At 63.4% G+C, this 461,373-nt stretch carries 367 protein-coding genes, 4 tRNA genes and 8 pseudogenes (1 of these 379 only partly in view); 146 read left to right on the top strand and 233 right to left on the bottom strand.

Going from position 1 to position 461,373, the window contains the following annotated elements:
- Window positions 1-64: 64 nt before the first annotated feature.
- The 6 genes from O0882_RS10725 to O0882_RS10750 form a co-directional block, all read right to left on the bottom strand.
- Window positions 65-1,120, bottom strand: a complete 1,056-nt coding sequence (locus O0882_RS10725; RefSeq protein WP_289947771.1) for a site-specific integrase — start codon at window positions 1,118-1,120, stop codon at window positions 65-67.
- A 331-nt stretch (window positions 1,121-1,451) separates the two neighbouring features.
- On the bottom strand, window positions 1,452-1,886 hold the full coding sequence (locus tag O0882_RS10730; protein ID WP_289947772.1) for a hypothetical protein: 435 nt from the start codon (window positions 1,884-1,886) through the stop codon (window positions 1,452-1,454).
- A 190-nt stretch (window positions 1,887-2,076) separates the two neighbouring features.
- Complete coding sequence (locus tag O0882_RS10735) at window positions 2,077-2,649, bottom strand: hypothetical protein (RefSeq protein ID WP_289947775.1); 573 nt, start codon at window positions 2,647-2,649, stop codon at window positions 2,077-2,079.
- A gap of 52 nt (window positions 2,650-2,701) precedes the next feature.
- Entirely contained in the window at window positions 2,702-3,358 is a 657-nt protein-coding gene (locus tag O0882_RS10740) for an Imm26 family immunity protein (protein WP_289947777.1), read from the bottom strand.
- A gap of 44 nt (window positions 3,359-3,402) precedes the next feature.
- Window positions 3,403-3,870 (bottom strand): MepB family protein, encoded by a 468-nt coding sequence (locus O0882_RS10745; protein WP_289947778.1) that lies wholly within the window; start codon window positions 3,868-3,870, stop codon window positions 3,403-3,405.
- Window positions 3,867-4,100 carry a hypothetical protein gene (locus tag O0882_RS10750; RefSeq protein ID WP_289947780.1) on the bottom strand — a complete coding sequence of 78 codons (234 nt, stop codon included), beginning with the start codon at window positions 4,098-4,100 and terminating at the stop codon, window positions 3,867-3,869. Before O0882_RS10750 ends, O0882_RS10745 begins: the two co-directional genes overlap by 4 nt.
- A 97-nt stretch (window positions 4,101-4,197) precedes the next feature.
- Here O0882_RS10750 and O0882_RS10755 point away from each other — a divergent pair, with 97 nt between their 5' ends.
- On the top strand, window positions 4,198-4,560 hold the full coding sequence (locus O0882_RS10755) for a TfoX/Sxy family protein (RefSeq protein ID WP_289947781.1): 363 nt from the start codon (window positions 4,198-4,200) through the stop codon (window positions 4,558-4,560).
- Here O0882_RS10755 and O0882_RS10760 read toward each other — a convergent pair.
- From O0882_RS10760 to O0882_RS10790, 7 genes are all read right to left on the bottom strand, one after another.
- On the bottom strand, window positions 4,549-5,553 hold the full coding sequence (locus tag O0882_RS10760) for a 2-hydroxyacid dehydrogenase (RefSeq protein ID WP_289947782.1): 1,005 nt from the start codon (window positions 5,551-5,553) through the stop codon (window positions 4,549-4,551). The genes O0882_RS10755 and O0882_RS10760 overlap by 12 nt on opposite strands.
- A gap of 87 nt (window positions 5,554-5,640) precedes the next feature.
- Entirely contained in the window at window positions 5,641-6,834 is a 1,194-nt protein-coding gene (locus tag O0882_RS10765) for a hypothetical protein (protein ID WP_289947783.1), read from the bottom strand.
- Between the two features lie 46 nt (window positions 6,835-6,880).
- Complete coding sequence (locus tag O0882_RS10770) at window positions 6,881-8,071, bottom strand: hypothetical protein (RefSeq protein WP_289947784.1); 1,191 nt, start codon at window positions 8,069-8,071, stop codon at window positions 6,881-6,883.
- Window positions 8,072-8,073: 2 nt separating this feature from the next.
- Window positions 8,074-9,633 carry an MBOAT family O-acyltransferase gene (locus O0882_RS10775; RefSeq protein WP_289947785.1) on the bottom strand — a complete coding sequence of 520 codons (1,560 nt, stop codon included), beginning with the start codon at window positions 9,631-9,633 and terminating at the stop codon, window positions 8,074-8,076.
- Window positions 9,623-10,696, bottom strand: a complete 1,074-nt coding sequence (locus O0882_RS10780) for a glycosyltransferase family 4 protein (RefSeq protein WP_354670261.1) — start codon at window positions 10,694-10,696, stop codon at window positions 9,623-9,625. The genes O0882_RS10775 and O0882_RS10780 overlap by 11 nt, the downstream gene beginning before the upstream one ends.
- A gap of 2 nt (window positions 10,697-10,698) precedes the next feature.
- A complete protein-coding gene (locus O0882_RS10785; protein ID WP_289947788.1) occupies window positions 10,699-12,180 on the bottom strand; it encodes a lipopolysaccharide biosynthesis protein in 1,482 nt (493 codons plus the stop codon).
- Window positions 12,181-12,195: 15 nt separating this feature from the next.
- Window positions 12,196-14,280, bottom strand: coding sequence for a glycosyltransferase (locus O0882_RS10790; RefSeq protein WP_289947789.1), 2,085 nt, complete (start codon window positions 14,278-14,280; stop codon window positions 12,196-12,198).
- Window positions 14,281-14,417: 137 nt separating this feature from the next.
- On the opposite strand from O0882_RS10790, the gene O0882_RS10795 reads away from it, so the two are divergent.
- Window positions 14,418-15,710, top strand: coding sequence for a putative O-glycosylation ligase, exosortase A system-associated (locus O0882_RS10795; protein ID WP_289947790.1), 1,293 nt, complete (start codon window positions 14,418-14,420; stop codon window positions 15,708-15,710).
- Window positions 15,707-16,642, top strand: a complete 936-nt coding sequence (locus O0882_RS10800) for a polysaccharide deacetylase family protein (RefSeq protein ID WP_289947791.1) — start codon at window positions 15,707-15,709, stop codon at window positions 16,640-16,642. The genes O0882_RS10795 and O0882_RS10800 overlap by 4 nt, the downstream gene beginning before the upstream one ends.
- Here the strand turns inward: O0882_RS10800 and O0882_RS10805 are convergent.
- Genes O0882_RS10805 through O0882_RS10815 form a run of 3 tightly spaced genes read right to left on the bottom strand, consistent with a single transcriptional unit; the run spans window position 16,551 to window position 21,333 of the window.
- Entirely contained in the window at window positions 16,551-18,482 is a 1,932-nt protein-coding gene (locus tag O0882_RS10805) for an asparagine synthase-related protein (RefSeq protein ID WP_289947793.1), read from the bottom strand. The genes O0882_RS10800 and O0882_RS10805 overlap by 92 nt on opposite strands.
- Window positions 18,479-19,738, bottom strand: a complete 1,260-nt coding sequence (locus O0882_RS10810) for a pyridoxal-dependent decarboxylase, exosortase A system-associated (RefSeq protein ID WP_289947794.1) — start codon at window positions 19,736-19,738, stop codon at window positions 18,479-18,481. Before O0882_RS10810 ends, O0882_RS10805 begins: the two co-directional genes overlap by 4 nt.
- On the bottom strand, window positions 19,735-21,333 hold the full coding sequence (locus tag O0882_RS10815; RefSeq protein WP_289947797.1) for an acyl-CoA ligase (AMP-forming), exosortase A system-associated: 1,599 nt from the start codon (window positions 21,331-21,333) through the stop codon (window positions 19,735-19,737). Before O0882_RS10815 ends, O0882_RS10810 begins: the two co-directional genes overlap by 4 nt.
- A gap of 186 nt (window positions 21,334-21,519) precedes the next feature.
- Here O0882_RS10815 and O0882_RS10820 point away from each other — a divergent pair, with 186 nt between their 5' ends.
- From O0882_RS10820 to O0882_RS10845, 6 genes are read left to right on the top strand one after another with little or no spacing between them, the layout of a single operon-like run.
- Window positions 21,520-22,275, top strand: coding sequence for a hypothetical protein (locus tag O0882_RS10820; protein WP_289947799.1), 756 nt, complete (start codon window positions 21,520-21,522; stop codon window positions 22,273-22,275).
- Entirely contained in the window at window positions 22,254-22,499 is a 246-nt protein-coding gene (locus O0882_RS10825; protein WP_289947801.1) for a phosphopantetheine-binding protein, read from the top strand. Before O0882_RS10820 ends, O0882_RS10825 begins: the two co-directional genes overlap by 22 nt.
- Window positions 22,496-23,362 (top strand): hydrolase 2, exosortase A system-associated, encoded by an 867-nt coding sequence (locus O0882_RS10830; RefSeq protein WP_289947803.1) that lies wholly within the window; start codon window positions 22,496-22,498, stop codon window positions 23,360-23,362. The genes O0882_RS10825 and O0882_RS10830 overlap by 4 nt, the downstream gene beginning before the upstream one ends.
- A complete protein-coding gene (locus O0882_RS10835; RefSeq protein ID WP_289947805.1) occupies window positions 23,359-24,246 on the top strand; it encodes a hydrolase 1, exosortase A system-associated in 888 nt (295 codons plus the stop codon). The genes O0882_RS10830 and O0882_RS10835 overlap by 4 nt, the downstream gene beginning before the upstream one ends.
- 5 nt (window positions 24,247-24,251) lie before the next feature.
- A complete protein-coding gene (locus O0882_RS10840; RefSeq protein ID WP_289947806.1) occupies window positions 24,252-25,526 on the top strand; it encodes a glycosyltransferase in 1,275 nt (424 codons plus the stop codon).
- Complete coding sequence (locus O0882_RS10845; protein ID WP_289947808.1) at window positions 25,523-26,224, top strand: ABC transporter permease; 702 nt, start codon at window positions 25,523-25,525, stop codon at window positions 26,222-26,224. The genes O0882_RS10840 and O0882_RS10845 overlap by 4 nt, the downstream gene beginning before the upstream one ends.
- On the opposite strand, the gene O0882_RS10850 is transcribed toward O0882_RS10845, so the two are convergent.
- Genes O0882_RS10850 through purT form a run of 3 tightly spaced genes read right to left on the bottom strand, consistent with a single transcriptional unit; the run spans window position 26,211 to window position 28,631 of the window.
- Window positions 26,211-26,948 carry a hypothetical protein gene (locus O0882_RS10850; RefSeq protein WP_289947810.1) on the bottom strand — a complete coding sequence of 246 codons (738 nt, stop codon included), beginning with the start codon at window positions 26,946-26,948 and terminating at the stop codon, window positions 26,211-26,213. The genes O0882_RS10845 and O0882_RS10850 overlap by 14 nt on opposite strands.
- A complete protein-coding gene (locus tag O0882_RS10855; RefSeq protein WP_289947813.1) occupies window positions 26,941-27,396 on the bottom strand; it encodes a DUF6678 family protein in 456 nt (151 codons plus the stop codon). The genes O0882_RS10850 and O0882_RS10855 overlap by 8 nt, the downstream gene beginning before the upstream one ends.
- Window positions 27,396-28,631 carry a formate-dependent phosphoribosylglycinamide formyltransferase gene (gene purT / locus O0882_RS10860; RefSeq protein ID WP_289947814.1) on the bottom strand — a complete coding sequence of 412 codons (1,236 nt, stop codon included), beginning with the start codon at window positions 28,629-28,631 and terminating at the stop codon, window positions 27,396-27,398. The genes O0882_RS10855 and purT overlap by 1 nt, the downstream gene beginning before the upstream one ends.
- Window positions 28,632-28,805: 174 nt before the next feature.
- Here purT and O0882_RS10865 point away from each other — a divergent pair, with 174 nt between their 5' ends.
- The 3 genes from O0882_RS10865 to O0882_RS10875 all read left to right on the top strand — a co-directional run bounded on the left by O0882_RS10865 (window position 28,806) and on the right by O0882_RS10875 (window position 32,816).
- Window positions 28,806-29,312, top strand: coding sequence for a sigma-70 family RNA polymerase sigma factor (locus O0882_RS10865; RefSeq protein WP_289947815.1), 507 nt, complete (start codon window positions 28,806-28,808; stop codon window positions 29,310-29,312).
- 23 nt (window positions 29,313-29,335) lie between these two features.
- On the top strand, window positions 29,336-30,271 hold the full coding sequence (locus O0882_RS10870; protein WP_289947817.1) for a FecR domain-containing protein: 936 nt from the start codon (window positions 29,336-29,338) through the stop codon (window positions 30,269-30,271).
- 67 nt (window positions 30,272-30,338) lie between these two features.
- Complete coding sequence (locus tag O0882_RS10875; RefSeq protein WP_289947818.1) at window positions 30,339-32,816, top strand: TonB-dependent receptor; 2,478 nt, start codon at window positions 30,339-30,341, stop codon at window positions 32,814-32,816.
- Here O0882_RS10875 and O0882_RS10880 read toward each other — a convergent pair.
- From O0882_RS10880 to O0882_RS10900, 5 genes are all read right to left on the bottom strand, one after another.
- The gene (locus O0882_RS10880; RefSeq protein WP_289948462.1) at window positions 32,813-33,313 is read right to left on the bottom strand and encodes a VOC family protein; all 501 of its coding nucleotides are present in this window, start codon (window positions 33,311-33,313) and stop codon (window positions 32,813-32,815) included. The genes O0882_RS10875 and O0882_RS10880 overlap by 4 nt on opposite strands.
- 120 nt (window positions 33,314-33,433) lie before the next feature.
- A complete protein-coding gene (locus tag O0882_RS10885; RefSeq protein WP_289947821.1) occupies window positions 33,434-34,156 on the bottom strand; it encodes a hypothetical protein in 723 nt (240 codons plus the stop codon).
- A gap of 231 nt (window positions 34,157-34,387) precedes the next feature.
- Window positions 34,388-34,924, bottom strand: coding sequence for a CPBP family glutamic-type intramembrane protease (locus tag O0882_RS10890; RefSeq protein ID WP_289947823.1), 537 nt, complete (start codon window positions 34,922-34,924; stop codon window positions 34,388-34,390).
- 80 nt (window positions 34,925-35,004) lie between these two features.
- A complete protein-coding gene (locus tag O0882_RS10895; protein ID WP_289947824.1) occupies window positions 35,005-36,585 on the bottom strand; it encodes a methyl-accepting chemotaxis protein in 1,581 nt (526 codons plus the stop codon).
- 253 nt (window positions 36,586-36,838) lie between these two features.
- Complete coding sequence (locus O0882_RS10900; protein ID WP_289947826.1) at window positions 36,839-37,264, bottom strand: hotdog fold thioesterase; 426 nt, start codon at window positions 37,262-37,264, stop codon at window positions 36,839-36,841.
- A gap of 144 nt (window positions 37,265-37,408) precedes the next feature.
- On the opposite strand from O0882_RS10900, the gene lpxO reads away from it, so the two are divergent.
- From lpxO to fdx, 3 genes are all read left to right on the top strand, one after another.
- Window positions 37,409-38,308 (top strand): lipid A hydroxylase LpxO, encoded by a 900-nt coding sequence (gene lpxO, locus O0882_RS10905; protein WP_219137087.1) that lies wholly within the window; start codon window positions 37,409-37,411, stop codon window positions 38,306-38,308.
- Window positions 38,309-38,391: 83 nt separating this feature from the next.
- Window positions 38,392-38,790: a DUF6331 family protein gene (locus tag O0882_RS10910; protein WP_289947828.1), complete on the top strand. Its 399-nt coding sequence runs from the start codon at window positions 38,392-38,394 to the stop codon at window positions 38,788-38,790.
- A 60-nt stretch (window positions 38,791-38,850) separates the two neighbouring features.
- Window positions 38,851-39,183, top strand: coding sequence for an ISC system 2Fe-2S type ferredoxin (fdx, locus tag O0882_RS10915; RefSeq protein WP_289947830.1), 333 nt, complete (start codon window positions 38,851-38,853; stop codon window positions 39,181-39,183).
- A 44-nt stretch (window positions 39,184-39,227) separates the two neighbouring features.
- Here fdx and O0882_RS10920 read toward each other — a convergent pair whose 3' ends face one another.
- The 8 genes from O0882_RS10920 to O0882_RS10955 all read right to left on the bottom strand — a co-directional run bounded on the left by O0882_RS10920 (window position 39,228) and on the right by O0882_RS10955 (window position 49,332).
- The gene (locus tag O0882_RS10920) at window positions 39,228-41,273 is read right to left on the bottom strand and encodes a M13 family metallopeptidase (protein ID WP_289947832.1); all 2,046 of its coding nucleotides are present in this window, start codon (window positions 41,271-41,273) and stop codon (window positions 39,228-39,230) included.
- Window positions 41,274-41,391: 118 nt separating this feature from the next.
- Window positions 41,392-42,066, bottom strand: a complete 675-nt coding sequence (locus O0882_RS10925; protein WP_289947833.1) for a hypothetical protein — start codon at window positions 42,064-42,066, stop codon at window positions 41,392-41,394.
- A 209-nt stretch (window positions 42,067-42,275) separates the two neighbouring features.
- Complete coding sequence (locus O0882_RS10930; RefSeq protein WP_289947836.1) at window positions 42,276-42,845, bottom strand: DUF1439 domain-containing protein; 570 nt, start codon at window positions 42,843-42,845, stop codon at window positions 42,276-42,278.
- A gap of 205 nt (window positions 42,846-43,050) precedes the next feature.
- A complete protein-coding gene (locus tag O0882_RS10935) occupies window positions 43,051-43,953 on the bottom strand; it encodes a hypothetical protein (RefSeq protein ID WP_289947839.1) in 903 nt (300 codons plus the stop codon).
- Window positions 43,954-43,989: 36 nt separating this feature from the next.
- Window positions 43,990-44,433, bottom strand: a complete 444-nt coding sequence (locus tag O0882_RS10940) for a hemerythrin domain-containing protein (RefSeq protein ID WP_289947841.1) — start codon at window positions 44,431-44,433, stop codon at window positions 43,990-43,992.
- Window positions 44,434-44,527: 94 nt separating this feature from the next.
- Window positions 44,528-45,883: a PEP-CTERM-box response regulator transcription factor gene (gene prsR / locus O0882_RS10945; protein ID WP_289947842.1), complete on the bottom strand. Its 1,356-nt coding sequence runs from the start codon at window positions 45,881-45,883 to the stop codon at window positions 44,528-44,530.
- Between the two features lie 12 nt (window positions 45,884-45,895).
- Window positions 45,896-47,947: an XrtA/PEP-CTERM system histidine kinase PrsK gene (prsK, locus tag O0882_RS10950; RefSeq protein ID WP_289947844.1), complete on the bottom strand. Its 2,052-nt coding sequence runs from the start codon at window positions 47,945-47,947 to the stop codon at window positions 45,896-45,898.
- A complete protein-coding gene (locus O0882_RS10955) occupies window positions 47,944-49,332 on the bottom strand; it encodes a TIGR03013 family XrtA/PEP-CTERM system glycosyltransferase (RefSeq protein WP_289947846.1) in 1,389 nt (462 codons plus the stop codon). Before O0882_RS10955 ends, prsK begins: the two co-directional genes overlap by 4 nt.
- Before the next feature lie 203 nt (window positions 49,333-49,535).
- Between O0882_RS10955 and nadB the strand changes: the two genes are divergently transcribed.
- From nadB to O0882_RS10985, 7 genes and pseudogenes are all read left to right on the top strand, one after another.
- Entirely contained in the window at window positions 49,536-51,149 is a 1,614-nt protein-coding gene (gene nadB / locus O0882_RS10960; RefSeq protein ID WP_096235333.1) for an L-aspartate oxidase, read from the top strand.
- A 237-nt stretch (window positions 51,150-51,386) separates the two neighbouring features.
- Window positions 51,387-52,466 (top strand): suppressor of fused domain protein, encoded by a 1,080-nt coding sequence (locus tag O0882_RS10965; RefSeq protein WP_289947849.1) that lies wholly within the window; start codon window positions 51,387-51,389, stop codon window positions 52,464-52,466.
- A 67-nt stretch (window positions 52,467-52,533) separates the two neighbouring features.
- Complete coding sequence (locus O0882_RS29085) at window positions 52,534-52,788, top strand: sigma factor (protein WP_354670267.1); 255 nt, start codon at window positions 52,534-52,536, stop codon at window positions 52,786-52,788.
- Between the two features lie 15 nt (window positions 52,789-52,803).
- A pseudogene (locus O0882_RS29090) lies at window positions 52,804-53,013 on the top strand (sigma-70 family RNA polymerase sigma factor); the annotation flags it as partial.
- Window positions 53,010-53,201 carry a hypothetical protein gene (locus tag O0882_RS10975; RefSeq protein WP_289947850.1) on the top strand — a complete coding sequence of 64 codons (192 nt, stop codon included), beginning with the start codon at window positions 53,010-53,012 and terminating at the stop codon, window positions 53,199-53,201. The pseudogene O0882_RS29090 and the gene O0882_RS10975, both read left to right, overlap by 4 nt.
- Window positions 53,202-53,604: 403 nt before the next feature.
- Window positions 53,605-54,762, top strand: a complete 1,158-nt coding sequence (locus O0882_RS10980; protein WP_289947852.1) for a hypothetical protein — start codon at window positions 53,605-53,607, stop codon at window positions 54,760-54,762.
- 366 nt (window positions 54,763-55,128) lie between these two features.
- The gene (locus O0882_RS10985) at window positions 55,129-55,911 is read left to right on the top strand and encodes a DUF4261 domain-containing protein (protein WP_289947854.1); all 783 of its coding nucleotides are present in this window, start codon (window positions 55,129-55,131) and stop codon (window positions 55,909-55,911) included.
- 747 nt (window positions 55,912-56,658) lie between these two features.
- Here O0882_RS10985 and O0882_RS10990 read toward each other — a convergent pair.
- From O0882_RS10990 to O0882_RS11015, 6 genes are read right to left on the bottom strand one after another with little or no spacing between them, the layout of a single operon-like run.
- A complete protein-coding gene (locus O0882_RS10990; RefSeq protein WP_289947855.1) occupies window positions 56,659-58,023 on the bottom strand; it encodes a toxin-antitoxin system YwqK family antitoxin in 1,365 nt (454 codons plus the stop codon).
- An 11-nt stretch (window positions 58,024-58,034) separates the two neighbouring features.
- Window positions 58,035-59,282 carry a toxin-antitoxin system YwqK family antitoxin gene (locus O0882_RS10995; protein ID WP_289947856.1) on the bottom strand — a complete coding sequence of 416 codons (1,248 nt, stop codon included), beginning with the start codon at window positions 59,280-59,282 and terminating at the stop codon, window positions 58,035-58,037.
- Window positions 59,267-60,613 carry a toxin-antitoxin system YwqK family antitoxin gene (locus O0882_RS11000; protein ID WP_289947858.1) on the bottom strand — a complete coding sequence of 449 codons (1,347 nt, stop codon included), beginning with the start codon at window positions 60,611-60,613 and terminating at the stop codon, window positions 59,267-59,269. The genes O0882_RS10995 and O0882_RS11000 overlap by 16 nt, the downstream gene beginning before the upstream one ends.
- 9 nt (window positions 60,614-60,622) lie before the next feature.
- Window positions 60,623-62,977, bottom strand: coding sequence for a hypothetical protein (locus tag O0882_RS11005; RefSeq protein ID WP_289947860.1), 2,355 nt, complete (start codon window positions 62,975-62,977; stop codon window positions 60,623-60,625).
- Window positions 62,974-63,732: a PP2C family serine/threonine-protein phosphatase gene (locus O0882_RS11010; RefSeq protein WP_289947861.1), complete on the bottom strand. Its 759-nt coding sequence runs from the start codon at window positions 63,730-63,732 to the stop codon at window positions 62,974-62,976. Before O0882_RS11010 ends, O0882_RS11005 begins: the two co-directional genes overlap by 4 nt.
- A gap of 14 nt (window positions 63,733-63,746) precedes the next feature.
- Window positions 63,747-64,430 carry a VWA domain-containing protein gene (locus O0882_RS11015; RefSeq protein ID WP_289947862.1) on the bottom strand — a complete coding sequence of 228 codons (684 nt, stop codon included), beginning with the start codon at window positions 64,428-64,430 and terminating at the stop codon, window positions 63,747-63,749.
- A gap of 207 nt (window positions 64,431-64,637) precedes the next feature.
- On the opposite strand from O0882_RS11015, the gene O0882_RS11020 reads away from it, so the two are divergent.
- On the top strand, window positions 64,638-65,096 hold the full coding sequence (locus O0882_RS11020) for an RDD family protein (RefSeq protein WP_289947864.1): 459 nt from the start codon (window positions 64,638-64,640) through the stop codon (window positions 65,094-65,096).
- 108 nt (window positions 65,097-65,204) lie between these two features.
- Here O0882_RS11020 and O0882_RS11025 read toward each other — a convergent pair whose 3' ends face one another.
- Window positions 65,205-65,702: a DUF3304 domain-containing protein gene (locus tag O0882_RS11025; protein ID WP_289947866.1), complete on the bottom strand. Its 498-nt coding sequence runs from the start codon at window positions 65,700-65,702 to the stop codon at window positions 65,205-65,207.
- Window positions 65,703-66,053: 351 nt separating this feature from the next.
- Between O0882_RS11025 and O0882_RS11030 the strand changes: the two genes are divergently transcribed.
- From O0882_RS11030 to O0882_RS11045, 4 genes are all read left to right on the top strand, one after another.
- Window positions 66,054-66,788, top strand: coding sequence for a helix-turn-helix transcriptional regulator (locus O0882_RS11030; RefSeq protein ID WP_289947868.1), 735 nt, complete (start codon window positions 66,054-66,056; stop codon window positions 66,786-66,788).
- 185 nt (window positions 66,789-66,973) lie between these two features.
- Window positions 66,974-67,423 (top strand): hypothetical protein, encoded by a 450-nt coding sequence (locus O0882_RS11035; protein WP_289947869.1) that lies wholly within the window; start codon window positions 66,974-66,976, stop codon window positions 67,421-67,423.
- A gap of 33 nt (window positions 67,424-67,456) precedes the next feature.
- Entirely contained in the window at window positions 67,457-67,849 is a 393-nt protein-coding gene (locus O0882_RS11040; RefSeq protein WP_289947870.1) for a hypothetical protein, read from the top strand.
- Window positions 67,850-67,912: 63 nt separating this feature from the next.
- Entirely contained in the window at window positions 67,913-68,437 is a 525-nt protein-coding gene (locus O0882_RS11045) for a hypothetical protein (protein ID WP_289947872.1), read from the top strand.
- Between the two features lie 31 nt (window positions 68,438-68,468).
- Here the strand turns inward: O0882_RS11045 and O0882_RS11050 are convergent, their stop codons facing one another.
- The gene (locus O0882_RS11050; RefSeq protein WP_099763903.1) at window positions 68,469-68,924 is read right to left on the bottom strand and encodes a tellurite resistance TerB family protein; all 456 of its coding nucleotides are present in this window, start codon (window positions 68,922-68,924) and stop codon (window positions 68,469-68,471) included.
- 317 nt (window positions 68,925-69,241) lie between these two features.
- Here O0882_RS11050 and O0882_RS29095 point away from each other — a divergent pair.
- From O0882_RS29095 to O0882_RS11060, 3 genes and pseudogenes are all read left to right on the top strand, one after another.
- A pseudogene (locus tag O0882_RS29095) lies at window positions 69,242-69,700 on the top strand (DUF2837 family protein); the annotation flags it as partial.
- 112 nt (window positions 69,701-69,812) lie between these two features.
- Window positions 69,813-70,055, top strand: a pseudogene (locus tag O0882_RS29100) (DUF2837 family protein).
- A gap of 125 nt (window positions 70,056-70,180) precedes the next feature.
- On the top strand, window positions 70,181-70,774 hold the full coding sequence (locus O0882_RS11060; protein WP_289947877.1) for a hypothetical protein: 594 nt from the start codon (window positions 70,181-70,183) through the stop codon (window positions 70,772-70,774).
- Between the two features lie 175 nt (window positions 70,775-70,949).
- On the opposite strand, the gene purL is transcribed toward O0882_RS11060, so the two are convergent.
- On the bottom strand, window positions 70,950-74,987 hold the full coding sequence (gene purL, locus O0882_RS11065; RefSeq protein ID WP_289947879.1) for a phosphoribosylformylglycinamidine synthase: 4,038 nt from the start codon (window positions 74,985-74,987) through the stop codon (window positions 70,950-70,952).
- 195 nt (window positions 74,988-75,182) lie between these two features.
- Window positions 75,183-76,247, bottom strand: coding sequence for a GGDEF domain-containing protein (locus O0882_RS11070; RefSeq protein WP_289947881.1), 1,065 nt, complete (start codon window positions 76,245-76,247; stop codon window positions 75,183-75,185).
- 352 nt (window positions 76,248-76,599) lie between these two features.
- On the opposite strand from O0882_RS11070, the gene O0882_RS11075 reads away from it, so the two are divergent.
- From O0882_RS11075 to O0882_RS11085, 4 genes are all read left to right on the top strand, one after another.
- A complete protein-coding gene (locus O0882_RS11075) occupies window positions 76,600-78,225 on the top strand; it encodes a tetratricopeptide repeat-containing response regulator (RefSeq protein ID WP_289947885.1) in 1,626 nt (541 codons plus the stop codon).
- 32 nt (window positions 78,226-78,257) lie between these two features.
- On the top strand, window positions 78,258-78,590 hold the full coding sequence (locus O0882_RS29105) for a barstar family protein (protein WP_354670262.1): 333 nt from the start codon (window positions 78,258-78,260) through the stop codon (window positions 78,588-78,590).
- 152 nt (window positions 78,591-78,742) lie between these two features.
- The gene (locus O0882_RS11080; protein ID WP_289947887.1) at window positions 78,743-79,183 is read left to right on the top strand and encodes a hypothetical protein; all 441 of its coding nucleotides are present in this window, start codon (window positions 78,743-78,745) and stop codon (window positions 79,181-79,183) included.
- 264 nt (window positions 79,184-79,447) lie between these two features.
- A complete protein-coding gene (locus O0882_RS11085) occupies window positions 79,448-79,903 on the top strand; it encodes a DUF695 domain-containing protein (protein ID WP_289947888.1) in 456 nt (151 codons plus the stop codon).
- Between the two features lie 144 nt (window positions 79,904-80,047).
- Here O0882_RS11085 and O0882_RS11090 read toward each other — a convergent pair whose 3' ends face one another.
- The 3 genes from O0882_RS11090 to O0882_RS11100 all read right to left on the bottom strand — a co-directional run bounded on the left by O0882_RS11090 (window position 80,048) and on the right by O0882_RS11100 (window position 84,479).
- The gene (locus O0882_RS11090) at window positions 80,048-80,683 is read right to left on the bottom strand and encodes a TetR/AcrR family transcriptional regulator (protein ID WP_289947890.1); all 636 of its coding nucleotides are present in this window, start codon (window positions 80,681-80,683) and stop codon (window positions 80,048-80,050) included.
- 11 nt (window positions 80,684-80,694) lie between these two features.
- Window positions 80,695-83,040 carry a membrane-bound PQQ-dependent dehydrogenase, glucose/quinate/shikimate family gene (locus O0882_RS11095; RefSeq protein ID WP_289947892.1) on the bottom strand — a complete coding sequence of 782 codons (2,346 nt, stop codon included), beginning with the start codon at window positions 83,038-83,040 and terminating at the stop codon, window positions 80,695-80,697.
- Between the two features lie 392 nt (window positions 83,041-83,432).
- Window positions 83,433-84,479 (bottom strand): NAD(P)-dependent alcohol dehydrogenase, encoded by a 1,047-nt coding sequence (locus O0882_RS11100; RefSeq protein WP_289947894.1) that lies wholly within the window; start codon window positions 84,477-84,479, stop codon window positions 83,433-83,435.
- 178 nt (window positions 84,480-84,657) lie between these two features.
- Between O0882_RS11100 and O0882_RS11105 the strand changes: the two genes are divergently transcribed.
- Window positions 84,658-85,626 (top strand): AraC family transcriptional regulator, encoded by a 969-nt coding sequence (locus tag O0882_RS11105; protein ID WP_289947896.1) that lies wholly within the window; start codon window positions 84,658-84,660, stop codon window positions 85,624-85,626.
- Here the strand turns inward: O0882_RS11105 and O0882_RS11110 are convergent.
- A complete protein-coding gene (locus tag O0882_RS11110) occupies window positions 85,608-89,180 on the bottom strand; it encodes a hydantoinase B/oxoprolinase family protein (protein WP_289947898.1) in 3,573 nt (1,190 codons plus the stop codon). The genes O0882_RS11105 and O0882_RS11110 overlap by 19 nt on opposite strands.
- A gap of 130 nt (window positions 89,181-89,310) precedes the next feature.
- Here O0882_RS11110 and O0882_RS11115 point away from each other — a divergent pair, with 130 nt between their 5' ends.
- The gene (locus O0882_RS11115; RefSeq protein WP_289947900.1) at window positions 89,311-90,864 is read left to right on the top strand and encodes an NAD(P)H-hydrate dehydratase; all 1,554 of its coding nucleotides are present in this window, start codon (window positions 89,311-89,313) and stop codon (window positions 90,862-90,864) included.
- 8 nt (window positions 90,865-90,872) lie between these two features.
- Here O0882_RS11115 and O0882_RS11120 read toward each other — a convergent pair whose 3' ends face one another.
- Window positions 90,873-91,520 carry an ABC transporter ATP-binding protein gene (locus O0882_RS11120; protein WP_289948464.1) on the bottom strand — a complete coding sequence of 216 codons (648 nt, stop codon included), beginning with the start codon at window positions 91,518-91,520 and terminating at the stop codon, window positions 90,873-90,875.
- Window positions 91,521-91,737: 217 nt separating this feature from the next.
- On the opposite strand from O0882_RS11120, the gene O0882_RS11125 reads away from it, so the two are divergent.
- Window positions 91,738-92,313, top strand: coding sequence for an arylesterase (locus tag O0882_RS11125; protein WP_289947902.1), 576 nt, complete (start codon window positions 91,738-91,740; stop codon window positions 92,311-92,313).
- Between the two features lie 175 nt (window positions 92,314-92,488).
- Here the strand turns inward: O0882_RS11125 and O0882_RS11130 are convergent, their stop codons facing one another.
- From O0882_RS11130 to tig, 8 genes are all read right to left on the bottom strand, one after another.
- Window positions 92,489-94,414 (bottom strand): SurA N-terminal domain-containing protein, encoded by a 1,926-nt coding sequence (locus O0882_RS11130; protein ID WP_289947903.1) that lies wholly within the window; start codon window positions 94,412-94,414, stop codon window positions 92,489-92,491.
- A 421-nt stretch (window positions 94,415-94,835) separates the two neighbouring features.
- Window positions 94,836-94,912: transfer RNA gene (locus tag O0882_RS11135), tRNA-Asp, on the bottom strand.
- Window positions 94,913-94,929: 17 nt separating this feature from the next.
- Window positions 94,930-95,006: transfer RNA gene (locus O0882_RS11140), tRNA-Asp, on the bottom strand.
- Between the two features lie 125 nt (window positions 95,007-95,131).
- Window positions 95,132-95,404 (bottom strand): HU family DNA-binding protein, encoded by a 273-nt coding sequence (locus O0882_RS11145; RefSeq protein ID WP_010398442.1) that lies wholly within the window; start codon window positions 95,402-95,404, stop codon window positions 95,132-95,134.
- Between the two features lie 204 nt (window positions 95,405-95,608).
- Window positions 95,609-98,020, bottom strand: a complete 2,412-nt coding sequence (lon, locus tag O0882_RS11150) for an endopeptidase La (protein WP_289947905.1) — start codon at window positions 98,018-98,020, stop codon at window positions 95,609-95,611.
- A 273-nt stretch (window positions 98,021-98,293) separates the two neighbouring features.
- Window positions 98,294-99,562: an ATP-dependent Clp protease ATP-binding subunit ClpX gene (gene clpX, locus O0882_RS11155; RefSeq protein WP_010398446.1), complete on the bottom strand. Its 1,269-nt coding sequence runs from the start codon at window positions 99,560-99,562 to the stop codon at window positions 98,294-98,296.
- Between the two features lie 200 nt (window positions 99,563-99,762).
- A complete protein-coding gene (gene clpP / locus O0882_RS11160) occupies window positions 99,763-100,389 on the bottom strand; it encodes an ATP-dependent Clp endopeptidase proteolytic subunit ClpP (RefSeq protein ID WP_071077480.1) in 627 nt (208 codons plus the stop codon).
- 199 nt (window positions 100,390-100,588) lie between these two features.
- Entirely contained in the window at window positions 100,589-101,929 is a 1,341-nt protein-coding gene (tig, locus tag O0882_RS11165; protein ID WP_289947908.1) for a trigger factor, read from the bottom strand.
- Window positions 101,930-102,529: 600 nt separating this feature from the next.
- On the opposite strand from tig, the gene O0882_RS11170 reads away from it, so the two are divergent.
- Together O0882_RS11170 and O0882_RS11175 are read left to right on the top strand one after the other, a co-directional pair.
- On the top strand, window positions 102,530-102,712 hold the full coding sequence (locus O0882_RS11170; RefSeq protein ID WP_099763919.1) for a hypothetical protein: 183 nt from the start codon (window positions 102,530-102,532) through the stop codon (window positions 102,710-102,712).
- The gene (locus O0882_RS11175; protein WP_289947911.1) at window positions 102,690-104,243 is read left to right on the top strand and encodes a hypothetical protein; all 1,554 of its coding nucleotides are present in this window, start codon (window positions 102,690-102,692) and stop codon (window positions 104,241-104,243) included. The genes O0882_RS11170 and O0882_RS11175 overlap by 23 nt, the downstream gene beginning before the upstream one ends.
- Before the next feature lie 62 nt (window positions 104,244-104,305).
- Here O0882_RS11175 and O0882_RS11180 read toward each other — a convergent pair.
- From O0882_RS11180 to O0882_RS11195, 4 genes are all read right to left on the bottom strand, one after another.
- Window positions 104,306-104,388: transfer RNA gene (locus O0882_RS11180), tRNA-Leu, on the bottom strand.
- A 287-nt stretch (window positions 104,389-104,675) separates the two neighbouring features.
- Window positions 104,676-104,798 carry a hypothetical protein gene (locus O0882_RS11185; RefSeq protein WP_289947912.1) on the bottom strand — a complete coding sequence of 41 codons (123 nt, stop codon included), beginning with the start codon at window positions 104,796-104,798 and terminating at the stop codon, window positions 104,676-104,678.
- 80 nt (window positions 104,799-104,878) lie between these two features.
- On the bottom strand, window positions 104,879-107,977 hold the full coding sequence (locus O0882_RS11190) for an efflux RND transporter permease subunit (protein WP_289947914.1): 3,099 nt from the start codon (window positions 107,975-107,977) through the stop codon (window positions 104,879-104,881).
- The gene (locus tag O0882_RS11195; protein ID WP_289947916.1) at window positions 107,974-109,137 is read right to left on the bottom strand and encodes an efflux RND transporter periplasmic adaptor subunit; all 1,164 of its coding nucleotides are present in this window, start codon (window positions 109,135-109,137) and stop codon (window positions 107,974-107,976) included. Before O0882_RS11195 ends, O0882_RS11190 begins: the two co-directional genes overlap by 4 nt.
- Before the next feature lie 289 nt (window positions 109,138-109,426).
- Between O0882_RS11195 and hpnC the strand changes: the two genes are divergently transcribed.
- The 6 genes from hpnC to O0882_RS11225 all read left to right on the top strand — a co-directional run bounded on the left by hpnC (window position 109,427) and on the right by O0882_RS11225 (window position 114,462).
- The gene (hpnC, locus tag O0882_RS11200) at window positions 109,427-110,308 is read left to right on the top strand and encodes a squalene synthase HpnC (protein WP_289947919.1); all 882 of its coding nucleotides are present in this window, start codon (window positions 109,427-109,429) and stop codon (window positions 110,306-110,308) included.
- Window positions 110,309-110,354: 46 nt separating this feature from the next.
- Complete coding sequence (gene hpnD / locus O0882_RS11205) at window positions 110,355-111,188, top strand: presqualene diphosphate synthase HpnD (RefSeq protein ID WP_289948465.1); 834 nt, start codon at window positions 110,355-110,357, stop codon at window positions 111,186-111,188.
- 7 nt (window positions 111,189-111,195) lie between these two features.
- Window positions 111,196-112,548: a hydroxysqualene dehydroxylase HpnE gene (gene hpnE / locus O0882_RS11210; RefSeq protein ID WP_354670263.1), complete on the top strand. Its 1,353-nt coding sequence runs from the start codon at window positions 111,196-111,198 to the stop codon at window positions 112,546-112,548.
- A 130-nt stretch (window positions 112,549-112,678) separates the two neighbouring features.
- A complete protein-coding gene (locus O0882_RS11215) occupies window positions 112,679-112,834 on the top strand; it encodes a hypothetical protein (RefSeq protein WP_289947922.1) in 156 nt (51 codons plus the stop codon).
- A gap of 19 nt (window positions 112,835-112,853) precedes the next feature.
- The gene (locus tag O0882_RS11220; RefSeq protein ID WP_289947924.1) at window positions 112,854-113,645 is read left to right on the top strand and encodes a DUF1700 domain-containing protein; all 792 of its coding nucleotides are present in this window, start codon (window positions 112,854-112,856) and stop codon (window positions 113,643-113,645) included.
- Between the two features lie 10 nt (window positions 113,646-113,655).
- Entirely contained in the window at window positions 113,656-114,462 is an 807-nt protein-coding gene (locus O0882_RS11225) for a head GIN domain-containing protein (RefSeq protein ID WP_289947926.1), read from the top strand.
- Here the strand turns inward: O0882_RS11225 and O0882_RS11230 are convergent.
- Window positions 114,449-115,699, bottom strand: a complete 1,251-nt coding sequence (locus O0882_RS11230; protein WP_289947928.1) for a TIGR03862 family flavoprotein — start codon at window positions 115,697-115,699, stop codon at window positions 114,449-114,451. The genes O0882_RS11225 and O0882_RS11230 overlap by 14 nt on opposite strands.
- Before the next feature lie 155 nt (window positions 115,700-115,854).
- Between O0882_RS11230 and O0882_RS11235 the strand changes: the two genes are divergently transcribed.
- Window positions 115,855-116,088, top strand: coding sequence for a hypothetical protein (locus O0882_RS11235; protein WP_071077488.1), 234 nt, complete (start codon window positions 115,855-115,857; stop codon window positions 116,086-116,088).
- A 46-nt stretch (window positions 116,089-116,134) separates the two neighbouring features.
- Here O0882_RS11235 and moaD read toward each other — a convergent pair whose 3' ends face one another.
- Genes moaD through thrC form a run of 3 tightly spaced genes read right to left on the bottom strand, consistent with a single transcriptional unit; the run spans window position 116,135 to window position 119,137 of the window.
- The gene (gene moaD / locus O0882_RS11240) at window positions 116,135-116,389 is read right to left on the bottom strand and encodes a molybdopterin converting factor subunit 1 (RefSeq protein WP_289947932.1); all 255 of its coding nucleotides are present in this window, start codon (window positions 116,387-116,389) and stop codon (window positions 116,135-116,137) included.
- Window positions 116,390-116,399: 10 nt separating this feature from the next.
- The gene (glp, locus tag O0882_RS11245; RefSeq protein WP_289948467.1) at window positions 116,400-117,626 is read right to left on the bottom strand and encodes a gephyrin-like molybdotransferase Glp; all 1,227 of its coding nucleotides are present in this window, start codon (window positions 117,624-117,626) and stop codon (window positions 116,400-116,402) included.
- A gap of 14 nt (window positions 117,627-117,640) precedes the next feature.
- Window positions 117,641-119,137 carry a threonine synthase gene (gene thrC, locus O0882_RS11250; protein ID WP_289947934.1) on the bottom strand — a complete coding sequence of 499 codons (1,497 nt, stop codon included), beginning with the start codon at window positions 119,135-119,137 and terminating at the stop codon, window positions 117,641-117,643.
- A 219-nt stretch (window positions 119,138-119,356) separates the two neighbouring features.
- On the opposite strand from thrC, the gene O0882_RS11255 reads away from it, so the two are divergent.
- The 3 genes from O0882_RS11255 to O0882_RS11265 all read left to right on the top strand — a co-directional run bounded on the left by O0882_RS11255 (window position 119,357) and on the right by O0882_RS11265 (window position 122,126).
- A complete protein-coding gene (locus tag O0882_RS11255) occupies window positions 119,357-119,770 on the top strand; it encodes a hypothetical protein (protein WP_289947936.1) in 414 nt (137 codons plus the stop codon).
- A 51-nt stretch (window positions 119,771-119,821) separates the two neighbouring features.
- Window positions 119,822-121,291, top strand: a complete 1,470-nt coding sequence (locus O0882_RS11260; RefSeq protein WP_289947937.1) for a hypothetical protein — start codon at window positions 119,822-119,824, stop codon at window positions 121,289-121,291.
- Between the two features lie 94 nt (window positions 121,292-121,385).
- On the top strand, window positions 121,386-122,126 hold the full coding sequence (locus O0882_RS11265) for an AAA family ATPase (RefSeq protein WP_289947938.1): 741 nt from the start codon (window positions 121,386-121,388) through the stop codon (window positions 122,124-122,126).
- Window positions 122,127-122,221: 95 nt separating this feature from the next.
- Here the strand turns inward: O0882_RS11265 and O0882_RS11270 are convergent, their stop codons facing one another.
- From O0882_RS11270 to kbl, 3 genes are read right to left on the bottom strand one after another with little or no spacing between them, the layout of a single operon-like run.
- Complete coding sequence (locus tag O0882_RS11270) at window positions 122,222-123,622, bottom strand: L-serine ammonia-lyase (RefSeq protein WP_289947940.1); 1,401 nt, start codon at window positions 123,620-123,622, stop codon at window positions 122,222-122,224.
- A 47-nt stretch (window positions 123,623-123,669) separates the two neighbouring features.
- Window positions 123,670-124,635 carry an NAD-dependent epimerase/dehydratase family protein gene (locus O0882_RS11275; protein ID WP_289947941.1) on the bottom strand — a complete coding sequence of 322 codons (966 nt, stop codon included), beginning with the start codon at window positions 124,633-124,635 and terminating at the stop codon, window positions 123,670-123,672.
- Between the two features lie 20 nt (window positions 124,636-124,655).
- Window positions 124,656-125,876: a glycine C-acetyltransferase gene (kbl, locus tag O0882_RS11280; RefSeq protein ID WP_289947943.1), complete on the bottom strand. Its 1,221-nt coding sequence runs from the start codon at window positions 125,874-125,876 to the stop codon at window positions 124,656-124,658.
- A 200-nt stretch (window positions 125,877-126,076) separates the two neighbouring features.
- On the opposite strand from kbl, the gene O0882_RS11285 reads away from it, so the two are divergent.
- From O0882_RS11285 to O0882_RS11310, 6 genes are all read left to right on the top strand, one after another.
- On the top strand, window positions 126,077-126,652 hold the full coding sequence (locus O0882_RS11285; protein ID WP_034751403.1) for an XRE family transcriptional regulator: 576 nt from the start codon (window positions 126,077-126,079) through the stop codon (window positions 126,650-126,652).
- Between the two features lie 242 nt (window positions 126,653-126,894).
- Window positions 126,895-127,821: an STM4015 family protein gene (locus tag O0882_RS11290; RefSeq protein WP_289947947.1), complete on the top strand. Its 927-nt coding sequence runs from the start codon at window positions 126,895-126,897 to the stop codon at window positions 127,819-127,821.
- Window positions 127,822-127,842: 21 nt separating this feature from the next.
- A complete protein-coding gene (locus O0882_RS11295; RefSeq protein WP_289948468.1) occupies window positions 127,843-128,925 on the top strand; it encodes an STM4014 family protein in 1,083 nt (360 codons plus the stop codon).
- Window positions 128,918-129,766, top strand: coding sequence for an STM4013/SEN3800 family hydrolase (locus O0882_RS11300; RefSeq protein ID WP_289947949.1), 849 nt, complete (start codon window positions 128,918-128,920; stop codon window positions 129,764-129,766). Before O0882_RS11295 ends, O0882_RS11300 begins: the two co-directional genes overlap by 8 nt.
- A complete protein-coding gene (locus tag O0882_RS11305; protein WP_289947951.1) occupies window positions 129,763-131,142 on the top strand; it encodes an STM4012 family radical SAM protein in 1,380 nt (459 codons plus the stop codon). The genes O0882_RS11300 and O0882_RS11305 overlap by 4 nt, the downstream gene beginning before the upstream one ends.
- Window positions 131,136-132,056, top strand: coding sequence for an STM4011 family radical SAM protein (locus tag O0882_RS11310; protein ID WP_289947953.1), 921 nt, complete (start codon window positions 131,136-131,138; stop codon window positions 132,054-132,056). The genes O0882_RS11305 and O0882_RS11310 overlap by 7 nt, the downstream gene beginning before the upstream one ends.
- A 15-nt stretch (window positions 132,057-132,071) precedes the next feature.
- Here the strand turns inward: O0882_RS11310 and O0882_RS11315 are convergent, their stop codons facing one another.
- A complete protein-coding gene (locus tag O0882_RS11315) occupies window positions 132,072-134,255 on the bottom strand; it encodes a prolyl oligopeptidase family serine peptidase (RefSeq protein ID WP_289947954.1) in 2,184 nt (727 codons plus the stop codon).
- A 415-nt stretch (window positions 134,256-134,670) separates the two neighbouring features.
- Between O0882_RS11315 and O0882_RS11320 the strand changes: the two genes are divergently transcribed.
- On the top strand, window positions 134,671-136,458 hold the full coding sequence (locus O0882_RS11320; RefSeq protein WP_289948469.1) for a GGDEF domain-containing protein: 1,788 nt from the start codon (window positions 134,671-134,673) through the stop codon (window positions 136,456-136,458).
- A gap of 44 nt (window positions 136,459-136,502) precedes the next feature.
- On the opposite strand, the gene O0882_RS11325 is transcribed toward O0882_RS11320, so the two are convergent.
- The 5 genes from O0882_RS11325 to O0882_RS11345 form a co-directional block, all read right to left on the bottom strand.
- Complete coding sequence (locus O0882_RS11325) at window positions 136,503-136,946, bottom strand: DUF6386 family protein (protein ID WP_289947956.1); 444 nt, start codon at window positions 136,944-136,946, stop codon at window positions 136,503-136,505.
- Window positions 136,943-137,419 carry a DUF4262 domain-containing protein gene (locus O0882_RS11330; protein WP_289947958.1) on the bottom strand — a complete coding sequence of 159 codons (477 nt, stop codon included), beginning with the start codon at window positions 137,417-137,419 and terminating at the stop codon, window positions 136,943-136,945. The genes O0882_RS11325 and O0882_RS11330 overlap by 4 nt, the downstream gene beginning before the upstream one ends.
- Window positions 137,420-137,521: 102 nt before the next feature.
- Window positions 137,522-138,919, bottom strand: a complete 1,398-nt coding sequence (locus tag O0882_RS11335; protein WP_289947959.1) for a tetratricopeptide repeat protein — start codon at window positions 138,917-138,919, stop codon at window positions 137,522-137,524.
- Between the two features lie 178 nt (window positions 138,920-139,097).
- Complete coding sequence (locus tag O0882_RS11340) at window positions 139,098-139,727, bottom strand: 3'-5' exonuclease (RefSeq protein ID WP_219889931.1); 630 nt, start codon at window positions 139,725-139,727, stop codon at window positions 139,098-139,100.
- Between the two features lie 53 nt (window positions 139,728-139,780).
- Complete coding sequence (locus tag O0882_RS11345) at window positions 139,781-141,031, bottom strand: Hsp70 family protein (RefSeq protein ID WP_289947967.1); 1,251 nt, start codon at window positions 141,029-141,031, stop codon at window positions 139,781-139,783.
- A gap of 179 nt (window positions 141,032-141,210) precedes the next feature.
- Between O0882_RS11345 and O0882_RS11350 the strand changes: the two genes are divergently transcribed.
- Window positions 141,211-143,295: an Ig-like domain-containing protein gene (locus tag O0882_RS11350; RefSeq protein WP_289947969.1), complete on the top strand. Its 2,085-nt coding sequence runs from the start codon at window positions 141,211-141,213 to the stop codon at window positions 143,293-143,295.
- Window positions 143,296-143,461: 166 nt separating this feature from the next.
- Window positions 143,462-144,559, top strand: coding sequence for a LacI family DNA-binding transcriptional regulator (locus O0882_RS11355; protein WP_289947971.1), 1,098 nt, complete (start codon window positions 143,462-143,464; stop codon window positions 144,557-144,559).
- Between the two features lie 166 nt (window positions 144,560-144,725).
- Here O0882_RS11355 and O0882_RS11360 read toward each other — a convergent pair whose 3' ends face one another.
- A complete protein-coding gene (locus O0882_RS11360) occupies window positions 144,726-145,145 on the bottom strand; it encodes a YidB family protein (protein WP_289947974.1) in 420 nt (139 codons plus the stop codon).
- Between the two features lie 373 nt (window positions 145,146-145,518).
- Between O0882_RS11360 and O0882_RS11365 the strand changes: the two genes are divergently transcribed.
- The 5 genes from O0882_RS11365 (at window position 145,519) to O0882_RS11385 (ending at window position 151,405) form a co-directional block, all read left to right on the top strand.
- Entirely contained in the window at window positions 145,519-145,992 is a 474-nt protein-coding gene (locus tag O0882_RS11365; protein ID WP_289947975.1) for a DUF6328 family protein, read from the top strand.
- Window positions 145,993-146,276: 284 nt separating this feature from the next.
- Window positions 146,277-147,494: an MFS transporter gene (locus O0882_RS11370; protein ID WP_289947978.1), complete on the top strand. Its 1,218-nt coding sequence runs from the start codon at window positions 146,277-146,279 to the stop codon at window positions 147,492-147,494.
- Window positions 147,495-147,686: 192 nt separating this feature from the next.
- Window positions 147,687-148,100, top strand: coding sequence for a hypothetical protein (locus tag O0882_RS11375; RefSeq protein WP_289947980.1), 414 nt, complete (start codon window positions 147,687-147,689; stop codon window positions 148,098-148,100).
- Window positions 148,101-148,130: 30 nt separating this feature from the next.
- Window positions 148,131-149,591, top strand: a complete 1,461-nt coding sequence (locus tag O0882_RS11380; RefSeq protein ID WP_289947982.1) for a hypothetical protein — start codon at window positions 148,131-148,133, stop codon at window positions 149,589-149,591.
- Window positions 149,588-151,405, top strand: coding sequence for a hypothetical protein (locus O0882_RS11385; RefSeq protein ID WP_289947984.1), 1,818 nt, complete (start codon window positions 149,588-149,590; stop codon window positions 151,403-151,405). Before O0882_RS11380 ends, O0882_RS11385 begins: the two co-directional genes overlap by 4 nt.
- A gap of 16 nt (window positions 151,406-151,421) precedes the next feature.
- Here O0882_RS11385 and O0882_RS11390 read toward each other — a convergent pair whose 3' ends face one another.
- From O0882_RS11390 to O0882_RS11405, 4 genes are all read right to left on the bottom strand, one after another.
- The gene (locus O0882_RS11390; RefSeq protein WP_289947985.1) at window positions 151,422-151,937 is read right to left on the bottom strand and encodes a hypothetical protein; all 516 of its coding nucleotides are present in this window, start codon (window positions 151,935-151,937) and stop codon (window positions 151,422-151,424) included.
- A gap of 72 nt (window positions 151,938-152,009) precedes the next feature.
- Window positions 152,010-152,942, bottom strand: coding sequence for a hypothetical protein (locus tag O0882_RS11395; protein WP_289947986.1), 933 nt, complete (start codon window positions 152,940-152,942; stop codon window positions 152,010-152,012).
- A 37-nt stretch (window positions 152,943-152,979) separates the two neighbouring features.
- A complete protein-coding gene (locus O0882_RS11400) occupies window positions 152,980-154,527 on the bottom strand; it encodes an ATP-binding protein (RefSeq protein WP_289947987.1) in 1,548 nt (515 codons plus the stop codon).
- Entirely contained in the window at window positions 154,527-155,357 is an 831-nt protein-coding gene (locus O0882_RS11405; protein WP_289947988.1) for an alpha/beta hydrolase, read from the bottom strand. Before O0882_RS11405 ends, O0882_RS11400 begins: the two co-directional genes overlap by 1 nt.
- A gap of 232 nt (window positions 155,358-155,589) precedes the next feature.
- Here O0882_RS11405 and O0882_RS11410 point away from each other — a divergent pair, with 232 nt between their 5' ends.
- Together O0882_RS11410 and O0882_RS11415 are read left to right on the top strand one after the other, a co-directional pair.
- Entirely contained in the window at window positions 155,590-156,837 is a 1,248-nt protein-coding gene (locus O0882_RS11410) for a PepSY-associated TM helix domain-containing protein (RefSeq protein WP_289947989.1), read from the top strand.
- Window positions 156,838-157,116: 279 nt separating this feature from the next.
- Window positions 157,117-159,447, top strand: coding sequence for a TonB-dependent receptor (locus O0882_RS11415; protein ID WP_289947990.1), 2,331 nt, complete (start codon window positions 157,117-157,119; stop codon window positions 159,445-159,447).
- On the opposite strand, the gene mdcH is transcribed toward O0882_RS11415, so the two are convergent.
- The 9 genes from mdcH to mdcA are packed head-to-tail and all read right to left on the bottom strand — an operon-like array spanning window position 159,444 to window position 166,740.
- A complete protein-coding gene (mdcH, locus tag O0882_RS11420; RefSeq protein ID WP_289947993.1) occupies window positions 159,444-160,382 on the bottom strand; it encodes a malonate decarboxylase subunit epsilon in 939 nt (312 codons plus the stop codon). The two genes, O0882_RS11415 and mdcH, sit on opposite strands and share 4 nt — an antisense overlap.
- Complete coding sequence (locus O0882_RS11425) at window positions 160,379-160,996, bottom strand: malonate decarboxylase holo-ACP synthase (protein ID WP_289947996.1); 618 nt, start codon at window positions 160,994-160,996, stop codon at window positions 160,379-160,381. The genes mdcH and O0882_RS11425 overlap by 4 nt, the downstream gene beginning before the upstream one ends.
- Entirely contained in the window at window positions 160,996-161,760 is a 765-nt protein-coding gene (madM, locus tag O0882_RS11430) for a malonate transporter subunit MadM (protein ID WP_289947998.1), read from the bottom strand. The genes O0882_RS11425 and madM overlap by 1 nt, the downstream gene beginning before the upstream one ends.
- A complete protein-coding gene (gene madL / locus O0882_RS11435) occupies window positions 161,753-162,166 on the bottom strand; it encodes a malonate transporter subunit MadL (protein ID WP_289948000.1) in 414 nt (137 codons plus the stop codon). Before madL ends, madM begins: the two co-directional genes overlap by 8 nt.
- A 55-nt stretch (window positions 162,167-162,221) precedes the next feature.
- Window positions 162,222-163,034 carry a biotin-independent malonate decarboxylase subunit gamma gene (gene mdcE / locus O0882_RS11440; RefSeq protein WP_289948002.1) on the bottom strand — a complete coding sequence of 271 codons (813 nt, stop codon included), beginning with the start codon at window positions 163,032-163,034 and terminating at the stop codon, window positions 162,222-162,224.
- Entirely contained in the window at window positions 163,031-163,885 is an 855-nt protein-coding gene (locus tag O0882_RS11445; RefSeq protein ID WP_289948005.1) for a biotin-independent malonate decarboxylase subunit beta, read from the bottom strand. The genes mdcE and O0882_RS11445 overlap by 4 nt, the downstream gene beginning before the upstream one ends.
- Complete coding sequence (locus O0882_RS11450; RefSeq protein ID WP_289948007.1) at window positions 163,882-164,190, bottom strand: malonate decarboxylase subunit delta; 309 nt, start codon at window positions 164,188-164,190, stop codon at window positions 163,882-163,884. The genes O0882_RS11445 and O0882_RS11450 overlap by 4 nt, the downstream gene beginning before the upstream one ends.
- Window positions 164,177-165,034 (bottom strand): triphosphoribosyl-dephospho-CoA synthase, encoded by an 858-nt coding sequence (locus tag O0882_RS11455; protein WP_289948470.1) that lies wholly within the window; start codon window positions 165,032-165,034, stop codon window positions 164,177-164,179. The genes O0882_RS11450 and O0882_RS11455 overlap by 14 nt, the downstream gene beginning before the upstream one ends.
- 32 nt (window positions 165,035-165,066) lie before the next feature.
- On the bottom strand, window positions 165,067-166,740 hold the full coding sequence (mdcA, locus tag O0882_RS11460) for a malonate decarboxylase subunit alpha (protein ID WP_289948008.1): 1,674 nt from the start codon (window positions 166,738-166,740) through the stop codon (window positions 165,067-165,069).
- Between the two features lie 119 nt (window positions 166,741-166,859).
- Here mdcA and O0882_RS11465 point away from each other — a divergent pair, with 119 nt between their 5' ends.
- Entirely contained in the window at window positions 166,860-167,780 is a 921-nt protein-coding gene (locus O0882_RS11465) for a LysR family transcriptional regulator (protein ID WP_289948010.1), read from the top strand.
- 72 nt (window positions 167,781-167,852) lie between these two features.
- On the opposite strand, the gene O0882_RS11470 is transcribed toward O0882_RS11465, so the two are convergent.
- From O0882_RS11470 to O0882_RS11480, 3 genes are read right to left on the bottom strand one after another with little or no spacing between them, the layout of a single operon-like run.
- Window positions 167,853-169,670: a glycoside hydrolase family 15 protein gene (locus O0882_RS11470; protein ID WP_289948012.1), complete on the bottom strand. Its 1,818-nt coding sequence runs from the start codon at window positions 169,668-169,670 to the stop codon at window positions 167,853-167,855.
- The gene (otsB, locus tag O0882_RS11475) at window positions 169,657-170,430 is read right to left on the bottom strand and encodes a trehalose-phosphatase (protein WP_289948014.1); all 774 of its coding nucleotides are present in this window, start codon (window positions 170,428-170,430) and stop codon (window positions 169,657-169,659) included. The genes O0882_RS11470 and otsB overlap by 14 nt, the downstream gene beginning before the upstream one ends.
- Window positions 170,430-172,697, bottom strand: a complete 2,268-nt coding sequence (locus O0882_RS11480) for a trehalose-6-phosphate synthase (RefSeq protein ID WP_289948015.1) — start codon at window positions 172,695-172,697, stop codon at window positions 170,430-170,432. Before O0882_RS11480 ends, otsB begins: the two co-directional genes overlap by 1 nt.
- 261 nt (window positions 172,698-172,958) lie before the next feature.
- Between O0882_RS11480 and O0882_RS11485 the strand changes: the two genes are divergently transcribed.
- Together O0882_RS11485 and O0882_RS11490 are read left to right on the top strand one after the other, a co-directional pair.
- The gene (locus O0882_RS11485) at window positions 172,959-174,086 is read left to right on the top strand and encodes a mechanosensitive ion channel domain-containing protein (RefSeq protein ID WP_289948016.1); all 1,128 of its coding nucleotides are present in this window, start codon (window positions 172,959-172,961) and stop codon (window positions 174,084-174,086) included.
- Window positions 174,087-174,311: 225 nt separating this feature from the next.
- The gene (locus tag O0882_RS11490) at window positions 174,312-175,502 is read left to right on the top strand and encodes a serine hydrolase domain-containing protein (protein ID WP_289948017.1); all 1,191 of its coding nucleotides are present in this window, start codon (window positions 174,312-174,314) and stop codon (window positions 175,500-175,502) included.
- Here the strand turns inward: O0882_RS11490 and O0882_RS11495 are convergent.
- A complete protein-coding gene (locus tag O0882_RS11495; protein ID WP_289948018.1) occupies window positions 175,499-175,882 on the bottom strand; it encodes a DUF1232 domain-containing protein in 384 nt (127 codons plus the stop codon). The two genes, O0882_RS11490 and O0882_RS11495, sit on opposite strands and share 4 nt — an antisense overlap.
- Before the next feature lie 92 nt (window positions 175,883-175,974).
- Between O0882_RS11495 and O0882_RS11500 the strand changes: the two genes are divergently transcribed.
- Window positions 175,975-177,066, top strand: coding sequence for a DNA topoisomerase IB (locus O0882_RS11500; protein WP_289948019.1), 1,092 nt, complete (start codon window positions 175,975-175,977; stop codon window positions 177,064-177,066).
- Here O0882_RS11500 and O0882_RS11505 read toward each other — a convergent pair.
- Complete coding sequence (locus O0882_RS11505; RefSeq protein WP_289948021.1) at window positions 177,026-177,292, bottom strand: hypothetical protein; 267 nt, start codon at window positions 177,290-177,292, stop codon at window positions 177,026-177,028. The two genes, O0882_RS11500 and O0882_RS11505, sit on opposite strands and share 41 nt — an antisense overlap.
- 222 nt (window positions 177,293-177,514) lie before the next feature.
- Between O0882_RS11505 and O0882_RS11510 the strand changes: the two genes are divergently transcribed.
- The gene (locus O0882_RS11510; protein WP_289948023.1) at window positions 177,515-180,889 is read left to right on the top strand and encodes a hypothetical protein; all 3,375 of its coding nucleotides are present in this window, start codon (window positions 177,515-177,517) and stop codon (window positions 180,887-180,889) included.
- Window positions 180,890-180,902: 13 nt separating this feature from the next.
- On the opposite strand, the gene O0882_RS11515 is transcribed toward O0882_RS11510, so the two are convergent.
- From O0882_RS11515 to O0882_RS11535, 5 genes are all read right to left on the bottom strand, one after another.
- Window positions 180,903-181,715: a ferritin-like domain-containing protein gene (locus O0882_RS11515; RefSeq protein WP_289948024.1), complete on the bottom strand. Its 813-nt coding sequence runs from the start codon at window positions 181,713-181,715 to the stop codon at window positions 180,903-180,905.
- Window positions 181,716-181,757: 42 nt separating this feature from the next.
- Window positions 181,758-182,678, bottom strand: a complete 921-nt coding sequence (dsdC, locus tag O0882_RS11520; RefSeq protein ID WP_289948026.1) for a DNA-binding transcriptional regulator DsdC — start codon at window positions 182,676-182,678, stop codon at window positions 181,758-181,760.
- Window positions 182,678-184,009 carry a D-serine ammonia-lyase gene (locus tag O0882_RS11525; protein ID WP_289948028.1) on the bottom strand — a complete coding sequence of 444 codons (1,332 nt, stop codon included), beginning with the start codon at window positions 184,007-184,009 and terminating at the stop codon, window positions 182,678-182,680. The genes dsdC and O0882_RS11525 overlap by 1 nt, the downstream gene beginning before the upstream one ends.
- A 169-nt stretch (window positions 184,010-184,178) precedes the next feature.
- Window positions 184,179-184,748, bottom strand: coding sequence for a hypothetical protein (locus tag O0882_RS11530; protein ID WP_289948030.1), 570 nt, complete (start codon window positions 184,746-184,748; stop codon window positions 184,179-184,181).
- Window positions 184,749-184,828: 80 nt separating this feature from the next.
- A complete protein-coding gene (locus O0882_RS11535) occupies window positions 184,829-185,200 on the bottom strand; it encodes a hypothetical protein (RefSeq protein WP_289948031.1) in 372 nt (123 codons plus the stop codon).
- Window positions 185,201-185,540: 340 nt separating this feature from the next.
- Here O0882_RS11535 and O0882_RS11540 point away from each other — a divergent pair, with 340 nt between their 5' ends.
- Window positions 185,541-185,705 carry a hypothetical protein gene (locus tag O0882_RS11540; protein ID WP_289948033.1) on the top strand — a complete coding sequence of 55 codons (165 nt, stop codon included), beginning with the start codon at window positions 185,541-185,543 and terminating at the stop codon, window positions 185,703-185,705.
- Window positions 185,706-185,793: 88 nt separating this feature from the next.
- Here O0882_RS11540 and O0882_RS11545 read toward each other — a convergent pair whose 3' ends face one another.
- The 6 genes from O0882_RS11545 to O0882_RS11570 all read right to left on the bottom strand — a co-directional run bounded on the left by O0882_RS11545 (window position 185,794) and on the right by O0882_RS11570 (window position 191,704).
- Window positions 185,794-186,135: a hypothetical protein gene (locus tag O0882_RS11545; protein WP_289948035.1), complete on the bottom strand. Its 342-nt coding sequence runs from the start codon at window positions 186,133-186,135 to the stop codon at window positions 185,794-185,796.
- A 45-nt stretch (window positions 186,136-186,180) separates the two neighbouring features.
- Window positions 186,181-186,462 (bottom strand): hypothetical protein, encoded by a 282-nt coding sequence (locus O0882_RS11550; RefSeq protein ID WP_289948036.1) that lies wholly within the window; start codon window positions 186,460-186,462, stop codon window positions 186,181-186,183.
- A gap of 22 nt (window positions 186,463-186,484) precedes the next feature.
- On the bottom strand, window positions 186,485-186,706 hold the full coding sequence (locus tag O0882_RS11555; protein WP_289948039.1) for a hypothetical protein: 222 nt from the start codon (window positions 186,704-186,706) through the stop codon (window positions 186,485-186,487).
- Window positions 186,707-186,936: 230 nt separating this feature from the next.
- Window positions 186,937-189,015 (bottom strand): TonB-dependent receptor, encoded by a 2,079-nt coding sequence (locus O0882_RS11560; protein WP_289948042.1) that lies wholly within the window; start codon window positions 189,013-189,015, stop codon window positions 186,937-186,939.
- A 93-nt stretch (window positions 189,016-189,108) separates the two neighbouring features.
- The gene (locus O0882_RS11565) at window positions 189,109-189,504 is read right to left on the bottom strand and encodes a DUF2946 domain-containing protein (protein WP_289948043.1); all 396 of its coding nucleotides are present in this window, start codon (window positions 189,502-189,504) and stop codon (window positions 189,109-189,111) included.
- A 55-nt stretch (window positions 189,505-189,559) separates the two neighbouring features.
- Window positions 189,560-191,704: a TonB-dependent siderophore receptor gene (locus tag O0882_RS11570; protein WP_289948044.1), complete on the bottom strand. Its 2,145-nt coding sequence runs from the start codon at window positions 191,702-191,704 to the stop codon at window positions 189,560-189,562.
- A gap of 245 nt (window positions 191,705-191,949) precedes the next feature.
- On the opposite strand from O0882_RS11570, the gene O0882_RS11575 reads away from it, so the two are divergent.
- From O0882_RS11575 to O0882_RS11605, 7 genes and pseudogenes are all read left to right on the top strand, one after another.
- Entirely contained in the window at window positions 191,950-195,435 is a 3,486-nt protein-coding gene (locus O0882_RS11575; protein WP_289948045.1) for a DUF748 domain-containing protein, read from the top strand.
- Window positions 195,436-195,884: 449 nt separating this feature from the next.
- Window positions 195,885-196,424: a hypothetical protein gene (locus tag O0882_RS11580; RefSeq protein WP_289948048.1), complete on the top strand. Its 540-nt coding sequence runs from the start codon at window positions 195,885-195,887 to the stop codon at window positions 196,422-196,424.
- Window positions 196,417-197,136 (top strand): hypothetical protein, encoded by a 720-nt coding sequence (locus O0882_RS11585; RefSeq protein WP_289948050.1) that lies wholly within the window; start codon window positions 196,417-196,419, stop codon window positions 197,134-197,136. The genes O0882_RS11580 and O0882_RS11585 overlap by 8 nt, the downstream gene beginning before the upstream one ends.
- Before the next feature lie 9 nt (window positions 197,137-197,145).
- Window positions 197,146-198,057 carry a hypothetical protein gene (locus O0882_RS11590; protein ID WP_289948053.1) on the top strand — a complete coding sequence of 304 codons (912 nt, stop codon included), beginning with the start codon at window positions 197,146-197,148 and terminating at the stop codon, window positions 198,055-198,057.
- Entirely contained in the window at window positions 198,057-199,121 is a 1,065-nt protein-coding gene (locus O0882_RS11595; protein WP_289948055.1) for a MauE/DoxX family redox-associated membrane protein, read from the top strand. The genes O0882_RS11590 and O0882_RS11595 overlap by 1 nt, the downstream gene beginning before the upstream one ends.
- On the top strand, window positions 199,096-199,479 hold the full coding sequence (locus tag O0882_RS11600) for a hypothetical protein (protein ID WP_289948056.1): 384 nt from the start codon (window positions 199,096-199,098) through the stop codon (window positions 199,477-199,479). The genes O0882_RS11595 and O0882_RS11600 overlap by 26 nt, the downstream gene beginning before the upstream one ends.
- Window positions 199,480-199,483: 4 nt before the next feature.
- A pseudogene (locus O0882_RS11605) lies at window positions 199,484-199,723 on the top strand (IS481 family transposase); the annotation flags it as partial.
- A 176-nt stretch (window positions 199,724-199,899) separates the two neighbouring features.
- Here the strand turns inward: O0882_RS11605 and O0882_RS11610 are convergent.
- Window positions 199,900-202,353, bottom strand: coding sequence for a membrane-bound PQQ-dependent dehydrogenase, glucose/quinate/shikimate family (locus tag O0882_RS11610; RefSeq protein ID WP_289948058.1), 2,454 nt, complete (start codon window positions 202,351-202,353; stop codon window positions 199,900-199,902).
- 315 nt (window positions 202,354-202,668) lie between these two features.
- On the opposite strand from O0882_RS11610, the gene O0882_RS11615 reads away from it, so the two are divergent.
- The 9 genes from O0882_RS11615 (at window position 202,669) to O0882_RS11655 (ending at window position 214,793) form a co-directional block, all read left to right on the top strand.
- Window positions 202,669-204,375, top strand: coding sequence for a methyl-accepting chemotaxis protein (locus tag O0882_RS11615; protein ID WP_289948060.1), 1,707 nt, complete (start codon window positions 202,669-202,671; stop codon window positions 204,373-204,375).
- A gap of 54 nt (window positions 204,376-204,429) precedes the next feature.
- Window positions 204,430-205,068, top strand: a complete 639-nt coding sequence (locus tag O0882_RS11620) for a hypothetical protein (protein ID WP_289948062.1) — start codon at window positions 204,430-204,432, stop codon at window positions 205,066-205,068.
- Window positions 205,065-205,979, top strand: coding sequence for an HDOD domain-containing protein (locus tag O0882_RS11625; RefSeq protein ID WP_289948063.1), 915 nt, complete (start codon window positions 205,065-205,067; stop codon window positions 205,977-205,979). Before O0882_RS11620 ends, O0882_RS11625 begins: the two co-directional genes overlap by 4 nt.
- Before the next feature lie 74 nt (window positions 205,980-206,053).
- Window positions 206,054-206,680 (top strand): response regulator, encoded by a 627-nt coding sequence (locus tag O0882_RS11630; RefSeq protein WP_100872835.1) that lies wholly within the window; start codon window positions 206,054-206,056, stop codon window positions 206,678-206,680.
- A gap of 44 nt (window positions 206,681-206,724) precedes the next feature.
- Window positions 206,725-207,087, top strand: coding sequence for an Hpt domain-containing protein (locus O0882_RS11635; protein ID WP_289948070.1), 363 nt, complete (start codon window positions 206,725-206,727; stop codon window positions 207,085-207,087).
- Window positions 207,084-209,297, top strand: coding sequence for a hybrid sensor histidine kinase/response regulator (locus O0882_RS11640; protein ID WP_289948072.1), 2,214 nt, complete (start codon window positions 207,084-207,086; stop codon window positions 209,295-209,297). Before O0882_RS11635 ends, O0882_RS11640 begins: the two co-directional genes overlap by 4 nt.
- A gap of 173 nt (window positions 209,298-209,470) precedes the next feature.
- A complete protein-coding gene (locus O0882_RS11645; RefSeq protein WP_289948074.1) occupies window positions 209,471-211,180 on the top strand; it encodes an ATP-binding protein in 1,710 nt (569 codons plus the stop codon).
- Between the two features lie 48 nt (window positions 211,181-211,228).
- A complete protein-coding gene (locus O0882_RS11650) occupies window positions 211,229-214,642 on the top strand; it encodes a response regulator (RefSeq protein WP_289948076.1) in 3,414 nt (1,137 codons plus the stop codon).
- Window positions 214,643-214,667: 25 nt separating this feature from the next.
- Complete coding sequence (locus tag O0882_RS11655) at window positions 214,668-214,793, top strand: hypothetical protein (protein WP_289948077.1); 126 nt, start codon at window positions 214,668-214,670, stop codon at window positions 214,791-214,793.
- Window positions 214,794-214,797: 4 nt separating this feature from the next.
- On the opposite strand, the gene O0882_RS11660 is transcribed toward O0882_RS11655, so the two are convergent.
- From O0882_RS11660 to O0882_RS11700, 9 genes are all read right to left on the bottom strand, one after another.
- Complete coding sequence (locus O0882_RS11660) at window positions 214,798-216,009, bottom strand: NnrS family protein (RefSeq protein ID WP_289948078.1); 1,212 nt, start codon at window positions 216,007-216,009, stop codon at window positions 214,798-214,800.
- Window positions 216,010-216,119: 110 nt separating this feature from the next.
- Complete coding sequence (locus tag O0882_RS11665) at window positions 216,120-216,782, bottom strand: response regulator (RefSeq protein ID WP_034781594.1); 663 nt, start codon at window positions 216,780-216,782, stop codon at window positions 216,120-216,122.
- Between the two features lie 24 nt (window positions 216,783-216,806).
- Entirely contained in the window at window positions 216,807-218,708 is a 1,902-nt protein-coding gene (locus O0882_RS11670; RefSeq protein ID WP_289948079.1) for a type IV pili methyl-accepting chemotaxis transducer N-terminal domain-containing protein, read from the bottom strand.
- Between the two features lie 162 nt (window positions 218,709-218,870).
- Window positions 218,871-219,857, bottom strand: a complete 987-nt coding sequence (moaA, locus tag O0882_RS11675) for a GTP 3',8-cyclase MoaA (RefSeq protein ID WP_289948080.1) — start codon at window positions 219,855-219,857, stop codon at window positions 218,871-218,873.
- Window positions 219,858-219,945: 88 nt separating this feature from the next.
- Window positions 219,946-220,707: a peptidylprolyl isomerase gene (locus tag O0882_RS11680; protein ID WP_289948081.1), complete on the bottom strand. Its 762-nt coding sequence runs from the start codon at window positions 220,705-220,707 to the stop codon at window positions 219,946-219,948.
- A 25-nt stretch (window positions 220,708-220,732) separates the two neighbouring features.
- A complete protein-coding gene (narI, locus tag O0882_RS11685) occupies window positions 220,733-221,419 on the bottom strand; it encodes a respiratory nitrate reductase subunit gamma (RefSeq protein WP_289948082.1) in 687 nt (228 codons plus the stop codon).
- Window positions 221,420-221,453: 34 nt separating this feature from the next.
- On the bottom strand, window positions 221,454-222,110 hold the full coding sequence (narJ, locus tag O0882_RS11690; protein WP_289948083.1) for a nitrate reductase molybdenum cofactor assembly chaperone: 657 nt from the start codon (window positions 222,108-222,110) through the stop codon (window positions 221,454-221,456).
- A 9-nt stretch (window positions 222,111-222,119) separates the two neighbouring features.
- Entirely contained in the window at window positions 222,120-223,670 is a 1,551-nt protein-coding gene (gene narH, locus O0882_RS11695; RefSeq protein ID WP_034781611.1) for a nitrate reductase subunit beta, read from the bottom strand.
- 1 nt (window position 223,671) lies between these two features.
- Window positions 223,672-227,370: a nitrate reductase subunit alpha gene (locus O0882_RS11700; RefSeq protein ID WP_289948084.1), complete on the bottom strand. Its 3,699-nt coding sequence runs from the start codon at window positions 227,368-227,370 to the stop codon at window positions 223,672-223,674.
- Window positions 227,371-227,613: 243 nt separating this feature from the next.
- On the opposite strand from O0882_RS11700, the gene O0882_RS11705 reads away from it, so the two are divergent.
- Entirely contained in the window at window positions 227,614-227,985 is a 372-nt protein-coding gene (locus O0882_RS11705) for a ribonucleotide reductase subunit alpha (protein WP_289948085.1), read from the top strand.
- Here O0882_RS11705 and O0882_RS11710 read toward each other — a convergent pair.
- The 3 genes from O0882_RS11710 to O0882_RS11720 are packed head-to-tail and all read right to left on the bottom strand — an operon-like array spanning window position 227,971 to window position 231,361.
- On the bottom strand, window positions 227,971-228,666 hold the full coding sequence (locus tag O0882_RS11710) for a carbonic anhydrase (protein ID WP_100872822.1): 696 nt from the start codon (window positions 228,664-228,666) through the stop codon (window positions 227,971-227,973). The two genes, O0882_RS11705 and O0882_RS11710, sit on opposite strands and share 15 nt — an antisense overlap.
- 56 nt (window positions 228,667-228,722) lie before the next feature.
- A complete protein-coding gene (locus O0882_RS11715; RefSeq protein WP_289948471.1) occupies window positions 228,723-230,108 on the bottom strand; it encodes a NarK family nitrate/nitrite MFS transporter in 1,386 nt (461 codons plus the stop codon).
- Between the two features lie 8 nt (window positions 230,109-230,116).
- Window positions 230,117-231,361, bottom strand: a complete 1,245-nt coding sequence (locus tag O0882_RS11720) for a nitrate/nitrite transporter (RefSeq protein ID WP_289948472.1) — start codon at window positions 231,359-231,361, stop codon at window positions 230,117-230,119.
- Window positions 231,362-231,745: 384 nt separating this feature from the next.
- Between O0882_RS11720 and O0882_RS11725 the strand changes: the two genes are divergently transcribed.
- Window positions 231,746-232,123 carry a SirB2 family protein gene (locus O0882_RS11725; RefSeq protein WP_289948086.1) on the top strand — a complete coding sequence of 126 codons (378 nt, stop codon included), beginning with the start codon at window positions 231,746-231,748 and terminating at the stop codon, window positions 232,121-232,123.
- Between the two features lie 4 nt (window positions 232,124-232,127).
- On the opposite strand, the gene O0882_RS11730 is transcribed toward O0882_RS11725, so the two are convergent.
- The 4 genes from O0882_RS11730 to O0882_RS11745 all read right to left on the bottom strand — a co-directional run bounded on the left by O0882_RS11730 (window position 232,128) and on the right by O0882_RS11745 (window position 236,907).
- Window positions 232,128-234,590, bottom strand: coding sequence for a TonB-dependent receptor (locus O0882_RS11730; protein ID WP_289948088.1), 2,463 nt, complete (start codon window positions 234,588-234,590; stop codon window positions 232,128-232,130).
- An 85-nt stretch (window positions 234,591-234,675) separates the two neighbouring features.
- Window positions 234,676-235,677 carry a FecR domain-containing protein gene (locus O0882_RS11735; RefSeq protein WP_289948090.1) on the bottom strand — a complete coding sequence of 334 codons (1,002 nt, stop codon included), beginning with the start codon at window positions 235,675-235,677 and terminating at the stop codon, window positions 234,676-234,678.
- Complete coding sequence (locus O0882_RS11740; protein ID WP_289948092.1) at window positions 235,650-236,162, bottom strand: sigma-70 family RNA polymerase sigma factor; 513 nt, start codon at window positions 236,160-236,162, stop codon at window positions 235,650-235,652. The genes O0882_RS11735 and O0882_RS11740 overlap by 28 nt, the downstream gene beginning before the upstream one ends.
- 103 nt (window positions 236,163-236,265) lie before the next feature.
- Window positions 236,266-236,907, bottom strand: a complete 642-nt coding sequence (locus tag O0882_RS11745) for a hypothetical protein (RefSeq protein ID WP_289948094.1) — start codon at window positions 236,905-236,907, stop codon at window positions 236,266-236,268.
- Window positions 236,908-237,176: 269 nt separating this feature from the next.
- Here O0882_RS11745 and O0882_RS11750 point away from each other — a divergent pair, with 269 nt between their 5' ends.
- Window positions 237,177-237,689, top strand: coding sequence for a hypothetical protein (locus O0882_RS11750; RefSeq protein WP_289948096.1), 513 nt, complete (start codon window positions 237,177-237,179; stop codon window positions 237,687-237,689).
- Between the two features lie 10 nt (window positions 237,690-237,699).
- On the opposite strand, the gene O0882_RS11755 is transcribed toward O0882_RS11750, so the two are convergent.
- The 5 genes from O0882_RS11755 to O0882_RS11775 all read right to left on the bottom strand — a co-directional run bounded on the left by O0882_RS11755 (window position 237,700) and on the right by O0882_RS11775 (window position 250,439).
- A complete protein-coding gene (locus O0882_RS11755; RefSeq protein WP_289948098.1) occupies window positions 237,700-238,974 on the bottom strand; it encodes a DUF3472 domain-containing protein in 1,275 nt (424 codons plus the stop codon).
- 63 nt (window positions 238,975-239,037) lie between these two features.
- Window positions 239,038-240,429, bottom strand: coding sequence for a Gfo/Idh/MocA family oxidoreductase (locus tag O0882_RS11760; RefSeq protein WP_289948099.1), 1,392 nt, complete (start codon window positions 240,427-240,429; stop codon window positions 239,038-239,040).
- Window positions 240,430-240,495: 66 nt separating this feature from the next.
- Window positions 240,496-243,540: a TonB-dependent receptor gene (locus tag O0882_RS11765; protein ID WP_289948100.1), complete on the bottom strand. Its 3,045-nt coding sequence runs from the start codon at window positions 243,538-243,540 to the stop codon at window positions 240,496-240,498.
- 494 nt (window positions 243,541-244,034) lie between these two features.
- Window positions 244,035-246,980 (bottom strand): TonB-dependent receptor, encoded by a 2,946-nt coding sequence (locus tag O0882_RS11770; RefSeq protein ID WP_289948101.1) that lies wholly within the window; start codon window positions 246,978-246,980, stop codon window positions 244,035-244,037.
- 108 nt (window positions 246,981-247,088) lie between these two features.
- Window positions 247,089-250,439, bottom strand: a complete 3,351-nt coding sequence (locus tag O0882_RS11775) for a TIM-barrel domain-containing protein (RefSeq protein WP_289948102.1) — start codon at window positions 250,437-250,439, stop codon at window positions 247,089-247,091.
- 347 nt (window positions 250,440-250,786) lie between these two features.
- Here O0882_RS11775 and O0882_RS11780 point away from each other — a divergent pair, with 347 nt between their 5' ends.
- From O0882_RS11780 to O0882_RS11815, 8 genes are all read left to right on the top strand, one after another.
- On the top strand, window positions 250,787-251,923 hold the full coding sequence (locus O0882_RS11780) for an SIS domain-containing protein (protein ID WP_289948104.1): 1,137 nt from the start codon (window positions 250,787-250,789) through the stop codon (window positions 251,921-251,923).
- On the top strand, window positions 251,910-252,863 hold the full coding sequence (locus tag O0882_RS11785; protein WP_289948106.1) for an ROK family protein: 954 nt from the start codon (window positions 251,910-251,912) through the stop codon (window positions 252,861-252,863). Before O0882_RS11780 ends, O0882_RS11785 begins: the two co-directional genes overlap by 14 nt.
- Window positions 252,863-254,206: a D-tagatose-bisphosphate aldolase, class II, non-catalytic subunit gene (locus tag O0882_RS11790; RefSeq protein WP_289948474.1), complete on the top strand. Its 1,344-nt coding sequence runs from the start codon at window positions 252,863-252,865 to the stop codon at window positions 254,204-254,206. The genes O0882_RS11785 and O0882_RS11790 overlap by 1 nt, the downstream gene beginning before the upstream one ends.
- Before the next feature lie 34 nt (window positions 254,207-254,240).
- Window positions 254,241-255,008: a DeoR family transcriptional regulator gene (locus tag O0882_RS11795; RefSeq protein WP_096235221.1), complete on the top strand. Its 768-nt coding sequence runs from the start codon at window positions 254,241-254,243 to the stop codon at window positions 255,006-255,008.
- A 3-nt stretch (window positions 255,009-255,011) separates the two neighbouring features.
- A complete protein-coding gene (locus tag O0882_RS11800) occupies window positions 255,012-256,106 on the top strand; it encodes an N-acetylglucosamine-6-phosphate deacetylase (RefSeq protein WP_289948112.1) in 1,095 nt (364 codons plus the stop codon).
- Between the two features lie 38 nt (window positions 256,107-256,144).
- Window positions 256,145-257,932, top strand: a complete 1,788-nt coding sequence (locus tag O0882_RS11805; protein ID WP_289948115.1) for an MFS transporter — start codon at window positions 256,145-256,147, stop codon at window positions 257,930-257,932.
- Window positions 257,933-258,143: 211 nt separating this feature from the next.
- The gene (locus O0882_RS11810) at window positions 258,144-259,541 is read left to right on the top strand and encodes an amino acid permease (protein ID WP_289948116.1); all 1,398 of its coding nucleotides are present in this window, start codon (window positions 258,144-258,146) and stop codon (window positions 259,539-259,541) included.
- A 76-nt stretch (window positions 259,542-259,617) separates the two neighbouring features.
- Window positions 259,618-260,904: a DUF445 domain-containing protein gene (locus O0882_RS11815; RefSeq protein ID WP_289948117.1), complete on the top strand. Its 1,287-nt coding sequence runs from the start codon at window positions 259,618-259,620 to the stop codon at window positions 260,902-260,904.
- Here O0882_RS11815 and O0882_RS11820 read toward each other — a convergent pair.
- Window positions 260,901-262,553 carry a PAS domain-containing methyl-accepting chemotaxis protein gene (locus O0882_RS11820; protein ID WP_289948118.1) on the bottom strand — a complete coding sequence of 551 codons (1,653 nt, stop codon included), beginning with the start codon at window positions 262,551-262,553 and terminating at the stop codon, window positions 260,901-260,903. The two genes, O0882_RS11815 and O0882_RS11820, sit on opposite strands and share 4 nt — an antisense overlap.
- 477 nt (window positions 262,554-263,030) lie before the next feature.
- On the opposite strand from O0882_RS11820, the gene O0882_RS11825 reads away from it, so the two are divergent.
- The 7 genes from O0882_RS11825 (at window position 263,031) to O0882_RS11855 (ending at window position 273,071) form a co-directional block, all read left to right on the top strand.
- Window positions 263,031-263,933: a sensor domain-containing diguanylate cyclase gene (locus tag O0882_RS11825; protein WP_289948119.1), complete on the top strand. Its 903-nt coding sequence runs from the start codon at window positions 263,031-263,033 to the stop codon at window positions 263,931-263,933.
- A gap of 60 nt (window positions 263,934-263,993) precedes the next feature.
- Complete coding sequence (locus O0882_RS11830; RefSeq protein WP_289948121.1) at window positions 263,994-264,497, top strand: chemotaxis protein CheW; 504 nt, start codon at window positions 263,994-263,996, stop codon at window positions 264,495-264,497.
- 53 nt (window positions 264,498-264,550) lie between these two features.
- Complete coding sequence (locus O0882_RS11835; RefSeq protein WP_289948123.1) at window positions 264,551-265,609, top strand: HD domain-containing phosphohydrolase; 1,059 nt, start codon at window positions 264,551-264,553, stop codon at window positions 265,607-265,609.
- A 14-nt stretch (window positions 265,610-265,623) separates the two neighbouring features.
- Window positions 265,624-266,769 (top strand): FIST N-terminal domain-containing protein, encoded by a 1,146-nt coding sequence (locus tag O0882_RS11840; protein ID WP_289948125.1) that lies wholly within the window; start codon window positions 265,624-265,626, stop codon window positions 266,767-266,769.
- Window positions 266,766-270,314 (top strand): PAS domain S-box protein, encoded by a 3,549-nt coding sequence (locus O0882_RS11845; protein WP_289948127.1) that lies wholly within the window; start codon window positions 266,766-266,768, stop codon window positions 270,312-270,314. Before O0882_RS11840 ends, O0882_RS11845 begins: the two co-directional genes overlap by 4 nt.
- A gap of 62 nt (window positions 270,315-270,376) precedes the next feature.
- Entirely contained in the window at window positions 270,377-272,194 is a 1,818-nt protein-coding gene (locus O0882_RS11850) for an alpha/beta fold hydrolase (protein WP_289948128.1), read from the top strand.
- A 31-nt stretch (window positions 272,195-272,225) separates the two neighbouring features.
- Window positions 272,226-273,071 (top strand): universal stress protein, encoded by an 846-nt coding sequence (locus O0882_RS11855; protein WP_289948130.1) that lies wholly within the window; start codon window positions 272,226-272,228, stop codon window positions 273,069-273,071.
- Window positions 273,072-273,076: 5 nt separating this feature from the next.
- On the opposite strand, the gene O0882_RS11860 is transcribed toward O0882_RS11855, so the two are convergent.
- The 3 genes from O0882_RS11860 to O0882_RS11870 are packed head-to-tail and all read right to left on the bottom strand — an operon-like array spanning window position 273,077 to window position 275,875.
- Entirely contained in the window at window positions 273,077-273,775 is a 699-nt protein-coding gene (locus tag O0882_RS11860) for a VIT family protein (RefSeq protein WP_289948131.1), read from the bottom strand.
- Between the two features lie 10 nt (window positions 273,776-273,785).
- Window positions 273,786-275,183, bottom strand: a complete 1,398-nt coding sequence (locus tag O0882_RS11865) for an ATP-binding protein (protein WP_289948133.1) — start codon at window positions 275,181-275,183, stop codon at window positions 273,786-273,788.
- The gene (locus O0882_RS11870) at window positions 275,180-275,875 is read right to left on the bottom strand and encodes a response regulator (protein ID WP_289948475.1); all 696 of its coding nucleotides are present in this window, start codon (window positions 275,873-275,875) and stop codon (window positions 275,180-275,182) included. The genes O0882_RS11865 and O0882_RS11870 overlap by 4 nt, the downstream gene beginning before the upstream one ends.
- Window positions 275,876-276,070: 195 nt before the next feature.
- Between O0882_RS11870 and O0882_RS11875 the strand changes: the two genes are divergently transcribed.
- The gene (locus O0882_RS11875; protein ID WP_289948136.1) at window positions 276,071-276,613 is read left to right on the top strand and encodes a cytochrome b; all 543 of its coding nucleotides are present in this window, start codon (window positions 276,071-276,073) and stop codon (window positions 276,611-276,613) included.
- 21 nt (window positions 276,614-276,634) lie between these two features.
- Here O0882_RS11875 and O0882_RS11880 read toward each other — a convergent pair whose 3' ends face one another.
- From O0882_RS11880 to O0882_RS11905, 6 genes are all read right to left on the bottom strand, one after another.
- The gene (locus tag O0882_RS11880; protein WP_289948476.1) at window positions 276,635-277,237 is read right to left on the bottom strand and encodes an RNA polymerase sigma factor; all 603 of its coding nucleotides are present in this window, start codon (window positions 277,235-277,237) and stop codon (window positions 276,635-276,637) included.
- Window positions 277,237-290,034 (bottom strand): filamentous haemagglutinin family protein, encoded by a 12,798-nt coding sequence (locus O0882_RS11885; protein ID WP_289948137.1) that lies wholly within the window; start codon window positions 290,032-290,034, stop codon window positions 277,237-277,239. Before O0882_RS11885 ends, O0882_RS11880 begins: the two co-directional genes overlap by 1 nt.
- Before the next feature lie 212 nt (window positions 290,035-290,246).
- Window positions 290,247-291,194, bottom strand: a complete 948-nt coding sequence (locus O0882_RS11890; RefSeq protein WP_289948140.1) for a FecR domain-containing protein — start codon at window positions 291,192-291,194, stop codon at window positions 290,247-290,249.
- 14 nt (window positions 291,195-291,208) lie between these two features.
- Window positions 291,209-291,751 carry an RNA polymerase sigma factor gene (locus tag O0882_RS11895; RefSeq protein WP_071077582.1) on the bottom strand — a complete coding sequence of 181 codons (543 nt, stop codon included), beginning with the start codon at window positions 291,749-291,751 and terminating at the stop codon, window positions 291,209-291,211.
- Entirely contained in the window at window positions 291,741-292,475 is a 735-nt protein-coding gene (locus tag O0882_RS11900; protein ID WP_289948143.1) for an STN domain-containing protein, read from the bottom strand. Before O0882_RS11900 ends, O0882_RS11895 begins: the two co-directional genes overlap by 11 nt.
- 270 nt (window positions 292,476-292,745) lie before the next feature.
- On the bottom strand, window positions 292,746-293,057 hold the full coding sequence (locus O0882_RS11905) for a hypothetical protein (RefSeq protein WP_289948145.1): 312 nt from the start codon (window positions 293,055-293,057) through the stop codon (window positions 292,746-292,748).
- A 320-nt stretch (window positions 293,058-293,377) separates the two neighbouring features.
- Here O0882_RS11905 and O0882_RS11910 point away from each other — a divergent pair, with 320 nt between their 5' ends.
- Window positions 293,378-293,926 carry an alpha/beta hydrolase gene (locus tag O0882_RS11910; RefSeq protein WP_289948146.1) on the top strand — a complete coding sequence of 183 codons (549 nt, stop codon included), beginning with the start codon at window positions 293,378-293,380 and terminating at the stop codon, window positions 293,924-293,926.
- Window positions 293,923-294,075: a hypothetical protein gene (locus O0882_RS11915; protein WP_289948148.1), complete on the top strand. Its 153-nt coding sequence runs from the start codon at window positions 293,923-293,925 to the stop codon at window positions 294,073-294,075. The genes O0882_RS11910 and O0882_RS11915 overlap by 4 nt, the downstream gene beginning before the upstream one ends.
- 9 nt (window positions 294,076-294,084) lie before the next feature.
- Here the strand turns inward: O0882_RS11915 and O0882_RS11920 are convergent, their stop codons facing one another.
- Window positions 294,085-295,071 (bottom strand): magnesium and cobalt transport protein CorA, encoded by a 987-nt coding sequence (locus O0882_RS11920; RefSeq protein WP_289948150.1) that lies wholly within the window; start codon window positions 295,069-295,071, stop codon window positions 294,085-294,087.
- Between the two features lie 227 nt (window positions 295,072-295,298).
- Here O0882_RS11920 and O0882_RS11925 point away from each other — a divergent pair, with 227 nt between their 5' ends.
- The 4 genes from O0882_RS11925 (at window position 295,299) to O0882_RS11940 (ending at window position 299,926) form a co-directional block, all read left to right on the top strand.
- Window positions 295,299-295,769: a sigma-70 family RNA polymerase sigma factor gene (locus tag O0882_RS11925; RefSeq protein ID WP_289948477.1), complete on the top strand. Its 471-nt coding sequence runs from the start codon at window positions 295,299-295,301 to the stop codon at window positions 295,767-295,769.
- The gene (locus O0882_RS11930; RefSeq protein WP_289948152.1) at window positions 295,748-296,722 is read left to right on the top strand and encodes a FecR domain-containing protein; all 975 of its coding nucleotides are present in this window, start codon (window positions 295,748-295,750) and stop codon (window positions 296,720-296,722) included. The genes O0882_RS11925 and O0882_RS11930 overlap by 22 nt, the downstream gene beginning before the upstream one ends.
- Before the next feature lie 62 nt (window positions 296,723-296,784).
- Window positions 296,785-299,211 carry a TonB-dependent receptor gene (locus O0882_RS11935; RefSeq protein WP_289948154.1) on the top strand — a complete coding sequence of 809 codons (2,427 nt, stop codon included), beginning with the start codon at window positions 296,785-296,787 and terminating at the stop codon, window positions 299,209-299,211.
- A gap of 160 nt (window positions 299,212-299,371) precedes the next feature.
- Window positions 299,372-299,926 carry a hypothetical protein gene (locus O0882_RS11940; RefSeq protein ID WP_289948156.1) on the top strand — a complete coding sequence of 185 codons (555 nt, stop codon included), beginning with the start codon at window positions 299,372-299,374 and terminating at the stop codon, window positions 299,924-299,926.
- Between the two features lie 68 nt (window positions 299,927-299,994).
- Here O0882_RS11940 and O0882_RS11945 read toward each other — a convergent pair whose 3' ends face one another.
- The 11 genes from O0882_RS11945 to O0882_RS11995 form a co-directional block, all read right to left on the bottom strand.
- Window positions 299,995-302,508 carry an ATP-binding protein gene (locus O0882_RS11945; protein ID WP_289948158.1) on the bottom strand — a complete coding sequence of 838 codons (2,514 nt, stop codon included), beginning with the start codon at window positions 302,506-302,508 and terminating at the stop codon, window positions 299,995-299,997.
- A gap of 10 nt (window positions 302,509-302,518) precedes the next feature.
- The gene (locus tag O0882_RS11950; protein ID WP_289948161.1) at window positions 302,519-303,547 is read right to left on the bottom strand and encodes an NrtA/SsuA/CpmA family ABC transporter substrate-binding protein; all 1,029 of its coding nucleotides are present in this window, start codon (window positions 303,545-303,547) and stop codon (window positions 302,519-302,521) included.
- Window positions 303,544-305,181, bottom strand: a complete 1,638-nt coding sequence (locus O0882_RS11955; protein ID WP_289948163.1) for a response regulator — start codon at window positions 305,179-305,181, stop codon at window positions 303,544-303,546. The genes O0882_RS11950 and O0882_RS11955 overlap by 4 nt, the downstream gene beginning before the upstream one ends.
- A gap of 125 nt (window positions 305,182-305,306) precedes the next feature.
- On the bottom strand, window positions 305,307-307,505 hold the full coding sequence (gene paoC / locus O0882_RS11960) for an aldehyde oxidoreductase molybdenum-binding subunit PaoC (protein WP_289948164.1): 2,199 nt from the start codon (window positions 307,503-307,505) through the stop codon (window positions 305,307-305,309).
- 4 nt (window positions 307,506-307,509) lie between these two features.
- Window positions 307,510-308,469 (bottom strand): xanthine dehydrogenase family protein subunit M, encoded by a 960-nt coding sequence (locus O0882_RS11965; protein WP_289948166.1) that lies wholly within the window; start codon window positions 308,467-308,469, stop codon window positions 307,510-307,512.
- Entirely contained in the window at window positions 308,466-309,125 is a 660-nt protein-coding gene (gene paoA / locus O0882_RS11970) for an aldehyde dehydrogenase iron-sulfur subunit PaoA (protein WP_289948169.1), read from the bottom strand. The genes O0882_RS11965 and paoA overlap by 4 nt, the downstream gene beginning before the upstream one ends.
- Before the next feature lie 76 nt (window positions 309,126-309,201).
- Complete coding sequence (locus O0882_RS11975) at window positions 309,202-309,933, bottom strand: sigma-70 family RNA polymerase sigma factor (protein WP_289948171.1); 732 nt, start codon at window positions 309,931-309,933, stop codon at window positions 309,202-309,204.
- Window positions 309,930-322,556 carry a filamentous haemagglutinin family protein gene (locus O0882_RS11980; RefSeq protein WP_289948173.1) on the bottom strand — a complete coding sequence of 4,209 codons (12,627 nt, stop codon included), beginning with the start codon at window positions 322,554-322,556 and terminating at the stop codon, window positions 309,930-309,932. Before O0882_RS11980 ends, O0882_RS11975 begins: the two co-directional genes overlap by 4 nt.
- Window positions 322,557-322,711: 155 nt before the next feature.
- A complete protein-coding gene (locus tag O0882_RS11985; RefSeq protein ID WP_289948175.1) occupies window positions 322,712-323,692 on the bottom strand; it encodes a FecR domain-containing protein in 981 nt (326 codons plus the stop codon).
- An 8-nt stretch (window positions 323,693-323,700) separates the two neighbouring features.
- Window positions 323,701-324,276, bottom strand: coding sequence for an RNA polymerase sigma factor (locus O0882_RS11990; protein WP_289948176.1), 576 nt, complete (start codon window positions 324,274-324,276; stop codon window positions 323,701-323,703).
- Window positions 324,273-325,016 carry a hypothetical protein gene (locus tag O0882_RS11995; protein WP_289948178.1) on the bottom strand — a complete coding sequence of 248 codons (744 nt, stop codon included), beginning with the start codon at window positions 325,014-325,016 and terminating at the stop codon, window positions 324,273-324,275. The genes O0882_RS11990 and O0882_RS11995 overlap by 4 nt, the downstream gene beginning before the upstream one ends.
- A 209-nt stretch (window positions 325,017-325,225) precedes the next feature.
- Here O0882_RS11995 and O0882_RS12000 point away from each other — a divergent pair, with 209 nt between their 5' ends.
- Genes O0882_RS12000 through O0882_RS12010 form a run of 3 tightly spaced genes read left to right on the top strand, consistent with a single transcriptional unit; the run spans window position 325,226 to window position 328,070 of the window.
- Window positions 325,226-326,242 (top strand): M14 family zinc carboxypeptidase, encoded by a 1,017-nt coding sequence (locus O0882_RS12000; protein ID WP_289948180.1) that lies wholly within the window; start codon window positions 325,226-325,228, stop codon window positions 326,240-326,242.
- Window positions 326,239-327,042 carry an alpha/beta hydrolase gene (locus tag O0882_RS12005; RefSeq protein ID WP_289948182.1) on the top strand — a complete coding sequence of 268 codons (804 nt, stop codon included), beginning with the start codon at window positions 326,239-326,241 and terminating at the stop codon, window positions 327,040-327,042. The genes O0882_RS12000 and O0882_RS12005 overlap by 4 nt, the downstream gene beginning before the upstream one ends.
- Window positions 327,033-328,070, top strand: a complete 1,038-nt coding sequence (locus O0882_RS12010; protein WP_289948184.1) for a serine hydrolase domain-containing protein — start codon at window positions 327,033-327,035, stop codon at window positions 328,068-328,070. The genes O0882_RS12005 and O0882_RS12010 overlap by 10 nt, the downstream gene beginning before the upstream one ends.
- 3 nt (window positions 328,071-328,073) lie before the next feature.
- Here O0882_RS12010 and O0882_RS12015 read toward each other — a convergent pair whose 3' ends face one another.
- Together O0882_RS12015 and O0882_RS12020 are read right to left on the bottom strand one after the other, a co-directional pair.
- Window positions 328,074-329,213: a YbfB/YjiJ family MFS transporter gene (locus O0882_RS12015; RefSeq protein WP_289948186.1), complete on the bottom strand. Its 1,140-nt coding sequence runs from the start codon at window positions 329,211-329,213 to the stop codon at window positions 328,074-328,076.
- A complete protein-coding gene (locus O0882_RS12020) occupies window positions 329,210-330,085 on the bottom strand; it encodes a LysR family transcriptional regulator (protein ID WP_289948478.1) in 876 nt (291 codons plus the stop codon). Before O0882_RS12020 ends, O0882_RS12015 begins: the two co-directional genes overlap by 4 nt.
- A gap of 87 nt (window positions 330,086-330,172) precedes the next feature.
- On the opposite strand from O0882_RS12020, the gene O0882_RS12025 reads away from it, so the two are divergent.
- Window positions 330,173-331,234 (top strand): nitronate monooxygenase, encoded by a 1,062-nt coding sequence (locus O0882_RS12025; protein ID WP_289948189.1) that lies wholly within the window; start codon window positions 330,173-330,175, stop codon window positions 331,232-331,234.
- Window positions 331,235-331,288: 54 nt separating this feature from the next.
- On the opposite strand, the gene O0882_RS12030 is transcribed toward O0882_RS12025, so the two are convergent.
- The 7 genes from O0882_RS12030 to O0882_RS12060 form a co-directional block, all read right to left on the bottom strand.
- Window positions 331,289-331,699, bottom strand: a complete 411-nt coding sequence (locus O0882_RS12030; protein ID WP_289948190.1) for a GNAT family N-acetyltransferase — start codon at window positions 331,697-331,699, stop codon at window positions 331,289-331,291.
- Window positions 331,700-331,719: 20 nt separating this feature from the next.
- Window positions 331,720-332,667, bottom strand: coding sequence for an alpha/beta hydrolase (locus O0882_RS12035; RefSeq protein ID WP_289948191.1), 948 nt, complete (start codon window positions 332,665-332,667; stop codon window positions 331,720-331,722).
- Window positions 332,668-333,108: 441 nt separating this feature from the next.
- Window positions 333,109-333,870 (bottom strand): hypothetical protein, encoded by a 762-nt coding sequence (locus O0882_RS12040; protein ID WP_289948193.1) that lies wholly within the window; start codon window positions 333,868-333,870, stop codon window positions 333,109-333,111.
- A 642-nt stretch (window positions 333,871-334,512) separates the two neighbouring features.
- Entirely contained in the window at window positions 334,513-334,803 is a 291-nt protein-coding gene (locus tag O0882_RS12045) for a hypothetical protein (RefSeq protein ID WP_289948194.1), read from the bottom strand.
- A gap of 533 nt (window positions 334,804-335,336) precedes the next feature.
- Entirely contained in the window at window positions 335,337-335,849 is a 513-nt protein-coding gene (locus O0882_RS12050) for a DUF1579 domain-containing protein (RefSeq protein ID WP_289948195.1), read from the bottom strand.
- A gap of 173 nt (window positions 335,850-336,022) precedes the next feature.
- Entirely contained in the window at window positions 336,023-336,817 is a 795-nt protein-coding gene (locus O0882_RS12055) for a hypothetical protein (RefSeq protein ID WP_289948197.1), read from the bottom strand.
- A gap of 72 nt (window positions 336,818-336,889) precedes the next feature.
- Window positions 336,890-338,428 (bottom strand): MFS transporter, encoded by a 1,539-nt coding sequence (locus O0882_RS12060; protein WP_289948199.1) that lies wholly within the window; start codon window positions 338,426-338,428, stop codon window positions 336,890-336,892.
- Window positions 338,429-338,544: 116 nt separating this feature from the next.
- On the opposite strand from O0882_RS12060, the gene O0882_RS12065 reads away from it, so the two are divergent.
- Together O0882_RS12065 and O0882_RS12070 are read left to right on the top strand one after the other, a co-directional pair.
- The gene (locus tag O0882_RS12065; protein WP_289948201.1) at window positions 338,545-339,405 is read left to right on the top strand and encodes a LysR substrate-binding domain-containing protein; all 861 of its coding nucleotides are present in this window, start codon (window positions 338,545-338,547) and stop codon (window positions 339,403-339,405) included.
- Window positions 339,406-339,466: 61 nt separating this feature from the next.
- On the top strand, window positions 339,467-340,186 hold the full coding sequence (locus tag O0882_RS12070) for an SDR family oxidoreductase (RefSeq protein ID WP_289948203.1): 720 nt from the start codon (window positions 339,467-339,469) through the stop codon (window positions 340,184-340,186).
- Here O0882_RS12070 and O0882_RS12075 read toward each other — a convergent pair.
- Entirely contained in the window at window positions 340,138-340,707 is a 570-nt protein-coding gene (locus O0882_RS12075; protein WP_289948205.1) for a hypothetical protein, read from the bottom strand. The two genes, O0882_RS12070 and O0882_RS12075, sit on opposite strands and share 49 nt — an antisense overlap.
- A 192-nt stretch (window positions 340,708-340,899) precedes the next feature.
- The gene (locus O0882_RS12080) at window positions 340,900-341,412 is read right to left on the bottom strand and encodes a hypothetical protein (RefSeq protein ID WP_289948208.1); all 513 of its coding nucleotides are present in this window, start codon (window positions 341,410-341,412) and stop codon (window positions 340,900-340,902) included.
- Between the two features lie 39 nt (window positions 341,413-341,451).
- On the opposite strand from O0882_RS12080, the pseudogene O0882_RS12085 reads away from it, so the two are divergent.
- Both O0882_RS12085 and O0882_RS12090 read left to right on the top strand, forming a co-directional pair.
- A pseudogene (locus O0882_RS12085) lies at window positions 341,452-341,652 on the top strand (ATP-binding protein); the annotation flags it as partial.
- A gap of 170 nt (window positions 341,653-341,822) precedes the next feature.
- Window positions 341,823-342,749: an AraC family transcriptional regulator gene (locus O0882_RS12090; RefSeq protein WP_289948211.1), complete on the top strand. Its 927-nt coding sequence runs from the start codon at window positions 341,823-341,825 to the stop codon at window positions 342,747-342,749.
- 23 nt (window positions 342,750-342,772) lie between these two features.
- Here O0882_RS12090 and O0882_RS12095 read toward each other — a convergent pair whose 3' ends face one another.
- Genes O0882_RS12095 through O0882_RS12120 form a run of 6 tightly spaced genes read right to left on the bottom strand, consistent with a single transcriptional unit; the run spans window position 342,773 to window position 352,547 of the window.
- The gene (locus tag O0882_RS12095) at window positions 342,773-344,530 is read right to left on the bottom strand and encodes an ABC transporter ATP-binding protein (protein WP_289948212.1); all 1,758 of its coding nucleotides are present in this window, start codon (window positions 344,528-344,530) and stop codon (window positions 342,773-342,775) included.
- Complete coding sequence (locus O0882_RS12100; RefSeq protein ID WP_289948214.1) at window positions 344,530-346,356, bottom strand: ABC transporter ATP-binding protein; 1,827 nt, start codon at window positions 346,354-346,356, stop codon at window positions 344,530-344,532. Before O0882_RS12100 ends, O0882_RS12095 begins: the two co-directional genes overlap by 1 nt.
- Window positions 346,353-347,549 carry an FAD-dependent monooxygenase gene (locus O0882_RS12105; protein ID WP_289948216.1) on the bottom strand — a complete coding sequence of 399 codons (1,197 nt, stop codon included), beginning with the start codon at window positions 347,547-347,549 and terminating at the stop codon, window positions 346,353-346,355. The genes O0882_RS12100 and O0882_RS12105 overlap by 4 nt, the downstream gene beginning before the upstream one ends.
- Window positions 347,546-349,204, bottom strand: coding sequence for a thioesterase domain-containing protein (locus O0882_RS12110; RefSeq protein ID WP_289948218.1), 1,659 nt, complete (start codon window positions 349,202-349,204; stop codon window positions 347,546-347,548). Before O0882_RS12110 ends, O0882_RS12105 begins: the two co-directional genes overlap by 4 nt.
- Window positions 349,201-350,496 (bottom strand): MFS transporter, encoded by a 1,296-nt coding sequence (locus O0882_RS12115; protein ID WP_289948219.1) that lies wholly within the window; start codon window positions 350,494-350,496, stop codon window positions 349,201-349,203. Before O0882_RS12115 ends, O0882_RS12110 begins: the two co-directional genes overlap by 4 nt.
- Window positions 350,493-352,547 (bottom strand): TonB-dependent receptor, encoded by a 2,055-nt coding sequence (locus tag O0882_RS12120; RefSeq protein ID WP_289948221.1) that lies wholly within the window; start codon window positions 352,545-352,547, stop codon window positions 350,493-350,495. The genes O0882_RS12115 and O0882_RS12120 overlap by 4 nt, the downstream gene beginning before the upstream one ends.
- 206 nt (window positions 352,548-352,753) lie before the next feature.
- Between O0882_RS12120 and O0882_RS12125 the strand changes: the two genes are divergently transcribed.
- The 6 genes from O0882_RS12125 to O0882_RS12150 all read left to right on the top strand — a co-directional run bounded on the left by O0882_RS12125 (window position 352,754) and on the right by O0882_RS12150 (window position 377,216).
- Entirely contained in the window at window positions 352,754-365,494 is a 12,741-nt protein-coding gene (locus tag O0882_RS12125; RefSeq protein WP_289948222.1) for a non-ribosomal peptide synthetase/type I polyketide synthase, read from the top strand.
- A gap of 44 nt (window positions 365,495-365,538) precedes the next feature.
- The gene (locus O0882_RS12130) at window positions 365,539-372,519 is read left to right on the top strand and encodes a beta-ketoacyl synthase N-terminal-like domain-containing protein (protein WP_289948223.1); all 6,981 of its coding nucleotides are present in this window, start codon (window positions 365,539-365,541) and stop codon (window positions 372,517-372,519) included.
- Window positions 372,512-373,660, top strand: a complete 1,149-nt coding sequence (locus O0882_RS12135; protein WP_289948224.1) for a Gfo/Idh/MocA family oxidoreductase — start codon at window positions 372,512-372,514, stop codon at window positions 373,658-373,660. The genes O0882_RS12130 and O0882_RS12135 overlap by 8 nt, the downstream gene beginning before the upstream one ends.
- Window positions 373,657-375,357: a thioesterase domain-containing protein gene (locus O0882_RS12140; RefSeq protein ID WP_289948225.1), complete on the top strand. Its 1,701-nt coding sequence runs from the start codon at window positions 373,657-373,659 to the stop codon at window positions 375,355-375,357. The genes O0882_RS12135 and O0882_RS12140 overlap by 4 nt, the downstream gene beginning before the upstream one ends.
- 17 nt (window positions 375,358-375,374) lie before the next feature.
- Window positions 375,375-376,061: a 4'-phosphopantetheinyl transferase superfamily protein gene (locus tag O0882_RS12145; protein WP_289948226.1), complete on the top strand. Its 687-nt coding sequence runs from the start codon at window positions 375,375-375,377 to the stop codon at window positions 376,059-376,061.
- A gap of 186 nt (window positions 376,062-376,247) precedes the next feature.
- Entirely contained in the window at window positions 376,248-377,216 is a 969-nt protein-coding gene (locus O0882_RS12150; RefSeq protein ID WP_289948228.1) for an IS1595 family transposase, read from the top strand.
- Window positions 377,217-377,226: 10 nt separating this feature from the next.
- Here O0882_RS12150 and O0882_RS12155 read toward each other — a convergent pair.
- Window positions 377,227-377,349 (bottom strand): annotated as a pseudogene (locus O0882_RS12155) (IS110 family transposase); the annotation flags it as partial.
- A gap of 37 nt (window positions 377,350-377,386) precedes the next feature.
- On the opposite strand from O0882_RS12155, the pseudogene O0882_RS12160 reads away from it, so the two are divergent.
- A pseudogene (locus tag O0882_RS12160) lies at window positions 377,387-377,787 on the top strand (IS66 family transposase zinc-finger binding domain-containing protein); the annotation flags it as partial.
- Between the two features lie 621 nt (window positions 377,788-378,408).
- Complete coding sequence (gene gstA, locus O0882_RS12165; protein ID WP_289948230.1) at window positions 378,409-379,023, top strand: glutathione transferase GstA; 615 nt, start codon at window positions 378,409-378,411, stop codon at window positions 379,021-379,023.
- A 22-nt stretch (window positions 379,024-379,045) separates the two neighbouring features.
- On the opposite strand, the gene O0882_RS12170 is transcribed toward gstA, so the two are convergent.
- Window positions 379,046-379,498, bottom strand: a complete 453-nt coding sequence (locus O0882_RS12170) for a PaaI family thioesterase (RefSeq protein WP_289948231.1) — start codon at window positions 379,496-379,498, stop codon at window positions 379,046-379,048.
- 156 nt (window positions 379,499-379,654) lie between these two features.
- Between O0882_RS12170 and O0882_RS12175 the strand changes: the two genes are divergently transcribed.
- The gene (locus O0882_RS12175; RefSeq protein ID WP_289948232.1) at window positions 379,655-380,227 is read left to right on the top strand and encodes a DUF4337 domain-containing protein; all 573 of its coding nucleotides are present in this window, start codon (window positions 379,655-379,657) and stop codon (window positions 380,225-380,227) included.
- A 13-nt stretch (window positions 380,228-380,240) separates the two neighbouring features.
- On the opposite strand, the gene O0882_RS12180 is transcribed toward O0882_RS12175, so the two are convergent.
- From O0882_RS12180 to O0882_RS12190, 3 genes are all read right to left on the bottom strand, one after another.
- Window positions 380,241-380,861, bottom strand: coding sequence for a ParB-like protein (locus O0882_RS12180; RefSeq protein ID WP_289948233.1), 621 nt, complete (start codon window positions 380,859-380,861; stop codon window positions 380,241-380,243).
- 49 nt (window positions 380,862-380,910) lie between these two features.
- Window positions 380,911-382,572, bottom strand: a complete 1,662-nt coding sequence (locus tag O0882_RS12185; RefSeq protein ID WP_289948235.1) for a SulP family inorganic anion transporter — start codon at window positions 382,570-382,572, stop codon at window positions 380,911-380,913.
- Window positions 382,573-382,636: 64 nt separating this feature from the next.
- Complete coding sequence (locus tag O0882_RS12190) at window positions 382,637-382,927, bottom strand: hypothetical protein (RefSeq protein ID WP_289948237.1); 291 nt, start codon at window positions 382,925-382,927, stop codon at window positions 382,637-382,639.
- A gap of 118 nt (window positions 382,928-383,045) precedes the next feature.
- On the opposite strand from O0882_RS12190, the gene O0882_RS12195 reads away from it, so the two are divergent.
- From O0882_RS12195 to O0882_RS12210, 4 genes are all read left to right on the top strand, one after another.
- Entirely contained in the window at window positions 383,046-384,143 is a 1,098-nt protein-coding gene (locus tag O0882_RS12195) for an acyl-CoA dehydrogenase (RefSeq protein WP_289948239.1), read from the top strand.
- A gap of 89 nt (window positions 384,144-384,232) precedes the next feature.
- Entirely contained in the window at window positions 384,233-385,066 is an 834-nt protein-coding gene (locus O0882_RS12200) for an HDOD domain-containing protein (protein ID WP_289948240.1), read from the top strand.
- Between the two features lie 92 nt (window positions 385,067-385,158).
- The gene (locus O0882_RS12205; protein ID WP_071077609.1) at window positions 385,159-385,590 is read left to right on the top strand and encodes a hypothetical protein; all 432 of its coding nucleotides are present in this window, start codon (window positions 385,159-385,161) and stop codon (window positions 385,588-385,590) included.
- Between the two features lie 32 nt (window positions 385,591-385,622).
- Window positions 385,623-386,540 carry a DUF2145 domain-containing protein gene (locus O0882_RS12210; protein WP_289948479.1) on the top strand — a complete coding sequence of 306 codons (918 nt, stop codon included), beginning with the start codon at window positions 385,623-385,625 and terminating at the stop codon, window positions 386,538-386,540.
- On the opposite strand, the gene O0882_RS12215 is transcribed toward O0882_RS12210, so the two are convergent.
- The 11 genes from O0882_RS12215 to O0882_RS12265 all read right to left on the bottom strand — a co-directional run bounded on the left by O0882_RS12215 (window position 386,537) and on the right by O0882_RS12265 (window position 401,433).
- A complete protein-coding gene (locus O0882_RS12215) occupies window positions 386,537-387,826 on the bottom strand; it encodes a nucleotide disphospho-sugar-binding domain-containing protein (RefSeq protein ID WP_289948243.1) in 1,290 nt (429 codons plus the stop codon). The genes O0882_RS12210 and O0882_RS12215 overlap by 4 nt on opposite strands.
- Window positions 387,827-387,989: 163 nt before the next feature.
- The gene (locus tag O0882_RS12220) at window positions 387,990-388,439 is read right to left on the bottom strand and encodes a GNAT family N-acetyltransferase (protein ID WP_289948245.1); all 450 of its coding nucleotides are present in this window, start codon (window positions 388,437-388,439) and stop codon (window positions 387,990-387,992) included.
- A gap of 47 nt (window positions 388,440-388,486) precedes the next feature.
- On the bottom strand, window positions 388,487-389,116 hold the full coding sequence (locus O0882_RS12225) for an NAD-dependent dehydratase (RefSeq protein ID WP_289948246.1): 630 nt from the start codon (window positions 389,114-389,116) through the stop codon (window positions 388,487-388,489).
- A gap of 58 nt (window positions 389,117-389,174) precedes the next feature.
- Window positions 389,175-389,558, bottom strand: coding sequence for a nuclear transport factor 2 family protein (locus O0882_RS12230; protein ID WP_289948247.1), 384 nt, complete (start codon window positions 389,556-389,558; stop codon window positions 389,175-389,177).
- Window positions 389,555-390,685 (bottom strand): alkene reductase, encoded by a 1,131-nt coding sequence (locus tag O0882_RS12235; protein WP_289948248.1) that lies wholly within the window; start codon window positions 390,683-390,685, stop codon window positions 389,555-389,557. The genes O0882_RS12230 and O0882_RS12235 overlap by 4 nt, the downstream gene beginning before the upstream one ends.
- A 75-nt stretch (window positions 390,686-390,760) precedes the next feature.
- Entirely contained in the window at window positions 390,761-391,345 is a 585-nt protein-coding gene (locus O0882_RS12240; protein WP_289948251.1) for a TetR/AcrR family transcriptional regulator, read from the bottom strand.
- Window positions 391,346-391,403: 58 nt separating this feature from the next.
- Window positions 391,404-392,684 carry an arsenic transporter gene (locus O0882_RS12245; protein WP_289948253.1) on the bottom strand — a complete coding sequence of 427 codons (1,281 nt, stop codon included), beginning with the start codon at window positions 392,682-392,684 and terminating at the stop codon, window positions 391,404-391,406.
- Between the two features lie 133 nt (window positions 392,685-392,817).
- Window positions 392,818-395,577 (bottom strand): DUF4962 domain-containing protein, encoded by a 2,760-nt coding sequence (locus tag O0882_RS12250; protein ID WP_289948255.1) that lies wholly within the window; start codon window positions 395,575-395,577, stop codon window positions 392,818-392,820.
- A 166-nt stretch (window positions 395,578-395,743) separates the two neighbouring features.
- Window positions 395,744-397,117 carry an efflux transporter outer membrane subunit gene (locus tag O0882_RS12255; RefSeq protein WP_289948256.1) on the bottom strand — a complete coding sequence of 458 codons (1,374 nt, stop codon included), beginning with the start codon at window positions 397,115-397,117 and terminating at the stop codon, window positions 395,744-395,746.
- Entirely contained in the window at window positions 397,117-400,263 is a 3,147-nt protein-coding gene (locus O0882_RS12260; protein WP_289948257.1) for an efflux RND transporter permease subunit, read from the bottom strand. The genes O0882_RS12255 and O0882_RS12260 overlap by 1 nt, the downstream gene beginning before the upstream one ends.
- Before the next feature lie 33 nt (window positions 400,264-400,296).
- Window positions 400,297-401,433, bottom strand: coding sequence for an efflux RND transporter periplasmic adaptor subunit (locus tag O0882_RS12265; protein ID WP_289948258.1), 1,137 nt, complete (start codon window positions 401,431-401,433; stop codon window positions 400,297-400,299).
- Window positions 401,434-401,596: 163 nt separating this feature from the next.
- Here O0882_RS12265 and O0882_RS12270 point away from each other — a divergent pair, with 163 nt between their 5' ends.
- Both O0882_RS12270 and O0882_RS12275 read left to right on the top strand, forming a co-directional pair.
- Entirely contained in the window at window positions 401,597-402,346 is a 750-nt protein-coding gene (locus tag O0882_RS12270; protein WP_289948260.1) for a response regulator, read from the top strand.
- Entirely contained in the window at window positions 402,346-403,431 is a 1,086-nt protein-coding gene (locus O0882_RS12275; RefSeq protein WP_289948262.1) for an ATP-binding protein, read from the top strand. The genes O0882_RS12270 and O0882_RS12275 overlap by 1 nt, the downstream gene beginning before the upstream one ends.
- Here O0882_RS12275 and O0882_RS12280 read toward each other — a convergent pair whose 3' ends face one another.
- Entirely contained in the window at window positions 403,432-404,322 is an 891-nt protein-coding gene (locus O0882_RS12280; protein WP_354670265.1) for a LysR family transcriptional regulator, read from the bottom strand.
- 100 nt (window positions 404,323-404,422) lie between these two features.
- Here O0882_RS12280 and O0882_RS12285 point away from each other — a divergent pair, with 100 nt between their 5' ends.
- Both O0882_RS12285 and O0882_RS12290 read left to right on the top strand, forming a co-directional pair.
- Window positions 404,423-405,421, top strand: a complete 999-nt coding sequence (locus O0882_RS12285) for an aldo/keto reductase (protein WP_289948264.1) — start codon at window positions 404,423-404,425, stop codon at window positions 405,419-405,421.
- A 109-nt stretch (window positions 405,422-405,530) separates the two neighbouring features.
- Entirely contained in the window at window positions 405,531-406,169 is a 639-nt protein-coding gene (locus O0882_RS12290; protein WP_289948266.1) for an NAD(P)H-dependent oxidoreductase, read from the top strand.
- 56 nt (window positions 406,170-406,225) lie between these two features.
- Here O0882_RS12290 and O0882_RS12295 read toward each other — a convergent pair whose 3' ends face one another.
- The 5 genes from O0882_RS12295 to O0882_RS12315 form a co-directional block, all read right to left on the bottom strand.
- Window positions 406,226-407,542, bottom strand: a complete 1,317-nt coding sequence (locus O0882_RS12295) for an ATP-binding protein (RefSeq protein WP_289948481.1) — start codon at window positions 407,540-407,542, stop codon at window positions 406,226-406,228.
- Entirely contained in the window at window positions 407,542-408,204 is a 663-nt protein-coding gene (locus O0882_RS12300) for a response regulator transcription factor (RefSeq protein ID WP_289948268.1), read from the bottom strand. Before O0882_RS12300 ends, O0882_RS12295 begins: the two co-directional genes overlap by 1 nt.
- A gap of 175 nt (window positions 408,205-408,379) precedes the next feature.
- Window positions 408,380-408,835: a hypothetical protein gene (locus O0882_RS12305; RefSeq protein WP_289948271.1), complete on the bottom strand. Its 456-nt coding sequence runs from the start codon at window positions 408,833-408,835 to the stop codon at window positions 408,380-408,382.
- Between the two features lie 39 nt (window positions 408,836-408,874).
- Window positions 408,875-409,357 carry a hypothetical protein gene (locus O0882_RS12310; protein WP_289948272.1) on the bottom strand — a complete coding sequence of 161 codons (483 nt, stop codon included), beginning with the start codon at window positions 409,355-409,357 and terminating at the stop codon, window positions 408,875-408,877.
- Between the two features lie 31 nt (window positions 409,358-409,388).
- Window positions 409,389-409,964, bottom strand: a complete 576-nt coding sequence (locus O0882_RS12315; RefSeq protein ID WP_289948274.1) for a TetR/AcrR family transcriptional regulator — start codon at window positions 409,962-409,964, stop codon at window positions 409,389-409,391.
- 91 nt (window positions 409,965-410,055) lie between these two features.
- Here O0882_RS12315 and O0882_RS12320 point away from each other — a divergent pair, with 91 nt between their 5' ends.
- Window positions 410,056-410,904: an SIP domain-containing protein gene (locus tag O0882_RS12320; protein ID WP_289948276.1), complete on the top strand. Its 849-nt coding sequence runs from the start codon at window positions 410,056-410,058 to the stop codon at window positions 410,902-410,904.
- An 89-nt stretch (window positions 410,905-410,993) separates the two neighbouring features.
- On the opposite strand, the gene O0882_RS12325 is transcribed toward O0882_RS12320, so the two are convergent.
- From O0882_RS12325 to O0882_RS12335, 3 genes are read right to left on the bottom strand one after another with little or no spacing between them, the layout of a single operon-like run.
- Window positions 410,994-411,605 (bottom strand): DUF799 domain-containing protein, encoded by a 612-nt coding sequence (locus tag O0882_RS12325; RefSeq protein ID WP_242428479.1) that lies wholly within the window; start codon window positions 411,603-411,605, stop codon window positions 410,994-410,996.
- A gap of 47 nt (window positions 411,606-411,652) precedes the next feature.
- A complete protein-coding gene (locus tag O0882_RS12330) occupies window positions 411,653-412,012 on the bottom strand; it encodes a DUF4810 domain-containing protein (RefSeq protein WP_197678751.1) in 360 nt (119 codons plus the stop codon).
- Window positions 412,013-412,029: 17 nt separating this feature from the next.
- Window positions 412,030-412,704, bottom strand: a complete 675-nt coding sequence (locus O0882_RS12335; RefSeq protein WP_289948277.1) for a CsgG/HfaB family protein — start codon at window positions 412,702-412,704, stop codon at window positions 412,030-412,032.
- A gap of 311 nt (window positions 412,705-413,015) precedes the next feature.
- Here O0882_RS12335 and O0882_RS12340 point away from each other — a divergent pair, with 311 nt between their 5' ends.
- The 3 genes from O0882_RS12340 to O0882_RS12350 all read left to right on the top strand — a co-directional run bounded on the left by O0882_RS12340 (window position 413,016) and on the right by O0882_RS12350 (window position 415,406).
- Window positions 413,016-414,218 (top strand): YbfB/YjiJ family MFS transporter, encoded by a 1,203-nt coding sequence (locus O0882_RS12340; RefSeq protein WP_289948279.1) that lies wholly within the window; start codon window positions 413,016-413,018, stop codon window positions 414,216-414,218.
- A 36-nt stretch (window positions 414,219-414,254) separates the two neighbouring features.
- On the top strand, window positions 414,255-414,791 hold the full coding sequence (locus O0882_RS12345) for an ankyrin repeat domain-containing protein (RefSeq protein ID WP_289948280.1): 537 nt from the start codon (window positions 414,255-414,257) through the stop codon (window positions 414,789-414,791).
- Window positions 414,792-414,968: 177 nt separating this feature from the next.
- The gene (locus O0882_RS12350) at window positions 414,969-415,406 is read left to right on the top strand and encodes a helix-turn-helix transcriptional regulator (RefSeq protein ID WP_289948281.1); all 438 of its coding nucleotides are present in this window, start codon (window positions 414,969-414,971) and stop codon (window positions 415,404-415,406) included.
- Window positions 415,407-415,815: 409 nt separating this feature from the next.
- Here the strand turns inward: O0882_RS12350 and O0882_RS12355 are convergent, their stop codons facing one another.
- The 5 genes from O0882_RS12355 to O0882_RS12375 form a co-directional block, all read right to left on the bottom strand.
- Complete coding sequence (locus tag O0882_RS12355; protein ID WP_289948486.1) at window positions 415,816-416,826, bottom strand: alpha/beta hydrolase; 1,011 nt, start codon at window positions 416,824-416,826, stop codon at window positions 415,816-415,818.
- Between the two features lie 152 nt (window positions 416,827-416,978).
- The gene (locus O0882_RS12360; protein ID WP_289948284.1) at window positions 416,979-418,067 is read right to left on the bottom strand and encodes an alpha/beta fold hydrolase; all 1,089 of its coding nucleotides are present in this window, start codon (window positions 418,065-418,067) and stop codon (window positions 416,979-416,981) included.
- 2 nt (window positions 418,068-418,069) lie between these two features.
- A complete protein-coding gene (locus O0882_RS12365) occupies window positions 418,070-419,269 on the bottom strand; it encodes a carboxymuconolactone decarboxylase family protein (RefSeq protein ID WP_289948285.1) in 1,200 nt (399 codons plus the stop codon).
- Window positions 419,266-420,696, bottom strand: coding sequence for an MFS transporter (locus tag O0882_RS12370; protein WP_289948288.1), 1,431 nt, complete (start codon window positions 420,694-420,696; stop codon window positions 419,266-419,268). The genes O0882_RS12365 and O0882_RS12370 overlap by 4 nt, the downstream gene beginning before the upstream one ends.
- A 9-nt stretch (window positions 420,697-420,705) precedes the next feature.
- Window positions 420,706-421,557: an aldo/keto reductase gene (locus O0882_RS12375; RefSeq protein ID WP_289948289.1), complete on the bottom strand. Its 852-nt coding sequence runs from the start codon at window positions 421,555-421,557 to the stop codon at window positions 420,706-420,708.
- Window positions 421,558-421,679: 122 nt separating this feature from the next.
- On the opposite strand from O0882_RS12375, the gene O0882_RS12380 reads away from it, so the two are divergent.
- Complete coding sequence (locus O0882_RS12380; protein WP_289948291.1) at window positions 421,680-422,648, top strand: LysR family transcriptional regulator; 969 nt, start codon at window positions 421,680-421,682, stop codon at window positions 422,646-422,648.
- Between the two features lie 153 nt (window positions 422,649-422,801).
- On the opposite strand, the gene guaA is transcribed toward O0882_RS12380, so the two are convergent.
- From guaA to O0882_RS12575, 39 genes and pseudogenes are all read right to left on the bottom strand, one after another.
- Window positions 422,802-424,412 carry a glutamine-hydrolyzing GMP synthase gene (guaA, locus tag O0882_RS12385; protein ID WP_289948293.1) on the bottom strand — a complete coding sequence of 537 codons (1,611 nt, stop codon included), beginning with the start codon at window positions 424,410-424,412 and terminating at the stop codon, window positions 422,802-422,804.
- Between the two features lie 66 nt (window positions 424,413-424,478).
- The gene (gene guaB / locus O0882_RS12390) at window positions 424,479-425,939 is read right to left on the bottom strand and encodes an IMP dehydrogenase (RefSeq protein ID WP_099764098.1); all 1,461 of its coding nucleotides are present in this window, start codon (window positions 425,937-425,939) and stop codon (window positions 424,479-424,481) included.
- Between the two features lie 311 nt (window positions 425,940-426,250).
- Window positions 426,251-426,636 (bottom strand): annotated as a pseudogene (locus tag O0882_RS12395) (transposase); the annotation flags it as partial.
- Between the two features lie 32 nt (window positions 426,637-426,668).
- Window positions 426,669-427,538 carry a transposase gene (locus O0882_RS12400; RefSeq protein ID WP_289948300.1) on the bottom strand — a complete coding sequence of 290 codons (870 nt, stop codon included), beginning with the start codon at window positions 427,536-427,538 and terminating at the stop codon, window positions 426,669-426,671.
- Window positions 427,505-427,924 (bottom strand): hypothetical protein, encoded by a 420-nt coding sequence (locus O0882_RS12405; RefSeq protein ID WP_289948302.1) that lies wholly within the window; start codon window positions 427,922-427,924, stop codon window positions 427,505-427,507. The genes O0882_RS12400 and O0882_RS12405 overlap by 34 nt, the downstream gene beginning before the upstream one ends.
- 264 nt (window positions 427,925-428,188) lie before the next feature.
- The gene (locus O0882_RS12410) at window positions 428,189-428,497 is read right to left on the bottom strand and encodes a hypothetical protein (RefSeq protein WP_289948304.1); all 309 of its coding nucleotides are present in this window, start codon (window positions 428,495-428,497) and stop codon (window positions 428,189-428,191) included.
- Between the two features lie 538 nt (window positions 428,498-429,035).
- Window positions 429,036-429,422 (bottom strand): SMI1/KNR4 family protein, encoded by a 387-nt coding sequence (locus O0882_RS12415; RefSeq protein ID WP_289948305.1) that lies wholly within the window; start codon window positions 429,420-429,422, stop codon window positions 429,036-429,038.
- Between the two features lie 79 nt (window positions 429,423-429,501).
- On the bottom strand, window positions 429,502-429,774 hold the full coding sequence (locus O0882_RS12420; RefSeq protein WP_289948307.1) for a hypothetical protein: 273 nt from the start codon (window positions 429,772-429,774) through the stop codon (window positions 429,502-429,504).
- A 466-nt stretch (window positions 429,775-430,240) separates the two neighbouring features.
- A complete protein-coding gene (locus tag O0882_RS12425; protein WP_289948309.1) occupies window positions 430,241-430,477 on the bottom strand; it encodes a hypothetical protein in 237 nt (78 codons plus the stop codon).
- Between the two features lie 273 nt (window positions 430,478-430,750).
- Entirely contained in the window at window positions 430,751-431,539 is a 789-nt protein-coding gene (locus O0882_RS12430; RefSeq protein ID WP_289948310.1) for a DNA adenine methylase, read from the bottom strand.
- A gap of 102 nt (window positions 431,540-431,641) precedes the next feature.
- The gene (locus O0882_RS12435; protein WP_289948313.1) at window positions 431,642-431,908 is read right to left on the bottom strand and encodes a hypothetical protein; all 267 of its coding nucleotides are present in this window, start codon (window positions 431,906-431,908) and stop codon (window positions 431,642-431,644) included.
- Window positions 431,905-432,300, bottom strand: coding sequence for a hypothetical protein (locus tag O0882_RS12440; RefSeq protein WP_289948316.1), 396 nt, complete (start codon window positions 432,298-432,300; stop codon window positions 431,905-431,907). Before O0882_RS12440 ends, O0882_RS12435 begins: the two co-directional genes overlap by 4 nt.
- Window positions 432,297-432,761, bottom strand: coding sequence for a D-Ala-D-Ala carboxypeptidase family metallohydrolase (locus O0882_RS12445; RefSeq protein WP_289948319.1), 465 nt, complete (start codon window positions 432,759-432,761; stop codon window positions 432,297-432,299). The genes O0882_RS12440 and O0882_RS12445 overlap by 4 nt, the downstream gene beginning before the upstream one ends.
- Window positions 432,758-433,087 carry a hypothetical protein gene (locus O0882_RS12450; RefSeq protein ID WP_227742029.1) on the bottom strand — a complete coding sequence of 110 codons (330 nt, stop codon included), beginning with the start codon at window positions 433,085-433,087 and terminating at the stop codon, window positions 432,758-432,760. Before O0882_RS12450 ends, O0882_RS12445 begins: the two co-directional genes overlap by 4 nt.
- Window positions 433,088-433,253: 166 nt before the next feature.
- Window positions 433,254-435,137 (bottom strand): hypothetical protein, encoded by a 1,884-nt coding sequence (locus O0882_RS12455; RefSeq protein WP_289948321.1) that lies wholly within the window; start codon window positions 435,135-435,137, stop codon window positions 433,254-433,256.
- Complete coding sequence (locus O0882_RS12460) at window positions 435,137-435,967, bottom strand: hypothetical protein (protein ID WP_289948322.1); 831 nt, start codon at window positions 435,965-435,967, stop codon at window positions 435,137-435,139. Before O0882_RS12460 ends, O0882_RS12455 begins: the two co-directional genes overlap by 1 nt.
- A 7-nt stretch (window positions 435,968-435,974) precedes the next feature.
- Window positions 435,975-436,688: a hypothetical protein gene (locus O0882_RS12465; protein WP_289948325.1), complete on the bottom strand. Its 714-nt coding sequence runs from the start codon at window positions 436,686-436,688 to the stop codon at window positions 435,975-435,977.
- Window positions 436,685-436,969 (bottom strand): hypothetical protein, encoded by a 285-nt coding sequence (locus tag O0882_RS12470; protein WP_289948327.1) that lies wholly within the window; start codon window positions 436,967-436,969, stop codon window positions 436,685-436,687. Before O0882_RS12470 ends, O0882_RS12465 begins: the two co-directional genes overlap by 4 nt.
- Complete coding sequence (locus O0882_RS12475; protein WP_289948330.1) at window positions 436,969-438,939, bottom strand: hypothetical protein; 1,971 nt, start codon at window positions 438,937-438,939, stop codon at window positions 436,969-436,971. The genes O0882_RS12470 and O0882_RS12475 overlap by 1 nt, the downstream gene beginning before the upstream one ends.
- Window positions 438,936-440,405, bottom strand: coding sequence for a hypothetical protein (locus tag O0882_RS12480; protein WP_289948332.1), 1,470 nt, complete (start codon window positions 440,403-440,405; stop codon window positions 438,936-438,938). The genes O0882_RS12475 and O0882_RS12480 overlap by 4 nt, the downstream gene beginning before the upstream one ends.
- Window positions 440,402-446,116, bottom strand: a complete 5,715-nt coding sequence (locus O0882_RS12485) for a phage tail length tape measure family protein (RefSeq protein ID WP_289948334.1) — start codon at window positions 446,114-446,116, stop codon at window positions 440,402-440,404. The genes O0882_RS12480 and O0882_RS12485 overlap by 4 nt, the downstream gene beginning before the upstream one ends.
- On the bottom strand, window positions 446,116-446,433 hold the full coding sequence (locus O0882_RS12490) for a hypothetical protein (RefSeq protein WP_289948335.1): 318 nt from the start codon (window positions 446,431-446,433) through the stop codon (window positions 446,116-446,118). Before O0882_RS12490 ends, O0882_RS12485 begins: the two co-directional genes overlap by 1 nt.
- A 29-nt stretch (window positions 446,434-446,462) precedes the next feature.
- Window positions 446,463-446,936 (bottom strand): hypothetical protein, encoded by a 474-nt coding sequence (locus tag O0882_RS12495; protein ID WP_289948336.1) that lies wholly within the window; start codon window positions 446,934-446,936, stop codon window positions 446,463-446,465.
- A gap of 130 nt (window positions 446,937-447,066) precedes the next feature.
- Complete coding sequence (locus tag O0882_RS12500; RefSeq protein WP_289948337.1) at window positions 447,067-448,269, bottom strand: phage tail tube protein; 1,203 nt, start codon at window positions 448,267-448,269, stop codon at window positions 447,067-447,069.
- A 66-nt stretch (window positions 448,270-448,335) separates the two neighbouring features.
- Window positions 448,336-448,737, bottom strand: coding sequence for a DUF4128 domain-containing protein (locus tag O0882_RS12505; RefSeq protein ID WP_289948339.1), 402 nt, complete (start codon window positions 448,735-448,737; stop codon window positions 448,336-448,338).
- Entirely contained in the window at window positions 448,734-449,231 is a 498-nt protein-coding gene (locus O0882_RS12510; RefSeq protein WP_289948340.1) for a hypothetical protein, read from the bottom strand. Before O0882_RS12510 ends, O0882_RS12505 begins: the two co-directional genes overlap by 4 nt.
- Complete coding sequence (locus O0882_RS12515; RefSeq protein ID WP_289948341.1) at window positions 449,231-449,605, bottom strand: hypothetical protein; 375 nt, start codon at window positions 449,603-449,605, stop codon at window positions 449,231-449,233. The genes O0882_RS12510 and O0882_RS12515 overlap by 1 nt, the downstream gene beginning before the upstream one ends.
- 2 nt (window positions 449,606-449,607) lie before the next feature.
- On the bottom strand, window positions 449,608-449,979 hold the full coding sequence (locus O0882_RS12520; RefSeq protein WP_289948343.1) for a hypothetical protein: 372 nt from the start codon (window positions 449,977-449,979) through the stop codon (window positions 449,608-449,610).
- Window positions 449,976-450,488 (bottom strand): DnaT-like ssDNA-binding protein, encoded by a 513-nt coding sequence (locus tag O0882_RS12525; protein ID WP_289948344.1) that lies wholly within the window; start codon window positions 450,486-450,488, stop codon window positions 449,976-449,978. The genes O0882_RS12520 and O0882_RS12525 overlap by 4 nt, the downstream gene beginning before the upstream one ends.
- 51 nt (window positions 450,489-450,539) lie before the next feature.
- A complete protein-coding gene (locus O0882_RS12530; protein ID WP_289948346.1) occupies window positions 450,540-450,932 on the bottom strand; it encodes a hypothetical protein in 393 nt (130 codons plus the stop codon).
- Window positions 450,933-450,989: 57 nt separating this feature from the next.
- The gene (locus O0882_RS12535) at window positions 450,990-452,357 is read right to left on the bottom strand and encodes a P22 phage major capsid protein family protein (protein WP_289948348.1); all 1,368 of its coding nucleotides are present in this window, start codon (window positions 452,355-452,357) and stop codon (window positions 450,990-450,992) included.
- Window positions 452,358-452,527: 170 nt separating this feature from the next.
- Window positions 452,528-453,340 carry a DUF6651 domain-containing protein gene (locus tag O0882_RS12540; RefSeq protein WP_116744686.1) on the bottom strand — a complete coding sequence of 271 codons (813 nt, stop codon included), beginning with the start codon at window positions 453,338-453,340 and terminating at the stop codon, window positions 452,528-452,530.
- Between the two features lie 114 nt (window positions 453,341-453,454).
- Window positions 453,455-453,859, bottom strand: coding sequence for a hypothetical protein (locus O0882_RS12545; RefSeq protein ID WP_289948355.1), 405 nt, complete (start codon window positions 453,857-453,859; stop codon window positions 453,455-453,457).
- A 15-nt stretch (window positions 453,860-453,874) separates the two neighbouring features.
- Window positions 453,875-455,056 carry a hypothetical protein gene (locus tag O0882_RS12550; protein ID WP_289948356.1) on the bottom strand — a complete coding sequence of 394 codons (1,182 nt, stop codon included), beginning with the start codon at window positions 455,054-455,056 and terminating at the stop codon, window positions 453,875-453,877.
- Complete coding sequence (locus O0882_RS12555) at window positions 455,057-456,421, bottom strand: DUF4055 domain-containing protein (protein WP_289948360.1); 1,365 nt, start codon at window positions 456,419-456,421, stop codon at window positions 455,057-455,059.
- Window positions 456,422-456,435: 14 nt separating this feature from the next.
- Complete coding sequence (locus O0882_RS12560; RefSeq protein ID WP_289948363.1) at window positions 456,436-457,722, bottom strand: terminase family protein; 1,287 nt, start codon at window positions 457,720-457,722, stop codon at window positions 456,436-456,438.
- Window positions 457,703-458,164 carry a DUF2280 domain-containing protein gene (locus O0882_RS12565; protein ID WP_289948365.1) on the bottom strand — a complete coding sequence of 154 codons (462 nt, stop codon included), beginning with the start codon at window positions 458,162-458,164 and terminating at the stop codon, window positions 457,703-457,705. Before O0882_RS12565 ends, O0882_RS12560 begins: the two co-directional genes overlap by 20 nt.
- Window positions 458,165-458,194: 30 nt before the next feature.
- Window positions 458,195-458,845: a putative metallopeptidase gene (locus O0882_RS12570; protein WP_289948366.1), complete on the bottom strand. Its 651-nt coding sequence runs from the start codon at window positions 458,843-458,845 to the stop codon at window positions 458,195-458,197.
- A gap of 22 nt (window positions 458,846-458,867) precedes the next feature.
- Window positions 458,868-459,080 carry a hypothetical protein gene (locus tag O0882_RS12575; protein ID WP_289948367.1) on the bottom strand — a complete coding sequence of 71 codons (213 nt, stop codon included), beginning with the start codon at window positions 459,078-459,080 and terminating at the stop codon, window positions 458,868-458,870.
- A gap of 251 nt (window positions 459,081-459,331) precedes the next feature.
- Here O0882_RS12575 and O0882_RS12580 point away from each other — a divergent pair, with 251 nt between their 5' ends.
- The gene (locus tag O0882_RS12580; protein ID WP_289948369.1) at window positions 459,332-459,607 is read left to right on the top strand and encodes a hypothetical protein; all 276 of its coding nucleotides are present in this window, start codon (window positions 459,332-459,334) and stop codon (window positions 459,605-459,607) included.
- Window positions 459,608-459,614: 7 nt separating this feature from the next.
- On the opposite strand, the gene O0882_RS12585 is transcribed toward O0882_RS12580, so the two are convergent.
- Window positions 459,615-459,688: transfer RNA gene (locus O0882_RS12585), tRNA-Gly, on the bottom strand.
- Window positions 459,689-460,047: 359 nt separating this feature from the next.
- On the opposite strand from O0882_RS12585, the gene O0882_RS12590 reads away from it, so the two are divergent.
- From O0882_RS12590 to O0882_RS12600, 3 genes are all read left to right on the top strand, one after another.
- Window positions 460,048-460,224, top strand: a complete 177-nt coding sequence (locus tag O0882_RS12590; protein WP_289948370.1) for a type II toxin-antitoxin system HicA family toxin — start codon at window positions 460,048-460,050, stop codon at window positions 460,222-460,224.
- Window positions 460,225-460,294: 70 nt separating this feature from the next.
- Window positions 460,295-460,711 (top strand): type II toxin-antitoxin system HicB family antitoxin, encoded by a 417-nt coding sequence (locus O0882_RS12595; RefSeq protein WP_289948372.1) that lies wholly within the window; start codon window positions 460,295-460,297, stop codon window positions 460,709-460,711.
- Window positions 460,712-461,115: 404 nt separating this feature from the next.
- A protein-coding gene (locus tag O0882_RS12600; RefSeq protein WP_289948373.1) for a hypothetical protein crosses the window boundary here: on the top strand, window positions 461,116-461,373 show its 5' portion. Its footprint extends 498 nt past the window's final position; 258 of the gene's 756 nt are visible here — the first part of the coding sequence; it begins with the start codon at window positions 461,116-461,118; its stop codon lies off the right edge, out of view.

Consider the following 461,373-nt stretch of genomic DNA (forward strand, 5'->3'; position numbering starts at 1 on the left):
TACAACCGCCAGCGGCGCCACTCGCGCCTCGGCAATGTTCCACCCGCGTTGTTCGCTGAAAAATTCAGCAAACAGCTACGGGCGGCTTGAAACAAGAGTGTCCGCTATTGACAGTACACCTCAGATCATGCGGTGTAACGGTCGTCTTGCCTGTACGCGACTGCAGCTCCCTGACGACTTGCATTGGGAGTCTACCTGATATCACAGAAAATGCCTTTGTAAGCGCCTCAGTCGATAGTGGTAAGTTAGACTTGGAATTCAGTAGAAATGAGTGCTGAGGGCGGCCTCGATAATTGCTGGCATATGAATCAATGATGCGTGCTGTGGTTTCGCTGGTTGGAATTTGCCTAATCGAATCTTTGGTTTTAATGCTCGGTTTGGAGTAGCGAGGATCTTGGGCAGCGCTTTCGTAAGCGTTTTCCCGAACATTGATCCAACAACGATCACGTCCCAATTTTGCGTCAAAAGCGCTCCTAATTGCGTCTGCAGGAAGTAAGAGAACCTCGCCGCGCCGTAATCCTTGGTGGAGCATCAGAATAAACGCCACGTACACACGCCAGCGAGTCTGAACGCGAGGAAACGGATTGTCTTTGGATTCAGGGTCTAGAATCTCATACAACACCTCAACGGTAGACGCTGGCAGCGAACGGAGCATTTCTGGCGTATTTCGTTTCTTCACGCGAAATTGGCTGTATAGAACTGACAGTTGATGAAGTCGGCTTTCGATCAGAAGCAATGTCTTGTGAGAATCGCTTTTTGCTATCCAAGACACAATCGAGGTCACGAAACCTAATCCTACTTGCCAACGTGTCTCATCAGCTTCAGTCGTTACGGCTTGATTGCGGATGGAAATGAACCATGATTCAAGCATTTCAGCCAGGCGGCAGTCACTCAATGTGCCGAGTGCGTCGTCCAGTGAGCCATGCCCACATAGTTCATCGGCGTGTTGGTACAGGTTCTCGATGTAGCGCAATTTCTTAACGTGTGTCGAATTGGCCAAGGCGCCAGTAACTGCGGCTGACCAAACGACTGCCCAGTAGCGCGGCAGACCATGTCGGTCGACCAAAACTGGACCTGCAAGGCTTGAAGGGATGTGCGTATCGGCAAGTTGAATTAGCATCTGCATCCTAAGTTCACCGCAACACCTAAACATACCATTAATCGGGTATGCGATTTGGTACTTGAGCAAAATGCGCAACACTCCGTAAACTACCAGTCCTTCGCATAATTTATATTATGTAAAATAGCTAAAAGAGTGCAGAATCAAAGCATTGTATGCAGCGCAGTACGCCGACATCAGCGCTTCGTCTTTGATTCAAGGAGATTTTGCGACATCACGGATGCAGCCTGTTGCGGGGCCGCTGCAGCCAGTCCCCGCGCAACTGCCCCTCCCATCTCAGTGCTTTGCCCATGGCCGGGCAGGTCGGGAATGATCACCCAACTCTAAACAACTATCCCGCTGGCGCCGCGCACTTCTTTACGGTACCGGCGTCATATTCGAACGATACGCTATTCGTTCCCTGGCCGCGGTACATGCTCTCGCCTTCCCGGATGGTCACCTGCGCGCCCATCTTGCACAACACGGCCGGTGCGCGCTGCACCCAGTCCAGCCTGCGCAAGGTGGCGATATTCCTGTCCCGCAGCGCCGCGCTCCAGCCCTCATCCTTGAAGCGCACCGAGTAGACCGCATGATGCAGCTGCACCCGGCTCGTCCGGTCAATCACATTCCCGCCATTCCGCAGCACCTCCGCCAGGTCACTCTCGATGAACCGCATCACGTCCGCACCACGCTTGGGCGTGTCATTGCGGCCAAACTGGTAAAAGACGAAGATCGCAAAGACGGTAAATAGCGCCTGATACACTTTTCCATCAAAAAAAGATTTCATTCCCGCTTTCCCATGCTGTTCAGTATGTGCACCCTGCCCTTGCGCCGGCAACGTCAGGCGATGTCCAGCAGCCTTGCCAGCCGCGGCTGATCCCCCGCCGCCACAAACCACCCCACCTGCCAGCGCTGCGTGCGCAGGGCCTGGGTAGATTCTGGCATGCACCATGGATGGTGCGCACCCATGTGCCGCGCTATTCAGCGCTATCTGCTCCTATCGGCTGATTTCTGGCGATCTCGTCCAGGTTTTCAAGCACAGTGTTCGTCAGGGGGGCGCTAACCCCGCGCACGAGAAGGCCAAGCAATCCGATTTCCCGCGTCATCACTTCCCGCTGATCGTAATCGGGATTTTCTGAATAGTGGAGTACATCCACTGTCTCAAGCACTTTTTCAACCGAAGCGCAAAAATCAGCAAGTCTCCCATACTGCATGTACTGAATCGCATAGCTGGCTGAAATAAGCGCATTTTGCGCAAGATCGCCCTCGATGGCACCAAACTCCTCGCTGTCAGGAATTACGGAATCAAGGGTCGCCAGCATATCGTTCAATACCTGTTCATCTTGAAAGCAGGCATCCCCGTCCAATGACAGTTCGACCATGTTCAAAAAATACCAGGACCTGCTTTCGCCATAGCGGACATCAAATTGTTCTACAAATGGCGCCAGACGCTTGATAAAATTAATCAATACCGCAACATTTTCACGCTGCGTGAGTCTGGTCGCTTCATTAATAATGTGTTGACCATATCTATTTATGATTAATTGCATTTCAACCTCCTTTTTCTCTGATTTTTCTGTCCAGGAAGGCAGGGTAAAGCCGTCATTCCGACGCGATCCCGCAGCATATACTGGAGCCGCCCCCACCGCCCTTGACCCTATTTTTTTTGGCTTGAACCGCCCACAGCTTGAATTTATCATCCATAGCTTCGGCCAGAGCGATCACCGTGGCGAGCGCCTCGGGATTATCTTCTTTCATGTTTTCAGGCAGTCTGTGATAGTCACGCGGCTCGTCCGCCTTAAATATACCGGCCAAATGCGCATTCACCCTGAGAATAAGATGCAGCGTTCGCCAGCAGATGGGTCGTTCGATCCTGGATACATCCTGGTCCCATTGAGACTTCGGAACTTCTTTCCCTCCGACCCAAAGATAACGAACAAATGAAAACGTGATTTCATCGTAGCGGGACTGCGATCTATCGTAATCAGGGTCAGAAAAAAGCACCCGCCACCTGGGTACTTCCGAAAAACTGAACGATGTCATCACCGGCCTGAACAGGCGTTGACTCATATCGATATCTTCCATGCAGGCTGGCGGTATCGTATAGAACCTTGAAAAAACCTCCAGCAAATAACCCATATTCACCGGAACATTTTCAATAAATCTCGCCATCACAAAGCCTTGCTCTTGCGACTGATTGAGCGCGGGGATATAAAATACATCTCCCGGCTTCACGCTTTTCCCTGACAGTTTTATCATGGCTTACTCCGGATGATAATGGAACGGAACCAGCTCCTCTATTTTCAAGCTTGCAACAAGCGAACAATCCCGGATAAATCCTCTTGGCCCACAAACCACTCCCCCTGCCAGCGCTGCGTACGCAGTGCCTGGCCCGATTCCGGTGTACACCAGGGCGGATACACGCGCAGCGCGCGCTTGCCGCCGCTGCCCGCGCGCGACATCACGCCCCGCTCCAGCAGCACGCTGCGCGGAACAATGAAAAAGCCGTGCCGCGCACCATCGTCGTTGGCCACGGCGATGATGACGATATCGACGGGGTCCGCTTCATCCAGCGGGGCGATCTCGGCATCGGGATGGGGGCGCTTCCAGACGGTGACGAACTGGCCGGTTTTCGTCGGCGTGGTTTTGGCCACGCGCAAGACCAGCCGCTTGCCGTGCAGTTCGGCGCGGCAGGCGCCGTAGTCCGCGCTTTCCGCTTCTGGCACAGGCGCTTGCGGCAAGCCCAGGAAGGCCCATGGACTGGCCTTCATTGCGCGCTGAACTCGGCTGCGGCCTTGGCCGCCCACAGCGCCTCGGCGTGGCTGGCGAACGGGCTGTCATAGCCGTCGACCTTGCCGTCTTCGTCGACAAAACACAGCCACCAGCCGTCGCCCTGCTCGCGGATGGCTGTCTGGCCCGGCGCGCAGTGGGTTTCAACCGGCTGGTCGGCCGCCAGGGTCGCGATGGTGATGCCGCGGTGAATAATATGCTGGGGTATCATGGAAAGTAAGTCATGTGAAAAAATCAATGGCGATAGTGTAGCCGCGCCGGCCTATCCTGACCAGTGCGCTACACTGTTCGTTCACTCGGAGGACGACATGGCATCACAGCAAGGCACGGTGGATTATTTGCTCGACCAGCTGGCGGGCGCGGGCAGCATCAGCGCGAAAAAAATGTTTGGCGAATATGGCCTGTATTGCGACGGCAAGATGTTCGCCATCGTCGCCGACGACCAGCTGTTCATCAAGCCGACGGACGCGGGCCGCGCCTGGATCAGCGCGCAAGACACGCTACAGGAGGCGCCGCCCTACCCGCAAGCCAAGCCGTATTTCCTCATCGATGGCGGCCTGTGGGACGAGCGCGACTGGTTGTCCCAGCTGGCGCGACGCACGGCGGACGCCTTGCCGCTGCCGAAACCCAAGCCGCCGCCCAAGCCCAAAAAACCGGCTTCAAGCAGCTAATACGCTGTTTTCGCACGCCTTGCCCTGCAGGAAACATTGCAGGTTGTGATAGGTGATGGCGGCGATCTCGCGCAGCGCTTCGATGGTGAAGAAGCCCTGGTGGCCCGTCACCAGCACGTTCGGGAACGTCATCAGGCGCTGGAAGATGTCGTCGTCGATGATGTCGGACGAGCGGTCCTGGAAGAACAGATTGCTTTCCTGTTCGTACACATCGATGGCCAGGGAGCCAAGCTGGCGCGATTTGAGCGCTTCGATGACAGCGCCAGTGTCGATCAGGCCGCCGCGCGAAGTGTTCACCAGCATGGCGCCCTTCTTCATCAGCGGCAAGGTGGCTTCGCTGATCATGTGGCGCGTGCTGTCCATCAGGGGGCAATGCAGCGAGACGATGTCAGACTCGGCCAGCAGCTGCGGCAGTTCCACCATCGTGCCCAGCTGCGCGAACGCGGGCGCCGGATACGGGTCGTGGCCCAGCACCGTGCAGCCAAAACCCTTGAAGATACGCGCCGTGGCCAGGCCGATCTTGCCCGTGCCGACGATGCCCACCGTCTTGCCGTGCAAGGTGGAGCCCAGCAAGCCGTCCAGCGAAAAATTGCCTTCGCGCACGCGGGCATACGCGCGGTGCGTGTGGCGGTTCAGGGTTTGTACCAGGGCCAGGGTGTATTCGGCCACGGCTTCCGGAGAGTAGGCAGGCACGCGGGCGACAAACAGGCCCAGGCGCTTGGCCGCTTCCAGGTCGAGGTTGTTGTAGCCGGCGCAGCGCAGCAGGATGGCGCGCACGCCATAGCCGTGCAGGGCTTCCAGCACGGGCGCGTCGAGCACGTCGTTGACGAAGACGCAGACAGCCTCGGCGCCTTGCGCCAGGATCGCGGTTTCCTGGCTCAGCAAGGCGCTGTGGTAGACCAGTTCGATGCTGTCCGGCTCGGGTTGGGATGGCAAGGCTTCATCGAAGAAACGGCGGTCGTAGGGCTGGCTGGCAAAGAAGGCGATTTTCATGGTGAGTCCTGGAACTTGCTGAATGGCAAAACAGCATCATAGCGCAAGCGCCCTGCCCCACGGCGTACGCCTGGCACATGCCGCCCCTTATTTGGGTTCGCGCGGCAAGGTCAGCACGTGGCGCAGATACGCCGTTTCTTCGGCGTGCTGCAGGTGGTAGCGCTCGCGCGCGGCGCGCGTGGCCGCCTGGTGGGCCGCGATGCCCGTTTCCGTCAGCTCGACGCCGAAGTCCGCCGGCACCGGCTCAGGGCCGCCGAACAGGCGCGCCAGGATGAAGCGGCCCACATTGTCGCGGTAGTGCGATGCTTCCCAGTAATAGCGCATTTCATGCGCGCCCGTCACTTGCGGGATAGCCTCGCTGGTGATGCTGTTGAAGCCGGAAAAATCCACCAGGCGCACGTCGCAGCCCTGGCGCCGGTAGCGCCCGGCCATCCGCGCCAGGTCGCGCTGCCATGTTTCCATGGCGTCCCACTTGCCGCGCCAGTACAGGGCGTCGAGCGTGAGCGCATGCGTGGGATTGATGTACAGGCGCAAGCGCGTGCCGCCCTGGCACAGCTTGCCGACGCTGGCATCGAAGGCGCGCAGCGCGGGGGCCGTCGGCCCCAGGCCATCGCCAAATTCCTGCAGGCGCGGCGTGAAGGCGCGCGCCGTGCCGGTCCAAGTACGGTTGCGGCTGGTGAGGCAGGACTCGTCGCGCTGGCCGTGCAGCGCCAGGCTGGACAGGCACACGCCGTCATAGGTGCCGCTGAGGATGCGCCAGGTGTCGCGCGTCATGTCGACAGTCAGGCCGCGCTTGATGTTGAGCAAGGCGCGCCGCGCGAAGAACGCGGGGCCGCCATCCGTCAGGCCCGGTTCCACGCCGGCCGAGCCCAGTTCCAGCGAGAACGAGGGGGCGTCGATGCCCCACACCATGGTGTCGACATGGCTGACCCTGGCCGCGTGCTCGGCCAGGCGCATGGCCTCGCCGATGGAGGCGCCCGAGACGGCGCTGTTGAAGACGCTCTTGCCATCGAACAAAGCACGCATGCTGCTCACCGGCAAGCCCATTTCCGTGCGCGAGTTGCCGATATACACGACGGCAGGCCGGTAGCGCGCCACGGCATACGTCTTGCCCCACACGCTGAGTTTTTCGGTCGTCGGCCGCAATCGCTGCAGCAGCGGGCTGTCCCACTGGTGCAGCAAGTACGGATCGACGTGGTAGTTCACGGCCGAAACGAGGGCCAGCGCGACCAGCACGCAGGCAAAGAAGATGGCGAGGTAGCGGCGGGCGGTGGTATCCATGGTCAGCATTGGAAGGTGAAAAATGGCGTATTTGTGGGGCTTTGCATCAACGCCGGATCAGCGGCCCGTCCAGCACCCGCTGCGCATAGGCCGCCTCACGCGCATGTTCCACGCGATAGCGCTCGCGCGCGGCGCGCGTGGCCGCCTGGTGGGCATCGATGTTGGCCTGCGTCAGCTCCACGCCGAAATCGGCCGGTACCGGCGTGTCGCCGCCAAACAAACGCGCCAGGATCAAGCGGCCCACATTGTCCCGGTAATGCGACACTTCCCAGTAATAATGCATGTCGGGCTTGCCGCTGACGAGCGGGGTCGCTTCGGTCGTGATGCTGTTAAAGCCGGAAAAATCAACCAGGCGCACGTCGCAGCCGTGCAGGCGGTGGCGTTCGACGAGCTGCACCAGGCCACGCTGCCAGGCCTGCATGGCATCCCACTTGCCGCGCCAGTACAGCGCGTACAAGGTCAGCGCGTGCGTGGGGTTGATGTACAGGCGCAGGCGCAGGCCTGGCCGGCACAGCTTGCCGATACTGGCGTCGAGCGCTGGTGTCGAGGGCGGTGTCGGCCCCAGGCCGTCGCCGAATTCCTGCAGCCGCACGGGAATGGCGTCCTTCGTACCGAGCCAGTGCTTGATGCCCTTGAGGGTGCAAGTCTCGTCGCGCTGCCCGTACACGGCCAGGTTGGAGCGGCAGGTATCGCCGGCATGGCCTGTCAGGATGCGCACGCTGTCCTGCGTCATGTCCAGCGTCAGGCCGCGCTTCAGGTTGACCAGGGCGCGCCGGGCAAAAAAGCCGTGGCGGGCGCCCGTCAGACTGTCTTCCACGCGCGCCGCGCCCATGTCCAGGGAAAAAGTGGGCGCGTCGATGCCCCACACCATGGTCTCGACGCGGCTGACCCTGGCCGCATGCTCGGCCAGGCGGATGGCGTCGCCAATCGAGGCGCCGGAGACGGCGCTGTTGAAGATGCGCTTGCCGTCGAACAAGGCACGCACGCCCGTCGGCAAGCCCATTTCCGTGCGCGAATTGCCGATGTAGATGATGGCCGGCCGGTAGCGCGCCACGGCGTAGGTCTTGGCCCAGGCGCCGAGCTTTTCGTTCAGCTGGCGCGGGCGCTGCAGCAGGGGACTGTCCCACTGGTGCAGCAGGTAGGGGTCGACCTGGTAATTCATGAACGAGATGGCGCCGAGCACCAGGCCGACGCAAGCGAGGAAGCAGACAAGATAGCGGCGGCCGGAAGTGTCCATGCTCAGAACTGGAAGTAGAGAAACTCGGTGACCCGGTTCATGCCGAAGATGCAGGCGACGAACAGCGCGGCAAAGCCCACGCTCCAGCGGCGCGTGGGGCGCCAGCTGAAGGCCCAGCGCCCTGAAGGTTGAAAGATTCTTTCAATGGCAGGCTCGTAGAGAAAGAAAATTTCTTGCGTGTTTGGCGCCTTGAAAGCCAGCAACATGGCGCCCAGCAGCACGGGCAAGCCCGGCCCCGCCAGTTCGATCCAGCGGATGCCGTCGAAGGCGGGATGCAAGCCCCATTGCGCCAGGCTGGCCGCGTGGTTGCCTAGGCCGCGCGGCAGGCTCACGCCGTTCGCGCCCAGCAGCGCGCCGGTGATGTCCCAGGCCGTGGCCACGTCGGGCGCGCGGAAGAAGATCCAGGCCAGCATGACGGCAAGAAAGGTCAGGACGCCGGGCCACCAGTGCAGCCAGCGGTAGACCCGCGCCGCGCCGAACGCGCGTTGCCATGCCTGCTGCAGCACCAGGTACAGGCCGTGCAAGCCGCCCCAGATGACGAAGGTCCAGCCGGCGCCATGCCACAGGCCGCCCAGCAGCATGGTCAGCATCAGATTGCGGTAACGCATGGCCTCGCCGTGGCGGCTGCCGCCGAGAGGTATGTATAAATAGTCGCGCAGGAAACGCGACAAGGTCATGTGCCAGCGGCGCCAGAAATCGGCGATATTGGCCGCCTTGTACGGCGAATTGAAGTTCAGCGGCAATTTCACGCCGAACAGGCGCGACAGACCGATGGCCATGTCCGAATAGCCGGAAAAGCCGAAATACAGCTGGAAGGTGTAGGCCAGCACGCCGATCCACGCCTCGATCAGGGTGGGCGTGGCCCCGGCCGCAAAGACCGGCATGGCCAGCGGCGACAGGTTGTCGGCGATCAGCACTTTTTTGGCCAGCCCGATGGTAAAAATCGACAGGCCAATGGCGAAGTTGGCGGCACGCGGGTGGGCGTTGGCCGGGTCGGCGAACTGCGGCATCATGTCGCGGTGATGCAGCACGGGGCCGGCGATCAAATGGGGGAAATAGCTGACGAACAGCACATAATGAATGAAACGGTACTCGCGCACCTCGCCCCGGTAGCAATCGACGAGGAAGGCGATCTGCGTGAAGGTAAAGAATGAGATGCCGATCGGCAAGATGATGTCGAGGCCGGACCACGACAGGCTGCCAGCGCCAGCTCCGGCGGCCACGGCGACGGCATTCACGCTGTCGATGAAGAAATTCGCATATTTATAGTAGGCAAGCAAGCCCAGGTTCAAGGCCAGGGCCGCCACCAGCACGCGCTTGCGGGCCGCGCCCGCGCTGGTCCCCAGCAAGCGGCCGGCACCGTAATTGACGCAGATGGAGGCCAGCAGCAGCGGCAGGTAGCGCACGTCCCACCAGGCATAGAAGAACAGCGAGGCGAGCGCCAGCCACAAGGCCGGCGCCAGGCGCCAGCTGGCAGAGGACGTCAATCGATCCAGCAGAAAATAGCCGGCCAGCACGATGGGCAGATAGCCGAACAGGAAGGCGAAGGAGTTAAACAGCATGTTGCCTCCTGGCAGGCAAGGACTGCAGCTGGTCGTAACACTCGGCAATCTGGGCCGCTACCCGCTCCCACGTAAAACGTTCCACCAGCGCTTGCACGCGGGCGCGCTCGGGCGGCAGCGCCAGCAAGTCGAGGATGGCATGGCGCTGCGCGGGGCCATCGTCCCAGGCCACCTTGCGCAGCGCAAACGCGGAATCGGGCAAGTCCAGCGCGCTTTGCGCCGTCATGACGACGGGCGTGCCGGCCGCCAGCGCTTCGAGCACGCTCAAGGGAAACACTTCGCCCTGGCTGGGCAAGGCCGCCACGGCCGCCGCATGGTAGGCGCTGGCCAGCAGCGGGTCGGCGTGCTCGAGCGCACCCAGCCAGCTGACGTGCGGCAAGTCCAGCAACTGTTGCAGATACGCCTGCTGTTCCCGGGGCGCGGCGCCGATCAGTACCAGGGGCAAGCCGGCCCCCACCAGCGCCTGTGCCAGTCCCAGCTGGTTTTTATACGGTGAAATGCTGCCCACCATCAGCACGAACGGCCCGGCGATGCCTGTTTCGCGCAGGAACAGGTCGCCATTGGCCGTGAAGAAATGCGGATTGATCCCGTTGGGCAAGACGCGGATGGCGTCCGCCCCCATGCCGAAACCTTGCACGATGGCATCGCGCTCGGCCTCGCCCAGGGCAATCACCACGTCGGCCAGCTGCAGGGCGCGCCGCGTTTGCGCATAGCTCGTTTGCACCATCCACTCCGTCAGCCGCCCTGCCAGCCGGTCGGCCAGCCGCGCGCGCCAGGCGCTGGCGCGGCCCCAGCCGGGCGACAGCAGCGGCGACAACACCACGGGCACGCCTTGCTCGTTTGCCATTTCCATGATGCGGTAAGTGCCATTGCTGGCCGAAAACACGTGCAGCACGTCGAAATCGGCCAGCCGCTGATGGTTGGCGTCGACCAGTTGCACGTCCAGGGGCCGCGCCGGTAGCTGGGGCAGCCGGTTCAGCGCGGCAATGGTTTCGCGTACCTGGATCTGCAAGCCGCCGTCGCGCTGGAACAGCATCGGGTAAGACAAGATACCGACACGCATGGTCATCCTTTCGTGCATTTGACAGCCAGCCAGCGGGCCGCCAGCTTGCGTTGCAACAACGAAAACTCGCCAGCCAGTTCATGTTTCAACAGGAACAGACCGGCCAGCCAGCACAGCAAGGTAGCCAGCGCCGTGCCCGTCAGCGCCAGCAGCGCCGGCGTATCCACCGGCAGGCACAGCAGTGCAGCAAGGGGCGCCACGGCGCTGAGTCCGCAGAGCAGCAGGCTTTTGCGCACGGCCCGCGCCAGGGTGCGCCAGTCGAGTGCGCTCAAGCGCCGCAGGCAGCCATACACCAGCCAGCTGCGCAGCACATTGCTGAGCACCACGGCCCAGGCCACGGCCTCCAGGCCGAACGGCGCCGCGGCCAGCAGCAGCGCCACTTTGATGGCGCCAGCGCAGGCATCGAGCCGCACCTGCGCATGCAGCTGGCCCGTCGCCACGAACAGGTAGCGGGCCATGCTGAACATGCTATACACGGCCGAGGACAGGCACATGATGCGGATCAAGGGCACACATCCTAGCCATTGCGTGCCATACAACACCTTGACCAGGGGCAAAGCCATGCAGGCGAGGAAGAGAAAAAACGGCCAGGCCAGCGCCGTCATGTAGCCGATCGTGCGCAAATACACGAGCTCCGCCCCGCCCTTTTCCCCTTGTCCGCCACCTTCGCGCGCGCGCGCCGCGAACAGGGGAAACACCACGGGAGAAATCGCGCTGGTGATGGCCTGGTTGAAAATATTGAGCACGCTTTGCGCCTTGCCGAACAGGGCCAGACTTTCAATGCCGATCAGCTTGCCGATGATCAGGTCCGGCGCCGCCACGCCCGCCTCGTCGACCAGACCGCCACCCGTCGCATACGCGCCAAAACGGGCGATGGCACCCATGCCGCGCCGTCCCGGCAGCCACGGCAGTTCGCGGGGCCGCACCAGCAGGCTCACCAGCAGCGAGGCGCAGGAACCGGCCAGCGCCGCCCATACCATGCTCATATAACTGTAGCCCTGCTGCGCCAGCAGCACGGCCACCAGCAGGTTGACCACGCTATTGGCCCCATTGATGGCGTAAATGGCGCGAAAGCGCAGTTGCCGGCGCAACATGGGAAGTGTCAAGGCACTGAACGGTATCAGCAGGAAGTTAATTGACAGCAAACGTAGCACGAGGGTCAGCCGGGGTTCGCCATAGAAATGCGCCAGCGGTGCACTGGCCAGCAGCACCAGGCCCGCCAGCAGCCAGGCGACAAGCAGGCTGGTGGCCAGTGCGGCCCGCAGTTTCACGGCATCGAGCTGCTTTTCCTGGATCAGGTATTGCCCCACGCCGAAATCGCGCACCACTTGCGCCAGCGCCACCAGCACGGCGCCCAGCGAATACACGCCAACCTCGGCCGGCGTCAACAGGCGCGACAGCACCATGGTGGCGATGATGCCCAGCAGCAGCACCGTGTATTTTTCGGCAAACGAAAACAGAAACGAATGGCGGGTGGCGCTCATGCGGGCCGCCCGCGCCTACACGAGGCCCGCATAGAACTGCCGCAACTGGCGTTCCAGGCGCGGCATCGAATAGCGCTGCACGGTTTCCTCGCGCGCCAGCCGTCCCATGCGGGCGCGCCGGGGTGCATCGACCAGCAACTTGGCCACGGCCGCGCAGGCGGCGTGCTCGTCATCGAGCGGCAGCAACAAGCCGCCTTCACTATCGTGCAGGATATCGCGGGTGCCCGGCACGTCCGTGCCCACGGCCGGCACGCCGCAGGCCATGGCCTCGATCGTGGCGATGCCGAAACCCTCGTTTTTACTCAGCAACACATGCAGGTCGAAGGCCGGCATCAGCAACTCGACGCGCTGCCGGAAGCCGGCAAACACGACTCTGTCCTGCAAACCCGATTGCTGCGCCTGCAGCCGCAGCATGGCGTCCAGCGGCCCCGTGCCCACCAGCACTAAATACAAGTCGGGAAACTGCGCGGCCAGCCTGACGAACAGGGCCAGCAGCGCTTGCGGGCGCTTTTGCGCGGAGAGTCGCGCCACGCAGCCGAGCACTAGCGCGTCCGGCGGCAGCCCCAGTTCCTTGCGCGCCTGTATTCTCCGTTCGGGCGAAACAGTAAAAGTGTCCGTATCGACGCCGTTGGGAATCACGGCCAGGCGCGTCTGCGGCGCCAGCATGTCGCGGTACAGGTCGAGGAAATGCCGCATGGCCGAGTCCGACACGGCATACACGCCTTTGACGCTGCGAAACGCCTCTTCCAGCCGGGGCCGCTGCCAGTCGCTGAAGGTTTCCAGGGGAAACGCGTTGTGCACGCTGATCACGGCCGGCAGCCGGCATTGCCGCGCCAGCCACAGGATGGAGGCGCCATATGCCGTCCAGCAAAACGCCACGTGGACCAGGTCCGGCCGCAACCGCCGCAGCCGCCATGCGCCCGTGACCCTGGCGCGCAGCCAATTCCAGCGGCGCCACGCCCAGTGTTCGAGAAACAAGGGCGGCTCGTACACGCGCACTTGCATCTGTCTTGCGCGCAAGTCTTGCGCCCAGGCAGTAAAACCGGGAAAGCGCCGCAGCGCCAGCACGCTGTCATAGCCGCTCGCGCCCAGCATCTTCGCCTCTTGCGCCATGCGCAGCTCCATGCCGCCCAGCTCGCCCGAATAACTGCTGATGACGATACGCGGCAGGCGTTTGCGCCGTCCCCGCCACGCTTCGTGGAAGAAACCGCGCAGCCAGGCGCGTTCCCACTGGCGCAGGAACAGCTCGGCGTGGTCGCGCCGCAGCCAGGCCCGCACGGCGCCGAGCGACTCGCGCAGGTATCGGCCCAGCATCCAGCGGGGCACGCCCAGCAGCTCCACGCTGGGCGCGAATGTCGCCAGCCGGCATTGGCCCCGGCCAAACAGCATGGCGCGGCGCAGTATCCAGGCCCGCTGCACTTGCGGGGCACGGATGATGTGCGCCACCCTGGCTTGCGGACAGAACCAGGAAGGGTTGCCGGCCGCATGCATTTCCAGGTTGAGCCGGGTTTCGCTGCCCATGGCGTAATTGGCTCCCTGCGGGCCGATGCTTTCGTCATAGCGGGCGCCCGCCTCGAAGATGCGGCGGCGGATGGCCATGTTGGCGCCCCACACCAGACCCGGATAGATGGGGGCGTCGCGCAAATCGGGACTGGTAATGCCCCACGTCAAGCCGACAGGCGTCAGGCGCAGCAGCCAGTCGGCCGGCTTTTCCCGCCAGGCGGGCACGATGGCGCCGCCGAACAGCGCATAGCCGGGGTGCTCACGCGCGCAGTCCTGCAAGCGGCACAGCCAGTCGGATGCGGGCATGGCGTCGTCGTCGCCAAAGACGAACAGCTCGCTGCCATCGCCGTTTGAGCGCAAGGCGTGTTCGACGGCGCCGTTCAGGGCGGAACTGCGGCCGCGCCGCGCCACGTAGATATAGCTCAAGGGCAAGCGGCCGCGAAAGGCGGCGATCACCTGGGCCGTGGCGTCCGTGCTGCCATTGTCGGCGATGACCAGGCGCCAGCCGCCCACGGGCGGTCGCAGCCCCATGTAGGCGCGCAATACCTGGGGCAAGGTGCCGGCGCCATTGTAGGTCGCCATGAGAACGGTCAACAAGGACATGCCTCCTTGGTCTTACCATGACAAAACTATGCATCAAGCAGTATTGATCCAGTGTACTGAGCCTGCCCGCCAACCCGTTGACAGGCATCAAGACCTTGCCAAGCCGGGCAAAACCAGGAGCGTCCCCCTTCATGCGCGACATACTGATTACCATCATCATCTTTGGTTCGCTGCCCTTCATCCTGAAGTCACCGGCCATCGGCGGCCTGATGTGGGTATGGGTCAGCGTGATGAATCCCCACACGCAAGCCTGGGGCTTTGCCACCCACTTGCCGTTTGCCTTCATCATCGCCATCGCCACCATGCTCAGCCTGATGAAGACGCGCGAGCCGAAAAGCTTGCCGCTGACGCCCGTCAGCGTGCTGCTGCTGCTGTTCGTCGGGTGGATGAATGTCACGGCGCCGTTCGCCCTGCTGCCCGACGCGTCGTGGGTGCAGTGGAACAAGGTCATGAAGATCATGCTGATGAGCTTTGTGATCATGATGGTGATACGCACGCGGCGCGATATCGTGCGCCTCGTCTGGGTGCTGGTGGGCTCGATCGGCTATTACGGCGTGAAAGGCGGCATCTTCACCATCCGCAGCGGCGGCACGGAACGGGTCTGGGGGCCGGAAGATACATTCATTGGTGATAACAATGCGCTGGCCCTGGCCCTGATCATCACCATTCCCCTCATGTATTATTTGCAGCAAAACACGGACAAGCGCTGGGTGCGCCATGGCTTGTCGGCGGCGATGCTGCTGTCGGCGCTGGCCGCGCTGGGCTCGTATTCGCGCGGCGGCCTGCTGGCCATCGCCGCCATGGGCCTGTTCATGTGGCTGAAAAGCGACCGCAAGCTGGTGTTGGGCGCGCTGCTCGGCGCCGTCGCGCCCCTGCTGCTGGCCTTCATGCCCGAGCGCTGGACCGAACGCATGGACACCATCAACACCTATCAGGATGACGTGTCCGCCATGGGCCGCCTGAATGCCTGGCGCATGGCATGGAACCTGGCGCGCGACCGTTTTCTTGGCGGCGGCTTCGATGTGTCCGACGCCGCCATCTTTGCCCGCTACGCGCCGAACCCCATGGATGTGCACGCAGCGCACAGCATCTACTTCCAGGCGCTGGGCGAACACGGCTTCGTCGGCCTGTTGATTTACCTGGCGCTGGGCGTCGCCACCTGGCGCACCGCGGCTGCCATCATCCGCCGCACGCGGGGCCAGCCGGAACTGCGCTGGGCGCATGGCCTGGCCACCATGAGCCAGGCCAGCCTGATCGGCTTTGCCGTGGGCGGCGCCTTCCTCAGCCTGCTGTATTTCGACATGCCGTATTACCTGATGGCCGCCCTGATCGGCACGCGCATCATCGTCGAGCGGCAGGCGCCCACCTCTACATCGCGCCAGGCCAGAGCCAAGGCCCGGGCCGCCGTCGCGGAGCAGCCATGAGCGCCACCTTGTCGATTCTGATCTACCACCGCGTGCTGGCGCGGCCCGACCCGCTGTTTCCCGGCGAAGTCGACGCGACCCTGTTCGAGCGCCAGTTGCGCCTTGTAAAACGTTTCTATGCGCCGCTGCCCCTCGCCGAGGCCGTGCAGCGGCTGCAAGATGGCAGCCTGCCGCCGCGCGCCGCCTGTATCACCTTCGACGACGGCTATGCCGACAATGCGCAAGTGGCCCTGCCCTTGCTGCAGCGCCACGGCTTGCACGCCACGTTTTTTATCGCCACGGGCTACCTGGACGGCGGGCAAATGTGGAACGATACAGTGATCGAGGCCGTGCGTCAGGCGCCAGGTTCCGTACTCGACTTGCGCGAACTTGGGCTGGATTGCCTGCCCGTCGCCAATCTGGCGCAGCGGCAAGCGGCCATCGCCACCTTGCTGGGCCAACTCAAGTACCTGCCGTTCGCCCGGCGCCAGCAGCTGGCCATGCAGATCCGCCGCCAGGCCGGCGTCGTTGCGGGCCCGCCAGCCATGCTCAGCACGGCGCAGCTGCGTCAATTACATGCGGCAGGCATGGAACTGGGTGCGCACACGGTGAGCCACCCGATACTGTCCACCTTGCCAGAGCGGGAGGCGCGGCTGGACATCGCCAACGGCAAGCATCAGCTGGAAAGTTTGATCCAGGCGCCCGTCACCCTGTTTGCGTATCCGAACGGCAAGGCCGGGCGCGATTACGGCGCATCCCACGTGGCGATGGTCCACAGCCTGGGTTTCAAGGCGGCCGTGGCAACGGACTGGGGCGTGGCGCGCCCCGGCGCGGGGCTGGACTTGCTGCAGCTGCCCCGCTTTACGCCGTGGGATCGAGGACGGCTGGCGTTTCTGTGGCGCTTGCGGCAAAACCGTCGGCAAGCGCACCCAGCGCGCCCGGATGCTGGCTGAGCCACTGTTCCAGCATCAGCAGCAGCCACACCATGGTGCCGTGATAGGCCGGGTGTTCCGCCAACAAGCGCCCTTGCAGATCGTCGATGAAGGCGGGCCGCACGATGCCGCGCCCGCGCAATTGCGTCAGGTTATCGAACGCAAACTCGCGCAGCGGCGCGTGACTGTGCAGCCACTGGCCGAAGGGCAAGCCGAAGCCGTGCTTTTTCTTGCGCACGATGGCCGGCGGCAAGATCTCCGCCAGCGCCCGCTTGAAGAAGGGCCGCAGCTGTCTGCCGTCGAGCTTGTCGCGCGGCGCCAGGCGCGACGCAAACGCCACCATCGCGTCGTGCAGGAAGGGAAAGGCCGCTTCCACGCCCGCCAGCTCGCACGCCTTGCGCACCTTGAACAGGTCGTTGTCGGCCAGGGTAAAGCGCATGTCCAGCGCCAGCAACTCATTGATCTGGCTCAAGCCCTGGCCTTGGCGCTCCCAATACGCGCCATTCACGCAGCCGGGCGCCATACCCGGATCGATGGTATCGATAAAGCCCGCTTCCAGCACCGTGCGATAACCATGGCGCAGGAGCAGGTTGTAGCCGTCGAGGCGGGCCGGCAGCGGCAGGCTCGCTTGCTCGATGTAGCGGCGCGCCTTGTCGCCCAAGCGCCACGGCTTGCCCCTTTGTTGGCGAAACAGCAGCGGCTCGATGATGGCCTGGCGCAACATGACGGGCAAGCGCTCGTACTGCGACAGCAAGGCCTGGTGCGCATAGCGCTCATTGCCGCCAAACAATTCGTCGCCGCCATCGCCACCGAGCAAGCGGGTTACTCCATCCTCGCGCGCCATCCGCGCGCAATAGTAAGCGGGAATGGCCGAGGCATTGCCGAAAGGCTGGTCGAAGATGGCCGCCATGGCGGGGATCGCGGCCAGCACGTCGTCTGGTGTCACGTAACGCTCGTGGTGGATGCTGCCCGCGTGGCTGGCGGCCAGGCGCGCGTACGCCATTTCGTCATAGCCGGGCGCGTCAAAACCGATGGAATACGTGCGCGCGGGGCGGCCCGTCACCTGCCCCATGATGGCGGCCAGGGTGGAACTGTCGGTGCCGCCGCTGAGAAACGCGCCCGTGCTGGCGCTATCGTTGCCCAGGCTGCTTTCCACGGCCAGGCGAAGCAGGCGCAGGAATTCCTGCTTGTTGGCGGCAAAGCTGGCTCGCGTGCGCGCCGCCGGCTCCTGGAAGGCCAGCTGCCAGTAGCTGCCCTTGCGTTGCTTGCCGCCGCGCACATGCAGGTATTCGCCGGGCAGCAAGCGCTGCTGGCCAAGATAGGCTGTGGCCGGGCCGGGCACCATGTGGAAATACAGGTAGTGATACAGCGCTTGCGGATCGAGCGCACCGCGCACGGACGGATGCGCCAGCAAGGCATCCATCGAGGAGGCAAAAAACAGGCCTTGCGCATTGCTCGCATAGCTGAGGGGGTGGATGCCGGCACGGTCCACGGCCAGCAGGGCCGAGCCGGAAAAAGCGTCGAGGATGGCCAAACAGAAAGGCCCGGACAGGCTGGCGCAGGCGGCCACGCCCCGGCTCAGCCACAGGGACGCGAGGCGGCTCGCCACGTCGTCGGCCGAGCCGTCGAGCACGGGCCGGCCCCAGATGGCCACTTGCAAGCCATCTTGCTGATATACATGGCGGCTGCCGTCGATGGCGGCCACGGCCACGCCGCCCACTTCGCTCACGCTGGCGGCCAGGGGTGCGCTATCGAAACGCGACAGGGGCGCGGCCATGCTGGCCAGCGCGGTGGGCGCGGCGCCGGCCGCATCGGCGGCGGCCAGGCCTGCCGCCGCCAGCCAACCGCACAGGCCGCTCATACGAGCACCTCGGCCGGCAAAGGATGGCCGAGAAAGGCCGTCGGGCTGGCCGTCAAGCCATAGGCGCCCGACTGGAACACCACCACCAAATCGCCCTCCTCGGCGCGCGCCAGCTCCATCTGGTCGGCCAGCAAATCGAGCGGCGTGCACAGCGGCCCCACGACGGAGGCCACTTCGCGCACCCCGCCGTGCAGCCGGTTGCCGATGGCGACCGGGTAATTCTTGCGGATCAGCTGGCCAAAATTGCCGGAAGCGGCCAAGTGATGGTGCAAGCCGCCATCCGTGACGAGAAACACTTGCCCATGCGATTGCTTGCGCTCAATCACCTTGCATACATAGATACCGGCCTCGGCCACCAGATAACGGCCCAGTTCCAGGTTCAGGCGCGCGCCCGGCGCCGCCTGCGCCAGGATGGCGAGCTGCCGCTGCAAGCCGTCCGCCACGGGCGCCAGGTCCAGCGCCTGGTCGCCGGGGAAATACGGCACGCCGAAGCCGCCGCCAATATTCAGGGTGCGCAAGGGCGACGGCGCGCTGTCGGCCAGTTGCAGGGCCAGTTGCACACTGAGGGCTTGCGCTTCAACCAGGGCCGCCGCCGACAGGCTTTGCGAACCCGCATACAGGTGAAAGCCGTGGAAATCCAGCCCCAGCTGGCCGATGCGCCCCAGCAACGCCGGCACCAGGGCCACATCGACGCCAAACGGCTGCGCGCCGCCGCCCATGCGCATGCCCGTGCGGCGCAGGGCGAAATCGGGATTCACGCGCACGGCCACCCGGGCCGTCACGCCCAGCCGTTCACTGGCCAGCGCCGTCCTTTCCAGCTGGGCGCCCGATTCCACGTTGATCAAGACGCCAGCGGCCACGGCCCGCGCCAGTTCGCCATCGCGCTTGCCCGGCCCCGCAAAACTGATGCATTCCGGCGCCATGGGCGTATCGAGCGCGGTGGCCAGTTCTCCGCCCGAGGCCACGTCGATGCCATCGACCAGACCCGCCAGCCACTGCACCACGGCCGGCATGGGATTGGCCTTCATGGCGTAATGCACGTGCACGCCAGCGGGCAAGGCGGCGCGCAGTTCGGCCACGCGGCGCGTGATGTGCGCGCGTTCATACGCGTAAAACGGCGTGCTGCCCACCCTCTGGGCCAGCCGTTGCAAGGATACGCCGCCGACCTGCAGCATGTCGTTGTCCACGGCGAACTGCTGGCCCTGGGACGAGTGCAAAGGCAATTGCGTGCTATTCGAGCGTATCAAATCCTTCATGCCACCTCTCCTGATTGGACCGCATACGCACGCGCCAGTTCCCTGGCCAGCAAGGGACGGTCGATCTTGCCATTCGGATTGCGCGGCAGCACGCCGTCGCGGATCTCTACCCACAGCGGCACCATATAGCTGGGCAGGCGCGCGCGGCAGGCGGCCAGCACGCTGTCGCGCAACAATTGCATGCCCGGCGCGGGTGTGACGAGCAAGGCGATTGCCTGGCCCAGCACGGCATGGGGCAAGCCCAGCGCGGCCGCCTCGCCCACCAGCCCGCTGGCATACGCGACTTCCTCGATCTCGGCCGGGCTGACCCGGTAGCCCGATGTCTTGATCATGTCATCGCTGCGCCCCACGAAATACAGATAGCCATCCGCATCGCGGCGCACGGTGTCGCCCGACCAGACGGCCAGTTCCGGCAGCACCAGGCCGCTCGCCTGCGGCGGCAGCGGCTTGAAACGCTCGGCCGTGCGCGCCGCATCGTTCCAGTAACCAAGCGCCACCAGCGCGCCACGGTGCACGAGTTCGCCCGGCTCATCGGCGTCGCACACGCTGCCGTCGGGGCGCAGTACCAGCACTTCCGCATTCGGGATCGCCTGTCCGATGGAATCGGGATGCCGCTCCAGCTGTTCCGGCGCCAGGTAGGTGGAGCGGAACGCTTCCGTCAAGCCATACATCAGGTAGACCTGCGTGCGCGGCAGCGACTGGCGCAGCTTGTCCAGGGTGGAGCGCTGCATCACGCCGCCCGAATTGGTGATGTAGCGCAAGGGCGTGGACAAGGGCCAGCTCAGTTGCGACAGCTGCACCCACAGGGGCGGCACGGCGGCCAGTCCCGTGATGGCTTCCTGCTCCACGGCTTCGACGATGTCGCGCAGCAGCAGATAATTCATCAGCACGGCGCAGGCGCCGCTGGCAAACGCCGTCGTCAGCTGGCTCAGGCCGTAATCAAAACTGAGCGGCAGGACGCACAGGATGCGGTCCTGCGGCGTGTTGCGCAGGTAGGACGACACGCTGAGCGCGCCGGCCAGCATGTTGCGGTGCGACAGCACCACGCCCTTCGGCCGCCCCGTGCTGCCCGAGGTATATAAAATGGCGGCCATGTCCGTGTCGATCACCGTATGCCACAGGAGTGGGAGTGCGGGCGCGGCGGACAAGCCACGCCACGGCAGCAGCCGTACCTTGCCCATGTGCGATTCCGTCTCCCCTTCGCCCGTCAGCAGCACCGTCTGCAAGTCCGGGCAGGCGGCCAGCGCGGGGCCCAGCTGTGCCAGGCGTTCGCGCGAGGTGACGAGGATGGCCACGTTGCAATCGGCCAGGATATACGCCACCTGGTCCGGCTTGAGTAGCGGATTGACGGGCACGAACACGCCGCCGGCCGCCGCCGCGCCAAACATGGCGCTGACGTTTTCCGGGCGTTTTTCCAGATACACGGCCACGCGAGCGCCACGCCGCAAGCCCAGGGTCAGCAAGGTGGCAGCCACTTCACGCACGGCTTGCGCCAGCGCGCCATAGCTTGTTTCTTCGCCCTGCCAGGACAGGGCCGGCGTGTGGGACGCGCGCTGCGCCGTCTCGAAAATCAGATCATGTATCAGTGTTGCCATCGTGTCGCCCCCGGGTTGCCATGATTGCCATGCATTCCCCTATGATTCAGACAAACGGCCACAGCGGTCTTGATTTTGATCAATTAACAGTTTCAGCAACACAGCTTGAGCCGGCGCAAGACCGCCGTTGGCCGCTGCGCTCTAATGGACAGCGTTGGCTGCATAGCCGCCTCATCCCTTACCGCCATGGCCCTGTTTCGACAATTTCCCCTGCTGCAACGGCTGAGCGCCAGCCTCAATCAGCTGGGCTGGCGCGACAGCGCCTGGCTGGCCGTGGCGCGCTTGCTGGCGATGATGCCGGGCGGGCGCTGCGCGCTATATCGTTATCAATTCGTCGCGCAGGCCGTGGCGCCCGGTTCGCTGTGCCGCGGGCGTGGCCAGGCCATCACCGTCAAGCCCTGCCTGGAGGAAGCGGACTTGCCGCCCGGCCCCGCGCGCCGCCCCGGCGTACTGGGCGAACGCTACCGCCAGGGCGCGCAATGCCTGGTGGCGCGTGACAAGTCTGGCATGGCCGGCTGGATCTGGCTGCTGCGCCACGGCTGCCAGGAAGACGAGGTGCGCGCCCGCTATGCGCTGGCCTCAAACCAGTCGTCGTGGGATCTGGACGTGTGGGTGCATCCCGAGCAGCGCGGCGGCCTGGTCTTCGCCCGCCTGTGGGAAGAAGCCAACGCCGCGCTGCACGCGCAGGGCGTGCGCTGGTCATGCAGCCGCATCTCACGCTTCAACCGCGCCTCGCTGGGCGCCCATGCGCGACTGGGCACGCACGCGCTGGGCACGGCCACCTTTATCCGCTGCGGGCGCTGGCAATGGATGGCCGCCAGCCTGCCGCCGTATGTCCACCTGTCGCGCCGCCCGGACGACATCCCCTGCCTGGCCTTCGATACGTCGTCCCTGCCGCACTACCCTTCCCTGGAGCTGACATGCCGCATCTTGAAGCAGTAAAACGCATCCTCGACACCACCCTGGGCTTGAACGGGCGCGCGCTGGAAGCGCACACGCCGCTCTTGGGCAGCGTGCCGGAACTCGACTCGATGGCCGTGATCGGCGTGATCGCCGCGCTGGAAGACCATTTCGGCATCACTGTCGCCGACGACGACATCCACGCGCGCCACTTCGCCACCGTGGGCGCCCTGCACGACTTCGTGTTTGCACAGCTGCGGCCATGAACAGCGCCGCCCTCGACGCGCTGCCGCTGCTGCCCTTCTTCCTGCCCGCCAGCGGCGGCCAGCGCTACTGCCTGCTGCACCTGCCGCCGCCGGGCCGCAGCGCGCGCGGCGGCATCGTCTACGTGCATCCGTTTGCGGAAGAACTGAATAAAAGCCGCCACGTGGCCGCCGCGCAGGCGCGCGCCTTTGCCGCCGCTGGCTACAGCGTGCTGCAGATCGACCTGTTTGGCTGCGGCGACAGCAGCGGCGACTTCTGCGAAGCGCGCTGGGACATCTGGCACAACGACCTGCACCTGGCTTGCGCGTGGCTGGCGCAGCGCGTCGACGGCCCCTTGACCATGTGGGGCTTGCGCCTGGGCGCCCTGCTGGCCCTCGATTTCGCCAGCCGCGCGCCGCTGCCGCTGGCGCGTTTGCTGCTATGGCAGCCGGAAGCCGATGGACGGCGCAGTATCGACCGCTTCCTGCGCCTGCGCCTGGCGTCCAGCATGCTGGCCGGCGGGGGGCAGGAAGCGCCCGGCCATGCGCGCGCCGCACTGGCGCAGGGTGAATCTGTGGAAGTGGCCGGCTACCTGCTGGCACCCGAGCTGGCGCTGGCCATCGACGGCGTCAGCGCAGCGGCGCTGCTGCCCTCGGTGCCCGCGATACCTGTCTATTGGCTCGATTACCAGGCACCGGAGCAAGCCGGCGCACCGTTGCCGCCGCTGGCGCGCCACTGGCGCGAACAGGGCGCAGCCGTGCACGTGGCCAGCTTCGGCGACGGCCCGTTCTGGCACAGCGGCGAGCTGCTGGCGTGTCCGCAACTGCTGGCCGCCACGCGCACCCTGTGCCGCGACTGGCTCGACGAGGAAAGGACGCCGCCATGAAGCGCGACAGCAGTCAGCAGCAACTCGCAGGACACAGCGTGCGCGAGCTGCCCCTGCGCTTTCGCAGCGCGGCCGAAGACGGTGAAGCGCAGGCGCGCATGGTCGGCATCCTCAGCCTGCCCGCCGCACCGGGACCGCGCGGCATATTGATCGTCACGGGCGGCCCGCAGTACCGGGTCGGCAGCCATCGCCAGTTCGTCTTGCTGGCCCGCGCCCTGGCCGCGCAAGGCTGGCCCGTGCTGCGTTTCGACCTGCGCGGCATGGGCGACAGCGAGGGTAGCGCGCGCGATTACCGCGCCGCCGGCCCCGACATCGCCGGCGCGCTGGCGCAATTCCTCGATGCCGTGCCGACCTTGCGCGAAGTGGCGCTGTGGGGTTTGTGCGACGGCGCCACGGCGGCCGCCTGCCATGCGCCGCGCGATGCGCGCGTCAATGCCCTGATCCTGCTCAATCCGTGGGTGCGCAGCAGCGCTGGACTGGCGCGCGCCACCTTGCGCCATTATTATTTGCCGCGCCTGCTGCAAGGCGCGTTCTGGCGCAAGCTGGCCAGCGGCGGACTGCAGCCGGGTGCCAGCCTGGCGTCGCTGCGGCAGGTGGCGGCCGCCACGCAGGAAGCCGCCCCGCAGGCAGACGACGCGCCCGCGCCGGCCCTGCTGCGGGCCTTGACGCAATTCCAGGGCAAGGTGCTGCTGATCCTCAGCGGCGACGACCTGGGCGCGCGCGAGTGGCAAACCCTGCTCCATGGCGACGGGGCCTGGCGCGCCGTTGCCGCCCGCGCGCAATGGACACAGGCGCAGGTCGATGGCGCCAACCACACCTTCGCCAGCGCCGCCTGGCGCGGCGAAGTCGAACAGTTGTGCGCACGCTGGCTGCAGTCATGGTAAGGACAATGCCAAACGCGGCCCGACCAAAACGGGTGCTGATGGTCGCCTACCATTTTCCACCGTTCGCTGGCGGCAGCGGCATCCTGCGCACGCTGGGCTTTGCGCGCCATTTGCCCGACTGCGGCTGGCAGCCGCTGGTGCTCAGTCCCAGCCCTGCCGCGTATGCGCAGAAAGGCATGTCCCAGCTGGCGCAGATCGGGGAGCGCGCCACCGTGCGGCGCACCCTGGCGCTGGACGCGGCGCGCCACCTGGCCATCGCCGGGCGCTATCCGCGCTGCCTGGCCCTGCCCGACCGCTGGAGTTCCTGGTGGCTGAGCGCCGTGCCGGCCGGCCTGCGCATGATCCGCGAATACCGCCCCGATGCCATCTGGTCGACGTACCCGATCGCCACGGCGCACCTGATCGCGCTGACCTTGCAAAAACTCAGCGGCTTGCCATGGATCGCCGACCAGCGCGACCCCATGCTCGATGACAGCGACCCGCTGGCGCCGTATCCGTCCGAAGTGCGTTTGCACCGCATGCATGCGTGGATAGAACAGCGTATCGCGGCGCGCAGCGCGGCCATCGTCTGCACCACGCCGGGCGCCATCGATGCGCACCGGAGACGCCTGGCGCAGGTGGGGCGCGAGCGCTTCCACCTGATCGAGAACGGCTACGACGAAGACGGCAATGACGGCAGCCATGCGCGCACGGGCCACCGCAGCCGCTTCCTGCTGCTGCACAGCGGCGTGATCTACCCGTCCGAGCGCGATCCGCAAGCGCTGTTCGAGGCGCTGGCACGGCTGCGCCACGACGGCCTGCTGCATGCGCGCAATTTCCAGCTGGTGCTGCGCGCCACGGGCCACGACGCATGGCTGGCCAGCCTGCTGGTGAAATACGGCATCCTCGATCTGGTACGGCTGGAACCGTTGCAGCCGCACGGCGCGGCGCTGCAGGAAATGCTGGCGGCCGACGGCTTGCTGCTGCTGCAGGCGGCCAATTGCAATGCGCAGATTCCCGCCAAGCTGTACGAATACCTGCGCTGCCGCCGGCCCATCCTGGCGCTGACCGACCTGGCGGGCGACAGCGCGGCCAAGCTGCGCCACTGCGGCATCGACACCATCGGCCAGCTGGCGTCCAGCGCCGACTGCGCGCGCGCCCTGCTGCGCTTCCTGGAACTGGCGCGCCAGGGCCGCGCGCCGCTGGCCAGCCCCGCCGCCATCGCCCTGCAATCGCGGCAAGCCCGCAGCAACGCCCTGGCCGACTTGCTGGACCAGGTCAGCCACAGGGGAACAGCATGACACACCTGATACTTGCCTGCGCCCTGGCCGCCTGCTGCTGCGGCGCCGGCGCCGCAGCCTGCCCGCCCTACGTCAAGGGCACCACGGGCGGCGACTACACGAGCGCGGAAGACCGCAAGGACCTGTCCGTGGTCGAACAATTCCATTTTTCGCGCGCCGTGGAAACGCTCACGCAAGGCATGACGGGCAGCCTGGGCGGCGACATCAGCTACACCCTGGAGCACTTCCCGAACCACCACCGGGCGCTGGCCTCGATGGCCAAGCTGGGCTTGCGCCTGAAAAGCGCGCAACCACACGGCGCCCGCTACACGGTCAGCTGCTACTTCGAACGGGCCATCGCCTTCGCGCCGCACGACGTGACGGCGCGCATGGTGTATGGCAGCTACCTGCTGGCCACGGGCCAGGATGCCATGGCGCTGGAACAGCTGGACGCGGCCAGCCGCCTGGCGCCCGAGCAGGCCACCATTCAGTACAACCTGGGCTTGATGTATGTGAAAAAGAAGGAATACGAGAAGGCCAGCGCGCACGCGCAAAAAGCCTATGCGCTGGGCTTTCCGCTGCCGGGGCTGAAGAACAAGCTGAAGGCGGTGGGCAAGTGGAAAGAACCGCCGCCCGCGCCCGCCGTCGCTGTTGACGCGTCGGCCGCCGAACCGGAAAAACCGGCCGTACCGCCGGCAGAACCGCCTAGCGGGGAATGACGGCCGGCCGCGCGGCCACGCTCCAATGCCCGGTCGGCGAGCCGGCCAGCGCGGCGGCCAGGTCGCGCCGCGACTGCGCTTTGTCTTCGGCCTCGCCGATGTGCGCCAGTTCGGCCGGCTGCAGCACGGTGGCGATGAGCAGCATCACCTCGCCATATGGCGTGTCGAAAGACGGGGGAAGCGTGGCCGCGCCCTGGGCCAGCAGCACGCCCACCTGTTCATTCTCGTCTTCGAGGCCTGCTGGCGCATCCTGCACGTCCAGCGCCATCGAGACGCTGCCGTGGCGCTGCAGCAGCAAGTCGATGGAGCCGTGGTCGGCCACGTTCTGGCTGACTTGATAAATCACGTCGAACAGCCACGATGCCTGTATGGGAGCGCCGTCGAAGGCGGACAGCGGCGCCTCGATGCACACTTCCAGCAAATGGCCGCGCGGCACAAACACGTCGTCGTCATCCTCGAACGGATCGCTCAAGCCGTCGCTGGCGATGATGATCGAATCGGCACGGCGGATCACGCGCCAGGCCTGGCGCAACGATGGCCAGCGCGGACCTCCCATGAAGGCGGGATTGAGCATCGGCGCCAGCACGTCGGCATCCAGCGTGCCCAGGGTGGCATAAAAAGCGTCGCGCGCGGCGCAGGCCGTGGCCAGCATCTGTGCGCCCGCTGCCTTGCCGACGACGGCGTCGTCCGGTTGCGCTACTTGCGGGATAATGTTTTCAGGCATGAGATTGGTCTTTGAATGAGTCGGAGGGAGGAAAATCTTCGTAGGAACGGGGCAGATAGCCCCAGATGCGTGCCACGCTATCTCGCACCTCGAAATCGAAGCCGATGCGTTCCAGCTCCGGCACGATCCACACACCGTGGTCGATGATTTTTTTCGGCAGCAGCATGGCCACGTGTTCTTCCGAGGTCAGGCCGATGTCGAACCATTCCACGCCCATGAAGGGGAACGGCGGGTGGTAATCCCATTCCGTATCCCAGCGCGAGACGTAACCGGACACGGAGCCGTAGCGGTACGACGGCACCCAGTCAGTCCGCCCGCGCATGAGGGCCAACAGTTCGTTCCACTTGCAATCGCTGGCGGCGCCGGCCAGGTTGCGCCGCGCGATGTGGCCGCGCAGCTTGCGCTTGACGTCGTCGCCGCCGGCGTCGGCCAGCGGCAGGCCCGCCATTACCTCGCCACCGGCTTGACTTTCGACGCGGCCAGCACGGCGCGCGCGCGGGCAGTGTCGATATCGTCGGCCGTGGCCAGCGCCACACCCATGCGGCGGCGGGCGAACGATTCAGGCTTGCCGAACAGGCGCAGGTCGGCACCCGGCACACTCAAGGCATCGGCCACGCCTTCGAAGGCGATGCCTTTCGCTTCCAGCTGGCCGTAGATGACGGCCGAGGCGCCGGGCGAACGCAGCGTCACGTTGACGGGCAAGCCCAGGATGGCTTTCGCGTGCAGCTCGAATTCGCTCTGCACCTGGCTGGCCATGGTGACCATGCCCGTGTCGTGTGGACGGGGGCTCACTTCCGAGAACCACACCATGTCGCCCTTGACGAACAGCTCCACGCCGAACAGGCCCAGGCCGCCCAGGTTATCCGTCACCTTGCGCGCGATCTCGCGCGAACGCTCCAGGGCCAGCGGCGCCATGCGGGCCGGCTGCCATGATTCCACGTAATCGCCCTGCACCTGCAAGTGGCCGATCGGTTCGCAAAACTGCGTCTCGATCTGTCCCGACGCGCCGACGGCACGCACCGTCAGCAGGGTGATTTCGTAATCGAAGTCGATGAAGCCTTCGACGATCACGCGGCCCGTGTCGACCCGGCCGCCACTGGCCGCATACGCCCACGCCGCATCCACATCTTGCGGGCCATCGAGCTTGGACTGACCCTTGCCCGACGACGACATCACGGGTTTTACCACGCAGGGAAAACCGATTTCCTGGCACGCCAGCTGCAACTCTTGCAGGCTGCTGGCGAAGCGGTACGGCGACGTGGCCACGCCCAGCGTTTCGGCCGCCAGGGTGCGGATGCCTTCGCGGTTCATCGTCAGCACGGCCGCGCGCGCGTTCGGGATGCAGGTGATTTGCCCGGCCGCTTCCAGCGCCGCCAGGGTCTCCGTGGCGATGGCTTCGATTTCCGGCACGATCAGATCCGGCTTTTCCAGGGCTATCAACGCGGCCAAGGCCACGCCGTCGCTCATGTCGATCACGTGCGAGCGGTGCGCCACGGGGTGGCCGGGCGCGTTCGAATAGCGGTCGACGGCGATCACTTCCACGCCCAGGCGCTGCAGCGAAATGATCACTTCCTTGCCCAGTTCGCCAGAACCCAGCAGCATGACTTTGATGGCGGTGGAAGACAGGGGCGTGCCGAAGGTGCGGGGCGCGATGGTGCTGCTGGTGCTGGTGCTAATGGTCATGGCAAGGTCAGGTGGCGTTGGAAAGATGGCTGGGACTATAACAAATGCCGGCCCTCTTGGACAGGGCGCGCCAACGGTGCGGCCGCTGGCGGCGGTACTTGCCAGCGCAAGCTGGCAATGCAATAATTGAGAATGATTCTCAATTAACCATCATCCATCATCGTCCTTGCCGCCATGAACCCTGCCGCACCGCCCGACCTTGCCACCCTGTACCGCGCCCACCACGGCTGGCTGCAGGGCTGGCTGCGGCATAAACTGGGTTGCGGCGCCGATGCGGCCGACGTGGCGCACGACACCTTCATGCGCCTGCTGCAGCGGCGCGAACGGCCACAACCCGCCCTGCGCGAACCGCGCGCCTACCTGACGCGCATCGCGCAAGGCCTGGTGATCGACCATTACCGGCGCCGCGACGTGGAATACGCCTACCTGCAGGCGCTGGCCGCCCTGCCCGAGCAGACGGCACCGTCGCCCGAAACGCGGCTGCTGATCATCGACACCCTGGTGCGCCTCGATACGGCGCTCGATGCCCTCAAGCCGCGCGCCAGGCTGGCCTTCTTGCTGGCCCAGCTGGACGGCTTGACGGGTCCCGCCATCGCCGCCAGGCTCGGGGTCTCGCTGGCCACCGTCGAGCGCGACCTGGCCAGCGCCTGGCGCGCCTGCTACCGCGTCTATTTCCAGTGACATTTCCAGTAACGGCCACAGCCTTGCCGGATGACCCCGTGGAGCAAGCCATCGCCTGGGCCGTGCGCCTGCAAATGCATGGCGCCACGCCGGACGCGCTGCATTCGCTGCAGCGCTGGCGTGATGCCGATCCCGGCCACGAACAGGCGTGGCAACGCCTCGCCGCCATCGGCAGCCAGTTTTCGGGCTTGCCGCCGGAAGCGAGCCGCGCCACCCTCGACGCCAGCCTGGCGCGCCGCCGCCAGCGCCGCCAGGCCCTGAAAGTGCTGGCCGGTATCGGTTTTGCCGGTACGGCCACCTGGTTCGCCATCGACACGCGCGCCGACTACCGCACGGGCACGGGGCAGCGTTTGGCCGTGCGCCTGCCGGACGGCAGCTTGCTGCACCTGAATGCGGGCACGGCCGTCAGGCTGCGCTTCGATGGCGCGCAACGGCTGCTGACCTTGCTGCATGGCGAAATTGCCATTACCACGCAAGCCGACCCGCAGCGCCGGCCGTTTCTCGTCGACACGAGCGAAGCGCGCATGCTGGCGCTGGGCACACGCTTCACGGTGCGCCGCCTCGCTGGCGCCGATGGCATGCTGACGCGCCTGGCCGTGCAGGAGCACGCGGTGCAGCTGCAGACAGCCGCAAGCGCGGCGCGGCCCTTGCTGGTGCAGGCCGGCGACAGCGTCCTGACGGATGGCGCGCGCATCTGGCGCGAGACGGCCCATGACGATCCGGCCGCCTGGCTCGATGGCGTGATCGCCGCGCGCGACATGCCCCTAGGCCAGCTGGTGGCCGAACTGGCGCGCCACCGGCGTGGCTTGCTGCTGTGCGACGCCGATATCGCCCACTTGCCCGTTTCCGGCGTCTTCCAGCTGGACGATCCCGAGCGGGCCCTGCGCGTGCTGCTGCATACGCAGCCCATCGTGGCTGTCTACCGCACGCGTTTCTGGGTCACGCTGAAAAAAGCGTAAAAAAGATGAGGGGATGGGGCTGGCCGCACGGCATACAGCTTGATACCACCCAACTTGATAGCGATATATGACTCCATCCTTCCCGCCCTGCCCTCAGCCCTTCCCCGCTCCCGTCCGTTCCCGGCTGGCTGCCGCCGTCGCCAGCACCCTGCTGCTGCTTGGCGCCGCGCCCGTCCTGGCTCAGCAAAACCAGTCCCTGGCCGGCAACGCCAGCGCCGTCCATGCCCTGCAGATCGCCGCCGGCCCGCTCGATGCGGCGCTGGAACAGCTGGCGCGCAAGGCGGGCCTGACGCTCACCTACCAGGCGGCCGAGGTGCGCGGCTTGCGCACGGCCGGCCTGGCCGGCAACTACAGTGCCGCGGCAGGCCTCGATGCGCTGCTGAGCGACAGCGGCCTGGCGGCGCTGCAACTGGCGCCCAACGACTTCGTCCTGCGCCCGCTACCCAGGTCGGCGAATGCGGCGGATGGCGCGCAGCAACTGGCCGAAATCACGGTCACGGCCGGCGGCGAGCCGGTGCTGGAGACGGAAGGCAGTGGCGCCTATGCTGCGGCGCTGGCCAGCACGGCCACGCGTTTTACCCTGTCGCCACGCGAAACGCCGCAATCGCTGACCGTCATCACGCGCCAGCAGATGGATGACCAGGGTGTCCTCAGCCTGGCCGACGTGCTGCAGCAGACGCCGGGCGTGACCGTTTCGCATGACGATTCGGAGCGCTACAATTACTATGCGCGCGGCTTCAGCCTGAACAGCTTCCAGTACGATGGCGTGCCCACCTTCGATTTCAGCACCAATTCGAACGGCCTGGGCATCCGCGACATGGCCATCTACGACAGGGTGGAAGTGGTGCGCGGCGCGAATGGCCTGATGAGCGGCGCCGGCAGCCCCGCCGGCGCCGTCAACCTGGTGCGCAAGAAACCCACGCGCCAGTTCCAGGCATACGCGCAGGCGGGCATCGGCAGCTGGGACCGCTACCGCGCGGAAGCCGATGTCTCCGGTCCCTTGAATGCGGACGCTTCCGTGCGCGCGCGCCTGGTGGCCGCGCACCAGGATCATGGCTCCTACATCGACTATTACCAGCAGAACAAGAGCGTGGTGTACGGCGTCATCGAAGCGGATTTGTCGCCGCGCACGCGCGTGCTGGCGGGCATCGACTACCAGAAAATCGATTCGAAGGGTTCGTCCTTCGGCCAGAATCCCCTGTTCTACACGGATGGCAGCCGGACGCGGTTCGAGCGCGCCTTCAACCCCGCCGCCCGCTGGACGGACGCGGGCAGCACCAGCACGCGCGTGTTCGCCGCCGCCGAGCACCTGTTCGACAACGGCTGGCAAGTCAAGGCGGAAGCGAGCCACTGGAAGGGCGATACGGACCAGTTGCAAGCGAACATCATCAGCTGGGGCCCGTACCCGAACCCGGCCACGGGCCTGGCCACCGTGCAGCGCGGCGCAAAAACCTATGTCATCGACAGCAATTCGCTCGACGCCTACGCCACGGGACCGTTCCAGTGGCTGGGCCGCCAGCATGAGCTGGTGCTGGGCGTCAACGCCAGTCACCGCAATTCCGACTACCTGGCCTATGGCGGCGGCAATGTGGAAATCGATTACCGTCACTGGAACAACAACGTACCCCTGCCTGCGAGCATGGCCGTCAGCCTGACGCAACAATACAGCTACAAGGAATATGCGGCGTACGGCGCGGCGCGCTTCAAGCCGGCCGATGGCTTGTCGCTGATCGTCGGCAGCCGCCTGAACAGCTATGAACGCACGGGCGAGCTGATCTACGGCTGGGGCGGCACGGGCCGCGACGACGCGAAGGAAAAACACAAGTTGGTGCCGTATGCGGGCGCCGTCTACGACTTGAACGGCACGTATTCCGCGTATCTCAGCTATGCCAGCATCTTCGAGCCGCAATCGGTCAGCGACGCCAATGCCAGGGCGCTGCCGCCCACCACGGGCAAGTCCTGGGAAAGCGGCATCAAGGGCGAGTTTTTCGAGCGCAAGCTGAACGCCAGCGTGGCCATCTTTCATATCCAGCAAGACAACCTGGCCGATTACGTGGGCACGGACGCCAACGAACGGGAAGTCTACCGGCCCATCGACGGCACCACCACGCGCGGCGTGGAACTGGAATTGGCAGGCCAGCTGTTGCCTGGCTGGCAAGTGCAGGCGGGAGCGACGTTCAGCCGCCCGCGCGACAAGGATGGCCAGCGCATCGATACGACGCGCCCCGAACGCAGCTTCAAGCTGGCCACCAGCTACCGCCTGGGCGGCGACTGGCGGCGCCTGAGCGTGGGCGGCAATGTCAACTGGCAGGGCCGGACGTATTACCACACCGTCCTGGCAGGCGACGTGACGGCACGCGCCGACGAAGGCAGCTTTGGCGTGGCGGGACTGATGGCGCGCTACGAGTTCAGCAAGCGGCTCAGTGCCGTGCTGAACCTCAATAATGTCTTCGACAAGCGCTATTACAGTGGCTATGGCCTGTACGGCAGCGGCTATTATGGCGATCCGCGTAACGCGCAGCTGACCTTGCGGGCCAGTTTCTAGCCCGCGTACGCCCGCTTGATCTCGTCAATGTCGATCTTTTTCATGCCCATCATGGCTTTCATCACGCGCTGCGCCTTGACGGGATCGGGGTCCGTCAGCAGCTTGATCATGAGGGTGGGCACGATTTGCCAGGACACGCCGAACTGGTCCTTGAGCCAGCTGCACTGCTGCGCTTCCGGCGGCCCGCCTTCGGACAGCTGGTTCCAGTAATGGTCAACCTCGTCCTGGGTCTCGCAGTTGACCTGGAACGAGATGGCTTCGGAAAACTGGAACAGGGGGCCGCCGTTCAAGCCCGTAAACGTCTGGCCGTCCAGCTCGAAAGCCACCGTCAGCACGCTGCCCGGCTCCTGGCCGTGGATTTCCTTGCCTTCCTCGCCATAGCGCAGGATCTGGCCAATCTTCGAATTGGGAAATATTTCCGTATAAAACCGGGCCGCCGCCTCGGCGTTGCCGTTGAACCATAAACATGGGGTAATCTTTTGTACGCTGTGCATGATGTCTCCCTTGGTTGGAATAGTCGGGATAGGAACGCCTTCCCGTGCGGGAGGGCCGGCTACCAATCATAGTCAATTCGGCGCCGTCATGGCGCGCAATGGGCGCTGCGGGCAGGCATTGCGTCAAATGACATCAATGACAAATACAGAAAAATCTGAATTGATGAATTTTGCTCGCCAGGGAGGATAGATCACACGGATATTCGATACGCCCAGCTTTGCAAAACCGTCCACTGAAAAAGTCCATCCCAGAAAACGGTCGTCACTTCCATAGCGCTGCACATATTGAGGAGCTTGCCCCAAGGTAGTAATTTCCTGATTGACCTTTATCAGCGCAAAGAATTGCCGTTCCTCTTGCCGTTTAAGTTCTACCATCTGCCGGATTGAATCATCAAAAATTGTGCGGGCGGCGGCTTGTTCGGCTACCGGCATTGCAGCGAACCTGGCTTCCTGTTCCGCATCGAGTCCAAAATGACTGCTGCCAAGTCCGCCGTGATATCCGATGACAGCGAAGTTACTGACGATTTTGTGAGGTGCGGCCGTGAACACATAATTGGCGCAGGAAGAAAAACAATACTCCAGGACCTTGACCGTAAGACCACGCGCATGGACCCAGGTGCCTAGTGCGATGCCAGAATCCGTATTGCCACCCTTGCTACGTATCGACAGTATTGCCGGTTTTTTGTCCAGCGACTCGAATAATTCGAATAGCTCTTTATTTCCAGCTTGTGAAATTTCCCCGACGTAGTTCAATTCGCCATTATCAAGATAGATTTGCGTTGTTTTCTCCGCCTGAACGACTGATACATTCAAAGCAAACACAAGGAAGATTAGAAAGTTTTTCATGTTCACGTAAGGATAAAGTGTTTCACTGGAACCGCATACTTTCCACAGGCCAGAATGCCGCCACCATCATCTCACGAAAAATGTTGAAAACTAAGCAACCCCCAATAAATTATTGTGATTTCTGACTTCCATAACCGGCGCTCTGCGGCGTTGCCCACTGCTAGCAGCAGGCGCCTTGCATAGCATCCGGTTCTGTTCGTCATAATTTCACAATAATTTCCTGAGGATTACTTAGGCATCTAGGCCGTAGAACACGGCGACGAGGATGGCGATATTGTTGCAGGCGCGGGAAAATGTCGTTGTCGCATAGGCAACAGCCACGCCGGGAGCACGGTAGCGCAGGTAGACAAAGCTGAACATGGCGCCCGAGCCCAGCGCGACGATGGCGTGCAGCAAGCCGCCGCTGATGAAATGCACGATGGCCCACAGGATGGCGCCGATGAAAATGCTCAGCTGGCGGCTGGCGCCCAGGCGCTTGAGGATTTCCAGCGGCAGCAGCTGGCCGAGGAAGGTTTCCAGGATGGGAGAATAGATGACGACCCAGAACACCAGCAGGGGCAGCGACATTTCGTGCTTGAACTTGGCCAGACCCGTGTGCGCGCCCCAGTATGCGGGCGGCAACAGCCATTTGGTGAGGAACAGGATGGCAAAGCACAGCATGCAGGTGAGCAAGCCCCAGCCCAATCCGGCAAGGGCCAGCTGCAGCACGGGCGGCGCCGCTTGGTCGTCGTCCGGGCTGGATAGATCATGGCTGCTGCGCACTTGCATGAGAAGTCCTGGCGGTGATCCAGCTCTCATTGTAGCGCGGAATATGCCTGTCGGCGCGCCGCGCTGCCGCGCCATCGGCCTCAGGCCGCCAGGCGCAGGGGAGCGTTGGCCGGCGGGGCCAGTTTGAAGATGCCCACTTCCTGTTCCAGCTGCGCCGCCTGCTGCTGCAGTTCGTGCGCGGCGGCGGCCGCCTGTTCCACCAGGGCCGCATTTTGCTGAGTGACGCGGTCCATGTCGACGATGGCGCGGTTGACTTGCTCGATGCCGGCGCCCTGCTCCTGCGTGGCGTGGCTGATCTCGGCCATGATGCCCGTCACCCTGCCGATGCCGGCCACTACCTCATGCATGGTGGCGCCCGCCTGCTCGACGAGCACCGTACCCGTGCCCACCTTGCTGACGGAATCGTCGATCAGGGTCTTGATTTCGCGCGCGGCGGCAGCGGAACGCTGTGCCAGGCTGCGCACCTCGGTGGCGACCACGGCGAAACCGCGCCCCTGCTCACCGGCGCGCGCCGCTTCCACGGCCGCGTTCAAGGCCAGGATGTTGGTCTGGAAAGCAATGCTGTCGATCACGCCGATGATGTCGACGATCTTGTTCGACGAGGCATTGATCAGGCCCATGGTGTGCACCACTTCGGCCACCGCCTTGCCGCCCTGCTCCGACACCTTCGACGCTTCGCGCGCCAAATGGTTCGCCTGCTGGGCGTTGTCCGCATTCTGGCGCACGGTGGAAATCAGTTCTTCCATCGACGAGGCGACCTCTTCCAGCGAACCAGCCTGCTGCTCCGTGCGCTGCGACAAATCGCGGTTGCCCGAAGCGATCTCGGTCGAGGCCGTGGCGATGCTTTCCGTACCGAGGCGCACCTTGCCGACGATGGCGGCCAGGTTGTCGCGCATGGTCTTGATCGCAAACAACAAGCTGCTGTCGTCGCCATCGCGCGTGTGCACGTCGATGGCCAGTTCGCCCAGCGCGATGCGCCCGGCGATCGAGGCCGCATACGCGGGTTCGCCGCCCAGTTGGCGCAGCAATCCCCGCGTGATGACGGTGGCGACCGCAATGCAAATGAGCACGCTGAGCGCGGCCAGCACACCGATCCAGCGCAGCGACTGGCCGTAGATGGCGCGCGCGGCCACGCTGGCCTGCTCCGATTCGCGCTGCACGTTTTTCAGGACCGCATCGATGTCGGCGACGATCTGGCGCCGCAACGGGCTGCATTCCTCGACGAGGAAGGTGCCGTACTGCTCCATCTGCCCCGTGGCGCGGAACTGGCGCGGACGCTGCAGTTCCTGCGCCATGGTTTTCAGGCCCGTGCTGACTTTCTCGAACTGGGCATCGCCGGCAAACTTTGGCGCCAGCCGGGCCAGCGCGTCCAGGTACAACGCCTTCTGGCTGTCGAGGATGGCCAACTCTTTTTCGGCGGCGGCCAGGTCATGGAAGATATACGCGTTGCGGGCGGCCAGGCCCGTTTGGTCGAGCGCTTCGCGCGCCACGTACAGGGGGTCGAGCTTTTCCTGCTGTACCTTGTCCTGCGCGTCCATGGCACCGGAGATGGCGCCGATGCGCAGCAGCGCGAAGGCGGCCAGCACCAGCATGAGCAAGACCAGCAGCCCGAAGCCTGCGCTCAGGCGCGCGCCTATCGTCAAACGATTGAATGACATCATTGTTGTTATTGCCCTGTAATAAAGTTGATTTTTGCCGGTTCCGCTAGAACCGGGCGATCTGCTCGCCGTCGTGTTACCTTTCCCGCATGATGCGGGATGGGTTTCTAACTGGCGTTTTTTGGGCAGTCAGCTTCTAATTTCGGGCAATGCAGGCGTGCGGGAGACACCCCACGCCATACAACAGCACACTGAATTATAAGCGAACAGCGTTATGGATGATTCCACGCGCTCACTTTTAATGCTTTGATGCAAGTCAAGGAGCGTCGATGACGGCCATGGTGATGCGCGAGATGCAGCACAGTTTACCGTCGTCGTCGACGATGCGGATTTCCCAGACCTGGCTGCTGCGGCCCCGGTGTATCGGCGTGGCGCGCCCCGTCACGTGGCCGCCGCGCACGCCGCGCACGTGGTTGGCGTTGATTTCCTGCCCCACGCTGACATGGCGGCGATTATCCAGGCAGGCATTCGCGGCCATGCTGCCCAGGGTCTCGGCCAGCAGAACGGAAGCGCCGCCATGCAGCAGTTTAAAAGGCTGCATGGTGCGGTGGTCGACGGGCATGGTCGCCTCGATCCAGTCGGGGCCGAAGGCCGTGAATTCGATGCCCAGGTGGCGCATGGCCGTGCCCTCGCTGGCGGCGTTGAGCGTGGCCAGGTCGAGCGGTGCGTGCCAGATTTCCATGATTACCTCGGATAAGTGTGGAGAAAAAACCATTGTAGGGCAGCCGGCACGCGCGCGCTGCTTCATCCTTCCTTCAGCATGGCATGGGGTGACACGGACATTAACTGGTTATAATTGCCCCATTCTTAAAAAACGAGGTTGTGTATGAAGTGGGCCTTGCTGGGCATTTTTGTATTTTCTGTTTTACATATTCATTTTCGGGGCAAGGTGCGCCTGCCGTTTCGCCGCCAGATCTTCGATCACTCCTCGTTCATGGCGCCGCTGAACCTGTTCATGCACACCTTTTCCAAGGTGCCGGCCACGCCATATCTTTCCGTCGATCAATTTCCGGAACTGGCGCCGCTGCAGCAGAACTGGCAAATCATACGCGATGAAGCGCTGCGCATGCAGGAAATGAAAAAGATCAAGGCGGCTGAAAAAAACAATGACGTGGGTTTCAATTCCTTCTTCAAATATGGCTGGAAGCGTTTCTACCTGAAATGGTATGACGCGAATCACCCGTCGGCACAGCAAATGTGTCCGCAAACCTATGCGCTGCTGCAATCGATTCCGTCGATCAAGGCCGCCATGTTCGCGGAACTGCCGCAAGGCGGCAAGCTCAACCCGCACCGCGACCCGTTCGCCGGCTCGCTGCGCTACCACCTGGGCTTGCAGACGCCGAACGACGACCGCTGCTTCATCGACGTCGATGGCGAACGCCACAGCTGGCGCGACGGCCAGGCCGTGATGTTCGATGAAACGTATATCCACTGGGCCCGCAACGATGCCGACAGCGACCGCATCATCCTGTTCTGCGACATCGAACGCCCGATGCGCTACCGCTGGGCGCAAGGATTGAACCGCTGGCTGGGCCGCACGCTGATGACGGCCGCCGCCTCGCCCAACGAACTGGGCGACCAGGTGGGCGGCGTGAGTAAACTGTTCCAGATTTCCTGGACCATGGGCCAGTACCGCCGCCGCTTCAAGGCGTGGAACAAGACGGCCTACCAGCTCACCCGCGTGGCCCTCGTCGTGGGCGTCATCGCGCTGATCTACTTCATCTAGCAACGGGCCTTGCCTGTTTGATCAAACCGCCTTCGGGCGGTTTTTTTATCATGCAATGCCACTGACCAGGAGAATTTTAGAAAATGACCGAACGCGACCGCCAGTACGATATCCAGATCGGCGACGACGCCTGGATCGAATTCATCGATCTTGACGGCCGCTATGCCCAGGCGATCGACATCGATGCCTTGCTGGGGGAGCTGTGGCCGCTGATCTGCCGCCTGGAAACCCATTGCGTGGCCGGCTGCTGCGGCATGGATGCCTACGACTTCACGCGCGAAGGCATAGCGACGGCGCTGCTGGAACTGGATCGTGCGCAACTGCATGCCGCCTGCATGGCAGCCAAGGAGGCCGTGACGGCCGCTGCCAGCGATGTATTGACGAGTGCCACGATGAATCACGTGGCGGATAAACGCGTATTCCTGCAATTGCTCGATCATCTGGACGATTGCATCACCGCGCAGGATTGCGCAGGGGCTTGACCTTGCCAAGGCGGGAAGGTCCAAGGTAACGGTATTCAAGGAACTCAAGGAGAATCCCGCATGCCAAAAATCACCGTCCTGCCCCATCCCGAGCTGGCCCCCGACGGCGCCGTGTTCGACGCGCCAGAGAAAATGAGTATTTGCGACGCCTTGCTGCTCAACAACATTGACATGGAACACGCCTGCGGCCAGGTGGGCGCCTGTTCCACCTGCCACGTGGTCGTGGTGCGGGGTTTCGAGTCGCTCAACGAGTTGGGCGACAATGAGGAAGACATGCTCGACCAGGCTTGGGGCTTGCAGTCCCACTCGCGCCTGTCGTGCCAGGCCCGCGTAAGCCGCGAAGACCTGACCGTGGAACTGCCCCGCTACACGCTGAACCACGCCAAGGAATAGTCCCCGGCGCGGTGCGCGACTGCCCTACGGGCTTACCACATGAATTACCACATGATCACGCGCTGCTCGGGTGGCAGATACATCGGGTCGCCCGGCTTGATGCCGAACGCTTCATAGAAGCCGGGCTGGTTTTTGACCGTGCCCTTGGCGCGGAATTCGCCCGGCGAATGGGGGTCGCTCTTGATCTGCGCGATCGCCGCTTCGGGACGCAATTTGGCGCGCCATTTCTGCGCAAAGCCGATGTACAGGCGCTGTTCGCCCGTCAAGCCATCGATAACTGGCGATGGCTTGCCGTTCAAGGAACGCTGGTATGCCTTGTAGGTGATCGACAGGCCGGAATTGTCGCCGATGTTTTCACCCAGGGTCAGCTCGCCATTGATATGGTAGCCAGGTACGGGGCTGTAGGCGCCATATTGCTTGACCAGCCCGGCGGCCAGCGCCTTGAAGGCCGTGCGGTCCTCTGCCGTCCACCAGTTGCGCAGACGGCCCTTGGCATCATATTGACTACCAGAATCGTCAAAGGCATGGCTGATTTCATGGCCGAAGGTGATGCCCAGCAAGCCGTAATTGACGGCGTCTTCCGCTTTCACGTTGAAGAATGGCGGCTGCAAGATGGCGGCCGGGATCGTGATGGCATTCAAGGCCGGGCTGTAGCTGGCGTTGACGGTTTGCGGCGTCATCGACCATTCGTCGCGGTCGACCGGTTTGCCCAGCTTGCCCAGGTTTTGCTGGCGGCTCCATGCGCGCGCGGCGCGCACGTTGGCGATCAGGTCGTTCGGCCGCGTCTGCATGCTGCCGTAGTCGCGCCATTTATCCGGGTAGGCGATCTTCGGCTTCAAGGCTGCCAGCTTGAGCTGGGCTTCCTTCTTGGTTTCCGGGCCCATCCAGTCCAGCTGCTCGATGCCATCCTTGAACGAGGCGACGAAATTGTCGAACATGGCCATCACGCGGGGGCGGGTTTCCGGCGGCAGATACATTTCCACGTAGCGCTTGCCGACGGCATCGCTGATGGCGTTATCCGTGAAGCGCAGCGCCAGTTGCCACTGCGGTTCGCTTTGCGGCACGCCGCGCAGCACCGTGCCGTCAAAGGCGAAGCGCTCCTTGACCGTGGCGCTGTCCAGGTAGGAGGCATAGCTTTCGATGATGCGCCAGTTCAGATAGCTCTTCCACGATGCCAGCGGCACGGCGGCCACGGCCTCGGAAAAACCTGTCATGAAGCTGGGCTGGCGCACCACCGCCGAGGATGCCTTTTTCGCCAGGCCGGCGGCGGTAAAGTAGGCGTTCCAGTCGAAGGCCGGCGCCAGTGCTGTAAATTTATCGAAATCGACGCGGTTGTACGATTTGACGGGGTCGCGCATCTGCACGCGCGTCCACTGCACGGCCGCCAAACGCGTTTCGAGGTCGAGAATTTGCGCCGCGTGGTCAGCAGCGGCCTTGTCGCCGCTCATGGCCAGCATGGTTTCGATATGCTTGAGGTACTTGGTGCGCACGGCTTGCAGCTTGGCGTCGTCCTCCTTCAGGTAGTAATCGCGGTCAGGCAAGCCCAGGCCGGACTGGCTGATGTTGACCGTGTAGCGCTCGGGGTCTTGCGCATCGGGCGCCACATAGGCGGAAAACGGCGTGGCGACGCCATTGCCCTGCAGGTAGGCCAGCAGCGCCGGCAAGTCTTTCTTGTCTTTTAAGGCGGCGACGCGGGCCAGCTCGGCGCGCAGGGGCTTGAAACCGGCCGCATCGCGCGCCTTGTCATTCATGAAACTCGTGTACAGGTCGGCGATCTTGTGCGCTTCGCTGCCGGGCTTGCCGGGGTTCTTGACGGTGGCATCGATCAGGCCGCGCAACTGGCCCTGAGCGATTTCGCGCAATTCGATATACGTGCCCCAGACGGATTTGTCGGCCGGGATATCCGTGTTGCGGGTCCAGACGCCGTTGACGTAACCGTAGAAATCATCCCGGGGGCTGACCGCAGGGTCCAGGGTTTTCAGGTCGATGCCCGATACGGGCGCGGTCGCATTGGTAGCTTGGGCGTACAGCGACGGCGAAGATAAGGCGAGCAAGGCGCAGCAGGCGGCGCTGATGAGTGAACGTTTCACGAAGATTCCTTTAATTGTTTTAACTTCATGTTGGGGAACATGCTGTGTCCAGGCATGGGAGGCAGGATTATAGTCGGCCTGCCTACGGGCAACAATGACAGTTGAACAATTCCAGAAATCAGCGAATCAGCAGATCGAACAGATCCAGGCCTTTTTTATCCTGATTTTTCAGCAGGTCTGCAAGCGAACCCGGCGTTGGCCCACCATTGCCGGCCGCGTGATTGAAATAATTGAAATCGAGCTTGATCTTGTCTTCCAGGTCGCTCGCATAATTGGCGGGATATTGCGACTGTTCCAGTTGCGGCAATGTATTGAAATGCGCCAGCACCGACTTGAAGAAATTGGTCATCTTGCCGGTGGTATTGTATTCCTGCATGGCTTGCGCCACGACCTGGGTGCGCCAGGCCTGTTCTTCATCATAGGCCTGCGTAAAGGCGGCGCGCCGCTCGTTGATGGTAAAGGTCCCGCTGTCGTCGTTCGAAATGGCGGACAATTGCTCGCGCGACAAGCCAGCGAATGGATTGGGTCCCTTCCTGTCGACAAACGCCGTCGCTGCAGCAGCCGACTTTGCCGCTGCCGCGTCGTTCGGTTGCGGCACCTGCCTGGCGGCCGCCGCCTTGTGTTCGGCGTCCAGCGGATACAGGATGTCGGTGGCATTCCCATTCACCCACGCACCCAGTGCCGCATGATCGTAGCCCCGGATGGTGGCGCTGGTGGCAGCCGATGCCGCCGATAAACGCCCGGCCAGGGTCGAGATCACGACATCGTCCGCCACGGCGGCTGGCGCCTGCATGGCCGGCGCCCTATCCGATGAGGTCTTGCCGCCTTCCGCGGCAGACAGCGCCCCGGATCGAATTCCTGCCGTGCTGATATTCATCATCGCTGTCCCAAGATCAGTAAATGTTACTATTTAAGCAAATATTACTATAGCACAATAAATATCGATGCTTGTCGAAGGGAGTTCACGGAGGTTTCTCTGTTCGGCGATGACAGAGCCTGGCCCTACTTCACCGGCTCGAACGTCACCGTCAGCCCGTTGCCCGTCGTCCTGATCTGCGTCGGCACGAATTGCACGCCCGCATAGCGCAATTCGTCGGGCTTGAAGGTGTAGATCGGCGTTTCATGCATGAGCTGGTCGGCCACCAGGCTGGCCACCTTGGCGAACTGGCGCTGCTGCGACTCGTCCATGCCGTCGATGCTGACCTTGTCCACGCTCGCTTCGCTCAGGTAGACGGCGTTGCGCTGGGCGTCGAGCACCAGCCGGCCCGACATGGCCAGGCTGCCGCGCCAGCTCTGGCGTATGAACGGTGGCAAGACGCTGGCATCCACGCTCAGGGCGACTCTTTCACGCTCGGGCTGCAAGGACAGTTGCGGGTGGGTCAGCTTGACGTCCAGCACGGACAGCACCCGCTTGTCGATGGGAAAGCGGCGCTCCAGGCCTTGCTGCATCTTGCTCAGCGACACATTCACGTCGCGCGGGCCGATCAGGGTGGAACACGAGGCCAGCATAGTGCACGCAAAAGCGGCGATGGCGGCGGTTTTCAGCAAGGGACGGATGGCGGTCACATTCATGGATAGTCTCGGTGGAAAGATGGCGCCATCTTACACATGCGCCCGCTTCAACACAAACGGCGCCCGGCTTGCGGCGGGCGCCGATTTTCATGTTTGCCTTGTCAGTGTACGAACAGGGCGATCAGTATGACGATGGGCAATGGAATGCCCAGCAGCAGCAAGAGGATGGAACGCATGGCAGACTCCTTATTTATATGGTGGGGGTTCAGATGGTGACGTGGCGCAGCACGCGCTCGTGGTCACGCTGGCGGCCGCCGAACGTTGCCGCCAGGCTGGCGACGAAAGCACCGAGCAGCAAGGCGACGAACATCCACAACGCCGTATGGGCGCCGGCCTTGCGGGCCGTGTCGGCCGCCTGCTGTGCTTTCGCCTTGGCATCGGCGGCGGCCTTGGCGGCGCGGGCATAAACGGCGTCGACCCGCGCTTCCGCTTCAGCCTGCGTCAAGCCCGTGCGGCTGGCCACGACCTGGCCCAGGTAGGCGCGGTCATCGGCGGCCAGGCTGCCCGTGGACAGGCTTGTTGCGAAGATCTTGCCGATTTCCACGCGCTGGTCGGCAACCGTGGCACCCGCCTCGGCCGCTGGCGCGGTGCGCAGCAGCATGTCCGAGAAATAATCGAGCGGATTGGCGCTGCCGCCCTCGCCCGCCTTCGCACCCGCCGCACCGGCACCCGCCGCCGCGGCCGGGGACACTGCCGCCGCCACGCCGCTGCCCGCATCGATGGCGCCGCTGAGCACGGCGCGCGTGCCGCCGGCCAGCACGGCCACGGTGATCAGGGTAGCCACGGCCCAGGCCAGCAAGCCGTGCGCCGTATCGCGGAAATGCACCTCATCCGTATGGATGGAACTCCATTTCACGCGCAGCCGGCCCGCCATGTAGCCGCCGATGCCGGACGCGGCCAGCTGCATGAAGGCCAGCCAGGCGATGGTCGACACGCCGATCGCCGTGGCGTTGAACGACCACGGCGACACGGACGACAGGCCCAGGCCCACGCCGAGGATCAGCAGGATGAAAGACAAGGCGGCGGCCGCGGCGGCTCCCGCCAGCACGGCGCCCCAGGACACGCCAGGATTGTTCAGGTCCGACGCGGACAGTTGTGTAGCTTGCATGGAGTACTCCCTTGGTTGTTGATTTTTTTAATACGTTCAGGCGGCCACGCCCGTCAGCTGTTCCCTGCGCGCGGCCATTTCCCGGCCCAGCGCGACGAGGTCGACGGCCGTGTCGCGCACCTTGGGAAACATGTCGCCCTCTTCTTCCTTGACGTGGTGTTCGATCTGTTCGGACAGGACCTTGACCTTGGCGTCATACAGGTCGTCGGCGGGGTCCATCGCTTCGATCTGCGCGATGAGTTCCTTGGCGCTCGCGTGCTCGACGAGGGCTTCGTCCATCAGGTCGCCGTCGTGGATGGGGCGACGCACGGCCGGGTAGAAGATTTCTTCTTCCAGCTGCGTGTGCACGGTCAATTCCTGGCAAATCTGGTCCGCCAGCTTTTTCTTGGTGGCCAATGAGCGGTCGCTCAAGCCCTCATATTGGGCAAACAAGGCTTTGACGGCCTTGTGGTCTTGGATTAATAAACTGATCGCATTCATGGCGCCTCCTTGTTGTGGATGAGACAAGGATGGGCCATGACAGCGCCAGCGTATGTGCGACGCCTTACACAATCTTGATTTTTAATACATTCGGCTACTTGATGCCGTGGTGACTCATCAAGTCATACAGGGTGGGCCGGCTCACGCCCAGCAGTTCGGCCGCCTTGGCGATATTGCCGTCGGCCCGCGCCAGCGCGCGCACCATCACCTTGTATTCGGCCGCTTCGCGGGCCTGGCGCAGGTTGATGGCCTCGTCCACGGGCGCCGCCTGGGCGCTGGCGGGCAAACCCAGGTCGTCGGCGGCGATCTGCGGCCCGTCGCTCATGATGACGGCGCGCTTGATGCAGTTTTCCACCTCACGCACATTGCCGGGCCAGCCATAGCTTTCGATCAACTGCAGCGCACTGGCGCTGAAATGCAGGTTGCTGCGTCCTTCGCTGGCGCAGAACTTGTTCTTGAAATGGTGGGCCAGCAAGGCCGCATCCCCGGCCCGCTCGCGCAGTGGCGGAATGCGCAAGACGATTTCGCTGAGGCGGTAAAACAGGTCTTCCCGGAAACGTCCCCGTTCCGCCAGCACTTTCAGATCCTGGTGCGTGGCGCAGACGATGCGCACGTCGACCGCGATCTCGGTGCGCCCGCCCACCCTTTCAATGACCCGTTCCTGCAGGAAGCGCAGCAGTTTCGCCTGCAAGGCCATCGGCATGTCGCCGACCTCGTCGAGAAAGAAGGTGCCGCCGTGGGCCAGCTCGATCTTGCCCAGGGTTTGCCGCGCCGCGCCCGTAAATGCCCCCCGCTCATAGCCAAAGAGCTCGCTTTCCAGCAGGTTTTCGGGAATCGCCGCGCAATTGATGGCGACGAAGCGCTGCGCGTGGCGGCTCGACAGCGCATGCAAGCCCCGCGCAATCAGCTCCTTGCCGCTACCCGAGTCGCCCAGCAGCATCACGCTGGCCGACGAGGGTGCCACTTTTTCCACGCTGCGGCAAAGTTTCAGCATGCCAGGGTCGCGGCTGACGATGCCCGCCAGCGGCGAATCGGCCTGCGTTTGCAGCATGCGGCGGTTTTCCTGCTGCATCGTGTGCAAGTAGAACGCGCGGGCGATCACCAGGCCCAGCATGTCGGCGTCGAATGGTTTCTGGTGGAAATCATAAGCGCCCAGGGCAATCGCTTTCAAGGCATGCGCGCGCTCCTGGTTGCCTGAGAGGATGATGACTTTCGTGTCCGGCGCCAGGGCAAGGATTTGCTGCAGGGTGGCCAGCCCTTCCGTGGCGCCGTCCGGGTCGGGCGGCAAGCCCAGGTCCATCGTCACCACGGCCGGCTGGTGGCGCCGCACCAGCGCCAGCGCCGTTTCGCGCTCGCCCGCCAGCAAGACGTCATAGCCGTCAAAACTCCAGTGCAGCTGCTTTTGCAGGCCGGGATCGTCTTCGATGACCAGCAGTTTTTGTTTGCCCATGGCACTCCTTTGCTAGGCCGCATGCAGCGGCAGGATCACGCGGAACGTCGTGCCCACTTGCGGCTCGCTGCGCACTTCCAGGCTGCCGCCCACTTCGCGCAAGTATTCGCGGCTTTCGAACACGCCGATGCCCATGCCCGCCGTCTTGGTCGTGTCAAACGGCTTGAACAGGCGTTCTCGGATGAATTGCTCGCTCATGCCCTGCCCCGTATCGTCGAGTTCGACCACGGCCGTGTGCTGTACGCGCCGCAGCCGCACGTCCACCGTGCCATCGCTGGCCGTGGCCTCGATGGCGTTCTGGATCAAATGACCGAGCACCCGTTCCAGGCGCGCGCGGTTGGCCAGTACCGTCAGCTCGCCATCGACGATTTCCAGCCGGGGCGCCGGCGCCAGGCTGGCCTTGGCGGCCACGGCCTGGCGCAGCAAGCCGTCGAGCTGCAGCGGCGCTGGCGCTTCCGGCGCTTCGCCGCGCGCCAGTTTCTGCAGCAAGGTCTTCATTTTCTGCACGGAATGGTCTAACGTACCCAGCATGTCTTCCTGGAACGCGGGATTGGCGCGGTGCTTTTCCGCATTGCTTAATAACAAGGACAGCTGGAACACGAGGTTTTTGAGGTCATGCACGATAAAAGTGGACATGCGGTTGAACGAGTCGAACTGGCGCGCCACCGTCAGGGTGTCGAGCGATTCGCGGTGCGCCAGGTAGCTGGCGGCCTGGCTGCCGGCAATTTTCAGCACGTCGCGGATTTCCCAGTTCAGGCCGATACGCGTGCGGGGCCGCGCCAGCGCGACAAAGGCGAACAGCTGGCCATGCAGCATCAGGGGCACCAGCAGCCACACGTCGGGCAGCGCCAGCAGCGCCGGCGGCAACTGCAAGCCGCCGTACTGGAGCGGGTTGTGCTGGCAGTCGGGCACGTCGATCACCCATAGTCTTGCCTCCAGGAACTGGCACAGGGGGCCGGACGCCGGCTCGCTCCACGTGCTCGGCGGCCAGTTCCAGCTGGCGGCCGGGGCAAAATGCCCCTGTTCGCGCAAGATCCACAGCGCGCCAGCGCGGCTTTCCACCAGCTGCGCCATGGCTTGTATCGTGCGTTCGCCCAGGGCCGGGCCATCTTCCGACAAGGCGCGTGTAAATCTTAGCCATTCTTCGCGGTAATCGAAGATGGCATTGTAAAAATGTTTATTAATGGTGACCTTGAGCTTGGCGCGCAGGCTGCCGGAAAACAGCACGCCCGCCAGCAACAGAGCCGCTCCGCCCAGGTAAGCCATCTGCATCAAGGAACCCCAGGTGCCGCCGAAATAGCGCAAGTAATAGGCGCTGGCCGCCATGGCCAGCAAATAGATGGCCGAGCCCAGCAAGGCGGCCGAGCGGTACAGCATCTGGCGCGAGACGGACAGGCCCAGCGCCCAGCCCGGATTGCGCGCGGCCGAGACGGCCAGCAGCGGCGCGCACAGGGCGTCGACGATGCCGCGCGCGGCCCAGATGTCGTCGTTGATCGCGCGAAACAGCAAGGCGTCGCTGTACAGATAAAAATCGTAGGCGAACAGGCCGCCCACACCCAGGCAGGCGAACTTGATGCCCCAGCGTTTCAGGGGCGGCGTGTTGCGATACCACTGTTCCACCAGCAGCATGCCCAGCACGGCCAGCAGCAAGCGGCAGACGCTGGCGATGAAACGCGCCGGCAAGGGCAGCGCCAGCCAGGAGGAGGCCATGGAGAGCAGCCAGGGCGCCAGCGCCGTGAGGACGATGCCCACCAGCACCAGGCGTAAGCGGGGACGCGACGGTTCGATCAGCAGCAGCAAAAACACCAGCCAGGCCAGGGTGCGCAGCAGTTCCAGCGCATCGCCGGCCAGCGCGATGCGCTGCCCCAGCAGCACCAGCACCACCGTGCCCGTGGCCCAGCCGCCCGTCGCCAGGCAAGCGACCAGCAAGGCGCGCACATTTTGCCGAGCGCGCCAGTTGCTGATGAGCAGCAGCGCCAGCACGAAGAAGGCCAGCGACGCCAGGCCATGGCTGAGCGCTGCAGCATCGGCCGCCGCCAGCCAGTCCGACTGCGACCGCATCATCGGCTGCCCTTGCCAAACAGCACCACCTGCACCGTGTCGAGCAGGATCAGCAAGTCGAGGAACAGGCTGTTATTCTTCACATAATACAAATCGTATTGCAGCTTCTTGACGGCATCGTCGACGGAGGCGCCATACTGGTAGCGCACCTGCGCCAGGCCCGTGATGCCCGGCTTGATGCTGTGGCGGATGTTGTAGTACGGCACCTGCTGCTTCAATTGCTCGACAAAGTAGGCGCGCTCGGGGCGCGGCCCCACAAAACTCATCTCGCCGCGAAACACATTGAGCATCTGCGGCAACTCGTCGATGCGCAGCTTGCGAATGACATTACCCACGCGCGTGATGCGCGCATCATTGGTCAGCGCCCAGATGGGTTTGCCGTCACGCTCCGCATCGCAGCGCATGCTGCGAAATTTCAGCACATTGAAGGGCAAGCCGTCGCGTCCCACTCTTTCTTGCTGGTAAAACACGGGGCCGCCGTCTTCCAGGCGGATGCACAGGGCCGTCACCAGCATCACGGGCAGCGCGGCCAGGCAGATGACCGCACTGGCCGCCAGATCGAACATCCGCTTCGAGCTAGCGCGGAAAAAACTCTGGTCGAAGCCGCCGCCGTAGATCAGATAGCTCGGTTGCAAGGAATCGATGCGGATCTGGCACGCTTCGCGCTCGAAAAACGTGGCCGCGTCGATCACCTTGACGCCGCCCAGCGCGCATTCCAGTAGCTGCTTGGCAGGAAAAGCACCATTGCGCCGGTCGCTGACGGACACGACGATCTCATGCGCCGCGTGGCGCTGGGCCATGGCCAGCAGTGACGGTTCGGCCGGCAACAAGGCCGAGGCCGGCACGCAGCATTGCTCTCCCGCCACATCAATGCAGCCGACGACGGTAAACTGGTGGAAACCGATCTTGCTCGCTGCCAAGTCCATGCACTCGCGCGCCAGCGCCCCGCCGCCCACCAGGATCAGCCGGCCTTCCATCAGCGCCGATTGCGAGGATTTGAACACCACCAGGCGCGCCAGCAGCACGCCGATGGCACCCAGGCCGAAGATCAGCACGCTGCCGCGCCCGAAATGCAAGGACGGGACAAAACGGATCAAGACGCTGAGCACGGCAAAGCCCAGCGCGAACGACGGCAGGATGCGCAATAGCGTGTTGCGGATGTCTTCGCGCGAACGGTGCTGGTACATGCCCAGCGCGCTCATGCTCAGAACGATGACCAGCGCAAAGATCGTGGACGACAGGTAAATCTCGCCCACGCGCAGCACGCGGCTGCCGTCCGCCAGCCACAGCATCGAGGTCATGGTGGCCGACAGCAGCAGGATCATGATTTCCAGCAACAGCAGAATAAATGCTGTTTTCGAGACATAATGGCTGAAGATGCGGATCATGGTTCCTCCTGCGGCAAAAAGCGTCATGCCGCGCACAGGGCGGCCTGCTGCTGTCTTGCCATGATGGCGAACTGTTCCGCGAAGACATTGATGCGCCACAAGCTACGGCCCCAGCTATCTTTCGCTTGCAGAATTTATCTCAACACATTACCGAATGAGGGGAAATGGCATATAGTATGCTTCCCCTAAAAGAGATGAATGTCATGAAATTTGATGTAGCGATTGTCGGCAGTGGCCTGGCGGGTTTATCGGTTGCACTGCATTTAGCTGAGACGCGCACTGTCGCGATCATTTCCAAACGCGCGCTGCTCGATGGCGCCAGCAACTGGGCGCAGGGCGGGATCGCGGCCGTGCTGGACTCGGGCGACAGCCACCAGCAGCACATCGAAGACACCCTGATCGCTGGCGGCGGCCTGTGCGACGAGAGCGCCACGCGCTATATCGTCGAGCACGGCCGCGAAGCCATCGAATGGCTGATCGAGCAAGGCGTGCCGTTTACGCGCGATGCCTCGGCCGAACTGGGTTTTCATTTGACCCGCGAAGGCGGACACAGCCAGCGCCGCATCATCCACGCGGCCGATGCCACCGGGCATGCCGTGCAAGTGACCCTGGAAGAAAAGGTGCGCGCCCACCCGAACATCAGCCTGTTCGAACACCATTGCGCCATCGACCTGATCACCTCCGACAAGCTGGGCATGAAGCCGACCCAGCGCAACGCGCAACCGCATTGCCACGGCCTGTACGTGCAGGATGAGCAAACAGGCAAGGTGCATACCTTTGCCGCCGAGCACACCGTGCTGGCCACGGGCGGCGCGGGCAAGGTGTATTTATATACCACCAACCCGGACACGGCCAGCGGCGACGGCATCGCCATGGCCTGGCGCGCCGGCTGCCGCGTGTCGAACATGGAATTCATCCAGTTCCACCCGACATGCCTGTACCATCCGTATGCCAAGTCCTTCCTGATCACCGAAGCCATCCGTGGTGAAGGCGGCTTGCTGAAACTGCCGCCCGAAGCGGGCGCGGCAGCCGGCACGCGCTTCATGCTTGCCCACGATGAGCGGGCCGAACTGGCGCCGCGCGACGTTGTAGCGCGCGCCATCGACTTCGAGATCAAGAAGCGGGGTCTCGACTACGTGCACCTGGACATCAGCCACAAGCCGGCCGCATTCCTCATCGAACACTTCCCCACCATCTACGCGCGCTGTCTGGAACTGGGCATCGACATCACCAAGCAGCCGATCCCCATCGTACCCGCCGCCCACTACACGTGCGGCGGCGTCGTGACGGATTTGGCGGGCCGTGCCGACTTGCCGGGCCTGTATGCGGTCGGCGAGACAGCCTGCACGGGTTTACATGGCGCAAACCGCCTGGCGTCGAATTCCTTGCTGGAATGCATCGTCATCGGCCGCGCCTGCGCGCAGGATATCGAAAGCAAGGAAAAACTGGGCACGCCGTATCTGCCCGACTGGGATGAAAGCCGCGTCACCGATGCAGATGAAGAAGTAGTGATTTCCCACAACTGGGACGAGCTGCGCCGCTTCATGTGGAATTACGTGGGCATCGTGCGCACGACCAAGCGCCTGGAACGCGCCCAGCACCGCATTGCCCTCTTGAAGGAAGAAATCGACGAGTACTACCGCAACTTCCGCATCACGCACGACTTGCTGGAACTGCGCAACCTGGTCGACGTGGCCTCGATGATCGTCAACAGCGCCCTGTCGCGCCGCGAAAGCCGCGGCCTGCACTTCAGCCGCGATTATCCGGAAACGTTGCCAAAGGCGATCGCCAGCGTGCTGACGCCGCCGCACCGCTAGGCGACAAACACAAGCGCCTTCTGATTCTGAATGCAGGCACATCGCGCGATCAGTCATTGCGGTGTTCTGCTATCGTCCAGAAGCGATCCTTCGTCGTTGCACAGTCCAAATCCACAAAGAGAACAAACATATGCCTGCAGAAAACGCTCCCTTTTGCCCGCCAGGCGATGAAAAAATGAGGTCGACCCAGGACCGTTCAAGGGTTGTTTCTCATTCCGACCACCACGTGGTGGTGCTGTGAACGAGTATCCGCTTAACTCCCTGGACGATGACGACTCAGCTGGCTGGTCCGCCATCGACGCCAGCCTCGCGTCGCTGTATGGCGACCAGAAGCCCCAGCATATGGGTCCGCTTATTAACCACCGGCTGGGCGGGCCGGACCCGCTGGACGGTATCAGCGCCTATTACCGCACGCATCCGGTGCCGCATTGGCATTACGTGACGTTCGGCTTTTCGGATCTGTATGAAAAAGTGCAGGAAGACGAACAGCTGAGTGGCTATGGCTTTGAATTGGCTTTCCGCCTGCGGGCGACAGAGGGCGCCACCGAGGCGCCGAAGTGGGTGTTTTCAATGCTGCAAAATCTTGCGCGCTATGTCTTCAAGACCGGCAACGTCTTCAGGCCGGGCGAATGGATGTCGGCCAACGGCCCGATTGCTCTCGGCACTGCCACGAGGATTTGCTCTATAGCGATGACGCGCGACCCGGAGCTACCTGCCATGGAAACTCCGAACGGACACCTCGAGTTCATCCAGGTGGTTGGCCTCACTTTGGAAGAAGAGTCTGCGGCGAAGCTGTGGTCGCCGCAGCATGTGCTGGATACCCTCCTGCCCCGCATGCCGCTGTGGATTACCGACTTGGAGCGCGATTCGCTGCTGGACGACCCGGCCCTGGCCGCACAAGTGAAGGCCGGGATGGAGCGAGACGGCTCCGGGAGCGGCGTCATGTACACGGACGTGTTGGGCGTTGAGCAGCACAAGCGCCTGCTACGCGCGCCGCTGATCGAAGTGACGCTTGGCGCGCGCCAGGTAGACGAACTGCGCTCCCTGCTTCCGCTGCGGATTCCATTTGGACGGCCCTTCACGCTGGCCGGGCGCGACTGGCAGCTGCAACTTGAGCCCGGCGAAGCGTGCAGCGTCACCATGCGCGATGGTAGCATCGCGATCACCATGACGCCCGCGTGCGCGCAGGACTTCGCCCGCAGCATGCGTCCGCAGGCCGGCCGCTACCAGTTGGAGCAGCTGCCGACCGTGTCGTGGATCGTGCAAACGACTTCCATCCGCGACGCCGACGGCAATGTCGTCTCCAACATCGGCTGAGCGCTGCGCCATGTAAAGCAAGCCCTGGCGGCCCTGCAGAGACTACTGCCACGCTCAAGTAAAAGAGCTGCTTGAGCTTCGGTGGCTTCCTGGCTGGCTGCATCGAAAACTGGGCCATGCCGGCGATGCTCCCGACCTGGCGCAAGACACCTTCCTGCGCGTGCTGACGGCACCCGACAACTACCCCGAAAAACAGGCGGGCTGGCGGTTGCGCGAGCCGCGCGCCTACCTGACCCTGATCGGCAAGCGCCTGATGGCCAAGCTATTCCGCCGCCGCTCGCTGGAACAGGCGTACCTGGACGCCTTGCTGCTGGTGCCGTAAGCGCAAGCGCCGTCGCCGGAGCAGCAGGCGCGGCTCCTGGAAACCCGGCACGAACTCAACGCCCTGCTCGACGGCCTGCCGCCAAAAGTGCGCGCCGCCTTCCTGCTGGCGCAGCTGGAAGGCCTGGGCTATGCCAAGGTAGCGCAGCAGCTAGGCCTGAGCCTGCGCACCGTCAAGCGCTACATGGAGCAGACCATGGCGCGCTGCACCATGGTCTTGCCATGAACGCGGCACCCAGCATCTTCCAGCTGCGCGACACGGATCCCGTCCGGGATAGCCGGCCCAATGCGCTGCCGGTCGACATCGTGTACCGCGCGCGCTATTGGCTCAGCGTGGTCCCGGCGCGCGGCCGCCGCCGACTATTTTTCAGAGGGTTGTCACTTTCCTGGCACTTTTCCTTTCTTCGCGTGTGAAGTCGATAAGCAGTCCGGCCTGGAAGTGCTGCCGGAAGCGGTCATGCCCGAGTCAAGCACCACTCTTCGTCCTTTACATCGGTCGGTAGCCTTGCTTGACTGCCATCGCGACTTGCTTATGTTTGCTTCGCTTTTCTTGCATCCACATCGCCAATCGCTCCAAAACATCAAAGATGCCTTGATCCGAAAGTTACTACGAAGTTTCTAAATACCCAATCAGTTTATTTCATGGCAGCATAACTCAATATCAATCCTATTTATTTAAATAAGAGCTTGCATTATAATCATTGCCAATTAGGATTTTAATCCACTATGATCTTTTTATCTTCCACTTAAAAATTCCATGAATCTACTCGATTTTTTCCGAATGCGTCCCTCACCTGATTCTTTTGCAGCCCGAGTCATGGGCCAGGCACGCGCCGACGGCCAGGTACAGAAATTGGTTTACGATGCGGAGCAGTTTCGCATTCTAATGGGCGAAAACAGCCAGCATATCTTCAATCTGGATAATGCCTATCACGATTATTGCGCCGCGCCGCGCAAGATGCGCGCGCAAGTGCTGCAAAACTATCTGGCTAGCATGGCTGTGCCCGTCCTGCCTGCCAGCTTTGCCGAGGCCAAACCCTGCCTGATGCCGGTGATACGCAGCCGTATGCATGGCGATTACTTGCGCCTGCTGGCGCTGGCCCAGCCAGAGCGCCAGCACCTGAACGAGGCCTGCCGCGCGCTGGACGACGATACGGTCATCATGCTGGCCTACAATACCGACTCGCACATGGCCATCATAGGCCAGGCTACCTTGGCACAGTGGGGCATGACATTCGATGCGGCGCTGACGGCGGCCATGGACAATCTGCGCGAACTCACGTCGCACAGCTTCACGGATCTGGGCGATGGACTGCTGATGGGCGAATGGCAAGATGACTACGATTCATCGCGCCTGCTGCTGCCTGATTTGCTGTGCCGTGCCGGCAAGGACGATCAACCGTTGGCGATGATTCCCACGCGCGGACGTTTCCTGCTGGCCTCGTCTCATAATGTGGCGGGGCAATTGCGCATGATCTCCCTGGCCGAGCAATTGGTGGAGGAAGAGGGGCGCCTGATCTCGGCCACCATGTATCGTGTTGAGCAGGAAAAAATCGTCGTGTACTGGCCATCGGACGCGGCCGTCGCCGGAGCCTTGGCGCACTTTCAACAGTTGATGCGCGCACATCACTACGAGCTGCAGAAAGAACAGTGGGATCGGGTCAACGACAGCATTGGAGAGGATATTTTCGTGGCCACTTGCATGTTGATAAAGTCAAAAGATGGCCAGCGCGTTACATCTGCGGCAAGCTGGACCCGTGGCGTTAACACCCTGCTGCCGCGCACTGATGTAGTGGCCATGGTGGAACTTGACGATGCCGGCGGCGAAAGCACCACCAAGATGCTGGCGTGGAATGATGCATTGGCCATCTGCGGCGAGCTGATGCAGGAAATCGATTGCTATCCAGTGCGCTACCGGGTACAGGCATTCCCTGCAGCGCAGCATATTGAGTCGGCGCCAGCCTTTGAATTGTAGCGTTTTATTCAAATCATTGACGTCAACTCCGGCCATCTAACATTAAATTTCCGGTAGCACATGAAGCAATTAAAATAAACTGCGGCCATGTAAAGAAAATTAAAATAACGGTGGGGTTCCCGATTGCAATACTGTGCCAATATAATGATCATGGCAATCGAGGTGAAACCTGCCAACGACGGCAAGCGACTGCAATGAGTATGCCTTACGATGATGGTGGACGATGAAGCCTGTTATAACCATGGCAGCTACCCGTTTCGGGGCCACCCAAGTTACTGGCGGGCCGCAAGCGGCCAAATACGGACGGTCGATGCGCTAAAAAATTTAAGGAAATTTTTTCCTTGTAACGCAAGAAATAGGAAGCATATGAGCATATCGATTGCAATGGCTACGCTTTCCAAGATTGGAGAGGTCTCGTTAACGTTGCTATTACAGGCATTGGAAAAAGATTGGCCCAAGCTACCACAAGCAACAAATGTAGAAAGGAACAATGGAATCCATTCATTTTCCTTGGGGGGCACGACCGTTTTTGTGGCGCATATGCCAGCTCCAATTCCAGGGAAAGATCTTGAGGATATTTGCGCCACCAGCATGCTGTGGCCTGACGCAGCGGAAGCTCTTCAGTCTCACGAAATGCACCTGATAATCTCTGTCTCCAGCGATTCCTCAGCAATTGAAAGAGCCTCCGTACTCACGCAAGTTGTTGCTTCGATGATTTCAATTTCTCCATCACTGAACGGTGTGTTTTGGTGCGATGCTGAACATGTAATTTCAGCCCCTATCTTCAGGGACTATTCGATTGAGTTCTTGCCCGATGCCCTTCCATTTCATCTTTGGGTAAACTTCAGGGTTGGACGCAATGAAAATGCACGCGTCTCGGGATTCACTCGTGGCTTAACTGAGCTCGGTTTGATGGACTTCGAAACGGAAACGGCAACAGATACTCCTAGAGAACTACGTGACAGATTTGAAACGCTGACAGATTATTTATTGGAAAATGGTCTCATCATCAAAGACGGAGATTCTGTTGGTGGTGATGAGACGGAGAAAATTCACGTTATATTTTCTGACTCGCAATTTGGTAAAAGCACGCAAGTAATGCGACTGGAATATGCTGAAACGCGAAAGCCATTCTGGAAAATTTGGTAATAAAGAGGATGCATGCCGCACTAGGTTTTATGGAAACGCTGATCAATTCTCGTTCTTAGGAGAGCGGCGCCCAAAACGGCCCACTGCATTGGGCCTCCTCTACTTATCGCGCATATTTTCGTCGATTTCTTTATGCCGTAAATTGCCAATGGGGCGCGGGGCCTTGTAATTGATTATTATTGGCCGTTATCGGTTTTCATGACTTTATTTTCCCCATCGGAAGCCACTCCCCGGCTTCATTTTCGCACCGTTGACTATCAACCAATCGTTCCTTTTCATAACAAGCATCACACCAACTTCCGGTGCACGGAACAGATCCAGGGTAATGACGTGTATGTCCGAGTTGGCCGCAATCATCGCAAACACCGCAATATCCATAAGGGATATTATCTTTAAGAAGCCATGGGGCTTGCGGTTCAGTGTCTGGGCAATAACATTTTCTATCGTTCATTGATGTATCCTCTATGAGTAGCAATTGAACTACTGCTAAAAATGATAAATTATAGCAAGTCAGCATAATAACTGCGTTGAAACAATCGGCGTAATGAATTCAATGGAGCAACTCGATGTGGTAGCCAGAAGGGCCCAGTCCAGGCTGGCAACGGTATTTATATGCGAAATGACGCCACATGCACGGTGCTGCGACCGGACAAACTCTCGACGCCATCCAGTGTCACTCCAGTACCGGTGCATGTCTCGCAAAGGCAGGCCACGCATGAATGATCGAACGGCAATGACTTTCCCTGTTCACGGTTCCGGCATGTCAAACTCAATCCCATCCTCCGTGTACGACATCCTGGCAGATGCCCCCGTACATTCCCCCTGCGCCACATCGGCCACATAGCGGCATTCGCTTTCCACGCTGCCATCTTCCCGCCAGTGCCGGGTCCAGCCCTGGCGTTCGCCATCCACGTATTCAATCAGCTGCCTCGGCTTGCCATCGGCATACCAGGAACGCAAGGCGCCCTCCTCGCGCCCGCCCGCGTTCCATAGTTTGTGCACGATCAAGACGCCGGCCCGGCTGAAGCGTTGTTCGCTGCGCAACACAAAGTGATCGCTATGCGTGCGCTTGCTGGCGACCTTGCCGTCCGGATAATATTCGACGCTCTCGCCGGCAGGCTTGCCGTCCACGTAGTTGGCAGTGCGCTGCACCTTGCTATCCGGGAAATAGCTGGTGCTCGGCCCCGTCTGGATGCCGTTCACATACTGGCTGCGGCTTTCCACGGTGCCGTCCGGATAGAACAGCAGCAGTTCGCCCTCCGTCTGGTCCTTGACCTGGGTCATGCGCGTGCGCAGCTTGCCATCCTGGTCGAACGTTTCCACCAGGCCATCGGCACGGGCGCCGTTGCGGTAAGTGCGCGACTCGATCAGCTTGCCACTCTGGTGATAGGTTTTTTCTTCTCCGTCTTGCACGCCATTGCGCCAGGTGTTGCGCATGGAAACCTTGCCGTCCGGGTAATACAGGGTCTGCACGCCCTCCTGCACGCTGCGCCCATCGCGCGCCACCTGCATCTCGACTTGTCCGTGCGGGTAATACATGCTGTAGTTGCCCACCAGCTTGCCGCGCAGGTAATCGGGAGCGTTGACCTGGCCAATCAGCCGCTTCGGTTCGCCTTCCCGCACATGATAGATCTCGACTTGCCAGGTGCCGGGCGTCTTGCCGGGCGGCAGCGGCAGGACCAGCGCATAGCGCGCCTCTTCCATCACCTCGCCGCGCGACAGGTTGTGGTTCAGATATAAACGGGCCTTACCGTCGGCACAGTGCGCATCGCAGCCGCGCAGCATGTGAATGACGGGGATGGCATCGGCGCCGGCATGGTCTGGCGCCGGGCAGGCACGCAGGCGCACGAGCAAGGGGTTCCTGTCGCGTATCATGTTGGCCAGCTCGGCCTTCATGACGCCATACTGCTCCTCGTTCAGTCCGACCGACGCCGCATCCATGCGCAGCTGCCTGCCACCGCAGCCCGTGTCCTCGTCCACGGTCAGGATATCGCCGCCGCCGGGCGCGGCCGTGATCGCCGTGACCACTTGCCGCTGCACGATCTCCGCGTGGGCCAGCGCCGGCAACAGCAGCATGGCGCCAAGCAGGCGTTTCAATTCAGTGCGCGCCATACTTGCTCCTTTCATAATGCATTCGGAGATGGCTGCGCCACTCCGCACTCGCCCTGGGCCTTGCCAGCCACATACTGGCATTCGCTTTTCACGCTGCCATCGTCATGCCATGCGCGGATCGTCCCCTGCAGGCGCTCCTGCGGATCCCATGCTTCTTCAAGGATCAGCACGCCCTGTTCATTGAAGCTCCGGGCGCTGCGCCGCTTGCCGTCATCGCCGTATGTAAGCTTGCTGGCCAGTTTTCCATTCGGGTGATACTCGATAGCATCGCCGGTGGCCTTGTCATTGACTCGCGTGACCGTGCTGCGCACGCTGCCATCGGGATAGTATTCGGTGCACAGGCCGTTGAGCATGCCATCGCCGGCCTGCGCGCGGCTGGCAACCTTGCCATCGGGAAAAAAGGTAATGATCTCGCCCTCCAACTTGCCGTTCCGCAAGGTTTGACGCGCAATCAGATTGCCATCCTCGTCGAACGATTCGAACGGCCCGTCGACCTGCATGCCGTCGCGGTAGGTGAATGCTTCGGAGAGCTTCCCCGTCGCGTGATACGCTTCATGCACACCTTCCTGCAAGCCTTGACGCCATGCACCACGTGTTTCCAGGCGCCCATCGGGATAGAAGCTGCTGCTCAAGCCATCCTTGCGGCCCTGTGCATCCAGCCCCACCTGTTTCTCGATCTTGCCATCATCGTAATAAGCGGTATAGCCGCCCACCGGCTTGCCCGACACAAAATCGGCCGCATCGAACTGGGCCGACATGCGCGGTTTCCGCTCATCCACCGTGTGGACAATCTCCACTTGCCACGCACCGGACAATTTTCCTGGCGGCAAGGGCAACACCAGCATATAGGGTGCCCGCCGTTTTTCCTGCGGGACCAGATGCTCATCCAGGTACAGGCGCGCCTTGCCGTCGGCGCAAGCACCGGGCTGGCAGGCCGCCAGCTTGCGCACCAGCGGAATGGCTGCATCGCCCGTCACGTCCACCGGGCACCGGGCCAATGTGACGAGCATCGGTGTCTTGTCGCGGATACGCCTGGCCAGCGTGGCCTTCAATGCTGCATACGCACTCCCCTTTGCCAGCTCGCCTTCCTTCATCCGCACCAGCCTGCCGCCACAGCCCGTATCTGCCGCCAGGGTCAGCACGTCGCCGTCGGACGTCGCCTTGATCGCGCTGACTACTTGCCGCTGTTCGATTTCGGCGTGGGCCAGCGCCGGCAACAGCAGCATGGCGCCAAACAAATGTTTCAAAGTGCGCGCCATGCCTGCTCCTTGCGCAACAATTCCGGCGCTGGCGGCGCTTCGCCGCAATCGCCCTGGGCCTTGCCGGCCACATACTGGCATTCATTCTTCAGGCTGCCATCCTCGCGCCAGCTGCGGCTCCATCCCTCGCGCCGGTCGTTCAGGTACTCGATCGATTGCTCGGGCTTGCCATTCTCGTACCACGAGCGCGACGTGCCCTGCTCGCGCCATTGCGCATCCCAGCGTCGTTCCAGCACCAGCACGCCCTGGGGGCTGTAGCGCTGGACGCTCAACAGCCCGCCCTTGTCGCCGTACAGCTGGCGGCTTTGCACCTTGCCGTCGGGATAAAATTCCAGCGCTTCCCCGACCGGCAGATCGTTGACCAGCGTCATGCTGGCGCGCACGGCGCCATCGGGATAGTACTCCGCACTGCTGCCATTGAACTTGCCCTTGCTCACTTGCGTGCGGCCCGCTACTTTTCCATCCGGGAAATAGGTGAGCAGCTCGCCTTCCATGCGTCCATCGCGCAGCACAAAACTGGTGCTCAGCTTGCCATTTGCGTCAAACGTCTGCGCGGGACCGTCCACGCGCTGGCCGTCGCGGTACACGCTGTCCTCGCGCAGCTTGCCCGTGGCGTGATATTGCTGGTGCGTGCCTTCCGGCAAACCATGGCGCCAGGTGCCACGCGATTCCAGGCTGCCATCGGCACGATACCGGCTGGTGACGCCGTCCTGCCGACCCTGCCCATCCTGCGCCACCTGTTTTTCGATCTTGCCGTTCGGGTAATACGTGACATAGCCGCCCACCAGCTCACCGGAGGCATAATCGGCCCTGTTGACCTGGCCGGACAGGCGCAGCTTGTGGCCTGCCACGCTGACAATGTCCACCTTCCACGTGCCTGGCAGCTTGCCTTTTGGCAAGGGCAACAGCAGCACGTTCGGTGCGTTTTCCTGCTCGACGGGGAAGAAATGTTCGTGCAGGTACAGCCGCGCCCGGCCATCGGCGCAGGCTGCCGGCGTGCAGGCGGCGATCTGGCGCACGATGGGCACGCTCGCATCGTCCGGGCATTTTTTCAGGGTGACGAGCATGGGTATCATGCTGCGGATGTGCCTGGCCAGATCGGCTTTCAGCGCGTCATACGGCGCCTCGTCCAGGTTCACCGAGCGCGCATCCATGCGTATCTGCTTGCCGCCGCAGGCCGTCGTGCCCGCAATCGTAAACACATCGCCGCCTTCGCTATCTGGTTCGGCGGCCATCGCTGTCACCACCAGGCGCTGCACGATGTCCGCCTGCGCCATGCCTGGGCACAGCAAGCAGGCGCCCAACACGGCGCATATCGTCTTGATTTTCATGGTATTCCTTTAGTTTTCCGCCGTGACGGCCACGCCGCCCGGCACAAAGCTGACCCGGCCATCGCGGTAGCGCACCAGCACCACCACCTTGGCATCCCGCAATTGACCGTGCTGCACGGCCGGCAAATAGGTCCAGCGCTTGACGCTATCGAGCAGCACCTTGTTGAGCATCGGCTCCATCGGCAACTCGGCCGCCGCATGCGTCAGCGTGCCATCTGCCGCGATGGTCAGGGTCAGGCGGTTTTCGCCCGTCGCATGCTTTGCATCGAGCACGCCATAGTCGACCGTCGTCATCGTCTCGCGCTGCACGCCGCCGACCTGGTCACGCAGGGGCGGCATGGCCTGGAGTTTTTGCGCCAGCAGCGCGCCATCGGCGAGCGCCTTGTCCCAGCGTTTCTGGTAGGCGCCCGGTTGGGCCAGGCGCAACACCCTGGCGTTCAGGTCCATGCGCTGCATCGTGCGGGCGACGCCGTTGTCCGTCGGTTCGCCCGGTTCCGCCGGTATGGCGTTCTGCACGGCATAACGGTAAGCCGTCAGCCGCGCCAGCGCCACCAGATTGACGGCGTCGCGCTCATCGCCGCCGCGCAGCAGCGCCGTGGCCGCGATGCCCAGCCAGGCCACGCCATCGCTGGGGCGCGCCCACACGGCTTGCTCGAAATACTGGCGCGCCGCCTGCGGTTCATTCAGGCTCAGGTGCATGCGCCCCATGGCCGCGGCCGCCAGATAGTCGCGCGGGTCGGCTTGCAACTTGTCGAGATAGGTAGCCGACAATTCGGGGGTGTAGCCCGGCATCGCCCCCAGCCCTTCCATCAGGGTGGTGAGCAGCCGGATGCGCGTCGGGTCGCCAGCGTAGCCGGACGGCTTTTCTTCGCCAGCCCGGTACAGCAGTTGCAAGCCACGCGTAACGGCGTCGTCGTCGCCCTTGCTGACCGCTTGCGACAAGCTGCGCACGGCCTTGCGCGCATCGGACGGGTAGAAGCCGGCCGCCTTGCGCGGGCGCCAGCGAAATACTTCCAGGCCAGCCGCCTGCTCGGCTTGCGCCTGCAGGTTGGCCTTGTCCTTGGCTTCATCGGGCGACGAGGTCCAGGCCGTAAAGCCGATCAGGAACAGCACGATCAGCAGCACCACCACGGCCCAGCCCTTGCCCGTGATACCACCACCAGTATTGCCCGCCACATTGCCAGCGGGGATGGCGGCGGGCGCCTGCCCCGGCGCCGTATGGTGCGCGCCGCGCGCGCTGCGCTGCGACGGCTGAGACTGCGCCAGTATCTGCTGCTGCGCCTGCACGGACGCTTGCCCGGCCGCGACGATGACTTTGTCGCGCGCGCAGGCGGCGCAACCCTGGCCCGCAAAATGCTGGTGTTCGGGATTCACGGCGCAAACGACCAACTTGCCGCCGCTGCGCTGTGCATAACCGCGCAGCAACTGCGCCCAGTCCGCCGCCGACGGCCGCTGCGGTTGCGGCGACGGCGCAAAGGCGCGGTCGAACATGGCGCGCAGCTCGGGCGGCATCAGCGCGTGGCCGCTGGTGGCGTTCGGCGCCAGCTGCTTGTGGCGTTTGACGCCATACGCATAGCAGCCATCGCGGATGCGCCCGGGAATATCGGTCGCCACTTGCGCATTGCCGGGCCGCCCGCTGTACGGGTGGATGCCAAAATTGAGCAATTGGAAGATGACGACGGCCAGCGCAAAACGGTCTTGCGCCATTTCCGTGCCCGCCGGCATGCCCTTGCGCTGGAATTCCGGCGCCAGGTAGTCGGCCGTGAATTGCTCGGCAGGAAAGCGCTCCGCATGGCCCTGGATGCTGAAGCCATCGCAATCGAGCATGGCGATGTACAGCGAATCGCGATAGAAACGCAGGTTCACGGGCTTTAAATCGACCACGTAATGCTGCTGTTGGTGCAAGGCATCGATGACGGCGGCCAGGTTGGCGGCCAGGGTCAGCTTGGGACCGAGTCCCGTGGGCAAGCCGGCCGCGCGCGCCTGCCGCTCCTGCATGATCTGTTCCAGCTCGGCCGTTTGCGCCATGTCCAGCAGGGGCATGACGAAACCGGCAAAGCCGCCCTGGCCATCGAACACGGCCGCTTGCGGCCAGGCGATCTGCACGTAGCGCTTGCCGTTTTCCAGCTGGTCGGGCAGCTCGGGCGACAATTCCAGCATCGCTTCGAGCTTGCGCCGGTTGGCGGCCCGGTCCAGGTGCGGGTGGTACAGCTTGGCGACCTGCGCAGGTGCGCCAGGCAACAGATACACGCTGCCCGCGCCACCGCTTTTAATCAGTTTGCCCAGCACCAGCGTACGGACTTTATCCAGCCAGATCTTGCCGCCCGGACTCAGGCCCGGCGTCACGCCTTGCTTGCGGCTCATGCGCGCAAGGCCAGCAGCAGGGTCTTGTCATCACCCGTGATCTGGTGCGTGCGCGGGTCGGCCAGCGTGGACGCCAGCGCCGCATTGCCCAGTTCCACGCTGTCGACCGTGCGCAGATAGCCTTGCACGGCATCCATGAACGGCGCATACAGCGAACCATTGTTCTTGCTCATGGCAAAGGGCATGCAGCCGTCCGACATCAGCACCACGCCGCGCACGGACTGGGGAATCGGCAACAGACGCAGCTGTTCGCGCCAGCGCTCGCCGCTGATGAAATATGTTTCGTTGGCGTATTCGCCGTTGGCAGGCAGCGAGATCAGTTCGCCGCCGTCAATCAGCTGCGCCACGCCCAGGCCATCGCCCAGGTGGAAAAAGAAGCCCTTATCCGCGCCCATGACCACGCCGACGACGGTAGAAGCGTAGTCATCCAGCGTGGCGTTGGCGGCGCGGGCGATGTCGTCCAGCGCGGCGCGGATCTGCGCCAGGGTGCCCGCCAGCGCGCCGTCATGCAAATCCTGCACGGTGGCGCCCTGTTCCAGCCGGCCGGCCAGCGCCTGCACGGTTTGCGCGGCCACAAACTGCGCGCCCTGTTCGCTGAGCCTGGCCGAACCGGCGCCATCGCAGACGATGGCCACCAGCACGCCGTTGACGATGGCATGCGCGTGCGCATCCTGACAAGGGATGGCTTTATCCAGGTGCGCCTTGCCGGTGACGGACGCGCCGAACACGCGCCAGGTATTCTGTACCGCAGTCATGGATCAGCGGGCTTTCACGTATTGACGACAGACCAGCCATCCGTCGAAGCCAGCTGCGCCTGCGCACCGGGACGCGATTGCGACACCACCTGCATGCTGGCGCTCAGCCACAGGAACAGTTCGCGGAACTGCAAGCCTTTCAGCTGCTTCACGCCCCGCTCGCCACGGCTGGAAAACTGCCCCAGGGTATCGATATTCGCGTTGTCGCCCACGGCGATGGGGAAGATCGCCACTTTATTCGCCTGCTCGGCCACGCGCGCCTGTTCGGCGCCATGCTGCCATTGGTCCGTCGGCTCGCCGTCCGACATCAAAAACAGCCATGGCCGCGTGTACGCCACGCCAGCGGCGCGGAAGCGCTGCTTTTCCTGCTCGATCTCCGCCAGCGCCAGTTCCACGGCCGCGCCCGTCGGCGTGGTGCCGTTCGCCTCAAGGCGGGGCGCCGTGAAATCCATGGCGTCGCACCAGTTGCTGGCAACCACCGCTTCATCGTGGGCGCCATATTGAATCACCAGGATGCGCACGCGCTTGGCGGCGATCACGTCGGACTTGAGTTCCTGTTCCAGCAAGGCCAGGCCTTCGTTCAGCAGCGAGACGGGTTCGCCATCCATGCTGCCGGAGCAGTCCAGCACGAGCACCAGCGGCGTGCGTTGTTCGGTGTTGTCGACCAGGGCGACGTCGGGGATCATTATGGAGGTCATGTATTTTTAATAGAGTTGCGAAATAGCTTAGGGCCGAAGCTTACCCTATGCATATGTTTTCCATGCGTCCGATTGCTTCGAATTTCACCATGCGATATCAAACACCTGACAAAACCTCTAACTTGCAATGAAAGCAACAAGATCGTACACTGCGCCATTCTGCCCCGACTCTGGCGGCCACTCATTTACTGACGTTTTGGAAAAATAATGCAACAGAATCCTGAAATGGACTATGTGGGCTTTTGGCCGCGCGTTGGCGCGACGCTGATCGACACCTTGCTCTTGCTGATTATCATCATACCGATGTTGATAGCCATATATGGCCGAAGCTACTTTTTGACGGATTCCTTGTTCCGTGGCCCGGCCCACTTCATGATTTCGTGTGTCATGCCGCCACTGGTTCAATTGGCATTTTGGATTACCCTGTCTACAACGCCTGGCAAGATGGTCATCGGCGCGATCATTGTCGATGCGCGGACGGGCGGCAAACCTTCTGCCGGCCAGTGTGTCAAACGCTGTCTCAGTGCTTACCTGTCGGCGCTACCGTTTTACCTGGGATTCCTTTGGATCGCCAGGGACGCGCGCAAGCAGGGATGGCACGACAAGATCGCTGGTACGGTTGTGATACGGCGCAAGACCACGGCAGTACCGGTTGCCCTGCAATAAGCAAACTGGATGATGATACCTGTCGCAAGCCTGGAAGAGCTTGAAGAACTCCTTGGAGAAAAGCTGGACCAGTTCGATTCTGGGCCGCCAATCGCGCAGCTAGCAGCACTATTCCCAGATGATTTCCAAGGGCACGCCCGGCTCCAGCTCCGCCTCCTTGCCGGAAAGCGGATATTTTCGATGCCCCAGCGAGTATTTGCTCACGAAGACTTTGTAGCCGCCATCGTGAAGAAAATGCACGACGAAGCGGCTGGCATCGGCGGGAGCATACTGGGGAACCGCCACGGTTTGCTCCACGCGCACATCCTTGCCGTTTTTTACCGTATGCATGACGACGGCCGCCGTCATCCCCGGCTTCCATGCCGCCGGTATCGAAAGGCAGCAAGTGTCTCCCCCACCGCCGTTGCCAGGAGCAAGATAACCGGCCTCCGCCGACGAGCCATCGGCCAGTGTCACGGTATAACTGCCGACGCCGTATTCGCCATGGTTGTAGGCCGTCAGGCTCACGCTGATTTGTCTTTCATGCCTCGCGCAGCCGGCATTTAAAAGCGACAAGACCATACACACGAAACAGGCGGCATAGTTACTTTTCGAGAAAAATATCATTTAACCCTCAATCAAGCCAGGCATGCGCATGCGTCGGCAGGTAATGCTTGCTTGGTTGCATAAAAACTTCGCTAAGTGAATGGCAGGCAACTCCCACCCCATGCCTGGCGTTTATATTTTTGACAATTTTTTATTGTATCGGGGAATTTTTAATCCGGGAGCACGATTGCATCGGCAGCGCCGCATTGCAGCAGCTCTATCTTTGTACTATCTTGAAAGTTGCCCAGGCTAGATGGCAGCGACCAGCCCTTCCTCATAAGGGTGGGGCGAATCGCTGCGCAACACCGCCCTTACCCAGTTCCGCACCTGCACGCCTGCGGCACGCTGATGTAATCAGGATTGGGGGCAAGCATGAACACAGGTACAGTCGCGGCGGATGTGGGCAAGCTGATCGGCGCCATGTACGACTCGGCCTGCGGCGCAGGCGACTGGCCACTGCTTGACAGCGCTGACCTGAGCGGCCAGCAATGGCAGGAACTCTTGCCGCATCTGCAACGCGCGCTGTGCCTGCAGCAGCGCCTGCGCGAGGCACAACTGGCCAGCCACTGCGCGCTGGCGGCGCTCGACGCCATGGGCGCCGCCGTGCTGGTGCTCGACGCCGGCCTCGGACTGCGCTTCGCTACCCCCGCCGGCCACGCCCTGCATGCGGCGCAACTGGAACCCTCAATGCCGCCCGCCCTGGCGCGCGCCGTGCGCCTGGTGATCGCCAGCGCCGGTGGCGCGCAACAATGCCAGTCGCTGCGCCTCGCGCGCAAGCAGCAAGCGCCGCTGGCCCTGACCGTCACTCCGCTTGCCGCTTGCCAACCCGCCTGCGCGCTGCTGATCGCGCGCGACCCCACACAAGCGAGCACGTCCATCCCTGCCTTGCGCCAACTGTTTGACCTGACGCTAGCTGAAGCGCAAGTGGGCAAGGCGCTGGCGCAAGGGGCGACCATCGAGGAAATCGCCGCGCGGGGCGGCATCAGCGTCAACACTGTCAAGACGCATCTGCACCACACTTATCTGAAGACGGATACGCGGCGCCAGGGAGAGCTGATCGCCCTGATCCATGGCGCAACGGCTCACCTGGCCGTACTCGATGCATGAGGCCGTGTCATCCGATCGGATGATGCGCGGCGCAACTTGCCTGCCTACACTGGCAAGATCGGGTGGCCGCGCCTTGCCAGTATGACAGCAGCGTCTGCGGACCAGTCGGTTCGATTTCCCTGGCACCCACATCAACATCGCCGCGCCGGCAACGGACGGCACCACATTCAAGGATGGGCTGGAAAATGAAAACATGGATCCTGGCCGGCACCTTGGGCGTCTGCGCCCTGCTGGCAAATGCGCAATCACTCCCCGACAGCCAGACCGTCACCATTCCCGGCGGGCACCTGCACGCCATCGAACTGCCGGCCTACAGACACTTTATGAATGCGCAAGAATTTTCCCCGTTCCGCGGTGGCTATGAGCTGTCGAACGGGCAAGTGCTCTACCTGCGCAATGCGAGCAGCATCGGCGCCATCATGTATGCGCGCATCGACAACCAGAAAGAACACCGCATCATCGCCAGCAGCAGCGACAGCTTCGTGGCGCTCGACCAGCAATTGGCCATGCGCATCGACTTGCGCGACGACGGCAGCGTGGGCGGCGAAGTACTGATGCTGGTACCGGCCGAAAAACTGGCCAGCGGCGACATCGTGCCCGCCCATGTGCAAAGCATGGGCCTGGCTTCGCGCTGAGGCGGCGAGCGGCAAGCCGCATGGGTGACAGCCATGAGCAAACAGTATTCCGTCCAACAGCAAAACGCACTGACCCTGGCCGCCATCCGACAGACGGCGGCCTGGTGGCGCGCGCGCCCCTTGCCCGATGCCTTGTGCCAGTGCGCCGCCAGTCATGGCGTGGCGCTGGGCACGGCCCTCATGCTCGACCTGCAACTGGCCTGGCCCGACATGCCCGCCGTGTACGGCAAGCTGCTGAGCGCTGACGGCCACTTCATCCACTTCGAGATGGACCTGGACGACGCCCTGCGCCCCTTGCCTGGCAGCGTGGCGTGGGATGACATCAGCGCACGCTACGACCTGGCCGCACACAAACGGGGCAAGGGCGTGCGATACGGCGAACTGTGCAAGCAAGTGCTGCAGGAATTGAATCACGGCGCATCCTAGCGGAACCGCCGTCGGCGCATGTTATGATCGGCGCCCCGTTCATGAGACAAATGGCAACGCCACATGCAGCATCCATCCGGCGGTAAATCCCCATCCATGCTGCGCCGCGGCCTGCGCCTGCTGGCCTGGCCCTTGCTGGCCCTGGTCAGCGCCGCCTGCACCAGCACCACGCGCCATCCGGCCAGCGAGCCCACGCAAGTCACCCTGCGCTTTACCTATGACGACGGCAAGCCGATGCGGCATGACGATTACCTGGCCAATGCACGCCAGGAAACGTATATCAAGCGCTGCAGCAAGATCGGCAGCACCACTGTCTGCGACGTCGGCTCGGATGCACTCTTCACGGGGGGCGACGCCCCGCTGGACGCCAACGGCGAAGTGCGCGTCACCCTGCACTCGACCGGCCCCATCGGCAACAATCCGACCAGTCTTTGCATCAAGGGCAAAGGCTACGTCTTTGATTCCGGCGACTGGAAACGCGGTCCCTTCAGCCCAGGCCAGGTGATCGAGATCCGCTACAGGATCAGCGAAGTGGACATGGCGTGCCCCTGGTCGTCAGGCACGCCGCCGTGGTGGGACAAGAGTTAAGCTAGCCAGCCGGGGCTGGCTGGCTTAAAAGTTACTGCAACTCGAACTCCGCCGGAGTCAAGCCCAGCTCGCGCGCGATCTTGCTGGCCACGCGCTGCTCGTTGGCGTCGAAATTGCCGTCCGACGAAGCGACAGCGATGATCATGCGCACCAGCAAGCGCGACGCCTCCACATTCGACTTCATCTTGCCCAGCGCCTGATACGCCTTGGCTTCGCCGATATCCTTGTCGAACTCCAGCTGACTGACATAGTCCTGGAAAGCCTTGATCACATCCGTGGTGGTAAACACCGACAGCGCGTCATTGCTTTCAATAAACTTCACCATCTTCTGCTTCTCTTCCGCACTGACGCTGCCGTCGGCCATGGCGATCAGGGCCGAGCCCGCCATCGCGGCATTCAGGAAATCCTTGTTCTTGTACTTCAGTGCCTCGGTTTTCAGTTCGCTGGCTTTGGTCTTCAGTTTGGACAGAAAGGAATCGAAACTCATGGTGTACCTCCGGGGTGGTGTAGGTGCGGCAGCGCTACGCTGCCACTCCCATCCAAATGAGGGCACATGCCTGAAATGCAAGCGGCGGGAACGAGCCTTGCCTCCGATGAAAGCATGGCAAAACCCAGAGCAAGGGCCGGGGTCAGACCCTGAGGGTCTGACCCCAGTTTCTGCCTTGGGGTGAAAAACTGCCAACTGCATACAAACGCACAAAACACCACGAAACCCAATTAACAAGAAAATTATCTTATTTGCAGTTGAAAAATAACTAACTCCATGGCAGCATGGAATTACATTTTCTTTACTGCAAGGTTGTGATGGACAAGCAATTGCTGTTGATTTGTGCACTGACGTTCATCATCCACATCATCGGCACCCTCGCCTACTCCGTGCGCATCGCCGGCATCCGCACGCGACGCATCGCCGTCTCGCTGGCCCTGTTCAGCATTCTCATGCTGCTGTCGCGCACGTCGAACTCCTTCCTGGGACCATACCTGGCCAAGCGCGTGGAAACGGGCATAGACCAGCATGTTGCCGCCAGCACCCTGTTGCTCGATTTCCGCTGGCTGCTATTTTCCGCCAGCCTGGCGACCATCCTCGGCGCGATCCTGATCCCCACCTTCCAGCGCGCCTTCTGCCGCGCCGTGGAGCACTTCCAGATGCACAGGTCGGTACCGAGACTGCTGCTGCACGCCGTCTTCAAGGGCGGCTTGTCCTACCTCAAGACCTCCGCCAGTCTGCCCAAGCCCGCCAACGTCACGGGCCTGCGCCAAAAATCGGGCGTCTCCATCTCCATCTCCATCGTCATTGCCACGGCCCTCTGGACGGTGGGCGCATCGTTGCCCACCTTACACCGCGGCACTGTACGCAGGCGTGCTGAACGCGAGCGTGCGCGTCACCTCCAGCACCCTGTCTTCCATCATCAACGACGGAGCCACCATCATGATGGCCGTCTTCATCGGCACCTGGTGTCGGGCATGACGGATGACGTCATCGAGGGCAAGATCGAAGAATCTCAATTCCGGCGCGGTGGTGTGGCTGGTGGGGAGCAGATTGGCGGGGACGCTGCTTGCGCAGTTTTTGCTGGTGCCTTCGGCGGTGGTGATTGTGGGGATGGCGAAGGGGCTATAGAGGTAGATTTAAGTGAATATTTTTCTGGGAGAATTGACGATTCCATAAAAAACAAAGAAGAAATTTAGAATAAACAACTCAAAAATTTAAGTGGAAAAATGATAAATAGAGAATTAAAAAAATACATGATTTCGCAATTAAGTCCAACAAAACATGGATTTATATTAAAAAGAGAAGAGTTTTTAGAGGGGATGACACTTTTTCTATACTGGTCAATACCATCTTTTTTCTTTGCATTACTTCAGAAAATAGAAGGCCATAACTTCCCCTCATTGTACATTAAAAGTGCGGTGGAAGAAGGCATAGGCCCTCACATATGGAACATATTCGGATCCATCGGATTGGTATTTTTTGGGTTAACAATTATTGCACCGAAATTTAAATTCTTTCGAATAAGTGCGTCACAAATTTTGCTGAATACTTATGCCATGGGGGCATTAAGTATAGGCTTAATGATTGGCAATTTATTAATAATATTTGAATCCTCCAGGTTTGATCTATGGAATGAGATCCTTCTAAAAATTTCATTTTTTCTCTCATTTACAACTATAATTATAATAAATTTCGCCATCTGGTACTGCTCCAAAATAATTGGAAAAGAAGAGCAAAACGATAGTTTAATAGACCTGTTCGCCAAAGTAGATACAAAAATAAGATTGCCTTTGGGACTTTCAATTGCAACACTTCCGATAGTATTTTTTTATTTTTTTGAAAAGTAAGAAATATTAGAGAAATCGTAAATGAATAGCATGTTTTTTAATACACAAATTCATAAAAAATAGTCCTCTCGATTTTTACGCCTAATAAAAAAGCCGCGGTCTCCCGACAGCGGCTTTCTCATTCCTACCACAGCAGCAGCGCCTTGAACCAAGACGCCGCGCCGCAGATAAAAAATTACCCCACAAACTTCCGCGCATTCCTGAACATGCGCATCCACGGCGAATCCTCGCCCCATGCTTCAGGGTGATACGACTGTTGCACGCTGCGGAACACACGTTCCGCGTGCGGCATCAGCACCGTGAAGCGGCCGTCTGGCGTGGTGACGGAGGTGATGCCTTCCGGCGAGCCGTTCGGGTTGTACGGGTACGCTTCGGTAGCAAAGCCCTTGTTATCGACGAAGCGCATGGCTTTGCTGACCTGGGTGATGTCGCCCGTTTGCGAGAAGTCGGCGTAGCCTTCGCCGTGGGCGATGGCGATGCCGGCCTGCGTGCCGGCCATGCCGTTGAAGAAGATCGATGGGGAATCCATCACTTCGACCATGGCAAAGCGGCCTTCGAATTTCTCCGACTTGTTGCGCGTGAATTTCGGCCAGGCGTGTGCGCCAGGGATGATCGACTTCAAATTGCTCATCATCTGGCAGCCGTTGCAGATACCGAGGCCAAAACTGTCCGTGCGGTTGAAGAAGCGCGCGAACTGTTCCGCCAGGCTGGCGTTGAACAGAATCGTTTTCGCCCAGCCTTCACCCGCGCCCAGCACGTCGCCGTACGAGAAGCCGCCCACGGCGATGACGCCTTGGAAGTCGTCCAGCTTGACGCGGCCGGCAATCAGGTCGCTCATGTGCACGTCGACAGCCGTGAAGCCTGCCTGGTGCATCACGTAGGCCGTCTCGATATGCGAGTTGACGCCCTGCTCGCGCAGGATGGCGACACGCGGACGCACGCCGGTGGCGATAAATGGCGCGGCGATGTTCTCGTTCTGGTCAAAGGTGACGATAGGCGACATGCCCGGATCTTGCACGTCCAGCAGGCGGTCGTATTCGGCGTCCGCGCAAGCCGGATTGTCGCGCAGGCGGGCGATGCGCCAGCTCGTTTCGCTCCACAGGCGATGCAGCTCGGCGCGCGGCTGGGTGTAAATCAGCTTGGCGTCGCGCGTGAATTCGATGACGTCGCGGTCGTTCAATTTGCCGATGATATGGCTGCAGGCGCCCAGGTTGAAGGTGCGCAGCACGTCCATGACGAGCGACTTTTCTTCCGCGCGCACCTGGATGACGGCGCCCAGTTCTTCGCTGAACAAGGCGCGCAGGGTCAGTTCGTTGCGGCGTTCCGCTACCTGGCCGGTCCAGTTCTTGGCGTCGCCCCAGTCGCTGGAATGCTCGCCTTCCATGGTCAGCATGTCCAGGTTGACGGACATGCCCGTGTGGCCGGCGAAGGCCATTTCCGTCAGGGTGGCGTACAGGCCGCCGTCCGAACGGTCATGGTAGGCCAGCAGCTTGTCGTCGCTATTGAGCTTTTGAATGGCCGCGAAGAAGCCTTTCAGGTCTTCCGCGCTGTCCACGTCCGGCGTTTCATTGCCCAATTGGCCCATGACTTGTGCCAGCGCGGAGGCGCCCAAACGGTTTTTGCCGCGACCCAGGTCGATCAGGATCAAGGACGTGTCGCCCTTGTCCGTTTTCAGCTGCGGCGTGAGCGACTTGCGCACGTCCGTCACTGGCGCGAACGAGGAAACGATCAGGGACACCGGCGACGTGACGGATTTCGCCGCGCCCGTGCTCTCGTCTTTCCAGGTGGTGCGCATCGACAGCGAATCCTTGCCGACGGGGATGCTGATACCCAGCGCCGGGCACAGGTCCATGCCGACGGCTTTCACCGTGTCGTACAGGGCCGCGTCCTGGCCAGGCTGGCCGCAGGCGGCCATCCAGTTGGCGGACAGCTTGATGTCGGAAATGTCGCTAATGGCTGCGGCGGCGATGTTGGTGACGGCTTCGCCCACGGCCATGCGGCCCGAGGCGGCGGCGTCGATGACGGCCAGCGGCGTGCGTTCGCCCATGGCCATCGCTTCACCCAGGTAGCCTTCAAAGCTCATGGTGGTGACGGCGCAATCGGCGACCGGCACTTGCCATGGTCCCACCATCTGGTCGCGCACGGTCATGCCGCCCACGCTGCGGTCGCCGATGGTGATGAGGAAGGATTTGTCGGCCACGGTCGGCAGCAGCAGCACTTTTTGCGCCACATCCTTCAAGTCCATGCCCGTCAGGTCAATCGCCGGGAAATCGTTGGCCACGTGGACCACGTCGCGCTGCATCTTTGGCGGCTTGCCCAGCAAGACGTCCATCGGCATGTCGACCGGCTCGTTACCGAGTTCCGGGTCGATCAGTTTGAGTTGACGCTCTTCGGTGGCCACGCCCACGGCGGCGAACAGACAGCGTTCGCGTTCGCACATGGCTTTGAACAGTGGCAGGCTTTCCGGCGCGATGGCGAGAACGTAGCGTTCCTGCGACTCATTGCTCCAGATTTCCTTCGGCGCCATGCCCGATTCTTCCAGCGGGATCTTGCGCAGGTCGAAAATCGCGCCGCGCTTGGCGTCGTTGGTGATTTCCGGGAAAGCGTTCGACAAGCCGCCCGCACCCACGTCGTGGATCGAGATGATCGGATTGTCCGCGCCCATTTGCCAGCAGGCGTTGATGACTTCCTGGGCGCGGCGTTCCATTTCCGGATTGCCGCGCTGGACGGAATCGAAGTCCAGGTCGGCCGTGTTGCTGCCGGTGGTCATCGACGAGGCGGCGCTGCCGCCCATGCCGATGCGCATGCCCGGGCCACCCAGCTGCACCAGCAGGCTGCCGACGGGGATATCGTTCTTGTGCGTGTGCTGCGCCGAGATATTGCCGATGCCGCCAGCGATCATGATCGGCTTGTGGTAGCCGAACACCGCATCGCTGTCGACGCCGACGTTCTGTTCATACGTGCGGAAGTAGCCGCCCAATACCGGACGGCCGAATTCGTTCGAGAACGCGGCGCCGCCCAGCGGGCCTTCGATCATGATTTGCAGTGGCGAAGCGATGCGCTCAGGCTTGCCATACTGGTCAGCGTCAGTGCGCTTGTCCAGCGGCGCCGTCACGGAAGCGGCCGTTTCCCAGCTGCGCACGGCATCCGGCAGCGACAGGTTCGAGACGGTGAAACCGGTCAGGCCAGCTTTTGGCTTGGCGCCGCGGCCCGTTGCGCCTTCGTCGCGGATCTCGCCGCCCGCGCCCGTGGAGGCGCCGGGAAATGGGGAGATGGCCGTCGGGTGGTTATGCGTCTCCACCTTCATCAAGGTGTGCGTCAATTCCGTCGATGCCGCATATTCGTGGTTTGCACCGCGCGGGTAGAAGCGCGACACCGTGGCGCCTTCCATGATGGACGAGTTGTCGCTGTAGGCGACGACGGTGCCCTTCGGCTGCAGTTCGTGCGTGTTCTTGATCATGCCGAACAGTGATTTTGGCTGCGCCACGCCGTCGATGGTCCAGTCGGCGTTGAAGATCTTGTGGCGGCAATGCTCGCTGTTCGCCTGCGCGAACATCATCAGTTCCACGTCCGTCGGGTTGCGGCCGGCCTTGGTGAAGGCGGCATCCAGGTAGTCGATTTCGTCTTCCGACATCGCCAGGCCCAGTTCCGTGTTCGCCGTTTCCAGCGCGCGCTTGCCCTGCCCCAGCAAGTCGATCGATTCCAATGGGCGTGCTTCCAGGGTGCGGAACAGGTCCTTGGCGTCGTCTGCGCTGCGCAGCACGGATTCCGTCATGCGGTCGTGCAGCAGGTCGGCCACGGCTTGTACCTGCTCGTCCGTCAATTTGCCGGCGCCAATGGCGCTGCCCAGGATGCCCGATTTCAGGTTGATGCGGAAAGCGATGCCGCGTTCGACGCGCTTGACGTGCGCCATGCCGCAGTTGTGCGCGATATCGGTGGCTTTCGAGGCCCACGGCGAAATCGTGCCGAAACGGGGGATGACGAAGAATTCTTCGGCAGCGCCTTCCGTATTGTCAGCCTGGGCCGGCTCGCCGTACGTCAGCAAGGCGCCAAGGCGCGTACTGTCGTCGTCGGTGAGAGGCGCGCTGGCATCGATGAAATGGACATAGCGTGCTTGTACGGCAACAATCGCAGGCGAGACGACTTGCAGTTGGCTTAACAGACGGTGGCTACGGAAATGGGACAGGGCATTGGAACCCGGCAGTATCAACATGATTGGAAGGTGGTTGATGCAGCGTGGCTGCGGGTTAAAGGTAGGTATGACAATATCTTTCGTACGGCAAATTTCCTTTGCGCGCATTATACCCGTTTTGCCCCTGCCTTATGACCGGAACTTATGGCTTTACGGCCATTTTGCCCTTGAAACGGGCAGTTTTCGCCAACTTGCAACAAGCGGCCCCAGCGATGATCAGGCGATCACATAGCGATTCTTGCCCTGCCGCTTGGCCAGGTACAGCGCCTCGTCGGCCAGCCGGTAGCTGTGGCCCAGTTCCTTGCCCCGGTCCAGCTCGGCCACGCCCACGCTGATCGACACGAACTGTGTCGCATGGAAAGCCTGGCTGACGGCCTCGACCAGACCACCGGCAAAGGCGCGCGCAGCGTCGCGGTCGCCCGCGTAGACGATGCCGAACTCCTCGCCACCCAGGCGGCCGCACAGATGGCCTTGCGCCTTGTCGGCGATGATGGCGGCCGTGCGCACCAGTACCTCGTCGCCCGCATCGTGGCCCTGCTGGTCGTTGATGATCTTGAAATCGTCGATATCGATCATCAGGAAATGCAGGGTGCCGCCATGGGCTGCGCCATGCATCTGCTGGGCGCGCTGCGTGAACATGCGGCGGTTGTTCAAGCCCGTCAGGCTGTCCTGGAAAGCGAGCCGCGTCAATTCCACCTTGGCGTGATAGTTGCGCAAACGCAATAAACTGAAGCTGACGTTCAGCGCCAGCCCGAACAGCACACTGACGGCGATCATCAGCGGCGCCCAGGATTGGTCGGGCAAGCCCGCGTTGACGGGATACAGGCCGTGGCCCACGTTCCACCAGATGCCGGCCACCACGGCAAGGTAGCTGAGGCCGCCATTGAAGATGGAGGCGATGGCCAGGGTCATGAAGACGCCCACGGGCAAGACCCAGAAGCTGGCGTGATGGACGGCGTCGGCCATCGTGCGCAGGCCGAAAGTCAGGGCCAGCACGGCGCAGGCGCCGGAAATGGTCAGCACGGGCAAGGTGGTGCAGCGGTAGCGCGCCACCAGGCTGATCAGCATGCCCAGCAGCGCCAGCAGGGCGTGCAGCAGGTTCGGATGATAGGGGGCGGGCATCATCAGCCAGGTCAGGCTGTAGGCGATGATGCCCATCACTTGCGTGACCAGGCCGACGCGGTGCAATTCCGCAAAATAGGTATGCTGCTGTTCGCTGTTGCCGCCAAATGCAAGGGGAACGGCAACGCGCCGCAAGGTAGACAGATCAGTAACGCGCATGACGGGTATCGACACCAGAGAGAGATAAAGCGCCCGGTAAAGCCTTGCGCACGCCTGGCCGCGACATGGCGCGGCATGCAACAAGTGTTGCATTTTTCGGAATACTATCACGCTAGTCAAGGAATGGACGGAAAAACAGGCACCGGCACCGCCGCGATGAGCCCCCGCGTCATGAAATACAACGCCGGACGGCGCCGGGCGTCCCTGCCCTCGCGCGGCACGCCCGATTGCATGCATTTTGCTGGCAGTGACGCCCGGCTTTGCAGTATGCTGATAAAAAGTAATACTGCCAGGCAGATACCTATAAGAAGAGTTCCCGCAAATGACCGAACAGATGAACGAGAGCTGAACAATGCCAGAAACTAGCGACTTATCTGTCCTGATCGTCGACCCGAACCCCAGCATGCGGGGCAATCTGCACAATATGCTGAACCAGGCGGCCATCACCAAGGTGGAATATGCCGTCAATTCCGGCACGGCCATCCGCTTGCTGATGAAGAAACCGTTCGACATCATCCTGTGCGAATACGATCTTGGTAGTGGCACGGACGGCCAGGATGGCCAGCAATTGCTGGAAGACTTGCGCCACCACAAGCTGATTGGCCTGTGGACGATCTTCATCATGCTGACCTCCGAAGCCATCCACAGCAAGGTGATCAGCGCGGCCGAACTGACCCCGTCCGACTACATATTGAAACCGTTTACCGTCGATGTGCTGAGCGGACGCATCGCGCGCGCCATCGAACGGCGCGCCATTTTCCTGCCCACGTATCAGCTGATCGACAAGGGTGACTTGCGCGAAGCCGTGAAAAGCTGCCGCGCGGCCGAACTGCAGCACCCGCGCCTGGCGGCCGATTTCACTCGCCTGCGCGCCGAGCTGCACATTGCCCTCGATGAATGGAAGGAAGCGGAACAGCTGTACGCCGACATGCTGGCCACGCGGCCCATGGCCTGGGCACACCTGGGACTGGCGCGCACCCTGTTCGAACAGCAGCGCCATGAAGATGCGCAGGATGCGCTGCTGGAACTGGTGGAAACCTATCCCCGCTTCATGGCCGCCTACGACTTGCTGGCGCAAAACCATGAAGCCATGGGCCAGCAGATACAGGCGAAGAAAGTCCTCGAAGACGCGGTGGCCATCTCGCCGCACATGGTGCGACGCCTGCGCCACCTGGGCGGCATCGCCTACGACACGGGCGATATCGGCGCGGCCGAGCGGGCCTACAAGCAGGTGGTGACCAAGGCCAAGTACTCGGAATTCCGCGACCCGGAAGACCACGTCAACCTGGTCAGGGCGCTGGTCAAGAAGGGCGATGCGCCGCAAGCAAGCGGCGTGCTGCGCGACATGGAGCGCTCCCTGCGGGGCAGCGCCAACGTGGAAGCCTGCCGTGCCATCTCGGCCGCCATGCTGCATGAATTGTCGGGCAACGACATCGCCGCCGCCACCGAACTGCAACTGGCCGCCGCCGCCCTGGACGACGCACGCGGCCTGTCGACGCAGCTGAAAGTGGGCCTGGTGCAAAGCTGCCTGAAAAACAACCTGGAACAGGCCGCCTCCGACGTCATGATGAAACTCGTCAACGAAGCCGACAGCGACCTGACGATGGAGGCAGCCGTGGACGTGTTTGAAAAAGCGGGCCGGCATGACCTGGCGCAAGGCATGGGCCAGCAAATCACGCACCAGGTGCAGGAATTGATGCAGGATGCGGCCAGCAAGTCGGAAAGCGGCGAGCTCAAGGGCGCCGTCTTCGTGCTGCGCCAGGCCCTGCGCAAGACACCGGGCAACCTGCCCGTGCTGTTCGCCTCCGTCGACGCCATCCTGCGCCAGCTCAACATGCTGGGCTGGGAAGCACCGCTGGCCGAACAGGCGCAGCACCAGATGCAGGTGATCCGCAAGATCGACCCCAGGCATCCGAAGCTGGAGTCGCTCAAGCAGCAGTATGCGGCCACGCAGCACAAGTATGGTATCGCTACCTGACTCCCGCTTGAGCCCATGAAGCCGGTTTTCCCATGAAATCAATTCGAATCAATTCCCACCTCATCGTCAACGAGGAGACCTTTCACTCGGTTTTCTCTGAGGCGTGTGGATTCCCGGATTTCTACGGGCGAAATATGAACGCATGGATTGACTGCATGGGCTATCTCGACGAGCCGCTGGCGCAAATGTCATCCGTCCATGTCGCCCCAGGTGAGAGTTTGGCCTTGATCATCGATGGCGCATCATCCTTCAAGACCAGGTGTCCTGCATTGCATGATGAGCTGATTGAGTGCGCTGCTTCCGTAAATCGACGATGCGCAGAGGCAGGCCGAGCGCCTTTGCTAACTATCACAATGCACACCTGATGTGGGCCGACATGAGCCAAAGCCGGCATGGCGATCGGCGAGGATGAATTCGCTACTTTCCTATATGGAATGGCGCCTTCTCACCCACTTATTACCTGGAAAACCAAGCAGGAAAAATGCATGAATGAGGGAGTTTTCCGCTATCGGCTATCATGTTGTTGATCCCGAAGATGATATTTTCCAGAAACTCAACTGACCAGCAGAACCATGAAACAATGAAAATAGACTGCGACTATGCAAAGCAAATTGAAATAGCGGTGGAATTTCCGCTTTCAATCTTGTGCGAATACAATGGTCAAGACAATTTGGATGTGACGCTGGATGACAATATCATATATCTGATTGATGAGGCGCTAAGAAAAGTCGGCGTATATGTAAAAGACAAAGTCTTGAAAACATATCATTCCGAAAAAAATGAAGAAATCCTGAGCTATCAACTGACATTGATCGTTCAACCGCCAGGATTTGACTTGCATTGCATTGCAAGTGACTTGGCTCAAGAAAATTTCCATCAAGGATTATGTATTAAACTGAAATCTCAGCATCATGGTTTCAGAGTCACATATGCAGAACCCGCAGTCAGGCGAGACTGAAGCAGGCAATACTCCATCGAAGGAAAGAATATGCCCGATCTATGTTTCTGAGCATGGGCGAATTCCAGGGGCTGGATTCTTGAATCACTTTTCGTCGGGGCACTCTTCGCAATCGTAGTCATCTCCATTGCACTTGCCGGTGCTTTTTATGTATGGAAATTGCTGGCAAAATCATGTCAGAAGACGGCAATGAGCGATGCGTCAATAGTGCCAGCATAAAAATGCTGTAGACTCCTTCCGGAAAAACTTTCGGAATATTTATCTATGTGGCCTTTTAAAAAACACCTGCAAATCTCGAACCTGACTGACGATACCGATAAATGGTCCCTCTTTGATGCATCAACGGCCGACGCCCCGATGCTCGTGAGAGTTAACACAGCGGCCAAGCGTTGGGCGCAGCACCCATCACTGAATATTCGCGTGGGTTTTGCGATACCGCTTAATCAGCCGAACCCACAAGGCTTGCCTGACTCAGCCGAGAATTTTGCTGTGGGTCAAATAGAGGACACCATCCGTTCACATATCAAGTCCTCTGGCCCGGCTATCCATGTACTTTCAATCACAACCGGAACCTTTAAAGAGTTTGTTTTTTACATTGAGAATGGCGATTCAGTCGCACATATCCATGAAAAATTAAAAATGGAAATTATGTCCCACGAAGTGCAATGTATGGCTGTGCACGACCCTGAGTGGACGGTGTACTCGTCATTCCAACAATAAACTATCTGCATGTTTGTCCTTGGCCTGTCCTTTGTAACGAACTTTCGCTTCGAGGCGTAACCTCTGCCAACGACGGCAACCGGCCACGAGCGCACTGTCGCATCAGGTGTAGCAGCTCAAACTTGACAGGCCGGCATCCTTGACTTACTTGCACGCCACCCGCGCCACCACCAGCTCGATCAACTCCGCAATCAAGGGCCGGAACGTGGCGGCATCGCCGCCCTGCCCCAGCATGACGGTGCGCGTGGTCAGGTGCGAAAAAACAGCGTCGAACAAAATCTGCGGCAGGTTGGAAAACGAGGTATCGGGCGCGATGCGGCCCTGGGTGCGCTGCTGCTCCAGCAGGCGCAAGATCAAGGCATGCCACACTTGCGGGCCGTGTTCGTACCAGGTCAGGCCCACGGCCGGCACGGCGGCCGCGCCCGTGACGACCAGGCGGTAGAAAGCCACGTGGCGGGGGCTGGTGACGACGGCCACCAGTTCATCGAGGATCAATTGCAAGCCCTGTTCCAGGCCCGCTTGCGATGTATCGAGCTGGCGCAGCGCGATGATGAAGTCGGCGCACAGATATTCGACCACCGCCACCAGCAGTTCCTGCTTGCTGCCGAAGTAGCGGTAGGCGGTGGCTTTCGAGCCGCCCGCCTCGGCCACGATGGCGTCCATGCTGACGCCGTCGTAGCCGGAGGCGAGGAACAGGTCCGCCGCCGCCACCAGCAGCTTGCGGCGCCGCTCCTCGCTTCGGGTACTCGGGGAAGCTGGAACGGTGCGCAACTGGGGCATGAAGCAAACTCTTACGGTGTCTTGGGAAGCGCGTATGCTATCACGTAATCTCCCCGGTCCGGGCTCTGGCGGGCGCCGCCCGCCACCACCACGACGTACTGGCGGCCGGACCTGGGCGACACATACGTCATCGGCGTGCCTTGCGAGCCGACCGGCATGCGCGCCTTCCACACTTCGCGTCCCGTGGCGATATCCATGGCGCGCAGATAGTAATCCTGCGTGCCCGCATAAAACACCAGGCCCGACGCCGTGCTCATGCCGCCGCCCAGGGTCGGCATGCCCAGCGGGATGGGCAGTCGCGCGCGCACGCCATTGATGACGGCGTCCTGCACCGTGCCGGCCGGACGCTCCCACACTTTCGTGCGCGTTTTCAGGTCGATGGCGGCAAACACGCCCCAGGGCGGACTTTGGCAGGGTATGCCCAGCGGCGAATTGAAGGCCTTGTGGTCGATGACGAACGGCGTGCCATCCATCGGATAAGTGCTGCCCACGCCGTGTCCCGACGTCAGCTTGGCCACGTCCACCGTTTCGCGCGGCACCAGCTTGACCACTTGCGGCATGCGGATATCGTTGACGAACATATAGCCATTGCTTTCATCGACGGCCGCGCCGCCCCAGTTGAAGCCACCGTAGTAGCCTGGATAAATCAGCGTCTCTTTCGTGCTTGGCGCCGTGAACTCGCCCTGGTAATTGAGCTTGCGAAAGCTGATGCGGCACGCCAGCTGATCGAAGAAGGTGGCGCCCCACATGTCGCGCTCCGTCAGGGTTTCCGCACCAAGGGCCGGCATGCCGGTGGAGTATGGCTGCGTTTTTGACACCCAGTCGCCGGCCGCGTGCTCCTGCGGCACGGCTTTTTCGATGACTTCGGCAATGGGCTTGCCCGTGCGGCGATCCAGCATAAAGATCTGGCCACGCTTGGTCAGCTGCACCAGCGCGGGTATTTTTCCGCCCTTGCCGTCCGGGACGTCGTACAGGGCCGGCTGCGCGGCCACGTCGTAATCCCAGATATCGTGGTGGACGGTTTGATACGTCCAGCGTTCGCGGCCCGTGGCCATGTCGAGGGCGACGATGGCCGACGCGTATTTTTCCGTCAGCGGCGGACGCTTGCCGCCCCAGAAGTCGGGTTGCTCATTGCCCGTCGGCAGGTACACCAGACCCAGCGCATCGTCGAACGCGGGCGCCGACCACATGTTCGGCGTGCTGCGCGTGTAGGTCTGTCCTTCCGGCGGCAGCTTGGTAATCGCCGGATTGCCCAGGTCCCAGGCCCACACCAGTTCCCCCGTGTCGGCGCTGTAGGCGCGCACGACGCCCGACGGTTCATCGGTGGAGCGGCCGTCAAAGACCCAGCCGCCGAGGATGATCAGGTTGCGCGCCACCGTAGGCGCCGACGTGTAGGCGTAGTACGGCACGTTCATTTTCACTTTGCCCAGGCCGACGGTGAGGTCGACGGAACCCTTGTCACCGAAGCCCTCGCACTGCCTGCCCGTCTGCGCGTCGATCTGAATCAGGCGCGCATCCATGGTCACTTGCACGATGCGTTTGGCGCACGCGCCCGCCACCGGCGCGCTGGCCGCTTGCATGCCCTCGAACTGGAACGGTTTTGTGACCTTGGCAGGTTCGTAGTAGCCGACACCGCGGCAACGGTTCCATGTTTTGATGTTGGATGGCTTGGGATCGAAGGTCCAGCGCTGCTTGCCCGTGTCCGCGTCGAGCGCAATCACCTTGCTCGTCGGCGTGCACGTGTAGATGGTGTCGCCAATCTGCAGCGGCGTATTCTGCGCTTCGGACGCCCCTTCGGCCACCTCGCCCGTGCGGTAGCTCCACGCCACTTGCAACTGGTCGACATTCTGCTTGTCGATCTGCGTGTATGGCGCGAAGCGCGTGCCCTTCGGCCCATTTGCATAGTGTGCCCAGTTGGCGCTGCCGTCATTGATGGCCGTCACGGCATCCTGCTGCGGCTGAACGGTGGCATCCAGCACGCCATGCGGCTTGAACATGGAGGCGAAACCGACTGCCAGCACAACGGCAAACAGCGCGGCGAAACAGCGCAACTGGCCAGCGTGCGTACGGCCGGCCAGCCAAGGATGCAGCAAGGCGGCCAGCAGGCCGATAACGAGGAACGGCGCCAGACGCGGCACCATGGGCCAGAAGGCGAAGCCGATTTCCCACACGGCCCACAGCAAGGTGGCGATGACCAGCGCGGCGACGACGCCGCTCGCCAGCGGCTTGCGGCGCAAGTACAGCACACCGGCAAATATTAAACCGAGACCGGCCAGCAGGTAGTACCAGGAACCGCCTAGGGTGATCAGTTCGATGCCGCCCGCCCCCAGGGCCAGGCCGGAAAGTCCAAGAAACATGCCAAAAACCGCCAGCGCTATTCGCTTGCCCCTGGAGACCGCCGGGATCGCCGCCGCTCCATTCTTTGTTGAAGTGTCCATTTTTTATCCATGACGCCCCCCCTGCCCAGGCAAACACGCCGGGGGATGGCTGATTTTTTTAAGTCTACGTAGTGAAACTGTACTGTACGGTTTCATTTTATGCCGATTTTTGACGCAAGGAAAGAAAAATTGATGTCGGAGCTTGATTTTTGGCGGGGATGGGAGGAGGTGCGACGGCGCCATGCCGGTTTTAGCATTTAAACAAACGCCGTTGGAACGCTCGAAAAATGCCCAGGGCTAGGCGCCGCGTCGAAGGCAGTACGAATGTACGGCGAGACGCGGCAACAACGCCCTGGGCTTTTTCTCGGGCGTTACAAAGAGGCCATGTCGATCACGAAGCGGTATCGTACATCGCTCTTCACGACGCGCTCAAACGCCTCATTGATATCCTGGATGCGAATGATCTCGATATCGGACACGATATTGTGCTTGCCGCAGAAATCCAGCATTTCCTGGGTTTCCTTGATCGAGCCTATCATGGAGCCCGACAGGCTGCGGCGCGCACCCACCAGGCCGAAGGCGTTCACGGGCGGCACGGCGCCGTCCGGGATGCCGACGATGACCATGTTGCCATCGACTTTCAGCAGGTTGATGTACTGGTTCCAGTCGATGGACGCGCCCACGGTGCAGATGATCAAATCAAACGTGCCGGCCAGCTTTGTAAACGTTTCCGCGTCGTTGGTGGCGTAATAATGGTCGGCGCCCAGGCGCAGGCCGTCTTCGCGCTTCGACAGGGTCTGGCTCAGTACCGTCACTTCGGCGCCCATGGCATGGGCAATCTTGACGCCCATGTGGCCCAGGCCGCCCATGCCCAGGATGGCCACTTGCTTGCCGGGGCCGGCTTTCCAGTGGTTCAGCGGCGAGTACAGGGTGATGCCGGCGCACAGCAGCGGCGCGGCGGCGTCCAGCGGCAGGTTGTCGGGTATCGACAGCACATAGCCTTCCTTGACGACGATGCTGTCCGAGTAGCCGCCCTGCGTGGCCGTCTTGGCGTCCGCTTCGACGCCATTGTAGGTCTGGATCAGGCCTGGCAAGTACTGTTCCAGGTCCACGTTGCGCGTCTTGCAGGTGGTGCACGAGTCGACAAAGCAGCCCACGCCCACGTGGTCGCCCACCTTGAACTTGCTGACGTTGGCGCCGACGGCCGTGACGACGCCCGCGATTTCATGGCCGGGCACCATCGGGAAGGCGGCGCCGCCCCATTCGTCGCGCGCCTGGTGGATGTCGGAATGGCATACGCCACAGTATTTGATCGAGATGGCCACGTCATCTTCGCGCGGGGCGCGGCGCTCGAACGTGAACGGTTGCAGTGCGGAAGTCGGGCCCAGTGCGGCGTAGCCTTTGGCGATGGTGGTCATGAAAACTCCTGTATCTATATGTGTGGGACGAAGGGAACGCGTGCCTTGCATGCGATTGCACAAGTGTGCCTGAGAAGCCCGCCCGCCGTTACCGCGATCCTGCAAGACCTTTGCACGATCCTCCAAATCTGCGTAAGATCAAGCCCTGCCCTTCCCTACCTGACGCATACTGGCCCACATGTCCACCCTGTCCACACAGATCCCCCCGCAAGATGAAATCGCCGCCCTGATCAGCCGCCACGCGCCGCGCAATGGCGACTACGCGACGGCCATCGGCAACCTCACCTTCCACCGCCAGTCCTCGGTCACGGAATCGCTGTTCCATGCGGCGCGCCCCAGCGTGGCCATCATCGCGCAGGGGGCGAAAGACGTCACCCTGGGCAGCGAAACCTTCCATTACAGCCGCATGCAGTATCTGCTGACCTCCGTCGACCTGCCGGTGCAGGTGCGCGTGGCGCAAGCAAGCGAGCAGCAGCCGCACCTGTGCGTGGTGCTGGGCATCGACATCGCCGACGTGGCCGCACTGCTCGACAGCGAAAGCGCCGCTGGCGCGGGTGGCACCGCGCAGCAGAAAATCCTGCCCGCCACGCGCGGCATATCCGTCAGCGACGTGTCACCGGAGCTGCTCGACGCCATGCTGCGCCTCGTGCGCCTGCTCGACAAACCGGGGGAAATCGCCGCGCTGGCGCCCTTGATCCGCCGCGAGCTGACCTACCGCCTGCTCAATGGCCCCGTCGGCGCGCGCCTGCGCCACATGGCGCTGGCCAGCAGCCAGTCGCACCAGGTGGCGCAAGCCATCGACTGGATCAAGCACCATTACGCGCAACCGCTGCGCATCGAGCACCTGGCCGGCATGGCGAACATGAGCATGTCGTCGCTGCACCACCATTTCAAGGCGATTACGGCCATGACGCCGATGCAGTACCAGAAGCTGCTGCGCCTGCAGGAAGCGCGGCGCTTGATGCTGGTCGAGCAGATCGACGCCGGCACGGCCGGCTACCGCGTCGGCTACGCCAGCGAATCGCAGTTCAGCCGCGAATACAGCCGCCAGTTCGGCCGCGCGCCCATGCGCGACGTGGGCCAGGTGCGCGCGCAGCTCAGTGGTGCCAATGCCAGTGCTGACAGGGCCTATTCCGGCTTGCCGTAACCGCCGCCGCCCGGCGTTTCGATCACGAACACGTCGCCCGCCTGCATGTCGGTCTTGCCGATATGCGCCAGGTGTTCCAGCGTGCCATCCGCGCGCTCGACGTAATTGCGCCCCAGCGCGCCCGCCTCGCCGCCGGCCATGCCGAACGGCGGGTAAATCCGGTTGTTCGACAGGATCGCCGCCGTCATCGACGCCAAAAAGCGCATCCGGCGCACGCCACCATTGCCGCCGTGCCAGCGCCCCGCCCCGCCCGAGCCGGCGCGGATGCTGTAGCTGTCCAGCCGCACGGGGAAGCGCCATTCCAGAATTTCCGGGTCCGTCAGGCGCGAATTGGTCATGTTCGTCTGCACCACATCCGTGCCGTCGAAACCGGGACCGGCGCCCGAGCCGCCCGATATCGTCTCGTAATACTGGTACTTTTCGCTGCCGAACGTGAAATTGTTCATCGTCCCCTGCGAGGCGGCCATCGCCCCCAGCGCGCCATACAGGGCGTTGGTGATGCAGGTCGAGGTTTCCACATTGCCCGAGACGACGGAGGCCGGGTACTGCGGATTGAGCATGGAGCCGGGCGGGATGATCACGGTCAACGGCTTCAGACAGCCCGCGTTGAGCGGTATATCGTCGTCCACCAGGGTGCGGAATACGTACAGCACGGCCGCCATGCAGACGGCGGACGGCGCATTGAAGTTGTTCGGCAGCTGGCTGGACGTCCCCGTGAAATCGATGACGGCGCTGCGCTGCGCCACGTCGACCCTGATCGCCACCTTGATCTGCGCGCCGTTGTCCAGGTCCAGCGCGTAACTGCCATCTTTCAGGGTCGTGATGACCCTGCGCACGGCTTCCTCGGCGTTGTCCTGCACGTGGCCCATGTAGGCTTGCACCACAAGCAAGCCGAAATGCGCGACCATCTTGCGCAGTTCCTCGGCCCCCTTCTGGTTGGCCGCCACCTGGGCGCGCAGGTCGGCCAGGTTTTGCCGGGGGTTACGCGCCGGCCAGCTGCCGCCCGCCAGCAAGGCCAGGGTGGCGTCTTCGCGCATCACGCCCGTGGCGCCGTCAACGAGCTTGAAATTGTCGATCAACACACCCTCTTCCTCGATGCGCGTCGAATCGGGCGGCATCGAGCCGGGCGTGGTGCCGCCGATATCCGCATGGTGGCCGCGCGAACCGACATAAAACAGGATGGCCTCGCCCTTGTCATCGAAGACGGGCGAAATGACCGTCACGTCGGGCAGATGCGTGCCGCCGTGATACGGATCGTTCAGCATGAAGACGTCGCCGGGCCGCATGGCGCCCGCGTTGCGCGTCATGACGGTGCGGATGCTCTCGCCCATGGAACCAAGGTGCACGGGCATGTGCGGCGCATTCGCGATCAAGTGGCCTTGTGCGTCGAAGATGGCGCAGCTGAAATCGAGCCGCTCCTTGATGTTGACGGAATGGGCCGTGTTTTGCAGGCGCAGGCCCATCTGCTCGGCGATCGACATGAACAGGTTATTGAAAATTTCCAGCATCACGGGATCGGCATTCGTCCCGATGGCACGCCGCTCCGGCAAGGCGGCGACTCTGCGCAAGATCAAATGGCCGTGCGCCGTGACGTCCGAGCGCCAGCCCGGTTCGATGACGGTGGTGGCGTTGACATCGCTGACGATGGCAGGTCCATCGATGGCGTCGCCGGGACGCAGGCTGTCCGCCCCATACAGGCCGCTGTCGCGCCACACGCCGGCGCAGTACATGGCCACCGTCGCCAAAGGCGCCAGCGCGCCCGCGCGGGGCGCATGGTCCGGCGTGGCCACTGCCGGCGCATCGGACGCGCCGATGGCTTCCACGGAAATGGCTTCGACGATCAAGGAGCGCGCCGGCATCAAAAAGGAAAAGCGTTTTTTATACGCCGCTTCAAACTGCGCCTGCATGCCAGCCACCGTATCGAACAGTACGACGAGGGCCGTATCCGTGCCTTCGTAGCGCAGGTGCACGCGCGACACCAGCGCGATGCGGTCAAGCTCCACGCCCTGGCGCAGCAAGTCGCCCCGCGCCAGCTCGCCCAAGGCCGTGAAATCGACCTCCAGCTGCGTGCCCAGTGCCGCCTCGATGGCCTGTTCGCGCATGGCGCTCTGGTCGGCCAGTCCCATGCCGTAGGCCGACATCACGCCCGCCAGGCTGTGGATAAACACCGTGCGCATGCCCAGCGCATCGGCCACCAGGCAAGCGTGCTGGCCGCCCGCGCCGCCAAAGCTGGTAAGCGTATATTCGGTGACGTCATGACCGCGCTGCACGGAAATCTGTTTGATGGCGTTGGCCATGTTGCCCACGGCGATGGCGACATAGCCTTCGGCCACCTGTTCCGGCGTCGAGTTCACCGTGCGCGCCAGCGCTTCGAACTGGGCGCGCACGGTGACCGCATCCAGCGCTTCGTCGGCGTCGGGGCCGAAGACGCGGGGAAAGAAAGCCGGCTGCAGCTTGCCCAGCATGACGTTGCAGTCGGTGACGGCCAGCGGGCCGCCACGCCGGTAGCTGGCGGGACCGGGGTTGGCGCCCGCGCTGTCCGGCCCCACCTTGTAGCGGGCGCCGTCGAAGTGCAGGATGGAGCCGCCGCCTGCCGCCACCGTGTGGATGCTCATCATGGGCGCGCGCATGCGCACGCCGGCGATCTGCGTCTCGAACACGCGCTCGAACTCGCCCGCGTAATGCGACACGTCGGTGGACGTGCCGCCCATGTCGAAGCCGATGACCTTGTCGAAACCGGCCAACGCGCTGGCCCGCACCATGCCGACGATGCCGCCGGCGGGGCCGGACAAAATGCTGTCCTTGCCCTGGAAGGCGCGCGCATCCGTCAAGCCGCCGTTCGACTGCATGAATTGCAGGTGCACGCCGGGCAGCTCCATCGCCAGCTGGTCGACATAGCGGCGCAGGATCGGCGACAGATAGGCGTCGACCACCGTGGTGTCGCCGCGCGCCACCAGTTTCATCATGGGGCTGACCTCGTGCGACACGGACACTTGCGTAAAACCGGCCTCGCGCGCCAGCTGCGCCACCCGCGCCTCGTGCGCGTGATGGCGGTAGCCGTGCATCAGCACGACGGCGATGGCGCGCACGCCGCGCGCATGCGCGTGTTCCAGCGCGGCGCATGCGGCTACTTCATCGAGCGGCGTGACCACCTCGCCGTGGGCGCCCATCCGCTCATCGATGTCGATCACGTCGCCATACAGCAGTTCCGGCAAGACGATCTGGCGTGCGAACAGCTGCGGGCGGTTCTGGTAGGCGATGCGCAGCGCGTCGCGAAACCCGCGCGTGATGGCCAGCACGGTGGGTTCGCCCTTGCGTTCGAGCAGCGCATTGGTGGCGACCGTCGTGCCCATCTTGATGGCACCTATCTGTTCCACGGGCAGGGGCGCATCGGAGGCAAGGCCCATCAGCCGACGCATGCCGGCCAGCGCCGCGTCGCGGTACTGGCCCGGGTTCTCCGACAGCAGCTTGAAGGTGGCCAGGCTGCCGTCGGGACGACGCGCCACGATGTCCGTAAAGGTGCCACCCCGGTCGATCCAGAATTGCCAGTCCATCGTCCTGCCCCCTGTCTTAAGTGAGATGGCTATTGTAGCCGCCAAACAGGGGCGCGTTTCAGGCGTGCGCGCCTTGCCTTTCACCCGGTTCGGCCGTATGTTGAAGGCATATCAATCATTGGAACGCACCATGACCCAGACCGACTTTGCCAACACCGCCCTTCCTCTGTATTCCATCGCCGAACTGCGCGCCATCGAACAAGCCGCCATGCGCGACCTGCCGCAAGGGTTGCTGATGCAGCGCGCGGGCCAGGCCGCCGCCAGTGCCGCCCTGAAGCTGCTGCACGCCCAGGAAGATGGCGACGACGCGGGCCACCGGCGCGTACTGGTACTGGCCGGCCCCGGCGACAACGGCGGCGATGCGCTGGAAGCGGCCGCCCACCTGGCCGGCAGCGGCCTCGAAGTGCTCGCCTGGCTGGCGCCCGAGGCGCAAGCCACCTCGCCCGAGCGCGAACAGGCGCTGAGCCGCGCGCGCAACAGCGCCGCGCGCCTGATGGAAGCGGCAACGTCCACGGCGTCGGCGGCGGTGGGCGCCGCGCCGTGGGACCTCGTCATCGACGGCTTGTTCGGCATCGGCGCATCGCGTCCCCTGGACGGCGAATGCCGCGACATGGCGCAGCTGGTCAACAAGCTGGCATGCCCCGTGCTGGCGCTCGACGTGCCCAGCGGCCTGCACGCGGACACGGGCGCCATCGACGGCGTCGCCATCCGCGCCACGCATACGCTCACCTTCATCGGCGACAAGCCGGGCCTGCACACGGCAAACGGCCGTGACTATGCGGGTGAGGTGGAGGTGGCCAGCCTGGCCATCGACCCTGCCCTGCTGCCGCCTGCCAAAGCCCAGCTGGGCGGCCTGCACCTGTTCGCCCGCCAGCTGCAGCCGCGCCAGCAGAACACGCACAAGGGCAGCTACGGCAGCGTGGCCATCATCGGCGGCGCGCAGGGCATGGCGGGCGCGCCCATCCTGGCGGCGCGCACGGCCCTGCATGCGGGCGCGGGAAGAGTGTATATCGCATTTCCCGACACGCCGCCCGCGTTTGACAGCGGCCAGCCGGAGCTGATGTGCCGCCGCGCCCAGGACGTGGATTTCTCGGGCCTGCACTTTGCCGCCCTGGTGGCGGGACCGGGCCTGGGCGACGACGCCGATACGGTGGAGCTGCTGCAGCGCACGTTCGAGAGCGACAGCCCGCTGCTGCTCGACGCCGATGCGCTGAATCTGATGGCGGCCGAGCCGGAACTGCAATCGGCGCTGGCCATGCGCACGGGCGCGGGCGCGACGATCTTGACGCCGCATCCGCTGGAAGCGGCACGCCTGCTCGACATGACGGTGGCCGAGGTGCAAGCCAACCGCCTGGGCGCGGCGCGCCAGCTGGCGGCGCAGCTGGGCGTCATCGTCGTATTGAAAGGGTCGGGTACGGTGATCGCCGCGCAGGATGGCAGCGTGGTGGTCAACAACACGGGCGGCCCCGCGCTGGCGACGGCTGGCACGGGCGACGTGCTGTCCGGCCTGTGCGGCAGCCTGCTGGCGCAGGGCTGGCCCGAGTGGGAAGCGGCGCTCGGCGCCGTGTGGCTGCACGGTGCAGCGGCCGATGCGCTGGTGGCCGCAGGCAGCGGCCCGATCGGCTTGACGGCCGGGGAATTGATCCCGGCCATCCGCAAGCTGATCAATGCGTTGTCGGCATAGTTAAAGCGCTATAACAGCCGCCCTGCCGCAATCGTGATGGTGCGGCCGCAGCGGGCCGCAATCGAACTGTCGTGCGTGACGAGCACCAGGGTCGAGCCCCGTTCACGGTTCAGCTCGAACATCAGCTGGATCACGGCCTCGCCCGTTGCGGCGTCCAGGCTGCCCGTCGGTTCGTCGGCGAACAGCAGCGGCGGCTGCGTGACAAAGGCGCGCGCCAGGGCCACGCGCTGCTGCTCGCCGCCGGACAGGTATTTAGGATAGTGCTTCAGGCGGCTGCCCAGATTCACTCGACCCAGCATGGCTTGCGCCTTTTCCTTCGCATCCGGGTCGCCCCGTAATTCCAGCGGCAGCATGACGTTTTCCAGCGCCGTCAGGTGGGCCAGCAGCTGGAAGGACTGGAACACGAAACCCAGCTTTTCCTTGCGGAAACCGGCGCGGCCGTCTTCGTCGAGGGCGAAGATATCCGTGCCGTCGAGGATGACCTTGCCCTCGCTGGGGGTGTCCAGGCCAGCCAGCAAGCCCAACAAGGTGGACTTGCCGGAACCGGAGGCGCCGACGATGGCCAGCGTCTCCGCCGTTTGCACGGTAAAATCGACTTGATGCAGGATGGTCAGCTCACCATCGGCATCGGGTACGCGCTTGGCCAGCTGGACCACTTCGATGGCCGGCCGGGCATTTTGGCTGTTGGGTGCGGCGGGCCGCTGGGCCGCTGCGTCGGACGGGAGAAAACTGGTGGAAGTCGCTTTAGGGAATTCGGGCATGCTGATCTATCTTAAAAAATTTCGTGAACAAATGAGTGTCAAGGGCAGCAGCCCCATGCGGCGGCGCACGCTGTCCCTGCTTCCTGCGGCAGCCCTGCTGTTGGTACCCTGCATGACGAACGCCTATTCTGCACCAAAAACGCTGCTGGTGCTCGGCGATAGTCTCTCGGCCGAGTATGGTCTGGCGCGGGGCACGGGCTGGGTGGCGCTGCTGGAACTGCGGCTGGCTGCGCAAAAGAACGACACGCGCATCGTCAACGCCAGCATCAGCGGCGAGACCACCAGCGGCGGCCGCGCGCGCCTGCCCGCCCTGCTGGCCAAACACCAGCCCGACGTCGTGCTGATCGAACTGGGCGCCAACGACGGCTTGCGCGGCTTGCCCGTGGCGGCCGCCGAAGCGAATCTGCGCGCCATGGGTGAGGCAGCCAAAAAATCGGGCGCGCAAGTGGTGCTGGTGGGCATGCGCATGCCGCCCAACTATGGCCGCGCCTATGGCGAGCAGTTTTATGGCGTGTACGGCAAGCTGGCCAAGGAATGGAAGGCGCCGCTGGTGCCCTTCATGTTCGAAGGCATCGCCGACCAGCCGCAGCTGTTCCAGGCCGACCGCATGCACCCGAATGCGCAGGCGCATCCGACGATCTTGAAAAATATCTGGCCGCAACTGGCGCCGCTGTTGAAGGCCAAGTAAGCCGGTTCATAAGCGCACTTAATTTTCACCCCGTTTTCACCCCGAAGGCCGAACTGCCGGGGTCGGACCCTCAGGGTCCGACCCCAGTCTTACGCAGTTGGGTGACATAAAGTGCCCGACTCGCAGACAAAAAAATAGCCGCTTGAAAGCGGCTATTTTTATGGGCTAAAACTGATTACGGCGCTTCCGGCGCTGCGGCGGCCGGGGCAGTGACCGGCTTGACGATCTTCACCTTGGCTTTGGCTTTCAGGTATTCGACGTAATCGAACATTTCCTGTTGCGCCAGGATGCCGCTGATCTGGTCTTTCTCTTGCTGGCGGCGCGCCGCGTCCACTTGTGCCGGCTGCTGCACCTTGCCGATGCGGTAGATGCCGTAGCCCAGGGCTGGCAGGTCCACGCCCACGTAGGCTGGCAGCTTGCTCGTGTCGGCTTTCATGACTTGCGCGATGGCGGCGCGGTTGATGCCGTCGAGCTTGCTGCGCGACACCCATTGTGCGGCGCCGAAACCGGTCGCATCACCCGAAGCCTTCAAGGCGGCCAGCTTGGTTTCGCCGGCTTTTTTGGCCAGCTTTTCCGCTTCTTCCATCGTCACGCGCTGACGGATCATCGCTTCGACTTCGGCCAGCGGACGCTTGCTTGCTGGCTTGAATTCCACCACGCGGCCAGCGATCAGCACGTTCGGTGCAACGGTGACGGCTTCCGTGTTGCGCTTGTCCTTCAAGGAATCGTTCGAGAAGATGGCGGTCAGGAACTTGGCGTTGTTGAACGGCGCCTTGCCCAGTGCTGGCGACGGCGTGCGCGACAGGTTGGCGACGCTTTCCACTTTCAGTTTCAGCTTGTCGGCCACCGGTTTCAGGCTGTCCGATTGCTCGTAGACCGTGTTGGTGAACGTTTCCGCCATTTCCGAATACTTCTTGGCAGCAAATTGCTTGCGCAGGTCGGCCGTGATTTCGCCGCGGACTTCATCGAGTGCCTTGACGTGCTGTGGCTTGAGCGAGGTGACGGTCAGGATGTGGTAACCGAAATCGGAAGCGACGACATCGCTGATTTCGCCTTGCTTGAGTTTGCTTACGGCGCTCAGCAGTGGTGCTGGCAAGCCATCCTTGCCAATCACGCCCAGGTCGCCGCCCTGTTCGGCCGAGGCCGGGTCTTCCGACTTGGCTTTCGCCACGGCGGCAAAGCTGGCAGGCGTTTTGCGCACGTCAGCCAGGATGGCTTCAGCCTTGGCCTTGGCGGCTGCCTTGTCGGCGGCCGATGCGTCTTTCTTGACGGCTACGAGGATGTGGCTGGCCTGGCGCGCTTCTGGCGTCGTATAGGCTTTCTGGTTCTTCGCGTAGTAGCCGGTCACGTCGGCCTCGGTGACGTCGACTTGCTCGCCGGCAGCGCTGTCGTCCAGCACGACGTATTCGATCTTCGCTTGTTCCGGGATTTCGAAGAACTTGCTGTTCTTGTCATAGAAAGCCTTGATCATGGCGTCCGTCACTTTGACTTCCGACACGTACTGGTCGATCGGCAGCAGCAGTTCCTGCACTTCACGCTCTTCCGAGGTGATGTCGGACAGGCGCTTGGAGACGGTGCCTGGCGCGAAGGCGGTGCCTTGCACGGCGCCGGCCAGTTGCTGCAGGGCCATGTCGCTGCGGCGGCGCGCATCGTATTGCTGTGGGGACATGCCTTGCGCGGCCAGCATGGCCTTGTAGCGTTCCAGGTCGAATTTACCGTCCGGCAAGGTCAGGCCTGGGATTTCCAGCACTTCCTTTTGCAGTACGGCATCGCTGATGACGAGGTGGCTACGGCCCACTTCGGCAGCCACGGCGCGCTCGGCGATCAGGTTGTCGAGGATGCTCTGGCGCGCTTCCGGCGTGTCGAACATTTTCTGGTCGAACTGCTCGCCCATCATCTGGCGGTAGCGGTCGATCTGCTGGCGTTGCGCTTCTTCATATTGCTGCTGCGTAACGACCTGGTCGCCGACCTTGGCGATGGTGTTCGCGCCGTCGCCGAAGCTTTGGTAGCCGCTGATACCGACCAGTGCAAAAGACGGGACGATGACCAGCATCAAGAGAAACTGCATCAAGCGTCGATGGGTACGAATAAATTCAAACATGGTCAGCCAATTCGGGATGAGTGGATCACTATAAAAAAAGGCGAACATGCGTTCGCCTTGATTTCTTCGGCGGAATGGACGGGACAGATGTCCACTTCCCCTTTAGATTCAACAACTTGGCGCTGGAACTAAAGCAGGATTCTGACGCCCAAGCCATTATCTCCTGATTCTACAATGCCCATAGCGCTATAGCAAGAGTAAATCAGGGCGCGCGGCCTGCCCCGGCGGCGGCGGCAGGCAAGGCGCCAGCCAGGGCATAGCCTGGCCATTAAGCACGACAAAGCTTAAAGCGGATTTAAATACCCGCGCCGGCCATTTAAAAACGGCAAACGGAGAATTGAAAATACGGGAGCGCCAAGATAATCGGGCGCATAAAAGAAAAACCCGCGCTACTTATTCAGCAGCGCGGGTTTCTATATTCTGGCGGAGCGGACGGGACTCGAACCCGCGACCCCCGACGTGACAGGCCGGTATTCTAACCAACTGAACTACCACTCCTTAAGAGCGTATTTTTTTGGCGGAGCGGACGGGACTCGAACCCGCGACCTCCGACGTGACAGGCCGGCATTCTAACCAACTGAACTACCACTCCGAAAAATACACAGTACTGCTTGCATTTGCATCCAGGGTTGCGATTCGTAGAACTTCAACCCTGAAATCGCGGCACCCGAGGGCGCCGCCAAATGTTTCCGGTGATTGTCACCTCACCGAAGTCCGTTAGTTTACAGCATCCTTCAAAGCTTTACCAGCTTTAAATTTTGGAACTTTTGCTGCTTCGATCGTGATCGCTTCTTTCGTACGCGGATTGCGGCCGGTACGCTCAGCGCGTTCGCTGACCGAGAAAGTGCCAAAACCAACCAGCGTTACGCTGTCGTTGTTTTTCAAAGTTTCCGTCACGCCGCCGATAACAGCGTCGAGTGCGCGCGCAGCGGCGGCTTTGGAAATGTCAGCTTTTTCAGCAATGTGGTCGATCAATTCAGTCTTGTTCACTAGCATCCCCAATTACAAAGGTATAAAACGATTACCGTATCGTTGCGGCACTTTTGGCACCACAGCTGTCCGGCGAAAAAAATGTGCAGGCGTATTAAACAAGCCACACTGTATATGTGTCAAGCGCTTTGGGGGCGCAATTCACGTTTCAATATAAAACAAGCGCTCTAAAAGCGCTTGTTTGGGGAAAACAGGGGTAAAACGTTAGTGTTTTACCACCTCGCCGGCCGTGTCAGGCTTGGCCGCGGCAGCCGTGACGGCCTCCACCGCAGCGACTTCCACCAAGGGTTCAGGCATGCGTTCGAGGGCGATTTCCAGCACTTTATCGATCCAGCGCACGGGCACGATCTCCAGTTTGTTCTTGACGTTGTCCGGAATTTCGGCCAGGTCTTTCACATTCTGCTCTGGAATCAGGACCGTCTTGATGCCGCCGCGATGGGCCGCCAGCAGCTTTTCTTTCAGGCCGCCAATCGGCAACACTTCGCCGCGCAAGGTGATCTCGCCCGTCATCGCCACGTCGGCGCGCACGGGGATGCCCGTGTAGACCGATACCATCGCCACCGTCATGGCCGCGCCAGCCGAAGGACCGTCCTTCGGTGTCGCGCCTTCCGGCACGTGGATGTGGATGTCGCTCTTCTCGAACACGTCCGCCTTGATGCCCAGGCGCTGTGCCCGGCTGCGCACCACCGTGCGGGCTGCCTCGATCGACTCTTTCATGACGTCGCCCAGGGTACCCGTGCGGATGATGCCGCCCTTGCCCGGCATCGACACGGCTTCGATGGTCAGCAGATCGCCACCCACTTCCGTCCATGCCAGACCGACCACCTGGCCCACCTGGTTTTCTTTCTCTGCGACGCCGAAATCATAGCGGCGCACACCGAGGAATTTATCCAGGTTCTTCGAGTTGACGATGACTTTCTTGTCGGATTTTTTCAGCAGCAGCATCTTCACCACCTTGCGGCAGATCTTCGACACTTCACGCTCGAGCGAACGCACACCGGCTTCCCGCGTGTAGTAGCGGATGATGTCGCGCAGGGCCGACTCGGCCACCGAGATTTCCTCTTCCTTCAAGCCATTGTTCTTGATCTGCTTCGGCAGCAGATAACGCTGCGCAATGCTGGTCTTTTCATCTTCCGTGTAACCGGACAGACGGATCACTTCCATGCGGTCGAGCAAGGCTGGCGGAATGTTGTACGAGTTCGACGTGGCCACGAACATCACGTCCGACAAGTCGAAATCGACTTCGATGTAATGGTCGGAGAACGTGTGGTTCTGTTCCGGATCGAGCACTTCCAGCAGGGCCGACGAAGGGTCTCCACGGAAATCGGCGCCCATCTTGTCGACTTCATCGAGCAGGAACAGAGGATTGCGCACGCCGACTTTCGACAGCGATTGCAAGATCTTGCCCGGCATCGAGCCGATGTAGGTGCGGCGGTGGCCGCGGATCTCGGCTTCGTCGCGCACGCCGCCCAGGGCCATGCGCACGAACTTGCGGTTCGTGGCGCGGGCGATGGACTGGCCCAGCGAGGTTTTACCCACGCCCGGAGGACCGACGAAGCACAGGATAGGCGCTTTGAGCTTGTCGACGCGCTGTTGCACCGCGAGGTATTCCAGGATGCGTTCCTTGACCTTGTCGAGGCCGTAGTGGTCGCCTTCGAGCACTTTTTCCGCATTCGCCAGGTCGTTATTGACCTTGGATTTCTTTTTCCAAGGCAAGTTGACCAGGGTGTCGATGTAGTTGCGCACGACGGTGGCTTCGGCCGACATCGGCGACATCAGCTTGAGCTTTTTCAGCTCGTTGGTGGCCTTGTCGAGCGCTTCCTTCGGCATCTTGGCCGAAGCGACTTTTTTCTCCAGCTCGTCGAGGTCGGCACCATCTTCGCCCTCGCCCAGCTCTTTCTGGATCGCCTTGACTTGCTCGTTCAGGTAGTACTCGCGCTGCGATTTTTCCATCTGGCGCTTGACGCGACCACGGATGCGCTTTTCCACCTGCAGAATGTCGAGCTCGCCTTCGAGCTGGCCCAGCAGGTGTTCGAGGCGCTTGGCCACGCTGAAAATTTCCAGGATGACTTGTTTTTGCTCAAGCTTCAGGGGCAGATGCGCGGCCACCGTGTCGGCCAGGCGGCCGGCGTCGTCGATGCCCGACAGGGATGCCAGGATTTCCGGTGGAATCTTTTTGTTCAGTTTGACGTACTGGTCGAACTGCTGCACGATCGCGCGGCGCATGGCTTCGACTTCCGACTCGTCGCCCGGCTCGGACTCGAGCGGCGTCAGGTCGGCGATGAAGTGCGTCGGCGAATCGCTGATGTGGTTGATACGGGCACGCTGCGCGCCTTCGACCAGCACCTTGACGGTGCCATCGGGCAGTTTCAGCATTTGCAGAATATTGGCGACACAGCCAATTTCATAGATATCCGAAGGGGACGGCTCGTCCTTCGCGGCTGCTTTTTGAGCGGCAAGCATGATGCTCTTGCCCTGCTCCATCGCAGCTTCCAGCGCCTTGATCGACTTTGGACGGCCAACGAACAGCGGTATCACCATATGCGGGAAAACGACGACATCCCGCAACGGCAATAACGGCAGTTGAGTTTGCTCAGTTAATTTGGAAGTTGTCATGGCGTACCTTATAGAAAGCGTGTTTACGATGTTGGCGCTCGCTGCCAAAACACAAGACCGGCGAGAATAAATAATTCTGTGAAACAAACATAGAGTCTATTTCGCAAAACACACCCGCATGACTGTAACAAATGCAGTTTTAACAGTAAAAAAGCCACACGCAGCTAAGCGCCGCGAGTGGCTTTACGATTGAAGCCTGCACTCATTGATTTAAATTGTACTGCCATGCATTAAGGAATCAAAACCCTTTTTATGCATTTGTCTCGGCAGTAATCAATTTTCTCCGGAGGCCTTGGCAGTCTCTTGATAAATCAACAAAGGTTTGGCGCCACTGGTGATGGTATTTTCGTCGATGACGACCTTCACCACATTTTGTTCGCTCGGCAGTTCGTACATGACGTCCAGCAAAGCATGTTCCAGGATGGAGCGCAGGCCACGGGCACCGGTCTTGCGCGCCAGCGCCTTCTTGGCGATCGCATGCAGGGCGGCCGGACGAATCTCCAGTTCCGCGCCTTCCATCTCGAGCAGCTTCGAATACTGCTTGATCAGCGCATTCTTTGGCTCGACCAGGATCTGGATCAGCGCCTCTTCCGTCAATTCCGCCAGGGTGGCGATGACGGGCAGACGACCCACCAGTTCCGGGATCAGACCGAACTTGACCAGATCTTCCGGCTCCGCTTGCAACATCAGTTCGCTGGCCGAGCTTTGCGACTTGCTGCGCACCGTGGCCGAGAAGCCGATGCCGCTCTTTTCGGAACGGTTGGCGATCACTTTCGACAGGCCGTCGAAGGCGCCGCCGCAAATGAACATGATGTTGGTCGTGTCGATCTGCACGAAATCCTGGTTCGGATGCTTGCGGCCGCCTTGTGGCGGCACGGAAGCCATCGTGCCTTCGATGAGTTTCAGCAAGGCTTGCTGCACGCCCTCGCCCGACACGTCGCGCGTGATGGACGGATTGTCGGACTTGCGCGAAATCTTGTCGATTTCATCGATGTAGACGATGCCGCGCTGGGCTTTCTCGACGTCATAGTTGCAGCTTTGCAGCAGCTTCTGAATGATGTTTTCCACGTCTTCACCCACGTAACCGGCTTCGGTCAGGGTGGTGGCGTCGGCGATCACGAACGGCACATTGAGCATGCGCGCCAGGGTCTGTGCCAGCAGGGTCTTGCCCGAGCCGGTAGGACCGACCAGCAAGATGTTGCTCTTGGCCAGTTCGATGTCGTCTTTCTTGCCCAGGTGCTTGAGGCGCTTGTAATGGTTGTACACCGCCACCGACAGGATGCGCTTGGCAGTCTGCTGGCCGATCACGTACTGATCGAGCAAGGCGGCAATTTCTTGCGGCGTCGGCAGGTCGGATTTGGTACCGGTCACCGTCTCGATGCTCGACGTTTCATCACGGATAATGTCGTTGCACAGGTCGATGCACTCGTCGCAAATGAACACGGACGGGCCGGCGATGAGTTTCTTCACCTCGTGCTGGCTTTTGCCGCAGAACGAGCAATACAGTAATTTTTCGCCGCTAGAGGATTTTTTGTCTGACATAAGGCATTTTGGTTGGAACTGCATTAACAATATTGCAAAATCGCAAGCCGGAGTGCGGTAGTTGCCCGCAAAGGCAGCCACCCATGGCGCAAGTCAACAACCTGCACAAGCTCCATGCTACCCGAAATAAAAGCGAAACGCCCGAACGTTTGATCGCCCGGGCGTTAACTTACGTACTTAGCAATACCGGTAGGGGCTCATCAAGCGCGGCTGGTCAACACTTTGTCGATCAAACCATACTCAACGGCCTCGTCGGCGGACATGAAACGGTCGCGGTCGGTGTCCTTGGCGATCTGTTCGATCGACTGGCCCGTGCGCTCGGCCATGATGCCGTTCAAGCGGGTGCGCAGGTAAAGGATTTCCCTTGCCTGGATCTCGATGTCGGACGCCATGCCTTGCGAACCACCGGACGGCTGGTGAATCATGATGCGCGAGTTCGGCAGCGAGAAACGCTTGCCCTTGGCGCCAGCGGCCAGCAGGAAAGCGCCCATCGAAGCAGCCATGCCCGTGCACAGGGTCGAGACGTCCGGCTTGATGAACTGCATGGTGTCGTAGATGGCCATGCCGGCCGAGACCGAACCACCTGGCGAGTTGATGTAGAGCGAGATTTCCTTTTCCGGATTTTCGCTTTCCAGGAACAGCAGCTGGGCGACAACCAGGTTGGCCATCTGGTCATTGACCGGGCCGACCATGAAAATCAAGCGTTCCTTCAGCAGGCGCGAGTAAATATCATACGAGCGCTCGCCGCGACCGCTTTGTTCCACCACCATCGGCACCAGGCCGAGCATCTCTGTGTCCAGCGCTGGGTTACGGTTCATACCTGTCATTTCATTTCCTTGTGAAGCAGTTAGGGGATGCTACCAACACCTTGGAACACCAAACAAAACCTACTGCGCGTCGCGATTTGCGGCCTCCGATGCTCACTGTGCATTCGCACAGCTCCGCTTCTCAGCCACAACTCCCATCCGCTCGCTACGGTTTTTGTTTGGTGTCAAAGGCAATAATGGCATCCGGATACCAACTGGTTTACGCTTGTGCGTTGCTTCCCATCAGTTCGTCGAAAGCAACTGCTTTCGTCGTGACTTTCGACAGGCCCAACACGTAAGTGACGACGTTTTCTTCCAATACAAGGGCTTCGATCTCACCCAGACGACGACGGTCGCTGTAGTAGTACTTCAGCACTTCGCGTGGATCTTCGTAGCTTTGGGCGAAGTCTTCGATTTGCGCCTTGACTTGCTCAGGCGTCGCCTGCAGGTTGTTGTCGCCCACCAGTTGCGACAGGATCAGGCCCAGGCGTACGCGACGCTCGGCTTTTTCTGCGAACAGTTCTGCTGGGAAAGGCACGTCCTTGACGTTCATGCCGCGCTGCGCCATGTCTTGACGGGTCATTTCGGCCAGGCGCTCGGAATCTTGAGCGATCAGGGTTTTTGGCACGTCCAGCTCAGCAACTTTGATCAGCGCGTCCATGACGGCTTCCTTGTTGCGTGCTTTCACGCGGCCAGCGACTTCGCGTTGCAGGTTGACTTTGATGTCTTCGCGCATTTTGGCCAGGTCGCCATCGGCAACGCCCAGCGATTTGGCGAATTCGGCATCGACTTCCGGCAGGTGCGCCCATTCCAGCTTTTGCAGGGTGATGGTGAACGAAGCGGTTTTGCCGGCCACGTCCTTGCCATGGTAGTCCTCAGGGAAGGACAATGGGAAAGTCTTCGACTCGCCCACTTTCAGGCCCAGGGTCGCCGCTTCGAATTCTGGCAGCATGCGGCCTTCGCCCAGCACGAAAGCGTAGCCTTCAGCTTTGCCGCCTGGGAATTCAACGCCGTCGATCGAGCCGACGAAGTCGACGGTCACGCGGTCGCCGTTGGCAGCGATCGGCTCACCGCCGTCGCCGTGTTCGCCAGCTTCGCCCTTGGTGTGGAAGTGCACGCGCTGCTTGCGCAGGATATCGATGGTCTTGTCGATTTCGGCTTCCGACACGTCGGCTTGCACGGTTTCGATTTCAACGGCCGTCAGGTCGCCGATGACGACTTCCGGATACACTTCGAAGGTTGCGTCGAAAGCCAGCTGGCCTTCGACTGCTTCTTCTTTCGGCACGATGTTCGGAAAACCGGCCACGCGCAGATTGTTTTCGTTGGCGGCGTCGTTGAACGCGCGGCCGACTTTGTCGTTCAGCACTTCGGATTCAATTTGGTAGCCGTATTGTGCTGCGACCATTTTCAACGGCACTTTGCCCGGACGGAAGCCCGGTGCCTTAGCCGTACGGGCTTGCACTTTCAGGCGCTTCTCAACTTCCGTGCGGACGTCCGTCAGCGGGAAGGAGATCGTGATACGACGTTCGAGTTTGCCCAAGGTTTCGACTGCAGTTGCCATGTAAAAAATCGTCCAAAAAATAAACACTGTTGGTGCGAGAAAAGAAGACCCGACCCCTTGCGCCATCACTGGCGGCAAGACATGGGTCCAGCTTCACTCGCTCGCATATTCATCTGTAAAAGTACTGAAAACAGGACGATGGACCTGGTCTACCCGGCTGAGGGAAAAACCCGCACCAGGCACCAAACAATCCGCCGCTTCCAGTACTGCGACAGGGCTCCGAGCGTCCAGCCTTGCTTCCAGGTAAATGCAAGGCCGGCCATCATTCGGTAAAGCGTGGCATTATAACAAAGGACTTCGGGAAAGTGGCTGGCTTTGCAGCCCGGCCACAGAGGATGCCAGCGGCGGCGAATGAATCGCCACAGCCTGGGTTGCCCTGTCTTTACTCTTGCCCCGGCATTTCTTATTTCGCCAGAGACAGGCTTTCCAGCCTGCTTCGTTCATTAGTATATGCGAACTGTCGCTCCGTCCGAAACAAAGAAATGCGCTCTTGACGAAGATTTCAGTCAAAAAACCTTTGATTTACCTCAATTTGGCCATTTTTCAGGCAAACCTAAACCGCCGCACGCCTCTCCAAGTGAATTTAATGGAGAAAATATCATGAGCGATAGCGCACCCGGCGGTTCCAGCAACGCCAAAGCCAAGCTGCAAATGGTCCTCAGCCGCCTGCTCGACGGCGTAAGCGATGACGACCTGCAGAAAATCCAGACGGAAGTCGATGAAATGGAATTACGCATGCAGGGAGACGGCCATCACGACCATGACCACCCCACCGCCGCCTGATCCGGCAGTGGCTGCGCTTACTGCGCTTGACGTGCGTGCCGCGCCACCGGATGCAGACGTGCTGGCCGCCGTGGAAACGGCACTGGTGACCCACCGTGCCTTTAGTGACAGCAACTATATCCGCGACCAGCTGGCCGTCGCCTACCGGCGGCGGCTGCACAAGCTCGGTGGCACCCTGCCCGAGGCGGAAAGCCTGGCGACGCTGCTGGATGCGGCGCCACCCGCGCGCCAGCGCCAGTTGCTGGGCGACACGGTGCTGCGCTGCGCCGTCCAGCACGCCATGCGCCAGCTGCAACTGGGCGACGAATACGGCTTGCCTTTGCCGCAATGCGCGGCGCTGTTCCGGGCGGCGGGCGAGCACCTGCGCGCGGACTTGCCCGGCGGCCCGCTGGTGGCCCATTTGCCGCCCTTGGCGCGGCTGCACGACGAAGGCAGCCTGCAGGACGAGGACACGTATATCTGGCATGCCTGGCAGGAAGGCACGCCGTATGCGCGCGCTTTTCTTGCCGTGATGGAAGATAACTACGGCGCGCCGCTGGCCACGCCCACGCCACAGGAACGAGCCCTGCTGCGCCGGGGCCTGCGGCTGCTGGAAACCCTGCTGCCCCGCCTGACGGCCAGCGCGCTTTCTCATGTCCAGTTGATCGCCCTGTTTCCCAAGCTGGGCACGTGGCGCGGCAAGGCGTCCAGCTCGCAATTTCGCGTCAATGGCAGCGTGTTCCTGAACCAGGAACTGATTGGCAACCCCTGGTGGCTGGCCGAGCACTTGCTGCACGAGTCGCTGCACCAGAAACTGTACGACTTCCGCCACGGCCACAGCCTGCTGGCGCCCGACTATGCGCGCGACGACGGCGCCAAGGTCTGTTCGCTGTGGAATGCGCCCGATGATGACGGCAATCACTATTGGGATGCCCACCGCACCCTGGCTGCCTTTCATGTGTATGTCCACCTGGCCTTGCTGTGCCTGCTGGCCGAGCGGCAGGAAGCGGCGCTGGCACCACAGTACGGCCCCATCGGCCAGCACATGAGCGGCAGCCGGCGCGCCATCGACCGCGCCCGCTACCTGGGCGAGCAATTGCAAAGCACTACCTGGCCGGAGCTGGGACTGGCGGGGCGGCACATGACGCACTGGCTGCTCGATGTGCTCGACGCGCTCGACACGCAGCGGCGTCCCGGCGGCGCTACCCTGCATCTGCTGCTCGACCTGTACGAGCGCCAGAGCCGCAAGCTCGATACTTATCTCGTGCAGCAGCCGCCGCCGCGCAGCGACACGCTGGGTTTGCAGGCGCAGCAAGAGTTGGCGATGACGCGGCAGGCACTGCACATGCTGGACAGGGAACTGCCGCCTTCGCCTCCGGCGCGGGAGCACGACTGGCCGCAGGCGCGGCAACGCGTGTTGCAGGCACTCTGGCCGCTGACGCAAGATGAAACGCTGATGGGAAACACTGGCTACCCGCAGGCGCAGGCGCTGGTTATGCAGATGGTGCAACAGTCAAGCCGGCAACTGGCCGCACTGGGCGCTTTGGGCTGAAAAATACGAATTCAGGGAAAATCTTTGATGGTGCTGCACTTCCGGGCTGGAGCAACCCGGATTGGTGCGGATGGGGAGACTCGAACTCCCAAGCCGAAGCACTGGCTTCTAAGACCAGCGTGTCTACCAATTCCACCACATCCGCATTTTGTACTACCTTGTACTACTTGCTCCCCTGATTTTAACAACTCGGGAGCGATCTGGCTACCGTGGACTGATAGAGCAAGCCCTCGGTAAAGCAAAGGCGGCATTCTACTGGATTTCCCAGAGGAATGCCGCCTTTTTTTGCTGTGCCTCAGAGCGCGCCACCGGTCAGTGGGCGGCATTTTTACCCCAAAAGCAAGCACTGGGGTCGTACCCTGAGGGTACGACCCCGGCATTTTCGCCGTTCGGGTGAGTGGCGTACGCGCCAGGTGGGCGCGCTCCAGGGCATTACACAGCTGGCGTACTCGCTTCTCTTGCCGCTGGCTCCGGCTTCTTGACCCGGAACCAGGCCGCATACAGCGCCGGCAGGAACAGTAAAGTCAAGGCCGTCGCCAGGATCAGGCCGCCCATGATGGCGACTGCCCTGCGTGATCCCCCCAGAACACGGAGTGCGACAGCGGGATCATGGCCAGCGCGGAGGAATTGCTTGCTTAGCTCCCTCCTTTGCCCACCGCCTCCGGCTTCTTGACCCGGAACCAGGCCGCATACAGGGCCGGCAGGAACAGTAAAGTCAAGGCCGTCGCCAGGATCAATCCGCCCATGATGGCGACCGCCATCGGGCCCCAGAAGACGGAGCGCGACAATGGAATCATGGCCAGCGCGGCGGCGGCGGCCGTCAGCACGATGGGACGGCAGCGGCGCACGGCCGAGTCGATGATGGCATCCCAGGGAGCCGAGCCATCGTTGATGTCTTGCTCGATCTGGTCGACGAGGATCACCGAGTTGCGGATGATCATGCCGAACAGCGCGATGATGCCCAGGTTGGCCACAAAACCAAGTGGCCGGCCCAGCGCCAGCAAGGCAAAGGCAGCGCCCGCCACGCCCAGCGGCCCCGTCAGGAAGACCAGCAAGGAACGCGAGAAACTGTGCAGCTGCAGCATCAGCAAGGTGAAGATGATGAAGATGGCCAGCGGCAGGTTGGTCGCGATCGACGCTTCCGCCTCGCCGCTATCGGCCGCCACGCCCTTCACGGTGATGCGGTAGCCGTCCGGCATTTTGGCCCGCAAGGCATCGAGCTGCGGCGCCAGCTGCGTCGAGACCGTCGCGCCCTGGATGCCGTCGACCACGTCCGATTGCACGGTAATCGCCCATTCGCGCTTGTCGCGCCAGACCACGCCCGGTTCCCACACGAAATGCACGCGGGCCAGCTGCGAGATGGGCACGGACTTGCCCGTTGCCGTCGGGATGTTCGTGTCATTCAGCACGGAAATCGTCGCCCGCTCCTCCAGCGGCTGGCGCACCTGGATATCGATCAGCTTGTTGTCTTCGCGGAACTGGCCGATGACGGTGCCCGACAGTATCGTATTGGCCGCCTGCATCACGGTTTTCGAGGTGACGCCCAGCGCACGCATCTTGTCCTGCTCCAGGTCCAGGCGCAGCACTTTCACCGACTCATTCCAGTTATCGTTGACACCCAGGGTGTTCGGATTGGCGCGCATGATGTCCTTGACCTGGTCGGCGATGGCGCGCACGCCCGCCACTTCCGGCCCCGTGACGCGGAATTGCACGGGATACGGCACGGGCGGTCCGTTCGGCAACAGTTTTACCCTGCCCCGCACTTCCGGGAAATCCTTCTTGAAGACATCGATGATCTTCTGGCGCAGCTGCTCGCGGTCCGCCTGGCTCTTCGGCAGGATCACCACTTGCGACACATTGGTCTGCGGGAAGATCTGGTCCAGCGGCAGGTAGAAACGGGGACTGCCCGTGCCCACATAGCTGGTGATGCTGTCCACTCCGTCGAGCTTGCTGACGAAGGCCTCGAATTTCTTCACCTGCTTTTCATTCGCGGCAAAGGTCGTGCCTTCGGGCGACCACAGTTCCACCATCAGTTCCGGGCGGCTGGAATCGGGGAAGAATTGCTTTTCGATAAAGTTAAAGCCGTAAATGCCCAGCGCAAAGATGGCCAGGGTGGCGGCAATGGTCGTCTTGCGCCATTCCACGCACCAGGTGACGGCGCGGCGGAAGCGGCGGAAGTTCGGCGTATCGAACAATTCATGGTCGTTATGCGCGTGCGGCTTGACCTTCAACAAGACATAGCCGATATAGGGCGTGAAGACGACGGCCACCACCCACGAAATGATCAGGGCCAGTGCATTCACGGAGAACAGGGAGAACGTGTATTCGCCGGCGGCCGACTTGGCCAGGCCGATGGGTAAAAAGCCCGCCACCGTGATCAGGGTGCCCGTCAGCATGGGCATGGCCGTCGACGTGTAGGCGAACGTGGCCGCGTCGAAGCGCGACATGCCCTCCTCCATCTTGCGCACCATCATTTCGACGGCAATGATGGCGTCATCGACCAGCAAGCCCAGCGCGATGATCAGGGCGCCCAGCGAGATCTTGTGCAAATCGATGTCGAGCAGGCGCATGAACAGGAAGGTGACGGCTAGCACCAGCGGGATGGTCAGCGCCACCACCAGGCCGGGCCGCACGTCGATGCGCAGCGGTTTCGTGTGCAAGCCCAGCGCGACAAAGCTGACGGCCAGCACGATCAAAATGGCTTCGACCAGGGTATGCACGAACTCGCCCACGGAAGCGGACACGGCTTCCGGCTGGTTTGACACGCGCTGCAACTCTATGCCGACCGGCAATTCACTCTTCATGCGCGTCACCGTTGCCTGCAAGGCCTTGCCCATGTCGATGATGTTGCCGCCCTTTTCCATCGATACGCCCAGGCCGATCACTTCCTTGCCATTGAAACGCATCTTGTCCTTCGGCGGATCGACGAATTCGCGTTTCACGGTGGCAAAGTCACCGAGGCGGAAGGTGGTGCCGTTGGCGCGCAGCTCCAGGTTTTCCAGGTCCTTGACGGTAAGCATGGCGCCCGTCACGCGCACTTGCAGGTTATCCGTCGGCGTCACCAGCACGCCCGTGGCGTTGATGCTGTTTTGCTCGGACAATTGCTGCACGATGGCGTCAAAAGGGATGCCCAATTGGGCGAATTTCTTGTGCGAGAAGATGATATTGATCTTTTCGTCTTGCACGCCGAACAGTTCCACCTTCGACACCTGCCCCACGGCCAGCAGTTCCTGTCGCACCTTGTCCGCGTAATCCTTCATTTCCGCGTAAGTAAAACCGTCGCCAGACAGGGCGAAGATGGAACCATACGTGTCGCCGAACTCGTCATTGAAGAACGGGCCCACGACGCCGGCCGGCAAGGTGCCCTTGATGTCGCCGATCTTCTTGCGCACCTGATACCAGGCGGCCGCTGTTTCCTTGGGCGGCGCCGATTCGCGCAGTTCCAGCAAAATCAAGGTTTCGCCGGGCTTCGAATAACTGGTGATTTCATTGATGTAGGGCGTTTCCTGCAGCTTCTTTTCCAGCTTGTCCGTCACTTGCTCGGCCATCTGCAGCGCCGTGGCGCCGGGCCAGTACGCCTGCAAGACCATGGCACGGAAAGTAAACGGGGGATCTTCATCCTGGCCCAGGCTGGCATAGCTGAGCATGCCGCCGATCAGCAGCACGGCCATCAGGTAGCGCGTCAGCGGGATGTGTTCGAGGGCCCAGCGCGACAGATTGAAGCCGCCCTTCATTTGACGGCCCCCACGCTGACGGCGGCAGCGGCAACATCGGGTTTACTGGCCAGTTCGGCGCCCAGAATCGAGACTTTCTGCCCAGGCTTGAGCAGGTTGACGCCGGCCGTGACCACCGTCTGTCCCGCTTTCACGCCCGAGGTCAGCAGCAACTCATTGCCCGCCACGCCGCCCACCGTCACCGGTACCAGCTTCACGGCGCCGTTTTCCACCACCCACACGGAGCTTTGCGACTTTTCATTGAACAGGGCCGTCAGCGGCACCTTGATCTGCGGCGTGGCCGTCTGCGAGGCGAACTGCACCACGGCCGTCATGCCCAGGCGCGCTCGCGGCGCGTCCGGGATGCTGACCTTGGCCAGGTAGGTGCGCGTGGCGGCATCGGCCACGGGCGACACTTCACGTATCTTGCCCTGCAAGCCCTGTTTCGGGTCGGCCCACAGGCGCACCACCACATCCTTGACGCCGCGCAAGGTCTCGACCTTGTCTTCGGGAATGCCGATCACGACTTCCTTCTCGCCGCTCCTGGCCACTTGCACCACGGGCGTGCCAGGCGCCACCACCTGCCCCACTTCGGCCTCGATGCGCGTGACGACGCCATCGACGTCGGCCAGCAAGCTGGCATAGCCGGACTGGTTGGCCTGGCCACGGTACAGGGCTTGCGCCGCTTCCACGTTCGCCTGCGCCGCCTTGTAAGTGGCATCCTTGCCATCGAGCACAGCCTGGCTGACGAAATTTTTCTCGCGCAAATCCTGATAGCGCTTCAGTTCGGCGCGCGCCAGGTCGCGGCTCGTTTCGGCGCTGACCAGCGAGGCCTTGGCCTGGGCCTGCGACAGCTGCAAGTCGACGGGATCGAGCTGCATCAGCACTTGCCCCTTTTTCACGCTGGCGCCCACGTCGACCTTGCGCGCGACGATCTTGCCGCCCACGCGGAAACCCAGCTGCGACACCACGCGGGGCACGACCTCGCCCGCCAGCTCGGCACTCACGTCAACATTACTGCTAGACAACACCATCGCGCGCACGGGGCGCACGTCTTCCACTTTGACGGCGGGCTTGGAACAGGCCGCCAGGGTCAGCGCCAGGGCGGCGGCGGCAATCAGCCGCAGGGCGGGCAGTGCGGGTACGCCGGTCTCGCGGCGCAGGGTTTTCAGGGCAAACAAGGTATTTTCCTTTACTATGCGGGCTGTAATATTTTTATGCGGAGAAACTTTTTGCTTGCCGATTGGGATAAGCCAAATTTTTTCGCACGCGATATCCTTAAATTTGTGACAATATCAGCTTGATCATGACAGGGAGTGACTTCCCCTAATGACTTTCTGGTTATTAATTATAATCGTGCGTAAAAGTTTTTAGTGACTTTTGCGTCATTAATCTTGAGCCGTACAACGTCCGTCACATTCCAGCGTTTGAGGGGTGCCGGACAAACGCAAGACTAGAGAAGCGTGTTCAATGCCTGTAGACCATTACGAAAATTTTCCTGTTGCATCATTTTTACTGCCGCGCCGCCTGGTGCCCGCCGTCGAAGCCATCTATGCCTTCGCCCGCAGCGCCGACGACCTGGCCGATGAAGGCGACGCCACGCCGGCCGAACGCCTGGCCGCACTGCACGCCTATGAAGAGGCGCTGGACCGCATCGCCCGCGAAGAAGGCCATGCTGGCGAGAACGCCGCCATGTTCGAACGCCTGGCCGCCGTCATCGCCAAACACCAGTTGCCGCTGAAGCCGTTTTACGATCTGTTGTCCGCCTTCAAGCAGGATGTGGAAACGACGCGCTACGCCAGCTACGACGACGTGCTCGACTACTGCGCCCGTTCCGCCAACCCCGTGGGGCTGCTGATGCTGCACCTGTACGGTGCCGCCGATGAACAGAATGTACGCGATTCCGATGCCATATGTTCAGCTTTGCAACTAATTAATTTTCTGCAAGACGTCGCCATCGACCAGCAAAAAGAGCGCATCTACCTGCCGATGGAAGACCTGAGCCGCTTTGCCGTCTCCGCCGCCGCCTTCGAGCGGCCCGAGGCGCACGGCAAGTGGAGCGCCCTGATGCGCTTCGAAGTGGCCCGCACGCGCGCCCTGATGCTGTCCGGCGCGCCGCTGGCCCTGCGCTTGCGCGGGCGCATCGGCTGGGAACTGCGTCTCGTGGTACAAGGCGGCTTGCGCATCCTCGAAGCCATCGAAGCGGTCAATTACGACGTGTTCCGGCGCCGCCCGAAACTGGAAAAGCGCGACTGGCTGATCATTTTCTGGCGCGCCCTGCGCATGTCGCGCAAAAGCCTGCATCAAGAGACGCAAGTAAAAACGGCTTTTCCCCCGTCGCCCACTCTGTAAGACGATAGAATAGCGGCTTCGATCTGCAACCCTTGCTCTTTTGACTATGTCTCCCGACGAATACTGCCAACAAAAGGCCGCCCAGAGCGGCTCCAGCTTCTACTACAGCTTCCTGTTCCTGCCGGCCGAGCGCCGCAAGGCCATCACGGCCCTGTACGCCTTCTGCCGCGAAGTCGATGATACGGTCGATGACTGCACGGACGAAGCCGTGGCACGCACCAAGCTGGTCTGGTGGCGCAAGGAAGTCAAGGCCATGTACGAGGGCATCCCCACGCATCCCGTGATGCGCGCGCTGGAGCCGCACCTGAACGTGTATAAACTGGAAGAAAAGCATTTGCAGGCCATCATCGATGGCATGGAAATGGACTTGAACCAGACCCGCTACCTCGATTACCAGGCCATGAGCCGCTATTGCTGGCATGTGGCCAGCGTGGTGGGCATCTTGTCGGCCAGCATCTTTGGCGCGACGCGCCCGGAAACGCTGCTGTACGCGGAAAAGCTGGGCCACGCCTTCCAGCTGACCAACATCATCCGCGACGTGGGCGAAGATGCGCGCAAGGGGCGCATCTACCTGCCGATCAGCGAATTGCAGCAGTTCAATGTGACGGCGGCCGACCTGCTGAACGCGCGCCACAGCGAAAACTTTGAAAACCTCATGCGTTTCCAGGTGGCGCGCGCGCAAAAGGCGTATGACGAAGCGTTCGCCCTGCTGCCGGCGGAAGACCGCCGCGCCCAGCGCCCGGGCCTGATCATGGCCGCCATCTACCGCACGGTGCTCAATGAAGTCGAGCGCGACGGCTACCACGTGCTGAAACAGCGCATCTCGCTCACGCCGATCCGCAAACTGTGGCTGGCCTGGAAGACCTGGGTTCGTGGCTGAGCGTAGCGTGAAGCAACGCTACGCCGTCATCGGCGCCGGCTGGGCCGGTTTCGCGGCGGCCATGGAACTGGCGCGCGCCGGCCATGCCGTCACCGTCTTCGAGGCGGCGCGCACCTTGGGCGGCCGCGCGCGCCGGGTCGAACGCGAAAGCACGGTGCTCGACAACGGCCAGCACATCCTGCTGGGCGCGTACACTGAAACCTTGCGCCTGATCAAGCTCGCGGGCCAAGACCCGGCAGAGCTGATCCTCACCCTGCCCCTGCAGATGCGCTATCCGGCCGACAGCGGCGGGATGGACTTCATCGCGCCGCGCCTGCCCGCGCCGTTGCACCTGGCCTGGGCCCTGCTGCGCGCCAAAGGGCTGCAGCGCGCAGACAAGCTGGCCCTGATGCGTTTTTCCACCGCCATGCGGACGATGGGCTGGCAACTGTACAACGATTGCTCGGTCAGCGAATTGTTGCAGCGTTTCGACCAGACGGACCGTTTGAACCGGCTGATGTGGCACCCGCTGTGCCTGGCGGCGCTGAATACCCCGCCCGGGCGGGCCTCGGCCCGCGTCTTCCTCAACGTGCTGCGCGACAGCCTGGGGGCGAGCCGCCGGCGCGCCTCCGACATGCTGATCCCGAAAGCGAACCTGAGTGCCCTGTTGCCCGAGGCGGCCGCCCGCTATCTGGAACAGCATGGCGGCGCAGTGCGCACGGGCGCCAAGGTGGCCGCCTTGCACGCCCTGCCCGATGGCCGCTGGCAGCTTGATGACGGCGAGCACTATGACGGCGTCATCGTCGCCACCTCGTCCGTGCAAGCGGCCAGCCTGCTGCAAGATTTGCGCGACGCACGCCTCGCCGACGTCATCAATCGCATGCAGGCGTTCACGCCGGAAGCCATCAGCACCTGCTACCTGCAATACGACGCCAGCGTGCGCCTGGACTTGCCGTTTTACGCGCTCGTCGATGCGCCAGAGCAACAGCACTGGGGCCAATTCGTCTTCGACCGGGGCCAGCTTGACGCCAGCCAGGCGGGCTTGCTGGCCGTCGTCATCAGCGCATCCGGTCCTGCCGCCGAGCAAGGCCACGGGCCGCTGGCGCAAGCTATCGCGGCGCAGCTGGCGCAAGTATTGCAGCGTCCGGAACTGGCGCAGCCCGCCTGGACCCAGCTGATCACGGAAAAGCGCGCCACCTTTGCCTGCACGCCGGATTTATTGCGTCCCAGCAACGCCAGCGGCGTGCCGGGCTTGCTGCTGGCCGGTGACTACACGGCCAATGACGACCGCACGCTTGACTATCCGGCCACCATCGAGGCGGCCGTGCGCAGCGGCGTGGCGGCGGCCAGGGCCTTCACCGTGGGCAAGATGACAAAGTAGACTTGACGGTGCATCCTGCCCTGGTGTCGCTCGCCCCCGCGAAATTGCATTCTGTCGCACCGCGCTGGTGCGCCAGGCCGCGCTTGGGTACAGTCTGATCATCGACAACGGCCATGCCACGGGGAATACCATGCACACCACCTTGCACTTGAAAAACAGCTTGAAAGCCGTGGCGCTGCTCGCTTGTGTGGCGCTGGCCACCCTGATCGTCATTCAGGTACAGCAGGCGCCGCAAGCGCCATTGCTGCTGAGCCAGGCTAGCATGTTGCTGCCGGCCATGGGCTGACGCGGCGGACAGGAAGAATATGATGAACAAGCAAGATTATCTCGACGCACTGCGGCGCGCGCTGGCAGGCTTGCCGCCGGACCTGGTGGCCAAGACCCTCGATTATTACGAACAGACCTTCATCGAAGGCGCGGCGGCCGGCCGCAGCGAGCACGAGATCGCCGACGACCTGGGCGAGCCGAAAAAAATCGCCCTCACCTTGCGCAGCAGCACCCACCGCCAGGCTTTCGAGCAAAAGAAAACCCCCGTCAACCTGCTGCGCCTGCTCGTCTCGCTGGTGGGTCTGACCATCTTCAACCTGTTCATGGTCGTGCCTGCCGCCGTGTACGCGGCCCTGCTGGCCGCCCTGTATGCCGTCGGCCTGAGCTTTTACCTGGCTGGCATCGCCATCACGGCCAGCGGCTTGTCCGGTGCCAACGAACTGGTGCTCGACGGCCCCTTGCGCCACGTCTTCATCCATGACGATGACGGCGGCGAAGGCGGCGAGCGGCGCGAAACGCGCATCACCATTGGCGACACGGGCATCGAAATCGACCACGTGCCCGGTCCCTTGCAGAGTGAACCGGCCGAACCCCAGAGGCCGGGCGTTTCGTCGCGCATGATGGAGCGGGCCGAAGCGCTGGCCGGCGGCGGCATCCGCATCTCCACCGACATGGACCGCGATGCGCGCACCACGCAAACCGTCTTCGGCGTGGGCATGCTGCTCGGCGGTATCGCCATCTTCCTGCTCAGTCTGGTGGTCACGCGCTATACCTTGATCGGCATCAAGCGCTACATCGCCATGAATGTCTCCCTGCTCAAAGGTCACTAGAAAGGCTGCCATGAAACGCTTGCTCAAAGTTGGCCTGTCCATGCTCTTGCTGGCCATGGTCCTGATCGCCATGTCGTATGCGGCGCTGCGCGCCAAGGGAATCAGCAATCCCAGCAGCGCTGCCGGCCGCGCCGTGCGCAGCGAAACGCGCCCGATTTCCGCCAACATCAACAGCATCGACCTGGCCGGCCCCATCGACCTGGTGCTGCGCCGCGGTGCCACGCCATCGATGAAGGTGAGTGGCGAACAACGCTTGCTGTCGAACGTCGCGACCAGCGCTGACGGCACCACCCTGCATATCGGCCCGAAAGGCATGCTGTTCCACCATCGCCAGCCGCTGCAGGTGGAACTGGTGCTGCCATCGCTCGCGCGCTTGGAGGTGCACGGCAACGGCGACAGCAAGATCACGGGATTTTCCGGCGACAGTTTCATCCTGGAATTGACGGGTTCGGGCGACGTCAGCTTCACGGGACGCTACAAGCAGGTACAAGCCACCGTCAACGGCAGTGGCGACCTCGACATCAATGCCGGCAACAGCGACAGCGTGGTGCTGGAAATGGTGGGTTCCGGGCGCATCGCCGCCAGCGGCAACACGAAATTCCTGCGTGCCGACCTGAGCGGCTCAGGCGATATCGATGCCGAGCACCTGGCGGCCGACAAGGCCAGCGTCAGCCTGCAAGGCTCGGGCCAGAGCACCGTCTTCGTGCGCGACGCCACCAACCTGACCTTGCGCGGCAGCGGCGACATCCACGTCCACGGCAACCCGCGCCAGCGCGATGCGCAAAAGAGTGGCTCAGGCGATATTATCTGGCATTGACTTTCTCTTCCAGCCACGCCACGGCCTGCTCGCCGGCCGCCTTGCCTTGCGCCAGGCAGGCCGTCAGCAGGTAGCCACCCGTGGGCGCTTCCCAGTCCAGCATTTCACCGGCGACAAACACGCCCGGCATGGCGCGCAGCATGCTGCCGTCGAGGCCGTCGAAGTCCACCCCGCCGGCGCTGCTGATGGCTTCATCGATGGGGCGCGGACGCTGCAAGGTGACGGGCAGCAGCTTGATGGCGGCAGCCAGTTTGGCTTCATCGGCAAAGTCCGCCGCGCCCAGGCATTCGCGCAGCAAGCCCGATTTCACGCCTTTTATTCCCAGCCGGCTTTGCAAATGGCTGGACATGGAACGGGCGCCACGCGGGCGCGTGACTTCCTCGAACACGCGTTCATGACTATGATCGGGCGCCAGATCCAGCCAGATGGTGGTGCTGCCGTCACGCGCGATCTGCTCGCGCAGCGCGGCCGACAGCGCATAAATCAGGCCGCCTTCGACGCCGCCCGCCGTGATGACACACTGCCCCTGGCGCTTGACCGTCAAGCCATCGATGTCATGCGCCGTGATGGCCACCGTGGCCAGGTGCTCGCCCGCGTAACGGCTGCTGAAATGTTCGCTCCAGTCCACGTCAAAGCCGCAATTGGCCGGCGCCAGTGCTGCCACGGTCACGCCCTGCCCTTGCAGCAACGGCACCCAGGCGCCATCGGAACCGAGGCGCGCCCAGCTGCCGCCGCCGAGCGCCAGGATCACGGCGTCGAAGGAGCGCAGGCGTTCGCCGTCCGGCGTGGCAAAGGCCAGCTGACCGTCCTGCCAGCCCGTCCAGCGGTGGCGCATGTGGAATTGCACGCCCGCTTCGCGCAAGCGGTGCAGCCAGGCGCGCAGCAAAGGCGCGGCCTTCATATCGGTCGGAAAGACGCGGTTCGAGGAACCGACGAAGGTATCGACGCCCAGGCCGTGCACCCAGTCGCGCACCTTCTGCGGGCCGAACTGGTCCAGCGCCGGTTTCACCCGGTGCGCCTGCCTGGCGTAGCGCGAGACGAAGGCCTGGTAGCCTTCCGCGTGCGTGATATTCATGCCGCCGCGTCCCGCCAGCAGGAATTTGCGGCCGACGGACGGCATGGCGTCGAACAATTCCACCTGCGCCCCCTGGTCGGCAGCCGCCTGGGCGGCCATCAGGCCGGCGGGGCCGCCGCCGATGACGGCGATGTGAAACGGAGGGGAACTGGAATGGGTCATGGCAAGCTGGAAAGACGGTGAAAACCCCGGCATTTTAGTCGAGATAAGGCCCGGGGATGGCAAGAATGCCGAAAAATGATGCATACTGCGCGGACATGCTGTCGCGATCAGTACTTTGACTTCACCAGACAACCAGACGACAAGAGGAGAAACACATGGGTGCAGGATTCTGGATTTCCCGTTATTTGCTGGCCAGTTCGATTTTATTCATCATCCTGACGGTGGTCGAGTACAGCAAGGGCACCACCAGCAACGCCGACATCCTCAGCGCGCTGGCCTGGTCGCTGGTGGCGTCGGCCATCTTCATCGGCTCGAAGTACTGGCGCCACAAGAAAGCCATCGCCTGCGCCACGTGCAGCGGGGACAAAGCAAAAACCAAGTCGTCATGAAAAAACGGCCACTTCGATGAAGTGGCCGTCTCACTGGGAAGCGGGATCAGCCTCCCGTCACGGGTGGGAAGAATGCCACCTCGTCGCCTTCCGCAATCACGGTATCGGCATCGCACATCACCTGATTATGCGCCATGCGCAGCGCACGCCCCTGCGCCAGCGCGTATTCCCAGTTGCCGCCGCGGGCGATCAGCAGGGTTCTCACCTCGCCCACCGTCAGCGGCACGGCCACTTCCAGCACTTCCTGGCCCGTGCCCACCAGCTCGCGCACGCTGGCGAAAAATCGCAGATTGATCTTCATCGATACTTCCTTAGTACAGCAATTCGTTAAACGGGATAAAACGCAGCATGTCGCCGCGCGCAATCGACAGCCCCGGCGGGCAATCGATCAAGCCGTCGCCCCACACGGTGGACGTCAGCACGCCCGAACTCTGGTTGGCGAACAGTTCCAGTTCGCCGTCCTCATTGACCTTGGCGCGTAAAAACTCGTTGCGCTTGTCCGCCTTCAGGCGTTCAAACGCGGCCGGCAGCTTGTAGCTGCGCGGCGCCAGATTGCCCGCCACGCCTTGCAGGCGCAAAATAAACGGGCGCACGAACAGCAGGAAGGTGACGAAGCTGGAGACGGGATTGCCGGGCAAGCCGACAAAGAACGCCTCCTGCACTTCGCCAAACGCCAGCGGTTTACCCGGCTTGACGGCGATCTGCCACATGTTCAGCCGCCCTTCCGCTTCCACGGCCGGCTTGATATGGTCTTCCTCGCCCACGGACACGCCGCCCGAGGTGATGATCAGGTCATTGCCCTGGGCCGCCTGGCGCAGCACGGCTTTTGTCGCTTCCAGGCTGTCTGGCACGATGCCCAGGTCCGTGATGTCGCAACCCAAATTTTCCAGCAGTCCCCGCAGGGTAAACCGGTTCGAGTTGTAGACGGCACCCGGCGCCAAAGGTTCACCGGGCATGGCCAGCTCGTCACCCGTGAAAAACACGGCGACGCGCAGCTTGCGCAGCACGGGTACCTGCGCCAGGCCCACGGAGGCGGCCAGGCCCATTTCCTGGCTGCGCAAACGCCTGCCCGCACCGAGGATGACGCCGCCGGCGCGGATATCCTCGCCCTGGCGGCGCACCCATTCGCCCGCATGCGGTACGTGGTTCACCGTCACCACGCCGTCAAGCAAGGTGCACTGCTCCTGCATCACCACACAATCGGCGCCGTCGGGCAGCAGCGCGCCGGTAAAGATGCGCGCCGCCGTCCCCGGCTGCAATGGCTGGCCCACGTGGCCGGCCGCGATGCGCTGCGACACGGGCAGGCTGGCCGCGCCGCTGGCGCAATCGCGCGCGCACACGGCATAGCCGTCCATCTGCGTGTTGTCGCGCTCGGGCACGTTCAGGGTCGACGTCTGCGCCGTGGCCAGTATGCGGCCGTTGGCGCGCATGGTATCGACCAGCTCCACTTCGGCCACCGGACGCGCCGCGCCCAGCATGAAGGCTTGCGCCTCGGCCACCGACAGCATGGGTTTGCGTGGTGCAGCCGGATCGCTCATCACAGGCCCGCTCATCACAAGCCCGTATTGGCGGCGATATACGCCTTCATCTTTTCCACGTCGGCATCCATCACGACGAACTTTTGCGGCAAGTCTTCGATGTTCTCGAAGCCGGCCGGGCGCTCGGCGTCCACGCCCAGCGCTTCCAGGATGGTTTCGTTGAACTTGGCCGCCAGCGCCGTTTCCAGCACGATCATCGGCACATTCGGCTCCAGGTGCTCGCGCGCCACCTTGATGCCGTCGGCCGTATGCGTGTCGATGGTGATGCCGTAGTCGTCGGCCACGTCGCGGATGGTGTCGAGGCGGTCCTGGTGCGTGGACTTGCCCGACTTGAAGCCATACTTGACCACCAGCTTGAATTCGTCGCCGTCGCTGCCAGGCTTGCCGGACAAATCAAAGCCGCCATGCGTTTCCACTTTCGTGAACAGGGCGCGTACACGCTCGCTGTCGCGGCCCACCAGGTCATACACGAAGCGCTCGAAGTTCGACGCTTTCGAGATATCCATCGATGGGCTGCTCGTGTGATACGTCTCGGCCGACTTGCGCACGCGGTAGACGCCCGTGCGGAAGAATTCGTCGAGCACGTCATTTTCATTCGTCGCCGCCACCAGTTTCGAGATCGGCAAGCCCATCATGCGGGCGATATGGCCGGCGCAGATATTGCCAAAATTACCAGATGGCACCGTGAACGACACTTTTTGCTCGTTGCTGGTGGTGGCCGCCAGATAGCCGCGGAAGTAGTACACCACCTGCGCCACGACACGCGCCCAGTTGATGGAATTGACGGTGCCGATCTTCTGCTTCGCCTTGAACGGCAAGTCGTTCGACACGGCTTTCACCATATCCTGGCAATCGTCGAACACGCCTTCGACGGCGATGTTAACAATGTTCGGGTCTTGCAGGCTGAACATCTGCGCCGTCTGGAAGGCGCTCATTTTCTTGTGCGGTGACAGCATGAAGACGCGGATGCCCTTCTTGCCGCGCATCGCGTATTCGGCCGCGCTGCCCGTGTCGCCCGAGGTGGCGCCGAAGATATTGAGCTCGGCGCCCGTCTTGGCCAGGGTGTATTCGAACAGGTTGCCCAGCAACTGCATGGCCATGTCCTTGAAGGCCAGGGTCGGGCCGTTCGACAGCGCCTGCAGCATCAGGGTGGTCGATCCGCCCTTGACGACGTTTTCTTCGAGCACGCGCAGCGGCGTGATGTCGGCCGCGTTTTCGCCGGCGCGGGCATTCTTGTAGACTGCCTTGGTATAGGTTTTCGCCGTCAATGCCTTCAGGTCCGCGGCCGGGATATCGGTGGCGAACTTCTTCAGGATTTCGAATGCCAGGTCGGCATACGACAATGTGCGCCAGGCGTTGAGCTCGGCACCAGTGACTTGCGGGTAGTGTTCAGGGAGATACAGTCCGCCATCGGGGGCCAGGCCGCCCAGGAGGATGTCGGAGAATTGCTGCAAAGATGACTGTTGCGACTGCGATGGCGCTGTATCAGCGCGGGTAGACACGTAATGCATAGATTTGAAGAGTCCAGTTGAGCTGAGTGCGGTTGATCATGAATGGCAGCGGATATTATAGTGCCAGCCGCTCCCCAAGGCGAATCCGTCGCGTTTGGCCGGGCGCCACCCGCCCGGCCCGGGGGGCGTCTGTTGTCAAACGACACACCTTGTCGCACGGCAACTGTATCATGGCCGCTTTCCAGACTACGCGGGCGCCCCAGCCCGCCCACGACGACCATGCCACAGCTCATCGACCATATCGACGCGATCGCACGCCAGCGGCAGCGTGCCGTGCTGTACCTGGAGTTCCACCCAAAAAGCCACGAAGAGTCGCGCCTCTACCGCCATGACGACGATGCCGTGCGCAGCAGTATGCTCGACTGGTTTGACGCGCAGGCGATCGCCTGGCAGCCTTGCGGTCCCTACGCCGAACTGTCGGGCTTTTCGTCGTGGCGCGGCCAGATCTGCTTCGAGCTGCCGTATGACGAAACGCTGCCCGCGTATTGCCAGCTGCGGGACTACCTCGAGCATGCGGACGGCAGCATGCACCATGCGGGCGTGCGCTTCTACCTGCTCACCCTCGATCTCGCCATGCAGAACGCGGCCCATGACGAACCCGGCTTCTGGGACCGCTGGGCGCAAGACCTGTAGGCCCGCCTCCGCCCCCCGTTTTTTCAACACAGCAATGAACAGGAATACCACATGAAGCGTGACGATTTTCTCAAGCAGGACGATGTACGGGGCTTTATCGACTGGCTGGCGGCCGAACTGCCGGTCAAGCCCTTTCACCTGAAGATGGCGCGCAGCCGCTTCGTGCCGGGCGGCCTGGACGTGCAGGCGACGGGCCTGGAAGCGGTGCTGGGCCACTATGTGTGGAGCACGCGATGGACCGATGCGCAAGGCAAGGCTGTCGTCTCGGGCAACTGGCACGAGACGCGCGCCTCGCTGGCCGTGCTGCGCAACTGGCTGAAGACCGCCATCGCGCGGCAAGATGAAGACCAGGCGCTGGCGGCCTGCCTGGCCATCCTCGAATGGGGCGGCGTGCGCGGCGCCGTCGTCTTCCTCAAGCGCCTGCACGCGCAAGGCCGCCTGGTCACCTATTTCACGCGCCTGGCGCCATTGATGTCACTCGACTCGGACGCTTCGCTCGATGCGCTCGATACGGATAGCGTGGAGCGCTTCGATGCGGGCCTGACCAAGATCCACGCCCTGTTTGATGACAGCGGCTCGCCCATCTACGACAGCCGCGTGGGCGCGGCGATGGCCATGCTGTACGCGCAATGCCGCAGCCAGGCGGGCAAGAAGCTGGCAAAAAAACACTGGCTGGCCTTCCCCTCGGGCGCCGCGCGTGGCAAGCAAATCCGCAATCCCAAGGGAATCGACAGCGGCTTTGCCGGCGCACCGCAATTCTTTGGCAAGGCCGTGTCGTGCCAGGACTGGGCGCAATGGCAGGTCAGGCTGGGCTGGATCCTGCGCGCCGTGCTGGAACAGTGCGACTGGTTCAAGGCGGACAGCGCCGACATGGCCGCCCGCTGCCATGCCTTCGAAGCGTGTTTGTTCATGCTGGGGTATGACTTGCGGTGTTTTGCTGCGACACGCGTCCCGGAAGCGGTAGCCGTCGCAGCGCCGGTCGAGGAAGACGAGGTGCCGCAATTTGGCTGGGTGCCAACTGGCTGTTCCTTTGAAAAAGTCCTCCCCCTGTACGCACAGTTCCGCCGTGGCAAGGAAAAAGACGATCTTGCCACTTTTGCCCAGTGGTATATCAGGACTCAGGGTGCCGCGCTGAAAACAGCCTATGCCTACTGTTTTCCATATTCAGAAAGCGAATTTGACCTATTTGGCAGTAACGAAGAGCGTCTGAATGACGTTTTGGCCGGTGGCAAGAGCGGGCTGTATGCCGCGGTGGCCAGTACGCAGCCTTTTGTAGAAAGCGCCGAGCGGGAACAAATCTGCCTGGTCGACGCCCTGCTGGTCGGACGCACAGCCGATATGCCGGCTCCGGTGCGCACAGCCTGGCTGCTGAAAAAAGGCTATGCGGGAACGAAAAGTGCTGCCGGCACCCTGATGACGGTCGGACGCCAGGTCGGCCGTCATTTCGGCCTGCTCGACAAGGATAACAGGCCTACCGCCTTCTACCACGAGTACTTCGGCGATTGCATGCGCGAGCCTTAAGTCAAAAAATCAGGCGCCCGTGCTGGCGCATGCGCCTGATTTGCGCCACACTGGTGTTTGTCGGCCCGCTTCCGGGCCATTCATGGAACCGGCCATGTCGCTGAGTAAAAAACCGTATCTGCAAAGCGCCGCGCTGCGCCACGACGCCGTCGTCGACCTGGACCACTATCCGTTCACCATCCCCGCCATCCGCGACTTCGTGCACATGGACTTCCACCCTGATGTGACGTTTTTCGTGGGCGAAAATGGCAGCGGCAAATCGACCATGCTCGAAGCGCTGGCCGTGGGACTGGGTTTCGGCAAGGATGGCGGCACGCGCAATGTGCGCATCGCCCTGCCGTCGGACGAGGAATCGGGCTTGCATGCGCACCTGCGCCTGAGCAAGAGCTACAAAAAACCGGATGACAGTTATTTTTTGCGCGCCGAGAGCTTTTTCAATGTCGCCACCTACATGGACGACATGCCCGAGTACCTGGGCAGCTACGGCGGCAAGTCGCTGCACGCGCAATCGCACGGCGAAGCGTTCATGGCGACCCTGATCAACAAGCTGCGGGGCAAGGGACTGTATCTGCTGGACGAGCCCGAGGCGGCTCTGTCGCCCAGCCGCCAGATGGCGGCATTATCGGTGATCCACCAGCTGGTGCAGGACGACTCGCAGCTGATCATCGCCACCCACTCGCCCATCCTGCTGGCCTACCCGAACGCGAAAATCCTCAGTTTTACGGGCGGCGGCATCCATGAAGTGGCGTATGAAGATACGGAACACTATGCTGTCACGCGCGATTTTCTGAACCACTACCCGAGAAGGCTGGAGCAGCTGTTTGAGGAGGAGTGAAGACCACCCCAAAGACAGAATCCGGGGTCGGACCCTGAGGGACTCGGCGTCCCCGTCCGACCCCAGTCCTTGCCGTTGGGGTATTTGGCTGATGCTCAGCAAGCGGCGTGATTGACGGTAATCACATGCACGGCCAGCCCGCCCAAGGACGTTTCCTTGTACTTGTCCTGCATGTCCGCGCCCGTCTGGCGCATGGTTTCGATGACTTCGTCGAGGCTGACGAAGTGCGTGCCGTCGCCCTTCAGCGCCAGCGAGGCGGCCGTAATCGCTTTCACGGCGCCCATGCCATTGCGCTCGATGCAGGGAATCTGCACCAGGCCGCCGATGGGGTCGCAGGTCATGCCCAGGTGGTGCTCGATGCCGATTTCGGCCGCGTTCTCGATCTGTTCATTCGTGCCGCCCAGGGCAGCCACCAGGCCGGCGGCCGCCATGGCGCAGGCCACACCCACTTCGCCCTGGCAACCCACTTCGGCGCCCGAGATCGAGGCATTGCGTTTGCACAACATGCCGATGGCAGCCGCCGTCAGCATGAAACGGCGCACGCCGCCGACCGGGTCGCTGGGGCGGCAATCCTGCGCGTAGTAGCGCAGCACGGCCGGGATGATGCCGGCGGCGCCGTTGGTCGGGGCAGTGACCACACGGCCGCCAGCCGCATTTTCTTCGTTGACGGCCATCGCGTACAGGCTGACCAGGTGCACGGCGTCGTGCGGCAAGTCGTTGGCGCGGTTGTCCGACGCCTTCGCTTCCTGCGCCAAACGCCATAATTTGGCGGCGCGGCGCTTCACGTTCAAGCCGCCCGGCAGGTTGCCCGTCGTTTCCAGGCCGTGCGCGATGCAGTCGCGCATGACGTGCCAGATGCGGTCCAGGCCTTCATTGAGTTCCGTCTCGCTGCGCTTGACGCACTCGTTCGCGCGCAGCATTTCCGGGATCGACAGGCCGCTTTCCACGCCATGCGCCAGCAACTGCTGCATGGTGTCGAAGGGGAAGACGACCCGCGCGCTGGCGGCCGATTCCACCGCCGCTTCCGCCTGCGCTTCGCCTGCCTCGCGGATAAATCCGCCGCCGATCGAGTAATACACCTTGTCGACGCGGCTGCCGTCCGCCAGTTTCAGCGTAAAACGCATGCCGTTCGGGTGCTCGGGCAGGGATTCGCTCTTGTGCCAGATCAAGCCCGTGGCGGCCGTAAACGGCACCACGTGCGTGCCCAGCAGCGCGATTTCGCCGGCCGCCTCGATGGCGGCCAGCTTGCCGTCGACCGCATCGGGCGCCACGTCTTGCGGCGTTTCGCCCATCAAGCCCAGAATGACGGCCTTGTCCGTGGCATGGCCCACGCCCGTCAGCGCCAGCGAGCCATACAGGGCCACCTCGACGCCCACTACCTGGTCCAGCGGACCGTATTCGACCAGAAAACGCCGCGCCGCCACCATCGGCCCCACCGTGTGGGAACTCGACGGCCCGATGCCGATCTTGAACAGGTCAAATACGCTCATATCCATGTAGTGTCTCTTTAATTAGTATGTTTTTATGAATGCTTGTGTGGGACTCAGGCTGCCTTGGCGGCATGGCCCACGTCGACATTGGCCAGCATGTCGGTGACCATCTGCTCGATGCCGATCTGCGCCTTCCAGCCCCAGTCCGCGCTGGCCTTGCTGTCGTCCAGGCTTTGCGGCCAGCTGTCGGCGATGGCCTGGCGGCTGTCCGGTTTGTAGCTGATCTTGAAGTCCGGCACCATGTGCACGATGGCCTTCGCCAGTTGCTCGGGGTTGAACGACACGCCGGCCACATTGTAGGACGAACGAATCTTGATCTGCGACACAGGAGCATCCATCAGTTCGATGGTGGCGCGGATGGCATCGGGCATGTAAATCATCGGCAAGGTGGTCGTCGCATCGAGGAAGCAGTCATAGCGCTCGCCGCGCAAGGCCGCGTGGAAGATGGCAATCGCGTAATCGGTGGTGCCGCCGCCCGGAGGCGACTTGTAGCTGATGATGCCCGGGTAGCGGATGCTGCGCACGTCCACGCCATACTTGTTGAAGTAGTACTCGCACAGGCGCTCGCCGGCCAGCTTGCTGATACCGTACATCGAGGTCGGGTCCATCACCGTCATTTGCGGGGTGTTCACTTGCGGCGTGTTCGGGCCGAAGGCGGCAATCGACGATGGCCAGAAGATGCGCAGCGGTTTGCCCGCCTCGCCCCGCTCGCGCGCCAGTTCCAGGATATTGAGCAAACCATCCATGTTCAGGCTCCACGCCTTCAACGGCGCCGCTTCGCCCGTGGCCGACAGCATGGCCGCCAGCTGGTACACCTGGGTGATGCCTTCATCGGCGATGAGCTTCGCCAGGCCGTCCTTGTCCAACACATTCAATTGCGCGTAGCGCCTGGCCTGGTACAGGTTATGCGTGCCGATGTCGCTGGCGATGACGTTGTCCGCGCCATGCTGCTGCGCCAGCGCGCCCACCAATTCACTACCGATTTGGCCGTTTGCGCCGATGACTAAGATGCGTTCCATGCTATTTTCCTGAATTCTTGTTAGTTGATAGTGGTGGTCAGCAGACCAAGTTCCTTGCCGGCCTGCTCGAAGGCGGCCAGCACTTGCACCAGCTGTTCGCGGGTGTGGGCGGCGGATAGCTGCACGCGCACCCTGGCCTGGCCCATCGGCACGACCGGATAGAAGAAGCCCGTCACCAGCACGCCCAGGTCATACAGGCGGGCGGCAAACTTCTGCGCCACGGGAGCGTCGAACAGCATCACGGGAACCACCGGATGGGTGCCCGGCTTGATGGTAAAGCCGATGCGCTCGATCTCGCTGCGGAAGAAAGCCGTGTTTTCATGCAGGCGGTCGCGCAGTTCCGTCGACTTGGCCAGGCGTTCCAATACCGATAGCGATGCGCCGGCGATCGATGGCGCCAGCGTGTTGGAGAACAGATAAGGGCGCGATTTCTGGCGCAGCGTGTCGATGACTTCCTTGCGCGCCGAGGTAAAGCCGCCCATGGCGCCGCCCAGGGCCTTGCCCAGCGTGCCCGTGATGATGTCGATGCGACCCATCACATTGTGGTGTTCGTGCGTGCCGCGGCCCGTCGCCCCCATGAAACCGGAAGCGTGGCACTCGTCGATCATCACCAGCGCGCCGTACTTGTCGGCCAGGTCACAGATCTTGTCGAGTTGCGCAATCGTGCCATCCATCGAGAACACGCCGTCCGTGACGATGACTTTATGGCGCTTGCCTGCGGCGACGACCGCTTGCAGTTGCACTTCCAGGTCGGCCATGTCGTTATGCAGGTAGCGGTAGCGGCCAGCCTTGCACAAGCGGATGCCGTCGATGATGGACGCGTGGTTCAGCGCGTCGGAAATGATGGCGTCGTTTTCGTCGAACAGGGGCTCGAACACGCCGCCGTTGGCGTCGAAGGCGGCCGCGTACAAAATCGTGTCATCCATGCCCAGGAAGCTGGAAATGGCTTGTTCGAGTTCCTTGTGCACGGTTTGCGTGCCGCAGATGAAGCGCACGGACGACAGGCCGTAGCCGTATTTTTGCGTGGCGGCGATGGACGCTTCCTGCGTCTGCAGGTCGCCCGACAGGCCCAGGTAGTTGTTCGCACACATATTGATCAGAGTACGGCCATCGTCGCACACCACTTCAGCGCCCTGGCGCGAGGCGATCACGCGCTCGGACTTGTACAAGCCCTGTTGGCGCAGTTGATCGAGATTCTGTTGCAGACCGCTGAAAAAGGTGTTCTTCGCTTGCTCGCTCATGATGATCCTTGTGTGTCCCTGTTGTATGCCTGTTGGCTGTATGGGCCGCCGCTTGACCGGCGCGCGCCATATGCTGTACCGTGAAGCGCTGTTTGAAGTCTACACGTTTCCGTGCTTCTCCTCAAAATCCACTATTTCGAACTGAAATTCAATATAGTGGATATTACCCAAGCCTATTGAACTTTGCAAGCCACCTGCCGATGAAAACCAGCGTTTCGACCAATTCTCCCCCTGAAGTGGGTGCCACCCTGCAACGGCTGCGCCTGGCGCGCGGCCTGACACTCGAGGATTTGTCGCGCATCGCGGGCGTCTCGAAGTCCATGCTGTCGCAAATCGAGCGCGAAAAAGCCAATCCCACCATCGCCATCACGTGGCGCCTGGCCAACGCCCTGGGCGTGCAGATCGGCGAATTGCTGTCCAGCGCGGAAAAGGCCGTGGAAACCATCCGCATCACGGACGCCCATGAAACCCCCACCCTGCCCGGCGACCATGCGGGCTACGTGCTGCGCATCCTGGGACCGATGGAACTGGCGGGTAAATATGAATGGTATGAAGTGACCCTGGCGCCGGGCGGCGAACTGGCGTCGCAGCCGCACGATCCAGGCACCACCGAGCATTTGACGGTGATCCACGGTAACCTGGAGTTGGAAGTGGGCACGGCGAAGAAAAAGGTCAAGAATGGCGGCACGGCGCGCTATCCGGCGGACCAGCCGCATACCATCCGCAATCTTGGAAAAACCGAGGGCAAGGCGCTGCTGGTGGTCATACACAGGTAATAAGCCCAAGGGCAAGAACTGGGGTCGTACCCTCAGGGTACGACCCCGGCGGCAGTGGGGTTCAAGTCAGGCACTGCATTCTCCAGTGCGCAATAAGCCCCTTTCCTCATGCTAAGATTTTAGAATAGACAAGATTTCCAGGCCTGGATGTCTTCGCAGAGCGTCGCGGCACATCCCGGCTCGTCCCTCCGCCACACCGCGCGCGGCACCCAGGCCTCCACCGCCTACACGGAGCCACAGCGATGACCATTTCCGACAGCACCACCACCTTCCACAACAAGCAAGTCGTCCAGTACGACCCTGACTTGCCCTTCGACGCATCACCCGGCATCGTCTACCGTTTGTCGCTCGAGTATGACGACGAGCGCAAGATGGAGGAGCTGATCGCCGGCTTCCTCGACAAGGCGGACAAGAACACACTTGACGCGCTGATCATCGGCATGTGGGGCGACCCGTACGAATCGGGCGCCGACGAAGTGATGGCCGCGCTGATCGCCCAGGCGCCACAGCTGCCCAACTTGCGCGCCCTGTTCATCGGCGACATGACATACGAGGAATGCGAAATCTCGTGGATCGTGCAAGGCAGCTACAAGCCCCTGCTGGACGCCTTCCCGCTGCTGGAAGAACTGCGCATCCGCGGCGGCAATGAGCTCGTCATCGAACCGTTCGCCCACCAGCACCTGCGTCGCTTCACCATCGAAGCGGGCGGCCTCGATCAAAAAATCGCCGAGGCGCTGGCGCAATCGAGCATGCCGCAGCTGGAACACCTGGAACTGTGGCTGGGCACGGACGACTATGGTTTCTCGGGCGACGTGGACCTGTACCGCAAGGTGCTGGCGCAGCTGACCGTGCCGACCCTGCGCTACCTGGGCTTGCGCGACGCGGAGATCGCAGACGACCTGGCCGTCTGGCTGGCGGAAGAACCGCTGGTGGCGCAGCTCGACACGCTCGACCTGTCGCTGGGCACCATCGGCGACCTGGGCGCCGTGGCCATACTCAATCACACGCAGCTGGGCAAGTTGAAGCGCCTGGACCTGTCGCACCATTACATTTCCGAGGAAAACCAGGCGAAACTGAAGGCGCTGCCCTTCGAGGTGGTGCTGGACGACCCGCAGGAAGCCGACGAAGACGACGGCGAAAGCTACCGCTACGTGGCTGTTGGCGAATAGGCGGAGTTTTATCCTTTGCTGATGCCTCTCACCCTGCTGGCGACACAAGGCAGCAAGCGCGTGCGCCTGATGCAGGCGGCGCGCGCGCAACTGCGCCTGCCGCCCGCGCAAGTGCTGGAATGGCGCGACTGGCTGGCGCAACCGGCGCTGCTGGAGCACGTATTACGCCAGCCAGGCATACTAAAAATCGAACCGCCCGGCGACGATCCTGCCGCACATTTGCTCTTGCTGCAGGCGGGCTGCCGCTTGCTGGGCCGCGCTCCCGTGCGCGTGCCCGATCACGGCGAGCTGCTGGCCATGGATGCCTGGTTTGCCGGTTTTACGTCGGCCATGGCATCCCTGACGGCGCAACTGGCTGATTTACCGCAGGCGCGCGTGGTCAATGCGCCTGGCGAAATCAGCCTCATGACGGACAAACTGGCCTGCCAGCGCCACCTGGAGACGCACGGCGTGCCCATACCTGCCTTGCTCGGCCCTGTGCACGGCTACGAGCATCTGCAGTCGCTGCTGCATGCGCATGACATTGACCGCGTGTACCTGAAACCGCGCTACGGCTCGTCCGCGTCCGGCGTCATCGCCTACCGCAGGAACAAGACTGGCCGCCAGCAAGCCACCACCTCGGCCGCCTTGCAGCATGGGGACGGCGCGGCGCGTCTGTTCAACGTCAAGCGCATGGCGAGCTACGAATCCGAACACGACATCGCGGCCCTCGTCGACGCGCTGGCCGCGCAACAGCTGTATGCGGAAGCGTGGCTGAACAAGCCGCGCTGCGGCGACAGCCATTACGACCTGCGCGTCGTGACCCTGGCCGGCCAGCCCGCGCACCGCGTGGCGCGCATCGGCAACCGGATGATGACCAATCTGCACCTCGACAACCGGCGCGGCGCCGCGGCCGGCCTCTTGAACGCAGCCGACCTGGCCGCGCTGGAGCAAACCGCCGCCCTGGCCGCGCGCGCCTTCCCCGCCAGCCACGTGACGGGCTACGACCTCGTGGTGCGCCACGGTCAGGCCCGCGTGCTGGAAGCGAACGCCTTCGGCGACCTGCTGCCCGGCCTTCTCTGGCAAGGCATTGATACTTACACGGCGCAACTGGTCCATGCTTAAAGAAACACCAGCCATCCCCGACATGCACGCCATCGTCGGCAGCCACGACATCGTCTTCCTCACGCTCGACACCCTGCGCTTTGACGTGGCGCAAGCGCTGTACCAGGCGGGCGAACTGCCCGTGCTGGGACGTTTTTTACCACCGGGCGGCTGGGAACAGCGCCACTCGCCCGCCACGTTCACGTATGCGGCGCACCAGGCCTTCTTCGCCGGATTTTTGCCCACGCCGGCCGCGCCGGGCCGCCACCCGCGCCTGTTCGCTTCCGCCTTCGCGGGCAGCGAAACCACGTCGCCGCACACGTTCGCGTTCGAGCAAGCGGATCTGCCCGCCGCGCTGGCCGCGCGCGGCTACCGCACCATCTGCATCGGCGGCGTGGGCTTCTTTAATAAACAGACGGCGCTGGGCTGCGTGCTGCCGTCGCTGTTCCAGGAAAGCCACTGGAGCGCGGGCATGGGCGTGGCCAGCCGCCACTCGACGCAAAAGCAGGTGGCGCTGGCCATAGCCCGCCTGGCGGACGGCGCGCAACGCACCTTTTTATTCATCAACGTGGCCGCCCTGCACACGCCGAACCGCGCCTACCTGCCCGGCTGCCGCGCAGATAACCTGGACAGCCATGCGGCGGCCCTGCGCTATGTCGACAGCGCGCTGGCGCCATTGTTTGCCGCCTGCGCCGCGCGCGCGCCCACGTTTGCCATCGTCTGCTCGGATCACGGCAGCGCGTATGGCGAAGACGGCTACCGGGGCCATAGAGTGGCCCATGACAGCGTGTGGAACGTGCCGTATGCGCACTTCTTCATCGCCCCCGATACCGATACACCTCCCAAGGAATCTCCACCGTGAACCCAGCCGAACAACCTGGCACCCTGGCGCAGCGCATGCGCCACACGCCCTACCAGGCGTATTCCTATTCGTATCCGCACAAGGCGGCCTACCGCGCCTTGCCGCAGGCGGCGCCGCTGGCGCCCCTGTGGGCGCAGCAAGACCGCTCCGCCCTGTTCGCGTATATCCATATTCCGTTTTGCGAAATGCGCTGCGGCTTTTGCAACCTGTTCGCCATGGCCCGTCCAAGCGCAGACATGGTGGAGCGCTATGTGCGGCAAGTGCTGGTGCAGATGCGCGCCCTGGCCGGCGCGCTGGGCGAACGGCGCTTCGCCCGCTTCGCGCTGGGCGGCGGCACGCCCACCTATCTGTCGCCCGCGCAGCTGGACACCTTGCTGTGCGGCGCGCGCGACATCCTCGGCATCGACCTGCAAACCACGCCGGCCGGCATCGAGGCGTCGCCCGAAACCATCACGGCGGAGCGCCTGACCGTCTGCCGTGCGCATGGCATCGACCGGGTCAGCCTGGGCATCCAGAGCTTTGCCTCCGGCGAGATGCGCGCACTGGCGCGGCCCCAGCAAAACGCCACCGTCCATCACGCCATCGGCCTGATACGCGCTGCCGGCTTTCCCACCCTGAACCTGGACCTGATCTACGGCATCGCGGGGCAAACCGTGGCCAGCCTGCTCGCTTCCATCGACAGCGCGCTGACGTTTGCGCCCGAGGAAATCTATCTGTATCCGCTGTACGTGCGCGAGCAGACGGGTCTTGGAAAAGTGGCGCGCCGCCAGGGCGCGCAATCGCTCAATCCCATCATGCTGGCGCAGGATGGCGACAGCCGCCTGGTCCTGTACGCGGCCGCGCGCGACCATTTGCGCGCGCAGGGCTATGAGCAGGTCTCGATGCGCATGTTCCGCGCCCCGCATGCGCCGGAACAGAACGGTCCCTCGTACTGCTGCCAGAATGACGGCATGCTGGGCCTGGGCGCGGGCGCCCGCTCCTACACTTCGCGCCTGCACTACTCCAGCGAGTACGCAGTGGCGCGCACGGACACCATCAACATCATCGACAACTACCTGGCGCTCGATGCAGCGCGCTTCGCGCAGGCCGAACACGGCTACCAGCTCGATGACGAAGAACAGCGCCGGCGCTACGTGATCCAGTCGCTGCTGACCGAGCCGGGCCTGGACCGCGACGCCTACGCGGCGCGCTTCGGCTCTCGCTGCGAAGCAGACTTGCCGCAGCTGGCCGAGCTGCACGCGCTGGAATTGGTGCAAGAGGATGGCCCGTTGCTGCGCCTGAACGACCGGGGCTACAGCTACGCCGACACCATCGGCCCCTGGCTGGCCTCCGATACGGTGCGCGCGCTGATGGCCGAAGGCGGCCAGGCGTGCTGACAGCGCAAGCAGCAACGCTATCCCTGCTGTACCGCAGCACGCTATCGAGTTGCAATTACGCCTGCGGCTACTGCCCGTTCGCCAAGAAGCGCGACAGCCGCGCCGCGCTGACCCGCGACGCGCGCGAAGTGGCGCGTTTTACGGACTGGGTGGCGGCGCAGGATCGGAACATCAGTGTGCTGTTCACGCCCTGGGGCGAAGCGCTGGTGCGGCGCCACTACCGCGCGGCCATGCAAACCCTGGCAGCCTTGCCGCACGTGCGCCAGGTGGCGCTGCAAACGAATCTGTCCGGCCCATTGATCTGGCTGGAGAACATGGACGGGCTGGACAAGATCGGCCTGTGGTGCACCTACCACCCGGACCAGACGACCCTGGCCCGCTTTCTCGCACGCTGCGCGCGCCTGGACGCCATGGGCGTGCGCTATTCCGTCGGCGTCGTGGCGATGACTGAACACCTGGATGCCATCCGCGCCCTGCGCGCGGCCCTGCCGGCCCACATCTACCTGTGGCTGAACGCGTACGACCGGCGCGGCCCCGGCTACTACACAGTGGAAGACCTGGCCTGGCTGGACGCCGTCGACCCGTGGTTCGCGCAAAACCGGCGTCCGTCTCCCTCGCGCGGCAAGCCGTGCCAGGCGGGCGAAGCGTCGCTGTCCGTCGATGGCGATGGCGAACTGGCGCGCTGCCACTTCGTGCCCGAGCGGCTGGGGAATCTGTACGTGGATGACCTGGCGGACATGCTGCAGGAGCGCGCCTGCCCGCGCTTCAAGTGCGACTGCTATATCGGCTATGCGCAGCGCAAGGATTTGCCATTTCAGGCGGTGTTTGGGGAAGGGGTGCTGGTGAGGATAGCCCCAATGCAAATACCGGGGTCGTACCCTGAGGGTACGACCCCGGTTTCTGCTTCGGGTTAAAAGGTTACGGCGAGATTACTGCGCCGCCACCTTGGCCGGCTCCGGTGCCGCGACTGGCGTCATCTTCAACGAACGGCTGAGGAAGCCCCAGCGATCGGCCACTTCCTCGATCTGCTTGGTCGTCGGCTTGCCGGCGCCATGGCCCGCCTTGCTGTCGATGCGGATCAGCACGGGTGCCGCGCCGCCTTGCGCTGCCTGAGCGGCGGCGGCGAACTTGAAGCTGTGGGCGGGCACGACGCGGTCGTCATGGTCGGCCGTGGTGATCATGGTGGCTGGATAGCAGCCGCCCGCCTTCAGGTTGTGCAGCGGCGAGTATTTCACCAGCGCCTTGAATTGCTCGGCGTCGTCCGACGAACCGTAGTCAGGCACCCAGCCCCAGCCCACGGTGAACTTGTGGAAGCGCAACATGTCGAGCACGCCCACTTGCGGAATCGCTGCCGCGAACAGGTCCGGACGCTGCGTCATGGCCGCGCCCACCAGCAGGCCGCCATTGCTGCCACCGCCGATCGCCAGTTTCGATGGCGAGGTGACCTTGTTATCCACCAGCCACTGTGCCGCGCCGATGAAATCGTCGAACACGTTTTGCTTGTTCAGCTTGGTGCCAGCCTGGTGCCAGGCTTCGCCGTATTCGCCGCCGCCGCGCAGGTTGGCCATCACGTAGACGCCGCCCATTTCCACCCAGGCAAGATTCGCCACGGAGAAGCTAGGAGTGAGCGAAATATTGAAGCCGCCATAGCCGTACAGATAGGTCGGGTTGGAGCCGTCGAGCTTCATGCCTTTTTTCGAGACGATGAACATCGGCACCTTGGTGCCATCGCGGCTGGTGAAGAATTGCTGGCGCGTTTCAAAGGCGTTCGGGTCGAAATCGACCTTCGGCTGGCGGTACACGCTGCTCTTGCCCGATTTCATGTCGTAGCGGTAGATGGTCGCCGGCGTCGTAAAACTGGTAAACGAATAGAACGTTTCCGTGTCGCCACGTTTACCGGCAAAGCCGCCGGCCGAACCGATGCCCGGCAAGGCCACTTCGCGCACCAGCTTGCCGTTCAGGCCGACGATCTTGATTTGCGTTTGCGCATCTTTCAAGTAGTCGAGCACCAGCTGGTTGTTGATCAGGTTGACGGCAACCAGGGTTTCCGCGCTTTGCGGTACGATCTCTTTCCAGTCGGCAGGCGCAGGTTTGCGCGTATCGATGGCGATCACGCGCGATTTTGGCGCCTTGTTGTCCGTCTTGAAGAAGAATACGGGGCCGTCATTGTCGATGAACGAGTAGGACGCGTCGAACGCTTCCAGCAAGCCCACGACCTTGGCGTTCTTCTGGCGCAAATCCTTGTAGAAGACGCGGTTCTTGCGTTCCGTGCCCTGCGTGGCCGTGATGATCAAATAATTGCCGTCGTCGCTGACGGTGCTGCCGCCAAAGGCCCATTCCTTCTGGTCGGGACGGTCGAAGACCAGCACGTCGTCGCTTTGCGGCGTGCCGATCTTGTGGAAATACAATTTCTGGAAGTAATTGATATCGGCCAGCTTGGTTGCTTCGTTCGGCGCGTCATAGCGGCTGTAGAAGAATCCCTTGTTGTCCTTGGTCCATGAGGCGCCCGAGAACTTGGCCCACTTGATGTGGTCCGTCAAATCCTTGCCCGATTCGATGTCGCGTACTTTCCACTCGTTCCAGTCGGAACCGGAGGCGGAGGTGGCATACGCCAGGTACTTGCCGTTCGGGCTGATCGAAGTGCCGGCCAGCGCCACCGTGCCATCGGTGGACAGGGTGTTCGGGTCGAGCAGCAGACGCGGCTCGTCCGTCAGTTTTTTCACCGTGTACAGCACGGCCTGGTTCTGCAAGCCGTCGTTGCGGCTGTAGAAGTAGCGGCCGCCCTGCTTCGTTGGCGTAGAGAAACGCTCATAGTTCCACAGCTTGGTCAGGCGCTGCTTGATCGCGGCGCGCTCGGGGATGGTGCCCAGGTACGACTGCGTCAGCTTGTTTTGCGCCGCCACCCAGTCGCCCGTCTCGGCGCTGTTGGCGTCTTCCAGCCAGCGATAGGGGTCGGCGATGGTGGTGCCGAAATAGCTGTCTTGCTGGTCGACTTTTTTGCTGACCGGATACGTCACGGTGGCGCCATCGCCGGCCGGGCAGGATTGTGCCAGGGCATTGCCACCGAAAGCGGCCAGCAAGCTGAATATGAGGGTTGCACTACGTAATTGCATGGGTTGTTGTCTCATTGTTGGATGTCGAAGAAAGCAGGCCGGTCACACTCACGCTGCGGCTGCCCATGTTGACTTTCGCCAAGAGAAATCATAGCGCGGATTGCCACTTTTAAAGCACAGTTATCTGATCAATTTGCCGTCTTTTGTTTGGGCAATTTGCACGAATCGCCGTGATAAATCGCGTTTTTGGCGAGAATCGGCAAACTGACGGGCAGGCAAGAAACATTATCAAAAGCTAATACGTTTCATCAAGCCGTCATAAATCTTCCTTACCATAGGTAACATGTTCATGGCCCGTCCAGAGGCCGTGCCGCCACATCCTCCTATGCACACTCTCGCCCTCCCTTCCACCACCGCCGCGCCGCCCGGCGCGATGCCATCGAATGTGGCTTACCTGAAGCCGCCGTCTGCCCCCATGTCCATCGAAGGAACGGATGCCTTGCACGATATCCTGGCAGGCCGCAAGCTCAGCGCCCTGTTCCAGCCCATCATCCACATGCACAGCGGCGACATCATCGGTTACGAAGGCTTGATACGGGGGCCGTCCGACAGTCCCCTGCACGCGCCGATGAATCTGTTCAAGGTGGCGCGCGCGCATGACCTGACCCTGGAAGTGGAACACCTGTGCCGGCAAGTGGTGCTGGAACGCTTTGCCGAATTGCAGTTGCCCGGAAAACTGTTCCTCAACGTCAGCCCTGAATGCTTGCTGCTGCGCAATGCGCGCCATGGCGAAACCCTGGAATACATCGAGCACATCGGCATCAATCCGGACCGGGTCATCATCGAGCTGACGGAAAACCAGCCCACCTACGATTACGAGCTGATGCGCGAAGCGGTGCTGCACTATCGCAACATGGGTTTCCAGATCGCCATCGACGACCTGGGCGAAGGCTTTTCCAGCCTGCGCCTGTGGTCGGAATTGCGCCCGGAATACGTGAAGATCGACATGCATTTCATCCAGGGCATCAATCATGACCCCGTGAAACTGCAATTCGTGCGCTCGATCCAGGAAATCGCGGAAAAATCGGGTACCCTGGTGATCGCCGAAGGGATCGAGGCGCAAACGGAATTGCTGGTCTTGCGCGACCTGGGCGTGGCCTTCGGACAAGGCTATCACCTGGGCCGGCCCAATGCCGTGCCGGCGCGCGCCCTGCCGGCCGAAGTGGTGCAGGCGCTGGGACGCAACGGCGTGGCCGTGTATCCGCAGCGCAGCAGCCTGGAAAAGAACGGCGCCAGCATCCGCAAGCTGCTGAACAAGGTGGCGGCCGTCTCGCCGCAACTCAATAATAACGAGGTGTACGATATCTTCCTGAAGGAACCAAAGCTGATGATCATCCCCGTCGTCGATGACGGCGTGCCGCTGGGCCTGATCAGCCGCTTCGAGATGATCGACCACTTCGCCCGCCCCTACCAGCGCGAACTGTATGGCAAGAAATCGTGCAGCCTGTTCATGGATGCCACGCCCCTGATCGCCGACCACGAGACGAGCTTGCAGGAACTCAGCTACACCATGGTGCAGTCCGACGCCCACCACCTGTTCAACGGTTTCATCATCACCGAGCACGGCCGCTACCTGGGCATGGGCACGGGACACGACCTGATGCGCGAAATCACCCAGATGCAGATCAATGCGGCCCGCTACGCCAACCCGCTGACGCAACTGCCTGGCAACGTGCCCATCAACGAGCATATCGACCGTTTATTGCACAGTGGCAGCCGCTTCTGGGTCTGCTATTGCGACCTCGACCACTTCAAGCCCTTCAACGACGTGTACGGTTATCGCAAGGGCGACGACGTGATCCAGCTGACGGGAGAAATCCTCAGCGGCCATTGCGACCCGAACCGCGACTTCATCGGCCACATCGGCGGCGACGATTTCATGATCCTGTTCCAGAGCGAAGACTGGGAAACGCGCTGCCAGGCCATACTGGAGCGCTTTGCCGCCGCCATCCTCGCCTATTACAGCACGGGCGACTGCGAACGGGGCGGCTACATCAGCGAAGACCGGCAAGGCAAGAAAGTGTTTTACTCGTTGATCAGCCTATCGCTGGGCGTCATCAAGGTCGAGGCGCACCAGTACTACACGCACCATCAGATTGCCACGCAGGCGGCGGAAGCGAAGAAGCAGGCGAAGAAAATCCACGGCAACAGCCTGTTCCTGGACCGGCGGCAAGGCACGAGCGTGGTGCGCGTGGATGCGTAGCCAGGGGAATAGTCAGAAGTTGAACGGGGATAGCATACGCACGATCAAATACGCACGAGGTCGCAAAACGCATTGCTGCTGCGCGCATCGGGCACAAATGCCAGGCTGATGTGCGCGCCATCGCGACACGCCTGCACGCGGTAGCTGCCTGCGGGCACGTCCATGAACAGGCCACCACAGGCCGTGTCCGGTTCCAGGCCGCCGCCCGTGACGTCTTCCCCGGCACCGATGAAGACGCGGCCCGAGACGACGGCCAGATGCACGCTCGCGTGCGGCTCGGCAAGTTCCGCGTACAAGGCGATGTCATAGGCGCCGTCGCCACCCACGTTGAAAAACGCCACTTGCCCCGCATTCACAGCCGCCAGCTCCGCGCCGGCGATGCTCCACCAGTCGCAGTCATCGTCCAGTTTGTGGCGTGCCAGCGCCGGGTCGAACACGCACACGGTGGCCGTGCCGGTCACAATGGTGACGAGCTTGCCTGCCGTCATGCCGCCAGCGGCGCAGGTCCCAGCAGGGGCTGACTCTCCACATATTGCGCGCTGGCTTGCGCCTGCCAAGGGAAATGGCCATCGCGCGACGGCCAGACGATCTGGTACAAGGTAAAATCATCGCCCTGGTAATACCAGCGCGCATAGCCGACATAGTTGCGGTATTGCTCGACGGGCACGCGCACGAAGGCGCACTGATGGCCTTCCAGCAAGGCGTCCGTGGTGGCCGTGAAATCCATGATGGCGCCGCTGCGCGCGGCGTCCAGCGCCACGTCGAGTATCTGGTGGGCCATGGCGCGCGGCAAGCCCATGATGAGAAATTCAGGCAGGCCAAAGCTGTGGCAAGCGCCTATCGTGAAGGCATAGCCGGGACCGACTTCATCAGCACTGATATGCACGCCATGCCAGCCATGCGTGGCAATGTCGTCGATGACTTTTTGCTCGGATGCATCCTCGCCTGCCTGCCTTACCATGTCCCACCTTTCACTGTGCCAAAAACCCGCGCCACCTTCGCGACATGCTCTTAGGCAATTATCGCATGCAGCGCGCGTCAGTGCGCGCACGCTGCCGGCGCTTCAGTCTGGCGGCGGCAGCGGCGGGGAACGCCCCTGATGCCCCTGATACCATTGCCGCATGCGCTGCCGCGCCTCTTGCAACTGTGCCGGTTCCAGCCTGGCGGCCGCCGCTTCCCAGGCCCTGGCCGCCCCGCCATCGCCGCCCTCGGCCGCCAGCGCCAGCCACATGTAGCCGCACAGCACATCCTTCTCCACGCCGCGCCCGCTGTTATACATGCCGCCCAGGTTGTACTGGGCCAGCGCATGGCCCTGGCCGGCCGCGCGCGCATACCATTGCACGGCCAGGCCGTCGTCTTGCGGCACGCCATGACCGTTCGCATACATGACGCCCAGGTTGTTTTGCGCGCTGGCATCGCCCTGCTCGGCGGCCGTGCGGTACCAGCGCACGGCGCAGACCTCGTCGCGTTCCACGCCCTGGCCATTGGCATACATCACGCCCAGGTTGAACTGCGCATTCGACGCGCCCTGGGCCGCCGCCCTGGCATACCAGTCCAGCGCCTGACGCAAGTCGCGGGCGATGCCGCGCCCGCCAGCATACATGCCACCCAGATTGTATTGCGCCATGCAATGGCCCTGCAGGGCGGCTCGCCGGTACCAGGCCACGGCGCGCGCCTCGTCGCGCTCCACGCCCTGGCCTCGCGCCAGCATCAGGCCCAGGTTGAACTGGGCGTCGGCATCGTCCTGCTCGGCCGCCCGCTGCAGCCAGGCATAGGCGCGCAGCTGGTCGGGCGCCACGCCCAGGCCTTCCGCATACGCCACGCCGAGTTGCCGCTGCGCCACCGCCAAGCCCTGGGCGGCGGCCTGGCGAAACCAGGCCAGCGCCTGCGCATCGCTTTGCACCACGCCCTGCCCCCGCTTGTAGATGAGTCCCAGGTTCAGCTGCGCCTGCGCATCGCCCTGCAAGGCTGCCTTGCGGAACCAGGCCAGCGCCAGCGCATCGTTCTTTTTCGCGCCCAGCCCCTGGGCATACGCTACACCCAGCATGGATTGCGCACTGGCCACGCCCTGTTCGGAGGCACGGTAAAACCACGCCAGGGCCAGCTCGTCGCTCTGCAGCACGCCCCGTCCCTTGCGGTACATCTGTCCCAGGTTTTGCTGGGCCGAGGCATCGCCCTGGGCGGCGGCGCGGCGAAACCACAGCACGGCGTCCTCGTCGCTCTGCGCCACCCCGCGGCCGTGGTAATACAGGGCACCCAGGTGGTTCTGCGCAAACGCCAGCCCTTGCAGCGCGGCCAGGCGTAGCCAGACAAAGGCGCGCGCATCGTCCTGCGCCACGCCTTCACCCTTCTTGTACATCAATCCCAGGTTGAACTGGGCATAAGCATTGCCCTGTTCGGCAGCCGTGCGGAACCAGATATACGCCTGGTGGCTATCTCTGGCAGTATGGTGCTTGTCCATGTGCGCCCCCATCCACATTGCGCTTGCCGGCAGCACGCGCAAAACGGCGGCCCAGGGCGGCGAAATCGTGTGTGTTGCCTAAATTTTAAATTCGATGCGAGGGAAGGACTTGAGCAGGCTCAAACGAAATAACAAAATTATATCGTTTTGATGAGCCCGCTTAGAGACGATGCGAAGATCAGCGGCGTGATGGATGCTTTTGCAGGAATTGCGGCACTTTCGCGGCCGCCAGCTTGTTCAGCGACACCAGCAGATCGGCGTCGACATCGGCGATGCCATAGCTGCTGCGCAAATGGCGGCCGATATGGATCAGCACCTGCGCCGCCACTTCCGCATCGGACTCGGCCCTGTGGGCGGCGCTCTTGAAGGCGATGCCCAGCTGGCTCGACAGCAGCCCCAGCTTGTAGCTGGACAGGCCGGGAAACACGCGGCGCGACAGTTTCAAGGAGCACACGAGCGACTGGTGCGCCGGTGTCAGGTTCAGCCTGGCGCTTTCCGCGCGCAGGAATTTTTCATCGAAGCTGGCATTGTGCGCCGACAAGGCATCGCTGCCGATGAAGTCCAGCAACTGCGGCACCACCTCGGCCACGGGCGGCGCCTTGTCCACCATCGCCTGCGTGATGCCCGTCAAGCCCGTGATGAACGAGGGGATGCGCGCATTGCAGTTGATCAGGGTCACATAGCGGTCCGTGATCCGCCCGCCCTCGATGCGCAGCGCCGCCACTTCCGTGATGCGGTCGCCCATGTCTGGCGACAATCCGGTCGTCTCGAAGTCGATCATGACGATCGGTTTGTCAAACACATTCATGGGGCGTTCTTTCGTGGCTACAGCAATGGGCGATACTCAATGGGTGATGATTATCAACCGAATTTGCGTACCGCGTCCAGCGCCAATCCCGCACCGATACTGCCGAACAGGTCGCCTTCGACCTTGCGCGCGGCCGGCACCAGGGCGGCGATCTTTTCGCGCAACAGGCGCACGCCGCTCGATCCGCCCGTGAAGAACACGGTGTCGACGGCGTCCGGCGCCACGCCCGCGTCGCGCAACAGCCGCAGCACGGTTTCTTCCACGGAGCCGCACAGGTGACCGATGGCGTCGTCGAATTGCGTGCGTTTCAGCAACAGGCTCTGCGCAGGCGACAAACGGTCCAGCTCCAGCTGCACTTCGGCCGCGTCGGACAGGGCAATCTTGCCCTCCTCCACCTTCATGGCCAGCCAGTGGCCGGCCCGCTCGTCGATCAGCTTTTGCAAGCGCCCCATCTTGTCTTGCTCACGCGCATCGCGGCACACGTCGGCCAGTTGTACCCAGATCTTCTTGGTGTACGCCAGGTTAATGGTGTGCCAGGTCGCCAGGTTGAAATAATAGCTGGACGGCACTTCGCTATTGTTATGCAGCCGGCTGCCATAGCCGAGCAGGGGCATGACCGAAGACAGGCTCAGGTATTTATCGAAGTCCGTGCCACCGATGTGCACGCCGCCCGTGGCGAGGATGTCGTCGCGCCGCTCGGTTTTTTGGGCCCGCTCGGGCGATAGGCGCACCAGCGAAAAGTCGGAAGTGCCGCCGCCGATGTCGGCGATCAGCACCAGCTCTTCTCGGTCGATCTGCGACTCGTAGTCGAAGGCGGCGGCAATCGGCTCGAACTGGAAGGCGACGTCCTTGAAACCGACGGAACGGGCCACGTCGGCCAGGGTGTCTTGCGCCAGCTGGTCGGCTTGCGCATTGTCGTCGATAAAGAAAACGGGACGGCCGAACACGGCGGACGAGAATTCGCGGCCAGCCGATTGCTCCGCGCGGCGTTTCACTTCGCCGATGAATTGCGCCAGCAACATGCGGAATGGCAGCGCGCGGCCGCCCACTTCCGTCTGGCCATCGATGAGACTGGTACCCAGCAAGCTTTTCAGCGAGCGCATCAAACGCCCCTCGTAACCGGCCAGATAGCCGGCCAGCGCCGCGCGGCCAAAACTGACTTCCTCGTCTTCCGCATTGAAGAAGACAACGGACGGTAAGGTCGTCTTGCCATCTTCCAGGCCGAGCATGGTGCTCTGCCCGGGACGTGCCCAGCCTACCGTGGAATTTGACGTGCCGAAATCGACGCCGCAAGCATTGGCCATGTCGACCCTTCCCTGAATAAAGGGGCGTTATCTTATCAGAATGCACGCCATTGCACCAGAAAAATACTTCCGGCACGGCCAAGACAACAAGCTTGCTTTGCATCAAGTAGCGACGGCGTGCACAAGCTACTCTTGGAAAATTGACGCCGAGCAACTCGGCCAGCTCCCGGAGACCCATCGTGCCCCATGCCCCCCTGCGCCACCTGCCCGCTGCTTTGCTGACTGCCCTCCTCGTTTCCCTGGCCGGCTGCGGCGGCGGGGGCAGTACCGATACCCAGGCTGGCGCCGGCTGCTCGCTGCACAGCACGGCAGGCTGCGGCGGCAGCCCGCCGCCACCCGTCGTGCCACCCATCGTGCCGCCCGTCACGCCACCCGTGATTCCGCCCGTCACGCCGCCAGAGCCGGCCAGCCTGGCCAGCGCCGTCAATCTGGTGTTTTCCAGCACGGAACTGGCCTCGGCGGGCCTGGATGGCAGTGAAGTGGCCGTCACGGCCCTCGTCAAGGATGGCGCCAACCTGGCCTTGCCAAACGCAAAGATTTCCTTTTCCGCCGATTCCGGCATCCTCGGCAGCGTCGATGCCGTGACGGACAAGAACGGCCAGGCGCGCGCCCTGCTGGGCACGGGCGGCGTCAACAGCAATCGCAGCATCACCGTGACGGCTAATGTGGGCACGCGCAGCGGCAAGGGCACGGTAGCGGTCACGGGCAGCAGTGTGGAAGTGCTGGGGCCGGCCGCACTGATGCTGGGCCAGGGCGCCGACCTCACCGTCACCGTGCGCGACTCGGCAAAGCGGCCCGTGGCCGGCGCCGCCATCGCCTACAGCACGGGCGCCGGCAATGGCGTGCGTGTCAGGGATGGCGGCGCGGCGCTCAGCAATGCGCAGGGCCAGCTGCTGCTGCGCCTGACGGCAGGCAGCCTGGGCAAAGATGCCGTGTCCGTCAGCGCGCTGGGCGCCGCCGCCACGCAAGCGTATGCCGTGGCCGGCAGCGATCTGCGCCTGAGCCCAGCCGTGGGCCAGGACGCCAGCGGCGCGGACGTGCTGCCGGAAGTGGCGACCCTGGCCTGCCAGGCCATCGACGTGCGCTACGACAAGGCGGGCGTGGCGCAGACGGGCAGCGCCAGCCTGTCGACTTCGCGCGGCAGCCTGTTTGCGGACAGCGCCTGCAGCCAGGCCTTACCCGCCAGTTTGATCTTTAACAATGGCAACTTGCCGCGCAGCTATGTGCAGTCGGCCAACGCGGGCGTGGCCAGCATCACGGCCGCCGTGGCGGGCGGGCCCTTGGCGCAGACGCGGCTGGAATTCGTCGCGCCATTGAGCCCTGCCAGCAAGCTGGCCGTGCAGGCGGAACCGGCCGTGCTGCGCGCGAATACGAGCACTTCGGCGGCCTCGGCCGACAACGCCAGCAGCAGTATCAGCACAAGTATCAGCACAATCAGCGCCGTGGTGCGCGATGGCGCGGCGAACAACCTGGTCAAGAATGCGCCCGTCGTGTTTACCATCTTGAGCGACCCCAGCGGCGGCTACCTGCGGCAGGCGGGCCGCGTGCTGACGGGCAGCGACGGCCTGGCGCGCGCCGTGTATGTGGCGGGGCCGGCCGATAGCGGGCGCGACGGCGTGCTGATCCAGGCCCGCATCGAGGGCGCACCGCAAGCGGCGGCCACGGCCCTCGTGCGCCTGACGGTGGCGCGGCAAGCTCTGTCGATCAAGCTGGGCACGGGCAGCCTGCTGCGCGAGTATTCGACCAGCGTGCTGCAAAAGGACTTTACCGTGTTCGTTTCCGACAGCGCAGGCAACGCCGTGTCCGGCGTCGCCATCACGGCTGCCGCCTGGCCCAGCCGCTATGCCAAGGGATACTATGTGTGGGAGGCGGACAAGCCCGAGTTCCCCGACACGGGCGTCTGGCGCCCGGCCCTGCCCCGCTACAGCTGCGCCAATGAAGATGTCTTGCGCAACGGCATTTTTGACGCCGCCTACGACCGCAACGGCAATGGCGTGCTCGATCCGGGCATTCCCCTGACCGTCAGCGCCAGCGGCCTGAGCGACGCGCTGGGCATGGCCACCGTCACCCTCAGTTATCCGCGCAACCATGGTTCCTGGGTGCACGTCGCCCTGACGGTGCGCGGCACGGTCAGCGGCACGGAAGCGAGCGCCACGACGGAACTGCCCTTGCCCACGCTGGCCGGCGATTTCAGCGCGCGCCGCGTGGACCCGCCAGGACGCATCAGCCCCTATGGCAGCGGCACCTGCGACAGCCCCGACTGAGGGGCAAGCATACCACTTGCCATTAAATCAAATTATTTGCAACATGGATAAGAAAACAGTCTTGCCACATGGAAATATTTTCGCTATGCTCATTTTTCCCGCCCAAGCCGCCACAAGCGGCCGGGCCTGCAGGAGTACTTTGAGACAGATTGCTTGCCAGACCAATATGCGAAAAAAGAATACTGTAGCCTGGACGCCCGGCACCGCCGCCCGCCCCCTACCCGGTGCCGGACGGCGCGTGACCTCGTATGACGTGGCCCTGCTGGCCGGCGTGTCGCAATCGGCCGTGTCGCGCTGCTTCAAGCCGGGCGCCAGCATCTCGCCCGCCACCCAGGCCAAGGTCATGCAGGCGGCCATCAGTCTCGACTACATCCCCAACGCGGCCGCGCGCAGCCTGATCACGCGGCGTTCGAACCTGGTGGCCGTCATCATTTCCAACCTGGCCAACCTGTACTATCCGCAAGTGCTGTCCGACCTGAGCCAGCAAATCGCCCGCCAGGGCAAGCGTTTATTATTGTTTACCCTGGAACGCGAAGCCGATATCGGCAAGGTCTTGAGCGACGTATGGCAATACCAGGTCGATGGCGCCGTCGTGGCCGCCGGCCTGTCGGACGAGCAAATGCTTGAGTTTGGCCGGCGCGACGTGCCTCTGGTGCTGTTCAACCGCAGCCCCCGCGAACACGCCGTACATGCCGTGCTGTGCGACCAGGGGGAAGCGGCGCGCCTGCTCGTATCGCGCCTGGCCGAGGCGGGTCACCGCCAGTTCGCCGTCATCGATGGACCCGGCGACTCGGCCGTGGCGCAGGAACGCAAGGCCGGCGTGCTGGACAGGCTGTTCACGCTGGGCTTGCCCGCCCCCATCGTCGTCAGCGGCAACTACGATTACGCCAGCGGCGGACGGGGCTTGCGCAAGGTCATCGACCGCCTGGGCCGCGTGCCGGACGCCGTCATTTGCGGCAACGACATCATGGCCATCGGCTGCCTGGACACGGCGCGCCACCAGATGGGCATCCAGGTGCCGCTGCAAATGTCCGTGGCCGGCTTCGACGCGCTGGAAGCGTCGGGCTGGCTCAGCTACGACATCACCACCCTGCGCCAGCCCGTGCAAAAAATGGCCACCGACGCCGTCGCCATGCTGGGAGAATTAATGGAACGGCGCGGCGGCAACGCCGAAAGGCGCCGCTATTGCTCGTATCTGGTGGAGGGCAGTACGGCAAGGCTGACCAGCGAACCTCAGCGTCTCGGCATGATGGCCGCCGCCTGAAAAACACCCGTGGCGTTGTTGCCGGCCCCTCGCCGTACTTGCGTACTGTCTTCGGGGCGGCGCCTAGCCACAGGCGTTTTTCAGACGTTCAAAGTTCGCACACAAAACCTTGCAAATAAAAAACCTCGCATCACTGCGAGGTTTTAGCGCTCTGCGGCAATGAATATCAACCGAATATTTTACCCTTGAGCATATTCAAGCCCTGGCTGACGAGGTCATTGCCTTCTGGCACTTGGCCGTTCGGCGTCAGCTTGTCGATCAGCTGGGGCAGCAAGGCTGCCAGGCCGCCCGAGGCCGCGTCCGGTGCGACGCCCGCTTTTTCAGCGATCTGGGTGATTGTGTCGGCCCCCAGCGCATCCTTGATCTGTTCGCCGGAGACGGGCGCATTGGCGCCGGTGCCGATCCAGCTGGCCACCTGGTCGCCCAGGCCGCTTTCCTGGAATTTCTGCAGCAGGCCCGGCAAGCCGCCATGCTGGTTGACCAGGTCCATCACGCTGGCCATCAGCCCCGATGACGCTTCCCCATCCGCGCCCTTGTTGCCCAAAGCGCTCATCGCCTGTCCTGCAAGTTGATCTAGCAAACTCATCGTATTCTCCTGAACGCTGTCAATCAATGCCGCACATAGCGGCGTCCGGTACGGTCGGCGCATAATCACCGACACACACAACAATTATACTATATATAATTTGAATGCCATATTTGCAATTTAACGAGCAACTCAAAAACAGGCCCGGCCGTAGCTGCACCCACCTCCATCATATTTAGTTCGACACAACATGCAAGCGTAAATTGACGGTTCGCAGAAATGTGTAAAATTAATTTCCCTGTTTACTGGGGGAGTATCAAGTTCCGGCTGCTTAGCGGCTGGCATCACGCAATGCTTCTGAAGGTGCGCCCGCCCACAGTCGGCCTGCTCGCTTGTGCGTAGACTGGCCCCATCACCACCACGAGGACGGCCCATGCCACACGCGCGACACCAGGATGAAGATGGCCAGCCCGGCGACGAAGGCGACTTGTCCGACCTGCTCAGCGAATTGCGCATCCTGCTGCCGGGCGCGCAGATGCTGACGGCCTTCCTCATCATCCTGCCTTTCAACGGCGGCTTCGCGAAGATCGTGCAGGCGGAAAAAATCGTCTTCCTGCTGACGTTTTTCCTGTCCATGACCAGCCTGGTTCTGCTCAGCGCACCAGCCATCCAGCACCGCGTGATGCGCCCCCTGCAAGACCGCGAGCGCTTCAAGCGCGTGGGCGACCGCATCATGATGTGCGGCGCCTTTTCGCTCGCGTTGGCGTTTATTTTGGGTACCAATCTGGTCATGTCGGAAGTCTTTGGCCACATCGCCGGCATCGTCGCCTGCGTGCTGATGGGCACACTCATCATTTGCATGTGGTGGTGGCTGCCCCTGCACTTGAAGCACGCCAGGAAAATCTAGCCGGCGAGGCCCGCCAGCTCAAGCAAGGTCTCGAGGAAGAGCCCCAACAGCGGATGGATTCCGTGTTATCGTTAACAACAAGAGCAAACTCGGGTGTGTGCAGTGCAGCATATTTTAGCCGTTGCCCAGCAAAGCTTGCCCGAATCTTTTACAATGTTGTCCTTGGGCAGTTGTTACAGCCCAAAAATACCGGCCATCCGTCGACTCTGGTGGCGCATTGCCACTTCCGGCCGGGCCACAGCGCGCCTCTCCACCCTGTCATTCTTTACCCAACTAACAAGAACATGCACGCCTCCGTAGATCCCCTGATTCCGCGCGTCACCGCGCCTTTTGGCGCTGGCTATGCCGACCTGGCCCTGGCCCTCGGCGGCCTGGCCATCGGCACGGGCGAATTCGCCTCCATGAGCATCCTGCCCGTGGTCGCCGACGACCTGGGCACGACCTTGCCGCAGATGAGCCACATGATCAGCGCCTACGCGCTGGGCGTGGTCGTCGGCGCGCCCCTGATCACGATCTTCCTGGCGCGCATGCCGCGCCGCCTGATGCTGATCTGCCTGATGCTGATGTTCGCTGGCGGCAACTTGCTCAGCGCCATTGCCCCCAACTATGGCTTGCTGGTGGTGGCCCGCTTCGTGGCCGGCATCCCGCATGGCGCCTACTTTGGCGTGGCAGCGCTGGTGGCGGCCGCCCTGGCCGAACCGGACAAACGGGGCCAGGCCGTGGCCCGTGTCCTGATGGGCTTGACTGTCGCAAATATCTTCGGCGTGCCGCTGGCCACGTATATCGGCCAGACCCTGGGCTGGCGCTCGGCCTTTTTGCTGGTCGCCGCGCTGGGCTTGCTGACCATGCTGATGGTGCGCATCTTCGTGCCCATGGTGGCCGCTGGCGATTCCAGCCCGCGCCGCGAACTGGGCGTGTTCCGCCGCCTGCAAGTGTGGCTGACCCTGCTGATGGTGGCCATCGGCTTCGGCGGCATGTTCGCCGTCTACACTTTCATCACGCCCACCTTGCTGGAAATCACGAAAGTGTCGCCCCTGGTCATTTCCATCTTGCTGGCCATCATCGGTGTCGGCATGACGGTGGGTAATCTGATCGGCGGCTGGCTGGCCGACCGCTCGCGCCTGTGGACCATCTTCGGCGTGCTGCTGTGGAACGTGGCCGCGCTGGCCGCGTTTACTTATACCAGCAGCAATGTCTGGCTGACGGCGATCAACCTGTTTGCCATCGGCGCCGGCATCGCCGTTGCTCCCGCCGTGCAGACGCGGCTGATGGACGTGGCCGGCGACGCGCAAACGGTGGCCGCCGCCCTCAACCATTCCGCCTTCAACATCGCCAACGCGCTGGGCGCCTGGGCCGGCGGCATCGCCATCGCCATGGGCATGGGCTTGCGCTCGACGGGCTGGGTGGGCGCCATGCTGGCCTGCGGCGGCATCGTCGTGCTCGGTATTTCCGTGCTGGTGGAAAACCGCAGCCGCAACGTGGGCGGCGCGCAGCCGGCCTGAGTCGCACCCGTATGCGGCCGCCGATCACGGCGGCCGCATTGCCCAGCACTACGCTCTTTCTCCCCCGCAGCATCCCCCTTCGCAGTCCCGCTCTTTCCACATCGCGTTTGTTCTAGCGCAAATCGCCCCCCATGTTTTGCCCTATTGTTAAATATGCTTTTGATGTATTTTTCCTTTTCCGGGAGAAAGATCATGAAGAAACCCGCTGCGCCCCCTGCCTCGGAAAGCTATACCTTGCACGCTGATAGTGTCACTGCGGACGTATTTGCCTTTGGCCAAAATGCGTCCGCCAGCAAGACGGTCACCGGCCTCGATAGCGCCACGCAAAAGGCCTTGCAGGATGCCATCGCCCAGCTTGAACAAGCGATCAGCCAGCTGCCCCTGAATGCCGGTGCGGCGGCCATTGTTAAACAAGAAACACAGGCCATGGCTGACATGGTGCGCTCCGGCAAGACACAACCCGAAGGGATGCAGCACATGCTGCACAGCCTGAAAGACAAACTGCAGATGGCCGGCGTGGTGATTGCCGACATGGTAGCCCTGGCGGCGCCCGTCAAGGCGATTGCCGGCGCGCTGCGCCTGCCATTGCAGTATTTCGGCCTGTGATGGCACGACACACAAACGGTGGAGGCGAACATGACGGACCCCATACCCGAAGAACTGCAGCAAGCCGCCACCAGGCAGGCTGAGCAGGCAGCGCACCAGCACGATGACGCGGAAGTCATCCGCCTCCTCGGTGGCCAGGCCTTCCTTGGCGGCCTGGTTTTTCGCCGCCGCATACTGCATTTCTTCCATAAAAATTATGACGCCGTGGCCCCCGAGTTCGGCCTGGACGTGCGCCTGCTGATACAGATTTGCCTGGTTGGCGAACAGCTGCAGCGCCGCTACAGGCTCGTCTTCGCTGCCACCTCGCTGCTGATGCTGCTGGCCTACCTGCTCGACATACCGGCGCTCATCGTGCTCGGCGCGCTCGTGGCGGCAGGCGCCAACGTCAGCCGCGCAAACGCCGCCAGCCGCCACGCGCAGGGTTTTCGACGCGGCAACTTCAACTATGCGGCCTGCGTGCAGCAATATGGACGGCACCCCATTCCCAAGCGCATCGAAGACGCCCTGCCAGCTCCCGGGCAGAACCTGATCCTGTACCGCGGCTTCATCCCGTTCATCGGCGCAGGCATCCAGGAAAGCGGCTGGTCGTTCAACTGCGCGCTGAACGCGCCCCGTGGCGAAAATGCCAAACAGCCCGTCACGCCGTTCACGGCAACGCAGTTGTACGCGCATATCAAGGCAGCGCTGCAAGCCATGCAGCTGCCTGGCTTGCGCTGCATGGACCCCGTTTTTGTCCATGGAACGCAGGCGCGCGGGCCGGAAGACCTGTGCTTCGGACCATGGCAGCGTCCTGCCCAGGTGATCGCCGCTGCGCGCCTGGCGCAATGCCTGGGTACCAGCGAGCGGCATATGCGCCACTATCTGTGCGTGCAGATTGCCGACTGGGGTGGTGAAATCATCACCACGTACTATGTCCGCTTTGTGTTGCGCGGCAACGGCCTGTATGTCGAATTCAATCGCTATTTCCTCGGTCCGGTGGAAGACTCCTACCGCAAGGTCGACAAACTGGCCAAGATCCGCTGGCAGGAACGCTTGCAGCTCTGGCTGGCCGCCTGCGTGCTGGGCCCCTTCATGGCGTTTGTCGCCACGCTGCTACTGCTCGTCGACGAATTGTCCCGCTTTGCCGAGTCCTTCAGCATGGACAAATATGTGCGCGAACGCGCGGAGCATATCGAATACAGCGCCAGCTACAACTTCGGTGCCAGCACCAGCTTGCGCGAAGCGCTGTCGGCGCCCACGTGGCGCCATTACTTCCAGCGCTCGGACGAGGATTTCAACCGCAAATTAATCGAACGCAAACTGCTTGACGAGCTGGCCGACTTCCTCGAAGCGCATGGCTACGACAGTGCCGATATCCGCGAACGACGCACTACCATCCTCAACAACGGGATCATCGTTCATGGCGGCAATGTTCAGGCGGAGGCCCTGGCCGTGGGCGCCGGCGCAAAAGCCGGCAAACAGGATGTGGCACACGCTCCGGCTGCGGCATGATGAACGAGGATTTGCTGCTATTGCTGTGCAATGGCCTCGCCTTGGGCATGCTGACGTCGCTGGTCGCCTGCGGCCACAGCTTGCTGTACCGCGAGTACGGAGCACTCTGCCTGGGCTTTGCCGCCTTGCCCAGCGTAGCAGCCATGCTGGGCAACACGGCGATCATCTGGCTGCAAGGCCCGCTGGCTGGCCTGCCCTCCTACGCCATGCTGCTGTTGGTGCTGGCGGCGAGTTGGGCCGCAGCTGCCCTCATGCTGGCCCTGTACGAGCGCCATTTCTGGCAGCACATGCGCCGCGCCACGCCGGTGGCGCAATTGCTGGCAGGCCTGGTCATCGCCATCACCGTCCTGGTGATCGCGGCCCGGGTGTGGGACGAGCAGATGTTGCCCGCCTCATTGCCGGACCGGGATTTCATCGATCTTGGCGGCGCCGTCCTGCCGTTGCCACAAGTCGCGATCGTAGCGATGGGCATGCTGCTGATCTGCCAGTGCCTGCACTATTTCCCTGCCACTACGGCGTCCGGCACGTCTGCCACCAAGCGCCAGCGCACAGCCCTGCTGTGGGCGGGGCTGCTCGGCGCGGCAAGCGGTGTGGGAGCGGCCCTGCTCTTCGGTGCGGCCAGGCCTGCAGCCCTCTCCATCGGCGCGGCGCCACTGGTAGCGCCCTTGGTGGCGGCGTTGGCCGGCGGACTTGGAAACGTCAAGGGCGGCGCCGTCGCGGGCTTAGCACTGGGCCTCCTGGGCGCCGGCTACGCCACGTATATGGCGGAGCTAAGCGGCGGTGCCCTGAACAGCGAGACGAGAGATATCATGATGCTGGTGCTGCTGGCGCTCGCCTGGCGCGCGCGTCGATGGTGGCCGAGGCTGGCGGCTGCGCCCATGCATGGCGCAGCGCTGCCGGTGGCCGTGCCGAGCGACACTCCCGATTCCCATGCCCGGACGTTTGCCATCATCGCCGTCCTCATCTTGTTCAGCACGGTTCTGGATGTGCTGTTGCCCTTCAGCCTGCTAGCCAGCCTGAGGCGCAGTGTGCCACTGATCGTGATCGCCATCGGCCTGTACTGCGCCGTGGGCCGGGCGCAGCTGCCTGCATTGGGCTACCTGATCTACCCGGCAACGGGCGCCTGCGTGTACGCCATGCTCAGCGGCGCCGATGGCATGGCCCAGCTGCCGCCATGGCTATTGCTCGTGGCAGGGGGAGCCGTCGCTGCCACGCTTGCCGCCCTGCTGTATTTCTGGGCACGCACGCTGCAGGCCGAAGCTTGCGCCATCGTGTCGCTGGCCGTGTACGCTGCCGCCATGCCATGCATCGAGCAACTGGACGATCCCGCCTATCCTGGCGGCACTGCGCTGACGAAACTGCTGATCCGCCCGCTGGTGGAGACCACGTCATCGACCACCTTCCTGGTTGGCATGCTGGTGGTGGCAGCCGCGTCCGGCCTGCTGTACCTGATCCATAAAATGGCTCCCGCCTCGCGTGCCGGCAACCACGTGGCAGCCGGCCTGATTGGCGGCGTCGGCGGCGCCTTGCTGGTGGCGACGCAAGCATCGTATGCGCCTCAGTATTTTTCCATGTACCCCTACATCGTCCTGTTTGCCATGGTGCTGGTACTGAAAAGATTCGGGCTCTGGTGCATCATTGCGGGCGCCGTGCTACTGGCCAGCGTACAAACCGTGCTGTCGGGCTGGCAATGGCTGAATCCGACGCTCTGCGTGCTGGCACTGTCTATCGCCAGCCGCTTGCCGGAACGCATGCCATTGCTGCACGGCATGGCATACACGCCATTTGGCCCCAACCGCTACCGCCTGGAGTAAAAGCAGTCGCGGGCCATTACCTTATATCGTGGCCATTGGAAATTTGCCGGCGGTATTCACGCTCGAACGCGGCAAGGCTCTCCGCCTGTGCCCACAGGCTGGCGATATAGTGGAACTCATCCTCGAACGGCTGCTCGAAATCGGGCACGTTGATCGCGTATTCGCAATTACGGCTCAGCATGACCAGCCAGTCGGGATAAGCTAGCACCGGATACAAGCGGGTAAAGATGGCATCGAGCGAAGACGCACTTTCCCGCCCTGCCAGGTAAGCGGCGCGCAGTTCGACGATGTATTTGCCGGCCATAAATTGCTCGTCAAGCCGCTGCGCGCCACGGTAGCGCTCGATGATCACGTCGGCCAGCGCCAGCACCTCGTCGCGGTCACGGGCGCTGGCCAGCAGCACGACCTCGAGGTCGTCGCCTTCCTGGTCCAGGCGCAAACGCTCCACGGCCCAGTCGACGCAGCGGTCGGCCTGGTCCAATCCCATGCGCAGCTGAAAAACAACGATCTCAAGTTCCGTCAATTGTTCCATGTCTTTCCCTCCAATGCCGCTCACGGCCACGTCGTCCCCGAGCGTGCTTCAGCGTCATCGCGCACCCAGGTTTCAAGCTTTTGTTTCCCGCTTGCCACCGCCACGCAAGGCTGACAGCCAGCGCGGCCACCGCTCCTGCACGCCGCCGTTGTCTGCCGACTCGCGCCAGCAGTCGTCATAGGGGAACAGATCATCGTGCGCTGTCGTGTTACTGACCAGACATCGCTGCGTCAGCAACTCAATTCTTTCCGCCAGGGTCAGCGCCGGAAAGTGCCCTGCGTCCGCCGCATCTGCCACCTGCCCCGCCAGATCATACTTGCCATCCACATTGTAAAATCGCGTATCGCCCACGACATAATCGCGGCGGAAAGACGTGCGCCATTGGGAATTACCACCCCATCCATGCGACAGGTCGTTGACAGGGCGTCCCTTGCGGCGGTCAGCCCAGTACAGCGTCGATGCGTCGGCGATACCAGGCTTGAAAATTGTCTTGCCAGCGCAAACATCCACGCCACCACGCGCAAACAGCATGTTGCCGAGCATCACGCACGGCCATCGCCACGCCATGATCGCGGCACGCGCATGCACAGACCCAGCGGGCTTGAGTTCGACTATCTCGTGATAAAAAGGCGAAAACTCTGCCGGTCGCAGCACCGTCATTCCCATCGCCTCGACGAAAGCTTCATACTCGGCGAGCGACAGCGGCGGTCCGGCCCAGCCTTCGCCATTGCCATTGCCGCGAGCCTGTTGCAAGGGCAAGACCAGCACCTGGCCTATGCGGCTGAACGCCTGGAGTACCCACAATTCCTCGTTGCTTGCTGGCGGAACAGGATTTCCTTGCCTTTGCGCAAATGAGCGCAGCCAGGCCAGCGCAGGCGGATTCGCGCGCAACCAGGGAAGAAGCAGGTCGGCATACACGCCATCGCCTTCGTAATCGAGCAAGGCATCGTGAAGCGCGCGGGCGCCATCCAGCAAATCACACAGATCCCATTCTGCCTGGATCACGCTGTGGGACGATTGTAGTTGACACGGCATGTATCGTTCACCCTGCCTGCAGCATCTTCTGCAGCAGCGCATCGAGCTCATAAAAATCCACGGGCTTGGTCAGATGCAAATCAAAACCCGCATCGGACGCCATCTGGCGGTCCTTGTCCTGGCCCCAGCCCGTCACGGCGACCAGGATGGCATGTTGGCCGCACGGCTGGGAACGCAGCAGGCGCGCCACGTCATAGCCATTCATGTGCGGCAAGCCGATGTCGAGCAGGATCACGCGCGGCATGAAGGCTTGCGCGGCCGCCATGCCGGCCGCGCCATCGTAGGCCGTGCGCACGTCGTAGCCGAGGATGTCGAGCGCCAGCGCCAGGCTTTCGGCCGCGTCGGCGCTGTCGTCGATGACCAGCACCTTGCCTTCGCGCGTGCCGGCCAGCAGGCGGCGGTTGACCGGCGTTGGGGCCTCCAGCGGCACGGCCGGCAGCGGCAGGCGCAATGTGAAGGTACTGCCCTGCCCCACGCCATCGCTGTGCGCGCTGATGCTGCCGCCATGCAATTCGGCCAGGCCCCGCACCAGCGACAGACCGATGCCCAGGCCACCCTGGGCCAGCGACAGGGCCGGCGGCAACTGCGAAAACAGGTCGAAGACGGTGTCCAGATGCTCGTGCGCGATGCCGATGCCCGAATCGCGCACGCTAATGCGCACCTCGTGTTGCGTGCATGCCACGTCCAGCCAGATGAGGCCGTTGGCGGGCGTGTACTTGACGGCGTTGGTCAGCAGGTTGGCGATCATCTGCACCAGGCGCGTGGCGTCGGCGTCGAGCCAGATGGGCCGCGGCCATTGCTCCACGTGCACCTTGTGGCCGGACTGCGCCGCCAGCTCGGCGACGCTGTGCAGGGCCGCGTCCACCACGGGCGCCAGTTCCACGCTGGCGCGGCGCAACTCCAGGCGCCCCCGCGTGATGCGCGACACTTCCGTCAAGTCGTCGACCAGGTGCGTCATGTGGCTCACTTGCCGGTCCAGCACGTCCCGTGCCCAGCACAGCTGCGGATCGTCCAGCTGCGCCAGGCGCAGCACTTCCAGCACATTGCGCATCGGCGCCAGCGGGTTGCGCAGCTCGTGCGCCAGGGTGGCCAGGAATTCGTCCTTGCGCCGGTCGGCAGCCGCCAGCTGCTCGTTGAGCTCGCCGGCCTCCTTGCGCGTCAGCTGCAGTTGCTGCTCGTATTTGCGCCGGTCGCTGGCGACAAAGACGGCGACCTCGTCATAACGGACGCCCTCGTGCACGCGCCGCACGGCATTGAACAGCATGGGGATGGACTGGCCCTGGCGCTGGCGCATGTCGAGCAGGATTTCCGACACACTGCCCTGCACCTGCATCAGCGGCAGCCAGTGCGTCTGGTGGAACACGCGCCCGCCGATGGTCAGCAAGTCTTGCAGTTTCTTTTTCCCGAGTAATTCCCCTGCGCCATAGCCGAGCCAGCCACAAAAGGTGGCGTTCGCCTGCACGATGGTGCCGTCGGCCGTGCACAGCAGCAAGCCGCAGGCCGCATGCTGGAACAAGGTGTTGGCATCAGGCAAGGAAGGCAGCGTGTCGCGCATTACAGGTGCAAGCCGTCGAGAAAGTGGCGGATGGCGCGGTAGCTGGCATCGGGCGCGCTCATGTGCGGGCAATGGCCCACGTTCTCGACCACGTGCAGGCTGCTGTGCGGCAGCATTTTGTGCAAATACTCGCCCACGGGCGGTGGCGCGATGAAGTCGTCGCTGCATTGCACGATCAGGGCCGGTGTGCGGTTATGCGGCAAGATGGCGCGGTGGTCGGATAGAAACGTGGCTTGCGCGAAATGCCGGGCGATGGCGGGGTCCGTGCGGCAAAAGCTGTTCACCAGGTCTTGCCCCAGTGCCGGCTGGCCGGGCGCGCCCATGATGGCCGGTGCCATGCTGGCGGACCAGCCCAGGTAATTGCTGTCCATCGCACCGAGCAAGTCGTCGATGTCGGCACGGCTGAAGCCGCCCCGGTAGCCGGACGCCGCGTCATCGATATAGCAAGGTGACGGCGCCAGCATGATTTGCGTGGCGAACAGCTCCGGCTCTGCGATGCTGGCCAGCAAGGCGCTCATGGCGCTGACGGAATGACCCACGCAAATGACGGGGCCGCCGCCGACGGCATGGATGACTTCCCGCAAATCGGCGCCATGTGCGTCCAGGCGCGCGTAGCGATCGAAATCATAGGCGTCCAGGTCCGAAGCGCCGCTGCCGACCAGGTCGAACAGCACCGTACGGTAACGGGCACGAAACAGCGGCTCCAGGTAACGCCACATGGTCTGGTCGCAGCCAAAGCCATGCATGAACACCATGGTGGTTGCCGCACCCGCCTGCGGCGCACAGCTGCGTTCGCTCACGCGGATATTATTACGGTCTTCTATACGCATGTTCGTCCTGAGTATTGCCACATGGAACTCAAATTGGCATCTTGCTAGCATCTTAACATGCGCGATTTGACCCTGGCCAACACCAATGGCGCTGGACAAACGTCTGGCCACGGCGGATAATGAGAACGATTCCCATTATCAAAATACCAGGCCCGTGCCTGGCGTTCCCTGTGCGCCGCCATGGCGCCTGCTGGCGGCAACAAGCCGGTTTCATGTTGAAGGTTTGTACCGCATGCGCGCTTTCTGGACTGTCATACACCGCTGGGCCGGCCTGACCATCGCCCTCTTCCTCATCGTTGCAGGCCTCACGGGAGCAGTCACCTCGTGGGATCACGAACTGGACGAATGGCTCAACGCCGACATCATGGACACGCCGGGCCGCGGCCCCCTGCAGCAACCATTTGCGCTGGCGCAAAAGGTCGCCGCCGCCGACCCGCGCGTGGCAGTCAATTACATGACCCTGGGCCTGGAAGAAGGCCATGCGGCCGCCTTCATGGTGCGTCCCCTGACCGATCCGGCGACCAACAAGCCGTTCGTGCTCGACTACAACACCGTCTACATCGACCCCGTCACGGCGCAGATCACGGGCACGCGCGATTCGACGGCCATTTCCCTGTCGCGCCGCAGCCTGATGCCCTTCCTGCGGCATCTGCACTACAGCCTGCACGTGCCCGCCTTCTGGGGCACGGACCGCTGGGGCTACTGGCTGATGGGGAGCGTCGCCCTGATCTGGCTGCTCGACAGCATGGTGGCGTTTTACCTGACCACGCCACGCCGCCTGCGCCCACGCGCGCAGGACGAGGCGCCGCGCCACCGCGACGCCGCCAGCTGGTGGCAGCGCTGGAAACCGTCGTGGGTGCTGCGCTGGACGGCGGGCGGCTACAAGCTCAATTTCGATTTGCACCGCGCGGGCGGCCTGTGGGTATGGGTCATCATCATCGTCGTCGCGTTCACCTCGTTCTCGCTGAACCTGTACCGCGAAGTGTTTTATCCCGTCATGTCTCTGGTGTCGACCACCACGCCGGGTCCGTATGAAACGCAGACACCGGCGCCGTACGGCACGTACATCACGCCCGTGATCGGTTTTGAACAGGCGGTAGACATTGCGAAGAAGCAAGCCGTGCAGCGCGGCATCACGGCGCCCATCGGCGGCATTTATTATGGCGGCAATTATTCGTTCTACAACGTCTCCTTCTTCGACCCGGCCGACGAATTCGGCGCGGCCGGCATGGGCCTGTCGAACCTGTACGTCGATGGTATCGACGGCAGCATCATCGGCCAGCACAAGCCGTGGGAAGGCACGGCCGCCGACGTCTTCGTGCAACTGCAATTCCCCCTGCACTCGGGCCGCATCCTCGGCTTGCCGGGACGCATTTTGATGTCCTGCATGGGCATCATGGTGGCCATGCTGTCCGTGACGGGCATCGTCATCTGGGAGCGCAAACGCCGTGCGCGCCGGCTGCAGGCGAGAAGCCATTGAACTTCATCTGAAGCAGCGATGCCATAACAGCGCAATGCATAACGCAAGGCCTGACGTGTAGCGGCCTCCCATCTCCGCACTTTGCTACCCAATAGCCGGCACATGCCGGCTGCCTGCGCTGCGCGTTTTCCGTGCGCCAGCCCGGCCAACACCATCAAATGCAGTTTACTTGCATTAGCATTCCGCGCAAGCTATTATTGCAACTCGATTGCATCTATGCCGTCGCGCTGTGCCCGCGTCCGGCGCCAGCACTCCCATTCCGCCTTTTTAGAGAGTCCCATGCGCCATCACGTATTCGCAGCTGCCATGCTGTCCACTACCCCGCTCGCTTACGCGGCAGACGACATCACCCTGCAGACCATCAACATCCGGGCCGACAAGCCGTCGAGCATCGACAGCGTCGTTGTCGTTGAAAATACGCAAGCCCAGAACAGGACGCTGGGCGGCATGCTCGAGCATGTCTCGGGCGTGCAAAGCAGCGCCTTCGGGCCGAATGCCGGCGCACCGGTGATACGCAGCCTGAGCGGCAGCCGCGTGCAGATCCTCGAAGATGGCCAGTCCATCCTCGGTATGAATGCGCTCAGCGGCGACATCAATATCCCGTTCGATCCGCTGTTTGCGCGCGGCGTCACCGTGAACAAATCGTCCGATAGCGTGCGCTTCGGCGGCAATGCCATCGGCGGCAGCGTCGATGTTGATTCCGGCCTCATTTCCAGGAAGATGGAGGACAAGCCGAAAGACCTGGAACTGGTCTTGCGCAAGGGTTTCAACGATACCGATGCGCAAGGCTTGCGCCTGAATTTCAACGATGGAAAACACATCTCGACCAATCTGCAGATGTCATTCCAGAAGATCGGGCATTACGACATTCCAGGCAACAGCAAGGCCGGCGTGTGCAACAGCCAGTTGTTCCCTTCTCGGGGCGGCGTGAATACCTTTCTGGCCGACAGTTGCCAGAAAGAAGCGAGAATCCAGCAGGCCTACAACAAGGCGTCGCAACCGTTTATCGACCAGTTCATGACGGAAAATCCGGACTGGGCGGACGGTGATTTTTCCTTCTACACCAATAATCCGACCTCCGTCTGGCAGCGCAAGACCTACGTCAATCCGGCCAACCCCGCATACGTGCCCGGTACGCCGTCGGCGACCCAGAACAAGATCAACAAGGACGTCACCCCCGATTATCACGGCACTCTGGGCAACAGCCATGCCAGCAATTCCCACTTTGCCGTCGGCAGCACCTACTTTTTCGATCGTGGCTACGTGGCCATCAGCCTCGATACCAAGAATAGCGAGTATGGCGTACCAGGCTTCTCCATGGAGAACAAGTCTTTCGGGGCGAATTATGACGCGGGACTGCCCGTCGGCGTGGTGATACAGCAGGATAAATATGCGCTGGAAGCCCATCTGCGCGATCCCCTGGCATATCTTGAAAGCGTGCAACTGCGCGTGTCTCGCCTGAACAATACGTCGGGAGAACGCCTCGGTACTGCCAAGGCGAATGACTACCGGTTCAACACCAATCAGGCCGAACTCCTGCTGGCGCACCGGCGCGCAGGGCCATTGAGCGGCTTGCTTGGCCTCAGCCACAAGTCCAGGGATATCGCCGGCAGCGGCCCGCAGCTCTACCTTCCCGATGCCAGCACGGTCAGCCGCGCGCTGTTCGTCAAGGAAAGCCTCGACGTCGACTGGGCCACCTTCGATGCGGGCTTGCGCCATGAAAAAGTGGAGCACGACATCCGCCAGAGCGGATTCAAGACGTCGAGGAATGCGAGCAACGCCAAACTCGAAGACAAGTCATTCAGCCTGAACAGCTATAGCCTGGGCGCCTCGGCCAAACTGGGCCAGCTTTTCGGTGCGAAGCTGCGCTATGCCTCCTCGGAAAGAGCGCCCGACGTCAATGAGTTGTATGCGAGCAACCGCCACTATTCGATCATGACCCAGGAAGAAGGCAACCAGAACCTGAAGGCCGAGCGTGCCAGGAATACCGAACTCACCGCCCTGTTCGGCAATCGCGGCTTCAACCTGTCCGCAACCGGCTACGTCATGCAGTATGAGAACTATCTGTACCTTGGCCATTCTGGAGCCCAGATGGCCAATCGCCTGCCATTAAAATATTGGAAGCAGACCGATACGACGGTCAAGGGATTCGAGATCGACGCCTCCCAGGTCGTTCAGCTGGGCAACTATGGCAAGCTGAATCTCTCCGCATTTGCCGACTTGGTCAAGAACAAGGCGGACCATCCCGACAAGCTGCGCGCGCACAACGACGGCGCATACCTGCCCAACATGCCCACCAACCGCTACGGCGCGCATGTGCTGTGGGAAAACCAGGGGTGGAAGGCCAGAGTGTCGAGCACCTGGTACGACAAGCAGAAGTACCTGGGCAAAAGTGTCAGCGAGGAAGTGCCGCTCGACGGCTATACCATGGTGAATTTCCAGCTGAGCCGCGCCCTGCAGGTGCCAAATTCGCCGTTTGCAGGCCTCGAAGTGTTCATCAGCGGCACCAACCTGCTCGATGACGATGCCAGGCCACACAATTCTCCACTGAAATACATTGCGCCCTTGCCAGGCCGTGGCTTCCAGATCGGATTGAGCGCCAGGCTTTAAGGCACGGTGCCGTTTCGCTCCCGCTGCACCAGGGCCAGCAAGCTGTCGCCCCGGTTGCCGTCGCAGCAGACGGCCACGCCGTCCGTGAAGTCGGGCGCCGTCAGCCGCGTCAGGACGCTGCCGGGCGGCATTTCCACTGCCAGGCGGGCGCCCCGTTCCCACGCCAGGCGCGAGGTAGCGGTCCACTGCACGCGCTGCGCCATGTTGGCGGCCAGGCTGTCGCGGATGCGGGCCGGGTCGAACAGCGCGCGCGCCGCGCTGCTGCTCAGGTAGACAAGCGAGGGCCGGTGCACGGTCACGCCGTCGAAGGCGGCGCGCAAGTCCAGTGCGGCGGCGTCCAGCAGCGGGCAGTGCGATGGCACGCTGACGGCCAGCCGCTTGGCCTTGCTGGCGCCATGCGCCAGGGCCAGCGCCATCACGGCTTGCAAGGCGGGGTCGCTGCCGGCTATGGCAATCTGGCGCGGCGCATTCAGGTTGGCGATATACACAGGCGTGGCGGCGCCGTGCACCTGGGCCAGCAACGGCTCGAGTTGCGCCAGATCAAGCCCGATGATGGCCGCCATGCCGTAACCGGTGGGATACGCCTGCTCCATCAGCTGCCCGCGCCGCGCCACCAGACGCAGGGCATCCGCATAATCGAGCGCGCCAGCCACCGCCGCCGCCGCATACTCGCCGATGGAAAAGCCGGCCACCATGTCCGGTAGCGCGCCGCGCGCGGCCAGCGAACGCGCCATGGCCACGCCCGCAATCAGCAAACACAGTTGCACGGCCCGCGTCGACGCCAGTGCGTCAGCCGTGTCCAGCGCCAAGGGATCGTGGCCCAGCACGTCCGCCGCTTCCGCCAGGGCCGCCACCACGACGCCATCATCGGGCAGCGCATGCAGCATGCCCGGAGTCTGGGCGCCCTGGCCGGGAAAGGTAAATAACACGCTCATGCAAGCTCCCATGGCGTGGCTGTCAGAAGCGGGCCGCGATCCGTTTTCAGCAAGACCTTGCGCCGGCCCGCCGCCCATTCGGCATACGCAAAGCCGCCAGGGCCCGTGTCGATCTGCAGGTCCAGCCGGCACGCCGTGACACTCGCCGCAATCGCGCGCAAGGCGTCTGCTTGCGCGGCGTCCGGCGGCGCGGCGATGCGCAGCACGAGATCGAGGTCGCTGTCGGCGCGCAGCACGGGTAAACCGCTGGCCAGCGCGAAACCCACGCCGCCCGTCGGGCCCCAGGCCCAGCCCGTGGCATCGAGCAAGGGCGCCACCTGTCGCAGCGCATCGAGCGCAGCGCAGGAAAAACCTGGCAGCGGCGCGTGCGCCAGCCGCGCCAGCATTTCCGGCGTCGCGCGGTGCAAGACGGCGGCGGCCTCCACTTCGCACGCGTGCCGCTCGCTGCGCAGCATGCCGCGCACGCCCACGGGGATACGTCCGAGCGCGCAGCTGGCGCGCCGCACCACCAGCGGCGCCGCCTGCAGCCAGACAGCGTCTAGCCAGGCGGGAAACGGCGCACCCTCAGGCAGGCCGGATGCCCATAGCAGATCATGCGCGCGAAGATTTTGCATCAGGCCACCACCGCCTTGACGGCAAAGAACAGCAACGACGGTCCCAGCAAACAGCCCAGGCCCGTGTGAAACGTGGCCACCAGCGCGCCATACGGCACCAGCTTGCGGTCGGTAGCCGCCAGGCCGGCCGACACGCCGCTGACGGTGCCGGCCAGGCCGCCGAAGACCATCGCCGAGCGCGGCGTCTTCAGGCGCAGGAAGCGCGCTGCGGCAGGCGTGCCCACCATCACCAGGATGGCCTTGATGAGGCCCGCCGCGATGCTCAGCGCCATGACATCCGAGCTGGCGCCGATGGCCGCGCCCGTGACGGGGCCGACGATATACGTGACAGCGCCTGCGCCGATGGTGGTCATGCTGACGGCATCCGAATAGCCAAACGCGTAAGCCACGCCGGCGCCCACGAGAAACGGCAGCACCACGCCCAGCATCAGCGCCACGACGCCGATCAGGCCCGCCTTGCGCGCCTCCGTGGCCTGCACCTCGAAGGCGGTGGCGACGATGGCAAAGTCGCGCAGCATGGCGCCGCCCATCAGGCCGATGCCACCGAACAGCGACAAATCGGCCAGGCCCTTGTGGCCGCCGCTATGCACACCGCCCCAGTAAGCGAGGCCCAGGCCGATCACGATGGCAATGGCCGAACCATGCACGCGGCCCAGGGTCAGATACTTCGACAGCGCCACCGACAGCAGCATGATCAGGCCGACAAAGGCGAATGCCGTCACAAGGCCATTGTGGATGGCGGCTTTCTCAAAGATTTCAAGCATGACGGTGCTCCTTGATCAACATCGACTCGGCTTCGGCGGCGGCGATGGCGGCCGGGCTTTCCATCCTGTTAATCAGAGAAATCACGGCGCCGCAAACGACGACGGAACCGATGGCGGCCAGCACGGCCACCGGTCCGCCGCGCAGCGCCGCGACCACATCCTGCTGCGCCGCCATGGCCACCACCACAGGAATATACATGGCGCCCCAGTATTCGACGCCCCGCTCCGTCATCTGCGGCAGCCATGCGCGCCGCTGCATGTAGAGCCGGGCGCAGATCAAGAGCAGCATGGCGATGCCCACGCCGCCCACGTTGGTTTTGACGCCCATCAACTGCCCGAGCAGGTCGCCCAGGAAGATGCCGAGCAAATGGCATAAGGCCAGTAATGCGGTTCCGTAAATGATCATGATGTGTCTCCGTTATAGGAATAGGAATGACTTGATGTCTTCTCTGTTGTTGCACCTACCACTGCTGCCCCAGCACCTCCCTGACTTTTGCCGACGCCTGGCGGTGCGGCGCGCCCAGGCGGCTGGAGAGGTCGCGCTGCGGGTCGGCGCGGATGTCGGCCAGGGCCGCCTGCAGGCTGGCGCGCACCTGGGCTACATCCCCGCTTGACGGTGCATCCGGCTGCGCCACCTGCAAGGTTTGCCACAACAGGCCCAGGGTGGCGTAGTTGCCGATGTCGTAGGCCATGGGCGCGATGGTCTCGGCCAGCGCTTCCAGTGCCGCCACCGTGCGCAAGGTGATGCGCGCCGCCGACGCCTTGCCCATGGCGTGCACCATCACTTGCGGATCGTCGAGCGCGATCAGGCGGTTGGCCTGGTAGCCGTGGGCGAGAAAAGCGCCTGACATGGCCTTGCCCACGATCAGGCCGATCACAGGGTGGCCGGCCAGGCGCGCCTCGGCATACGCCCCCGCCGCGCCGGCCAGCGCCTGGTGGATGCCGTAGGCTTCTTCGCGTCGGCCATACGCCTGGCTGGCCACGTCGATGACGGCGACGATGGGGCGTTTGACGGCCAGCGCGAGGTCTTCATGAACCACCTGCTGCACGGCGCGCGCCAGCTGCCAGGCTTCCACCAGACCGATTTCACCGGTGCGGGCGCGTGTAAAACGGTTGTCCGGGTCGGGCAGCACGGCCAGGTAGCGCGCCGCTTCGCCCGCCAGCGGTGCGTCCACCACGCGCACGGAAGCGGGGTAGCCTTCCAGCGGCGCAGTGCTGTCGGTCAGGGCCGCCAGCCAGATGGCGCCGCGACTGGTATCGGTGATGGCGTTCATGCTGCTACTCCTTTGCTGTAGATCAAACGCACGGCGTCCGGCGTGGCTTGCACGCTGGCGTCGACGTCGGCCAGGCGCGCCAGGAAGCCGTGCGCCTGATCGCTGCGGTGCTGCGCCGGCACGCCGCGCTGGAACAATTCGGCCACGGTGGCGCGCATCTGCGCCGTGTCGTCTGCCACATAGGCGTCGGCCAGGCCGCTGTGAAAGCGCTGCTCGCCGCCCGTCAGGCTCCAGATGAACGGCTTGTTGCGCGAGTCGAATTCGTCCACGCCTGCTTCCTGCTCGATCACGGCCGGGCCATTCAGGCCCAGGCGCGCTTCGCGCGTGACTACAAAATAGCTGCACAGGCCCGCCGCGATCGACATGCCGCCGTAGCAGCCGACGGTGCCGGCCGTGATGCCGATCACGGGCTGGTAGCGGCGCAGGTCGACGATGGCCGCATGGATATCGGCAATCGCCGCCAGACCCAGGTTGGCTTCCTGCAGGCGCACGCCGCCCGTCTCGAACAGGATCACGGCGCGCGTCGGCACGCCCTGGCGGTTGTCGCGCGCCGCCAGTTCCAGCGCGCCGGCGATCTTTGCGCCGCCCACTTCGCCCATGCTGCCGCCCTGGTAGGCGCCTTCGATGGCCAGCACCACGGCCGGCTGGCCGTCGAACAAGCCCTTGGCCACCACCACGCCGTCGTCCGCCTGGGCCGTCACGCCCTGGCGCGGCAGCCAGGGCGAAGCGATGCCGCAGAACGGGTCGAGCAGTTCGCGCATGCTGCCAGAGTCCAGCAAGGCCTTGGCCCGGCTGCGCGCTCCCCGTTCGATGAAGCTGTCGCGCTCCAGCAATTCCTTCAATGTGCTCATGCCGCCCTCCCCGCTTGCAATTCTTCGTAAGCTTGCTCGATGCGCATGCGCACCACGCCCGGCGTGGCGCCGCAGTCGTTGATGACGATGCACGCCGCCGGCAGCGGCTCGCCGCCGAATACGCGCTGCAAGAGCGCATCCCAGACGGCGCCCTTGCCGTCGACAGAGGTGTTGACGACGATGCGGATCACGCCATCGTCGCCGGGCTGCAGCAGCACTTCCAGGTCGCCCGAGCCGACGACGCCGGCCAGGGCCCGCCCTGCCGCCGCTGGCCCGGCGGGAAATTCGTAGTTACGCGTTTCCATGCGCTTCTCCTTCTGTCAATCGATCGAGGAACAGGGTGGCCGCCAGCAGATCGGCCGCGCCGCCCGGCGACACGCCGCGCGACAGCGCCACCGCTTCCAGCACCAGCAGCGCCTGCGACCCGGCGGCAGTGGCCGCGCCGCCGGCCGCCAGCACCCGCGCCGCCCCTGCCTGCAGTGCCAGCAAAGCCGCCTCGCCGCCGCGCGACAGCACGCAGGTGTCGTCCAGCTGGCTGATAATCGCCAGCAAGGCGTTCAGGCGCGCCGTCGTTTCGTTGTCGCCGCGTGCCCTTGAGGCGTGCAAAGCCGGCAATCCGGCGCCCGTCACCAGGGGAAAGCCGGCGCGGGCCTGGCCCCGTGCGCCATCGACCCGATACTGGCGGCACGCCAGTTCGCCCTTGTTGCCGGTGGCGACAGGCGCGCTGCGGTCGTGCAAACGCGCCAGCGCGCCGGCCCGCGCCGCCACGGCTTGCGGCGCCAGCGATGCGCCTCGCGCGCCCTGCTGCGCCGCCGCCGTCACCAGCAAGCCCAGCGCCCAGATGGCGCCCCGGTGCGTATTCACGCCGCCCGTGGCTGTCAGCATCAGCGCTTCGCCATCGCGGCCGATGGCGCCGATGCGCTGTCGCAGGCCGTCGTCATCGTCGCTTTCCAAACCCGCTTGCGCCATGGCGGCAAACACGGGCTGCAGCACGCAGGCGGAATGGCACATCAAGGCCCAGTTCAAGTCCGCGTGCGCGCCACGGCTGCGCAAATCGACCAGGCCCGGTTTCGGCGTCAGGGTCACTTCGTCGAGCAGGGCCTGCAGCACCTGCCGCGCCAGCGCGGCAGAGCGTTCCCGCACCGGCATCGCGGTAGTCATCATCGTCATCATCGTGCTCATTACCAGCTCCTGAATTTGGCGGGGGGTTGATACAGGCCGTCGGACCATTCGACCAGGTCGGCGATGCTTTTCGCGGCCAGCAGCGAGCGGCTGGCCGCGCCGCGCTGCACACCGATATCCTCGGGCAGCGCGATCAGGCCGTCGGCGCGCAATTTCGCCGTCGTCTTCGGGTCGTGGCGCAGGCCGATGGGCGTCACGCCAGCGACGGCCGCCAGCATGGCCTTGCGCTCGTCGAGCGAACGGGCCTTGTACAGATAGGCGATGCCCTCTTCCGTCAGCACGTGGGTGACATCGTCGCCATAGATCATCACGGGCGCCAGCGGCATGCCGCTGGCCTGGCCCACGGCCACGGCATCGAGCGACTCGACGATCGTCGGCTGGCCGCCATCCTGGAACGTCTCGACCATCTGCACCACCAGCTTCTTGCCGCGCGCCAGCGGGTCGTCCGTCTCGATCAGATCCAGCCAGGCGGGTGTCGGGTGGCGCCGGCCATGCGGATCGTGGCCCATATTGGGCGCGCCGCCGAAACCCGCCAGGCGGCCATTCGTGACGGTGGACGAGTTGCCCAGGCCATCCATCTGCAGGGTGGCGCCGATGAACAGGTCGACCGCGTACTGGCCCGCCAGCTGGCACAGGGCGCGGTTCGAGCGCATGGAGCCATCGCGGCCCGTGAAGAACACGTCAGGCCGCGCGGCCGCATAGCCTTCCATGCCCAATTCGGCGCCGAAGCAGTGCACGCTCTCGACCCAGCCCGTCTCGATGGCCGGTATCAGGGTCGGATGGGGATTGAGCACCCAGTTGCGGCAAATCTTGCCCTTCAAGCCCAGCTGCTCGCCATAGGTGGGCAAAATCAGCTCGATGGCGGCCGTATTGAAGCCGATGCCGTGATTGAGCGACTGCACCTGGTGTTTTTCGTACACGCCGCGGATCGCCATCATGGCCATCAGCACGTGCACAGGTTTAATGACGCGCGGGTCGCGGGTAAACAAGGGTTCGATGAAAAACGGCTTGTCGGACTGCACGACGAAATCGATCCACGAGCCGGGCACGTCGACCCGCGGCAAGTCGCTGACATCGTCGACGATCTGGTTCACCTGGGCGATGACGATGCCGTCGCGGAAGGCGGCAGATTCCACCAGGGTGGGCGTGTCCTCGGTGCTGGGGCCCGTGTACAGATTGCCCTGGCGGTCGGCCATGTAGCCGGCCACCATGACGACGTTGGGCGTGAGGTCGACGAACAGGCGCGCATACAGCTCAATGTAGGTGTGGATGGCGCCCACTTCCAGCAAGCCATCCTGCAGGAACTGGGCGATGCGCAGGCTTTGCGTGCCGGCAAAGGAAAAATCGAGCTTGCGGGCGATGCCCCGTTCGAACAGGTCCAGGTGCTCGGGCAGGCTGACGCTGGGCATGATCAGGTGCAGATGGTTGATCTTGTCGGGATTGACCTGGGTCAACATGCGGGCGAGGAAATCGGCCTGTTTCTGGTTATTGCCTTCCAGGACAACGCGGTCGCCCGGCGCGAGCAAGGCTTCGAGCACGGCGACCATGTCGCCCTGTTGCAGCACGGGGCCGTTCGCGTAATGGCGCACGGCGTCGAGCCGGCGGCGTTTCTCGGTGCGCCGCGTGTCCCATTGTTTTTGCCGCTGCGCTGGCGCTGCTGTGGCGGTTGACATCATGCCTCCGAAGTGAGCTATCGAACCCTGACGATAGAACGAAAGCGTCACCGCGACAATCAACCTGCTACCATGTTCATTACTCTGAAGTTAATGAACCTCCATGAAAGAGGCTAGCCATGGCCATCAACGAAGAAATCACGCTGAAAAAGCTGGAAGTGTTTCTCAGCTTTATGGAATTGAACAACCTGGCGAGGGTGGCCGATGCGCTGGGCCAGAGCACGGTCAGCGTGCACCGCGCCCTGCATTCGCTGGAAGACGGCTTGCGCTGCCCCCTGTTCAAGCGCGAGGGGCGCAGCCTGATCCCCCTGCATGCGGCCTACACCTTTGCCGAATCGGCCCGGCGCGCGCTGGCCGAATGCGAGGAAGGCGTGCGCAAGGTGCGCGAAATGTCGGGCATCAACCCCGTGCGCCTGAAAATCGGTTCGCTGTATTCATTGACCCTGCACTGCATCCCGCAACTGGTGATCGCCCTGAAGCTGCGCCGGCCGGGACTCGACATCGACCTGACGCTGGGCTCGAACCGCGACCTGCTGCAAAGCCTGGCTGACGGCCGGCTCGATGCCATCATCATCGGCGTGCAGGAAGAAGAACAGCATGCGGGACTCGTATCCGTGCCCCTGTTCCAGGACGACGTCTACCTGGCCGCGCCGCTAGCCTCGCCCTATGCAGGGGCGGCATCGGTGGACTTGCAGCATCTGCGCAATGACAAGTTCGTCACGCTCAACGAAGGTTTTGTCACCTCGCAAAGCTTCAACCACGCATTTGAACTGGCGGGCTTCGTGCCGGACACGGCCATGCGGGTGGGCGACATCTTCTCGCTGATCAACCTGGTCAGCGGCGGCATCGGCTACAGCCTGCTGCCAGGCCGAGTGCGCGCCTTCAGCTCGCGCATCGAACTAATTCCGCTGGACACGCGCTACGGCTCGCACCAGCAAATCACCCTGCTGATGCTGAGCAGCCGCGAGCGCGATGCGAATTTGCTGGCGCTGGCGGCGGAGTGCAGGTTGTATGGGCGTGGCGGGCCTGCTGGCGCATGATTAACCCGAGCATCGAAAAGGCTGGGGTCGGACCCTGAGGGTCCGACCCCGGAACTTGCCTTGGGGGTGAACTTAAACCGCGCTATCCCAAGGCGCCGACAACCTGACCGCGCAATTGATCAAGCCCACCATCGAATACGTCTGCGGAAAGTTCCCCCACATTTCGCCCGTCACGGGGTGCGTGTCTTCCGACAGCAGGCCCAGGTGATTGCGCGCCATTAGCATCGTCTCGAAGATTTTGCGCGCTTCGTCTTTCCTGCCGATGCGGGCTAGGGCGTCGATGCGCCAGAAGGTGCAGATGTTGAAGGCGGTTTCGGGCTTGCCGAAGTCGTCGGGGGCCTCGTAGCGGCGCATGTAGGGGCCGTCGCACAGGGACGCTTCCAGCGCGTCGACTGTCGCGATGAAACGGGGGTCCATGGGATCGATGAAGTTGACTTCCGCCATCAGCAAGACGGAGGCGTCGAGGTCGCGCCCGCCCAGGCTTTCCGCGAAGGCCTGGCGTTCCTCGCTCCACGCTTCGCGCAGCAGGCGTTCGCGGATCAGCACGGCGCGGCTGTTCCAGTGGTCGGCCCGGTCCGGCAAGCCCAGTTTATGCGCCACTTTCGCCAGGCGGTCGCAGGCGGCCCAGCTCATCAGCATGGACGAGGTGTGGACGCGCGCGCGCGTGCGCAGCTCCCACATGCCCGCGTCCGGTTCCGCATGCAATCGGAATGCCTGGTCGCCCACGGCTTCCAGCGCGGCAAACTCGGCCTTGCCGGCCCGGTGGAACAAACGGTGGTCAAGAAAAGCTTGCGCCGCACCAAGGACGATGTTGCCGTACACATCGTGCTGGAAATGTTCCTGCGCCTGGTTGCCAACGCGCACGGGGCCGTTGCCCCGGTAGCCGGGCAAGTGGTCCAGCGTCGATTCGGGCAATTGCTCTTCCAGGCCGATGCCGTACAGGGGCTGGATGTGGCCGCCCTTCGAGCGGGCGACGATATTCGTCAGCCAACGCAGATACTCTTCCATCGTGCCCACTTCCGACAGGCTGTTGAGGGCGCGCACGACGAAGAAGGCGTCGCGCAGCCAGCAATAGCGGTAATCCCAGTTGCGGCTGCTACCGGGCGCTTCCGGGATGCTGGTGGTCATGGCGGCGATGATGGCGCCCGTGTCTTCATATAAAGACAGTTTTAAGGTGATGGCCGCGCGGATGACCACGTCCTGCCATTCCAGCGGCACGGCCAGGCGGCGCGTGTAGGTGCGCCAGTAATTGATGGTGTCCTTTTCAAAGATGCGCGCCGTCTCGTCGATGCCGCCGGCCAGGGTTTCATCGGGACCCAACAGGAAGTTGGCGGTGCCGCCCAGCACGAAATACGTTTCGCTCAGTACATAGTTGAGCGATACATCCGTGTTCAGGCGCAAGGTCTGTTCCGGTCCCACGTAGCGGATGTGGTGGCTGCCCTGCGTGATCTGCGGCGCCAGCTTGCCCCAGTCGTAGCGGGGGCGCAGGCGCACGCGGATGCGCACGGCATGGTCGAGCGGGCGCACGCGGCGGATCAGCATCAGCGGGCGGAACATGCGGTCACGGCTGAGGAAACGGGGTGCGAAATCCGTGATTTCCACGCCGCGCCCTTCCGTGTCGTACAGGCGCGTGCGCAGTACGGCCGTGTTCGGCTCGTAGAATTGCTCGCTGCGCGCATAGTTTTCAATGTCGATGGCCCACACGCTGCCGTTTTCCGTGTCGTCCAGCAAGCGGTTGAAGACGGGATCGCCATCGAAGCGGGGCAGGCAGGACCAGACGACCTGCCCGGCCTGGTCGATCAGGGCGCTGAAGGCGCAATTGCCCACCACGCCGCAGTTGAGGGATGCTTGCGCGGGCGCGCCGCCGGGGGTGTCATCAGTTGTCATCATCTGCTCCTTCAGGGGATACGGAAGCGGCCAGCAGCGCGGTGCGCAAGGCGCCGGGGCTGGCCAGGCGCAGGGTGGCGGCGCTGGGGCCGCTGCCCACTTTGACGCCCTGCCCGCCTGCTTGTTGTACAAAGACAAAGCCTGCCTCATCGGTGGTGTCGTCGCCCGCGAACACGGGCCGGCGGCCGGCAAACGGGATTTCGCGCAGGAAGGCGGCGATGGCGCCGCCCTTGTCGGTGGCGGCCGGTTTGGCTTCCAGGACCATTTTGCCATGCAACAGCAACACCCCCGGGCACGCTTGCACGGCGGCTTTCATTTCCTGTAAGCACAGTTGCCCGAGTTCGGGCGCCAGACGGTAATGCAGGGCCACGGCGCCCCGCTTCTGTTCCACCAGCAAACCGGGGTGGACAGAGGCCAGGGCCTGCGCGCGCGCCAGCACGGGAGAGACATCGGGCGTGGCCGCCACGTGCAACGCGCCATCGGCGCCGCGCCGCTCCACGCCATGCACGCCGGCAACCGGCAGGGTCAAAGGCGCCAGCATGGCGTCGATCTGGGCGATGGGACGACCGGAAATGAGGGCCAGCGCGCCGCCATGGCGCTCGGCCAGCAGCGCCAGCGCTTCCACCACGCCCGGTTCCAGGCGCACGCCATCAGGCGTGGGCGCCAGGTCGACCAGGGTGCCGTCGAAGTCGAGGAAGACGGCGGCCCCGGGCGCACTCAGCAGCTGCAACAGGGCCGCGCTATCGTCAAGAATATCGGCCATCAGATTCCCTTGCGCCGCTTGATGCGGCTGTGGGCATCGATCTTGGTCATGACCTTGTCGCGCTGGCGCAAGCGGGCCGCGTCCAGCAGCATGCGCCCTGCCCAGCGGTAGACATTGAAATGTTTGACGCGGGCACGCATGCTTTTCATGCGCTCGCGCTGTTCCACGGGCGGCATCACCAGGCCACGGTACAGGGCGTCGGCGCCCTGCTCGATGTGGTACGGATTAATGATCAGCGCTTCATGCAGCTCGCGCGCGGCGCCCGTGAATTGCGACAGCACCAGCACGCCCAGCTCGTCGTCGCGCGCGGCGATGAATTCCTTGGCCACCAGATTCATGCCATCATGCAAGCTTGTCACCATGCACACCTCGGAGGCGCGGAAATAGCGCTGCAAGTCGTCCTGGCCATGGTGCTCGGCTTTCAGCAGGATGGGCACGTAGTTGCCGCTGCCGAAGCGGCGGTTGATGCGCTCGACCATCTTGCGCACGCGCGCGTCGAAACTTTGATACTCATCGAGCGAAGCGCGGCTGGGAGCGGCAATTTGCACGAAAGTAAAATTGCCCACCATGCCGGGCTGCTGCTCCAGCATGCGCTCGACGGCCTGGAAGCGCTCGACGATGCCTTTCGTGTAATCGAGGCGATCCACGCCGATGCCCAGCAAGTGGTCGGCAGATACGCCCAGTTCGGCGCGGATTTGCGCGCGGCAGGTGGCCACGTCGGGCTGTTCGGCATTATCCTCGGGCCAGGCGATGGAAATCGGGTAATCCTCGACCTGCGTCATCTCGCCGCCGTAGGAAATCGTGGAAGCCTCGGGCTCGATGCGGGTTTCCAGGTAGCGATCCACCGTTTCCAGGAAATTTTTGCGGTGGAATGGCGTGTGGAAACCGAGGATCGTGCTGCCCAGCAAGCCGTCGAGGATTTCCTCGCGCCATGGGCAAATACCGAACGATTCCGAGTTCGGCCAGGGGATATGCCAGAACGTGATAATCGTCGCCTTCGGCAAGGCTTCGCGCACCATGCGTGGCAGCAAGGCAAAGTGATAATCCTGCACCAGCACGACGGGGTTGTCCGTCTTCGCCTCGGCGATCACGGCGTCGGCGAAGCGGCGGTTGACCTTCACGTACTGGTCCCAGTCGGAAGAGCGGAACACGGGGCGCACGTGGGCGATATGGCACAGCGGCCACATGCCTTCATTGGCGAAGCCATAATAATAGCCCTGCTCTTCCTCTTGCGTCAGCCACACGCGGCGCAAGGTATAGCTGGGATTGTCGGGCGGCACGGGCACGTGGTCGAATTTATCCACCGTCTCGCGGTCGGCGGAACCGGCGCCATGCGCGATCCAGGTGCCGGAACAGGCGCGCATCACCGCTTCCACGGCCGTCACCAGGCCGCTGGCCGGGCGCTGCACCGCTATCCCATCTTCCGTTTTGGTGTGGATATACGGTTCGCGGTTCGATACCACCAGCACTTGATCTCCCGCAAGGTCCGCTTCCAGCAAGCCGCGCAGTTTTTCCGGCGTCCACTCCGAGGTCCAGCCACTGTCGCCCTGGCGTTCCAGATGGTATTCCTGCAGCAGTTCGCGCAAGTCGCCGATCAGCGGCTGCATTTCCGGCGGCGGCGCGGGTGCGGCGGCCGGCGCATCGGCAGCCTGAACGGCCGCGACGCTGCGCGGCATCAGCTCGCCCCGCAAGATATCTTTTACGGCCGACAGCCAGCCGCGCCAGCTCAGGTGGGCGACGAACACGGTCATCAGGGAAATCAGCACGGCCAGCACGGCCAGGAAGGCAAAAATGAAGCGCTTGGTATCGGTATTGCGGCGCTCGACAAAGCTCATGTCTTGCACCAGCACCAGACGGCCCAGTTGGGTCGCGTCCTGCATGACGGGCGTTTCGCTGAGGTGGACTTGCCCTTGCGGCAATTGCGCCAGGGATTTGTACAGGCCGCCCGTGGGAGGCGTGCTCCAGCAGCCGATGGAGGCCGGGTATTGCGCGGATTGGTACAGCAAGTGGCCCGCATTGTCGCAAAAACCGATGGCGATCAGGCGTTCATCGCGCGTGGCGCCCTGGAACAGTTCACCGATGCGGGTGGCGTCTTGCGCGGGCAGGTATTCGGTAAGCGAGGGGCGGAGGGTTCCAGCGAGCAATTCCGCCCGGCTGTCGAGGTCGCGCACATACCAGCGCAAGGTAATATTATCGAGCAGGGGTACCACGATATAAGCAAACAATCCCAGCACCAGGGCCAGCGGCAGGATGAAGCGCAAGGACATTCGGAGTGATCGTACTATCATCGTTTTCCTTTGCAGACATGAACAACCATTGCAATTATGGCTATATTTCCAATAGGACGGCGCGCGTTTGCTTTGCGTATTGAAACGTCAACGTGACTTGGCGCAGCGCAGCAATTTCTGCCAGTATCCACTTTGACGCAAGTCTTATCCGTACGGCAACGCACGCCCCCGTTACGCCATCTGCCCGTAAAATACCCGCTTCCGACATCCATTTCACCAATAACCAAGGAGTTTTCGCCTATGGATCTCAGCACGTTTCACTCGCTGATGGGAGGCCCGCTGCGCTCGGCGCTGACCGTGCTCGTTTCCGCCCTGCTCGTCACCCTGGCCGCCATCGTCGTGCACCGGGCCGGCATTGGTTTACTGAAAAGACTGGCGAATGGCCACCCGTTCACCAGCAACGTCGCGCGCGTGGCCTTCCGCGCCAGCCAGCTGTGCCTGATCGTCTTCGGCTTGCGCATGGTGCTGGCCAGCGCGCCCGACGACACGCCGGGCCTGGTCGCCATGTCGCATCTGGCCAGCGTGGCGCTGATCGTCGCGCTGACCTGGCTGGCCATGCAATGCATCGAGTCGCTCAGCATCACGATTTCCCAGATCAATCCCGTCGACGCGGCCGACAACCTGCGCGCGCGCCGCCGGATCACCCAGGCCCGCGTGCTGACGCGCAGCGCGCACGCCATCGTGGCCCTCCTGGGCCTGTCCTTTGTGCTGCTGACCTTGCCCGGCGCGCGGCAGATCGGCGCCAGTCTGCTCGCTTCGGCCGGCGTGGCGGGCCTGGTGGCCGGTATCGCCGCCCGCCCCGTGCTGGGCAATTTCATTGCAGGGCTGCAAATTGCGTTTTCTCAACCCATCCGCATCGACGACGTGCTGATCGTCAATGGCGAATGGGGCACGGTTGAGGAAATCAAGGGCACCTACGTGGTCGTACGCGTGTGGGATGAACGCCGGCTGATCGTGCCGCTGCAGTGGTTCATCGAAAATCCGTTCGAGAACTGGACGCATACCTCCTCGGACATCCTGGGCACGGTGTTCCTGTGGCTCGATTTCAGCATCCCGATCGAGCCCCTGCGCGCGGAACTGACGCGCATCTGCGAGTCCGCCAAGCAATGGGATGGGCGGGTCTGCACGGTGCAGGCGACGGATTCAAACGAGCGGGCCGTGCGCGTGCGCTTTCTGATCAGTGCGAAAGATTCGGGCACGGCCTTCGAGTTGCGCTGCCTCGTGCGCGAGCAGATGCTGGCCTTTATCACGAGCAATTATCCGCACAGCCTGCCCCGCTTGCGCTCCACCCACGACCCCATCGAGGTGCATGGCATGCAGGCGCAGAACGACAGCGTGTCGCTGTACAAGGCGCAGAACAAGGCTTGACAAAACCCTGCGGCGCGGCCCTGGGCAACATCACCCTCGTCGTCTCCATCGTCGCGCACGGCCTGACCGTCAAACCCCTGCTGGAACGCTACTGGCGCAAATAACGGGTGCAAATAAGCGCTGGCCGGCCCCTTTGTCATTGCTGCAGAGCAATGATTTGTCAATTGCCCCTATGGTGGGCGGAAATATTGTTAAGATAATTAAAAATGGCAAAAGAAAGAATCAATGAAACGAAGAAGCGTGCTGGGACTGGGCGTCTCACTGGCCCTGCTGCAAACGGGCTGCGCCACCGATCCGGCCAGGCTGGCGTGGGAAACGGAATTTGACGGCTTCATGCGCGATGGCCTGGCCCGCACGGAAACGCCGGGCATGAGCGTGGCCGTAGTGCGCGGCGAGCAAACCATCTTCGCGCGCGGCTATGGCTGGGCCGACATCCAGGCCGGCAAGAAAGCCGATGCCAACACGGTGTTCCATGTCGCCTCCGTCAGCAAGCTCGTCACGGCCACGGCCGTCATGATGCTGCTGGAACAAGGCGCCTTCCAGCTCGACGACAAGGTGGCGGCCTATCTGGACTTCCCGCTCATGCATCCGAAGTTTCCCGACGTGCCCATCACCTTTCGCCATTTGCTCAATCACACCTCGGGCATTTCCGATGCCGTGTACGAAAAGACGACGGCGTTTGCCGTGCAGGGCGATCCGCGATTACCGCTGCGCGACTTCGTCAAGGGCTATCTGTCGCGCGGCGGCGCCTGGTACGACGCGGATGTGTCGTTTGCCGCCCGGCCCGGTACAGAATGGCGCTACAGCAATGTGGGTATCGCCCTGCTCGGCTATCTGGTGGGTCGGCTGAACCCCGACGGCCTCGACGCCTTTGCGCAGGAGCACCTGTTCGAACCGCTGGGCATGGACAGCACGGCCTGGAACCTGGCCGGCTTGCCGCGGCGTACCGTCGTTGCCCAGCCGTATGCGCACAAGGAGCCGGGCCTGCAAGTGCTGCCGCCCGTCGGCTACCCGGACTGGCCGGCCGGCCTGCTACGCAGCTCGGCGCATGACTTTGCCCGTTTCCTGGCCATCTTCAGCAATGGCGGCCGGGTCGATGGCCACCGCTATCTGCAAGATGCCACCCTGCAATTATTTTTTGCCCCGCAAGCGGCCCCCGTCGTGCCCGCCGACTCGTCCGTGCGGCAAGCTTTGGTGTGGCTGCTGCGCGATGTCGACGGCAAGCCGCTGGCCACGCACAGCGGCGGCGACCCGGGCGCCGCATCCGTCGTCTGCGTCGACCGCGCCAGCAGGACAGCCGTGCTGGCCTTCGCCAACGTCAGCGCCGACAAGGAGTTTCGTTCATTCCAGAAAGAAGTCGTGCTGCGCCTGCTCGCGCATGGGGGCAGCGGCGCAGCCGCTGTCAAGCAAACCTAGGCGCCGAACCAGCCGCGCAGCTTGTCGGCGGCGCGCTCCTTGACCTCGGCCGTGATGTAGGTGGCGACCGTGGCGACGGCCGCCGCCAGCACGGCCAGGTCATCGGCATAGCCGATCACGGGCGTGATGTCGGGAATCGCGTCGATGGGCGAAATGAAATAGCCGAGCGCGCCATAGATGGCCGTCTTGGCCCACAGCGGGGTATTCGGCTGCTGCGCCGCGTAGTACAGCCACAGGGCTTTCTCGATGACTTCGCGTCCCGCCGTCTTGGCGAACTTGACGACCTTGTCCCAGAAACTGTCTTCCGTGTACTTCTTTTCATACTGCTTGTCGGCCTGGGGGGCGTGGTCTTCTTCCAGATTCTTTTTTCTGCCAAACATCTGCTGCTCCTGTCTGCCGCGCACGGCGTTACGAATGCGCACCTTAGCATAACGGCGCGCCGGGTGCGCGGCGTGCAAGGTAAGCTATCGTCATGGAAATATCTGCCACCACCACGGCCCGCGCCGCCGGCCTGCGCTACACGGGCGACCATCAAAGCGGCATTATCCGCCTGGGCCAGCCCGGCAAGTTCCGCTACCGCGATGCGGACGGCCACCCCCTGCGCGATGCCGCCACCCTGGCGCGCATCAAGGCACTGGCCATTCCGCCGGCCTGGACGGACGTGTGGATCTGCCCGCACGCGAATGGCCACCTGCAGGCGACGGGACGCGATGCGCGCGGCCGCAAGCAATACCGCTACCATGCGCGCTGGCGCCAGGTGCGCGACGAAGTGAAATACGAGCGCATGCTCAGCTTTGGCAACGCCCTGCCCGCCATCCGCGCCGCCGTCGCGCACGGCATGCGGCTGCCGGGCTTATCGCGTGAAAAAGTGTTGGCCACCATCGTGCACCTGCTGGAATTGACGCTGATGCGCATCGGCAACGAAGAATACGCGCGCACCAACAAATCGTTCGGCCTGACCACCCTGCGCACGCGCCATGTGCAGGTGGACGGCAGTGCCGTGGCCTTTCACTTCAAGGGCAAAAGCGGCGTGCGCCACGCTATCCGCCTCAGCGACCGGCGCCTGGCCAGGGTGCTGCAACGCATGCGCGAACTGCCGGGGCAGGAACTGTTTCAATATGTCGATGAGCACGGCGAGCGCCATGGCGTCGATTCGGGCGACGTCAACGATTACCTGCGCGAGGTGACGGGCGAAGACTACACGGCCAAGGATTTTCGCACCTGGTCCGGCACCGTGCTGGCCGCGCTGGCCCTGCAAGCGTTCGAACAGGTCGATTCCGATGCGCAAGCGAAGAAAAACATCGTGCAGGCGATCGAGTCGGTGGCAAAAAAACTGGGCAACACGCCGACCATCTGCCGCAAATGCTATGTGCACCCGGCCGTGCTGGAGTCGTATCTGGATGGCAGTTTATGGGAAAGCATGCGCGCGCGGGCGCGGCAGCAGTTACAGGAAGACTTGCCGGCGCTGGCGCCGGAAGAAGCGGCCGTGCTGGCCTTGCTGCAGCAGCGGCTGCAAGCTGGCGTCAAGCCTGGCGGCCAGGCTGGCAATGCGCCGACAGGGTGAGTGCGTCGCTGCTGCAGACTGGCAAGGCGCCATGGCCCACATCGCGCGCCACGGGCGCCGGCGCGGCATCGCTCGTCTGCGCCTCGTCCGTATTCATCCAGGTGGCCGCCAGGGTTGACAAGGTGAACAGGCAGATCAGCAGGAACGGCTTGTTCAAATGGCTGGGCTTGGCTAGCTTGGGCATCGCATACTCCGTCGAAATGGTTGGCTGTTGCAGCGTGAACATGATCATCCCGTGTTTCCGCAAGGCATACAATCAGACAGTTTCGACAAGATGGGTAGGACAGCGCTGACATGCTCAGCCGTATGGGCCAGTGTCGGCAGATTTGACACCGGCACCAACCACCTCCAGCCAAGCCCTTGTTTTTACAGCACAATTTTTACGGGAACGCTTCCTGCTTGACCTCTTGCCTGGGCACGCTTGGCGCCAGTCAACGAGGGAACGATCATGAGCTTTATCAAACAGGCACTGCTGGCGCTGCTGCTGTGCGCAATGTCCGCCGCGCACGCCGCCAGCATCGGCTACACGGCGACATCGCTGGGCGGCACGCAGTGGCGTTACGACTATAGCGTCAGCAATACCACCCTGGCCATGCCCATCGCCGAATTCACCTTGTTCTTCAGCGTGGGCCAGTACGCCACGCTGCACGACATTTCCACGGCACCGGGCTGGGACCTGCTGCTGGTGCAGCCCGATCCCGCCATTCCCGCCAGCGGCTACCTCGATGCGCTGGCACTGGCCGGCGGCATCGTCCCGGGCGCCATGGCCACGGGCTTTTCCATCACCTTCGATTATCTGGGCGCGGGCAGCCCCGGCGCACAGCCGTTTTCCATCCTCGACCCCGTCTCCTTCATCGAGCTTGAGACGGGCATCACGCAGGCGGCCGCCGTCGCCCTGCCATCCACGCCATGGCTGCTGCTGGCGGGCGTGCTGGCCATGGCCTGCCTGGGCCGTCGCCGGCTGGCCGCCGCCGCGCTGGCCCCATTGCTGGCCATGAGCCTGTGCGCCTGCGGCGGCTCGAATGACCCGACGCAGCCGCCCACGCCGAAAATCATGCTGGCGGCAGCGGCGGCCACCGCCCAGGCCGCCGGGGACTTCGAAGTGACACAGCTGGAAAAAGTGGGCGAGCAGCGCGTCAGCCGCACGGCCTGGGACTATACCTACCGCGTGCACATCCGCAACAACAGCAACGCGGCGGCCAGCAATGTGCAAGCCGTGCTGGCCAGCGCGCCCGAAGGCAGCACCATCATCGATGGCGAGGTGCTGTCCGGCAGCATCGACGCAGGCGCCACCGTCACACCCGACGACACCATCACCCTGCGTATCGAGCGCAGCATCGCCTTCCAGAGCACTGGCCTGACGTGGACTTTCAGCGCCAACGCCAGCATCGTCCTCGATCCCGTGCGGCCCGCGCAAGTGGTGACGCTATCGCTGGCCGAGCTGGGTTTGACGGACGGCGCCGACAGCGTCAAGGTCAGCGGCGCCGTCACGGACGTGCTGCTACAGGACGGCAGCCTGCGCTTTTCCACGCCCGGCGACGCGGGCGTGGACCAGCATGCGCAATTTTCCCTCAGCAAGGGCAACAGCGTCACCACCCTGAACCTGCTGATCCAGACGGAACTGCCCACGGCCGTGGAAACCTATGTGGAGCCGGACGACGACGGCAACCTGCCCACCACCGCGCCCGTGCTGGCCATCACGGGGCTGGGACCGAACAACCGCCTGCAGCCGGGCGGGATGGCGTTCCGCCTGGTGGGCGCGCCGCCGCAGGCCCTGCAGGACGACAGCGACGGCTTGCTGTCCAGGCCGGACGGCGTGGCCGTCAGTCTCAAGCAGTATTGGGTATTCGATGCGGCCAGCGGCACCTTCAGCCTCAGCGCCACGGCCATGCAGCAATTGCTGGCATCCTTGCCCAACGGCAGCTATGACCTGAACCTCAATTTCGTCTCGCAGGATGGCGAATTCACAGCCAGCTATGCCTTGATCGTCATCAAGTCCGGCATCGTGCTGCAAGGACAGCTGCGCACACCGGCAGGTGGCAATGCCACGGGGCTGGCCGGCAAGAAGATGTTATTGGCTGGCTACAACAACCGCCAGCGCCAGGTGGCCGTGGTCGACGTCACGGGCGCCTTCCACTTCGATGGCGTGCTGCCCGACACCTACCAGCTGACCTTGAACGACCTGGCCCATCCGAACGTGGTCAGCGTCAGCGCCGTCGTCTTCGGCAACAGCAGCACCGTCAGCGTCGGCATCGTGTATCCGTACGGACACGGCCTGGCCCAGCGCACCGCCTCGGCGCAGAGCTATGTGGCGGGCACGGTCACGCAGGATGGCGCCGGGCCGCCCGTGCGCGAGGTGCCCGCCAGCCCCCGTGCAGGCGACGTCGCGCCGCAGGATGACGAAGGCAGCAAGACGTTTACGGCCACGGCGGCCGCGCAAAACCAGACCATCACCTCGCCCGTCGCCTTCACGGTGCCCAAAGGCACGAAAAACGTGGGCGTGAAAATCACCGTCAGCACGGCCGAGTACCCCGTCTACACGACGGCGCAAAGCCAGTACAACGATACCTGGTCGTACGCCGTGACCGGTTTGCCCGGGGTCAATCTGGCCGCCACGGGCGCCGTCAACCAGACGCACTACACGCAGGGCAGCATCGTCAGGACGGAATGCGTCGATGTCAGCAAGCAAACCAGGGAGGGGGCTTTGAGCCTGGGCGGCAATGTCAGCGCCACGAATATCGGCGACAGCGCCCTGGCCACCGTGACGACGGTGGAACTGAGTCTCGTGTGCAAGGGTTTGAAGGTGACGCAGGCGAAATTCCTCTCGCCGAACAAGGCCACCCATCCCGTGCTGCAGCCGATCAAGCTGACGGGCAATCTGCCGGGGCCGTATGTGTCCGTGTCGCAAGGCGCGGCCACGGCCACCTACACCTTGCCGCTGGAATTGCACTACACGCCAACGGCGGCGACGATTACGGAAGTCAATATCGGTATTTCGTCGGGCGGCGGCGATCCCGCCTTCAGCACGGAGAATTTATTGTCCCAGACCAATACCAAGAGCGCGGGCAAGGTGACATTCCCCAGCCTGGTGCTGCCCGCCTTTGCCGGCGCAAAACTCGACAAGAAGGCCGTCGTCACCTTGCGCCTGAAGGGCAAAGTCGACAATACGGACGCCAGCTCCGACCCGGCCGAAGGGGGGCAAGTGGAATTCAAGGGCAGCACGGCCTACATTCCCCTGTACCTGGCCAACAACGAGGCGGCGCTGGCGGCGCGCCGTTACGGCACGCGCGATCCTGGCGGCGATTCATGGGCCACGCGTCTGGCCATCGCCTGGCTGGCGGGCAAGGCCTACCGCTTCGACGACATCAGCGGCCAGCATGTGACGCAGACGGCGGCGGGCGATTCCATCCTCCACCACCTCGGCCACAGCGACGGCCAGCAGATCGACTTGCGCTACGCGGACGGCGCGGGCGGCTACACGGATGCGCTGGGCGGGCAGAACAATGGCGCGGCCATCCACCAGTTGATCCTCGACGCGAAGGCGGAAGTGGCGGCCAACCCCGCGCAAAAGCCCAAACTGGCGGCCCTGCTGGCGTGGATCGCGGCGAACCGGGCCATGCTGGCCCAGGAAGCGGCGCCGGCCAGCACGCGCATCATCTTCATCGGCCCCAGCTTCGTCAAGCTGGCGCTCGTCGACGGGCGTTTTTCCGCCGCGCCGACCGACAAGATCCCGGGCGCGGGCGCCTGGAACAAACCGCTCAAAGTGCATATCGAAGCGGGTCACCTGAGCCACTGGCATATCAGCATCACGGCCCATCCGTGACGCCGCGACAAATTCAGGCGGGCAAGTCGGACAATTCCAGCTCCGAAAACCCGGCCCGGCGCCGCGCTTCCAGGTTGAACGGGCCGCGCAGGGTGGGCGCTTCGTAGCGCAGCGCCAACTCCGCATACGTGGCGCGCAATTCCAGGCCCCTTTGGTCGCACAGATAGCCGTACCAGCGGTTGCCGATCTCGACGTGCCCCACTTCATCGCGCAGGATGATGTCGAGGATGGCGGCGGCGGCCAGATCTCCCGCCTGCGCCAGCTTGGCGCGCAGCGGTGGAATCGCATCGAGGCCCCGCGCTTCCAGGGTGCGCGGCACCAGCGCCATGCGCGCCAGCACGTCGCCGCGCGTCTTGTCGACCATTTCCCACAGGCTGTCGTGGCCAGGAAAATCGCCATACGTGTGGCCCAGCACTTGCAAGTGCGCCTGCAGCATGGCGAAGTGCGTCGCTTCCTCCTTGGCCACGCGCAGCCAGTCCGTGTAGTAGTCAAAGGGCAAGTCCGGGAAGCGCCACAGGGCATCCAGCGCCAGATTCATGGCGTTGAACTCGATATGCGCGAGCGCGTGCACCAGCATGGCGCGCCCTTCCGGCGTGATCATCGAGCGACGCCCCACCAGGCGCGGCGGCACCAGTTCCGGGCGCTGGGGCCGGCCCGGCACGGGGCCGGTGGGCGCCAACGGCGATTGCGCATCGAGCGAAAGTTGCGCCTCGGCCATGGCCGCCACCATCGCCACCTTGGTGGCCGGGTCCGGTTCCAGCAGGCAGGCGAGCGCATATGCGCGCAAGTCCTGTGGCGGTGTTGGGTTCAGCGGAGGTGGCTGCATGGGAATTCTTTCGTGCGCGTTTACAATGAGGGACGCAGTGTATCAAATAGCCTGCCCCAGCAGCCAGTCCAGCAACGCCTGCACGCGCGCCGGCGGTGTCCGCGCGGCATGCACGAGGTAGTACGCCTGCGGGCTGGCCAAGGCAAACCCGCCGAACGGCAAGACCAGCTGGCCGCTGTCGACCCACGGCTGCACCAGCTGGCGCCGGCCCATGGCCACGCCCGCGTGGTGGATGGCCGCCTGCGCGCACAGGTCGGCGCGGTCGAAACGCAGGCTGCGCGTGGGCAAGTTCACCTCGGGCACCAGCCCGTCCAGCCACAGCCGCCATTCCGCATCGGGCGCGCAGGCGGGCCAGGCCAGCGTATCGTGCAGCAGCGTCGCGCTGGCAAGGTGTTGCGGCGCATCTTGCAAGCCGTGCTCGCGCGCATATTGCCGGCTGCAGACGGGCGCCAGCCATTCATCCATCAGCTTGCGCGATGCCAGGCCGGGAAAGTGGCCGTCGCCATAGTGCAAGGCCAGGTCGACCTGGCCGGCGCGAAAGTCCACGCTTTCATTGCCGACGCGCAAATCGATCGACACGTCCGGATATTGCACAGCGAACCCTGCCAGGCGCGGCACCAGCCAGCACTGGGCCACCGAGGGACGCGCATGCACGGTGATGCTGCCAGTGAGCGCATCGCCGCCGGCCAGCGCCGCCTGCAAGCCGTCCCAGCCGATTTGCAGCGCGCCGAAGATGCGCTCGCCATCGGCCGTCAGTTTGACTTGCCGCGTCAATCGTTCGAACAGGCGCAGGTCCAGGCTCGCCTCCAGCCGCGCGATGCGGTGGCTGACGGCGCTGGGCGTGAGCGCCAGTTCCTGCGCGGCCAGCGCAAAGCTGGCATGGCGCGCCGCCACGAGAAACGTGTGCAGGTTGGCGAACTGGCTGGCCGTCAGCGTACCTTTGAGCGCCACACCGGCTGGCATCAATCGGCTCCGGCCGCCAGCAGCGCGCGGCCGCGCGCCACGTAGGCCGCCATTTCTTGCTCCGGCACCATGCTGCCACCCGTGCCCCACACCAGGTGCGTGGCGGTATCGAGGTGCTGCCGGTACTGCGGCGCGGCCAGCACGGGAGGAATACCTGCGAAACCGGCCACGGCGGACGGTTCCAGGCGCAAGCCTTGCGTTTGCTCAAGCAGCGCCAGCAGCCGGTACAGTTCTTCATCCGTGACGGTGGCGTAGCCGTCGATCAGCCGCTGCATGGCCCGTCCGACAAAGCCGGACGGGCGCCCCACAGCCAGGCCATCGGCCGCCGTGAGGTTATCGATGCCGATCTCCTGCACGCTGATGCCTTCATGCAAGCCCGTGTGCACGCCCAGCAGCATGCACGGCGAGTGCGTCGGCTCGACGAACACGCAGTGGACGGCGTCGCCAAAGGCCAGTTTCAAGCCGAAGGCCACGCCGCCGGGGCCGCCGCCCACGCCGCACGGCAGGTACACGAACAGGGGGTGCTGCGCGTCGACCGCGACGCCGGCGGCGTCAAACTGCGCTTTCAGGCGCTGGCCGGCCACCGCGTAACCGAGAAACAGATCGTGCGAGTTTTCATCGTCGACGAAGTGGCAGGTGGGGTCACCCTGCGCCTGCCTGCGCCCCGCTTCCACAGCCACGCTGTAGTCGGTGGCGTATTCGACCACCGTGACGCCATGGCTGCGCAATTTATCCTTCTTCCATTGCCGCGCGTCGGCCGACATGTGCACGGTGGCGCGAAAGCCGAGGCGCGCGCTCATGATGCCAATCGACAAGCCCAGATTGCCCGTGGAGCCGACGGCGATCGCGTACTGGCCGAAAAACGCCCGCACGGCGTCGCTGGCCAGCAGGCTGTAATCGTCGCCCTCCTTCAGCAAACCGGCGTCCAGCGCCAGCATTTCCGCATGTTTCAGCACTTCATAGATACCGCCGCGCGCCTTGATCGAGCCGGAAATGGGCAAATGGCTATCCTGCTTGAGCCACAGCTGACCGCTCGTCACGCCTGACGCCAAACCCAGCGCCGCCTGCATGGCGGGCAGCGGCACGACGGGCGACTCGATGATGCCGCCGCTGGCCTGCGTTTCCGGAAACGCCCTGGCGAGATAAGGCGCGAAGCGCGCCAGGCGCGCGCTGGCGTCCGCCACGTCATCCGCCGTCAAACCCACGTCATTCAAGGCCTCGGCCGCCGGCGCGATGCCGGGATTGAACCAGCTCAAGGGCTGCAAGGCCATCAATTCTGTAATCAGGGGAAATTTTTCGCGCAGCGCGGCGATGGCGGGAGTGGGCAGCATGGCAAGCTCGTATAGGAACAAACCATGATTAGACCGCATCCGGGCGCCGCTGGCAAAGGATGGTTGATCAGGCAATGGGAGATCAACCGTCATCTATCGAAGCCCTGATGGCTCAGTGACATACCCAGGGACAGCTGTCCGGACTCGCGCGGGTACGAACAGCTGGGCGTCAGGCGCGTTGGCGGGCCAGTCTGCGCTGCCAGAGAATGTGGGGAACGTTAATCCGGGTCTGGACGTTGCCATTCCATTCGGTAACAAAGCCATGGCGCTGCAAGGTACTGATGATCAGCGCGGCAATCGCCGCCTTGCCTTCGTCGGTATCCCGCATGTCGCCAAACGACAGCATGATGCCCTCTCCAGCCACGGCCCTTTCCAGGTCCTGACCATGATAAAAGCAGTAACCTCGGTAAGTCCCGTCCGGCTGCTGGGCGTAAATCTCGCCAATGTCGTCAAAGGCGTCATCGGTCATGTAACCGGCATTTTGCAGCGCGATGACCATCGCGCCATTCAAGTCGGCAAATACCGCATCGAGCCGGTCGCAGTCGGTCTGCAATGGCCAGTCTTTCTCTTGCGCCCGCTTTTTATACAATTCTTCCGCGATCAGATCCCGCAACATCGCTTCATCGACATCGCCGTCCAATACATCATCCAGGCATTCATTTGCTGCGCGGCTGTCATAGAAACCGGACCATACCCAGCTTTTGATCTGCTCTGCGAGATACAATTCATCTTCGTTCATGCCTGCCCTTTTTTCTTTCAGGTATCCCTGCCGCGTTCAACGCGGCGTCGCTTTCCCACGCGGAGAAAAGCCCCGCCTATCTACCGCGCCTCGCCATGCTCATCATAGAGCTCGCCTTCGTCGCCCTGGACTACAGCCGAGAGTTGCTGGGCGATGCGCCACATTTTCCGGACGATTTCAGCATCGGGGTTACTGCAGGTGATACTGCCGCGATAAAAACTGAACCACGCCCGTTTGCCGTTTTCCTGATGGGCGGAATAGGCCGTCCATACGGCCAGGCCTTCGTCTTCCATGCGTATCGTCGTGCCATCGGGCGCCCTGACTTCGGCGTAGCCATCGCGGCGCATTTCCGTATCTTGCGCAAGCAGCTTGCTCCATTCCTCGAACGAGATCGCAGCTTCCCCGCGCGCAAGCCCGTCTTCACTTCTTGTAATATGCAGCTCATATCCCATTATTGCTCCAGCGTTTATTCAATCTTGTTATTCAACGTTATCCATCAAGATAGCTGCCCTCCAGGGAAGTACTGACCAATTCGCTTTCGTAGCGAGTTTGCGCGTCTTTCTGTCATTGGCGCATTCAAGGTCGGAAAAGCTTTTTTGCATGGTGGATGGCGGACAATGGTGATGCCCTTATTATCGCAGGTCAGACCGCCGCCAGGAACACCGGTTATGGAAGTCGGAAATCACAATAATTTATTGGGGTGGTTAATTATACCTACTTCGTTTGTGGTAGAGTATAGCGTTGGAAATAAGGTGTTTAAGCATTTTTTTAAATGACATAAAGGAGTGAAAAATGGAATCAAAGGATATTGAAATATCGAAGGAGATTGGACAATGTTTGGACAATAATCAGCCTGCATGGACACGTTGTGAATTTACGGTAAATATTGACACCAGCAAATTCTCTATGGAACTGGGTTATGAAGAGAATGCATTTAGAGAAGGTTCGTTGCGATGATTTATAGGTAAATTCCCATCGGCATGGTGAGGTTGTGTCAAAATGGCGAACCCTGGCTCCATCCGCATCGGGGTGGCCTCAGGTTGATCTAGCGCCAGAACAGGTGATAGCTCCCCTGGAAATTCTTATCGACGTTTTCCTTGGAATCGAATCGGAACTCAATTTCCGGCAATTCGAGAAAGGAAAAGCGCAGCTTCGAAGCCAGCAAGCATTGCGCAAACCGCGATTGTATTTCCGCGCTCGTGCCGTCCCTGGCATACACATCAATATCCGCATCGTCGGCATAAAACACGCCAACACAAAAAAACAGCTCCGACGTGAGTATGTCAACATTCCGCAAGCGTAACTGCTTCGGCCGCATTGTTTCCAATACATCGATCAGCGCCTGTTCCAGCGCAATATAAGACGGGTACAGCGTGGCTGCGGACATGTTCCTCCTGTGTAATGCGTGCCCGATCTATCGCACCCTGACCGCCTACTTCCGCTCCGGCTCATTGCCGTTTTGTATTCTCCTCAACTTCTCACGCACTTTCTTCGGCATAAAAAATTTCCTAAGCATAATAATCGGCATCAACATCACTGCCACCATGGTGGCATCCTTGCGCTTCAACTGAAGAAGGAAAAGGATCAGTATTCCAGCACCAAGAGCCCATCCCGTATATGCCAGGACTTTCAATCCACCTGCAAGCGCAGACAGGCCAACAATGACAGCAATGGCAACACATCCAATGAATACATCATTTTTACTTTTATTCATGTTGAATCAACAGTAAATCCACTTATGCTTTCAACGAGGCAGAACCGGCTTCATACCATACCCGAATACCGCGCTCAACCTTGACTAGCGCCATCCAGCCCCTGGTTTCCGTGATGGTTTCCATATTAATGGGGTGAACACCGGTTTTTTCCAGCCATTCATTGGCCAATACCAGCGACCTGTCCATGCCATCAGAGAGCGGACTGCCCGGCGTGGTCGAGCGAAAATCTTTAAATGCGATCATGTACACCTTTTATTCAGTCAGCATCATTTCAGCGGACAAAGCCTTCAGCCTCCATTATCGTAGCCATGTGCGCCAAACGCCGAAGCAGGCACCATGAAGCATAACAAATTACCGGTGAGAAACATACGCACATTGTCACGACTACATGGCGCCGCCGATGCGGCGATACCGGCAGGCGCCTTCCGCTTCCCGCATCGGCAGCAGGAAGGCGCCATAGCCAATTGCCAGCCTTAGAACTTCAGCTGCAGCCCCAGATCAATCGACCTGCCCTCGGCCGGCAAGGCTTGCAACGCCCCGCCATTCGCTTTCAGCCCCGACAAGTACACGCCACCGAGCGGGTCCGCATACGCGCGGTTGAACAGGTTGCTCACGCCTGCGCTCAGGCTGGCCATCTTGCTAAATGCCACGCTGCTGCGCAGGTTGACGAGCGCATAGCCGCCCGTTTCCGGTTCGAAGCGGCGCGCGTCGACCTTGTCCTTGCGGGCCACGATCTTCGTTTCGATGCGGCTGCTCCAGGCGCCCAGCTTGTGCTCGACGGCCAGCAAGGCGTTAAATGGCATCATGCGGTACAGGTCGCCGCCATCGCTGCGCTTGCCCCGCGTGTAAGCGGCGTTGCCCGTCGCCATGAAGCGGCCCCAGCCCGCACTGCTGGCCAGCGGCAGCTGCCACGCCAGATTCGCGCCGTACAGCTTGGCGTCGTGGTTGGCAAAACGCAGCAAGTTGCCGTTGGCGCCCATTTTCATGTACGGGTGGAAGGACGCCAGCACGTCGACGTCGATGTAATTGTCGACCTTGCTATAGTAGGGATTCAGACGCACGAACCAGCCCTCCTCGCCGCCGCCATGCCAGTCGGCAGTGAACGCGGCCGTGTAAGCCGTCTCGGGTTTCAGGTCGATGTCGCCCACATAGCCGTTGCCGTCGCCAAACCAGTTGGTCATGGTCATCGCCATCGAGCCGCGGCCCCACGAGTAGCGCTCGTACAGATTCGGCGAGCGCACCTTGCGCGCCAGCGCGAATTCGTAGCTGCTGGCCGCATCGGGCGTGAAGGTGGCTTGCGCCGAGGCATCGATATTCGTGTCGCGCTGGCTACGGCTGCGCGCATTGAAGGCCCTGGCGGCCATCAGGTCCGGCATGTTCATCATGTTGGTGCCGTACGATTGCACGTCGCCCGCATCCATGCGCACGGATTCGCCGCGCACGCCCAGCACGCTCGTCCAGCGCGCATCGTGCCGCGTTTCCAGCTCGCCGAACAGCACGGTGCGGTCGCGCTTGCCGTCATTGATGTTCAAATAGGTGCGCGGCCCCATCATCATGGAACCGGGCACGGCCGGCCAGTAGTCGTCGAGGCGGAAGCCGTGCCATTCCTGGCCCAGGCGCAACTCGCCCGCGGCGGTCGGCAGGCTGGCCATCAGCGCATAGCCCGTGTTGCGGCCATGCGTAATCATCGGCATCGAACCCTTGCGCTCGGGTGAAAAGAAGCCCATTTCGTGGTCCGTCTGCTGCCAGTAGGCGCGCGCGTCGAGCACGCCCCAGCCGAACTCGCCTTTATAAGCGAGATTGGCGAACTGGCCGTGGTTGTCCGTCATGTCCATGTACTGGTTGGGAAAACCCTGGTATGGGATGTGCTGCACGCCGGCGCGCAGGGTCAGCTGCTGTCCATCGCGTTTCGCCGCCAGCACGATGGCCTGGTTGATACTCTCGAACATGCTGCCCAGCACCTTGTTGCCGTGGCCATCGTCATAGCTGTGGCCGCGCGTGTACGCGCCGTTGTAGCCGATGCTCAGCGCGTCGCTGGCGGCCGAGGCATTCACGCTGGTCGCCACGCTGTTGTTGACGCTGCGTCCCGAGACGGCAAAGCTGCCTTGCGTCAGCAGCGGCGCGCCGGGCTGGGCGAACACGGGCGCGTTCGACTGCACCTCGATGGTGCCGGCGATGCTGTCGCCGCCCGCGCTGACGGGTGTGACGCCCGCGATCAGGCGGATGCGCTGCACTTGTTGCGGATCAATGTAGGACAGCGGCGCATTCATATGATTGGCACAGGCCGAGGTCAATTCCATGCCGTCGATGCGAATCTTGATGCGGTCGTCCGCAAAGCCATTGACGACGGGCAAGCCAGACACGCCGCCGCCGGCCGCCACGCTGTAGCCGGGAGTGCTGCTGAGCATCAGCGCCGTGTCGGCGGCGGACCGGTAGCCATCCTTGACGCCCGCGACGATGACTTTCATCTCGGGAAGAACAACTTCAGTGCGCGTTTGCGCCACGGCAGGCATGGCAATGGCGAGGGAAATCAATAACGGTAAATGTTTCATGGCGCTGCTTTCAGATTCTGTATGGGTAAGACGAACAGGCGCAAGCGCAGCGCAGTGCCGCGCGGCGCAAGGCAGTTCAGGGAAAGGGACAGATCAGAAAGCGGCGGGCGGGCCACGGGGCTGGACGGGAGTCCAGGCGAACAGCGGCGTGGCGGATTGGTAGAACAGCTCGGGCAGCAAGCCCGTGAGAATTTCTCCGGACGCGAGCACAAGCGAGGTAAGCGGCAGCGCCAAGGTGTCAGCATGCATGCTGCAGCACGGGCAATCGCCCATGCGCATGCTGCCCTTGGAAGTATCGGGGGCGTCCGTGGACCATGTTGCGGGCAACATGTTCATGCCGCCCGCCACCGAACAGATTTCCAGGCTGGGCACGGCCATGCCGCTGGCAACCGTCAGCGCGCGCGACACCGTAGGGGCGAGCGTGGCCAGGAAGATGGCGATACACGCGATCCACAGGACGATGCTGGCCTTGCCTTTGCTGATGAACATGGCAACATTGTATCAGGGCAAGCCTCCTGCGCACAGGGCGCAAGTCAAACCTTACTTACAAATCCACCTTCATGCTCAGCTTGATGGCGCGCGGCGCACCCGAGGCCAGGCGCGTGCCGGCGCCGGCCCAGTAGCGCTTGTCGGCCGCATTTTCCACGTTCAGCTGCCACACGACGGATTTCTGCATCAGCGTGCTGGCGTAACGGGCACCCGCGCTGAAAAGCGTCACCCCGCCGAGGAAAGCCTGGTTCAGGTCGTTGACGGGACGGGCGCTGTAGTAATACGCGCCGCCGTTGACGGACAGGCCCGGTACAGAGTCAAACGCGTAAGCCAGAAAGGCGCTGGCCGTGCGCCTGGACGCGTTTTCCGGCGCCTTGCCGTTGTAATCGGCGTTGATGTGGGCAAACTTCGGGTCGAGCAACTGGGCCGACGTTTGCCACGACAGTTGGCGCGTCAATTTCCCTTGGGTCGACAGTTCCAAGCCGCGGTAGCGCTGTTCGCCATCCGACGTGAACACATTGCTGGCATTCGTGTAGTAGCCGGGGCGCGTAATGTCGAACAGCGCGGCAGAGACCAGGGTGCCGCCCGGCGTCAGCCAGCGCGCGCCCAGCTCTTTCTGCTTGCTCACGCCGGGCGCCATCTTGACGCCCTGGTTGACGGTGCCCGTCGGGCCCGTCTCGCCCTCTTCCAGCCCCCGTGCCGTCGACGCGTAGAGAGACAGCTGGGGCGTGAACTTGTAGATGAGCGAGGCCATCGGCGTCGTCTTGCTGACGTCGTAGTGGCTGGCGCCCTGGTCGCTTTGATAGCTGCTGCGGCGTACGCCGATGATACTTTGCCATTGCGGGCTGAAGACCATGCGGTCGAGCGCGTACAAGCCCGTGTCGCGCGTGTCGAGCGCGGCCGTCGTGGGCGAAGCCGGCTTGGGACCGAACGCGACATTCGTCACGGGCACGGGGTTGTACAGGTTTTGCGATGCAATCGTGTAATTGCTCTGGTAAATAGGGTCTTGCGACTTGTCCGTGCGCGAGGCGCCCAGGGTGAGTTCATGGGCGATGAAACCCGTGCTGAAATTGCCGGCAAGTTCCGCGCGCAGCAAGTCCGACGCCGTCACGCTGTGCTGGATATTGCCCGTGATGCGGCCCGCCCCCGTGGCCAGCGCCGCTGCGTTATTCAGGCGAAAGATCGCCAGGCGGCGGTCGCGCGCCGTTTCCGAGTGGCCCGCCTCGACCGTCAGGGCCCAGCCATCTGCGATGGCATAGTCGGCGCGCAATTGCGCGTTTTTCGTCTGCGCTTCGAACGCCGACCAGTCGGGGCCGATCAGCTGGCGCGGATCAACGGCGCGCGGCAAACTGATCACGCCTTTTACAGCGGTGGGCAAGGCCACGCCCGCCTGTTCCGTCACCTTGCGGCGGTCGTATTCCAGGTCCGCCTTCAGCAGCAGTTTATTGCTCACGCGCCAGTCCAGCGCGGCGGAGAGAAAGCTGCGGTTGCCATTGCCGACATTGTCCAGCCAGGAACCCAGCGTCCCACCGGCCGCGTTGATGCGCACGCCGAACTCCTGCTGCGCGCCAAAGCGGCGGCCCACGTCGACATTTGCCACCGCGCTGCCACGGTCATCGAGGCTCAGGCCCATGCTGGTGACGGGCTGGCTGCCCGCCCGCTTGGTGACGAAGTTGACCACGCCAGCGGGCGAGGTAAAACCGTAGTACAGGGCCGAGGCGCCCTTCAGCACTTCCACCCGCTCCTTGTTTTCCATGGGTACTTGCGAGAAGTTCATGATGGGCATGGAACCGTTGAGGCGGTAATTCGTGCGGTTTTCCACGGCGATGCCGCGTATCACCAATTGATCCCACGTCTCGCCGCCGTTTTGCTGGCGCGTCACGCCCGCCGTATTGCGCACGGCATCGTACAGCCCAGAGACGGCTTGCTGCTCCAGCAATGCGCGCGTGATCACGTTGACGGTCGATGGCACGTCCATGATGTTGGCGCCACGAAAGCTGCCCGCCTCCGTGGTGAGCGGCACCAGGCCTTGCGCTCGGGCGCCCGTCACTTGCACGGCTTGCATGACTTTCGCATCGCCAGCCGTCAAGTCGTCCTGGCCGCTGCCCCCATTGACGGCGCCGGCCGTATGGGAAGCGAAAGCCAGCGACAGGGCGGCGGCGACTGGAAGCAGGCGGGTGCGAGGAGAGACGACAGGCATGACATCGGGCTTTCAATGAAAAAAGAGTACAGATGGAAACTTACGGTTAGCCGCCATGATACCGATAATGAGAATCATTATCAATGAAGGGGTGAGTTTGTGTGAGTTTTGCAGAAGAAAGACGGTCACCCCGGCGCCTGTTATCACTTGAACACGTTTGGATTTTGCAGACGAGGCCGCAAAGAGGCATACTGACAGTCACGGCGTGCAAGATGTGCCGCCCAACAAGATCAAAAGGTTAGTTCGTGAACACAATCGACAAAAAAAGCGTGCAGACGAAAACAATTCGCTGGAAACGCTGGCAGCGCTGGGCCGTCGGCACCGGCTGCGCCTTGGCCGCCTACAGCGCGGCAGGCTTCTGGCTGGTGCCCTACGTCATCAAGCACCAGCTGCCCAAATTTGCAGAAAAAGAACTCGCGCGCCAGGCCAGCATCGCCGACGTGCGCTTCAACCCGTTCACCTTGAGGCTGGAAGCGGAGCAAATCGCTTTCAAGGAAGCGGCCAGCGCGGATGGCAAGAGCAATGCGCCGCTGCTGTCCATCGGCGCCCTGGCCGTGCAGCTGGAATGGAAATCCATCGTGCGCCGCGCCTGGAGCCTGGCGGAAATCCGCATCACGGCGCCACAGACTCATTTGACCATCACGCCGGACGGCAAGTTCAACCTGGCCGAAGTGCTGGCCACCTGGCAACGCAATCACCCGGAAAAAAGCGACGGCGGCATGCCACGCCTCGTCATCGCCCACTTTGCGCTGGAGCAAGGCAAAGTGGATTGGCAAGACCAGAAGGCGGGCTATGCGGACAACTTCACGCCCATCAACTTTACGCTCGACAATATCTCCACCCTGCCCGACGCAAACGGCAGCTACAGCCTCAGCGCCGACGCGGCGCGTGGCGGCAAGCTGCACTGGCGCGGCACAGCCTCGCTCAGCCCCATCCGCGGCGAAGGCGAACTGATCCTGAACGACGCCTCCCTGCCCGGCCTGGCCGCGTATTTGAAAGCCTATACGCGCGCCACGGTGACAAGCGGCAAGCTGTCGGCGCGCCTGCCCTACGCCTTTTCCTATGCCGACGGCAAGCTGCAAGCCACAGTCAAAGGCGCGGGCCTGGCCTTGCGCGACTTGGCATTGGCACAGGACGGCAAGGGCGCACCGTTTACCTCGCTGAACACCCTGGGCATCGCCGGCGTGAACGTGGACCTGGCGCGCCAGAACGTCACGGTGGATAAAATCAATCTGTACGGCGGCAAGGTGGCCGTGCGGCGCGACAGCAGGGGCGAGATCGATGTGGCGAACCTGATGCTGCCTGGCAATCCCGAACCTGTAGCATCAGCCACCGCCGCGCCTGCCGCACCAGCCAAGCCGGGCAAGTGGCAAGTGGACTTGAAACAGCTGGCCTTGGCCAATGTGGACGTCTCCGCCATCGATGAAACCGTCTCGCCTGCCCTGCAGCTGAGTGCCAAGCAACTCCAGCTGAACTTGCAACTGGCCTTGCAACAAGGTCCAGCGGGCATGGCTAGCGTGATCGACGGCGCGAATGTCAGCCTGGCGGATCTGGCCATGCAGCGCGGCGCACAAACACCGTTCAAACTGGCCCAATTGGGTTTTACGGATGGCAAGATCGACCTGGCCGCGCATACCGTGCACCTGGGCGCCGTGACGGCCAGCGGCGCGCAGATCGATCTGGCGCGCAACCGCCAGGGAGAGTTTGCGATTGCACAAAAGCTGCCCGTATTTGCCTCCGGCAAAGCCGACTCCGCCAAGGACGCGCCGTCCACGCCGTGGTCCACCAAGGTAGACAAGGTAGAACTGAGCAAGTTCGGCGCCCGTTTCGACGATGCGGGCACCGGCATCAAGGGCACGCTGCAGGACGCCCGCCTGTCGCTACTCAACGTCAGCAACGATATGAAGCAGGCGCTGCCGTTCGAGCTGGGCGTGGGCCTGCGCGAAGGCGGCTTGCTCACCGCCAAGGGCAAGTTCGTGCCGGGCACGGGCGCCGTCGATGCGCAATTGAATTTGAAACAACTGACCCTGGCCCCTGTGCAACCCTTGCTGGCGCAGCATGTGAAGCTGAAGCTGGCGGGCGGCACCCTCTCCGGCAGCGGCCGCCTGACGACGGGCGGCGGCGCGCCGAAAGCGCCCAAGGTCCGTTATGAGGGCGGCGTGGATATCGCCGGCCTGGTGCTCAATGAAACGGATGGCAAGCGCTTTGCCTCATGGAAAAGCGTGCGCGCCGACAAGCTGACGGCCAGCGTGGGCCCTGATTTTGTCGACATCCCCGAACTGCGCGTGGTGGAACCGAACGCCCAACTGATCATCGAAAACGACCGCAGCCTGAACGCGCAGCGCTTGCTGGTGAAGGCACCCGAGCCGGCGACTGCGCCAGCGCCAGCAACCGCCAGCGCACCCGGCGCTGCAGCACCGGACGCCGCCTTCCCCGTACGCGTGCGCCGCGTGCGCCTGCAAAACGCCAAGCTGGACTTTGCCGACCTGAGCTTGCGGCCCCAGTTCGCCGCCAAGATTTATGAACTCAATGGCGTCATCACGGGTCTGTCCACCAAGCGCGATGCGCGCAGCCAGATCGAGCTGGACGGCCGCATCGACGAATTCGGCCTGGCCCGCGTGCGCGGACAGCTGAATCCGTTCGCCCCGACCGACAACACGGACTTGAACGTGGTCTTCAAGAACGTCGACATGGTGTCCGCCTCGCCGTACACGATGAAGTTCGCCGGCTACAAGGTGGCTGAAGGCAAGATTTCGCTGGACTTGCAATACAAGGTGCGCAACCGCCAGCTCGACGGCACCAACCAGATCGTGCTCGACAAGCTGACCCTGGGCGAACGCATCGACAGTCCGGACGCCTTGAAACTGCCTCTGGAACTGGCGCTGGCCATCCTCAAGGATAGCGACGGGCGCATCGACCTGGGTTTGCCCGTATCGGGCGACATGAACGACCCGCAATTCAGCTATGGCGCCCTGATCTGGAAAGCCGTGGGCAATGTGCTGACGAAAATCGTCACGGCGCCATTCCGCGCGCTGGGTAACTTGCTGGGCATCAGCGCCGACAAGCTGGAATCGATCGACTTCGATGCGGGCAGCGCCGTGCTGCTGCCGCCCGAGCGGGAAAAGCTCAAGCAAGTGGCGCACATCCTCGCCAAGCGCGAACAGCTGAAGCTGGCCGTGCCGGGCCAGTACAGCGACACGGACGGAGCCGCCCTGCGCGCCCAGGCCGTGCGCCGCGCCGTCGCCGCCAAGGCCGGCATCAAGCTGGAAGCGGGCGAGGAACCGGGGCCATTGAACCTGGGCGAACGCAAGATACGGGGCGCCCTGCGCGAGCTGTACGGCGAACGCTTCGGCAAGGCCGAGCTGGACAAGCAGAAAAAGGCGGCTGAGTCCGCTGCGCCTGCTGCAGCGGCGGCATCCGCCGTTGCCTCCGCCCCGCCGGCAACGGCCAAAATCCCCGTCTTGCAGCGCCTGGGCAAGCTGATCGAAGGCGAACCGCAAGTGGCCGACACAGGCGCGTTTTATGGAGGCTTGCGCGAGCAACTGGAAGCCAGGCAGCCCCTGCCTGCCGATGCGCTCGCCAAGTTGGGCACCCAGCGCAGCGCGGCGATTCTGGCTGCCCTGCAGCAGGACGGCACGCCGGCAGCCAGGGTCAGCGCCGGTGCACCGGAAAAAACGGAGGCCGCGCCTGGCAAGCTGGTGGGGTTAAAGCTGGGATTGGCGGCGCAATAGTCTATTGAATAGGGCCTTGCCAGCCTGAATCGCCACCAGTCGTTTGGCCTCTTCTGATACATAGTTCATGAAAGATGAAAACCGATGGATCGTCTTGGGGGCCTGGGTGTCCTGGCTGGCACCTGGTGTGCGATCTCGTAGCGGCCTAATCCAACGACGAGGCAGGGTCTGGCGTCTCTATGGCCTGCCCTGCAGAGACTCCTGCCTCGCTCAAGTAAGAGCAGGCCTTTCCTTGTCAAAACAGAAGGCGGAGCCCGGCCCCGGTTTCCAGGCGCTAGTATATCGTGCATGTCTATTGCACAATGATTAACATCCACAGCTTGTCGCTCATCTTTACACTTCCCCTCGACTGCCACGGGCAATCCTGAGCAACCCTTGATTTAACAGAGCCCCAACGGATTGGCATAGTTAATGCTTAGCTAGTCCCATGAGGCCAACCAGGGGATTCCATGCTCAATACACTACACAAATCGTTCGGTAGCGCGCTGGCAGCACTCATACTGCTCGCGCTGGCACACAGCGCGCACGCGCTGCCGCTGCTCACGCTCACGTCAACACAGGCCACCATACCGGCCTCGGCCGGTAGCAGCATCGGAATCACCGGCAGCATCATCAACCGGACCAACACGGCGCTGGACGCGACCGACCTGTTCCTGAATTTCGGCAATTTCGATCCGGGCGCGCTGACGCCACAGCAAACGTTGGGACTGGTCCTGTTCAGCATTCCCAGTTTTTCGTTCCGGGACAATGTTGCCCTGTTCACTATCGACGTGGCGGCCAACGCGCTGCCCGGCGTGCATACGCTCGACGTGATGCTGCAGGACCTTGGCGGCAACTTCTCCGACGTCGTCAGCTTCAGCTTCCTGGTCAACCAAGTGGTGACCGTATCGGAGCCGCCCACGCTGGCCATCATGCTGGCCGGCCTGGCTGGCATGACCGGCATGATGCTTTTCCGTACTGTCTCCAACCATGGAGGCAATCATGGCTAGCAAGCCACAGATCGCCACGGGCAACGCCACGGTCATCAACACCGGCGAAGAAGTCATCGTCTCGATCACTGTGACCAACATCGGTAGCGAAACCGCCAGCAAGGTGTTCCTGACCGGCGCCACACTGGGTGCGGCACGGCGAATCAGCCCGCAGAATTTTCCGGTGTACATCGGTAGCCTGACGACCGAAGGCAGTGGCAGCATAGGTGCCAGATTCAGCACCACCGGGCTGACGCCCGGCCAGCAATACCTGCTGACCCTGCGCGGCACCTACGAGGCCGGCGGCACGCTGGGCTTCGTCGTCAATCGCTACGTGATGATTCCGCAGCCGGCGCCGTATGCCTCGCCACGTCTGCGCTCGCATGTGAACGTGCTGCTGAGTAACGCCACCTGGACCTATACCATCTTCAACGATGAGCCGCTGGGCAGCTCCTTGTATATCGCCGCCTTCCACCTCGACATCGTGGCACCCACCACCGTCACCGGCACGCCACACGGCTGGCAGTCCGAGTCCGACCTGATGACCTATGCGGGCTGGATTTCCGCTGATGCCCATATCGCGCCCCAGCAAGCGCTTGGCGGTTTCGAGATCCAAAGTCCGACCGGGCGCTCCGAGTCCACCGCCTACAGCCTGATCTCCTGGGACCATGCGGCCAACAATGCCGGACCGGTGGGGCTGGACACGGTACTGTCGCCATCCAGAGCACGATAGGTGAACGACATGAAAACCTCAGACCATACCGTACTCGACGACATCGCACGCACGCTCGCTGGCGTCACCTCGCGCCGCGCCGCACTGAAAATGGTCGTGCTCGGCCTGGGCGGCATGACCCTGGCCCGCTTCGGCATCAACAACGCCTGGGCGGCGCGCAATTGCCTGTGCAATAACCGCGTGTACGACTCCGCCCTTGCCTGCTGCACGCCCAACGGCGTGGTGCAAAAGCACCCCATTGCCAATCTGGCGCACTGCCCTTCCCGCACCGCCAACCTGGCGCATACCTGTAGCGCCAATGGTTGCGGCGCGGCCGGATCGTGGGTGTCGCCGCCGCAAAGTTACTTCGGCGTCAGCTTCGTTCCCGCTTGCAATACTCACGATTGTTGCTACGACAAGTGCAACCAGAACAAGGCAGCGTGCGATACCAACTTCCTTAGTGAGCTTAACGCTATTTGCACCGCAGCCTTCCCCGGCACGGGCAACATACAGAACATCAAGCGCGGCGGTTGTCTGTCCCAGGCGCAGACCTATTACAACGCGGTGTCCTCGTATGGCCAAAACGCGTATGACGACGCGCAGAAACTCTCGTGCGACTGCTGCCCGCCTGAGGCTTGCCGCACCTGCGCCGGCGGCAGTTGCGGCGCCTTCCCCGCATGCGTCGGCGGCGGCGACTGCGTGTGCTTTACGACGCCGAATGGCTCGGGCGTCTGCGTGCACGGCAATACTCCTTGTGCCGGTTTGCCCACCTGCAGCTCCAACGACGATTGCCCACCGGGATACGGTTGCGCCGGCTCAAATTGTTGCGGCGGCACCGCATTGTGCGGGCCACTGTGCTCCGACCTGACGAACGCATCGATCATCTCGCCGTTTGGTGGCACTCAACGTTACGATGGACCTACCCTGGGAGGAAAGAGATAATGGACGCGTTCATAGTGCCATTCACCGTCTTGCGCCTGCTGTTGGGCGGCGTCTTGCTGATCGCCGCTGTTGGCAAGCTACTTCACCGGCAGGCGTACGCTCAAACGCTGGCGCAATTCGGTATTCCCACTGCGTTGCAGCCGCAACTGGCGTGGCTGATGCCGACGTGCGAACTGGCGATCGCCTTCATGCTGACGCTGGCGACGTCCACGTGGTGGGGCGCCAGCGCCGGCGCCGCCCTGCTGGCGCTCTACAGCACCGTGCTGGCGTACAAGCTGCAGCAAGGCCAGCGGCCCAGATGCAACTGCTTCGGTCAGCAGGACGCCACGCCGATCGGCCCCGCTACGCTGCTCAGGAACGGGGTACTGCTGTCGATGGCGGGCGCACTGATTTACGCTGGTCCGGCATACGCGCATGCTCCTGTATGGCCGCATCTGGCCAAGATATTGGTCACGGCCCCGACACTGTCGATATGCATCGCCGTGATGGCGGTGCAATGGTGGCTGTTACTGCATACGCTGCGCCAGAACGGGCGCCTGATCTTGCGCATGGATACGCTGGAGCTGCGACTCGACGCCGCCAACATTCAGCCACTGCATGCGCTCGACATGCGGCCGCGCGGACTGGCAGTCGGCAGCATGGCGCCGGACTTCGCGCTGCCGGAAATGGGCACTGGCGAAGCGAAGACGCTGGCGCAGCTCAGGTCTGCCGGCCTGCCGGTGCTGCTGGTCTTCTCCGACATCGCCTGCGGCCCTTGTGCCGAACTGGCGCCGCGCATTGAGAGTTGGCATCGGCAATACCAGGGCTTGATCAGCATCGCCGTCATCCTGCGCGTCGATGCCGGACAGCTGCACCGTCCACATACCGCCGGCTCCTGCACCACGCTGCTGCAAGAGGACCGCAAGGTATCCGAGCGCTACGACGCGCTGGTGACTCCGAGCGCCGTACTGGTGTCCGCCGAGGGGACGATCGCATCGCATCTGGCGCTGGGCTCAAAAGACATATACGATCTACTGGAAGCAACCGCACCGCAGATCCATGAAAACCGGAACATCGCCGCTTAAATCCCCACGACAGGCAAGCCGGCTAGTGCTGACGGTCGGCACTAGCCTGCACCTGATCACCGCACTATTTCTGGCCAACGGTGGCGGCATCGTCTTTCGGACGGCGCTGTGCGCCTGGTCGCTGGCGCCCTACCTATTGCTGGCACTTGCGCTACAACGCAGCAAGAATTGCGGCGCTCTGCTAGCCGGCGCCCTGCTGATGCTGCTGTTGGACGCGCACACCTACTGGTCGGTGTTCGTGGCCCCGCAAAGCTCCACTGCTGCATTGGGTCTGCTAATGGCACCGTTGTTCAACCTGTTCTGCATGGCGCCGTTATCGATTGCAGCCAACATGTGGCTGGGCCACAGGCGATCTTAGAGGGGAGCCCGATTTTTTACACATGCATATCAGGGACTTGCCGCACATGTCCGAGGAAGCCGAACGCCGTTATCTGTTCGTCGCCATCGACCGCGCCACGCGCCGGATCTTCATGGGCATCTATGCCGACCAATCCGACAGCTGCAGCTCCGACTTTTTCAACAAGGTCAAAATGGCCTCTCCGGTCACTTTCCTCACACTATTCACTGGCAACGGCAGCCAGTTCACGGACCGCTTCACCAGCAAGACTTGATACGCGCCAGAGCACGTCTCGATGAGCCCAATCTCGACTTCACCGATTTTCCCTATTTTGCCGCAGAGCGGATAGAACTGATTGTGTAAAAAGACGACGCTGTCATGCTGCGCGATTTCCCCGCTGTGCGGCACCGCCGAGGCGGCGCTGCACAGCGATGCCGCCCCCTACTTGTCTTTGCCTCCTGCTGACACCCCCTCGTCCGGCAAGGCAAACGCCACCAGGCTATCGCCCATCTTCGTGCCCAGCGACCCATGGCCGCCGGCCATCACCACCACATACTGCTTGCCGGTCTTGTCGGAGACATAACTCATCGGCGTGGCCTGGCCGCCGGCCGGCAGACGGGCTTTCCAGACGGTTTTGCCGTTGCGCACGTCGTAGCCGCGGATGGTGTAGTCGAGCGTGCTGCTGAGGAAGGCCACGCCGCCACCCGTGGTGCTGATGCCGCCCAGGCTGGGCACGCCCAGCGGCAAGGCGATGGGCACGGGGGCGCTGTCGCGCGTGGTGCCGTTCTTGTGCATCCACACTTTTTTCATGGTGCGCAAGTCGACGGCGGCGATATAGCCCCACGGCGGCGCCTGGCATGGAAAGCCCAGCGGCGACAGGAAAGGCTTGATTTCCACGGCAAACGGCACGCCCGTCTGCGGCTGCAAGCCCATTTCAGTACCCGTGCCGCCCGGCGCATTGGCTTGCGCGCGCGGCACCAGGCGTTCCAGGAAGCCCATGTAGTCGGGATTAACTAACAGCAACTGACGCACGGGATCGACGGCCGCCCCGCCCCATTCGAAGATGCCGAGCGGGCCCGGCGAAATGATGGCGCCCTTGATCTTGCCTTCGGCCACCGTTTGCGGCGTGAACGGCCCTTCGTAGCGGTGCTGGCGGAAGATGATGCGGCAAGCGAGCTGGTCGAATGGCGTCGTGCCCCACATATCCGTTTCGCTGATGTGTTTTTCAGGCAGGAACGTGAGGGCCGAGAACGGCTGCGTGGGCGACAACTTGTCGCCAGGCGCGGCGTTGGCCGTCGGCACGGGCTTTTCCGGCGCCGGCACCACCAGGCTGCCATCGCGCCGGTCGATCACATAGATGTCGCCGCGCTTGGTGGTGGCCACGACCGATGGCACTTTACCTTTCGGCGTGTCGATGTCGACCAGCGTGGGCTGGCCGCCGATATCCATGTCCCAGATATCGTGGTGCACGGTCTGGTACACCCAACGTACTTTCCCGGTGACAAGATCAAGCGCGACGATGGCACTATTGTATTTCTCGCCGTTCGGATTGCGCTTGCCACCCCATGTATCGGGCGTTTCATTGCCCATCGGAATGTAGACCATGCCCAATTTTTCATCCACGCTGGACACGCCCCAGGAATTCGGTGAATTGTTGGTGTACGTCTTGCCGTCAAGAATCGGCGCCGTGTCGTCCGGATTCGAGGCATCCCAGTTCCACATCAGTTTGCCAGTGACGGGATCGTAGCCGCGGATCACGCCCGAGGGCTCTTCCGTGGAAAAATTATCGGTCACGCTGGCGGCCATCACCACCACGTTCTGCGCCACGGCCGGCGGCGACGTGGGCATCAAGAAGCCCCGCTTCTTCATGCCCATGCCGTGGTACAGGCCGATCACGCCGTTTTCGCCGAAGCTTTTGCACGCTGCGCCCGTATCGGCATTCACGGCGATCAGGGTCGCATCCATGGTGGGCGCGAAGATGCGGCGCGGACACTCCATGCCGGCCGCCTCGGGCGCCGGATCGCCCTTGGCGCGGCCCGCGTTGACGTCCCAGTAGGCCACGCCGCGGCAAATCATGTGCTGGTAGCTGGACGCATCGCGGTTGATCTTCGGATCGTGGCGCCACAGTTCCTTGCCCGTGTCCGGGTCCAGCGCGATGACGATGTTATGCGGCGTGCACAGATACAGCATGCCGTTCACTTTCAGCGGCGTGACTTCATTGGCGATCTCGCCCGGATCGTTCGGGCCCTTGAAGTCGCCCGTGTGGTACACCCATGCCTGTTTCAGCTGCGCGGCGTTGGCCGGCGTGATCTGCGCGGCCGGCGCGTAGCGGTCGCCATAGCCGGAGCGGCCATACGCGGCCCAGTCGTTGGGCGCCACGCCCGGCGCGAAGTCGCCTTGCGGCGCGGCCGCCATGTTTTTGGCCGGCACTTCACCGTGCAGCGTGTGGTAATCCTGGAACAGCGAAAACACGCCCACGGCAGCCGTCAGCACCACGGCGGCGGCCAGGGCGCTCTTGCCCGCGTCGCGCGGTTTCGCCCCGGCGGCCAACGGCGGAGCGAGGCGGCGGTCGATGAAGGGCAGCAGCAGCAGCCAGACGGCGGCGGCGAACCAGATATCGAGACGGGGCAGCAATTGCCACCAGTCGAACTTCACTTCGATGACGGACCAGATCAGGGTGGCGAACAGCAGCAGCGCGAGAAACAGCTGGGCGCTGCGCCGCCCCTTCCACACCAGCGCACCGGCGACCAGCATGCCGATGCCAGCCACGACGTAATACCAGGAGCCGCCAAGGCTGACGAGCCAGGCGCCACCGCCGGCAAGCGCCAGGCCCAGCAAGATGAAGATGACTGCAGTGAGGATAAGCAAGGGTCCAGGCCGGGCAGAGGCAGTCATGATGCTCCTTTACAAGAGTCAGTCAGCGGCAGGCGAATGCGCACCGTATTTGATGGCGATCAAGGAGTTCCATTTTTTCACTATTTGGCCAAGCATGGCACACGCCTGAACGCGCTATCCGCGCGGTGTTGCTTTTCATCACAGGCCATCCCCGCCAGCCCGCCGTTTTTCTTGTAATTTCAAAAACAAACACAAAATAAATCAAATAAATAACAAATTTCTCGAATAAATCAAATTTTTACCGTAAAATGAAAATCACGAACCCTGGCAACCGAATTTCCCGATTTTCAACCTTCACGTGGAACGGCACTCATCATGACCATCGCCAAACGCCTGTATGCATTGATACTCTCCGTCATCCTGGGGCTGGCCGCCCTGACTGCCATCAGCGTGTATGAAATGGACCGTGTATACACGGCGGCCAGCTACTCCACCGTCAATACCGTTCCCAGCCTGCTGACACTGAACACCGCATTTGTATCCTTCGCGCAATTGCGCACGCAGGTATGGCAACATCTGGCCGCGAAAGACCCCGCCGTGCGCGGCCAGCTGGAAACCTCGATGCGCACCGCCCGCGTCGCCGTCGGACAGGCGCTGGACAAATATGAGAAGGAAAACCTCTCGGACGAGCAGGACCGCGCGCTGCTGGCGGCCGACCGCGCCGTGCTGGCCCGCTACGATAGCGTGCGCGAAAAAGTGCTGGCGCTGTCGAATGCGGGCGAGTTCGACGCGGCACGCGACGTGCTGATGCAGAACCAGGCCATCATCAAGGAACTGGTCGATGCCCTCGCCGCCCACCACGGCTACAACGAAAAGCTGGGCAAGACGGGCGCGGCAGAGGGCATCGCCACCGCTGCCAGCGCGCGCTGGATTTCCATCAGCGTGGCCCTGGCCGTGATGCTGCTGGTGGCCGGCATGGGCTTGCTGCTGGCGCGCCGCATCGTCGCCTCGCTGGCCAGCGCCATCGAGGTGGCCCACACCATCGCGGGCGGCGATCTCAGCGTGCAGATCAGCGCCGCGTCGAACGACGAGGTGGGTCAGTTGATGACAGCCCTGAGCGAGATGAGCGAGAGCCTGGTGCGCATCGTCGCCGAAGTGCGCTCCGGCACGGAGACCATCAACACGGCCTCGGGCGAGATCGCGGCAGGCAACCTGGACCTGTCGGCACGCACGGAACAGCAGGCCGGCTCGCTGGAAGAAACCGCCTCGGCCATGGAAGAGCTGACGGCCACCGTGCGGCAGAACTCGGACAATGCCCGCCAGGCCAAGCAGATGGCCGTCAGCGCCTCGGACAAGGCGGTGCGCGGCGGCGAGGTGATGGGCGACGTCATCCGCACCATGGAAGCGATCGACAGCGCGTCCAACAAAATTGCCGACATCATCAGCGTCATCGACGGCATCGCCTTCCAGACCAATATCCTGGCCCTGAATGCGGCCGTGGAAGCGGCGCGGGCCGGGGAGCAAGGACGCGGTTTTGCCGTCGTGGCCACCGAAGTGCGCAACCTGGCGCACCGTTCGGCGGCGGCCGCCAAGGAAATCAAGGCACTCATCAGCGACTCCGTGGAGCAGGTGGAACAAGGTGGCAAGCTGGTGCAGCAAGCCGGCGCGGCCATGACGGAAGTGGTCGACACGGTACGCGGCGTGACCGACATCGTCAGCGAAATCTCGGCCGCCAGCGCAGAGCAAAGCACGGGCATCGACGAAATCAACCGCGCCATCACGCAGATGGATGAAGTCACGCAGCAGAATGCGGCGCTGGTCGAAGAAGCGGCGGCGGCATCGCAATCGCTGCAGGAGCAGGCGAGCAATCTGGCCAGCGTGGTCGGCGCCTTCAAGCTGGCGCACGGTCAGGCCAACGCGGCGCAACACAGCACACCGGTGCGCCCAGCCCCAGTCCCAGTCCCAGCCGCCAAGCCTGCAGCGCGCAAGGCGGCACCGCTCAAGCTGGTCGCACGGCGCGACCCCGCTCCTGCCCGCGGCACGGCCAGCGCCAGTGCCGGCGGCGACTGGGAAGAATTCTGAACCCGTCGCCATGACATCCGTTTTCAACCACTCTCACTGCATGCAGGCATTGCCATGAACTCCTTCCTCGCGGTCCATCCTTACCTTCGTTGCGACGATGTCTCGCTGATGCGGCCGGCGCTGGCGCTGGCGAGCTTGCTGCTGCTGCTGGCCGCCCTGCTCTGGCGCCGCCTCCGCTGGCGCCAGGCCGGCCGCGCGCCGGCCGCCAGCGCGACAGCTGCCGATCTGCATCAGCAGCTGCAAATGCGCAAGGCCACCGAGCCGGCCAAGGCGGCAGACACGGCACCGCCGCCACAGCCCGAGGCGCTGGACACGCCGCCGTTCGAGCTGGCCCGCCTGGACGCCATGTTCGGCTACGACCGGCGCTTGCAGGGTGAGATTCTGGCCCTGTTCGTGGCCGAGACGCGCGACCGGCTGGCCGGCATCGCCCATGCGCTGCGCTGCGAACGCCCGGCCCCGGCAAGAGTGCTGGCACAGGAAATTGTCGACAGCAGCTACGCCATGGGCCTGCTTCCCTTGCAGGCACTGGCGCGCCAGGCCGTGCATGCGGGCTTTTCCAACGATATCGGCGCGCTGCGCCGCCTGCATGCGGACCTGCTGATGGCGCTCGACGTGCTGTCGCAAGCGGTCACGGCCCTGCAAACGGGCGCCGCGCGGGAGGATGACTGCAGCGGCATCGGGAGCCGGCCATGAAGGCGCACCTCGATCTGGCCAGCCTGCTCGGCGGCGCCATCCTGCCCTCGCCCGCCTGGCGGCGCCACTGGCTGGCGACCTTGTTCCAGCAACAGGTGCCGTTCGACGAGCTGGCCGAACAACTGGGCTGCGATCCGGCCCTGACCGGCACGGTCATCGGCCTGGCGAATCGGGCCGTGCCGCCGGGTGAGCGCCAGCATGCGGCAGTCGACGCCGCGATGCTGGCCGCCATCGGCCTGCCCGCCCTGCGCCAGGCGTTCGCCATCCCGGCCCTGCCAGCGGCCACGTGTGCGCACTTCGACGAGCAACGATTCTGGTCGCACTCGCAGGCCATGGCCTGCGCCGCCCGCGTGGCGGGCGAAGCGCTGCAACTGGCGCCGGCCAAAGAGCTGTACACTTGCGGCTTGCTGGCCAACATCGGCCAACTGGCCCTGGCCGTGCTGCATCCGCAAGCGTATGGACAACTGCTGGGCCAGCACGGCGGCGCTGCCAGGGCGCTGCTGCTGTGCGAGGAATCGCGGCGCTTCGGCCACCACCAACTGGCGCTGTCAGCCAGTCTCATGCGGGGCTGGGGCATGCCGGACATCCTGTGCGATGCCGTGCGATGCCATGCCGCGCCACCCGGCTTCGGGCAGGCCGGACGCATGACAGACCTGGCCTGGCTGCTGAAACTGGCCAGCGGTTTCGCCGACCTGATACTGCGCAATGGCGTGGGGCCGCGCGGGCCGGCCACGGCCGCCGCGCGAGTACTGGGTCTGGATGTGAACCATATGGAAACGCTGTTACGCCACAGCAACGCGGAGTGGAGCGAATGGCGCGAAATCCTGGAAGCGCACGCCCATATTGCCCTTGGCCGCATGCGCAGCAGAATCGGGCCCGCCGCGCTGCAGGTTTTTAGTGAATTCATCTAATTTGTTGAAATTGATTTTTTGAGCGTGATTGCGTATCATTCCATTCAACTTCATCCTCGACCATAAAGTCCATCATGCACACTGCAGACGTATGCACTACCCAAAAGGCTGCCGAAATCCTCGGCATCTCGGTCACATCGGTGCAGCAACTGGTCGAGGCCGGCGTTATCGAAGCCTGGAAGACCAAGGGCGGCCACCGGCGCATTCCCCTCGCGGCCGTCGAGGCCTACAAGGGCAATCCCGGCCAGCAAGGCCAGGATCAGCGCGCGGCACGCGCCAGCCGCCCCGCAGCATCGGGCCGCCCGCCGTCCATCCTGGTGATCGAAGACAATCCGATCGAACGCGCGCTGTATGAAAAACAGATCGGTTCATGGGGCTTGCAGGCAAGCTTGCGCTTTTGCGAGAACGGCTACCAGGCGCTGATGGAAATCGCCCGCGACCAGCCCGACATCCTGCTGGCCGACATCATCATGGAAGGCATCGACGGCTACGAAGTGATCCGCACCATCCTGGCCGACCCGCTGCTGGCGGACATGCATATCGCCATGCTGTCGAGCCTGACGCCAGAGGAACTGGAAGAACGCGGTGGCGTGCCGCCCGGCGTGGTGTTCTTTGCCAAGCCCGTCAATTATGACGAGCTGCGTGGCTATCTGCGCGCCTGCTGCGCCGGCCATGCGCGGCGCAACAGCCTGGCCGCCTAGCGCGCCAGCGCTTTTCCCGCTCTTCCCTCGTTCCGGAGCCCCCCATGCAAGCCTATCGCCACATCGATCCAGCCGTGCTGTTCCAGGCCACCGGCCACGACCTGGAGATGTTCCGCGCCCTCTCGCAGACCTATCTCGACACGGCGCCGGCCATGTTTGCGCGCGTCGAGCAAGCCGTGCGCGGCGGCGCGGCGCCAGCCATCGTGCATAGCTGCCATACCTTGCGCGGCACCGTGGCCCTGCTGGGCGCCAGTGCCCTGGTGGCGCGCCTGGCGCAACTGGAGCAGCTGGTGCGCCACCAGGGCGTGGCGGCACCGGGCTGGCTGGAGGAAACGGCAGCGCTGGTCGGCGCAGTGGAGCAGGAGGTCGGCCGCAGCATGCGCGAGTACACGGGCGCGCAGGCATGAACGCCCGCCAGGCCGTCTTGCGCCTGGCGCACCGCTATCGCCCGCGCACCACGGCAGCCGTGGTGGGCTTGGTGCTGGTATGCCTGCTGGCGCTGCGCATCGTCGTTTCCGGCGTGCTGCTACACCGCGAAGCCGTCGATGACTGGCAACAGGATCTGTCCAACCTGTCGCTGCTGCTGGCGGAAAACACGGCGCAAAGCATGACGGCGGCCCGCCTGGTGCTCGACAGCGTCAGCAACGACATCCAGGCCGCCGCCCCCGCGGATGCGCGCGCGCTGGCCGCCGCCGTTGGCACCCCGGCCATGCACCAGATGCTGCGGCACAAGATCGGCGGCGTGCCGCAAGTGGACGTGGTGTCCATCGTCGGCAGCGATGCCAGCGTGCTGGTCTTCAGCCGCGCCTATCCCGCGCCGCCCATCCGCCTCGACGAGCGCGATTACTTCGAGTATCACCGGCGCCACCCGGACGGCGGCATGCATGTCAGCGCGCCCGTGCAAAACAAGGGCAATGGCGCCTGGACCTTCTATATCAGCCGGCGCATCAGCAGCCCGGACGGCCACTTCCTGGGCGTGGTGCTGGTGGGCCTGTCGTGCGACTTCTTCAGTAAATTCTTCCAGAACACCAGCATCGGCGAACATGCGGCCTTTTCCCTGTACCGCAGCGACTACACGCTGCTGGCCCGCTGGCCGGCCGTGCCCGCCATGATGGGCCAGCGCAACCTGACGGGCAGCACCTACCGTCTGCTGGAGCAGGGCAAGACGCATGGCGTGCTGCAGGTGGACTCGCCGCGCGCGGCCGAGCAGGGGCGCACGGTCGACCGCCTGGCCGGCGTACGGCTGGTGCGCGACTATCCGCTGGCCATCAATGTGACCATTACGGACGACGTCTACCTGGCGACCTGGCGGCGCATGCTGCGCACCATGGGCGGCGCGGCGGTCATCAGCCTGCTGGTGCTGGCCCTGGCCATCGCGCTGATCCTGGCCCTGCTGCGGCGCCAGGAGCGCGACGCGGCCATGGCGCTGGCGCTGCAAGCGCGCGCGGAAGCGGCGAATGCCGCCAAGTCGCGCTTCCTGGCCATCATGAGCCACGAGATCCGCACGCCCATGGCCGGCATCGCCGGCATGGCCGAACTGCTGCAGGAAACCAAACTCGACGCGTCACAGCAGCAATATGCGCAGCGTATCGGCGATGGCGTGCAGCACCTGATGCGCATCCTGAACGACATCCTCGACCTGTCCAAGGTCGAGGCAGGCCAGATGAACATCGAACTGCGCGACTTCGACCCGCGCCTGCTGCTCGACGATGTGCTGGCCCTGCACCGCCCGCACGCCGAGCGGAAGAAGCTGCACCTTGCCAGCGACGTCGGCAACAGCGTGCCGCAGCGGCTGTGCTCGGACCGCACGCGCATCGCGCAAATCCTCGGCAACCTGCTCAGCAATGCCATCAAGTTTACGCCCTCCGGCAGCGTGACCGTGCGCCTGCACCTGGAAGCGGCCACGCCGGACGGCGCCAGCGCCTGCCTCGTCGCCAGCGTCCACGACCAGGGCATCGGCATGAGCCAGCAGCAGCTGAGCCGCATCTTCGAGCCGTTTTGCCAGGCCGACGACAGCATCAGCGGCGTGTATGGCGGCACGGGACTGGGCCTGAGCATCTGCAAGCACCTGGTAGCGCTGCTGGGCGGCGAGATTTTCTGCAACAGCGAGCCCGGCGCCGGCTCCCGCTTCACCGTACGCATTCCCTGCCAGGAGGCCCAGGCGCCAGGCGCCTGCACGCCGGAGCCAGAGGCGACGCCAGCGCCGCCCGTCGAAGCCACTCCCGCATCGGCATCCGTGCCGGGCGCGCGCATCCTGCTGGTCGAGGATACGGCGCTGAACCGCCAACTGGTGTGCCTGCAGCTATCCGGCCGCGGCTACCACATCGACACGGCGGAGAACGGCGCACTGGGCCTGCAGGCACTGGCCGCGCAGCAGTACGACCTGGTCCTGATGGACTGCATGATGCCCGTCATGGATGGCTACCAGGCTTGCCAGGCCCTGCGTGCCCGCGAAGCGGCCAGCGGTGCGCCGCACCTGCCCGTCATCGCCCTGACGGCCGGCGTGACCGAGGACGACCGGCAGCGCTGCGTGGCGGCCGGCATGGACGACTATCTGTCCAAACCCTTTACGGCCGCCCAGCTGCGCGCAATGGTGGAGCGCTGGCTGACGCGCTAGCCGGCAATGCACACCTACCGGCCGGCGCTGAATACAACACTTCCGCATAAAAATCATTTTATTCGATAAAATCAATTATATTCGCTATAATTGACAAATCAACGCGCCAGTGACGCCGGACTTCCGCGCATAACGGAAAACCTGGCAAACCTGGCAGACCTTGCGGAGGCAGCATGCGGCAGTACAGATACTGGAAGGCCATGGCCTGGGAGCGCTGCGATACGCGCACCCTGCTGTCGCTCTTCATGGCGGTCCTGCTGGCGGGGCTGTGGAGCATCACCATGCTGCAATTGCAGCGCGCGCACGACGCCGCCATCACCGATGCCGGGCGCGATGCGCGCAGCATGGCGCGCGTCTTCGACGAACACGCGATCCGCACGATCGAGGCGGCGGACCAGGCGGTCACCTACCTGCGCGGCCGCTACCAGGCGCTGGGCAGTCGCCTCGACATCGTGACGGACCTGCAGCAAGGCCTCAATCCCGGCCCCCTGTACAATCTGTTTACCATCGTCGACGAACGGGGCGACACGGTACTGTCGAGCCACCCCTTCAAACCGACCAACCTGGCCGACCGCGAACACATCCGGATACACATGCAGCGCGACAGCGGCGAACTGTATATCAGCAAGCCGGTGCTGGGGCGCGTGTCGAAAAAATGGTCGATCCAGATGACGCGCCGCATCAACCATGCCGATGGCCGCTTCAAGGGCGTGGTGGTGGTCTCGATGGACCCGTATTACTTTACGCGCCTGTACGACGAAGTCGACCTGGGCGACAACAGCTCCATCACGCTCGTCGGCAATGACGGCGTGGTGCGCGCGCGCCGGGTCGGCGCCGTCAACACCATCGGCCAGGATCTCGGCGGCAGCAAGGTATTTACCTTAATGCAAGGTAACACGCGGGGCAGCTTCACCGAGCGCAGTCCCGTCGACGGCACCCTGCGCATTTACGCCTTCGAAAAACTGGCCAACTATCCGCTCTACATGCTGGTCGGACTGGACCGCGACACGGTATTGGCCGACTACGTCTCGCGCCGCAACCAGGCCTTGCTGATGGCCGCCGTCACGAGCGCGCTGATCGTGCTGTCCTGGGCGGCGCTGGTGCTGCTGATCGGCCGCCTGGTCCACAGCCGCGCCAGGGCCATCGCCGCCAGCGAGGCCAAGTCTCGCTTCCTGTCGAACATGTCGCATGAATTGCGCACGCCCCTCAATGGCATCCTGGGTTTCTCCGAGCTGCTGCTGGAGCGGCTGCGCGAGCCGGAACAGGCCGCCTACGCGCAAACGATACAGGACAGCGGCCGCCAGTTGCTGGCCATGGTCGAGGCGGCGATGGAACTGAGCGCGCTTGAAAACGACCAGGTGCGGCTGGAGTCCGCCGCCGTGCCGCTGGACCAGTTGCTGGCACTGGCGCTGGCGCCGCACCGGCAGCGCGCGGCGCACAAGGGCCTGCTGCTGGCCTCGCACATCGCGCCCGCAACGCCGCCCAGCATCGATTGCGACCGCGTGCGTCTGGTGCGCGTGCTCGATATCCTGCTCGACAATGCCATCGCCTACACGTCCGCGGGGCGGGTCGATGTCCACGTCATGACGAGTGGCGCGGAGCTGCAGATCGAGGTGCGCGATACGGGCATCGGCATCGCGCAGGCGCAGCAAGCCGACATCTTCGACAAATTCTCGCAGGCGGACGACTCGCCGAGCCGCGCCCATGGCGGCGCCGGCATGGGCCTGGCCATCGCGCGCCAGCTCGTCACCTTGATGGGCGGCAGCATCGGCGTGACATCCGCGCCGGGCCACGGCGCCGCCTTCCGCCTGCGGCTGCCGCTGGGCGGCACGGCCAGCGCGATGGCGGCGGACGGCAAATTGACCACACTTTCGCATGCATAGTCATACGCAAAAGTTGTCCTGCATCCATATCGGGTATAGCATCGCCCCATGACCTATCACACAGATGCGGCGGCGGTACGCAGACAATGGATCGAATGGCTGTTTTTACTCCTCGGCTTGCTCCTCGTGGCGGCCGCCCTTGCCTACGCGCACCTGGCCGAAGCCGCGCGGCACGACGCGGCCGAGCGTGAACGGCTCAGCGTGCTGACGGCACTGCTGGCAAAAAATATCGAAGTCGACCTGGCAGCGACCAACCTGGTGCTCGACGGCGTGATCCGCGACTATCTTGGCGCCAATACCGCGGCAGACTCCGGGCAAGCCCTGACCCGGCGCCTGGCCGCAGTGGTCGACGCCATGCCGGGCGTGCGCACCATGCTGGTCATCGATGCGAAGGGCAAGCCGATCGCCACCAATATCGCGGAACTGGCCGACCAGGATTTTTCGCGCCGCGGCTACTTCCAGACGGCGCGCGACGCCCCTGATGCGCGCATGCTGTACATCTCGGCGCCCTTCCATTCCTTCAAGGGCGACCTGGTCATCACGGCGTCGCGCATGGTGCAGGACCAGCAGGGCCGCTTTGCCGGCGTGGTGCTGGCTACCCTCGATCCCGAATACTTCACGGCCAAGTTCCGCACCGCCATGTATGCCCCCGACGTCTGGGCCGTGGTGCTGCATGGCGACGGCCGGCAGTTCCTGAACTATCCCGCCAGGGCCGCGAATGGCGGCAATGTGGACCTGCCCGGCAGCTTCCTGCGGCGCTTTCGCGACAGCGGCTATCAGGCTGGCGTACTGAGCGGCGTCGAGATTGCCGGCGCCGCCGCACCCCGCATCATGGCCATGGCGACCATCGCGCCGCCCGCGCTGCACATGGACCGTGCCATCATCATCGGCCTGAGCCGCGAAGAAGCGGCCATCGCCGCCCCGTTGCGGCGGCAGGCGCTGGCCTACGTCCTGTGCTTTGCCATGCTGGCGCTGGCCGGGGCCAGCCTGCTGTTCTGGAGCCAGCGGCGGCGGCGGCAGCAGGCCGCCTGGCATGCGGAACAGGAAACGGAGCGCCAGGCCATGCAAGCCGTGTCCGACAGCGAAACGCGCTTTCGCACCTTGATCGAAGATGCGCCCGTGGCCATCGCCATCCTGCGCCACGGTCGCTTCATCTACTCGAATCCCCGCTACCGCAGGCTGCATGGCTACTCGTTCGAAGACGATCTGAACGGTCTACCGTGGTCCACCATGATTTCCGCGCAATCGCAAGCGGCACTGGCCACCAACGAAGCGCTGATCGAGGCGGACTCGCCCAGCGAACAGGTGTTCGAAGCCGTCGGCCTGGACAAGCAGGGCCTTCCCGTGCCCGTCTTCAAGACCACCACGCGCGTAATGCTCAAGGATGGACCTGCCACCTTGATCTTTGCGCAGGATGTTTCCGCGCAAAAGCAGGCCGAAGAGGCCATGCTGCTGGCGCGCGATGCGGCCGAGGCGGCCAACCGCAGCAAGGCCGAATTCCTCGCCAACATGAGCCATGAAATCCGCTCGCCGCTCAACGCCATCCTCGGCATGGCATGGCTGCTGGAACGGGGCAGCCTGGACGGGGAAGGACTCGAGATGACGCGCAAGATCCGCGCCGCAGGCCAGTCCTTGCTGGGGATCATCAACGACGTGCTCGACGTGTCGAAAATCGAGGCGGGTCACATGAACATCGAACAGGCGCCGTTCCGCCTGGCCGAGGTGATCGAGAAGATTGCCGCCAGCATGGGCGTGGCCGCGCATGACAAGCCGATTGAGGTGCGGATCGGGCCGCTGCCCGATGGCGTGGACCTGGTGCTGGGCGACGCGCTGCGGCTGGAACAGGTGCTGGTCAACCTGACCAGCAATGCCATCAAATTCACGGCGCAGGGTACGGTCGAGCTGTTGAGTACACTGGAAAGCCGCGACGGCGACGCCGCAGTGCTGCGTTTCAGCGTGCGCGACACGGGCATCGGCATCGCGCCCGAGGCGCAGGAAACGATCTTTTCCGCCTTCGCCCAGGCCGACACGTCCACCACGCGCCGCTTCGGCGGCACGGGCCTGGGCCTGACCATCTGCCGCCAGTTGGCCAGATTGATGGGCGGCTCGCTGCGCCTGCAAAGCCGCCTGGGCCAGGGCAGCGAATTCAGCTTCACGGTGCCGCTGCAACTGCTGCCCGCCAGCACCCAGTCCTCGCCGGACATGCAAGCCTTGCATGCATTGCTGGCCGATGCCAACGCCGACACGCGCGAGGCCGTTGCCGCCGTGGTGCAGGGCCTGGGCTGGAGCGTGCATGCCGTGTCCGACGGGCGGGCGGCCCTCGACTATGCGCTTGCCTGCGCCGAAGACGCGCGGCCCGGCGTCGTCCTGCTGGCCGCGCGCATGCCGGAGCTGGACGGCGAAGCGACGGCGCGCGCGCTGCGCGAATACCTGCCGCCGCAAGACTGCCCCGTCATCATCCTGGCAGCGGGCGGCGTGCCAGCCACGCGGCCGGCGCGGCGCCATACCGACCCGGCCGATCCGGCCGACGCCATCCTCAACGAACCGGTGACGGCTTCCAGCCTGTACAACGCGACGATGGAAGCGCGCCAGCAGCGCGCCCGGGCCGCCGGCCTGGACGCCAGCCTGGATGTGCCGGAAGAACGCGTACTCACCGGCGTGCGCGTGCTGGTGGTCGATGACAGCGAAATCAACCGCGATGTGGTCAACCATATCCTGTGCGACCAGGGGGCAGTGCCCTCGTTCGCCTGCGATGGCAGGCAGGCGCTGGACTGGCTGCTGGCCCACCCCGCCGATGTCGACATCGTGTTGATGGATGTGCAGATGCCTGTCATGGATGGCTTGCAGGCGACGCGCGCCTTGCGCCAGCTGCCGCAGTTTCAGGACTTGCCCGTGGTGGCGCTGACGGCCGGGGCGTTCCAGACACAGCGCACGGCGGCACTGGAAGCGGGCGTGAATCATTTCATCAGCAAACCGTTCGACGTGCCGCAGACCATCGCCCTGATCGCGCGCGCGCATCGGCGCCATGCGCAAGGTCTGCCAGCCCTGCCGCCGGTCGTGACCGAAGCGGCGATGCCCGTGCCGCCGTGCGGCGCGGCAGCCGTGATCGACGTGCAGCAAGGCATGGCGCAGTGGCTCGATGAGGCGCCCTACCGCCAGCATCTGTCGCGTTTTGGCAGTAACTATCGCAATACGGTGGATGCCATGCGCGCGCTGCTGGCAGCCAATGCGCGCGACGATGCCGCCGCGCTGGCGCACAAGCTGGCGGGCGAGGCTGGCAGCCTGGCCCTGCCCGCCACCCTGCAAGCCGCGCAGCAAGCGGAACAGCTGCTGCACGCAGGCGACGATGCGTCGGCCGCGCTCGACACGCTGGAACAGGCGCTGGCGCGCGCCATCGAGGCCGCCGCCGCCTTCACGGCGCAAACGCCGCCCGGCCAGCCGGCCATGCCCATGATAAAATGATCGATATGATAACTCGGAGGACGCCATGATCTGGTGCAGGGATTTGCTGCTGAGGGCCTTGATGCTGGGCATGCTGCTATTCGTCGTGGGCGAATCGCTGTCCTACTGGACGCCGGAACTCAAAAAACTGATGGCCTGGCGCCCCTTCTGACAGCTTAGCCTTCGCGCCCATCCACCCTGGCGCGCCACAGATAGGGCGCATACACGCACGCATACAAGCCAAAGGCCAGCGACCAGCACGCGCCGGCAGCCAGCAGCAGCGGCATGGCCAGCGCTGCGGGACCGACGGCGGCCAGCAGGCGCGCCAGCGCGCCCAGCTGGACCAGCCAGTACATCGCCGCTTCCGCCCGGCCGCCTTTCAACGGCCGCCCCGTGTGGCCCAGGGTGGTGCGCGTCATCATGCCGATGATCAATCCCGCCATCGAGCCCACCGTCAGCGCGTGAAATGCGGCGCTGGCCGGCAGCAGGCCCAGGCTGGCGGCCGCCAGCAGCGCAAAGCCGACGCCTATCCACGCATATGACAGGTGCAAGATCCACAGCAAGGGCACGCGCAGCGTGCGCTGCGGCTGCCAGGCCAGCAGATTGGCCAGCGAGACGCCGGCAGCGCAGAACGCCAGTGGCGCCGTCAGCCAGGCTGGCGCGCCTGCCAGCCACGCGATGGCGGCCGCCGCCATGCAGGCCACGGCGACCAGCGCCCGCTTCGGACTGGCCACCGGCGTGCTGCCCGGTGCGCCATTGCGGGTAAACATGGGAATGACGCGCGCGCCGATCACCGATTCGATCAGCACGATGATGAAGATGGCCGCCTGCACGGGCACGAACAGCGACAGCGGCAGCCAGCCCAGCACGGCCGCGTGGAACAGGCCATTGGCCAGCGCCAGCAAGGCCAGCAAAGCGACCAGGAACAGGTTGCGCGTATTGCCGGAACGGTGCAGCACCTGGTACAGAGGCCAGGCGGCCAGCGGCAGGAACAGCCACTCGACCAGCGCCGGCACCAGCCCGGGGCCGCACAGCATGGCGATGCGCCCCGCCAGCCACAGCGCCGCCAGCGCCATCAGCTGCGCACCGTGCGGCGTGGGCAAGCCCGTCCAGTTGCGCCCCGCCGTATACAAAAACCCCACGACGACGGCCAGCGCGAAGCCGAACACCATTTCATGCATATGCCAGCCCAGCCCCACTTGCAGGCCGCCCGTCAGCAAGCCGGCATAACTGGCCAGCCACAGGGGAATGCTGATGGCCGCAAACACGGCCGCCAGCAGATAGAACGGGCGGAAACCCAGCTGCCAGACGGCATGGCGGGCATGCCAGGGCGCGGCGCCTGCTGTCGTGGAAGGTGGAGAAGGTTCGCTGATCGGGGTAATGGCCATGATGGGCTCGCTTTTAAAGATATATTCAATATACTACTTTAAAAGCGCAAGGACGGCCATCGGCAAAAAGGACTAGATGTGGGGGTCAGCCCCCCCCCCCCACTACCGGGCTACTTGCCCTGGCGGTGCTCGACCGCATACACGGCCGCCTGCACGCGGCTGGTGAGGTTGAGTTTTTTCAGCACGTTCTGCACGTGGATCTTGACCGTGCTTTCGGCCAGGTCGAGGGTGCGCGCGATGCCCTTGTTGCTCTCGCCGCGCGACAGACAGTCGATGATTTCTTTTTCGCGCGGCGTGAGCTTGTCGAGTTCCGACACGGGCTCCTCGCGCCGCGTGCCCGCCTGCAGCTGCGCCACCAGCTTGCCCGTCATCGCTTCGGCGATGACGACTTCGCCGGCGGCCGCGCGGCGGATGGCGCGCACCAGGTAGTCGGCGTCGATATTCTTGATCAGGTAGCCGCAGGCGCCCGCGCGCAGGGCCGTGGCCAGATCCTCCGCGTCTTCCGACACGGTGAGCATGACGATGGCCGTGTCGGGACAGTCGTGCTGCATCAGCTGCAGCGCTTCCACGCCCGACATGCCGGCCATGTTCAGGTCCAGCAGTACCACGTCGGGCTGCAACTGGATGGCGCGCTTGATGCCTTCGACGCCATCGGCCGCTTCACCCACCACGGAAAAATCGGTATGCCGCTGCAGCAGCGAGCGTATACCGCTGCGGAACAGCGCGTGGTCGTCCACCAGCATGACGGTGATCGGTTTATCGGGAGTCTCCATTTTTTTGTACTTTCAGATAGTGTCTTAGGCGGCGCGGCGCTGCTCGCGCGACAGGTGCAGTTCGACGGTCGTGCCGCCACCGGGACAGGCGTGCACGTCGAACGTGGCGTCGATGCGCTGCGCGCGCTCGCGCATGATATGGATGCCGACATGGCTGTCGCCCTTTTCCAGCACGGCGGCAGCATCGAAGCCAACGCCATTATCGCTGATCGTCAAGGTAAAGTCCTGGTGATCGGCGAGACGCACCTCGACGTGGCTGGCCTGGGCGTGCTTGCGGATGTTCGACAGCGCTTCCTGCACGATGAATAGTAACTGCAATTGCTGCTCGCGGGGGAATGGCGCGCCGTCGACGTCGGCCAGCAGATCGGCCTCGATGCCCGTCTGGCGGCGGAATTTGTCGATTGCCGCGCGCAGGGAGCCGATCAGGTCGTCCTCCATCAGGCGGCTGCGGAAGTTGGCCAGCAGTTCGCGCACGTCCTCGTAGCTTTCCTTCACGCCCGCATGCAGGGCCGGCACGATGCCCGCCACTTCATCGAAACGCGCATTGCGCACGGAGTCGTCCAGCATCTGCACTTGCAGGTTGAGGAAATTGAGGCTTTGCGCGATGCTGTCGTGCAGGCCCTGCGCCACCAGGTTGCGCTCTTCGGAAATGGCCATCTCGCGCTCGCGCGCGGCCAGGCGCAGGTTTTCCAGCGCGATGCCCAGCAGCTGGCCCAGGGTTTCCAGCAGCGCCAGCTCGCGCGCGGAAAACACGCGCGCATGGCGGAAGTGCAGGTTGAAAAAGCCCAGGTGCTGTTCATGCGCATGGATATGGAAGACGGAGACGGTGGCAAAGCCCTCGCGGTGGCAGCGCAGCTCGTGCGCCTTGTCGATGCGGCGCATGTCGTGCACCTTCGCCACCTTCATCTCGACGGCCGTGCCGCACAGGCAGTCGCCCACTTTCAGGCAATGCTCGGACGCCACCAGCTCTTCCGACAGGCCGTGGTGCACCACCATGTGCAGATTGCCCCGCTCCGCATCGAGCACGCGCACGGTGGAGCCGTCCGCCTCGAAATAGTCGACGATGCGCTGCATGAAGCCGCCGCAGATGTCTTCCAGGGGCTGCGGGCGCTGCAGGAAAGCGGCGCTTTCGTACAGCAGCGCCAGTTCGCGGTTGCGGTACTCGAGGGTGGCCGTCTTGCTGCGCACGCCCTCTTCCAGGTTGCCGTACAGGGCCTGCAGACGGTCGGCCATCTGGTTGAAGCCACTGGCCAGCTGGCCGAATTCGTCATTGCTTTCGACGGCCAGGCGCACGCTGAAATCGCGCTCCTTCATGCGCTGCATGCCCAGGCGCAGACGCGTCACCGGCTCGATAATGAGCATGAACATCAGGTAAATCATGCTGACCGTGCCGATGACGGCCATGCCAACCAGGATCAGCTGCGAGGCACGCAGCCAGAAGGTACGCTGCTCGCTATCGTGCTCGATCAGGCGCACCAGCTGGTCGACCTGGCCGACGAAGGTGTCGGCGTCATGCTCGAACTGGCGCGCGCGCGCGGTGGAATCGGCGGCCAGGGCGGCCGGACGCAAGGCGCCGCGCCAGGCGGCGCCGATGCGCTCGAATTCGGACTTGATGACAGTGCTGGGGGGCAGGAACAAGGGGCGCTGCGGGTCGCCGTGGCCGATCTTCGCCAGGGTCTCGTCGATCAGCAGCACCTGCTGGCGCGCCTGCTCGCCGGCGTCGCTGGCCAGCAGCAGGGTCAGGCGGTAGGTCTGCATGCGCAGGCGCCCCGTTTCATTGATGGCGGCAGAACTGCCTTCGAGCTGCCACGACAGGAACAGGGTGCAGCCGATGGCGCTCAGGGCCAGTACCAGCATGAGCAGCAGCGCGCCGACGATCTTGGTCGACAGCTTCTGCCAGGAGGAAAACATCGCCTTGAATTTCATAGATCCTTTTGCTTTAACAAGCCCATTCTTAGCGCCACGACACCTGACAAAACCGTAGCGAGCGGCAGTGATTTGTGGCCGAGAAGCGCAACCGTACTCTAGTACGGTGAGCATCGCCGGCCGCAAAGCGCGACGCGCAGTAGGTTTGGCCAGGTGTCTATCCTAGCCGCCCGTCTGCGCCATGAACCTGATAATTTTATCGGGCTGCGTATTGAAATCATGCTGCTGCGGCTTGAGTTCGATGGCGGCGCGGATCGCCGCTTCGATCTCCGCATCGGTGGCCCCGCCGCGCAGCATGGGGCCAAGGGCGAATTTTTCTTCCTGCCCCAGGCACAGGTACAGGGTACCATCGACGGACAGGCGCACGCGGTTGCACGTGGCGCAAAAATGCTGCGACATCGGCGTGATGAAGCCGATGCTCGAACGGCCATCGGCTGTCGCCATGTAGCGTGCCGGCCCGCCCCCCAGTTCTTGCGCCTGCGGTACCAGACCAAAGCGGGCCGCCAGGCGCTCGCGCACTGGCCCGAGCGGCATGTAGCTGGCATTGCGGCCCGTACTACCCATCGGCATGGCTTCGATCAGGCGCAGGATGAACTGCTGCTCGATACAGAAAGCCGCCATGGCCTCGATCTGGCCGTCATTGACGCCGCGCATGGCCACCATATTGATCTTGATCGGGTCGAAACCGGCCGCCTTGCCCGCCATCAGGCCGTCCAAAATAGGCTGCAGGCTGTCGCGCCCCGTGATCTGCTGCATGCAGGCGCGGTCAAGCGAATCGAGGCTGACATTGATGCGGTCCACGCCCGCCGCGCGCAAGGCCACGGCGTGCTTGCCCAATTGCGTGGCGTTGGTCGACAGCGACAGATCCTGCAAACCGGGCAGCGCGGACAACCTTTGCGCCAGCTCGGGCAGGTTGCGCCGCAACAGCGGCTCGCCACCCGTCAGGCGCACGCGGCGCGTGCCAAGGCGCACGAAAATTCCCATCAGGCGCTCGATCTCGTCGAACGTCAGCCAGTCCTTCGGCTCCTCGAAGCCGCGAAAGCCCTTGGGCATGCAGTAACTGCAGCGCAAGTCGCAGCGGTCGGTGACGGACAGCCGCACATAATCGATCGAACGGCCAAAACGGTCCTGCAACTTGACGCTACCCATGACGCTACTCCTGATTCTTCCGTGATTGTAAAGGCTGGGGCACGATCTGGCTGTGCCCCAGAAGGCCTAGCGGCCTACGCCTTTCGGGCTATTGCACCAATGGACTGGCTGTGCCTTCGACGCTGGCACCTTCCAGTTCGATGCCCGCGATGTCGGCGCGCCCCACCAGCAAGTGCAAGTACTGGTGCACGGCGCGCTGCCACGCGGCGCGCGACAGCCGGTCGGCGATCTGCGCCTGCACCGCCTCGTAGGCGATGGCCTGGCCTTCGACCCGGCGCAGCACTTGCACGATGTGGTAGCCGAAGCGCGTTTCCAGCAAGTGGCCGGCCAGCGCGCCCGCCTCCAGGCGGAACAGCAGCGCGTCAAATTCCGGCACGCTCTGGCCCGGCGACAGCTGGCCCAGGTTGCCGCCCAGCGCGCCCGACGGACAGTTCGAATACTGCGCCGCCAGTTCGGCGAACCGTTCCGGCGCCAGCTTCAACGCGTCGAGCACGGCTTGCGCCGTCGTGCGCAGCAGCTCCAGCGGCGCCTCGGGGGTCACCTGGAACAGGATGTGGCGCGCCTCGACCAGCGCGCCGCTGCGAAACAGCTGCGGGCGCTGCGCATAAAAGGTGCGGCAAGCCGCATCGTCGGCCGGCGGTACGCGCACTTCCTGCTCGAACAGCGCTTCGACCAGGGCATCGTCGCTATCTGCTTGCAAGCCCAGGCGCTGAGCCTCGTCCAGCAGCAGGCGGCGCAGCACCAGTTCATGCACGGCCTGCTTCAGCGGATTGCCCGCCTGCTGGTGGTGCGGCAGTTCCTGCGCGATGTCGGCATCGTCGATATCGATGCCATTGACAGAAATTCCCATGATGATTCTCCTTTCAATGACCGCCTTAGCGGCGGCGCACCAGTTGATAGGCGCGGCCCAAATAGGCAACTGCGCCAAAGCCGCTCCACACGTGCACCAGACGGGTGAACGGGAAGATGACGAACAGCGACATGCCCATGAACAGGTGCAGCTTGAACACCAGCGGCGCATCGACGATGAAGCTGGCGGCGTCGCTGCGGAAGGTGACGATGTGCTGCGCCCAGTTCATCAGCAAGACCATCATGTGGCCATCCATGTGCGAAGCCGAGACGAAGATCGACGACAAGCCCAGCAGCAAGGTCAGCAAAATCCACAGCATCACCAGCTTGTCGCCGGCCGTGGTGACGGCGCGCAGCCGGTCATTGGAAAAGCGGCGCACCAGCAGGATCAGCAGGCCCGCAAGGCACAGGCCGCCCATGATGCCGCCAGCGGCCATGGCGACGCCCTGTTTCAGGCTGTGCGTCACGCCCAGCGTATCCCACACCCAGACGGGCGTGAGCAAGCCGGCCGCATGGCCGAACAGCAAGCCGATGATGCCGATGTGGAACAGGATATTGCCCAGGCGCAGGCTGCCACGGTGCAGCAGCTGGCTGGAATCGGACTTCCACGTGTATTGCTCGCGGTCGAAACGGATCAGGCTGCCGAGGAAAAAAATCGCCAGCGCGATGTATGGATAAATGCCATACACAAATTGATGCAAGTAATTACTCATGATGTACTCTCCTCATGCGGGCGCAGTGGGCCCATTAAGCGGCGCGGCGCGGCTGCGGGTGAAAATGCACGGGATGGACGCCGCCCGGGGCTTGACGCAGCAAGGGCTCGACGCCATCCGCACCGGGTCCGAAGGTTTCCAGCGCCTCGTCCATATCGCGGATGGGCGGTTCGGCCAGCATTTCGGCCGCCACGGGGCTCAGGCGTTCGAGCACCGTGAAGACGGGCGCATACGGACTGCCGTTGGCCGTCAGCTTGCGGCCGATATGCGCCAGCACGTGGACGGCGTCGCCCAGCAACGGCGCCGATGCCGCCTCGTCGAGCTGTGCCAGGAATTCCAGGAACAGCGGCACGAAGTCGGGCAAATCGTCGCCCGTCATCTGCAAGCCATGGCGCTTGTATTCCTCCATCAGGTCGACCATGGCCTGGCCCCGGTCGCGCGATTCGCCGTGGATATGCTCGAACAGGTGCAGCGAGTGCGACGGATTGCGGTCGAACGTGGCCACGTACTGCTGCTGCAGGTCGATCAGGCTGCTGCTTTCCAGGTGCGCCAGCAAGGGCCGCAACAGCGCGTGCTGTTCCGGCACGGCCGCCAGCGCGGCATCGACCTGCGGCAGATGCGCGATCAGCTCGGGCTCGGGATACAGCAACAGCCGCGAGAGGATTTGATACTGATTCATAGCGTGTGTCATCTCAGCTCCTTAAGCGCCTGGCGCCGTTTTGCGCGACTTCGGCATCTGCATGAAGATGGCCGAACCGTGTTTTTTCTTGCCGAACAAGGTCGGTTCGCTGGTGCCGTCCGAACAGCCGTTGCCGAAGCTGAAGCCGCACGAACCCTTCTCGTTGAAGCTGTCCTCAGCCATTTCCTTGTGGCTGCTGGGGATGACGAAGCGGTCTTCGTAATTGGCAATCGCCATGATGTGGTACATATCCTCCACCTGCGCCTTGGTCAAGCCCACTTGTTTCAGGACCGTGAGGTTCTCCACCTTCTCGACCGTTTTGCTGCGCATGTAGGCACGCATGGCCAGCATGCGGTCCAGCGCCGTGACGATGGGCGGCTGGTCGCCGGCCGTCAGCAAATTGGCCAGGTACTGCACGGGAATGCGCAGGCTTTGCGTGTCCGGCAGCATGCCGTTCACGCCCAGCTTGCCCGATTCGGCTGCCGCCTGGATCGGCGACAGTGGCGGCACGTACCACACCATCGGCAAGGTGCGGTATTCGGGATGCAGCGGGAACGCCACTTTCCACTCGACGGCCATCTTGTAGACGGGCGACTTGACGGCCGCTTCCAGCCACAGGTCAGGAATGCCCTGGCGGCGCGCCTCGGCGATGATGGCCGGGTCGTGCGGATCGAGGAACAGGTCGAGCTGCGCCTGGTACAGGTCCTGCTCTTGCGGCACGGAGGCCGCTGCCTCGATCTTGTCGGCGTCATACAGCAGCACGCCCAGGTAGCGGATGCGGCCCACGCACGTTTCCGAGCACACGGTAGGCTGGCCAGCCTCGATGCGGGGGAAGCAGAAGGTGCACTTCTCCGCCTTGCCGGACGACCAATTGTAGTAAATCTTCTTGTACGGGCAACCGGAGATGCACATGCGCCAGCCGCGGCACTTGTCCTGGTCGATCAGCACGATGCCGTCGTCTTCACGCTTGTACACGGAGCCAGATGGGCAAGACGCCACGCACGTCGGATTGAGGCAATGCTCGCACAGGCGCGGCAGATACATCATGAAGGTGTTTTCGAAGGTGCCGTACATCTCCTTCTGCATGTTGTCGAACAGTTTATCCTTGCTGCGCTGGGCAAATTCACCGCCCAGGTCATCTTCCCAGTTCGGACCCCACTCGATTTTTTCCATCTTTTTCCCCGTCAGCACGGAGATCGGACGGGCCGTCGGCGGCGTCTGCGACAGCGGCGCGCTTTGCAGGTGCTCGTAGTCGTAGGTGAACGGCTCGTAGTACTCGTCGATGGCGGGCAGGTTCGGGTTGGCGAAGATATTGGCCAGGATTTTCAAACGGCTGCCCTGGCGCGGCTCGATCTTGCCCGCGTCCGTGCGGCGCCAGCCGCCATTCCACTTGTCCTGGTTTTCCCACTGCTTCGGATAGCCGATGCCCGGTTTGGTTTCCACGTTGTTGAACCATGCGTACTCGACGCCGTCGCGGCTGGTCCATACGTTCTTGCAGGTGACGGAACAGGTGTGGCAGCCGATGCACTTGTCCAGGTTCAGCACCATGCCGATTTGCGCTCTGATTTTCATACTATGCTCCTTCTTCCTGCAACGGGCCTTCGAGCCAGTCAACCTTGTTCATCTTGCGCACCAATACGAATTCATCGCGGTTGGAGCCCACCGTGCCGTAGTAATTGAAGCCGTACGCCAGCTGGGCGTAGCCGCCGATCATGTGCGTCGGCTTGGGCACGGCGCGCGTCACCGAGTTATGGATGCCGCCCCGCTTGCCCGTCATCTCCGCGCCAGGCACGTTGATGATCTTTTCCTGCGCGTGGTACATCATCGTCATGCCGGCCGGGATGCGCTGGCTGACGACGGCGCGCGCCGTCAGGCTGCCGTTCACGTTGAAGACTTCGATCCAGTCGTTGTCGACGATACCGGCCGTCTTCGCATCCGTTTCCGACAGCCACACGTGCGGTCCGCCGCGCGACAGGGTCAGCATGCGCAGGTTGTCCGAATATGTGGAGTGGATGCCCCATTTCTGGTGCGGCGTCAAAAAGTTCAGCGCCAGTTCCTTGTTGCCGTTCGGTTTGGTGCCCAGCAGCGCTTCCGTTGTCTTGGTATTGATCGCCGGCTTGTACACGCACAGGCCTTCGCCGAAATCGCGCATCCACAGGTGATCCTGGTAAAACTGCTGGCGGCCCGTCAGCGTGCGCCATGGGATCATTTCATGCACGTTGGTATAACCGGCCGTGTAGCTGACTTCTTCGCTTTCCAGACCCGACCAGGTGGGCGAGGAAATGATCTTGCGCGGCTGCGCCTGCACATCGCGGAAGCGGATGCTGTCATGCTCGCGCGGCTTGGCCAGATGCGTGTGCTCGCGTCCCGTGATGGCCGACAGCGCGGCCCAGGCTTTCACGGCCACGTGGCCATTCGTTTCCGGCGCCAGCGTCAGGATCATCTCGGCCGCATCGATGGCCGTGTCGAGGCGCGGCTGGCCCTTCGACACGCCTTCATCGAGCACCGTGCGGTTGATGCCGCGCAGTACGTCGACTTCATGGCCCGTTTTCCAGGAAATGCCCTTGCCGCCGTTGCCGATGGTTTCCAGCAGCGGCCCGATCGAGGTGAATTTCTTGTAGACGTCGCGGTAGTTGCGCTCGACCACCGTCATGTTCGGCATGGTCTTGCCTGGAATGGCGTCGCATTCGCCGGCGCGCCAGTCCTTGGGGTCGAAAGGCTGGCCCAGTTCACCAGGGGTGTCGTGCATCAGCGGCGTGAGGATGATGTCTTGCTGAGTGCCCAGCAGTTCGCCACCGATTTCCGAGAATTTCTCGGCCAGCCCTTTGTAGATTTCCCAGTCCGACTTCGATTGCCACAACGGCTGCACGGCTTCCGACAGCGGGTGGATGAACGGGTGCATGTCCGAGGTGTTCAAGTCATCCTTTTCATACCAGGTGGCCGTCGGCAGCACCACGTCGCCATACAAACACGTGGTCGACATGCGGAAGTCCAGCACCACCAGCAGATCGAGCTTGCCTTCGGCGGCGGGACGCACTTTCACCTGTTTCGGCGTGATGCAATCATCTTCGTCGCTGAGCAAGCCATTCTGCGTGCCCAGCAGGTATTTCAGGAAGTACTCGTGGCCCTTGCCCGAGCTGCCCAGGATGTTCGAGCGCCAGACAAACATATTGCGCGGGAAGTTGGCCGGATTGTCCGGGTCGTCGCACGAAAACTGCAGCTGGCCCGCCTTGATCTGGTCGAGCGCATACGCGGCCGGTGCCTGCCCTGCCGCCTTGGCGGCCTTGGCCACTTCCAGCGGATTGGTTTGCAACTGCGGCGCCGATGGCAGCCAGCCCATGCGTTCAGCCTTGGCGTTGTAATCGAGCAGGGTCAGGTCGCCCGTGCCGCCGGCCGCCGATGGCGAGGCGATGTCGCCCGTTTCCAGCTTTTCGTGGCGCCATTGGCTCGTATGGGCATAGAAGAACGAGGTGCCGTTCATCTGGCGCATCGGGCGTACCCAGTCCTGGGCGAAGGCCAAAGGCGTCCAGCCCGTTTGCGGACGCAGCTTTTCCTGACCCACGTAATGGGCCCAGCCGCCGCCCGACTGGCCGATACAGCCGCACATCATCAGCATATTGATGATGCCGCGATAGGTCATGTCCATGTGGTACCAGTGATTCAGGCCGGCGCCCACGATGACCATGCTCTTGCCGCGCGTCTGGTCCGCGTTTTGCGCGAACTGGCGCGCCACGGTGATCACGTCGGCGCGTTTCACGCCCGTGTGCTTTTCCTGCCAGGCGGGGGTGTACGGCACGTCGTCGTCATAGCTTTCCGCCACGTTTTCGCCGCCCAGGCCACGGTCGATACCGTAGTTGGCCAGGGTCAGGTCGAACACGGTGGTGACCAGGGCGGTGCTGCCGTCGGCCAGGCGGATGGTTTTCACCGGCACCTTGCGCAGCAGCATGTCGGACGCATCCTTGCCGCCGAAGTAGGCGAAACCCACTTCCGTGACGGCGTCGCTGTCGTTGATCATGGACAGCATCGGCACGATGGGCACGCCGCTGCCGCCGGCCTTCTGTTCCAGGTTCCACTTGCCCGACTCACCCCAGCGGAAGCCGATCGAGCCGGCCGGCGCGGTAATCGCACCCGTGGTTTCGTCGATGACCAGGGTTTTCCATTCCGGGTTGTTGGTTTCGTCGAGGTTGTTGTCCAGATGCGAAGCGCGCAGGAAGTAATCGGGCACCAGGGTGCCGTTATGCTCCTTGAGCAGCACCAGCATGGGGAAGTCCGTGTACTGGCGCGCATACTCGCGGAAGTAGTCGGACTGGCCTTCCGAGTGGAATTCCTTGAGGATGACGTGGCCCATGGCCAGCGCCAGCGCTGCGTCCGTGCCCTGCTTCGGCGCCAGCCAGATGTCGCCGAACTTCACCATTTCGCCATAATCGGGCGAGATAGCCACGGTTTTCGTGCCCTTGTATCGCACTTCCGTGTAGAAGTGGGCGTCCGGCGTGCGCGTCATCGGCACGTTCGAGCCCCACACCATCAGATAGGTCGAGTTGTACCAGTCGGCCGATTCCGGCACGTCCGTCTGTTCGCCCCACACTTGCGGGCTGGCCGGCGGCAAGTCGCAGTACCAGTCATAAAAGCTCAGGGCCACGCCGCCGATCAGCGACAGGTAGCGCGTGCCGGAGGCATAGCTGACCATGGACATGGCGGGAATCGGCGAGAAGCCGACGATGCGGTCCGGGCCGTATTTCTTGATCGTCAGCGCATTCGCGGCGGCGATGATTTCATTCGATTCGTCCCACGTGGCGCGCACGAAGCCGCCCAGGCCACGGATGGATTTGTACTGCTGCGAGCGCACGGGGTCCTGGCTGATCCAGTCCCAGGCGGTGACGGGGTCCATGGTCTTGCGCGCTTCGCGCCACATTTCCATCAGGCGGCCGCGCACCATCGGATACTTCACGCGCTGGGCCGAATACACATACCAGGAATAGCTGGCGCCGCGCGGGCAGCCGCGCGGCTCATGGTTGGGCAGGTCGGGCCGCGTGCGCGGGTAATCGGTTTGCTGGGTTTCCCAGGTGATCAGGCCATTCTTGACATACACCTTCCAGCTGCAAGAGCCGGTGCAGTTCACGCCATGCGTGGAGCGCACGATCTTGTCGTGCTGCCAGCGCTGACGGTAGGCGTTTTCCCAAGTGCGGTCTTCATCGACCACGGTGCCATGGCCGTTCGAGAACGGCTCGGCAGGCTTGCTAAAAAATTTAAGACGGTCCAGAAAGTGACTCATGCTACCTCCACATTGCGCCGCAAGAGCGGCGCCAGGTCATAAAAACGCTGCAAGCAGGATGGCTCAAGCGTCGATACAAACAGTCTATCGATGCGCCGTGTCCGGCGGTATTGGCAAGAAGTCGGTTTCCCGCACCAGGAATGCATAGATGCGTAGTCACCCGGATAGTCACTATTGCCTATGGGCGCCGCGACCGTGCTGCGGTATACCTGTCGTCATCGTTCAACACTGAGAAAGAGCACCATGTCGATTACCGATTACGCCAGCTTGCTGCGCAGCGCCCGCGACCAGGAACAGCCGCAACGCCTGCTGTTCACCTTTACCCAGGCGCAAGCCCAGCCAGGCGGCCAGGGCAAGTCCCTCACACCCGTGATGTGCGCCGACAAGCTGCCCGATGAACTGGGCAGCTTCGAGACATTGATGGAGGAGTCGAAACAGATGCAGACGCACTGGGACGTGGTCTTCGTGGCGGGACTGGCGGGCCAGGACGGCCAGCCGCCCGCCGCGCAGGACTGCGAGGCGCCCCTGCGCGCCATGGTGACGGCCATCGAGCAAGGCCGCATCGACGGCCTGCTGGCATTTGACCGCAGCGGGGATTTGTTACGTTTTAGCTGAGTCCGGCCAAGGGCGCTCATGCAAATGACGCGCCCTTTCGATCGGACACACGAGCGGCAAAAACTGCTGCTGGCGCGCCGAATACGCCATCAGCGCCCCGCTGTCGATGTCGAAATACCATCCATGCAATTTCAACACCCCCTGTTCCACCCGGCGCTTCAGCCATGGGTAGGTCAGCAAGTTGTCCAGCGACTGCAGGATGCTGGCCAGCTCGCACGCATGGTGCTGCTCTTCCGACGAGCGGTGCGCCAGCTCGCGCCGCACACGCTGCGCCACCGGTTCGGCGATGCGCATCCACTGTCCCACGAAGTCCGTTTCCTGCCCTTCCGCGCGCGGCTGCGGTTCCAGCAGCGCGCGAATGCCGCCGCAGCGCGCGTGGCCCAGCACGATGACCCTGGCCACTTCGAGCTTGCAGACGGCAAACTCGATGGCCGAGCTGACGCCGGGCGGCGCGTCGGGCGTGCACGGCGGCACCAGGTTGGCGATATTGCGCACCACGAACATGTCACCCGGGTCGCTGCCCGTCAGCAGCATGGGGTCGACGCGCGAATCGCAGCAGCCGATCAGCAAGGTCGTGGGCCGCTGCCCGTCGCGCAGGCTGTCGTACAAGGTCTGCGGCTCGCTGAAGTACTGCTGCTGAAACAGGCTGAAGCCGTTGACGAATTTTTCCAGTTCTTCCATGACATACTCTCATTTCCTCAACGTCTGGCAAGAACGACTTGCCAGACATTCCAACTTTAGCAAGGCATCGCCGCATTCTTGCGCGCATAGCACCACCAGGTGATCGCGATGCAGCTGACATAAAAGCCGATGAAGCACCACAAGGCCGCGTCGGGGCTGCCCGTCAGCGAAATCGAGGTGCCATAGCTTTTCGGAATGAAGAAGGCACCGTAGGCCGCCACGGCCGACGTGAAGCCCAGGACTGCCGCGCCTTCCTTGTTGGCGTCAACGATGGCTTGCTCCTGCGCCTCCTTGCCCTTGCCGGCGGCCGCGCGCTGGTGCTCCGTCAAAAAGATCACGGGGATCATGCGGAAGGTCGACGCATTGCCGATGCCCGTGCCGGCGAACAGCAGCATGAACATCCAGAAGAAGCCACTAAAACTACCACCCACGCCGGCTTGCGGCATGAAGTACAGCACGCCCAGCACGGCGCCTATCATCAGCAGGAAGGACCACAGGGTGACGCGGGCGCCGCCCAGTTTATCGGAAATCACGCCACCGGCCACGCGCGCCAGCGCACCGACCAGGGGGCCGAGGAAGGCGTAATCGAGCGGGTTGACGTCGGGGAACTGGATCTTGATCAGCAGCGGAAACGCGGCCGAATAACCGATGAAGGAGCCGAAGGTGCCCGTGTACAGCCAGCACATGAGCCAGTTGTGCTTGCGCTTGAAGATCACGGCCTGCTCGGAAAACGAGGCCTTGGCCGAGGCCAGGTCATTCATGCCGAACCAGGCCAGCAAGGTCGACAGCGCGATGAACGGCACCCAGATGAAGCCCGCGTTTTGCAGCCACATGTCCTTGCTCACGCCATTCTTGACCCAGGTCAGCGAATCGCCGCCCCAGGCGCCGAAGACGGCGAAGGTGATCACCAGCGGCACGACGAACTGCACCACCGACACGCCCAGGTTGCCCAGGCCCGCATTCATGCCCAGCGCGAAACCCTTGCTCGCCTTCGGATAGAAAAAGCTGATGTTGGCCATCGACGAGGCGAAATTGCCGCCGCCGAAGCCGCACAGCAGCGCCAGGATCAGCATGGTCGGATAGCCCGTGTTCACATCCTGCACGGCCAGGCCGATGCCGATGGCGGGAATCAGCAGCGAGCCCGTGGAAATGGCCGTCCAGCGCCGGCCGCCGAAAATCGGCACCATGAACGAATAAAAGATGCGCAAGGTGGCGCCGGACAGGCCCGGCAAGGCCGTCAGCCAGAACAGCTGGTTGTTACTGTAGGTGAAACCGATGTTGGGCAGGTTGACCACCACCACGCTCCACACCATCCACACGGCGAACGCCAGCAGCAGCGCGGGTATCGAGATCCACAGATTGCGCGCGGCCGTGGACTTGCCCGTGTTTTGCCAGAAGCTGGGGCTTTCCGGCTCCCATGTATTGATCATATAGCGGCTCACTGGGTTACTCATAACGTTACTCCTGCAGGTTGATTGGTTGGTGCCGCACGCAGCGGCTTGAACGAGAAGTACATCCAGACGAGGGAAACGCAGACGGTGCCGTACAGCAGCATGAAGGCGCTCGAACGCACGCCGGTGAAGTCCACCAGGGCGCCGAACATCACGGGCAGGATGAAGCCACCGAGACCGCCGGCCAGGCCCACCACGCCAGAGACGGCGCCGATGTTGTCGGAAAAGTCATCGCCGATGAACTTGAAGACGGATGCCTTGCCCACGGCCATGGCAATGCCGACGATGAACAGCAGCGCGGTGAACCACAGCGGCGACAGGCCGATATGGATGGCCAGCGGCCCCGTGACGGTCTCGATCACCATCTGCGTTTGCGGATACGACAGCAGGAAGAAGCACACCCAGCACACCCACATCACGGCCCAGGTCACCTTGGCCGCACCGTATTTGTCCGAGATCCAGCCGCCAAACGCGCGCAGCACGCCGCCCGGCAGCGAGAAGCAGGCAGCCAGCAGCGCCGCGTGCTTCAAATCAAAACCGTATTCGGCCACGTAATACTTCGTCATCCATAGCGCCAGCGCCACATAGCCGCCGAACACCACCGAGTAGTACTGGCAGTAGCGCCATACACGCGGGTCCTTCAGCACCTTCATCTGCGCCGAAAAACTTTCGCCCGATGGTGCCAGGTGCGATTTGTCCGTGTACGAAAACAGCCAGAAGATGATGGCCGTGGCCAGCATGGCCACCGCATACACCTTCGGCAGCATTTGCCAGCCGAAGGCGGCGACGATGCCCGGCGCGACGAACTTGGTCAGCGCGGAACCGGAGTTACCGGCGCCGAAGATGCCCATCGCCAGGCCGCGGCGCTCCTTTTCATACCAGCGCGCCACATACGGTGTGCCGACGGAAAACGAGCCGCCCGCCAGGCCCACGAACATACCCAGCACTAGGAAGTGCCAGTAGGCGGTAGCGTAGGAAATCAGGTAGATCGGCACCACGCTGGCCAGCATCAGCAGGAAGAAGACGCGGCGTCCGCCGTATTTGTCCGTCCAGATGCCCAGCGGCACGCGCACGAGGGAGCCCGTCAGCACAGGCATGGCGGCCAGCAGGCCGAATTGTGTTTCAGTCAAGCCCAGGCTGGTCTTGATGGGGATGCCCAGTACGGCAAACATCATCCATACCGCGAAGCAGATGGTAAATGCGAAGGTACTGCTGATCAGTACGGACGCCTGCTTGCGCCGCATGCCGGGTTCGACTGCCTTGTTACTACTGTTGTTCTTAGTGCCATCTAGGGTAGCCACGATGTTTCTCCATGAATGCACTGGCCGTCTGGCCAGCCGTCCCGACCAGCTTACGTGGCGCAGGGGAAAGGCACTATCGGCCACAGGGTGATTCTGGAAAGGCAATCTGGATAGCCGTATCGGCAAAAGTGACTAGATGGCGCGGTGCGGACCTAGCCTGGATGGCGGGCGTTTTACAAACGCAGGTATTTTTGACACACTCGGCACCGGCACACGAAGGAGCTGGCCGGATTCGTGCCTTGCCAGCACCTTATCCCGGCGACCTATGGCGCGGCGCGCCAAAGGCGGCTATGCTGGCGCCATTGTCAACGCCTGTAAAGTCACCGCATGGATTATCTGAGCCTCAAGCATTTCCACATGGGTTGCGCCGCCGCCAGCGGCTGTCTTTTCCTCTTGCGCGGCGCCTGGATGCTGCGCGCCTCGCCCGCCTTGCAGCAGCGCTGGGTAAAAATCCTGCCGCACCTGATCGACACGGCCTTGCTGGCCAGCGCCATCGCCCTGGCCGTGTGGAGCGGCCAGTCGCCGGGCAGCCAGCCCTGGCTGGCCGCCAAGCTGTGCGCGCTGGTGGCCTACATCGTGCTGGGCACCATCGCCCTGAAACGGGGCAAGACGCCGGCCGTGCGCGGCGCCGCCTTCGCGCTCGCCGTGCTGGTCTTCGCCTACATCATCGGCGTGGCCATCACCAAGCAGGCCTGGCCGCTCTGATGCATCAGAAGATGTAGCGCAGGGTGATGCTGGCATTGCGCGGCGCGCCCCAGTAGCCCTGGTTGTACATGCCGAGCTGGCTGTAGTAATGCTTGTCGAACAGGTTGTTGACGTTCGCCTGCAGCGACAGCTGGCGCGACAGCGCGTATTTCGCCATCAGGCTGGCCACGGCATAGCCGCCCTGCTCCACGCGCTCCGTGCCCTTCGGCCCCGTGGCATCGCGGTAGGCGCCGCTCTGCCAGTTCACGCCGCCGCCCACCGATAACGCGCGCCAGTCGCCATGCAGCTGATACGTGGAAAACACGCGCGCCAGGGTTTGCGGCACATAGCTGTTCAAGCGCGCGCCCGCGTTGTCCTCAGCCGCCGCGTGCGACACGCTGGCCGATACGTTCCAGCCCTTGGCCAGCTCGCCCGAGACGTCCAGTTCCACACCTTTGCTGGTGGTGCCCGAGGCCGCGAAATACGCCTGCGTCAGCGAATTGCCGACAAAATGGCCCGTGTCTTCCTGCGCCAGGCCATCCTGCGCGATGCGGAACACGGCCAGTGCCGCATTGAGTTTGCCGCCAAAATACTCGCCCTTCACGCCCGCTTCCACATTCTTGCCCTGCACGGGGTCGAGATAGCGGCCAAACCGGTCCTGGTAGCCCTGCGGCTTGAAGATCTTGCTGTAGCTGGTGTACAGCGCATGCTGCGCGTCGATATCCCATACCAGCCCCGCATACGGCGTGACGGCATGCTTGGCATAGGCGTAGCTGCCACCCCAGTCATCGACGTGGTCCGCCTTGTAGCGGCTGTAGCGCGCGCCGACGATCAGTTTCAGGGGATCGGCCAGCGAAAAGCGCGCCGTGCCATAGATGCCGCGCTGCTGCACCGTGTCGAGCAGTTGCCAGCGCGAGAAAGTCGGGGTATTCCAGTCCGGCTCCGGCGTCACGCCCTGCCATTGATGGAAATTGCCGTAATCGACGCTGCTGCCGGCAATACCCGGATTGCTGGAGAACTGGTTGCTGCCCGAGACGCCGAACGCCAGGTCGTGCGTGCGCCCCAGCAGTTGCAGCGGTCCCTGTACATAGGCGTCGACGCTGTCCTGGCGCCGCGTGCCCGAGTAAAAGCCGGCGTAGCCCGTCACGCCCTGCCCCGTGGCATTGTCCGGCCAGGTATTGGCGAAGAGCTCGGCCGCCGAATAATCGCCCCAGCCGTGATTCAGCATGGCCGTCAGATTCCAGCCGCCGCCCAGGCTTTGCTCCAGGCGCAAGAAAGCCGTCTGGCTGGTACTGAACCAGCGGCTCCAGGTGGTGGCTGTGGTGGCGGAGCGGGAAAACGTAGCGCGCTCGCCATCCGCATACCACAGCGGCAAACCGCCATACATGCCGCCGCGCGGGCGATTATCCTGGTATTCATAACCGGCGATCAGTACGCTGCCGGGCGCCAGGTCCGCTTCCACGGTGGCGTAGGCCATGGCCTTCTTGCCGTGATACAGGTTCACATACGATTCGCTGTCCTGGTAGCTGGCCACGACACGGCCACGCACCTTGCCGTCCGCAGTCAACGGCGTGGACAGGTCGGCGCTGGCGCGCGCATTGTTCCAGGAACCCAGGCTCAGGGCCGCATTCCCGGCCAGCTGCCCCGATGACGCGCGCTTGCGCACCAGGTTGATGGTGGCCGACGGTTCGCCCGCGCCCGTCAGCAGGCCGGTGGCGCCGCGCACGATCTCGACCCTGTCGTAGGCCGTCATGTCCAGCGTGCTGTCGCCCACGTTGTAGGCATTGTCGACCGTGGTGGGGATGCCGTCGTACTGGTAGCTGGCAATGGAAAAGCCGCGCGCGAAAAACGAGGTGCGGTCGCTGTCGTAGCGGTTGATGGCGATGCCGGCCGCGTTTTGCAGCACGTCTTCCACCGTTTGCAGGTTCTGGTCATCCATTTGCTGGCGCGTGACCACGCTGACGGCTTGCGGCGTCTCGCGCACGGACAGGCCCAGGCGCGTGGCCGAGCGCATGGTCTGCGTCGTATAGGCGCCGCTGCCTTCCGTCGCGCCGTTCGCATCAAAGCTGGCACTGACCTTCATCTCGGGCATGGTCTGGCCGCCATCGGCCGCTGCCGCGTCGAGCACATAGCCGCCATTTGCCTGCGGCACCGCACGCAAGCCTGACCCGGCGACGATGGCGCCCAGCGCTGCAGGCACGCTGTAGCTGCCCGTCAGGCCGGCGCTGCGCTTGCCCGCCAAGGCGGCGGCCTGATAGGAAAGCATGGTGCCCGTCTGCTGACCGAAGCGCACCAGTACCTGTTCCAGGGTGCCGGCAGGTATCGCCAGCTCGATGCGCGCCGTATTGGCTGCCTGGGCAAGGGGGGCGGCAGCCGAGGCGCCGCTGGCGGCGAACAACCACAGGGCCTGGCTGACGGCCAGCGCCGCCACGCGGCGGCGGCATACGGTGGAAGCGGAAGAAGCGTAAATAGGAGTTGTGCTGGGCATGCGGGCTATTTTCATGAAAGTGAATGAAGGGTTCACTTGCCATGTCACGCGAAAATCGAAAACCCCTCAGTTTTTCAGAAAGTATTTATGCATGCTGCCGATGCGGCACCACGCTCACCCAGAAACGCGTGCTCTGGCGCACGTCGACGGGCAAGGTGCGCGTCAGCATGTCCAACACCTGCCCCGTATCGGCCAGCGGGTAGATGCCGGACACGCGCAGATGGGCGATGGCCGGATCGCAAGCCAGGCGCCCATGGCGGTAGCGCGCCAGCTCGCCGATAAAATCGGCCAGCGGCATATCGTGCGCCACCAGCATGCCCGTCGTCCAGGCGTCCGCGCCGGCAGGCAAGGCTTCGACGGACCCGATGCGGCCCGCCGTGAACATCGTTTGCTGGCCGGGGTGCAGCCTTTGCACGGCGCCGGGCGCCAGCATTGGCATGATGTCGACCGCGCCCGCAAACACGCCCAGGCGCGTGACTTCGCCACCGGCGCGCACGGCAAAGCGCGTGCCCACCGGTTGCAAGCGGCCCTGGGCCGTCTGCACAATAAAAGGCCTGCCGGCCGGATCGCGCGCCGTGCTGACCATGATCTCGCCCCTTAATAACGTCACCAGGCGCTGGCGCGCGTCATAGCGCACGTCGATGGAGGTGGCCGTATTGAGGGCGATGCGCGTGCCGTCGTCCAGCACGACGTGGCGCAGCTCGCCCGTACCGGTACGGTAATCGGCCAGCCAGAAGCGCGCCTGCTCATCGCCGCCCACCAGCCAGGCGCCGCCGCCCACGGCCAGCAGCGCCAGGAATTTCAACGACTGGCGGCGCGCGGCATTGGCCTGCGCATGGATCGGTTTGCGCGCCAGGGTGCCATGCGCCAGCGGCGCGGGCAAGGCACGCATGCGCGCCATGCAGCCTTCCACATGCTGCCAGGCTTGCTCATGTTCCGGGTCGCTGTCGCGCCAGGCGCGCCAGGCCTGCTCCACTTCCGGCGCTACGTCGCCAGCCTGCAGGCGCACCAGCCATTCGACAGCCTGCAGGCTGGCCGCTTCCGGCGTGGAGGCGCCCATCACGGTGCCGGAGGAGAAAAGAAACACTGGTGCATGGCTTTCACCAGGTAGCGCTGCACGGTGGCCAGCGAGACATTCAGTTCCAGCGCGATGGCCGCCTGCGGCATGCCATCGAGCTGCGACAGCAGAAACGCGCGGCGCACGGCCGGCGCCAGGCCATCGAGGCGGCGGTCGATGTCGAACAGGGCTTCGAGCAAAATCGCCTGCGCTTCGGGATCGGGCGCGTGCTGCGCCGGCAGGCTGGCCAGGGTGTCCAGATACGCCGCTTCCAGGTCGCGGCGGCGGTACAGATTGCCCAGCACGCCCTTGGCCACCGTCGTCAAAAAGGCCCGCGGCTCGCGCACGACGATGCTTTCTTCGCGATTGAGCAGGCGCATGAAAGTGTCGTGCGCCACGTCGGCCGCATCAAAGGCGTTGCCCAACTTGTGCCTGAGCCAGCCTTGCAGCCACCGGTGGTGATCGTGATACAGGCTGCCCACCTGCTGGTGAACGCCGGGTTGGGCAGGCGGCACGTCGCATACTCCCTAGCTTGCAAATAATAATGATTCGCATTCTATCCCTATGCGGTGCCGCGGCGCAAGCGACCTGCCGGCCGCTGCCCCACCCTGCACCTGCTTATTTGGCGCTGTTTTTTTCCAGAAGTTTCTTGCCGGTGGCGTCCTTTAGCCACCATTCACGCACCTCGAGCGCCTTGTTCTCGATGCTGGCATTGGCCAGCAAGGGATTTTTCTTCAGGTAGACGATATCTTCCTCGAAATTGTCGTGTATCGAAGCCACTTCCAGGAAACGGTTGGCATCCAGACGTCCCAGGTAGATGACCTTGCCAGCCACGACGTCAAACTCGATCGCCTTCGGCGACGATTCGGAGTACTTGGACCTGCTTCCATAGTCAAGCAGCCAGATGAGGATGCGGTAGCGTCCCGGCGTCAGCTGCAGCGCAAAAGTACTGCCCTTGCCCGTAGGCACTTTTGGCGCGACATTCTGCAAGGAGACCTGGCCGGAGGGAGCATGGCTGGATAACCACAGATCTTTGTCCTTGTTGCCGGCAAGGTCGCTGCTGACAATGCCGAATCTGGCGCCATGCGCCTCGAAGACGGCGCGCTCGAATACGGTGCCGACGACAACGCCCTTGGCAGGGTCGGGGGTCGTGTAGGTAAACGCAGGCGCGCTATTGTGGCCGGTGACGCAGCCGGACAACAGCGCAGGCAGCAAGACGGCGCACGCCAGCGCGCGCAGCATGGTGGTTCGGACAAACATGGATGATCCTGGATGAAATGAAGAAAATGGGTAACAAGTAACGGGCAAAGGGCGACAAGCGCACCTGTGCCTGCCTGGGCATTGAAAAATATTTCCACATGGGAATATTTTTAGTGTATCCGCTTGGCAGGAAAATGTCTAGTTGATAAGTAGTCGAAGAACACAGTACGATTTCTGCGGAACGCGGCAAGCCGCACGGCGATGATAGTATTAACAACATCATGCACGCGCTGGCCATCCCGGCCATGCCGCCCCATTGAAAGGCAAACATGCTGCTATCTGAACTGCTGACCAAGCTGACCTGCGGTGAACTGGAAGGAGAGGAACTCGACGAAGCCGTCACCGCCATCACCGACGCGCCCTCCGCTCCGCGCGACGAGTGGATCGACAGCGATGCGCAGGCCTACACGGTGGCGATCCTCTTGCACCTGGCCTGCTATATGGCGTCGAGCGACAAGCTCGATGAACTGCACGAACAGATACAGGACATGTTCGACGAATTCCCGGACTTCCCCTATGAAATGCTCGAGGACAGCGGCGGTAGCGCGCTGCCCTATTTCGAGTGGCTGGACACGGAACTGGCACAGCGCGCCGTGGAAGACGGCGGCTATGAGCTGATCCAGATCGACGGCAACGGTTCCGACGAAATGGATGCGCTGGTGGTGTACCGGCGCGATACAAACGACATCATCCAGGCGGCGGCATTGATGGGCGTGACGATACGCCAGCCGCTCACCTACTATCGCGGCATCGAAGCGATGGTGGGCAAGCGGCCGTTCTGAGACCCCACGCCTATTGCATCGGCAAAGCCGCCACATCGACGGAGGGCAGCAGGCCCGTGGCCGGGCGCGTGAAGTTCTGGCCGGTTTTCACGTACTCGGCAAAAAAGCCGCCGTTACGCAGGTAGAACTTGCCGTTTTCCAGGCCGCCCGCGTAATCCATGCGCTGCGCATTGGTGGCCGTGGCATCGCCCGTGTAGCGCCCTGCCGTCACTTCGGACCAGGCGCCGGAAACGTTCCTTGCCCACTGGTTGCCGAACTGGACGCGGCGCTCCGTGTGGCCCAGGGTATCGATGAAGTTCTCGAGAAAGGAATGCACGCGCGTCAGATACGTGGAAATCGCCGGCCGCTTCCAGGTGGCGATGTAGCGCCACTTGCCCGTTTCCGGCGCAAAGAACCAGGCCGAATAATCGCTGCCGCCCTTGCCGTCGGGCCGCGCGCGCGTGATGAAGCGGTACGTGGTGCCGGCCACCCAATTATATGAAAGGTAGGTTTGCCCACCCGTGCCCTCGCCGCCAAATGCATTGTCGATGACGCCCTCGCCCTTGCTGACCAGGGTGGTCTTGGCGCCATTCTCGGCATCCCACACCGAGAACAATATCCAGCGTTCGCTCGGTGACTTCACCTGGATGCCCATGTAGCCCTGGCCAAAGCCGTTGGCCATGAAGTAGGAGCCGATCGCGTCCTGCCCCTGGGGTATCGTCATCTCGTTATAAAAATACTCGGTATTGGCCGGCACCGCGTAGCCCATGTGCACGGACGGTCCGCGCCGCGACCAGTAGTAATTGGCCGGGTCACTCGCGTAATTGAGCGCGGCGCTCGACGCCACCTTCAACGCGGCGACCTCGCCGAACGTGGCCTTGGCGCGCGTCAATCCCTGCAAGTCCACCTTCACATAGCCGGCCGCCGGCACATTGACCGTACCGACGGCGTAGGTCTTGCGCACCTTGCCGGCCAGCTTGACGTCGAACGGCGTGCCGTTGATCTTCACGCGGATGGTGCTGTTGCCGCCATCGGCCAGGCTGGCATCGAGCGCCACCTGGACGGGACCTGCTTCAGCCACGCGGAAATACGTGCTGGCGACGGTAGCCGGATTGCTCCAGCCGGTCAGGCCATGCTCGCCGATGACGGCGCCCTTGTCTGCACTGGTGATGAAGGCATTGCCGGCCAGTTCCACGCTGGCGGGCGTCGCGGACGCCATGGGCGCGGCCACGCAGGCGGCCACGCAGGCGGCCAGCAAGGGCATGGCGGGAAGGACGGCATGGAGTAGTGCACTTCGGTGTTTCATCAACGTCTCCTGATATGAAAAAAAACCGCTACGGCGGCAGGCGCGGTAGCGGGTTGTGAAGCCTTAGTACTTGCCGTCGAGGGCGAAGATCGGCTTGCGCGCTTTCCACTGGCCGCCCGTGAAGTCGGGGAAGTCCAGGGTCTGGAAGTTGGCGGCGATCGATTGCTCGGACAACGGCGTGATGGCGCTCCACGTCACGGCGTCGTAGATATCGATCGGCATCGGCGCATTGGCCTTCAATGCTTCGACAAAGGCGTGGATGACGAAGAAGTCCATGCCGCCGTGGCCCGCGCCTTCGGCTTGCGCCGCATACTTGCGCCAGACCGGATGCTCATACTTGTCCTGGTAGGCCTTGAAATCATCCCACTGGTGCGGCTTGCTGACGCCTTCGATGTGGATCGAGTTGTTCAAGTCCATCCACAGGCCGTCCGTGCCTTGCACGCGGAAGCCCAGCGAATACGGGCGCGGCAGGCTGGTATCGTGCTGCAGGATAATGGTTTCACCGTTTTCACACGCCAGCGTGGTGGTGACGACGTCGCCCAGCTTGAATTTCACCTTGGCGTTCGCATGCTGCGCGCCGCCCGGCTGCTTGACGATGTAGTCGTGCAAGCCGCGCGCCTTGGTGGCGAAGGCGTTGATGCGCGTAAAACGGTTGCCGCGGTTGATATTGGTGTACATGGCGCACGGGCCGATGCCGTGGCTCGGATACAGCTCGCCATTGCGCTCGACCGAGTGCTGCGTGCGCCAATGGGCTTCCGACCAGCCCTTTTCGCCGAATTCCACGCCGCCGCCATACGGCTTGGCCGGATTGCCGCTGTTGAATTTGACGGCGCGCAAATCGTGCTGGTAGCCGCCCTGCAGGTGCAGCAGTTCGCCGAACAGGCCCGCGCGCACCATCTGCAGCGCAGCCATCACGTCGCGGCGGTAGCATACGTTTTCCAGCAACATGTACGGCGTGCCCGTCTTCAGTTGGGTATTGAGCACATCCCAGTGATCTTGCAGGGTGATGCCGGCCACCACTTCGCAACCGACTGCGATCTTCGCCTGCATCGCGGCGATCGCCATCGGCGCGTGGAATTCCCACGGCGTGGCGATGATCACGCCATCGAGGCCGCCCGCGTCCAGCATGCGCTTGTAGGCTTTCTGGTCGCGGTCTTCGCCGTATGTGCGCGGACGCGGCTTGCCGGCTTTTGCCACCTGGCCCAGCGCGTGTTTCAGCATGATCGGTTCGATATCGCACAGGGCGACCACTTCCACGTCATCGCGGCGCACCAGTTCGGCCAGCAGCACCTGGCCGCGCATGCCCGTGCCGATCAGGCCCAGGCGAACCTTGTCGCGGCCGGCGGCCGGTGCGGCGTTGGCCTCGCCAGGCAGCAAGGCGCTGCCGGCCATGGCGCCACCGGCCAGCGCTGCGCTGGCGGACAGGAAATTGCGTCGATTGATTTGTGTCGTCATTGGTCTCTTCTCGCTTCCATTGGTAAGGATCGTCACCGGCCCGCCGCACGGCAGGCCGGCTGCAGTTTAATAGGTGTATTCCGCCGTAAAGCGCACGGAACGCGGCGCCGTGCGTCCATCGACCTGCAGGTAATTGCGGGAGATGGCGCCATGGTCTTCGCGCGTTTCGGTATAGCGGGTGACGGTCTGGCTGTTGAACACGTTGAACACGTCCACTTTCAGGCTCAGGCCTTTGACGGCGCTGGGAGTATAGGCCACATTCATGTCCAGCTGGGCTTGCCATGGCAGGCGGCCCTGGCTGCCGCGCGGCGCCGGCTTGCCGTTGCAATAGAAGTAGGAATCGCCGTAATTGCCCTCGAACTTCAGATTATCGGGCAACGCGCCGATGCAGTTGCGCGGCGCACCCGAGATCAGCGACAGGTTGGCGCCCACCATCACGTCCGGGATGACCTGCATGAAGCCGTAGGCCTTGAAGGCGTGGCGGTGGTCGCCAGGCAGATAGCCATACGCGTTGTACATCAGTTCCTTGTGGTCGTCGCTGACCGTCAGGCCCACGTCGCCGCCGCCAATGCTGTCCGTCTGGCCTTCCATATTGCCCTTCAGGCCGGACAAGGTGTAGGTCAGCTTGCCGTACCAGCCGTTCGTGTACGGGTGCTCGACGAACATGTTCAAGGCGCGGTAGGTGCGCGATGGCAGCGGGTTGCCCCACTCCGCCGCCGATATATCCACGCGGCGCAGGCCCTTGCCATCGTCAAAGTCCACCATCAGGCTGTTGTCGCGGCCCGGGTTGATGATGGCGCACTGGAAACCGCTCCAGTTAGCCGTATCGACGCTGTTGCGCGTGGCCCAGGCTTGCAGCGGACGCGCGTCGCAGCTGTCGTCGTTGGTGTCGTTCAGCTTGCGGTACAGGACGCTGGCGCCCACTACCAGCTTCTTGCTCAGGGCGCGTTCGAAACCCAGTGAGAATTCATCCTGCGACAGCGGCTTGAGGCCAACGGCCGTCACTTCGCGCGCATCGCGGCTCTGGCCATAGGCGTTGTTGGCCGAATACGGCTTGCTGATCGCATGCAGACCCGTCGGCGCGCCCGTGACGGGATCGACGCCCGTGTAGGTGAACATCTCGCTGGTGGCCAGGAAGGGGCTGGCCATGTTGCTCGACAAATTCGATGGCACCGGCAAGTGGTAGCGGCCGCCGTTGGCGAAGAATTTCAGGGTGCCGTCGCCCAGGTAATCCCAGGTGGCGCCCAGGCGCGGGGCGATCATGTTGCGCTGCGAAATGAAGGCCACGCCATCGCTGCTGTAGTTGGTGAACTGTTCCCGGCGCAGGCCCAGATCCAGCAGCACCCGTTCCGTGACCTGGTAGTGATCCTGGATGTACTGCGCCGATTGCACGCTGGTCGGACGCGCCAGGTTGGCATTGAGCTCCTTGCTGACGTAATAGCCCTGCTTGCCGTAGCCGTCGCCCTGGTACGGCGTTTCAAAGGCGCCGTTGATCGGCAGATTCGGATCCGTGGCCCGCTGGTAGTTCCAGCGGTAACCGCCGGCCAGGCTCAGGCCCACCTTCGATTCCACGTCGATGCGGTCGATGCCGCCGCGCAGCGAGTGCTTGCCCAGCTTGTATTCCAAGTCCAGGCGCTTGGCTTTCTGGCGGTCTTCCGAGGATGGGTCGACCAGGGTCCCCGTCACCGCCTGCGGATTGGCGTACGTCAGTCCAGGTACACGGGTATCGCTATTCGAGACCGTCTGCGCCAGGCTCGGATCGTAGCCATTCGGCGTGCGGCGGTGCGATGTGCGCGATTCGCCCATCATGGCCGTCACCGTCAGCTTGTCCGTCAGGTAGCCCGTGTACTTGAAGATGTCGACATTCGCGCCTGGCGCGGCCGACGAACCGCAGCAGTTGATGGTGGTCTCGCTGCCGCCGCCAGGCACGTTGTTGCGTTTCAAGGTGGCATAGTCGAAGCCATAGCTCTGGCTATCCGTTGTCGTGCGGTCATACAGCTTGGTATATTCAAAGTGATGGTCGTCCGTCAGGTTGTAGTCCAGCTTGGCCATCATGCGGTCAACCTTGCTCTTGCTCTCGCGCCAGCCGTTCGGCTGCACCTTGTCCGAGTCGTCGCGCGCACCGGCGACGGCGCCGCCGTCCGTGCGCGTCTGTTCCAGCGCCACGAAGGCGAACAGCTTGTTCTGGATCAGCGGCCCGCTGCCGTACAAACCGACGACCTTGCTGGTGCTGCCGTTATCGCGATTCCAGTACTTCAAGGTGCCATCCGTGCCCGGATTGGCGCCCGTGTTCGGGTAGTACCGGTTTTCCGTTGTCCCCTTCAGCGAACGGGGGATGATGGAGACCTTGCCGCCGAATTCGACCTTGTTGCCGCCGCTCTTGGTGGTGATGTTGATCACGCCGCCCGTGGAGCGGCCAAACTCCGAGCCGTAGCCGCCCGACAGCACCTGCAGGTTGGAAATCGCGCCAAACGGCAGCTCCGACGCGCCCACCTGGGTGAGGATATTCGTGATGGGGAAACCGTTGACGTAGAAGGCGTTTTCCGACTGGCCCGAGCCGCCGATCGATGGCGCATTGCCATACACGCTGTTGGTGCCGCGTGCCACGCCAGGCGTCAGCTGCACGATGGAAGCGACGTCATTTCCGACCGGCAGCGCTTTCAATTCCTTGGCGGTGAAGATCACGCCATTGTTCGTGTTCGATACGTCGATCGGGTTACGCGACGCCTTCACCACGACGGTTTGCTCCTGGCCCACGGAACCGGCCACGCTGGCCGGACCGAAGTTCGCTTCCGCACCGGCGCCGATCAGGGCTTCGACTTCCTGCGACGCTTCCACCGAACCGGCACGCAGCACGCGCACCGCATAGCGGCCTGGCGGCATGGAATTGGCCACATAGCGGCCCGACGTATCGGGCGTCAGAGTGCGCCGCACGCCCGTCGCCAGGTTTTCCAGCACGACGGTGGCACCGGCCGGTGCGCTCACTTCGCCGAAGATGGTACTGGTGGCGTTCGACTGTGCCCAGGCCTGGCCTGGCACGCCGGCCGCCAGGGCGATCACGATCGCGGCGGCGCGGCTGATGTCGCGCAATTTGAGTCGGGTGGTATGCATGCTGTGTCTCCGTCTATATCGAGGGTTATACGCGTCCTCCCCGCTCCGGGGCGGAGTCGGGGGGATGCCATTTTTATGGTGTTCGTCGGAAGGTAGCGCCAGACAGCCACACCTTTCGAGAAATCAGTCCGTATTGGCTGATTTTCGTTTTCTTGGGATTACTTTAAAAAGAAAAATAAGTATCGTCAACAAAAAGAAAGTTATAACGCGAATTTATCGTTAAACCGGGTAAATAAACGCGATTTATCTTTCGATTCAATCAGTGGCGCGGAAGATAACTTTCGTTATCGTGGTGTGACAGATACACACTTATGCAGGGAGGTGAGGAGGAACGGTGAAACGGCCCAAAAATCCGGGGGTAAAAACGCGAAAGCAGCCATGATGATCCGCTTTCACTTACGTTTATCTTTCGTATTATTCATTTCGGAATATTGTCTTTTCTTTTCCATGGCAATACCCCAGCCCGCACAGGCGGGCCGGGGCAAGGTCACGCCTTAAAAGAACTTGTAGCTCGCCGAGAGCGCAAACTGCCGGCCGAACAGGTCCTGGCTATGGTTGTAGCCTTCCCAGCCGTTCGGGTCGTAGTACGGCTGCTTGTTGAACGCGTTTTTCACGTTCAGGCCGATGTCCAGGTGCTTGATGGGCTTCCAGCTGAAGGCCAGGTTCACCGTGGTGTACGACGGCGCGCCCTTGCACTGGCCGGCCGGCAGCGAAACCGAGGCGGCGGTGCAGTTCTCCGGCGTGTTGTCCTTGTCCCAGGGACCATACGCCCAGCGCGTCTTGCCCGAGTAGTTGACGAACACGCTGCTGACGAAGTTGCGGTAGCTCCAGTCGGCATTCACGGTGGCGCGGTAGCGCGGCGAATCGTAGTAGCCGACGGTATTGCCCTTGATGTCGCTGCCGTCTTCGCTGTCATGGGTGTCGCGCTTGCGGATGGTGGCCGCGATGCCGGTGCTCAGCTTGCCCCAGTCACCGAGCGCAAAGCGCGTGCGCGCGTCGATGTCCACGCCGTCCATCAGAGTGCGGCCGCGGTTCGAATACGAGTTGATCAAGCCGCCCAGGTTGCCCACCGAGTAGCCGGGCACGCCGCCCGCGCACACGCCAGCATTGGCGGGATTGGCGCACATGGCCGCCACCGCCGCCACGTTGCCCCGGTCCGTATCGGTCAAGTCGTTGCGGATGGCGTTAGGCGTGCCGGCCAGCGTCGGGCCGTACTTGTCGACCAGTTCCGTAAACAGTTCGTTGAAGTCCTGGCGCACGATTTCATCGCGGCGGTTGATGAACCAGTAATCGATGGAAATGCTCACGTCCTTGGCCGGCTGCAGCACCAGGCCCACGGTCGAAATCTTGGCCTTTTCCGGACGCAGGTTCTGGTTCGGCGGCGTCAGGCCGCCCACCGTCGTGGCGCAATTCGAGTTCAGCAGGCTCTTGCCCAGGTCCGCATCCGTCGCCACTTTTGACTTCAGCAAGGCGCGCGCCATGGCATTCGTTTCATCGCAGCGCACCGTGTCACGGATGCCGCCCACCTGCGCAAAGACGCCGCCCGTGCCCGATTCGGCCAGGTTGGGCGCGCGGAAGCCTTCCGAATACGTCCCGCGCAGCATCAGGTCGGGCCGCGCGCGCCAGATCACGCCCAGCTTGGGCGCCAGGTTGGCGGCGAAATGCGGATATTTGTCCAGGCGCGCGGCCGCATTGACTTCCAGGGTGTCGCTGAGCGGCACCACCACTTCGCCAAACACGGCGGCGATGGTGCGCCGGCCATCGAACCAGGAACCGCCCTGCTGCGTGATCAGGCCATTGGCCGCATCCGCGTTGCCGGGCGTGAGAAAGCTCTCGCGCATGATGTTGGTACCCACGGCGGCGCGCACTTCGCGCTCACCCAGCTTGAACAGGGTGCCTTCCAGCTTGGCGTCCCATGTCATCAGCTTGGTCCAGGATTCGATGGCGAAGGTCGGATAGGCGCCGCGCACCAGCGCCGCGTTGGCTTCGCTGATTTCGCCGAACTTGTAGGCGGGATTGTCCGAGATATACGTGCGGCCGCTGACGGGGTCTTTCGTGAACGGGCCAAACGCCTGCTCGAAGCCCTTGATGTTGATGTTCGCCGTCTGGAACAGGGTCGAATGGCTGCCCGCCACGCTGAGCGCCGTTTCAAAATCCCAGCCGCCGCCGATGCTGCCGCGCAGGCCGACGAGCGCGCGGTAGTTTTCATCGACATTCTTCTGGCCGAAGTGGCCCGTCGCATCCTGCAGCAGGTAATTCAAGCCGGCCGCGCCGCCCATCTTGGCCAGCATGTCGGCATCGAGCTTGCCCTTCAGGTAGACGTTGTTCGGGCTGAGGAAAGGCGTGGCGAAGGTGTTCAGGGTATTGCCCGTGTTGCGAGAGAACCAGTTGTTCGTGCTGCCGCTGTTGAAGCTGGACGGACCATTCTCGCCCCGCATCTTGATGTGGGTGAAGGCGCCTTCCGCGAACGCTTCCATGTCGCCGCCCAGCTTCAGCCGGCCGCTCAGGTAAGCCGTGGCGCGCTCAGAGGTCGGACCCGTGTCGAGCTGGTTGGGCAGCGCATTCCATACGCAGCGCGTGCCCGACGCCTCGGTGATGCTGGTGTTGCAGCCAGGCGCGGCGCGCTGGGTGCGCGCATTGTTCTTCGCCTTGTCGAAGACAAAGAAGGTCCCCGGGTTCATCACGCCCGGCTCGCTGCCGACGCCCACGCGCATGTTCGGGATGAAATTGGGATTGTTCGCATAAAAATACGCGGGACGCTTCTTATAGGTGTCGGCCAGCGCGATGCGGTCGCGCTGGTAGACGTTCACCGAACCATAGATGTTGTAGCCGTCGCTGGCCAGGTCGCCCAGGCCATACAGCACACTGGCCTGGCGCTCGCCATAGGCTTTCACGCTGGGCGAAAACTCGCCATTGGCGCGCGCTTCCAGGCCCTGGTACGACTTTTTGGTGATCACGTTGATCACGCCGGCCACGGCATCGGAGCCATACACGGCCGAGGCACCGTCCGTCAAAATTTCCATGCGCTCGATGGCGGCGGCGGGAATGGCGTCAATATTGACGAACATGGTCTGGAAGCCGGCCGGCGCACCGTAGAAGGACAGGCGGCGGCCATTCAAGAGCACCAGCGTGCCCTGCGCCCCCATGCCGCGCAAGTTCGCTTGCGAACCGCCATCGGAACCCGTGAACATCGAGCGGAAGTCCTGCTGCGCCGGGCGGGCGGCAGGCAGGTTGTCGAGCACTTGCAGCAAGGTCAGCGCGCCCATGTTTTCGATCTGCTTGGCATTGATCACCTGTACCGGCGACGCCGTTTCAGCGTTGATGCGCTTCAGGCTGGAACCCGTCACTTCGACACGCGCCAGTTTCTCTTCCTCCGCTGCCAGCGCTGTCGACGCCAAGCCTACCGCCACCATGGCGGCCATCAGTTTTTTCAAGTGCATTCCTGTCTCCCTTATTATCAGTGGTTATCAGTGATTTGTTTTCGTCAGCTTGCAAGAGCCCCTCCCCGGTCCGAAGAGGGGCTCTTTTTTAGTGAAATGATTGATTGCTTAGCGCGGCTTGACGGTCGCGCCTTCCGTGCCGGTCAGCACGGCGTTGGCCCAGTTACCGCAGACCTGGGCCGGGTGGGCGCCGCGCGCACCCAGGGTGCGCAAACTGAGCTGGCTCAGGCCGCGCACGTCGATTTCGGGTTTGACCACCCCGGGAGCCGTGACCAGGCCGCTGTCATACAGCAGCCGCTCACCGCTCCAGACCTGGAATTGCAAGCCGCCCGCGCTGCGGCAGCTATCGTCCACGCCCAGGTCGGCGCGCAGCAGATTCCAGTTGCCGGCCAGCTGCAAGTCGATGCGGCTGGCTGGTCCCACGCCGAGGCCCTTGCGGAACCACAGCCCGTTCATGCGCATCTCGGCCGCCTTGCCGGCCGGCCGGTCTTTCGCGATATGCTTCGGCAGCGCCAGGTCCGACAGATAGCGCTGCACCTCCTCGCCTTCGGCCACGCGGTGCTCGAGCACGCGGAACTCGGACAAGGTGACAGGCGCCACGTCGGTGGCCAGCGCCGCGTCGTACGCGCGCGCCACCGGCCCCGCTTGCGCCGCCGTGACCATCGGGTCGGTGGACGCGGCGCCATCGCCTTCCGGATTTTGCGTGCTCATGACGCGGAAGCGCAGCAAGCGCCCGGCCGTGGCGGGGAAGTTGATCGTCTGCGTACCCTCTTGCAATTTGAGGGTGCCGCGCGCAAGCGCCGCGCCCCATTCGCCGTTGTTGTCGCCGATGTAGATTTCATAATCGCGCACCTGGCCATGCTTCCAGTGCTGGTCGTTGCGCGGCGCCAGTTCGATGCCGTCCACCAGGCGCCGTTCCGTAAAGCCGATCACCCATTCGTGCGGCCCGCTTTTCACGGACGGGCTGCGCACGGTGCGGAACCAGGTTTCCGGCTTGCCGTCGAAAGCGTTTTCCAGCGGATAGCCGCTTTCTTCGGCAGGACGCGCCACCACCTGCATGGCGTCGGACGGCAAGGCGCGGCCCGGCACGGGGGCGACCGGGAAGTCGGCATCGACTCTGGCCACGGCCAGCGCACCGGCAACCTGCAAAGCCAAGGGCTGGCGGATGTCCTGCGCCGCCACTTTCACGTGCAAGGTGCCTTGCCTGTCTGCCGCGTCGAAATACCAGCCTTCGACTGCCTTGTCGTAGGCGGCGCGCTCACCGGATGCCGCGATCAGTCGTTCGCCAGCGCGCACCGCTACCGGTGCCTGGCCCGCCAGCATGCGCAGCGCATAACCGCGGCGCGCTTCCTGGTCCTGGTACTGGCCATCGACGGCGCCGATGTCGACCTGCACATCGGCGCCCGTCTGGCGCATGCGGATGACTTGCTGGCTGAAGGCGCCGCCCTGGTACTGGCGCGTATTGCCGTCGTCTTCATACAGGGTGTAGTCGGAATCGCCGTGCGGGTAGATGTCGAGCGTGAGTTGATCCTTCGGCTTCTGGCCGTCGTACAGCATTTCCGGATACATGGGCAGGATGGCGCCGGCGCGCACGAACACGGGCAGTTTATCGAGCGTCACCTGCATGTCCAGGTCGCGCCCTTTCGCGTCCGCCGTGGCCTGACGGCCATCCCAGTAGTCGTACCACGTGCCCTGCGGCAGGTGGATGCCCTTGCGCCAGCCGCCGCTGACGGCCTGGCTGCGGTAGACGGGCGCCACCAGCACGTCGCGCCCCAGCAGGAATTGGTATTTATACGCTTCCGTGTAGGCGGCCGGGTCTTGCGGGTAATCCCACATCAGGCCGCGCACCAGCGGCGCGCCCGATTGCTCCGCTTCGCGCACGAGGGTATACATATACGGCGTGAGGCGCATCTTGAGTTTCAGATAGCGGCGGTTGATGTCGCGGTACGGCTCATCGAACCACCACGGATGCTTGCGTTCGGCCGCGGCCCAGCCGGACATGCCCATCAGGACGGGCGTAAAGCTTTTCCACTGCAAGTCGCGCAGATAGGTTTCCGGACTGCCGCCGAAGATGGCGTCCACGTCGCCCGATGCATACGCCTGGCCGGACAGGCCCGAGCCGATCAGGGTCGGGATGTGCCAGCGGATGTAGTCCCAGCTGGCGCTCTGGTCGCCCGTCCACGCCACGGCGTAGCGCTGGATGCCGGCCCAGCCCATCACCGTCCACAGGAAGGGGCGGCTGTCGGAGTTGTTCAGGATGCCATCATAGGCCGACTTGTTCGCGTCCATGGCAAACTGGTAGCCCTTGCCCGTCCACGCCACGTCCAGCTTTTGCACGCGGCTGCCCGCCTGGCCCACTTCCCAGGCGATCTTGTCGACGCCGTTTTCCGTCCACAGGCCCGTGCGAAAGCCATAGCCAGCCAGGCCCTTCACCGTTTCCGGCAAATTCGTGTAGCCGCAGCCGTAGCCGTCGTTGGGTAGAATCCAGCCGCCCGGCATGTCGTGTGCGCGGTACTGGCGCGCCACCGTCTCCACCACGTCGGGCGTCTTGCCCGTCGGGCCATCGGTCCAGCCCTTCGGCACGGAGCCCGGTTTTTTCACGTTGTCGCCATCGTTGTAGCAATCGGCGTCGCCGTATTCCAGCGCCCAGCGGGGCAGCATGCGCGCGCGGCCCGTCAAATCCGTGTAGCGGGCGACGACGTCGCGCAAGTCCTTGCCGACAAAGAAATACGCGTCGAAACGGCCTTCCGCGTGCTGCAGCGAGATCTGCTCCTTATCGCGCAAGTCGTAGTGCCCGTCGGACCAGGTATTGCGCAGCATGCCCCAGCCCCTTGAACTCATCAAAAATGGCGCGGGATTCGGGCGGTCGCCCTCTTCCCAGCCGCCCGAATACGACACGGGCACTTGCTTGCCCTTGAATTCGAAGCGGCCATTTTGCTGGCCGCCGCCAAAGTAACGCTCGCCCGGGAGGCTCGATAGCACCTGCACGCCCTGCTTGTCGTCGAGCGACAGCGGCTGCACTTCGCGCCACAGCGGCACCAGGTCGCCCTTGCGGTACAAGGTAAAGCGCAGCGGTTTGCGGTCGATGCGCAGGCTCAGGGCCTCGGTGCTGATCAGGATATGCCCGGGCTGCTCATTGATCTGGTACGCCACCTGCGCGGCAGGCTGGCCCACGACGATGGGCGCGGCCTTATCGCCCGGCCCCGTCAAGCCCGCCTTGCCGCCCGCCTGGATGCGCAGCACGTCCGCCTGCGGCAGGCTGATACGCAGCTGCACGCCCGTGTCGCTGCGCACATCCCAGCCCAGTGCCTCGCCCTTGGTCACGTCGGCCGCATGCACGGCACTCAAGCTTGTCAGGTTGCCGATAGGCGCGGCCTGCAGGCCCGGCGCGGCCAATGTGGCGAGGGCGGCGAGGACACAGGCGGCAAGGGCGCGGCGGGGAAGCGGGAGAGATTTCATCTATTGGCTTTCAGAAAATCGAAGTGATGGAAATACTTTAAGAAGAAAAATAAATATCGTCAATCAAAAGAAAGTTAAAGCGACAATTTATTAATAAAATGCCTAAAATTGGCGTGATTTTCTTACGTTTCGCCAAAATTTCACAAAACATACTTTCGTTATCGTCGCATTTCAGCGACAGGCGGCAGCGCAACAGGGTTTCATGCGGCACTGCAACACGATTGAAAGGGGATAAAACGACATTATTTCGCAAGCCATGTAACTATTTACTTTCGTTTTACTTTCGTATTTGACTTTTCGAAATTTAGTATTTATGCTTTCTCCAACAAACACTTTATTGACACTCCATGACTACCCTTCTTCAGCGTGACATTCAAACCTGGCGCGACATCGGCGGCCTGCACACGGCCGAGGAAATCGCCCACCAGCCGGCCATCTGGCGCGCGCTGGCCGGCATCTTGCGCAAGGAACAAGCCAGCCTGGCCGCCTTCCTGGGCGACGCGCTGTCCAATCCACAGCAACGCGTCATCCTGACGGGCGCCGGCAGCTCCGCCTATGTGGGCGAAATCGTCGTCGATACCCTGAATGCGGCCTGGCCCGCGCAAATCCGCGCCATCGCCACCACGACGTTGCTGACGCACCACGAGCTGTACCTGGAAGCGGATGCCCCTATCCTGCTCGTCTCGTTTGCCCGCAGCGGCGACAGCCCGGAAAGCCTGGCGGCCGTGGAACTGCTGCGCCAGGTCGTGCCCCGCGCGCGCTTCCTGAACATCACCTGCAACGCCGACGGCAAGCTGGCGCGCCAGGGCGCCAATGACAGCAACACCTATAACCTGCTGATGCCGGAAGGCAGCTGCGACCGCGGCTTCGCCATGACCAGCAGTTTCAGCAGCATGCTGCTGGCGGCCCTGTCGGTACTTGGCCAGGACACGGATTTGTCCCGCCTGGAGACCCTGGCGCAGCTGGGCGAACACGCCTTGCGCGACTGGTCCGCCGCCGTGGCGGACCTGGGCTCGACACCCGTACAGCGCGTCGTCTACCTGGGCAGCGGCCCGCTGGAAGCGCTGGCCAAGGAAGCGGCATTGAAAATCCTGGAATTGACGGGCGGCCGCGTGATGGCGATGGCAAATACCGCGCTGGGTTTCCGCCACGGCCCGAAATCGGCCGTCACCACGGAGTCGCTGGTAATCCTGCTGCGCAGCAGCAAGCCCTTGGCGCGCCAGTACGAAGACGACCTATTGAAAGAACTGCAGCGCGACAGCGTGGCGCAGACGTGCCTGACGGTAGGCATCGGCGGCGACCTGTCAGCCGACGCCCCGGCCTGGCCCGACGCCTGGCTGGCCCCGCTGTGGCTGCTGATGGCGCAGCAATATGCGCTGCACCAGTCCGCGCTGCTGCAACTGCGCCCCGACAATCCATTCGCCGGCGGCATCGTCAACCGTGTCGTGCAGGGCGTCACCATCTATGGCCATGACCAATTCTAATTCCATCCAGGGCTTTCACGGCATCGACATCGGCGGCAGCAAGATGGAGCTGGTCGCCTTTGCCGACCGCGACGGCGCGCTGGCCGAGGTATTCCGCGAACGGGTAGCCACGCCCGGTGACGATTTTGCCGCCTTCGTGCAAGCGATCGTCGACCTGGTGGCGCGCGGCGACCTGGCACTGGGCACGACGGCGCCCGTCGGCATCGGTTTACCCGGCGTGATCGACAGCGCCAGCGGCCGGCAACTGAGCTCCAACGTGCCGGCCCTGAACGGCCGCCTGGTGGCGCAAACCCTGCAGCAGGCCTTAAAACGCCCTGTCGCCATCGGCAACGATTGCCAGTGCTTCGCCCTGTCCGAAGCGCAAGGCGGCGCGGCCGGGAATGCCGCCAGCATGTTCGGCGCCATCCTCGGCACGGGCGCCGGCGGCGGCTACTGCGTGGGCGGCCAACTGCTGCGCGGCTTTAACGGCGTGGCCGGCGAATGGGGCCACTGGAGCCTGCCCGCCACCCTGCTGGTGCAGCACGGCCTGGCCGAATACCCCTGCCCGTGCGGCAAGACGGGCTGCCTGGAACGCTATGTCTCCGGCCCCGCCATGCGCAAAATCCACGCACATTTTGGCGGCGATGGCGCCGAACCGCTGGCGATCGTGGCGCGCGCCAACATGGGCGATGCCGTGGCCCAGCGCACGGTGGCCGTGCACCTCGACGTGCTGGGCCACGCGCTGGCCGGCCTGGTACTGGCCTACGACCCGCACGTCATCGTGCTCGGCGGCGGCCTGTCCAAACTGCCGCACCTGTACGACAAGCTGCCGGCCGCCGTGAAGCGCCATCTGTTCCCCGGCGTGCACGTGCCGCCCATTTTGCCACCCCGCTTTGGCGACGCCGGCGGCGCGCGCGGCGCGGCCCTTTTGATACGACAACATACCAAGGCGTCAACATGATGAAGCAAGTGGAAAACCCGACCTTTACCTTGTCCCCGATCCAGCAAGTGATCAAGGCACACCGCCGCGGCGAACGCGTGGGACTGTACGCCGTGTGCTGCAGCCACCCGAGCGTGCTGCGCGCCGCCATGCGCGTGGCCAGCGAGTACGACACCGTGCTGCTGGTCGAGGCGACCTCGAACCAGGTGGACCAGTTCGGCGGCTACACGGGCATGACGCCGGTCGTTTTCCGCGACACCATGCTGGCACTGGCGCGGGAACAGGGTTTCCCGACCGAACGCCTGGTGCTGGGCGGCGATCATCTGGGCCCGAACGCCTGGCAGCACCTCGATGCGGCCACCGCGATGGCCCACGCAGAGACCCTGATCGCCGCGTATGCGGCGGCCGGCTTCCATAAAATCCACCTCGATTGCAGCATGCGCTGCGTTGATGACCCTTTGCAGCTCGACGATGAAACCGTGGCGGCCCGCTCGGCGCGCCTGTGCCTCGTCGCCGAAACCGCGGCAGCGGCCGCCGGCTTCGCGCCGCCCGTCTACGTGATCGGCACGGAAGTGCCGATACCCGGCGGTGAAGCGTCCTTGGCGCAGGCCGGCGCCGTCACCAGCCCGCAGGCAGCGCACCGCACGCTGGACGTGCACCGCCGCGCCTTCCTGGATAACGACCTGCATGGCGCCTGGCGCCGTGTGATCGCCATGGTGGTGCAGCCGGGCGTCGATTTCGATCAGTGCAGCATCCAGCATTACGATGCGCCGGCGGCCGCCGAGCTGTCGGCCTTCGTCGCCGAGCAGCCCGGCCTCGTGTTCGAAGCCCATTCCACCGACTACCAGCGCGAATCGGCCCTGCACGCCATGGTGCGCGACCATTTCGCCATCCTGAAAGTGGGGCCGGCCGCCACCTTCGCCCTGCGCGAGGCGCTGTACGCGCTATGCCAGATCGAGCAGGAACTGCTGCCGGCACACGCCACTTCGCAGCTGATGCAAGTGCTCGACGATGTGATGCTGGCCAAGCCGAAGCACTGGGTCAAGCATTACCTGGGCACGCCGCAAGAACAACGCCTGATGCGCCGCTACGGCTTGAGCGACCGTTGCCGCTATTACTGGGGCGAGCCGGAAGTGGCGGCCAGCGTCGACAAGCTGCTGGCCAACCTGGACGGCCTGACGATTCCGCTGCCGCTGCTGAGCCAGCATTTGCCGGAACAGTACCTGGCCGTGGTGCAAGGCAGCCTGGCAGCCGAGGCGCCGGCCTTGATCGAGCACAAAATCGGCAGCTTGCTGGCGCAATATGCGCGCGCCTGCAACCGCAATACGGCCGTCCCCGTCGTTGCCGAAGCGGCAATCTGTTAAGCTCGATATTTTCATTTTTACTGAGCCCGCCACCATGCGAAATACCAGCCAACGCCGTGAATCCATCCTCCACATGCTTACCCAGCAGGGCTCGGTGCAAGTGACCGATCTGGTGGAAAAGCTCGGCGTGTCCGCGGTCACCATCCGCAGCGACTTGAATGCGCTGGAAGCGCAAGGCATGGCCACGCGCAGCCACGGCGGCGCGACCCTGACGCGCACGCCGCCGCTTGAACACACGATACGCCAGAAGGATGCCATCAACCACGAGCAAAAGGAGCGCATCGGCGCCTATGCGGCGCGGCTGGTGGAACCGGGCGATAACATCATCATCGACTCGGGCACCACCACCATCTCGCTGGCGCGCCATTTGCGCGACGCCACCGGCGTGACGGTGGCCACGAATGGCCTCAACATCGCCTGGGAACTGGCCGACGCGCCCGGCGTGGACCTGATCCTGACGGGCGGCCTGCTGCGCAAGCAGTCGCTGTCGATCCAGGGCAGCCAGGCGGAAACCTGTTTGCAGGCGTACAGCTTCGACAAGCTGTTTTTGGGCGTGGATGGCTTCGACCTGCAGTTTGGCGTCACCACCCACCACGAAGCGGAAGCGAGCCTGAACCACAAGATGGTGGAACGGGCCAAGAAAATCATCGTCCTCACGGACGCCTCCAAGTTCGGCCGCGTCAGCCTGCACCGCATCGTGCAGCTGGACCGCGTCGATACCGTCATCACCGATGCCAGCATCAGCCAGGAGTACCGCGAAGGGCTGCAAAAGCTGGGCATCGAACTTTTTATAGCGGAATAACACATGCTGAGCGGCAGAATCCTTACCCCATCTGGCTGGATCACGGGCACCATCACTTTTGACCAGCGTATCGTCCAGATACAAGAAGACCCTGCCGCCGACAGCGCGCTGACCATTTTGCCCGGTTTTATCGACCTGCACGTGCACGGCGCGGCCGGCGTCGACATCATGGAAGGCGGCAACGCGGGCGCCACCGTGGCGCAGGTACACGCGCGCCACGGCACCACGGCCCTGCTGGGCACCACCCTGACGGCGAAGGAACCGTCGATTTTGCGCGCCCTGCAAGGCCTGGCCGGCGTCATCGCCGAGCGTCCGGCCAACGGCGCGCGCATGCTGGGCGTGCACCTGGAAGGCCCGTTTTTGAATTTGCGCCGCCTGGGCGCACAGCCGCCCGACGTGGTGCAAGCGAGCCTGGCGCTGGTGCAGCGCTTCCACGCCATCGCGCCCATCAAGGTACTCACCATGGCGCCGGAAATCCCCGGCCACCTGGAACTGATCCCGCAACTGGTGGCCATGGGTATCCGCGTGCAGATCGGCCACAGCGCCGGCACGTATGACGAAGGCGTGGCCGCCCTGAAAGCCGGCGTCTCCGGTTTTACCCACCTGTACAACGGCATGACGGGCATGACGCACTACGACCCGGGCATGGTGGGCGCGGCGCTCGCGCATGCCGAATACGCGGAAATCATCCCCGACCTGCAGCACGTGGCCAAGGGCGCCCTGCGCGCGGCCTTGCGCGCCATCCCGCGCCTGTATGGCGTGACGGACGCCACCTCGGCCACCGGCATGCCCGATGGCGAATACGGCCTGGGCACGCAGCGCGTCTACAAATGCCTGGGCTGCGTGCGCCTGGCCACGGGCTCCTTGGCCGGCAGCGTGCTGACCATGGACCAGGCGCTGCGCAATTTCGTCGAGCTGGGCCTGGACCTGGCCGATGCCTCGAACCGTTTGTCGCTGTACCCGGCCGACTACCTGGGTGAATCCGCACGGGGCCGTTTGGCGCCCGGCGCCTGGGCCGATATCGTCGTCCTCGATCCCCAGTTACAGCCAGTGTCCGTCTTCGTCGAAGGCACGGCCATCGATCTTTCCACCCGCTAGACCACCTCAACTTACCTCAACCCCGTCCCGGAGTTACCATGCACGACACGTCACACAAGGCCCCCGTGTGGGCCATGCGCTACCTGCTATTTATTGCCGGCATGGGGGGATTGCTGTACGGCATAGACATCGGCATCATCGCCGGCGCCCTGCCCTATCTGGAATCGACGGCCTCCGTGGCATGGAAACTGACGGCCCAGCAACTGAGCTTTATCGTCGCCGCCGTGCTCCTCGGCTCCGTCCTGTCTTCTCTGTTCGCCGGCGCCCTGGCCGATATCCTGGGCCGGCGCTGGGTGATGTTCCTGGCCGGCGCCCTGTTCAGCGCCAGCATCCCGCTGATCGCCCTGGCCGACGGCTACACGCCGCTGCTGCTGGGCCGCCTGCTGCAAGGCATCAGCGGCGGCTTGATCGGCGTCGTCGTGCCCCTGTACCTGGCCGAATGCCTGCCCGCGCAACAGCGTGGACGCGGCGCCGCCCTGTTCCAGTTGCTGCTGACCATCGGCCTGGTGGCCGCCGCCCTGATCGGCCTGCAGCAAGCGCAGACGGTGGAAACGGCCACGCAGGCGGCGCAGGCGTTGCCGGAAGCGGGCCGCATCGCCGCCATCTTCACGGCCAAGGACCACGCCTGGCGCAGCATCTTCTGGGTCTGTTTGACGCCGGGCCTGGTGTTTACCATCGGCGCCCTGCTGCTGGCCGAGTCGCCGCGCTGGCTGGCGCAACGGGGCCGCATCGAGCAGGCGCGCCAGTCGCTGCTGCGCACGCGCCTGCCCGCCGCCGCCGACATCGAACTGCGCGAAATGCAAGACACGCCGGAAAACGCGGCCAAGGCCAGCGGCAAGGCGAAAGATCCGCTGCTGAGCCGCCGCTATGTGCTGCCCTTCCTGCTGGCCTGCCTGATCCTCGCCTGCACGCAGGCGACGGGCATCAATTCCATCCTCGCCTATGTCGTCAATATTTTGAACCAGGCGGGCCTGTCGGGCGCCTCGGCCAACATGGCGGACGTGCTGTTGAAGGTACTGAATGCCGTGATGACGGTGGTGGCCGTGCTGCTGGTCGATCGCAAGGGTCGCAAATTCCTGCTGATGCTGGGCACGGGCGGCATCGTCGTCTCGCTGCTGGCGGCCGGGCTGCTGTTCCGCGGCGCCGAAGCGCACCTGGCCGATGTGCGTCCCGCCATCGCCGCCCAGGTACAAGCCGATGGCCTGACCCTGCACCTCGATGCGCCCACCTTGACGGCGCTGGGCGCGGCGGCCGACGGCACGCCGCAGCAGCTGACAATCGCCTACGCCTACGGCCCGTTCACCAACGTGAAAAGCCTGCGCAGCGATGACCCAGTGCTGCGCCAGGTGTCCATCGCGCGCGACGACGCCGTGCAGGCCGACAGCGTGATCGGCGTGTTCTTCCGCAAGCTGCACCTGAACCCGTTCGCCGACCCGGCCGCCGGACGCGAGGCGCCGCTGCGCATCGAGAAGGCCAGCCTGGGCCCCGTGCCCTCGTCCTCGCACGGCTGGCTGGTGGCGATTGCCATCTGCGTGTTCGTTTCCAGCTTTGCCGTGGGACCGGGCGTGTGCGTGTGGCTGGCCCTGTCCGAACTGATGCCGACCCGCATCCGCTCGAACGGCATGAGCATCGCGCTGCTGGTGAACCAGTTCGTCTCGACGGTGATCGCCGCCATCTTCCTGCCCACCGTGGGCTTGCATGGCTACTCGACCTTGTTCTTCTTCGGCGCCGGCTGCACCGTGCTGTATTTCCTGGCCGCCGCCTTCCTGCTGCCGGAAACGAAGGGCAAGACCTTGGAAGAAATTGAAGCGCACTTTTCAAAGTAGACCAAAGTAACCATTTGTAGCAATCTCCTTTCCAGCTCCGGACCACCATCCGGGGCTGTTTTTTTGCCGGCAGAACAAGTTTACGGGGCTGGCGCGCACGGCACGACACAGTTTTCCTTCTGGAATCACGGGCGCGTGGGCTAGAATCTGGCTGCGTCGTGCTACTCACGAGGCGGCAATGGCGCCATGACAAAAACCACCAGGAGACACAGTGAGCTTATTTAGAACCAAGAATTTGGATGACATGATCGCCCACAGCAAGAAGCCGGGAGGTCTGGCCAAGGTGCTGGGACCGCTCGACCTTGTCCTCATGGGCATAGGCGCCATCGTCGGCACGGGCATTTTCGTGCTCACCGGCACGGGTGCGCTGACAGCCGGCCCCGCCCTGTCGCTGTCGTTCGTCGTGGCGGCCGTCGCCTGCTGCTTCGCCGCCCTGTGCTATGCGGAATTTGCCTCCACCGTGCCGGTGGCCGGCTCCATCTACACCTACAGCTATGCGACTTTGGGCGAGCTGGCCGCCTGGATGATAGGCTGGGACTTGCTGCTCGAGTACGGCCTGGCCGCGGCCGCCGTCTCCGTCGGCTGGTCCGGCTACTTCCAGTCGCTGCTGGCGGGCTTTGGCATCGCCCTGCCTGCGGCCCTGTCGGCCGCGCCGGGGGCCCTGCCGGGCGTGACGACCTTCATCAACCTGCCGGCCCTGGTCATCATGCTGCTGCTGACGGCCATGCTGGGATGGGGCGTGCGCGAATCGGCGCGCCTGAACAACATCATGGTGGCCATCAAGGTGGGCGTGGTGCTGCTGTTCATCATCTTTGGTGCGCGCCACGTGCAGCCGGCCAACTGGCAGCCCTACATGCCGTTCGGCTACCACGGCATGCTGAGCGCCGCCGCCCTCGTCTTCTTCGCCTTCATCGGTTTTGACGCCGTCACCTCGGCCGCCGAGGAAGTCAAGAAGCCGTCACGCGATTTGCCGATCGGCATCATCGGCTCGCTGGCCGTGTGCGCCGTGCTGTACGTGGTGGTCTCGGCCATCATGACGGGCATCGTGCCGTATCAAAAATTCCTCGGCGTCGACCATCCCGTCTCGCTGGCCCTGCAATATGCGGGGGAAAACTGGATCGCCGGCTTCGTTGACCTGGGCGCCATCCTCGGCATGACCACCGTCATTTTGGTGATGGCCTTCGGCCAGACGCGCATCATCTTCGCCATGTCGCGCGACGGCTTGCTGCCCAAGCGACTGTCGACCGTGCATCCGCGCTTCCACACGCCGTTCTTCGCCACCTGGCTGGTGGGCATCGTCTTCGGCCTGATCGCCGCGACGATCCCGCTCAACATCCTCGCCGAGCTGATCAACATTGGCACCCTGGCCGCCTTCACCATGGTGTCGATTGCCGTGGTGGTGCTGCGCAAGAAGCGCCCGGACCTGCCGCGCGCCTTCCGCTGCCCCGGCGTGCCCTACGTGCCGGCGCTGGCCGTGATCCTGTGCGTGGGCCTGATGACTTTCCTCAGCTGGGTCACCTGGATGGCCTTTAGCATCTGGCTGGTAATCGGCCTGGTCATCTACTTCGGCTACGCGCGCCGCCGTTCGCTGCTGCACCCGCCGCAGTAAAAAGTCCCGTGCAGCGACACATCCCGTCGCTGCCGCAGTTAAGATGGCGGTCTCGCAACCCTGCAGGCCGCCATCCATGCTCCCTTCCCCCGACCTCATCGCACAGCTGGACCAAAGCACGGACCAGCTCAAGCGCGCGCGCCTGCGCAACATGCAGTGGCTGGCCGTCGGCTTGCTGCTGCTCGCCGCGCTGGTGTTTGCCGTGGCCCGCTCGCAGCGCGGCGGCCACCCCGCCTGGGGCTATGTGGAAGCATTCGCCGAAGCGGCGATGGTGGGCGCGATCGCCGACTGGTTCGCCGTCGTCGCCCTGTTCCGCCACCCGCTGGGCATCCCCTTGTGGCATACGGCCATCATCCCGAACAGCAAGGCGGACATCGGCCGCAGCCTGGGCGCCTTCGTGGAAAACCATTTCATTACCGAGCAAGGCATCGCCGAACGCATCGCACAAGCCGATCCCGCCGCGCGCCTGGGCACCTGGCTGGCGGACGAGGGCCACGCGCGGCAGCTGGGCATGGCCAGCGCCGGCGTGATGAAACAGCTGCTGGCGATGGCCGACCATGAGAAGCTGGGCCGCCTGCTGCGTGAGCAGGCCAGCAGCTACCTGGGCCAATTGAATCTGTCGGAGGTGGCGGCCGACTGCCTCGACGCGCTGATCGCCGACGGCAAGCCGCAGGAGCTGCTGGACTTCCTGCTCGACCGCAGCGCCGCCTACCTGGACGACGAGGTACACCACGCCGCCATCGGCGACTTCGTGCTGGGCGCCTTCCAGATCGAGAACACGCTGGTGAAAAAGGCCGTGAAAGCGTATGAGCCGCGCATGATCGCCTCGCTGCAAAAGTTTGCCGTCGCCGTGCGCGTCGATGCGCAGCACCCGCTACGCCAGCGCGTCGCCGGCTGGATCGCCGACAGCGCCTTGCACCTGAAGGCCGATCCGCACTGGCAGGACACGGTGCGCCGCTACCAGCTGCGGCTGATCGCCAGCGATACGGTGCAAGCCATGCTGGGCGACGTCTGGAGCAACATCAGCACGCGCCTGCTGGCCGACCTGCACGCGGACCAGCCCGTGCTGGCGCAAGCCATCGCCAGCCTGGCGCGCAACACGGGCCAGGTGCTTGGCGCGGACAAAGCTGCGCGGGAATGGCTGAACGACGCCATCGTCGCCGGCAGCGGCACGCTGGTGCGCCGCTACCGGGGCGAAGTGGGCGCCTTCATCGCCGCCCGCCTGGACCTGTGGAGCAAGGACGAAATGAGCGAGCGCATCGAACTGGCCATCGGGCGCGACCTGCAATTCATCCGCATCAACGGCACCATCGTCGGCGGCCTGGCCGGCTTGCTGATTTACGCCGTCAGCCAGGCGTTTTAAGCACTCTTTACCAGCCTCGTCACGGACAACTGCTTGCGCGCCGCGGCAGCCCTGGCTGGCTGCCGTGCCGCCACGCCGGCCGCGACACTGCGCACCAGCTGGAAGGAATCAACCAAGGTCGCCAGTTGCATGGCCTGCTGCTGCATATCGGTCGCCGCGGCGGAGGCCTGTTCGACCAGGGCCGCATTTTGCTGCGTCACGTCATCCATCTGCGTGATGGCCTGGTTGATTTGCTCGATGCCCTCGCTCTGTTCCTGGCTGGCGGCCGTGATGTCGGCCATGTAACCGGCCACCTGGCGCACCGATTGTTCGATATCCCCCATGGTCTTGCCCGCATCCTGCACCAGCCGGCTGCCCACGCCCACCTTGTCCACCGAGTCGCCGATCAGCACCTTGATTTCCTTGGCCGCCTGGGCCGAGCGGTGCGCCAGGTTGCGCACCTCGGACGCCACCACGGCGAAGCCGCGTCCCTGCTCACCCGCGCGCGCCGCCTCCACGGCCGCATTCAGGGCCAGGATATTCGTCTGGAAGGCGATGCCATCGATCACGCCGATGATGTCGACGATCTTGCGCGAGCTTTCCTGGATCGATCCCATGGTGGCAATCACCTGCGACATGGCTTGCTCGCCCTTGTGCGCCGTCTCCGAGGCGGCGCTGACGAGGCGGTTCGCCTCCCGCGCATTATCGGCATTCTGCTTGACCGTTCCCGTCAGCTCTTCCATGGACGATGCCGTCTCTTCCAGCGCGCTCGCCTGCGACTCCGTGCGCTGCGACAGGTTCGCGTTGCCTTCGGCGATTTCCTGCGCGCCACGGCCGACCACGCCCGTCGATTCCTTGATTTGTCCAACCAGCAGCTTGACATTCGTCTGCAAGACGCGCAGCGCCTGTACCACCGCAGTCAGCTCGTCATTGCCGCTGGCGCTGATGCTGCCCGACAGATCGCCCGCGCTCATGCGCTCGATATCGCTGCGCATGCGCTGCAGCGGCGTCACGGCCGAGCGCTGCAAGGTATAGCCGCCGGCAGCGCAGGACACCACGCCGCACAGGGTAGTAAACAGCATCGGCATGCCGGCATGCCCGGCGGCCACGTAAGAGATGGCCGGCGCCGCGACGAAAAGCAGCGCCAGCGAGCCGAACACCAGGCCCAGCCTGGCGCGCAGCGACAGCTGCGCCATCGGGTTCAGGCGCCGCAAGACCGAGCGGTGCACGGCCACGCCTTCGCGCACTTCGAGCGTGCTGCTGCCTAGCTTGATGGCCCGGTAAGCTTGCTCGGCGGCGGCAACCTGTTCCCGGCTGGGTTTGACGCGGATCGATGTGTAGCCCACCATCTTGCCATGCTCCAGCATCGGCGCGGCATTCGCTTCCACCCAGTAGTAATCGCCATTCTTGCAGCGGTTCTTGACCATGCCCGTCCATGCCTTGCCGCTCTTGATGGTGCGCCAGAAGTCGGCGAACGCTTCGACCGGCATGTCCGGATGGCGCACGATGTTTTGCGGCGCGCCGATCAGCTCCTCGGCCGAAAAGCCGCTGATGTCGATGAAATCCTGGTTGACATAGGTGATGTTGCCCTGCAGGTCAGTCTTCGATACCACCGTCTGACCATCATGGAGCACATACTCCCTGTTCGTTACCGGCATATTTGTACGCATGTTCGTCTCCCCAATTCAGCACAACCGAATGGCGGCGCCATCCGGAAACCAGCCAGCTGACGCCCTGACCTCAGCAGCGTTCGCCTCTTCCCGCCCTGATGATGAACAAGTGCAAAGGCAGCACGCCCTCTGCATTTCTTTCTCTTATTCGCCATCTTTTTGATGTAGATCAAATTTATTTTGCTACATAAATTTACCAAATACAACATTTAATTTAAAAATTAAACGAATTTGTTATTTTTAATAACATTGAAAATGAGAAATTTGCCCGAGCCACAGAGGAAAACTGCTTGTTTTCTGGTGAATTGAGGGCCGTGATGGTAGTTGCGTCAGAAATACAAATCATTAAAATCATGAAATTCATTGCATTCAATTTTATTTGAGGTATGATGATTCCTAAGGGAAAACAAAAATGAGGCAGCGATAGCGTGGCCTTCGCCTTCCCAAGAAATCCGCATTCATGCAGGGGACAAGCACATGAACAAAATCCTGGCCTTGCGTCTGCTCGACGCCGCCGACGACGCCGCCGTCATCATCGATGCGGGTTCACGCATCCGCTATGCGAACGACGCCATGTATGCGCTGAGCGGTTATGCCCCGGGCAGCCTGTCGGGCCAGCAGATCGAGGCGCTGCTGCCCGACTCCGTGCGCAAGCAGCATGGCGCACGGATCGGCGCCTATCTGGCCGGCGAAAAGAAGTCCACGGTACTAGGACACAAGCGCCATTTCGCCATACGCCACCACGATGGCACCATGCTGCCCATCGTGCTCAAGGCCATGGACCTGGGCAAGCTGGACGATGAGAACTACCTGGGCGCCTTTTTCATCGACCAGCGCCATGAACGCGCCATCGAACAGCAGAATGCGGCCCGCTGGCAGCAGTTGCAGCGCATCGCCCTGAGCGATCCCCTGACCCACCTGCCCAACCGCCGCGCCTTCGAGATCGAAGCCGTACGTTCGGCCGCGCGGGCCAGTCGCGCGGGCAGTTCGATGAGCATCGGCATCGCCGACATCGATTTCTTCAAGAAGGTCAACGACCGGCATGGCCACGCCGCCGGCGACGCCGTGCTGCAAGCCATCGCGGCCGTGCTCCAGACCCAGGCACGGGCATCCGATGTCGTCGCCCGCGTGGGCGGCGAGGAATTCGGCTTGCTGTTCCCGCATACGGACATGGCCATGGCGCACCAGGTGGCCGAACGCATACGCCTTGCCGTGGCCGCAACGTGCGTCGCCTTCGAGCACACGCCCATCACGGTGACGATCAGCATCGGCCTGGCGCCGCTGCCGGCAGACGGCGACTGGAAAGCCGGCTTCATGCAAGCCGACGCCGCGCTGTACCAGGCCAAGAGCAATGGCCGCAACCGCACCGAGCAAGTTTGAGCACTACCCGGTAACCCCCGCAGTTTCATGCATCACGCATCACCTGACAGGAGCAAACACATGGAAACCACCACGACACATGCCGCGGCAGCGAGCCAGCTGGTACAAGCGGGCGCCCGGGAATTGCTGGTCTTTGGCCTGGGCAATGAGGAATACGCCATCGACATCGGCCTGGTACAGGAAATCCGCGGCTACGGCGCCGTGACCCGTATGGCCAATGCCCCCGCCTTCCTCAAGGGCTTCATCCACCTGCGCGGCAGCATCGTGCCGCTGATCGACCTGCGCATCGCACTGGGCCAGGCCGAGCCCGCGTATGACGCCTCGACCGTGGTGATCATCCTCATCTTCGCGCATGGCGCCACCGGCATCGTGGTCGACCGGGTGGCCGATGTGGTGCCGCTGGCCCCGGCACAGATCAAGCCCCCGCCGCAGCTGCACGGCTCGGCGATGGCCGGCCATGTCACGGCCATCGGCAGCCTGGACGAACGCATGCTGATCGTGCTCGACATGGACAGCCTGCTGTCAGGCCTGGGCGTGCAAGCCACGGGCAAACTGGCGGCTTGAGCCAGCCATCGCCATTTCGCCCTGCAGCCTGACCGCCATCCGCCGGAGACACCATGAGCATCCTGATCGTCGATGACAACGACACTAACCTGAGCCTGCTATCGACGCTGGCGCGCAAGGCCAGCAGCATCGAACCCGTCTGCATGAACGACCCCATCGATGCGTTGACCTGGTGCGAGTCGCATGTGCCGGACCTGGTCCTGCTCGACTACCGGATGCCCAGCCTGTCAGGCAATGAATTTCTCAGCATCTTCCGCAAGATGCAGGGCATGGCCGACATCCCCATCATCATGGTCACCACCGAGAACGACCGCGCCGTGCGCAAGCAGGCCTTTTCGCTCGGTGTCACGGAGTTTCTCACCAAGCCCGTCGACACCATCGAGTTCAGCCTGCGCGTGCGCAATCTGCTGTCCCTGCGCACGGCGCAAACCATGCTGGCCGACCGCGCCAAGCTGCTCGAGCATGAAGTGAGCGAGGCCATCGCCAACGTCACGGCGCGCGAGATGGAACTGGTCACGCGCCTGGCGCGGGCGGCCGAATTCCGCGACCCCGAAACGGGCGCCCACATCATGCGCATGGCGCGCTATTCGGCGCTGATCGCCAGGAACCTGGGCATGGATGCGCAATGGCAGGACCTGCTGCTCAAGGCTGCGCCCATGCACGACGTGGGCAAGCTGGCCACGCCCGACCATATCCTGCTCAAGCCGGGCCGGCTGGACCCCGAGGAAATGGCCATCATGCGCCAGCATGCGGAAATCGGCGGCAAGATCCTCGCCGGCAGCGATTCGCCGCTGATCCAGCTGGCCGAGCAAATCGCCTGCGGCCACCACGAAAAATACGACGGCAGCGGCTATCCGCGTGGCCTGGCGGGCGAACAGATACCGCTGTCGGCGCGCATCGTCGCCGTGGCCGATGTCTTCGACGCGCTCACGTCGGAACGCCCGTACAAGCCGGCCTGGCCCGTGGAACAGGCGCGCCTGTTCCTGCAACAGAACAAAGGCAGCCATTTCTGCCCGCACTGCATCGACGCCTTCCTGGGCGCCTGGGACGAGGTGCTCGATATCCGCAACAGCCTGCCCGACCCCGTCCAGCACCACGCCCACCCACTGTAAGCGAGGACCCTGCCATGCGCGTGCAACAACTGATCCTGAAAAACCGTGCCGACATCGATGCCGCACTGGCGCCCCTGGCCGCCATGGCGCCCGACCTGGTGTTGGTGTTTGGCGCCTGCGCCTATTTCTCCACCCCCGAACTGACGGCGGCGCTGCGCCGCCAACTGCCCGCCGCCGTGATCGCCGGCTGCTCCACTGCTGGCGAGATCGCCGGCAAGCGAGTCTACGACGACAGCTGCGTCATCACCGCCATCCGCTTTGCCCACACCACGGTGGCGATTGCCGACGCCATCATCTGCGACATGGCGGACTCGTACGAGGCGGGCGAGCGCCTGGCGCAGGCGCTGCCGCAGGATGGTCTGGCGGCGGTCTTCATGCTGGGCACGGGCGTGGCCATCAACGGCAGCGCCGTGATTGCCGGCCTGCAGGCGCATCTGCCGCCGGGCGTCACCATATCGGGCGGGCTGGCCGCCGACGGCGGCGCCTTCCGCCAGACCTGGACCCTGGGTCCGCGCGGCGCGGCCGACAATACCATCGTCGCCGTCGGCCTGTACGGCGAGCATATCCGCCTCGGCTACGGCAGCCATGCGGGCTGGGAAGCGTTCGGCCCGGCGCGCAAGGTGACGCGCTGCGTCGACAACGTGCTGTATGGCCTCGATGGCGCGCGGGCGCTGGACATCTACAAACTGTACCTGGGCGACTATGCGCGCGACCTGCCCGGCTCGGGCTTGCTGTTCCCGTTTGAAATGCTCTCGGCGGCGCATGAAAAAAGCAATGTGTTTCGCACCATCCTCGCCGTCGATGAAGCACAGGGTTCGCTGACACTGGCCGGTGACATCCTCGCCGACGGCTACCTGAAACTGATGCATTCCAGTACCAACCGGCTGATCGACGGGGCCGAAATGGCCGCGCGCGGTGTCCAGCGCCACGCCGATACGCCGGGCGACCAGCTGGCCCTGCTGGTCAGCTGCGTGGGGCGCAAGCTGGTCATGGGCGACCGGGTCGAGGAAGAGGTCGAAGCGGTGGCCGACGTGCTGGGCAGCGGCGCCACCTGTATCGCCGGCTTTTACTCCAACGGCGAAATCGGCATCACGCAGCCGCATGGCGCATGCCAGTTGCATAACCAGACGATGACCGTGACTGTGCTGAGCGAAACATGAACCGCACCCTGGCACGCCAATTGAGCCGCGTTTGCGATATCGACTCGGAAAGCGCCTGCATCGCCTTGCTGGAACAGGCCCAGGCCTTGGCGGCGCAAGCGGGCATGCCGCCCGAACTGGCCGCTTTCCTGGCCGGCCTGCCGGCCCTGCTGCTGCGCATCGACAGCACCTACGAACAGGCCGAACGCGATTTGGACTTGCGCTCGCGCAGCCTGGAACTGAGTTCGACAGAACTGAGCATGACCAATGACCTGCTGCGCACGGAACTGGCCAGCCGCAACCGCGTCCTGCAATCGCTGCGCATGGCGGCCGTGCGCCTGCTCGACAACGACGATTCCGGCCTGCGCCTGCCGCAGGAAGGCGATATCGAGGGCCTCTCGGTGCTGCTCACCGAGCTGATATCGCTGCAGGAACTGCGCCGCATCGAACTGCAAAACCAGCGCTTTGCGATGGACCAGCATGCCATTATCAGCATCACCGACACGGCCGGCGTCATCATTTACGTCAACGACAAGTTCTGCGCCATCAGCGGGTACACGCGCGAAGAGCTGATCGGCAAGACGCACCGCCTGATCAATTCGCGCACGCATCCTGACGCCTTCTTTGCGCAGATGTGGCAAACCATCACCACGGGCCAGGTCTGGCATGGCGAAATCTGCAACCACGCCAAGGATGGCGGGCAATATTGGGTCGACGCGACCATCGTGCCCTTCCTCGACGCCGCCGGCGAACCCTATCAGTACATCGCCATCCGCACGGAAATCAGCGACAGCAAGCGCATGGCCGAGACCATCGCGAAAAGCGAGCGCGAATACCGCAACGTCGTCAACAGCCTCAATGAAGTGGTCTTCCGCACCGACTTGAACGGCGCCTGGACCTTCCTGAACCCCGCCTGGCACACCATCACCGGCTTCGGCGCCGCCGACAGCCTGGGCAAGAATGTGCTGCAATTCATCGATGCGCGCGACCGGGAGCGCGCCGCCGCCGGCCTGTCCCAGCTGCTGGGTGGCCAGGTGGACAGCATGCGCCATGAAGCGCGCTACGTCACCTGCGACGGCAACGTGCGCTGGATCGATGTGTGCGCGCGCGCCGAGCGCGATGGACAGGATCGGCTGGCCGGCATCACCGGCAGCCTGACCGACATCACGGAACGGCGCCTGGCGGCGCGCGAGCTGCGGCACAACCTCAACTTCGTCGACGCGCTGATCGAAACCATCCCGATCCCCCTTTACCTGAAGGATGTACAGGGGCGCTACCTGCGCGCCAACCGCGCCTTCTGCGCCTTCTTTCATCTCGACCAGGCGCGCATCCCGGGCCTGACGGTGGCGGACATTCTGCCGCGGCAGGAGGCACAGCAAGCGCGGCGGCACGACCTGGAACTGCTGCAGGACCGGGGCAACCAGACGTATGAAGAGCGGCTGACCATCGGGACGCGCCAGATCGATGTCCTGTGCAGCAAGGCGGCCCTGCTGAAGTCCGATGGCAGCCTGCACGGCCTGGTGGGCACCATCGTCGACATTTCCAGCCAAAAGGCGGCTGAACGGGCCCTGCTGCTGGCCAAGGAAGTGGCCGAATCGGCCAGCCGCTCGAAGAGCGAATTCCTGGCCAACATGAGCCACGAAATCCGCACACCGATGAACGGCATCCTGGGCATGACGGACCTGGTGCTCGATTCCGAACTCGACGTCCACCAGCGCAAATACCTGGGAATCGTCAAGGCTTCGGCCGACGCCCTGCTGTGCATTATCAACGACATCCTCGATTTCTCGAAGATCGAGGCGGGCATGCTGACCCTGGAAAGCATCCCTTTCGACTTGCGCCAGTTGATGCAGGAAACCATGCGCGCACTAGCCTTGCGGGCCCAGGCCAGCGGCCTGGAACTGGTGCTCGACATCGATCCCGCGCTGCCGCACACCTTGCTCGGCGACCCTGGCCGGCTGCGCCAGATACTCACCAACCTGGCGGGCAACGCCATCAAGTTCACGCCGCGCGGCGAGGTGAATGTCAGTGCCCAGCTGCGCGCCAGCGCCGATGGCATGGCCCAGCTGCAGCTGTGCGTGCGCGACACCGGCATCGGCATCGCCGCCGACATGCAGGAGGCCGTCTTCGACGCCTTCCAGCAGGAAGACGGCTCGACCACGCGGCGCTTCGGCGGCACAGGATTGGGCCTGTCGATCACGCGCCGCCTGGTGACCATGATGGGCGGCGGCATCGGCCTGGCGAGCGAACTGGGCAAGGGCAGCAGCTTCAGCGTGAACCTGGCCCTGCCCATCGGCGAGCATCAGCCTTGCCTGCCGCCGCCGGGTGCCTCGCTGGCGGCGCGGGCGATCCTGCTGGTCGACGACAATTCCAGCAGCCTGACCATCCTGCGCAAGATCTTCGAACACAGCGGTGCCAGCGTCACCGCCTGCGAGTCGGGCGAGGCGGCGCTGGAGCACTGCCGCAGCGCCCTGCCGGCCGACTGCATCGTCATGGACTTTTCCATGCCCGGCATGAATGGCTTCGACACGGCGTCGGCGCTGGCCGCCCTGCCCCACTGGAGCCAGGTGCCCATCGTCATGCTATCGTCCAGCGGCAGCCTGGGCGACGCGGCGCGCTGCCGCGAACTGGGTATCGACGGCTATTTGCTCAAGCCGGCCAGCCCCGAAGAGTTGCTGGCCATCACCAAGAGCGTGCTGGGCACTTGCCGCGGCATGCCCTGCGCTACGCCCGTGGTGACGCGCCATTGCGTGCGCGAAGGCTCGCCCAGCCTGGACATTCTGCTGGTCGAGGACAACGCCATGAACCGAGAACTGGCCACCGTGCTGCTGTCGAATGCGGGCCACCGGGTCACGCATGCGGCGAATGGCCGCGAAGCGCTCGAGTGCCAGGCCGCCAGCCACTTCGACCTGATCCTGATGGACTTGCAGATGCCGGAAATGGGTGGTTTCGAAGCCACCGCGCAGATACGCCAGCGCGAAGCGCAAGGCATGCCGAAGAGCGTCATCATCGCCATGACGGCCAGCGCCTTCGAAGGCGACCGCGAACGCTGCATCGCCGGCGGCATGGACGATTACCTGTCCAAGCCTTTCCGCACCGCCGCCTTCCAGAGCCTGATCGAGCAGCATGTGTCGCACATCAGCAAGCCGACGCTGCCGTCCGCCATGACGCCGGCCACGACAGTACCGGCAAGCGCCAGCGCGCCACGCTTCGACTACGCCGCCGCGCTGGCGAACGCCGACGCCGACGTGATCGGCATCATCGGCGCCTCCTTCCTGGCCGGCTTGCCGGAGCAGCTGAGCGCCTTGCGCGCAGCCCTGCAGGCGGACGACCGGCCCACCGCGAGCCGGCAGGCACATACCCTGGCCGGCTTGCTGGCCAACTTCCATGCCATCCCCGCCGTCGCCATCGCCGCAGCCATCGAGCGCGAAGCGGCACAGGCCCCGCAGGCAGCCTTGCTGGCGCGGCACGCTGCGCTGGAGGAACAGCTGCGGCTGTTCCTGCAGGAAACGGGCGCGGCCATCCAGGCGACAAGCCGGACGCTGCACGCATCCGGACAAACTTGATGTAGATCATAATTTTTTGAACAAGCTCTTGCTATCCTGTAAAAAAATGACAGGAGTGCTGAATGAGCAAGACGCAGCCGAGCAATGCGGAACAACAAGTTGAACATGAGCGCCAGGGCAGCGCCTGGCAAGGCGTGCCGGCGCCCGACTATCCGGAGAGCGTGCCCGAAGGCGCCACCCTGGACCTGCTGCTGAACGCCTGGCTGGGCAAGTTTACGGGCGGCATTTCGCCGGCCGCGCTGGGCAACGCCTATGCCGACTGGCTCAGCCACCTGGCGCTGGCGCCATCGAAGCAGCTGACCCTGCTGCAGGAAGCGTGGAAGAAGATCGGCCGCTGGCAGCAGTACGCGCTGCAATCCGCGCTGCAGTCGGCGCAGAGCGGCAGCGCCAGTGCGCCGCCGTGCATCGCGCCGCTGCCGCAGGACCGGCGCTTCGAGGACCCCGCGTGGCAGCGCTGGCCGTACAACCTGGCATACCAGGGCTTCTTGCTGCAGCAGCAGTGGTGGCACCGTGCCACCACGGGCGTGCGCGGCGTCTCGCCGCACCACGAAGATGTCGTCACGTTCACCGTGCGCCAGTGGCTCGACATGCTGGCGCCGTCGAACTTCATGCTGACCAATCCCGTGGTGCAGCAAACAACCCTGGCGAGCGGTGGCGCCAACCTGGCGAACGGCGCGCAGCACCTGGCCGACGACTGGCGCCGCGCCGCCATGGGCGCGCATGCGCCCGACCAGCGCAGCTACAAGGCAGGCGAGAACGTGGCCGTCACGCCCGGCAAGGTGGTTTACCGCAATGACCTGATCGAGCTGCTGCAGTACGCGCCGGCGACGGCCAGCGTGCATGCCACGCCGCTGCTGTTCGTGCCGGCGTGGATCATGAAATACTACATACTCGACCTGTCGCCGCACAATTCGCTGGTGCGCCACCTGGTGCAGCAGGGCCACACGGTGTTCATGATTTCATGGAAAAATCCCCTCGAAGAAGACCGCGAGCTGTCGCTGGAAGACTACCGCCAGTTGGGCGTGATGGACGCGCTCGACGCCGTTGCCCGCATCACGGGCGCGCCGCAGGTGCACGCGACCGGCTACTGCCTGGGCGGCACCCTGCTGGCGATTGCCGCCGCGACGATGGCGCGCGACGGCGATGCGCGCCTGGCCAGCCTCACCATGCTGGCGTCGCAGGTGGACTTCAAGGAACCGGGCGAACTGTCGCTGTTCATCGACGAGAGCCAGGTCAGCTTCCTGGAAGCGGCCATGTGGAAGCAGGGTTATCTCGACACGAAGCAGATGGCGGGCGCCTTCCAGCTGCTGCGTTCGAACGACCTGATCTGGTCGCGCCGATTGAACCACTATCTGCTCGGCCTCGATGAGCAGGACAGCGACCTGATGGCCTGGAATGCGGACGCCACGCGCATGCCCTGCCGCATGCATTCGGAATACCTGCGCCGTTTGTTCCTGCACAACGACCTGGCCGAAGGGCGCTACCGCACGGCAGGGCGGCACATCGCCCTGCCCGACATCGATGCCCCCATCTTTGCCGTCGGCACCCTGACGGACCACGTGGCGCCATGGCGCTCCGTGTATAAACTGCAGCTGCTGACCGACACCGACGTCACCTTCCTGCTCACCTCGGGCGGCCACAATGCGGGCGTGGTCTCGCCGCCGGGCCAGGCGCGCCGCAGCTACCAGCTGGCCACGCACCCCCACGACGCACCCTACATCGACGCGGACAGCTGGCAGCGCGAGGTGCCACACCACGACGGCTCCTGGTGGCCCGCCTGGCAAGCCTGGATGGCAGAGCGCTCGGGCGCGCAGGTGGCGCCGCCGGCCATGGGACCCGACCTGGGCGACGCGCCGGGCAACTACGTGCTGCAGACTTGACAACCGACTTCCGACAACCGAGGAAAACGCCATGCCCTACACTACCCTGCTGGTCCACGTCGACAATTCCCGCCACTGCGCCCAGCGCATCCGCCTGGCCGTGCGCCTGGCCGTCGCCGAAGGCGCGCACCTGATCGGTTCGGCCATGAGCGGCATCTCGCGCTATGCGTATGGCGGCGGCGTCAACGCGCTGCAGTTTGCGCCGGCGCAGATGCAGGCGCTGCGCAGCCAGGCCAGCGAGGCCTTGCATGAATTCGAGCGCATCGCCCGCGAAGAAGGCCTGGGCACCTACGAAACGCGCTTCGTCGACGACGACGCGCAAGGCGCGCTGCTGCTGCAGGCGCGCTATTGCGACTTGCTGATCCTCGGCCAGACGGACGCGCAGGATACGCCCTCGCGCGTCATCGCCGGCACGCCCGAATACCTGATGCTGCATTGCGGCCGGCCCGTGCTGATGGTGCCGCACATGCCGTCCGCCGCGCTATCGGATACCGCGCAGCACCCGCTGCTGGCCTGGAACGGCAGCGCCGAAGCGCTGCGCGCCATCACCGATGCGCTGCCGCTGCTGCAACGCGCGCGGCAGGTGACCCTGGCCGTCGTCAATTCGCACGCCCAGCCGGCCGCGCACGGCGAGCAGCCGGGTGCCGACCTGGCCCTGTACCTGGCGCGTCACGGCGTCAACGTCGAGGTGCTGCAGCACGACACGCCGCCGGGCCAGGACGTGGGCGCGGCGCTGCTGGCCATGGCCGCGCAGCGCCAGTGCGACCTGGTTGTGATGGGCTGCTACGGCCACATGCGCCTGCGCGAAGCGCTGCTGGGCGGCGTCACGCGCACGGTGCTGCAGGACATGCGCTTGCCGGTGCTGGTGTCGCACTGACAGCGTCAGGCTGCCGTGGCGCCGAACAGCGCCCCGATGCCCGATGCCGCCGCCATCGACAGCGCGCTCCAGAACACCACGCGCAGCACGCCACGGCCCACGCGCGCGCCGCCGGCCCTGGCGGCCAGGCCGCCCAGCAGGGCCAGCGATAGCAGCGACGCCACGACGATGGCTGGCGCCAGCATCGACAGCGGCGCCAGCAACACCACCAGCAGCGGCAACGCCGCACCGACGGCAAAACTGAGCGCCGAAGCGAGCGCCGCCTGCAGCGGGCGCGCGCGCATGCTCTCCGTGATGCCCAGTTCATCGCGCGCATGCGCGCCGATCGCATCGTGCGCCGTCAGCGCCCTGGCCACTTGCGCGGCCAGCGCCGGCGCCAGGCCGCGCGCCACATAAATGTGCGTCAGCTCGTGCAGCTCCCCCTTGGGATCGCCGAGCAGCTCGCCGCCCTCGCGCTCCAGCGCCGCCTGTTCCGTATCGGCCTGCGATTGCACCGACACATATTCGCCCGTGGCCATCGACATGGCGCCCGCCACCAGGCCCGCCACGCCGGCCACCAGGATGCTGTCGTGCGTGGCGTGGGACGCCACGACACCCAGCACCAGGCTGGCCGTCGAGACGATGCCGTCATTGGCGCCCAGCACGGCGGCGCGCAGCCAGCCCACGTTGTCCATCCGGTGAAACTCGCGGTGTCGCAATGGCATATTCGCTCCTTTATGCTGGAAAGGCCGCGTCGGTGGGCACGGGAAAGCGCACCGTCACCACCAGGCCAGCGCCATCGTGGCCGGCGGCCAGCTGCACGCTGGCACCATGCGTTTCGGCGATGCGCCGCACGATCGACAAGCCCAGGCCGCTGCCCGGCTGCTGCGCGCCGGCGGCGCGAAAAAAGCGTTCGAACACGCGCTCGCGCAGCTGCTCGGCGATACCGGGCCCCGTGTCGCTCACGCGCAGCAGCACGCCGTCGGCCTCGGTGCGGCAGGCCAGCACCAGCGTGCCGCCGGCCGGGGTGTAGCGCATGGCATTGTCCATCAGATTGCGCGCCAGGATCAGGACATGGTCGAGCTGCAAACGGCACGGCGCCGTGGCCAGGTCGGCCCGCAGCAGCAAATCCTGGCGCTGCGCCTGCGCCATCCAGGCGGGCAGCTGTTCGGCCAGCACGGCGGCCAGGTCCAGCACGGGCAGGTCGGGCGGCGGCTGCGACTGCGGGTCGAGCCGGGACAAGGTCAGCAACTGCCCCACCAGGCGCGTGGCGCGGTCCACGCTCAGGCCCAGGCCCATCACGGATTCCTTGCGCTCGGCGTCGCTGCGCGCGCGCTGCAGCACCTGCAGGTTGGTCTTGATGGCCGCCAGCGGCGTGCGCAGTTCATGCGCGGCATCGGCCGTGAAGCGCTGCTCCTGCTCGCGCGTCTGGCGCACGCGCACGAACAGGCGGTTGATAGCCTGCAGCAGCGGCTGCACTTCCAGCGGCGCACCCGTCACGCTGACGCTGGCAAGATCGTCGGGCGTGCGCAGCGCCACTTCATCGGCGCTACGGCGCAGGGCGCGAAACACGCGGTTGATGCTCCACCAGATGGCCAGCGCCGCCAGGGCCGCCATCGGCAAGCCGATGGCCAGCAGCTTCACGGCGAAGCGGCCGCTGATTTCCTGGCGGTGGCTGGCCGGTTCCGCCACCTGGATCTGCAGCTGCGCGTTGTGATTCCAGCTCGTGTAGATGCGCCACAGGCGGCCATCGTTGTCGTGCCAGCTGTAGCCCACATCGGCCGGCGCGGCGAACGCCTGATCCGGCGCGCCGGCGTTCTTGTACAGCAGGCGCTGCCGCGCATCCCACACCTGGAACAGCAGATACTGGCGGTGGTTGCGGTTCTGCGCCACCGGCATCACCAGCGACGCGCTCGCGCCATGCTCCTGCACCTCGTGCTCGGCCAAAGCGAGCAGCAAATGGCCCGTCTCGGCCAGCGACTGGTCGAACAGTTCCTGGCTTTCGCGCCCCGCTTCCAGATACACGATGGCGGCACTGAAGCCCCATAAGGTGAACGTCAGTCCCAGCAGCACGGCCAGCAGCGTGCGCCGCAGCGACCATGCGCCCGCGTTACCCGGGATGGCGGGCATCATGGACACGCCTGCACATCGGGCGTATCCGGCGTAGCGGGCTTGTCGATGCTGTAGCCGATGGCATGCACGGTGCGGATCAGCGCCTTGCCCAGTTTGCGCCGCAAATGGTGGATATGCACCTGCAGCGCGTTGCTGTCGACTTCCTCGCCCCAGCTGTAGACGCCCTCTTCCAGCTGCACGCGGCTCAGGATGCGCCCGCGCTGCTCGACGAGCATCAGCAGGATGCTGAACTCCTTGCCCGTCACGGGCACCTCCACGCCGCCCTGCCGCACCTGGCGCGCGGCGACGTCGATGACGATATCGCCGTGCACGAGTTCTTCGTGCGTGCGCCCGGCCGCGCGGCGGCAGGCGCTGCGCATGCGCGCCGCCAGCTCATCGAGGTCGAAGGGCTTGACGATGAAGTCATCCGCGCCCGCATCCAGGCCCGTCACCCGGTCGACGATCTGATCGCGCGCCGTGACGATCAGGATCGCCCCGTCATAGCCGCCGCGGCGCAAGGTCGCCAGCGCCTGCATGCCATCTTCGCCCGGCAGGGCCAGGTCGAGCAACAGACAGCCATAGCGGTGCAGGCGCACGGCCATATGCGCGCTTTCGGCCGACTGCACCCAGTCGACCGCATAGCCGGCCTGCTCCAGCCCCATCTGCGTGGCGCGCCCCAGCTGGGGATCGTCTTCTGTCAGCAATATACGCATCGTGGCCTGTCCTGTCTGGCTGTCCTGTCCGAATTTCATGCCGGCAGCGTAGGCGCCGGACATTAAGAACTTCTTAACATCCGCTGGCGACCATCGATACATCGTCCACTTCCGGCTGCCTCCCATGCCCGCCCCGTATCTTAACCGCTGGCGGCCAGATGCATCATCCACGCAACACAACGACAAGGAAACACCATGCACACCCACACTTTGAAGACGCAAGACTGGCGCTATGCGGCCCCTGCGCGCCTGCTGCACTGGCTGATGGCCGTGCTGATCCCCGCCATGCTGGCCCTGGGCTGGTATATGATGGAGGTCGAGGACGATCCCGGCAGCGAGGTATACTTCAATCTGCATAAATCGCTGGGCTTGCTGCTCCTGCTGCTGCTCGCCGCGCGCGCCGCCTGGCGCCTGGGACACGCGCCGGCTAGCCTGCCGCCGTCCGTGGCGCCGTGGCAAGCGCGCCTGTCACGCCTGGGGCATGGCTTGCTGTACGCGGGCATGCTGCTGGTGCCGGCGACTGGCCTGGCGGGAGCGCTGCTGAGCAAGAGCGGCGTGGCCTTCTTCGGCCTGGCCCTGCCGCGCTGGTTCGCGCCCGACCACGCCCTGGCCGAACAATGCTTCGAACTGCACGAACTGGGCGCCTGGACCCTGGCCGCCCTGATCGTCCTGCACGCCATTGCCGGCCTCAAGCATCTGCTGCTGGACAAGGACGGCGTCTTCCAGCGCATGCTGTAGACGGCTGGCGTGCCATGATGCTTATGAGGCAACAGCAAACGATGACGGTCCCGGCTGGAAACCAGCCCGCGCCGTGCGCAAAGCCCGGCGCGCCGTACCGATGCCGCCGATGACGGTCTGCCCCGTCTGCGCGGCGCAGTGGTCGAGCGCCTGCCGCAGCAGGGTGTCGACGCTGCGCAGCGAGATGCCGTGGCGCGCGGCCACCTCGTCGCGCGTGGCGTCCTCCAGGCGCAAGCCGAACAGCACCTGGCGGTGGCGCCGCGGCAGGCACGCCACCGCCCGGTCGACGGCGGCCAGTTCGGAGCGCACTTCGGCCAGCGTGGCCGGTCCCGCCGCGCCATCTGCCAACTGTTCCAGCACCGCTTCGGCGCCATCCGCGTAGTGCCAGGGCCGCGCCTGGCGCAGCCGGTCCACGGCCAGGTTGCACGCCACGCGGCAGACGTAGGCATCCATGCTGCTGGCGGGCGGTGCCGGCTTGCCCGCCAGGCGCAGCCAGGCGTCGTGCAGGCTGTCGCTGGCCAGCTCCGCGCAGCCCAGGTAGCGCGTCAGGCGCCGGTGCAGGCGCGTGTAGTGCGTGGCCAGGTGCGCCTGCAGGCATGGCGACAACGCTTCCACGCTGGCCATCACAGATCCAGCTCCTGCTGCTCCTGGCGCGTCAGGTGGGCGCGCTGAGTGGCACCCGTGCCGCCAAGGCCCAGGATGGCGACGGGGCTGTCCGGCCGGTAGCTGGCCGCCTTGCCGCGCTTGTCGCCGTCCTCGACCGGCTCGTCGCCAAAGCCCAGCACGCGCACGGAAAAGATCGATGGCAAGCTGCCGCGCGCCGCCGCCCGCTCGCGCTGCAGCACTTCCTGCGCCGCGCCCGTCGCCTGCGACGCCGCCGCACTGGCGTTGCTCAGGGCGGCCACGTTCACGGCAGCCAGCACCGGCATGCCACTCGATTTCCCCTGCACCTGGATGTTCGCCGCGTTCACCACCTGCAGCGCCGCCAGGTTGATATTGCCCGAGACGCGGATGCCCGCCTCGCCCGCGTCGATGGTACCCAGCGGAGCGATCAGGTCGATATCGCCGGCCGGCACTTCCGGTATCGGCGCCAGCGTGGCGATGCCGGCGCCCGTGCTGGGTACGTCGGACGCCAGCGTCACATTGCCCCATTGGTCATACACGCGCTTGGGCGGCGTGTAGACGATGGTCGACTTCGAACCGCGCCCCGCATTGATGTCGCCCAGCGCCGACCAGCCCAGGATGGCACCGCCGAAGGTGGTCATGATGCGGCTTTGGCCCAGCAGCATGCTGTCCTGGGCGTACAGCGCGATATCGCCCGCACCCTGCGTGAGCACGCCGGGCACCAGGCCAGGCACCGCGAGCGGCGCCTGGCCCTCCGTACCGAAGACCTGTTTGCCGCCCGGCGCGAGCATGCTGATGTCGCCGCCGAACAGGGTATTGACGCCAGACGGGCCATACAGGCTGATATCGCCCTGGTAGCCGATACGCGCGCCGTGCGCATCCTGCGCGGGGAACAGCGCCGCGATGGCGTTGCGGCCGCGCAGGTAGCTGCCGAAACGCGGACCTTGCGCATCGTTGTACTCGCGCCCGCCCGCCTTCAATTCATCGAAGAAGACCTGGCGCGCGAAGATACGCTGCTGCTCGGGCGGCAAGGCGGCAAAACGCGTGCGCGCCTGTTGCGGCGTGCCGGCGAAACCCAAGCGCGCCGCCAGCCAGGCGGCCAGCTCCGGCGCATAGGTCCTGGCGACCTTGCCCGCCTGTTGTGCCAGCGGCACGCCAGCCTGGGCCAGGTTGGCCGGGTCCAGGTAGCGCTGCGCGAAGGCGGCGAAATCGACGCCGTTGACGCCGGCTTCGCCCAGCCCCGCCTGCAGCACGATGCCGGCGCCGGGACGTTGATCGCCAGCCACCACGGCGCCCAGGCTGACCAGCGCACCCTGCTCTTCCATGCGGATATGCCGCCCCGCCGTCAGTTCCAGCGTGCCGGGACCGGCCACGTTGAAGCTGCTATGCAGGATGTCGCGGCCGGCCGCGACGATGGACACGTCCGTGGCATGCGCATGCACGAACAGGTTGCCCGTGCTGACGCCATTGCCATACGCGTTCTCGCGGGTATTGGCGATGGCATTCGGCAGCGCCGTCGGCTGGCCCGGCTGCGTGCCGGAGTTGACAATGTCGCGCCCGGCCCTCATCCACACGGGGGTGGTGCCCTCGTACCACGTCTGCCCGGCCCGCTGGCCGTTGGCAAACGCCAGAATTTCGCCGCTGCGCAAGCCGACGATATCGCCCTTGCCCGCGTACAGGCGCGACGGCGTGCCGGCGGCGTCGCCGAGCGGCGCGGCGCTGGGGCTGCCAAACGCGAACAGGGGAAAGCGTGCCAGTGACGACACGATGCCGTCCACGCCGCCATTGCCCGCCACGTAGGTGGCCGGCTGCTCATAGCCGGCGAAGGCGGGATGAACGGGCGTGGGCAGGCTCGATGCGGCGGCGCCCGAGCGGCTCACGGCATAACCGCTGGCATACAGCGAATCGCCGGCCAGCAGGTCGAGCCGGCCGCTGGCCGATGGCGCCAGCAGCATGGAATAGCCGGGCGCATAATAGTCGTTTCCGCCCAGCGCCGACTTGCCCAGGAAGATGCTGCCATTCGCGGCCACCACCCCCAGCTGCGAAGGAAACAGGAAACGCCCGTCCGAATCGGCATGGTTGCCCAGGCTGGACGGCGCACGGCTCGAATCGACATCGCCCAGCTGCACGCTCGGCGCCAGGCTGCCGCCGGCGGCGAACAGGTCGATCGCCGTGCCGTCCGTCCACAGCGAAAACCAGCCATATCCGCCCTGCGCATAGGCCTTGCCATGGGCCGTGAACGCGGACGAATGAGGCGTCTTCACGCGGCCCGGATCGCCCGTGCCGGCCAGCACCAAGTCACCCCGCGTGGACACGCGCGCCGCCGCATCGCCCAGCATCAGCGTCGCGCCGCCCGTGGCCGTGCCCAGCGTGGCGCCGTAGGGATCGTAGGCGCGCTGCTCCTTGCTGTCGTGCTGCTGCGGCATGCCGCCATAATTGAAGGCGACGCCGCCCAGGCTGCCCGTTTGCAGGGCCAGCGCGCCGCGCAGATTGCCCAGCACGCCGTTCAGGTTCAGGTTCTGGTTCTGGTAATCCGTCGCCACGCCCGGCTGCATGCCAAAGCCGTTGTTGACGGCCGCCCTGGCCTGCAGGCCGGGATTGAGGTCGCCGCCGATGCGCACGTCCATGTCGCCGCCGCCCGTCAGCAGCATGCCGCCGTCGGCGCCGACGCGGCCCGTGCCGGCCACGGCCAGCACCAGGCCTTCGCTGCGCGGCGCCTGGGTGCCATCAGCCGAGCCGCGCCGCGCCTGCATGCCCGCGTGGCCGCCCACATCGACGCTCAGGTTGCCGCCGCCCAGCGTGCCCATGCCCGTGAAGCCCACCAGCATGGGCAGCTTGTCGATGATCGCCTGGTCGGGCTGCAGGACGCTCGCGCCGCCGGCTTCCTTGATATACGTGCCAAAATTGATCCACCAGCTGGCGGGAATCGGGTCCACGCCGGCCGTGCCGCCCGTGCCCTGGCGCCACAGCCAGTTGCCCACGTTGGCGCTGCCCGCCTGCCTGCGCAAGTCTTCCTGGCGCGCGACACCGAACGCACTGACGATGTCGCCCGTCAGGTTGCCGCCCGCGCGCAGCAGCAGATTGCCGCCATGGTCGGGGTACCAGGCCGCATAGGCGCTGGCCGCGCCGCCATCGACCAGGTGCTCATACGCGGCTCCGCCGCTACCCAGCACCGTCGCGCCGTCGCCGGCGCGCCCGCGCGCCTGATTGTAGGCGGCATTGCCCAGGCTGGCGGTCGAGGTGCCCGCCGTATAGATACCGTATGGCGACAGGGTGCTGACGTTGCCGGCCGCGATCAGGTCCAGGTCGCCCGTCCCCGTGCGCAGCACGCTGAAATGCTGGGTCGCTGGCGTCACGCTTTTCAGCGCGCCGATTTCCACCCGGTCCGGCGTGCCGGGAATCGCCTTGCCCAGCGGGATGCAGAGGTCCGGGTCGCACAGCCCTTCCACATCCAGCGGCACCGGCTTGCCGGGCAGCCAGGTGGGGTCATACAGGCTGGCGCTGTCGCTCCAGGCATAGTTGTGGCGGTCGCAGGCGCCCTCGTCGCACATGCCTTCAAAATCAGGCGGCACCGGCGTGCCCGGCTCGTACCCCAGCTCGCCCCCGAACGCATTCCAGAACCAGGCACCGCCCGGCCGCGCCGGCGTGCCCGGGATGATTTTCCGGTCATACGTTTCATACAGCGCGTAGTGGCTGTCGGCCAGCCGCAAGTCGCCCGCCAGCACGGGCCGGATGCTGCGCGTGTCGGCCGCGCCGGTATCGGCGCCGGACACGAGCCGCATCGACCACGACAGCGAGCCTTCCGGCAGCATGGGCGCCACCGCCCAGTTACGGCCCTGCACGCCGCCCGTGATGGCACGCAGCGGCACGCTGAGGGCATCGCCCGGCAGCTTGACCCTGGTATCGGCGGGGATCAGCGCACCGACGCGCAAGGCCAGCGCACCGGCCAGCATGACCCCGTTCGGACGGAGGTAGTTGTCAAACTGCGCCAGGCTAGGCAATGGCACGCCGGCCGGCCAGGTCAGGCCTTCCAGCGCGACCGTCCCGGGCAATTGCGAACCGGCGCCCAGCTGCGTGCCTTTCGGCAGCAGCAGCGGCTGGCCCGCAACCAGCGTGCCGGCCGCATGCAGCAGGCGGCCGGCGCTGTCGCGCACGTCCGCGCGCAGCACCGTATCGACTGGCACTTCCAGCGCCGCCGCCAGGCTGGCCGCCACCGGCAACACGCTGCCCACGGCCAGCGTCGCCGACTGGATGGGCAGGGCATAATTCAAGACCTTACCGGCGGGAAACAACGTTCCCTCGGCCAGCACCACGCCATGGCCCGGCACCACCACGTCGCCGCCGTAGGCCTGGCGGCCCGGCGTCAGCACCCAGCCCTTGTCGTCCGGCGTGGCGGGCGGCGGCGCAAAACCGTCGTTGATGCTGCCAAAGATGTCGAGATTGCCGCCCGCGCGCAGCACCAGGCTGCCCGGTTCGCCCGAGCCGGCCACGGCGGTTTTGGGCGTCTTCGCGTTCAGGCCCGCATAGCGGTGCGCGGACAGGTCGATGTCGCCGCTGACCACCAGGTCGCCCTGCGTGACGATTTCCACGCCGGGCCGCACATGCAGCGCCTCGGCGTATGCGGCCGTGCGCAAGCCGGCCAGCTTATTTTCCAGCAAATTGGCGTTGCCCAGCGCCGCCGCCATGAAGTCCGTGCTGTCGCCATGCTTGCCGTCGAGGTAAGCCTGGTCGATATACTGGTACGGCCGTCCGCCCGCCGCCAGGTCCGCCTGCGGCAAGCCGTCCGGGCCCGGCACGACCTGGCCACTGGCATCCTTGAGCACGCCTTGTGGCGCATCGCCGTAGCGCGCCGTGCCGTGCACGGCGATCTCGCGCGCGCCTTCGATGCGCAGGCCTGCGCCAGCCACGATGGCGATGTCGCCGTGCGTGGCCGCGTCGGCGTCGCCGGCGCCACCGGCGCTGCCCAGGCGCGCCGCGTGCAAGTCCAGCGTGCCGCGCGCCTGGCCGTCATGCCAGCCCTTGCCGGCGCCGCTGCCGGCGGCCGTGCCGTGGCGCACATCGAGCCGCGCGCCGCTGTCCAGGGCCAGCACGCCATCGCCTGCATTGATTTCGATCAACGCCCGGTTCGGCGCATCGATGATCTTGCCATAGCTGTCGACGCGCAGCACGCTGCCATGCGCGTCGAGCACGGCCGTGCCCGCCAGTGTCACGCCATGCTTGCCCGCCAGGCGGATGGCGCCCACGCGCTCGCCGCTGGCGTCGATGGTGCCCGCCACCGTCAGGCGGCCATTATCGAGCGAAACATTGACGCTGCCCGCCCTGATCTCGTCGCCGATGGTCAGATCGCCCCGCTTGATCTGGAAACTGCGTTCGCCATCGACCTTGCCATCGTTCAGGCGCCGGTTCAGTGCCGCGAAATCGCCCACGTCCTGCGCGCGGATATCCACGGCGCCGCCCTTGTAGGGCAAGACGGTGCCACCGGCGTCATAGCGGCCGCTGGCGCCGCCCAGCAGCCGGCCCTGCAGGTCGACCATGCCTGCGGCCGCATCGAGGGCGATGGCTTGCACCTTGCCCCCCTGGTTGTTGCGGGCCGACACATCGATGCCGGCGGCGGCCGCCTGCGCGATATTGCCGCTGCGGCTGGTCAGTATGACTTCGCCGCCCCAGCTGTACTTGTCCGCATCGTGGATGCTGACCTTGCGTCCTGCCAAGTCCAGCTGCGCGCCGTCCAGCAGGCGCACGTCGCCTGTGGCGGCCAGGGTCAGTTTACCGCTAGGCAACACCACGGCCGTATCCAGCGTCACGCTATTGCCCGCCAACAGCAGTTCCGCGCCCAGCGCGTCGCTGCCGGCAAGCGCCGGTGGCCTGGCGCCGCCCGCTCCCGCGATATTGAGCGCCCCGCCTGCCGTGATGCGGTTGACGGAACCGGCTTGTCCCGTCAGCAGCGGCGTGTTCAGGTACAGGTCGCCGCCTGCGTAGGCGTAGCCCTTGCCCGTCGCATAAGCGCCCTGCGACTGGTGCACGGCCAGGCTGCCCTTGTGGTTGGCCGTGATGCGCTCGCTGGCATTGAGCCTGACGTCGGCGAAGCCCAGGACCAGGCGCTGCGCGTCGGCCAGCGTGTCCGGGCGCGTGTCGGGCCCATAGCCGAACTCGATGCGCCGCGCGTTCACGTCCAGCGTGCCGCTGCCCGTGCCGGCGCCGCCGGCCAGCAGGGCGCCGGGCAGCGCTGCCGGGCCGGCCGTGCCGCCATTCCAGACGAGGGTATCGGTGATGATGCGCGCCGCCTCGCCCGCCTTGCCGCCGCCATACATGGCCGGCGTCGTCAGCGACAACTTGTCCAGCAGCGACTTGCCGCTGGCATCCATGGTGCTCAGGGTCGTGTCGCCGTAGAAATTGAGCGACTGGGCCGCCGTCAGCGACAAGGTCTGCAAGGCCGGCGCGCCCGTGCCGGCATCGCCGCGCAGCAGGCGGTCCAGGACCTCCTGGTTCAAGGTCAGTCCCGGCGGCAAGGCACCGCGCGCGGCCGCCGCATCGAGCGCCTGCGCACTGCCCACATTGATGCCGCCGACCGCCAGGGTCAGGTGACGCGTGCCGTAGCGCACGGCGTCGCCGAGCTCGAAGGCACTGCTGGTCGCAAAGGCGATCGAACCTTCCGAATACAGCGAGGTGACTGCCGCACAAGCTGCCTGCGCGCAAGTGCCGATGCGGATGCTGGCCGGCGTGCCCGCGCTATCGTATTGCGGCGCCAGCATCTGCAGGCGGCCGTTGGACACGGCCAGCACGCCGCGGTAGCCGGGCTGGTAGACGAAACCGTCGTCGGCATCGAAGGCGGACTTGCCGCGCCCCAGCGTGCTGATGGCCGCACCCTGCTCGACCTTGATGCCGGCGCCCTGGTTTGCCACTGTTGAGTTAGCGATGAGCAATACTTCGGCTGCCGACAGCGACGCCCCGTCACGCACGGTGATGGCGCCGGCGGCCCCGCCAGTGGAGAAGTCGAGCAGGTTGCCGCCCTGGCCGTAGCGCACCACGGGCAAGTTGCCCAGCGACAGGCGCGCCGCGCCCACGGCGTTGACGTCAGCGGCGCGCAGCGATACGGTGCCAAGGTCGGCGCTGGCCTGGCCAACGGCCGCCAGCACTTCCAGATGCCCGCCGTCCATCGGGAAGGCCAGCGTGCCGCCATGTCCCTTGTCGGCGGGCTGAAAGCGGGCCTGGCCCTGGAAATGGAAATCGATGGCGTCACCATTGCCTGGCATCAACTGGACCAGCATGGTCCGCGCATCCGCTTCCAGCATGGCGCGCGGCACATCCAGCCTGGCCGCGTCGGCGCGCACGAAATCGGCATAGCTGGTTTCCCGGTACTGCGAATAACTGCGCAACACGCTGGCCGGCGTCACGATCAGCTGTCGCGACAGGGTGTCACCGATGCCCGTACCGGCCACGGACAGGCGGCCACTGGCGGCCCAGGAACCATTGCGCATGGCATTCGGCGCGGCCGGCGCGATGCCGGCCTGGCCATTGAACTCGACGCGGAAGGCGCCCGGCAACAAGGCGTAGGTCGACGGCAGCAAGGTGTAGCTGCCGGCCGGCAAGCCAGGCACGCCGGCGCCTATCGTCACCTGCTGGCCCGGCACGGGCACACTGGCGCCGCGCTCGCCATCGGCGGGCGCCACCGGCGCCTGCGCGCCCGGCACGATCGCGTACACGGGATTGCTGGCCAGTTCAGGCAGGATGAAGCCGCCGTTGGCCCGCGTCTGCACCAGCGGGTGGTAGCGCGCATCGGTGGAACCGCCACGGCCGGCCACGAAGGCGGCGCCCAGCAACTGGCCACCGCCCGACAGATCGAGCACGGCGCCCGGCTGCACGTCGACCGCGCGGCTCTTCATCGCCAGTCCCACCTTCAGATTGGCCGTCGTGCCATAGGTGCCTCCCGCGCCCAGCAGGCTGACATCCTGGCCATCGTAGCGCCAGCTGACGCCGTCGGCCGTGCCGCCATACGGCAGCATCAGGCCGGCGCCGCTGACCGACGTCACGCTGCCTGGCAGGAAGCGCAAGGAACGCGTGTCCGACAGGCTGGCGCCCGTACTGGCGCCCAGCACGAGGCTGCCCAGCGGGGCCAGCAACACGCCGCCCTGCTCGATCGCGGCCGCGCCCAGGGTCAGCGCGCCGAAGGCGGAAGATGGCGGCAGTGGCGGCGCTGCGTCATCCGTGCCGGCGCGGCCTATGCGCAGCAGGCGCTGCTGCGCATAATCGCTGCCCCCGCCCAGGTAGCCGGCCCGCACGATGGCGTTGGCGCCCGTTGCCGGATAAATGCGGGCCGCCGTCAGCGCCAGGTCGGCCGGCGTGTTCAGGACGGTATTCTGGCCGCTGACGGTGGCGCCCAGGAAACGCAAGTCGCCCTGGCTGGCCAGTTCCACGCTGTCGAAGGCACGCCGGTCGAGCACCATCGGCAGTCCTTGCGCGCGCTCCTTGCCGCCATGCGCACCCGTCGTCAGCACGTCGCGCACGTCGAGCAGCCGGCCCGCTTCCAGGCGCAGGCTGCCCGCAGCCGGCTGCGTCGACACGCCGCCCGTCACAGTGGGACGTATCTGCCCATCGCCCGTGCCGACGGCGCCGATGCCGGCCAGGCGCATGTACGGCGCCGCCAGCAGCACGCGCGTGGCCGCCGCCGCGCCGTCGGCCAGTACCAGGGTGGGCGCGTACAGATGCAGACTCTGGCCCAGCGACAGGGACAGGTCGCCATCGAAGCCGAGCATGCCGTTGCTGAGAATGGACAGATTGCCGAAGCCGCCAGCGGCCACCTGCGAGGCGGCCAGCGCCGCGTGGCCATACACGAACTGCGCGCCCGCCTGTTCCGGCTGCGTGCCGGCCAGCGTGCCGCCGGCCGGCTGCTGGCGCAGCATGAACTCGCGCGCCTGGCGCACGCGCGCGCCCGCGGTATCGCGGTACTGCGGCGTTTCCAGCGCGAGAGCAAGCGTGCCGCCGGCCGCGCCGGCGCCGCCCGCGCCGGCTTTCATCTGGCCGTCAAGATACAGGCCGTTGTTCGACGCCAGCGTAATGCTGCCGCCACGGCTGGCCACTTGCGTGGCGCCCAGACCCGCCACGTCGAGCTGCGCCTGTGTGCCGGAAGCGTCGAGCAGCGCGCCTTCGCGCACGACCACGAACAGGTGCGCCGCATCGGCCTTGCCCGTGGCCTGGTCGAGCGTGCCGCCCACCACGATGCTGCCACCGTCGCGCACCAGGCCATAGCGCTGGCCGCGCGCATCGACGGCCGTGGCGGCGCGCGCCGCCGCGTCCAGCACGGCCCCGTCGCCGATCCAGATCGAGCGGCCGTGCCCGGCGCCGTTGGCCGCCTCGGCCGCCTGCACATCACCCGCCATGCCTTCCAGCACGATCTTGCCGCCCCAGGCATTCAGGCGGCCATCGAGCGTCAGCTGGCCGATGCCGGCGACCGTGATCGACTGGCCAGGATCGACTTCCAGCGTGGCGCCGTGGCCGATACGCGCCTGGACGCCGGCCATGTCCGCGCCACCGGAGACGTCCGCCACACCTGCCTGCAGCCGCAAGCTGGCGCCGAGGCGCTGTGTCAGCACGCCCTTCCTTGCGTCTTCGCGGTATACGGGCGACAGCCACGCTTCCACCTCCTGCCCGGCCAGGCGCAGCAGCGGCATCGTCACCGCGACCTGCGCGCCGTCTGCCACCGTCAAGCCGCCGTTGCCGCCGATATCGTAGCGGGAAAAACCCTTGTCAAAAAAGCCGCTGTCGAGCTGCAGCGTGTCGGCCGCCGCCCGCGCCGGTGCGCCAATCAGCACCTTCGCCGCGCGCACCTGCAGCGTGCCACCGCCCTCCATGCCCTGGCCCAGCAGCGCGCCATCGAAACCCAGGCTGGCCGCGCGCTCGCTGCCCTGCATCCGCGTTTCCAGCGTCACGTTGCCGCCCTTGCCGCCGCGTAGCGTACCACCGGCCAGCTGCGCCGCGCCCGAGCGCACGTCGATGCGGCTGTCCTGGCGCAGCAGCACATCGCCGCTGCTGCGCAGGGAAACACTGCCGCCATGCCGGTAGGCCAGCTTGGCGCCAGGCAATGATTCCTCCTCCTGCGGGGACTGGCTCCACAAGCCGCTCGCATCCAGCGTCACGCCGCCAGCCACCTGCACGCCGGCCTTGCCGCCGGTGGGCGCCTTCAGCACGCTGTCCTCGATGCGGTCGTTGACAGCCTGCCGCAGGATATTGCCGATCTGGATGCCGCCCGCATGCGCCGTCACGTCGGCATTGACCGCCACAGCGCTGCCGTACAGGGTCACGTTGCCGCCGTCGGCCACGCGCACGGCGCCATTGACGGCGATCGTGTCCGTGGCGGCAATGCGCAGGGCGCCCAGTTCGAAGCCGTTCAGGCGTGCCGTATCGAGCACCAGGCGCCCCTGGCGCGAGGTCGGCAGCAGCGTGCCCAGGTCCAGGCCTGCGGCGATATCGTCCGCGCCGCCGGCCAGTTGCACGTCGCGCATGACGGCGCTCAGGCTGTCGTGCGTCAGGCCCGTGCTCTTTTCGAACATGGGCACGGAGCGGCCGACGATCAGCTGGCCGCGCGTGGCGGCGGCCTTGTGCGACTGATGGTAGCCATCGACACCGGCCTGCGCCGCCTGCTGCTGACCCGGCCCCTGGACGGCGCTGGCGTCGATCAGCCCTTCCAGCACGGCCGCCTGCGTGCCGATCACCAGCTTGCCGGCATCGCGCCCCACCGTATAGCCGTTTTCCAGCCGCTGCAGCGGCGCGATCAGCGGACTGCGGTAGGAAGCCGTGGCGGACTCGCCCCAGCGCGCGTGCAGCTCTTCAAAGCCCCGGTACAGGCCCGTGTACAGCAGGTCGCCGGGCGCGCGCGATGCTTCGTACTGGCGGCCGTCGGCCCCATTCACCCAGGTCTGGCGGATCGAGCCGCCTTCCACCCGCAAGGTACCGCCCGACAGGTTGATGCTGGAGCCGGCCTGCGTGACGACGTCCTTGCCGTCAAAACTGAGCGTACCGCCCTGCGCCATCCATTCTCCCACCGTGTGTCCCTGCATGCCCAGGTAGCCGCCCACCTCCAGCAAGCCGCCCGCCGTGTACCAGCGGTCGCTGTCATAGCCGTTCGTTCCCTTGGGAACAAACACCAGGCTGCGCCTGTCCAGCCAGATATCGCTGCTATTGAGCCCCTTGCCATCGCGGTTGCCCGGTGCGTCGCGCTGTTCGTTGCCCTGCACGTTGACCTTGACGTTGTTGCTTTCCATGGCCAGCCGCACGCCGGCCGCGCCCGCCACGTCGATCTGTGCGCCATCGCGCACCAGGCTGCGGCCGGCCGCGTTGACGCTGATCTGCCCACCCGTGGCCAGCGTCAGCGACGCGCCCTGAAAATCCACCGTGCCGGCGCTGTCGATGGCAATGCGCGACTGGTCGCGCCGGTCCGCCAGCGGCAGCATGGACGCTGCGCCGGCCACGGCCGGGCCGCGCAAGCCGTCGCGCTGGCTGTCGAGCGCCGTATTGCTCGCATCTTCCTCGATCAGGACGGCTGTCGTGGCGCCCTGTCCCAGCACCACGGCGGCCTGTTCGCCCAGCGCCTGCAGGTGCAGCGTGCCGCGCGCATTGACGCTGGTGCTGGCCAGCAGCACGCCATCCTGGCGCACCTCGCGCCCGGCCAGGGTCGCATCGCCTTCGCGCGCCTGGATCAGCCCCGAATTGGCGACCTTGCCTGTCGCCCCCGCCGCACCGAAGCGCGGCACGACCTCATTGCCACGCGTGGTGGACAGCGCATTGCCATCCGTGCCCACGCCCTTGCGGATGACGAAGCTGTCGCCAGCGGCCAGCAGCACCTGACCCTTCGGCGCCAGGATCTCGCCGCCGTTATGCACCTCGGCGCCCGCCAGCAGCACATAACCGCCCCCCTCGGTGGAATTGGCGGGCGCGCGCGCGGCGAGGCGCGCGCCGCGCAGCACGTCGACCTTGCCCAGTGCATCGCTGATCGATGGCGCGCTGCCATTGCTGTAAATACCGCGCTCGCGGAACTGCGCGTCGCCGATGCCGGCGGCGCCAGCCACCAGGTTGCGCGTATCGACCTGGCTGGCGCCATGGAAGACGATGCCGTTGCGGTTGACCAGCAGCACCGTGCCGTCACCCTCGATGCGGCCCTGGATCTGGCTGGGACGCGCCAGCGGATCATTGACCCGGTTCAGCACGGCCCAGTCCTTCTGCTGCTGGAAGGACAAGATCGTATCCTTGCCGACATTCAACGTTTCCCAGTTCAGGATGGCCTTGTCGGCCGTCTGCCGCACCAGCACCGTCGTCTTGCCTCCCTGCACCGTCTGCACGGGCGCCTGGGCGTTGAGCCAGCCAGCCGTCAGGCTGTTGGCATCGATCTTCAGGCCGCCATTCACCAGGCCGTCGGGCACGCCGGGCGCAGCGGCCGCTGCCTGGCGTGCCTGTGCCTGCGCCGCCTGCTGCGCAGCGATCGCGCGCGCGGCCAGATTCAGGTTGTTGAGCGAACGCTGCAACTGCTCGCCAGTCTGCACGCCGGGCACCGCCGGCCGGCCAGCCAGCGGCACGCCGCCAGGCTGCCGCCCCGTCTGCACCGCTGTCGCCTGCGTCGCGCCCTTGCCGGCAAACCAGGCGCCGCTGAACGCCTGCTGCGCCTGCGCCTGCTGCACCGTGCCGCCCGCCGCCAGCAGCACGGCAACGGCATACGCGAGTGGCGTGAGCCGCATGGCCGCTTGCGGCGCGGGCACGCGCAGCGTCTGTGTCATGGTCGTGCGCCGGGCAGTGTGAAACATGGTCATGGCAATGATTTCCTGGAAAAATGAACGTGCTGGTTGGTCAGGGAAGGCGCGCTGAAAATGCGCTGCTCATGACTGGGACGCATGCTGTCCGCCTAACCCGCATTTATTTTTTCCAGAAACACTATCGAAGGCAACGCCGGGAGCGTTCCCATAGTGGAAGGCGAGATACCGTGGGTCCACGCCCGGCTTGATGCGCGTGTGTGTGACAGGGCCTAGCTGAGCAAGACCAGATTGCCAGGCAAGTAGGTGAGCCGGGCGCCGTACAGGTCGCGGATCAGCGCCAGGGCGACATCGAGCTTATCGATGGAAAACTGCGCCTGGACGCGGCGCATGCCCAGCTCTTCGCTTTGCAGGAAGATTCTGCCGGGCCGGTATCGGTTGAGCTCCTCGACCACCTGCGCCAGCGGCGTGTCATTGAACAGCAGCAGGCCGCGGCGCCAGGCCAGCACGGCATGCGAATCGGCCGGCGCTGCCAGGCGCAGCGCGGCCGGGCCGTAGCGCAACTGCTGCGACGCGGACAAGGTGGTGCGCCGCTGCGGGTGGTCGACCTCGACCCGGCCTTCCAGGCAGCTCAATTCCACGTCACCATCCGGAAGGCAGCGCACGTTGAAACTGGCGGCGCGCGCCTGCAGCCGCGCGCCGCCGGCCAGCACGGTACACGCGTCACGGCCACCCGTGACGATCTGCGCTTCACCGGCCAGCAATTCGATGAACGCGGCGTCATCCGCGCCGCGCAGGTTCAGGCGTGTCTGCGTATTCATGCGCACTTGTGCGCCGCCGGCCAGCGCCAGTTGGCGCTGCTCGCCCGTGCCCGTGCGATAGTCGGCGGCCAGTTCGCCCACAGACGGCCACAGGGCCAGCGGCGGACGCAAGGCCAGCAGCGCCACGCCCGTGGCCAGCGCGCCGCCCAGGAAGGCGCGCCGGCCGCGCGACGGTGCGCGCATGGCTTGCTCGCGCGCCACCGCGGGCGCCGCCATGCGCAGGCCGCGCCACAGCTGCCCCAGTTCCCGCGCCGCCCGGGCGTGGCGGGAACTTTGCGCGCGCCAGCGGCCGAATGCCTGCGCATCGGCCTCGCTCGCCCGGCCCGAGCGCAGGCGCACCAGCCATTGCCTCGCCTGTTCCTCGATATCGCCGTCGCTGTCGTTGCTGTGTTGGGTCATGATGAAGAATCGTATCAGAAGCGGCGCGGGCCGCCACGGGCGGCCATGTCTGCCGGCGCGCCCACGTATTGCTGGCAATGTCGCAGGGCGTGCCGCAACTCTTTTTCCACCAGGCTCAGCGAAATATCCAGGCGCGCGGCGATCTCGCGATTGAGCTGGCCATCGATATGCGCCGCCAGCAGGATCTCGCGCTGGCGCGGCGTAAGCTGGCGCAGCGCCGCTTCCAGGGCGATGATCTCGCTGCGCGCCGCGACGATGCGTTCGGGATCGGCCAGTTCATCTTCCACGTCGAACAGGGCGTCGATATCGGCATCGTTCAATTTCCGGTGTTCGCGGCGGTACTGGTCGGTGGCGACGTTGACCGCCATCTGCAGCAGGTAGGCGTCGGGATTGCGCACGGCGGTATTGCCGGGCATCGACTCCAGGCGCAGCCAGGTCTCCTGCAGGGCATCGCTCGCGCGCTCCCCGGTGCCGACGATGTATTCAAGCTTGCGGCGCAACTGGCCGTAGCGCGTCACCAGCACGCCGCGCAGGCGCGCGCGCAAGCTATCGGGCATCTGCCTGGTCCTCCGCGGGCGCCGGCTGGCAGGCGCCGCCCGCGTCATCCGGGCGCAGCAGAATGGTGATCGGCTGCGGCATGGCCGGCGGCGGCGGCTCGAATACCTGCGCACGCAAGTTGCGCGAGATCACCGCATCGCGCAGCGGGCGTCCCGTGCTGCCCGCCTGTTTCAGCGTCGCCACGCTGCCCGACGCGGCGATGCGCAAGCGTAGCGCCAGACGGTAGCTGCCGGGGCGCGTCAGGGCCGAGCGGCACAGGACGCGCAGCAATTGCGCCTGCACGCCGCTGACATAAGCGCCATAATCAGCGCCGTCCGCATGCACGGCATCGATGGCATCCAGGGCGATGGGACCGCTTTCTGGTGGGAGTGGCGGCGTGGCCGGGGTATCGCCGGCAGGCAGCTGGATGATGGCGGCATTCGCCGCTGGAAAATGGGCCTGCAGGCCGGTGCCCGACAGCAGGCGCTGCAGCGCCTCCGGCGCCGGCAAGCTGCCTTGCACGGCACTGCTGTAGCGCTGGCGCAAGGCGCCGCTGGGCGCCAGCACGGAAATCCCCGTGATCAGGCCATACGCCCTGAGCGCATCGGCGAGCGGCTGGGCAGGAATCTGGAACGCATACAGCGACGGCGTGGCGTGCGCCGTTCCTGTCGCGGCGAAGCCGGCCAGCAGCAGGCATCCGGCCAGCGCCAGCACACTGAGCGACGCCGGGCTTGCTGTCATCACGCTATCGTCCTGTTCTCGAAATGGGGCTGTTGCCGATGGATGACCCATCGACAGCAGCAGGCTACACGGCAAAAGTGACACCATCGTGACACGCCGTGACCAGCCGCCGCCTTCCGCCATTCTTCACCCCATGCTCGGCCGCGCTGCCGGGCAGGCGCCGCCCGGCCATCGACAATGGCAAGCACGGCGACTTCTTCATCGAGTACGCGTCGGGTACGAGGCGGCGGTGGTCAACGCCATCGCCGCCCTGTCCCGTGCCTGAGCGCCTGACTACATGCGCTGGCAGGCGGCCGGCTGGCCGTTACGCGCAGCAGGATGCCAGCTCTTGCCCGAGCTTTTCACCTTGCAGTTATGCGCATCGCGATTGCTCAGCACATCGCCGCCACACTTGGCCGCCGAGCAGCACTGCTGTACCGTGGCGTTGACATCGCATGCCGCGTTGGGCGCGGCGACCGGGGTCTCGGGCTTGGCCATCTCGCCGCTGGCCGGTTTCGCCGGCTTGTCCTGGGCCAGGGCCGGCGCCTGCGCCAGCACAAGGAAGGACATCGATACCAACAGGGTGCTCAGAAAATGACGTTTCATTGCTGCTCCTCGACAGGTAAACCATGAACCGGCCCACGGCTTGCATCAGCGCTTGTGCGAGACCGCGCCGTGACTCGGCAAGGGACGAGCCGCCGCCGCGGGCATTTCCGCATAAGCTAACTCGCAAACGGTATGACGAATCCATGGTAGCAGCTAATTGCGCGCCAAATCTCTCGAATGCTTGCAACCGCGCTTGGCGCTGGCGACGCCCGCACGCGTCTACAATAGGGCTGGACCGGCATGCCGCCGGCCGCCGCGCCGCAGCCTGCTGACAGGCGGCATGGCATGCAAGGTCAGCCCCCGCCACAAGGAGTATCAGCATGAACAATCAGACCACCATCGTCCTCGTCCACGGTTTCTGGGGCGGCGCCGCCCACTGGAGCCGCGTCATTGTCGAATTGCGGCGCCAGGGCCATACGGCCATCCGCGCCGTCGAACTGCCCTTGACCTCGCTGGCCGACGACGCCGAGCGCACGCGCAAGATGGTGGCGCAGGTCAATGGCCCGGTATTACTGGTAGGACACTCCTACGGCGGCGCCGTCATCAGCGTGGCCGGCAATGCGCCGAATGTGGTCGGCCTCGTGTATATCGCCGCCTTCGCGCCCGATGCGGGCGAAAGCGCGGGCAGCATCACGCAGGAACACCCCCCCTGGGCGCAGCCAGTCTGGAAGGCGACAGCGACGGCTATCTGTGGGTCAAGCCCGAGCAATACCATGACAGCTTTTGCCAGGACCTCGATGCGGAAGAAGGCGCCGTGCTGGGCGTGGTGCAGAAAGCGCCGCTGGCCAGCACCTTTGGCGACACCGTCAGCGACCCGGCCTGGAAGCATAAACCCAGCTGGTACCAGATTTCCAGTGCCGACCGCATGATTTCCCCCGTCAACCAGGAGCGCATGGCAGCGCGCCTGCAAGCGCGGAAAGTCATCACGCTCAACGCCAGCCACGCCTCGCTGGCCTCGCGGCCCGTGGAAGTGGCGGCGCTGATACTGGAAGCGGCTGGCGCGGTGGCGGGCGCGTAAGGCGGCTGGCTACAGCCAGCCTTCGCGCTTCAGGCGCCGGTGCAGCCAGTAGCAGCCGGCGATGATGACGACGATCACGGCCGGATAGCTGCCGCGCCACTTCAGTTCCGGCATGAATTCGAAGTTCATGCCGTACAGGCTGAAGACCATGGTGGGCACGGCCAGGATGGCGGCCCAGGCGGCCAGGCGCTTGACCACCTCGTTCTGGCGGATCGAGATTTGCCCCAGCGCCACCTGCATGGCTGAATTGACCAGTTCGCGCATCTGCCCCGCCGTGTGCGTGACCCGTTTGACGTGGTCGAGGATGTCGCGGTAATAGATGCGGTTTTCCTTCGGCACGATGTCGCCATGGAAACGGATCAGCTGGGTGCAAATGTCGTGCAGGGGATTGACGGCCGCATCGAGCTTGAGCAGTTCCGTCTTGAGCTGGTAGAAATCCTGCAGCTTGTCTTCGGAGAGACTGGGCTGGAACAGTTGCAGCTCGTAGTGCTGGAAGCGCGACTGCAAATGGTCGATGCAGGGCTGGTACTGGTCGACGATGAAGTCGATGATGGAATACAGCACGTAGCCAGGGCCTCTGGCCAGTTTCTCGGGCACGCTTTCCTTGCGCTCACGCAACTTTGCATAACCGGCCGAGGCGCCATGGCGCACCGTGATGATGAAGCGGGGGCCGAGAAAGACGTGTGTTTCGCCGTACACGATGGCGCCGCCGTCCAGGGTAGCCGTGTGCATCACCATGAACAGCGTGTCGCCGTACTCTTCCAGCTTGGGACGCTCGTGCGCGCCCTGCGCATCCTCGACGGCCAGTTCGTGCAAGCCAAAAGCGGACTCCAGCGCCTGCATGGCGATGCTATCGGGACCGGCCAGGCCTATCCACACGAAACAATCGGGGTCGCCGAGGAAGTCGCCCACCTTGTCGATGTCGAAATGGGCGATCTTCCTGCCATCGCGATATGCTTCGCAATTGACGACGGCGGCGTGGGTACTCAGGTCCATGGTGATTTTCGGCTAATGGCGGCAATATTGGGGGGCCAGTATAGCGGAAAGACCATGATCACCATGCCAACACCTCCAACGCATTGACATTCGGGCACGCCAATGTAAAATGATAACCATTCGCATTTAAGAAGGGCCTGCATGCGCCAGCGGCACGGGACTTCCGCGCCAACCTGGAGTGTGCCGTGACGTATGCCGTATCGCCTGCCGCCGATCCTTTAGCTCAGATGTATGGCCAGCACCATCCCTGGCTGCTGCGCTGGCTGCGCGGTAAATTGTCGTGTACCGATCACGCGGCCGACCTGGCGCAGGATACCTTCGTCAAGCTGCTGGCCACGCCAGGCGAACCTGCCTTCACCCTGCGCGAGCCGCGCGCCTACCTGACCACCGTGGCGCGCCGCCTGCTGATCGACCATTACCGCCGCCAGTCGCTGGAGCAAGCCTGGCTGGCCACCCTGGCGCAACTGCCCGCGCCCACCGCGCCATCGGTAGAGGAACGCTTGCTGATCCTGGAAACCCTGCACCAGATCGATGCCATGCTCGACGGCCTGGGCGCGAAGGTGCGCACGGCCTTCCTGCTGTCGCAGCTAGAAGGCATGGCGTATGCGGACATCGCCGCGCGCCTGCATGTCAGCGAGCGCACCGTCAAGCGCTACATGGTGCAGGCACTGACGCAATGCATCCTGCTGCTGGCATGAGCACGGCCATCGAGGCGCGCGCCGCGCGCGAAGCGGCGCACTGGATGATGCGGCTGCAAGGTGGCGAACTCGACGCTGCCGCCCGGCAAGGGCTGGCCCGCTGGCGCGCCGCCCACCCCGACCACGAAACGGCCTGGCAACGGGCCGAGCAAGTGTGCCGCACGTTCGGCATGCTACCCCCGCCGCTGGCCATGCCGGTGCTGGACCGCCCGGCCGGCGCGCAGCGCCGCGCCGCCCTGAAAACCCTGGCCCTGCTGATCGTCGCCGGGCCAACCGGCTGGGCCATGCTGCGCGCGGCGCCGTGGCAGGCATGGACGGCCGACCTGCGCACGGCGACAGGCGAAATCCGCCACCTCACCTTGGCCGACGGCAGCGGCCTGAGCCTGAATACGGCCAGCGCCGCCGATATCGTCTTCAGCGACGCGCTGCGTCTGATCCTGCTGCGTGCTGGCGAGCTGCATGTGGCGACCGGCCCCGATCCCCTCGGCCGTCCCTTCATCGTGCGCACCGGCAATGGCAGCATCCGCGCCCTCGGCACGCGCTTCACGGTGCGCCAGGAGGACCGTCTGCTGGGCGCGCGCACCCACGTGGCCGTGTCACAGGGCGCCGTGGAGGTGCGGCCCGCCGAAGGCAGGCCCGTCATCGTGCAGGCGGGCTGGCAAGCCAGTTTCGATGAAACGGCCACCAGCGCGCCCCAGCCGCTGGCGCCGCATGCCTGCGCGTGGCTCAAGGGCCTGCTGTACGCGGACGACACGCCGCTGGCCCAGGTGCTGACACAGCTCAGCCGCTACCGCCACGGCGTGGTGCGCTGCGATCCGACCGTGGCACGGCTGCGCGTGTCGGGCGTGTACCAGCTGCGCGACACGGACGCCCTGCTTGCCCTGCTGCAAGCGTCGCTGCCCATCCGCGTGCGGCGCCACAGCCGTTGGTGGATTTCTGTCGAGCCCGCATAAAGTTTTTTGAAAAGTATGTCCCTTTCCCCCATGTGCCCCGTCAATCCACACAGGACCAACACATGAACGAAGGGAAACACCTGATGAAGCACTACCGCCACACCACCATGACCCTGGCCCTGCTGGGCAGCCTGGCCTTGACGCCGTGCGCGCACGCCCAGCAGCTCCAGCATCGGCAGGACGGAACCGCGCGCCACTACCAGGTGGCCGCCGGCCCCCTCGGCACCGTTCTGTCCGAGTTTGCGGCCGACGCCGGGGTCAGCATTTCCGGCGCCGCCAGCCTGTACGCAGGCTTGAACAGCCGTGGCTTGAGCGGCAATTACCAGGTGGCCGACGGTTTCGCCCGCCTGCTGGACGGCAGCGGCCTGGTTGCCGTCCAGCAGGGCGGCGGCAACTATGCCGTACGCCGGCTGCCGTCAGCAGCCGATGCGGCCACCCTGCCCGGCATCGCCGTGCATGCCACGGCCGAGCGCAGCACCAGCACGGACGGCACGGGTTCGTACACGACGCCGGCCACGGCCAGCGCCACCGGATTGGTGCTGTCGCTGCGCGAAACGCCGCAATCGGTCAGCGTCATCACGCGCCAGCGCATGGATGACCAGGACTTGCTGACGGTGCGCGACGTGCTGCGCAACACACCCGGCATCGCCGTCAACCAGTTCGACACGGAACGCAGCACCTTTTCCGCGCGCGGCTTCGACGTCGACAATTTCCAGTACGACGGCGTGCCCACCACCTATAAGGTGCAGTATTCAGGCGGCGAATCGGAAATGGATTCGCTCATCTACGACCGCGTGGAGGTGACGCGGGGCGCCACGGGCTTGCTGACGGGTGCGGGCTACCCGTCAGCCTCGATCAACCTGGTGCGCAAGCGGGCCAGCGCCAGACAATTCGAAGGGCAATGGTCGCTGGCGGCCGGCTCCTGGAGCGATTACCGGGGCACGCTCGACCTGGCCACGCCGCTGAACGGGGACGGCTCCGTGCGCGGCCGGGTGGCGGGCGCCTGGCAGGACCGCAAGTCGTTTACCAATGGCTATTCGAACCAGCGCCAGCTCGTCTACGCTACCGTCGAGGCGGACCTGGCGCCCGGCAGCGTGGCCACGCTGGGGGCCAGCTACCAGAAGAACGATCCGAAAGGCAGTAACTGGGGCGGCTTCCCCCTGTGGTACAGCGACGGCTCGCGCACCAATTTCGACCGTTCCGTCACCACGGCGCCCCGCTGGGCCGCATGGGCCACCGAGCAGACGAACGTGCACGCCACCGTGGAACACGCTCTGGGCCAGGGCTGGAAAGCGCAGGCGCAAGCCATGTACAGCAAGCACACGGAAGACACGCCTCTGGTGTTCCTGGCCGAACGGCCCGACCGCATCACGGGCCTGGGCATGCTCGGTTACCCGAACCGCTACATCGGCGCACGCGACCAGAGCAGCGCCGACGTCAAGCTGTCCGGACCCTTTACCCTGGGCGGACGCGCGCATGAAGTCATCGTGGGCGCCAACTACACGGTGCAGCACGCCGAGTTCAGCGTCAAGGAAGCGCTCGATCCTGAACCGATCGGCAATTTCCTCGCCTGGGACGGCAGCTATCCGCAACCGGCCTGGGGCGAGCCCGTGTTGTCGGAAAAATACACGACCAGGCAATATGGCGCCTACGGCGCGGCGCGCCTGAATCTTGCCGACCACATCAAGCTGATCCTCGGCGGGCGATTGACGCACTGGGACAAGGACCGCATCGGCTTTGACGGCAGCGCCCGCTTTGCCTTCGCCAAGAGCAAGTTCGTGCCGTACGCGGGCGTGGTGATGGACCTGAACGACACGTATTCCGCGTATGCCAGCTACACGGACATCTTCCGCCCGCAGGAAAACCAGGACCGCGCAGGCGCCTGGCTGGACCCATTGACGGGCCAGAGCTTCGAAATGGGCGTGAAGGGAGAATTGGCCGGGGGCCAGGCCAATGCTTCCATCGGCGTCTTCGAAATCAGGCAGGACAAGCTGGCCCAGCCGGACGGCGCCCATCGCGTCCCCGGCACCACCACGCAAGCGTATTACGCGGCGCGCGGCGCCACCAGCCGCGGCATCGAGGGAGAACTGTCGGGCCGCCTGGCGCCGGGCTGGAGCGTGACGGTCAGCGCCAGCCACTTCCGCGCCAAGGACCGCGAACAGCAAGACATCAACACCCTGTCGCCCCGCTCGACGGCACGCCTGTTCACCACCTGGAAAGTCAAGCCCGACCTCACCGTGGGCGGCGGCGTCAACTGGCAAAGCAAGTTCTACTTTGACGATGAGGGGCCAAACGGCAAGGAGCGCGTGACGCAGCCAGCCTACAGCACGCTTAGCCTGATGGCCACCTGGCAGTTGTCGCGCCAGCTGACGGGCCAGCTGAACGTGGAAAATGTACTCGACAAGAAGTACATCAACATCAACACTTATGCGCAAGGCACGTACGGCATGCCGCGCAGCGTGCGGGGGACGTTGACGTACCGGTTCTGAACCCTGGTACCGGAGCGCAGGCGAGGCGCACCGGTACCAGCGTTTTTCATGGCAAGAGAGCGATAGCGCGCCATGTGACAATTCGTGAGCTTTCCTTGTGGAAATATCCGTAAAATCACGGCGCGCCACGGCAAGCCTTGCCGGCATCATCGACCCTATTATGAAAAAAATCATCATCACTATGCTTGCAACCATGCTCTCCGCCTGTGGCGGCGGTGGAGGTGGCGGCGATGCCGCACCTGCGCCATCAGTCATCGCGGCCATCAGCAGCGGTACATTGGACGGCAAGTGGAAGTGTGCAACCGGCTCGCAGACGCTGGGACAGATCGCCGCCGGCGCCGGCGATACCTTGCAGATATCGGGGCTCGCCTATTACCCTTATCTGGGGGCGTCGGCACAAACGCTGTCCTTGAACCAGGGCATCATCACAGGTCCCGATACCGCGCATTATGGCGGCGCCGGCAATCTTGCCAGCCGATTGATCAACGACCGCATCTATCCGGTGATCCACCTCGCCGATAAAATCGGCTATGCGGGCATTTATAGCACGCAAGATGCGCCGATTGGACGGGGACGGGAATTCCGCCTGAATGCCAGCGGCAACCTGGTGGTGAAAGATTACGCCGTACAATTTCTGTATGACACGGTTTTCTCGGATGCCAGCGGCAAGGCCGCGAACCTGGATATTACCGAAACGACTTGCACGAAAGCATAGTAAACCCCTCCCCTGCCAGCAACCGGGCAAGGCGCTGACTGCCGTGCCCCTCCCTCCCAGGCCTTACCTTACCCCGTCGACATGACCGCATTCAAGGCGCGCCGCAACTCCTTCAGCCGGGGCGGCTTGCCCAGCACGCAGTCGACGTGTTCGGGATAGTCGCTGTCGGCCGCCAGGCGCTGGCCCCAGCCGGTGAGCATGATGATGGGCGTGGCCGGCGAGCACTGGCGCACGGCGCTGGCCACCTTGCGCCCGTCCACGTGGGGCATGCCCAGGTCCGTGATGACCACCGCAAAGTGTTCGTGCCGGTCGTACGCGGCCTGGAAGCAGTCGATGCCGGCCTGGCCCCCATCGGCGGACACCACCTCGTGGCCATCGATTTCCAGGATGTCGCGCAGGGACTTGAGCACCATCGGGTCGTCGTCCACCACCAGGATGCGCAGGCGTGGCGGCACAACGTGGGCCGCGTCGGGCGCATCCTCCCTTTCGTCCGCGGCGCAGGCGGGGAAATCCAGGCGCACCGCCGTGCCCTGCCCCGGCGCCGTGAGGATGTCGATGCTGGCGCCATGGCGCTCCATCATGCCGTACACCATGGCCAGGCCCAGGCCCGTGCCCCGCTCGCCCTTGGTGGTGAAAAATGGTTCCAGGCAACGGCGGCGGGTATTCTCGTCCATGCCGATGCCCGTGTCGCCCACCTCGATGCGCACCTGCCGCGCCTCTCCCGCTGCGCCGGTGCAGCTGGTGCGCACGCTCAGGGTGCCGCCGTCCGGCATGGCGTCGACGGCGTTGAAGACCAGGTTGGTCAGCGCTTCGCGGATTTCGCCCACGCTGCCGGGCAGCATGGGCAGAGCGTCCGCCAGCTCCGTGCGCAGGGCGATGACGATGCCGCGCTGCTGCGGCATGTCGCTCCAGCGCGCGCGCGTCAGGTCCAGCACCTGCTGCACCACCAGGTTGGCGTCGATGGGCGACAGCGCCAGCTGCGGTTCGCGCTGGCGGTAGAATTCGCGCATGCGCGCCACGGTGGCGGCCACATCGTCGATGGCGCGTTCGATGACTTCCAGGCAATGCCGGCCCTGCGGACTGAGATTGGTTTCCGTCTCCAGCAAGGACTCGGTGTACAGGGCCACGGGGGAAATGGCGTTGTTGATGTCGTGCGCGATGCCGCTGGCCATCTGCCCCAGCGCGCGCAGGCGCTCCTGCTGCATCACCGACTGCTGCGTCTGGCGTAAGTCGTCATACGCGCGCTGCAGCGCGCCGTAGAGCTGTGCCTGGTTGGCCGCCAGTGCCACATGCTCGCTCAGCTGGCTGAGGAATTCGCATTCGCCGCTGGTGAAACTGTGCGCGGCGCGGCGCGCCACGATCAGGATGCCGAAGACCGTGTTTTCAGCCAGCAGCGGCGCCATGACGAGAGCGCGCAGCCCCCCTTGCGCCAGCCGCTGCGGAAACGGAAACGCCACTTCGGCGATGTCGGCTTCATACACGAGCTTGCCGCACACGCAGCTCGACAGGCCATTCTCGTCGATGGGGATGTGCGCCTGCTCGCCCATCATGAACGACAGCGCCAGCGCCTCGCTGCGCACGCCCACGCACGTCACCTGCAGCGCGTGCTGCGACGGTTCGTACAGGCAGATGCAGCTGAAATCGATGGGCAGCTGGTCTTCCAGGCTGCGCACCACCACCTGGAAGATGCTGCGCAAGTCCTGCCGCTCGCCGATCGAGCGCGTGATCTGCTGTAGCAGGTTCAGCCGCTCGAGCTGCTCATGCACCTTGCGCTCGGCCAACTGGCGCTCGGCGATCTGCGTTTCCAGGGCGGCATTCGTGTGCGCCAGCTCGTCGCGCGAGACGGTGGTGCGGCGCAGCTTTTCCGTCATGCCGTCGAAGGCGCGCGCCAGGTCGCCGATTTCATTCCTGGTGTGCAGGCCGAGCGCAAAATCGAGCTTGCCGGCGCCGACGATCAGGGTCCCCTGGCGCAGCTTTTCCAGCGGTCCCGTGACGCTGGTCACGGTGAAGTAGATCAAGCCAGCCACCAGGGCGATGATCATGCCGCCAAACAGCATCACGGCGACGTTGGCCCGCTGCTGCGCATCGAGCACGCCTTGCCGGCTCAATTCGGACAGCCGCATCGCGTCCGAGATCATGCCCTGCACCTTGCCCATGATCTGGCCGGACAGGCGCGACTCCAGTTCGCCCAGCACCTCGCGCCGCCGCGGGTCCTGCCCCAGCTCGCGGTGATTCGCCACAAACAGCTCGAACAGGGCGCCCACGCCGGCCAGGTCGCCCTGCAATTCGCGCAACAGCGCGCGCTCCTCGCCGGTGCTGAAGGCAGGGGTGGCCAGCAAGCCCGTGGCCAGCGATTCGCTGCGCAGCTGCCACTGGGCGCGCGTGCGCGCGCCATGGTGCAGCGCATATTCGATCGACAGGTAGCGCAGCGACGTGACCGCTTGCAGGATATCGGCCGCCGCCTTGTTCTTCGCCAGTTCGCGCTGCATCGCCATGGTGGTGGAGAACAGCACGGCGACGATGATGGCCACCAGCAGCACGCAAAACAGTTCGGCCAGCTTGAAGCGCGTTACGATTTTCACGGTGGCTTTCTCAATGAATGACCGTCACGGCCGATGGCGCCACAGCTTCCAGGCCGTCCAGATACACGGCGTCGAGGAAGTTCGGCATCTCGCCGTTCCCGGCCAGGCGGTTCTTGATGGCCCAGCGCGCCTCGTCTTCCAGCGCCAGCAGCAAGCCCTGGTCAAGCACGATGCCAAACTGATAACCGTGCCAGGCCGCCTGCAGGCGCGCCGCCTCGCCGGCCGACGCCGTGCGAAACAGGGCGCGCGCGGCGTCGGGCTCGTCGCGGCAAAAGCGCGCGCCGGCAAGCAGCGCGCGCAGCACCTTGCGCATCGTCGCCGGGTGGCTGCGCACAAAGTCGCCCATGCCGGCCACATTGAACAGGCCCGCATACACATCCTCGCCATAGAAGATGGCCGCCTTGCCCGCGATGGCATGCGTCATGCCCGTCAGGAAGGGCTCCCAGCCGGCCGCCGCGTCGACCTCGCCCCGCGCCAGCGCAGCGGCCAGCTGGTCCGGAGGGTAGTTGCGCAAGGTGACTTCCGCGGGCAGCAGCTTCTGGCGGTTCAGGAAAGCGTCCAGCGTGAAATGGCCGGAGGTGCCCAAGGTGACGCCGATGCGCTTGCCTTTCAGGCTGGCGGGCGTGGACACGCCGTGGTCCAGGCGCCCCACGATGCCGTGGTCGCGCTCGGCTTCGAAGATGCTGGCGATGATGACGACGGACTGGTTCTGCAGGCTGGCCAGCACCACGGGGATGTCGGACACGGTCCCCAGGTCGGCCCTGCCCTGCAGCACGGCTTCCAGCGACGCCTTGCCCGACGAATACGGTTGCAGCAGCGCGTCGACGCCCTCGCGCGCGAAATAACCGCGTGCGCGCGCGGCCAACACGGGGCAGCTGCCCACGTATTCCGCATTCACGGCCAGGCGCAGCACTTCCACCGGGCCGGGCGGCGCAGCGGGACGGGCATTGAAGCGCCAGATGGCCGCGGCGGCCAGCGCCAGCAACAGCGCGATGGCCGCCAGCCAGATCACCCGCCGCACCGGCGCGGCGCCGTTCATGCGCTGCGCTGCGCCGTGGCCGACTCCAGCGCGCTGTTGACGGCCTCGGAAAACGCCTGCACGTCGAGCGGCTTGGTGAGGTAGCGGTAAAAGCCAGCCGCCAGCCCCTGGCGGATATCGCCCGGCCCGGCCACGGCCGTCAGGACGATGACGGGAATATGCGCGGTGCGGACATCGGCGCGCAGCAGCTGCATGACTTGCGTGCCGCTGATGTCGGGCAGGTCGCTGTCCATCAGTATCAGCTGCGGCAGGTGGCGGCGCGCCAGGTCCAGGCCCGTTTGCCCGTCGCCGGCCGACAGCAGGTCGAGGTCGGGGCGAAAATGGATCAGGCCCGCCACCAGGGCCAGATTCAGGGGGTTGTCTTCCACATACAGCAGCGTCTTGCGGTCCGGCAGCCGTACCGTTTCCGCGGGCCGGGCAATGGCGGACAGGTGTGCACTTTCCTGCTGCGGCTGGCGCGCCGGGCAACTGGCGATATCGAGCCAGAAGGTGCTGCCGCGTCCGGGCGTGCTGGCCACGCCCAGCCTGGCCTGCATGGCTTCGGCCAGGCGCTTGCTGACCACCAGCCCCAGGCCCGTGCCCTCCTCGTCGCGCGCATCGCGTCCCAGGCGGTTGAAGGGCTGGAACAGCGCTTCGAGCTGCGCGGCGCTCAGCCCGCCGCCCGTGTCGCGCACGGACAGGCGCAGCTGCCGTGCGTCGACGGGCTGGCAATCGACGTGGATTTCGCCCTGTTCCCGGTTGTACTTGACGGCGTTCGACAGCAAGTTGAGCAGTACTTGCTTGAGGCGTGTACGGTCGGCCAGCACATGCAGGCCGACCGCTTCCACGAACGTCAAAGTGATGCCGCGCTTGCGCGCCAGCGGTTCCATCATTTGCCAGCATTCGTGGTAGATGCCGGCCAGCTCGACCGGCTCCATAGACAGCGACATATTGCCCGACTCGATTTTGGCGATATCGAGGATATCGTTGATCAAAGTCAGCAGGTGCCGGCCCGCGCCGAAGATGTGCGAGGCAAAGATTTTCTTTTCCTGCGCCGTCGAGGGGATGGAGTCGGACATCAGCATCTGCGAAAAGCCCAGGATGGCGTTGAGCGGCGTACGCAGCTCGTGGCTCATGCTGGACAGGAAATTGGTCTTTTCCTGGTTCGCCCGCTCGGCCACTTCGCGCGCCAGCTGCAAATCCTTGTTCATGGCGTCGAGTTCGTCCGTGTGCTGGCGCAGCAGCAGTTCCAGGCGCGCATTGGCGATGCGCAGCTGGCGCGTTTCCAGCGCGCGCGCCAGTATCAGCAGGATGCCCGACACCTTGAACGGCTTGACGACATAGTCGAGCGCACCCGCCTGCATGGCCTGCACGGCCGAGGCGATCGTGCCTTCGCCCGTCATGATGATGCAGGCCAGGTCCGGATCGATCTGCCGCGCCGCTTCCACCACGGCGATGCCGTTCATGCCAGGCATCATCAGGTCGACCAGCAGCAGGTCGAACGATTCGACGGCCAGCAGGGACAGCGCCGCCTCGCCAGAGACGAGTCCCGTCGTGTCGTAGGCCTGCCCCCGCAAGGTGTCGCACAGCGCGCGCATGTGCGCCAGCTCGTCGTCGACGATGAGGATACGCGGCGGCATTGATGAGCTGTTCATGCATTCTCCTGGCGCCCCACCTGCGCCTCGCGGAGCGGAGGCAGGCCTGCAAGATGCTTTTCGAGCATAACACTTGCGAATTACCAAAAATACACGAATTGTCACGCGCGCGGCAACGCAAGAGGCTAAGTAAGCTTGGGAAGCCCCCGCAGCAGCTTGTCCAGGGTCAGCGGATAGTCGCGCACGCGTACACCCGTGGCGTTGTAGACGGCATTGGCGATCGCGGCCGCCACACCGCAAATGCCCAGCTCGCCCACGCCCTTGGCTTTCATGGGCGAGGACATGGGGTCGGTTTCGTCGAGGAAGATCACGTCCTGGTGCGGGATGTCGGCGTGCACGGGCACTTCGTAGCCGGCCAGGTCGTGGTTGACGAAGAAACCGGCGCGCTTGTCGACCACCAGTTCTTCCATCAGCGCCGCGCCCACGCCCATGGTCATGGCGCCGATCACCTGGCTGCGCGCCGCCTTCGGGTTCAGGATGCGGCCGGCCGCACACACAGCCAGCATGCGGCGCACGCGCACTTCGCCCGTGTCGCCGTCCACGCCCACCTCCACGAAATGCGCGCCAAACGTCGATTGCTGGAATTTTTTGTCGAGCTCGCCATATTCCATATGGTCTTCGGCGACGATGTCGCCGTTCGCCGCCGCCTGCGCCAAAGGCACGCTGCGCTCGCCCTGGCTGACTTGCCCATCGGAAAAACGCGCTTCCTTCTCGTCAAAGCCCAGCTTGCCGGCGATGGCCTGGCGCAGGCGCACGCAGGCCGCATACACGCCTGCCGTCGAGCTGTTGCCACCCCACTGCCCGCCCGAACCGGCCGAGACGGGAAAATCCGAGTCGCCCAGGCGCACGACGACACGCTTCAAGGTCACGCCCAGCATTTCCGCCGCCGTCTGGGCGATGATCGTGTAGCTGCCCGTGCCGATGTCCGTCATGTCCGTTTCCACGGTGACGATGCCGTTGGCGTCCAGGCGCACGCGGGCGGCGGACTGCATGACGAGGTTGTTGCGGAAAGCAGCCGCCACGCCCATGCCCACCAGCCAGCGGCCGTCGCGCCGCGTACCGGGCTGTGCTTGGCGCTCTTTCCAGCCGAACTCCACGGCGCCAGTGCGCAGGCAATCGATCAGGCGGCGCTGGGAAAACGGTCTGCCCGGTTTTTCCGGGTCCACTTTCGTATCGTTCAGGATGCGCAAGACGATGGGGTCCAGGTTCAGCTTTTCCGCCAGCTCGTCCATGGCGATTTCCAGCGCCATCAGCCCCGGTGCCTCGCCCGGCGCGCGCATGGCGTTGCCTTCCGGCAAGTCGAGCACGGCCAGGCGCATGGCCGTCATGCGGTGTGGCCCCGCATACAGCAGCCGCGTTTGCATCACGGCCGTTTCCGGCGACCCTCCTTTGAGGTCACCGGACCACGATTCATGGCCGATGGCCGTGATCTTGCCATCGCGCGTGGCGCCGATACGCAGGCGCTGGATGGTGGCGGGCCGGTGCGTCGTGTTGTTGAACATCAAGGGCCGCGTCAGGGCCACCTTGACGGGACGCTGTGCCGCGCGCGCGCCAAGGGCCGCCAGCAGGGCTTCGGCGCGCACGAACAGCTTGCCGCCGAAACCGCCGCCGATATACGGCGAGACGATGCGCACCTGCTCTTTCGCCATGCCAAGGGTGCGGGCCAGGTCGCCCCGGCCCCAGTCCACCATCTGGTTCGCCGTCCACAGCGTCAATGTATCGCCCTCCCAGGCGGCAATCGACGCGTGCGGCTCCATCATGGCGTGCGACTGGTCAGGCGTCGTGTAGCTGACGTCGAGACGCACGGGAGCATTCGCAAAGGCGCTGGCGAAATTGCCCGTCTTGCTGTCGGGCTTGCCATCCTTCGGCCTGGTGGCCGAGTTTTTTGCCTTGGCCAGGTCGAAAACGCCCGGCTGCTCGACATACTTGACGTCAAGCAACTGCGCGGCCGAGCGCGCCTGCTCGAAGGTTTCCGCCACCACCAGCGCGATGGCCTGCTGGTAATGTTGAATGTCCGGGCCGCCCAGCAAATGCGCCGTGTTCATCTTGCCTTTGCCCAGCTTGCCTGCCGATTGCGCCGTGACCACGGCCAGCACGCCCGGTGCGCGCCGCGCGGCGCTGGTATCGAGCGAGGCGATGCGGCCCCTGGCAATCGCCGCGCCCACCACGTAACCGTAGGCGGCGTACGGCGCGGCCTTGTTTTGTTCATACGCGTACGGCGCCGTGCCCGTGGTTTTCAGGGGGCCATCGATGCGGTCCGTGGGACGCCCCACGACTTTCAGCTGGTCGATGGGGTTCGTCGTGGCGGGTGTCGAAAATTTCATGGCCCTAGCCTTTCTGGTCGGGTGCTTGCGCCAGCACGGCAGCAATCGTGCGCTGCGCCAGGGTCAGCTTGAAGGCGTTGTCGGCGGTGGGATGGGCGCCCGCCAGCAGCCGTTCGCTCACGGCAGCCGCGCCATTGGGCATCGCCTGCTCGGCGGCGGCGATTCTCCACGGCTGCGGCGCGACGCCGCCCAGGGCCAGCCTGCCAGTGCCGTTGGGCAAGATGATGGCCGCGACAGACACCAGCGCAAACGCATACGAGGCACGGTCGCGTACCTTGCGGTAGACGTGCGTGCCGCCGACGGGCGGGGGCAAGGTCACGCTGGTGATCAGTTCGCCCGGCTGCAGCACGGTTTCCAGCTGCGGCGTGTTGCCCGGCAAGCGGTAAAAGTCGGCAATCGGGATGCTGCGCGTGCTACCGTCGGCCCGCACCGTGTCGATGCCGGCATCGAGCGCGCGCATGGCCACGGCCATGTCGCTGGGGTGCGTGGCGATGCAGGCCTCGCTGCCGCCCAGGATGGCCAGCGGCCGGCTGAAACCCGCGATGGCGGAGCAGCCGCTGCCCGGCACGCGCTTGTTGCACGCCTGATTCGTGTCATAGAAATACGCGCAGCGCGTGCGCTGCAGCAAATTGCCTGCCGTCGTCGCCTTGTTGCGCAGTTGCGCCGAAGCGCCGGCCAGCAAGGCGCGCGACAATACGCCGTAATCGCGGCGCACCGTGGCGTGGGCCGCCAGCGCCGTGTTGCGCACCAGGGCGCCGATACGCAAGCCGCCGTCCGCCGTCGTTTCAATGCGATCCAGGGCGAGGCCATTCACGTCGATCAAATGCGCGGGCGTTTCGATTTCCAGTTTCATCAGATCGAGCAGATTCGTGCCGCCCGCGATGAAGCGCGCGCCCGGCGTGTGCAAGGCGGCGGCCGCCGCCTCGGCCGGTGTGGCCGCCTTCTGGTAGCTGAACACTCTCATGCCGGCCTCCCCGCCACCTCGGTGATGGCTTCGATGATGTTGGAATAGGCGCCGCAGCGGCAAATATTACCGCTCATGCGCTCGCGCAATTCTTCCGGCGTCACCGAGGGCGGTGCGTTCAAGTCAGCGCTGACGTGGCTGGGGATGCCCTGGCGGATTTCTCCCAGGGCGGCGACGGCCGAGCAGATCTGCCCCGGCGTGCAGTAGCCACATTGAAAGCCGTCATGCGCGATGAAGGCGGCCTGCATCGGGTGCAGCCTGTCGGGCGTACCCAGTCCCTCGATGGTGGTGACCTTGGCGCCGTCATGCATCACGGCCAGGGTCAGGCAGGCATTGATGCGCTGGCCGTCGAGCATGACGGTGCAGGCACCGCACTGGCCGTGGTCGCAACCCTTCTTGGTGCCCGTCAGCTGTAAATGTTCGCGCAAGGCGTCGAGCAAGCTGGTGCGCGTGTCGAGTTCCAGGCTGTGGCGCCGGCCATTGACGTCGAGATTGACTTTCATCAGGACGGGCGGCGGAGAAACACTGGCCTGGGTGGCCGTATTCACCGCTTCCGCCGCTCCCGCCACGCCGGGCACGGCCACGGCCGTGGCCGACAGCGCGCCGGCGATCAGCAAGCCTCGCCTGCCGGCATTGATGTGATTACACTCTGTCATGTCGCGCTTCCTCCTGGCTGTGGACTGGCTGGGTGGGCGCATGCAGGCCCGAAGCAGCAGTCTGCTGGCAGGAATGTTACGCGTCTGTACGCGAACGAACGTTCAGCCTCAGACTGCGCCGGGAGGCGCCGACGCCGCCCTGCGCCGCATGGCCCGTGTGGCGCGCGCAGTGGTCGAGCGCCTGGCGCAAGGTCGTATCGACATTGCGCAGCGACATGTCATGCCGCTCGGCCACCTCCTGGCGGGTCAGCTCGTCCACGCGCAGCGCTTCGAGCACTTGCTGGTGGCGCCGCGGCAGCAGCGCGACGGCCTGCGCCAGCCGGCGCACATCGGCATGCAGTTCGGCCAGGCGTTCCGGCCCCGCCGCCGTATCGGCCAGGAAATCGACGAGGACGGCGGCGCCAGCGCCAGCTCCACCGCCATCGCCCTCGTCCGCATACAGCCAGGCGCGGTTGCGGCGCAGGCTGTCCATGGCCGCATTGCAGGCCACGCGGAACACATAGGCAACGGGGCTGTGCGCCAGCGCCGCGCCGCCCCATGCCGTCCACGCGCCCAGACGCAGCCAGGCGTCATGCAGGCTGTCGCTGGCCAGTTCGGCGCAACCCAGGTGGCGCGTCAGGCGCCGGTGCAAGCCCGCATAATTGCTTTCCAGCACCGCTTGCAGCTGGGCGCCCTGCCCTGGCACCGCCGCCACGTCGTTGGCCGCCTGCAAACGGGGCCGGATGGCGGGCCGGTACCTGGCCATGCCTGCAGGCCCCATGGCACCGGCCATGCGCAAGCGCAAGGGTTCGGCCAGGCGGGCCATCATGGCGACAACCTGCTGCGCTCTTGCGCCGTCAGCTGGCGCGTGGCCGATTCCGGCAATGGTCCCAGGCCCAGCACTCGCACGGCGCTGCGCGGGTTGTAATCGGCCGCCTCGATGCGCGCGCCCTCCTGCGGCGCCGCTTGCGCGCTGTCGGGCGGTGCGTCATTGCCAAAGCCCAGCACGCGCACCGTGAACACCGATGGCTGCGCCGAACGGGTGGCGGCGCGCTCGCGCTGCACCACGTCCTGCGCCGCCGCGGTCGCCTGCGTGGCGGCCGCGCTGGCGTTGCTCATGGCGGCCACGTTGACGGACGCCACCGTCGGCATGCCCTTGGCTTCGCCCTTGACCTGGATATTCGCCGCGTTCATCACCGTCAGCGCGGCCAGGTTGACGTTGCCCGAGACGCGGATGCCCGCCTCGCCCGCGTCGATGGTGCCCAGCGGAGCCAGCAAGTCCACGTCGCCGGCCGGCACTTCGGCGATCGGCGCCAGGGTGGCGATGCCGGCGCCCGTGCTGGGCACGTCGGACGACAGGGTCACATTGCCCCAGTTGTCATACACACGCTTGGGCGGCGTGTAGACGATGGTCGACTTCGAACCACGCCCTGCATTGATGTCGCCCTGCGACGACCAGCCCAGGATATCGCCGCCAAACGTCGTCATGACGCGGCTCTGGCCCAGCAGGATGCTGCCGTGCGAGAACAGCTCGATATTCCCGCCGCCCTTGGTCATGACGCCCGAGGTCGATGGCGGCGCTTCGCCTTCGATGCCGAACACCTGCTTGCCACCCGGCGTCAGCAGTTGAATGTCGCCGCCGAAGTTGGTGTGCACGTAGCCGCTGCGGGGAACGATGCGGTCGTTTCTTCCAGAGCTCGGGTTGTAAAGACCAAACGTGCCGCGGTACATGACGATGTCGCCCGCATAGGCAATTGCCTTGCCGCTGGCGTCCGTGGCCGGCGCCAGGCCCGCGATGGCGTTGCGACTGCGCAAAAAGCTGCCATAGCGCGAACTGTCCCGGTCGTTGTACTCGCGCCCGCCCGCCTTCAGTTCGGCGAAATACACGTCGCGGGCAAACACGCGCTGCTGCGGCTCGGGCAAGGCCAGATAGAAGGCTTGCGCTTCGGCGGGCGTGCCCTTGAAGCCGTAGCGCTCGACTAGCCAGGTCACCAATTCGGTTTCGTACGATTTCACCACCTTGCCGGCCTGCTCAGCCAGCGGCACGCCCGTCTTTGCCACGTTGGCCGGGTCCAGGTAGGGCTTGACGAAGCGCAGGTAATCGAGACCGGCCGCGCCCACGCCTGCCTGCATTGCGATGCTGGCGCCCGCACGCTTGTCGCCCTGTACGACGGGGCCGAGGCTGACGACGCTGCCCTTGTCCTGCATCAATATGTTGCGTCCCGCGCTGATGTCCAGCGTGCCAGGGCCGGCCACGTTGAAGGCGCTGTTCAGGATATCGCGCCCGGCCGACACCACCGACACGTCATATGCATTGTTGTGCACGAACAGGTTGCTGATATTGGCGAAGCGCATGTCGCTGTTGCTGGCATTGCCCTCAATGGCTTCCAGCTGCGCCGTGCCGCTGCCGACGATATCGCGTCCCGCCTTCATCCACACGGGTTGGCCACCCTCATACCAGGTGATGCCCGCATGCCTGGCGTCCAAAAATTCGAGGATGCGGCCGCTGTTCACGCCCACCAGGTCGCCCGTGACGGCATAGATACGGGCCACCTGCGTGCCGCTGTTGGCGGGGCCGGCCGAGGAATTGGGGCCGAAGGCAAACAGCGGGAAGTTCCATTTCGTTGCCGGCCCCCCCGTGCTTGAGACATTGCTAGCCAGGGGACTGCTCGCGTAAGGATTGATATCCCAGCCCGTGAAGCCAGGCTTGAACGGCGTCGCGATGCTGTCGGCGGCAGCGCCGGACTGGCTGATGGCATAGCCGCCCGCATAAATGGAATCACTGGCCAGCCATTGCAACTGGGCATAGCCCGACGGTGCCACCACCAGGGGGGCATCATATTCGCGGATGGCATTCGGGCTGCCAACCGCCTTGCCATAGTACAAACTGCCATGCGCGGCCGCGGCCCGCACGATGGAGGGATAGACGATCGCCAGGTCGGTGGCCGTGCCGACCGGCGCCGTCAGCGGCGTCATGTTGCCGCCGGCGGAGAACAGGTCGAGCGCCGTGCGCGGCGTCCACAGGCTGAACCAGCTGTAGCCGTAGCCCTGCTCGCCCGACGCGCCGGTGAACGGCGAGGCATTGAACAGGGTCACGCGGCCGGGGTCGGCCACATCCTGCACTACCTGGTCGCCCAGCGTCGCCACGCTGAACGTGGCATCGCCCGGCACCAGGGTCATGGCGCCCCGGGGCGTTGCGCGCGTGGCGCGGAAGACGTCGAAGGCCCGCGTTTCCAGCGGCGCGTGATCGATGGCTTGCGCACCATATTGCAGCGCCACGCTGCCCAGCTGCGTGGCCAACGTTTCCGCGTGGCCACGCAAGTCGACCAGCGCGCCATTCATGTGGCCGCCACCAGCCTTGCCGGCGGGATTGAGGGCGCCGCCCACGCGCAGGTCCAGGTCGCCGCCGCCCGTCAGCAGCAGGCTGCCGTCGGCCTGCACGCGGCCCGTGCCGCCGACAGCCAGCAGCAAGCCCTGCGAACGGGGATTGATGCTGGCGTTATACGTATTGCCAGTCAGCGGCGCCAGCACGCCAGCGTCGCCCGCCACCTCGGCGCGCACATTGCCGCCGCCCAGGGTGCCGAAACCCGTAAAGCCCAGCACCGTATCGGCCAGGGTGGCGCGGCCCACATAGCTGCCGAAATTGATCCACCACGCCGTCGGCTGCGCCGGGCCGCCCGTGGCCACGCCACCGCTGCCCTGGCGCCACAGCCAGTTGCCCACTGCCACCGAGTCAGCCATGCCATCGTTGCTGACGGGACGCTGATTGCTGGCGCTAGCCGCGTCGATCAGCGAGCCGCTCAAGTCGCCCGCCACCTGCAGCAGCAGGTTGCCACCGTGGTCCGGATACCATGCGCGGTAAATGTTCTCGGCACCGCCGTCGACCAGGCGTTCATGCGCGCCATCGGGGTTGGCCAGCACCGTGCCGTCGGCATTGCGTGAGCGTGGCAGGTTGAACGGGTCGCCTGCGGAGGTCGGCGTAGACGACATGCCGGCCGTGTACACGCCATACAGGCTGTCCATGCGCAAGTCGCCGCCGCTGACGAGGTCCAGGTCGCCCGTGCCCGTGCGCAGCACGCTGTAGCGCAGGCTGGACGGCTTGTAATTGTAGCTGGGGCTGGAGGTGCCGCACCAGGTGGGATTTTCCTCGCACAGAGTCGGCCAGCCCAGTCCGGCAAGGTCGACCACGTCGCCAGCCTTTACGCTCGGGTCGGCGAATTCTTCCGCGCCGACCCTGGTCCACACATAGGCCAACTTCAGCACGCACAGGGTTGCGTCGTTGGCGCAGAATTCCGCGACAGTCTGGCCGAACTGGCTGGTGAATTCCTCGGTGATGGGCTCGCCCGCCACGATGCCGGGGATGTTCTCCCGCTCGCCCAGTTCCTGCGCTTCCTTGGTCCAGTACTGTACGCCCTTCGGCGGCACCAGCACGCCATACATGCCGTAATGGCTGTCGGCCAGGCGCAGCGTGCCGTGGGCGGGATGCGCCTGCACGCCGCGCGTGTCGGCCGCATCGAGGTCGGCGCCGGCCACCAGGCGCATGCCCCATGCTTGCGAGCCTTCTGCCAGCATGGGCGCGATGGCCCACAGCTTGCCCTGGCTGCCCGCCACTTCCGGACGCAGCTGGATCGACTCCACATTGTGCAGCAGCTTGACGTCGGTGCCGGACGGTATCAGCGCACCCACGGCCAGCGCCAGGTTGCCATTGAGTGCGAAGACCGAGAGTTCGCCCGCCACGCCAGGCAGCGGCACGCCCTTGGGCCAGGTCAAGGCGCCCACTTTCACCGTTTGCTTGAGCACGCTGCCCGCATCGAGGCGCATGCCGGCGTCCAAGGTTTGCGCCGTGGCCAGCAGGCTGCCGGCCGCATGGACGATATTGCCGGCGCTGTCGCGCACGGCGGCCGCCAGCACCGTGCCGGCCGGCAATGTCGTGGCCTCGTCCAGGGTCACTGCCACGGGCAGGCGCGTATTCGCGCTCAGATGGAAGCCTTTGAGGGGCAGGTCGTAATTGAGCGCGATACCGCCCGGGAACAGCGTGCCATCGGCAACAGTCACGCCCTTGCCCGGCACGATGACGTCACTGCCATTGATATCGCGTCCCGGCAGCAGTACCCAGCCGCCGTCGTCCTTGGTGGCCGGTGGCGGCGCGAAGCCGTCATTGATGCTGCCGTAGATACTCAGGTCGCCGCCGGCGCGCAGCAGCAGGCTGCCCACCTCGCCCGAACCGCGCGCATTTGTTACTTGAAAGCGCGGATTCAGGCTGGCGTAGCGCATGCCTGACAAGTCCAGGTCGCCCCGCACCACCAGGTCGCCATCGGGCGTCTTGCTGACGATATCGACGCCGGGACGCAGATGCAACGCATCGGCATACGCGGCCGTGTTCAAGCCAGCCAGTTTAATATTGCGCAAGTTCGTATTGGCCAGCGCCGCGTCGATGAAGGCCGTGCTGTCCGCATGCTTGCTGTCAAGATATGCCTGGTTGATCACCTGGTACGGCCGTCCGCTGGCCGACAGGTCCGTGGCGTAAGCCGCGTCGTCATAGCGCTGCATGGCGTTGACGGCGATCGATTTCGCCCCGCGCACGGTAAAACCGCCGCCGGCCGCAATGGCAACGTCGCCAAACGTGGCCGCATCAGCGTCCGTGCGGGAACCGCCGCTGCCCAGGCGCGGCGCGTTCAGTTCCAGCGTGCCGCGCGCGGCGCCGTCGTGTTCTCCCTTGCCCTTCCCAAGCACGGCCGCCGTGCCGTGGCGCAGGTCAATCTGCGCACCGCCGGCCAGGTCCAACAGGCCTTCGCCCGAATTCAGTTCCACCGTGGCGCGATTCGGGCTGTCGATGATCTTGCCATAGCTGTCGACGCGCAAGAGCGTGCCATGCGCGTCGAGCACGGCGTTGCCGGCCAGGGTCAGGCCATGCTTGCCGGCCAGGCGGATGCTGCCCACCCGCTCGCCGCTGGCATCAATGGTGCCGGCGACGGTGAGGCGGCCATTGTCGACGGCCACCTGCACGTCGCCGGCCTTGATTTCGTTACCTATCGTCAAGTTGCCCTGTTTCAGCTGGAAGCTGCGTCCACCCGTCACGCCGCCTTCCGTCAGGCGCGTGTTCAGCGACGCGAACTGGCTGTCCAGGGTACCGCCCGCGCCCAGGGTTTGCGCGCGCACGTCCACGCTGCCCTTCTTGTACGACACCACGGTGCCGCCCGCGTCATAGCTGCCGCTGGCGCCGCCGAGGATCTTGCCCTGCAGATCCACCATGCCGGCCGCGCCATCGAGCGCCACGGCCTTCAGGCTGCCGGCGCGGTTGTTCTCGGCCGACAGGTCGATCAGGCTGCCGCCAGCTGCGCGGATATCGCCGGCGCGGCTGTCCAGGGTCACGTCGCCGCCCCAGCTGTATTTATCCACGTCAAAGAAGGTGCTCTTGCGGCCCGCCATGTCGATGCGCGCGCCGTCGGCCAGGCTGATGTCGTGCTGCGCGCTGATCGTCAACTTGCCGCTTGGCAACACCACGGCCGTTGCCACGCTCACGCTGTCGCCGTTCAGCGCCAGCTGCGCGCCCAGCGCCGCGTTATTCTTGACGGGAGCCGCTGGCGCCGTACTGGCCGGCGCCGCCACCTTCAGCGCGCCACCCGCCGTGTAGCTGTGCGCGGAACCGGCGTCGCCCGTCAGCAGCGGCGTGCTGATATTGAGGTTGCCGCCGCTGTACTGGTAGCCCTTGCCCGTTTCATAGGCGCCTTGCGCCTGATAGACGGACAGGCTGCCCTTGTGGTTGGCCGTGACCTGGCCCGACGCTTTCAGGTTGACGTTGGCAAAACCCAGCGCCAGGCGGTCGAACGACGCGACGCCGGCCGGCTGCGTGAACGGGCCGAAGCCGAAATCGATGCGCTCCGCTTCCAGGTTCAAGGTGCCGCTGCCCGTGCCGGCGCCGTGCGTAATCACATTGCCGGCCGGCGACAGGGCGCCGCCCCAGATCAGGTTGGCCGTGCGGATGGTGGCCACCGTGCCGGCCTCACCCTGGCCATACATGGCCGGCGTGGTCAGCACCAGGCGTTCCAGCGTCGATTTGCCGCTGGTCTTGTCGTAGGTATCGAGCACCACGTCGCCGTAGAAATTGACGCCGTCCGCCGCGCTCAGCATCAGCGCCTGCAGCGCCGGTGCACCCGTGCTGGTATCGCCGCGCAGCAGGCGGTCCAGCACGCCCTGGTTCATGGCCAGGCCGCTGGAACGCGTGCCGCTGGCCTGGGCAGCCGCCAGCGCCTCGCTGCTGCCCATGTTGATGGCGCCCACGGACAGGCTCAGGTTGCGCGTCCCGTAGCGGGCCGAGTCGTCCAGCTGGAAACTGCCATTGGTAGACATCAGCAAGGTGCCTTCCGAGTACAGGCTCGCTGTACTGGTGCCGGCGCAAGCGTCATCGCACGCGCCGATGCGGATGCCACCACGCGCCGAACCGCTGACCGGCGCCACATTCATCAATCCGTTCGAGGCGGCCAGCACGTGCATGTCCGGGCGGGTCTTGTAGATGAAGCCGTCGTTGGCGTCATACGCGGCCTTGCCGCGTCCCAGGGTGCTGATGCCCGCGCCAGGCGCGATATCGATCAAGCCATCGCCCAATTCGTAATTGCCCGGGTCCTGGGCCACCAGGAATACCTCGGGCGCCGACAGGACGGCGCCCGCGCGCAGGTAGATGGCACGCGCCGAACTGACGCCGAAGTTCACGTAATTGCCGCCCTGGCCATACGCCACCGTGGGCGTGTTGCCCACCACAATGCGGGCCGCGCCGATATTATTCAGGCTCGAGGCGCGCACGCTGACCTGCCCGGCGCCGCTGGTGGCTGGCGCGCCATCGGCGAGGATTTCAATCTCGCCGTTGGAGGTATTGCTCGACATCAGTATCACGGTGCCGCCATAGCCGCCCTCGGCCGCGCCGAACTTGCCGGTACCCTTGAACTGGAATGTATCCAGGCCGCCGCTTTCCGCCAGGGTCAGCTTGAGCGTCTTGGCATCGGATGGCAGCTGCGCGCGGGGAATGCCGCGCGTTTGCGCATCGGCCAGGGCGAAGGCGGCATAGCCTGTTTCGTTGTACTGGGAGTAGGTGCGCAAGACCTTGGCCGGCGTGAGTATCAGCTGGCTGGCCAGCGGCGCGCGGATGTCCGTGCCGGCGATCGACAGGGTGCCGGGCGCGGCCCAGGAACCGTTGCGCAGCTGCTGCGCCAGGGGGCCTGCGCTGCCCTGGCCCGCCAGGCCGTTCAGTTCCACGCGGAAGGCGCCCGGCAGCAAGGCATAGGTCGAGGGCATCAGGGTGTAGGTGCCGGCGGGCAAGCCCGGCACGCCATTGCCTATCGTCACCTGCCGGCCCACGGCCGCATCGGATGCCGCCTTGTCTCCGCCCGAAGGCGATTGCGGCGCCTGCACGCCCGGCACGATGGCGTACACAGGGTTGGTCGCCAGGCCCGGCAAGACAAAACCACCATTCGCGCCCACCTGCATCAGCGGATGATAGCGCGCATCGGTGGAGCCGCCGCGGCCGGCGATGAAACCGGCACCCGTCAATTCGCCGCCGCCGGACAGGTCGAGCAGCGCGCCCGGCCGCACGTCCACGGCCACGCCGGCCATTTCCACGCCGACGCGGAAGCCACCTTGCGCACTGAAGCCGCCCACGCCCAGGAGGGAGGTCAACTTGCCGTCGACGTTCCAGTTCTGGCCATCGACGGTACCGCCGTACGGCATGACCAGGCCGGCACCGCTGACGGAGGTGATACTGTTGGCCAGCAGATTGACCGTCAGGCTCTTGTCATTGTTATAGCCGGCCGCGCCGATCGACAGGCGGCCCAGCGGTGCGCGCACCACGCCACCCTGCTCGATATGCGCAGCGCCCAACTCCAGCGAGCCGAAGGCGGAATACGGCATGGCCGGCACGCTGTCGGTCGTGCGTGCAATGGTCAGGCGGTGCGCGGGGTCATAGCCAAACTTACGGTCGATCAAGCCATAACCGGCGCGCACGGCGGCGCCAGCGCCCGTTTCAGGATACAGCTGGGCCGCACTGAGTGTCACGTCGCCCGGCGAGGAGAGCACTGTCGTGGGCTGGTTGCCATCCCAGCCCAGCGGGGACAGCAGGAAGCGCAGGTCACCGCGGCTGCTCAGGCGCACGTCGTCGGCGACGATATTGACCATGCCGCGCACGTCGATCAGGTCGCCCGCCATGCTGACCTGCCGGGCGACCGGCGATTCTCCCGCACTGCCTGGCGTGACATAGAAATCGCGCCCGGCAGGCTTGATGCTGGCCAGGCGCACATACGGCGCCGCCACGCTGACCTTCGCGCCGGGCGCACTGCCGGGCGACAGCATAGGCGCACCGTAGAGCTGGAAGCTTTGCTGCATCTTCAGCGACACGTCGCCATCGAAGGAGGCGGCACCGAGCAAGGCCAGGTTGGCGAAACCGCCCGCGTCCACCTGCTCCACGGAGAAGCGGCCATGGCCATATTGCAGCTTCTGCGCCGCTTCCCGTGCACTGACGCCATCGGCCAGGTCGCTGGCGACCTGTTGCTGCGTCAACCTCAACTGACGCCCCTGCAGCACCCTGGTCGTGGCCAGGGCATTCTTGTATTCGGGCGTGCCAGTGGCCACGGACAGGGTGCCGCCCGCCGCGCCCGCGCCGCCCGCCCTGGCCAGCAGCTGGCCATCGAGGTACAAGCCATTGTTTGACGCCAGCGCGATGCTGCCGCCCGCGCTGGCCACGTCGACCGCCGCGCCGTCCACGTCCAGCACGGCGTGCGCGCCGGAAGCGTCGAGCAAGGCGCCGTCGCGCACGACGACAAACAGGCTGGCCGCCGAAGTACTGCCCTGCGCATGGTCGATCTCGCCGCCGATGACGATGCTGCCGCCATCGACCACCTTGCCGTAGCGCCGGCCCTGCACGTCGGTGGCCGTGACGGCGCGCGACGCCACGTCGAGCACGGCGTTCTCGCCGATCCAGATGGAACGGCCATGGCCGGTCGCTTCCACCGCCTCGGACACATTCACGTCGACGTCCACGCCGCCCAGGCTGATCTTGCCGCCCCAGGCGTTCAGGCGCCCTTCCACCGTCAGCTGGCCCACGCTGGACAGTTTGATGGCCTGGCCCGCATCGACATTCACCACGGCATTCTTGCCAATCAGCAATTGAGCGCTGGCCATATCGGCCGCGCCGGACTCGACATCGCCCACCTGCAGGGCCAGGCTGGCGCCCTTGCGCTGCGTCAAGGTGCCCTTCAATGCGTTTTGCGTGTATTGCTCTGGCGTCCACAGGGCCAGTTTTTCATTGTCCACCACGCGCAGCACGGGCATGCGCACGTCGACCTGCGTGCCGTCCGCTACCGTCAAGCCCTGCTTGCCGAGCAGGCTGTAGCTGGAAAAACCCTTGTCGAAGAAGTCAGCACCCAGCTGCAGGGTGCCTTTCTGTGCGGTATCGGCCTGGCCGACCAGTATCTTGTTCGCCTGCAATTCCAGCTTGCCACCGCCCGCCACGCCGTGGCCGCGCACTTGCGCGCCTTCGCCCAGCAGCAAATCGGCCTGCGCGCCATAGCAGGCCAGGGTCACATTGCCGCCCTTGCCGCCCTGCTGTTTCGCCTGCGACAGGATGGCTGCGCCCGAGCTGACGTCGATCAGGCTGCCATTGCCGATGCGCACGTCGCCGTTGGCCCGCAAGGACACATTGCCGCCATTCATATATGGCAAGCCGGCGGCGGCCAGCGGGTCGCGCAGCACATTGGCCAGCAAGCCGCTGGTGTCCAGGGTCACGCCATCGGCCAGCACCAGCTTGCCTGCGGGTCCGCCCGGAATGACGAAGGTATCGAGCATGCCCAGCGCGCCGATCTGGCTCAGCACATTGCCGGCCGCAATGCTGCCGCCATGGCTGCGCAGGCTGGCATTGATGGCCACGTCCTTGCCGTACAGGGTAATATTGCCGCCGTCGGCCACCTGCAGCGCGCTGTCGACGGTGATCGATCCTTTCGCCGCGAGGCGGATGGCGCCCAGTTGTTGGCTATTGAGCAAGCTGGTATCGAGCAGCAGCTTGCCCTGGCGCTCAGATGCCAGTACACCTGTCACGTCGAGGCCGGCGGCGATGCCGTCCTGCACGCGCGTCAGGCGCACTTCGTCCATGACAGCCGACAGCACATGCTGCAGCACGCCCGTGCGCTTGTCAAACATGGGCTGATACTGGCCGACGATCAGCTGGCCCCGCTGCGCGGCGGCCAGCTGCGACTGCTGGTAGCCGTCGAGCAGGGCCTGCGGCGCCTGCGTCTGGCGCTCACCCTGGAAGACGTCGCCCGCAATCCCCCCCTCCAGTACGGCCGACCCGGTGGCGATCACCAGCTTGCCCGCGTCGCGGCCCGCCGTGTAGCCGTTTTCCAGGCGTTTTTGCGCGGCGATCAAGGGATTGGCGTAAAACGCGCTAGCGTCCTTGCCCCAGCGCGCGTGTTCTTCCTCGTAACCCTTGTACACGCCCGCATACGCCAGGTCGGCGGGCGCGCTGCTCGCCTCGTACAGCTTGCCGTCCGCGCCTTTCAGCCAGGTCTGGCGCAGCGCGCCCGTCTGCACGTCCAGGGTGCCGCCCGACAGGTTGATGCCGGAACCGGCCTGCGTGACGACATCCTTGCCGCTGAAGCTGACCGTGCCGCCCTGCGCCATCCATTCGCTGACGGAATGGCCCTGCGTGCCCAGGTAGCCGGCCACTTCCAGCAAGCCGCCCGCCGTGTACCAGCGGTCGCTGTCATAGCCGTTCGTGCCTTTCGGTACCAACACCAGCTTGCGGCGGTCGACCCAGATATTGTTGTTGGTCAAGGCCTTGCCATCGCGGTTGACGGGCGCGTCGCGCTGCTCGTTGCCCTGCACATTGATTTCGACATTGTTTGCCGCCATGGCCACCTTGACGCCCACGGCGCCGGAGACGTCGAGCTGGGCACCATCGCGCACGAGGCTGCGGCTGGCGGCATTGACGGCGATCTGGCCGCCCGTGGCCAGGGTCAGCGAATCGCCGAGAAATTCCACCGTGCCGGCGCTGTCGATCTCGATGCGCGACTGATCGCGACGGTCGTTCACGGCGAGGATATTTTCCGTGGACGTCACGACCGGGCCGCGCATGGCGTCGCGCTGGCTATCGAGCGCCGTGGTCTTGCCGTCGTCCTCGACCAGGACGGCCGTGGTGGCGCCACGTCCCAGGGTGATGGCCGCGTCGCTGCCCAGGGCATTGAGGTGGATAGTGCCGCGCGCGGCCGTCGTGGTGGAAGCGAGCAGCGCGCCGTCCTGCCGCACCGTGCGACCGGCCAGGGTGATGTCGCCTTCGCGCGCCTGGATCAGGCCCGTATTGACGACCTTGCCCGCCGTGCTGCCGGCCGCGAACTGCGGCGTGACTTCGCTGCCGCGCGTGGTCGACAGCGGATTGCCATCCGTGCCCACGCCTTTTTTAATGTTAAAGCTGTCGCCGGCGGCCAGCAGGGCCTGCCCCTTCGGCGTGCTGATTTCGCCCGCATTGTGCACTTCCTTGCCCAACAGCATCACGTAACCGCCGCCTTCCGTGCTGCCCTTGGGCGCATTGCTGGCCAGGCGCGCCCCCGCCTGCACCTGCACCTTGCCGGCCGCATCGGTCAACGTCGTGGCGCCGGCCGTGCCGGGGCTGTAGATGCCATCCTTCTTGAATTGCGCGTCGCCGATGCGGGCCGCGGCCGCCACCAGGCTGCGCGTATCGACCTGGCTCGTGCCGGTAAACACAATGCCGTTGCGGTTGACCAGCAGCACCGTGCCGTCAGCCTTGATCTGGCCCTGGATCTGGCTGGGACGCGCTTGCGGATCGTTGACCCGGTTCAATACGGCCCAGTCCTTCTGCTGCTGGAAGGTCAGGGTCGTGTCCTTGCCCACATTGAATGTTTCCCAGTTCAGGATGGCCTTGTCCGCCGTCTGCTGCACCACCACGGCCGTCTTGCCGTTCGCTACTGTCTGCACGGGCGCCTGGGCATTGAGCCAGCCGGCCGTCAGGCTGTTGGTGTCGACCTGCAAGCCGCCTTGCACGAGACCATCGGGTGCGCCGGGCACGCCGGCGGCGGCCTGGCGCGCCTGCGTCTGGGCCGCTTGCTGCGCGGCGATGGCGCGCGCGGCCAGGTTCAGGTTGTTGAGCGAGCGCTGCAACTGCTGATTTGCCTGCTGTTGCTGGCCCTCGGGGCGGCTGCCCAGCGGCAGCGGCTGGCCATTCGGCAAGCGCCCCGATGTCGATGCCGTGTTTTGCGCCGCGCCCTTGGCCGCGAACCAGCCGCCGCTGAACGCCTGCTGCGCGCGCGCCGGCGTGGTGAAGGCGCCCGCCATCAGCATGGTGGTCAGTGCGTAAGCGAGCGGCGTGAGCCGCAAGCGGCTGCCCAGCGTGGAGGACCGCTGCGCGCCCGTGTCAGTGTTTGGGACTGGGCGCTGGGCAGTGTGAAGCTTGGTCATGGCAATGGTTTCCTGGCTAGAGAGTAGGGAACGGAGCCTGGCGGTGGCGCAGGCGTCCATGCCTCCATGACGTAGCTCGATGCCGGAAGGGATAATGGTTTTTGAAAAATATTTTTAAATATTTTTAAATAAGCCAGCCAAAGGGAAACACGGGATCAGCTGAGCAGCACAATGCCGCCTGGCAGGCTGGTCATTTGCGCGCCGTACAGGTCGCGTATCATCGCCAGCGCGCCATCGGTTTGCCCAATGGAAAAACGCATGCGCACCAGGCGGCGGCCCAGTTCGGCATTGCGCAGCAGCACCCGGCCGGGCCGGTAGCGGTTGATTTCATCGACCACGTCGGCCAGCGGCTTGCCGACAAACGACAGCGCACCCGTGCGCCAGGCGCTGGCCTCGCCCTTTGGTGCGGCCGTGGCCGTCTGCACGCCCCGCTCGTCATACACCAGTTGCTGCCCGGCATCAAGGGTCAGGCGCCGCTGTTGCCAGACGACTTCCACGGCGCCCGCCAGGCAGGTGACGCAAACGGCGTCGTCCGTGTGGCGCACATTGAAGCGGGCCGACTGCGCCAGCATGCGCCCCGCTCCCGCCAGCACCGTGACGGGCTGGCGCGCGCCGCTGGCGAGGATTTCCGCCTCGCCGCCCAGCAGTTCGATCGACTCGGGCGCCCGCACATCGATGCGCGTCTGCGTATTCATCTGCACCGTCATCTGCTGCGACAGGGCCACTTGCCGCTGCTCGCCCGTGCCCGTGCGGTAGTCGGCGGCGAACTCCTGCAGCGATGGCCAGGCGCCCAGCGGCGGGCGCAAGGCCAGCACGGCCACGCCGGCGGCCAGCGCGCCGCCGAGAAAGGCGCGCCGCCCGGGGCGCAGCGGAAACGCCAGCACGTTCGCCCGCTGTGGCGCGGCGGCGGCGCGGGTCAATGCAGGATCGAGCGCCTGCCACAGCTGTTGCAGTTCACGCCAGGCGCGCGCATGCCCGGGGCTGCGCGCGCACCAGGCGCGCAAGGCGTTGGCGTCGGCCTGCGTAAAATCGTCGGCACGCAGCCGCGCCCACCAGGCAGCGGCTTGCTGGCCGATGGCAGCATCGCTGTCGGCACTATTGGAAGGGTCGCGTGGGTCGCGGTCAGGAGCAGTCATCAGATTCATCAGTATTTACGGCGGCCCGACACATCGCTGCGCTGGGCGGCATCGGCGTCGGCCATGCACGTTTTACAGTGTTGCATGGCGGCCTGCAATTCTTTTTTCACCATCGCCACGGAAATGCCAAAGCGCTCGGCAATGTCCGCATTGAGCATGCCGTCGATGCGCGCCGCCGTCAGGATGGCGCGGCGGCGCGGCGACAAGCCCGCCAGCGCCGCATCGAGCGCCTGCACGTCGAGCCGCGCCGAAACGATGCGCGCCGGGTCGCTGATATCGTCGCCGGCCTCGTCGGCCATGTGCATCAGCTCTTCGCGTTCGCGCTCGGTGACGATGATGCGGTCGCGGCGATAGGCATCAGTGGCGATATTGGCCGCCATGCGCAGCAGATAGGCGTCGGGGTTATGGACGGGCGCGGCGGCAGGGCCAGGCGCCACCATCGCTTCGAGGCGCAGCCAGGTTTCCTGCAGCGCATCGGCCGCATTGTGCTTGCAGCCGACCACCCTTTCGAGGCGCCAGCGCAGTACGGCGTAGCGCGAGCTGAGGTGGCGTTTCAGCTTGGTGCTCAGGTCGGGCATGCTCATGGCGCGTTTCTACCCGGCGCGCCGGGGGCGCAATCGACTTCGCTGCCCGGGCCTTGCGGCAGCAGCAGGATGGAAACGGGCTGCGGCATCGAAGGCAGCGGTGCCGTACCCACGCGCATGCCCAGCACCACGCGCGCGATGGCCGTGTCACGTGCGCGCAGCCCCGTGCTGTCGAGCAGGTGCACGCGGTCCACCACGCCGGCGCGGTTCAGATACAGTTGCAGCGCCAGCCGATAGCCGCCGGGACGCGTCTGCGCCGCGCGGCACAGCAGCCCCAGCAGCACGTGCTGCAAGCGGCTCACATAGGCGGCATGGTCGCCGCCGCCCTGCGTGGCGCCGGGAATATCGGCGGCGGCCACCACGGCGGCCGGCGGCAAGTCCGCCACAGCTGCAGTTGCCGCGCCGGCCGGGGCATACACGATGACGGCTTGCGCGTCGGACAGGCGCGATTGCAGGCCCGTGCCTTCCAGCAAGACTTGCAGGGCCGCGCCAGCCGCATGCGCGCCGCGCACGGCGGCCGACTGGCGCTGCGCGTAGCGCTGGTCCATCAGCACGGCGATGCCCGTGCGGCGGCTGTACAGGTCGAGCGCATCGCCAAGGTTTTGCGCGGCGATATCGAACTGCAGCACGGGGCCGTCGGCCGGTTGCGCCCGCACGGGTCCCAGCGCGGTCAGGAAACCCAGCAGTACCAGGTATCCCGCCAGCGCAAGCACATGCACGGATGCCGGGCTGCCTGTCATATCGCTATCGTGTCGCTATCGTGTGAGGGTGGAACTGCGTGAAATCGGGGCATTGTCAAGTAACAATTCTTGCGTCAACTGCAATAGCCTACACAGCAAACATGACGGCTTCGTGACATGCTTGTCATGCATATATTTCGCCAGGCGGGACGTCTGCTGCGGCGGCTATTTCGGCTACACTGGCTGTCACTTTCCCTTTCAAACGCCTGATGATCGAAAAGAATCTGCCCGAGCTGGTCATGCTGAAGCGCCTCATCGACGAGGGCGGCAGCCACCTGGAAGTGGCCGCGCCCTGCAGCATCGCCATGGATGGGCGCGAGTTTCCCGTGTACACGATTGCCCTGGGCAATCCGAGTCCCGACGTGCCCGTGCTGGGCTTTTTCGGCGGCATCCACGGCCTTGAACGCATCGGCACGCAAGTGCTGCTCTCCTTTTTGGAAAGCCTGATCGCGCGCCTGCGCTGGGATGCCACCCTGCATCAGCAGCTGGAAAGCATGCGCCTCGTCTTCATGCCGCTGGTCAATCCGGGCGGCATGTGGCAAGCCACGCGCTGCAATCCGCAGGGCGTAGACCTGATGCGCAACGCGCCGCTGAGCGCGCGCGAAAAAGTGCCGTTCATGCTGGGCGGACAGCGCTACAGCGCCCGCCTGCCCTGGTACCGGGGGGCGGCGGATGGCACGATGGAGCTGGAAAGCCGGGCCGTGTGCGACTTCGTCGAGCGCGAATTGCTGTCGCGCCAGTTCAGCATTGCCCTCGATTGCCATTCCGGCTTCGGCTTGCGCGACCGCATCTGGTTCCCCCACGCCCACACCAAGGTGCCGATCGAACACCTGGCCGAGATCGGCGCTCTGGAAGAGCTGTTCAGCCAGAGCTACCCGAACCACAACTATGTGTTCGAGCCGCAAAGCCGGCAATACCGCACGCATGGCGACCTGTGGGACTATCTGTACCTGAACGGCACCAGCTACAACGGGCGCGTGTTCCTGCCCCTGACCCTGGAAATGGGCTCGTGGCTATGGGTCAAGAAAAACCCGCGCCAGCTGTTCAACCGGGTCAGCATCTTCAATCCCACGGCCGCGCACCGCCTGCAACGCGTGCTGCGCCGGCACCTGGTGTGGTTCGATTTCCTCATGCGCGCCGCCAGCAGCCACGGCCGCTGGATGCCGGAAGGCTTGCTGCGCAAGGCGCAGCGCCGGCGCGCCCTGGAGCAATGGTACGAATCATGACGCCGCCCACCTGGATTTTATTGCGTGGCCTGATGCGCGAACAGCGCCACTGGGGAACCTTCCCCGCCAGCCTGGCGCGCGCCCTGCCCGGCGCCCATATCGTCACGCCTGACTTGCCCGGCAACGGCACGCGCCACGAGGAGGACAGCGCGACCCGCGTGGCCGCCATGGTGGAAAGCTGCCGCGCAGACTTGCTGGCGCGCGGCATCGCTGCACCGTACCACCTGCTGGCCCTGTCGCTGGGCGGCATGGTGGCCGTCGAATGGGCAAGTCGCTACCCGCAGGAAATCGCCCGCTGCGTACTGATCAACACCAGCATGCGGCCGTTCAATCCGTTTTACCGGCGCCTGCGCTGGCAAAACTACGGCGCCCTGCTGCGCCAGCTGCTGCTGGGCGATGCACGCAGCCAGGAAGCGCTGATCTTGCGCCTGACCAGCCGCCGCCATGCGGGCGGCAACCCGGCGCTGCTGGCCGACTGGCTCAGTTTTCAGCAGGAATACCCGGTGAGCCGGCGCAACGCGCTGCGCCAGCTGCTGTCGGCCGCCCGCTACCGCGCGCCTGCCAGCCGCCCCGCCATGCCCGTGCTGGTGATGGCCGGCGCGAAAGACCAACTGGTCGAGCACCGCTGCTCGCAGCAACTGGCGCGCGCCTGGCAGGCCGATTGCCTGATCCACCGCGACGCGGGCCACGACCTGCCGCTCGACGAAGGGGAATGGGTGGCGCAATCGGTGGCGCGCTGGCTGGGGGTGGCAGCGGCAGAGCACGACAAGACAGACACGACACAATCAATATGCCAATAGCAAACCTGACAGATAAACTGACAGCGCTGGTAGAAGCCGGCGTGCACGAACACATCTTCCCGGGCGCGGCCTGGGCCGTGGGCAGCGTCCACCACAGCGTGGCGGGCGCGGCCGGGCGGCTCACGCCCGAGCCAGGCAGTGCGGCGATGCAGGTCGACACCCTGTTCGACATCGCCTCGCTGACCAAGATCATCAGCGTCTGGTCGCTGACGGGCTGGCTGGTGAAGCAGAAACGTCTGCGCCTCGACAGCCGCCTGGCCGACGTGCTGCCCGGCACCCAGGGTTATGCGCTGGCACCCGTCACGATTTTCCAGCTGCTCACCCATACGGCCGGCTTGCCGCTGCGTGCCCGCCTGCGCGCCAGCTATGGCGAGGTGTACGACGATATCGTGCGCGGCGTGCTGCGCGAGCCGCTGGAAGGCATACCGGGCCAGGCTGTCGACTACACGGACCGTGCGGCCCTGATACTCGGCCTGGTCATCGAGCGGCTGCTGGGCATGCCACTGGACCATGTGCTTGAAGAACACATTTTGCGACCACTGGGCATGGCCGCCACGGGCTACGGCCCGCTGGCGCCAGGGCACGACCAACTGGTCGCACCAACCGAATACTGCGAGCAGGCGGGCGCGCACCTTGCTGGCGTGACGCATGATTTCTCGACCCGGCTGCTGGGCGGCGTGTGCGGCATCTCCGGGCTGTTTTCCAACGTGCCCGACCTGCAGCGCTTCCTGCAGGCGATGCTGGCGCAGCACGGCGATGTGCTTGACGCCAGCTGGGTACAAGCTTCGCTGACGGTGCAGACTGGTGCCCTGACTCCATCGCGCGGCCTGTTCTGGCACCCGGCCGCAGGCACGGAGCCGAACGATGACGTCTGGTGCCACCAAGGCTTCACCGGCACGGCGCTGTGGCTCAGCCCCCGGCGCGGCCGCCATGCGGTGCTGCTGACAAACAAGCTGTACTACACGCGCGATTTCGCCAGGATCAACGCGCTGCGGGGCGACTTCATGCGCTGCGCCTTCGGTCTCTGAGGCTTACAGCCGCAAGCTCATAACGATGGCCAGCAGCAGCGCGCCGGCCGCCGCCAGTAGCGCGCTATTAAAACTATGCGACTGCGCATACAGGCTGCCGGCCAGCACGGGGCCGATGATCTGGCCCACGCCATACACCACCGTCATGATGGCCATCATGTTCGAGCCAAACTTAGCTGCCTTGACGGCGGCCCGTTGTGCGGCCGGCATGGCGATGGTCACCGTGCCGACAAAGGTACCGCCGACGAGGATGGCGCTGAGCAAATAGCCAGCGGCCGAGGGCGCCAGCACGGGCAAGGCCACGCCCAGCGCCTGCAGCAGCAAATTTAACCGCAGCGCCTGGCGCGTGCCCAGGCGCTCGTGCAGCCGGTGCCACAGGAAGCACGAGGGTGCCGCGCCCAGGCCGAACACGGCCCACACGTGGGCGGAATTGAGCCCGGGCAAGGCCGTGCCCACCAGCACGGGCAAGTAGGTGGCAGTGACGATATATCCGAGCCCAGCCAGTCCATAGATCAGCACCAGCGGCCAGGGCGCCACGGGCGCCAGGGTCGACGCAGCGGCTTGCGGCGGCACGTCCAGGGTCGCCTGGCCGCTGGCGGCAATGGCGGGCGCGGCCGCCAGCCCCAGCAGCACGGTGACGCCGGCCAGCAGCAGCCACATGCCGGCGCTGTGCCAGCCCAGCTGCGATGCCAGTACCAGCAATTCGGCCGACACGGCAATGCCCGCGCCCACGCCCGCGTACAGCAGCGGCGCGCCGCGACCATGCCGGCGCTGTTCCAGCAGCCACAGCGAGGCAGCCACCATGGCCAGGGCGCTGAAGACGCCCGCCACGCCACGCACCGTCACGATGAGCCAGACTGGCATAGTCAAGGCCAGCACGCCCAGGCACAGCGCCGTACCGGCCACCGACCACAGGCACAGCCGGTGCGCGCTGTGGGCCCGTGCGCGCATGGCCAGGATAGCGCCCAGCAAATAACCGGCATAGTTGGCCGAGGCGGCCAGGCTGCCGTCGCGCAAGGTCAGCACGCCTTCTTTGACCATGTGCGGGTAAATGGCCGTGAAGGCGAAGCGGCCGAAGCCCATACCGATGGCGAGGATGGCCGCCGCGGCGATGGCCGCGCGCAGCCTGCCGGCCGCGCTCATGGCACCACCTGGCCCAGTTGCGCCAGCAAATGCTGGAACGCGGGCACGTCGAATCCGACGCGCCACACCAGCAAGGTGTCGGCTTGCCCAACCGACAGTGTTTTCAGGGTGGCAGGCGCGTCGGACAGCGCCAACACGCTGGCCGGCAACAAGGTCACGCAGGCACCAGCCGCCACGCAGGCGATCATGGTGTGATACGAAGTCATCTCCTGCACGCGCCACTGCGTGCTGCCGGCCACGCCCAGCACCTCTTCGGCGATGCCGCGGTAGGTGCAGCCTTGCGGGAAGGCCGCCAGCGAGCGCGTGCGCACATCCACGGCGCGGCGCACCGGCCCTTCGCTGGCCGGCAGCAGCAAACACAGTTCCTCGCGCCACACGGCGGTCGATGCCAGGCCAAGCTCCTCCAGCGCGGCGGCGCCGCCGAACGCTGGCGGCAAGGCCACGAAGGCACAGTCGAGCAAACCCGTGCGCACCTGCTCGATCAGGGGACGCGATGGCCCCGTGCTCAGCGCCAGGCGCGTCGCCGGATACCGGGCGTGATACGCGGCAAGCAGCGCCGGCAGGCGGCTGGCCGCCGTGCTTTCCATGCTGCCGATGCGCAGGGTGCCGCCCTCGCGCCCACCTGTGACGACGTGCCTGGCCTCTTCCGCCAGTGCCAGCAGGCGCTGCGCATACTCGAGAAAGCGCTCGCCCGCCGCCGTCAGTGCCATGCGTTTATTGGTGCGCACGAACAGTTGCGCGCCGATATCAGCCTCCAGCTGCTGGATGCGCGTGGTGACGCTGGACGGCGCGCGGCCCAGCCGGGCTGCGGCCTGGGTGATGCTCAACTCACTGGCCACGGCACAAAAAATCGTCAATGACTCCATCTCCATCACATTCTTTCTTTTGAAATGATTATGCTATTATATTCTCAAAATACGAATCAAATACAGCATCCTTAACTTGATGAAGGAAACATCATGACTTCAATCCAGCGCTTCCTCGACCGCATCGGCTTGCAGCACCCCATCATCCAGGCGCCGATGGCGGGCGTCTCCACGCCGCGCCTGGCCGCCGCCGTCTCGCATTCGGGCGGCCTGGGGTCTCTGGGCATCGGCGCCGGCACGGTGGCGCAGGCGCGCCAGATGATCATGGATACGCGCGCGCTGACGGACAAGCCCTTCAATATCAATGTGTTCTGCCATGCGCCGGCAGTGAGGGATGCGCGGCGCGAAGCGGCTTGGCTGACGCACCTGGCGCCCCTGTTTGCGGAGCTGGGCGCGGCCGTGCCAGCGCAGCTCGATGAGATTTACCAAACGTTTCTCGGTAATGAGGAAGCGTTTGCCCTGCTGCTGGAGCAGCGCCCCGCCGTCGTCAGCTTTCATTTCGGTTTGCCAACGGTGCAACAGATCGCCGCCCTGCGCCAGGCCGGCATCTATACCATGGCCACAGCCACCAATCTGCGCGAAGCGATCCTGATCGAACAGGCGGGCGTCGACGCTATCGTGGCGCAAGGCGTGGAAGCGGGCGGGCATCGCGGCGTCTTCGATCCGCAAGCGCAGGATGAGCGCCACAGCACGTCGGTGCTGCTGCGCCTGCTGGCTAGCCACACGACGCTACCCCTGATCGCCGCCGGCGGCATCATGGATGGACAAGGTATCCGCGCCGCGCTGGACCTGGGCGCCGCAGCGGCCCAGCTGGGCACGGCGTTCGTGCTGTGCCCGGAATCGTCGGCCAACGCGGGCTACCGCGCCAACCTGCAAAGCGAACGGGCGGCAGCCACGCGCCTGACGAGCGTGCTCTCGGGCCGCCTGGCGCGCGGCATGGTGAACCGTCTGATCGAGCATGGCGAAGCGCCGGGCAGCCCACCGCCGGCCGGCTACCCCGTCGCCTACGATGCCGCAAAACAATTGAACGCGCTGGCAAGCCAGCGCGGCGACAGCGAATTTGCCGCGCAATGGGCCGGCCAGGGTGCGCCGCTGGCGCGGGAAATGGGGGCAGAGGAACTGGTGTTGACCTTGGCTCGGGAAATGGCGGCTTGAAGTCAGCATGCCGGCCAGAGAGATATCTGGCTCGACGCTGCGGCTGCATTGTACTCAGGTGGCTGTCTTGAATTGCATGCCAGGCGCATCTTCCGGTCGTGAGGAAAATCCAAGTTTTTCGTAGAATATCGACTTGCCTTTGGCGCTGAAAAGCTGGACATCTGCAATGCCAGCGTCGCGACATTCATCAAGAATGGAATTAAGCAAAGCCGCTCCGATTCCCTGCTGTTGAAATTCGGGGTGAACAATCATCTCGGTGACAAACGCGTGCAAGCGGCCATCGGAAATGACACGCACAAAACCAACAAGTTGGCCGCCAAAATAAGCGGATCGCGAACACCAGGAGCCGTCAAGTGCATCTTGATAAAACGCGGTCCCGCGTGATACCGGCCCCCAGCCAGTCGTGTCGTACAGTGCCTTGAACGCCTCGGCGCATGGCTGATCGGATGTGTAGTTGATATTCATAGGCCAGATTGCATGCATTACTAATTCTTGGGTATCATTCCTATCGTGCCCAGCCACGTTTCGACCAACGTGGGCCATTTTGTGATTGGAAACTGCGTAGGACGGAGCCCGAACGCGTGCCCTCCCTCGGCGAACAAATGCATCTCAACGGGTACATTCGCATTCTTCAGGGCCGCATAATAAAGAAGAGAAAACTCTACCGGGTCTACCGGATCGTCTTGCGCATGCAGCAGGAAGGTCGGAGGTGTTTGACTGCTAACTTCAATGCTTGGGTTCAACTTTGAAAGGTCATTTTTATAGTTGACCGACATATGGCCAGGATAAAGAGACACTGCAAAATCGGGACGACAGCTTTCCTCGTCTGCCTTGTCAACAGGCGCATATATCCGCTGATGATGCGTACTGATTGACGCGACCAGGTGGCCGCCTGCAGAAAACCCCAGCACCCCAATCTTGTTCGGGTCAATTTTCCAGTCAACTGCATGATGGCGGACGAGGCCCAACGTTCTCTGTGCATCTTGCAATGCCGTATGCGTCTTTGGAATGACACGGACATTACGAATTTGGTCCCAGTGGGGACCTGATCCGGGGACACGATATTTCAACAGCACGCACGTAACACCAATCGATGTCAGCCAGTCACAAACTTCCGTTCCTTCCAGGTCGATGGCCAGCCTCCAATAGCCTCCGCCGGGAAAAACGATAACGGCAGCGCCCGTGTTCCGTCCCTTTGGCGAGTAAATTGTCATCGTAGGCCGCGTGACATTATCCAGTTCCAACCAAGGCCGTCCTGCGATGAGTCGATCTTCTCGTAACGTTATCTCGTCTTCCGGTCCAGCGGCTGATTTCGCGTCAGGTATCACTCCAGGCCAGATCGGCAATTGCTGGTATCCGCTGGCAGGCTGCCATGCAGCAGCATGCACACTAGTACAAGCAAACACCGCAATAATACTGAGAAGATATTTCACAGGATTTCATTCCAATCATGGTGAGGCGACAAAATTTGATGCCAAAACCAGGGTAAGCCATTCAATCTGACTGACTGCTTCTGGCTGAAGACGGCCTAATCCTCTTTCGGTAACGGGGAGCGGACTATTGGTTCAATATCGTCACCAGAAAGCAGTTCTGACAAATCTTCTGGCGATAGCCTCTTCATTTTCTCTTCCAGTTTTCTATCATAGCTTCGGTCATTAGGGTCCCAATTTTTATGGGCCTTGCGGGCATACTGCTGGACGAAGCGCCCCAGTTCGGCTGCTAGTTGAGATTTTGTACGCTTTGGGAGCATAGGTTCAGGTCGGTTTTAGTTTTCTTCTCAACGTCGGCATTTGGCCGCTTGCTGTCATTGGCAACTTCCGCCCCAAAGCGGACGGAATGAGGCAAAAGATTTACCCAGTTAATTGTCAACGTCGTCAGGGAAGCGGCGGAGCAGGTATCTTGGATACAGGAATCGTTGCAAAAATGAGTTCATGTAAGGTGCTACCCGGTTTCCATGGTGGATTGATGACGGTTATGTTTCTGACACCTAGCAAAGCAAAATCCTCTTGAGAATAAGTCCAGCCGCTAGCACCGACAGTAAATTTCTCGTATTGGTCGTTCTGCCCTAGAGATGAAATATCGGAACGCACACCAATTTTCTGAAAATATGCGATTTCACGCTGGCCGTAGAGTCTGATCGTTGTAGTAAGTTCGTCCATAATCGTTTTTCGTGCTTCGGGGGCCAACGTAGAGAGCATCGCTTCGATCTTCGCATCGAATTTTAGATTCTTCAAATCGCCCGGGCCGCCATGGTAGCCAACGACAGCGAAGTTGCTGACGATTTTCTGCTTTGCGGCAGTGAAAACGTAGTTCGCACAGGACGACAAGCAGAATTCCAATACTCGCACATTGAGGTGGTGCGAGTACACCCAAGCGCCAAGGGCCATGCCAGTATTCACCTCACCACCACGACTCCGTATCGACAGCATAGTTGGCTTATTTACCAGTTTTTCGTACAGATCGAACAGCCGCTGATTTGCTCCGTCATCGAGGTCGCCAACGTATTCAAGTTGGCCGTTACTGAGAAAAACCTGCGTTGTTTCAAGCTCAGCTGCTAAGGCCGGAAGGGAAAGCGAGAATACACCCCAGTAGAAGCAAACGAGCAATCGCCGTGGAAATTTTCGTAAAGAGGTCATCAAAATTTCATTTTCGATAGATTTTGGGTAGTGAGAAAATAAGTACACAGCAATTATTCGTTAAGGTTGTGACGAGCCGCTGTTGGCCGAACTCAGACCGTCAGACGTTGTTCGGCAAAGCAAGCGAGGCCGCAATCCATCCTAATCCCGCGCCAAATGCCAACGAAGCTACCGACGCAATTTGCATCTATTGAAGCTTACGGGGAAGCTCCAATGTCCGGATTCGTGTAGCGGCCATCCATGTAGCACAAGTGAAGTATCCCGTGAGACCGGGCCAGAATGCCATGGGAAAGAAATAACTAAGCAAAAGAAGAAGTGGAATCCCTACAAGGTGCATCTTCCTCAAAGTTGCAGTCCCCTTGAGCAAACGGCCATGCTGCGTCTCATCACCGTATCGCAATGACCGCTCAGAAATTACGGCAGCAAGTAAAAATCCACCAAGAATAAAGCCAACAGGTATAAGACTCATATGCAAATTGCCGTTAGTGAGAAAAGAGTTCATGCCAGCGAAATCGGATAACTGATTGTCCGCTTCTGGCCGGTTTCCGTCGTTGGCAGGTTACGCCGCCATTGCGGACACTAACAATCGGCATAAACGCGACAAGGAATTCGCGCGTTTAATTGCGACAGGTTACTCGGCAATCAGCCCCGGGGAATGAGCCACACTTCCGTTCCTTTCGGAACATCATTTTTCGTAATATCTCTTGGTAAAAGGATTGGAGCCGTGATGACCTTCTGTCTTGGGCTACCCAACATTTCCACACCTTGAATCACAGTTTCGAAGCTTTGCCCATCTGGCTTGCGCAACTGGAGGCGATCTCCAATTCGAATCGGCTGCGCACCGGCCTCTCCTGAAGGGCCGGGAGCAAGCACGCATCCACGATTAGTTATCTGAAACGCGTCCTCGACTATAAAAAGTAGAATCGGCGCCATGTCGCAATCCCTTCTGTGTTGGCAATATCCGCTTCTGGCCGGTTGCCATCGTTGACAGGCTACGCCCCATTGCATGCTTTACCGACTGTTTGCGACTGTCGCTCAGTCATAGTTTATGAGCAGTTCAGCAGTGTCTAGTTGACTCGTGGCAATTTAAACATCCAAGAACATCATCACAGTCGACAATGCTAGCAACTGAAAAAAAGCGAGAAAAAAAGCTCGTGGTATCGGTGGCATGAACTTCCATTGCAAGCTCTTTGTCGGTGAAATCAAGGCAGATTTATTGCTCCCTACGCAAGAAAATAGTGCCGATAGCGCCAAGGAAAAAAACCTTACATGAGCCGGTACAACTTCAGGAGCAAAGGCGCAGCCAAAGAAAATTAACGCGAAAAAAAATAAAGACATGCGGGAAATTTTCTGTCCCAACTGCAGTTGTATTTTATATTCCATAATTTTTATCATTGATTTTAGTTACTCAGGTTTCGCTTCAACGACTGCTCCTAGCCGCTCGCCGCCGTTGGCAGTCTCGGCCTTCAAGACTGAATGGCTGCCATTTCCTGTGTGGCGCGCACGAAATCCATCATCCAGTTCGTTTCCCATGTTCTTCCTTGGTCCTTGGAAAAAGCCTGATCCCAACGAGGATTCCCCCCCGGTGTTGCAGTCCAGGTAAAGCGTACTTTTATTGCCTGGCCATCGAGTAGGTCATCTGCAAAAAATACGCCGATGTGATTGGAGAATTTTCCAACAACAGGGACATCGAGCGTCGTCGGATTGCGTGCATCGAGCCACCAGATCGACCAGGTGTCGGATTTCATACAAAACGAGCGCAGTGCAAGGGCCCGGAAGCTACCTTCCGGGAAGTAGAGAACGTTGTCCTCCAGGTTTCCAAAGCCACCCAGTGTCTTGACGGTCGAAGAGAGCCCGTCAAACTCCGTCCATTCCTTGCAATTGGTGAATCTGGAATTGAGCCGGCGATGTTTCACCAGCCAATCGCCGATGATGAAATCAAAGTCTCGGGGGGCATTTTTCTCGGCGGGCAAGTGCATTGATGGTTTCCTGGATTGGACTTAACGCGTTGCTCGACCTGATTTTGCATTGCAAACATGTGCCAGCGCGACCGTAGAGAATAGCAAATTGCCGGTAAGAAAAATACATACATTGTCACATCCGTCAAATGTCCGCTACTGGCCGCCTGCCGCCAACATCTGCAATCGCCCCATTAAGGCAACCTGTGCCGCAAAGTCGGCTCGATATTGCGCGCATGCAGCCAGCGCACGATGTCTTCCAGCGTGGCGTCCTGCAGCAGCAGGCCCGGCGCAGTGGCGGACGTTGCCACTGGCAATGCGGTGGCGACGGGAGCGGGCACGGCGACAGCCAGCCCCGCATGTCCCTGCAATTTCGCCAGCGCTTGCGCGAACTGGGCCGGGTTGATGCTGCGCAAACTTTCCAGGAAGCCCAGCTGGGCGGCTGGCGGCGGCGGCATGTCCAGGCCCGGTTCGTCGACGAAGGCGGCGCCCATGCTGGGGTGGATGAAGGCGGCCCACTTGCCCGACGGCTGCAACGCGGGGGGGAGCGCCACCTGCTCCACGTAAGCAGGCGGCGCGACGGCGAGAATGTCGGTCGAGGCAGGTAAAAAAGTGGAGCGCAGCAGTTGCACGAACTGGCGCGCCTGGGTGACGGGCATGGGCGTGGCCAGCGACAGCCACAGCTGGAACGCCGTGCCCGAGATGCTGACGGCGGGCGCAGGCAAGTCCAGCTCGTGCTGCACGGCATTGGCGATCGTGCACAGCGCGCTCCAGTGCGCTTCGCCGCCGCCCTTGCCGCCAAACTCCAGCACCAGCGCGCGCGTCAGGCCGCGACTGGTCACGAGTTGCACGGCCACCGTCTGCTCGCCCGACAGATGGCGCGCCAGCACGGCCGGCATCAAAGGCTGCACGCCGCCGTCCGCATCGACGTATTGCTGCTGTTCATCGAACAGATACAGGCGGGTGAGTTCGGAAATCAGTTTATGCATGGGCGGCCTCGTAATAACGTTGGGCAAGACTTGCCAACGTGCCCAGATTATAGCCTCACCGGCTACCGAATCTCAGTGCGTCGGCAGCCCGGCTGCCCGCCGCGTCCGCCCGGTGCCAAACACCAGCCAGCTGGCGACAGCGAACAGGCAGGCGGCCACGCCACCATACAGCATCACGGCGCCAAATCCCTGTGCCAGCGCCAGCTTCGCCACGCCGGCCGGCAGCGCGCCGGCGCCCTTGCCTGCCGACAAATCCTCCGCCATGGCGCGCAGCGCCGCCGCATCAATCGCGGCAGGCACATGCTGGCGCAAGGCGGACTGGATGCCTTCGACAAGAATAAAGCCCATCAGCGCGATATTCACCGACAGGCTGACCATGCGCGCGCTGATGTCGATACTGGACGCCATGCCGGCCCGTTCGCCGGGCACGGCGGCCGTCGTCGTGTTGGTGACGGGCGTGTTGGTCAGCCCGAGGCCCGTGCCCGCTAGCAGGCAGCCGGGCAAGATCGTCAGCCAGCTGGCGGCGTCCGCATGGCTGCCCCACAGCATCAGCAAAAAGCCTGCGCCGATGGCCAGCAAGCCGGCGGGAATGACCGCATCGGCCCGGTAGCGCAGCGCCAGCCGCTCGGCCAGCGGCGGCATGAGCAAGGTGGGCAAGGTGTAGGCCAGCAGGGTCAGGCCCGTGCCCAGGCTGCTATAGCCGAGGCCATGCTGCACGTACAGGGGCAGATAAATCATGAGCGGCCAGAAACTGCAGTTCATGCCCGCCGAACCGAGCAGCGCGCCCGAGAAACGGCGGATGTGAAATACACTGAAATCGATCATCGGTTCAGGCTGGCGCCGTTCGATGACGGCAAACGCGGCAAAACCGGCCAGCGCCACGGCCAGGCTGGCCACGGTGCGCGGGTCGGTGACGCCCAGCGCCGGCCCCTGCGTGATGCACCACGCCAGGCTGAACACGGCCAGCGACAGGGTGGCGATGCCGGCCACGTCCAGCTTGCGCCGCTGCGGATCGCGCGATTCCGTCACGCCCAGGCCCGCCAGCAGCAGCGCGACGACGGCCAGTGGCCCGTGCACGAGAAATACCCATTGCCAGCTCGATAGCGCGACGATGGCCGCGCCAATGATGGGGCCGAAGCCCAGGCCCAGGCCAAACACGATGCCCCAGGCGCCAAATGCCCGGCCCCGCGCGGCGCCGGACGGAAACTGCTGCGACAGCACGGCCACCTGGCAAATCAGCATGGCGCCGCCGGCCGCGCCCTGCAGCGCGCGCGCGGCGATCAGCACGCCCGTGCTGCCGGCCCAGCCGCACACGAGCGAACTGAGGCCGAACAGCGCCAGGCTGGCGAGCAGCAGGCGTTTGCGGCCGTAGCGGTCGGCCAGGGTGCCCGTGGCCATCAGCACGGTGGTGCAGGCCAGGGTGTAGGCGTTCATGATCCATTGCAAGTCCTTGAAGTCGCCATGCAGCACCGTTTCCAGGGTGGGCAGGATGACGGGCACGCTGGAAATTTCCAGGCCAAACATGAGCGAGGCCAGGCACACGGCGGCCAGGGTCAGGGTATTTTGTTGCGAAGTAGTCAGGTGCATCGAAGCCTTGATGTCGGTAGTCATAGGGGCGCGTGGAGACGGCGCACTGCGAGCCAGCATTCTAGAAAGCCTCGACTCATGAGGGAAATGATAAAATTTTGTACAATTCATTCATTTTCATCATGAATCACGGGAGCTTCATGGACTTCGATACCGCCCTGCTGCGCGCCTTGGTCGCCGTAGCGGACACGGGCGGCTTTACGCGCGCCGCCGAACGGCTGCACCTGAGCCAGTCCGCCATCAGCCACCAGATCCGCCGCCTGGAAGAGCAGGCGGGCGCCGCGCTGCTGCTGCGCACGACGCGCAGCCTGCGCCTGACGGAAGATGGCGAGGATTTCCTGCGCCACGCGCGGCAGATCCTGGCGGCGCAGGATGCGCTGTCGCGGCGCTTCCAGCGTTCCTCGATTGCCGGCGCCGTGCGCTTTGGCGTGCCGGAAAATTTCATGGGCGCGCGCCTGCCCGCCCTGCTGGCGCAGTTCGCGCACCTGTTTCCCGCCGTGCGCCTGGATGTGACGGTCGGCACCTATCTTGACTTGCAGAAACTGGTCGCCGCCGATGCGCTGGACCTGGCCGTCGTCATGGCCCTGGCGGATGGGCAAGATGACGCGGCCGTGCTGCGCCGCACGCGCTTCGTCTGGGCGGCGGCGCAGGATTTCCGGCATGACGGCGCGCTGCCGCTGCCGCTGGCGTTTTCCCCGGCGCCGTGCATGCACCGGCAAGTGGGCGTCACCGCCCTCGACGGCGCCGGTCTCGACTGGCGCGTGGCGTTCACCTCGCCCAGCCAGCAGGGCTTGCGCGCCGCCGTGCTGGCCGGGCTGGCCATCACGGCCCTTCCGCAGGGCGACCTGGAGCCGGGCATGGTCGTCGTCGATGGCCAGCATGGCTTGCCCGCCCTGCCCGCCGCCCAGTTCCAGCTCGTCTGGCGCGCCGCTGACAGCACGGCGGCGGCCGAAGCGTTCGGGCAATTGCTGCGCGAGTGGTCAGCCGGGGCGGCGGCGTGAAGTTGCAAAAAAGTGTAGCCTTCGCAGGTGTGCATTTTCAGGCCAAAGGAAATACTCTCTCATGACATCTCGTACTTTTCTTGTCACTGGCGCGACACGCGGTATCGGTTATGCCATCAGCGCCTTGCTGCATCAGCAAGGCCATCGGGTCGTCGGCATCGCGCGGCACATTGAAGGCGTGGACTTTCCAGGCACGCTGGTGGCTTGCGATCTGTCCGATCTGGCGCAGACGGCGCAGGTTCTCAAGGCGCTTGAAACACAGTTTCACATCGACGGCATCGTGAACAATGCTGGCATTGCCTCGCCCCAGCCGCTGGGTCAAATCGACTTTGCCACCTTGCAGAATGTCTTCGATCTGAACGTGCGTGCCGCCATCCAGGTGACACAGCAGTTCGTGGATGCGATGAAGCAACGCCGGTATGGCCGGATCGTGAATATTTGCAGCCGGGCGATCTACGGCAGCGTGGACCGCACCGCCTATTCCGCCGCCAAAAGCGCCCTGGTCGGCTGCACGAGAACCTGGGCGCTGGAATTGGCCGAGCACGGCGTGACGGTCAATGCGGTCGCACCAGGCCCCGTGGAAACGGAACTGTTCCGCAAGACGCGCCCCGTCGGCAGTGAGCTGGAACGCCAGGTTCTTGCAACGATACCGATGCGGCGCCTGGGACAGCCGAATGACATTGCCGCCGCCGTCGGCTTCCTGCTATCGGAGCAAGCCGCCTACGTGACAGGTCAGGTGCTGGCGGTGGATGGCGGAGGCAGCCTCGGCGGGCGCGCCTGACAAGTCAGCACCAGCAGCAACGCCAGCATGGTGCTCGCGCTGCCCAGGGCCAACGTCACGCGGTGCGCCAGCAGCGGCACGCCGGCTGCCGTCAGCGGACTCAGGGCCATGCCCGGCAAGGTCGTCGCCAGTCCCATGGCAGGCGCGCATTGCCGAAGCGGCGCGTCAGACGCGCCGAAGTTCACCAGGGTCATGGGCAGGAAAGCCAGGCCCGTCAACGATGGCGGATAAGCGAGCACCACTTGCAAGAATTGCGTGGTGAAAAAGAAAAAGCCGATCATGGCGCCCAGAAACAGCACCCTGGCCCCGTACGCGGCATTGCGTTGCGTATCGGCAAAGAGGCGCAGCGGCAGGATGGGTTGCGCGGCGCGCCGCTCGATCAGGATAAAAGCAGCCAGCAGCAGCACGCCCGCCACCAAAGTACCTTGCGTCAGGGCGTCGCTCCAGCCGGCGCCGGCCGGGCGGATCAAGCCGTACACGGGGGCCGACACGCCGATGCTGGAACTGGCCGCGCCGGCCACGTCGAAGTGACCGAATGGTTTCGCTTAGCGATGAGCCGAGGCTCGGCTCCGGCGCCAGCTGGCAACATAGCCATCAGGGCCGCAGCGAAACACCAGCACGTCGCCTGCAAATGCGCGAGTGCCGCAACGCGCGCCACTCGAAACCAAGCCCCCTTGCCGTTCGCACTTACGATCTCCTTGTCCGATTCGCTGCTATCGCGACAAAATATCCATCGTTCCGGCAAGCTGCAGCCAGGTGACGAAAAATGCCGAGACCGGCTTTGCCTTGAGAATGCTCAGCATCATTAGGTTTTGGTCCATCTGCTTGCGCAGGTCCGGTCCAAAGCAGCTTGCTAATGCATCGGCATGAACGCTATAAAAGACGTGCAGCGATCCTGTCTGCGCGGCCACGAAGGTCTGGCGGGACATCACGACCAAGCCCGTACTGCCCGGCGCCAGCCCGAGCCAATAATAGGATGGCATACCTGCTCGCCGTAATGGTACCGCCATTTCGCCAGTCATCCAAGTGACGCCCGCGCTGCTGCCTCCTGTCGTCGATTGTCCGCTATCACACCTGATCGATGATCCGAGCCGGCTTTGCATACCTCTTCGCTGCATTTGGAGGACTTCCAACCGGTGCACCAGCAATGCCCGCTTGGCTAGAACTTCGGAATCAAGGGCCGCCACAAGGTTGCGACCGGATTTGCCGGCACCCTCGCCCAACATCAAGTAAAGCGTGTCAGCTTGCAGGCTGTTTCCTTTACCTTCGGCAAATGGCCGCTCCAACTGGCCAAGACCGACCTGCTGGCGCTCGATGACTGGGGCATCGGTGCCATCGACGGCATGACGCGCTCGGACCTGCTGGAGATCATCGACGACCGCGCTGGCAACAAGGCCACCATCATCACCAGCCAGCTGCCTGTCGAACATTGGCATGCTTGGATCGGCGGCGCCACCATCGCCGACGGCACGCCGCGATCGGGAAACCGGCGACACTGCTGGTGTCCACTATTCGTTGAAATAGTTTGGAATAAGATTGATTCTCATTTACACTTGGTGAACTATTTGCCTGACATGCAATGTTCTGGGGATGCCATGCAGGCTCAGTTGTTCAACCGAAGTTGTGATGAGCGTTTATGAACAATTTGAGATCAATACCCAACCAGTTTGAGGATACCCGCCATCAAATATGCACGGGGCCGGGGATCAGGATATCCCATATTGACTATACGCCAGAGCAATACCGCAGCGTGAAATCAGAGTCGCCGCCATGCCTTGCCTTGTGCGTCTTTTTGGAAGGCAGCGGAGAATCGATCATAGCCGATCGTTCACGGATTAATTTTTTCCCCGATCAGGCTTTATTATTCGCGTCACCCACCAGCAGTTGTTCGGAGACAAACCTGCCCGCGCACCAGCGACTGCGCGCCATCGAAATTCATTTCACGGCACAAACACTCGAACAGATTCAAGGCATGCAAATTCAACCGATGTTGCAACGCTTGGCCGCCCACGCGAAGCAGCGTCCGGGGGGGGCCGAGAGTTTCCTGTATCAGTTCCCTGCTTCTGCGGCCATACGTGCAGTAGCGGAACACATTTTTCGCCAGCGAACACCCGAAGGAGTTCAGCAGCTCTTCTTGCATAGCAAGGCACTGGAGCTGCTGTCGCTGATGGTCGATGCATTATTGCCTCTTTTGGAAGCGCCGCAAAGCGCGGAGAAGCCGGCCATTCAAAGGCGAGATCATAAAAAACTGGATCGCGCGAGGGAATGCCTGTTGTCGCGCTTGGACCACAATTGGTCATTGGCGGAGCTCGCGCACGCCGCCAATCTGAACGAACGAAAACTCAAAGAAGGTTTCAAGACATTATTCGGCAATTCAGTCCATGCATATTTGCAAGAGAAACGCATGCAGGCCGCGGCGCAGATGCTGAGCAGCACTGAACTTAGCATCACGGAGGTCGTGATGCAAACCGGGTACGCCAATCCCAGCCATTTCTCGAAACTGTTCCGACGCCATTTCGGGATGTCCCCGAGGGAATTTTCGCAATTAAAAACCTCGCCCTGACGATGTCCGCACAATATCCACGGTCAGGCCACACGGCGAAACCGCCAGTGGCGGCTCACTTCCTGCCGCTCCCAAAAGCGCGCATACAGGCCGGCCTCCCGCATCAGGTCGGCATGCCGACCCTGTTCGATCAGTCTGCCGTGTTCGAGCACCAGTATCTGATCGGCATCGGCGATCGTGTGCAGCCGATGTGCAATCATCAGTACGGTCTTGCCACGCACCAGTGCCGCCATCGCTTGTCGGATCGCATATTCATTGCCCGCGTCTATGGACGCGGTGGCCTCGTCAAGCAGAATGATGGGGGCGTCTTTCAGGATGGCGCGTGCGATCGACAGGCGTTGCCGCTCACCGCCGGACAGACTGCCACCGCCCTCGCCTATCACGGTTTGATATCCCTGCGGCAGCGCGGCGATGAAGTCGTCACAGCAGGCGGCGCGCGTTGCCCCGAGCAACTCTTCATGGCTGGCATCAGGCCTGGCGATGCGTAAGTTGTTTTCCACCGTGTCATTGAACAGATAGCTTTCCTGCAGGACGACGGCGAGCAGGTCGAGCAGGTCGTCCTGGCGCAGGCTACGGATGTCTACGCCGCCGATCAAGATTTTTCCTTCCGCCACGTCATGGAAGCGGGCCAATAAATGCACGATAGTCGTCTTGCCGGCGCCACTGGGCCCGACCAACGCCGTCACGCTACCGGGATGGGCGTGAAACGAGATATTGCTCAAGGTTTGGGCGCCCGTTTCCGCACTGTAGCTGACATCGCAAAATTCGATGTCGTAGCGCTCCGGCGCCACAGCCGAAACGGGTTCCGGCAAGCCCTTTTCATCGAGCACGTCGGCGATCCTTTCAAAGCTCTTTTCATAGAAAGAAAGCTGGGCGATCAATACCGCCGATTCATTCATCATGGCGAAGAAGCGATGGCTCATGACCAGGAACATGACCAGCCTGGCATGGCCCAGATCGCCAATCACAGACAGTTGGAAAGCCAGTGCCACGACCAGCAGAAAGCCGATTTCCAGCAAGATGGAAAAACCCATCGCGGCGATACCGGCGATGATTTCCACTCGTATCGACAAACTGCGCAGGTTTTGTAACGCGTCCAGCACCTTGTCATAGCCACGCGCCGACAAGCCGAAGGCGCGTATCACCTTGATGCCCTGTACAAATTCCAGCAGGCGGCTATTGGTCAGCGCTTTTTGCGCGACTTTGGCGCGACCGAGCTGGCCGGCGGCTTTTTTCATGACGCGAAATAGCATCAATCCGGCGACGACGCTGGCCATGGCCAGCAAGCCCAGTTGCCAGTCAATATACAGCAGCACAATGCCCGTCAGCCCGGCGACGGCCAGCCTGCCGCATAACTCGCCCGCCAGATGGGTGAAGGCTTCTTCCACATGCAGCAGGTTTTCCGTCATGACCGCCGTCAGTTCGCCGGTCTGGCGGCGCGCGTAAAACCCCAATGGCAACCTGCGCAGATGTTCGGCGATTTGCAGACGCAAGTCACACATCATGCCGGTGCCGCCGACAAAGCCATCGACATTGGCTGCGACGCTGCATAATAACTGGAGCGCCAGGCTGGCAACCAGCACCAGTGTCAACCGGACCATGAAACCCATGTCAAACGTGCCACCGAACATGGCATTCAATGCCGCAAATAACACCAGATACGGAATGGTGGCGAACAGGGACTCGGCGATTCTCCAGGAGATGCTGCGGCGGAAGCGGCCGGTGTTATTCGCGGGACTATTGCCGCGCAATATGCGTATCAATCCAAATATCATTCGCATCAGGCAGCTCCTTCGACCGCTGGGTCGGATAAGACACATTGTTCACCGGCTGTAGCCGACTTGATTTTCCAGTTGACGTTATCGCTTTGCAAGCGCCATAAGGTGCGATACACAGCACAGTCGTCCAGCAATTGCGCATGTTTGCCGCAGCCGACGACGCGTCCGCCATCGAGCACGACGATCTGGTCCGCTTCGACGATGGTAGACAAGCGGTGGGCGATGACCATGACGGTTTTGCCGCAGGTCAGCACACCAATCGCTTCCAATATCTGTGCTTCGTTGATGGGGTCGGAAAACGCGGTGGCCTCGTCGAGCACCACGATGGGCGCATCCTTGACCAGGGCCCGGGCAATGGACAGACGCTGTTTTTCACCGCCGGACAGGCGGGCGCCACGTTCGCCCAGCATTGTTTGATACCCCTGGGGCAAGCGACTGATGAAATCGTGCGCCTGGGCGGCGGTGGCGGCGGCCACCACCTGCTGTTCCGAGATATCCTTGCGCCCCAGACGAATATTTTCCAGCACCGTGTCGCGGAACAGAAAAACATCCTGCATGACATACGCCACTTGCGCATGCATGTCCGCCAGCGGCAGTTCACGCACGTCAGCGCCGCCGATTTTTATCCCGCCCTGCCGCACATCCCAAAAGCGCACCAGCAACTGGGCCAGGGTCGACTTGCCTGCCCCGCTGGGGCCGACGATGGCGGTCAAACTGCCGGCGGCGATCTTGAAACTGACATCGTGCAGGACATTCGCGTCGCCGTAAGCGAAGCCCGCGCCGTCAAATTCAACACTGTTATCGACGGGCGTCCGTGCTCCGGCCGTGTGCGGCAATTCCGGTGTTTCCATCAAATCCCGCACACGACCGTAACCGTCCTGTATCAGCCGCATCAGGCTGCCGAAAAAGGCCAACTGGAACAAAGGTCTGGTGATACCAAGGCCCAGCAACAGGCACAGCACAAATAACTCGAGCGACAAGCTGCCCCGCAAATACCAGTAACCACCAAACGGCAATATGCATAGCGTGTTGGCACCGATGACGACGGTGAAAGCAGACCAGGCTGGCACCGTCGACTTCACCATGCGCACGATAACATCGAAATAGGCGGCGACCGCGCGCGGCAAACCGGCAGCGGCGCCATTGCTCGCCGCGCCCCGGTGATGGGTCTTGATGACCGCGATGCCCTGCACATATTGCACAACCTGGCTGGCCAGGCTGGCATTGGCCGCGTTATATTCACGCATCACCTCGGGCACTTTTTTCCACAGCAACAATTGCACCACCACAGCCAAAGGCACGGTGAACAAGGTCGCCAGGGCCATGCGCCAGTCCAGATAAAACAGGACAATGGCGCTGAACACGGGCAAGGTCAAGGCGGCGGCGCTGTCATTGAGGTGGTGCGCGATGAACAGCTCCAGCCGGTCTACGTCGTCGCGCAGGATTTTATTGGTCGATTCCGCGCTGTGGACGGTGATCGAGCCCACGGGGACACGCCTGAGTTTATCCGTCACCGCCAGCCGCAAATCGAACAGGATGTTGAACGCCGCCAGATGTGCCAGCACACCGGCGCCGACCTGCAGCAACCAGCGCAAACCCATCGCCAGCGCCCCCCAGGCAAGGATGGGCCACAGTTCCGTCAAGGTCCTGGCTGGTGCTGGCTGCGCCAGACGCAACAGCACCAGATAAATCACCAGCAGCGGCGCTAGCGACAGCACGCTGCTCAGTGCGCTCAATACGGTGGCCCAGATCAGACTGCCTTTGCGCTCGCCGGCCAGCGCCAGCAAGGCGCCAAGTCCGCGTTTGCGGGGGGAGGGTTGATCGCTCATGACGGGGCCCGCCCGTCCGCTTGCCGTAACTGGATATGGTCGGTCATATGAAGTTCTTCCTGAGCGCTTTTGATAAAATAGTTGAGCAGCATCGATTTGGGCATCGCGCCCATGACCCAATTTCGCAAGCGATAAGACCAGGCGCTATCCGGCAAATACAGCCGGGCGGCGTTGCGGCCGCGGCGTTGTAAAGCCTCGATGCCATGCTGCATGCCTTGCTGATAGCGCGACAGGGCCGCCGGGCTCGAATCGGCGGCCAGTTGCTGCGCCAGGCAATATGCACCTGCCAATGCCATGCTCGCCCCCTGCCCGTTCGACAAGGCCAGGCAATGTGCCGCGTCCCCCAGCAGCACGACCCTGCCGCGATGCCAGTCGGGCAGGTGGACCTGCATCAGCGCGTCCATATACACGGGACTGGTGGCGGACAGCCTGGTGAGCGATTCGATCACCCGTTGATGGCTGCCGGCAAATCGACCGAGCAGATGGGCTTTGCGCGCGCCCGGTCCCGGCGCCGTCGCCAGGTCTGATTTCCAGATATGCAGCGCGGTGACACCCCGGGCGCCGAGCTGGTAATACATGCTCATGCGGCGTGGTTCGGCGAAGGCCACCATGTCCTCTTCCAACGCCGTCGTGCCATCTATCCAGTAGGCGGCCGCCTGCATCCCCAGGTGGTGGCAGAAATCGGCGTCCGGTCCGAAGACAAGACGCCGCATCTCCGAACGAAAGCCGTCGGCGCCGATCACGTAATCGAAGCGCCGGCTGTGGCCATCGCCGAATTGCACATCAACGCCCCGCACATCTTGCTGCAATGAAGAAATCTTTGTGCCCAATTGCAAAGTCACCGTGTCATCCAGGCTTTGGTACAAAATATCGGCAAGATCACCGCGTAGCAGCACGTGATGATCAAGTTGGGTCAACAGCTTGCCGTGATCGAGCCGCATGATAGTGCGTCCACGGGCGTCCAGATACAGATTGCGGTTGATCGGCAAGGCGGCCTGGCGCAAGCGTGGTAGCAAGCCCATCGCTTCGATGACGCGGCACCCCGCGCCGGACACGCTAAGCATGTACCCCTCATCGCGCAAGCCGGCCGCCTGTTCGACGATCGTCACCTCGTAGCCGCCGCGGCTTAGCCACCACGCCGCGCACAGGCCGCCCATGCCGGCTCCGGACACCAGGATGCGTTTTCCGCTCATGCCGAGCCCCCGTCGATTGCCACGGCCTGGGTGCGCAACATCGCCTGAACGTCGAGCCGGGATTCACGTAGAAAAAAATGCTCGGCATCCACCGTTTTACCCGCGACGGGCGTCGAACCATAATCCTGCCAGGCGCGCATGTGCGCCGGCGTCACCAGCTTGTCGCGCGTGCCCGCCAAGGTATGGACGGGACATGGCAAACGCCGCCGGTCAAACCGCTGGTATCGCGCGCCAACGGCGAAATCGGCCTGCATGGTTTTTTGCATGGCACGCATCATGGCCGGTGCCGCCAGTACCTCAGGCGGCGTGCCGCCCAGCACACGGAGTACGACAGCCAGGTCGGCGTTGTCGAAGGGGACGATTTGCAATAAATGGAGCAGCATCGACGACAACGGCAGGTGGGGTGGATTGGTCGCCGTCAACCACAACGCCGCCGGCGGCCTGCCCGCGTCGGTCAACGCCAGCGCCAGTTCATAGGCCAACAGGCCGCCAAGGCAATGGCCGAACAACGCGTAGGGGCGTTCAGGGCCCAGGGCGTCGAGGTGGGGCCTGATTTGGGTCATCGTCCATGCGCGACACTGCTCCATTGTTTGCAAAGGCGCATCGACCAGAAAGCCTTCGCGACCAGGTAACTGTACCGGACAAAATTGCATCTCATTGGCGAGGGTTTGAGGCCAGCCACGAAATACCGAGGCCCCGCCGCCGGCGAAGGGGAAGGCGAATACCGGCAGGCGCCCGTCCCCGGCTGGCGCGCCGTAGGGAAATACCTCGTCGACCGCCTCCGGCGCCATGAGGAGCGGCATGTCAGTTGCCATGCCCGCGGCCGTCGGCAACGGCCAATGCCACTCCGGCACATCGCCATGGACGGGCTTGTCGTCGCGGACGAACCGCATGACCTGGTATCGCAAGCGTGCGCCAGCCAAGGCGGCCTGTTGCGCGGCCAATTCCTCGCCCAGTACCGTTCTCAGGAAATTTTCCTCGCTGCCGATCATCGGGCCGATTTGCGCGCCCCCTTGATAGCGCGCCTGCCTGCGTGTGGCGGCGGCCAGTACGCCCGCGCTCAGGTCGCGACTGGAATCGAGCTTGAAACCGCTATCGCGAAGGCAAGCGACCAGCATGGCCCAGGCCCCGTCGTCGAGCAGGTCGGCAACCAGCAGGCTGGCGCCGGGGCGGAGGGTTCTCGCCGCGCTGTCGATAAAGGCGGACGGCAGCTGCAATTCCCGCAACACCTCGATCGCCAGGATGACATCCTGGCTGGCGGCCGCCTGGGGCAAGCCGGAGACATCGGCTACTTGCCAGCGGATTTTCAGCCGGCCGAAACGCTTGCGACAGGCAGCGATCTGCTCCGGCGACAGGTCAATGCCGATCAACCCGGCCGGAGAATGCCTGGCGGCGATCGCCGCCAGCGTGCCACCGCGCCCGCAACCGGCGTCGAGGATGTGGCGGCCGTCCAAAGGCGTGTCGCCGATGATTTCCCACAGCAATCGCTCGTGCATGGCGCGCGCGCTTGAATCGACGCCCGGCGCGGCATAGCCACGATTCATGAAGTCGAAACGCGCCCCCGCATCCAGCGCCGTCGCCAGGTCGTTGAGGCGCGCATACACGAGTCGTGTCAGCATGACGCCGTCCTGCAAGCGCGCATTGGAAGCCGTCATAAACCGGCCTCGACGATCATGCCCGGGCCAGTTTCTCGCTTGCCATCTGCATCTATCTCCGCTTCCGACGCCATACCGGCCATCGCCTTGGCGTACAAGCGCGGTGCCAGTACCGCGCCCGTGAATGCGAGCGCGCTGGTGATGATGAAGGTAGCGCCGTACCCCAGCCTGGATGTCGCCCAGCCCGCGGCCAGACCGAAGACCACGGCGCAACAAGCGTCGGTACATTGCAATAGTGAATAATCGGTACCCGCCTGTGTTGGCGACGCCCAGTCCATCATGATGGAGTACAACACCACAAAACCGAGCGACATGGTGGTGCAGAACAGCAGGAACACGGATGCCAGCAATATTTTCCCATGCCAGCCCTGGCTTTCCATCAGCAGATAGGCAAGTTGCAGCGAGAGATGCGCGATCAGGCTCGCTTTGAGCATGCTTGCACGCCGATACCGCTTCAGCAGTATGCCGCCCAGCAAAGCGCCGACGACACCGGCTGTGGCGACACCGGCGCCCGACAGCAGGCCGATCTCCACCACCGCGAAGCCCCGGTCGACCAGATAGGTCAGCATGATGGCGGTGAACCAGCGCAGCGACGCCTGACAACTGATAATGGTCGCCATGCCCCAGCGTATCGATGACCGGCGCCAGGCGGCCTTCAGACTGGGGGTTGTCGCGACGACGGGCACCACCGGTACGATGCGTCGACGGCGCAGCCACCATGCGGGCAGGCCGCACAGCGCCACCAGCGCGGCAAGACAACGGATGCCGCTCTCCCAGCCCAGATAGCCGACGGCGGCGACCAGCATGCCGCCGCCGAGTATGTAACCCAGATAGCTACCGCCGATCTGCATGCTGTTGCCAAGCCCGCGCTGCGCACCAGGCAGCGCTTGTATCGCCATGCCGTCGACAACGATGTCCTGCGTGACCGATGCGACCGTCAGTATCAACAGCAAAAGCAGGATGGCCGATAATGACGATTCGAGCGGCAGCAAAGTCAGCACCAGCACGCCTAGCAACAGGAACAGCTGGAAATGTTTCGCCCAGCGCAGGCTTTGTTCGGGTTGGCCGGCCGTCAGACGGTCTATCCGCGACGCCCACAAGAATTTCAGGGCGCTGGGCAGGAATAACAGTGACAGCAAACCGATCTTGTCCAGACCGATGCCGCGGGCGCGCAACAGCACGGGCAAGCCCTCATGCACCAACCCGCTCAATAGCCCCTGGGTGGCATACAGGCCGCCCAGGGTGGCGAGCAGACCACCGCCCGCGATGCTCGCGCCCACTTTTTTCATCATAGTTGCGCTTGCAGGCGTAAGCCGACCGCGCGTCCACGGTTGTATTGTCCGAAATTACCCAATGGCCCGAACGAGAAGGCGTAGCTGGCGACGACGCGGTCGGTGACATTGTCCACATACGCGGTCACGCTGACGCGTTTGTTGAGCTCCCACCGCAGCGAGGTATCGAGCAAGGTGTGGGTGGGCTGACGCAGGGTATTGGCCGTGTCGAACCATAAGTCGCCTGTATAGCTGAGGTTGGTGTTCCAATGCAGCCAACCGGCGCCCGCCATCTGGAAGCGCAGCTCGGTGCCCGCGCGCAGGCTCAATGGCACCACATAGGGAACCCGTTTGCCGTTCAAATCCGCATTGCCGGCGGGGGCATGGTAGTTTTCTATCGTGCTGTGCGTCCGGCTGGCGCCGCCGCGCAGACTGAAGTTTGGCGTGGCAGCAAAAGCGGCGTTGATTTCCACGCCCCGGGTCCTGGCGTCGCCAACATTGGTCAGCATCTGGAACGGACCGGATTGCACAGGCGCCTGCAAATCGCGAGTCTGGCTGCCGAAGAGCGTGCCCTCCAGCCGCAAACGGCTATCCATCAACTCTGCCTTGAAGCCCGCCTCGACGTTGCGTATGGTTTCTGCGTCGTAAGGAATGCCACCGGCGGTATTTTCCGCGACACGGTTATACCCGCCAGCCTTGTAGCCTTCGCTCACCAGGCCATAGACACGCCAGGCGGGTGTCCATTGATAACCCAGCGCCAATTTGGGACTGACATGACTGAAACGCTTGTCCGCGACGAAAGACAAGGCCGCCGGCCCGCTACGCTTGAAATCAATGTCGGCCTTGTCCCTGCCATAGCGCAAGCCACCGGTCAGATCCAGACGCTCATCGAGATGCCAGACCGCTTCGCCAAAAATGGCCGTGGAGGTGACCGTGGATGCGCTTTTGCTGGGGCCGGGAAACAGGAAGGCCGGCACGGTCGGCACCGCCACACCACGCCAGCGCTCGAAATCCTGTTTCTCGTAGTACAGGCCGACGACGCCGTCGACCGCGCGCGCGCCACCGCTGGTGGCCAGGCGCAGCTCCTGGTAATACGTCTTTTGGTTTTCCGGGTCGGCATTGCCCGTGGTGAGCACGCGGTCGAGTTTGCGGTCCTGATAGGAACTGCTGGACGTCAGCTTCCAGCCGTCCATGAAGTAAGTGATGCCAAGCCCGACCTGGCCCACGCTACGGCCCAGCGCTGGTTCGGCGAAGTCGAAGGGGGTCGGGGCGATGGCACGGCGATCTTGCAAGGGAAAGGACTGGAAATACTCGTCGTGCGCGCTGTAGCGGTCACGACTGACAGTCAGCATGGCATCGAGGTTGCCGCCGATGGGGGCCCAGCGCAACCGCGCGCGCCCCAGCGCCTCATGGCTGGAATCGAGGTCGTCGGCGCCATTGGCCGCCCGCAACCGCCCCGGATAGCGGTCGGCATACACATTGATGTCGCCATACAGCGTGTCCTTGATCAGCGCACCGCCTGCCATGACGCCGAGGCGGCGCGCCATATTGCTGACATCGAGACTCAATTGCGCCTTGCCGGTGTTGTTCGGCTGGTCGGTAATGATGTTGATGACACCGCCCTGGGCGGAACGTCCATACAGGCTGCCTTGCGGGCCTTTCAATAGTTCGACCTGGGATATGCCGGTCAACGGCTGCGCGAAGTAAGTCATGTCCTGCGGTATGCCATCGACATACACCGTCACCGCCGGATTGTAGAAATCGATCGCGGGGGCGCCGCGCATGGTGAACAGTGAATACGCGCGCGTGCTGCGTGGCAGAACCGTCAATTCGGGAAATATCTTGCCCAACTCATCCGTCCGCACGACACCGGCCGCATCCAGGCGCGCCGACGTGGCGACCGAACTGGCGGCGTCCGGCGCCGCCCCGGTGGCATCGAGCTTGGTCGAGGTCACCACCAGTTCAGACAGAACACGCTCATCGGGCTGCTGCGCGGCCGCCTCGTTCGACATTCCACTCGCACCCAACACACCGCCTGCCAGCAATAGCCCAGGCAAATAGCTCGACTTCATTACCCCTCCTCTTTGATCAGTGCTTGCAGTATCCACGGCTATAAACGGGCGCACTACCGCGATCAGTGCGAAAAATATCGCGTTCGGTACTTTTGATTGATAACTATTCGCATTTACAAGATATTCATATGCTAATGCGCGCAACACATAAGCCCACTCGGCACACCGACAGGTTCCTGTCCATGCCAACGGATATAGAGGTAATAATGACCAACATCCCCGCGATCCCTTTACATCAACACACCACCCTGGTTGACTGGCTGGAGCATCACGCAAGCCACCAGCCCGGGGCCGAGGCCTTGTGCTTTACCGGACAGCGCAGCGACGGCATCGATGATGTTCGTCTCACTTACGCCGCCTTGTCGGACCGTGTAAAGCGCTGCGCCGCCGGTCTGCTGGTGCATGCGGAGCCCGGCGACAGCGCCCTGATCCTGTTGCCGTCCGGGATAGACTATGTCGTCGCGCTGCTGGCCTGTTTTTACGCGGGCGTGGCCGGCGTACCGGTCAACTTGCCGGGCGCGGCCAGGATCAAGCGCGTGCTGCCGAAACTAGGGGATATCACACGCGACTGCCGGCCCTCCCTGGTCATCAGCAACGCGCAGGTGGCTTTAGCCAGCGGCAGCGACCTGCAAGCCTTCGCCGATGCGCATGAACTACGTTTGCTGCGACTGGAAGATCTGCAGGATCGGCCCGCCCAAAGCTGGTGCCGCCCGCCGATCGATGGCGCCTCGCTGGCCTTCCTGCAATACACATCGGGGTCGACCGGCCAGCCCAAGGGGGTGCTCAACCGGCATGGCCCGCTGCTGCATAATCTGGAATTTTTAGGCCGGCTGACGGCGGTCGACACCCGTCCGGCCGACGCGACGGTCGTCGCCAGCTGGTTGCCGCTGTTCCATGATCTCGGTTTGATCATGGGCATACTGCTGCCGCTGGCGTATGGCGCCCGCGCTGTCTACATGGCACCGATGGCCTTCGCCGCCGATCCCTTGCGCTGGCTTGAACTGGCCACGCGTGAACGGGCGACCGCCCTGCCCTGTCCGTCTTTTGCGCTGCGCCTGTGCGCCGACGAGGCCAAAGCCGCCGCGCCACGCCTGGCGACCATCGACCTGGCGTCGGTAACTTGCCTGATGCCGGCGGCCGAGCCGGTATTAGCGTCCCAAGTGGAAAGTTTCCATGCCATTTATTCCGCGCGCGGCTTGCGGCGCGACGCCATCAAGCCCGCCTATGGCCTGGCCGAGGCGACGCTGCTGGTGGCCGCCCGGGTCGATGACGACATCCCGTATTTCATCGACGTCGACAAGACGGCACTGGAACGCGGGCAAGCGCTCGTTCGCCCCGCCGATGAGGACAAGGCGGCCGCCGGTTGGCGTCGCTATACCAGCAACGGCAACGACTTCGGCGGCCAGGATGTCCGCATCGTCGATCCGGAAACCCGTGCGGCGCTGGCCGACGACCTGGTTGGCGAAATATGGATCAACGGACCGGCTGTCGCCGGCGGCTACTGGAACAAGCCGGACCTGAACCGCGAGATCTTTGGCGCCAACATCGCCGACACCGCCGGCACCGGAACCCACGCGGCCGACTGCAAGCCCTATCTGCGCACCGGCGACATGGGCTTCATGCACCGGGGGCATCTATTCGTCACCGGCAGACGGAAAGACATGCTGCTGTTCCGCGGCCAATGCCATTACCCGAACGATATCGAGGTCACCAGCGGCCGCAGCCATGAAGCGACTGTCCCGGAAAGCGGCGCCGCGTTCTCGATCATGTCGGACGGTGACGGCCCGGAAGAGCTGGTCATCGTGCAGGAGATCCTAAAGCGTACCGATGCCGACTACCAGCAGATCAGCGATGCCATCCGCGCAGCGGTGGCCGAAGAGCACCAGTTGAGCAGCCATGCGATAGTCTTGATACGCAAAGGTACGTTGCCGCGCACCACCAGCGGGAAAGTACGAAGGGCGGCGGTACGCCAGGCCTACCTTGACGGCGGCTTGTCCGCTTTGCACCAGCACGCGCTCGATGCGCGCCACGCGCCGGCGCTATCCGGCACCGCCTTGCCGGACATCTTGCGCTCGCTGCCGTTGGCGCAACGTCATCTTCGGCTGCGCGATTGGCTGGCGAACGAAACGGCCGCCATCCTGGGGACGGTCAGCGCCAGGGCGATCAACCCCGAAGCGAGTCTGTTTAACTATGGACTCGATTCGATGTCGGCGGCACGCCTGGTGACGACTGCCGCGAAGGCCAGCGGTCTGACGCTGCCGGACAGCCTGCTGTTCGACCAGCCAAGCCTGGCGCAACTGTCGGTATGGCTGCAGCGGTCCATGGTTGAACGGGGACATCTGCCGCCGGCGGCAGATGCCGCTTCGTCCACGCATCCCACGTGCGCGCGCGCTGTTGACGCGGACACCCCCACCGTTCCCGCGGCAAACAAAGTGGCCATCGCCGTCATCGGCATGGCGTTCCGTCTGCCTGGCCAGGACGGACAGGACGCCAATACCGATGCCGCGTTCTGGGACATGCTGGAGCAAGGCGGTTGCGCCATTCGCCCGGCTCCCTCGGAACGTTTCCGCACCCGCGAGGACATCCCCGGTTTTGGCGCCTATCTGAACCATGTCGATCAGTTCGACGCCGCCTTCTTCGGCATGTCGCCGCGCGAGGCGATGAATACCGATCCGCAGCAGCGCCTGTTGCTGGAGGTGGCCTGGCACGCGCTGGAAGACGCGGGGCTGCGTCCCGCCGCCCTGCGTGGCAGCGACACCGGCGTCTTTGTCGGCATCGGCACCGGCGACTATGGCCACCTGCCCTTCATCAGCGGCGACCCCTCGCATTTCGACGCGTATTGGGGCACCGGCACCTCGTTTGCCGCCGCCTGCGGCCGCCTCTCCTTCAGCTTTGGCTGGGAAGGCCCGTCCATGGCGGTGGACACCGCCTGCTCGGCCTCGCACAGCGCGCTGCATCTGGCGGTACAAAGCCTGCGCGCGCACGAATCCGGCTTGTCGCTGGCCGCCGGCGTGAAATTGCAATTGCTGCCCGAAGTGGACCTTGTATTGCACAAGGCCGGCATGCTGGCGCAGGACGGTCGTTGCAAGACGCTCGACGCCAGGGCCGATGGTTATGTGCGTGGCGAAGGTTGCGCCGTACTGGTACTGAAACGTCTGGCCGACGCCGTGGCCGACGGTGACGCCATCCGCGCGGTCATCCGCGATACGACGGTACGCCAGGACGGCGCCGGCAGCAGCCTGTCCGCCCCGAACGGCGCCGCCCAGCAACGCCTGCTGGCGCTGGCACTCAAAAAAGCGGGATTGACGCCGGCCGACATCGACTACATCGAGCTGCATGGCACCGGCACCCGCCTGGGCGACCCGATAGAATATCAATCCGTCGCCGATGTTTTCCGTGGCCGCGCCGCCGACGACCCTTTATGGCTGGGCTCAGTCAAGACCAATATCGGCCATCTGGAAGCGGCCGCCGGGGCCGCCGGACTGGTCAAGACCATCCTCGCGATCGAACGTGGCAAATTGCCGCCGGCGGTTGAATTGCATGAAGTCAATCCGCTGATCGATCTGGATCTCATTCCGGCGCGCGTGCCCGGACAAACCATCAACTGGCCAGTGCGCCAGCCCTTGCGGCGCGCGGGCGTGACGTCGTATGGTTTCGCTGGAACCATTGCCCATGTTTTGCTGGAACAGGCGCCGACCTCGCCTTCGGCCCGAACCTCCGCGCCGACGACCGCGCCGCAACTTTTCCTGCTATCGGCGCGCTCGGCGGAATCACTGCGCCGGCTGGCATCCTGCCATGTGGAAAATTTGACCGCCTGCGACGACTTGCCGGCGCTGGCACGCGGCATGGCGCGGCAACGCGAACACCATTGCATGCGCGCGGCCGTGCTGGCATCGAGCCGCGAAGAGCTTGCCTCGGGCTTGCAACGCTTATCGGCGTCCGGACCTACCGCGGCGGAAGCGACGCGCAATCCGCGCGTGGGCTTTTTGTTCACCGGCCAGGGCTCGCAATACAGCGGTATGGCGCGTGAGCTATATGCGCAACAACGCGACTTCCGCCTGGCGCTGGACGCGGCGGATGCCGCCCTCGCCGCTCCCCTGGGCATGTCCGTCATCGCCTTGATGCACGATGACGCGCACAACGAGCGCCTGCAACAAACCGCGTTTGCCCAGCCGGCCCTGTTTGCCCTGGGGTATGCGCTGGCCAGAATGTGGCAGGCATTCGGCGTGCAACCGGCGATCGTATTGGGACACTCCATCGGTGAATTCGCAGGCATGGTCATCGCTGACGCGCTGACGCTCGAGCATGCCGCCCATCTGATCGTCAAGCGCGGCGCGTTGATGCAAGCGCTGCCATCCGGCGGGGCGATGCTGGCGGTCCGCGCGACACCGGAGCTGGCAAGGGCCGTGCTCGCCGATGTGCAGGCCGGCCATGCCGACGCCATTGCGATCGCGGCCTTCAACGGTCCGCAAGACGTGGTATTTTCCGGCTCGGCGGCAGCGATCGAGGCGGTTCAGGCCACGCTGGCCATGCAGCAGTCGCATGTGCGGCCGCTACCGGTATCGCATGCCTTCCATTCCCCCTTGCTGGACCCAATGCTCGACGCTTGGGAGCGCGCGTGCGCGGAACAAGCGATGCAGGCGCCACGCATCGCCTTCTGTTCCAGCTTGACCACGGAATGGCTGGAGCAAGCCCCGGACGCTTTGTACTGGAAAAACCATGCGCGCCAGCCGGTCCGTTTCGACCAGGCCCTGCAACGCGCGGCCGGCGCCTGCGACATTCTGCTGGAGATAGGCCCGAATGCGATTCTCAGTGCCGTGGCACAGCGCAACCAGGCGGCACAACAATGGCCGCATACGGTCACCTGCCTGGCCAGCTTGCGCCGCGCCAGCGGTGACCTTGCCACCATTGGCGACACCTGCGCGGCACTGTACATCGCCGGCCAGGACTTTAACTGGGACCATGTGTTCGCCGGCCAACTGGCGTCGCCACGGCGCTTGCCGCGCTATCCTTTCGAACGCCAAAGCTATTGGCTCGAGTATGACGACGATTCGCCGCGCCTGCCGTTGCAGTTGCAACCGCAACCCAAACGGGCCGCAGCAAGGCCGGTCGACCTCTATACGATGCAGTGGGAGAATTTCACACCGCCTGACAATCAAACGCATGCGCCGCGTTATTTCCTGTTGGGCGGCGACCTTGAACACACGGCCACATTCACCGGCGAGTTGACGGCCGCCGGCGCCTCCACCCATCCATTGACGGCGGCGGAATGGCCGCAAGTGGCCACACAATTGGAGGACGGTGACGTCGTCATTTATCTCGATGGCTGGTATGCACAGGCCGACCACGCCGCGCTGGCCGATCAACATGGGTGGCAACTCACCGAATTCGTCAAGGTATTGCAAAGCCTGCGCAAGACGCCGCGCATCCTGTTGCCGACCAACGCGGGCCAGGCGATCATGGGCACCCCAGGCAGGCCGCTACAAGCCGGTTTGTGGGGCGCGGCGCGGGCACTGGCGCTGGAATATGCCGGCCCACGCTGGCTGATGGTCGACAGCGACGCCGGCTTGACACCACTGGCGTCCGCCTTGCCGTCGCTACTGCCGCTGTTTGGCGAGGAAGAGTCCGTGGCCTTGCGCCAGGGCGTGTGGCTGCATCCGCGCCTCGGGCAAGTCGGTACCGAATCGAATAAAACGAGCACTCCACCGAGGTTGAAACCGAACGGCATTTACCTGGTCGCCGGTGCCTATGGCGCGTTGGGACGCCACGCCACCGACTGGATGGCGACACGCGGCGCGCGTCATCTGCTGTTGCTGGCGCGCCGGGCCGCCCCTTCGGGCTGGCAAGCGCGGCTGGCCTTGTTGCAAGCCCAGGGCATACGCATAACGCATATCGATGCCGATGTGGCGAATGCGGACGACATGGCGCGGGTGTTCGCCCACATCGCCGGTCTGGAACAGGACACTGGCCATCAACTGGCAGGCGTCTTCCACTGCGCCGGCACCAGCCGTTTCAACGATCTGGCGACGATCACGCGGGACGATTACAGCGCGGTCGGCCATGCCAAGATACAGGGCGCGTGGCTTTTACACGAGCATACGCGCAGCCGCGAACTGGATTATTTCGTTTGCTTCACCTCGATTTCCGGCATTTGGGGTTCGCGTTTGCAAATCCCCTACGGCGCCGCGAACGCCTTCCAGGACGCGCTGGCGCGTCTGCGCCATCATCAGGGCTTGCCGGCGTTGGCCATCGCCTGGGGACCATGGGGCGGTGGCGCCGGCATGTCGGAAGTGGATGAAGACCTGCTGCAACTGCTGCGCGCCGCCGGCATCCGGCGGCTGGCCCCGGCCAGGTATCTGGCGACGCTGGATCGGTTGCTGGGCTCGGAACCGTTGACCAGGGACGGCAGTTGCATTGCCGTCGATGTTGACTGGCAGCAATTCGTCCCCTTGTATGCCTTGTACAACCCGGCCAATACCTTTGAACGTTGCCTGAGTGCCAGCCAATCCGATGCGGTCGCCGTAACCACCGCCGATACGTCCAGCGCCCTGCACGCGCTGGACGAGCAGGCGCGCCGGGCAGCGGTGCACGCGTTCGTGATCGCCGAACTGGCGCGCACGCTGCGCGTCGCACCGGCGCAGCTGACGCCGGATGTCCAGTTGCTCAAGCTAGGCATGGATTCGATACTGGTCATGGATTTTTCGCGCCGTTGTGACACCGGACTGGGCGTCAAATGCGCGTTGAAGGCCATCTTCGAGCGCAACACACCGCAAGGCCTGACCGATTACTTACTCGAACAACTGGGCCGGCAGGCGCACGACACCGCCGGCCCGGGCGAGGCGGAACAGATCATTGCCGACCCGGACCACGCCGACGCGCCGTTCCCGCTGACCGAATTGCAGCATGCCTATTGGATAGGTCGCCATAGCCATTACGGCCTGGGCGGCGTGGCTTGCCATGCCTATCTGGAAACCGACGCGCGCGAGGGCCTGGACCTGGACCTGCTCGAGCGTTGCTGGAATATCCTGGTTGCCCGCCATGGCGCGCTACGTTTGGTCATCGCCGAAGACGGCCGGCAGCGCGTGTTGCCTCACGTGCCAGCATATCGCATCCATGTCGCGGACCTGGCCGGCGCCGATCCAGCCACCGCGGAGGCGCATTGCGCCGCGTGGCGCAACACCATGTCGCACCAGGTGATGGACGCCGCGCGGTGGCCGTTGTTCGACCTGCGCGCCAGCCGCCTGCCCGCTGGCGCGGTCCGTCTGCACATCGGCATCGACATGCTGATCAATGATGCCACCAGCGGCCAGATCATCTGGGAAGAACTGACGGCGCTCTACCGGGCCAAAGCCGATAGGCAAGCGGCGGGATTGTTGCCCTTCCAGATATCTTTCCGAGATTATGTGCTCGCCAAATACGTCCATAGCGGCCAACGGCGCGCCGAACGCGCCTCGGCCGAGGCCTTCTGGCTCGAACGTATTGCTTCGCTGCCGCCGGCGCCGCAGCTGCCGTTACGGCAGGATGCCTTGCGCCAGGCCAGCCCGACTTTTTCACGCCGCCAGCAGCAGCTGCCGGCGCCACTGTGGCAAAACCTGCGCGACCACGCGGCGCAAGCCGGCTGCACACCGGCGTCGTTGCTGATCGCCGTTTTCGCCGAGGTGCTGGCGGCCTGGAGCGCAGAACCGCAGTTCACGCTGAACCTGACAATTTTTGACCGTCTGCCATGGCATGCCGACGTCCCGCGCCTGCTTGGCGACTTCACCGCCGTCACCTTGCTGCCACTCGATTGCAGCGAGGCTCTGCCATTCGGCCAGCGCGCCGCCGCCGTCAATGGCGCCGTGCTCGAACATTTGCAGCACCGCGCCTTCAGTGCCGTCGATGTGATGCGTGAATGGAACCGTGGCCGTGAACGCCAGGACGCCATCGCCATGCCCGTCGTTTTCACCAGTCAGTTGGGGATGAACGACCCGACCAAGGGGACGGCGGCCGGAGGCGCGCTCGGCGACGTGATCTACGGCATCAGCCAGACGCCGCAAGTCTGGCTGGATCACCAGGCATGCGAACTCGATGGCGCGCTGGTTTACAACTGGGACGCCGTCGACGCCTTATTCCAGCCCGGCACGCTCGACGCCATGTTCGACGCCTATCATGGCTTGCTGCAAAAGCTGGCGACGCAGCCGCATGCGTGGCGGGAGCCATTGCCCGCATTAATGCCACCGGCGCAGCAAGCGCAGCGGGCGATGGTCAATGCCAGCGCGGCGCCCATGCCGGAGCGCTGCCTTGATCAACTGTTCTTTGAGCAGGCCCGGCGCGCGCCGCAAGCGGTGGCCCTGATCGCCCATGAACAGCAATGGTCTTACGCGGACTTGGCCGACTGGTCATTGCGCCTGACGAACGCGGTGCTGCGTCATGGCGCGCAACGTGGCGACCGCGTCGCCGTCGTCATGCGCAAGGGGCCCGAGCAGGTGGCCGCCTGCCTGGGCATCCTGGCCGCCGGCGCCGTCTATGTGCCGGTGGATGCCGATGTGCCCGCTGCGCGCCTGCAGGCGATACTTGAGGGCAGCCGTATAAAACTGGTGCTGACACAAGCCGATTGCCTGCCGATTGTGCAGGAAATGTGCGCCGGCCGCGGCGCCGACGTGCTGGACGCCGGCGAGGGCGCCGCGCAAGCCTGGCCCGCCAGCGCGCCGCCGGTCGAACGCGCGGTGGCCGATCATGCCTACGTGATTTATACCTCGGGCTCCACCGGCGTCCCGAAAGGGGTGTTGATCGATCATCGCGGCGCCGTCAACACGGTATTGGACATCAATCGCCGCTTTGATGTCGGCCATGCCGATCGTGTGCTGGGCTTGTCTTCACTGTATTTCGATTTGTCCGTGTACGATCTGTTCGGTATTTTTGCCGCCGGCGCCGCGCTGGTCCTGCCCGCCGCGAGCGGCACGCGTGACCCTGGGCATTGGCTCGATTTGCTGCTGCGCCACCGCGTCACGGTCTGGAATTCGGTCCCGGCGCTGCTTGAGCTGTTGCTCGATGAAGCCGAAGCCGCAGGCGCGTCGCTGCCCGGCCTGCACCAGGTGTTCCTGAGCGGCGACTGGATCGCGCTGGGCCTGCCGGCCCGGCTGCGTGCCCGGGCGCCGCAGGCGAGGCTGGTGGCCATGGGCGGCGCGACCGAAGCGTCGATCTGGTCCAACTGGTTTATCGTGCCTGAGACCTTGCCGCCACAATGGCGCTCCATCCCCTACGGCTATCCGCTCGCCAATCAATACTATCGCGTGCTGGACGCGCGTCTGCGCGATTGCCCCGACCACGTCAGCGCCGACCTGTACATCGGCGGCGCGGGCTTGGCCGTGGCGTATGAAAACGACGCCGCCAAGACGGCGGGCAGTTTCATCATCCACCCGGTACACGGTGAACGGCTGTACCGCACCGGCGACCTGGCCCGTTACTGGGGCGATGGCACGCTGGAGTTTCTGGGCCGGCGCGACTTCCAGGTCAAGATCGCCGGCAACCGCGTAGAGTTGGGCGAAATTGAAAGCGCCCTGCTATCGCACCCCGGCGTGCGCGACGCCGTGGCCGACGCGGTCGGTCCCGCACGCGGCAACAAACGGCTGGCTGCCTGGGTCGTGCCGAATGCCGGCGACACCAGCCTGTACGATGCGATCGGCGGCAACCCTGTAGCGCATGGCGAACGCTGGGAACTCGCCGGACAGGCCGCGCTGCGGGTATTCACTTCGCCCGGCGCGCCGCAGCTTGAACGGCTCGAGCGCTTCTGGGCCTTGATGGAGCATGCTGGACGATGCATGATGCGCGACACCTTGCTTGCCGCCGGCCTGACGTCTGCCGGCCACGACACGGATCACATGCTGCGTGTGCTCGCGCCCGCGCCGGAGCTCAAAGTGCTGGCACAACGCTGGTTGGACACACTGAATGTACAGGCATCCTATGACAGCGACGCCGCGTGGAACGGTCTCATACCAGACGCGCTCGACTTTGGTTTGTCCCGCACTGTACTGCAACGTCTTCGTTCGGGCGCCAGCCAAAGGCTGGAAGTGCTGCGCGGCCAGGCCAGCGCGCTGGAGGTGTTTTATGGCGCCGACGCTACCCTGGCCCCGGAACAGATGACACGCATGAATCCCCTGTCCGCTCTGTGCACCGATGCGCTGGCGGCCGCCATCCGTAGTGTGGCGCAACATCATGGGCGCGCCGTACGCATACTGGAAATCGGTGCGCGCAGTGGCGCCTCGACGCGCGACTTGCTGGCACAGCTAAGCGATTGCGCGCTGGACTATACGCTGACCGACCCCGCGCGCAGCCTGGTCGAGCAGGCCGAACAAGCGTTTGCCACCCGGGACGCCTATCCTTTACACACCATCCATTGCAGCGTATTCGAGCATGAGCGGGCGGCGGCGCCCCAGGGGATGCCGGAACATGCATTTGATCTGGTCATCGCCTTCAATGCCTTGCACCGCAGCCGTGATATCGGCGCGCTGTTGCGCCGCCTGCGCGCCTTGCTGAACGTGGGTGGCATGCTGCTGGCGCCGGAAATCACGCGTAACAGTGATTTCCAGTTGGCGACCGTCGCCTTGCTGGAGGGTGGGTACACCCAATTCGCAGACAGTCGCAAGGAAAACGGCCTGGCGCTGTTACCGGAAGACGCGTGGCGGGCTGAATTGACCCGGGCGGGCTTTGTGGCAAGCGCCGCCTCCGGCGTCGCCGACAACGCCGGCATGCATTTGCTGGCGGCGCGGCAAGCCGACAACGTACTCAGCTTCGCACCGCGCCGTCTGGTCGAGCATCTGGCGACCTTGCTGCCGGCGTACATGGTCCCGCAGACTATCGTGGAGCTCGATGCGCTACCGTTGTCCGCCACCGGCAAAGTCATGCGCCAACAACTGCCACGTCCGGAAGCGGGCTGCCCGCGCCGCGCTAGCGGACGCGCCGGCAATACCGCCGTGCCGCCGGCGACCGACTTGGCCAGGATATGGCAAGAATTGCTGGGTGTTTCAGAACTGCATGGCGACGATGACTTCTTCGACCTGGGGGGCGATAGCCTGATCGCCGTGCGCCTGATCGAAAGAGTGCGCCACGGCCTGAACGCGCACGTCGCCTTGTCGGACCTGTTCGATGCCAGCAACCTGGCCGCGTTCGCGGAAAGAGTCGCGCGCGCCGCGCCATATGAAGACCGCCTGCCGCCATTGCTGCCCGACCCGGATGCGCGCCATGCCCCGTTCCCGTTGACCGACGTGCAGCAGGCGTACTGGATAGGACGTGACGAAAGTTTCGAGCTGGGCGGCGTTTCCACCCATCTGTATGCGGAAATCGAAGTCGAGGATCTCGCGCTGGCCGACCTGGAACGTGGCTGGCAAGCGGTGGTGGACCGGCATGACATGCTGCGCGCGGTGATCAACGCCGACGGCATGCAGCAGGTGCTGCGGGACTTGCCGGCATATCGTATTGCCAGCGATGACTGGCGCCGGGCCAGTGCCGCCGACATCTCGGAAGGGCTGGAAATCATGCGCCTTGCAATGTCGCATGAAGTGTTCGATACCACCCGCTGGCCGCTGTTCACCGTGCGCGCCGCCCGCATGACAGACACCCGCGTGCGCCTGTTTGTCAGCCTGGACAACCTGGTGTGCGATGGGCGTTCCATGCGCACCCTGCTGGCGGAATGGTCGCAATTCGCGCGCCAGCCCGGCTTGCGCCTGACGCCGCTGACGGCGAGTTTCCGCGACTACATCATGCTGACGCAGCAGATGGAGTTGTTGCCGTCTTACCAGCGTTCGCTCGGATACTGGCACGACAAGCTGAGCACCTTGGCGCCCGCCCCGGCATTGCCGCTGGTGCGCTATGCGCCGGAAGACGTATCGCCCCCCCACTTCACGCGGCGCGAAGCGCGCCTGACACCACAAGATACCCAAGCCTTGCAGGCCCAGGCCGCCGCCCACGGGGTCACGGTCAACGCCGTGTTGCTGGCGGCGTATGGCGAGGTACTGGCGAACTGGTCGGCGATACCGCGCTTCACGCTGAACCTGACCTTGTTCAACCGCCCGCCGGTACATGGGGAAATCGATGCGCTGGTCGGCGATTTCACCTCGCTGGTGTTGCTCGGTTTTGATGCCAGCGTGAGCGCCGGTTTCGCCGAACGGGCGGTTTCCATGCAACGCCAGATCTGGGCCGACCTGGAGCATATGCAGGTGTCGGCGGTCCGGGTGCTGCGGGAAGCGGCGCGCCGCGACCGCCGTCTGAACCAGGTTGCCATGCCCATCGTGTTCACAAGCGGACTGGGCGTCGCGAGCGACGGCGCGGCGGAGCTCGACTGGCTGGGTGAATTTGTCTACGGCATCAGCCAGACGCCGCAAGTGTGGATCGATCAACAGGTGGTCGAGCGCGACGGCGCCATGGTGTTCAACTGGGATTCGGTCGATGCGCTCTTCCCCGACGGGTTGTTGGATGAAATGTTCGACGCTTATCACGGCTTGTTGTTGCAGCTGGCGCGTAGCAGCGATACTTGGCGGAGCAGCGTCGGCATGCCGGAAAACCGTTGGCCGGCCACGGCGGCGAAGGCGCCCGGCGATGTGCCGGCCACGACGGCGTCGGACCTGATTGCTGTCGTCGACGACAGATTACTGCGCCTGGTCGGCAGCCGCCTGGCCGGCTTGCTCGGTCGTGCCGACCTGCCGGTGCGGGCCAATTTCTTTGAGCTGGGCGCGACCTCGCTCGATCTGATACGGCTACGTCAGCAATTGCAGGCCGACACCGCGCTGGCAATCGGCATCACCGAGGTGTTCCAGCACACCAGCATCGCCGCGCTGGCCGCGCATTTGCGCAGCCGCGAACAATCGCCGGCGACCGCAGACATTTCCGATGACGGGGCGGCGCAAGCGCGCAAACGCCACCGCCTCGAGCATGGCCGCCGCCGCAAGCGCGACCAGCAATCGAAGGCCTGACAAATCCAAGAAGCAGAGAACCAATCAACGGAATAAGGACAGCCATGAGTACACACAATGAAGTCAACGCCGCGACCGTTCCGGACTATGGCGACAGTATGCCCGTCGCCATCATCGGCGCCGGTTGCCGCATGCCGCGCGCGGCCGATATTTTTGAATACTGGCGTCGTCTGGCGGACGGGGAGGAACTGATCGATTTTTTCGATGCGGAACAGCTCGCCGCCGCCGGTGTCGACCCGGCGCTATTGAAACGCCCCGGTTATGTGCCGGCCGCCGCCGTCGTGGCTGGCGCCGACCGGTTCGATTGGGGTTTCTTCGGCTATTCGCGCCACGAGGCGGAATCCATCGACCCTCAGCAACGACTGTTCTTGATGTGCGCATGGGAGGCACTGGAAATGGCCGGACATGCGCCGGCCGGGTTGGCCGCCAAGGGCGATGAATTGAGAATAGGCGTCATCGGCGCCTGCAAGATGAGCAGCTACCCCGCCGCTTCCTTCGATAAGATGGAAGAAATCGCATCGCCCTCCACCTTTGCCCGCCTGATAGGCAACGACAAGGACTATTTGGCCACCCGCGTGTCCTACAAGCTGGGATTGACCGGGCCGAGCATGACGGTGCAGACGGCCTGCTCCAGTTCGCTGGTGGCGATACATCTGGCTTGTGAGCAAATCGCCAGCGGCGAATGCGATATGGTGCTGGCCGGTGGCGCCGGCATAGGCTTCCCGCAGGAATCCGGTTATGTCCATCGCGAAGGCATGATCTTTTCCCGCGACGGACATTGCCGCCCATTTGATGCCGATGCTGGTGGCACCACAATAGGGAACGGAGTCGGCGTGGTGTTGCTGAAATCACTGGGGCGCGCGCTGGCCGATGGCGACCCGGTACTGGCCATCGTCCGCGGCTCGGCCGTCAATAACGATGGCGCGGGCAAAGCCGGCTACACCGCGCCCTCGCCGGAAGGCCAGGCGCGCGTTATCAGCGAGGCCCTGCTCATGGCCGAGGTCGATCCGGCCAGCATAGGGCTGGTTGAGGCACATGGCACAGCCACACCGCTGGGTGATCCGATCGAAGTGGAAGCCCTGACGCGCGCTTGGCGGCGCCATACCAGCGCCAGCCAGTACTGCGCCCTGGGTTCGGTCAAATCCAATCTCGGTCATCTTGACACGGCGGCGGGTGTGGCCAGCTTCCTCAAAGCCGCCATGGCGCTGCACTTCGGGCAGGTACCGCCCAGCCTGCATTTTGAACAACCCAATCCCGCCATCGATTTCGAGAACAGCCCATTCTTCGTGCCGCAAATGCTCTTGCCATGGCCGGTGGGCAAAGGGCCGCGGCGCGCGGCCGTCAGCGCCTTTGCCATCGGCGGCACCAATTGCCACACGATACTGGAACAGGCCCCGCCACCCGCGGCACCGGCACCGGCGGATAACATGCCGGTACTGCTGCTGCTCAGCGCCCGCAGCGACACCGCGTTGAAAACACTGGCACTGCGCCATGCGTGGCGTCTGTGCGAATTGAGCAGCGACCAGTCGCTGGCCGATTATTGTGCCACCAGCGTTCATCATCGCAGTCTCTACGGTTCTCGCCTGGCCCTGCTGGCGAATGATGTCGACAACCTCATCAGCTTGCTGTACGCCTTTGTCGATGGCGACGGCACAACAACGGCAAAGCCGCAAAACGATGACCCCCATGTCTGGATAGCCGACGCGCTAACGCCTGATGCCGGAAAACAAAGCTTGATCGATTTTGTGACGACGCAGCTTGGCGCCGGACAGCCCGTTTGGGATGGGCATGCTGTTTGTGCCGTTCGGCCTATCACGCGCGCCCTGCTGCCGACTTGCCCTTTTGAGGGTGAACGCTGTTGGTATACGAAGCCGGGCACGGTAGCGACAAGCAACGACCAACACCAGGCATGGCAAGCCATGCGCGATGCCGGTCATCACACGGCGGCCGCATTGGCCGCCGAGCTGGATTTGTCGGCCCTGGCACGCGAGAACGAAGGCGTTGACGCGCTGCATGCGTTCTATGTCGGCCGGGCATTTGCCACGCTGGGCATATTCGATAACAAGGATGAGTGGATGAGTGTGGATGCATGTCTGCGGGTGGCTGGTGCGCCAGCCCGTTTCCATCAACTGTTCGCACGTCTTTTACGCGATCATGCCGATGCTGGTTTGCTGGAAAAGCGTGGCGTCGGCGAGCAAACAAGCTATCGCCACCTGCACGCTGATCGACAGCCAGACCCACAGCCGTGGCTGGGGCTGATGCGCGATTTGGGTTACCGGCAACTGGCCGACCTGGTCGAGCGCACCGGCCCTCGGCTGGCCGACATGCTGGCAGAAAAAGTCGATGCGGTCGGCGTTGTCTTCCCTGGCGCCGCGACCGACGAGGTCGAACATATGTACCAGGACCAGCCCTACTCGGTATATCTGAACCACATCGCCGCCGCGACCGTGGCCGGCATGGCGACGGCACAGGGCCGTCCATTGCGGATACTGGAAGTCGGTGGCGGCACCGGCGGCACCACCCGCGACGTCCTTGCACAATTGCCAGCCGACGCCTGCGAACTCTATACGTTTACCGATCTGGGACCGTTGTTCCTGCAAAAGGCGCGCAAAAAATTTGCTGCCTATCCCTTCATGCGATTCCAGGGTTTTGACATGAATGGACCGGCTGGCGCACAGGGCTTGGCCGCTGGTGGCTATGACCTGATCATCGCGGCCAACGTCCTGCACAACGCCCCCGACCTGCGCGTCATGCTGGCCAACCTGGCCACAATACTGGCCCCCGGCGGCGTGCTGCTGATGCGTGAAATAACCGCGCCGAAAAAACTGTTCGACTTTGTTTTCGGCCCGCTGGTACCCGCATTGAGCGACAGCGAAAAGCGCGATGGCGAACTGTTCGCCAGCCGCATGCGCTGGCAACAGGCGCTGTCGGATGCCGGTTTTTCGCACACCGATGCCATGCCCGCCGAAGACTTGCCCACGCATGCGTTGGGTGAGCAGATATTGCTGGCCCGTCGGCCTGCGACGACAACAAATGTTGCAAGCACAAGCCTGGTCGACCTCGCGCCCGCGAAGCCGGATACAGGCCACTTGCTGACGATCCAGAAACCAACTATCGGCAACATCATCAAAGCCATACTTGCCTGGTTGCCGGAACCGGCCGGCTGCCAGCTGGAGCAAATGCGCTGGCATCTCGACATCGGCGAGGCCCCGGCACCATTGCAAGTGACACTCTCGTTCACCGGTGATCATTTGCGTGCCACGGTGGACGATACTCGTGGCCACGCGCAAGCCTTGCTAACCGCCACTGTCGCACGCCCGCGCGCGCTGCGGCGGCACTACAAACAAGGCGCCGAGGCCATGGGTCTTGAACCGGCCGATGACAGTCTGCTCGACCGGGTCATCAAGGCGTTGAGTGACGACCCCTCCCTGTTCGTTGGCGTCGACAGCCTGTACTGGCCCGCAGCGGCGGAAAGTCCACCAGGCCTGCGCTTGCATATCAGCGAATACGGTGCCGTGGTGTGCGATGCCACCGGTAGGGTACAACTTGATCTGCGCAATCGGCACCTATTGCGCCGCCCTGCCGCCCTGCCATCCCTATGGCGCGGCGAAGGCGATGCTCAATTGTTTGGCTGGCAGTGGCAAAAAATGCCCGCTGCCGGACAAGGCCGGTCATTGCCGCGGCGCGTGCTGTACATCAGCGATGATGGTCAACAGGATTTCAAACGGGCACTGGGTGAAGCCGGCGTCGATTGCGGTTTGCTGCCTGTCGCTGAACTCATGCGGGACAAGGTAACGCTGGTGCGGCGCCTGGAACTGGAAGCGCCGTTTGATACGGTCGTTTATCAACCCGCATCAGTCAACCATCTGTGTGATGCCGTATCGCTGTTTGAGGCGGCGGGTATCACGCCCCTGGTGAACCTGATGTCGGCATTGTCAGCCATGGCGGACGTACCGGCTTTAATCGTCATCAGCCCGCATGCCTACGCAATAACGGCGATGGAGCGATGCGGCGCCTGGCCATCGGCGGGCATGGGCGCATTGCTGGCGGTGGCGCGGCAGGAAATGCCAGCCCTGCACTGCTCGCAACTCGATACCGGCGATGCCGGCGTACAAGAGCAGGTACATGCATTGCTGACATTGCTCGGCGACACACTGCTGAAACAAGTCCCTGTGCTGGCCTTGCGCAATGAAGCTTTATATTGTCAACGCTTGACACCGACAAGTCTGCCTGCGGCGCCTCCCTTGCCTCAAGGCCGACATGTCCTGATCGGCGGCCTGTGCGAGCTGGGACTGGAACTTGCGCACTGGCTGGTCGCCAGCGGTGCGCGCGACCTGATCTGGTTGACACGCCGCGCGCCCGATGCGAAAGAAAAAGCGGCGCTGGACAGCTTGCTCGAACAGGGTGTCACGGTCCATGTTGATTCCGATGCCGATGTCACGGATCCCGAGGCGCTGACGGCAGCTCTGCAGAGACTGGCGGAGGGACCGCCCCTCGGCATCGTTTTCCACCTCGCCGGTGTGGTCAACGATGCGCCCTTGAGTGCCCTGCAGCCGCAGGACTGGGAGGCAAGCATGGCGACGAAGCTGCGCGCCGCATTGCGCCAGCATGCGCTCGAAGTTCGATTGCAACCAGTCATGACGGTGTACTTCTCGTCGGCCGCCAGCGCCTTCGGCCCCGCTGGACAAGGCTCCCACGCGCTGGCCAACGCCATGCTGGAGGGCTTGGCGGAACATCGCAGTCGCGCCGGCCATGACACGCTGGCGCTGGCTTGGGGATTCTGGCGCGAGATAGAAAGCGAGAAACGCCAGGGCTTGGCGGCTCGTCTGGCCGAACGCGGCATGCTGGGCATGTCCAGTGCCCAGGGCTGGGCCTTGCTGGCGGCCGCCATGGGCGGCAATGCCAGCACCTATATGCCCTGCCATGTGGACTGGAATCGTTTTGCGACACAGGCGACACCCGCCCAGCAAGCGCGTTTTGGCGCTTGCTGGAAAAATGATGCGCCACTTGCCGCGGACACGCCGAGACAAATGCCTGCGCAACAGACCAGCACCTCGCTATTGCAGCAATTGCTTCGACACATAGCCGACCTCCTGGGCTGCCCTGTAGAACAGTTAAATGAAGACAGCAAACTGGTACAGATGGGCATGGATTCACTATTAATGCTGGACCTGGCGGAACAACTGAAACAGAAATTCGATTTGACGGTGTCCGCCGACACCCTGTTCAAGGCCGATACGCCCAAAGCCCTGGCGGCGGCACTGCAATCGCAAATGGCCGGGCAGCAGGATCCCGTCGCAGCCCTGTTGCATGCAGAATCCACGGCCGCTTTGCCGGCGGCACAGCGCTATCTTCGAAGCCGCCTGGCAGGCTTGTTGCAATGTGCCGAAGCGGATATGAAAGCCGATACCAAGCTGGTGGAACTGGGGCTCGACTCCTTATTATTTCTGGAGCTGAGCGAAACCATACAGCAAGAGCTGCATGTCAAATTGTCAGCGGAGGTCGCGTTCCAGGGGGGCAGCATCACCGCGCTGGCGCGGATCTTGGTGGACGCACTTCATCCAGGGGTGGATACAAGTCCAAGAACGCCCGCGATGACAGGCTTGCGCCGGGCGCTGCTGGAACTGGAACAGCGAGATGGCGGCTGGCTGGCCAGCAATGGCGATGTGTTGCCGCGACCAAGCTCCACGGAGCACGCGTTGACCGGCCTGCGCAAGTTGCGCTGGCGACTACGCGCCAACGACCTGCCTCAGCAGTTGTATGTGGAGTTCGACAAGCCCGGCGACTTCGACCTCGCGGGCTTTGAACGCGCATGGCAATTACTATTGGCGCGCCACGCCGCGTTACGCACCACCGTCGATGCACAAGCGAATTTGCATGTCACGCCCAAGGCGCCCTACTACGCCGTGCGAGTCAATGATTTGCGTGGCCTGCCGGCCGGGCGCAGCAATGAGGCATTGGCCGAGCTGCGCGAAGAAATGACACATGCGACGAGCGATCTTCAACTTTGGCCACATTTCGACTGGCGCGCAAGCAAAATCAGGCTAAATAATCTGGATCTACTGCGCATACATTTGCGCATGGATACGACGTTGACCGATATAGAAAGCTTCCGTATCATGCTGCGCGAGCTGCATTTGTGGGTGCTGGATCCGCTGCGACGTTTACCTTCTTTGCAATTCAGTGCCAATGATTATTATGCATGCGAACAGGCACTCGCGACGACCACCATTTACGCAAAGCAGTTGGCAACGTATGGCAAGCAGCTCGCCGGGCTGCCACCCGGCCCGTCACTGCCACGGCATGTTGGCGGAATCACATCGGATGGATACGTTGCGGTATGGCGCGATGCCTTGCCGCGCACCGACTGGCTGGCACTGAAAGCGACCGGCGCACAAGCGGGCTTGACCGGCACGGCTGTCATGCTGGCGGCGTATGCCACCGCCATCGCCGCCTGCTCAGAGCGATCACACTTCAGCCTGCGGCTCGATTATCCGGACCGCAAGCCCCTGCATGCGCAGATCGGCAACGTGATGCTCGATGCCAGCGACACGGCCATGATCGGCTGTCATGCCGACGCCGCCAGTTTCATGGCGCTGGCGCATGCTTGCGATGCCGCGATCCAGCAACGGCTGGACGCCGACGTGGTCGATGGCGCCAGTGTAATGGCTGCCTATCGCACAGCCGGAACGGATCGTCCCGCTTTTTCGGCTGTTGCCATGACCAGCTTGCTGGGCGTGCGTACCACGTATGCCATCCCCGAAACATCGGACCCTTTGCTCGGCATGCCAGCCCATGAAACCGCGACGCAACCGGGCACGGCCCTGCACTTCCAGGTACTGGAGGAAGAAAGCGCACTGCTGTACAACATCGACCTGCATACCGCATTCTTGCCCCAGGAACTGGGTAATACGCTGATGCGTCATCTCGGCACAATTCTGCAAACATTGGCCGCATCGCCAGCCGCCTGGACCACCGCGCCCAAAGAATTGCTGCGGGAAAGCAAAGAGGTGAAGCATGGGTGAATTGCTGAATGTAGTCGTCTGCGGCACCCGCTTTGGCGAGCATTATCTGGCCGCGCTTCACGGCGGCCAACATCCATGGCCTGCCCGGCCCCCGCATTTGCCGCGCTATCGTCTGGCCGGTATCGTCGCGCGTGGCAGCGCGCGTTCGCTGGCACTGGCTGACAAGCTGGGCGTTCCGCTGTACACGGAGGTGGCGCAACTCCCAGGCAATATCGATATCGCCTGTGTCGTCGTGCGCAGTGCCATCGTCGGTGGCGACGGTTCGTCGCTGGCGCGCGCCCTGCTGACGAAAGGGATGCACGTGTTGCAGGAACATCCGGTACATCCGACCGATATCTTGCGTCTGCGCGCGCTGGCGGCCGAACATGGCAAGCGCTATCACGTCAATACTTTTTACCCTCATCTGCCCGCGGGACAGCGCTTTATCGATTATGCAAAACGTAGTGCGACACAGCGCCCGCCCGCTTTCATCGAAATCACCACCAGCCTGCAATTGCTGTATTCCAGCCTCGACATCGTTTTCCGCGCCCTGGACAACGCCATTCCCTTTTCTTGCACCGAACCCCTGACTGTGCCTGGCGCTCCGGCCGATTCCACCGCCCCCTGGCCTTTCCGTGCCATACAAGGTTTGATAGGCGGCGTGCCGTTTTCACTCAATCTGCAAACCTGGCTGGACCCGCATGACCCGGACCACCATAGCCTGGTGATGCACCGCATCGCGATCGGCGGCCCGGAGGGCAATGTCTTGCTGGCCAATAGCTACGGGCCGGTCGTCTGGAGCCATCCCATCTACGCTCCCGATTATGGACGCGACGATGACCGCTCTTCCTACCTTCTCGCGCCGGAGCAATTTTCCGAAAGTCGCTTCAACCGCCAGCCGACAGCGACGGTGTTTGGCAAACCGCAGGGTCCCAGCCTCACAGAGGCGGCGGTCCATGATTTTCCATGGGCGATCCATGCCGCGCTTGATGAGTTGATCAATGCGGATGCACCGGTCCATCAAGACCAGTGGTGGCGCACCCATGGCGATGCCTGGCTCGGCATCATGCGTGCTGCAGGGCCCGCGCAGATGGCGAGCCGGCCGCCGCCGCCGCCCCCGTATCCGGACCCCATTCACTACGCCAAGGAGTGCCAGTCATGAACCACGCCACAACGCCATCCCACGCGGCGACACTGGACCGCAACCGCAAGGCCTATGCAAGCCTGGCGGAAGTGCTGGAAAATGCAGGTCTGACAGAACACGCGCTGTTCCTGAACTGGGGCTATGCGCCGCAAGCCGGCCTGCCCGACTGGGCCAGCCACACCTTGCCGGCGGGTGAAACCGGCCTCGCGCAGGCGCGCCTGATATTGGAAGTGCTGGGCGATACCCCGTTGGCGGGCAAACGCGTGCTCGATGTCGGATGTGGCCGTGGTGGTGCGTTGGCCCTGCTGGCGCGCTTGTACCCCACCGCGAATCTGATCGGGGCCGACCTGAGCGCCGCCAACATCGCCTATTGCCGCAAGCGGCACCAGCACGCGCGCTTGCGTTTCCAGGTGGCGGACGCCTCGCGCCTGCCCTATGCGGACCAGAGCGTGGAGGTGTTGTTCAATCTTGAATCCTCGGGTGCTTATCCTGATCTACCTGCCTTTTTTTCCCATGCGTATCGCGTACTAAAACCTGGCGGCCGTTTTTGCTATGCCGACGTGCTGGCAAGCGATACCGTTGGGTCCATACGCCAGGCATTGCTGCAAACCGGCTTCGCGCTGGAGCGTGAGCGCTCGGTCGGCCGGCAAGTGTGTGCCGCCAGGACCGCTAGTCCGGTAGGTCTATGGGCGCGCTTGAACAAGGCGTTGGAGGCATTGAATAAGCCAGACTTGCGTGCCGATCTGGAACGTTACCTGGCGCAGCCCGCATCCGGCCTGTTTCATGCGTTACAGGATGGGCGGGCCGATTACCATATCTTCCATTTGCGGCGCCCCGAGGGGCGATCCGGCGAGGTCAGCCACGAGGTTGCGGCACACCTGACCGGGCGTTCGGCCAGACTGGACAAATTGGAAGATCCTGTTGCGCCGGCCTCGCCAGCCGCAGACTGGTTCCCTTTCACGAAACCGGACGCCACCACCGGCCGTAACGTTTTCGCACTACCCTATGCCGGCGGCGGGGCGTCGGTCTATCGTCAATGGCGGTTGCCGCAACGTGACAACGGACCTGGCTGGCAGGTATGCTCGCTTCAGTTGCCAGGGCGTGAAACCCGCCTGACAGAAACCGCCATCACCGAAATGGATATCATGGTGGATCAGATAGTTGCCGCGATTGCGCCCTACACCCATCTGCCTTGGGCCTTGATAGGATGCAGCCTGGGTTGCAAGATCGCCTTTGAGGTAGCGCGCCGTTTTGAACATATGGGACAAAAACCGGCATTGCTATTCTTGATGGCTTGTCCCGCCCCCAGCCTGCCGTTGAAACGCCGCGTATCGGCATATAACGATCATGATTTTGCGGGAGAAGTCAGGCACTTGGGCGGTACGCCAGCGGAAATCATGGCCGATGCGGAAATGATGCGCGCCATCATGCCCATACTGCGCAGCGACAGTGCTCTGGCGGAAGGTTATACGGCCTCACCCAACGAGCAGGTCCTTAGCCCCATGCTCATGGTTGCCGCCAGTGACGACCACTTGGTCACCGTGGAAGAAGCTCGGCGTTGGGGACGTCACGCCGGTGCGGGATTCGATTGGCGGATGGTCGATGGCGGGCATTTCTTCTTGCGCCAGCGCCGGGTTGAGTTGATGGGCTGGTTGGCCGATGCGTTGACGAAAAACGAAAATACCGCGCGCTCCGGGGACTTGCTGTGCCAGTAGCCGCGTGTCCAAGCAAAATGGAAGATATCAGTTTGGCTGGGGACGAAGTACTCGTGATCCTCGCGCGGCGTCATCTGGCGGGCAACATGAGGCTCCAGCGCTTGAGTCCTGAAGAAATAGCCCGCTACCACGCATATGTATTGGAAGCCGACCGGCAACGGCATTTGCTTGCACATGGGCTAAAGCGGCAGTTGCTTGCGCGGTTCACGGACGCAGCTCCGGAAACTTTGCAATTCCGCACCGGACATGCGGGCAAGCCCGCTTTGTCTTGCGAAGAAATCCATTTCAATCTATCTCACAGTGGTGACTGGGTGGCACTCGCTTTCAGTGCCGGTCACGCGGTCGGTATCGATGTGGAGCAGGCAAGAAACCTGGAGTATCAGAATTTGCTGACGCTAATCGCGCACCCGCAAGACGATCCGCTGTTCGCTCATGAGTCCCCCGTCCAGGCCTTCCTGTCGAACTGGAGCATGAAGGAAGCCGTGACCAAATGCCTTGGGCTGGGCTTGTCGATGCCATTTACCTCGTTATGGCTCAATCATGGTGGGAATGCCGATTTCACCTGCACAGGAAAAGATGGTACCTGGCACGGCAAGCATTTTATCCGCGATGATACCCATATCGCTGTTGCGGTTCCTGGCATCCGTGGTGATACGCGATTCCGGATGATGGAGATCGGGCAAGCGTGTCTGCGCCGGCTCTGATATGCCAAATCAACGAAGCCGCGGAAACAACGCCAGCGACCAATGTCGATACTGTTATCCCCGTCACACGGCGTGCAAGGTCGGATCAAATATTTTGGCTCTGTCATCGGTAAGTAGGGTAAATGCCGGAATCTTCCTTCGACAGTGCTGTCTGACTCTGCATACTCACCTGACAGGGAGCAGATCATGCAGGCAGCCGAATGGATCAGCTTTATCGCCCAGTTTGCGCAGTTGAACCGACGCCAGCGGCAGGCTGGAATGGCCCTGCTGCGTGGCAATGCCCCACACGACGCGACCGTCGCGTTGCTGGAAAGTGTGGCGCAACCGCGATTGGCCTGTCCCGCCTGCCACTCGCCTCAGCTGCACCGGCATGGCCATGCACACGGCTTGCAGCGCTACCGCTGCGTGCCGTGCGGGCGTACCTTCAATGCCTTGACGGGCACGCCGCTGGCCCGCTTGCGCCACAAATCGCTATGGATCGAGTATGCCGATTGTCTGCTCGACTCCGCCTCGGTGCGCCAAGCCGCTCAGCGGCTGGGCGTGCACCGCAACACTACCTTTCGCTGGCGCCACCGTTTTTTAACGGTCGCCAGGACGGACCGGCCGCATGGCCTGCATGGCATCGCCGAGGCCGACGAGTTATATCTGCTGGAATCGGAAAAGGGAGCCAGGCGAATGACGCGTCCAGCCCGCCGCCGGGGCGGCCATGCCCGCCAACGCGGCATTTCCAATGAACAGGTCTGTATCCTGGTGGCGCGCGACCGCACGGGACAAACCCTCGATTTTGTCACGGGCAAAGGGGCGCTGACGAAGGCGCAGTTACACCATTGTTTGTTGCCCGTCATCGACAAGGATGTTTTGCTGGTGACCGATGGCCATGTCGCCTACCGGGCCTTCGCCAGGGAGGCGGGCATCAGCCATCAGGCCGTCAACTTGCGCGCCGGCATCCGCGTGCGGGGCGCCGCGCATGTGCAGAACGTCAATGCGTATCACAGCCGCTTGCGCGAATGGCTACGGCCCTTTCACGGCGTGGCGACGCGTTACCTGCCGAACTACCTGGGATGGCGCTGGATCCTTGACGCCCGGCGCATCCGTTCACCAGAAACATTATTGAAGGCAACCCTGGGAGCATTTCCACATCTGACGGTGACATAGCCAATATTTTTCCCGATTTGAGCACGCCGAATGCCACGTGCACCAGCTTACGCATCATGGCGCCGATGATCAATTTGAGCGCCTTGCCGGCAGCACTGAGGCGCTGGCCGAAGCGCTTTCCCCAGGCCGTTCGGTACCCTACCTGGCCGCCATTAAGGAAGAACTCGACGGCCAGGCGCCGGCCGCTGCCGCCTGAGTTGCCGCGCATCGAGCACTACCATGAGCCGAGTCGTGCCAGAGTGGCCAGTGCGGCGCCGACCTGGTCCAGATCGGCAAGAACGTCAGCGAACAACTGGACATGGCGCCGGCGCGCTTCTTCGTACATCGCCATATTCGTCCGCAATATGCCTGCCGTCCGTGCCAGACGATGACGGTAGCCCCTATCCCGCCAACCGTCATCGATGGTGGCATGGCTGCCGTCGGCCTGCTGGCGTGGATCGCGGGCTGCAAATACCTTGACCACCTGCCGCTGTACCGGATCGAGCAGATCGCAGCGCGCCAGGGCGTGCCGCTGGCGCGCTCGACGCTGGCCGCGTGGATCGGGCGCATCGGCGTGGTCCTGCAGCCGCTGACCGAACTGTACACTTGGTTGCTGGCGACCCAGCGCGCCGTCGCTGCCGGCAGCGGCACGGCCAAGGCCGTCCACCATGCGCTCAAGCGCTGGCGCGCTAGCACGCTGTACAGGTGGGGCGGCTGGCCGCTAACAATTGATACTGTATTTTTATACAGTATAACTTTGCAAATTTCGCGGATGCGAAAAAGGCGGTCCGTGCTGATGCAGGACCGTTGCAAAGTCACTTTTGGGGAAGCAAAGGCACGATCACTGCTGTGAAATTTGCAATATTTGATGTGGGAAATGTCACGATGCCCTGCCCTCGATAGGTAAATTAGGTAAATTGTTCATGCGGCCACTGTAAGACTTTCGCATTCCCGTGGAGTAAAGAAAAGTTTTCATCAGGCAATAGTCCGACAACATTACTTGCAGAACAACAACAAAACGCAGCGCGACGCATGACTGATCGGGCGCCACCCCTCGCCCGCGTTGACCTTGCTGCTCGATACCTTGCGCTATCCACGGCTTTGAGCCAGCGCAATCGTGCACCGGGCAGCAATAGTCACCACGCGAACATGCGTTTACCGTGCGGCGGCGCAGGACTATAGTGACAGCTTCTCCACCTGTTCAAGGATCGCCATGAAACTCTTTTACTCGCCAGGCGCCTGCTCGCAGGCACCGCACATCATCCTGCGCGAAACGGGGGCGGCCTTCACCCTCGTGAAGGTCGACCTGGGCCAGCACCGCACGCCGGAAGGCGGCAATTACTACGAACTCAATCCGAAAGGCCAGGTACCGCTGCTGGCGCTCGACGATGGCACGACCTTGAGCGAAGGCCCCGTCATCGCCCAGTACATCGCCGAACAGGCGGACAGGCAAGATCTGCTGCCGCCCGTGGGCAACTTTGCCCGCTACAAGGTGCTGGAATGGCAGAATTACATCACGTCCGAGCTGCATAAATCGTTCAGTCCCCTGTTCGATCCCCACTTTGACGCCGCCACCAAGGCCTTGTTCATCGAACAACTAGGCAAGAAATACAAGTGGGTGGACAGCCGCCTGCAAGGCCTGCCCTACCTGACCGGCGAGCAATTCACCGTGGCCGACGCCTATCTGTTCGTCATCACGGGCTGGGCACCAGGCCTGGGCGTGGATTTGGCGGGCCTGGCCAATGTGCAGGCCTTCCTGGGCAGAATGGCCCAGCGTGACAGCGTCAAGGCTGCCTGGGAAGCGGAAGGATTGGCCAAGGCGGCTTGAACGCCGTGGCCCGGTGCACGGCTCAGGTTTTTTCCGCCTTGCCGTGCATTACCATGATGGTTTGCTGCATCAGCGCGCACAGTGTTTCCTTGCCATCGCGCACGGCGAACACTTCGGCCTGCGTGACGATCAGGGTGCGGCCCGGACGTACCACCTTGCCGCGCGCGATCAGTTTTTCGCCATCGGCGGGCGCCAGCAAATTCATCTTGTATTCCACCGTCAGCACGGACGCGCCGTCCGGCACCATGGTCATGGCCGCGTAGCCGGCGGCCGAGTCCGCGATCATGCCCACCACGCCGCCGTGCACGAAGCCGTGCTGCTGCTCGATGCCGCTCCAGTGCGGCACGTGGATTTCCGTGCTGCCATGCGCCACCACGGGCAGGCTGGCCTGGATCAAGGTCATCGCGTTCTGCAAATCAAAACTGGCGCGGACTCTGTCGGCAAATTGCGGGTAGGGATGACGGGACGTGCTCATGGACTGTGCGCTTTCAAGGAGGGAACGCTGTACTGTACCCGCTTATGCCCGTACGCACCATGTGGCGGCACTCGCCGGCTTGCACGGCAGATGCGGTAGTATCGTCATGTCGACACCAGTTAGCACCTTCCCACCAGCCCCCGCGAAAGATCCGTCATGGAAGAAGAATACGAAGTACCCAGTCCCCATGAACACGCCGTGGAAGAAGCAACGGAGAAGGAACGCGATGGCCTCACGCAAAAAATCGCCCTGATGACGGCCATACTCGCCACCATCGGCGCCCTGATCAGCTACCAGAGCGGCAATGCGCAGAACGAGGCCATGTTCCTGAAGAACGAGAGCATCCTGAAACAGGCGCAGGCAAGCGACCAGTGGGCCTTGTACCAGGCGAAGTCGACGAAAGGCCATATCGCCGAAGCGACGGCCGCGCTGGCCAGCGTGCCCGAGGTGCGGACCCGCTACCTGGCGGAGCAGGCCAGGCAGGAAAAGGAAAAACTGGCCGTGCAAGCCAGCGCGCGCCAACTGGAAGAGCAATCGAGAAAGCTGGGCGAGGAATCGGAGGCCAAGCTGCGCCCGCACGAACGTCTGGCCATGGCCCTGACCTTCATCCAGATCGCCGTGGCGCTGGCCGCCATCACCGTGCTGACGCGGCGCCGCTGGCTGCTGTGGGGTTCCGTGAGCGCGGCCGCGGCCGGCATACTGGCGGCCGGCAGCGCCTTCCTGCTGTAACGGCAGACGCGTTTCAGGCGAGCGGCACGACGCCGCTCCAGCCAGGCAGATAGCGCGCCTGCTGGCCGCGCGCCAGCTTCATGGCTTGTGCCAGTGCCTTGGGGAAATTCTTTTGCAGGCCGGCGGGTGCGATACGGCTGCGCAGGAAGTCGGCCCACAGGAATTCGCTGAACGGCGTCACATCCTTGGCGTAGCCGCCTGCGCTGCGCAATTCGCCGGCCAGGCTGCGGTAGGGATCGTCGTGCAAGCCGCTCAGCTGCCGGGGAATGGCGGAAAAATCGCGGCGCAAGCCTTCGCTGTCGTACGGGTGCACCCACTGGTGGTGGTCCATCACATGCCAGAAGTGCAGCGGCTCCAGCCAGGACAAATCCTTCAGGATCATCAGGCTGACGGTTTTCACGCCCTCCTGGTGCAGCGCCAGGCCGAAATGGTGGTGGTCGACGATGTAGTGGCGCCCTTCCGGGCCGATGATGCTGGGAAACCAGTGATCGGCCAGCGCGGCCGACCGCGCCTTCCTGCCCAGGCTGGCCCAGTGCGCGCGCTTGAGCGCCACCTCGGCCATGCCGACCGTGATTTGCGTGGGCAGCAGCTTGTTCAGCCTTGCCTTGACCAGTTGCGGTTTCGCGCTTGTCATGCCGTTTCTCCAGATGCATCGCCTGGCAGCCAGCGTAGCATAGTCGCAGCTACTTTTCAGGCATGGCGCGACCCAGCAGGCGCACGGCCTCGGCCACGCTCAATTCACTGAGCAGCAGCGCCGGCCCGGCCTTGCCGGCCAGCATGTCACGCAATGCCAGCTGCAGCACGGTATACGCCGGCTCCTTCAGCCGCGCCAGCGCCAGGGACAGCCCCTGCTGACGCACGAACGCGGCAAAGTCGCGCAACGCTTCGACGCTGCTGCCATCGAGGTCTGGCGACTCTTCCAGGCTGAGGATCACCTTGCGCAGCGGACCTGCCCGCTCTTCCAGCATGGCGCGCGCCAGGTGCAGGCTGCGCTCGGCATTGACAAAGAACAAGGGTTCATCGAGGCGCAGTATCAGCAGCTCCGGCTGCGCCCGGGCATCGCGATGCAGCGCCAGCTTGACGTAGTCGTGGCTGTCGCCCAGCCGCCCCAGCACGGACATGCCTGGCCGCGACAGGCGGCGCAGCATCAGCAGCAGGCTGATGGCGATGGCTACCAGCAAGCCGTCGAGCACGCCGAACAGCAGCACGCCGGCAATCGCCGCCAGCACCAGCAGGCGGTCGCGGCGCCAGGCAAAGTATGGCTGCAAGGAAACAGGGTTCAGGGTATGGCTGACAGCGTGGATGACCACGGCGGCCAGCACGGGCACGGGCGTGAACGCCACCAGCGGCAGCAGGGTCAGCACGATGACGCCCACCACGGCGGCGGCTACCAGCCCCGCCAGGCGCGAGGTGGCGCCGGCCGCCTCGTTGGCCGACGTGGCCGAATAGCCAGCGCCCACCGGCATAGCTTGCAGCAATCCCGCCAGCACGTTCGCCGCGCCCAGCGCCAGCAAGTCGCGCTCGGGCGCCACGGGGTCGCCATGCTTCAAGGCAAAACTGCGTATGGCGCCGTACGATTCGGCATACAGGATCAGCGCCAGCGCAAACGCCAGCTCGGCCAGGCGCGTCCACTCTTCCTGCGTCAGGCGCGGCAGGACGGGCATGGCCAGGCTGATATCGATGGCACCCACCAGGGCCACGCCATGGCCAGGCAGATCCAGCCAGCGGCCTGCGCCGATGCCCAGCGCAATGACGATCAGGCCGGCGGGCCAGCGCTGCCAGCGCCGCAGCAGGAACAGCAACAGCAGCGCCGCCGCGCACAGGCCCGCGCCAAGCCCGTTCCACTGCCCTGCCCGCGCCAGCAAGCCGGGCACCAGATGCAGCACGTCGCCCTGCGGCGGCTGCACGCCCAGCACGCCTGGCAACTGTTTCACGATGATGACGATGGCCAGGCCGAAGGAAAAGCCCCGCAACACGGGCTTGGCGATGAATTGCGTGACGCTGCCCAGCCTGGCCACCCAGGCCAGAAGGAAAAATACGCCCGTCAGCATCACCAATCCCGCCATCAGCATGAGCCGGTGCCCCGCCGTGCCGCCCGGCATGGATGCCATGGCCGCGGCCAGCACGGCGGCCGACGACGACGTGGCCGAGACGATGGCAAAGCGGCTCGTGCCCAGCACGCCATAGCACAGCAAGCCCGCGAACAGGGCCAGGATGCCCGCCTGGGGCGCCAGGTTGCCGATACTGGCATACGCCACCGCTTCCGGCAGCAGCAGGCCCGCGATCGATAGGCCGGCACTGACATCTTGCCAGCGGTTCACTTGCGTCGCAGCCGTTGCACTCATGGTGATGCTCCTGGTGGGTGGCACTGGTCCGCGACATGCTGCGGCAAAACGGCGCCATGCCGGCTCACGGCGCTGCCGAGCGGCCCACGTCCGTCACTTTTCTGTCGGCGCGAAAGATGGAGTAAATCACCGCGCCGATGCGCTCATAGGGCACGTCCGGCTCCGTCCGCAAGGCAACGCTGGCAATGTTCTTCTCGGACAGGACGGCCAGCATCTCCTCCACCGTGTGGACGCGCTGGCCCGCCACGGTGATGTCTTCCTTGCCTACCATGACGACCGGTGGCGGCACGCTGGCGCAAGCCGTCAGGCACAGCAGCAATGCCGCCGCGCTCCACGCATTGACGATTTTGCACATGTTTTCCCCCTTTCCTGCAGCTTACAGGCGCCGGACTGGCGCCGCAACAGGCGCTGACTATGCCCGGCACGCCGCCCTGTGCGAAAATGCCCGCCTTCGCCATTGCCGGACTTTACTCATGCCGCACGCTGCCATTGCTACCCTTTCCGCACGCGACGCGCGGCGCATCGCGCGCCATGCGCCGGCGGCCGACGCCGCCCGCTTTTTACATCCGGCCCAGCAGGCCTTGCTGCACCGGCGCGGCTGGCTGACCATGCTGGCGCCGCGCAGCGCAGGCGGCGCCGAATTGCCCCTGCCGCAAGTGGTGCGCCTGGAAGAAGCCGTGGCCGCCGTCGACGGCAGCATGGGCTGGGTGCTGACCCTGTGCGCGGGCGCGGGCTGGTTTGCGGGGTTCCTGGAACCTGAGCTGGCGCAGGCCATTATCGGCACGCCGCGCGTCTGCCTGGGTGGCAGCGGCGCGGCCACCGGGTATGCCGAGGAGGAAGGCGACGGTTACCGCATCACGGGCGGCTGGGACTACGCCAGCGGCGCGCCCATGGCGACCCACTTCACCCTGAACGCCCGGCTGCGGCGCGATGGCCAGCCCCTGCTCGATGCGCAAGGCCAGCCGCGCATCCGCGCCTTCCTCGTGCCCGCCGCGCTGGTTCAGCTGGTGCCCTCGTGGAACAGCCTGGGCATGCGCGCCAGCGCCTCGCACAGCTATCGCATCGATGGCCAGTGGCTCAGCAAGGAGCATGGGTTTACAATCAGTCCCGACACCGCGACGGCCAACGGCCCCCTGTACCGCTACCCTTTCTATTCGCTGGCCTACGTGACCCTGGCCGCCAACGTGGCCGGCATGGCCGCGCACTTCATGGAATTGGCCGAGGAATGCATGCACCGCCGCCGCCATGCGCGCGCCGGCCTGCCGCTGCTGGATGTGCCGGACGTGGCCGCCATGCTGCAGGGCAAGAAAGACGCATTTATCGCCGCGCGCGCGCGTTTTTACGCCGTGCTGGACGACAGCTGGGCAACGGTGGCAGGCGGCGCGGTGCTGGACGACAACGCCATGCAGGCCGTGCAAGCCGCTTCGCTGGCCCTGGTGGCCGCCTCGCGCTCAGCCGTCGATGGCTTGTATCCGTACTGCGGCCTGTACGCGGCCCGCGAAGACAGCACCATCAACCGCGTGTGGCGCGATTTCCATACGGCCAGCCAACATTCATTGCTGCTGCCCTGACAGGCGCATGGCTGAAAAGGCAGCCGGACGCCATGCAGGCCGGATTGCCTGATAATATGGGGGCATTGCTACTTCCCGTTCCCCTATCCATGCACGTCAACACGCTCAGCAGCCTGGCACAACTCCTGGCCAGCGCCGAAATGGAAACCCTGGCATTTCCCACCAGCATCAATACGGCCCTGCTGCTGCAAAAGGAACTGGCCAATCCCGATTGCCACTCGTCCGACATCAGCCGGTTGCTGCTGTGCGAACCGACCTTGTCGGCGCGCGCCGTGGCGCTGGCCAATTCGGCCCTGTTCGCGTCCGGCCAGACGCCCGCCATCACCAGCGTGCGCGCCGCCGTCGAGCGGCTGGGCCACCGCAACCTGTATGCGCTGGCAACGGCGGCCGTCATCCGCCAGCTGAACGCAGGCATCCGCGACGAAGCCTTGCGCGCCCGCGCCACCCAGCTGTGGGCGCACACCGTGCACGTGGCGGCGCTGGCGCATGCGCTGGCAGGCGCCGTCACGCACACGGATGCCGACACGGCACTGTTCGCCGGCATCGTGCATGAAGTGGCCGGCTTTTACATGCTGGCCCAGGCCGACAAGACCCCGGGCCTGTACGCCCAGCTGGAAACGCAGATGGCGTCCACCCTGGAAGTGATCGGCCGCGCGCTGATGCGCCAGCTGGGTGTGCCGCTGCCCGTGGCCGATGCCGTCAACGCCTTGCCCGGCTCGACCATCATGCTGCCGCCCGAAGGCTTGCGCGACACCCTGCTGTTGGCCAAGGCGCTGGCGCCCGTGCCCTCGCCGCTGCCGCAGGCCAGCGTCACCGTCAGCGCGCCGCTGCAAGCCTACCTGGAGCATGATCCCGTGCTGCAGGTGCTGCGCACGCAGCCGTCGGCCGAAGCGAAGGGCCTGATCGAGGTACTGCTCAGCTGATAGCCGATCTGCTATCATGGCGCAGGCCGGGATGGACCCGGCCCGCTTTCATTGATGTGCACTGGAAAACTGCCTTGACTATCTCCTTACGCATGCTCGGCCTGGCCGCAGCTCTGACCGTGGCGTGCAACGCCAACGCCGACAGCTTCGTTTCCTCGGCCTCCAGCGCCGGCTCCCAGTCGAGCGGCAGCATTTCCGATTCGCTCAACGGTTCGAGCAACAGCTCCTCGCGCGACAACAAGGTGGCCAATGGCCCTTACCGCATCATCGACGTGGCCGCCCTGCCGGGCCGCGACGGCATGACGCGTCTGACCATGCAGGCTGACGCCACGGCAACGCCGCTGGTGCTGGACTTGCCGCAAGCGGCGCTCGACAAGCAGCAGCTGGCGCAGGGCGACGTGGTGCATGCGCAAAATCGCGCCTATGGCATCGAATTCTCGCGCAACGACACGCGCGCCGCCTTCTTCCTGGTGCTGGCCGACGACTGGTATGGCGAAATGGCCACGCGTCCCGTCAGCCTTTGATTTCAGGTGTAACCCTGCGCAAACTGGCGCGGCTGCTGGCCGGCTGCGCCGCGCTGGCCGTGGCCGGCGCCGCCCAGGCAGGTACTTCGCTCGCCTCGTCGCGCTTTTGCGACCGCGCGCAGGAACTCACGGCTACCGAGCAGGATCGCCTGTTGCGCTTTGCCGCAGTGGTGCGCGAGGAACTGGCCGCCAGCGAAGGCAGCGTGGCCCTGATCAGCCGCTCCGGCCTGGACCTGGCGCGCTTCGGCATCCGCTATTCGCATGCGGCGCTGGCCTGGCGCCACGACAATGACAATGGCTGGTCCGCACGCCAGCTGTACTACGCCTGCGACGAAGGCCGCCCGCGCATCTTCGACCAGGGCACGGCCGGTTTCGCCATGGGCACGGCAAATCCATCTCTTGGCTACATCTCTGTCGTGAAACTGCCGGCGGAAAGCGTGCCGCCCCTGCGCCGTGCCCTGCTCGACCCCGTGCGCGTGCAGCAATTGCTGGCGGGCCGCTACAGCGCCAACGCCTACGCATTCAGCCTGAAATACCAGAATTGCAATCAGTGGGTGGTGGAATTGCTGGCCGCCGCCTGGGGCGAGCTGACCGAGGGCGGCGACTTGCGCGCGCGCGCCCAGGACTGGCTGCGCGCCGCGCCTTACAACCCCGCCGCCGTCGACGTGGGTGCGCGCTGGCTGATGCTGGGATCGATCTTCGTGCCCCTGGTGCACATGGACGACCACCCACCCGAGGCCATCGGCACGATGCAACTGGCAGTAAGCCTGCCGGCCAGCCTGGAAGCGTTCGCGCGCCAGCGCCTGCCCGCCAGCGAGCGCGTGGAAATCTGCCACGACGGCAGGCAGGTGGTGGTGCACCGGGGCTGGGAACCGGTCGCTGACGGCTGCGTGCCCGGCCCGAACGACCGCGTCATCGCCCTCGACGATACGCCGCACAACATTCCCTAAGCAGTCTGGGCGGCGAGCGCCGCTTCGACCTGATCGAGCGAGTGTGCTGGCTCCAATCCCTGCCCCATCCGGCGGGCCACCTCGCCGCACGCCAGCTGGACTTCGGGCGCGGCCAGCAGGCGCGCCAGCTGCCGTTGCATGCGCCCGGCCGACAAGCGCCTGGCCAGCAAGACATCGCCTACCCCGAGCCGTTTGATCCTCCAGCCATTGTCGAACTGGTCGTAGGCGAACGGCACGATCAGCTGCGGGATGCCCGCGCGGAAAGCGTCCGCGCTGGTGCCGATGCCGCCGTGGTGCACCACGGCCGCCACGCGCGGCAACAGCGCCGCGAACGGCGCGTGCGCTTGCCACATCACGCTGGGGGGCAAATGCTGCGGCACTTGCGCCGCATGGGGCGTCAGGAACAGGCCGCGCCGTCCCAGCCGCCGCAGCACTTCCAGGGCGATGCTGAAATAGCGCCGCGCGTGCTGGTGCCCGGTACCGGGCGTAAACACGATGGGCGGCTCGCCCTCGCCCAGAAAGCGTTCCAGCTCCGGCGGCAGCGCTACAGCGCCATGCGGGGCGGCGCCGGGGAAACCGGTTTGCACGAAATGCGGCGGCCAGTCCGCCTGCGGGGCGGCGAACCAGGCGGGAAACAGCCCCAGCGAGGCATCCGGCGCGGCCAGCATGTGCGCAAAAAAATGCGCTTCGGGCTTCAGCCCGTACTGCGCGCGCGCCCCGTTCAGGCCGGGCAGCAGCACCGGGTCGACCATGCCGCGGTGGAGCAGCCGCCACAGGGCCTGGCGCCAGGCCAGCGGCACCCAGGCGGGAATGCGCAGCGAGCCGGCCGCCAGGAAATCATGGCTGCTGCACAGGTTCGATGGCGCCAGATAGGCCGCGACGATGCGCAGGTCCGGGCGTACTGACCGTGCCAGGGCGGCCATCGGCACGAGGAAGGGGTGGCACAGCACCACGCAATCTTCACCGTCTGGCAAGCCGTGCACCACGTCGCGCACGGCGCCCAGGTGCGGCACGAGGCCGCGCCACACCACACCCCAGCCCTTGCGCTCATCCCACAGGTCCGGGTTGCCCAGCATGGCCTGCCCCTCTGCCGCACTGCCGAAAGTGCGATACGCCAGCCCTGAGGCCAGCGCCGCCGCTTCCTGCCAGGCCGGCACCAGCAGCAGCACGCGCCGCCCCCGTTGCCGCAAGCCCTGCGCCAGCGCGATAAACGGTTGCATGTCGCCACCGGTGCCGTTGCTGGCAACGATGACGAGCGGCTCCGGCGGGTGGCTGTCGTCAGCCATGCCGCCCTCCGTGCCTGGCGATGGTGTACAGTGCAAAATCGGACAAGAACGTAGGGCGCATGGGAATCTTTCCTAGTGAAAACATCCAACGATGGTAAGCGATGAAGGTTGGCATTTCAATCAGTATCTGAGCGCCGCTTGACGCCATGGCTGCCTGCAATGGCTACACCGGCAGTTGCAACATCATGTCCCACTGGTCGATGCCGGGCCCGAAGCCATCCGGCGTCACCTTCACGGGCTCGAAGCCGAAGCATGCATAAAACTGCTGCGTATGCTGGCTGGTATTCATGGTGACCCTGGCCACCCGCGGCATGGCGCGGATGGCGTCCAGGCGCGCCTGCGTCAGCGCGCGGCCCAGTCCCTGGCCATGCACGTCCTGCGCCACCATGCCCCAGCACAGGCTGGCGACGCTGCCGCCCGCCTCGAGCGCATGGCCGCCGCAGGCGACGATGCGGCCGTCGCGCAGAATAACCAGGTAGGGATGCGTCGAAGTATCGAGCCAGGCGGCAAAGTCCGCGCGCTCGGACGGGTCGAAAAAGCGCGGCGTGTTGCCGTCGAAGAGGGCCAGGCAGGCGTCGCGGTCGCCGGCCGCGTAAGGACGTACTGTTTGCATTTTCTGTACTCAAAAGAACATGAACGCCGATTATAGGCGATGCGCATTCATGCCAGTTGCTCCGAACTGACGACATGCACGCCCGGTGCGCCGGCCAGCGCCGCTTCCAGCAGGGCTTGCGCGATGCGCGGCGCCGGATTGATGCGCCAGCGCGCCGGCAGCGCGGGCCCCAGCACGCGCAGCAGGCGCAACGCGGCGCCCTCGCCCGCCCGCGCCACGTCGCGCTCGCCGCCGATCAGGCCCGGCCGCACGTAGGTGAGCGAGGCAAAACCCAGCTGCTCCAGGTCGCGTTCCAGCTCGCCCTTGACGCGATTGTAGAAGATGCGCGAAGCGGCGTTGGCGCCGGCGGCCGAATTGAGCGCATATGTGCGCGTGCCCGCCGCCAGTGCCAGGCGCGCCACGGCCAGCGGATAATCGTGGTCGACTCTCCGGAAGGCCTGCCGCGTGCCAGCCAGCTTCATGGTCGTGCCCAGGGTGCAGATGACGGCGTCCGCCTGCCACCAGGGCGCGTCCGCTGGCAAGCGTTCGAAATCGACGAGGGGCGCATCGAGCTTGGGATGCGCCGGCGTAGGCTTGCGCACGGGCGCCACGATGGCAGTGACGCGCGCGTCGGCCAGGGCCAGCCGCAGCACTTCGCGGCCCACGAGGCCCGTGGCGCCTATCAGTATCAGTTTCATTCTTTCTCCCCGCATGCTGGACGCCACACGATACAGCATCGGGCGCCCAGGCCATGCATCAGGCGCCCGCGTGCGTGTGATAGATCTTGCTGACGATGCTCCACTCGCCTTGCACCTTGAGCAAATTGAAAAAGTCGGTGAAGCGGAAACCCGAGATATCGTCCGTATCGACGCGCGCGCTGGCGGCCGTGCCCACGATATCGACGCGCACGATGGCCGCCCTTGCCTGCGGCGATGGCCGGAAGGCGCTGTCGATAATTTCGAACAGGCCTTCGATGGGCCCGCCCGTCAGTTTATCGTCGCCATCGACGCCGAAAATGGTGGCCTGGCTGCTGAAAGCCGGGCGCATGATGCTGCTGTCGGCCTGTGCCCCGCCCACATTGTATTGATTCAGCACGGCGACGATGGCCTGGTAATCCTGCACATAAGTGGTGTTGTTCATGTTGCGCTCCTTGGGTGAGTGAAAAAGAATTCAGAACTGGCTGGCCAGTCGGTGTAGCCGCTGGCGCCACCGCCGTAATACGCCTCGCGCGGCGCCACGGTCAGCGCCACGCCATGGCGCAGGCGCGCCACGAGGTCCGGGTTGGCGATGAAGGGACGGCCAAACGCCACCGCATCGACCTTGCCTTGCGCGCGGCGCGCCTGTGCCAGCGGCAAGTCGTAATGGTTGTTGCCGATGTACGAGCCGTTGAACAGTGCCCGCAGCGCGTCGAGGTCAACGCCATCGGGCACATCGCGCGAGGTGGCCGTAGCGCCCTCGACGAAGTGCAGATAGGCCAGTCCATGGCGATTCAACTGTTCGATCAGGTAGCCATAGGTGGCCATCACGTCGCTGTCGACGGGCGTGTTGCCCGCATCGGGCGTGACGGGAGACAATCGGATGCCGACCCGCGACGCGCCCCAGACGGTCACCACGGCTTCGGTCACCTCCAGGGTCAGCCGCGCGCGGTTTTCGATGCTGCCGCCATACGCGTCCGTGCGCCGGTTGGTCGAATCGCGCAGAAACTGGTCGAGCAGGTAGCTGTTGGCCGAATGCACTTCGACGCCATCGAAACCGGCGCGCAGCGCGCATTCGGCCGCATGCACATACTGCGCGACGATGCCGGCGATTTCCCGCGTTTCCAGCGCGCGCGGCATGGACACGGGGTGCATGCCGCTGGCGGTGTAGGTGCTGCCCTCGGCCCGGATGGCGGACGGTGCGACGGGCGCGGCGCCGTCGGGCTGCAGGCTGGCATGCGAAAACCGTCCCACATGCCACAGCTGGCAAACGATCTTGCCGCCGGCCACATGCACGGCATCGGTGACCCGCTTCCAGCCAGCCACCTGCTCGTCCGACCAGATGCCGGGCGTCATGGCGTAGCCACGCCCCTGAGGTGAGATATTCGTCGCTTCGCTGATGATCAGGCCGGCGCCTGCGCGCTGGGCGTAATACTCGGCGTGCAAGGCATGCGGCACGCCATCGTCGCCCATGCGGCTGCGCGTGAGCGGCGCCATGACGATGCGGTTGACCAGGGCCAGCGCACCCAGATTGACGGGAGAGAACAAATCGCTTTCATGCTGTTCGGTCATCGTATTGCTTTCATATTCTGTGAGAGAAACCCGAAAATAACTGACCGGTCGTCTAGTTTGCAAGTAAAAAAACGGCTACGACAGCAGCCGTTGCGTGGTCGACATGGCCGCATCGAACGGCCCGCAGCTCCTGGCGACTTTGACCATCAGGGAAGCGCCCAGCCACAACTGGTAAAGGGATTCGGCCAGCACGCGCGCCGATGTCGCCGCCGCCACGGAACCGTCGAGATGGCCCGCTTCCACGCACTGCGTCAGGCGGTCCAGAATGGCGCCCGTGCCTTGCTGCAACACGGCGCCCATGTCCACGGACAAGTCGCACACTTCGGCGCCCAGCTTGACCACCAGGCACTTGCCTTCCGGCGCGCTGCTGGCCTGCGTCGCGCTCCAGTAATCAAAATAGGCCAGCAGGCGCTCGCGGGCATTGCCAGGCCCCGTCAGCAAGGCGTCGACCGTTTGCAGATAGGTGGTGAAATAGTCATCGAGCAAAGCTTGGCCAAACTCTTCCTTCGACTTGAAATAATAGTAAAAGGAACCTTTCGGCACGCCAGCCGCCGCCACCAGTTCCGCCAGGCCCACGGCCGTATAGCCCTTCTCGGCCATCAGGGCCTTGGCGATATCGATCAGGTGCTGGCGCATGTCAGCGGAGGATTTTTTGCTCATGCGACCAGTATAACAAAAAATCTGACCGGTCGTCTAGCAAACCATCTTCCCTGTGACATCAACCCAGACGCAGCGCCAGTGCGGCCAAGGTCACCAAGAGCACGGGCACGGTCAGCACGATGCCGACGCGGAAATAGTAGCCCCAGGAAATGTGGATATTCTTGCTGTCGAGCACATGCAGCCACAGCAAGGTGGCCAGGCTGCCGATGGGCGTGATCTTCGGTCCCAGGTCGCTGCCGATGACGTTGGCGTAAATCATCGCTTCGCGCACGGCCCCCTGCGCCGTCGTCGGGTCGATGGCCAGCGCGCCCACCAGCACCGTCGGCAGGTTGTTCATCACGGACGACAGCAAGGCCGTCAGCACGCCCGTGCCCATGGCCGCACCCCACACGCCGTATTGGGCAAAGTGGTTCAGCATGCCCGTCAGGTACGCCGTCAAGCCCGCATTGCGCAAGCCATACACGACCAAATACATGCCCAGTGAAAAGACGACGATGTGCCACGGCGCATGACGGATCACGTGGCGCGTGGAAATCACGTGGCCCTTGCCCGCCACGCCCAGCAGCAGCGCGGCGCCCACGGCGGCGATCAGGCTGATGGGCACGCCCAGGTGTTCCTGCGAGAAAAAGCCCACCAGCAGCAGCGCCAGCACCAGCCAGCCGGCGCGGAAGGTGGACAAGTCGCGGATGGCGGCGTCCGGGCGCTTCAGTTGCGAGGCATCGTAATCGCGCGGGATATCCTGGCGGAAGAAGAGCAGCAAGACGCCCAGGGTGGCGGCCACGGCGACGACGTTGACAGGCACCATCACGGAAGCGTACTCGGCAAAGCCGATCTTGAAGAAATCGGCCGAGACGATATTCACCAGGTTCGACACCACCAGCGGCAGGCTGGCCGTGTCCGCAATAAAACCGGCCGCCATGACGTAGGCCAGGGTGGCCCTGGCGGAAAATTTCAAGGCCCGCAGCATGGCGATGACGATGGGCGTCAGGATCAGCGCGGCGCCGTCATTGGCGAACACGGCGGACACCAGCGCACCCAGCAAGACCAGCAGCACGAACAGTTTTCTGCCGCTGCCGCCGCCCCAGCGCGCCACGTGCAAGGCGGCCCATTCGAAAAAGCCTGCCGCGTCCAGCAGCAGGCTGATGATGATCACGGCGATGAAGGTACCGGTGGCGTTCCACACGATATGCCAGACGACGGGGATGTCACCCCAGTGGATGACGCCGGCCAGCAAGGCGACACCAGCACCGATGACGGCGCTCCAGCCGATGCCCAGGCCGCGCGGCTGCCAGATGACCAGGGTTAATGTGGCGAGAAAGATCAGAAAAGCGGTCAGCATGCGGCGAGGTTCCGGATAAGGCGGCAAGGCGCGCAATCGCGCCTGGGCCGGTGAATGGATGCAATGATTCCATAATACTGGAAATATCAAATAGAATCAAAGCAATGATTCACCTGCCAGGCGGTCGCTGCAGTTACTCGGATAGCTGCACCGCCTTTTTATCGAAGATGAACCAGCTGGTATCGACCTTGACGAGCAGCTTGGTCGGCGACAAATACTCGGCCGTCACGGAAACGGCATTGCAGTCTTCCTTCAAGACGATCAGGCTGGCCAGGGAATTGCTGCGTATATTGGTCTTGTACGCGGTGTGATATTGCTCAGGTTCGCCTGCCGGCCATTCCAGTTGCGCGTTCTTGGCCACCTTGGACATCTTTTCCGGCGTCGCATACTTTCCGTCATATCCGTGATAGTTGACGCAGACGCTGACGCCATCGCCCGCATTGACCTTGAATTCACGCGCCCCGATGTCCACCGGCGCCACCAGCGTCTGGTAATTCATCTGCCAGCGGCGCTTGGTCGCACTCTGCGCCCAATCGTAAATCAGGGCCACGCCTGCCTTGGCGTTATAGGCGACAGTACGCACCGCCCCTTGCAGCAAAGGGGTCCAAACCCACGTATTTTCGTCAAGGCTGCGGTAAGCGGCCGTGGCGTCCCCGGTGGCAACCGACCAGTCGCTCGTCTCGGCCGCATAAAAATTGATCAGCCTGCCATGTGGCTGCCTGTAAAACCGCGGCGTGCCCGGCGCAACGGGGTTTGCCGTCGACTCGGCCTGGCCTATGCCGGCGTTGTTATACCCTGCCCCCGCATCGAATGTCAGCGCATTCTTGTAGCGCGTGGCGCGCCTGACCCGCTGCTCCGGCAAATCGCCAAAATTTTCATAGATGCCGCCGGAAATGAAAATACTCTTGCCTTTTGACACAAAGGTAAAAGCATTGTTGTCCGCATGGCTGTGGTTGATCGCGCCAAGACGGCTGGAACGGAAAAACAGGCTCGAGCGCTGCGGATTAGCCGTATCGGAGTGCATGGCAACCACACCCGCATCCTCGAACAGATACGTTCGTTTCAATGCGGGAAGCACGGCGGGTTCAACGGGCGGCCTGAGTGCTGTCAGGAAATAATGCTGGAAGGGCAAGGCCAGCGACTGGGTCTGCTCAATATTGTCACGGTAATACCATTCGTCGACGGGATTTTGCGATACCTGGGCAAACAGGCGGTAGGAATCCCAGGCATAGGATGCATAATGTCCCGTGCGGTTGCTGCCGTCGCCGAACGCGCTGCGCACCTTGCTCGAGCGGTCCCGCACCGTGTGCGCATGGAAATTGTCGCCAAACTGCCGCAGCGCGGGGATACGGCTGATATCCACATTGGCCATCAACAGATACGAGGCCATGGCCGGCGCATAGGAGGTGAGCGCGTACCACGCATAACTGACGCTGTTGCCAAACGCGCTGTCCGTGCCGCCGCCCCAGGTGCCGGAACTCGTGATCAGCGTTTCCCAGGCTGCGGAGAAACGGTCAAACGGCACCAGCGGCTTGTCGTTGGCATAGCAGGACTTGTCATATTGCGCGCCCTGTTCAAACGTCACGTCGCCGACCGGTCCCTGACCGACGGCGCCGGCCGACAGCATCAGGGTTTGCACCGCATAGTAGGCGGAGGCCAGTACATGCGAGTCATACGGATTGGCGCGCAAACCTGCTTCCATCTTGTACATCAAGGGATTGAGCCGTGCGTTGATCGCATTGATGAGCACATAGCGGTCAGCCCCGGTCATATTGTAGTAAAGCATGTCCAAGCCTTGCGCCAGGGCGACCATGATCTGCATGTTGGCCTGATCCTGCTGGCATTCGCCGCTCACGCCGTCCGGCGCCCAGCTGGCCAGTTGCAGCAGGCGGGCAATGGCCTGCGCGTGATAGCGCTGGTCGCCCTTGACCAGCGCCGCCACGGCCAGCCGCTCTATTCCCTGCGCCGCCCCGAACGCTGCGTGCTCGATAGCGTTTGGCCCCTCGTTGGTTGGCTCTGCAGGCATGACGTATAGTTCATTGGCCAATACCTGCTCCGCCTCGGCCAGATATGTTTCGTAGGAGGCTGCCAGGGGACTTGCCTGCACGGCGGCGTGGATGGCCGACATTTGCATGACTTGGCCATTCGCCGACAGCGGAATCAGACGTGGATGCAAACGCTGTCCGATCCTGGCCATGACTTCGGCAGCGGTGGGCAGGTCGGGCAGGTTGTCGACAGCATTGCCGTCGAAATGAAAACGCCGGACCTCGCCGGACCTGCTTTGGCCGCCCGGCAGGCGATACTCCACCTGCCACGTGTACAGCCCGGTTTCGTTCAACAGCTCGGGAAGAATCAGCGACGTGCGCGTCGTGGTAATGCGCAATGGACTCTTTCCACTGGGAAAATTGACCGTCAAGACCATTTCTGCGACGTCATAAACATCAGGCCAGACAAACACGGGATTACGCACTTTCACGGACGTACAGTCGCGCGGCTCGATGCGGGCATACTCATGCTCCACGACAAAATCGGCTTCCTGCACGGGTTTGCAGCCGGCCGCGTACGATTCGGCAATATAGTCCTTGTCCAACACCACCCCGGCAGACAGCTCGATGGTGCGCGTGGCCGTTTCCGGCTCGCCGGGAGTGCTGGCCGTCAGGGTATGGCGCAGCGTGGAAGCATCGCCAGCGACATACCTGACGATCTGGCTGTTGCCGCTGACCGGCACGCCATTCAGCATGACCGTGGTGGCCCCGCTCACCTCCCAGTGCAGGCGCACAGGCTGGCCTTCCACCACCTTCAGGTGATCGGCATCGAATTCCAGGATCGTGGGCGCGGCGTGCGCGGCGCCCATACAAACCGATAACAATAGCGCGACGTGGGGCTTACGCATGCATGCTCCTTTTGAATGGTGGGCCAGGAAATACACCATTCCGCATCGAATACAGAGGAATAGTGATGTTATTTCAATAATAACATCAAAGCGGCAATACACTTGTTATTTTGAAATCATTCCATGCTCCATACACGTGCCCGATGCATTGCTATGACGAATTCACCTACTCCTCCAGCCCTCCCCCCAACGCCTTGTACAGCGCCACGGCCGACTTGAACTGGTCGCGCCGCGCGTCGAGCAGGGCTTGCTGCGCCGCATACGACTGGCGCTGCGCGTCGAGCAATTCCAGCCGGCTGTCCTGCCCCGCGTCGTAGCGCAGCTGCGACAGGCGCTGGCGCTGGCGCGCCGCCACCACCACGCGTTCTTGCGCATCGATCTGCTGCGCAAACGTGGCGCTGCCGGCCAGGCCGTCGCGCACGTCGCGGAAGGCCGCCTGGATCGCTTGCTCGTATTGCAGCACGGCCACGTCCTTGCGCAGGCGCGACAGTTGCAGTTCCGCGCGCAGTTGGCCGCCCTGGAACAGCGGCTGCGTCACTTGCGGCGCAAACGACCAGCTGCGCGCGCTGCCACGGAACAAGTCACCGAGTTCCGGACTGGCCAGGCCCAGCTGCGCCGTCAGCGACAGACGGGGGAAGAAGGCGGCGCGGGCGGCGCCGATTTCCGCATTCGCCGCCACCAGCGCATATTCGGCCTGCAAGATGTCGGGACGGCGCGCCAGCAAGTCCGACGGCAGGCCGGGTGGCAGCTGCGTCAGCACGGGCTGGCCATCGAGCGGCCGGCCAGCCGGCAAGTCCGTTGGCAGCGGCGCGCCCAGCAGCAATTCCAGGTTGTTGCGCGCCAATAAGCTGGACCGGACGCGCGCCTGCACGTCCGCTTCCGCCGTGGCCGCCTGCCCTTCCGCTTGCGCCACGTCCAGGCCGCTGCCCTGCTGCGCGCCGTGCAGGCGCTGCGTCAGGATCAAAGCCTGGCGCCAGTCAAGCAGGGTTTGCCGCGCCAGCGCCAGCTGCTCCTCGGCCAGCCGCTGCTCCAGATAGGCGTCGGCCACAGCGCCGATCAAGGCCATGTGCGCGGCGCGCTGGCCCTGCTGCGTGGCCAGGTAGCGCGCAAACGCGGCGTCCGACAGCGAGCGCAGGCGGCCGAACAAGTCGAGCTCGAATGCGCTCATGGCGATGCCGGCCGTGAACGTGTTTTGAAGCTTGGCATCGGCGCCGCGCTGGCGCACGCCGCCCGCATTGGCGGCTATGGCCGGGTAGCGGCCCGCATCCTGGATCTGGTACTGGGCCCGCACGGCTTCCACGTTGAGAGAGGCCACGCGCAAGTCCCGGTTGTTTTCCAGCGCGATATCGACCAGGCGCTGCAGGCGCGCATCGAGCAGCATCTGGCGCCAGCCCAGGTCGGCTGCAGTGTCGACTATGCCCGATGCGGTAACCTCGGCATAAGCGGCAGGGATAGGCGCCGCCGGCTTGACCAGCGGCGGCGTCAATGAACAGGCCGACAAGGCCAGCGCGGCCAGCGGCGTGATAAATATCAAACGCATTACAACTCTCCTTCCACCGCCTTGATGGCGGTGCGATTACTGCGTTTGTTGAAATAGCTGCCCACCTTGTCGACGGCGCCCAGCACCACGACAAAGAACACGGGCACGAAAAACACGGCCAGCACGGTGGCGGTGATCATGCCGCCGAACACGCCCGTGCCGATCGCGTGCTGCGTTTCAGCGCTGGCGCCCGTGGCCAGCATCAGCGGCACCACGCCCAACGCAAAGGCCAATGACGTCATCAGGATCGGGCGCAAACGCAAGCGGGCCGCTTCCACCGTCGCCTCGACCAGCCCACGCCCTTGCGCCTGCAACTGGCGCGCATATTCGACGATCAGAATCGCATTCTTCGCCGACAGGCCAATGATGGTGATCATGCCCACCTTGAAGAACACATCGTTCGGCATGCCGCGCACCATCACGGCCAGCACGGCGCCCAATAGCCCCAGCGGCACCACCAGCATCACGGAGACGGGAATCGACCAGCTTTCATACAGGGCCGCCAGCACGAGGAAGACCACCAGCATCGACAGCGCCATCAGCATGGGCGCTTGCGACGCCGATTCCTTCTCTTGCAGCGACTGGCCCGTCCACGCCAGCGCGAAGCCGGCTGGCAGCTGTTTCACGAGACGTTCCATTTCCAGCATGGCGTCGCCGCTCGACACGCCGGGTGCCGCGCTGCCCGAGATGCGCGCCGCCGGATAGCCCTGGTAGCGCACCAGTTGCAGCGGCGACTCGCTCCACACGGGGCGTACCAGTTCGCCCAAGGCCACCATGCCGCCCGCGTTATTGCGGATGCGCAAGGCCAGCACGTCGTTCAGTTGCATGCGCGACGGCGCATCGGCCTGGATGATCACCTGCTGCATGCGGCCGGCATTCGGGAAATCGTTGACATAGGTGGAGCCCATGGCCGCCGTCAGCATGTCGGCAATGGCCGTAAACGACACGCCCAGCGCCTCGGCCTTGGTACGGTCGATATCGAGGCGCACGCTGGCGCCGGGCGGCAAGCCGTCCGGATACACGCCCGCCACCTTACTGCTTTGCGCGGCCAGGCCCAGCAGCTGGTTCTGCGCCGCCTGCAGGGCCGCAATGCCCTGGTTGGCGCGGTCTTGCAGGCGCATGGAAAAGCCGGACGAGTTGCCCAGTTCATCGATGGCGGGCGGCATCAGGCTCATGATCACGCCCTCCTTCGCTTGCGACATGGCCGCCTGCGCCAGCGCCACTTCTTCCTGCGCCGTGGCGCCGTTGCGCTGTTTCCAGTCCTTCAGCATGGTGAACGCCAGGCCCGCGTTCGGTCCCGCGCCGGAAAAGCTGAAGCCGAGAATCGATTGGTTCACTTCAATGCCGGGCCGCGTGGCCACATGCTGCTCGTACAGTTTGACGACATCGAGCGTGCGCTCCATGGTGGCGTCCGACGGCAGCTGGATCGAGGTGATGAAATAGCCCTGATCTTCCTCGGGCAGGAAGGCCGACGGCAGCTGCATGAAGGCCACGCCCAGCGCCGCGACGATGGCGCCATACACGACCATCGAGCGGCCGGCGCGTTTCAGCATCGCCACCACGCCCTTTTCATAGCGCGCCGTCATGCGGTCAAACTGGCGGTCGAACCACAGAAAAAAGCCCTTCTTGTCATGATCGTGCGGGCCGATCGGTTTCAACATCGTGGCGCACAGGGCCGGCGTCAGGGTGAGCGCCAGGAAGGCCGAGAACAGGATGGACACGGCCATCGCCAGCGTGAACTGGCGATAGATGGCGCCCACGGAACCGCTGGCCAGCGCCATCGGGATGAACACGGCCGTCAGCACCAGCGTGATGCCGACGACCGCACCGGTGATTTCGCGCATCGCCTTCGACGTCGCTTCCTTCGGCGACAAGCCTTCGGTGGCCATCAGGCGCTCCACCGCTTCCACCACGACGATGGCGTCATCGACGATGATGCCGATGGCCAGCACCATGCCGAACATGGTCAGCACGTTGATGGAATAGCCGGCCAGCAGCATGACCGTGAAGGTGCCCATCAGGGCAATCGGCGCGACAATGGCGGGAATCAGGGTGTAGCGTATCTTTTGCAGGAACAGATACATGACGAGGAAGACCAGCACCATCGCCTCCAACAGCGTGACGATGACCTTCTCGATCGAGATTTTCACGAACGGCGCCGTGTCGAACGGCACCGAGTACTTGATCCCGGCCGGCATGGTGTGTGCCAGTTCGGTCATGCGCGCACGCACGGCGGCCGCCGTCTGCACGGCGTTGGCGCCCGGCGACAGCATGATGGCGGCGCCCGACGCGGCCTGGCCGTTTTCGCGGATGCTGAAATTGAAGCTTTGCGCCCCCAGCGACACTTTCGCCACGTCGCCGATGGTCACTTTCGAGCCATCCGCGTTCGCGCGCAGCACGATGGCGGCAAATTCGGCCGGCGTTTGCAGCTGGCCCTGCACCGTCAGCGGAATGGTCACGCGCTGGCCGTGCACGGCGGGCGAATCGCCCAAGCGGCCCGGGGCGATCTGTGCATTTTGCTGCGCGATGGCGGCCGTCAGCTCGCCCATGGCGATGTTGTACGACACCAGCTTGGCCGGATCGACCCAGATGCGCATGGCCCGCTCGGAGCCGAACAGCTGCACCTTGCCCACGCCGGGAATGCGGCGCAGTTCTTCCGTCACGTTGCGCGCCAGGTAGTCGCCCAGCGCCACTTCATCATGCTGGCCATTCTCGGAGATCAAACTGACGATCATCAAAAAGCCGGACGACGCCGATTCCACCGTCAGGCCATTTTGCCGCACGGCTTGCGGCAGGCGTGGCTCGATGGCTTTCAGGCGGTTTTGCACGTCCACCTGCGCCATTTCCGGATTCGTACCGGGCTGGAAGGTGACAGTGATCGAGGCCGAACCCGAGGTATCGGTGGACGACTCGAAATACAGCAGATGCTTGACGCCCGACAGTTCGCGTTCGATCAGGCCCACCACGGAATCGTTCATGGTTTGCGGCGTGGCACCAGGATAATTGGCGCTGATGCTGACGCTGGGCGGCGCCACGGAAGGAAAACGCGCAATCGGCAATTGCGGTATGGCGATCAGTCCGAACAGGACGATGAAGACCGCCACCACCCACGCAAAGACGGGGCGGTTGATGAAAAATTGAGGCATGTCGTTAGGCTTTCATTGTATTCAAAGTGTGCATCAACGGGCCTTGACGGCAGCCGCCGTTGCCACGACAGCCGGCTTCCACGGCTGCGGCGCGGCGGTGGCGCCCGGCTGCAAGCGTTCCTGGCCTTCGATGACGACGGTATCGCCCGCCTTCAAGCCACCGTTGACCACGTACTGGTGCTCGACCACGTCGCCCACGGCAATCGGTTTCAAGCTGGCTTTGTGCGTGCCATCGAGCACCCAGGCCTGGGCCTGGCCATCGCTGCTGCGCAAGACGGCTTGCTGCGGCACGAGCACGCCATTGGCTTGCACGGCGCGCGCGATGCGGGCGCGCACGAACATGCCGGGCAAGAGCTGGCGCTGCGGATTGTCGACCAGCACGCGGATGACGGCGTCGCCCGTGCCCGCATCGACGCTGATGCCGGAGAACAGGATGCGGCCCGTGACGGGATGCGGCTGGCCGTCGGCGCCCAGGATGGTCACGGGCAGCTTGTCGGCACCGCCCGTGCTGTCCGAACCTGCGGCCCGCAGCGCGGCCAGCGCGGCGGCCGGCTGGCGCACGTCGACATACACCTTGTCGATCTGCTGGATGCGCGCCATCGGCGTGGCATCGGCCAGGCCCACCAGCGCGCCTTCCGTCACCAGTTCGGAGCCGATGCGCCCGGCAATGGGCGCCTCGATGCTGGCAAAGGCCAGGTCCAGGCGGCGCCGCGCCAGACTGGCGCGCCCCTGCGCCACGGTGGCCACGGCTTGCTCGCGCTGGGCCACGGCATCGTCATACGCCTGGCGGCTGATGGCATCCGCTTCCACCAGCGGTTTTAACCTGTCGGCCTGGCTGCTGGCGCGGTTCGCCGTGGCCACCGCATGCTGCAGCGCGGCGGCGGCCGAATCGACGTCCGCCTGGAATGGCGCGGGATTGAGCTGGAACAGCTTCTGCCCCGCCTGCACCTCGGCGCCCTGTTCGAACTGGCGGCGCAGCACGATGCCGCCCACCTGCGGGCGGATGTCGGCCGTGCGGAAAGCCGCCACCCTGCCCGGCAATTCGTCGCTGAGGACGACGGGCGCCGCTTGCAGCTTGAGCACCGTCACGGAAGCCGGTGGCGTGGCAGCTTCCTCTGGCGCGGGTTTGGAACAGGCGGCAAGGCTGAACAGTGCCGCGGCGATCAACATGTTTTTCCTGGGGAGGTACTTTACTGGCATGACTTTTCTCTATGGCGGATCCCAACCGGCGGTCCGGTCGACAGATAACAAGAGCATAGAAGGCCAACATGGATGTTCCGTCAAAGAAATGTGGAGATTCGATGGAGGGCGCGAAGAATGCTAGACTATTTAGATGAACTATCATCACAGCGCCAGCCAGCCCTCGTTTCTTGCCACCACGCCACCTTCCGCCCTCGTCCTGATCGCCGAAGATGAACCGCAAATCGCCCGCATCCTCGCCGGTTACCTGGAGCGCGACGGCTACCGCACGGCCTTCGCCGCCGATGGCCAGGAAGCGCTGCAGCAGCACCTGGCGCTGGCGCCGGACCTGCTGCTGCTCGACGTGCAAATGCCGCGTGTCGATGGCTGGGGCGTGTTGACGGAAGTGCGGCGGCGCGGCGAAACGCCCGTCATCATGCTGACGGCGCGCGACCAGGATGCCGATAAATTGGCGGCCCTGCGCGTGGGCGCCGACGACTACATCATCAAGCCCTTCAATCCGGCCGAAGTGGTGGCCCGCGTGGCCGCCGTGCTGCGCCGCTCGCGCGTGCGCCACCACCCGGTGGGCGGCCAGCGCCTGCGCTGCGGCCCCATCGACATCGACCAGGAAACGTATGTGGCCAGCGTGCTGCAGGATGGCATGGCCGTGGCTCTCAGCCTGACGTTGACGGAGTTTCGCCTGCTGGCGCATCTGGCGCGCACGCCGCGCCGCGTCTGCAGCCGCCTGGAATTACTGGAGTCGTGCATGCCCGAGAGCAATTCGATGGAACGCACGGTGGACAGCCACGTCAGCAAGCTGCGCAAGAAGCTGGAAGAAGCGGGCGTGATGAACATGCCGGCCAGCCTGCGCGGCGTGGGCTACCGGCTGGAAAGCGACGCCTGATGCGCTTCACAGGCCTGAACCGGCAGATCGTGCTGTCGATGTCCGTGCTGATGGTCAGCAGCATCCTGATCATCTGGATGGGCTCATGGATCTTCTTTGCCGTCGCCTTCAAGATCGATCCCGACATGCTGTCCGAGCCGGACGACTGGTCGCCCAGCACCGTCGAGTGGCTGTGGATCTTCGCCATCACCATTTTCGGCTTGCTGCTGGCCGCGTTTTTCGCCATCAAGCTCGCTTCGCGCATCCTGAAACCGATCAATTCCGTGATGGACAGCGTGCGCCGCGTGGCGCATGGCGACCTGTCCGCGCGCGCCTTCGCGGGCGACCGCAGCCTGGGCGAGACAGCCATGCTGGTCGATGACTTCAACAGCATGGCCGAGCGCCTGCAGCGGGCGGCCAAGGAAAGCGAAACGTGGAATGCGGCCATCGCGCATGAATTGCGCACGCCCGTGACCATCCTGCGCGGCACCTTGCAAGGCGTCGTCGATGGCGTCTTCAAGCCCGAGGAAGTGCCGTTTTCCAGCCTGCTGGCGCAAGTCGAGGACCTGGGCCGCCTGATCGAGGACTTGCGCACCCTGAGCCTGGCCGACAGCGGCTACATGCAGCTGCGCATGGCGTGGACGGACCTGACCCTGGAAATCGAGGAAGTGCGCCGCCTGCTGGCGCCGGAAATGGAGGCAGCCGGTTTTAGCCTGCAATTGCACCTGTCCGACCATCCCGTCTGCTGCGACGCGGCGCGCATCCGGCAAATCGTGCTGGCCCTGCTCGACAACGCGCGCCGCTATGCGCATCCGGGCCTGCTGCGCGTGCGCACCCGCGTGCTGGCCGGCCAGTACTACCTCAGCGTCGAGGATGCGGGCCCCGGCATTGCCGAGGAACTGGCGCCGCATGTATTCGAGGCGTTTCGCCGCGGCGACAGCGACGACGGCGACCTGCATGCGGGTAGCGGCCTGGGCCTGGCCGTGGTCGAAGCCATCGCGCGCGCCCACGGCGGCAGCGCGGCCTGCACGCGCGGCAAGGCGGGCGGCAGCCTGTTCACCATCAAGTGGCCGGTCGAGCATGGCGCGCCGCAGCCCGCCGCCTGATTATGCAGGCGGCGCGCGCAGCATGTCGACAAAGGCGCGCAGCACGGGCGGCATCTGCCGCCGGCTCGGGTAATACAGGAAGTAACGGGGCGGCGGCGGCAAACAGCGCTGCAGCACGCACACCAGGCGCCCCGCCGCGATATCGGCGCGCGCATCGGCCGCGTACACATACGCCAGTCCCGCGCCATCGCGGGCCGCGCGCAGCATCATTTCATCGTCGTCGAACACCAGCGGGCCACTGACGGCGATGCTGACGGCTGCCCCCTCCTGCCCGAACTCCCACGCATACTGGCGCCCGCTGGGAAAACGCCGGCCCATGCAGGCATGCTTCAGCAAGTCGCGCGGCGTGGCTGGCGCGCCATGCGCCGCCAGGTAGGCGGGCGACGCCACCACCACGAACGGTTGCGGCGCGCCAACGGGCACGGCGATCATGTCGGCCGCCACCTGCTCGCCGAAGCGGATGCCCGCGTCAAAACCGTCGCGCACGATATCGATCATGCCGTCATCGGTCACCACTTCCACCTGCACACGCGGATAGCGGGCGACAAAACCGGCCAGCATGGGCGCCAGCAGCAGCCGCGCGGCCGGACGGGGCACGTTCAGGCGCAGCTTGCCTGCGGGCACGTCCTGCAAGGCACTCAAGTCTTGCAAGGCATCGTCGATTTCGCGCATGGCCGGCGTGAGGCGCGCCAATAGTTGCTGCCCCGCCTCGGTCGGCGTGACGCTGCGCGTGGTGCGGTTCAGCAGGCGCACCCCCAGGCGCTCTTCCAGCGCGCGCAATGCGTGGCTGAGGGCGGAGGCGGACACACCCCGTTCGAGCGCCGCCTGGCGAAAGCTGCGCAGGCGGGCGACGGCGGCAAAGGCCGTCAATTCATTGAGGTCAGCCATCATTCATGAGCCATATTCAGTAATGCATGCAGGATAAGGTATCTTATCGCATGCTGTTGCTTCATCCATACTCCTTGCATCTTTTTTGGACGAGGAGTGAAAAATGGAACACCGAACACTGGGCAAATCCGGCTTACGCGTCGCCCCCATCGGCCTGGGCTGCATGGGCATGAGCTTTGCCTACGGCGGCGCGGACGAGGCTGCCTCGCTGCGCGTGCTGCACCGCGCCGTGGAACTGGGCGTCACCCTGATCGATACGGCGGAAGTCTACGGCCCCTACGCCAACGAGGAGCTGGTAGGGCGCGCCCTGAGGCAGCTGCGCGGCAAGGTCAACATCGCCACCAAATTCGGCTTCAAGATCCTGCCGCACGGCCAGGGTGTGGAACGCATGGCGGGCGTCGACAGCCGGCCCGAACATATTCGCCAGGCGGTGGAAGGGTCGCTGTCCAGGCTCGGTATCGAGTGCATCGACTTGCTGTACCAGCACCGCGTGGACCCCGCCGTGCCCATCGAAGACGTCGTGGGCGCCATGGCGAATCTGGTGCGGGCGGGCAAGGTGCGCCACCTGGGGCTGTCGGAAGTATCGGCCACCACCCTGCGCCGCGCCCACGCCGTGCACCCGATTGCGGCCGTCCAGTCCGAATACTCGCTGTGGAGCCGCGACGTGGAAGCCGAGGTGCTGCCCGCCTGCCGCGCGCTGGGCATCGGCTTCGTCCCTTACAGCCCGCTGGGCCGGGGATTTTTGACGGGCCATCTCACGTCCGGCGCCGCACTGGCACCGGATGATTATCGCCACAGCCTGCCCCGTTTCCAGCCGCAGGCGATGGCGGCCAACGCGACCATGGTCGACGAGCTGCGGCGCCTGGCGGCGGCGCGCGGCGCCACGGCGGCCCAGTTGGCCCTGGCCTGGCTGCTGGCGCAAGGCGACGATCTCGTGCCGATTCCCGGCGCCCGCAGCCTGGCGCACCTGGAAGAAAATGTCGCCGCCGCGCAGATCAAGCTCAGCGAAAGCGAGCTCGTTGCCATCGGCGCGGCCATCGCGCCCGCCAGCGTGCAGGGCGCGCGCTACCCGGCGGTGGAGCTTGCCATGCTTGGCCTGTAGACAACCGTGCATGAGTGCGCTATACCGGTACTTTTTTGTCCAGCGCACTTGAAATGCCTGAATCCGCTATCATTTCCAATCTGAACTATTCACTATGAAAAGGATTTACATGTCCGCACTGCTCGAAACACTGCAATGGCGCTACGCCACCAAGAAGATGGACCCGACGAAAACGGTGCCGCAAGACAAGGTCGAGCGTATCCTGGAAGCCGTGCGCCTGACGGCCAGCTCCAGCGGACTGCACCCGTATGAAGTGTTCGTCGTGACGAATCCGGCCCTGCGCGAGCAGATCAAGCCGCATGCCTGGAACCAGTCTCAGGTAACGGATGCCTCGCATCTGCTGGTGTTTGCCGCCTGGGACAATTACACGGTGGAACGCATCAACGCACGCTTTGACCTGGTCAATACCGTGCGCGGCTTCAAGAATGAAGGCTGGGAAGCGTACCGCCAGCAGATCCTGGCCACGTATCCGCAGCGCGACGCGGAAACCAACTACCAGCACGCGGCGCGCCAGGCGTATATCGGCGTGGGCACGGCCCTGATCGCCGCGGCGCAGGAACAAGTCGATTCGACGCCGATGGAAGGTTTTGATCCGGCCAAGGTCGATGAAATCCTGAACCTGCGCGCCAAAGGCCTGCGCTCCGTCGTCATGCTGCCGCTGGGCTACCGCGCCGACGAAGGCGACTGGCTGGTGGACTTGAAAAAAGTGCGCCCTGCGCGCGAGCAGTTCATCACCGAGCTGGCGTAAGCGCGTCGAGCGTGACTGAAAAGCGGATGCCGGCGACGGCAGCCGCTTTTTTGCATTCAGGCTGGCTGCGGGAAGCGCACCGTCACCTGCAGTCCCCGTCCCGCCTCCCCATCGGCCAGCGCGATATCGGCCCGGTGGTGCTCGGCGATGTGGCGCACGATGGACAGGCCCAGACCGCAACCCCAGGCGTCGTTGCCGTCGGGGCGGAAGAAGCGGTCGAACAGGCGCGCATGGTGCTGGCGCGGCACACCGGGGCCGTTGTCGGACACGCGCAGCAAGGGCCGGCCCTCTTCCAGCGCCGCCTGCAAATCGACCCTGCCGCCCTGCTGCGTATAGCGCAAGGCATTGTCGATCAGGTTATTCAGCAACACTTGCAAGCCGTCGGGATCGGCCTGCACCAGCACCGGGGCCGGCAGCGTTTCCACCACGCCCAGGTCGATCGCGCGGCTGTCGGCCAGCGCGCTGTGGTCGGCCACGGCCGCTTCCAGCAACTGTCCCAGATCCACCGTGTGCAGCTGGCTGGCCGTCAGCGCCGTTTCATGGCGCGCCAGGCTGAGCAATTGCCGCACCAGGTGCGTGCTGCGGTCCAGCCGTTCATGCAGCCGCGCCAGCGCCACGCGGCGTTCTTCCTCGCTGCCGGCCCGTTCGGCCACCTGCAGCTGCAGTTTCAATGCCGTCAGCGGCGAGCGCAATTCATGCGCGGCATCGGCGACAAAGGTGCGCTGCGCCGTCAGCGCCGCCTCGAACTGCCCCATCAAGCCATTCAACGCCAGCGCCACGGGCCGCAACTCGGGCGGCATGTCGTCGGCCGCCAGCGGCGTCAGGGCGTCCGGCGAACGGCCCGCCACGGATTCGGCCAGCCGGTGCAGCGGTGCCAACGCGCGACCCACGACGGCGACGATCAGCAGTGCCAGGATCAGCGCGAACACCAGCAGGGGCGCGCCGGCGCGCATGGTCATTTGCCAGGCCAGCTGGTCGCGCACAGCCTGCGCCTGCGCCACCTGCACGTAACGGCCGCGCCGCGTCTCGCCGTACAGGCGCCAGTCTTCGCCGCGCAACGTGACATCGGCAAAGCCGGCCAGCGCATAGCGCGGCAGTGCCGCTTGGTCCGGCAAGACGGACAAGACGGACAAAGGCTGCCCATCCTCGTCCCACGCCTGCAGCACGAACGCTTCTTCCGGCTCCTGCGCGGCCGGCGAGCCCGATTGCGGCTCGAACTCGTCGGGCAAGGCCAAGGCCAGCTGGCGCAGCTGCAAATCGGCCAGCTCATTGGCTTCTTCCAGGAGCGAGCGGAACAGCGAAATGCCGGCGCCGAGCACGCACAGCAAGGTGGCAGCCAGCAAGCCGAGCAGCAACTGGCGGCGGATGGTCATCAAGATGCTGCCCGCATCTTGTAGCCCACACCGCGCACGGTCTGGATGCTGTCCGCGCCGAACTTCTTGCGCAGCTGGTACACGTACACGTCGACGGTATTGCTTTCCACTTCGCTATCCCAGCCGTACAGTTTTTCGCTCAGTTGCCGTTTCGACACCACCTTGCCCGGATGGTCGAGCAAGGCGCGCAGCACGGAAAACTCGCGTGGCGCCAGCTTGACCTGTGCGCCTTCGTAGGTGACGTCGTGGCTGGCCAGGTCCAGGATCAGCGCGCCATGCTCGATGACGGAGCGCGAACGGCTGACCCTGCGGCGCAGCAGCGCGCGTATGCGCGCCAGCAATTCATCGAGGTCAAACGGTTTCACCAGGTAATCGTCGGCGCCGCTGTCGAGCCCTTCGACGCGGGCCGGCGTCCCGTCGCGCGCCGTGATGATCAGCACGGGCAACTCGGCGCCCCGCGCGCGTATGGCGCGCAACACGCCCATGCCCTCCTTGCCCGGCAAGCCCAGGTCCAGCAGCATCAGGTCATAGGCAAAACCGGCCAGCGCCAGCTCCGCATCGCGGCCGTCGCGTACCCAGTCCACGGCATAGCACTCGCCACGCAAGCCCTCGACCAGGCTTTCCCCGATCATCGGATCGTCTTCCACCAGCAACACGCGCACCCGGGCCCCTTATAGTCTTGAAATGCCGTCATCTTACCTTGCGTGGCGAAAGCCAGCTTGGCAGGCGACATAATCAGATTCAGGCATATAGCTCATGATCGGTACGCGTCACGGTATCGCCATCGAGCGTCATACTATCGAACACTGCGCGGCGCCGAAGGAGCGCCAAACGCACTCAGCCTTCCAGTGACGCGCGCACTTCCGCCAGCAAGGGCGCCAAAGCGCGTGGCACGGGCGCAGCGACATACGCTTGCGCCAGCTCGAAGGGATCGACCATCATGGCCGCATTATCTGCCTTGGTAAATCTCCCCACCACGTAGCGGGCAAAAAGCCGTGACCCGGGCACGTCGTTGACGTACCAGTTACCGTCATATTGCTGCGCAAGTACTTCGCCAACAAAATAGGCGATACGTGCCGTCAGCCAACTACGGTCCGCTTCATCGGCAACCGCCATCTCGCGCAGCGCCTGTTCGACCAAGGGCACGTACTGCACAGCCTGTTGCAAGACCGGCGCAGCAGGTTGAATGCCGATGCAGCCGATAAAATCCACCAGGACATCCGTCAACTCATGATAAAACAAAGGAAAATTTGCCTGCCTTGCGGCCAGTTGCGCCGCCTTGTCGTTCGTCATGGTGCTCCGTGATATTGATAATTATTAAGCAAAGTGCCATCAGCCAAACCGGGCCAGGAAACCTGGCGAATCCCAACTGTCCTTCACATTCAGCCTGAGCGACGCTACAATTTCAGCGCCATTCGCATCGAAAAACGTCCCCAGCCGATCGCCTTCCGGCGCAAACAGGATGGCGCCGCTGCCTGCACCGGCCATCAGGTCCAGCAGCCATACCTCGAGGACATGCGTGTCACTCGCCCGCATATCGCCATCGGCAAGCCACTGCACATAGGCATCGACGATATCGCCATTGATGGACAGATACAAGGGATTGCCTGAAAGAAATTTATTCGCCAGGTGCTGTCGAACGAACCCGGTCACGGGAAATGCCTGAAAGAACGCTCCCTCCAGGCTGGCGCAAACCAGCCGGGGCTCACCGGCTTCAATCACCTCGTCGCCCCAGTGGCGAATTTCCTGGGCCGCAACGGTGAAATTGGCGAAAACAAAGTCCCGCGGCAGGATCAATCCAAATGAAGCATTCATTATTTTCCCGTATCGAATGTCAACGCCACTGCTACGGCCGCATGGCAAGCGCACCCACCACCAGCGCGCGCATGCCCAGGTCGAACTCGGCCTCGATCGTCGCATCGTCTTCTTCCCATGCGTCACCTGCCGGCGCATACACGGTGTCGGCCAGAGCCACGCAGTGAAAAGCGACGGTTGACAGCAGCCAGCGGGCACGCTCCTGCGGCAACTGGTAATCGTCCGCCACTTGCGTCTGATGCGCATCGATCCTGGCCAGCATGGCCGGTGTCGTCGCTTTTCTGCGCAGCAGATACGGCGCCAGGCCCGGGTGCAATTTGACCAACTGGCGCAGCGAAGCGCTGAAACGCAGCAGATAGTTCTGCAGGTCTTCGTTGCCGCTATCCGGCAGTTCCCAGCGAACAAAAATTTCCTCGGCGACCAGCAGCTTGAGCGCCGCCAGGTGCGCGACGTGCTTGTACAGCGCCACATGGCTGACGCCCAGCAAGGCGGCCACGCCGGTGAAGGTCATGGCAGGCAAACCCATGGCGATGCCGGCGTCGGCGATGCGTTCGCGCGTGATGCTGGGGGGACGCCCGGGACGGGGCGAAATTGTTGCAATAGTCATCATTATTGTCCGTGGCGGCAGCTGCGTTGTCGGTTTCAGATAATTAGTTTAGCATGATGAAACTAATTACCCAAGACAAAGGAATGCACCCATGGCAGATATCTCTGAACAGCAGTCCGGCGGCCCACTGCGCAACGCCGAACATGACCGCAACCTGCATGACGTCATGGCGGTCGTCACCGCCATCGCGCGCCCCGTTCCCAGCGTGTTACGCGTCACGGCGCGCCTGGACCGCTCGGGCGACGATACGCACTGGGCGCTGCCCAACGTGGCCTTCCGCATCCATCTCGACGGGCCGGCGTATGGCGGCGCCTCGCGCATCTACACCGTGCGCAGCTACGACGCCGACGCATCTGCCTTTACTTTCGATATCGTATTGCATGAACATGCCAGCCCGATGATGCGCTGGGGCGCCACCCTGCGCGTGGCCGATGCCTTCCGCCTGACGGGGCCGCGTCCGCAATTCACCGTTGCCGACGGAAAGGAGAAGAAAATCGCCCTCTTCCTCGACGAGACAGGCATACCCGCCCTGTATGCCATGTTGGCACAATGGCCAGCCACCGCGTACGGCATCGGCTGGGTGGTGACCGATGATGAAGCGGCGTTTAAGGAATTGCCCGCCGTGCCGGGCCTGGCATTGCAGCGCCTCGGCACTGCCCACGTGGCGCCGGACGGGCCACTGGCGGCCCGGGCCAGGGCCTTGCCTGAGCCGCAGGATTACGTCATCTGGGGCGCCGGCGAGCGCGATGAAATGCGCGCCATCCGCCAGCACTTCCGTATCGCTGCGGGGCTGCCGAAGGAGCACGTGCTGGTGGCGGGCTACTGGAAACGGGGCGTCAGCAATACCGATATCGACCTGCGCCGCCGGCAAAGTTTCGAACAGCTGATCGCCAAGGGCGGCACCCTGGCCGACTTCGACGACCTGGCCGTCGAAGTATAGGCAACACGACCCCGGGCGCTCCAGCTGAAATGAAGCCGAAGCGCCACAGCCGGCCTGATGCAGGCCCGGTGCACGGTGTTACCAGACGATTATTGCGCCAGGTAGCGTTCCGAACGGGGGCCGTACAGCAAGCCGTTCGGCACGCCGGCCGACAGCAAGCGCGCATTCGCCGTGCCGGCGATAGGATGGCTGGCATCGGTGCTGGTGTTGATGATCTGCTTGACCGCCGCCGTCACCAGCATGCCGACCAGGCCGCCGCCACCGCTGTTATTGCCTTCGTTGCTAGACGCGCTGGCCGCGCCCTGCCACAGCAAGGCGCCCGTCTTCAGGTCGACCAGTTTGGCATCGACCGAGACCACGGTCACGCTGTCGATCACGGCGTAGGTCGTGCCGTACTTGGAGATCGTCACGTACAGGCCCGCATCGGCGCCAAAGATCTCGTTGAGCTTCTTGGCATCGACGCCGTGGATATCGGCCGCGTTCGTCAAGCCGTTCTGCTTGAAGGTTTCACCGACCACGGCCACCGGCAGCACATAGTAGCCCGCTTCGGCCAGCGGATAGGTCACTTGCGCGTAGACGCTGTTGCCGGCATTGACTTCGGGCGAGTTGTTCAGCGGCGGCAAGACCACGATGGAACGCGGCTTGGCCGCCTTGAAGGCCGTATAGTCATAGGCCGCCTGCTTGGTGGCGCAACCGACCATGAAGATGGCGGGACCCAGGCACAAGGCCATTTTCAACATGCGCGACATCATAATTTCTCGCCTTTTTTCAATTTACCCAACAGGAAGTCCATGTACGGCGTCGATTCGGGGAACAGTTTTTTCTCGTCTTCGAACTGCGCCGCGACCTGCTCCGGCTTGCCCGCGATCGAGTACAGCATGCCCAGGTGGGCGTGGTAGCCCGGCGGCGCATGGTTGCCCTTCGCAGCGATCACTTGCAAGTCTTTTTCCATGGCGGCGATCTGCTGCTCCGGGCTTTCGCCTTTCAGGTACTCATACACTTGCGGCTGGTAGCCTTCCCATTGGTACAGGGTTTTCGACTGCGTGGCGCAACCTGTCAGGGCGGCACAGGCGAGCATGGCCAGCAGGGCTGCGCCCTTGTTCATCATTGTTTTCATGGGATACCTTATTGTTTGCGCAGTGCGCCCGCTTCGACGCCAGCCACCAGGCGCTCGACCGCTTCACGCATGGCCAGGTCCAGCACTTTGCCGTTGAGGGTGGCGTCATAGCTGGCGGTGCCGCCAAAGCCCAGCACTTCACGGTTCGACAAGCTGTATTCGCCGGCGCCCGAGCTCGAATACACGACTTCCGAGGTAGCGATGTTGACGACGTTCAAGGTGACCTTGGCATATGCCACTTGCGTCTTGCCGCGGCCCATGATGCCGAACAATTGCTTGTCGCCCACTTCCTTGCGGCCGAATTCGGTCACGTCGCCGGTGACGACGAAGTCCGCGCCCTTGATATTCTGGCCCTGCTTCTTGAACTCGGCTTCTTGCTTGAGCTCGGCCATGTTGTCGCGGTCGAGCACGTTGAAACGATTGGACGTCTGCAGGTGCGCAATCAGAATCGTTTTCGACTGGCTGCCCAGGCGGTCGACGCCATCGGAAAAGATGCCGCGCATGAAGTTCGAGCGGTTGTCGAATTTACCGACAGCGATCAGCGTGCGTGGACCAACGTAGGGACGGGCTGCGCTGGCAACCGTGGGGACAGCCAAAGCTTGCGAGGATTCGGAAGCGCAGCCAGCCAAGGCCGCGCCAATCAGCGCTGCAATCAACAACGCGCCGGGTTTATTCTTGTTCATAGTGCCCTTATGAGATGGAGGATCAGGAGCCACCTGCGAAATTGATTTTAAGCAAGTTAATTTCCTAATTGCAATTATATGGTATTGCATGTCTCACAATTCTCTCCAAAAGTAACGATGGCAAGGATTGCACTATTGCCCGCCATGCACAGGTGTGGCTCTGCTTGACTTCCCAGTGCAGATTCATTAACTTAGTAGTAAAAAAGCGTGTCGTCAGCGCCCTATGCCACTGTCCCTCACAGACCTCGCCCGCCGGCCTGTTCCACCCCGGCGCCAACGCCATGCTTTTCACATAGACGGGTCACCAGGCCATGCCGACACACGATCATTCCCCGGCCCATCCGCTGGCCACGGCGCTGGCGCTCTCGCTGGGCGCCGCCGTCGCCCTCGGCCTGTCGCGATTTTCCTACGGCTTGCTGCTGCCGCCCATGCGCGCCGACCTGGGCTGGTCCTACCTGCTGGCCGGGGCCATGAACACCTTCAATGCGCTCGGCTATTTTCTCGGCGCCCTGGCCACGCCGGCCCTGATGCGCCGCCTGGGCGTGTGGCGACTACTGATGACCGGCTGCGTGCTGGCCAGCATCTTCATGCTGATGTCGGGCCTGGTCAGCGACACGACCGCCCTGTTCCTGCAGCGCGTGTGCGCGGGCGTGGCCAGCGCCTTCATTTTCATCGCCGGTGGCGTGCTGGCGGCGCGGCTCGGTTCCATGCACAGCCAGCGCGCCGGCTTCTACATCGGCTTGTATTACGGCGGCACAGGCTTCGGCATCGCGCTGTCGGCCCTGCTGGTGCCAGCGGCGCTGGCGGCCGCACAGGAGCATGGCGCCGCGCATGCCTGGCAATGGCCCTGGCTGGCACTGGGCCTCGCCTGCCTGCTCGCCACCGCCATCATGGCCCTGCCGGCGAAAGGCATCGGCGAAGCGCCGCGCGCCCTCGATACGCCACGGCGCTTCGCCTGGCGTGATTTCGCCCCAAGCCTGGCCGGCTATTTCATGTTCGGCGTCGGCTATATCGGCTACATGACCTTCGTCATTGCCCTGCTCAAGCAGCAAGGCATGCCACCCACCTTGATCACCGTGTTCTACACCCTGCTGGGCCTGGCGGTGGTGGCGTCGTCGCGCATCTGGGCGCGCATGCTCGACCGCTACAAGGGCGGCGAATCACTGGCGATCCTGAACGCCGTGCTGGGCGTGGTGACCATCCTGCCCGCGCTGACCAGCTACGTGCCCGTCGTGTTCCTCTCCGGCCTGGTGTTCGGCGCCGTGTTCCTGTCGGTGGTGGCCTCGACGACGGCCCTGGTGCGGCATAATCTGCCGCAGCAATCGTGGACGGCGGGCATAACGGCCTACACGACGGTGTTCGCCCTGGGCCAGATCGTCGGCCCCATCGCGGTCGGCTGGATCGCCGACGGCCCGGCAGGACTGGAGCGGGGCTTGATCGCCTCGGCCATCGCCCTCTTCATCGGCGCCGCATTGGCCGCGCGGCAAAAGGCGCTGGCGCCGGCCGCATTGTAGACTGCTGGCATGGCCCACCTGCGCAGAAAGATCACAATGAACACCGATGCACGAAAAATCCCGGCAACGATGGATGCCGAAACGCTGGAATTCATCCAGGGCCTGTTTGCCCTGGTGCGCGAAGGCGACACGCAGCAACTGGGCGCCATGCTGGCGCAAGGCGTACCCGTCAACTTCCGCAACGAAAAAGGCGACAGCCTGATCATGCTGGCCAGCTACCTCGGCCACCTGGAAACGTCGCGCCTGCTGCTCGAAGCGGGCGCCGACGCCAACGTGCCCAACGACCAGGGCCAGACGCCGCTGGCCGGCGTGGCCTACAAGGGCTACCTGGAGATCGCCGAACTGCTGCTCCAGCATGGCGCCAGCGTGGAAGGCGCCAGCCCGGACGGCAAGACACCGTTGATGATGGCCGCCATGTTCAACCGCCTGGCCATCTTCGAACTGCTGCTGCGGCACGGCGCGCGCATCGATGCCGTGGACAGCCGCGGCATGACTGCCGTTTCGTTGGCCAAGTCAATGAACGCACAGGAGACGCTGGCCCGCCTGGTCGGCCTGGGGCAGACGACAGAGTAGTCGATGCAGATATCGCCGGCAGTTTTGCGACTGCCGCCAGGTAAAAAAACTGAAGAATCAGGGGCTTAGCTGTTTCATTGATACCCTCGCGGGATCAGTGCTTGGCTATCCTCATCGTGGAGACAGCTGCGTCACAGCCGTTCATCCAAGAACGTTGTATATTGAAAGGCACTATGTATGTCTGGCAACACCCATGTTTCTGAGCGCCTCAAAAGCTGCCGCGAGAATCTTCGTATCTCCCAAGTGCTGCTTGCCGAACTGGCGGGCATCAATCCCACGCAACTGTATCGCTATGAATCAGGCAAAGCCAAACTTCCTATGGATGCGGCAGAGAAGATTGCCGCAGCCCTTGGCGTCAGCACCGCCTGGCTTGTGCATGGGACATTGCCCATCGCCCGAGGGATGCAAATCGACCCTCCAGTGCCGGCCGGGGGGGCGTCAATCCTGAATTTTCTGGAACTTCCCCCCGTGCTTGCCTCCGCCGTGAAGCGCCTGTCCCTGCAAAATGGCAGCACCGTAGAAATAGAGTTGCTGAACCTCGCCCATCAAGGCCTCGAAGCCATGCACAAAAAAGCCTTGGTTTGCGCCGAATCCGCGAGCAAGAGCGAGAAATAGCCGGATCACTACCTTGCTGAAAAGTCGCGGTAGATGGGATGGTGCAGCTCACGGGGAAAGATACGCGGAGCGTGATAAATACGCCGACCTGCGAAGTCAAAAATCCATCAAATGACTCGATGGCGCCATCGACCCGGGATCGCGGTGCAGACGTCAATGCAAGCATTTCCCTGGCGCGACTGATCAACCGAACACACGTCAAAAAAATGGCCATTGATAATTCTTTTTGAATTATCAACAGCCATATGATTTCACTTTAAAATCAATCAGTTAAAGAAAAATCATCACTCCCACTCGATTATCAATGGAAGCCTAATATGTTTCAGAAACAATGACTTGCATGCCCTGCATAGCCAAGTACCATGAAAAATACCATGTTAAAAATTTCTCAAAAATCGAGCTAACCAGGCTACAGCGTTCTTTCGTAGAACGGAACCAGTTTAGCAAGCGCAGCCTCCACATATTGCGGAAACCAGTAAGTCTCGATGTGGGTAGCCCCTTCAATCATGAACAGCTCCTTATCCTTTGCTCCCGTTGCCTTGGCAAACGCCTCCTCGGTCATATAAAGGCTATCAGCCTTGCTGCCAGCGATCATCAACAGCGGCTGTTCAATCAGTTCAATTTGATCGGTGGCATCCCAGCGCATCAAATCCAACAAGCTGCTCATGGTGTATTTGAAGGTTGAACCAGGATGCGCGTGCGTTCGCCAGTAGTATTCGTAGCCCTGTCGGTACATTTCGAACGGCAACGCTGCAATCTGCGCATCCGTCATATCCGCGTCGCCGGCATACAGAATACTGCCGCCGCTCTTCTCTTGGATTCGCGCATTGGAAGCCTGCTGCAAACGCTGCTGAATGGTCGCGAGCTGCGAATCGGCAAATCCGTTGCGACGAACCCGTCCGGAGTTGAACATGCTGAGCGTTGCAACGGATTTGAAACGCTTGTCGGTCTTTGCGGCCGCGAGCGAATAGCCACCACCACCACAAATGCCAAATAAGCCCAGGCGTGCGGCATCGGCGCCGGGAAAGTGGGTAATGAAATCCGCCATGCCATGTATATCCTCAGTTCGGTGAACAGGCATGTCTACGCTGCGAGGCTGGCCGCCGCTGCCGCCTTGATAGGCGGCATCGGCCGTAATTGCGATGTAGCCGTGTTCAGCAAGATGCTGAGCGTACAGGCCTGCGACCTGTTCTTTGACGCCGCCATTCGGATGTGCCACGACGATTGCGGCATACTGTTTTTGGAGATTGTAGTTTGCCGGAGTGTAGACATTGGCGACAATATTCAGGCCGTTGAGATCGTAGTGCGCGGGATGGATATTGACGTTGCCAGGCTCATTCTTTGTGATCGCACCGCCATACACTAGCGTGAAGGGGTTCTCCTTGTAGTTGGCCGCGACAACGGGTGTAGATGTGGTCATGGAAAAGACTCCTGTGCTTGCCAATGAGAGGGAAATAGCGGATGCGCTGAGAAATTCGCGCCTTTTGATGTCAATTACTGCGTCCTTCATTAGGAACTCCATTTTATGATTCGTATTTCAAAGCCCGCGCAGTGGCAGGCCTTCGCACCAGGTCAATCCAGCTTTTTCTCCGCAAGGAAGCGCGAGACCTGATCGGCTATTTCAACGTTGTTCAGGTCAGACATCAGAAAATGCGTATTGCCGTGAACTCCGATCTCCGGAAGGTGCACGAGGCGTGCATCGCCGCCATGTCTATTGATGGCGTCAACCCAGAGCCGAGCCATCGCTAGCCGTACACGCCAGTTATCCTGACCACGCTCGGTGGTTGGCTGGTCCGGAAAGTTGTCGCCGTAGTAGATGATGATCGGTATGCGAGTGAGCTTCTGGAAATCAGACGGCGACACCGCCTCAGGCGACAACGTCCCGGCAGCACTTGGCATTGCCGGCGGCAATTCTCCTTGCGGGAAGATGAAGCCGCTGCCCGGCTCGAAGGCAACAATCGCTTTGACGTTGGCGTTCTTGATCGCCGTTAGCCAACCTGGGCCGCCGCCCTGCGAATGGGTGAACAGGATCGCGGGACCAATCTTCGTCAGCAGTGCCGACATGGCATCCGAGATCACCCCCGCGTCATAGGGGCCGGTGTTGGGCGTAACCGACCGGAAGAATTGGTCGAGCGTCTCTGGCTTACGGTCAAACTGCACGTTGTCGAAGTAGTTTGGCCACTTACCGATGCGAAACTGGTCGAAGAAAAGCTGGTCGTTGGGCGTCGGATCAACCGAAGTTGCAACGGTGCTGTTACCAGCCCGTCCACGGCGTGGCTGGTCCACAAGGTAGACAGGAAAGCCACGGCGTAAGAACAAGGTCTGGAACCCTTCTCGTCCATCCGAAGTGCTCTCCCAGCTACGCGCCGACTGGAATGCGCCGTGCAACATAACAATGGGCAAAGGCCTGGCGCTTTGTGGTATCTGATAGAAGGCGTACAGATGATCTCCGTGGAAGCTCTGCCCCGCCGCCGCCGGCTTATTGTTGTCGTAATTGCCTCCATTTTTGAGTTCGGTGCCGCCTGCTGTGAAGCTTCCTTGGGTCTGGATTAGCAAGGGCCCGAAAGTGTGGCGGGGGGCGTCGGAAATGGCTGCGCAGCCGGTCGTCAGAATCGACATGGCGATGGCAGTGGAGGACAATAAGGATCGTTTGATTTTCATGCTCAACCTTTCGACGTTGCGGCGAGGACCTGCGTGAGCGCATCGTTCACGCGACTGGCGGCGTCTTCGATGCCATGACTGGAAAAGCTTTGTGCCATTTGCCGCAACTGCGCGGCACTCAAGCCCACTCGCATGCTGGCTCGTACGTGTGAGCGCAACTGCGCCTCAACCCCAGGCATGGTGGCCAGTGCTCCAAGCGTCGCCAGTTCGCGGCTTTGCCAGTCAAGGTTATCGCGCTCGAAAATGTCACCGAACAAATGGGACTGAAGGAACTGGTTGATGACGGGTGCGAAGTCGAACACGGGGCCCTGTACCGGACCGCCGGAGATCACCGTCTGATTCGCCTTGCCAATTGCCACCAGCTCACTTCCCGCCGCGACGGCCCTACTCGGTTCGCGGCCTGGCGCGTCATGCACGCCAAGTTGTTTGCGTGCTTCGACAACTTTCAGGAGTTCCCCCAGTGCGTTCAAGCTTCTCGGAAAGCCGGTGTAGGCATAGAGCTGCACTAGAATTTCCTTCGCCTCGCTCACGCTCATGCCACTATCGAGCCCTTGGTTCAAGGCGGCATTTAGTTTTGGCAGATCGCTGCTGGCCATGAAGGACGCCATCAGCGGAATGGTCAACTGCCGGGCCGACAGGGTATCGGACTTGGCACTCCGGTCAACGCCACTGATAGGCGCCGCAGATGGAACAGCCAGCGCAAGACCTGTTCCGGCCAGGGCAGCCTGATATTCCTGGTCGGTGACCTTGTCGTTCCAGGTCACCGCGTTGCCGTCTACCTTTTCGGCGATGGCGACGTGCGTCATCGGGCCTGAGGGACCAGCGCCATGCCAGTGGCGCACGTTGGGGGGTATGGTGACTACATCGCCGGGACGGATCACTTGTGCGGACTGTCCTTCCTGTTGCACCAGGCCGAGGCCGGCCATAACAATCAATGTCTGGCCAAGTGGATGGGTGTGCCACGCCGTGCGAGCCTGCGCCTCGAAGGTCACTGTGGCGCCACCAGCACGCCCAGGTGGAAGCGCCTGGAACGGCGTGCTTATTCGGACAGCGCCAGTAAAGGCTGCTGCCGATCCGGTAGTTGCTGGCAGGGTCGCAGCTGATCGTACTGCAACAGTTTGCGGAACGACTTGCGGCTGCGAGCCCTGCGCACTTGTGATGGCCGCTACACCACCCAGCGCCATACAGATCATCGATTTCACGATATTGCCTCCAGTTGCTTTGGTTTCACTTTGTGACGCGGTAGTACGATAAAAATCCACGACACAATCAGCGCCAGGGCAAGCAGCAGGCCGGCGGCGTCCATGACCGCTGAAATCCGATGGGCCAGCGCCTGGCTGTCATGAGCGCCGGTAGGTGCTGCGCCGGCAAAGACCAGTACCAGCAAGCCGAGTCCCAATGCCCCGCCAAGCTGATGGGCAACGTTAACCAAGCCCGATGCAGCCCCGGCGTCGTCGCGAGTGACACCAGCCACTCCGGCGGCAGTCAAGGGGCCCAGTAGCAAACCTTGGCCCAGTCCGATTAATAGCATCGGCGGCACAACACTCGTCCAATAGCTCGCTCCGGCATCGGCCTGCCCTAACCAGAGCAATCCGGCAACGCCCAGCGACAAGCCTGCCAGGATGAGTGAGCCGTTGCCAACGCGCCGCGCTAGCCTGGGTACGGCCATCGCCGAGGCGAAGTTGGGCAGCGTTACCGGCAGAAAGGCGAGGCCCGCCTGCAAGGGCCGCATATGCAGCACACCCTGCAGGAACTGCGTGGAGAAGAACCAGAAGCCCACGGCGCCGCCGAGGAAAAGCATGCGCGCCAGATAGGCACCCGCACGTTCGCGGCTTGCCAGCAAGCGCAACGGCAGGATGGGCTGACTGATGCGGCGCTCGATCAGGACAAATACTGCCGTCAAGACGACGCCACTTAAGAGCGCCGACTGCGCCAAGGTGTCATGCCAACCAGCCTCGGCGGCACGCACGAGTCCATAAACCAGTGCCGCCATCCCCAAGGTCGAGCAAATTGCACCGCCCACGTCGAAGCGGCCAGGGCGCTTTGGCGTCTCGACGATGTGCCGTCTGGCGACAACGATCAGCGACAGGCCGATGGGGAGATTGATGAAGAAGCCGGCGCGCCACGAAACCAGATCGGCAAACAGGCCTCCCAGTACCAGGCCCAGCGTTGCTCCGACGCCTGCCGCTGCAGCGTACATCGACAGTGCACGATTGCGCTCGGGTCCTTCAGCAAAGTGGGTAGACAACAAAGCCAGCGTGGACGGTGCCAGCACCGCGGCCCCAACGCCCTGGATTGCGCGGGCTGTGAGCAGCCAGACAGCCGACTGCGCTATACCAATCGCCATCGACGCCATCGTAAACAAGGATAGGCCCGCAATGAACATGCGACGCCGCCCCAGGATATCGCCGGCACGCGCGCCAAGCAATAGCAACCCACCAAACGTCAGCGTATAAGCATTGGTTACCCATGAGAGTTGAGCGGCACTAAAACCGAGGCTGGCCTGAATGCGCGGCAGGCCAGTGATGACGATGGAAATGTCCACCACAATCATCAGATAGCTGGCTACGATGATTGCCAACACTGTGTTGGCGTTTTGCGCCTGTGAATCGGGCATAGCGTTACTCATGGCCAGCGCTCAGATGTCGAGCTTGCGCTCGGACATCCACTTGACAATGGCCGGATCACGGTGCGAAAAGAAGCTGCTCGTGTTGGTGTCGAGCGCCTGGATGCGGTCCATATCGGTCTGCTCCAACGCGAAGTCAAAGATCGCGATGTTCTCGGCCATGCGCTCCTTGCGCACCGACTTCGCCAACGACACTATGCCACGCTGCATCAGCCATCGCAGCACCACCTGGCCAACCGTTTTACCGTGATGCGAGGCGATGGCCAGCAATGCTTCGTTCTGGAACAGGCCATTGCGTCCTTCCGCGAACGGCGCCCAGGCTTCGGCCTGTACGCCAATCCCCTTCATGAAAGCGGCACTCTCCAGCTGCTGCTGGAAAGGGTTGACCTCGACCTGGTTGACTGCGGGCGCAATCTCATTGAACGCCACGATGTCCATCAAGCGGTCCGGGTGGAAATTGCTGACGCCGATTGCGCGAACCTTCCCGGCACGGTAGGCGTCTTCCATCGCACGCCAAGAACCATGCACGTCGCCAAAGGGTTGATGAATCAGATAGAGGTCCAGATAGTCGAGCTGCAAGCGACGCAGCGACTTCTCGATGGCCTGCTGCGTGCGTTCGTAGCCCGTCTCTTGGACCCAGAGCTTGCTCGTTACGAAGAGCTCTTCGCGCGGAACGCCGCTTGCACGAAGTCCCTTACCGACCGCCTCTTCATTCATATAGGAGGCAGCGGTGTCGATGAGCCTGTAGCCCGTTTCTATGGCGTCGACGACGCTCCGCTGACATTCATTGGCGTCTGCAATCTGGAAAACGCCGTAACCAACGACAGGCATTTGAATTTTGTTGTTCAGGGTGACGTAGTTCATGGGCCGATCCTTTCGATGTTTGTCGGGATTCACTTTAGACAAAGTACTGACATCTGAATAGTGACAAATTGGTTGATTTATCCGCATCAAATTGATGATAATCATCAAAGGAGGCACTACCTATGGCTATCAATGAACTGCGGTCCATCACGACCTTCATCAAGGCAGCAGAATTGGGCAGCCTGCGCAAGGCGGCGCAGGACCTCGGAATCAGCCCGCAGGCAGCAAGCAAGGCACTCGCTCAACTGGAGTCTCACCTGGACGCCCGGCTATTCCACCGCACCACGCGTGTAATGTCCTTGACCGATGCTGGGCAGCGATTGCTTGAAGATGTGCAGCCGGCCGTACTCAGTATGCAGCGTGCACTGTTGAACGCCCGCACGGCAAAGGACGAGTTCGCCGGTCCTTTGCGAATTGCGGGGCCTCGGACCACGTTCCAGCCGCTTCTCTGGCGGCTGGTTGAGGAATTCTGTGAAATTCATCCGGGCATTCAGCCGGATGTCCTGCTCGAAGATCGTGTGGGCAACTGGGTAGAAGACCGCGTCGATGTTGGGTTCCGCTTGGGGGCATCGCCCCATGAAGGCGTTATCGCTCGGCGGCTGTTTCCGCTGCAGATGGTCATTTGTGGCGCGCCAAGCTACTTCGCGCAGCACGGGGCGCCACAAACGCTGGCTGCGCTGGCACAGCATCGCTGCAGCGCGTTCCGGCATCCGGGGACCGGTAAAGTCGTACCGTGGCATGTAAAGCTCGGTGAGCAGACAGTAGATCAGCCGGTCGTACCGGCGATCTGCAGCAACGACGAGTTGTTCGAACTCCAGGCTGTACTTGCGGGCAAGGCACTTGGGCAACTCGCGGGAGTCACGGCGGCACCATACATCCGCACAGGACAACTGATTCCAATCCTACTCGATCACATGCCTGACTTCGCTAGCTATTTCGTCTATTTTGGCAGCAAGACCTCGCAGCCAGCACGCGCCCGGGCATTCATTGACCTGGCGGTTCAACGCCTCGCTAATAATTCGGATTACGTGCTTAGCACAGAGGAATTAGTGCTCAGCTCAAGCGCGGGCAAAACAAAATCTAAGGTTTAGATACCATGTCGTAACTGCAGACCATGGCATGGAATCGCTAAATCCTTCCTGCTCGTGCAGGTCCCATGCCATGAAAAATGCCATTGACGATGCAGTAAAGCTCATCAATGGCATCAATTTAACCCAATAGAATCAATGAGTTAGAATGCAACCTCACTCCCACTCGATGGTCGCCGGCGGTTTGCCCGAGATATCGTAGACGACGCGGTTGATGCCGCGTACTTCATTGATGATGCGGTTCGATACCTTGCCCAGCAGGCTGTGCGGCAGGTGCGCCCAGTGGGCCGTCATGAAGTCCTGCGTCTGCACGGCGCGCAGGGCCACCACGTATTCATAGGTGCGGCCATCGCCCATCACGCCCACCGATTTGACGGGCAGGAAGACGGCGAATGCCTGGCTGGTCGCTTCGTACCAGTTGGTCGGCACGCTGTCCTGATCGAAGCCAGGAACCACTACCGGCTCGTACGGCGTGTTGCGCAGTTCTTCGATGAAGATGGCGTCGGCGCGGCGCAGCAGGTCGGCATAGTCTTTCTTGACTTCACCGAGGATGCGCACGCCCAGGCCCGGGCCCGGGAACGGGTGGCGGTAGACCATGTCATGCGGCAAGCCCAGGGCCACGCCCAGTTTGCGCACTTCGTCCTTGAACAGTTCGCGCAAGGGTTCGAGCAACTTGAGCTTCATGGTGTCCGGCAAGCCGCCAACGTTGTGGTGGCTCTTGATGGTCTGACCTTTCTTGCCTTTGCCGGCCGATTCGATGACGTCCGGGTAAATCGTGCCTTGCGCCAGCCATTTGGCGTTGACCAGCTTGCCCGATTCGACCTGGAACACTTCGACAAATTCGCGGCCGATGATCTTGCGCTTTTGCTCGGGGTCGGTGACGCCGGCCAGGTGGCCCATGAACTGCTCTTCCGCATCGACGCGGATGACTTTCACGCCCAGGTTCTTGGCGAACATGTCCATCACCATCTTGCCTTCATCCAGGCGCAGCAGGCCGTGGTCGACGAAGACGCAAGTCAGCTGGTCGCCGATGGCGCGGTGGATCAGGGCCGCGGCCACGGACGAATCGACGCCGCCGGACAGGCCCAGGATGACGTCGTCGGTACCGACTTGCGCGCGGATTTTTTCCACCGCTTCGCTGATGTAGTCAGGCATGTTCCAGTCCGACTTGCAACCGCAGATTTCATGCACGAAGCGGCCGATCATGACCTTGCCCTGCACCGTGTGCGTCACTTCCGGGTGGAATTGCACACCGTAGAACTGGCGCTCTTCGTCGGCCATGGCGGCGATCGGGCAGCTTGGGGTGTTGCCCATCAGCTTGAAACCTGGCGGCATTTCCAGCACTTTGTCGCCGTGGCTCATCCACACTTTCAGCATGCCGTGGCCTTCGTCGGTGACGAAGTCGGCAATACCGTTGAGCAACTTGGTGTGGCTGCGGGCGCGCACTTCGGCGTAGCCGAATTCGCGTACCAGGCCGTTTTCCACCTTGCCGCCCAGCTGGGCCGCCATGGTTTGCATGCCGTAGCAGATGCCCAGCACGGGTACGCCCAGCTCGAACACGGCTTGCGGCGCGCGCGGCGAATCGCCGTCCAGCGTGGAATTGTGGCTGCCCGACAGGATCACGCCGGCGGCGCCATAGTTGCGCACGAATTCATCGCTGACGTCATACGGGAAGACTTCGGAAAACACGCCGGAATCGCGCACGCGGCGGGCGATCAACTGGGTGACTTGGGAACCGAAATCGAGAATGAGGATTTTAGAATGCATGATGGGGACTTTATCTGAGGTCATTACAAAACCGGCGCACTAGGCGCCGGTCTGGTCTGTCGCTAATTACTCTGAACGGTAGTTAGGCGCTTCTTTCGTGATTTGCACATCATGGACATGCGACTCGCGCATGCCGGCCGAGGTGATTTCCACGAATTCCGCTTTTTCACGCAGTTCGTCGATGGTGGCGCAACCGCAGTAACCCATCGATTGACGCACGCCGCCCACCAACTGGAAGATGATCGCCAGCACGCTGCCTTTGTAGGCCACGCGGCCTTCGATACCTTCAGGCACGAACTTGTCGGCCTTCATGGTGGCGTCCTGGAAGTAACGATCTGCGGAACCATCGGACATCGCGCCCAGCGAACCCATGCCGCGGTACGATTTGTAGCTGCGGCCCTGGTACAGGATCACTTCGCCTGGCGCTTCTTCCGTACCGGCAAACATGGAACCCATCATCACGGTCGAGGCACCAGCGGCCAGCGCTTTCGAGATATCGCCCGAGAAGCGGATACCGCCGTCGGCGATACATGGCACGCCCGTGCCTTCGAGTGCTTCGGCGACGTTCGAGATGGCCGTGATTTGCGGCACGCCCACACCGGCGACGATACGCGTGGTGCAGATCGAGCCAGGACCGATGCCGACCTTGACCGCATCGGCACCGTATTCCACCAGCGCCCTGGCGGCGGCGGCGGTAGCGATGTTGCCACCAATCACTTCCACTTGCGGATACTTGGTCTTGATCCAGCGTACGCGGTCCAGGATGCCTTGCGAGTGGCCGTGGGCCGTGTCGACCACCAGCACGTCGACGCCAGCGGCGACCAGCAGGTCGATGCGCTCTTCATCCTTGGCACCGACGCCGACGGCAGCGCCGACCAGCAACTTGCCCTGGCTGTCTTTCGACGCGAACGGGTGGGAAGTCGACTTCTGGATATCCTTGACGGTGATCAGGCCGCGCAGCTCAAACGCGTCATTGACCACCAGCACGCGCTCGAGGCGGTGCTTGTTCATCAGGCGCTTGGCTTCGGCCGTGTCAGCATCTTCATTGACGACGACGAGTTTTTCGCGCGGGGTCATCTTGGCGGAGGCTTCCGCGTCGAGTTCCTTTTCAAAACGCAAATCGCGGTTGGTAATGATACCGACCACTTCCTTGCCCTTGACGACAGGGAAACCGCTGATGCCGTATTGTTCCGTCAGCGCGATCACGTCGCGGATTTTCATGTCCGGCGGAATCGTGATCGGATCGCGCAGCACGCCAGCTTCGAAACGTTTTACACGGGCCACTTCACGTGCCTGGTCCTTCGGATTCAAATTCTTGTGGATGATACCGATGCCGCCTTCCTGGGCCATCGCGATCGCCAGACGGGCTTCCGTCACCGTATCCATGGCTGCGGACAGCAAGGGAATATTCAGGGTGATATTGCGGGTCAGGCGAGTTTTGAGGGACGTATCGGCGGGCAGAACGTTGGAGTAGGCTGGGACGAGCAGCACGTCATCGAATGTGAGTGCTTTTTGAAGTAGACGCATAGCATTTCCTATTGGCGCAAAAGCAGATTATACAGAAATTCTTGACTCTTGTCTTAAACATTCGCAAACCTCTGTAGACATAGCGGGAATGCCATTTTTACTTCTCTCTGAATGTCTGGGAAAGTCTGGAAACGTCCACGTTTTCGCCCAAATTTCGCCCCTGTTTTGACGGCTTCTTCGCCTGTTTCTGAGGCTGCACAATACACGGCCGGTAAGCACCCAACATAATAGAAGGCTCTGCCCTCTGTAAGCATAACCCATAAAGGAAGGATCGCAATGAGGCATGTGCTGGGCGCCCTCCTCAACATGCGTGAGTCATGTACCTGCGCCCCCGATATGCTCGCCATCTGAGGCAGTCCGCGCTGATCGACGAGCAGATGCTGCTTACAGCCGAGCTTGCCGCGGTCGGTGGGATTGAGGCCGGTATGCTGTCCGCCGAGGGGGGGGATGGCACGCTGCCCGAGTCGATACTGGCGCGTTCACATTGAATCTGACCGCACTCTCGCAAGTGGTGCAGCATGGCTTCATGGATGCGTTGCCACACACCGGCCTGTTGCCAGCCATGCAGACGTCGCCAGCAACTCATGCTGCTGCCACAACCTAGTTCACGGGATAGATAATCCCAGAACAAACCGACCTTGAGGACGAACAGGATGCCGGCCAAGCCGGCGCGGTCGTCAATGCGAGGGGGTCCACCCCAATCCACCCAAGTTAAGCAACAGGCTGCCATCAAGCAGCCTTGTAGGCCATGTATTTATGGGGCTTGTAGGCGTTGGTTTGCCGTGACCTTGATTGTCCTGGGCAATGTAGAAACGTTCGCTTGCCGATCAGAGCCAGCGCGTCGGCAAGCAAGTGGGCTGCCGCCAGCCCAAGCAGCAACGATGGCAAGAGCGGCTTGAGTACCGAATGGACATAGGCGCGGTTGATGCGTCTGTCCGTCGGCAATGCATGTTGCTGGCCGGCGGCACAGCTCGCCAACGCCTGCAGGTTATCGCATAGTACCTTGGCAGCCAGATCCTGCATCAGTGCCTGCTGTGACAGTCCCGTCACGTGCTCCAGATGGAGGCGGTGTTTGAGGCGCTTGAAGGCTTCCTCAATGCGCCAGCGTTGGTGGTAGAGGTCTCCGAACAATGCGGCAGGGAATTGTTCAACGTCCAGTGAATTGGTCATCAGAACACGCACCTTGCCGGTCGAGGCAACATGGCGTATCAGGCGCACGGTCTGCGGCGCAATGGGACATTCATAGTCAAGCGCATCGCGTCGATCCGGCGCCCGCAGCATGACGATCTGCTCCTGCAGCCCCGACTTCAGAAACTGATTAACGCAGGGAAAGCCGCCACCGCGCGCTTGCTCAACACGCATGCAGAAGGCAATGCGGCGCTGGTTCAATACGGCAGGCATCCAATAGCATGGGTAGCCTCGGTCGAGCAACAGCAGATCATCCTTGCCAAGCCGGTCGAGCTGTTCGAACAGCATCTGGCGTTCACCGACGTCGGTGCTGTATAGCGAGGCCGAGAGCATCAATTCGGCACCGGGCAGAAACAAGCAAAACACCAGCTGATCGGCTACGGCGGCACGTTTGACATGGCTGGCGCGCAAGCTAAAGCGAACGGTCGAGGCGTCAGCGGCGACCAGCCTGAAACCGTGCCAGCGCGGCAGGTAGCCATGCTGCTGTGCTTGAGCAATGAGCCAGTCGTAAGCTCTGGCATGGCCGTGGTAGCAAGTTTCGAGCGTGCCTGAGCGAAAGCCTGGGCACTTACCTGGTGCGTCAGTTGCGCCTGCTGTTGCAGATGGCCAAAGAATTCATCAAGTTCGGTTTGCACGCTCTTGCGCATGCCGGTGAGCATGAGCGCCACAAACGAAGGTAGCGGCAGTTTGCGGCGCCGTTGAAACGCTGTCGGATGATCAGGATGGCGGGCGGTAAGACGGAACTGGTCGGATTGAAGATGATCGGAGAAATCGGACAGCAAGGAAGCGAGCGACATGAAAGGCCAATGAAGATCAAAAGACCTTCATTGGCCGCCGCCTTGCCACTGTCGAAAAAAGAGAGGTCAGCAAGGCGGCGGCCGCGCAAAGCCAGTGCCACGTCAAGCACTATTTCATTGATTTGCAAGCAATTGCGCGGGCTTGCGCCTTAACTTGGGTGGATTGGGGCCAGCACCCAGCAGGCGCGCTGCGGCGCGCACCGTCAAAAATTAACTTCTTTGAATTATGGTGCGCTCTAGCCAATTCAAAAATGCAAAAATTCTTCAACGGTTAGAGAGGCAGAATAATATTATCTCACCAACAAATTTAGGTGTCACTTCTTGCTCATGAGTATATTCATTTAAATTGTAAAAACCAGTCTTGATATAACAACTTCTAATTACTTCCAACTTTGGAAATACACTGCCTTCTGTAATAAAATCAAGTCGGTATATCACAAGAAAATCTTTGGCTGGCGAAACAATATGTAACGCTTTTGCAAAATTTTTATCATGCGGGTCTTTTCCAATATACCAATAAAATTCTTGTTTGTTAACTACAATCTTTCGCTTGCGTTTTTTTGAGATTGCCAATTTTATCACCACATTGCATAAATTTTCTTGTGCTTGTTTGATTCAGTTGCATCATTCCACATCCTGGATTATGAACTACTTTTTCTTGCTTGTTATGAAAAAGGTAGGCAGTGAGGGAGAGGCGATGACATGCACGACTCAATGGAATTCTGTTCCATTTCGGCTTGATGAGTGTTTGATGCTAATCATGTGATTGGCTCCCGAAAACGATGTTAGGTGAATTTGACCAGCATCGTGGCCGTTTGTTTCGCTGAAATTGGTTTTGTTAAGCGCTCTTAACCAAGCGGAACATCGCCGAAAGGAGGTCAATTTTCTTTTGTTTCTTAGGTGGGCTCTGTTCCGTGACGCTAACGTAAGTGGATGCTCTATTTTGCATAAATTATTCAAAAAAGGTATTGTTTTCAAACATCACAACGAGAATTTTTTATCTAAATATCAAACAATTAAGTGAAGTTAGCGTGCCCCAACAAAAAAACGCCTTGACATCATGAATGAGGCCAGTTCATAAAAAGTGCCGCTTTTTGCCGGAAGTCTTCAACTAATCTTGTCGAGAGATCGTCTCATACAAGTTAATGACGTAATCCCAGATTTCGGTAACTGAATCTCTCGATTCCTGTATCATGTCGCCATCGGCAGGGTTCCAGAGGATTGCTTTCCCAGTCGCCCAGTCAAAACCTATCAGACTGCCACATCCATTATCGCCAACAAGGACAAGCGAGGGAAATTGCTTAGGAAACCAAGCTTCTTCTTTCAGTCGATTCATACTCACAATTCCACTGTCGGCATCTGCTCGATACAAGAGTTGGCAATCTGTCGGGCCTTTATATCCATTGGACAAGCCGTACATTGAGCGAACGTCATCCGGTAGCCGCGAGCCAATTGCCACCTCTAATTCGATGATGCTCTCCGTCGTTATACCAGTCATGTTAGCCTTTGCTTGTTGGATTTTACAGGTCTGCTATTGGCTGCTTAAAGCCACGGCCTGTTGCTTAGTCTTTGCGCACCTAACTCTTTTTGCCGCTGGCGATAATCTCGCCGTGAGGGTTGAACTTTTTCCATCGGGCACTAGTCCCGAATGGAGAATAGGGGCTAATAGGATACCACACATGATATTTCGTTACGGCATCGCCATCAGGCGTGCGTTCCTCATAGGAATAGTCGTCGCCCTGCCCTTTGCTCTGCTTCCAGTTCTCTTCAACGCAAAAGAGTGAATTGCCGACTCCCACAGGTAAATATGCGAAGTTCGCCAGGTCAACCAAAACGTTTTCCATCGTCATTATTTCTCTTCTCGGCCTGCACCGCGGTCGTGCGCCGCGCCAGCTTGATGACAAGGACAAGGATACAGATCGGATTACGAACTAAATCAATTACGAGGCCGCCGTAGCCGAAAATACCCTGCAGCCCAAGCGATTCAGATATGGGTAAGGTTACCTACGCCTTACCACTTCAAATAAACGTGCCATAATTAAAAATCCTGTTCATCAATCGCCAAGCAGGGATTTTTACAGGTAATAGCTTACTTCTCCAGAGAAGGAGCTGCGGTTAGATGCCTGGTGAGAGTCCCTCCCGAGGCCTTAAGTCCGTCAGCGTCCAGGCGCTCCATCGCTGGTTCAAAAAGCGGCGTGCAAGAGTTGACTGAGCTGCAGCCGCCCGTCCTGATGCCGCTTTGCTCTTGCACGCTGGCATCACTCCGTCTGGGATAAGGACTATTACGCTCTCAGTTGACTTGTGCAATAAAGCCATTCAACACCCTGTAAAATCAATAAAATCAGTGAAACTCATTTGAATGTCCGGATATTCAGCATCTTTCACATAGTACTGTATTAAAATTTCCTGAATGTGAAAATAATATGATAAATATACCAAGTTCAGTCTAATTTCATTCCTTTCTCTGCTTTGACAATTATGCGCAACGGCTTTTTTTATTCTGCCACCACCGGAAATAGACTCCTGCAAAGCCAGCAAGGTATTCTTTCTCACGCCTCCCCCTTTTTATAACAAGATTTCTATATTAATGCCCCTGGGAGGCAGCGTGCTGCGGTCACGCAGCTGTGTCTATGATACAAGGGAACTGATGATTTACTCGTTTTTTCAGTCGAGTGTGGCGCATAGCATTTGATTCATACGGTTAAAGATTTCCATAAAGTTAATTAACTATCCAGTTCCGCCACATTCTTCACGCCGCGTGGACAGTCTCGCGCCAGCGCCAGAACGATCTCGTCGTCATTGGCAACTGGCTACAGTCACGGAAATTCAAAAAAGACCGGCAGGCTCGGCAGCCTTATCCCAGCTATAAATAATCAACTCCTTCCGCTCCACCGCCCTGCCACCTCCGCCCACGTTGTACTGAATACCAGTCGTGTCCATCTGGAAACGCGCAAAGACGCGGCGGATGTCCGGGTGATCATTTAGGCTCAAGATGGCCTTGCCCTTCAGCCTGGCCATCAGCTCGGCCATCTTCTCGTACTGAGCGAATTCAAACTCTACGCCATAGCCGGCCGTTTCCCAATACGGCGGGTCCAGGTAAAACAGCGTGTGCGGCCGGTCGTAGCGCTCCATGCACTTGTACCAGTCCAGGTTCTCGATGTAGGCGCCGGACAAGCGCAGGTGCGCTGCCGACAAGTTCTCCTCGATGCGCAGCAGGTTAAGCGGCGGAGCGGTGGTGGCCGTGCCCCAGTTCTGCCCGTCGACCTTGCCGCCGAAGGCATGCTGCTGCAGGTAGAAGAAGCGCGCCGCGCGCTGCAGGTCCGTCAGGGTATGCGGCGGCGTGTCCTGCAGCCACTTGAACACCTCACGGCTCGACAGCGCCCATTTGAACTGGCGCACGAATTCTTCCAGGTGATTCTTGACGACGCGGTACAGGTTGATCAATTCGCCGTTCACGTCGTTCAGCACCTCGACTTCGGCCGGCGGCCGCATGAAGTACAGCGCGGCGCCGCCGGCGAAAACCTCGACGTAGCAAGTGTGGGGTGGAAATTGCGGGATGATGCGGTCGGCCAGGCGTCGTTTGCCGCCGATCCAGGGGATGATGGGTAATGCCAAAATGTGTACCTCCTAATGGTAGAGTCGAATTCCTCCCATGAGGCAATCCAAGCCTACTCACCAGGCTCCACCGGCTGATTGCTGCTGTTAGCGCAGCGACAATCAGCGCTCTGCTTTTTCATCTGGCAGAATGCACCCCGCAATTACTGCCTCCAGTTCCACTTCATACTTCCGGCCGCGCGGCCAGTCCCGCGCCAGCGCCAGGACGATCTCGCCATCGGGCGCCGCCGGTGCCAGCTGGTCAAACTCGTAGGCCGGCCGATGCGGCATCGACTTTACACATGGTGTAAAGACGGGAACTTCGATCCGCTGCGGCGCCAGCGGTGCGCTGCCGCAGCCGGCCAGCACCAATGCAAGCATCCATTTCATCGCACGCCCTCCAGCAGCAGCCTGACGGCCGGCATAGCTTCGTCGCAGGTATTGGCGCGCGCGCCCGTGATCTGCGCCAGGGCAGCGTCATACTTCTTGCCCTTGGCAGCGGCGGCCGCCTGCGCCGCCGCACCGCGCTCCTGCGCCGCCAGGGTTGCCTTGGCCATGCCATCGATGGCGCGGTTTTGCTCGCTGATCGAGCTGCGCAGCTGCGCGCTAACGCCTTGTTCCAGCACCAGCGCAGCGCGCGCGACGTCACGGTCGCCGGCGGCCAGCCACCAGCCAGTGCCAGTTGAGCTGGCCACCACAATCAGAACGGCGGCCAGTACGATGGCGGCCGCCTTCCAGATCCCGCTGACGGCGCCGGCCGCCAACGCGCCCAGGGCGCTCACGGCCGCACCTGCAAGATACCAGCGCGCGTGCCGTGGCGGTCGATGGTGATAATGCGGTTGATCGGCTTGGCCACCATCTTCGTGCTGACGTGCACCCAGGTCAGCTCATTGATAATCTGGCCGATGCCGAACTCGTCCAATTTCGGCAGCAGCGCCTGGCATACCTGGTACGGCGTCATGCGCAAGGCCTTGAAATCAGCAGCACAACCGCGCACGTGATCGCTGCCATCGCTGCTGCCGATGCCCCGATTCACTGGAATTGAGCGGTAGCCGCTGATATTGGTCAGCGGCGTATCGATGCAGGTGCTGGCCGTCAAGTAATTGCGGATGCGCTGCAGCAGCTCGGCCGTACGCTGCAGTTCGGCCAGCACGACGGCCGGCGGCGTGTTGTCGACGCCGTGACGCGCGGCCCAGTCGGAGGCGGTCAGTTCCTGCAGGGTAAAATTCTTGGTCAGGTTCACAGGCCACCCCGCACATCCTTGACGACGGCGGCCGCATCGCGCGCCAGCTCGCCGATGTCCTTGTCGCGGCGCTTGTCGAACCAGCGCACCGTGGCGCCCAGCACCCACCAGGCGGGCAAGCCGGCGGCCACCATCAGCGGCGCAGCGATGAACAAGAAGCCCAGCGCCGGGTCGCTGCCGTACAGCACGGCCACGGCGCGCGCGCTGTCGAACAGGCCCGGCATCCAGTTGCGCACGACCACGACCAAGGCCGGGCCCATCAGGGCAGAAAACAGAATGGTGACGAAGAAGCGCACGCCCGCTTCCTTGGCAGTTTTTGGCCACATGAACATGAATCCTAGTGAGGTTGCGGCAGCACCGGCCAGGACCGGGATGCCAAAAATTTTAATCAGTGCTCCGCCGGCGGCGGTCGTTTCGATGGCCATGAATGCCTTTCAGGTGGTGGAAATGAAAAAACCCGCCGAAGCGGGTTTGTGGTGGAGTGCTGCTGTGCTACACGACCTTGACCATCACATAGGCCCGGCCGTCCGGTTCAATCGAGATCACGCGGCCGACCGCGTGCAGGTACTGCTTCATGCTGAGGTCATCCTCGTGCACGGCAATGCCCTTAATGCCGACGCCGTCCTGCACCGGCACGATGTAGTCGCCCGGTTGGGCGCCTTGCACGTTGACCGGCACGCGGCCGGCGATGGCAATGCGGTCGACCTTCTGGCGCTCGACTTCCAGCGCCGCGTCAAAGGTGGCCATGGACTCGGCGTCCTGCTGCACGGCGATGTTGTGGGCGGCCAGCGCGGTAGTGTAGGCGGCCTGCTTTTCTGCCCACTCGTCATCGGTGTCGCCGGGTTCGGTTACCACGTCCTCGAATTCGGGCGGGTTGGTGCCGGGAACTGGCTGTTGCGTGACCACGTCTTCGCGGCGCAGGGGCAGCGTCGGCGCTGGCCCTGCCTGGGGCGATGGGCGCGGCCCTACATCGTTGGCCCAAGAATCGCCACCGACAAACGAGGGGGCGGTCGACTTGATCGAAAACATAACGGCATCGGCCCACTTGTCGGTGATCTGGTTATCCGCAGTGATGCCAATTATTTGGCCGGCGGCGACAACGCTGCAGCGCAGGCTTTTGAAAATGTATTCGGCATAATCGTTACCGCCTGTATTTACAGTACCTGCAAAGTTACCACTGCGGCCTGTAGGTGGATGTACGCCTACATAGAAAACCGACGGAGAAGCTGCCCAACCACCTACACCGCTAGACGCCCGAATCCCAACACACGGCTGTCCAGCGCCCTCCTTGCCAATGTAGATGATTTCCGCGTTCGTGGCAGACGTAGATGGGCACGAAATATTATGAATTAGCTGCGAGGTATTAGAACTGCCTGCTTTCAGCAAGGGCACATACACCTGCCCATTACCTGTAACGGAGAACAGTGTTGGGGTGAAGTTCCCCGAACCCACATCACGAGCCTTCAACGCCAGTTTGTATCCCAGTGCGAATGGGCTGGCATTTTCACCGACGGACACGTAAGCATTGAAGAAGCCTGCGTAAGAAACACCCGAATTACCAGATACGCCAATACGAATGGCTTCTGCTTCTTGTTTAGCCCCCATTGAGTTCGCTTTTGGTGCCCCTACGATATACGACGCAGAAGATGTGGCTCCATCTTGCGCACGCACTTCGACCATGCTGTCAAAGCTCGTACCTAGCAGAGTGGTAGGTGCGTTGCCCATACCACGCGAACGAGGCGAACGATACAACTGCTCACCCGGCCCAGCAGAGCTATCCCATACAGGCGTGCCTGGCACAGAGTCCACAGCAACTGGATTGGTATAGGTAGTGGTCTGCATACCCATCAGTTGGAACGATGCCTGAGCAAAACTGCCTGCCAAAAAGAACAGGTACACCGAGACTCTGCCGTCTAATTCCAAGTAAGCCAAGAATCGTACATTGACCGGGATGAAGCGGCTGGACGACCACTCGACGTTCACACCTTCCGCTGCCGTAGAGACTCGACTGCCAATGAGGATAGTCATGGCTGTCAAATCATAAGCACCCCAACCACCCACCATGGCATCAATACGGAGCGACGAGTACGTGCTGGCAACCGTCGGCTCCAAGGTTGCGATTTTAAACAGGCGCTGACCTTGGCCGCCTTGCGAGAAGTTGTATCCGTACTTGTTTGACGCACCCGCCGAAATAGGCAAGGACGAGACAAGCGGCAAGTTCTTATCAAGCCACGCGGGGTCCATAAAGCCATTCGGCCCGCCAAGCGGCGACCGCCCCACCGCTGGCGCATACGATGCCACCACGGCGCCGCGCCCGGCCAGTTCATTCAGGCGTCGGATCGTGTCTTTCTGACCATAGTAAAAAAAGTCGCCCATTACAGTTCCTCGATTTCAATGTTGGTGGCATATGCCTGGTAATACGGGGTGGTGATGGCAGAATTGCTGGCGATGCGGCCATACAGCTGGTGCGCCTGCTCAAGCTCACCGTCGTCACTCTCTGGATACAGGCTGATCAGCAGCGGGCGCGAAAGGCCATTGCCACGCACGATGCGCCATAGCTCGGCCCGGTCCAGCGGTGTCATATGATCCAGTGCAAGCGACAGCTTGCGGTACAGCGCACCGCGTCCGACTGTTTGCCCGCCGGCGCCGTTGCGATACTGCGTGCTGGTGTCGATCGACGTGACGCCGGCACCGTACGAGGCGTTTTGCTCAGGACTCCAGTAAGGGCCGGTCACCAAGCGCGCCGCCTCGATGTAGCCTGCCGGGTTGTCCGGGTCGGCGAGGTCAATCACCAGCTTCTTGACGCTGCGCATCTGGAGCCAGCAGCGCGCATACGTGCCGCCACCGTAGCTGAAAGCGTTCACGCCAAGCGGCAGCGCACCCCAGTCCCACATGCCCAGCGCAGCGTATTCGCATGCAGGCACGGTGCCGGTATCGAAATCGGGAGCGGCGTCACCTGGCTCGACGTAACCGCGCACGCGGATCGTCGCCATCGGCGTCAGGTTGCAAAATGGCAGCGCCACGCCGCCGATGATCTCGGGCGTGGGCCAGGTGGCCGTGATCGCCAACGCCGTGCCGACGGAACGCAGCACCGCTGACTTGCGTTCGCGCTGCAGGTTGGCCGCGCCCAGCGCACCGGCCTGACTGGATGCGGCGAGCGTCGCGCGGTCGGCGGCATTGTCGTAGATGATGCGGAGATTTGACATGTAGCTCCTATGGCAAATTGGTGCCGTCGAGAATAAAAAATGGACTTGGTTCGGAATACACGGTATCGGGCGGCAAGGTGCCGCTCATCAGGCCTGAGCGCAGCATGAGCGCTGGGTCGTACGCAATTACTCCGTTCGACCTGCGTACTAAAAATCGCCGGGATGCAGTCATTGTGTATTGCCCGCCGGTCCCCACATAGTTCATTTCGTAAAACGGGCTGGCGCCAAGTGCTACCGGGCGCCCCACTGAACTGACCACCACACTATTCTCCAGTCCACCCAGCGCCAGAGGGAACGTCAGGGCGGGCGTGCCGAAATCGTGCGTCACCGCGTTGGTGACGCTATGCCTCAACAACAGGCCACGTGCCGCCACTTTTTCCGTGATGGTGGCAAACGCCCAGATAGTGACTGGTTCCTGCTGGTCAAAACCACCGTTCTCATCGGCGTTCGCGCCGCAATATACGGTTAGCGTGTGAACACCGTTTACATAGCTGGTTTTGATGACGCCCACACGCCGGTCGACAGGCAGATCGATCACCCAAAGGATTCCGCGGAAGCCGCTGAACTGATACGTGGAGAAGCCAGATACCATGCCGCCGCCAGAACTGTACGGCTGCTGTAGAGAAACGAACGTCGCGCGGCCAATGCAGTGCGTGCCATAGGTATTGCTGTCGATGACCAGTTCGCCATGCTGGTTGCGAATTTTGAGTTGTTTCGTCATTTCAAATAGATTCCCACGCTGGGCCGCCAATCGGTTGGCCACGAGACGCCGCCACGAAAAACAAATCGGGGGCAGCCCAGAGCCTCATCGTAGGTATAGGGGGAAACCTGAAACGAATCGCCATAGATCACTATTGGCGTGCGGCCAATCCCTGCGCCTGGAAACGTAATCGTCCAGCCCTCAAGCGGAATTGAAAAAATGCCCATGCAGACACCGCCGGCCGCCAACCACGAATCGAACACGACCACGCCAGCACGCCGAATTTTTAAGCCGCTGGCCATTAGAGATACTCCCCGAGCTCGATGTGGGGCTGTTCATGCACGCCGTCATAAAAATACAGGCCGGTGCCAGTCAAGTCATAGCCGGCTGCGCTGCCTGATGTGAGCCGCGCTGGGCTACGAATCAGAGCAAAAGAACCCCAGGCCCCAGAAAGAGTGCCAGAAAACGTTGCAATTCCCTGCAGGCTGGTGAATTGCGGCGTCCGGATATCTCCATCCGTATCAAACCGAGCGTATTTTCCGAGGTCGTAATTTCCCATCAGCAGGCCACTCTGGCTCAGATGAAACCCATTGCCGCCATTTGAGGGCCAGCCATATGCGCTAGTCGGATAACCAGGGCCGCCGTGAATGGTCGCGCTGTAAATATCGCCGGCAGTAACTTTGCCGAGATCGGCTGCGATGGACGACAGCTTATCCACTGCCAGCGCCTTCGCTGCCACAGTGCCGGGGACCAGCAAATTGCCATTCAAGACGGTGTCGGCAGCCAGCCACTCGCCATTGACATAGAACTTCGTCACCGCATGCGTGGCGTCGTACAGCGTCACCATGTCGCGGTTGATTGGCGCGCCGTAGCCGGCATGGCTCAGCTCATACACGGCCGAGGCATCCGACCAGGTGGAATAGCCGGGCGCCGTCACCGTCACGGTGCCGCGCTGGCCGGATGGCCCTGCCACGCCCTGGCCACCGCGAAACTTCGACCAGGCGTAATCCGCCTTGTTGGTGCTGGGGGCGGCACTGAGCTTATTGACGGCAAGGCCCAGGTACAGGGTGCTGTCGCGCGGCGCGTCGTACAGACCGGTGCCGTCGGCATTGTCCGCATACTTGATCCAGGTGTAGGTCGTCTTGCCATCCGCTCCGGCTTCGCCCTTCGCTCCGTCGCCGCCCTTGATCAGAGACCAAGCATAATCTGCCGGGTTGTCACTCTCGACCAATGTGGCCTTGTTATAGGCCAGGCCGATGTAAGTCATGCCCACGGGCGAATCGGAGAATCCACCGCCTGCAGCGGTATTGCCATACTTCACCCAGGTGTAGGTCGTCACGCCATCGGCAGCCAGGCGCGCAGCGGCCGCCCATTCGCCAGGGGCGATATCGTCTGTGGCGCCGCGCGAGGCGGCCGTGGCGCCCGAGGTGAACAGGTATGCACCGCCCGCCGTCGGCACCTGCGTCGACCAGCCGTTGTTCAAGCCGGCGAGCGCGCCCGTGGCAAAGGTGAACGTGCATGCCGCGCTCGGTAGCGCCGGCGCAGTATTGGTAGCGCCACGCTGGTAGATGCGCACGGGCGCCACATTCAAGCCATCCGTGCCGTTTTGGCCGGCGCTGCCATTGGCGCCGGCAGCGCCATCTTTGGCCAGCTGCACGGCCGACGACCACTCATTGGCGGCGATATTGTCCGTGGCATTGCGCGAGCTGGCGGCAGCCACGCACACGTACAGCGGCGCTGTGCCGGCCGGGATATTCTTCGACCAGCCATTGGCCAGGTCGTTGCTGGCAGGCGTCGTGATGCTGCCCGTGGCAAAAGTGAAGATCACGTCACCCGGCGAATCAGTAGGGGCGGCCGCCGCGCGCTTGTAGGCGAAGGCCTGGCCCGTGTTCAAGCCGGCCAGGCCGGTATCGCCAGCGACGCCATCGAAGACCTTGCTGATCATGTAGTTGCCGACGTAATCGACGCCAAATTCGCGGATACGCGCCTGCACCAGGGCCGTATCCGTGGTCATGCTGGCAAAGTCGACCGTGGCCACGTTGCCGTTGACGGTCAACTGCGTGCCGGCAGACACAGAAAACACGATATCGCCCACCACGTTCACCGGCTTGGCGGTAATCGCAATCGAGCCGGGCGCGCCGGCGCCGGCGCTGTTCACGCGAAACACAGGCGTGCTGCCAGCCAGCAGGATCGCCTTGCCGTCCGCCGTCGTGCTGAAGCGCTCCGCAGTGGCCTGCAGCAGCTTATCGCGCGCGCCGCCGATGGCCGTCATACCAGCACCCCCACCGTCACACGCCCGGCCAGCCATTGGTGCGACAGCAGCACCACCACGCCCGGCGCGCCGTCCTGCAGGCCGAATCGATCATCGCGCAGCACCACGGGCTGCCCCAGTTCCAGCATCATCATCTCAGGCTCTCCATCAAATTCGTAAATCGTGCGCTGCACCTTGTGCAGGGCCAGGCGCCGCGCCGCTTCCGCTTCCGCGTCCGCGTTGGTCTTGAGGCAGGTTTCGATTTGCGGCGGGTCATCCGTCAGGCGGTAACGCGCCTTTACCACGGCATCGACAGCGGTTTCCGTCAGCCACTCCGTCGCGTACAGGTCGGCATGCGCTGGCGGGATGCTGGTGGTCAGGCTGGCCTGCACCGTGTAATTCCGGTCGAAGGCGATCTTGACGGCCGCCACCACCGGCAGGCGCTGTACCGGGCGCAAGGAATCGAGTTTCATGTGTTCGGGGCCAATCTGCACAGGCACGCCGGCGGCGGGCAGCGCGATCTGCACCAGGCGCAGCTGGCCAGTGCGCGACATCAGCGCCTGGGCGCCCACGCTGGCCGCCAGTTGCTGGATGGCTTGCGCCTGGTTCGTCCGGTCCGCAACGTACAGGCCCACCAGTTGCGGGTGGGCGGCATCGAAGGCGGCCAGATTGGCCAGGTCCAAGTCGGCCAGCGTGAAGCGGTCCGATGCCTTGCCGTAGGCGGTGGCGATGCGCTGCACCAGTGGGGCGATGCGCGGCGCATAGCCGCCGCCCTTGTCGCCCTGCACGCTGGCCGTGATCGTGGTGGAAAACGGATCGGTGGTCAGATTGAAGCGTCCCGCCTGGTCATTGAGCGCCACGGCAATCGGTTTGCCGTTGGTGCGCACCTCGAACGTCGATTCCACCGCGCCGAGAAAACCGTACTCCAGGGTGGCCGGATTGGTCAGCAATGGCGTCACGTTGTGGCATTCACCGAATGGGATCGGCAAGGTAGCATCCTTGTTTGGCGAGGTGCCGCCCAGCTTCGCTTCGGCAATCGGCGTGTCCAGGCGCTGCAGCTTGTCGCGCAACGACAGGTTGATCGATTCGCGCGCAGAACTGCCGATATCGGCGACGATGCCGTCAAAGATCAGGCGAAAGTCGCTGCGCGGCCAGGCCGGATCGCCTGACCAGGCCTTGATCGGCCGGTTGCGCCACACATCGAGCAACCAGCCATCAAGTGCGCCATCGCCGTTGTCCAGCTCAATATCGCCGCCCGACAAGCCAGCCTCGCCGGCCAGGCTGACCTGTTCGGTGAAGGCCAGCCCACCGGTGGCCAGCGGCAGATACTCGGTATTGGCCGGCACATCCGCCGGGCCGGTGACGTACGGCCGGGAGGCGATATACCGCGTCACCTCCTGGCCGACCACGTTCACCTGGGCCTCGATCAGCACCATGCGGATGGCGGACGGGCTTTGCAGCCATGTCAAAAATTGTGCATCTGTCATTGCGAGTACTCCACTTGTTTCGCCCAGGCAGATGCCTTGGCAGATTTATCAACACCGGCCACGACCGTCTTGGCCGCTTTGTCGTTCGATTCGACGGTGGCCTGGATGGTGGCGCCGGTTTGCACCTTTTGATCCGCGCGCAGCCCCTTAACCTCTTCCCGCAGGCCCTTGATCTCGGCTACCAGGGCGTCGGTGTTCCCGCCGCCCTGGCTCGGTGCGCCGCCGAAGTAACGGCGCATTGCAGAGGCAGCTTGCGCATCCACCACCACTTCACCGCGGTGAAGCTCGGCCGCATAGCCATCAAACGGCACGTTGGCCAAGCCGCCGGCATGGGAGCCGTCGAACTTGACGCCCAGCCCAGTGGCCGTGCCCATTGCCGCATGCAGGTTGGCGATGGCTTGCGCCACCGTCAGCACGCTATCGTTGATGGCGATCAGGCCCGACACCTGGGCCTTGAGGGCATCCAGGCTAGCCTGCTGCACGTCGACCTGGGCCGAGGCCCATTTCAACGCCTCGTCGTTGGCCGCCACCACACGGGCGTAATCTGCCGCGTAGCGGGCGTCCGAGGCGTTGACCACCTGGGAGGCAGTCAGGAAGGCCTGCTCGGCAGCCGACAGCCCGGACTGCGCCGTCGTGTCGCCGGCATTGGCCGCCGCCAGGGTTTTCTCGAACTGCGCGCGCGCCTCGGCATATTTCTGCTCCGGCGTCAGCGTTGACTGCGCGCCCAGTGCCATGCTGGCGTTCAGGCCGTTGAGCGTCGTCACCCACGACTTCGACTTGTCCAGCGCCGTCTGGGCCGCTGCCGATTCCTTTTCGTAGGCCTTGCCCAGTGCATCCTTGGCCGAGACCACCGCTTTCGCCGCCTGCACTTGGTCGAACAACGCACAGTTGACGGCGGCGATGCTGGAGCGCTGGATTGCCAGCAGTTCCGTTTCGCTTTTGGTCAACTCGTTGAGCTGCTTTTGCAGGTCACGGTGTTCGCTGGCGATTTCGCTGGCAGTTTTCGCCACGGCAGCAAAGTCGCCGGTTGCCGCCGCCAGCTCAGCCGCGTAGTCAGCGGCCTTCTTGAATGGTTCAGCAATGGCGATCAACTGCGAATACATCGCCTGGCCAGCAGCCGTGTTCAGGTCCTGCGCCAGCACCAGGGCCTTAAACTGGTCGACCGTGGTCACACCCGATACGCCCAGCTTGCCCATGGCATCGTTCACCGATTTCGTGATCGGCGCCATGCGCTCGGCTTCGGTCAGGAAGTTTTCGACGAAGAAGCCGGTGCCGCTGGTCAGCTTATCAAGGCCGCCGGCCGCCGCAATCAGGCTTTCGCTCAGCGCCACAGCGCCCAGGCCTGTGGTATTGAAGGATTTGCCCAGAACAGCCAAGACATCCGATACCTGCAGGTAATCGTTGGTCACGCGCACCAGCGTTTCCAAATAGCCCTCGCCCACAGCCTGGTATTGCGCCAGGCCAGCCACGCCAAACTTGGCCATGTCGTCGCCGAGTTTGGAAAATGCTGTTTCCAGAGCTTTCTGCTGCTCTTCGCCGGACAGGCCCTTCAAACTGATCTTGCCCAGATCGATTACAAACGAATTAAGCCGCGCGTTGAATGCGGCACCGCCCATGCCCAGCGCATCGGCAGCATTGCGGATGGTCTGCCCCATGCTACTGATGATCATGGTGAACTGGTTATTCATTTCCCCCGATAGCGCGGTGGTTTGTGTGCTGTCATTGTTCTTATAGGTAATACCGAATGCCTTTTTCTTCGTGTTGACATCGGCATAAGCCTGGGCCGTGAAGCCTAGTGCATCGACATTCCCCAATGACATGGCTTTTCCGGTAATGCCCTGGTCTTTGATTGATGTCGATGTACCGAATAACTTCGACACGACGCCACCGAGCACGGAACCAAGCATGGCGCCAACAGCCATGCCGATAGGGCCTCCTATAGCGCCTAAGAGGGTCGGGGCAGCTCCGATAACACCCATCGTCAGGACGCTGCCTACTGCGCCGCCGGCCAGCGCACCACCATAAGCACCGAGCCCTGCGAAGGCCGCTTTGCCTACTCCACCGCCAAGCGTAGTAGTTCCGGTTTGCACGCCAGCAGCTGCGCCGCCACCTTCGGCAACGACGCCGGAGCGCGCCAGCAGGCTGGATAAATTGCCAATGCCGGACACCATCTTCCTCAGGGACGAATCCATTGAAATGGTGTGCGCCAGGCCCAGGCCGGAGTTTTTCTCCATGATGGCCAGGCTGTGTGCGATCGATTCCGATTTCGCGGACGAGTCTCCCAGGATGGATCCGGTACCGGTGGCGGCCTGGCGGTCCTTGGCAGTCGTGTCCGACCCACCGCCGCCAGATACTGCGAAGCCCAGGGCTGCCATCGCCGCAGCCATCGCGGCCATGCGAATCCAAGCGCTGTAAGGATCGCCCTGCGCTTGCGTAGCGACCGCCACGGCTGCAGCGGATGTGCCTTTCACCGTGTCAGCTGCAAGTTGCGTTGCTGTGCCGGCCTGGACGGCCACCGCTTTGGCAGCTTCGGCCCCCAATGTTGCAGTCGTCACAACCTCGACGGCAAACAGCTTCTTCACCATGGATTCAATCGCCATCGCCATTTCCACGGCACGATAAGCTTTTTCAGCGCCTTCCATTGCTCGATAGCCAGCGGTATTTTCCTTGAAGAAGCCTTTGGCTGAGCTTGCCATGTCGCCATAGGATTTGATCTGGGCCCGCGCGCCCTGCTGGGCCGCAGCAGCCTGGGCCTTGGCGACCTTGGTCGGGTCGCCATAGGCATCCTTAGTGGCGACGGCCAACTGGGCAGCGATAGCCTGCTGCTGCACGGCATAGCCGGATAAGGCCGTCGTCAGTCCGCCAATGGCAGTGCCGACCGCTCCGAACGACGCGGCCATGCCTTGCGCTGCCGACTTAGTTGCGGTGTCGACAGCCGTCAGGACGTCCAGCAGCTCTTTGGCCTTGGCCACGTCGCCGCCCTGCTCTTGCGTCGAAGCCTTGCCTTGCACGATGCCAAGGCGGTTCAGCGCTTCAATCTTGCGATTGATGCCATCGATGACCTTCTCATTGCCCTCGAAACTTGCAAGAGCAGCTTTTTGCTCTTCAAGGTCGGCGACTGCCAAAGCGGTTTTTTGCGCCGGCAACAAGCCGTAGGTGCGGATTTGCTCCTCTGTGACGGCGATCTGCGCATTAATCGCGCCAATTTCTTTATTGGTTGCCAGTACCGCCGCCTCACTAAGCGCGTCCTTACGCAGCATTTCCTCCATTTCCGTAAGTTCGACGGCATCAGCTGCCCGCAAAATTGCCGCTGCGCGTTTAGCATCTAAATCATTTGCCTTTTTATTATTTTTTTCTACCTCTACGCCAGTAGCGTTATGGTGATCTTTGAGGACTGCAATTTGCCTGGTATAGCCATTAATTTCCTCTTGTTCAGCGGCCCGCGCATTGTCACGTTTATTCTTAAAGTATTCCTCATCGCCAAGTCGCCCTGCCTTATGGAACATCTCGTTAATCTTGGAAAGCTGTCCAATTCTCTCTTTTTCGAGATTCACATCATCCTGGATGCGGGCTAGGCGATCCGCCATTGCCGTGTTTTCGACCTGGTCAGCTTTTGGCTTGACCTGCTCCGTATGAGCTTTTTTTCGAGCGGCAATACCGACGGCGATCGCATCTGGAGTGATGAGCGGTGAATTTGGGTCGGCGGCCCGGATGGCTTCGATGTTCGATTGGTACGCATCCAGGGCGACCGCCAGCTCCCCCATTCCTTTCTTTTGCAGGCGGATATCTTCCGCGTGGATCATCGCGGCGGCATGAACTGCACGCGAATTTTTAGTCGCGACTTCGCCCTGAGCCAGCGCGACAGCGTCAGCCTTATTCAATTTATCCACCGCATCCGTCAGGCCAAACACGATCTGGGTACGGGTTGCCTGGAGTTCAGGAGTAATGGCATCAGGCGCCCGCCCCAAACGCAGGTTGCTATCCGCCAATCCTTTATCAAATTCCGCCAGGCGGAAGCTGTATTTTTTGACATCGGAAGCGGCTGTATCCTTCTTACCGTAGTTCCCGATAGCATCCATTGCGCCGCCCACAGCCTCCTTCACGCCATGCCAAGCCCGCGCAACACTGCCAAGGTTTGCAATCATCTGCTCGGCACCATCCTTGGTTGCCTTTGCAAACGCCTCAGTGGCGACAGCAGACGCCCCCTTGGCATCACCGTCTTTCTCCAGAGCACGGATAGCCTCATATACCGAAAGCGTCAAGAAGTGATAGGTGTCATCCAGCTTGACGGTTGCGCGCGTGATCACCTCGGTCGCACGGTTGGTGCTACCCGTCGACTGAACGGCCAGAGATTCGAATTCTTTGATTGTTTTTTTGACAGATTCACCAGTGGCATGTTCAAGAGCAATAACGGCATCAGTAATGTAGGCGATCTGATCGCCCGTAAATTTGCCGGTGCCGGCCAACTCTGTGACAACCTTCTTGGCCTCACGGATACTCCCGCCCGCCTCAGTCGCCGCATGCGCCATTTCGTTCAGCTTGTCGCTGGTGACGCCTGCATAGTTATTCGTCGAGATCAGGGCATTGTTCATTTCACGCTGCTCGCTGGCACCTTTGATCATCGCGTAGGCAACCGTGCCCAGTGCGCCAGCAAAGGCCAGCGCAGCCAGGCCGGCGGCGCTGAACAGCAGGCTGGCGGCTCCAGTTTGTTCGCCGAGAACCATCATCGAGCCGCCGAAGCGTTGGAACTGCCCCTGGCTCAGCTCATGGGCAAGCACCAACAGTTCGCGCTTGGCGCTCGCCGATTGAAAACTCAGGCCCTCCATGTGGCCGCCCGCCGACTTCGCGCCGGCGCCGGCCTCGGCCAGCTTGTTGATCAGCGGTGAAGCGGCGTCGGATACGCCCAACTGGGCGGCGCGGTAGGTTTGTAGCTGCTGGGTCGTCATACCCAGCGTGGCCACTTGGTCCTGCAAGCTCTTGATAAAACGATCGCCAGCGGCTGCTGCCCGATCCTGTGCGCCAGCGGCGTCGCGGGCAGCCCGCTCTTCGCGATGCATGGCATCAATGCTATTGCCCAATGCCGCTGCCTTGGTCTGGGCCGCGCTACCCAAGCCCAATTCGGCGGCGCGATAGCGCTCCAGTTCGCCGCGTGCCATTCCGAAGGTATCGATCTCGCGCTGCAGCTGCATCAGCATTCTGTGATTGGACTCTTCCAGGGTCCGAGCTGCGTCGGCGGCCTGCCGCATGATGCGGGTCGTGTCGGCCATCGCGCCGTTGTAGTCAGCCTGCTTCTTCCAAGTACGCTCGGTGGCATTGCCGAGACTATCAATCCCAGCGGCGGCGGCCTCACTGCTACGCCAGACGCCCATAGATGAGCCCATGAACCCATCGAGCGTGTTACTGCCGCCCAGGAATACCGTGCGGATGCGGGTAGCAGTGGCGCCCATCGCGTCGATAGAAGCGGTCGCAGCATCCACCTTGTGGACCACGCGCGCGCCTGCCTCACCCACGGCATCGACAGCGGCTGCACCTTCCGCAGTTTTACCCTTGGCGTCCGCGCTCGCCTTGCCAAGTTTGTCTATGGCCGTCGTCGCGCTGTCGACCTTCTTCTCGACACTCTCACTGGCGGCGCCGAGGCGATCCATGGCCTGGGCGCCCTGCTCCAGTTGGCGCGTGTCAATCGAAAGGCCAAGCTCGGCGATATCAGGCATTATTTTTCCTTCTTGGTTTGGTGATAAATAAACAGCGCATCGAGGCGATCGATCACGCCCTCTTCGAACGGATCGAAACGAACGCCGTGACGTGCCTGCCATGCCAATATCTCGGCACTGGTCAGCGAATTCACGGCCATGCCGCATTGGCGCTTCTGGTTCAGCTGGGTGAACCAGGTCCAGATATAGGCCAGCTCGGACGGCAGCTGCGGCACCGCCGGTGCCTCTGGCTCCCGGTACAGCGGGTTTTGCCGGGCGGTGTCCAGGTGATCGCCCTTGGCGTTGCCGTCGCCTGCCGCTGCCGCGCGATCAAACAAATGATCGGCGCACAGCAGAAGGGCCTGGGTCAGACCTTCAAAAAATTGGCGTCGTTTTCCAGGGCGGTCGTCACGCGGTCCTGCCAGGTCGGGTACTTGTCGAATGCCGCGGCGATCATGTCCTTGTCGAACGCTGCCGGTGCGCCGTTGCTGGTGAAGCCGTACCAGTCAACCGCCACGGCCAGCGCCAGGCGCTTCTGGTTGTCATCGATGACGTTCACCAGCTTGTCCGCGCCTTCGTCGGTCGAGGCGTCGATTGCGGTCTTGCGCTTGGCCGACTTCTTGTAGCCTTCGGCGCGCACGGCGTGGCTTTCCTTGCGGTACTCGTCGGAATTCTTGCCGACGATCTTGATGCCGGCCACGGGCTCGCCGTCGGCGTCGAAGATCACGGGCACGTCGAAAGTCACGCGCGCGGCAGGCGCGGACAGGTTGGAGATATCGAAGCCAGCGACGGCCAGGGCTTGAGCGGCGTTCAGGACTGCAGGTGCTTGGGTGGTGTTCATGGGTAGTGCCTTTCGTGGGTAATAAACAATGCCCGTGCCGGCCGCCGCGCCCACGAAGGCGACAGCGACCGGTCGGTGCTGGGGTTGGCTTGCGCCCAAAAGGAAGCCCGGCGCGCGGCCGGGCAATGGATTACAGACTGGTGTCTTGGAAGGCCACGGTGGTTGCTTCGTGCTGCGCGTCGGCGCCCTGGTAACGCAGGATGTCGAAAGCGCAAGTGATAATCTTGTTTTTCTCGCCATCATCGACCTTGGCCGAGGTGATCTTGATGCGGCCCATGGCGATCGTCATGACCTCGGCCAACGGCGCCGTGCTGGCTGCCATGGCGTAGGCCAGCGGCAGTTCGACTTCCTGCTTGAAGTAATCGATGTATGTCGAATCCTGCATCAGCACCGTGAACTGGCCGCTGCCCAGCACCTTGCCGCGCGAGGCGGCCGTGGCGAACTTGGAGCCGATCACCGGATCGATCTTGACCTGGCCGTCCAGCGACAGCGACATGCCCGTGCAGATTTGCGACGGGATGCCGGCAACCGACAGCATCGCGGTGGCGCCAGAGAACTTGCCGGTACCGGGCGTGGCGGCGGGCGCCGCGAAGTACGCCGCTGGCGTGGTCGCGCCTTCCAGCTTGCCCATCAGGGTGAAGTCCATGCTCGTGATGCCGTTCGGCTGCACGGCGATATCGACCTTGCTGACCAACTGGTCGATGAAGCAGCGGTTGACGGCAATGCCTGGATCCTGAACTTCCGCGGTGAACCAGTCCGTGGTATGGCCGGTCAGTGGTGTGAAGCTGCGCTTGCCGGTCGCGGTCACGGTAACAGGATCGCCGGCGGCTTTGACCGTCATCGCCGAGCCGTCCATGAACTGACCTGCCAATACCAAGGCAGTCACCGAGGTCACGAAGAAATTCTTACCGTTGTTGGCGGCGCCAGTGGTCAGCAGGCCGCTAATGCGCACTACGGTACCGGCGCGGTGGCCGTCGGCCAGCCAGGAGCCAGCGGTGCGCGTCAGGCCCGTTGCGCCCGATGCGACCGTATTCTGTGCCGTGGTGACGCCGCCAGTGGTGAAGTCGCGACGCAGCAGCGCGGCCAGCAACGCGGTGTAGGTGCCGCAGCTCGCCTCGCCCTTGATGGCGCCGGAGGTGCGGAAGTTGCCCAGGCGCGTGTCGCCTTGTTGCTGGCTCGGGTCGATCTCGTTGCTCGAGTACTTGTCAGCGTCCGTGTCGAACGTCGCCGTCACGCGCGGGTAGAGGCGGCCGACGGCGGCCAGAGCCTTCGTGCCTTCCGCTGTTTGCTTGCCGATAACTAAAAGTGAATCGATGCCGTTTGCAGTGGTCATGGTGTGGATTGCCTTTCTTTGGTCGAAAAAAAGACCGCCGAGGCGATCTGTGTGGGTTGATGCGGGTTACAGGTTGCAGAACCAGCGAATCTTGACCGGGACCATCCAGCGGTCGCCGTCCTCGCAGCCGTTGGCGATTTCAGGCGTGCGCTCAATCTGCACGGTCACATCGCCCTTCGTGAAGCTAGCGCCGCGGCGGAACAGCTCCTTGATCATCTCAGCGCGCGCGCTGGCGGCAGCAGTCCCCTGCCCCGGCGGATACAGCAAGCTGACCTGGAAGATGCCGCGCTCCTGGCGCGAGCCGTCGCCCATGGAATGATTGTCTGGCTCGGCCGGCAGAAAATAGGCCGCTTGATACGGCCGGCCGGTGACTGGCGTGTACGGGACGTTCTGCCAAGCGGTGTCGATGGCGGGCGCGAGGCTGGCCAGGGCTAGCTCCAGCGCCGCTCGTATTGTTGGTTGGCTCATAATTTATAGCTTGAATAGCCTTGGGCGAACTCGCTTGCGGTGGTGCCGTCGCGCACGCCGTTCACAGCATTGTCAACGATGACGCTAAATTTCACTACCGTGATGGCGACCACGCCAATCGGCGCCTTACCGGACCATCCCTCTTCGATTCTTTTTACATAGGGAAGATTGTTCACCAGATAAATAACGTCGCCTGATTTAGCGGTCTTTATGGTGGCCCCATTCGCCGCCATCGTGGCTGAGCCATCTTTATCGATACGATCAAGGGTGGCGGCAGTCGGCGAGCCTATAGATAATTGCCAATTACCCCTAAATCTGCCGCCAGCGTAACCCGGTGGTGGCTTGCTCTTCCAATATGTGGCATCACCAACAGGCGACCTGCTGTCGATTTCTTCAGCAATCTTCATGGTGATGGCGCGCACCACCAGATCTTGGCTGGCCTTGGTCTTGGCGATGAATTCGGCGATCTGCATGGAAAAGGACATACCGGCCATCAAATTCCCCTGAGTTGCAGCGCGTGCAGCACGGCCACGTCGACCGGCGCCGTAGTTTCAACGGCCTTGACCGTATAGCTGGCGCCACCAAACAGCACCAAGTCGGCCGCAGTAGGCTGCGGCATCGGCGTGCCGTTGCGCTGCAGTGGCGACAGCAACAGCTTCTGGTCGCCCGCCTGGATCAGCGTGCCGTCGATATTCTCGGCCTCGTAGTTGATCTTGACGCCCGTGCCTTCGTAGTCGGTGGTGGTAATAGGCGCCGTGCCCAAGCCAGGATCATATGGACCGGTTACGACCTGGCGAAGCACCACGATGCCGCCCTTGCGGCGCAGGGACTGGTCGGCGCGCGCGGCGGTTTTGCTGTAATCGGTCATACCTATGGCACTTTCAAGTAGTCATACGGCGGCGTCTCCACGAAGCGCACGGCCTTGATCGTGGTCTTGCCGTCGATCAGGGCACGCAGCACGCGATGCCATCCATCCATGATGAAGCCTTGCTGGCACATGATGATCGGGTGGCTGGTATCGACGTCCAGCGCGCGGCGCACATGATGCGCAATGCCGTAAGCCGATCCCACGGCCGGCCAGACTTCCGATCCACTGTAGATTGCGGCCAGCGGCAAGTCGAACGGGGCGAGATCCTTGGCGCGTGCGATTAGGTTTGTCACGATCCAGACCTTGTCGCCTTCGCGGTAGGTGTTGTCAGCAACGAAACAGCCATCGATCTTCACTGCGGGGTATGCGCTCATGCTCGTGTCACCTTGATCGAATTGCCGGCACCGGCAGCGCCGAAGTACGGCGCCAGAAGCGCATCCACGGCCACGAAGCGCTCGCGCGCGTCCGTGGTGTTCTGGAAGTACTCGGTTTCCAGAGGGCCGGTCTTGTCTTTCTTTATCGCGTTCGAGCCGGTGTCGAGGTCGGGCAGCAACTCCTCACCTCTGCCTGCGCGTACAGCCAGATCGATGCAGGCATTGACCACGTCCAGCGGCAGGCAATTGCTGGGCACGGCGAAACCGTCGACCACGACGTTGTAACGCGGCCAGTCCAGTGCCTGACGCTGATGCACACGGCAGCCGGCCCAGCGGGTGCGGTAGGTAGCCATGAACAGCGTGGCCCTGCGCAGCGCAATCTCTTTGTCAGCTTCGGCCAGCGCCGTCCAGGCACTCAGGCCCAGGCTGGTGCAGCGCGTATCAGCCGCAGCGACGCTGGCATAGGATTCGGCATCGGCCAGCCCGGCGCCAGTTTCAGTGATGAGCATGATGGTCCTAATGTGGAAGTCCCGCGCGCGGCGGGAGGTGCTGGTCAGTATTTATGCTTTGGCGGCTTTGGCTGGCTTTTCGGTCGAGGCAGCAGTGGCGGCCGGCGGCGAAGCGGTGGCAGCGGCGGCATCCTTGGCAGCCTGGAGGCGTGCCGCTTCGTCGCGCAAACGCTGCGCTTCAACGTCGTTGGCCTGGGCTTGATCGGCCAGGCGCAGCTCCTGCGCGGCAATGCGCTCCTTCTCGGCGTCCAGTGAGCGCTCGCGCTCCAGCAGCTGATCGCGAGCGGCCAGCAGTTCGGCCATCGTCGGCACGCGCTCGATGGGCGCGCCCAAGTACTGATCGCCGTACAGCTCATGCACGTCGGGGTTGAAGTCGGATTTATTGATGACGACGAACGGGCCCTGCGTGTGCGGGTCCGTCGATACGATTTTGAGGGTATCCATGGTGAATTCCAGGTGAGGCCCGGCAGCACCGCAGTGCTCGCCGGGCCAGGTTGATGATTAGCCCAGCAGGATGCCGAAGTGCTCGTCCTTGGCGGTGCCGCAGCCCCATACCAGTGCGATCTCGTACTGCACTTGACGGTACTGCATGTACATGCTCACCTCGAACGACAGGCCCGACACTGGATCGGTGATGATGGTGCGGTCGACAGCCGAGTCGCCTTGCGCAGGCAGTGCTGGCACACGGGTGGCCAGCACGATCGCCGAACGAGCGAAGAACAGGTTGCGGAAGCCGACGTTGGCAACGGTGATCGCGGTCGCAGCGGGAGGGATTGCCTGCATCAGGCCAGGCGCAGCCAGGGTGATCGCGCCGCCGTTCGAGGCGTCAGCATCGCCGGAGGCAACCACGTATTTGTTTTCCGGATCGCCAGCAATGCTGACCACATCACCAGCAACGAACGCGCCGGTACCAGCTGCCGCCAACGTGATAACCGTGGCGCCGAAGGCATAGCCTGCGGCATTGGTGGTGGCGCCGACAGCGGTGCCCTTGGCTGGGCGCTTGATCTGCGACGACTGGCGCAGCGCCAGATTTTGCAGGCGGTCGGTGATACCGTTGCGCAGCATATCTTCGCGGCCAGCTTCATTGACCTTGAACAGGCCCGACTGCTTGCTGCGCATGTTTTGCATGGCAGCGCTGCCCAGGACCAGCTGGAAGTCCAGGCCTTGGGCGCCGTTGTCTTCCAGAATGCGCAGCGCGCCGGCAGTGTCATTCAGCTCGTTGGCGACGCCAAACGGAGCTGTGCCTGGGGTGCCGTATGCGCGCGAGGCCTTGACGTGCAGCGCCGTCAGGTCGCTTTCGACCTCATTGGCCAGCGTGCGCATCGCTTGCGCGAACTGATCACGCAGAATGATGTTGTAACTGTTGCCGCTATTGTCCAGCGCCAGTTTTTCTTCGCCGTTCCAGCGGATTGGGACGCGGCGCGCCTTCGTCAGCGTGACACCCTTGTTGCCGATGTTCTGGTTGCCGTCATCCGGCGGGGTTACGGCCGGCACGATATCAGTCGCCGTTGCTGCTGGTGCAACTGGCGAGGTGACGGTCTGGCCAACAGCGGCACGCGCGAAGGTCATGTCACTCGACACGGCCGGGATCATGCCGATCTGTTCGCGGGAAACCACATCCATCGCGTTATACAGCGTATTGATGAGGCCTGTCAGGTTGTTGGGGCCGAGCACCAGGCCGGTCTTGGCGGCATAGTTCCAGATGTAACCATACGCCAGCTCGCGCGCCACGCGTACGCAGAAGACTGCCTTGCTGATGGCTGGCGCAGCGAAGCCCCGCACAGCCTGGGCGCTGGCGGTTGCGGCCGAGGTGGCCGTGGAGAATGCCATGGCGGCGAGCGCCACGGCAAAAGCGAACATTTTTTTCATGTTGATTGCCTTAAAGGTAAGTGGTTTGGGATTTCCAGCAGCAGGCCATCCGGCCCAAAGCACCGACTTAGCCCATCCAGGCGCCGGCAAATGTATTGCGATGTTGCGGTAATGCAGATATGAAAAAGCCCGCGCACGGCAGGCCATTCGGTGGAACAGGGAAATCGGGATCAGTCGACCAGCACGGCGCCGCCACTCAGCAGGCCGGCGCGTGCCGATGGATCGGCCGCTTCGTACTGGGCGCGCGTGACCTGCTTGGCGTTTCCGCTGCCGCCCGAGCCACCGCCTTGCGCGCCGCCGCCAGATGCGCCGGAGCCCTTCAGGATCTGATCTTTGAATGGGCAGGCGGCAACCAGCTGCGCCAGACCTTCATCGAAGTCGGCCACTTCACCCGGGCGGGTCGGCGAGAAAATCTTGTTGCCGGCGGCGTCGTACGGCACCATCTTGCCGTCCTCGACCTTGAAATGGCTGCCGAAATAGGCTTTTGCCATCTCGGTCGGGATCGCCAGGCGGCTCGGGTGCTTGTCGTCGGTCAGCAGCTTCGAACTGGCGAAGCCGCCGCCGATCATGTGGGTGTTCAATTCGTTGGTGCGCTTATCCAGCTGCGCGGTCAATTCCTGCAACTGCGTGGCGCTCGCCTTGGCTTGGGCGGCGACTTGCTCTTGCGCGGTCTTGGCTGCCGCATCTTGGATTTCCTTGACCTGGGCGGCCGTCTTCAGTTCGCCGGAGCTGAGGCTCTTCACCGTATTCAGGGCGGCCAGTGCAGCCACGCCGTCTTCGATGCCTTCAAAGGTCTTCAGCTTGGCCTCTGCAACCTCCTTCGCTTCGCGGTGGGTCTTGGCCTCGCCGTTCAGGCGGGTGATTGTGCCCAGCGTGGTATCCGCGTCGAATGGCGCTTCGGTACCGTTGGGATGAATAAAGATCGGCAGCTTCTTCTCGCCGTCGATTGCAATGGTTCCGTCTGCGTTGAATTTGAATGGCATGGTTGTTTCTTTCTGGGCATCCGCCCTATCAATGGCCTTCCGGCCGTGCACCGCGTCGCGTCCGCTGGCGGCAATAAAAAACCGCCTCAAGGGCGGCGTGTGAAATCGTTCGTGCTACATGCGCTCCAAGCGCTCGGCTCTCGACACATCGTCGGGATGGCTCGACAGCTTGCGCAGCGCGCTGGCCAGGTGTGCACCGTGCCCGCGCGCGACGGCGTAGTCATCGGCTTCGAGTTCTTGTCGGCGCCGGCGCTGCGGCCCAGGCGTCAAAAGCAGGCATCGCAACAGCAGGTTGGTCCAGATATGCAGGTGGTGGCCGTGGCCATGCTCATGAGCTACGACGGCGGCGATCTCGGCCGGCGCCAGCAGCGTTGGGAGCAAGGCCGGCAGCCGCGCCCGGAATCCGTCGAAGTGCACCTGCTGAACCGGCAGGACTGTCGCCGCGAGAGCCACCATCAGCAGGTTGAGGGCGATCCACGCGCCCCATACGGCAGCCGCGACTTGCAGTGCAATATCCATTCGCCCTCACTTTTGCTATTTGTACTTCGCCTGCAGTTCTTCCAGGGTCAACTTGCGCCCCTTGAGATTCATCAGGTCATTCAGCGTTATCTTCCCCGCCTCGTACATCTCAGCGCGACCTGGGCCCAGATACTCAGCCCGCCAGTCCTTGTCCTTGCTGGCCAAGAAGTCCTTGAAGTTCATCTTGCTACTGACCGCCCCGCCGTCGCTCGGCCGCGTGCTATCGCCCGGTTCGTCCAGCTCGATGCCCAGGTCTTTGAATGACTTGGTGCGCGTACTGAGCACGCAGCGGCAGCTGAAATGAATAGCGCCAGGACCACCTGCCCACTCATGAGTGTGGTTAATAGGCTCCTGGTCGTGCAGCGAGTACTCGTGCAAGTCGCGCATAGCGCACAGCAGGCAGGTATGCGAATCGAGCGTCGACAGCCATACCAGGCACTCGATCAAATCGCTGTTCTGCTGAAAGGACGCCAGGCGCGCGGCATTCGCCACGGCCTGCACCGAACTGTGCACCAGCGCGCGCGCGTTTGCCGCAGACGTTTTCAATATGCCCTGCTCGCCCGGAGCAACAGGATCCGGCGCAGGCGCAGGCCCCTTGGCTGCCGGGGCTGCTGGCGCACCTGGTGTCCCGGCCGGCATCGGTGGCGTGGCAGGCGTGCTTGGCGCCAGATCGGCTGCCTTGGCGCTCTTGCCCAGCACACGCGACACGATCTGCGACGTCGTCTCACCCTGCGCGGAGCCGAGCCGCACCTGGCTGGCGAAGCGGAATTGCGTATCCAGCGCCTGGCGCTTCCACCAGTCCGCCGACGGCGCGCCCTTGATGAGCGTGTCGCCGACCAGTTTTTCCAGGTAGTTGGCCGGCGGCAGCTTGGCGCCCAGCTCGATCTTGAGCGCCTGCGTCAGCACCTTGCCCGTGTAATCGGCCTCGATGCGCACCATGCCGGTGAGGTTGCGGGTCATTTCGGCCTGCATGCCAGTGTAGTGCGACGAAATCACCGCATTCGACTCGCGCAGTAGCGCGCCCAGGCGCTGCTTGCCGTAGGTCGATATCTCGCCCTCGTTCAGTTTGGCCGTGAGCTCCTTCGACATGGCGACCATCAGCAGCAAGATCTTCTCTTGCGTGCCGGCAGAAAAGCGCAGCAGGTTCAGCGAATGCACGAGGAACATCTCGGCAATCCACTCTTCGAGCGCGCCCATCTATGCCCCCATCAAGTCAGGTAAAGCGGACTGGATGCGCTCCTGCTCCGTCTCCCAGTCCAGGTCCGGCGACAAGATGCCGCGGCGCTGCAGCTCGTTGAAGTACGTCTCGCCCGAGATTTTCCCGCCGGCGGCGCTCTTGAACAGCAGCTCGGCACTGGCCTCGGCCAGCGACGCGGCACCGAAGTCCTTGAAAATGGTGATGTGGCCGCCTTCGGCCTCTCCCACCCATTCGGCCATGAACTGCAGCGCCTGGTCGCCGGCATCCTCAACGTTGCCCGCGATCTTCTGCAAGGCGCATGCGCCCTGCTCGTTGTCGGCCAGGGTCTGGCTCTCGGTCACGTTGCCCGGCTTGATCACCAGCAGTTCGGCGCCAGCCTGGCGCATGCGGTCTTCCAGGTCGAGGATGGACAGACGGCCGGCCTCAATGGCCTTGCCGCCATGCTCCACGAATTTCAGATCGCCTTCTGGCGATTCGGACTTGACCGCGCTGCCGGCGCCGACCGTGATGCCGCCCTCGCCCAGCATCTTGGCGAACAGGATCGGCACGCGCGCGACGTGCAAAATATTCTGCTGGTCGCTCTTGCTTTGCCAGTGCTCGATGTTGCTGTGCGCCAGTTCCAGCAGCGGCGGCGTGGCCTGCATGTAGCCCAGGCGCTTGCCGTAGACGGGCACGAATGGGATGATTTTCAGGCTGGTGATGCCCTCTTCATGCAGCGCCCACTCCTTTTTGCTGCCGGTATCGCTCTGGCGCCAGGTCTGCCAGGTGCCCCGTCCCAAGACGCGCACCTGCTCGATTTCCTTGGTGTCGAAGTCGCCGTTCGGCTCGGATACGCTTTCCAGCAATCGCAGCTGGGTCAGCCCATCAAGACTGGTCGCATTCTTCGGCAGCCAGCCTAGCACGTTCTGCACGTGCACCTGGACGAAGTACGGGCGCACGCCAGCGGCCTGCTCGTCGGCCTTCGTGACGAGGTTGCCAGCCTTAGGGAAGTCGACCAGGATACCGGCGAAGCCGTAGCCCATAGCCTCCTGGGTGATCTCCGACAGGAAACTGTGCAGATCGCGGCCAGAGAGGTCGACATTTTGTAGCCAAGGCTTGAGTCGCTCCGGCACGTCCTCGCCCAGTGTCACCGGCTTGCTGAACGGCTTGGCCGACAGAACGTCGATGGTGCGCGCATAGGCCGGGAACAGCGTGGCCACGGCCAGGCGCAGATCATAGCTTCCAGCGTCCTCGCCCGGCCACTGCGGCAAATACTTCTTGCCTGCGGCCCGCATGGTCTTGGTGCCGCCCAGCAGCGCGGCAATCAGCGCGCAATCCTCGTTCAGCTTGGCCGCTTCGGCTGATTGTGTGCGTACATCGGTCATGGAAATCCTTGTTGTTACATGCGCAGCGGCGCGGTCATCGTCGTGCTCTTCACGATTGGATAGCGCTTCACGATGAAGTAGCCGTTCGCATCGTTCGGGTGGTCGTGGCCAGATTTCTTGTCCGGCTGGCCGTCGGCGCCCCACACCTGCTGCTCCAGCGCCTCGGTGGTGGTCGGGCACTGATCGGTGTTGATCTTCCAGCGGCGCTCGCCCTGGGCGTTCAGGATCATGCCGTTGTAGGCGTTGACCCGATCCTTGACCGCAGGGTTTGAGTGGTTCACTTCGAGCAGGAAGCCCGCCTGGCGCAAAATGGACAGGTCGGACTCGCTCGCGTTCTTGCTGCTGGTGTTCTGGCCTGACGCATCCGGGAAAATCTTCACCTGGTGGCCTTTGTCCTTGAAGTCCTCCTTCAGGATCCGGGCCATGGCCGGCGTATCACGCACTTGCACGCGCTCGGCCAGCGTGCGCGGCAGCCCTTCCCGGACCACGTTGATGCAGGCGGTCATATTCTGGACGTTGAAGTCCAGGCCCACCATCAGCGGCTCGCCGGGCAGGATGATCTCGTTCGTGTGGTTCAGCGCGCGGTCGAAGTCGGCGTACACGCTGCCGCTGGTCAGGTTGGTGAACTTGCCGCGCAGGTATGCATCGATCAGCGCTGGCGGGTAGCTGGCCATCAGCGACGGGATATAGTCGTCGGGCAGGTTCAGCTCGTTGTCGAAGGTGCTGGCCTGGATCAGGCCGTACAGGCTGGCCAGCTCAGGCTTGTCCCGAATGGCCTTCACGAACTGCTGATAGACGAACTTGAAGCCCTCGGGCGTCGTCGTCACGTCGATGCCGTTCATCAGGCCCGGCACCTTGTAGCGCATGCGGGCGATGATCTTGCGCCAGGCCATCTGCGCCTTTTTCAAGGGCATCACGTCCAGCTCATCGATCAGCGCGTGGCCGATCTTGAAGCCGACGATGGTTTCTGGTTTCTCCATCGAGCGGCAGATGACCGTGCCGCGATAGCGCCGGCCCTCGTACACCTCGACCTCGTGATCGCCCTGTTTCACCTTGATGCGCAGGCCCATCGCATAGGCCACCTCCTCCATCGTGGGATAGAAGATGTCGCGGATCTGCGGATAGGTCGGCGCGAAGTAGCCCTGGTTGATGCCCGGCCACTGCCAGAAGTGGGCGCAGATGCCCGCGCAGCCCACAAACGTCTTGCCCGAACCGAACCCGGCCACGTAGGCCTTGAACTTGTGCGGCAGCTGCAGGAAGCTCGATTGCGGGACGTTCAGGTCAAACTGGATTGTCGTCATGGCGCTTGGCGTCTTTCACGCCGAAGGTGATGGCGACAGGTGTGGGCGCCTGGTCGGCCTGCTCGGCCTTGCCCTTGTTCACGAAGATGTCGCCCACTTCCTTGGCGGCCTGTTCGTATAGGCTGGCCACCAGCGGCAAATTGCGCATGTTCTCGGCCTTCTGCGCCAGGCGGCCGAGGCCACGCAATCGGAATGCCTTGCTGGCAATCGGGATTTCCTCAGCAGTGGCGCGGAACTTGGCGCGCGTCTCTTCGAAAATCGTGCGCCATTTCTGGCTCAGGTTGCGGCCGACATACGTGTTCGGGTCGTAGCAGGAGACCTGCTGGCGGCTCACATCGAGCCCGAATTCCTCTTTTACCGCTATCGACACCTGCGTGGGCGCATCGAAACATGCCAGCGCATTGACGATGAACAGCTTCACCTCGTCCTTGAGTGCGGCCATGTTTTAGTTTCCTGTAAAGCAACGTAAAGGCTACGCAGCCTTTAGAAGACACGTTCCGCACGCCCTCGCTATGTTGATTTTCGCCACTTCGGGCGGTGTCTTTGCTGCGTCGATGATGCGCTGCACGTCTTCGCTGGCGCCGTAGCGGCGGACCACGCCGACGAACTCTTCGACATCGTGCGAGCGCATGCACAGCTTCGGCAGTCCGTACTTGTTGAAGGCAGGCGCGCCGAAGTCATCCATCTCTTGGGCGATGTGATAAAGCTCGTGCTCGACCAGGGCGCAGAATTCAACGTCGCTGCAGGTCAGGCAATACGATGCGTCCAAGGTAATGAGGAAGTCCGGCACCGCGCCGAACCAGTCGGCCATCTGCTGTTGCTGACGGCCTTTCTGCCACAGCCCGCAGCGGAATGTCACTTCTTCGCACTGGCCCAGCACCGTGCGGCCAGCCTTCACAAAACCTTGCGGCGCCCATAGGAACTGCATGTCGGCATATTCCAGGTGCGCGTGGTCTACGTTGTAGAGCGCGCCGCCTTCGGTGAGGATGGTAGCCTGCACCCACTGGAGCACCTCGGGTGCGGGTAGGTAGCGGTTGTTCAGCGAGTCGGCGTAGCATTTGGGTGGCGTCGGCCGTCGTAATGCTGGCGCGAAACCACGTCGCATTTGCTTGGCTGCCCCCATAATCTTCCCTCGTAGAACTGCCTTACTGTCGCACAATAACAAGCGATTCCGCCGGAAACTCACCCTGCACCATTCCCTGGTACTTTTCATGCCACTCACAATGCACCATCAGGCGCTTCTTGTAGAAATCGCCCATTTTTTCGCCAAAATCTATGACACTCATAATCGGGGTCTCGCGCGTCGTATCCAGCCGCACCTTAAGCCCTCTTTGAAGTTGATGGATCGATATTGCCATGATTGCTCCTGAATTTACTTGGAGCAACAGTATAGACGATCAAACACGTCACCGCCCGCCCCCAGCAAGCGCCGCGGTGCATCGCGGCTGGAGTCCTCTGGATCTTTGCTACGTCGGTGAGCTGCGCCCGTTTTGTAAGCCCTGCCACTGGAGCGCGCTGGCAGTCGCAAAATTAACTAAAAAACATATTTTCGTGCCACGAACTGCGAGTTAAGATTGCTTTTATCAAAACTCATCAGGAGGATCAAATCATGACCGATTTAGAAATATTGACGGAGTTCATCCAGGCTCTTGGCGATCCACGCCCGAGGCCGCAGACCATCGAAGAAAAAATCGCCAAACTAATTGACATCGCCAACAGCCCATCTGCGAGCGAATTTCTAAAAAAGGTAGGAAGCGAGTACCTCGAATGCTCGAAATCAGCGTTCTCGCCGAATGAACGAAACTCATACCTCATTATTGGGTACGCGTGTCTGGGGTGCGCGGAAGAACTGGCAGTGGCCGAACGCGCACGAACTGGCGGCTGATGCTAACTGGAGCGGGCGGCGGGAATCGAACCCGCGTGGAAAGCTTGGAAGGCTTCTGCTCTACCATTGAGCTACGCCCGCGAAATCTGGTTGCCGGTTACAGCGTCCGGCGCCGAATAGCCGCAGTTAGAGGGCGCGTCGGCTGGGTGCTGCTTATCCTGCTCGTGGTTGTAGGCTAATTGATGCGCTAAGGCCTCGCCAGTACCAAACTACCCGCTGCGCCGATGGCTAAATGCGCGGTAAGTCGCCTTCACATTTGCGCCGTGCGGCGCTGGGACTGGATTCTTCGCTACTTCACGGTGCACCTCCTTTTCAGGCCTGCGGCGGCATGCTCGCGCCCGCATCCGGCCAATCAAAAACATAAACAATTTTGCTGATATTCCTTGCAAAAATAAGCAATTTTGCTTATACTAATTCCATCGAAACAACAAAGGGGTGCAGTGAAACAGAGTGAGTTTGTACGGTGGCTCAAGCAGAACGGAGCGACTTTCAAGGATGGCACGAATCACTTGAAGGTCTATCTAAACGGCAAACAGACCATCCTCCCGAGGCACCCAAGCAAGGAACTGAAAACAGGCCTTGTTGAAGGAGTCAAGAAGCAACTAAATCTGAAATGAGGCAAGCCCCGAAAGGGGTTTGCAGCATGATTCGCAGCACTGCAGTATCAGCATTCACCTGAGGACGACCATGAAATATCCAGCAACCTTTACATCAGATCCGGATGGCGGCTATGTCGTCACATTCCGCGATATCCCCGAAGCTATCGCCCAGGGTGACGACGAAGCCGAAGCGTTGGCCGAAGCCCGCTCTGCCCTTGCCAGCGCTATGGATTTTTACTTTGAGGACCGCCGCGCCGCGCCTGCGCCATCAGCAGCGCTGCCAGGCGAGCGCCTTATCAGCCTACCGGCAAGCGTCAGCGCCAAGGTGCTGCTGCTGAATGAAATGGCCGCGCAGGATGTCCGACCGGCCGAGCTTGCCCGGCGCTTGGGAGTGAAGCCCCAAGAAGTAACGCGACTGCTCGACCTGGCGCATACAACCAAGATCGACGCAATCGAAGACGCGATGCATGCGCTGGGTCGAGAACTTGAGATTGTTGCGGTATAACAGTGCCACGGCGCAGGCGGCAGGCGTCGCGCAGCGGAATCCGGCGACCAGAGGGTGACCTCTGCCGCAGGCTGCTCACCTGCTGAAATAGAAAAGCCACCTCAAGGGTGGCTTCGTTTTTGCTCCCATAACAATCTGCATGGTGAGCTACACAATTTTACGGCGAGCGAACCCATCGAATGGTGGGCGCTATTCGGTTCAACCTATCGGTGCCGCCTAAACGATCATTACGAGTGGTTGAAGTGTGTGAGACTCATTATACACGGCCTAAAACAGGAAAACAACGCGAAGAATTATGCTGTCTCATTTATACCAGTAGTTAAAAATAAATTGCAATTATTTTATTACTATTTTAATATCAGCTCACCGCGCTAGACGGATTCTAGTAATTCATTGAGGTCGCAATGAAAAATTTACTGAGCCATATAAAATTTGCATTAGCATTCACCTTACTTAACTTAACAACTTGCACTGTCGCCTACTCTGCAGATTTCCCCACAAGTAACGGTAGCCAGATCGGCGATCACTTGACCCTGACTACCGACGTACATGGGTTTACACCAGTTTCCACAAACCCTGGCGTTGCTGCGGGCGAACGATGCGCAGGAAAATACTCGAAATATTCGGTTGTAGATACCAGCGCTACTGAAACAATTGTGAAG

Source organism: Janthinobacterium sp. SUN073 (assembly GCF_030397665.1).
Classification (GTDB): Bacteria; Pseudomonadota; Gammaproteobacteria; order Burkholderiales; family Burkholderiaceae_D; genus Janthinobacterium.

Excerpts from the sequence above, each read along its gene's own strand:
- O0882_RS10725 (WP_289947771.1), bottom strand. The coding sequence starts at position 1,120 with ATGCTAATTCAACTTGCCGATACGCACATCCCTTCAAGCCTTGCAGGT.
- O0882_RS10730 (WP_289947772.1), bottom strand. The coding sequence starts at position 1,886 with ATGAAATCTTTTTTTGATGGAAAAGTGTATCAGGCGCTATTTACCGTC.
- O0882_RS10735 (WP_289947775.1), bottom strand. The coding sequence starts at position 2,649 with ATGCAATTAATCATAAATAGATATGGTCAACACATTATTAATGAAGCG.
- O0882_RS10740 (WP_289947777.1), bottom strand. The coding sequence starts at position 3,358 with ATGATAAAACTGTCAGGGAAAAGCGTGAAGCCGGGAGATGTATTTTAT.
- O0882_RS10745 (WP_289947778.1), bottom strand. The coding sequence starts at position 3,870 with ATGAAGGCCAGTCCATGGGCCTTCCTGGGCTTGCCGCAAGCGCCTGTG.
- O0882_RS10750 (WP_289947780.1), bottom strand. The coding sequence starts at position 4,100 with ATGATACCCCAGCATATTATTCACCGCGGCATCACCATCGCGACCCTG.
- O0882_RS10755 (WP_289947781.1), top strand. The coding sequence starts at position 4,198 with ATGGCATCACAGCAAGGCACGGTGGATTATTTGCTCGACCAGCTGGCG.
- O0882_RS10760 (WP_289947782.1), bottom strand. The coding sequence starts at position 5,553 with ATGAAAATCGCCTTCTTTGCCAGCCAGCCCTACGACCGCCGTTTCTTC.
- O0882_RS10765 (WP_289947783.1), bottom strand. The coding sequence starts at position 6,834 with ATGGATACCACCGCCCGCCGCTACCTCGCCATCTTCTTTGCCTGCGTG.
- O0882_RS10770 (WP_289947784.1), bottom strand. The coding sequence starts at position 8,071 with ATGGACACTTCCGGCCGCCGCTATCTTGTCTGCTTCCTCGCTTGCGTC.
- O0882_RS10775 (WP_289947785.1), bottom strand. The coding sequence starts at position 9,633 with ATGCTGTTTAACTCCTTCGCCTTCCTGTTCGGCTATCTGCCCATCGTG.
- O0882_RS10780 (WP_354670261.1), bottom strand. The coding sequence starts at position 10,696 with ATGCGTGTCGGTATCTTGTCTTACCCGATGCTGTTCCAGCGCGACGGC.
- O0882_RS10785 (WP_289947788.1), bottom strand. The coding sequence starts at position 12,180 with ATGAGCGCCACCCGCCATTCGTTTCTGTTTTCGTTTGCCGAAAAATAC.
- O0882_RS10795 (WP_289947790.1), top strand. The coding sequence starts at position 14,418 with ATGCGCGACATACTGATTACCATCATCATCTTTGGTTCGCTGCCCTTC.
- O0882_RS10800 (WP_289947791.1), top strand. The coding sequence starts at position 15,707 with ATGAGCGCCACCTTGTCGATTCTGATCTACCACCGCGTGCTGGCGCGG.
- O0882_RS10805 (WP_289947793.1), bottom strand. The coding sequence starts at position 18,482 with ATGAGCGGCCTGTGCGGTTGGCTGGCGGCGGCAGGCCTGGCCGCCGCC.
- O0882_RS10810 (WP_289947794.1), bottom strand. The coding sequence starts at position 19,738 with ATGAAGGATTTGATACGCTCGAATAGCACGCAATTGCCTTTGCACTCG.
- O0882_RS10815 (WP_289947797.1), bottom strand. The coding sequence starts at position 21,333 with ATGGCAACACTGATACATGATCTGATTTTCGAGACGGCGCAGCGCGCG.
- O0882_RS10820 (WP_289947799.1), top strand. The coding sequence starts at position 21,520 with ATGGCCCTGTTTCGACAATTTCCCCTGCTGCAACGGCTGAGCGCCAGC.
- O0882_RS10825 (WP_289947801.1), top strand. The coding sequence starts at position 22,254 with ATGCCGCATCTTGAAGCAGTAAAACGCATCCTCGACACCACCCTGGGC.
- O0882_RS10830 (WP_289947803.1), top strand. The coding sequence starts at position 22,496 with ATGAACAGCGCCGCCCTCGACGCGCTGCCGCTGCTGCCCTTCTTCCTG.
- O0882_RS10835 (WP_289947805.1), top strand. The coding sequence starts at position 23,359 with ATGAAGCGCGACAGCAGTCAGCAGCAACTCGCAGGACACAGCGTGCGC.
- O0882_RS10840 (WP_289947806.1), top strand. The coding sequence starts at position 24,252 with ATGCCAAACGCGGCCCGACCAAAACGGGTGCTGATGGTCGCCTACCAT.
- O0882_RS10845 (WP_289947808.1), top strand. The coding sequence starts at position 25,523 with ATGACACACCTGATACTTGCCTGCGCCCTGGCCGCCTGCTGCTGCGGC.
- O0882_RS10850 (WP_289947810.1), bottom strand. The coding sequence starts at position 26,948 with ATGCCTGAAAACATTATCCCGCAAGTAGCGCAACCGGACGACGCCGTC.
- O0882_RS10855 (WP_289947813.1), bottom strand. The coding sequence starts at position 27,396 with ATGGCGGGCCTGCCGCTGGCCGACGCCGGCGGCGACGACGTCAAGCGC.
- purT (WP_289947814.1), bottom strand. The coding sequence starts at position 28,631 with ATGACCATTAGCACCAGCACCAGCAGCACCATCGCGCCCCGCACCTTC.
- O0882_RS10865 (WP_289947815.1), top strand. The coding sequence starts at position 28,806 with ATGAACCCTGCCGCACCGCCCGACCTTGCCACCCTGTACCGCGCCCAC.
- O0882_RS10875 (WP_289947818.1), top strand. The coding sequence starts at position 30,339 with ATGACTCCATCCTTCCCGCCCTGCCCTCAGCCCTTCCCCGCTCCCGTC.
- O0882_RS10885 (WP_289947821.1), bottom strand. The coding sequence starts at position 34,156 with ATGAAAAACTTTCTAATCTTCCTTGTGTTTGCTTTGAATGTATCAGTC.
- O0882_RS10890 (WP_289947823.1), bottom strand. The coding sequence starts at position 34,924 with ATGCAAGTGCGCAGCAGCCATGATCTATCCAGCCCGGACGACGACCAA.
- O0882_RS10895 (WP_289947824.1), bottom strand. The coding sequence starts at position 36,585 with ATGATGTCATTCAATCGTTTGACGATAGGCGCGCGCCTGAGCGCAGGC.
- O0882_RS10900 (WP_289947826.1), bottom strand. The coding sequence starts at position 37,264 with ATGGAAATCTGGCACGCACCGCTCGACCTGGCCACGCTCAACGCCGCC.
- lpxO (WP_219137087.1), top strand. The coding sequence starts at position 37,409 with ATGAAGTGGGCCTTGCTGGGCATTTTTGTATTTTCTGTTTTACATATT.
- O0882_RS10910 (WP_289947828.1), top strand. The coding sequence starts at position 38,392 with ATGACCGAACGCGACCGCCAGTACGATATCCAGATCGGCGACGACGCC.
- fdx (WP_289947830.1), top strand. The coding sequence starts at position 38,851 with ATGCCAAAAATCACCGTCCTGCCCCATCCCGAGCTGGCCCCCGACGGC.
- O0882_RS10925 (WP_289947833.1), bottom strand. The coding sequence starts at position 42,066 with ATGCAGGCGCCAGCCGCCGTGGCGGACGATGTCGTGATCTCGACCCTG.
- O0882_RS10930 (WP_289947836.1), bottom strand. The coding sequence starts at position 42,845 with ATGAATGTGACCGCCATCCGTCCCTTGCTGAAAACCGCCGCCATCGCC.
- O0882_RS10935 (WP_289947839.1), bottom strand. The coding sequence starts at position 43,953 with ATGCAAGCTACACAACTGTCCGCGTCGGACCTGAACAATCCTGGCGTG.
- O0882_RS10940 (WP_289947841.1), bottom strand. The coding sequence starts at position 44,433 with ATGAATGCGATCAGTTTATTAATCCAAGACCACAAGGCCGTCAAAGCC.
- prsR (WP_289947842.1), bottom strand. The coding sequence starts at position 45,883 with ATGGGCAAACAAAAACTGCTGGTCATCGAAGACGATCCCGGCCTGCAA.
- prsK (WP_289947844.1), bottom strand. The coding sequence starts at position 47,947 with ATGATGCGGTCGCAGTCGGACTGGCTGGCGGCGGCCGATGCTGCAGCG.
- O0882_RS10955 (WP_289947846.1), bottom strand. The coding sequence starts at position 49,332 with ATGATCCGCATCTTCAGCCATTATGTCTCGAAAACAGCATTTATTCTG.
- nadB (WP_096235333.1), top strand. The coding sequence starts at position 49,536 with ATGAAATTTGATGTAGCGATTGTCGGCAGTGGCCTGGCGGGTTTATCG.
- O0882_RS10975 (WP_289947850.1), top strand. The coding sequence starts at position 53,010 with ATGAACGCGGCACCCAGCATCTTCCAGCTGCGCGACACGGATCCCGTC.
- O0882_RS10980 (WP_289947852.1), top strand. The coding sequence starts at position 53,605 with ATGGGCCAGGCACGCGCCGACGGCCAGGTACAGAAATTGGTTTACGAT.
- O0882_RS10985 (WP_289947854.1), top strand. The coding sequence starts at position 55,129 with ATGAGCATATCGATTGCAATGGCTACGCTTTCCAAGATTGGAGAGGTC.
- O0882_RS10990 (WP_289947855.1), bottom strand. The coding sequence starts at position 58,023 with ATGGCGCGCACTGAATTGAAACGCCTGCTTGGCGCCATGCTGCTGTTG.
- O0882_RS10995 (WP_289947856.1), bottom strand. The coding sequence starts at position 59,282 with ATGGCGCGCACTTTGAAACATTTGTTTGGCGCCATGCTGCTGTTGCCG.
- O0882_RS11000 (WP_289947858.1), bottom strand. The coding sequence starts at position 60,613 with ATGAAAATCAAGACGATATGCGCCGTGTTGGGCGCCTGCTTGCTGTGC.
- O0882_RS11005 (WP_289947860.1), bottom strand. The coding sequence starts at position 62,977 with ATGAGCCGCAAGCAAGGCGTGACGCCGGGCCTGAGTCCGGGCGGCAAG.
- O0882_RS11010 (WP_289947861.1), bottom strand. The coding sequence starts at position 63,732 with ATGACTGCGGTACAGAATACCTGGCGCGTGTTCGGCGCGTCCGTCACC.
- O0882_RS11015 (WP_289947862.1), bottom strand. The coding sequence starts at position 64,430 with ATGACCTCCATAATGATCCCCGACGTCGCCCTGGTCGACAACACCGAA.
- O0882_RS11020 (WP_289947864.1), top strand. The coding sequence starts at position 64,638 with ATGCAACAGAATCCTGAAATGGACTATGTGGGCTTTTGGCCGCGCGTT.
- O0882_RS11025 (WP_289947866.1), bottom strand. The coding sequence starts at position 65,702 with ATGATATTTTTCTCGAAAAGTAACTATGCCGCCTGTTTCGTGTGTATG.
- O0882_RS11030 (WP_289947868.1), top strand. The coding sequence starts at position 66,054 with ATGAACACAGGTACAGTCGCGGCGGATGTGGGCAAGCTGATCGGCGCC.
- O0882_RS11035 (WP_289947869.1), top strand. The coding sequence starts at position 66,974 with ATGAAAACATGGATCCTGGCCGGCACCTTGGGCGTCTGCGCCCTGCTG.
- O0882_RS11040 (WP_289947870.1), top strand. The coding sequence starts at position 67,457 with ATGAGCAAACAGTATTCCGTCCAACAGCAAAACGCACTGACCCTGGCC.
- O0882_RS11045 (WP_289947872.1), top strand. The coding sequence starts at position 67,913 with ATGCAGCATCCATCCGGCGGTAAATCCCCATCCATGCTGCGCCGCGGC.
- O0882_RS11050 (WP_099763903.1), bottom strand. The coding sequence starts at position 68,924 with ATGAGTTTCGATTCCTTTCTGTCCAAACTGAAGACCAAAGCCAGCGAA.
- O0882_RS11060 (WP_289947877.1), top strand. The coding sequence starts at position 70,181 with ATGATTTCGCAATTAAGTCCAACAAAACATGGATTTATATTAAAAAGA.
- purL (WP_289947879.1), bottom strand. The coding sequence starts at position 74,987 with ATGTTGATACTGCCGGGTTCCAATGCCCTGTCCCATTTCCGTAGCCAC.
- O0882_RS11070 (WP_289947881.1), bottom strand. The coding sequence starts at position 76,247 with ATGCGCGTTACTGATCTGTCTACCTTGCGGCGCGTTGCCGTTCCCCTT.
- O0882_RS11075 (WP_289947885.1), top strand. The coding sequence starts at position 76,600 with ATGCCAGAAACTAGCGACTTATCTGTCCTGATCGTCGACCCGAACCCC.
- O0882_RS29105 (WP_354670262.1), top strand. The coding sequence starts at position 78,258 with ATGAAATCAATTCGAATCAATTCCCACCTCATCGTCAACGAGGAGACC.
- O0882_RS11080 (WP_289947887.1), top strand. The coding sequence starts at position 78,743 with ATGTTGTTGATCCCGAAGATGATATTTTCCAGAAACTCAACTGACCAG.
- O0882_RS11085 (WP_289947888.1), top strand. The coding sequence starts at position 79,448 with ATGTGGCCTTTTAAAAAACACCTGCAAATCTCGAACCTGACTGACGAT.
- O0882_RS11090 (WP_289947890.1), bottom strand. The coding sequence starts at position 80,683 with ATGCCCCAGTTGCGCACCGTTCCAGCTTCCCCGAGTACCCGAAGCGAG.
- O0882_RS11095 (WP_289947892.1), bottom strand. The coding sequence starts at position 83,040 with ATGTTTCTTGGACTTTCCGGCCTGGCCCTGGGGGCGGGCGGCATCGAA.
- O0882_RS11100 (WP_289947894.1), bottom strand. The coding sequence starts at position 84,479 with ATGACCACCATCGCCAAAGGCTACGCCGCACTGGGCCCGACTTCCGCA.
- O0882_RS11105 (WP_289947896.1), top strand. The coding sequence starts at position 84,658 with ATGTCCACCCTGTCCACACAGATCCCCCCGCAAGATGAAATCGCCGCC.
- O0882_RS11110 (WP_289947898.1), bottom strand. The coding sequence starts at position 89,180 with ATGGACTGGCAATTCTGGATCGACCGGGGTGGCACCTTTACGGACATC.
- O0882_RS11115 (WP_289947900.1), top strand. The coding sequence starts at position 89,311 with ATGACCCAGACCGACTTTGCCAACACCGCCCTTCCTCTGTATTCCATC.
- O0882_RS11125 (WP_289947902.1), top strand. The coding sequence starts at position 91,738 with ATGACGAACGCCTATTCTGCACCAAAAACGCTGCTGGTGCTCGGCGAT.
- O0882_RS11130 (WP_289947903.1), bottom strand. The coding sequence starts at position 94,414 with ATGTTTGAATTTATTCGTACCCATCGACGCTTGATGCAGTTTCTCTTG.
- lon (WP_289947905.1), bottom strand. The coding sequence starts at position 98,020 with ATGACAACTTCCAAATTAACTGAGCAAACTCAACTGCCGTTATTGCCG.
- clpX (WP_010398446.1), bottom strand. The coding sequence starts at position 99,562 with ATGTCAGACAAAAAATCCTCTAGCGGCGAAAAATTACTGTATTGCTCG.
- clpP (WP_071077480.1), bottom strand. The coding sequence starts at position 100,389 with ATGACAGGTATGAACCGTAACCCAGCGCTGGACACAGAGATGCTCGGC.
- tig (WP_289947908.1), bottom strand. The coding sequence starts at position 101,929 with ATGGCAACTGCAGTCGAAACCTTGGGCAAACTCGAACGTCGTATCACG.
- O0882_RS11170 (WP_099763919.1), top strand. The coding sequence starts at position 102,530 with ATGAGCGATAGCGCACCCGGCGGTTCCAGCAACGCCAAAGCCAAGCTG.
- O0882_RS11175 (WP_289947911.1), top strand. The coding sequence starts at position 102,690 with ATGACCACCCCACCGCCGCCTGATCCGGCAGTGGCTGCGCTTACTGCG.
- O0882_RS11185 (WP_289947912.1), bottom strand. The coding sequence starts at position 104,798 with ATGGGCGGCCTGATCCTGGCGACGGCCTTGACTTTACTGTTCCTGCCG.
- O0882_RS11190 (WP_289947914.1), bottom strand. The coding sequence starts at position 107,977 with ATGAAGGGCGGCTTCAATCTGTCGCGCTGGGCCCTCGAACACATCCCG.
- hpnC (WP_289947919.1), top strand. The coding sequence starts at position 109,427 with ATGCCTGTAGACCATTACGAAAATTTTCCTGTTGCATCATTTTTACTG.
- hpnD (WP_289948465.1), top strand. The coding sequence starts at position 110,355 with ATGTCTCCCGACGAATACTGCCAACAAAAGGCCGCCCAGAGCGGCTCC.
- O0882_RS11215 (WP_289947922.1), top strand. The coding sequence starts at position 112,679 with ATGCACACCACCTTGCACTTGAAAAACAGCTTGAAAGCCGTGGCGCTG.
- O0882_RS11220 (WP_289947924.1), top strand. The coding sequence starts at position 112,854 with ATGATGAACAAGCAAGATTATCTCGACGCACTGCGGCGCGCGCTGGCA.
- O0882_RS11225 (WP_289947926.1), top strand. The coding sequence starts at position 113,656 with ATGAAACGCTTGCTCAAAGTTGGCCTGTCCATGCTCTTGCTGGCCATG.
- O0882_RS11230 (WP_289947928.1), bottom strand. The coding sequence starts at position 115,699 with ATGACCCATTCCAGTTCCCCTCCGTTTCACATCGCCGTCATCGGCGGC.
- O0882_RS11235 (WP_071077488.1), top strand. The coding sequence starts at position 115,855 with ATGGGTGCAGGATTCTGGATTTCCCGTTATTTGCTGGCCAGTTCGATT.
- moaD (WP_289947932.1), bottom strand. The coding sequence starts at position 116,389 with ATGAAGATCAATCTGCGATTTTTCGCCAGCGTGCGCGAGCTGGTGGGC.
- glp (WP_289948467.1), bottom strand. The coding sequence starts at position 117,626 with ATGAGCGATCCGGCTGCACCACGCAAACCCATGCTGTCGGTGGCCGAG.
- thrC (WP_289947934.1), bottom strand. The coding sequence starts at position 119,137 with ATGCATTACGTGTCTACCCGCGCTGATACAGCGCCATCGCAGTCGCAA.
- O0882_RS11255 (WP_289947936.1), top strand. The coding sequence starts at position 119,357 with ATGCCACAGCTCATCGACCATATCGACGCGATCGCACGCCAGCGGCAG.
- O0882_RS11260 (WP_289947937.1), top strand. The coding sequence starts at position 119,822 with ATGAAGCGTGACGATTTTCTCAAGCAGGACGATGTACGGGGCTTTATC.
- O0882_RS11265 (WP_289947938.1), top strand. The coding sequence starts at position 121,386 with ATGTCGCTGAGTAAAAAACCGTATCTGCAAAGCGCCGCGCTGCGCCAC.
- O0882_RS11270 (WP_289947940.1), bottom strand. The coding sequence starts at position 123,622 with ATGGATATGAGCGTATTTGACCTGTTCAAGATCGGCATCGGGCCGTCG.
- O0882_RS11275 (WP_289947941.1), bottom strand. The coding sequence starts at position 124,635 with ATGGAACGCATCTTAGTCATCGGCGCAAACGGCCAAATCGGTAGTGAA.
- kbl (WP_289947943.1), bottom strand. The coding sequence starts at position 125,876 with ATGAGCGAGCAAGCGAAGAACACCTTTTTCAGCGGTCTGCAACAGAAT.
- O0882_RS11285 (WP_034751403.1), top strand. The coding sequence starts at position 126,077 with ATGAAAACCAGCGTTTCGACCAATTCTCCCCCTGAAGTGGGTGCCACC.
- O0882_RS11290 (WP_289947947.1), top strand. The coding sequence starts at position 126,895 with ATGACCATTTCCGACAGCACCACCACCTTCCACAACAAGCAAGTCGTC.
- O0882_RS11295 (WP_289948468.1), top strand. The coding sequence starts at position 127,843 with ATGCCTCTCACCCTGCTGGCGACACAAGGCAGCAAGCGCGTGCGCCTG.
- O0882_RS11300 (WP_289947949.1), top strand. The coding sequence starts at position 128,918 with ATGCTTAAAGAAACACCAGCCATCCCCGACATGCACGCCATCGTCGGC.
- O0882_RS11315 (WP_289947954.1), bottom strand. The coding sequence starts at position 134,255 with ATGCAATTACGTAGTGCAACCCTCATATTCAGCTTGCTGGCCGCTTTC.
- O0882_RS11320 (WP_289948469.1), top strand. The coding sequence starts at position 134,671 with ATGTCCATCGAAGGAACGGATGCCTTGCACGATATCCTGGCAGGCCGC.
- O0882_RS11325 (WP_289947956.1), bottom strand. The coding sequence starts at position 136,946 with ATGACGGCAGGCAAGCTCGTCACCATTGTGACCGGCACGGCCACCGTG.
- O0882_RS11330 (WP_289947958.1), bottom strand. The coding sequence starts at position 137,419 with ATGGTAAGGCAGGCAGGCGAGGATGCATCCGAGCAAAAAGTCATCGAC.
- O0882_RS11335 (WP_289947959.1), bottom strand. The coding sequence starts at position 138,919 with ATGGACAAGCACCATACTGCCAGAGATAGCCACCAGGCGTATATCTGG.
- O0882_RS11340 (WP_219889931.1), bottom strand. The coding sequence starts at position 139,727 with ATGAATGTGTTTGACAAACCGATCGTCATGATCGACTTCGAGACGACC.
- O0882_RS11345 (WP_289947967.1), bottom strand. The coding sequence starts at position 141,031 with ATGGCCAATGCTTGCGGCGTCGATTTCGGCACGTCAAATTCCACGGTA.
- O0882_RS11355 (WP_289947971.1), top strand. The coding sequence starts at position 143,462 with ATGCGAAAAAAGAATACTGTAGCCTGGACGCCCGGCACCGCCGCCCGC.
- O0882_RS11360 (WP_289947974.1), bottom strand. The coding sequence starts at position 145,145 with ATGAGTTTGCTAGATCAACTTGCAGGACAGGCGATGAGCGCTTTGGGC.
- O0882_RS11365 (WP_289947975.1), top strand. The coding sequence starts at position 145,519 with ATGCCACACGCGCGACACCAGGATGAAGATGGCCAGCCCGGCGACGAA.
- O0882_RS11370 (WP_289947978.1), top strand. The coding sequence starts at position 146,277 with ATGCACGCCTCCGTAGATCCCCTGATTCCGCGCGTCACCGCGCCTTTT.
- O0882_RS11375 (WP_289947980.1), top strand. The coding sequence starts at position 147,687 with ATGAAGAAACCCGCTGCGCCCCCTGCCTCGGAAAGCTATACCTTGCAC.
- O0882_RS11380 (WP_289947982.1), top strand. The coding sequence starts at position 148,131 with ATGACGGACCCCATACCCGAAGAACTGCAGCAAGCCGCCACCAGGCAG.
- O0882_RS11385 (WP_289947984.1), top strand. The coding sequence starts at position 149,588 with ATGATGAACGAGGATTTGCTGCTATTGCTGTGCAATGGCCTCGCCTTG.
- O0882_RS11390 (WP_289947985.1), bottom strand. The coding sequence starts at position 151,937 with ATGGAACAATTGACGGAACTTGAGATCGTTGTTTTTCAGCTGCGCATG.
- O0882_RS11400 (WP_289947987.1), bottom strand. The coding sequence starts at position 154,527 with ATGCGCGACACGCTGCCTTCCTTGCCTGATGCCAACACCTTGTTCCAG.
- O0882_RS11405 (WP_289947988.1), bottom strand. The coding sequence starts at position 155,357 with ATGCGTATAGAAGACCGTAATAATATCCGCGTGAGCGAACGCAGCTGT.
- O0882_RS11410 (WP_289947989.1), top strand. The coding sequence starts at position 155,590 with ATGCGCGCTTTCTGGACTGTCATACACCGCTGGGCCGGCCTGACCATC.
- O0882_RS11415 (WP_289947990.1), top strand. The coding sequence starts at position 157,117 with ATGCGCCATCACGTATTCGCAGCTGCCATGCTGTCCACTACCCCGCTC.
- mdcH (WP_289947993.1), bottom strand. The coding sequence starts at position 160,382 with ATGAGCGTGTTATTTACCTTTCCCGGCCAGGGCGCCCAGACTCCGGGC.
- O0882_RS11425 (WP_289947996.1), bottom strand. The coding sequence starts at position 160,996 with ATGCAAAATCTTCGCGCGCATGATCTGCTATGGGCATCCGGCCTGCCT.
- madM (WP_289947998.1), bottom strand. The coding sequence starts at position 161,760 with ATGCTTGAAATCTTTGAGAAAGCCGCCATCCACAATGGCCTTGTGACG.
- madL (WP_289948000.1), bottom strand. The coding sequence starts at position 162,166 with ATGATCATTTACGGAACCGCATTACTGGCCTTATGCCATTTGCTCGGC.
- mdcE (WP_289948002.1), bottom strand. The coding sequence starts at position 163,034 with ATGAACGCCATCACCGATACCAGTCGCGGCGCCATCTGGCTGGCGGCC.
- O0882_RS11445 (WP_289948005.1), bottom strand. The coding sequence starts at position 163,885 with ATGAGCACATTGAAGGAATTGCTGGAGCGCGACAGCTTCATCGAACGG.
- O0882_RS11450 (WP_289948007.1), bottom strand. The coding sequence starts at position 164,190 with ATGGAAACGCGTAACTACGAATTTCCCGCCGGGCCAGCGGCGGCAGGG.
- O0882_RS11455 (WP_289948470.1), bottom strand. The coding sequence starts at position 165,034 with ATGCCGGTGCGGGAACGCTCTGCCGCGCTGGCGCGGCAGGTGCTGCAG.
- mdcA (WP_289948008.1), bottom strand. The coding sequence starts at position 166,740 with ATGTCAACCGCCACAGCAGCGCCAGCGCAGCGGCAAAAACAATGGGAC.
- O0882_RS11465 (WP_289948010.1), top strand. The coding sequence starts at position 166,860 with ATGGCCATCAACGAAGAAATCACGCTGAAAAAGCTGGAAGTGTTTCTC.
- O0882_RS11470 (WP_289948012.1), bottom strand. The coding sequence starts at position 169,670 with ATGATGACAACTGATGACACCCCCGGCGGCGCGCCCGCGCAAGCATCC.
- otsB (WP_289948014.1), bottom strand. The coding sequence starts at position 170,430 with ATGGCCGATATTCTTGACGATAGCGCGGCCCTGTTGCAGCTGCTGAGT.
- O0882_RS11480 (WP_289948015.1), bottom strand. The coding sequence starts at position 172,697 with ATGTCCTTGCGCTTCATCCTGCCGCTGGCCCTGGTGCTGGGATTGTTT.
- O0882_RS11485 (WP_289948016.1), top strand. The coding sequence starts at position 172,959 with ATGGATCTCAGCACGTTTCACTCGCTGATGGGAGGCCCGCTGCGCTCG.
- O0882_RS11490 (WP_289948017.1), top strand. The coding sequence starts at position 174,312 with ATGAAACGAAGAAGCGTGCTGGGACTGGGCGTCTCACTGGCCCTGCTG.
- O0882_RS11495 (WP_289948018.1), bottom strand. The coding sequence starts at position 175,882 with ATGTTTGGCAGAAAAAAGAATCTGGAAGAAGACCACGCCCCCCAGGCC.
- O0882_RS11500 (WP_289948019.1), top strand. The coding sequence starts at position 175,975 with ATGGAAATATCTGCCACCACCACGGCCCGCGCCGCCGGCCTGCGCTAC.
- O0882_RS11505 (WP_289948021.1), bottom strand. The coding sequence starts at position 177,292 with ATGTTCACGCTGCAACAGCCAACCATTTCGACGGAGTATGCGATGCCC.
- O0882_RS11510 (WP_289948023.1), top strand. The coding sequence starts at position 177,515 with ATGAGCTTTATCAAACAGGCACTGCTGGCGCTGCTGCTGTGCGCAATG.
- O0882_RS11515 (WP_289948024.1), bottom strand. The coding sequence starts at position 181,715 with ATGCAGCCACCTCCGCTGAACCCAACACCGCCACAGGACTTGCGCGCA.
- dsdC (WP_289948026.1), bottom strand. The coding sequence starts at position 182,678 with ATGCCAGCCGGTGTGGCGCTCAAAGGTACGCTGACGGCCAGCCAGTTC.
- O0882_RS11525 (WP_289948028.1), bottom strand. The coding sequence starts at position 184,009 with ATGCTGCCCACTCCCGCCATCGCCGCGCTGCGCGAAAAATTTCCCCTG.
- O0882_RS11530 (WP_289948030.1), bottom strand. The coding sequence starts at position 184,748 with ATGAACGAAGATGAATTGTATCTCGCAGAGCAGATCAAAAGCTGGGTA.
- O0882_RS11535 (WP_289948031.1), bottom strand. The coding sequence starts at position 185,200 with ATGGGATATGAGCTGCATATTACAAGAAGTGAAGACGGGCTTGCGCGC.
- O0882_RS11540 (WP_289948033.1), top strand. The coding sequence starts at position 185,541 with ATGGAATCAAAGGATATTGAAATATCGAAGGAGATTGGACAATGTTTG.
- O0882_RS11545 (WP_289948035.1), bottom strand. The coding sequence starts at position 186,135 with ATGTCCGCAGCCACGCTGTACCCGTCTTATATTGCGCTGGAACAGGCG.
- O0882_RS11550 (WP_289948036.1), bottom strand. The coding sequence starts at position 186,462 with ATGAATAAAAGTAAAAATGATGTATTCATTGGATGTGTTGCCATTGCT.
- O0882_RS11555 (WP_289948039.1), bottom strand. The coding sequence starts at position 186,706 with ATGATCGCATTTAAAGATTTTCGCTCGACCACGCCGGGCAGTCCGCTC.
- O0882_RS11560 (WP_289948042.1), bottom strand. The coding sequence starts at position 189,015 with ATGAAACATTTACCGTTATTGATTTCCCTCGCCATTGCCATGCCTGCC.
- O0882_RS11565 (WP_289948043.1), bottom strand. The coding sequence starts at position 189,504 with ATGTTCATCAGCAAAGGCAAGGCCAGCATCGTCCTGTGGATCGCGTGT.
- O0882_RS11570 (WP_289948044.1), bottom strand. The coding sequence starts at position 191,704 with ATGCCTGTCGTCTCTCCTCGCACCCGCCTGCTTCCAGTCGCCGCCGCC.
- O0882_RS11580 (WP_289948048.1), top strand. The coding sequence starts at position 195,885 with ATGCTCAATACACTACACAAATCGTTCGGTAGCGCGCTGGCAGCACTC.
- O0882_RS11585 (WP_289948050.1), top strand. The coding sequence starts at position 196,417 with ATGGCTAGCAAGCCACAGATCGCCACGGGCAACGCCACGGTCATCAAC.
- O0882_RS11590 (WP_289948053.1), top strand. The coding sequence starts at position 197,146 with ATGAAAACCTCAGACCATACCGTACTCGACGACATCGCACGCACGCTC.
- O0882_RS11595 (WP_289948055.1), top strand. The coding sequence starts at position 198,057 with ATGGACGCGTTCATAGTGCCATTCACCGTCTTGCGCCTGCTGTTGGGC.
- O0882_RS11600 (WP_289948056.1), top strand. The coding sequence starts at position 199,096 with ATGAAAACCGGAACATCGCCGCTTAAATCCCCACGACAGGCAAGCCGG.
- O0882_RS11610 (WP_289948058.1), bottom strand. The coding sequence starts at position 202,353 with ATGACTGCCTCTGCCCGGCCTGGACCCTTGCTTATCCTCACTGCAGTC.
- O0882_RS11615 (WP_289948060.1), top strand. The coding sequence starts at position 202,669 with ATGACCATCGCCAAACGCCTGTATGCATTGATACTCTCCGTCATCCTG.
- O0882_RS11620 (WP_289948062.1), top strand. The coding sequence starts at position 204,430 with ATGAACTCCTTCCTCGCGGTCCATCCTTACCTTCGTTGCGACGATGTC.
- O0882_RS11625 (WP_289948063.1), top strand. The coding sequence starts at position 205,065 with ATGAAGGCGCACCTCGATCTGGCCAGCCTGCTCGGCGGCGCCATCCTG.
- O0882_RS11630 (WP_100872835.1), top strand. The coding sequence starts at position 206,054 with ATGCACACTGCAGACGTATGCACTACCCAAAAGGCTGCCGAAATCCTC.
- O0882_RS11635 (WP_289948070.1), top strand. The coding sequence starts at position 206,725 with ATGCAAGCCTATCGCCACATCGATCCAGCCGTGCTGTTCCAGGCCACC.
- O0882_RS11640 (WP_289948072.1), top strand. The coding sequence starts at position 207,084 with ATGAACGCCCGCCAGGCCGTCTTGCGCCTGGCGCACCGCTATCGCCCG.
- O0882_RS11645 (WP_289948074.1), top strand. The coding sequence starts at position 209,471 with ATGCGGCAGTACAGATACTGGAAGGCCATGGCCTGGGAGCGCTGCGAT.
- O0882_RS11650 (WP_289948076.1), top strand. The coding sequence starts at position 211,229 with ATGACCTATCACACAGATGCGGCGGCGGTACGCAGACAATGGATCGAA.
- O0882_RS11655 (WP_289948077.1), top strand. The coding sequence starts at position 214,668 with ATGATCTGGTGCAGGGATTTGCTGCTGAGGGCCTTGATGCTGGGCATG.
- O0882_RS11660 (WP_289948078.1), bottom strand. The coding sequence starts at position 216,009 with ATGGCCATTACCCCGATCAGCGAACCTTCTCCACCTTCCACGACAGCA.
- O0882_RS11665 (WP_034781594.1), bottom strand. The coding sequence starts at position 216,782 with ATGGAGACTCCCGATAAACCGATCACCGTCATGCTGGTGGACGACCAC.
- O0882_RS11670 (WP_289948079.1), bottom strand. The coding sequence starts at position 218,708 with ATGAAATTCAAGGCGATGTTTTCCTCCTGGCAGAAGCTGTCGACCAAG.
- moaA (WP_289948080.1), bottom strand. The coding sequence starts at position 219,857 with ATGGGTAGCGTCAAGTTGCAGGACCGTTTTGGCCGTTCGATCGATTAT.
- O0882_RS11680 (WP_289948081.1), bottom strand. The coding sequence starts at position 220,707 with ATGGGAATTTCTGTCAATGGCATCGATATCGACGATGCCGACATCGCG.
- narI (WP_289948082.1), bottom strand. The coding sequence starts at position 221,419 with ATGAGTAATTACTTGCATCAATTTGTGTATGGCATTTATCCATACATC.
- narJ (WP_289948083.1), bottom strand. The coding sequence starts at position 222,110 with ATGACACACGCTATGAATCAGTATCAAATCCTCTCGCGGCTGTTGCTG.
- narH (WP_034781611.1), bottom strand. The coding sequence starts at position 223,670 with ATGAAAATCAGAGCGCAAATCGGCATGGTGCTGAACCTGGACAAGTGC.
- O0882_RS11700 (WP_289948084.1), bottom strand. The coding sequence starts at position 227,370 with ATGAGTCACTTTCTGGACCGTCTTAAATTTTTTAGCAAGCCTGCCGAG.
- O0882_RS11705 (WP_289948085.1), top strand. The coding sequence starts at position 227,614 with ATGTCGATTACCGATTACGCCAGCTTGCTGCGCAGCGCCCGCGACCAG.
- O0882_RS11710 (WP_100872822.1), bottom strand. The coding sequence starts at position 228,666 with ATGGAAGAACTGGAAAAATTCGTCAACGGCTTCAGCCTGTTTCAGCAG.
- O0882_RS11720 (WP_289948472.1), bottom strand. The coding sequence starts at position 231,361 with ATGCGGCGCAAGCAGGCGTCCGTACTGATCAGCAGTACCTTCGCATTT.
- O0882_RS11725 (WP_289948086.1), top strand. The coding sequence starts at position 231,746 with ATGGATTATCTGAGCCTCAAGCATTTCCACATGGGTTGCGCCGCCGCC.
- O0882_RS11730 (WP_289948088.1), bottom strand. The coding sequence starts at position 234,590 with ATGCCCAGCACAACTCCTATTTACGCTTCTTCCGCTTCCACCGTATGC.
- O0882_RS11745 (WP_289948094.1), bottom strand. The coding sequence starts at position 236,907 with ATGTTTGTCCGAACCACCATGCTGCGCGCGCTGGCGTGCGCCGTCTTG.
- O0882_RS11750 (WP_289948096.1), top strand. The coding sequence starts at position 237,177 with ATGCTGCTATCTGAACTGCTGACCAAGCTGACCTGCGGTGAACTGGAA.
- O0882_RS11755 (WP_289948098.1), bottom strand. The coding sequence starts at position 238,974 with ATGAAACACCGAAGTGCACTACTCCATGCCGTCCTTCCCGCCATGCCC.
- O0882_RS11760 (WP_289948099.1), bottom strand. The coding sequence starts at position 240,429 with ATGACGACACAAATCAATCGACGCAATTTCCTGTCCGCCAGCGCAGCG.
- O0882_RS11765 (WP_289948100.1), bottom strand. The coding sequence starts at position 243,540 with ATGCATACCACCCGACTCAAATTGCGCGACATCAGCCGCGCCGCCGCG.
- O0882_RS11770 (WP_289948101.1), bottom strand. The coding sequence starts at position 246,980 with ATGCACTTGAAAAAACTGATGGCCGCCATGGTGGCGGTAGGCTTGGCG.
- O0882_RS11775 (WP_289948102.1), bottom strand. The coding sequence starts at position 250,439 with ATGAAATCTCTCCCGCTTCCCCGCCGCGCCCTTGCCGCCTGTGTCCTC.
- O0882_RS11780 (WP_289948104.1), top strand. The coding sequence starts at position 250,787 with ATGACTACCCTTCTTCAGCGTGACATTCAAACCTGGCGCGACATCGGC.
- O0882_RS11785 (WP_289948106.1), top strand. The coding sequence starts at position 251,910 with ATGACCAATTCTAATTCCATCCAGGGCTTTCACGGCATCGACATCGGC.
- O0882_RS11790 (WP_289948474.1), top strand. The coding sequence starts at position 252,863 with ATGAAGCAAGTGGAAAACCCGACCTTTACCTTGTCCCCGATCCAGCAA.
- O0882_RS11795 (WP_096235221.1), top strand. The coding sequence starts at position 254,241 with ATGCGAAATACCAGCCAACGCCGTGAATCCATCCTCCACATGCTTACC.
- O0882_RS11800 (WP_289948112.1), top strand. The coding sequence starts at position 255,012 with ATGCTGAGCGGCAGAATCCTTACCCCATCTGGCTGGATCACGGGCACC.
- O0882_RS11805 (WP_289948115.1), top strand. The coding sequence starts at position 256,145 with ATGCACGACACGTCACACAAGGCCCCCGTGTGGGCCATGCGCTACCTG.
- O0882_RS11815 (WP_289948117.1), top strand. The coding sequence starts at position 259,618 with ATGCTCCCTTCCCCCGACCTCATCGCACAGCTGGACCAAAGCACGGAC.
- O0882_RS11820 (WP_289948118.1), bottom strand. The coding sequence starts at position 262,553 with ATGCGTACAAATATGCCGGTAACGAACAGGGAGTATGTGCTCCATGAT.
- O0882_RS11825 (WP_289948119.1), top strand. The coding sequence starts at position 263,031 with ATGAACAAAATCCTGGCCTTGCGTCTGCTCGACGCCGCCGACGACGCC.
- O0882_RS11830 (WP_289948121.1), top strand. The coding sequence starts at position 263,994 with ATGGAAACCACCACGACACATGCCGCGGCAGCGAGCCAGCTGGTACAA.
- O0882_RS11835 (WP_289948123.1), top strand. The coding sequence starts at position 264,551 with ATGAGCATCCTGATCGTCGATGACAACGACACTAACCTGAGCCTGCTA.
- O0882_RS11840 (WP_289948125.1), top strand. The coding sequence starts at position 265,624 with ATGCGCGTGCAACAACTGATCCTGAAAAACCGTGCCGACATCGATGCC.
- O0882_RS11845 (WP_289948127.1), top strand. The coding sequence starts at position 266,766 with ATGAACCGCACCCTGGCACGCCAATTGAGCCGCGTTTGCGATATCGAC.
- O0882_RS11850 (WP_289948128.1), top strand. The coding sequence starts at position 270,377 with ATGAGCAAGACGCAGCCGAGCAATGCGGAACAACAAGTTGAACATGAG.
- O0882_RS11855 (WP_289948130.1), top strand. The coding sequence starts at position 272,226 with ATGCCCTACACTACCCTGCTGGTCCACGTCGACAATTCCCGCCACTGC.
- O0882_RS11860 (WP_289948131.1), bottom strand. The coding sequence starts at position 273,775 with ATGCCATTGCGACACCGCGAGTTTCACCGGATGGACAACGTGGGCTGG.
- O0882_RS11865 (WP_289948133.1), bottom strand. The coding sequence starts at position 275,183 with ATGATGCCCGCCATCCCGGGTAACGCGGGCGCATGGTCGCTGCGGCGC.
- O0882_RS11870 (WP_289948475.1), bottom strand. The coding sequence starts at position 275,875 with ATGCGTATATTGCTGACAGAAGACGATCCCCAGCTGGGGCGCGCCACG.
- O0882_RS11875 (WP_289948136.1), top strand. The coding sequence starts at position 276,071 with ATGCACACCCACACTTTGAAGACGCAAGACTGGCGCTATGCGGCCCCT.
- O0882_RS11880 (WP_289948476.1), bottom strand. The coding sequence starts at position 277,237 with ATGGCCAGCGTGGAAGCGTTGTCGCCATGCCTGCAGGCGCACCTGGCC.
- O0882_RS11885 (WP_289948137.1), bottom strand. The coding sequence starts at position 290,034 with ATGACCATGTTTCACACTGCCCGGCGCACGACCATGACACAGACGCTG.
- O0882_RS11890 (WP_289948140.1), bottom strand. The coding sequence starts at position 291,194 with ATGACCCAACACAGCAACGACAGCGACGGCGATATCGAGGAACAGGCG.
- O0882_RS11895 (WP_071077582.1), bottom strand. The coding sequence starts at position 291,751 with ATGCCCGATAGCTTGCGCGCGCGCCTGCGCGGCGTGCTGGTGACGCGC.
- O0882_RS11905 (WP_289948145.1), bottom strand. The coding sequence starts at position 293,057 with ATGAAACGTCATTTTCTGAGCACCCTGTTGGTATCGATGTCCTTCCTT.
- O0882_RS11910 (WP_289948146.1), top strand. The coding sequence starts at position 293,378 with ATGAACAATCAGACCACCATCGTCCTCGTCCACGGTTTCTGGGGCGGC.
- O0882_RS11915 (WP_289948148.1), top strand. The coding sequence starts at position 293,923 with ATGATTTCCCCCGTCAACCAGGAGCGCATGGCAGCGCGCCTGCAAGCG.
- O0882_RS11920 (WP_289948150.1), bottom strand. The coding sequence starts at position 295,071 with ATGGACCTGAGTACCCACGCCGCCGTCGTCAATTGCGAAGCATATCGC.
- O0882_RS11925 (WP_289948477.1), top strand. The coding sequence starts at position 295,299 with ATGTATGGCCAGCACCATCCCTGGCTGCTGCGCTGGCTGCGCGGTAAA.
- O0882_RS11930 (WP_289948152.1), top strand. The coding sequence starts at position 295,748 with ATGCATCCTGCTGCTGGCATGAGCACGGCCATCGAGGCGCGCGCCGCG.
- O0882_RS11935 (WP_289948154.1), top strand. The coding sequence starts at position 296,785 with ATGAACGAAGGGAAACACCTGATGAAGCACTACCGCCACACCACCATG.
- O0882_RS11940 (WP_289948156.1), top strand. The coding sequence starts at position 299,372 with ATGAAAAAAATCATCATCACTATGCTTGCAACCATGCTCTCCGCCTGT.
- O0882_RS11950 (WP_289948161.1), bottom strand. The coding sequence starts at position 303,547 with ATGAACGGCGCCGCGCCGGTGCGGCGGGTGATCTGGCTGGCGGCCATC.
- O0882_RS11955 (WP_289948163.1), bottom strand. The coding sequence starts at position 305,181 with ATGAACAGCTCATCAATGCCGCCGCGTATCCTCATCGTCGACGACGAG.
- paoC (WP_289948164.1), bottom strand. The coding sequence starts at position 307,505 with ATGAAATTTTCGACACCCGCCACGACGAACCCCATCGACCAGCTGAAA.
- O0882_RS11965 (WP_289948166.1), bottom strand. The coding sequence starts at position 308,469 with ATGAGAGTGTTCAGCTACCAGAAGGCGGCCACACCGGCCGAGGCGGCG.
- paoA (WP_289948169.1), bottom strand. The coding sequence starts at position 309,125 with ATGACAGAGTGTAATCACATCAATGCCGGCAGGCGAGGCTTGCTGATC.
- O0882_RS11975 (WP_289948171.1), bottom strand. The coding sequence starts at position 309,933 with ATGATGGCCCGCCTGGCCGAACCCTTGCGCTTGCGCATGGCCGGTGCC.
- O0882_RS11980 (WP_289948173.1), bottom strand. The coding sequence starts at position 322,556 with ATGACCAAGCTTCACACTGCCCAGCGCCCAGTCCCAAACACTGACACG.
- O0882_RS11985 (WP_289948175.1), bottom strand. The coding sequence starts at position 323,692 with ATGACTGCTCCTGACCGCGACCCACGCGACCCTTCCAATAGTGCCGAC.
- O0882_RS11990 (WP_289948176.1), bottom strand. The coding sequence starts at position 324,276 with ATGAGCATGCCCGACCTGAGCACCAAGCTGAAACGCCACCTCAGCTCG.
- O0882_RS11995 (WP_289948178.1), bottom strand. The coding sequence starts at position 325,016 with ATGACAGGCAGCCCGGCATCCGTGCATGTGCTTGCGCTGGCGGGATAC.
- O0882_RS12000 (WP_289948180.1), top strand. The coding sequence starts at position 325,226 with ATGATCGAAAAGAATCTGCCCGAGCTGGTCATGCTGAAGCGCCTCATC.
- O0882_RS12005 (WP_289948182.1), top strand. The coding sequence starts at position 326,239 with ATGACGCCGCCCACCTGGATTTTATTGCGTGGCCTGATGCGCGAACAG.
- O0882_RS12010 (WP_289948184.1), top strand. The coding sequence starts at position 327,033 with ATGCCAATAGCAAACCTGACAGATAAACTGACAGCGCTGGTAGAAGCC.
- O0882_RS12015 (WP_289948186.1), bottom strand. The coding sequence starts at position 329,213 with ATGAGCGCGGCCGGCAGGCTGCGCGCGGCCATCGCCGCGGCGGCCATC.
- O0882_RS12020 (WP_289948478.1), bottom strand. The coding sequence starts at position 330,085 with ATGGAGATGGAGTCATTGACGATTTTTTGTGCCGTGGCCAGTGAGTTG.
- O0882_RS12025 (WP_289948189.1), top strand. The coding sequence starts at position 330,173 with ATGACTTCAATCCAGCGCTTCCTCGACCGCATCGGCTTGCAGCACCCC.
- O0882_RS12030 (WP_289948190.1), bottom strand. The coding sequence starts at position 331,699 with ATGAATATCAACTACACATCCGATCAGCCATGCGCCGAGGCGTTCAAG.
- O0882_RS12040 (WP_289948193.1), bottom strand. The coding sequence starts at position 333,870 with ATGACCTCTTTACGAAAATTTCCACGGCGATTGCTCGTTTGCTTCTAC.
- O0882_RS12045 (WP_289948194.1), bottom strand. The coding sequence starts at position 334,803 with ATGGCGCCGATTCTACTTTTTATAGTCGAGGACGCGTTTCAGATAACT.
- O0882_RS12050 (WP_289948195.1), bottom strand. The coding sequence starts at position 335,849 with ATGCACTTGCCCGCCGAGAAAAATGCCCCCCGAGACTTTGATTTCATC.
- O0882_RS12055 (WP_289948197.1), bottom strand. The coding sequence starts at position 336,817 with ATGCATAAACTGATTTCCGAACTCACCCGCCTGTATCTGTTCGATGAA.
- O0882_RS12060 (WP_289948199.1), bottom strand. The coding sequence starts at position 338,428 with ATGACTACCGACATCAAGGCTTCGATGCACCTGACTACTTCGCAACAA.
- O0882_RS12065 (WP_289948201.1), top strand. The coding sequence starts at position 338,545 with ATGGACTTCGATACCGCCCTGCTGCGCGCCTTGGTCGCCGTAGCGGAC.
- O0882_RS12070 (WP_289948203.1), top strand. The coding sequence starts at position 339,467 with ATGACATCTCGTACTTTTCTTGTCACTGGCGCGACACGCGGTATCGGT.
- O0882_RS12080 (WP_289948208.1), bottom strand. The coding sequence starts at position 341,412 with ATGTTGGGCGAGGGTGCCGGCAAATCCGGTCGCAACCTTGTGGCGGCC.
- O0882_RS12090 (WP_289948211.1), top strand. The coding sequence starts at position 341,823 with ATGAACAATTTGAGATCAATACCCAACCAGTTTGAGGATACCCGCCAT.
- O0882_RS12095 (WP_289948212.1), bottom strand. The coding sequence starts at position 344,530 with ATGCGAATGATATTTGGATTGATACGCATATTGCGCGGCAATAGTCCC.
- O0882_RS12100 (WP_289948214.1), bottom strand. The coding sequence starts at position 346,356 with ATGAGCGATCAACCCTCCCCCCGCAAACGCGGACTTGGCGCCTTGCTG.
- O0882_RS12105 (WP_289948216.1), bottom strand. The coding sequence starts at position 347,549 with ATGAGCGGAAAACGCATCCTGGTGTCCGGAGCCGGCATGGGCGGCCTG.
- O0882_RS12110 (WP_289948218.1), bottom strand. The coding sequence starts at position 349,204 with ATGACGGCTTCCAATGCGCGCTTGCAGGACGGCGTCATGCTGACACGA.
- O0882_RS12115 (WP_289948219.1), bottom strand. The coding sequence starts at position 350,496 with ATGATGAAAAAAGTGGGCGCGAGCATCGCGGGCGGTGGTCTGCTCGCC.
- O0882_RS12120 (WP_289948221.1), bottom strand. The coding sequence starts at position 352,547 with ATGAAGTCGAGCTATTTGCCTGGGCTATTGCTGGCAGGCGGTGTGTTG.
- O0882_RS12125 (WP_289948222.1), top strand. The coding sequence starts at position 352,754 with ATGACCAACATCCCCGCGATCCCTTTACATCAACACACCACCCTGGTT.
- O0882_RS12130 (WP_289948223.1), top strand. The coding sequence starts at position 365,539 with ATGAGTACACACAATGAAGTCAACGCCGCGACCGTTCCGGACTATGGC.
- O0882_RS12135 (WP_289948224.1), top strand. The coding sequence starts at position 372,512 with ATGGGTGAATTGCTGAATGTAGTCGTCTGCGGCACCCGCTTTGGCGAG.
- O0882_RS12140 (WP_289948225.1), top strand. The coding sequence starts at position 373,657 with ATGAACCACGCCACAACGCCATCCCACGCGGCGACACTGGACCGCAAC.
- O0882_RS12145 (WP_289948226.1), top strand. The coding sequence starts at position 375,375 with ATGGAAGATATCAGTTTGGCTGGGGACGAAGTACTCGTGATCCTCGCG.
- O0882_RS12150 (WP_289948228.1), top strand. The coding sequence starts at position 376,248 with ATGCAGGCAGCCGAATGGATCAGCTTTATCGCCCAGTTTGCGCAGTTG.
- gstA (WP_289948230.1), top strand. The coding sequence starts at position 378,409 with ATGAAACTCTTTTACTCGCCAGGCGCCTGCTCGCAGGCACCGCACATC.
- O0882_RS12170 (WP_289948231.1), bottom strand. The coding sequence starts at position 379,498 with ATGAGCACGTCCCGTCATCCCTACCCGCAATTTGCCGACAGAGTCCGC.
- O0882_RS12175 (WP_289948232.1), top strand. The coding sequence starts at position 379,655 with ATGGAAGAAGAATACGAAGTACCCAGTCCCCATGAACACGCCGTGGAA.
- O0882_RS12180 (WP_289948233.1), bottom strand. The coding sequence starts at position 380,861 with ATGACAAGCGCGAAACCGCAACTGGTCAAGGCAAGGCTGAACAAGCTG.
- O0882_RS12185 (WP_289948235.1), bottom strand. The coding sequence starts at position 382,572 with ATGAGTGCAACGGCTGCGACGCAAGTGAACCGCTGGCAAGATGTCAGT.
- O0882_RS12190 (WP_289948237.1), bottom strand. The coding sequence starts at position 382,927 with ATGTGCAAAATCGTCAATGCGTGGAGCGCGGCGGCATTGCTGCTGTGC.
- O0882_RS12195 (WP_289948239.1), top strand. The coding sequence starts at position 383,046 with ATGCCGCACGCTGCCATTGCTACCCTTTCCGCACGCGACGCGCGGCGC.
- O0882_RS12200 (WP_289948240.1), top strand. The coding sequence starts at position 384,233 with ATGCACGTCAACACGCTCAGCAGCCTGGCACAACTCCTGGCCAGCGCC.
- O0882_RS12205 (WP_071077609.1), top strand. The coding sequence starts at position 385,159 with ATGCTCGGCCTGGCCGCAGCTCTGACCGTGGCGTGCAACGCCAACGCC.
- O0882_RS12215 (WP_289948243.1), bottom strand. The coding sequence starts at position 387,826 with ATGGCTGACGACAGCCACCCGCCGGAGCCGCTCGTCATCGTTGCCAGC.
- O0882_RS12220 (WP_289948245.1), bottom strand. The coding sequence starts at position 388,439 with ATGCAAACAGTACGTCCTTACGCGGCCGGCGACCGCGACGCCTGCCTG.
- O0882_RS12225 (WP_289948246.1), bottom strand. The coding sequence starts at position 389,116 with ATGAAACTGATACTGATAGGCGCCACGGGCCTCGTGGGCCGCGAAGTG.
- O0882_RS12230 (WP_289948247.1), bottom strand. The coding sequence starts at position 389,558 with ATGAACAACACCACTTATGTGCAGGATTACCAGGCCATCGTCGCCGTG.
- O0882_RS12235 (WP_289948248.1), bottom strand. The coding sequence starts at position 390,685 with ATGACCGAACAGCATGAAAGCGATTTGTTCTCTCCCGTCAATCTGGGT.
- O0882_RS12240 (WP_289948251.1), bottom strand. The coding sequence starts at position 391,345 with ATGAGCAAAAAATCCTCCGCTGACATGCGCCAGCACCTGATCGATATC.
- O0882_RS12245 (WP_289948253.1), bottom strand. The coding sequence starts at position 392,684 with ATGCTGACCGCTTTTCTGATCTTTCTCGCCACATTAACCCTGGTCATC.
- O0882_RS12250 (WP_289948255.1), bottom strand. The coding sequence starts at position 395,577 with ATGCGTAAGCCCCACGTCGCGCTATTGTTATCGGTTTGTATGGGCGCC.
- O0882_RS12255 (WP_289948256.1), bottom strand. The coding sequence starts at position 397,117 with ATGCGTTTGATATTTATCACGCCGCTGGCCGCGCTGGCCTTGTCGGCC.
- O0882_RS12260 (WP_289948257.1), bottom strand. The coding sequence starts at position 400,263 with ATGCCTCAATTTTTCATCAACCGCCCCGTCTTTGCGTGGGTGGTGGCG.
- O0882_RS12265 (WP_289948258.1), bottom strand. The coding sequence starts at position 401,433 with ATGTTGATCGCCGCGGCACTGTTCAGCCTTGCCGCCTGTTCCAAACCC.
- O0882_RS12270 (WP_289948260.1), top strand. The coding sequence starts at position 401,597 with ATGAACTATCATCACAGCGCCAGCCAGCCCTCGTTTCTTGCCACCACG.
- O0882_RS12275 (WP_289948262.1), top strand. The coding sequence starts at position 402,346 with ATGCGCTTCACAGGCCTGAACCGGCAGATCGTGCTGTCGATGTCCGTG.
- O0882_RS12280 (WP_354670265.1), bottom strand. The coding sequence starts at position 404,322 with ATGATGGCTGACCTCAATGAATTGACGGCCTTTGCCGCCGTCGCCCGC.
- O0882_RS12285 (WP_289948264.1), top strand. The coding sequence starts at position 404,423 with ATGGAACACCGAACACTGGGCAAATCCGGCTTACGCGTCGCCCCCATC.
- O0882_RS12290 (WP_289948266.1), top strand. The coding sequence starts at position 405,531 with ATGTCCGCACTGCTCGAAACACTGCAATGGCGCTACGCCACCAAGAAG.
- O0882_RS12295 (WP_289948481.1), bottom strand. The coding sequence starts at position 407,542 with ATGACCATCCGCCGCCAGTTGCTGCTCGGCTTGCTGGCTGCCACCTTG.
- O0882_RS12305 (WP_289948271.1), bottom strand. The coding sequence starts at position 408,835 with ATGACGAACGACAAGGCGGCGCAACTGGCCGCAAGGCAGGCAAATTTT.
- O0882_RS12310 (WP_289948272.1), bottom strand. The coding sequence starts at position 409,357 with ATGAATGCTTCATTTGGATTGATCCTGCCGCGGGACTTTGTTTTCGCC.
- O0882_RS12315 (WP_289948274.1), bottom strand. The coding sequence starts at position 409,964 with ATGACTATTGCAACAATTTCGCCCCGTCCCGGGCGTCCCCCCAGCATC.
- O0882_RS12320 (WP_289948276.1), top strand. The coding sequence starts at position 410,056 with ATGGCAGATATCTCTGAACAGCAGTCCGGCGGCCCACTGCGCAACGCC.
- O0882_RS12325 (WP_242428479.1), bottom strand. The coding sequence starts at position 411,605 with ATGGTCGGTTGCGCCACCAAGCAGGCGGCCTATGACTATACGGCCTTC.
- O0882_RS12330 (WP_197678751.1), bottom strand. The coding sequence starts at position 412,012 with ATGATGAACAAGGGCGCAGCCCTGCTGGCCATGCTCGCCTGTGCCGCC.
- O0882_RS12335 (WP_289948277.1), bottom strand. The coding sequence starts at position 412,704 with ATGAACAAGAATAAACCCGGCGCGTTGTTGATTGCAGCGCTGATTGGC.
- O0882_RS12340 (WP_289948279.1), top strand. The coding sequence starts at position 413,016 with ATGCCGACACACGATCATTCCCCGGCCCATCCGCTGGCCACGGCGCTG.
- O0882_RS12345 (WP_289948280.1), top strand. The coding sequence starts at position 414,255 with ATGAACACCGATGCACGAAAAATCCCGGCAACGATGGATGCCGAAACG.
- O0882_RS12350 (WP_289948281.1), top strand. The coding sequence starts at position 414,969 with ATGTCTGGCAACACCCATGTTTCTGAGCGCCTCAAAAGCTGCCGCGAG.
- O0882_RS12355 (WP_289948486.1), bottom strand. The coding sequence starts at position 416,826 with ATGACCACATCTACACCCGTTGTCGCGGCCAACTACAAGGAGAACCCC.
- O0882_RS12360 (WP_289948284.1), bottom strand. The coding sequence starts at position 418,067 with ATGAAAATCAAACGATCCTTATTGTCCTCCACTGCCATCGCCATGTCG.
- O0882_RS12370 (WP_289948288.1), bottom strand. The coding sequence starts at position 420,696 with ATGAGTAACGCTATGCCCGATTCACAGGCGCAAAACGCCAACACAGTG.
- O0882_RS12375 (WP_289948289.1), bottom strand. The coding sequence starts at position 421,557 with ATGAACTACGTCACCCTGAACAACAAAATTCAAATGCCTGTCGTTGGT.
- O0882_RS12380 (WP_289948291.1), top strand. The coding sequence starts at position 421,680 with ATGGCTATCAATGAACTGCGGTCCATCACGACCTTCATCAAGGCAGCA.
- guaA (WP_289948293.1), bottom strand. The coding sequence starts at position 424,412 with ATGCATTCTAAAATCCTCATTCTCGATTTCGGTTCCCAAGTCACCCAG.
- guaB (WP_099764098.1), bottom strand. The coding sequence starts at position 425,939 with ATGCGTCTACTTCAAAAAGCACTCACATTCGATGACGTGCTGCTCGTC.
- O0882_RS12405 (WP_289948302.1), bottom strand. The coding sequence starts at position 427,924 with ATGTCGCTCGCTTCCTTGCTGTCCGATTTCTCCGATCATCTTCAATCC.
- O0882_RS12415 (WP_289948305.1), bottom strand. The coding sequence starts at position 429,422 with ATGACTGGTATAACGACGGAGAGCATCATCGAATTAGAGGTGGCAATT.
- O0882_RS12420 (WP_289948307.1), bottom strand. The coding sequence starts at position 429,774 with ATGACGATGGAAAACGTTTTGGTTGACCTGGCGAACTTCGCATATTTA.
- O0882_RS12435 (WP_289948313.1), bottom strand. The coding sequence starts at position 431,908 with ATGAAATGGATGCTTGCATTGGTGCTGGCCGGCTGCGGCAGCGCACCG.
- O0882_RS12450 (WP_227742029.1), bottom strand. The coding sequence starts at position 433,087 with ATGTGGCCAAAAACTGCCAAGGAAGCGGGCGTGCGCTTCTTCGTCACC.
- O0882_RS12455 (WP_289948321.1), bottom strand. The coding sequence starts at position 435,137 with ATGGGCGACTTTTTTTACTATGGTCAGAAAGACACGATCCGACGCCTG.
- O0882_RS12460 (WP_289948322.1), bottom strand. The coding sequence starts at position 435,967 with ATGTCAAATCTCCGCATCATCTACGACAATGCCGCCGACCGCGCGACG.
- O0882_RS12465 (WP_289948325.1), bottom strand. The coding sequence starts at position 436,688 with ATGACGAAACAACTCAAAATTCGCAACCAGCATGGCGAACTGGTCATC.
- O0882_RS12470 (WP_289948327.1), bottom strand. The coding sequence starts at position 436,969 with ATGGCCAGCGGCTTAAAAATTCGGCGTGCTGGCGTGGTCGTGTTCGAT.
- O0882_RS12475 (WP_289948330.1), bottom strand. The coding sequence starts at position 438,939 with ATGACGGCCATCGGCGGCGCGCGCGATAAGCTGCTGCAGGCCACTGCG.
- O0882_RS12480 (WP_289948332.1), bottom strand. The coding sequence starts at position 440,405 with ATGACAGATGCACAATTTTTGACATGGCTGCAAAGCCCGTCCGCCATC.
- O0882_RS12485 (WP_289948334.1), bottom strand. The coding sequence starts at position 446,116 with ATGCCTGATATCGCCGAGCTTGGCCTTTCGATTGACACGCGCCAACTG.
- O0882_RS12495 (WP_289948336.1), bottom strand. The coding sequence starts at position 446,936 with ATGAACACCACCCAAGCACCTGCAGTCCTGAACGCCGCTCAAGCCCTG.
- O0882_RS12500 (WP_289948337.1), bottom strand. The coding sequence starts at position 448,269 with ATGACCACTGCAAACGGCATCGATTCACTTTTAGTTATCGGCAAGCAA.
- O0882_RS12505 (WP_289948339.1), bottom strand. The coding sequence starts at position 448,737 with ATGAGCCAACCAACAATACGAGCGGCGCTGGAGCTAGCCCTGGCCAGC.
- O0882_RS12510 (WP_289948340.1), bottom strand. The coding sequence starts at position 449,231 with ATGGCCGGTATGTCCTTTTCCATGCAGATCGCCGAATTCATCGCCAAG.
- O0882_RS12515 (WP_289948341.1), bottom strand. The coding sequence starts at position 449,605 with ATGACCGATTACAGCAAAACCGCCGCGCGCGCCGACCAGTCCCTGCGC.
- O0882_RS12520 (WP_289948343.1), bottom strand. The coding sequence starts at position 449,979 with ATGAGCGCATACCCCGCAGTGAAGATCGATGGCTGTTTCGTTGCTGAC.
- O0882_RS12525 (WP_289948344.1), bottom strand. The coding sequence starts at position 450,488 with ATGCTCATCACTGAAACTGGCGCCGGGCTGGCCGATGCCGAATCCTAT.
- O0882_RS12530 (WP_289948346.1), bottom strand. The coding sequence starts at position 450,932 with ATGGATACCCTCAAAATCGTATCGACGGACCCGCACACGCAGGGCCCG.
- O0882_RS12535 (WP_289948348.1), bottom strand. The coding sequence starts at position 452,357 with ATGAAAAAAATGTTCGCTTTTGCCGTGGCGCTCGCCGCCATGGCATTC.
- O0882_RS12540 (WP_116744686.1), bottom strand. The coding sequence starts at position 453,340 with ATGCCATTCAAATTCAACGCAGACGGAACCATTGCAATCGACGGCGAG.
- O0882_RS12545 (WP_289948355.1), bottom strand. The coding sequence starts at position 453,859 with ATGGATATTGCACTGCAAGTCGCGGCTGCCGTATGGGGCGCGTGGATC.
- O0882_RS12550 (WP_289948356.1), bottom strand. The coding sequence starts at position 455,056 with ATGGGCGCGCTCGAAGAGTGGATTGCCGAGATGTTCCTCGTGCATTCG.
- O0882_RS12555 (WP_289948360.1), bottom strand. The coding sequence starts at position 456,421 with ATGACCGATGTACGCACACAATCAGCCGAAGCGGCCAAGCTGAACGAG.
- O0882_RS12560 (WP_289948363.1), bottom strand. The coding sequence starts at position 457,722 with ATGACGACAATCCAGTTTGACCTGAACGTCCCGCAATCGAGCTTCCTG.
- O0882_RS12565 (WP_289948365.1), bottom strand. The coding sequence starts at position 458,164 with ATGGCCGCACTCAAGGACGAGGTGAAGCTGTTCATCGTCAATGCGCTG.
- O0882_RS12570 (WP_289948366.1), bottom strand. The coding sequence starts at position 458,845 with ATGGGGGCAGCCAAGCAAATGCGACGTGGTTTCGCGCCAGCATTACGA.
- O0882_RS12575 (WP_289948367.1), bottom strand. The coding sequence starts at position 459,080 with ATGGCAATATCGATCCATCAACTTCAAAGAGGGCTTAAGGTGCGGCTG.
- O0882_RS12580 (WP_289948369.1), top strand. The coding sequence starts at position 459,332 with ATGACCGATTTAGAAATATTGACGGAGTTCATCCAGGCTCTTGGCGAT.
- O0882_RS12595 (WP_289948372.1), top strand. The coding sequence starts at position 460,295 with ATGAAATATCCAGCAACCTTTACATCAGATCCGGATGGCGGCTATGTC.